The following is a 461,373-nucleotide window of genomic DNA, read 5'->3' as shown; positions in this document are numbered from 1 at the left end:
GTTGTAGTAATAGACTGGCGTAAAGCTGGATCTGGAAAAAGATAATCGCAAATAGCGTGACGTTAATCAGGCCAAAAAAGTAATTGATGATTTTCTCAAGGCTGGCGAGCCAGATACAGAGCAGGCCGGCCAGAGTTCCTATTGCTTCTATCCACGAGAGATCGTAGCCTCCGGTGCCAAACGGAATATGAACCAGAATATTTTGTGTACTTAAAAAATCCATCTTTTCCCCAAAGCGTATTAACGCGGTAATCGTGTTATGAACGTAGTGTAGCCGCAAAATCAAGCATACGGTTAAGCGGAACTAACGCGCGCTGGCGCAGCGCGGTTTCAACGTAAATTTCATGGCGCGGCCCACCGGTTTCCAGACCTTCAGCGATAGCGTTAAGGCCGTTCATCGCCATCCATGGACAATGCGCACAGCTGCGACAGGTTGCGCCCTCCCCGGCGGTTGGCGCTTCCAGCAGCGTTTTATCCGGTACGGCCTGCTGCATTTTCCAGAAGATACCGCGGTCGGTGGCCACAATAAGCTGCGAATGCGGCAGCGCTTTAGCCGCAGCGATTAACTGACTGGTCGAGCCCACGGCATCGGCAAGATCGACGATAGCCTGCGGTGATTCAGGATGAACCAGTATGGCAGCATCAGGATAAAGCCCTTTCATACGGTTCAATGATTGCGTTTTAAATTCATCATGGACGATGCAGGCCCCCTGCCAGCACAGCATGTCTGCCCCGGTCTGCTTTTGGACATACTGCCCCAGATGACGATCCGGTGCCCAGATGATTTTTTCACCCAGGCTATCAAGATGCTCAATCAATTCAACGGCAATACTGGATGTGACAACCCAGTCGGCCCGCGCTTTTACGGCGGCGGAGGTGTTGGCATAGACCACAACTGTGCGATCCGGATGTGCATCGCAGAAGGCACTGAACGCATCAACAGGGCAACCTAAATCCAGTGAACATTCGGCTTCAAGAGCAGGCATCAGGATGGTTTTTTCAGGGCTGAGAATTTTCGCTGTCTCCCCCATAAACCGGACGCCGGCGACCAGCAGCGTGGTAGCCGGATGGTTGGCACCAAAACGCGCCATCTCCAGAGAGTCAGAAATACATCCGCCGGTTTCTTCTGCCAGTTGCTGTATTTCCGGATCGGTATAATAGTGCGCAACCATAACTGCATTACGTTCTTTAAGCAGATACTTAATTTTTTGCCGATATAAATGGCTCTGCTCTTCACTCAGCGGAGCTGGCCTGCGCGGAAAAGGATAATGGGTGTTCAGCAATTCAGACTGGATGCTCATACGCCTCTCGTTTTACTGACTTAACATAGCAGCGCTATTTCTGTTATTTTACAGTGGTAACAGATGATGGCGTTTTTTATACTAAACAAGATAGCCATTATCGCAGCACTTGTCATCGAATAATGCAGGTGTGGCTGAGAATATTTTTGCTTGGCAGGGAGAGAGGGATGTTTGATGCCGTAGAAAGCAATATCGTTCTACAGAATAAGATCCCTGGGCGACCAATGAAACAGCGTCTCCAGAGCCGGGATCTGTTTCGATAAACATGCCCTCATTATACAGGCAGTCTTTCAGATGTTAATCATCTGGATCAACCCGCTGGCGGGATCGTTTTGTTAAACTGAGTCATTTTCCGGGACTACGATTTGCCTACACGAAGCATTATGATGTAGTTCATTCTGTTTTGCCTTGCAGTCGTATGATTTTGCCGAATGAGGGATGCGTCAGGCCGGACTCAAGTGCATCGTTTTTGATAATCCAATATTGACAGGACCTTAATTTAATATGATGGAACTCTTTAAAGCGATAGGCCTGGGGTTGATTGTAATTTTACCGCTGGCAAACCCGCTGACCACCGTGGCGCTATTCCTTGGACTGGCCGGCAACATGAACAGTGCCGAGCGAAACCGCCAGTCGCTGATGGCCTCAATTTATGTGTTCGCCATCCTGATCGTCGCCTGGTATGCCGGGCAAGTGGTGATGAACACCTTCGGGATATCGATTCCCGGGCTGCGCATTGCCGGGGGATTAATTGTTGCCTTTATTGGGTTTCGCATGTTATTCCCACAGCAGAAGGCGCATCATTCGATGGAAGCAAAGCTCAAATCAGAAGAGCTGGAAGGGGAACCGACTGCCAATATTGCTTTTGTTCCGCTGGCGATGCCGAGTACCGCAGGGCCAGGAACCATCGCGATGATTATCAGCTCCGCATCAACGGTAAAACATGGCGCAGACTTTCCTGACTGGGTAATAATGGTCGCCCCTCCGGTTACGTTCGCCCTGATCGGACTTATCCTGTGGGGAAGCCTGCGCAGCTCAGGCGCAATCATGCGTCTGGTCGGTAAGGGTGGTATTGAGGCGATCTCGCGTCTGATGGGTTTCCTGCTGGTGTGCATGGGCGTGCAGTTTATTATAAACGGTGTGCTGGAGATTATTTCGACTTACCATCCCGGGATTTAGCGTTGAAAGCTCATGATGCGAATTACAGATACCGCAGATAGCAAAAAAGCGCCTTTAGGGCGCTTTTTTACATTGGTGGGTTGTGCAGGATGACTTGGCTTCGCCCTTCGGGCCGTCGCCGCAAGCGGCTCCGTTGTCTCGCTGCGCTCGGCCCGAACCTGCGGCAGGTTCGAATTTTGATATCGCAGATAGCAAAAAAGCGCCTTTAGGGCGCTTTTTTACACTGGTGGGTCGTGCAGGATGACTCGGCTTCGCCTCGCCCTTCGGGCCGTCGCCGCAAGCGGCTCCGTTGTCTCGCTGCGCTCGGCCCGAACCTGCGGCAGGTTCGAATTTTGATATCGCAGATAGCAAAAAAGCGCCTTTAGGGCGCTTTTTTACACTGGTGGGTCGTGCAGGATTCGAACCTGCGACCAATTGATTAAAAGTCAACTGCTCTACCAACTGAGCTAACGACCCCTTGCGGGAGTTACTGCTGTAATCATTCAGGATGGTGGGTCGTGCAGGATGACTCGGCTTTGCCTCGCCCTTCGGGCCGTTGCTGATGCAACGTTATCCTTCACGTTCTCTACCGGTGCCACCTTTAATAATGGTGGGTCGTGCAGGATTCGAACCTGCGACCAATTGATTAAAAGTCAACTGCTCTACCAACTGAGCTAACGACCCATCTGGGTGTCGCCTGAACAATCTACCCGGTCCGACTTACATCAGTACCTGGCATTAAACTGGTGGGTCGTGCAGGATGACTCGGCTTTGCCTCGCCCTTCGGGCCGTTGCTAATGCAACGTTATCCTTCACGTTCTCTACCAGAACCACCTTTGATAGTGGTGGGTCGTGCAGGATTCGAACCTGCGACCAATTGATTAAAAGTCAACTGCTCTACCAACTGAGCTAACGACCCGAGTGGTGGGTGATGACGGGATCGAACCGCCGACCCCCTCCTTGTAAGGGAGGTGCTCTCCCAGCTGAGCTAATCACCCGATACTGCGCTGGATACTACAAAGCAGACGTGGTTGCAAATGGTGGGTCGTGCAGGATGACTCGGCTTTGCCTCGCCCTACGGGCCGTTGCTGAAGCAACGTTATCCTTCACGTTTATTACTGCATTCCACCAGAACAATGGTGGGTCGTGCAGGATTCGAACCTGCGACCAATTGATTAAAAGTCAACTGCTCTACCAACTGAGCTAACGACCCACTTCGTACTGCTTTTTTGTTGCTTCAGGCTTGTTTAATATCCTGTGGCAACGGCGGCATATATTACTGATTTAAGAATTGAGCGCAACAAAAATTTTGAGGAAGATCACTTAACTGCTTACGATTCATGCGGCAAGACCAGAAAAGAAGCACTTTCTGGTCATGCACTCATCATCATAAACCGGCGAGACGTTTTTGCGCCTGTTTAGCGCCGTCAGTACCTGGATACTTACTGATGACCTGCTGATAAACCGCTTTCGCTTTTGCCGTATCACCTTTGTCTTGCATGATGATCCCAACCTTCAGCATGGCGTCGGACGCCTTCGGCGATTTCGGGTAATTCTTCACCACATTGGCGAAATAGTACGCCGCATCGTCTTTTTTACCCTTATTGTAATTTAACTGCCCCAGCCAGTAGTTAGCGTTAGGCAGATAAGTTGAATCCGGGTACTTTTTGACGAAGTTCTGAAAAGCGGTAAGCGCATCGTCCTGGCGGGACTGATCCTGCACCAGCGCGATAGCCGCGTTGTAATCGGTATTTGCATCGCCGCTCTGAACCGGCGCGCCGGTCGATGCTGCACCAGCCGCAGATGCCGGAGCGGCTCCCCCCTGCTCACCTGTTGCCGGTTGCGCTGCTGCGCCACTGCTAAGGCTATCCATCTGCAACAGCAGCTGTTTCTGCCGCTCAACGACCTGATTGAGCTGATACTGACTTTCCTGAATCTGACCGCGTAAGGTATCGATGTCAGCCTGATTGTCAGTCATCTGCTGCTGGAGCTGAGTTAAAAGCTGACTGTGCGCATTGGAAATACGCTCCAGTTGGGTGACGCGGTCTTCGACCGAGCCTGAGCCGACACTACTGATTGGAGCCTGAGCAAAAGCGGCCCAAGGGGCCGCTATTCCAACCAGTAACGACAGACTCATCAGATGATGTCTGAAGTTACTGCTCATGCCATTCTCTTAGTAAACCAGTACGGCACGACGGTTTTTGGCATATGCCGCTTCGTCATGACCCAGTACTGCAGGTTTTTCTTTACCGTAAGAAACGATGGAGATCTGATCGGCAGAAACACCTTTACCCTGCAGGTACATTTTAACGGCGTTTGCACGACGTTCACCCAGGGAGATGTTGTACTCAGGAGTACCACGTTCGTCCGCGTGACCTTCTACGGTGACTTTGTAAGACGGGTTGCTACGCAGGAAGTTCGCGTGAGCATCCAGCATTGCAGCAAATTCAGAGCTAACATCGTACTTATCCAGACCAAAGTAAACGATGTTGTTCTGCTGCAGCTGCTGCATCTGCAGACGAGCCTGCTCTTCAGAAGAGGAGTTGCCGCTGCCGTTAGCATCCATACCAGTGCCAGCGCCGTTCAGCATCCCGCCTTCGCTACCATCATTGCTGGCGTTCTTGTTGGAAGAACACGCTGCGATTGCCATAACAGGCAGGGCAATCATCAGCCCTTTCAGCACTTTGTTCAGTTGCATTTATTTGATTCCTTTAGTAATCATTAATTATTATCACAGATACGGCGACCAGGCAGGGAATTTGACCTGACCATCAGTTGCCGGAAGACGCGCTTTGAAACGCCCATCTGTTGAAACCAGATTCAGCACAGATCCCATCCCCTGAGAAGAGCTGTAGATTACCATCGTGCCGTTAGGTGCCAGACTTGGCGTTTCGTCCAGGAACGTTGACGACAGAACCTGTACGCCACCCGCTCCGAGATCTTGTTTAGCAATGTGCTGCTGACCACCGTCAGTGCTAACCATTACCATAAATTTACCGTCGCTGCTGACATCAGCATCCTGGTTTTGTGAACCCTGCCAGCTAATACGCTGCGCAGCGCCGCCGTTAACACTGACTTTATAAACCTGCGGACGCCCTGCCTGATCAGAGGTGAAAGCCAGACTCTGGCTGTCCGGGAACCAGCTCGGTTCAGTGTTGTTACTGCGACCGCTGGTAACGGCACGAATCTGACCTGAGCCGAGATCCATGACATACAGGTTCAGGCTGCCTGTTTTAGACAGAGCAAACGCCAGCTTGGTACCGTCCGGCGAAAATGCCGGTGCGCCGTTATGCTGCGGGAATGAGGCGATCTGACGCACGGCGCCGTTAGCCAGTGTCTGAACAACCAGCGCCGAACGGCCGCTTTCAAACGTTACGTAAGCCAGCTTGTCGCCTTTCGGGGACCATGCCGGAGACATCAACGGCTGCGGAGAACGATGCACCACGAACTGGTTGTAGCCATCGTAGTCAGAAACGCGCAGTTCATACGGGAACTGACCGCCATTGGTATGTACTACATAAGCAATACGGGTACGGAACGCGCCTTTAATGCCGGTGATTTTTTCAAACACTTCGTCACTGGCGGTATGGCCGGCATAGCGTAACCACTGTTTATTCACTTTGAACGTATTTTGCGCCAGCACGTTTGGTGCACCGCCGCTAACGTCAACCAGCTGATAGGCAACGCTATAGCTGCCGTCAGGATTAGGCGTGACTTTACCGACGACCACTTCGTTAATACCTAACGCAGTCCACGCCGCAGCCTGGATATCCTGCGCTGTTGCCGGTTGTTGAGGTAACTTAGCGCGATCCAGCGGATTAAATTTACCGCTGTTGCGCAGGTCCGCCCCCACAATTCCACCAATATCTTCAGGCGCGGCACCTGGCCCCGCCCACTGAAAAGGCACCACGCCGATTGGACGGCCCGCTTCCACACCGCTGTCGATAACGATGCGAACTTCTGCGTGCAGCACCGCTGCCCACATGATTAGAAAACCAAATGCTACTCGTAATGCCTGCTTCATCATATCTCCCTTATCCAGGCGAAAAGCCCACGATAATTTAGCAGAATATTAACAAACTAAAATGGACAAAACTACTTTCACCCTGTTACTACCTCAGGCTGCTCTCATCATTGCCACGATGAAAGTTTAACCTAAGGTTTAAAGTCCAGCGGTGCATTTTTAAAGACTTCATAAACCGCCTGGCTGGGTGGTTTTGGGATCTTAGCCTGTTTGGCTGCAGCAAGCGCAGCCTGGCAAAGCGCGGGATCGCCACCTTCAGATTGAATATCAAGCAGTAAGCCGTCCGGAGCCAGTTTTAAACGCAGCGTACAGGTTTTACCTGCATAAGATGATGCGTCGTAAAATCGGCTTTCGATGGCAGATTTGATCTGCCCGGCATAGTTGCTGATGTCCGCACCCGATGCGCCATTGTTTTTAGTATTACCACTCCCTGCCGGAGACGCATTACTCCCTTTCGCTCCACCGCCGGTTTTCGGTGCATTCTTACCGGAACTGAGATCGCCAAAGAGATCGTCCGCTGCAGCATCAGCCGCTGCTTTATCTGCGGCGGCCTTTTTCGCTGCTGCAGCTTTAGCAGCAGCTTTTTTATCGGCAGCTGCTTTGTCTGCTGCAGCCTTGTCCGCTGCTTTCTTATCGGCAGCCGCTTTGTCTGCTGCAGCCTTGTCCGCTGCTTTTTTATCGGCAGCCGCTTTGTCTGCGGCAGCCTTGTCCGCTGCTTTCTTATCGGCAGCCGCTTTGTCTGCTGCTGCCTTGTCCGCTGCTTTCTTATCGGCAGCCGCCTTGTCTGCTGCAGCCTTGTCCGCTGCTTTTTTATCGGCAGCCGCTTTATCTGCTGCCGCTTTCTCTGTGGCTTTTTTTACAGCATCAGCTTCAGCTTTCTTTTGTGCATCAGCCGCCGCCTTAGCGGCATCAGCCTGCTTTTTCGCGTCGGCAGCCGCTTTGGCCGCATCTGCCTCAGCCTGCTTCTTCGCGTCTGCTGCGGCTTTTTTCGCCTGAGCATCAGCAGCAACTTTAGCCGCCGCTTCAGCTTTTGCGGCCGCCGCTTCCGCCTGCTTACGCTGTTCTTCCGCCTTTTGCGCGGCCGCTTCAGCTTGTTTCTGCTGTTCTGCCTGCTCCTGGGCTTTCTCCTGAGCCGCCAGACGTTCTTGCTCCAGCTTTTTCAGTTCTTCCTGTTTAGCGGCCTGCTGCTCAAGCAGTTCTTTTTCCTGCTGCTGCTGCTGCTTTTTGCGCTGCTCTTGCGAACGCTTCGCACTTGCCTGCTGCTGCTGCTGACGATTATATTGCTCAACAACCGCACCCGAGTCGACCATGACGGCATCAATAGAAGACCCGCCTCCCCCGCCTGCAGAAGCTTCAATGTGCTCATCGAACGAACTCCAGATAAGGACCGCAACCAGAATAACGTGCAGCACTACTGAGATAATAATCGCTCGTTTAAGCTTGTCGTTTTGTTCGGTTGCCTTTACCACTCTCGGTTCCCAAAAACAGTTAACCCGCTGCCTGCCGTCATCACGTCAGGAAGATGCAAATGCTTAAATAGGCTGCGTCATTAAACCAACCGATTTCACACCTGCGCTATGTAGCAGGTTTAGCGCTTTAATAATTTCATCATAGGGCACGTCTTTCGCGCCACCAATTAAGAATACCGCTTTCGGATTTGCTTTCAGGCGACTTTGCGCTTCAGCAATAACCTGCTCCGGCGGCAGCTGCGGCAGCTCTTCCTGCCCAACCTTGACGCTATATTGTCCGACGCCCGAAACCTGAACAATAACAGGCGGCTCGTCATTAGTACTGACCGCCTGTGTTTCAGTCGCTTCAGGAAGATCAACTTCCACGCTCTGGGTGATGATGGGTGCCGTCGCCATAAAAATCAGCACCAGCACCAGCAACACGTCCAGTAGCGGTACGATGTTGATTTCGGACTTTACTTCGCGGCGGCTTCTTCCACGTGCTCTGGCCATGATTTACCCCTTGGTGCTCTCGCTGCTGGTAAAGGCCTGACGGTGCAGAATCGCGGTAAACTCTTCCATAAAGTTGTCGTAGTTCAGCTCAAGTTTACTAACGCGCTGAGTCAGTCGGTTATAAGCCATGACGGCCGGGATTGCGGCAAACAGACCAATTGCTGTCGCAATCAGCGCTTCTGCTATACCCGGCGCAACCATTTGCAACGTCGCCTGCTTCACCGCGCCCAGACCGATAAAGGCGTGCATGATCCCCCAAACGGTACCAAACAGACCAATATAAGGACTGATAGAACCGACGGTCCCGAGGAAGGGAATATGGGTTTCCAGCGTTTCCAGCTCGCGACTCATTGAAATACGCATTGCGCGCGACGCGCCTTCAACCACCGCTTCTGGCGCATGGTTATTGGCACGATGCAGGCGTGCAAATTCCTTAAAACCGCTATAGAAAATCTGCTCGGAGCCGGCAAGGCTATCACGACGCCCCTGGCTTTCCTGATACAGCCGGGACAGTTCAATACCCGACCAGAATTTGTCTTCAAACGCTTCGGCTTCACGAGCAGCAGCATGAAGAATACGAGTTCGCTGGATGATGATAGCCCACGATGCAATCGAGAAACCCATCAGGATCAGCATGATCAGTTTAACCAGAAGGCCTGCCTTCAGGAACAAATCAAGGATGTTCATGTCAGTCACTGCTTAAACTCCGCGACAATAGACTTGGGAAGCGCACGAGGCTTCATAATGAGTGGATCAACACAGACGATAAGCACTTCAGCTTCGTTCAGTACTGTATTCTCTGCATTGACGATACGCTGCGTGAAAACCAGTGAGGTGCCCCGCATAGATGTTATTTCTGTCTGGATGTCGAGCATGTCATCAAGTCTGGCAGGGGCAAAATACTCAATCGTCATTTTGCGTACCACAAAGGCGACACGTTCAGCCAACATGACCTGCTGGCTAAAGTGGTGGTGGCGCAGCATCTCTGTGCGTGCTCTTTCGTAGAAAGCCACATAGCTGGCATGGTAAACCACACCCCCGGCATCGGTATCTTCATAATAGACGCGAACCGGCCATCGAAACAGCGTTGTATTCACTTTACATCCTGGTAACGAAAAAAGGTTAGAGCATTCAAACTTCGCTACTATACGCGTGGGAAAGGTGGTTTGGAATGGGTTGAAGTAAACGTGGAGTAAAAATTTATGGGCTTTTGCAAGCCCATAAACGTAAAGATGTGTACTTGCTCAATTAAAGAAAAAAATCAAGCCGGCAATCAGAACTAAATCGGCGATAAGCGGACAGAAAATACCCTGCCAGAGCACGGCGCGTGGGCGAAAACCCACCCCGTGGATCACCCCTGCACAGACGGCCCACATTAAGATCAGACCGTGCCATATCGCAAGCTCGCTGGTCCTTGCCGCAAAGCGGGTCGGGTCCCAGAACATACAGCCTGCCAGCACTAACGCCATGATCAGTGAAAGCGCCCTTAACGGGCGCTTGTCCATTACCGCGTACAGCATTGCGATAATGTTAACCATCACTGTTTTTCTTCATCCACGTTAGGCGCGTCAACATGCTCAAGCGCCAGGGCGGTGATGATACCAAATGCACAGGCAAGGAGCGTTCCCAGAATCCATGCGAAATACCACATATTTAGCTCCTTACTTAGTACAGAGAGTGAGTGTTGCTTTCGATCTGCTCTTTAGTGATGCGCCCGAACATCTTCCAGTAACACCATGCGGTGTAGAGAAGAATAATCGGTACGAACACCAGCGCCACGAACGTCATCAGATTTAGCGTCATCTGGCTGGATGTCGCATCCCACATCGTCAGGCTCGCATTCATCATTGTGCTGGACGGCATGATAAACGGGAACATGGCGATACCGGCCGTCAGAATAATGCAGGCCAGAGTCAGTGAAGAGACAACAAACGCCAGCGCACCTCTTTCCAGACGAGACAGCAGGATAGTTAACAGTGGCAGAACCACCCCCAACGCAGGTACGAGCCACAGCGCCGGCATAGTATTAAAGTTAACCAGCCATGCTCCCGCCTGACGCGCGACCTCTTTGGTCAGTGGATTCGAGGCAGCATGATGGTCGATAGCCGATGTCAGAACATAGCCATCAATACCGTACATAACCCAAACACCCGCCAGCGCGAAGCCGATCATGGTCACCAGCGCGGCAATCTGCGACGTGGTACGAGCACGCAGGTGCAGTTCACCTACGGTACGCATCTGCAGATACGTTGCGCCCTGGGTAATGATCATCGCCACGCTAACCACGCCTGCCAGTAAACCAAACGGGTTTAGCAGCTGGAAGAAGTTACCGGTGTAGTACAGACGCATATATTCGTCGACGTTAAACGGTACGCCCTGTAACAGGTTACCGAACGCCACGCCAATCACCAGCGGTGGAACAAAGCTGCCGATGAAAATGCCCCAGTCCCACATGTTACGCCAGCGCGACACTTCAATCTTCGAGCGGTAGTCAAAGCCGACCGGACGGAAGAACAGAGATGCCAGCACCAGGATCATCGCCACATAAAAGCCGGAGAACGCCGCGGCATAGACCATCGGCCAGGCGGCAAATAACGCGCCGCCCGCCGTGATGAGCCATACCTGGTTACCGTCCCAGTGCGGCGCGATAGAGTTAATCATGATTCGACGCTCGGTGTCATTACGACCGAGGAAGCGGGTGAGCATACCCACCCCCATATCGAAACCGTCGGTGACGGCGAAACCAATTAGCAAAACACCAATTAACAGCCACCAGATAAAACGCAATACTTCATAATCGATCATTTGACGACTCCTGTCTTAGCGTGCCGGCTGAGAAACAACGGTAGACTGTTCGTAGTGATAACGACCGGTCTTCAGGCTGCTCGGGCCAAGGCGTGCAAATTTGAACATCAGGAACAACTCTGCCACCAGGAACAGTGTGTACAGGCCGCAAATTAACAGCATAGAGAAGATCAGATCGCCCGGCGTTAACGAGGAGTTCGCCACGGCCGTCGGGAGAACTTCGCCGATAGCCCAGGGCTGGCGACCATATTCCGCAACAAACCAGCCGGATTCAATCGCAATCCACGGCAGTGGAATCGCATAGAAGGCGGTGCGCAGCAGCCATCTTTTCTGACCAATGCGGTTGCGGATAACGCTCCAGAAGGAGGCTGCAATGATTAACAGCATTAATATGCCGCAGGCCACCATGATGCGGAATGCGAAGTACAACGGTGCAACGCGAGGAATAGAATCCTTGGTTGCCTGCTGGATTTGCGCTTCGGTCGCATCGGTCACGTTTTCGGTATAGCGTTTGAGAAGCAGACCGTACCCCAGATCTTTCTTCACGCTATTAAAGCGATCGCGAACATTCTGATCGGTCGATCCTGAACGCAGCTCTTCCAGCAAATGGTAAGCCTGCATCCCGTTACGGATCCGCGCCTCATGCTGCACCATCAGCTCTTTCAGACCGATAACCGGCGTGTCGACAGAACGGGTCGCAATAATACCCAGCGCATAAGGAATCTGAATGGCGAAGCGGTTTTGTTCAGTCTCCTGATCGGGAATGCCAAACAGCGTAAACGACGCTGGAGCCGGCTGTGTTTCCCATTCAGCTTCGATAGCAGCAAGTTTCGTTTTCTGTACGTCGCCCATTTCATAACCGGATTCATCACCCAGAACGATAACGGAAAGTACTGCTGCCATGCCAAAGCTGGCCGCAATAGCAAACGAACGTTTTGCAAACGCAAAGTCACGACCGCGCAGCATATAGTAGGAGCTGATGCCCAGCACAAACATCGCGCCGCAAACATAGCCTGAGGCCACGGTGTGAACAAATTTCACCTGTGCGACCGGGTTAAGTACCAGCTCCGAGAAGCTGACCATTTCCATACGCATGGTTTCAAAGTTGAAATCCGATGCGATCGGGTTCTGCATCCAGCCGTTAGCGACCAGGATCCACAGCGCGGAAAGGTTAGAGCCCAGTGCCACCAGCCATGTAACGGCCATGTGCTGAACTTTACTCAGGCGGTCCCAACCGAAGAAAAACAGACCTACAAAGGTGGACTCGAGGAAGAAGGCCATCAGCCCTTCAATGGCCAGCGGCGCACCGAAAATATCACCTACATAATGGGAATAGTAAGACCAGTTTGTCCCAAACTGGAACTCCATGGTTAAACCCGTAGCAACACCCAGCGCAAAGTTGATACCAAACAACTTGCCCCAGAATTTGGTCATATCTTTGTAAATCTGTTTACCCGAAAGGACATAAACCGTTTCCATAATGGCCAGCAGGAACGCCATACCTAGCGTCAGCGGCACAAACAGGAAGTGATACATCGCAGTCAAGGCAAACTGTAAGCGCGACAGTTCGACGACATCTAACATTCTGACTCCTTGCTCATCGCATGAAGACTCCGAGAGTGAACCCCGTTAGAAAGGATCACACACATGCCCCAATACAAAATGATTAGCTCCTTCCCCCACTGCCGCGTGCGATAAAGTACGGCGACGGATGAAAGTTGCAAATATGTTAAAAAACAGCTTTATTGATACCGAAAATATATTACTCTGTAATATCCTTACGATAAACAGGTTTAGCGTATTGCATTTACAATTTTCGACGGCGATCAATTTTCACCAAAACCAGCCCAACAGGGCCAATTTGATCCAGCACAATTTAACTATTTTGATGAATTATATCCAGCATTTAAATATTGATCTAAATCAATTTATTTGGCTTATTGTTAATTTAGATCTAAATAAATAGTAATAGTGATATTAATGTTAATTACATGTTAACCAACAAGAGCGATCGTTATCAAAATAACAGGCACGAAAAAGGACCCTGCCAGCGAAGGTGTCTTAAGCCATACGGATATAGCTGCTATCGGGGCACATTGCCCGGCATCCTGATGCACTGCGGGTTCATATACCAGAGCATCATTATCCCTACCGCAGCGTGACTATATCGGGATGACTATTACTTACGCCTGGAACCGATGCGAGCAGAAACAGCCTTTATCCTGTTCGGCAAACGTATCGTTAAAAATGAACAGACACGCCATATATTTTGCATACCTGAACAGTACTTCGCTAACGTTAAAAGCCTCTGCACGTTATCCCTGCATGGCATTCCCTCGCCGATATTCATTTAGCAATAAACGTATCGTCTGCTACAACATTAAATATTCGCGTTCAAATATTAGGATGGCCTGAATACCTTTTAACGCCTGACGATACGGCAATAAAAAATTAAGCTCTCTGGCGAACATACGCCCACTTCCCCAGCTTTTAGTGCTGCCGATAAGGAATCAGCGAATATAAAAAAGGCCGCATTTCAGCGGCCAACCATGTCGATATCACGCTCCCTCTGGCGGGGAGCCGTGTTTTTACTTAATAATGGCTTTTAGCGCTTCACCGATGTCCGCCAGGCTGCGTACGGTTTTCACGCCTGCCGCTTCCAGCGCGGCAAACTTCTCGTCTGCGGTACCTTTCCCGCCGGCAATGATTGCGCCTGCATGGCCCATACGTTTGCCCTTCGGTGCGGTTACGCCTGCGATATAGCCTACAACCGGTTTGGTAACGTGGTCTTTAATATACGCTGCCGCTTCTTCTTCCGCACTGCCACCGATTTCACCGATCATAACGATGGCTTCGGTCTGCGGATCTTCCTGAAATAGCTTCAGGATATCGATAAAGTTAGAGCCCGGGATCGGGTCGCCACCGATGCCCACACAGGTAGACTGACCGAAGCCATAATCGGTGGTCTGCTTAACCGCTTCATAGGTCAACGTTCCCGAGCGAGAGACGATCCCCACTTTACCCGGCTGATGAATGTGGCCAGGCATGATGCCGATTTTGCATTCGCCGGGGGTAATAACACCCGGACAGTTCGGCCCAATCATGCGTACGCCTGCTTCATCAAGCGCGACTTTTACCACCAGCATATCCAGGGTCGGAATACCTTCCGTAATGGTAATGATCAGTTTGATGCCGGCATCAATGGCTTCAAGAATTGAATCCTTACAGAACGGAGCCGGAACGTAGATCACCGAGGCAGTTGCACCCGTCGCTTCTACTGCTTCACGCACGGTATTGAATACCGGCAGGCCCAGATGTTCGGTGCCGCCTTTACCCGGCGTAACGCCGCCGACCATTTGCGTACCGTACGCAATCGCCTGTTCAGAGTGGAACGTCCCCTGGCTTCCGGTGAAACCCTGGCAGATGACTTTGGTGTTTTTATCGATTAAAACTGACATTATTTCCCCTCCACTGCGCCAACGACCTGCTGGGCTGCATCCGTCAGACTCTTCGCTGCAATAATATTCAGGCCGCTGTCTGCCAGGCGCTTCGCCCCCAGCTCCGCGTTATTACCTTCAAGACGCACAACTACCGGAACGTTAACACCAACTTCTTCTACCGCGCCAATGATGCCGTCGGCAATCAGGTCACAGCGTACGATCCCGCCAAAGATGTTAACCAGTACCGCCTTAACGTTGTCGTCAGAGAGGATGATTTTAAACGCCTCGGTAACGCGTTCTTTAGTCGCACCGCCGCCTACATCGAGGAAGTTAGCCGGTTCGCCGCCGTGCAGTTTAACGATGTCCATGGTTCCCATCGCCAGGCCTGCGCCGTTAACCATACAGCCGATATTACCGTCCAGCGCAACGTAGTTTAATTCCCACTGTGCCGCCTGAGATTCGCGGGCATCTTCCTGAGAATGGTCGCGCATTTCACGCAGGTCCGGCTGGCGGAACAGCGCATTGCCGTCGGCACCGAGTTTGCCATCAAGACAAATCAGATCGCCCTGTTTAGTGATAACCAGCGGGTTAATTTCAATAAGCGCCAGATCGCGCTCAAGGAAAATGGTCGCCAGCCCCATAAAGATTTTGGTGAACTGCTGAACCTGTTTACCTTCCAGACCCAGTTTAAATGCCAGTTCACGGCCCTGGTACGGCATCGGACCCGCCAGCGGATCGAGGGCGATTTTGTGGATCAGGTGCGGGGTTTCTTCCGCCACTTTTTCGATTTCCACGCCACCTTCGGTGGAGGCCATAAACACAACGCGGCGGGAGCTGCGGTCAACTACCGCGCCAAGATACAGCTCTTTGTCGATGTCAGTTGCTGCTTCTACCAGGATCTGGTTAACCGGCTGACCAGTAGCATCTGTCTGGTAGGTCACCAGGCGTTTGCCCAGCCAGTGCTCGGCAAAGGCGCGGATTTCATCTTTGCTTTTAACTACTTTCACTCCGCCAGCTTTACCGCGGCCGCCTGCGTGAACCTGGCATTTTACCACCCACGGGCCGGCACCGATTTTCGAGGCTGCTTCTTCTGCCTCGCGCGGCGTGTTGCAGGCATAGCCGACCGGAGCAGGCAAACCATAGCGGGCAAACAGTTGTTTTGCCTGATATTCATGTAAATTCATGTCTTCTGTCCATCCTTCAGATAATCGTTATCATTGTGCCTGCAGACCGGATGTGTCCGGCGTGCAGGCAGGTGATACTCTTAGTAATTACACGTCCAGCAGCAGGCGAGTCGGATCTTCCAGCAGGTCTTTAATCGCCACCAGGAAGCCGACGGATTCACGTCCATCAATCAGGCGGTGATCGTAGGAAAGCGCCAGATACATCATTGGCAGGATCTCAACTTTACCCTCGACCGCCATTGGCCGGTCTTTAATGGCGTGCATACCGAGGATCGCACTCTGCGGCGGGTTGATGATCGGTGTGGACATCAGGGAACCAAAGACGCCACCGTTGGTAATGGTGAAGTTACCGCCGGTCAGATCGTCTACCGTCAATTTGCCGTCGCGCCCTTTCAGCGCCAGCTCTTTGATTCGTTTTTCGATATCGGCCATTCCGAGTGCATCAACATCACGCAGCACTGGGGTAACCAGACCGCGCGGCGTGGAAACGGCCATGCTCACGTCGAAATAGTTGTGATACACCACGTCATCGCCATCAATGGAGGCATTGACTTCAGGATAGCGTTTAAGCGCTTCAACAACGGCTTTGACGTAGAAGGACATAAAGCCCAGACGAATACCGTGACGTTTCTCGAACGCATCGCCGTACTGCTTACGCAGATCCATAATCGGCTTCATGTTGACTTCGTTAAAGGTGGTCAGCATGGCGGTAGAGTTTTTCGCTTCCAGCAGACGTTCTGCCACGCGTTTGCGCAGACGGGTCATCGGAACGCGTTTTTCAGAGCGGTTGCCCAACTGTGGCGCTGCCTGTGGCGCAGATGCAGGCGCGGCTTTTTCTTCGGCTTTTGCCGGAGCGCTGCTCAGATGTTTATCGACATCTTCACGGGTAATACGTCCGCCGACGCCAGTGCCTTTAATCGCGCTGGCTTCAAGATTGTGCTCAGACAGCAGACGACGGATCGCCGGGCTGAGCGCATCGTTGCTTTGATCTTCCAGCGATGCCTGCTGACGCTGTGCCGGCGTGGATTCTTTCGATTCGGATTTCTCGCTGGTCTCTTTGCCCGAACTGTTACCTTCGCGCAAACGACCGAGAATTTGACGAGAGGTAACAGTGGCCCCTTCATCTTCGAGTAAGGCTTCCAGGATGCCGTCCGCCGACGCCGGTACTTCCAGTACCACTTTATCCGTTTCGATTTCTACCAGCACTTCATCGCGTTTTACGGCGTCGCCAGGTTTTTTATGCCAGGTCGCCACAGTTGCATCCGCAACGGATTCAGGCAGGTCGGGAACAAGAATATCTACGCTACTCATTATTTATCCTTTAATTAATCGACGTTCAGCGCGTCATTGACCAGATCTTGCTGCTGTTTCTGGTGAACGGACATATATCCTACCGCCGGTGAGGCAGAGGCCGGGCGACCTGCATAGCGCAGGGCTGACCCAAAGGGGACGACTTCACGGAAATGATGCTGGCTGCAGTACCAGGCTCCCTGGTTGAGCGGTTCTTCCTGACACCAGACAAAATCATGTACGTGAGCGTATGGCTTCAGCGCTTCCTGAACCGCCTGATGCGGGAACGGGTAGAGCTGTTCGATACGCACAATGGCGACATCGTGTTGATCGTTCTTGCGGCGCTGCTCCAGCAGGTCGTAATACACCTTACCAGAACACATTACGACCCGCTTCACGGCCTGCGGATCCAGCTCATCGACTTCGCCAATAGCCGGCATGAAGGTGCCGTTGGCCAGTTCCTCAAGCGTTGACACCGCGAGCGGATGACGCAGCAGCGATTTCGGCGACATCACCACCAGCGGCCGGCGCATTCCGCGCAGCGCCTGGCGACGCAGCATATGGTAAACCTGAGCCGGCGTAGACGGGACGCAGACCTGCATATTCTGCTCAGCGCAGAGTTGCAGATAACGTTCCAGACGTGCGGAGGAGTGCTCCGGACCCTGCCCTTCGTAGCCGTGCGGCAGCAGCATCACCAGGCCACACATCCGGCCCCATTTCTGCTCGCCAGACGAGATAAACTGGTCGATAACCACCTGAGCGCCGTTGGCGAAGTCGCCGAACTGCGCTTCCCAGATAGTCAGGGTACGAGGTTCAGCCGTTGCATAGCCATATTCAAAGGCCAGTACCGCTTCCTCAGACAGCACGGAGTCCCAGACTCTGAACGGTCCCTGCGCGTTGTGGATATGCTGAAGCGGCGTGTAGTTGGAGCCATTAGCCTGATTATGAATGACGGCATGACGATGGAAGAAGGTGCCGCGTCCGGAGTCTTCCCCGGAAAGACGTACCGCGATCCCTTCATCTACCAGCGTGGCGTAAGCGAGGTTTTCTGCGCCACCCCAGTCAAACAATTTTTCACCGGCGGCCATTGCCTGGCGATCGCCATAAATTTTGGCAACCCGCGACTGCATTTCAATGCCGTCCGGTACGGCGCTGATCCGCTTCGCCAGTTCCTGAACGCGCTTCATTTCCACTTTGTTCGGATAGCTTTCATCCCACTCGTGGTTAAGGTAAGGCGACCAGGTAAAGGAGTGCATGTTCATCGGGCGGAACTCTTTCACCACGCACTCACCGGCATCCAGCGCATCGCGATACAGATTCACCATTTCGGTGGCGTCTTCCAGCGTGGCAACCTTTTCCTGCTCCAGACGGTCGGCATACAGTTTACGCGGCGTCGGGTGCTTTTTAATTTTTTGATACATCAGCGGCTGGGTTGCGCTTGGCTCATCGGCTTCGTTATGGCCGTGACGACGGTAGCAAACCAGATCGATAAACACATCGCGCTTAAAGGTATTACGGAATTCAAGCGCCACGCGGGTAACAAATGCGACAGCTTCCGGATCGTCCGCGTTGACGTGGAAAATCGGAGCCATCACCATCTTACCGATATCGGTACAGTATGGCGTAGAGCGCGCATCCAGCGGGTTTGAGGTGGTAAAGCCGACCTGGTTGTTGATAACAATGCGTACGGTGCCGCCCACTTCGTAGCCGCGCGCTTTAGACATGTTCAGGGTTTCCTGAACCACGCCCTGCCCGGCGACGGCGGCATCGCCGTGAATGGTGATCGGCAATACTTTATTGCTGCTCGGCTCGTCGAGTCTGTCGAGGCGCGCGCGCACTGACCCCATCACTACCGGGCTGACAATTTCCAGATGCGACGGGTTAAATGCCAGCGCCAGATGCACCAGCCCACCTTCGGTTTCGATATCCGATGAGAAGCCCTGATGGTATTTCACATCACCAGTGCCCAGATGTTCTTTGTGTTTACCGGCAAATTCGTCAAACAGATCCTGCGACTGTTTGCCCAGCACGTTGATCAGGACGTTCAGACGACCACGGTGCGCCATTCCCAGCACCACTTCACGGGTGCCGCTTTTACCGGCGTGGCGGATCATCTCTTTTAGCATCGGGATCAGGGCATCGCCCCCTTCCAGCGAGAAGCGTTTCGCGCCGGGGAATTTCGCACCCAGATAGCGCTCCAGCCCTTCTGCCGCCGTCAGTTCACCGAGAAAACGTTTTTTCTCTTCGGCGCTGAAACTGGCGTGGCCCGCCACCGATTCGATACGCTGCTGAAGCCAGCGTTTCTCTTCCGTGGAGGTGATATGCATATATTCTGCGCCAATAGAGCCGCAATACGTCTGTTTCAGGGCGTCAATCAGCTCGCCCAGCTTCATGGTATCTTTGCCAATGGCAAAAGAGCCCACGTTAAAGCTTTCCTGGAAATCAGCTTCGGTTAAATCATGGAATGACGGGTCCAGATCCGCTACGCGATCCTGTTTCCATAATCCCAGCGGATCGAGATTCGCATGTTGGTGACCACGGAAACGATAAGCGTTGATCAGTTGCAGGACTTTAACCTGCTTTACGTTGGTATCAGGATCGGAAACTGAAGCGGTGTAACGTGAGGCATCCTTCGCCAGGCGGCGGAAATAATCACGCGTTTTGGAATGGAATTGATCCGGTTTAACTCCGGTGCCAGGTAACTGCTGGAACATTGAACGCCATTTGACGTCTACAGAGTCAGGATCGGTTAAGAAGTCTTCATAGAGCTGTTCTATCCAGCTCTGGTTGGCCCCAGAGAGGAAAGAAGAGTCCAGCCAGGCTTTCATTGCGCCGTTCTGCATCGTGATCCCTTAAGCATCTATATGCTTATATCGCCGTGGATAACTACAACGTACGCCGTCTGACGCACGTCCCAGGGTTCACTTGCGAGCTCTTGTCTACACCGGCCCGCGAAGGAACCTTTAAAAACTGTCCGAGAGCATGACCCCTGGTGCGATCCTTTTCCTTTTCAGAGGAGGACGTCCATCCGGCAGTTTTTAAAGGTTTCCTGCACTGTTACTGCGTTGCCCGGTGGCGCTATGCTTACCGGGCGTGTTGCTACGTTATCCTTTACAGGCCGGATAAGACGCTTGCGTCGTCATCCGGCATCTCCCACTCAGGCGCTGCGTTGCAGCAGCATCGACTTAATATGGCCGATGGCACGCGTCGGGTTCAGCCCCTTTGGACATACACTGACGCAGTTCATGATGCTGTGGCAGCGGAATACGCTGAAAGCATCGCTCAATCCATCGAGACGGCTGTCGGTTTCGGTATCCCGGCTGTCGATCAGGAAGCGATACGCGGCCAGTAGTCCGGCCGGACCGATGAACTTTTCCGGGTTCCACCAGAACGACGGGCATGAGGTTGAGCAGCATGCACAGAGAATACATTCATACAGCCCGTCCAGTTTTTCCCGCTGTTCGGGCATCTGTAAATGCTCGCGAGCGGGTGGATTTTGCCCATTATTCAACAGGTAAGGCTTAATCTTCTCATATTGTGCATAGAACTGCCCCATGTCCACCACCAAATCGCGGATGACCGGTAATCCCGGCAGCGGCCGGATAACAATTTTTTTCTTGCCGTTGCCGAGCGCCGATACCGGGGTGATACAGGCCAGACCGTTTTTACCGTTCATATTCAGTCCGTCGGAGCCACAAACACCTTCACGGCACGAGCGGCGAAACGACAGGCTCGGGTCCTGTTCTTTAAGCTGCATCAACGCGTCGAGCAGCATCATATCGCGCCCTTCTTCGCCCTCAAGGGTGTAATCCTGCATCCGCGGAGCGTCATCGACATCCGGGTTATAGCGATAAATCGAGAATTCGAGTTTCATCTTCCTGTCTCCGCGTTAGTAGGTACGAATCTTCGGCGGGAACGCCGGACGCAGCTTCGGTTCCATATTGACGCTTCGGCGCGTCATGGATTCCGACTGCGGCAGATACAGGCTATGACACAGCCAGTTAGCATCGTCACGATCCGGATAGTCGAAGCGACTGTGCGCGCCGCGGCTTTCGGTACGGAAGTTAGCAGACACGGCGGTTGCGTAAGCCGTTTCCATCAGGTTATCCAGCTCCAGACACTCGACGCGCTGGGTATTGAATTCGCTTGAAGTATCATCCAGACGGGCATTTTTCAAACGCTCGCGGATTTGCTTAAGCTGCTCCAGCCCTTTCGCCATCGCATCGCCTTCGCGGAAAACCGAGAAATTATGCTGCATACATTCCTGTAGCGCTTTACGAATAACCACCGGATCTTCACCATCACGGTTGTTATTCCAGCGGTTAAGACGCTCAAGTGACAAGTCGATATCTTCTTCACGAGCATCACGCAGCTCGCCCTGCTCAGCGATGGATTCCAGCAGATGCAGCCCTGCCGCGCGGCCAAAGACCACCAGGTCAAGCAGCGAGTTTCCGCCGAGACGGTTAGCGCCGTGGACCGAGACACAGGCGATTTCACCCACCGCAAACAGGCCTGGAATTACGACATCTTCGCCCTGCTCGTTCACCGTCAGCGCCTGACCGGTGACTTTGGTCGGAATACCGCCCATCATATAGTGGCAGGTTGGAATAACCGGGATCGGCTCTTTGACCGGGTCAACGTGGGCAAAGGTACGGGATAATTCAAGAATACCCGGCAGACGAGATTCCAGAACTTCTTTACCCAGATGATCGAGTTTAAGTTTGGCATGCGGGCCCCACGGACCTTCACAGCCGCGACCTTCGCGAATTTCGATCATAATGGAACGCGCCACTACGTCGCGACCGGCAAGATCTTTAGCATTCGGCGCGTAGCGTTCCATGAAACGCTCGCCGTGTTTATTCAGCAGGTAGCCACCTTCACCACGGCAGCCTTCGGTGACCAGAACGCCCGCGCCGGCGATACCGGTCGGGTGAAACTGCCACATTTCCATATCCTGCACCGGCACGCCGGCACGCAGTGCCATACCTACGCCGTCACCAGTATTAATATGCGCATTGGTGGTGGACTGATAAATACGGCCCGCGCCACCCGTTGCCAGGACGGTGGCTTTCGCTTTGAAATAGACGACTTCACCCGTTTCGATACTCAGGGCAGTGCATCCTACCACTGCGCCATCTTCATTCTTGACGAGGTCAAGCGCGTACCACTCGGAGAAGATCGTCGTTTTGTTTTTCAGGTTCTGCTGATAGAGCGTGTGCAGTAGCGCATGACCGGTTCGGTCGGCAGCCGCTGCGGTACGTGCCGCCTGCTCGCCACCGAAGTTTTTCGACTGGCCGCCAAACGGACGCTGATAAATGGAGCCGTCATCGAGGCGCGAAAACGGCAGGCCCATATGTTCCAGTTCCAGAATCGCTTCCGGTCCGGTTTTACACATATATTCGATGGCATCCTGATCGCCGATATAGTCCGACCCTTTTACGGTGTCGTACATGTGCCATTCCCAGTTATCTTCATGGGTATTGCCCAGCGCGACGGTGATCCCGCCCTGCGCCGACACGGTATGCGATCGGGTTGGAAAGACTTTTGACAGCAGCGCGCAGGTCTGGCCGCTCTGTGAAATTTGCAGTGCCGCGCGCATACCTGCGCCACCGGCTCCAATAACAACAGCATCAAATTCTCTGACTGGCAGTTTCATTACATCCCCCACACCACAACAAATCCATAAATGACATACGTTACCAGGGCAATGACAATTGCCAGTTGCAGCGTCAGACGCAGCGCCAGTGATTTAACGTAGTCGGTCAACACCTGCCACATGCCAATCCAGGCATGGATCAAGACAGAGAACAGAGCCAGCAGAGTGAACACTTTGGTGAAAGCGGAAGCAAAGAAACCAGACCAGACTTCCCAGGTTACGTCGCTGGTGAGGGCAAAAAAACCGACCATATAAATAATGTACAGGGTCAGAATAATGGCCGTAGCGCGAACCAGAATGAAGTCGTGTACGCCGTTGCGCCCGAGTGCTGAGGCGTTGCTTACCATACGAGGACTCCTGCGAGAATTGAAAGCACGACAGTAATAATAAAAGCAAGCCAGGCGGTACGCTGCCCGGCGGCAAAGGTCTCTTCCAGATAACCGACATCCATCAGCATGTGACGAATTCCACCGACGGCGTGATATGCCAGCGCGGTAAGAATGCCCCACATAATGAATTTGACGAAAAAGCTGTCCATGATGGACGATGCGGTAAGAAAGCCTTCAGGCGAAGAGAGGCTGGTGCCCAGCAGCCACAATAACAATCCGACCGCCACAAAAGTGATGACGCCGGACGCGCGGTGGAGAATGGACGCTATAGCCGTTACAGGAAACCGGATCGTGGTCAGATCCAGGTTGACAGGTCTTTGTTTTTTGACATTTTTTATCATGAATAACGCCCACATGCTGTTCTTATTGTTCCCTTCCTCCGGTCTGCGTGCGGGTCAGACAGCGTCCTTTCTATAACCATACGTCATGAAAAAAAATGGTTAATACCAGTTCAAATGACGCGGGCTTACGCTGGGTGGCTCGGGATTGCAGGATATTCCGGAGACCTGGCGGCAGTATAGGATGTTCACAAAATCATTACAATTAACCTACATACAGTTTGTCGGGTTTTATGCTGAACAGTGATCAGGGTCACGATAACAACATTATTTTAAAATTTAATCATCTGATTTGACAAATATTAAACATTATTGTTACAAACGTGAGCCGAAAAGTCATATAATGCGTAAAAGTTATGGGGTCACTCTTTCACCTGCGAATAAGTTATGTAACAGTGTGATGATATTGACCGCAGTAATCAGTACAGGTATTAGTGATGTCCCGGTTTGAATTATTCGGATTGCAACATCCTGATTTGCCACTGTTTCAGTGTAGTATTAACGCGTACCTGCCAGCGCCCATTGCTCTGTACCCTGGTTTGTCCTCTACACGCAGAGCTGTAAGCCACATAACAAACTGGTCACGTTAAACTTCAGGCTGAAGGTAAATTCGGTTGGCGGCAGTCTTAAGCATAAGGCGCTAAGGAGACCGTAAATGGCTGATAAGAAAGCAACTCTCACTTTAAACGGTGATGCTGCTGTTGAACTGAACGTGTTAAAAGGCACGTTGGGTCAGGATGTCATCGATATCCGCACTCTGGGATCGGAAGGTGTGTTTACCTTCGATCCTGGTTTTACTTCCACCGCATCCTGTGAATCAAAAATCACCTATATTGACGGTGACGAAGGTATTCTGCTCCACCGTGGTTTCCCTATTGATCAACTGGCAACCGGATCGAACTATCTGGAAGTCTGTTATATCCTGCTGTACGGTGAAAAACCGACTCAGGCACAGTATGAAGAGTTTCAGACCACCGTTACCCGCCATACCATGATCCACGAGCAGATCACGCGCCTGTTCCACGGTTTTCGTCGCGACTCTCATCCGATGGCCGTTCTGTGCGGCGTGACCGGTGCGCTGGCGGCGTTTTATCATGACTCCCTGGACGTTAATAATTCGCGTCACCGTGAAATTGCCGCGTTCCGTCTGCTGTCAAAAATGCCGACCGTTGCGGCGATGTGCTACAAATATTCGCTCGGCCAGCCGTTTGTTTATCCGCGCAATAACCTCTCTTATGCCGGCAACTTCCTGCACATGATGTTCTCTACGCCATGCGAACCTTATGAGGTTAACCCGGTACTGGAGCGCGCCATGGATCGCATTCTGATCCTGCACGCCGATCACGAGCAGAACGCGTCGACGTCTACCGTGCGTACCGCAGGCTCCAGCGGCGCGAATCCGTTTGCCTGTATTGCAGCGGGTATCGCCTCCCTGTGGGGACCGGCACACGGCGGCGCGAACGAAGCGGCCCTGAAGATGCTGGAAGAAATCAGCTCTGTTGAACATATTCCGGAATTCCTCAACCGCGCGAAAGATAAAAACGACTCCTTCCGTTTGATGGGCTTCGGCCACCGCGTGTATAAAAATCATGACCCGCGCGCAACGGTCATGCGTGAGACGTGCCATGAAGTGCTGAAAGAGCTGGGCACGAAAGACGATCTGCTGCAGGTGGCGATGGAGCTGGAAAATATTGCCCTGAACGACCCGTACTTTATCGAGCGTAAGCTTTATCCGAACGTCGACTTCTACTCCGGCATCATCCTTAAAGCCATGGGTATCCCGTCTTCAATGTTTACGGTGATCTTTGCAATGGCCCGTACCGTGGGCTGGATTGCTCACTGGAACGAAATGCACGACGACGGTATCAAAATCGCCCGTCCGCGTCAGCTGTACACCGGCTACGATCAGCGCGACTTTACCTCTGACGTCGAAAAACGTTAAGTGATGATCCCTCTTCCTGAACGGAAGAGGGAATTTTTAATGCTGGCAGCCGGGACACCAGTAAAACGGCCTGGATGACAGCGTTGTCTTCTCAATAATTCCCCCGCAGCGTGCGCATTTTTTTCCCGCCCGATGAAACACATTGAATTTGAATAACGCGCCGTGATGCTTTTTTTCACTGACCCTGCCACGTGTGTTATAGGACAGACGCGGTATCGCCAGCAGCGCATCGGCAAAGGCATCCAGCTGGGCATCGGTGAGTTCTGCTGCTTTATGCGTGGGAGCAAGGGCGCAGTGCCAGAGAATTTCGACCCGCAGATAGTTGCCCAGTCCCGCCAGAAAAGCCTGATCCAGCAGCAGCCCGGAAAACTGCCGACGGCGAAAACGCGTTGAAAGCAGGCGTTCTTTGACCATGTCTGGCGTCAGCGTCATATCCAGTACGTCCGGGCCAACGCGCAGTAAAAAGGGATGCTGCGCCAGTTGTTCCGCCGTCAGAATGTCGATATCAGAGGCGCTATAAAGCAGAATAGCTTTATCTTCGGTTTGCAGCCTGACCCGCAGAATGCGGGTAGATTCCGGGTGCTCATCGGCATTGACCACGCGCCAGACGCCGTAAAGCTGATTGTGACTATAGAGCGTAAGGCCGTTGGAAAAATGTGTTAACAGCGCTTTCCCGCGCGTTTCGATAGTCTCGACGCGCTCTCCTGTCAGGCCAGCGGCAAACGGCTGTAAGTGTGGGAAGGCGAACCACGCATCGGTCAGGGGTTTGCCTTTGACCGCTTTTTCCAGCCGGTCTGCGGCACGGCGAATTTCCGGTCCTTCTGGCATAATGTCTCCTGAATAGGGTGGCTTATAAAGAGGGGTGCGATATTTTTAGTCATGTACCCGCTTTGCCCGGTGGCGCTGCGCTGACGCGAATTCCCTGTTGGTCAAACGCGGCACGTAATTGACGGGCAAAGGTCAGCGCGTGGTCACCGTCGCCGTGCAAACATACCGTCTGCGCCGTTACCGGCACCCATTCACCGTCAATGCTCATCACCCGTCCGCGCTGGATCATCTCAAGAGTTTGCGCCACCGCCTGCGCGTCATCATCAATCATTGCCCCCGGCTGCTGGCGGGGAACGAGCGTTCCGTCGCGCAAATATCCCCGGTCGGCAAAGACTTCCTGCCGGGTTGCCAGACCATAGCGCTGCCCGGCGCGAATAAGCTCGCTGCCCGCCAGCCCCAGCAAAATTAAGTGCGGACCGCAGGCATGAACCGCGCGGGCAATGGCATCTGCCAGCAGCGGATCGCGTGCAGCCTGATTATAGAGCATCCCGTGCGGTTTAACGTGGTGCAACACGCCGCCTTCAGCGCGGGCAATCGTGGAAAGCGCGCCAATCTGATACAGCATTTCGGCGTATACCGTTTCCGGCGGCAGATGCATGGCAGTGCGACCGAAATTCTGTCGATCGGCAAATCCCGGATGTGCGCCGATGGCAACCCCTTTTTTACAGGCTTCACGCACGCAAAGCTGCATTGTGCGGGCATCTCCCGCATGAAAGCCGCAGGCAATATTGGCCGAGGAAATCAGGCTGAACAGCGCGGCATCGCTGGCGCAGCCCTCACCCACATCGGCGTTCAGATCGATCCGATAATCTGCATCACAAGCCATACTATCGCTCATCGTTCAGCCGCCATTCCAGCTGTTCAATATAACGATGCTGATCGCTGCGGGCTTTGAGCGCCTCCTCAAGCGTGCAGGGAACAAAATGAATCGGCTGCCCCAGCGGAATTTGCGCCAGATGATACATATCGGCCTCAATCACGCTGGCGATGCGCGGATAGCCACCGGTGGTTTGCGCATCGTTCATCAGCACGATGGGCTGCCCGTTATGCGGAACCTGAACGATGCCAGGCAGCAAGCCGTGGGATAATAATTCCCGTTCGGTCGTCCGTTTAAGACTCTGCCCCTGTAACCGGTAGCCCATGCGATCGCTCTGCGGGCTAAGTCGCCACGGCAGGCGCCAGAAAGCGGCCTGCGACGCTGGCTCAAATTCATTGTATTCTGGCCCCGGCAGCGCGCGCAGACGGTTGCCCCACAAAAGCTGTTTAACCCCGTGAGGTCCGCTGAAATCACGCGCTGGCGGATGAACGCCCAGCCTGTCGCCATCCTGTAACAGTCGCCCTTCTAACCCCCCGATACCCAGTTTAAGATCGGTACTGTACGCACCCATCACCTGCGGCACATCAATCCCTCCGGCTATCGCCAGGTAGCTGCGCACGCCATGATGAGGCGTTTTTAGCGTCAGCCGTTGTCCGGCACGGGCCTGCTGTCGCCAGCCGGTCCAGACCGGCGTCTGGTCAAGCATGGCATCACAGCCTGCGCCGGTAAGGGCAAACCAGCTGTCCTGCGCAAACTCAACGGTAAACTGGCCAAGCACAATCTCCAGTGCCGCCGCATGCTTATCGTTACCCACCAGCAGATTGGCAATGCGCAATGACGGCAGATCCAGCGCACCGCACTGGCTGATCCCCGACTGGCGCTGGCCGACCCGGCCGCCATCCTGAACGGTAGTCATCATTCCGGCACGAATAATCGTCAGCATATTCCCTCCTTTTGCGGAATAAAGCGCACGGTATCACCGGGGCGCAGCAGCACTGGCTCATTTTTGGCAGGATCGAATAATTTCAGCGTCGTGCAGCCGATAAGCTGCCAGCCTCCCGGGGTTGCCAGCGGATAAATCCCGGTTTGCGCGCCACCAATGCCGACCGATCCTGCCGGAACCATCAGGCGTGGTTCGGCACGGCGCGGCGTAATCAACGGCTCTGGCAGGCCACCAAGATAAGGAAAGCCCGGCTGAAAACCGAGAAACCACACCACATAATCGACCGAGGCATGAAGCTCAACAACCTGCTGTGGCGTCAGTCCACTGTGACGAGCGACATCGTCCAGATCCGGTCCGTGTGCGCCGCCATAGACCACCGGAATATCAATGGCCCGTGAATCCGGCTCCAGCGCCTCGCTCTCTTCCCACCAGCGCTGGAGTCGCTCAATGGCATCCAGCGCCAGCGACTGAGGTTCACGCAATACCACGGTAATATTGTTCATTCCGGGGATTGCTTCCACTACATTTGGCATATCGACAACTCGTTGCGTTAAACGCCAAATCCGTTTCTGGCTTGCCAGGGTGACGGGAGGCTCCAGCTCCAGCACCACGGCAGTTTCTCCTGACAGGTAACAACGCGCTCGCTGCACTTTCTTTCCTCTCTTTAAGCCGGATTAGGGATATCGATAAAGGTGACATCCAGTTCGGTATTTTCTGTCAGCCATTCGCTGAGTGCGCGGATGCCTCCGCGTTCGGTGGCATGATGCCCCGCTGCGTAAAAATGGAGGCCCTGCTCGCGGGCGGAGTGAATCGTCTGCTCAGACACTTCGCCGGTGATAAACGCATCAACGCCAAAACGCGCTGCGCTATCAATGAATCCCTGCCCGCCCCCGGTACACCAGGCCACGCGTTTCACCGTGTCAGGCCCGGTATCGCCACACCACAGCGGTTTGCGCCCCAGACGTGCTTCAATCCATGAGGCCAGCTCCAGGCCCGGCACCGGCATCGACAGCTCGCCCCATGGCAGCAGCGGTTCTATTTCACCCTGTACCGTAATGCCGAGTAGCGCCGCCAGCTGCACGTTATTGCCAAGCTCCGGATGAGCATCAAGCGGCAAATGCCAGCCATAAAGGTTAATATCGTTTTCCAGCAGCGTTTTTAATCGATTACGTTTCATACCGCGGATAATCGGGGCTTCATTTTTCCAGAAATAGCCATGGTGGACGATCACTGCATCGGCCTGCTGCCGCACGGCTTCATCCAGCAGCGCCTGACTCGCCGTCACGCCGGTAATAATCTTCTTCACCGTCTCTTTACCTTCAACCTGCAACCCGTTCGGGCCATAATCGCTAAAGGTTACGCTGTTGAGTTTTTCGTTAATCAGTTGTTCAAGTTCAGTGTTTTTCATCATTATTTAAGTTACCTGGTATCTCATTCTCATCATTAACATAGCTTCCCGACGCGTACACGTCGACCGCCAATTATCGCGTGCGCGTATGCCTGCGCGATTCTTGCCGCTCATCATGCATAAAGACTCAAATTGCTTAGCACTTTCCGGCCTCTGTCATGTATATTTATGCAACCAAATAGCATATTGCATAAATTATTAGATCTGCATCAACATAGCAGTTACGCATCATTTCATGCTCTGCGTACGTTTTAGACCGGGAATATCATGAATAAAAAATCTTCACAGCCGCGCGCAATCTATTACGTTGTCGCGCTGCAAATTTGGGAATACTTCAGTTTTTATGGCATGCGCGCCCTGCTAATCCTGTATCTCACTAATCAGCTCAAGTACGACGACAACCATGCTTATGAACTGTTCAGCGCTTACTGCTCTTTGGTCTATGTAACGCCAATCCTTGGTGGCTTTCTGGCGGATAAATTGCTGGGAAACCGCATGGCGGTCATGATTGGCGCCTGTCTGATGGCGATTGGCCACCTTGTGCTGGGCGCCAGTGAGATAGCTCCAACATTCCTCTACCTCTCTCTGGCGATTATCGTCTGCGGCTACGGGCTGTTTAAATCCAATATCAGCTGCCTGCTGGGCGAACTGTACGAGCCGCAAGATCCCCGCCGCGACGGTGGGTTTTCTCTGCTCTACGCCGCCGGTAACGTGGGTTCAATTATCGCCCCTATCGCTTGCGGTTATGTGCAGCAAGAGTACAGCTGGGCAATGGGGTTTGCGCTAGCCGCTATTGGTATGCTGGCCGGACTGGTCATCTTCCTGTGCGGCAACCGTCATTTTACCCATACCGTCGGGATCAATCATGCGGCCCTGCGCGCCAGGACTTTTGTTCTACCGAACTGGAGCTGGCTGATTGTACTGCTGGTCGTCGCCCCGCTGGTGATTACCGTTCTGTTCTGGAAAGAGTGGTCAGTTTATGCCCTGATTGTCGCAACGGTGATAGGTCTTGCCGTGCTGGCGAACATTTATCGCCAGGCGCAAACACAAAAGCAGCGCAAAGAGCTGGGGCTAATTGTCACCCTGACGCTGTTCAGTTTGCTGTTCTGGGCATTTGCTCAGCAGGGGGGAAGCTCGATCAGTCTGTATATCGATCGTTTCGTCAACCGCGACATTTTCGGCTATGACGTCCCAACGGCGATGTTCCAGTCGGTGAATGCCTTTGCGGTAATGCTGTGCGGCGTGGTCCTGGCATGGCTGGTGAAAGAGGGTGTGAGCGGTAATCGCTCAGTACGCATCTGGGGAAAATTTGCTATTGGCCTCGCGCTGATGAGTGCCGGTTTCTGCATTTTGACCCTCAGCGCGCGCTGGTCTGCTCACTACGGTCACTCCTCCATGCCATTAATGATCGCGGGCCTTGCGGTGATGGGTTTCGCCGAACTGTTTATTGATCCGGTCGCCATGTCGCAGATTACCCGCATTGAAATTCCGGGCGTGACGGGCGTATTAACCGGTATTTATATGTTGCTCTCCGGTGCCATTGCTAACTATCTGGCGGGCGTTATTGCTGACCAGACTTCGCAGAGCGCATTCGATGCTTCCGGGGCGATTAACTATTCGATTAATGCCTATATTGATGTGTTTAGCCAAATCACCTGGGGATCGCTGGCCTGCGTGGGTGCAGTACTGGTTATCTGGCTGTATCAGACGATGAAATTCAGAGCTCGCCGTCGGCTTCAGCAAGCCTGAGTATCACGTGGCGGCTGAACACGCTTCAGCCGCCACGCGTCTGTAAAATTGGCGACCAGGGCATTAATATAAAAATTTGTCGAATAGAATATACTATTTTTTCGTGTTTAACTTTGTATAACATTTAATGATATTCAGTGGAAAACATGATTAAAATAACCCGCGCCAGTATTCGCACATTGCCACCCTATGAAGAGAAGCAGACCCCCCCTCCTGAAATAGAGGTCCCCTCTCTCGGCCTGAAAATTGGCGAAGGCTCGACCGCCGAGGTTTTTGAAGATGCCAGCGACCCGTCTCTGTTATATAAAAAATATGATCTGATCGGTAATGATTATGCTGAAGTACTGGACATGGCAAGACAGGAGTCAGATCTGTTTAATACCTTTTATGGCGAGGATGCCTCAATCGTAGTACAGCACGGCGGTGAGGTTTACGTGCGAATGCTCCGCATCCCCGGAATACCGATTAACGAAATAATACCTGCTGATATTCCTGACCATCTTGAAAGTCTTTATCTCGAATTAATATGCAAACTGAATGAGTCAGGTATAATACATGCAGACCTTAACACTGCTAATATGCTTTATGATGAAAAGTCCGACAGCTTATTGCCGATTGATTTCTGCAATGTTTATACAAGTTACTATAGTGGCAATGTACATGAAAAAGTCACTATTGATAACCGGCTGCAAATACGCACTAATGACTTTTATAACCATATAAACTTAAAATATTTATAGCAGCTGGCAGTAATGCAGATACTGACACGCAGACAGCCCTGCGGGATTGAACCGTTCCCTGACGTCGTAATGGTCAGATCGCCGCACCACAATTCTTTACCGCTCATTCTTTTTTATGCATAGTGCATGTTGATTTTATGGCATAAAGGCGGGCAGGATGACAACAGGTAAAAGGATACGCGCGGGCATCGCGCTGGTAGTATTGATTCTCATCGTGATTACCGCTTATCACTATTATGTTGATACCCGCGCGCCGGTACATATCGACAGTCAGGACAGGCCCGTTCGCGATATTTGCTCAGAGATGATTTATGGCAAAATAGATAAAGCCGGAAAGCCTGATACCAGCAAAACCTCCCATGGGAAATGTACTACTACTACCACGCCGCTTTTCCACCAGTACGTTATCGCAGACAAGACGATTTACTGGATGGAACAATACGATTATAACCATACTCCCTGTATCACCGATACCGGTGACACTGTCGGCCTGATTTATAATCTTTCATGGGACTGTTTTACGGCCAGACCGCGGCAAATAAACGCGGTCAGCGAGCGCAGTTTTTATGCGGTAGCGCCTTATACGTCGTCGTTTCAGCCGCTGAAAAGCACAGAGGCAGATATGGTGGAATGGCAAAAAAAGCAGTTGACGAACTATGGTCGTGACAACAAAACCGTTTATTACCATAACTGGCGGCTAGAAGGTGCTAATCCGGCAACCTCTTCGGTCATATTTCCCTTTGGCAATGACGAAAAGTGGGCACTCTATTCTGTCGTGACCGACGGTGAAAAATATTTTATTAATGGTCAGGCGATGCCAGATGTCGATTTGCGTCATTTCCGCGTGCTGAAACCGGTAAAGTGTCCCGGTCACGGTCTTTCCCGCTGCACATTCAATGATGATGCGGAGAAATTTTTTAAATATGGTAACTGGGACGGCAGTATTCCTGGCGTTGTCGGGAATGACATCGTGATCCTGCAGCAATTTGCTGTCAGCCGCTTCCCGAATATGGCCTCGCCGGATGCCTTTTTATTTGCCAGTTCGCAGGCGCTCTATTTTTACAGTAACGGGAAATTTTTCCAGATCGTTGACGACAGAGAAAACGGCGGGAAAAAACCGGTTGAACTAGATATAGCTTCTTTCGACGATTATTATTGATTCACTCCTGCAGCCGGGCGGCGTTATGCCAGCCCGGCCGGTTCTGTTACTGTTTGCGGGCAGCTTCATAGGCGGCCAGAGTGGTTTTCCTGGCCTGCTTATGATCGACTATCGGACGAGGATAATCGAGCTTAGCGCCATTCTTCTCCGCCCATTCCCATGGTGAATGCACTGCCTTCCCCGGCACGTCCTTTAATTCCGGCACCCACTCACGAATGAATTCTCCGTCAGCATCAAATTTCTCGCCCTGCGTCGTGGGATTAAAGATACGAAAATAGGGCGCCGCATCGGTGCCGGTGGATGCTGCCCACTGCCAGCCGCCATTATTCGCCGCCAGATCGCCGTCAATTAATTGCGACATAAAATAGCGCTCGCCGCTGCGCCAGTCGATGAGCAAATCTTTGACCAGAAAGCTGGCAGCGATCATCCGCAGTCGGTTGTGCATCCAGCCAGTGGCGTTCATTTGCCGCATGGCAGCATCGACAATCGGATAGCCGGTTTTACCCTGCTGCCACGCGCTAAATTGCGCCTCGTCGTACTGCCACTGCACATTATCTGTCCAGCGAATGAACGGACGATAGCGACATAGCGAGGGATTGTAAGTCATGAGATGGCGATAAAACTCACGCCAGATAAGCTCATTCAGCCATACCGCCCCCGCGCCACCGGACAGCGCGTCCGGCTGCTCAGCCAGCAATCGATGCAGGCACTGACGCGGGGACAGTACGCCCAGCGTCAGGCAGGCCGACAGGCGGCTGGTACCATCAATCGCCGGGTAGTCGCGCCGCTGTTGATACTCTCCCGCGCCTTCGCGACAAAACTCCCGCAGCCTGGCGATGGCTGCCGTTTCATCTTTAGCAAAAAGCGCAGGATCAAACGGCGTCTGCGGATAGTTGATGTTGATATCATTAAGCGATGCGGTAAGCGCCCCGCTTTCACGCACCGACGGCGCAGCGACACACTCCGGCAGGCCATCCATCAACCGTCGCAGGTAGGCATTTTTGAAGGGCGTAAAAACTTTATACATCTGATGATTACCGGTCATCACGCTGCCCGGTGCCAGCATGACGCTATCGTCAAAACCCTGACACACTACCTTATCCAGCGCCTTTTCCAGTTGCGCATCGCGCTGTCGTTCATTCAGTTCATACTGATAGTTATAAAAAAGATCGCTAACCTGCTCCTGCTCGCATATCTGCTTTACTGCCTCGATGCTGGCCGCAAAATCAGCCACTTCTTTGACAATAAGCGGAATACCTTTTTCTGCCAGCGCCTGTTGCAGCGCATTCAGTTGCGATACCAGCAGTGCCGCCTGCCGCGGCGACATGTGGTGTGCTTTCCACTGTTCAGGTGTAGCAATAAAGAGTGCCAGTACGTTGGCCTGCCGATCCCGACAGGCTGCTGCCAGGGCGAAGTTGTCATGAAGACGTAAATCAGCCCGAAACCAGACCAAATGGGTGGTCATAAATTAATGTCCATAACGTAAGCGTAATTCTTCAGGCCAGGGATCAAAATAGCGTTGTCCCGCCAGATAGGCATCCGGATATTCAGCCATATAATGTTTGATCAGCGTCACCGGGGCCAGTAAAGGCTGAAGTCCCTGACGATAGCGCTGGATCAGCGCGGCCAGCTCCTGACGCTGGCGCGAGTTAAGCTGCTTGCGGAAGTAGCCCTGCACGTGCATCAGCACATTGGTGTGGTTACGACGGGAAGTGGGCATCGACATCAAATCCATTAGCCGCTGGCGATACTCAATAAAGTAGGCGTCAAGGGATTCCCATTCATTAATTGCCGCCACAAAGCGTCCCAGTTCACGATATTTGGGCTGCGAATGCGCCAGCAATAACAGCTTATAACGGCTGTGATAGGCGATCAGTTCTCCACGCGTCAGCCCGGCTTCCCGCAGGCTATTCAGTTCGTGCAGGGCATAAATACGTTCGACGAAGTTTTCCCGCAGCAGTGGATCGTGAAGCCGGCCATCCTCTTCGACCGGTAACCACGGAAACGTCTCCATTAGCACCCGGGTATAAATTCCGCGTTCCGCTTTCCGGTTGCCGTTGCCCTCTTCATCATAAATACGCACGCGCTCCATGCCGCAACTCGGTGATTTGGCGCAGACAATATAGCCGCACAATTTATCGAAGTGGCGGATGCGCTGATGGCTCCAGGCTTCCATTTTTTCCGTTAGATCACCTTCACGCTTATCACTAAAGCGCAGGCTGACGCCGCCCTCGCTGCTTTTTACCAGCCGCAGCGCCGGACGGGGGACCGGTAAACCAATCCCCATTTCCGGACAGACGGGTTCGAAGCGGACCCATTCAGCCAGTTCATTGACGGCAAATGTCAGCCGTTTGTGTCCGCCGTCAAAGCGAACCTGCTCCCCTAAAATGCAGGCGCTTACGCCTACAGGAATTTTGTCACTCATAGCGGCTCCTGATTGCTCTCAGGAATAAGTGTAGTCAGCCTCAGGCAAAAAAAAGGCCCGTCTGATAAAGACGGGCCAGAACAGGATGGAAATTAATTATTGCTGTGTGTAGCTTTGCTTAGTAAAAGTCACAGGCCGCTTTTTCAGCCTGTGCCATCCATACCGGTTTATCGCTGGTTTTCGACCAGATACGATGTAAATAGCTGTAGAATCGCGCACGATCTTTCCAGAACAGCATGACCGGTAACGCGATAATGCCCGCCACCAGGGCGAAAATACGACGAAATAACACGGTGCTCGTTGAGTAATCTTTATACATAGTCATAGAGTTTTCCCCCTTTAGTTGGCCGGTAGCGTTAACCGGAAATCGTTCTCTGATTAAAATATTACCGCCTTTTGTGTAATTTTACTACTCATCCGACCACTTTTTTTTGCCTGTTTAAGCAGCATTTACATTTATCGCGTAACTAAGTTACATAAAAGTTAAAATAATACTAACCATTAGTTAAATAATGGCTATTGCTATTTTTATACTTTTTTTACGCTCCCGGAGCGGATTTTTGCAAAATTTTTGCGCAGAAGAGCCTAACTTCCCTGCCACTGGTTAATCGCTGTGGAGGTGAAAAGTGAGTGCAGGCGTAATCGCAGGCGTAGTGCTGGTGATCTTACTATTAGCGTGGCTTATTTATGCCCTGCTTAACGCGGAGGCATTCTGATGGCCGCGCAAGGATTTTTACTGATTGCCAGCTTTCTGGCATTACTGATGATTATGGCGCGTCCGCTGGGCTTTCTACTGGCGCGCCTGATTGCCAATGAAACGCTGCCGGGTACCGCGGGCATGGAAAAAATAATCTGGAAAGGGCTGGGCATTACGCCTGATGAAATGAACTGGCGGCATTACCTGCTGGCCATTTTGCTGTTTAACCTGCTGGGTCTGGTGTTGCTCTTTCTGATCCTGATGTTGCAGGGATCGCTGCCCCTGAATCCGCAGCACTTCCCCGGTCTGTCCTGGCATCTGGCATTGAATACCGCCGTCAGCTTTGTCGCTAACACCAACTGGCAGTCTTACAGCGGTGAAAGCACCCTCAGCTATTTCAGTCAGATGGCTGGATTGACGGTACAAAATTTTCTGTCTGCCGCCAGCGGCATTGCGGTCATTTTTGCCCTGACCCGCGCCTTTGCCCGCCGCAGCCGGGAAACCCTGGGTAACGCATGGGTCGATCTCACCCGAATTACGCTGTGGGTGCTGCTACCGCTGTCGCTTTTGCTGGCGCTGTTTTTTATACAGCAGGGCACGCCGCAAAACCTGCTGCCGTACCAGACGTTCACCTCGCTCGAAGGTGTGGCACAGGGGTTGCCAGGGGGACCTGTCGCCTCCCAGGAAGCGATCAAAATGCTGGGGACTAACGGCGGCGGTTTCTTTAATGCTAACTCTTCCCATCCGTTTGAAAACCCGACGGCGCTGACCAATTTCGTGCAGATGCTGGCCATTTTTATGGTACCCGCCGCGCTGTGCTTTGCCTTCGGTGAGGCGACAGGCGATCGTCGTCAGGGTCATACGCTGCTGTGGGCCATGACGCTGATTTTCATTATCAGTGCCGCAGTGGTGATGTGGGCTGAGACGCAGGGCAATCCGCACCTTGTGCCGCTGGGCGCTGACAGCAGTCTTAACATGGAAGGAAAAGAGAGCCGCTTCGGTATTCTTGCCAGCAGCCTGTTCGCCGTGGTGACGACGGCCGCCTCGTGCGGTGCGGTCAATGCCATGCATGATTCGTTCACCGCGCTCGGCGGCATGATCCCCCTGTGGTTAATGCAAATCGGCGAGGTGGTTTTTGGCGGCGTTGGCTCGGGTTTATACGGCATGTTGCTGTTCGTCCTGCTGGCGGTATTTATCGCCGGGCTGATGACCGGGCGCACGCCGGAATATCTGGGTAAAAAAATCGACGTGCGCGAAATGAAAATGACCGCCCTCGCGATCCTCGTTACCCCAATGCTGGTCTTGGGCGGGACGGCGCTGGCCATGATGACCGAAGCCGGGCGAAGCGGCATGTTAAATCCCGGCGCACACGGGTTTAGCGAAGTGCTGTATGCCGTCTCCTCTGCGGCCAACAACAACGGCAGCGCCTTTGCCGGACTGAGCGCCAATACGCCGTTCTGGAACTGCCTGCTGGCGTTTTGCATGTGGGCAGGCCGCTTCGGCGTGATTATTCCGGTGATGGCCATTGCGGGTTCGCTGGTGAGCAAAAAAATTCAGCCCGCCAGCGCCGGAACGCTCACCACTACCGGGCCGTTATTTGTCGGCCTGCTGACAGGGACCATTTTGCTGGTGGGTGCCCTGACCTTTATTCCCGCGCTGGTTGCAGGACCGGTAGCCGAATTCCTTTCGTTACGTTAAGCCCTGGAGCACACGATCATGAATCGCAAAAAACAGGCGCTGTTTGAACCTGCCCTGATGCGGCAAGCCGCCACAGAGTCGTTAAAAAAATTACGTCCTGAGGTTCAACTGCGCAATCCGGTGATGTTTATTGTCTGGACAGGCAGTGTTTTGACCAGCGGTCTGGCCATTGCCATGCTGACAGGTTACTTATCGGGCGACTGGCGCTTTACTGCCGCCGTGAGTCTGTGGCTGTGGTTTACGGTACTGTTTGCCAACGTCGCCGAAGCCATGGCTGAAGGGCGCAGTAAAGCGCAGGCCAACAGTCTGAAGGGCGTGCAGAAAACGGCATTTGCCTGCAAGCTGAATGGACGGTCGTATGACAGTCCAGCCAGGCAGGTTCCGGCTGCCGACTTACGCAAAGGCGATGTGGTAAGAGTGAATGCAGGCGATATTATTCCCTGCGATGGTGAGGTGATCGAAGGCGGCGCATCGGTGGACGAGAGCGCCATAACCGGTGAGTCGGCACCGGTTATCCGTGAATCCGGCGGCGACTTTGCCTCTGTTACCGGCGGGACGCGTATTCTGTCCGACTGGTTAATCATTGAGTGCCGGGTCGATCCGGGCGAAACCTTCCTCGATCGGATGATCGCCATGGTGGAAGGCGCGCAGCGGCGTAAAACCCCGAATGAGATAGCCCTGACCATTTTGCTGGTAGCGCTGACCATCGTTTTTCTGCTGGCCACTGCCACACTGTGGCCCTTCTCGGCCTGGGCCGGTCAGCCTGTTAGCGTTACGGCCCTGATTGCCCTGCTGGTGTGCCTGATCCCGACCACTATTGGCGGCCTGCTGTCGGCTATCGGCATCGCCGGAATGAGCCGGATGCTGGAGGCTAATGTGATTGCCACCAGCGGACGGGCTGTCGAGGCCGCGGGTGACGTGGATGTGCTGCTGCTGGATAAAACCGGCACCATTACCCTCGGCAACCGTCAGGCATCGGCATTTATTCCCGCGCCTGACGTAGCCGAAAAAACGCTGGCCGATGCCGCCCAGCTGGCTTCGCTTGCCGATGAAACACCTGAAGGTCGCAGTATCGTGGTGCTGGCAAAACAGCAATTTAATGTTCGCGAGCGGGATATTCAGTCGCTACAGGCGACGTTTATTCCTTTCACCGCCCAGACGCGCATGAGCGGCATTGACGTCGACAATCGCACCATTCGTAAAGGGGCCGTTGACGCCATTCGCCGCCACGTGCAGAGCAACGGCGGCCAGTTCCCTGCTGCTGTTGAGCGTCACGTTGAGGATGTCGCCCGTCAGGGTTCGACTCCGCTGGTTGTTGCTGAAGGCGCGCACGTGCTGGGTACTATCGTACTTAAAGATGTGGTGAAAGGCGGTATTAAGGAGCGTTTTGCCCGTCTGCGGCAGATGGGGATCAAGACGGTGATGATCACCGGCGATAATAGTCTGACGGCGGCGGCTATTGCCGCTGAAGCCGGGGTGGATGATTTTCTGGCCGAGGCAACGCCGGAAGCCAAACTGGCCCTGATCCGCCAGTATCAGGCAGAGGGTCGACTGGTCGCCATGACCGGTGATGGCACCAATGATGCCCCGGCGCTGGCGCAGGCTGATGTGGCGGTGGCAATGAATTCCGGTACGCAGGCGGCAAAAGAAGCGGGAAATATGGTCGATCTCGATTCCAATCCCACCAAGCTCATTGAAGTGGTCCATATCGGGAAACAGATGCTGATGACCCGCGGCTCGCTGACGACGTTTAGCCTCGCCAACGACGTCGCGAAATATTTTGCCATTATTCCTGCGGCCTTTGTCGCCACCTGGCCACAGATAGGCGTGCTGAATATTATGCAGTTGCACTCCCCCGCCTCCGCCATTCTGAGCGCGGTGATTTTTAATGCGTTAATTATTGTCTTTCTGATCCCCCTGGCGCTGCGCGGCGTGAGCTATAAACCGCTCTCTGCCTCCGCCCTGCTGCGCCGCAATTTGGGCCTTTATGGTCTGGGCGGTCTGATTGTGCCGTTTATCGGCATTAAGCTTATCGATTTGCTGCTGACCCTGCTGGGTCTGGCGTGAGGTAATGATGAATCTGTTACGTCCTGCATTCTCTTTAATGATCGTATTAATGCTGCTGACCGGCGGTCTGTATCCGCTGTTGACCACGGTACTCGGACAGTGGTGGTTTAGCGATCGGGCCAACGGTTCGTTGATCCACGACCAGCACGACCTGCGCGGCTCCTTATTGCTGGGTCAGCACTTTACCCGTGCCGATTATTTTCAGGGCCGTCCCTCTACAACGGCAGAGAAGCCCTATAATCCGCTGGCCTCCGGCGGCAGCAATCTGGCCGTCAGTAATCCGGCGCAGGATAGCGCTATTACCGAACGAGCCGCGAGCCTGCGTGCGCAGAATCCGGATGCACCGATCCGCATACCCACAGAGCTGCTGACCGCGTCCGCCAGCGGTCTGGACAGTCAATTAACCCCGCAGGCCATTTACTGGCAGCTGCCGAGGGTAGCGAAGGCGCGTAAACTCTCGCCCGCGCAAATCGAACCGCTGATTGCACGCGCCACCCAAAAACCGTTGTTCAGCTTTCTCGGCCAGCCTGTGGTAAATATTGTTGAGCTAAATATGTCGCTTGATGCCATTAAGGAAAACAGATGACCGACGAGCCGCAGCGTCCCGATCCCGATCGCCTGCTCGAGCAAACTGCCAAAGCGCACCGCGGCAAGTTAAAAATTTTCTTCGGTGCCTGCGCGGGCGTCGGCAAAACCTGGGCAATGCTGGCCGAGGCGCAGCGGCTACACGCTCAGGGGCTGGATGTTCTGGCGGGCGTCGTCGAAACCCATGGCCGCAGGGAAACAGCGGCGATGCTGGAAGGACTCACGCAGCTGGCACCACGAACGTTTAACCATCGCGGGCGCAAGGTGCCGGAGTTTGATTTGGATGCGGCGCTGGCGCGACGTCCGGCCTTGATCCTGATGGATGAACTGGCGCACAGCAATGCGCCAGGCTCGCGTCATCCCCGCCGCTGGCAGGATGTCGGGGAGCTACTTGAGGCGGGGGTAGATGTTTTTACCACCCTTAATGTGCAGCATCTGGAAAGCCTCAATGATGTGGTCAGCGGCGTCACCGGGATTCAGGTACGTGAAACGGTGCCCGATCCGGTGTTTGATGCCGCAGACGATGTGGTGCTGGTCGATCTGCCGCCAAACGATCTGCGCCAGCGCCTGCACGAGGGAAAAGTCTATTTCGCCGGGCAGGCCGAGCGGGCGATTGAGAATTTCTTTCGCAAGGGCAATCTGTATGCCCTGCGCGAGCTGGCGCTGCGCCGCACGGCCGACCGTGTGGATTCACAAATGCGGGCCTGGCGGGAGGATCAGGGCCAGGAGCGCGTGTGGCATACCCGCGACGCCATTCTGCTCTGCATTGGTCATCATAACGGTAGCGAAAAAAGCGTGCGTACCGCCGCACGTCTGGCAGCCAAACTGGGCAGCGTCTGGCATGCTATCTACGTTGAAACCCCACGGCTGCATCGGCTCAGCCGGGCGCAGCGCCAGGCCATCCTTACTACGCTGCGACTGGCGCAGGAGTTGGGTGCACAAACGGCAACCCTTGCCGACCCGTCAGAAGAAAAAGCGGTCCTGCGCTATGCGCGCGAGCACAATCTCGGCAAAATCGTGGTTGGACGCCAGACGCATCGTCGCGTATGGCAGAGCAGCTCCTTTGCCGAACGTTTATCCCGGCACGCCCCGGATCTGGATATAGTGATTGTGGCGCTGGACGACCAGCCGGTACCGGTACCGCGCGCCAGTGATGCCCGTTCCGCGCTGGACCGCTGGCGCGTACCGTTAAAAGGCTGTGTTGTGGCGCTCGCGCTGTGCACCGGGATCACCCTGACGGCAATGCAGTGGCTGACGGCCTTTGATCCCACCAACCTGGTGATGATTTACCTGCTGGCGGTAGTGCTGGTAGCGCTGCGTTACGGGCGCTGGCCGTCGGTACTGGCCACCGTCGTCAATGTTATCAGCTTCGATCTGTTTTTTATCGCCCCGCACGGAACCCTCGCCGTCTCCGACGTACAGTACATCCTGACGTTTATCGTGATGCTGATTGTCGGCCTGGTGATCGGTAATCTGACGGCCGGAATGCGCTATCAGGCCCGGGTGGCCCGCTACCGGGAACAGCGCACTCGCCATTTGTATGAAATGTCCCGGCAGCTTGCGATCAGCCGTAGCGCTGAGGATATTGCCGCCACCGGCGAGCAGTTTATTCAGTCTACTTTTCAGGCCCGCAGCCAGATCCTGCTCCCCGATGCCAGCGCGCGTCTGGTGCCGCTTCATCAACAGCCGGGCATGATGCCGTGGGATGAAGCGATTGCCCGCTGGAGTTTTGATCGCGGCCAGCCGGCCGGCGCGGGTACTGACACCTTGCCCGGCGTGCCCTATCAAATCCTGCCGTTAAAAAGCGCCAGCCGAACGCACGGGCTTATCGTCGTCGCTCCCGACAGTCTGCGCCAGCTGATGATCCCCGAGCAGCAACGTCTGCTGGAGACCTTCACGTTGCTTATCGCCAGCGCGCTGGAGCGTCTGGCATTAACCGTCAGTGAACAGCAGGCGCGGCTGGCCAGCGAGCGTGAAAGCGTGCGTAATGCGTTGCTTGCCGCCCTGTCTCACGATTTACGTACTCCGTTGACCGTGCTGTTTGGCCAGGCGGAGATCCTGACGCTCGATCTGGCCAGCGAAGGTTCCAGACATGCACCACAGGCCAGCGAAATTCGCCAGCATGTCCTGAATACGACCCGGCTGGTCAATAATCTGCTGGATATGGCACGTATTCAGTCAGGCGGTTTTAATCTCAAAAAAGAGTGGCTGACCCTGGAAGAGGTGGTGGGCAGCGCTCTGCAAAGCCTTGAACCCGGCAGCCGCCCGATTACGCTGGCGCTCGGTGAACCGTTAATGCTGATCCACGTTGATGGCCCGCTGTTTGAGCGGGTACTGATTAATTTGCTGGAGAATGCCCTTAAATATGCCGGGCGACAGGCGCAAATTGGGCTTAGCGCCTGGAGACAGGAAAATCATCTGATACTGGAAGTGTGGGATAACGGTCCGGGTATACCCGCAGGACAGGAACTGTCTATTTTCGACAAATTTGCCCGCGGCATGAAAGAGTCGTCCATACCGGGGGTCGGTCTGGGGCTGGCGATTTGTCAGGCCATCGTGAGCGTTCACGGCGGCACGCTGCACGCCTGCAACCGGGAGCACGGCGGAGCCTGTTTTCGTGTTACGCTGATACAAGAGACGCCGCCCACACTAGAAGAGCTTAGCGAAATACCGTGACTACCATTTTGATCGTTGAAGATGAACAGGCTATTCGTCGTCTGTTACGCACGGCGCTGGACGCTGACGGACTGAAAGTTTACGAAGCCGATACGCTCCAGCGCGGACTGCTGGAGGCGGCCAGCCGTAAACCGGATCTGGCTATTCTGGATCTTGGTCTGCCGGACGGCGATGGAGTTGAGTTTATCCGTCAGGTGCGTCTGTGGAGCCAGATGCCGATTATCGTTCTTTCAGCGCGAACGGACGAGACGGATAAAATCATTGCGCTTGATGCCGGCGCCGATGATTACCTTAGCAAGCCTTTTGGCATCGGCGAATTGCAGGCGCGTTTGCGTGTCGCCATGCGTCGTCATGCCAGCGGGCACGCTACCGACCCTCGTTTTACGTTTGCTACCGTTGAGATCGATCTGGCTGCCCGACAAATTTTGCGCGACGGTATTGAGGTACATTTAACGCCGATTGAGTTTCGTCTGTTGGCCATTCTGCTGAATAATGCCGGAAAAGTGCTGACTCAGCGCCAGTTGTTAACCCAGGTATGGGGACCTAATGCCGTTGAGCACGGCCATTATTTGCGCATCTATATGGGGCATTTACGCCAGAAACTGGAAGTTGATCCGGCCCGGCCAGCACATTTATTAACCGAAACCGGGATTGGCTATCGCTTTATGTTTTAGCCATCGCGGACCGTTAAAACGCAAAACGCCTCCCGCAGGAGGCGCTATAGAATAGCAGTATAATCAGGCGTTTTTCAGAACTGCGCTGACAATCTCTACTGCTTCTTTTTCAATGCGTTTCCGGTGTTCTTCGCCAAGGAAGCTTTCACAATAGATTTTGTATGCGTCCTCAGTGCCTGACGGACGGGCGGCAAACCAGCCGTTGTCGGTCATCACTTTTAAGCCACCAATTGACGCGCCGTTACCCGGTGCGGTCGTTAAACGCGCGGTGATGGGATCGCCTGCCAGGGTATCAGCGCTGACCATTTCCGGAGACAGTTTAGACAGAGCCGCTTTCTGCGCGGAGGTTGCGCTTGCGCCCAGACGGTTGTAGCTCGGTGCGCCAAAACGCGCCGCCAGCTCGTCATAATGCTGCTGCGGATTTTTTCCGGTTACCGCGGTGATTTCCGCGGCCAACAGGCACATGATGATGCCGTCTTTGTCCGTCGACCACGGCGTACCGTCGAAACGCAGGAACGATGCCCCCGCACTCTCTTCACCACCAAAGCCGAAGCTGCCGTCATAAAGGCCATCAACGAACCACTTAAAGCCCACCGGCACTTCAACCAGCTTGCGGCCCAGATCGTTTACCACGCGGTCGATCATCGCAGACGACACCAGCGTTTTACCTACTGCAACATCTTTGCCCCACTGCGGACGATGCTGGAACAGGTAGTTGATTGCAACGGCCAGATAGTGGTTTGGATTCATCAGACCGGCTGGCGTCACAATGCCGTGGCGGTCGTAATCCGGATCGTTAGCAAATGCCAGGTCAAATTTATCACGCAGGGCCAGCAGACCGGCCATCGCAGACTCAGAAGAGCAGTCCATACGGATCACTTCGTCTTTATCCAGATGCATAAAGCGGAAGGTCTGATCCACATGATCGTTAACGATGGTCAGATTCAGGTTGTAGTGTTCGGCAATACGTTTCCAGTATTCGATCCCTGAACCGCCCAGCGGATCAACACCCAGGGTCAAACCTGCTTTCTGAATCGCGGCAATATCAACGATCTCCGCCAGCCCTTCAACAAAAGGCTGCACCAGATCCTGCTCTTTCACGTGACCTGAGGCCATGGCTGCGTCAAATGCCAGACGCTTGACGCCTTTAAGATCGTCGGCCAGCAGCGCGTTAGCACGATCCTCAACCACTTTCGTGACGTTGGTGTCTGCCGGACCGCCGTTCGGCGGATTGTATTTGATCCCGCCATCTTCCGGCGGATTGTGCGATGGCGTAATAACAATACCGTCCGCCTGCGCGCCGCCTTTTTTGTTATGAACCAGAATGGCATTTGAAACCGCAGGCGTTGGGGTAAAGCCATTGTTTTCCTGGACAATCATGTCCACGCCATTGGCTGCAAGCACTTCCACCACAGAAATAAAGGCAGGCTCTGACAGCGCATGGGTGTCTTTACCCACGTAGCATGGTCCGGTGATGCCGTTTTTCGCGCGTTCTTCAGCAATTGCCTGCGCGATAGCCAGAATATGCGGTTCATTAAAACTGTGACGCGCCGCGCTACCACGATGGCCGGAGGTGCCAAACTTCACGGCGTGTTCCGGGTTACCCACTGTCGGTTTCAGCACGTAGTACTGTGACGTCAGTTGAGCGACGTTAATCAAATCACTTTGTTGTGCTGGCTGACCCGCACGATTGTGAACTGCCATTGCCTGGTCCTTCTGGTGCATGGATTAAATAGTGCCGCAAACCTTTTCAATCAGCTCCACCGGGAACTGCATTGATTGCATGATATGTTCAATCATGCCGCATTTACGGCCGGTATTGGTATTGGTAATCACCCAGTACGGCGTGCCGGGGACCTGTTTCGGTTTAGTCTGATTACCGCTTTGTAGCAGAGTCTGCTCGTCAGATGCGAAATAAACGCGGGTCCGTCCGTGCAGTGATTCGGTCGCTTCTGCAAACGCACTGCTATTGAGTGAATAGAGTGTAGATAATATCAGCATAAAACGATTCACTGCTTTACGCTGTTCTGCGTATTCGTCAGACAGCAGCAGCTCGCGCATAGCACGAACGTTATCTTTAGCCGTATTAGCCGGTTTTTTCTCGGCCACCGCTGCGGGGGCACTAACCTCTTTATTGACCGGAGAGACAGGCTGTGCAACGGCAGAAAATTTCAGCAGGCGCCGTAAAATGTCGGATGCGCTCTCGCCAATGTGCTGCGTGTGGCTGGCAATATAGCGATAGAGTTCATCATCAACTTCGATCGTTTTCATCTTGATCCAGTACGTTATTTTTTGAGTACAAGTTATTGAGATTATAAGAGCAAATCTCAACTGCGGATAGCGTAAAGCCCGGGTGACCGTAAAACTCCGGAAACTTCTGAAAGCTTGCAGCCGGGCGGCAGAATGTTCACCATAATACCTTAACCTGCCAACGCGAAAAAAAGATCTTTACCATGAAATTAAATACCCGCACGCAATCTGCACAACATTTGACTGGATCTTCACCCATTGTCCTCGTTCACGGGTTGTTCGGCAGCCTTGATAATCTGGGCGTCCTTGCTCGCGATCTGGTACGCGATTACTCAATCCTGCAAGTCGACATGCGCAACCACGGGCTTTCGCCTCGCGCCCCGGAAATGGACTATTCAGTGATGGCCCAGGATCTGCTGGATACTCTGGACGCACATGATATTGAAAAAGCCACCTTTGTGGGGCATTCAATGGGTGGCAAAGCGGTCATGGCGCTTACCGCGCTGGCCGCCGATCGCATTGACGGGCTGGTCGCCATTGATATCGCCCCGGTACGCTATGCCGAGCGACGCCATGATGAAATATTTGCTGCGATCAATGCGGTGACGGACGCCGGCTGCGCTACGCGTCAGCAGGCGGCTACGGTGATGCGCCAGCATCTTAATGAAGAAGGCGTTATTCAGTTTTTGCTGAAGTCATTTGCCGACGGCGAATGGCGCTTTAATGTGCCGGTATTGTGGCAACACTATTCACAGATTACCGGCTGGCAAACCCTCCCGGCCTGGGATCGCCCGGCGCTGTTTATTCCCGGCGGCAACTCTCCCTATGTTAATGAAGCCTGCCGGGAACCGCTGCTGGCCCAGTTCCCGCAGGCGCGTGCGCATGTCATCGCGGGTGCCGGACACTGGGTACACGCCGAAAAACCAGAGGCGGTACTACGGGCTATTCGTCGCTATCTGACAGAGCGTGAGGCTGATTAAAAATGCAACGTCCGCACGCCAGATTGCCTGCGGACGTTGGCGTGCTTCTCCCACTGCTGTATGATGGCGTGCTACCCAACCGGACTTAAGCCCGGCTGCTTTTATTCCCCGAAGTCACTCTGAATCATGGCAAAAGAACAAACGGACCGTACCACATTAGATCTGTTCGCAAATGAGCGTCGCCCGGGAAGACCCAAAACCAATCCCCTTGCGCGTGATGAACAGTTACGCATCAATAAGCGTAATCAGTTAAAACGTGACAAGGTTCGCGGCCTGAAGCGCGTCGAGCTGAAGCTGAACGCGGACGCAGTGGACGCCCTGAATGAGCTGGCAGATGCTCGCCAGATCAGCCGTAGTGAGCTTATCGAAGAGATCCTCCTGAGCCAGCTTGCGCTACTGCACGCGCAGGATATTGTCTGAAAATCGCCCTGAATCCTTTTTTCATGTAGCAGGGAGTGCAGTCGAGAGCGATTGCTATTTCCGCGTACTTCTCTGTTCTGCTATCATTGCCCTTATCCGTGTGCAATGCGCCACCACCATATTACTAAGTATCAAGAGGTTATTTTACTCATGGCAATCACAGGCATCTTTTTCGGCAGCGATACCGGCAATACCGAAAACATCGCAAAGATGATTCAAAAGCAGTTAGGTAAGGATGTCGCCGATGTCCATGACATTGCTAAGAGCAGCAAAGAAGATCTCGCAGGCTACGATATTCTGCTGCTGGGCATTCCAACCTGGTACTACGGTGAAGCACAATGTGACTGGGATGACTTTTTCCCGACGCTGGAAGAGGTAGACTTCAACGGTAAGCTGGTTGCCCTTTTTGGCTGTGGCGATCAGGAAGACTACGCAGAATACTTCTGCGACGCGCTGGGCACTATTCGTGACATCATAGAGCCGCGCGGCGCAACGATTGTCGGCCACTGGCCAACCGCGGGTTATCACTTTGAAGCGTCAAAAGGCCTCGCTGATGACGATCATTTCGTCGGTCTTGCCATTGACGAAGACCGCCAGCCCGAGCTAACCGCCGAACGCGTTGAGCAGTGGGTCAAGCAGATCTCTGAAGAGCTGCACCTCGATGCTATTATCAATGCCTGATGTCAGTAAAGCGCAGCCGCAAGGCTGCGCTTTATCGATAGCTTTGAGCAATCAAAATAATTGCTACAATTTTTTAACTTTTCAGTACTTATCTGTACAATAGCCACTGATTTAACGAGGACGGTTTCCGCTTTGCGAACAACGCCTCGTTTTAATTGCTAAATTTGTCTGATACTTACGGTTTTCAATCAGGCATGGCAGTTCTATAATGAGAGTCATTATGACCGATGCACTCTCTGTAAATACTTCCCTGTGGGGAGTGAATCTTATAGCAACAGGACAGATTCCGCATGACTGACAACAATACCGCATTAAAGAAAGCAGGCCTGAAAGTCACGCTTCCCCGGTTAAAAATTCTGGAAGTGCTTCAGGGGCCTGACAATCACCATGTCAGCGCGGAAGACTTATACAAACGCCTTATCGACATGGGCGAAGAGATTGGCCTCGCTACCGTCTATCGCGTTCTGAACCAGTTTGACGATGCAGGCATTGTCACCCGTCATAATTTTGAGGGTGGTAAATCCGTTTTTGAACTGACTCAGCAGCATCATCACGATCACCTTATCTGCCTCGACTGCGGCAAAGTGATTGAGTTTAGCGATGATTCAATCGAGTTACGCCAGCGTGAGATTGCCGCTAAACACGGTATCCGTCTCACCAACCATAGTCTTTATCTCTATGGTCACTGTGCTGAAGGTGACTGCCGTGAAAACGAACATATTCACGAAGGCAACAACAAGTAATCGACCAGGACGCTAAGTCAGCCAGCCTCCCCGGCTGGCTTTTTTATTTTTTCAGGCAGTAAATTCAGAATTCATTAATATCAGTGATCATTTACGCGGCCTAGAATGATGTGTTACGGGCGTTGTGCACGACGTCTGATGATATTGACAATGGATTAAGTCATGCATAAAAACACCGCATATCAGTCTGCAATTACCCATATTCTTGCCATTTTCGACGACAGGAATAAGAATCGCCTTGCGCAATACCACGCCCTGACCTTTCAGGCCGATAAGATTTGTTTACTGTATGCTGGCGACTACTCGCTTGTGCGCCGACGGGATGGATTGCTGTTAACGCGCTCAAGGGCACCGGGCATTACGGGTATGATCATGCCCGGGACGCCAGAGCAGTATGTTATTCTGCATGCAGACAGTGACTGCGACTATCGACTGGTCAGCAATAAAGACTTTTTTAGCAGAATTGATGAGTTGAAAGCACATCAGGACATGTATACGCTTCTGCTGGCGCAGGTTACGCGACAGCAGGAGCGCGAGGAGTTGCTGTTGGGCGGCAGCAGCATGGTTTGCGTGCAGGGTGCTATCCTGCTGCTTAGTCGCCTTGAGCCGGATATGCTTGCCAGTATAAACGTCGCTAACTTTGTCATTAAAATGACAAACTTGTCGCGCAGTATTGTGATGAAGTCAGTGGCCTTTCTGCGTGAGGAAAACGCGATTGAAATGAGCAAGGGCAAACTGGTGAGGGTCAATTATCTTCCTGACATCCCGTAGAAATACCGGCGGCTTTGCGCCGCCGGGTGTAACCGTCTTAGTCTGCCTTAGAAAATCGTAAATGGCGCGATAACCATAAATTTCACGTCGCGCTCATCCTGGAAAATATTGCCATAACCGCCGCCATAGCTCGGAATATCCGAATGATTATCATATTCGGTGAAGTGAAGTTTAAACATGGTTCCCTTAGCCCGGCCCTCCTGAAGAGTATAAACGGCATCCAGGCTATAAGAGGACTCTTCGATAGTGCGATCTTTATCATACCAGGCATCCGGATTTAATTGCCAGGTCGCAGGCTTCGCATCCCAGGCATAAACCCAGGATGCTCCTACGTTCCAGCCTGGCAGATCCCAGTTTTTGAGATCGTACATTGCACCTAAGAAAACGGCTTTTTCGCCGTTGGCGTTAAAGTCTGAACGGTTATCCCACCAGATATCGAGGCGGCCGTTAGATGAGGCGTAAGTGGGTGTCATACGCTGGAGAAAATAACCCTGCTGACCATTAGCTTTAACCCAGGTGCCCTCAAGACGTAAATCCACCACCTCTGCGGGTTTATAACCAAACGTCAGCGCCTGTAGCCAGGCCGTGCCGTCATAGATATCGTTGGTACTATGATCGTCAACTTTGTCACGAGCAGCATAAAACTGGTAGCTGGTGGTGAACGGACTTCCGGCAATATCAAATTTATAACTGGCTTTAGCAAAATACTGATCGATATAGTTTTCAGCCTGACCAAATGCGGCCTCAAGCACAACGTCGTTTTTGAAATCGTATTTGGCCCCGATAGAATGTAAATAGTCGACCCGGGTTTTTTGATCATTCTGATAAAAATGATCCATCTCGATGTGCCACGGCGACTTATAGTCGTTAGTCCACATATAGGAGAAGCTAAGTGCACCGGCATCGCCATAATCAAAATTCGCCCCTGCCTCAGCGCCCTGATAGGTTCCCGGCATAAAGCTCCAGTGCGGAGCCAGCAGCGTTTGCCCTGTCGGCTGAATATATCCCGCCCGCGCCCACATTGGTCCATATTTGAATTTCGCCGCCGCTTTATACAGGCTTACGCCGCTTTTATCACCGGACCATTTTTCATCGTAGGCTTTATTGCTTTTAGAAAAGGCAATTTCATTGGGATGGGCACTGTCGCCGTTCTCGGCCATTTCAACTGCCGTAAAAGCAGCAATATCAAGGCCAAACATATCAGCAGCATACCCGGACTGAAAATCAAGATTCGCATTCCAGGTCGCATGAGAAAGGTTAACTTTATATTTGTCGTTATCGGTGACATCTTTACGATCGCGCTCACGCTGCCAGTAATAAATACCGCCCGTAAGCGTTGAATCGTCGATAAATCCTTCAGCTTTAGCCTGCGGAGAGGCTATCCAGCCAGACATTGCGATGACGCCGGCAATAGCCAGCGCCAGCGTACTACGTTTGCCACTGAACGTACGCATGGGGTGATCCTCTTTGACTTTAAAACGCCGACAAACGCGGCGATAAAAATAAAATTTAAAAAGTAACCAGCAAAAATGTGACTGACTACTGAGAAACAGAGTATTTTTCGCGACGCGAATTATCAATCTTTTTTGACGGGCAAAATGCAGGATTATGATGGAGCGCACATATTTCATTGTATTTTGTAACAATTACAAAATAGAAATTTAGCGCGATTAATGAGGATTAATAGCAGAAAAACAGATGATGAGTGATATTAATTGACTTCCGGTGAGGGACATTAATTCGCGTCACGAATATATAGATATTGATGATATTTCGCCATGACAGCCAAAAATAAACGCCGCACATGGCGGCATTTATTAACCAGCAGATTGAGATTACTCGCCGATTTTTGCCCAGGTATCACGCAGGCCAACGGTGCGGTTAAACACCAGATTGTCCGCAGTCGCATAGCGACTATCAAGACAGAAGTAACCTTCGCGTTCGAACTGATACGCTTTACCGGCTTCCGCCTCTTTTAAGCTTTGCTCAGCAAAGCCGTGTTTGATGACCAGAGATTCAGGATTAATGACGGAAAGGAAATCCTCTGCCGCACCGGGGTTTGCAATACTGAACAGACGATCGTACAAACGAATTTCAACCGGCAAGGCATGTGTTGCGCTCACCCAGTGGATCACACCTTTAACTTTGCGCCCATCCGCCGGATCTTTGCTTAACGTGTCAGCATCATAAGTGCAGATGATAGTGGTGATATTACCTTCCGCATCTTTTTCCACGCGTTCAGCTTTGATCACATAAGCATTGCGCAGGCGAACTTCTTTACCCAGCACCAGACGTTTATACTGCTTATTGGCTTCTTCGCGGAAATCAGCGCGATCGATCCAGATTTCGCCGCTAAACGGAACTTCACGCGTCCCCATTTCCGGGTTGCCCGGATGGTTCGGCATGGTCACCATTTCGCTCTCGCCCTGCGGGTAGTTTTCGATAACCAGTTTTACCGGATCGATAACGGCCATGGCGCGCGGCGCATTTTCGTTTAAATCTTCACGAATGCAGGATTCAAGCGACGCCATTTCAATGGTGTTGTCCTGTTTGGTCACGCCAATACGTTTGCAGAACTCACGGATGGACGCCGAGGTATAGCCGCGACGGCGCAGACCAGAAATGGTCGGCATACGCGGATCGTCCCAGCCCTCTACGTGCTTGTCAGCGACCAGCAGATTCAGCTTACGCTTGGACATCACGGTATATTCCAGATTCAGGCGCGAAAATTCGTACTGACGCGGATGAACCGCAATAGTGATGTTATCGAGCACCCAGTCATACAGACGGCGGTTATCCTGAAACTCAAGTGTACACAGCGAGTGCGTAATGCCTTCCAGCGCATCGCTGATACAGTGGGTAAAGTCGTACATCGGGTAGATGCACCATTTGCTGCCCGTCTGATGATGGTCGGCAAACTTAATGCGATAAATAACCGGGTCGCGCATTACAATAAAAGGTGACGCCATATCGATTTTGGCACGCAGGCAGGCCTTACCTTCTTCAAACCCACCGCTGCGCATTTTTTCAAATAGCGCGAGGTTTTCTTCAACGCTGCGATCGCGATACGGGCTATTTTTACCTGGTGCTTTCAGCGTACCGCGGTATTCGCGGATTTCATCGGCAGACAGCTCGTCAACATAGGCCAGACCTTTATTGATAAGCTCAATGGCATACTGATGCAACTGGTCAAAATAATTTGAGGAGTAGCAAATATCACCCGACCAGTGAAAACCTAACCACTGCACATCGTTTTTGATTGACTCGACGTATTCGATATCTTCTTTCGCCGGGTTAGTATCATCGAAACGCAGGTTGCACTGGCCCTGGTAATCCTGAGCAATACCGAAGTTCAGGCAAATAGATTTAGCATGCCCAATGTGCAGGTAGCCATTCGGCTCCGGCGGAAAACGGGTATGAACGGTGGCGTGCTTACCACTGGATAAATCTTCATCAATAATTTGACGAATAAAGTTCGTCGGGCGGGCTTCTGCCTCACTCATCACGGGTTCCTCAACGCGTAAACAACATATAACGGCATATGATCTTATAAGCCAGTCCCGGAGACAACTGTTTAGTTGCGGAAATTACGCTTTCGAAAAAATTCTGCGGCCGGGAGCCGTAAAAAAACGGCGGAAGTTGCCCCCCGCCGCTTAACGTTACTGCCAGAATGGATTAAAACTTATTTGCTTTTAATCTCATACAGCGGCGTTTGCCCTGCCACTACGCGATCGGTAGCCTGAATCACCAGTGCGCTGTAGTCATCGCTGTTGCTGCATACTACCGGACTTATCATGGAGCGCGCATTGGCATTAAGGTAGTCGAGATCCAGTTCCAGAACCGGTTGCCCTGCCACTACTTTTGCTCCTTCTTCAAGCAGGCGCGTGAATCCCTGACCTTTCAATGCCACGGTATCAATACCCATGTGAACGACGATTTCCGCGCCATTTTCCGTTTCCAGGCAGAATGCATGATTGGTATTGAAGATTTTAACGATAGTACCGGCAGCCGGTGCAACGACCGTTTTGTCCGTCGGTTTAACCGCCACGCCATCGCCCACCGCTTTGCTGGCGAAAGCTTCATCTGGCACATTTTCCAGCGCCACAATCTCACCGCTAATCGGTGAAACCAGTGCGGCAATCAGTTTGGCGTTCGGGACCGCCTGCGATTTTGCCGTAGCCGGGATAACGGTTGCCGGGGAGTCAGCGGTAGTCGCTGCGGGCACTGGGCCGCGTGCAACGATACGTTTCATCATATCGCCGACAGATTCGGCCTTCGCGCCCACAATGACCTGAATAGTTTGTTTATTCAATTTCACCACGCCGGAAGCACCCAGACGTTTGCACATGGCATCATTAACCTGCGCAGAATCCGCTACCGTCAGGCGCAGACGGGTAATACAGGCGTCAATGGCTTTCAGGTTATCCGTGCCGCCGACCGCCGCAATATAATTGGTTGCCAGCTGGGTTAAGCCCTCTTCAGTATTGCTGTTTACATCTTCTTTAACGGCATCAACGTCTTCATCTTCACGACCCGGCGTTTTCAGGTTGAACATGCGGATAACCGCGCTGAACACCACAAAGTAGATGACGAAGAAAATCAGGCCCATGACCACCAGCATCCAGACGTTGCTGCTGGCAGCTGGCAGGTTGTACATCAACGCATAGTCGATGGCACCGGCGGAGAACGAGAACCCGGCATGAATGTTAAGCAGAGTCGCCACAAACAGACTGATACCGGTCAACAGCGCATGCAGAAGGTACAGCAGCGGTGCCAGGAACATGAACAGGAATTCCAGCGGCTCGGTTACGCCGGTCAGGAATGCCGTAATCGCCACGGAGAGCAGCATACCGCCGACCATTGGACGACGCGCTTTCGGCGCAGCAAAATACATCGCCAGCGCTGCCCCCGGCAGACCAAACATCATGATTGGGAAGAAGCCGGACATGAACATCCCCGCCGTGCCATCACCCGCATAGAAACGGTTGATATCACCGTGGAAAATCGTTCCTGCCGCGTTGGTATATTCACCAATCTGGAACCAGGCAATGGTATTCAGCACCTGATGCAGACCGGTTGGGATCAGCAAACGGTTGATGAAACCAAAGATACCGGAACCCAGCGCGCCCGCAGAGACGATCCACTCGCCGCCAGCATGGATTGCATGTTGTACTGGTGGCCAGATGTAACCGAAAATAGCGGCCAGCACCAGACAGAAGAAACCTGTGGCGATAGGCACAAAACGCTTGCCGCCGAAGAAGCTCAGGAAGTCCGGCAGCTTAATACCGGCCCAGCGGTTATAAGATGCACCGCCTACCAGACCGGTAATAATACCGGCCAGCACGCCCATATTAATTTCCGGATTGATAGTTACCATTGCTTTGGTTAATACGAAATAACCCACTGCCCCTGCCAGTGCTGCTGAGCCTGCATTGTCTTTAGACCAGCTGGAGGCGACACCGATGGCAAAAATCAAGGCCAGGTTGTCAAAAATTGCACCGCCTGCCTGGGCAATAAACGGCACATTAAGCAAATCGGGTTGCCCGAAGCGCAACAGCAATGCTGCTACCGGAAGTACAGCGATAGGGAGCTGTAACGCCCTACCCAGTCGCTGAAAAAAGCCTAAAAAATTCATTGTCATTCCCCCTGTGAAACCTGGATAAGGCGTGTTTTGAACAGCCTTTTTATTGTGAAACAGATTCTATATCACCGATTTCATTGATACCGAATATGATTCTCTGCAAAATTAATTCGTATCGCAAATTAAATCCGTGTTTTTTGTGATTATGGTCACCATATATTGCATAAAAAAGGCGATTGAGCTGGTCACATGACAAAACTTATTTTATCATTCAAAAAATGGAAGCGGATTAACCCCCGATCAGTGACAAAGTGCATTACTCTTATCACTGCACAGACGCTCAATCTGCACACTTTTTTCTTATACTTTAGAGGTGAATAATGAGACTGATTCCACTGGCGACTGCAGAACAGGTCGGAAAATGGGCGGCACGCCATATCGTTAACCGCATCAACGCCTTCAAACCGACTGCGGATCGTCCATTCATTCTTGGTCTGCCTACCGGCGGCACCCCGTTGACCGCGTATAAAGCGCTGGTTGAAATGCATAAAGCAGGCGAAGTGAGCTTTAAAAACGTCGTCACCTTTAACATGGATGAATACGTTGGCCTGCCGAAAGAGCATCCGGAAAGCTACTACAGCTTTATGCACCATAACTTTTTCGACCACGTTGATATTCCGGCAGAAAACATTAACCTGCTGAATGGTAACGCGCCAGACATCGACGCAGAATGCCGCCGTTACGAAGATAAAATCCGTTCTTACGGTAAAATTCACCTGTTTATGGGCGGCGTAGGTAACGATGGTCACATCGCCTTTAACGAACCGGCGTCGTCTTTAGCGTCTCGCACGCGTATTAAAACGCTGACGCACGACACGCGCGTGGCAAACTCTCGCTTCTTTGATAATGACGTGAATCAGGTGCCTAAATATGCCCTGACCGTTGGCGTCGGTACCCTGCTCGATGCAGAAGAAGTAATGATCCTGGTACTGGGCGGAGTCAAAGCGCAGGCGCTGCAGGCGGCCGTTGAAGGCAATGTTAACCATATGTGGACAATCAGCTGCCTGCAACTGCACCCGAAAGCCGTAGTGGTGTGTGACGAGCCATCTACCATGGAACTGAAAGTGAAGACGCTGAAATACTTTAACGAGCTGGAAGCCGAGAATATTAAAGGGCTGTAATAGAAAACCGTCCTGGAGCACTCTGCAGGACGGTAAATATTTACCACCGGGGGTCGACATGTATGCATTAACTCACGGCCGGATTTATACCGGTCACGAAATCCTTGATGACCATGCGATTATTATCGCTAATGGGCTGATCGAACGTCTTTGTCCGCTTGCAGAGCTGCCTGCGGGGATTGAACAGCGGCCGCTGGACGGCGCCATCCTCTCCCCCGGTTTTATCGATGTTCAGTTAAACGGCTGCGGCGGCGTACAGTTTAACGATACGGCCGAAGCGGTCAGTACAGAAACACTTGAAATCATGCAGCATGCGAATGAAAAATCGGGCTGCACCAGCTATTTACCCACGTTAATTACCACCAGCGACGCGTTAATGAAGCAGGGTGTGCGGGTGATGCGCGACTATCTGACCCGGCATCCGCATCAGGCGCTGGGTCTGCATCTGGAAGGACCGTGGCTGAACCTTATCAAAAAAGGCACCCATAACCCGCAATTCGTTCGTATGCCGGATGCGGAACTGGTTGATTTTCTGTGTGACAACGCTGACGTCATTACTAAAATCACCCTGGCACCGGAGCAGGTCGAACCTGAGGTTATTACCAGACTCGCCGCAGCAGGCATTGTCATTTCCGCTGGTCATTCAAACGCAACGGCAAAAGAAGCAAAACGCGGCTTTCGTGCCGGGATCACGTTCGCCACCCATCTTTATAACGCTATGCCGTATATCAGCGGCCGTGAGCCGGGGCTAATTGGCGCTGTTTTTGATGAGCCGGATGTCTGGTGTGGCATTATTGCTGACGGACATCACGTTGATTATGTAAATATTCGTAACGCAAAGCGTCTGAAAGGCGATAAACTTTGCCTGGTAACGGATGCAACAGCCCCAGCCGGAGCAAATATTGACCAGTTTATTTTCGCAGGTAAAACAATATACTATCGCAATGGGCTATGTGTAGACGAAAACGGCACGCTGAGCGGTTCGTCGCTTACCATGATTGAAGGTGTTCGCAACTTAGTTGAGCACGTTAATCTGCCGCTGGATGAAGCGCTGCGTATGGCTACGCTGTATCCGGCACGCGCCATTGGCGTAGACAAGCAGCTGGGCAGTATTGCGCCGGGCATGGTGGCCAACCTGACCGCATTCACGCGCGATTACAACATTATCAAGACCATCGTTAACGGTAACGAGGTCGTCAACGGGTAAAGAAAAAGTATGACATCAGGCGGACTAGCTCAGATAGGGAATGTTGACCTCGTTAAACAGCTCAACGGTGCGGCTGTCTACCGCCTGATTGATCAGCACGGGCCTATCTCGCGCATTCAGATTGCCGAGCAGAGTCAGCTCGCGCCTGCCAGCGTGACCAAAATCACGCGTCAGCTTATTGAGCGTGGCTTGATCAAAGAAGTTGACCAGCAGGCCTCCACCGGAGGCCGCCGCGCCATCTCTATCGTGACGGAAACCCGTCAATTTCATGCCATTGGCGTCCGTCTGGGCCGCTATGACACCACGCTTACCCTTTACGATCTGAGCAGTAAAGTGCTGGCTGAAGAGCACTATCCCCTGCCTGAACGCACACAGGAGGCGCTGGAAGAAGCCCTCCTTAATACTATTGCTCATTTTATTGATGCTTCGCAGCGTAAGATACGTGAACTGATTGCCATTTCAGTGATCCTCCCCGGACTGGTCGATCCGGAAAGCGGCGTTATTCGCTATATGCCGCACATTCAGGTTGAAAACTGGTCGCTGGTAGACGCGCTGGAAAAACGTTTTGGCGTCACCTGCTTTGTGGGGCACGATATTCGGAGCCTTGCCCTGGCCGAACACTACTTTGGTGCCAGCCAGGACTGTGCGGATTCGATTCTGGTGCGCGTACATCGCGGCACCGGCGCGGGGATCATCTCCAACGGACGCATTTTTATTGGCCGAAACGGTAACGTCGGCGAGATTGGTCACATTCAGGTTGACCCGCTGGGCGAGCGCTGCCACTGCGGTAATTTTGGCTGTCTGGAAACCATTGCCGCCAATGCCGCTATTGAACAACGTCTGCGCCAGCTGCTGGAAAAAGGTCATCAGAGTCGCCTGAAGCCCGATGAATGTAATATTAAAAGTATCTGCAAAGCGGCAAATAAAGGTGATGTGCTGGCAAGCGAAGTGATTGAGCATGTAGGCCGTCATCTGGGGAAAACCATTGCAATTGCTATCAATCTTTTTAATCCGCAAAAGGTGGTGATTGCCGGCGAAATTGTTGAGGCTGAGAAGATCCTGCTACCCGCCATCGAAAGCTGCATCAACACCCAGTCATTACAGGCGTTTCGTAAAAATTTACCGGTGGTCCGCTCGACGCTCGATCATCGATCCGCTATTGGTGCCTTTGCACTGGTAAAACGTGCCATGCTAAACGGAATTTTACTGCAACATTTGTTGGAAAGTTAACGGCAACTTATAGTGTGGCCTCATTTTAAAACCGGGTTATCCATGACCATACAGAACATCATTTGCGATATTGACGGCGTGCTGATGCACGATAACGTTGCTGTACCGGGTGCAGCTGAGTTTTTGACCCGCATCCTGGAAAAAGGCATGCCGCTGGTACTCCTGACCAACTATCCTTCGCAGACAGGGCAAGATCTGGCAAATCGTTTTGCCACCGCAGGTGTAAACGTACCGGATAGCGTGTTTTACACGTCGGCGATGGCAACTGCTGATTTCTTGCGTAAACAAGAAGGTAAAAAAGCTTACGTCGTCGGTGAAGGCGCATTAATTCACGAATTGTATAAAGCCGGCTTTACCATTACCGATGTTAACCCGGACTTTGTCATCGTCGGTGAAACCCGGTCTTATAACTGGGAGATGATGCATAAAGCGGCTTTTTTCGTGGCTAACGGCGCGCGGTTTATCGCTACCAACCCGGACACCCACGGTCGGGGTTTTTACCCTGCCTGCGGCGCGCTCTGCGCGGGTATCGAGAAAATTTCCGGACGCAGGCCTTTCTACGTTGGCAAACCCAGCCCGTGGATCATCCGTGCCGCACTAAACAAAATGCAGGCGCACTCTGAACAAACCGTGATTGTCGGCGATAACTTACGCACCGATATTCTGGCTGGTTTTCAGGCCGGGCTGGAAACAATCCTGGTACTGTCTGGCGTATCAACCATTGACGACATTGATAATATGCCCTTCAGGCCGACGTGGATTTATCCCTCCGTGGCGGAAATCGATGTCTTTTGACCACACCACGTCTTCGGACGTGGTTTTTTATTGCTGTGCATCAAAAAACGGCATTCAATAAAAACGCCTTAAAAATGCATATCCGCTAATATATTCCTGTTTATGACATCGTTTTTTCATCATTCTCTAATCCGTATTGAATTCTTCACTACCCACTCGCCAAAACGCTTGCGCCCCGCTCTGCTTTGCGGCATTTTCAATATCAAGCAACATCACAGGGTTAACGGAGAAGGTTATGTGTTCTATTTTTGGCGTACTGGATATCAAAACTGACGCGGGTGAGCTGCGTAAAAAAGCGCTGGAGTTATCACGGCTGATGCGCCATCGCGGCCCGGACTGGTCCGGCGTTTACGCAACCGATAAAGCCATTCTCGCACATGAGCGTCTGTCTATTGTCGACGTTAACGCCGGTGCCCAGCCGCTCTATAACGATAAAAAAACCCATGCGCTGGCCGTTAACGGTGAGATTTATAACCATCAGGCACTGCGGGCGGAGTATGGCGACCGCTATCAGTTCCAGACCGGCTCCGACTGTGAAGTGATCCTCGCGCTGTATCAGGAGAAAGGTCCCGAGTTTCTTGATGAACTTGAGGGGATGTTCGCTTTCGTCCTGTATGACAGTGAAAAAGATGCCTGGCTGATTGGCCGCGATCATATCGGCATTATTCCGCTGTATATGGGCCACGATGTTCATGGCAACCTTTATATTGCTTCAGAAATGAAAGCGCTGGTGCCGGTCTGCCGCACGATCAAAGAGTTTCCTGCAGGCAGCTACCTGTGGAGTCAGGACGGTGAAATCCGCTCCTACTATCAGCGCGACTGGTTTAGCTACGACGCGGTTAAAGACAACGTAACGGACAAAAACGCCCTGCGCCAGGCGCTGGAAGAGTCGGTAAAAAGCCATCTGATGTCCGATGTACCTTATGGCGTGCTGCTCTCTGGCGGTCTTGATTCATCCGTTATCTCCGCCATTACCAAGAAATTTGCCGCGCGTCGGGTAGAGGATCAGGAGCGCTCCGAGGCCTGGTGGCCACAGCTGCACTCTTTTGCCGTCGGTCTTGAAGGCGCGCCGGATCTCAAAGCCGCGCAGGAAGTGGCAAATCACCTGGGCACCGTCCACCACGAAATTCACTTCACCGTACAGGAAGGTCTGGATGCGATTCGTGATGTGATTTACCACATTGAAACCTACGATGTGACGACTATCCGCGCCTCGACGCCGATGTACCTGATGTCGCGCAAAATTAAAGCGATGGGCATTAAAATGGTGCTTTCTGGTGAAGGCTCTGATGAAGTATTTGGCGGATATCTCTATTTCCACAAAGCGCCGGATGCAAAAGAATTACATGAAGAAACGGTGCGTAAGCTGCAAGCCCTGCATATGTTTGACTGCGCCCGCGCAAACAAAGCAATGTCGGCCTGGGGAGTAGAAGCTCGCGTTCCCTTCCTGGATAAGAAATTCCTTGATGTGGCAATGCGTATCAACCCGCAGGATAAAATGTGCGGCAACGGTAAAATGGAAAAACATATCCTGCGCGAGTGTTTCGAATCCTATTTACCGGCGAGCGTCGCATGGCGTCAGAAAGAGCAGTTCTCTGATGGCGTGGGGTACAGCTGGATCGACACGCTAAAAGAAGTGGCGGCAGAACAGGTTACCGATCAACAACTGGAAACCGCAAGCTTCCGTTTCCCTTACAACACGCCGTCGTCAAAAGAAGCGTATTTGTATCGTGAAATTTTTGAAGAACTGTTCCCGGTGGCCAGCGCAGCAGAATGCGTACCCGGCGGTCCGTCAGTTGCCTGTTCTTCTGCGAAAGCGATTGAGTGGGATGAGACATTCAAAACAATGAACGATCCGTCAGGACGCGCCGTTGGCGTTCATCAGTCAGCCTATAAATAAGCCGGACTGATAATGGGCGGGTCTTACGAGGCCCGCTTTTGTTTTAAGCATCCAATCCATATCCCTTTTTTGATCGTTGCTGAATATTACGTCACGCTGTTCGTAACCTAACCAAACAGTCACTTTCAGGCAAATTTCAGTGAAAAAGGTGTTGACGCTTAACAGCCCAATACGCATAATGCGCCCCGCAACGCCGATAAGGTAATGTAAAAAAAAGAGGCTACGTAGCTCAGTTGGTTAGAGCACATCACTCATAATGATGGGGTCACAGGTTCGAATCCCGTCGTAGCCACCATCTTTTTTTTTGCGGGAGTGGCGAAATTGGTAGACGCACCAGATTTAGGTTCTGGCGCCGCAAGGTGTGCGAGTTCAAGTCTCGCCTCCCGCACCATTTCCTCTACGCGCTGCACGGATGGGGTATCGCCAAGCGGTAAGGCACCGGTTTTTGATACCGGCATTCCCTGGTTCGAATCCAGGTACCCCAGCCATATTTTTTTGATGCATGCGGTTCACCGCGTCAGGCATTGGGGTATCGCCAAGCGGTAAGGCACCGGTTTTTGATACCGGCATACCCTGGTTCGAATCCAGGTACCCCAGCCATCAAAAAATATGATAGTATCTGGCTACGTAGCTCAGTTGGTTAGAGCACATCACTCATAATGATGGGGTCACAGGTTCGAATCCCGTCGTAGCCACCAGTTAAAGGATGTAGTGGGTTTAACCCGTTATTTCCGCAAAAATTGTTGGGGTATCGCCAAGTGGTAAGGCTCTGGTTTCTGATACCAGCATTCCGAGGTTCGAATCCTCGTACCCCAGCCAATTTAAAAAGACGTTCATCGTGATGAACGCACCTGTCGGAGTCATGTCCGGCAAAAGAAAGTAGCAGTACACTGTTGGGGTATCGCCAAGTGGTAAGGCTCTGGTTTCTGATACCAGCATTCCGAGGTTCGAATCCTCGTACCCCAGCCACATAAAACAAAAAAGCTCGCTTCGGCGGGCTTTTTTGTTTTCTAAGCGCGTAACAACAGCTCGTTTACCCGATGGCGGCATCGCCTTAGCTGGCCTGAAACGTCTGCATTTCGCATCTGGATCCAGGCCCGTACAAACATAGTCTTTATAGCCCCAGCGCATATTTCAGCGCCTGCTGCTTAAGCACGCCTGCGCGCTGGGCTGCCATTAGTCCCACGTTACGCAGGATGCGCAGCGGCGCCAGATCGTTACTGAAACCGGCATAAAACAGATCCATTCCGGATTGCATAATGGCGTTATCCGCCATGCGGCGCAGTTGATAGCGCTTAAGCACCTGATGACTCCACCACGTCTCGCCGTAGCCGCGCGCGTTCGCCAGCACGTCCAGTAGCGCATCCACATCGCGATAGCCGAGGTTAACGCCCTGCCCCGCCAGCGGATGGATGGTATGGGCCGCATCACCGACCAGCGCAAGCCCGGGCTGCGCATATTTCAGGGCATGACGACGCGTCAGCGGGAATGCGCCTGCGGCAACCGGCGTAACGTTACCGAGCCGCTGCGGGAAATGTTGCGCGATTTCACGCCCAAGCTGCGGCATATTTAACGTCTGTAGCTGACGAATACGGGCCGGGGAGTCATACCACACCAGCGAGGCCCAGCGATCGAACAGCGGCAGAAAAGCGCGCGGCCCGGCGGCGGTAAACTGCTGCCAGGTACTGTCGCCTGGCGCATTCTCACACTGCACCGAGATAAGCATACATGCCTGGCGATAATCCCATGCGTGAATGCCAATGCCCGCCATCTGTCGCACCTGAGAGTTTGCGCCGTCTGCACCCACCACCAGCTTCACCGACAGCGTTTCGCCATTATCAAGGGTCAGCCGTTGCTCATCGCCGTCGCGGCGCAAAGAGGTTATGCTGGCAGGCACGCGCAGCGTAATCTGCGGATGCGCCTCCAGCGCCTGCCATAATGCCCGCTGGAGGACGTTATTTTCCACCATATACCCCAGCTGCGGCAATTTCAGCCCGGCCGCATCGAAGGTCACGTGCGCGCTTTCCCACTCCCACGTTTCAAGACGGCGATAAGAATGCGCCCGCATATTCTCAACCGCATCCCAGACGTTAAGGCTGCGCAGCAACGACACTGAAGCGGCGCTGACTGCCGAGATGCGGATATCAGGCTTTGCTCCGGCATCAAAGGCGGGTGGCGCAGCGCGCTCAATAACCGTGACGTTGAAACCGTGCTGAGCCAGCCCCAGCGCCAGCGCGCCGCCGACCATGCCACCGCCAATAACCGCAACTTCACCCGCTTGATTTTTCATGGCACCTGTCCTTTTGAGAGAATCCCTTCAGTTTACAGGATTTTCGCTTTTATTTGCCCGGAAGATGAACTATGGTCACAACCGCGCCAAAGCATTACAATACGCGCCCTGCATTCCTGGTCCTATTTCGCAAGAGCAAGTCGATGACAAAAAAACTCCACATTAAAACCTGGGGCTGTCAGATGAATGAATATGATTCATCAAAGATGGCCGATCTGCTGGATGCCACACATGGCTACCAACTCACTGAAGTAGCGGAAGAAGCTGATGTGCTGCTTCTCAACACCTGCTCAATTCGCGAGAAGGCTCAGGAGAAGGTCTTCCATCAGTTGGGTCGCTGGAGATTATTAAAGGAAAAAAATCCGGACCTGATCATTGGCGTTGGCGGCTGCGTGGCATCGCAGGAAGGCGATCATATTCGTCAGCGGGCGAACTACGTTGATATTATTTTTGGTCCACAAACGCTGCACCGTCTGCCGGAAATGATCAACTCCGTACGCGGCGATCGTAGCCCGGTGGTCGATATCAGCTTCCCGGAAATCGAAAAATTCGATCGCCTGCCGGAGCCTCGCGCCGATGGCCCGACCGCCTTCGTCTCAATTATGGAAGGCTGCAACAAATACTGTACTTACTGCGTGGTGCCCTACACGCGCGGTGAGGAAGTCAGCCGTCCGTGTGACGATATCCTGTTTGAAATTGCCCAGCTGGCAGCACAAGGCGTGCGCGAAGTGAACCTGCTTGGCCAGAACGTCAACGCCTGGCGCGGTGAGAACTACGACGGTACGCCAGGCTCGTTTGCCGAGCTGCTGCGTCTGGTTGCCGCCATCGACGGGATTGACCGCGTGCGCTTTACCACCAGCCACCCAATTGAATTTACTGACGACATCATCGAGGTCTATCGCGATACGCCGGAGCTGGTTAGCTTCCTGCATCTGCCGGTTCAGAGCGGCTCCGATCGTGTGCTGAACCTGATGAGCCGTACCCATACTGCGCTTGAGTACAAAGCGATTATCCGCAAGCTGCATGCGGCACGCCCGGATATCCAGGTTAGCTCGGATTTTATCGTTGGCTTCCCGGGTGAAACCACCGATGATTTCGAAAAAACCATGAAGCTGATTGCCGATGTTAATTTTGACATGAGCTACAGCTTTATCTTCTCCGCCCGTCCTGGAACACCTGCCGCCGATATGGTTGACGATGTTCCGGATGAAGAGAAGAAGCAGCGTCTGTATATCCTCCAGGATCGTATCAACCAGCAGGCGATGGCCTGGAGCCGTCGTATGCTCGGCACTACCCAGCGTATCCTGGTCGAAGGCACCTCGCGTAAAAGTATTATGGAGCTGTCGGGCCGGACCGAGAATAACCGCGTGGTCAATTTCGAAGGCGCACCGGAGATGATCGGCAAGTTTGTCGACGTTGAAATCACCGATGTCTATCCGAACTCGCTGCGCGGTAAACTGGTACGTACCGAAGAAGAAATGGGCCTGCGCATCAATGAATCCCCGGCTTCGGTGATCGCCCGTACCCGTAAAGAAAATGAGATTGGCGTCGGTCTTTACCAGCCTTAATCTCTGCTGGCCTGCCTTCGGGCGGGCCTTGTTTTCCCTCGCTCTGGCCCCCATAGTCATCTCATAGCTTGCGCCTTTTTCTGCAAGGTTAATAATGTCGTTATCATCCATGCAATCCGCCCGATCCCTGCTGTTAACAGGCGATCCGGCTATAACGGTAAATGAGGAACAGTTTGAATACAGAATCCCGTGAAATTACCCTTGAACCCGCCGATAACGCCCGTCTGCTTAGCCTTTGCGGACCGTTTGATGACAATATCAAACATCTGGAGCGCCGACTGGGTATCGAAATCAGCCGTCATGATTACCACTTTACGCTGACCGGTCGTGCAATTTCCGTTAATGCCGCCGCCGACATCCTGCGTACGCTGTATGTCGATACTGCGCCGATGCGCGGACAGATTCAGGATATCGCGCCGGAACAGATCCATCTTGCTATCAAAGAAGCACGCGTGCTGGAACAAAGCGCCGAAAGTGTACCGGATTACGGTAAGGCGATTCATATCAAAACGAAGCGCGGCGTAATCAAGCCACGTACGCCGAATCAGGCGCAGTACATCGCCAATATTCTTGACCACGACATTACCTTTGGTGTCGGCCCGGCCGGTACGGGTAAAACGTATCTGGCAGTCGCCGCAGCGGTAGATGCGCTTGAGCGCCAGGAAATTCGCCGTATTCTGTTGACTCGTCCGGCGGTGGAGGCTGGTGAAAAACTCGGCTTCCTGCCGGGCGATCTCAGCCAGAAAGTCGATCCGTATCTGCGCCCGCTGTATGACGCGCTGTTCGAAATGCTCGGCTTCGAAAAAGTTGAGAAGTTGATGGAGCGTAACGTGATTGAAGTTGCGCCGCTGGCCTATATGCGCGGCCGTACGCTGAACGATGCCTTTATTATTCTTGATGAAAGCCAGAACACCACCATCGAACAGATGAAAATGTTCCTGACCCGTATTGGTTTTAATTCCAAAGCGGTGATCACCGGCGATATTACGCAGGTCGATTTGCCGCGCAGTACCAAATCCGGGCTGCGTCATGCTATCGAAGTCCTGGCTAACGTCGATGAAATCAGCTTTAACTTTTTCCATAGCGAGGACGTGGTGCGCCATCCGGTGGTTGCCCGTATCGTCACCGCCTATGAAGCCTGGGAAGAGGCCGACCAGAAGCGTCGGGCAGAACAGGCTGAAGAACGCAAGCGCGACGCGCAGGAGCAAAAATGAGTGCGGTGATCCTCGATCTTCAACTGGCCTGCGAAAATAATGCCGGTTTGCCGGAAGAGCATCAGTTTCAGACATGGCTGGATGCCGTTGTTCCACAATTTCAGGAAGAATCAGAGGTTACGATCCGTCTGGTTGATGAGGCTGAAAGTCACAACCTTAACCTGACCTATCGCGGCAAAGACAAGTCGACTAACGTGCTCTCTTTTCCTTTCGAAGCGCCACCGGGCATTGAAATGCCTCTGCTGGGCGATTTGATCATCTGCCGACAGGTGGTTGAACAGGAAGCAAAAGAGCAGGAGAAACCGCTTGAAGCACACTGGGCGCATATGGTCATTCACGGCAGTCTGCATCTGCTGGGCTACGACCATATCGACGATGATGAAGCGGAAGAAATGGAGTCCCTCGAAACAGAGATAATGCTTGCTCTGGGCTACGAGGACCCGTACATTGCCGAGAAGGAATAACGTGTGCGCCAGTTTACTGGCGCAGCGGTACAACGCCCGGCGCTGAGGTGACGCGCCGTGGTAACTTATTAACTCACATGAGAACCCATACGACGCCATGAGCGACGACAATTCACACAGTAGTGACACGATAAATAGCAAAAAGGGATTTTTCTCCCTGTTATTAAGCCAACTCTTCCACGGCGAACCGAAAAACCGTGACGAGCTGCTGGCGCTGATCCGTGATTCCGGGCAGAACGAGCTTATCGATGAAGATACGCGCGACATGCTCGAAGGAGTAATGGATATTGCCGACCAGCGCGTCCGCGATATCATGATCCCCCGCTCGCAAATGGTCACGCTGAAACGCAATCAGACCCTGGACGAATGCCTTGATGTCATCATCGAATCCGCCCACTCGCGTTTCCCGGTTATTAGCGAAGATAAGGATCACGTTGAAGGGATTTTGATGGCTAAAGATTTGCTGCCGTTCATGCGCAGCGATGCCGAAGCCTTCAGCATGGAAAAAGTGTTACGTCAGGCGGTGGTTGTCCCTGAAAGCAAACGGGTCGACCGGATGCTCAAGGAGTTCCGTTCTCAGCGTTACCATATGGCGATTGTCATCGACGAGTTTGGCGGCGTTTCAGGCCTGGTGACGATCGAAGATATTCTCGAACTGATTGTCGGTGAAATTGAAGACGAGTATGACGAAGAAGATGATATCGACTTCCGTCAGCTGAGCCGCCACACCTGGACGCTGCGCGCCCTGGCCTCGATTGAAGATTTCAATGAAACCTTCGGCACCCATTTTAGCGATGACGAAGTCGATACCATTGGTGGACTGGTGATGCAGGCATTTGGCCATCTTCCTGCCCGCGGTGAAACCATCGATATTGACGGCTATCAGTTTAAAGTCGCGATGGCCGACAGCCGCAGGGTCATTCAGGTACACGTCAAACTTCCGGACGATGCAGCGCAACCTAAACTGGACGAGTAATGTAAATGGCATTTGCTTCATTGTTTGAACGCCAGCGCGTACGTCTGCTGCTGGCGCTACTTTTGGGAGCCAGCGGAACGCTGGCTTTTTCTCCTTATGACATCTGGCCCGCCGCGTTAATTTCGCTGATGGGGCTTCAGGGTCTGACGCTTAATCGCCGCCCGCTACAGGCGGCGGCAATCGGGTTTGCCTGGGGCTTTGGCCTGTTCGGCACCGGCATTAACTGGGTGTATGTCAGTATTGCGCAGTTCGGTGGCATGCCTGGCCCGGTAAATGTCTTCCTGGTGGTATTGCTCGCCGCCTACATGTCTCTTTACACCGGCCTTTTTGCCGGCCTTCTTGCGCGCCTGTGGCCCCGAACGCACTGGGTCCGCGTCGCTATTGCCGCGCCTGCCGTGTGGCAGATCAGCGAGTTCTTACGCGGCTGGGTACTGACCGGTTTCCCGTGGCTACAGTTTGGCTACAGCCAGATTGACGGGCCGCTAAAAGGCATGGCCCCCGTCATGGGTGTGGAGGCCATCAACTTCCTGCTGATGGTGGTCAGTGGTCTTCTGGTGCTGGCCATCGCCACCCGCCGCTGGCAACCGCTGGTCGCCGCGCTCGTACTGTTTGCCCTTCCCATCCCGCTGCGTTATCTCCAGTGGTATCAGCCTGAGCCGGAAAAGACGACCCAAATCTCAATGGTTCAGGGCAATATTCCACAGTCGCTAAAATGGGACGAAGGTCAGCTTGCCGACACCTTAAAGGTGTATATCGATGCGACAAAACCGCTGATGGGCAAGTCTTCGCTGATTATCTGGCCGGAGTCGGCCATTACCGATCTGGAAATCAATCAGCAGCCTTTATTGGGTGAAATGGACGGAATGCTGCGTCAGGCGGGCAGTTCGCTGATTACCGGCATTGTCGATGCCCGACTGAATCAGCAGAATCGCTACGATACCTACAACACTATCATCACCCTGGGTAAAGGCTCGCCGTACAGCTACAACTCTGCCGATCGCTACAATAAAAATCATCTGGTGCCGTTTGGCGAGTTTGTGCCGCTGGAAACGATCCTGCGTCCGCTGGCACCGTTCTTCGATCTGCCGATGTCCTCTTTCAGCCGTGGCCCCTATGTTCAGCCGCCGCTGTCAGTGAATGGCTATAAACTGACGGCCGCCATCTGCTATGAAATTATTCTCGGTGAGCAGGTGCGGGATAACTTCCGTGCACAGAATGATTTCCTGCTGACCATCTCCAATGATGCGTGGTTCGGTAAATCAATCGGCCCGTGGCAGCATTTCCAGATGGCGCGGATGCGTGCGCTGGAACTGGCCCGTCCGTTGTTACGCAGTACCAACAATGGGATTACGGCGGTGATTGGCGCGGACGGCAACGTTCAGGCAATGATCCCGCAGTTTAGCCGCCAGGTGTTGACCGCCAGCGTCACGCCCACCACCGGCCTGACGCCTTACGCACGGACCGGTCACTGGCCGCTGTGGGTCCTTACCGCGCTGTTTGGTTTTGGCGCACTGGTGATGAGTTTGCGCCAGCGTCGTACATAATCGACTTTCTGCCTGCAATGCCCGGCGGCTTATGGTTGCCGGGCCTGTAACGTCTGCCCCTGCATTACACATTCTCCGCCACTTCTGGCACATCCTTTGCTTAATATCTCAGGCTGGCTGCAAAAAGGTCGTCAGGTATAACCCGGTCGCACTAGTTTAGCGCACCGGTAGCACCCTGAACGTGCAAGCCCCTATTTTTGCCTCCAAATGGTGCGGAGTACTTCGCAAAAATAAACAATATCGCAGCAAAATCTTTACATTAAGCCAGACTAAATGTTAACAAATAGCCATAACACTGCACGCTTAAGTTGCAGGACAACACAACACTCACAATGGGTATCAATAGCGTCCCGGCGCTGACGATAAAAAGGAGTTGGATATGCAATTACGTAAACTGGCCACGGCAATGCTGGTAATGGGCGTCTCAGCGGGCGTGGTCCACGCAGAGGATGCCGCGCCGGCGGCGGGCAGTACGCTGGATAAAATCGCTAAAAACGGCGTTATCGTTGTTGGCCATCGTGAATCTTCCGTCCCGTTCTCCTACTATGATAACCAGCAGAAAGTGGTCGGTTATTCTCAGGATTACTCAAATGCCATTGTTGAAGCGGTCAAGAAAAAGCTTAACAAACCAGATCTACAAGTGAAGCTTATCCCTATCACCTCCCAGAACCGTATTCCGCTGCTGCAAAATGGCACCTTCGATTTTGAATGCGGCTCTACCACTAATAACCTTGAGCGGCAGAAACAGGCTGCCTTCTCCGATACTATCTTTGTCGTCGGCACCCGTCTGTTGGCTAAAAAAGGCGGCAATGTTAAAGATTTTGCAGACCTGAAAGGTAAAGCGGTTGTGGTTACCTCAGGCACCACCTCAGAAGTGCTGCTGCATAAGCTCAACGAAGAACAGAAAATGGATATGCGCATCATCAGCGCCAAAGATCACGGTGACTCCTTCCGTACCCTGGAAAGCGGTCGCGCCGTGGCCTTTATGATGGATGATGCCCTGCTGGCGGGCGAACGTGCCAAAGCCAAAAAACCGGACAACTGGGAAATCGTTGGCAAACCGCAATCTCAGGAAGCCTACGGCTGTATGCTGCGTAAAGACGATGCGCAATTTAAAAAGCTGATGGATGACACCATTGCCCAGGCGCAGACTTCAGGCGAAGCCGAAAAATGGTTTGATAAATGGTTTAAAAATCCTATCCCACCGAAAAACCTGAATATGAACTTTGCCCTCTCTGACGAGATGAAAGCCCTGTTCAAAGAGCCGAATGACAAAGCGTTAAACTAATTAAAAAGAACCAGGGGCAGGATTGCCTGCCCTCTCGATTGCTGAACAGCATGGACAGACTATACGTCGGGGGGTCGTTCCCCACCTGACGCGAAAACCGCAGTACGCTGTTCACCGATCTTCGAGGGTAGCGCTGCTACCCTTTTTTTCTGGAGTAGATGTATGTCCATAGACTGGAACTGGGGTATTTTTTTACAGCAGGCCCCTTTCGGTAACACGACGTATCTGGGCTGGCTGTGGAACGGCTTCCAGGTCACCGTTGCGTTATCGATTACCGCCTGGATCATTGCCTTTTTAGTCGGTTCGCTGTTTGGCATTTTGCGCACCGTACCCAACCGTTTTCTCTCCGCCATCGGCACCCTGTACGTCGAACTGTTTCGTAACGTTCCGCTGATCGTACAGTTTTTTACATGGTATCTGGTTATTCCGGAACTGCTGCCCGAAGATATCGGCATGTGGTTTAAAGCCGAACTGGACCCCAACATTCAATTCTTCCTCTCTTCCATGATTTGCCTTGGTCTGTTCACCGCCGCGCGCGTCTGCGAGCAGGTGCGGGCAGCAATTCAGTCGCTGCCGCGCGGGCAGAAAAATGCGGCGCTGGCAATGGGGCTGACCCTGCCGCAGGCCTATCGCTATGTGCTGCTGCCTAACGCTTACCGGGTGATCGTTCCGCCAATGACGTCGGAAATGATGAATCTGGTGAAAAACTCCGCCATCGCATCGACCATTGGGCTGGTTGATATGGCGGCTCAGGCGGGTAAATTGCTGGATTACTCCGCACATGCCTGGGAATCGTTTACGGCTATCACCCTTGCCTATGTCTTAATCAATGCCTTCATCATGCTGGTGATGAGTCTGGTGGAACGTAAAATCCGCCTGCCTGGCAACCTGGGAGGCAAATAATGTACGAATTTGACTGGAGTTCTATTATCCCCTCCCTGCCGTATCTGATGGCCGGGCTGGTGATCACTCTGAAAATCACGGTGACTGCCGTGGTCATCGGGATTGTCTGGGGCACCCTGCTGGCGGTGATGCGCTTGTCAAGCTTTGCTCCGATAGCCTGGTTTGCTAAAGCATACGTCAACGTATTTCGTTCTATTCCGCTGGTAATGGTGCTGTTATGGTTTTACCTGATTGTGCCGGGCTTTCTGCAAAATGTGCTGGGGCTGTCGCCTAAAGCCGATATTCGACTGATCTCCGCCATGGTCGCCTTTTCGATGTTTGAAGCGGCCTACTACTCCGAAATCATCCGCGCCGGGATCCAGAGCATTTCTCGCGGTCAGTCGAGTGCCGCGCTGGCGCTGGGGATGACTCACTGGCAGTCGATGAAGCTGATTATTTTGCCGCAGGCGTTTCGTGCCATGGTGCCGCTGCTGCTGACTCAGGGCATCGTGTTGTTTCAGGATACATCGCTGGTTTACGTATTAAGCCTCGCGGACTTCTTCCGCACCGCGTCTACTATCGGTGAGCGTGACGGTACGCAGGTCGAAATGATCCTGTTTGCCGGTTTGGTCTATTTTGTTATCAGCCTGAGTGCTTCGTTGCTGGTCAGCTATTTGAAGAAAAGGACAGTATCATGATTTCCCTGAAAAATGTTTCTAAATGGTATGGTCACTTTCAGGTGCTGACCGACTGCTCAACTGAGGTGAAAAAAGGGGAAGTGGTCGTGGTGTGCGGCCCTTCAGGTTCCGGTAAATCGACGCTGATTAAAACGGTTAACGGCCTGGAGCCAGTACAGAAAGGCGATATTACCGTTAACGGTACCAAAGTGAATGATAAGAAAACCAACCTTGCCGAGCTACGCTCGCACGTAGGGATGGTTTTCCAGCATTTTGAGCTATTCCCGCATCTGTCGATTATTGAAAACCTGACTTTGGCGCAGGTAAAAGTGCTTAAGCGTAATAAAGCCGCCGCACGCGAAAAAGGGCTAAAATTGCTGGAACGTGTTGGTCTTTCTGCCCACGCCAATAAATTCCCGGCTCAGCTTTCCGGCGGTCAGCAGCAGCGTGTCGCGATTGCCCGCGCGCTGTGCATGGATCCTGTCGCCATGCTGTTTGACGAGCCAACTTCGGCACTGGATCCGGAGATGATTAATGAAGTGCTGGATGTCATGGTCGAGCTGGCCAACGAAGGCATGACCATGATGGTAGTAACCCACGAGATGGGGTTTGCACGTAAAGTGGCGCATCGGGTTATTTTTATGGATGAAGGCAAAATTGTTGAAGATTCGGCAAAAGAAGACTTCTTTGCCAATCCGCAATCCGATCGGGCAAAAGATTTCCTCGCCAAAATTCTGCATTAATCTTTTCGGCGCGCATCATAGTATGCGCGCCGCATCACGCTTTTTCTCGCTGATTCTCGTTTACAGGGCCACATAACGTTAACCTTGTCACCCACTTATGTGCATAAGGAAAATGAAATGCGCCATCCCATCATTATTGATTGCGATCCGGGTCACGACGACGCCATCGCGATTGTCCTCGCCCTCGCATCGCCTGAACTGGAGGTAAAAGCCATTACCTCTTCTGCCGGCAATCAGACGCCCGATAAAACATTACGCAATGTCCTGCGGATGCTGACACTGGCAGACCGTACGGATATTCCGGTTGCCGGCGGCGCTGCTAAACCGCTGATGCGCGATCTGATCATTGCTGATAACGTCCACGGTGAAAGCGGTCTGGACGGTCCTAAACTGCCTGAACCGACCTTTGCACCACAGGACTGTACGGCGGTGGAACTGATGGCAAAAATACTCCGTGAGAGCGAAATCCCTGTGACGCTCGTCGCCACCGGTCCACAGACCAATGTCGCCCTACTGCTTAACGGCTATCCTCAGTTACACTCTAAAATCGACCGTATTGTGATTATGGGGGGGTCCATGTCGCTGGGTAACTGGACGCCTGCTGCCGAGTTTAATATTTACGTCGATCCTGAAGCCGCCGGGATAGTCTTTCAGTCCGGTATTCCCGTGGTGATGGCCGGTCTGGACGTTACTCACAAAGCGCAAATTCATGAGGCTGATATCGAACGCTTTCGTGCGATTGGCAATCCGGTTTCTACCGTTGTCGCTGAGTTGCTTGATTTCTTCCTGCGCTATCATAAAGACGAAAAATGGGGTTTTACCGGCGCACCACTGCACGATCCCTGTACCATTGCCTGGCTGCTCAAACCAGAAATCTTTACCACTCTGGAACGCTGGGTCGGGGTTGAAACGCAGGGGAAATATACTCAGGGTATGACGGTAGTGGATTATTATTTCCTGACCGGTAATAAACCGAATGCGCAGGTGATGGTAGATATTGATCGCGAGGCGTTTGTTAATTTGCTGGCGGAACGCTTGAATTATTACGCCTGAATAACATAATACAGAATAAGAAAACGGCTCCCGATTACTCAGCGCTATTGAATAATCGGGTGCAGGTAAAACATGGTATTACTTTAGCGTTAATAATGTCTGATTGATGACTTGCGTTGCTGGCTCTTCTTTTACTTCGTCATATATCGCCTGAGTGACGTTCACGTGACCGGGCTGTTGAGGATCGCGTTTTACCAGATCGGCTGCTGTCGCGGTTTCCTGTAAATTAATATTCATAGAGAAACCGGGGAGAGTCTTGATCCACTGATTTTGCTGGATGTCATAGACATACACCACGCGCATGGCGCTAGTCCACCACTCCGGGAACACGACAGCCCGGTCGCGACCGCTGTCATCCAGGCCCGCAAGCGTCTCTATTGCTCCCGCCAGGCATTGCGATATGTTAACCGGCTTAATGTGGGGATCGCTGTTCCACAGTGTGCAGTCACAATCGCTGTCCGGAGTACACGCGCTGCCGGTACGCGGATTGGCATCACTCATCCAGGCATAGCTGATATGCGTGCCGTCAAACTTTCCTTTGGCAACGCCCGTCTCGTCATTTTTATGTTGATTACGGCGGGTAATTGCATCTGTTTCGCTGACAATACGCCAGCCTGCGGCCTTTTTTTGCAGTTGTAACTCTGCTGGATAATTTTTTTCGTTATCAGTATCTACTCCGGCACGCTTAACAAAGCGCACGAGAACGCGGTCATCATTCTCACCTGTCGGCTGAATATTCAGCGTACTGACGATACTCTGCCGATAATCTTTATTTTTTGCCAGAAATTCCCGATCGCTGGCAATAACCTGCTGTGCAGGCAGCACCTTACCAAACCAGTCGACCTGGTCTGCATAAAGAGACTGCGGCTGGGCACCTTGCACCCGGTTCAGCACATTATTCCAGCGATCAACCAGAACATTAATTTGCTGTTCATCGGACACGGTTAAATTTAGATCGGCGTGAGCAAAGAGAGGCCCAAAGGAAAGTAAAACCGCCAACACGTGGCGGTTAAAAGAGATACGACGTTTGTTCATGATGTTTAATCCCTGTCGAGTTGATTAGCCATACGCGATAAATCATCTCTGAGGGTATTCGCGCGCGGGACAGTATAAAGGGCTTACTGCGCTGGCGCTATGACGCTATTACGGCTCGAATGGCTGTCTCTGGAACTGATCGTGTCCGCACTCCGGGCATAACGGCAACACGTCCGGGGTATAGACCGCCAGCTGGAAATGACATTTTTCACATACCAGATTACCCAGCCCCACCACCTCGCCGCTGTGGTACACACCGTGATGATTAAGATCCTGGAACATTTCCCGCCATTCCAGCTGGGTTTTGTCGGTAATATCCGCCAGTTGCTGCCAGACGCTTTCCTTGATGACCCGCAGGAAGACGCTGTCCGTAACCTCATTTTGACTCTCATGGTAGCTCATCGCGAACTCCTCGAGATCGCGACGCACCGCTTTAATGAGCTCATCGATTTCGGTTCGCGTTAACTCCCCGGTTTGCGTTACCCGCACACGCGCCTGCTCGACCAGCGCGTCAATATCGCGATCGCCGTTGCGCAGTCGTTCCGTCAATGTGGCTACCAGCTCGCGATAAAATTGAGCAACCTTGTTCATCATTTCGTCTCCTGGGTCGTTAACTACCTCTAATAATAGACCTTATTTACGTAACGCTGTGTTGGGCTTTTCACAGACTCTGTAAATTCCTGCAAGCTTTTTACGCCGACGGCATGTGTGAAAGGCTGTTTTGGCGCGGACGTTTGGGCTATGCTATGCGGATCTCAATTATCACATCATACGGCTACCTTTGTAGCTATGAGCAAAACAGGACTACTGGCTGCCATGCAAGAGCAATATCGCCCGGAAGAGATAGAATCCAAAGTACAGCTTCACTGGGAAGAGAAGCGCACATTTGAAGTGACAGAAGACGCAAGTAAAGAGAAGTATTACTGCCTGTCGATGCTTCCCTATCCTTCTGGCCGACTACACATGGGCCACGTTCGTAACTACACTATCGGCGACGTTGTCTCCCGCTACCAGCGTATGCTGGGCAAAAACGTGCTTCAGCCCATCGGCTGGGATGCGTTTGGTCTGCCTGCTGAGGGCGCGGCAGTAAAAAATAATACCGCGCCAGCCCCGTGGACTTACGAAAATATCGCCTATATGAAAAACCAGCTTAAAACGCTGGGTTTTGGCTATGACTGGAGCCGCGAGATCGCGACCTGTACGCCGGAATACTATCGCTGGGAGCAGAAGTTTTTCACCGAGCTGTATAAAAAAGGCCTGGTCTATAAGAAAACCTCTGCGGTGAACTGGTGTCCGAACGACCAGACGGTTCTGGCAAATGAACAGGTTATTGACGGCTGCTGCTGGCGCTGTGACAGCAAAGTTGAACGTAAAGAGATCCCGCAGTGGTTCATTAAAATCACCGCGTACGCTGACGAGCTGCTTCGCGATCTGGATAACCTGGATCAGTGGCCAGACACGGTGAAAACCATGCAGCGTAACTGGATTGGTCGTTCCGAAGGCGTGGAAATCACTTTTGACGTAAACGGCTATGACGACACTCTGACCGTGTATACCACCCGTCCGGATACGTTTATGGGTGCGACCTATCTGGCGGTGGCCGCCGGCCACCCGCTGGCGCAGAAAGCCGCGGTCAATAATCCTGAGCTGGCAGCGTTTATTGAGGAGTGCCGCAACACCAAAGTGGCCGAAGCCGATATGGCGACCATGGAGAAAAAAGGTGTTGATACCGGCTTTAAAGCGATTCATCCGTTAACCGGTGAAGAAGTGCCGGTTTGGGCGGCTAACTTTGTACTGATGGAGTACGGAACCGGTGCCGTTATGGCCGTTCCAGGCCACGATCAGCGCGACTATGAATTTGCCTCCAAATACGGTCTGACCATCAAGCCGGTTATCCTGGCGGCAGACGGTTCTGCCCCGGATCTCTCTGAGCGGGCGTTAACGGAAAAAGGCGTGCTGTTTAACTCCGCCGAGTTTGACGGCCTGCCGTTTGAAGAGGCGTTCAATGCGATTGCCGACAAGCTGGCCGCTAAAGGCGTTGGCGTTCGTAAAGTGAACTATCGCCTGCGTGACTGGGGCGTTTCGCGTCAACGTTACTGGGGAGCACCGATCCCGATGGTGACCCTGGAAGACGGCACCGTGCTGCCGACGCCTGAAGATCAGCTGCCGGTTCTGCTGCCAGAAGATGTGGCCATGGACGGCATCACCAGTCCGATTAAAGCCGATCCTGAGTGGGCAAAAACCACCGTTAACGGTCAGCCGGCGCTGCGTGAAACCGATACTTTCGACACCTTTATGGAGTCATCCTGGTACTATGCGCGCTACACCTGCCCGCAGTACAACGACGGCATGTTGGATCCAGAAGCCGCTAACTACTGGCTGCCGGTTGATATTTATATTGGTGGTATTGAGCACGCTATCATGCACCTGCTCTACTTCCGCTTCTTCCATAAGCTGATGCGCGATGCGGGCATGGTGAACTCTGACGAACCGGCTAAACAGCTGCTGTGTCAGGGTATGGTGCTGGCTGACGCGTTCTATTATGTCGGCGCTAACGGCGAACGTAACTGGGTGTCGCCGAAAGATGCCATCGTTGAGCGCGACGAGAAAGGCCGGATCGTGAAGGCGTCCGATGCGGCGGGCCATGAGCTGGTATATACCGGCATGAGCAAAATGTCCAAGTCGAAAAACAACGGTATCGACCCGCAGGAAATGGTCGAGCGCTACGGCGCAGATACCGTTCGCCTGTTCATGATGTTTGCCTCTCCCGCCGACATGACCCTCGAATGGCAGGAGTCCGGTGTAGAAGGGGCAAACCGCTTCCTGAAACGTGTCTGGCGTCTGGTCTTCGAACATACGTCGAAAGGTGCAGCTGAGGCGCTGAACGTTGACGCCCTGAGTGACGATCAGCAGTCCCTGCGTCGTGATGTACACAAAACGATTGCCAAAGTAACAGATGATATCGGTCGTCGTCAGACCTTTAACACCGCGATTGCCGCTATCATGGAGCTGATGAACAAGCTGGCGAAAGCGCCGCTGGAAGATGCTCAGGATCGCGCATTAATGCAGGAAGCGCTGCTGGCCGTTGTGCGCATGCTCAATCCGTTCACCCCGCATATGTGCTTTACCTTGTGGCAGGAGCTGAAAGGCAAAGGCGATATCGATCATGCGCCGTGGCCGGTTGCTGATGACAACGCGATGGTCGAAAACACCACGCTGGTGGTCGTGCAGGTGAACGGTAAAGTACGTGGTAAAATTACTGTTGCGGTAGAGGCTACCGAAGAACAGGTACGTGAACGTGCGGGTCAGGAACCTCTGGTCGCAAAATACCTTGACGGCGTTACCGTGCGTAAAGTGATTTACGTACCGGGTAAACTGCTCAATCTGGTTGTGGGTTAAACGCGGGAGGAAGCGTGCGACATCTGGTTACTGTGTTGTTATCTTTGGCGGTGCTTGCCACCGCCGGTTGTGGCTGGCATTTGCGTAGCACTACGCAGGTGCCGACAACAATGAAAACGATGATTCTGGACTCAAGCGATCCTAACGGACCGCTAAGTCGTGCGGTACGTAATCAACTTCGTCTGAACGGCATTGACGTTGTGGATCAAAAAGAAACAACGCGGAAAGATATTCCGTCCCTGCGTCTGGGCGCGGCGTCCGTATCACAGGATACCGCGTCGGTATTCCAGAACGGTCAGACGGCCGAGTATCAAATGGTAATGGAAGTCAGCGCGTCGATGCTGATCCCGGGCCACGATATCTATCCAATCAATACCCGGGTCTATCGTTCATTCTTTGACAACCCACAGCGCGCGCTGGCAAAAGACGCCGAGCAAACGATGATCGTCAATGAAATGTACGACAAAGCCGCTGAACAGCTGATCCGTAAGCTGCCAAGCGTTAAGGTTGCAGATGAAGAAGAGAATAGTACTCCGACTTCCGCACCTGTTACCCCGACGTCAGGCCGCGTAACGACGACGCTGAGCAACTGATGATTCGGTTGTACCCTGAACAACTCCGCGCGCAGCTCTCTGAAGGGCTGCGCGCGGCGTATCTGATCCTCGGAAACGATCCGCTGCTGGTGCAGGAAAGCCAGGACGCGGTTCGTCAGGTGGCGGTAACGCACGGATTTGATGAGCATCACACCGTGACGCTTGATGCCAGTACCGACTGGAACGCCCTCTACTCACTTTGTCAGGCGATGAGCCTGTTTGCCAGCCGCCAGACGCTGACGCTGTTGCTGCCGGAAAACGGGCCTGGCGCGCCGTTTAACGAGCCGCTGTCGACGCTGGTCAGCCTGCTGCATGACGATTTACTGCTGATAGTTCGCGGCAACAAACTGACCAAAGCGCAGGAAAACGCGTCGTGGATCACCGCGCTGGCTAATCGCGCAGTGCTGGTCATCTGCCAGACACCCGAACAGGCACAGCTTCCGCGCTGGCTTTCCGCCCGCGCTAAACAGAATAACTTACAGATTGACGACGCTGCCAGCCAGCTGCTTTGCTACTGCTATGAAGGCAATCTACTGGCACTGTCACAGGCACTTGAGCGCCTCTCGCTTTTATGGCCCGACGGTAAACTGACACTGCCCCGCGTCGAGCAGGCGGTCAATGATGCCGCCCACTTTACCCCTTTTCACTGGGTCGATGCCCTGCTAACCGGTAAAAGTAAACGCGCGCTGCACATTCTGCACCAGCTACAGCTTGAGGGAAGTGAACCGGCTATTCTGCTGCGCACTCTGCAACGTGAACTGCTGATGCTGGTCAACCTGAAACGGCAGATGACGCATACGCCGCTGCGTTCGCTGTTTGATAAATACCGCGTCTGGCAAAATCGACGTGCCATGGTCGGGGAGGCGCTTAATCGCCTCAGTGAAGATCAGCTTCGCCAGGCCGTCACCCTGCTCAGTCATGCCGAGCTGACGCTTAAGCAGGATTACAGTCAGTCCGTATGGACCCGCCTTGAAAGCCTTTCTCTGCTACTCTGTCATAAGGCGCTGGCAGATATTTTCATCGACGAGTGATATGACCCGATTACAGGCCTTGTTTGGCGGCACGTTCGATCCTGTCCACTTCGGGCATCTTAAACCGGTGGAAACGCTGGCTACTCTCGTGGGCCTGGATCGCGCTATTTTGATGCCCAATAATGTTCCGCCGCATCGCCCCCAGCCTGCGGCAAGCGCCGCTCAGCGCACGAAAATGCTGGCGCTGGCGATTGCCGACAAACCGCTTTTTACGCTTGATGAACGGGAGCTTCGCCGCGATACGCCTTCGTGGACCTCGCAAACCCTGGAGGAGTGGCGTAAGGAGCAAGGCCCGGAGGCCCCGCTGGCCTTTATCATCGGTCAGGATTCGCTGCTGACCTTCCATACCTGGCATGATTACCCGACCATTCTTGATAACGCTCACCTGATTGTCTGCCGCCGTCCCGGCTACCCGTCGACGTTGCCCGACGCCGATCGTCAGGCCTGGCTGGAGCAGCACCTGGCGTCCGATCCACAGACGCTGCATCGTTTGCCGGCGGGAAAAATCTACCTGGCGCAAACGCCATGGTACAACATCTCCTCCACCGACATTCGCGCGCGGCTGGCAAACCAGCAATCCTGCCGCGATCTTCTGCCGGCGGCGGTAGAGGACTATATTCATCAGCAGGGCCTCTATCAGTGATTTTCACCTGACCCGGCACTCTGACCATTGACACGCTACGGCAGACTGCTATTCTCCGCGCCAGACTTTTCCCGCCCTTTAGCCCATTTGAAAATTGTTTTACAAAAATGGCGATGCATTCGTGAGCAAGGGGTGGGATGATAGCCCACTTTCAAAAACCTGCCCGGCGACATTTATCCCGATCATGCCTGGGTTTCAGGTATACTGGCAGGCTGTTTATTATTGTTAATCATCTCGTCCCCAGGGGGAACTCTTGCAGGGTAAAGCACTTCAGGATTTTGTAATCGACAAAATTGATGACCTAAAAGGTCAGGACATCCTTGCTCTGGATGTTAAAGGTAAATCCAGTATTACGGATTGCATGATTATTTGTACCGGCACTTCTACCCGTCACGTGATGTCTATTGCCGACCACGTTGTGCAGGAATCTCGCGCTGCGGGTATGCTGCCGCTTGGTGTAGAAGGTGAAAACTCTGCCGACTGGATCGTCGTCGATTTAGGCGATGTGATGGTTCACGTCATGCAGGAAGAGAGCCGTCGCCTGTATGAACTGGAAAAACTCTGGAGTTAATGCGTGAAGCTGCAACTGGTGGCCGTCGGCACGAAAATGCCAGACTGGGTGCAGGCCGGATTCACAGAGTATCTGCGTCGCTTTCCCAAAGATATGCCATTCGAACTGGTGGAAATTCCTGCCGGCAAACGTGGTAAGAATGCGGACATCAAACGTATTCTCGATAAAGAGGGCGAGCTGATGCTGGCCGCGGCGGGCAAGAATCGCATTGTGACTCTCGATATCCCCGGTAAACCCTGGGATACGCCGCAGCTTGCCGTAGAGCTTGAGCGCTGGAAGCAGGACGGTCGCGATGTCAGTCTGTTGATTGGTGGACCTGAGGGGCTTTCCCCTGCCTGTAAAGCCGCAGCGGAACAAAGCTGGTCCCTCTCCGCACTGACGATGCCCCACCCTCTGGTTCGGGTACTGGTTGCTGAGAGCCTTTATCGGGCGTGGAGTATTACCACTAACCACCCCTATCACCGCGAGTAATGATGATCAGAGTAGATTAAGCAGCGGATGAAACTACAGAATTCTTTTCGCGACTATTCGGCTGAGTCCGCGCTGTTTGTGCGCCGGGCGGTGGTCGCCTTCACAGGGATTTTGCTGCTTTCCGGCGTGCTGGTTGCCAATCTCTATAATTTGCAAATTAATCGTTTTACCGATTATCAAACCCGTTCCAATGAAAACCGCATTAAGCTGGTGCCCATCGCTCCCAGCCGCGGCATTATTTACGATCGCAATGGTACGCCGCTGGCACTTAACCGAACGATTTACCAGGTTGAGATGATGCCGGAGAAGGTGGATAACGTACAACAGACGCTTGATGCGTTACGGGGCGTGGTCGATCTTAACGATGAAGACATCGCTAATTTCAAAAAAGAGCGCAGCCGCTCCCACCGTTTTACCTCTATTCCGGTAAAAACTAACCTGACGGAAATACAGGTCGCCCGCTTTGCGGTAAATCAGTATCGTTTTCCCGGTGTCGAAGTTAAAGGCTATAAGCGTCGCTATTATCCTTACGGCTCTGCCTTAACGCACGTTATCGGCTATGTGTCGAAAATCAATGATAAAGACGTTGAACGGCTTGATAAAGAGGACAAGCTGGCGAATTACGCCGCCACGCATGACATCGGTAAGCTGGGTATTGAGCGTTATTATGAAGACGTGTTGCACGGTCAGACCGGCTATGAAGAGGTTGAAGTTAACAACCGCGGCCGGGTTATTCGTCAGTTAAAAGAGGTTCCGCCGCAGGCCGGACACGATATTTACCTGACTATCGATCTCAAGCTTCAGAGTTATATTGAAACCCTGCTGGCGGGAAGCCGGGCGGCAGTGGTGGTAACGGACCCGCGCAGCGGCGATATTCTGGCCCTGGTTTCCATGCCGAGCTATAACCCTAACCTGTTCGTTGACGGCATTTCGAGCAAAGATTACTCTTCGTTGCTTAACGATCCGAATACGCCGCTGGTCAACCGCGCTACCCAGGGCGTTTACCCTCCTGCATCGACGGTGAAGCCGTATGTCGCAGTCTCAGCGCTCAGCGCCGGTGTGATCACCCGCAATACCAGCCTGTTCGATCCCGGATGGTGGCAGCTCCCCGGTTCAGAAAAACGCTATCGTGACTGGAAAAAATGGGGTCACGGCCATCTGAACGTGACGAAATCACTGGAAGAATCGGCAGATACCTTCTTCTACCAGGTCGCCTACGATATGGGGATCGACCGCCTGTCCGAGTGGATGGGGAAATTTGGCTATGGCCATTATACCGGTATCGATCTTGCTGAAGAACGCTCCGGCAATATGCCAACGCGCGAGTGGAAGCAAAAACGCTTTAAAAAGCCCTGGTATCAGGGTGACACCATTCCGGTCGGTATTGGCCAGGGTTACTGGACGGCAACGCCTATCCAGATGAACAAAGCGATGATGACCCTGATTAACGACGGCGTAGTAAAAGTGCCCCACTTCCTGATGAGTACGATGCAGGACGGTAAGCAGGTGCCGTGGGTACAGCCCCAGCAGCAGCCGGTCGGCGATATTCACTCCGGCTACTGGGAAATTGCCAAAGACGGGATGTACGGCGTTGCTAACCGCCCTAACGGCACCGGCCATAAATATTTTATGAACGCGCCGTATAAGGTCGCCGCGAAATCCGGTACGGCTCAGGTCTTTGGCCTGAAAGCCAATGAAACCTATAACGCGCATAAAATTGCCGAGCGTCTGCGCGACCATAAGTTGATGACCGCCTTTGCGCCTTATGATAACCCACGCGTTGCGGTGGCGATGATTCTGGAAAACGGCGGCGCAGGTCCGGCTGTCGGAACAATTATGCGCCAGATCCTCGACCATATTATGCTCGGTGATAACAACACTGAACTGCCTGCAGAAAACCCGGCGTCGACGGCGGCGGAGGACCAATAACATGACCGATAATCCAAATAAAAAGTCGTTCTGGGATAAAATCCATATCGATCCAACAATGATGCTTATTATTCTGGCGCTGCTGGTATACAGCTCGCTGGTTATCTGGAGCGCCAGCGGCCAGGACATCGGCATGATGGAGCGTAAGGTCGGTCAGATTGCTATGGGCCTGGTGATGATGGTGGTCATGGCGCAAATACCGCCCCGGGTTTATGAAGGCTGGGCACCCTACCTCTATATCTTCTGCGTCATTTTACTGGTTGCCGTGGATGCATTTGGTGCCATTTCTAAAGGTGCACAGCGCTGGCTGGACCTGGGTATTGTGCGCTTTCAGCCGTCGGAAATTGCTAAAATCGCCGTGCCGCTGATGGTTGCCCGCTTTATCAACCGCGACGTGTGTCCGCCGTCGCTGAAAAATACCGCCATCGCGCTGGTGCTGATTTTTATGCCTACCCTGCTGGTGGCGGCGCAGCCCGATCTCGGAACGTCTATTCTTATCGCGCTTTCAGGGTTATTTGTGCTGTTCCTTTCCGGTTTAAGCTGGCGACTGATCGGGATTGCGGTACTGCTACTGGCAGCCTTTATACCTATTCTGTGGTTCTTTCTGATGCATGATTACCAGCGCCAGCGCGTAATGATGTTGCTCGATCCGGAAACCGATCCGCTCGGCGCAGGCTATCATATTATACAGTCGAAAATTGCCATCGGTTCCGGCGGCCTGCGCGGCAAAGGATGGCTGCACGGCACGCAGTCACAGCTTGAATTCTTGCCCGAGCGCCACACCGACTTTATCTTTGCGGTACTAGCAGAAGAACTCGGTCTGGTAGGCTTTCTGGTTCTGCTGGCGCTCTACGTGCTGCTGATCATGCGTGGATTGTGGATCGCTGCGCGGGCGCAAACCACGTTTGGCCGGGTGATGGCCGGTGGACTGATGCTGATTTTGTTCGTTTATGTGTTTGTAAATATTGGTATGGTGAGTGGTATCTTACCGGTGGTGGGGGTTCCACTGCCGCTGGTCAGCTACGGGGGATCAGCCCTGATCGTACTCATGGCCGGGTTTGGTATCGTTATGTCGATCCATACTCACAGAAAAATGTTGTCAAAAAGCGTTTAAGGGGTGAGCAATGCGTAAGCAATGGACAGGGATCTGCATCGCAGTCGGGCTGCTTTCGGCTTGTACAGATCCGGTGAATCAGCAACAAAATGTCGCTGCGCCGCAGCCTGCAGTCTGTAATGGTCCGATGACAGAAATTAGCGGGGCTGAGCCGCGCTATGAGCCTCTGAACGCAACGGTTAATCAGGATTATGAACGCGACGGTAAAAAATACGCCATCGTTCAGGACCCGTCCCGCTTTAGTCAGGCCGGGCTGGCGGCTATTTATGACGCCGAGCCGGGCAGTAATCTGACGGCGTCAGGCGAAGCATTCGATCCCACGCAGCTGACTGCCGCACATCCGACGCTGCCCATTCCCAGCTATGCGCGCATCACCAATACTGCGAATGGCAGAATGATTGTGGTGCGGATTAACGATCGCGGTCCGTACGGCAACGATCGGGTAATTTCGCTTTCCCGCGCGTCGGCCGACCGCCTGAATACCTCGAACAATACCAAAGTCCGTATTGATCCTATTATCGTCGCCCCGGACGGTTCCCTTTCCGGTCCGGGTATGGCCTGCGTCACTGTGGCAAAGCAAACCTATGCGCTGCCAGAACGTCCTGACCTGAGCGGCGGAATGGGTAGCGCCTCCTCTGCCCCGCAGGCAGTGCAGCCGACGGACGGCAATGTCAGGGCGATCAGTAATGACACCCTACAGCCTGAAGATGGCGGTGCCGGCGCGCCGGTGAAAAGCAGCGGCTTCCTCGGCGCACCAACCACGTTAAGTTCCGGCGTGCTGGAAACCAGTGAACCGACGGCGCCTCCGGTGGCGACGCAGCCTGCGATTGTTCCGCCTTCGCAATCTGCACCGGTAAGCGCACCGGGCAATATGGCTACGCCAGCACCTGCGGCAACGCCAGCACCTGCCGCAACGCCAGCACCAGCGGCCAGCGGTAATTACGTGGTGCAAGTCGGTGCCGTCAGCGATCAAGGGCGTGCGCAGCAGTATCAACAGCGCCTTGCTCAGCAATTCTCGGTCCCTGGCCGGGTTACGCAAAACGGTGCAGTATGGCGTATCCAGCTGGGTCCATTCAGCAGTAAAGCTGAAGCCAGCGCCCTGCAGCAGCGTTTACAACGCGAAGCACAGCTCCAGTCATTTATTACTGGCGCTAACTAACTACGTTGGCATCTGACATTGTCAGCTTATGTAAATGACATTAACAAAGTCATGCGCAATCTCAGATGCCGGTTCATATAGCTTTTGCTATAGTGGGACACTTTTTTAACTCCATCACGGATGTCGTTTTTCTGACCATGAAGACCACTTTCTCCGTTCGTTCCGTGCAGCGCCTCGCGCTCACCTCAGTATTGTCCATTGCCACGCTCGCTTCTGCCGCGCATGCCGATGATTTAAATATCAAAACCATGATCCCAGGCGTTCCGCAGATCGATGCAGAATCTTATATCCTGATCGACTACAACTCAGGTAAAGTTCTGGCAGAGCAAAACGCTGACTCACGACGCGATCCGGCGAGCCTGACAAAAATGATGACCAGCTATGTCATTGGACAGGCGATGAAAGCCGGTAAGTTCAAAGAGAGCGATCTGGTCACCATTAACAACGATGCCTGGGCTACCGGAAACCCGGTATTCAAAGGTTCATCCCTGATGTTCCTGAAACCGGGTATGCAGGTTCCGGTTTCTCAGCTTATCCGCGGTATTAACCTGCAATCCGGTAACGATGCCTGCGTGGCGATGGCCGATTTTGCTGCGGGCAGTCAGGATGCATTCGTTGGCCTGATGAACAGCTATGTTGGTGCTCTGGGACTGAAAAATACCCATTTCCAGACGGTTCACGGTCTGGATGCTGACGGTCAGTACAGCTCAGCACGTGATATGGCAATGATTGGTCAGGCGCTGATCCGCGATGTACCGAACGAATACACCATCTATAAAGAAAAAGAATTTACCTTTAACGGCATCCGCCAGACTAACCGTAACGGTCTGCTGTGGGATAACAGCCTGAACGTGGACGGGATCAAAACCGGTCACACAGACAAAGCGGGTTACAACCTCGTGGCCTCTGCTACAGAAGGTCAGATGCGTTTGATCTCCGCGGTAATGGGTGGTCGTACGTTTAAAGGTCGTGAAACAGAAAGTAAAAAGCTGCTCACCTGGGGTTTCCGCTTCTTTGAAACCGTAAACCCGCTGAAGGCCGGAAAAGAATTCGCCTCTGAACCTGCATGGTTTGGCGACAGCGATCGTGCGTCACTCGGTGTGGATAAAGATGTCTATCTGACTATTCCGCGTGGCCGTATGAAAGATCTCAAAGCCAGCTATGTTCTGACTACGCCTGAGCTGCATGCCCCAATGCAGAAAAATCAGGTCGTCGGCACTATTAACTTCCAGCTGGATGGCAAAATCATTGAACAGCGCCCGCTGGTGGTGCTTCAGGAGATCCCGGAAGGGAATTTCTTCGGTAAAATCATTGATTACATTAAATTAATGTTCCACCACTGGTTTGGTTAATATTTAACCTATTGAAAAACGGGATTACGTCCCCATATACTATTCATCCTGATAACTCCCATTACGATGGGAGTTATTCTTTTTTGTTACGCCGGAGCTGACATGAAAACCAAACTGAACGAACTGCTGGAGTTTCCAACCTCTTTTACCTACAAAGTAATGGGTCTGGCGAAACCTGAGCTGGTGGATCAGGTGGTCGAAGTGGTACAGCGCCATGCGCCCGGTGACTACTCTCCACAGATAAAACCGAGCAGCAAAGGCAATTACCACTCGATCTCAATTACCATCAATGCAACGCATATTGAGCAGGTTGAGACGCTTTATGAAGAGTTGGGCAATATCGAAATTGTCCGCATGGTACTGTAAGTCATTCAGTTACCCGGTACTCACCGGGTAACCCCCCCTCCGCTATGTTATAATCCCCGGCATCCCGATACCGTCTACCCCGGAGATACCGTTTTGCTTCAGGACACCCTCCTTATTCGCCACCTCGGTCTTCAGCCCTATGAAACCGTCTCGCAGGCGATGCACGACTTTACCGATACGCGCGATGAAAATACGCCGGATGAACTCTGGCTGGTTGAGCACCCGCCGGTATTTACTCAGGGCCAGGCGGGCAAAGCCGAACACTTGTTGGGTACCGGCAATATTCCCGTTATTCAGAGTGACAGAGGGGGTCAGGTTACCTATCACGGTCCGGGCCAGCAAATAATGTATGTCCTGCTCAATCTGAAACGCCGTAAGCTTGGCGTTCGTGAACTGGTCACTCTGCTGGAGCAAACTGTCGTGAATACCCTGGCCGAGTTCAATATTGAGGCTTATCCAAAAGCCGATGCGCCGGGCGTTTACGTCGGTAACAAAAAAATCTGCTCTTTGGGCCTGCGTATACGCAGAGGGTGCTCTTTTCACGGCCTGGCGCTGAATGTTGCAATGGATCTCACGCCCTTTCTGCGTATTAATCCTTGCGGATATGCTGGCATGGAAATGGCTCAGGTAAGTAGCTGGGTGGCCGATGCCACACCGGATTCGGTTTCACCGGTATTAGTGGAGCAGTTTTTAGCGTTGCTAAACAATCCACAGCATAAATATATCACTACTTAACTGATTAACTGCGGCGGAGTAATATTTGGCTCTCCGCCCCCGCTTTCCCCGCTTTTTTCTTTACAACCCCCTGAACTTTCTATATTTTCATTTCGCCTGTTTTGCTTTAATTATTAATGTGTTAGGAAGAAAAAGCGTGAGATGAGCCTTTGCGCAGAGATTTTTATCGTGATTAAATCGCCAGTAACCTTATAATATTTAAGATAAATATCATTTTCCCCTGCGATAATTGAGACGATAATAACAACGAGATCAGCATCAACTATCATTCATACAATGAATGAATTATGGAGCCTAAGCGTGGATTACAACGATCTGCCAGAAAAACGAATAAAACCATTGCGTGAGGATGATAACCCGCAAATATTCCGCACGCTCCGAAATATAGACCTTAACCTGCTGACTATTTTTGAAGCGGTGTATGTGCATAAAGGGATTGTTAACGCAGCAAAAATTTTGAATCTGACGCCCTCAGCTATTAGTCAGTCGATTCAAAAGCTGCGCGCCATATTTCCCGATCCCCTTTTTATTCGTAAAGGCCAGGGCGTTACGCCAACGGCCTACGCCAGTCATCTTCATGAGTATATTAGCCAGGGGATGGAGTCAATTCTGGGAGCGCTGGATTTAACTGGCAGCTACGATAAACAACGTACAATTACGATTGCCACCTCATCTTCTATTGGCGCGCTGGTCATTCCCACCATTTATAAAGCGATCCGGGAAAAATTCCCTCAGTTGCTGTTACGTAATATTCCGGTGACGGATGCCGTAAATAAATTGAGTCAGTTTCAGGCCGATTTAGTTATCGACAGTTATGTTATGACCGCACGTGCGCTGGCCCACCACGTTTTATATACCGATAAGCTGGTGCTGGTATGCCGCGAAAATCATCCCGCTCTGCAACAGCCGCTGGACATTGAAAAGCTGCGCCAGTTTGAGCACACGCTGTTAATGGTTGATGGACAGAACCACGGCGATCTGCGTAAGCGCCTTTATGAACTGTTTCCGGATCGGCAAATAAGCTTTAGCAGTTACAATCTTTTCACTATTGCAGCCCTGCTGGCTGAGAGCGATCTGCTGGGTCTGATGCCCGAGCGCATTTACACCCTTTTTGCCACCTGCTGGCCGCTGCGCACCATTGACTATGCGCCATTAAATGATGAAAAGTTAGAATTTTCATTACATTATAATAAATTAAGCCTTCGCGACCCTGTTTTACAGGATGTCATAAACGTGATTCGTCAGGCTTTTTAACGTTCCTGCGTTAAAAAAAATCGCCAACTTCCGCCAGGGCATGTGAACAAAAACAACAACTATTTCACAAATTGCTGTCCTGGCAGGCTGCTTTCACCCTGCCATCAATGGTATACTGCGTAGCGTTCATTCAAAAATAGTTGATAAATACGACATTTCATTGAATAGAAACCATTTCTCCTCGTTATCCGCAACTGGAACACGCATGCTATGAGTAAACCCATTGTGATGGAACGCGGCGTTAAGTACCGCGACGCCGATAAAATGGCCCTTATCCCGGTTAAAAACGTCGCTACCGAGCGTACAGAGATGTTAAGAAAGCCGGAATGGATGAAAATCAAACTCCCGGCCGACTCCTCTCGTATCCAGGGTATCAAAGCGGCAATGCGCAAAAACGGTTTGCACTCCGTCTGCGAAGAAGCCTCCTGCCCGAATCTTGCAGAATGCTTTAACCACGGTACGGCAACGTTCATGATCCTCGGCGCTATCTGCACCCGTCGCTGCCCGTTCTGCGATGTTGCTCACGGCCGCCCGGTTACGCCAGATGCGAACGAACCGCAGAAGCTGGCGCAAACTATTGCTGATATGGCGCTGCGTTATGTGGTTATCACTTCCGTGGATCGCGATGATTTACGCGACGGCGGCGCGCAGCACTTTGCCGACTGCATTAGTGCGATCCGTGAAAAAAGCCCGACCATTCGCATCGAAACGCTGGTCCCGGATTTCCGTGGCCGTATGGATCGGGCGCTGGAAATCCTTAATGCAACGCCACCTGATGTGTTCAACCACAATCTGGAGAACGTGCCGCGCGTTTATCGTCAGGTGCGCCCCGGCGCAGATTATAACTGGTCCCTGAAACTGCTGGAACGCTTTAAAGAAGCGCATCCGGAGATCCCGACCAAATCGGGTCTGATGGTGGGTTTAGGTGAAACCAATGCTGAAATCATCGAAGTGATGCGCGACCTGCGTCGTCACGGCGTGACAATGCTAACGCTTGGCCAGTATCTGCAACCGAGCCGCCATCACCTTGCCGTACAGCGTTATGTCAGCCCGGATGAGTTTGATGAAATGAAAGCTGAAGCGCTGGCGATGGGCTTTACCCACGCGGCTTGCGGACCGTTTGTTCGCTCGTCCTACCATGCCGATTTGCAGGCGAAAGGACTTGAGGTCAAATAAGCGAGATACACTCGCTTACATTTGCCCTAAAAAAACCGGCCATCTGATGTGCCGGTTTTTTTTTTCGCAGGCCTTCGCGTGCGCTTAATCTTTATGCGCGATCCGTTCTGCCGTAACGTCGCCTTCCACGGTTTTCTTCGCCGTCGCGTCATCGTCGTTCATGGCTTTTTTGAAGCCCTTGATGGCCGAACCAAGGTCTCCGCCCAGCGTACGGAGTTTCTTCGTACCAAACACCAGGATAATCAGTGCTGCCACGACCAGCAGTTTGGTAATGCTTATCTCACCCATAAATACCTTCTTCAAAAAAACAGGCTGCGTAATACGCCACAAAAACCAGAGTCTATTAACGGACATTTGCGGCGCGGACACAATAACAATCTGTAACAAGGTGAATCAAGCTCTGTTTAAAAAAACGTCATAATAGTTGCGGAGGCGCAAACTTTCGGTTGGCTAATACCGGTAACTTGTCACGATACTGCTGAATAGTCGCCCTGTCAGCCTGAGCAACAAGTAACTGAGGCGTATCATCGGCTCCCGCCAGCGTTATGCCAGAAGGGCTTATAATACGACTCTGACCGATATTTTTATTGCCGCACTCACCGGCCGCGACCATATAGCAGGTCGTGTCCAGCGCCCTGGCCGCCAGCAATGTTGCCCAGTGATGCTCCTTCAGCGGCCCGCGAACCCAGGCGGCCGGAAGAACCAGTATCTCTGCGCCCTGAAGCGCATGGGCGATAGCCAGCTCGGGAAACCGCAGATCGTAGCAGGTCATCAATCCGATTCGCATACCCGCAACGTCAATCAACGGCGGAATAGCATTACCGGCGTCAACGCGGCGTGACTCCTGAATAGCAAATGCATCGTAAAGATGTAATTTGGCGTAATGGGCAATAATCTCGCCTCTGCGCAGGGCCACCAGCGTATTAACCGCCCTGCCGGGCGCTGAAGGCACATGCAGGGTCAGAATGGTGGTCAGCTCGTTGTGCCGGCTCTCTTCGCGCAGCAGGGCCAGAAACGGGCCATTAAGGGGCTGAGCCGACGTTACGGATAAATAAGGATCGTCGTCGTGGCGTGCCAGCAATGCTTCTGGCAATACCAGTAATGCGGCCCCCTGACTGGCAGCCTCAGCCATCAGGTTTATACTGATCCGCGCGTTTGTTTCCCACTGCGGCGTAACGGCAAACTGTCCGGCACTAATAATCATATTCACTCCCGGGTTCCAGCAATGCGATGCTGGCGTTACACTGGCGTCTTTATTATCAAATAGCAGGTATTGGCTGTGTTACAAGTCCTGATGGCCGTATTTATCGGCGGAGGTACCGGCAGCGTATTACGCTGGTGGCTGGGAATGAAATTTAATCCACTGCATCATGCGATCCCGGTCGGCACGCTAACCGCCAATCTACTGGGCGCATTTATCATCGGCGCAGGGCTGGCGTGGCTTAATCGGCTAACAGATATCGATCCGGTCTGGAAACTGCTCATCACTACCGGCTTTTGCGGGGGGCTGACCACGTTTTCAACGTTTTCGGCAGAAGTGGTGTTTCTGTTACAGGCTGGCCGTTTTGGCTGGGCGCTGTTAAACGTGGCGGTTAATCTGTTCGGCTCTTTTGCGATGACGGCCTTCGCCTTCTGGCTATTTTCCACCGCGGGCGCACGCTGAGATTTTCAGGACGAAAAAAAACCCGCCGTTGAGCGGGTTTTGAATTCATGCTGTCGTTGAACTTACAGAGCAGTTACGTTTGCAGCAGAAGGGCCTTTGGCACCGTTAGTGATTTCGAACTCTACACGCTGACCTTCAGCCAGAGTTTTGAAACCATTGGTCTGGATAGCGGAGAAGTGTACGAATACATCTTTGCTGCCATCTTCCGGAGTAATGAAACCGAATCCTTTGGACTCATTAAACCACTTAACGTTACCTTTAATCTTAGACATCAAAATTACCTTTACATGAAAAAAGGACACAAATGCTGTGTCGGGTATCAGTACAACAATTGTAACGCGATTTGTCCAGTCCAACTGTGCGAAAAAGTGATAAAAATCGTTAACTTTTTTAAGTACATCACATTATTCGTACTTTAGCGTTTACTGGCGTATTGTTGCATGCCAGACCCGCCTGTAACCGCATTTAAAACTGAAAACGCAGCCAGGCAAAGTAGACGTTACCGTTATTGTAGGTTCCGGGAATGTATGTCATCTGGAAGGTCGCAGGGCCGTAGCCTATTGATGCCAGCGGCAGGACAAGCGGCACCGGAACGTAATACCAGTTATCCCGGGCGGTAAATCCTGCCGTATAGCCGAGGCCCAGACGGAAGTTGTCATCGGCCAGCGGCCGCCAGATTTTCTCCCAGCCGTAGCCGCCGATCGGTTCAATTTTATTATTGGAATCTTTAAAAGCCATAAAGTAAAGGCCGTGCCAGTTGCCTTTCTCATCCCAGCGGGACTGACCAAAACCAGCTCCCCACGGACGTTCGTTATAGCGATCCGTTTTCTCTTTATCGTAGGCAAACCGGGCATGCCAGGTGATCGCCGGGATATACAGATCGTAATGCTGCGGCTGCTGCCAGGTTTCAGCGACGTTATCGCTGATAATGGTATATCCGTCGCGGATCATCGTGCCGATTGGCGCTGCTGAGGCCGCAGGCAGAATAAAAAACAGAATAATAAAAAGACTTTTTAAATTGTTCACTTTCCTAACCACACTTACTAATTCTTGACCAGCTTAATACAGGTTATCTAAATACCCGCTTAATGAAAACGGATTATTCACTGAATTTATCGAATCATTATAGCGCGCCCCGCCGGGCGCAGCCTGATTATTTTCTGTGATGCAGCAACTTATATACCGCCGGAATAACCAGCATGGAAAGCAACGGCGCGGTGAGCATTCCGCCGATCATCGGCGCCGCAATACGGCGCATAATCTCTGACCCGACACCGCTGCCCCACATCACCGGCAAAAGCCCGAGCATAATGGTCGCGACTGTCATCACTTTGGGACGCACGCGGAGTACGGCCCCGTCATGAATGGCCCGCAGTACGGCGGCATTTCCACCCGCTGGTTCAAGGCGATGATATTTATCCATCGCATGATTAAGATAGAGCACCATAATCACGCCGAATTCTGCCGCCACACCGGCCAGTGCAATAAAGCCGACTGCTCCGGCCACCGATAAGTTATAGCCTAATAACCACAATAACCATACGCCACCGATAAGCGAAAATGGTAGCGTTCCCATTATCAGCAGCACGTCGGAAATACGGCGAAAGGTGAGCCATAACAGCACAAAAATAATCATCAGCGTCACCGGCAGGACTATTTTTAGTTTAGCACTGGCCCGCTCCAGATATTCAAATTGCCCTGACCAGGAGAGCGTGACGCCCTGCGGCAGTTTGACCTGTCGGGTCACCTGCTGCTGCATCTCATCGACAGCGGATTTCAAATCGCGATCGCGCAGATCGACATAGATCCAGTTTGACAGCCGGGCGTTTTCGCTTTTTAGCATTGGCGGACCGTCATTAATCGTGATTGTCGCCAGATCGCCCAGCGTCACCTGCCCGCCGCTGGCCGTCAGTACCGGCAGCATCCGCAGCTTGTCGAGGTTATCCCGCAGTTCACGGGGATAGCGCACATTGATGGGATAGCGTTCACGGCCCTCAATGGTTTGCCCGATATTATCCCCGCCCACCAGCGTTGCCACCAGCGATTGCAGTTCCTGCACCGGGACACCATACCGCGCCGCCTGCATCCGGTTGATGTCGATATCGACATAGCGCCCACCCGCCAGACGCTCAGCCAGCGCGGAGGTCACACCTGGAACCGTTTTCACCACCTGTTCAATGTGCCGGGCGACCTGCTCAATATCGGCGATATTATCGCCATTGACCTTGATCCCCACCGGGCTTTTAATGCCCGTCGCCAGCATATCAAGACGGTTACGGATTGGCGGAACCCAGACATTAGCGATGCCCGGGATCGCCACAGTACGATCAAGCTCGGCAACCAGCTTTTCCGGCGTCATGCCGCTGCGCCACTGGTCGCGGGGCTTAAAGCGGATGGTAGTTTCCAGCATGGTTAACGGGGCGGGATCGGTTGCCGACTCCGCCCGCCCGGCTTTACCAAATACGCTCTCGACTTCCGGCACGCTTTTGATCAACCTGTCCGTCTGCTGTAGCAGTCGGGTCGCCTCACGCACCGAGATCCCCGGCAGGGTCGAAGGCATATAGAGCAAATCGCCTTCATCCAGCGGGGGCATAAATTCGCTGCCCAGCCTGCTGATCGGCCAGAGCGTGGCGAGCAGCAGAATACAGGCCAGCCCCAGCGTTGCTTTTGGCCGCTGAAGTGCGCGATCCAGCAGCGGTTCATAAAGGCGAATCAGCCAGCGATTAAGCGGATTCGCTTTCTCATCCGGGATCGTGCCGCGAATAAAATAGCCCATCAGCACCGGTACAAGGGTGATGCCAAGACCGGCCGCCATCGCCATCGACCAGGTTTTGGTGAAGGCCAGCGGCGAAAACATTTTTCCCTCCTGCGCCTGGAGGGAGAAAACCGGAATAAACGACAGAGTAATAATCAATAAACTACAAAACAGCGCAGGGCCAACCTCGATGGCCGCCTGCTCGCACACTCGCCAGTAATCAGCGCTCTCCGGCTGGCGATCGGGATTATCATGACGCCACTGCTCCAGCGTTTTATGCATATTTTCGATCATCACGATGGCGGCATCCACCATCGCGCCGATGGCAATTGCAATGCCTCCAAGCGACATAATATTGGCATTAACCCCCTGATAGTGCATCACCACAAATGCCCCCAGAATCCCCAACGGGAGAGAGACAATGGCTACCAGCGCCGAGCGGAAATGGAACAGGAACAGCGTACAAACGGCGGCCACCACCAGAAACTCTTCAAGCAACTTGTGACTGAGCGTTTCAACCGCGTGTTCAATCAGCGTTGAGCGGTCATATACCGGAACAATATCGATCCCGGCAGGCAGCGTTTGCTTAAGCGCCTGAAGGCGGATTTTGACCGCGCGAAGGGTCTCCAGCGCGTTCTCTCCGTAGCGCATCACGATGATGCCGCCGGCCACCTCTCCTTCCCCGTTCAGTTCGGCCACGCCACGGCGAATTTCCGGGCCAATGCGTACATCGGCGACATCAGATAGCATCACCGGCACGCCTTCACGGCTGGCGATCACCACCTGACGGAATGCGGTCAGATCCTGGAGATAGCCGCTGGTGCGCACCATATACTCAGCCTCCCCCATTTCAAGCAGCGCCCCACCGCTCTCCTGGTTTGCCGCTTTCAGCGCCGTCACCAGCTGCTGATGTGTGATATTCAGCGCCCGCATCCGGGCCGGATCCGGAATGACCTGGTACTGCTTCACCATGCCGCCGACGCTTGCCACTTCTGATACGCCGGGCACCGTTTTGAGTTCATAACGCAACGTCCAGTCCTGAAGCGCGCGCAGATCGGCCAGGCTGTGCGTTCCGCTGCGATCGACCAGCGCGTATTCGTAGATCCAGCCTACACCGGTGGCATCCGGACCCAGCGCTACCGTAGCCCCTTCGGGCAGCTGTGCCTGAGTCTGACTCAGATACTCCAGCACTCTGGCCCGCGCCCAGTACAGATCCACGCCCTCATCGAATAAGACGTAAACGTACGCATCGCCAAACATGGAATAGCCACGCACGGTTTTAGCTCCCGGAACCGAAAGCATGGAGGTGGTCAGCGGCCAGGTCACCTGATCCTCAATAATCTGCGGGGCTTTTCCCGGATAGCTGGCGCGAACAATCACCTGCACATCGGACAAATCCGGCAGCGCATCCAGCGGCGCACGCTGTACCGCCCACAGCCCCCAGACCGCCATGCCAATGGCCGCAAGGATCACCAGCAGCCGGTTACGCAGCGAAGCACGGATAACAGCAGCAATCATTTCATTTCCTCCCCGGCCGGCATCAGGTGCACAATGGTGGCGCCCTGCCTGTCATCAAGCGTAAAGCTGAACATCACGTTATCGCCGACGTTAATTCCGCTGACCGGCGCACCGAGCGCAAATTCCATGGTCATTGCTCCCCAGTTCAGTTCCGGCACCGGCTGGTGCGCCAGCGTGATGGTAGTCGTGTCCAGCGCGGTAACCGTGCCGGTAGTTTGATAGCTTTTCACCGCCACCGGTTCCGGTAGCGTGCTGCGCAGACTGGCTTCAGAATCGATCAGGAATTGTCCGGACGTGACAACCCGATCGCCCTCTTTTAGCCCGTGCCTGATTTCAGTCCAGCCTCCGGCGGTCACGCCAGTCGTTACGCTGGCAGCACTAAAGTGACCCGTGCCGTCCGTGAGCACGACCCGGCTGGCGCTGCCGGTGGCGATAATTGACTCTTCCGGTACGGCTAATACCGGTGTTTTTTGCAGCGAAACGGGGGAGCGCCTGATGGTTAAAAACATGCCCGGCTTGAGTTTTTGATGGCGATTTTCCAGCACGATGCGCGCCCGTAATGTGCGGGTAGTGGTTTCAAGCTGCGGTAACAACTCGCTGACGCGGCCGTGGAATTGCTCCCCGGGCCAGCTATCAGACAGTGCCGTCATCTCGCTGCCAGGCGTTAATATCGCAGCCTGTGTAGGCGAGTAATCAACAATCACCCACACCGGATCAAGCGAGGCCAGTTCAAACAGCGGGGCCATAGCCGCCACCTGCGCCCCTTCGCGGGTCTCCAGTTTTGCTACATAACCCTCCTGCTCTGCACGCAGCGTCATACGGGTTTGCGGCTGTCCGCTGCGCTCCAGCTCGCGGATCACCGCCGGAGGCATAAATTGCACGGCCAGCCGCTCGCGGGCGGCGCGGGTCAGGGCCGGATCGCCCAATTGCCGTACGGCCAGATACTCCTGCTGAGCGACCGTCCAGTCCGGGATCCACAGCTGCGCCAGCGGCTCACCGGCGCTGATCCGCTGCTGAGGCGCACGAACGAACAGTTTTTCCACCACCCCTGACGCCGGCGCGGGAATAATTCGCACGCTACGCTCGTCGGTAGTGACCGTGGCAAACGCGGAAAAATCGGCTGACAACGACCGCTTTTCCACAGTCGCCACTTTCATACCCAGATTCTGCTGCTGCGCGGCGCTAATCGTCACGCCACCGTCGGCAGGCGTTTCATCGGCATAGCGCGCTACCAGCGGCATATCCATAAAGGGTGACTTGCCGGGCTTATCAAAACGCTGGTCGGGTACCATGGGATCGTACCACCAGAGCACCTTGCGCTCGCCGGATGAAGCAGGCTGTGCCGCAGAAGATGACGTCTGTCGTCCGGAATAAAAGCCGATGGCGGCAGCCATGACGGCCACCATAACAGCTGCCAGTATGCCTTTTATCATTGTGTTATCTCCTGAGGGATCAGCCAGCGGATCGCCGCCCAGCTGCGGGCCAGCTCTTTTTCTGCCTTAGTAGCTGCCAGTTCAGAGGTCAGCAGATCGCGGCGTGCGCCAAGCACGGAGGAGAGCGTTGATCGCCCGGCACGATACTGGGCCATCAGCAGGTTCAGCCTGCGCTGCTGTAAGGGAACAACGTTATCGCGCTGGCGTATCCAGAGCGTCTGAGCAGCATGATAGCGGGCAATCAGCGCACTGAGTTCAGCGGTATGCTCCCGGGTAATTTGTGCCATACGATCGTTAGCCTGCATCGCCAGCGACACATCGGCTGCGTGATCGTTGTCCTGTCGGCGCGACTGAAATAAAGGCAGGTCAACGGTAAACATCACCCCGGCCATATCGTCGTACCCTTCCGCGCGGTGGGCATAGTAAATTTCTACGTCCACATCCGGGATCGCCGCTATCGCCGACTGCGCAGAACGCGATTTCGCGGTGTCCGTCTCGCGTGCGGCAGCAATGATTTCAGGATGCAAAACGATGCCATCCCGCAGCGTATTCTCGTCGGCAGGTAAGCGCTGGTAGGGAGGCAGCGCCCCGGCAATCGCCGTCACGTCCTCACCGGTAAGCTGTAGCAGCCGGGCGCGTGCCAGCTGTACATCAAGACTGGCCTGGGTGACCTCATCGCGCAGGGCGCTGAGGGTTAGTTGCAACTCAGGCACGCTGTCGGGCATAGCGCTGCCGCTACTCACGCTGACGGTCTGGGCCGGCTGCTGGCGGGCGGTTTCGGCTACCGCCCGGCGCGCGGTGGCCAGTGCTTTTTCAGATAACGCCAGCTCAAGCCATGCCCCGGCGGCATCGCGCTGGAGAGCGGCCTGAATCACGGCGGACTGCGCGGTCACGCTGTGCGCCTGCGCCTCCAGGGTCAGCGCTTTACGCTCGCGCTTCTCACGACTGACGTAGCGCTGCATCACGCCAACTCGCTGCATTGTCATCCCTTCCCGGGTGACGCGACGGTGATTACTGCCCTGCACGGGCAGATTCTCAAGGCCAAATTTAAGCTGCGGATCGGGCAGTTCACGGGCGGAATTTGCCATCGTCTGCAGCGCGCGGGCCTCATTGTGACTGGCAGAAAGTCCGGCAGAATAGCGCCAGGCGGCGGCCAGGGTTTGTGGGAGGGTCAACGACTCTGCCTGGGTGGCCACGGAAATCAGGCTGAGCAACGCCCCGCCGAGCCACAGGCTCAGCAAAGAATGTTTCATACGATCTCCGGATTAGCGCAGCGCGTTCAGGCTAACTATCTGATAACCGGCTTCACCCTCAATAAAGGTGAAATCGACCCGATCGCCGGGAGAGAGCGATACCGGTCCGGCGCCAGTCGGAAGCACAAACTGCATGGTCATCGGCGGCCAGTTAAGATCGTGGATCGCCTGATGGGCGATAGTCACCGAGTGCGGCGTTATTTTTCTGATTCTGCCCTGCGCCTGGTACGTCGGGCCTGTTGCGCTTAGTGCAGAGTGAGGGGAATGGTCATGGGCCTGTACGGAAAACAGGGAAAAACTGAATAGCACGCCAGCCAGCGTGCGAAGAAAAATAGACATAGAAACTCCTGATAATCGTGAATTTAGTTAAAAAAACGGTGGATTATCGGAGGCTATTCTCTGAAGCGACAAAAGCGGATAGTGGCGGGTGGGCCTGTGGCGGGCGGCGTTGAAAATGCGCTGCTGCGCGGAGCGGCCTGACAGGGCAACGGGACCATCGCAAGCGTCAGGGTGACCGGCAGCGCCAAGGCGGGCGGATGATCCATTTTTTGTGCGGTATCGGGAAGGCAATGCTTATCGCACAGCGGCGCTTTTGCGACCTGTGGCTGGTTCATCTGGTGATCCAGATGCTGCATCATGACGGCTTCACCCTGTACGCTAATCGCACAGTCATGGGAAGCCAGCGCCATTTGACTCTGGATCAGCAGCCAGCCAAACGCCAGAAAAAGCATCAACAGATGCTTTTTCAAAAAGCGCAGGCGGTAGCTCCAGTGGGCGTGCATATCATTTCGCAAATGAATGAATCATTGCCCGAGTATACGCAGCACACATTTTTAAATTAAAGCAGTTTTTGGCGAATTTACGTTTCTCAGCAAACCGGGCCAGAATTTCATTTGAAATTAACTTTTATTTATCATTTTCATATCATGTCTATTTCATCGTCCATTCATGAACTTAATATTTCATCTCTACTTTGGCAGCCGAATGAAATATACTCACCGCGCTTTTTTTAATCACGTGTTTATTGATTTTTATCAGCACACGTTGTCCAGTTATTCGGCACATTTTTGCCGAAGATTTTTATATTACTGTTCAGGCAGGATTTTCTCTGGGTTACCACGTCACAGGTGATATTAATGTTAACGTTTATTGAGCTCCTTATCGGAGTGGTGGTGATCGTCGGCGTCGCCCGATACATCATCAAAGGTTATTCGGCCACGGGCGTGCTGTTTGTCGGTGGCCTGCTGCTGCTGATCCTCAGTGCCGTTCTGGGGCATCAAATTTTACCCGCAGCCAACCCGAGCACGGGTTACTCGGCAACCGACATTGTTGAATATATTAAAATCCTGCTGATGAGTCGCGGTGGCGATCTCGGCATGATGATTATGATGCTGTGCGGCTTTGCGGCTTATATGACCCATATTGGCGCAAACGATATGGTGGTTAAGCTGGCGTCTAAACCCCTGCGTTATATCAACTCCCCGTACATTCTGATGATTGCCGCCTATTTTGTGGCCTGCTTGATGTCTCTTGCCGTCTCTTCGGCAACCGGGCTGGGCGTACTGCTGATGGCAACGCTGTTCCCGGTGATGGTCAACGTCGGGATTAGCCGTGGCGCTGCGGCAGCAATCTGCGCTTCACCTGCCGCCATAATTCTTTCACCGACCTCTGGCGACGTGGTGCTGGCGGCGAAAGCCGCTGAAATGCCGTTAATTGATTTCGCGTTTAAAACTACCCTGCCGATTTCCATCGCAGCCATCATCAGCATGGCGATTGCGCATTTCTTCTGGCAGCGCTATCTGGACAAGAAAGAACACATCGTGACGGAAATGCTCGATGTCAACGAAATTACCACCTCCGCGCCGTCGTTTTACGCCATTTTGCCGTTTACGCCGATTATCGGCGTGCTGATTTTTGACGGCAAATGGGGACCAGAACTGCATATCATCGCGATTCTGGTTATCTGTATTTTGCTGTCAGCCATTCTGGAATTCCTGCGCGGCTTTAACATTCAGAACGTGTTCTCCGGGCTGGATGTGGCCTGGCGTGGAATGGCAGATGCCTTTGCAGGCGTGGTCATGCTGCTGGTGGCCGCAGGCGTTTTTGCGCAGGGGCTGAGCACTATCGGCTTTATTCAAAGTTTGATCTCTATTGCTACCTCGTTTGGCTCTGCCAGCATTATCCTGATGCTGGTGCTGGTCGTACTGACCATGCTGGCGGCCATGACCACCGGCTCCGGCAACGCACCGTTTTACGCGTTTGTTGAAATGATCCCTAAACTGGCCCACCAGTCAGGCATTAATCCGGCATATCTGTCTATTCCGATGCTGCAAGCTTCCAACCTTGGTCGCACTATCTCTCCGGTGTCAGGCGTTGTCGTAGCCGTTGCCGGAATGGCGAAAATTTCGCCGTTCGAGGTGGTTAAACGAACCTCAGTTCCGGTCATTGTTGGCCTGATTGTGGTGATCGTGGCAACGGAAATCCTGGTTCCCGGAATTCCGGTACAATGATCTCCGGCCCGGCAGCTATTTTGCCGCCGGGCTTTTTCCCTTTCGCCCCGCCTGATGGCGTCATTTTATGCTTTAATTATCCTCAGGAATTAATCGAGTTATATCATCAGGAACACAAATGTTCAGGAAGTGTATCGCCGGTATCACTCTGCTGTGCGCGGCCAGCGCGTGTGCCACCCCGCTCGTTGCCACCCGGTATGCTGATTTTGACCGCTATGTGCTGGCGCTGTCATGGCAGACGGGCTTTTGCCAGAGCCAGCATGACAGGGAACGTAACGAGCCAGATGAATGCCGTTTGCAAAAAGAAAACGACGATAAAACCACTTTTCTTACCGTCCACGGCCTGTGGCCAGGCTTACCGAAATCCATTGCGGCACGCGGCGTTGATGACCGCCGGTGGATGCGATTTGGCTGCGCCTCGCGTCCTGTGCCTGATATGCCCGAAGCCCGGGCTAATCGTAAGTGCCAGGCGGCTGAAACCGGTATTTCCCTGGAGATGGCGGATAAACTCAACGGCGTGATGCCCGGTGCAGGCGGCACCTCGTGCCTGGAACGCTATGAATACGCGAAACACGGCGTCTGTTTCGGTTTTGATCCAGATGCCTGGGTAGGCACCATGGTGCGCCTGAATACTGAAGTCAAACAGAGCGAGCTGGGACGCTTTATTGCGGATAATTACGGCAGAAGCGTGAGCCGAATTGCCGTTAACTCGGCCATCGCCCAGGCATTCGGCGCGCGTAACGTCAGTGCATTCAAACTCACCTGCAACGGTAACCCGGCTTACCTGACGGAGATCCAGATTTCACTTAACGCCTCTGCTATCAACGCTCCGTTAAATGCCGCGTCTTTCCTGCCGCAACCCCATCCCGGCAACTGCAATAAAACGTTTATTCTCGACGCCGTCGGGTATTAAGCCTGCTTTCTTGTGGGTTACGTGAACGACGCAACCCCGCTTTCATATCCTTTCCGTATAAGCGGATACGCGTCACATTTCAGATCCAGTGCATCAATTGTACGGCAAATGCATTATTTATCTGATTACCCCCCTCCTGTTTCCTGATCATAATCCGCTCAGTCTTTACAGGAGAAATTCACTATGACTAAGAAATTTATTGCACTCTGCGCCTGCCCTATGGGTCTTGCTCACACATTTATGGCGGCTCAGGCACTGGAAGATGCCGCTCAGGAAGCAGGCTACGACCATATCAAAATTGAAACCCAGGGCGCAGACGGTATTCAGAATCGCCTGACCGCCCAGGATATCGCCGAAGCCGACATTATCATTCACTCCGTGGCCGTCACGCCGGAAGATAACGAGCGCTTTGCGACTCGTGACGTCTATGAAATTACCCTCCAGGATGCGATCAAAAATGCGGCCGGCATCATTAAAGAAATCGAAGAGTTGATTGCCGCCGAACAACAATAAAACGTTCCAGGGATACCGCTTATGGCCATTAAAAAACGCAGTGCCACCGAGGGTCCCGGCGCGTCCGGGGCCACGGCGGTTAAAAACGCATCGGCCACCCGCACTGGCTTCTGGGGTGAGTTGCCGCAGCATGTAATGTCAGGTATTTCACGGATGGTTCCAACCCTGATTATGGGTGGAGTGATCCTCGCCTTTTCACAACTGATCGCCTACAGCTGGCTCCATATCCCGGCCGATACCGGAATTCTGGATGCACTTAACTCGGGCAAATTTACCGGTTTCGACCTCTCGTTATTGAAGTTTGCCTGGCTGTCACAGTCTTTCGGCGGCGTGCTGTTTGGCTTTGCGATCCCGATGTTTGCCGCCTTTGTTGCCAACTCTATTGGCGGCAAGCTGGCTTTCCCGGCAGGTTTCATCGGCGGCCTGATGTCCACGCAGCCGACACAACTGCTTAATTTTGATCCCAGCTCGCTCCAGTGGGTCACCACGGCTCCGGTACCGTCGACGTTTATTGGCGCGCTAATCATCTCGATTGCGGCGGGTTATTTCGTCAAGTGGATGAACCAGAAAATTCAGCTTCCGGACTTTCTGCTGGCATTTAAAACCACTTTCTTACTGCCGATTATCTCCGCCATTTTTGTCATGCTGGCGATGTATTACGTTATTACACCGTTTGGCGGCTGGATCAACGGCGGCATTCGTACCCTGCTCACCGCTGCGGGTGATAAAGGCGTACTGATGTATGCCGGTGGCATTGCCGCAGCGACGGCGATTGACCTTGGCGGCCCGATTAACAAAGCGGCAGGGTTTGTGGCCTTTAGCTTCACCACCGACCACGTATTGCCCGTCACGGCGCGCTCAATCGCCATCGTGATCCCACCGATTGGCCTTGGTCTGGCAACGCTTCTTGACCGTCGCTTAACCGGCAAACGGTTGTTCAGCCCACAGCTGTATCCGCAGGGTAAGACCGCCATGTTCCTCGCTTTTATGGGGATCAGTGAAGGCGCGATCCCCTTTGCGCTGGAAAGCCCGATAACCGCTATCCCGGCTTATATGACCGGCGCTATTGTCGGCTCAACGACCGCAGTATGGCTCGGTGCCGTGCAGTGGTTCCCGGAATCGGCCATCTGGGCATGGCCGCTGGTAACCAACCTCGGCATGTATATGTTCGGGATTGTGCTGGGCGCGTTGATCACCGCTTTGATGGCGATTTTTCTGCGCAATATGCTTTACCGCAGAGGCAAGCTACTGCTCGACTCGCTATAAGGATCAAGGAGATACCTGATGACATGCCTTGCCACGCTGCGTCTCTGGCTTGAAGAGCAGCATCTCGATGCGGTACTGATTTCATCCCGGCAAAATAAGCAGCCGCATTTCGGTTTCGCCAGTAGCGCGGGTTATGTGCTAGTCACCCGTCAGACAGCGCATATCATGGTGGATTTTCGCTACTACGCTCAGGTAGCTGAAAATACCCGCGGCTATCAACTGCATCTGATGAATGACCAGAATACGATGCCTGCGATCGTTAATACGCTGATGGCCAGTGAACAGCTTCAGCATCTCGGTTTTGAGGGGCAGCAGGTCAGCTGGCAAACCGGCTGCGAGTGGAACAAGCACCTCAATGCAACACTGAAGGCCATTTCACTCGATGGGCTGCGGCAAATCAAAACGCCAGCGGAAATTGCGATAATACGTCAGGCCTGCCGCATTGCCGATCTGAGCGCGGAACATATTCGCGGCTTTATTACGCCGGGAATGCGCGAAAGTGACGTCGCCGCAGAGCTGGAGTGGTTTATGAAACAACAGGGCGCACAGAAGCCCGCCTTCGATACTATTGTTGCCAGCGGCCCGCGCGGTGCGCTGCCTCACGCTAAAGCCTCAGAGAAGATCATTGTGGCAGGCGAGCTGGTCACGCTGGATTTTGGTGCCCGGTACCAGGGATATTGTTCGGATATGACCCGTACATTTCTGGTGGCGGGTCACTATCCCGCCCCTGAAAAACACCCGCTCTGGTCCGTCTACCAGACTGTGCTGGCCGCGCAACTGGCGGCCATCGCCGCCGTCCGCCCCGGCGTACCCTGCTGTGAGGTCGACGCCGTCGCCCGCCATATGATCCACCGCGCCGGTTATGGTGACTATTTTGGCCATAACACCGGTCATGCGATCGGCATTGAGGTCCATGAAAATCCGCGCTTCTCACCCACCGACACCACTCGCTTACAGCCCGGCATGTTGCTGACCGTCGAGCCGGGAATTTATCTTGAAGGCCGGGGTGGCGTACGCATAGAGGATGTGGTGCTGGTCACTGCCGCCGGTGCCGAGGTGTTGTATACCCTGCCCAAAACGCTATTGACCACCGGAGAGACGTCATGGATGTAACGTTACTGAAGGCGTTAAGCGAAGCGGATGCCATTGCCGCCGCCGAACAGGAAGTGCGCCAGATTATGCTGGCGTGGGCCGATCGCTATCAAAAACCAGTACTGTTTGACGGCCTTGGTTCTGTTCTTATCCGCCTCAATGAAAGCCACGGGCCAAAGGTGATGGTCTGTGCGCACATGGATGAAGTAGGTTTTATCGTGCGCAGCATCGCCCAGTCCGGTGCGATCGACGTCCTGCCGGTCGGCAATGTGCGCATGGCGGCGCGCGAACTGCAGACGGTACGGATAACCACCCGTGACGGTAACAAAATCAGCGGCCTGCTGGACGGTGAGCGCCACGGCAGTGAGGTAACAAAATTGCGCGTCGATATCGGGGCGCGTAGTGCTGAGGCGGTAGAAAGCACCGGTATTGCACCCGGCGACCGCGTCACCTTTGCCACCCCGTTTACGCAGTTGCCGCACCAGCAGCTAATGGGTAAGGCGTTTGACGACAGGCTCGGCTGCTACCTGATCCTCACGCTGTTACGTGAGCTTCACCAGACGCCGCTGGCAGCCGAAGTCTGGCTGGTGGCCAGCTCCAGCGAAGAAGTGGGGCTGCGCGGCGGGCAAACCGCAACGCGCAAAATTAACCCCGATCTGGCGATCGTGCTTGATACCGCCTGCTGGGCGCAAAACTTTGACTATGGTCGTGATAACCACCGGCAAACGGGCGCGGGTCCAATGCTGGTTTGCCACGATAAATCAATGATGGCCCCGCCCAAACTGACTGCCTGGATAGAGAGCATTGCCGCCAGCAATCAAATCCCTCTCCAGCTGGATATGTTCAGCAACGGCGGCACCGACGGCGGTGAAATACACCTTAGCGGCACCGGCGTGCCGACGGTGGTTATTGGTCCCCCCACCCGCCACGGTCACTGCGCGGCATCCATTGCCGATGCGCATGATATTGCGCTTACCCACCAGCTTCTGGTGGCGATACTCACCCATACTAATGCCGAAACCGTAGCGCATCTGACGGATTTCAGATGCTGATTCTGCGTTGACAGGAGCCGTTATGTTAACTATTCCGTTTCTCTGCCCGCTGCCAAACGGTCTGCATGCTCGCCCGGCCTGGGAACTGAAAGAACAGTGTAGCCAGTGGCAAAGTGACATCAGACTTATTAATCACCGACTGAATAGCCAGGCAGATGCGAAAAGCTCTCTGGCGCTGATCGGCACCGGTACGCTGTTTAATGACAGTTGCAGCCTTGAAATCACCGGCAGCGATGAAGAACAGGCGCGCCGGGCGCTGGAAAATTACCTTGAGCACCGGTTTATTGACAGCGACAGCGAGCAGCCGATAACCGTCGATCCAACGGCTCAGCCTCTGCCTCGCTCGCTCGCACGATTACATCCCGACCTGCTTTCCGGTCACGTACTGGCAAGCGGTATCGGCAGCGGCACCCTGACGCTCTGGCACAGGGATGACCTCGATCGCTATCGCGCTATTGCCGCCAGCCCGGAAGACAATACCCGGCTGGAGCACAGCCTCGCGGCGCTTGCCGAGCAGTTTAACCAGCAGCTTCAGGTGCTGACTGGTGAGAGTAAAGCTATCGTCAGTGCGCATCTTTCATTAATTCAGGACGATGAGTTTGCCGATAATATTCGCCGCCTGATGCGGGAAAGTAAGTCCGGCCTGGCAGCCGCTATCATCATCAATATGGAGCAAATAAGCGCAAAACTCTCTTCCTCAAGCAGTGAATATTTACGCGAACGGGTGAGTGATATCCGCGACATTAGCGAGCAACTGCTGCATATCACCTGGCCCGATCTACGTAAAAATATGACCCGTACGCTAACGCAGCCGACCTTGCTGATTGCCGAAGATCTCACGCCGAGTCAGTTTCTCAGTCTCGACCTGCGGCAACTCAGCGGCATGGTGCTGGAAAAAACCGGCCGCACATCACATACCCTGATCCTTGCCCGCGCCGCGTCAGTGCCGGTACTGAGCGGGATCAGCGTGGCGCAACTTACTCCGCTGGCGCAGCGCGAGGCTGTACTTGATGGTCAATGCGGCGTGCTGGTTATCTCTCCCGATACGGCAGTCAAAGAATATTACACTATTGCCCGTCAGCTGGCCGATAAACAGGCCCGACAGCAGGCGCAGGCCGCCGCGTTGCCCGCGCGTTCGCTGGACGGTAAACCGCTTGAAGTGGCGGCCAATATTGGCAGCGCGCTGGAAGCCCCGGGAGCCTTTGCCCACGGGGCTGAAGGGGTGGGACTGTTTCGCAGCGAAATGCTCTATATGGACCGGGAGCAGGCCCCCGATGAGCAGGAGCAGTTTGAGGCGTATCAGCACGTGTTGCTGGCCGCCGGGGAAAAACCGGTTATTTTTCGCACCATGGATATTGGCGGCGATAAACCCCTGCCCTGGCTGAATATTCCCCGGGAGGAAAATCCGTTCCTTGGCTATCGGGCGGTGCGCATTTATGCCGAATTCGCCGATCTGTTTCGTACGCAGCTGCGGGCTATTTTACGCGCCGGCGCGTTCGGCAATGCGCTGCTGATGATCCCGATGGTACACAGTCTGGATCAAATTTTGTGGGTCAAACAGGAACTGGCGCGGGTACGCAGCGAGCTTCAGGCTCAGGGGTTGCGCTACGCCACTACTCTGCCGCTGGGGATTATGGTTGAAGTGCCCTCGGTGTGTTACATCATCGACCATTTCTGTGAAGAAATAGATTTCTTCAGTATTGGCTCCAACGACATGACGCAGTATTTGTACGCGGTCGATCGTAATAATCCGCGCGTCTCGCCGCTGTATAATCCGATCGCCCCTTCGTTCCTGCGAATGCTGCACCAGATTATTGACGTCGCCCATCGCCACGGGAAATGGGTTGGCATCTGCGGCGAGCTGGGCGGTGAAGCACGCTATTTGCCGCTGCTGCTGGGGATGGGGCTGGATGAACTCAGTATGAGTGGCCCGCGCATTCCGGCCATCAAAAGTCTGCTGCGCCAGCTCGATAGCCAGGCCTGTCGCACACTGGCCGAGAATGCCTGCGACTGTCGCAGTCCTGAAGATATCGAAAAACTGCTTAACGATTTTACCCCCGAAGAGGATGCGCGTCCGCTACTGGCGCTGGAAAATATCTGTTTTGTGGAAAACCTTACCCGCAAGGAGCAGGTTATCCAGTATCTGTGCGGCAATCTGGCCGTTAACGGACGTACTGACCATCCCATTGAGCTTGAGGAGGATATCTGGCAGCGCGAGGAGATTGTGACCACCGGTGTCGGGTTTGGCGTGGCCATACCGCATACGAAATCGGCGTGGGTCCGCCATTCCAGCATCAGTATTGCCCGCCTTTCTGCGCCCGTCAGCTGGGAATCGGAGATGGGCGACGTAGAACTGGTGATCATGCTGACGCTGGGCGAACAGGAGGCGATCAATCACGTCAAAGTGTTCTCTCAGCTGGCACGCAAGCTGGTTAACAAAGGGTTTCGTGAAACCCTGTTTTCTGCCCGGGACGCACAGACCATTCTGGATCTTCTTACTACAGAAATAACGTTCTGATCGTTACTGAAAACGGGCGTGATACTCTCCCGGCGTCAGGCCAAACTGGCGTCGGAAGAGTCGGCAAAAATAGTCGCTGTCCGGGTAGCCGCAGCGCCGCGCAACGTCTGCGATGGTAAACTGGTATTTTTGCAACATGATGCGCGCTTTCGCCATTCTTACCCAGCGCAGATAATCAACGAAGCTCATGGTGCCCTGTTCACTGAACAGCCGCGAAAGGTGGTTCGGCGTAATATTGAAAAAACGCGCCACGCTCATCCGCGTCAGGGGTTCAGCGTAGTTATCCTGTAACCAGCGACAAATACTTTGATACAGAAAGGCCGGACGCGATTGCGTTCGATCCGGCTCAGCATTAACCACTTTACGGCACAGATGTAGCAGGCTCAGGGTGAGCGGCTGAATAATATCCTGATCCTGCGGAGAACGGCTCAGCAGCGTCAGCGCGGTCAGAATAGCTTCGCCCTCCCCGCGTTGCAGATGCGGTAATTCGATTTTGCGCAGCGGCACCGCCGTATTGCCGCGGCGATAATCATAAAAAGTCAGCCCCAGCCACGCGGTGGCAAATACCAGGCTTAAGACCATCACCGGCTTATCAAACTGCGGTGCATTGGCCGCGCGGGGCGGGATATACAACATTTCACCCTGACTAATATGCCGCTGGTCCGGGGAGAGTCGATTCCCATACTCGCCGCGCAGCACCACTTCCAGACGCGGAAAATCAATGCACAGCTCTCCCGCATGAGCTGTTTTTTGCGCGCTGGCAAACCATACGCGGCCCAAATGCTGCGGATTGAGCACCAGCCCACTAAGGAGATCGGCAAAAAATTGTTGATCGGCAGGAAGCGCAGGCGCAGGCATAGAGGGCAGTCCGTGATAAGCAGATGCCCTATCTTACCCTGAAATGCGAACGGTGTTAGCCCGACGGTCACATCCTGACGCCGGGCGGTAAAATTATCCCTGAATAAAGGTCAGCAAATCGACATTAATCTCATGTTTATGGGTCGTACAAATCCCATGTGAGCCGCCCTTGTAAACCTTTAACCTGCCATCCGGCAGCTGTTCCGCCGCCGCTTTGCCGCAGGTTTCAAACGGAACGATCTGGTCGTCATCACCATGAATAACCAACGTCGGAATCGTCATTTTCTGCAGATCCTGATGAAAATCCGTTTCCGAAAAAGCAGCCACACAGTCATACAGCGCTTTTATCGATCCCTGTAATCCCTGGCGCACAAAGCTTCGACGCACCTCTTTCGACTCTTTATTGCCAAAGCGATTATAGCCATAAAAGGCTTTGGTGAGTTCGTAGAAGAACGCCGCGCGGTCGTTAATCACGCCTTCACGGATCCCGTCAAATACGGCTTTTTCTACGCCGTCCGGATTGGCCTCACTTTTGATCATCACTGGCGTTACCGCGCCAATCAGCACCGCTTTTGCCACCCGTTTCGTGCCGTGACGACCAATGTAACGCGCCACTTCACCGCCGCCGGTCGAGTGTCCTACCAGCACCGCGTCCCGCAGATCCAGATGCGTAATCAGTTCGGCAAGATCGTCGGCATACTGATCCATATTATGTCCGTCCCACGGCTGCGCCGAGCGGCCGTGCCCGCGCCGGTCATGTGCAATCACGCGAAATCCTTTTGACGCCAGATATAGCATCTGATCTTCAAAGGCATCAGCAGTAAGGGGCCAGCCGTGGCTGAATACGACGGGCTGACCGCTGCCCCAGTCTTTAAAATACAGATAGCTGCCATCTTTCAGAGTCAGTTTATCAAATTCACGCATGGGATCTCCGCTATGTCAGGGCGCTGCACGCTGCAGCGGTGCCTGAAAGCATAATTCAGAATGATGAAGTTTGATGGGCATCGCAAAAAATATGCGTCGTACAGCGACTGACTTCTGTGGGCTATGTCACTTCAAAGTCAGGCCAACTCTCAGTATGATGGGAAGAGCTAACCCTCACCTCTGACGGTGGGGGTTTTCTTTTGGATTTTGCAGTACATCACTGCCAACAATAACATGGAGTCAACAATGCCCAGACCAGCGATAATCATTAACGAATTTGATGCCGAGCGTATTGATCGCCTGCTGGAAAAACCGGCTTATGCCGCGCTGCCGGTGGCCGACGCGCTAAATGCCGAACTGGACCGTGCGCAGATGTGCCCACCAGAATCACTGCCAGATAACGTGGTCAGTATGAACAGTACCGTCAGATTCCGCGATCTGACCAACCGCGAGGAACACGTGCGAACGCTGGTTTTTCCGACGCAGATGACCGACAGCAGTACTCAGCTTTCTGTGCTGGCCCCGGTTGGCGCGGCATTATTGGGTCTTGAAGTTGGCAGCACCATTCACTGGGAACTTCCCGGCGGCACATCCACCCACCTGGAAGTACTGGAGCTTCTCTATCAGCCTGAAGCCGCCGGTGATTATCAGCGCTAACTTTCTGCCTTAAGCGTCATGCGCTTTTCAGAGGATGTTTATGCATCCTCTCTCCGTCTACAAAACTTTACCTCTTCGACGGCAATAGTCGACAATTCTGCGAACCTGTAAACATCATTGACGGGTAAAATATGCTTTGATATCAGTAATGATCACAAGGAGGAACAGATATGTACAACACGATTATTATGCCGGTTGATGTCTTTGAAATGGCGCTCAGCGACAAAGCTGTCAGTCATGCCGAATTTCTGGCGCAGCAAAAAGGGATTATTCATTTGCTGCACGTGCTCCCTGGTTCTGCGAGTCTGACTATGGAACGCTTTGCCTCCGATTTGCGCCGCTTCGAAGATCATTTGCGGCAGGAAGCTGAAACCCGATTAAAAACCATGGTCGAACATTTCAGCATCGATCCTTCGCGTATTAAGATCCATGTCCGCGCCGGTAGCGTGCGTGACGCGGTAAACGAGCTGGCTAAAGAGTTAACTGCCGATATCGTCGTGATTGGTTCACGCAGTCCCTCAATGGCAACCCATCTGCTGGGCTCTAATGCTTCAAGCGTTATCCGTCATACCAATCTTCCCGTGCTGGTGGTGCGTTAGTGCCGACAGACATGCTTTTACCAGCATAAAAAAGGGCCACCGAAGGTGGCCCACTCACATTGCAGGTCTTGAATTATGCAATTTTCGTGCGGATCAGATAATCGAACGCGCTGAGAGACGCTTTTGCCCCTTCGCCGGTCGCAATGATAATTTGCTTGTACGGGACGGTAGTACAGTCACCAGCGGCGAACACGCCTTTAACACTGGTTTCACACTTCGCATCAATCATGATTTCACCCATCCGGTTACGCTCAATCGCGCCTTCCAGCCAGGTGGTATTCGGCAGCAGGCCGATCTGGACGAAAATCCCGGCCAGCGCGACGTGATGAACATCGCCGCTCACCCGATCACGGTATTCCAGCCCGGTCAGCTTAGCCCCGTCGCCTTTTACTTCGGTCGTTTGCGCATTGAGAATAATATCAACGTTGCTCAGGCTACGGACTTTATCCTGCAAAACCTGGTCGGCTTTCATCTCAGGTGCAAATTCCAGCAGCGTGACGTGCTCAACAATACCCGCAAGGTCGATAGCTGCTTCGACGCCGGAGTTACCGCCGCCGATGACCGCAACACGCTTACCTTTAAACAGCGGGCCGTCACAGTGCGGGCAATAGGTTACACCCTTAGTACGATACTGATCTTCACCCGGCACGTTCATGTTGCGCCATTTGGCACCGGTCGCAATGATCACGCTGCGCGCCTTCAGAACAGCACCTGAAGCTGTTTCAATCTGATGTAAACCGCCTTCCTGCGCCGCAGGAACCAGACGTGAGGCACTCTGGGTATCAATAACGTCAACAGCATAGTCGTTAACGTGCGCCTTCAGTGCGCCCGCCAGTTTTTGACCTTCGGTTTTCGGCACGGCGATATAGTTTTCGATATCCACGGTATCCAGTACCTGCCCCCCGAAGCGCTCCCCCATCAGACCGGTACGAATACCTTTACGGGCAGAATAGACTGCCGCCGCCGCGCCTGCCGGACCCGATCCAACAATCAGCACGTCATACGCATCGCGCTGATTCAGTTCGTCGGCAGCACGCTTTTCAGCACCGCTGTCCACTTTCGCGACGATTTCAGCCAGCGTCATACGGCCCTGACCAAACTCTTTGCCGTTAACAAATACTGCCGGAACGCCCATCACATTACGATCGGTGATTTCATTCTGGAACGTTCCGCCATCAATTGCGGTGTGCTTAACGCGCGGATTCAGCACCGCCATCAGGTTCAGCGCCTGCACGACATCCGGGCAGTTATGGCATGAAAGGGAATAATACGTTTCGAATTCAAAATCGCCGTCCAGATCGCGGATCTGCTCCAGTAGCGCCTGTGCTTCTTTCGACGGATGTCCGCCGGTCCACAACAGGGCCAGTACCAGCGAAGTAAACTCGTGGCCCAGCGGCGATCCGGCAAAGCGCGGACCATGGCTGGAGCCAGGGTTAGTAATTAAAAATGAAGGTTTACGCACCGCCAGAGAATTGTCTTCTTTATAAGAGACGTTATCTGACAGGGTCGAAATTTCAGCCAGCAATTCCTTGATTTCTGCCGATTTAGCGCTGTCATCCAGCGTGGCAATCAACTCAACAGGTTTAGTCAGCTTCTCAAGATAGGCTTTGAGCTGGGTTTTCATATTAGTGTCGAGCATACTATCTCCTGGGCTAAAAACATCATCATGCAAACGGCCTTAAGCACGCTGCCTGAATACGGTTTGCATTATGATGCTGGGAAAAAACGGGTGCGGAACACCCGCTTTGCGTGCTGGCAGCCAACGCGGCCGTAGCGCGAAAGACGCCAGCAATTCACTCAGTAATTCACACGTATTTCGCGTTACAGCAAGGCGGCAAGCTTATGAATCCCCGGAGCTTACATAAGTAAGTGACCGGGGTGATTAAGCGCAGCCAACGCCGCTGTGGCGCGAAAGACGCCGTGAATTTTAGATTTTGCCGACCAGGTCAAGCGACGGAGCCAGAGTAGCTTCGCCTTCTTTCCATTTAGCCGGGCATACTTCGCCTGGGTGGGAAGCCACGTACTGTGCAGCTTTAATTTTGCGCAGCAGGTCTGATGCGTCACGGCCGATACCTTCAGCAGTTACTTCAACGGCCTGGATGATGCCCTGCGGATCAACGATGAAAGTACCACGGTCAGCCAGACCTTCATCTTCGCGCAGCACTTCAAAGTTACGTGCCAGTGCAGCAGTCGGGTCGCCGATCATCGCATATTTGATTTTAGCGATAGTTTCTGAGCTGCTGTGCCATGCTTTGTGAGTGAAGTGGGTATCAGTAGAAACAGAGTAAACGTCCACGCCCAGTTTCTGCAGTTCTTCATGGTGATCCGCTACGTCGCCCAGTTCGGTCGGGCAAACGAAGGTGAAGTCAGCCGGATAGAAGAAAAATACGCTCCAGCGGCCTTCAGTATCTTTTTCGGTAACTTCGATGAACTCACCGTTTTTGAACGCCTGGTTTTTAAAAGGTTTGATTTTAGTGTTAATCAAGGACATCTATACTTCCTCCGTGTTTTCGTTGAGATGTAAGTTAACGAATTTTTTGTGATTCGGCTAATGCGTTTCCATTATCAAATCAATAAGCGTTAGCTAACAACTACTCAATAACAACTTTTGATGCTGAACGTTGAAGGCGATTGGGCAGCCCGACGCCAGAGACAATGTTATTAAAATGTAAAAATATTCCGACAGAGCCAGAATGTACGTAGAATTACATCACCCTGCAATTGAAAGGGCAATCACCATTTGAGAGGCTGTGCCTATGGCTCTGATAGAGTATGCCATTTGACGCAAAAAAAGCCTTAACAGTTTTTCCCTACGCTACTGTAGCTCGTAAAGATGTAAGCGAGACTCTTTTTCATTAATTAAACGAATAATTAATTTATCAGCATTAAGTACGGATTAATCTCAACCAAAAAAACGAATTGATATAAGAAATGTAAACAAACGTTGTTATGCATGTCACTTTCACAAATCGTGTGGTTAAGCCATAATTTTTATGATATCTTTATTCAAAGTCAAGTCGTTAGCAGATTTAATGCATACACGGTTTGTGAATAAATAAAATAAAACTATCTTTATCATTTAAATAAAATCCACTTTCAGACTGTGATCCATAAGGCTGGTCTATGGCTAATCTCTACGATCTTAAAAAATTCGATCTCAACTTACTGGTTATTTTTGAATGTATCTATCAACATTTGAGTATCAGCAAGGCCGCAGCTACCCTTTATATTACGCCTTCAGCCGTTAGTCAGTCGCTACAGCGTTTACGCATTCAACTCGACGACCCCCTGTTTATTCGTTCAGGAAAAGGTATTACGCCTACCACAGTTGGCGTTAATCTGCACTTGCACCTTGAACAGAATCTTAACCAGATTGAACAAACCATTAACATTACGCACGGATCTTCATTGCGTAAAAAATTTGTTATTTACTGCCCGCAACTGCTGCTTAACTCAGGGCTGCTTGAGCCAATTCTACTTTTACTGCAAAGCAGCCAATTTGAAATCGAACATCACGATCTGCTGATGTCGCCTGAGACGGCCGAAGATTTACTGGCCTACCGCAAAGCCGATCTTATCATTTCAGTGGCACCGACAAATAACCGTTCCATTTGTTGCGCACTCTATAGGACGTTCCCGGTGGTAACCGTTTGCCGACAAGCGCATCCCAGGCTTGGCGATAGCTGTACTATAGAAGAACTGTTACAGGAAGACTTTACGTTCCTCGATAATAAAGATTCAGGCTTGCACCATCTTCAGTCCGAAATAGAAAATCAGTTGCCGGGGCGCAAAATAGCATTTCGCAGCGATTCATTTGTTAGCATAATAAATATAGTCAGCTCATCCGATCTGGTAGGGATAATGACAGAGGGAATTTTTTCGGCATTTAAACACTCTTTCAATCTGAAAAAACTAACCTTGCCTGTCGAATTAGCGCCCTTTAATGCCTATTTAATGTACAACCGCTCCTCGCTTAATAACGAAGTCTTTGCCAATTTTATTAATAAAATAACACCGAGATAACATCCATCAAAAAATATCATTCATCTGATAAATACAAACAAATTAATTTACTCACTTTAAAATATGCGTGATAATTACTCCTCGCGAGCGCAGGGGTTTGAATAAGCCCTGTTTATCTCTTTACGCTTTCTAACCTTCAAATAAGGTTGAAAAATGTCTCTGTACAAAATTCCACTGGTCCAGAATGTTCTGGATGCCAGCCGGGAGCGTATCCGATGGACGCTGCACAACTTTCCTCGTATATGCGTTTCTTTTTCAGGCGGTAAAGATTCCACACTCATGTTTCACCTCACTGCCCGGCTTGCACGCGAATCAGGTATCAAGATTAGCGTCCTGTTTATTGACTGGGAGGCACAGTTCTCCAGCACTATTAAGCATTGTGAACACTTACGCGATTATTACAGCGATATCATTGATGAATTCTACTGGGTCGCTCTGCCTTTAACGACGCAAAATGCCCTGTCGCAATTTACCCCCGAATGGCAGTGCTGGCAGCCGGGGACAAGCTGGGTCAGACAACCGCCTGATTATGCCATTACGTCACACAGCTTTTTTCCTTTCTATAAGGCGGGAATGACGTTCGAAACATTCGTTCAGGAATTTGCCGAATGGTTCTCGCAAAAACGTCCGGCCGCGGTGATGGTGGGCATTCGCGCTGATGAATCTTATAACCGCTTCCTCAGTATCGCCTCACGACGTAAACAGCGTTTTTCAGATGATAAACCGTGGACCACGCTTGCGCCCGGCGCGCACGCCTGGTATGTCTACCCTCTGTATGACTGGAAAACGGCCGATATCTGGACATGGTTTGCCAAAAGCCAGCAGCCGTATAACCCGCTCTATAACCTGATGTATCAGGCAGGCGTACCACCACGCTATATGCGGATTTGCGAGCCTTTTGGCCCGGAACAACGTCAGGGATTATGGTTGTATCACGTACTGGAGCCGGAGCGCTGGGGGCTGATGTGTCAGCGCGTAAGCGGGGTTCACAGCGGAGGGATGTATGCCGGGCAGGACAGCAAATTTTACGGCCATCGTCAGTTAATGAAGCCTGAGCACCATACGTGGCAAAGTTACGCCCTGTTTTTACTCGACAGTATGCCGCCAAAAACAGCTGAGCATTACCGCAACAAAATTGCGGTTTATTTACACTGGTACACGCAAAAAGGAATGTCCGAAATTCCGGATACCCAGGCTGGTGATATTGGCTCGAAGGATATCCCTTCCTGGCGGCGAATATGCAAAGTATTACTTAATAATGATTACTGGTGCCGGATGCTCTCATTTAGCCCTAATAAACCAGGACACTATAAGCGCTATAACGAACGTATAAAAAATAAACGTAAGGAGTGGAACATCTTATGCAACAAAGAATAATGCTGGTGCTTGCTGGCTATCTTGAAACGTTACCAGAAGCTGAACGTATAGAAGCAATCAATAATTTTCGTCGCCTGCTGCACGATTTCAGTCCGTTTAATGAGAACCCCGTTGATTGCGTATTATGGGTAAAAAACGAGGCGCTTGTGCCTAATAACTATAATCCTAATAATGTTGCGCCCCCTGAAAACAAGCTCCTTCTGCGCTCGCTTGAGGTTGATGGCTTTACTCAACCTATTGTCGTTTCCGAAAATTTTCCGGATGGCTATGAAATCGTCGACGGTTTCCATCGCCAGCAGCTGGCGCAAAATAAAAATTCACTGGCACGTAAGCTAAAAGGGTATATACCCGTTGCCTTGCTGAAAGAACATGATGAAAAACGCTCGTCTCATATGGCATCAACCATTCGCCATAATCGCGCCCGCGGACGACATCAAATTAACGCCATGGCGGAAATTGTCCGCGAGCTGGCGCATCTGGGTTGGGAAGATAGCCAAATAGGCAAGGAGCTGGGGATGGATGCTGACGAAGTACTGCGCCTGAAACAGGTAAACGGTCTTCTTGAACTGTTTAAAGACCGTCAGTACTCCGAAAGCTGGACCGTTAAATAACTACAGTTTGCAAAGCCGTTCGGCGGCAGCAAGCAATGTCGATTCCTGTTTTGCAAAACAGAGACGAATCAGCTTATGCGGAAAGGGATCGGCGCAAAAAACGGACAGCGGTATTGCGGCAACACCCACTTCAGCAGTGAGCCATCGGCAAAAACTAACATCATCGAGGCTGGAAATCGCGCTGTAATCAGCCAGCAGGAAATAGGTTCCCTCACAGGGCAGAATCTCAAGGCGGCTCGCGCCCAGCGCGGTAATAAAGAGATCGCGCCGCTGTTGATAAAACGCAGGTAGCTCACGATAGTGCTCCGGCTCGGCGCGCAGCATATCCGCCAGCGCCAGTTGTGCAGGCGTGTTCACCGAGAACGTTAAATACTGATGCACTTTACGCAGTTCAGCGCTTATCTCTGCCGGAGCAACACAGTAGCCTACTTTCCAGCCGGTCATATGATAGGTTTTACCAAAGGACGAGACGGCAATCGCACGCTCACGCAAATCGGAATGCGCCAGCACGCTGGCATGGCCGTCCTGTGCAAAGCAAATATGCTCATAGACTTCATCACTCAGCACATAAATTTCACGCGCGTGAATGGCCTGCCATAGCGCATCAAAATCGGCTTTATGCCAGACGGTAGCGGAAGGATTATGCGGCGTATTCAGGATCACCAGACGGGTGCGGTCGCTGAGCAATCCGGCGAATGCCTGCCAGTCTACGCCAAAATGGGGAGGCTGAAGCGCCACACGTTTTACTACCCCACCGGACAGTTCAATCGCTGGCGCATAGCTGTCATAGCTCGGGTCAAAACAAATCACTTCGTCGCCTTCACGCACCAGCGCCGTGATGGCCGCATACAGCGCCTCGGTCGCACCGGCCGTGACGGTAATATCACTATTAACATCCGGCCGATAGCCATAACGTTCTGCGGTTTTATCAGCAATCGCCTCACGCAGCGCCTGAGTACCGGTCATCGGTGCGTATTGATTAGCGCCCTGTGAAACGTGCCAGGCCAGCCGCTCCTGAAGATAACGTGGACCGTCAAAATCCGGAAAACCCTGCGACAGATTAATCGCCTGATGCTGCTGCGCCAGCGCGCTCATCTGGCTGAAAATAGTGGTCCCGAGATTCGGTAATTTACTGGTGGGGATCGGTGAACTGATGCTCATTCTTTTATCCGCTCATTTAAAACTGTTAGCGCCACTATAACATGACGCCAACATTTGGCAATCAAGACGTTTAGACGTCTATTGATGCAAAGTGAAGATGCCTTCCGCAACGGCCTGCGGCGTGACGACGCCGGTATCCAGCACCCAGCCGCTGATCAGTGCGGCTGGCGTAACGTCAAAAGCCGGGTTATACACTGGCGCATCGTGCGGTGCCCATTGAACCGCGCCAAAGCTGCCCGCGGCTCCCGTCACTTCGCTGCCCGCACGCTGCTCAATAGGGATAGCATCTCCCTCAGGACAGCCACGATCAAGGGTGGTATACGGTGCGGCGACATAAAACGGAATCGCGTGGAATTTTGCCAGCACTGCCAGAGAATAGGTGCCGATTTTATTGGCCACGTCGCCGTTGGCAGCAATACGATCGGCACCCACCCAGACTGCGTCAACCTGACCTTTCGCCATCAGACTGGCGGCCATGGAGTCGGTAATCAGTTGATAAGGAATTCCTGACTCGCCCAGCTCCCACGCGGTAAGTCGTCCTCCCTGGAGCAGCGGGCGAGTTTCATCGACCCAGACGCTGGCCACTTTTCCCTGCTGGTACGCATGCGTAATAACCCCCAGCGCGGTCCCCACGCCCGCGGTTGCCAGACCGCCCGTATTGCAGTGGGTAAGCAGCCGACTGCCCGGCATAACCAGCGCGCTTCCCGCCTCAGCAATACGTGCACAAAGCTGTTTATCCTCAATAATAAGGCGTTCAGCCTCACTCACCAGGGCCGGAATAAAATCAGCCTGCGCCAGCGCCAGTTTCATGCGATCAAGATTATTCATCAGATTGACCGCCGTTGGACGCGAGGCGCGCAGCGTTTCCATGGCAGAAAGCAATTCATCGCGCCCGGCGCCGTTCTCCGCCAGCAAGGCCAGGAGCAGGCTGGCGGAGAGACCAATTAGCGGCGCGCCGCGGACGCGAAGCGCATGAATATGGCTGACCAGGGCATCTACGCTGTCAGCGGCCAGCCAGATTTTCTTCTGCGGTAACGCCTGCTGATCGAGGATAAAAAGCTGGTTCTGGCTTATCCGCAGGCTGGTTGTCTGTAGTGTCTGCATCTCGTTAAATCTCTGTTGCGTTGATGTATCACATTGTGTCAGGATGATTTCCAGATGTATAGACGTCTGAATGGCTTTAAATCAAAAGAATGAAGGAGTGAGGCAATGTCGCAGTATCAAACGTTCACCGCCCAGGATGCCGTGGCCTATGCGCAAAAATTTGGCGGTCTGGCAGATCCTGCCGTGCTGGTCGGGGCGCAGGAGGTGGGCGACGGCAACCTCAATCTGGTGTTTAAGATTTTTGATCAACAGGGTATTAGTCGCATCATCGTGAAACAGGCGCTGCCTTATGTTCGCTGCGTCGGTGAATCCTGGCCGCTTACTCTCGACCGTGCCCGGCTTGAAGCCCAGACCCTGCGTGAACATTATCAGTATTGTCCGCAGCATACGGTGAATATTCTTCACTTTGATCCTGCTCTGGCGGTCATGGTGATGGAAGATCTCTCCAGTCATCGCATCTGGCGCGGTGAGTTGATCAAAGGCGTGCATTATCCGCAGGCGTCCTGCCAGCTGGGCGAATACCTGGCACAAACACTGTTTCATACCAGCGACTTCTGGCTCCATCCTCAGCAGAAAAAGCGCCAGGTGGCGAATTTTAGTAATCCGGAAATGTGTGAGATCACTGAGGATTTGTTTTTTACCGATCCTTATCAACGTCACGAACGAAATAGCTATCCACCTGCGCTGGAGCAGGAGGCTGCGGCTCTGCGCGACGATCCACAATTGCACGTTGCCGTCGCCGCCCTGAAGCATCGTTTTCTCTCTCATGCTGAAGCACTGCTGCACGGGGACATTCATAGCGGCTCTGTTTTTGTTACCGAAGATAGCCTGAAAGCCATTGATGCCGAATTTGGTTTTTTTGGTCCTGTCGGTTTTGATGTCGGCACCGCCATTGGCAACTTGCTGCTTAATTTTTGTGGCGTACCGGGACACCTCGGTATTCGGGACGCTGCTGCTGCCCGCGAGCAGCGTCTGTCTGACATCCGCGATCTGTGGAATACTTTCGCTGAACGCTTTCAGGCACTGGCCGTTGAAAAAACGCAGGATCGGGCACTGGCGTGTCCGGGCTATGTGTCGCAGTTTCTGCAAAACGTCTGGCACGATGCAGTAGGGTTTTGCGGAACAGAACTGATTCGCCGCAGCGTGGGGCTTTCTCACGTTGCGGATCTGGATACCATTGCCGATGATGAAATGCGCCATGCCTGCCTGCGCCATGCCATTAGCCTGGGAAAAGCGCTGATTTTGCTGGCCGACAGAATTGAAAACGTTGACGCGTTTATTGCGCGGGTCCGGCAGTATAGCTAACCCCACTTCCCCCTGCCCTCTCCCTCAGGGAGAGGGTTAGAGTGGTTTATCCGCGATACTCAATCACCGACAACCCGCCATTGTAATCCGTGCTGTAAATGATCCCCTGCGCGTCCACAAACACATCGCAGGACTGAATAATCTGCGGTCTGCCTGGTCGTGTATCCATCATTTTCTGTGGCGCAGCAGGCACTAACGCACCGGTTTCGACCGGACGGTACGGATCTGAAATATCATACGCGCGTACGCCTGCATTCTGGTACGTGGCGAAAATCAGCGTTGAGCTGACAAAACTCCCCGGCCGATTTTCATGCAGGTTATGTGGCCCAAAGTGCGCCCCTTTCGCCACATAATCGACTTCATTCGGCTGCGGGAAGGTTGAAATACTCACCGGGTTCGACGGCTCACGAATATCAAATAGCCAGATAAGCTTTTCACCATCTTGCTGGTTGTCGAGCACGGCTTCGTCCAGCACCACCAGCAGATCGCGATCCGGCAACGGCAGCGCCGTATGGGTACCGCCGCCAAACGGGGGGCTCCAGTTGCGGTGGCTAATTAGCTTCGGCTGGGTTCTGTCTTTTACATCCAGCAGCGTTAAGCCACCGTCCCGCCAGCTGCCATAGGCGGTATCGCCAGCGATAATAGCGTGATGTAACGCATACCGTTTTCCCTCTGGCCACGCGGGCTGTTCACCTGCCGCCTGATTCATCCCCGGTAGCCACCAGCGTCCGGCGACTTCCGGTTTACGCGGATCGGCAAGATCGATGGTCAGGAAGATGTAGTCAGTAAACCCGTCGATCAGCGCGGAAACATATGCCCAGCGGCCACCGACATACCAGATGCGGTGAATACCGATCCCGTCGAGGGAGAGGAAACCTATCTCACGCGGTTTATCCGGCACGGAAATATCGAATACCCGCATTCCTGCGCTCCAGCCTTTGTCCTGGATATCGCCGACGGTTTCGCCCACCTGACGGGTGTAGTACACCTTTTCATCGGCAAAACGGGCATCAGCGAACAGATCGCGGGCATTGATCACCAGCAGTAGATCGTCATGCGCCTGAAGGTGCACATTCCAGGTACCCGGTGGCGCAGGAACATAGCCTACCGCTTCGGGGTTTTTCGGGTCACGCACGTCAACAATTGAAAAACCTTGCGACACCATATGCCCGATGTAAGCAAAACCGCGATGTACCATCAGTTGCACGCCGTCCGGACGACCGCCCTGGTCGCTATGGCCAATCAGCCGCATATTGCGGCTGTATTCGGGCACAGGCAGCGTACTCATTTATTTTTTGCTTCAAGGGTCGCAAACCACGGCGCGATAAAATCTTCTGTCTGGCCCCAGCCCGGAATAATTTTACCCAGCCCGGCCACGTTCACTGCGCCCGGCTGACTGGCCAGCAGCGCCTGAGGGATGGCGGCAGCTTTGAAATCGTAGGCCGCAGGCGTCGGTTCTCCGGCAATCTTATTGGCGATTAAACGCACGTTGGTGGCCCCAATCAGCTTAGGATCGACCGCCACGCTTACTTTCCACGGGCTGCCGGATTCACGCATCAACTGAAGATCCTGATTAGAGATGTCGATACTATAAAGTTTGATTTCAGTACGGCCGTTCTCTTTTAGCGCTTTATACGCGCCCTGACTAAACGCATCCCAGGTACCCCAGATGGCATCAATTTGCCCTTTCGGGTACTTCGCCAGCACCGCGCCAACTTTGTTCGCCGTATCACCCTGCACGTCAGAAGAGACGGCACCAATTGACTCCAGCTCTTTAATTCCCGGATTCTGCTTGAGCAGCGCTTTATAGGCGGCCTGACGGCGTTCCATTGGCGGGAAGCCCGCCACCCACAGCTTAATGATATTGGCCTTGCCGTTGAAATCCTTAACCAGCTCGCCGAAGGAGAGATCGGTCAGCGAGGCATCATCCTGCTGAGTGACCGTCACGCCCGGGATCTCGCCGGTGACTGCGGTATCAAACACAGAAACCTTGATCCCGGCTTCGACCGCTTTTTTTACCAGCGCCGTCGAGTACGGATCGCGTCCCTGAGACAGGATAATACCGTCATATTTCTGGCTGATGGCCTGATTAACAAAATCCTGGAATTTAGCGTCGTCGCCGTTGCTCAGGAACGTGCTGACCTTAAAGCCAAGCTTTTTACCTTCGAGGACCGCCCCGGAGACAAACTGCGTGGTGTTATCATCGGACCCAAGATTGCGGATCACCGCAATACGTACCGGTCCCTGATGATCGGCAATCGCGGCCGGGATCGGTGCTGGCGTAGCGGAATACCCTGGCAGCGCGCTCAGAAGTCCCAGCGTCAGCAGTGAAAGCGTTATCTTTTTCATGTCTCTTTTCCCCTGAAAAGTTAGCGTCGCTGGAAATAGGTCAATGCAAGAGCGCCGGCCAGCACCAGCCCCTTAATAATGTCCATGGCGTAATACGGTACCGAAAGCATCACCAGACCGTTGGAAAGCACGCCAAGGATCACCGCGCCCACCAGCGTTCCCAGCGCATTTGGCTTACCCGAGCCGGCCAGTGAAAAACCTATCCAGGCGGCAGCCACGGCATCCATCAAATAGCCCCCGCCGGCATTGACCTGCGATGAGCCGATCCTTGAAGCCAGCAGAATGCCGCCAAGTCCGGCCAGTAAAGAAGCAATAAGGTAGGCTGCCACTTTGTAACGGGTGGTGCGGATGCCTGAAAGACGTGCGGCTTCGGTATTGCCGCCAATGGCATACATCCGTCGTCCATGGGTAGTCAGCGACAGACCAAGCTGTGCCAGCACCGTCACCACCAGCATAATGATGACAATTGTCGGCACCTGCCCGAGCAGGCTAAAGGCGGCGGGGATCGTCCCCTCGGCCATTTCGCCGTCCGGCAGCACCATGTTTTCGGTGATCGACCCACCGTAGCTGTAGGTCATCGCCACGCCCTGGATCACAAACAGACTGGCGAGGGTGGCAAGCATGTCGGGAATACGCAGCACAACGATCAGAAAAGCGTTAAACAGCCCTACCAGCAGGCAGAGTGCCAGGGTTAAGAGGATCGCGCCGGTGGTGCCAAAGCCGTGCCAGACAAACAGCGAGATCACCAGCGAATTCGCCAGCGAGGCGGTGGAGCCGACCGAAAGATCGAACCCGCCGACGGTCAGCGAAATGGATACGCCAATTGCAATCACCGTAACAATGGCGATTGAGCGCAGGATGTTGATAATATTGAACGGGTCGAGGAAGTTGTCCGACGCCAGACCAAAAATGGCGATCAGCGCGACGACCGTCAGCAGCACCCCCCATTTAAAAAGAAAATCGAAAAATTGCCGACGGGATAAAACCGCCGCTGTTGCTGAAAGGGCTTTGCTCACGCCGCCGTTCCTCCGGTCGAATAATAAAGTAAGGTCTCTTCCCGGGCGGCTTCGCCCGCGATTTCTGCCACAATGCGCCCATCCCAGAGCACGCAAATTCGGTCGCACAAGCCGACAAGTTCATTAAACTCGCCGGACGCGTAAATAATGCCCCGCCCTTCACGCGCCAGCCCGTCGATCAGTTGAAAGAGATCCGTTTTCGCCTTGACGTCGACGCCCTTGGTTGGCTCGTCGAAAATCAGCACGCTGGCATCGCTTCGCAGCCATTTGCCGATCGCCACTTTCTGCTGGTTGCCGCCGGATAAACGCCGCAACGTCTGTCCGGGTCCGGTGGTTCTGACGCCGACCCGGGCAATGGTTTCCTGCGCCCAGCGCCATGCCTGTCGATGTCCAAAAAGACTCCAGCGTGAAAAGCTGTCATCGGCGCTGACCGCCAGATTCATGGCAATCGTTTCCTCAACGAAAATGCCCTCTTTACGCCGTTCTTCCGGCACCAGTGCCAGACCGCGGGCGACAGAGTCTGCGGGATCGCGTGGATGCCACGGCTGACCGTTTAACTCCCCGCGTTGACTGCGGCTTTTAGTTGCCCCGAACAGCGCCTTACACAGCTCCGTTTTTCCCGCCCCTGCCAGCCCGGCAATGCCGAGAATTTCGCCTTTGCGCAGGCGCAGGGAGATATCTTTCAACAGCGTAGAATCGTGCAGGCCGTCAATCGCTAACAGATTCTCTTCGCCGCACGCTGGACGGCGCGGCGGATAGATATCACGTAGTTCATGACCGAGCATTTTCTCAACGATCGCCTCGCTGCTCAGGGAGGCCATTGGCCCGCTCTCAACCAGCTTGCCATCGCGCAGCACGGTCAGGGTGTCGCAAATGGCCTTCAGTTCGTGGATGCGGTGGGAAATAAATACCACCGCGATACCCTGCTGCTGCAGACGGCGAACCACGCTAAACAGACGCTCGCTCTCGTGACGATCCAGCGGCGCGGTTGGCTCATCAAGGATCAAAAATCGGCAGTGGTGAGACAGCGCCCGCGCCAGCAGAATTTGCTGTTTCTCTGCAAGCGTGCAGCGGTCAATTCCGCGGCGCACGTCGAGGGTGATATCAAGCTGGGCTAACGCCGCGCGCGCCTGGCGTCGAATCTCACCCCAGCGATAGCCGTGACCAGGCTCCGCCAGCGCGTCCAGCATGATGTTTTCGGCAATACTTAATCCGGGAACCAGCGCCACATCAACTTCTTGCTGGACCAGATGTATACCCAGTCGTTTGGCATCCAGCGGCGAGCGGATACTGACGACGGCGTTATTGATGACAATCTCGCCCTCATAGTGATCCCAGGTGCCTGACAATACCGCCATCAATGTCGATTTCCCCGCGCCATTGGCCCCGGTTAACGCGTGCACCGATCCGCCGTTCAGGCTGAAATTGACCTGATTAAGGGCTTTCACGCCGGCAAAGGCTAATCCGATCCCGCGCATTTCAAGGCGACTGGCTTCCATCGGCGGTGGCTCCTTATTATTAATGTTTTGATTTAGCGTATATTTCCTGCGATCGCCTTGACTGGCAACGACAGAAAAGGCATAACATAAAACAAAATATTATTAGCCATCCGGATGTCCAGACATAACATCAGGTTAGCGATCACGCAAAAGGACAACACACCATGAGCAATACTGATATTCGCGTCGTTCCCGGCCCGGCCAACTATTACGCCCACAGCGGCAGCCTCGCGCGGCTGAGCGATTTCTATCGTGATGAGCAGCTGTCACGAGCAATATGGGTTTATGGCGAGCGGGCGATTGCCGGTGCACGACCTTATCTGCCGGAAGCCTTCAACGCGCCGGGGGCAAAACACGTTCTGTTTCGCGGGCACTGTAGTGAAAAAGAGGTGGATCGGCTGGCACACATCGCCGGAGATGACCGGGCAGTAGTGATTGGCGTCGGCGGCGGCGCGCTGCTGGATACGGCCAAAGCGCTGGCTCGTCGGCTCGGCCTGCCGTTTGTCGCCATCCCGACCATTGCCGCTACTTGTGCGGCCTGGACACCGCTTTCGGTGTGGTACAACGATGCCGGACAGGCGCTGCACTTTGAAATTTTTGCTGATGCCAACTTTCTGGTGCTGGTGGAGCCGCACATTATCCTTAATGCCCCGGCGGAATACCTGCTGGCGGGCATCGGTGACACGCTGGCAAAGTGGTATGAAGCCGTGGTACTGGCACCGCAGCCGGAAAATCTGCCCCTGACGGTGCGTCTCGGCATTAATAGTGCGCTGGCGATCCGCGACGTGTTGCTGGCGCAAAGTGAGCAGGCGCTGGCCGATCGGCAGCGCGGTGAACTGACGCAGCCATTTTGTGATGTGGTAGAAGCGATTATTGCCGGCGGCGGCATGGTAGGCGGATTAGGCGAGCGCTACACCCGCGTAGCGGCGGCGCACTCGGTGCATAACGGGTTGACGGTATTGCCGCAGACGGAGAAATTCCTCCACGGGACAAAAGTCGCTTACGGTATTCTGGTACAAAGCGCCCTGCTCGGTCAGGACGATGTGCTGGCGCAGCTTAACGCGGCTTACCAGCGATTTCAGTTACCCACTCGCCTGGCCGAACTGGACGTCGATATTAACGATCATGATGCGCTGGATCGGGTGATTGCGCATACCCTGCGCCCGGTAGAGTCCATTCACTATCTGCCGGTCACGCTGACCCCGGCAACACTGCGTGCTGCTATCGAAAAAGTAGAGTATTTCGGCGGCTAACTGCGCTCAGACGGCGTAGTTAACAGCACTTTACGCCGCCTTTCGCGCCGTAACGCGCATCCTGACGCTCACGAAAAAACGCTTCGTAGGTCATCGGGGTTTGATCGGGATGGGTGGCGCGAATGTGCGCAACATAATTGTCGTAATCCGGTACGCCAATCATCATTTTCGCCGCCTGCCCCAGATACTTTCCTGCTTTAGAAAGGGTATCAAACATAGCTACTCCATAAAACGTCATCCCTCCCCTGGGATGAGGGAGGGATAGTCAGAGGACGATCAGTGCGCCCCTTTCGAGCGCGCTACAATCTGATCGAGGTTGTCCGGCATCGGCTGATACGGCGTTTCTTTCGTCGTCACGCCATTCTGCCTCAACGCTGCCAGCGCCGTTTTGACAGAGAACAGCGCCAGTACCACCACCACGACCATAAAGAAGATAGTCAGGCCCGCGTCCAGGCGGTTATTAAATACCAGCTGTGCCAGCTGGGATTGCGTATATTGCGGTGGAATGGTGCCGCTGTCGATAATCGCCTGGAACTTATTGGCGATAGCAAGGAAGCCAATTTTTGCATCCGGGCTGAACGCTTTCTGCCATCCGGCAGTGAGGGTACAGATTAGCAACCACGACGTTGGCACCAGCGCCACCCAGGCATAGCGCTGGCGTTTCATCTTGAACAGCACCACGGCGCACAGCATCAGCGCCATGCCCGCCAGCATCTGGTTAGCAATACCAAACAGCGGCCAGAGGGTATTAATCCCGCCCAGCGGATCGACCACTCCCTGATGGAGGAAGTATCCCCACGCCAGCACGCACAGCGCCGTCGCCAGCAGGTTAGCGGGTAATGAGTCGGTACGTTTAAGGCCCGGCGCCATCACCCCCAGCAGATCCTGTAACATAAACCGTGCCGCACGCGTTCCCGCATCCACCGCCGTCAGAATAAATAGCGCTTCAAACAGAATAGCAAAGTGATACCAGAAAGAGACGTCCATCAATCCGCCCAGCGCGCCGTGCAGGATATAAGCCATCCCCACAGCCAGCGTCGGTGCGCCACCCGCCCGCGAAATAATGGACTGCTCCCCCACCTCGCTGGCGATATGCGATAATGTCTCCGGCGTAATACTAAAGCCCCAGCTGCTGACCACCTGCGCCGCAGACGCCACAACATCCACAGTGCCGGCCGGGGCCAGCACCGCCATTGGGCTGTTCATGGCAAAGTACACGCCCGGGTCGATAATACAGGCCGACACCAGCGCCATAATTGCCACGAAGGATTCCATTAACATGCCGCCATAGCCAATAAAGCAGGCCTGATTTTCATTTGCCAGCATCTTTGGCGTTGTCCCGGAGGCGATCAGCGCATGGAAGCCTGATACCGCCCCGCAGGCAATGGTAATAAACAGGAACGGAAACAGATTACCGGTCCAGACCGGGCCGGTGCCGTCAATAAATTTGGTCATCGCCGGCATGGTCAGCGTCGGACGCATAATTAAAATGCCGACCGCCAGACCAATAATGGTGCCTATTTTCAGGAAAGTTGACAGATAGTCGCGCGGGGCCAGCAGCAGCCAGACCGGCAGCACAGCCGCCACAAATCCGTACCCTACCAGCATCCAGGTTAACTGAACCCCGGTGAAGTCGAAGTACGGTGCCCAGGTTTCGCTTTCTGCTACCCAACCGCCGGAGATAATAGCGAAGATCAGAAAGAAGAGACCAATTACCGATACTTCACCAATTCGTCCCGGGCGCAAATAACGGATATAAATCCCCATAAACAGCGCCAGCGGAATGGTAAAGGCCACGGTGTAGGTGCCCCACGGGCTGTGGGTCAGCGCCTTGACGACAATCATCGCCAGCACCGCCAGGATGATCACCATAATCATAAAACAGGCCACCAGCGCGATAATTCCTGCCGTTGCGCCCATCTCTTCTTTCACCAGTTCACCCAGCGAACGTCCGTCGCGGCGCGTGGACACGAACAGCACCATAAAGTCCTGTACCGCCCCTGCCAGCACTACCCCGGCCAGGATCCAAATCATCCCCGGCAGGTAGCCCATTTGCGCGGCCAGAACCGGGCCGACCAGCGGACCTGCCCCGGCGATTGCCGCAAAGTGGTGTCCGAATAGCACTTTCTTATCGGTAGGCACATAATCCAGCCCGTCGTTATGACGTACCGCTGGCGTCATGCGCGTGGGATCGACTGCCAGTACCTTTCTGGCAATGTAAAGGCCGTAAAAACGGTATGCGATCAGATAAACGCACACGGACGCGACCACAATCCATAATGCGTTAATCTGCTCTCCGCGGTGAAGAGCGATAAAGCCCAGCGCAAATGCTCCAACGACCGCAAGCAATGCCCATATGATGTATTTCCCTGAATTATTCATAGTTGTGTTCCTGGCCTGAGTCAGAGAGATGTTACATTTTGTTTCTAGAGCATTGGGCGGGATTTAACAACTAAGAAACGTTGCAGATCGGATATTGAACCGTTTATTTACATCACAGTGTTAAGGGGATCACTTTAGAACGGTAACGGTATGAAACTAATACAGGCTTTTGTGGCTGTGGCTCCCCTTACCCCGGCCCTCAGGGAGAGGGTGGGGGTGAGGGTGGCCTGCTCCGCAACACCGCTCTGGCTTATCCCAGCACGGCCGTACTCAGGCGGCAGGTACAGCAGCGCCTGCCCTGCTCGTCGAACACCACGATTTCCCAGCTTTGATTCTGACGCCCCAGATGCAGCGGCTGACAAACCCCGCGTACTTTTCCCTGAGACACGGCCCGGTGATGGGACGCATTCAATTCCGTCCCCACCACACACTGGCCGTCGCGGGTCATCAGATAACCGGCCATCGATCCCAGTGTCTCAGCCAGCGCCGCCGAAGCCCCACCGTGCAACAGGCCAAACGGCTGATGGGTGCGGGCGTCAACAGGCATTTCCGCTTCCAGCGTATCATCGCCCAGTCGGGTATAGACAATGCCCAGATGCGCCACCATCGTATTCTGGCTGGTGGCGTTCAGCCCATCCAGCGTTAAAGAACGTTTCCAGATCACGGTCAGGCTCCCAGCGTGGAGCCGCCGTCGACTACGATATCCTGAAGCGTGACATGGCAGGCGAGATCGGAAGCAAGAAACAAAATGGTATTGGCGATGTCCTGAGGTCGGGCGATTTTCCCCAGAGGAATACCGAGCTTAAACTGCTCTGCAAACCCGCGGATACGCTGCTGTTCAGCATCATCGCTTACCCATAGTGTGCGCTGCATATCGGTATCGGTCGAGCCGGGTGACACCAGATTGCAGCGCACACCGCTGGCTGCCAGTTCAAGACCCACCGTCAGCGCGAGGCTTTTGAGCGCTGCTTTCGATGCGCCGTAAGCACTCATGCCGATACGCGGCGTGTGCGCCGCGTCGGAAGCCACGGTGACAATCGCCCCGCTCTGCTGGCGGCGAAACTGCGGCATGGTCTGCTGAAACAGGTTAAATGCGCCGCCGACATTGACGGCAAATGTCTGCTGCCACTCTTCAGCGCTCAGCGCGTCCGTCGCGCCCATGCGTAAAATACCTGCGGCATTGACCAGCACGTCCAGCCGCGCATCGCTGGCCAGCACGCGCTGACAAACATCGGCCACCTGTACTGCATTAGCGACATCAAGGATTTCTGTCGTAAAAGCATAATCCCGGCGATCGAAGGCGAGATCAAAGCCGATCACTTTAGCCCCTGCCCCGGAAAACGCCTGGGCGGTAGCAAAACCAATCCCCTTACCTGCGCCGGTAACCCATACCGTTTTGCCGTGAAAGTCGAAGCCGGACATCATTTTATCTCGCGCGAAAGCAGCGCCCACCACGCGTCCAGCGTCGGATTTTTCGCCAGCATGACAAAATCAATATCGCCGTGGACTTTACGCCAGCGGGCCGCCAGAGCCATCATGCGAACGGAATCCAGGCCGTAATCAATCAGATTTTCATCGTCGAGAGGTTCGTCCGACTCATCCAGCAGCGGCAGGATCAGCGCACGCAATTCGCTCTGACTTGCTGGCACCGGCGCAGGCAGTATGTCCTGCGTCATCAGCACGCGCCCGGAACGACCGGCGACATAATTCAGCGCCATCAAATGTTCATCACGCGTGAAATCTGCCAGCGCGTCGGCCACCATAAACGGCTGGATATCGCGCATAAACGCATCGGTGGCGGTGGTCATACACCCGATGTGGGCATATACCCCGGTAATGATCAGCTGATCGCGCCCGCTGGCCCTGAGCTGTTCTTCCAGCGGCGAGCGATGAAATGCGCTGTAGCGCCATTTCACCAGCACCGTATCGCTCTCATCAGGCGTCAACGCCTCAACCACTTTTTGCTGCTCCGGCGAGCGGGTAAGCCCAGGTCCCCACATATCATTAAGCAGCGCCCGGTCTTCATCGCTCTGCTCTTTCGGCTGTGCGGTGTAATACACCGGAATATTGTGCTGCTTACAGTACTGGCGCAGGGCGGCGATATTGGCGATCACCTGCTCTATCATCGGGCAATTATCGCCCCAGAAACGAATGAAATAGTCCTGCATATCGTGGATCAGTAATGCCGCACGCGCGGGATCAATAGCCCAGTTGACCTTGTTAGTCGGTATGTCGCTGGCGATGGGCAGCGCATAGGCCTGTAATTCAGGGATTGCCATAATATGTTCTCCTTCAGACCGGCGAGCGGGATGCCAGCCATTGACGCAATTGTTTCTTATCGACTTTACCGACCGGCGTCAGCGGCAGTGCCTCAATGCACTCCACGCGATCCGGTAGTTTATAGTCGGCGACGCCCTGCTCACGCAGGAAGCGACGGATCTGTACGGCTCGCAGCGGCGCGCTGACCACCAGCCAGGCGCAGCTTTTCTCGCCCAGCAGCTCGTCCTCCATGCTGACCAGCGCCGCGTGGATCACCGACGGATGGCGCAGCAGCAGATTTTCGATCTCCTCGGCGGCAATTTTTTCCCCGCCGCGGTTGATCTGATCTTTTTCACGCCCCTGTACCGTAATGTAACCCTGCTCATCAATGGCAATCAGATCGCCCGAGCCGTAAAAACCGTTGCGATCAAAGGCGCTGGCATTATGTTCCGGGCTTTTAAAATAACCGCGGAAGGTATACGGGCCCCGGGTCATCAACCGGCCCACGTTGCCAGGCGGCAGCGGATTACCGTCAGCGTCGGCCACCCAGACTTCATCATCCGGGCACATCGGTCGGCCCTGGGTATTAATAATGCGATCCAGCGGGTCGTCGAGCCGGGTATAGTTAACCAGTCCTTCAGCCATCCCGAAGACCTGCTGAAGCTGGCAGCCTAATTCCTGCGGAATGCGCGCCGCAAGGGTGGCGGATAAGCGTGCGCCGCCCACCTGAAGCAGCTCCAGCGATGCCAGCCGGGCACGGCTCTCTCCTTCCGTGATCGCCTGTAACCACAAACTGACCGCAGGCGGCACCAGCGGCGCGACGGTAATCTGATGTTTTTCAATCAGCGGGAAGCAAACCGTGGCGCTGGGATCGGCCGCCAGCACCACCGTTCCCTGCGCCAGAAACACTCCGAGCGCGCCGGGAGAACTGATGGCGTAGTTGTGCGCCGCAGGCAGCGCGCATAAAAAGCGCGTCCGCTCGCTAAAATGACAGATTTCATTACTGCGCCGCACGCTGTAGTAGTAGTCGTTATGGGTGCGGGGAATTAATTTCGGCGTACCGGTGGTGCCACCGGAGAGCTGAAAATAGGCGACCTCATCGGCCGGTGACGGGGTGGCTATAAACTGCTCTGCCGGATGTGAGATTGCCGCGCCAAGATCGTGCTCTCCCCCATCGTGTCGCAACAGGACAATGCGCACGGAACGACACCCGGCGACGAACGGGTTAAGAAAATCATCGCTGGCAAACAGCGGGTGTTCGCGGTCAGCAATAATAAGCGCCGGCTCGATTTGCGCAGCATAGGCGGTTAACTCAGATCGCTGATGGCTGAACAGCGCCATTACCGGGGCAACCCCCAGCTTTAACAGCGCGAAAAAGGTGATATACAGTTCAGCGACGTTGCCCAGTTGCACCAGCGCCGTTTCGCCCGGCTTAATACCCTGATGCTGTAACGCGGCAGCCAGATTATCTGACGCCTGATGTAACTCGCGATAGCTAATATGGCGTTCACCATCAATGACCGCCGTTTTATCACTGTCGGCATGACGGGTGAGAATGTCGGTCAGGGGCAGATCCTGCCAGTAGCCTTTTTCCCGGTACAGGCGGGCAAAATCCTCCGGCCAGCGGGTAAACGGAATACGCATTATCATTCCTTACTGTAGGCCGAAAACATTCAGCATGGTGGAGAGCTTGGTGCCGGTTTCACGCCACTCGGCAATGGGCGACGAGGCAGGCACAATACCTGCGCCGGCGAACAGGCGAATTTGATTTTGATATAGACGGGCGCAGCGGATGGTCACCACCCATTCACCGTTGCCTTCATCATCACACCAGCCAACGATGCCGCCAAACAGTTCGCGCTCAAACGGCTCCAGCTCGGCTATTAATCGCTTCGCCACCTGATGCGGGAAGCCGCTCAGCGCCGGGGTAGGATGCAGCAGGCACGCCAGCGACAGCGCATTCTCCTGCGCATCGCACTCGCCGGTAACCGGCGTTCCCAGATGCCATAACGTTGGGGTGGTAATTAACTGCGGCGATCCCGGCAGGGTCAAATAACGACTGCGCGGCGCCAGCACGCTTTTCATCGCCTGCGTCACCAGATCGTGTTCGTGGCGATCTTTTTCTGAGGCCAGCAGCTTATTGCCGGCTTCCCGATCCAGCACATCATCCGGCTGACGACGGGCGGAACCCGCCAGCGGCAGGGAGCTAAACCGGGTGCCTTCTTTGCGCAGTAATAACTCCGGGCTGGCCCCCAGCAGAACGCCACCGTCGCTGAGCGGCAGATGAAAGTTATAGCTGGCCGGATTCTGGGCAATCAGACGCTCAAGCAACGCACCGCTATTAACCGGCGCGTCGGTAACAATGTCTATCAGGCGGGATAACACCACTTTGTCGACTTCAGGCGTGGCGGTCAGGTCAGCCGCGCGGGCGACCATAGACATAAACGCGTCCTGCTCCGGGATTTCCCGGCGCGTGTCAATTTTCAGCGGCTGTTTGTGGGCCGCATAGCGGGCAGAAAGCTGCTTCTCTTTGCGGGAGAAATCGACCTGGTTTTCAGGAATAAACAATTCGCTGGGCCGGGTGGTATCGAACGGGATCGCCCCGACCAGCACCGGCCTGGCGATGCCCGCGGCTCTTGCCCGGGCAAAGGCCCCGGTGACTGCCTGCTGAAAGGCGCTTTCCGGCTGGTCGCCGCCTTCGGCGGGTTCACTCACGCGCGTAAAGCAGCCCGTGGCGGTAAAACTGCGGAACGGCGACATAAAAAGAAAGCGATCCGCACTCAGCGTCGCGTTTACCTGCTGAAGATCGTCAGCCAGTGACGTTTCCATAATCCTCTCCAAAAACGATAAAGATAATAATTATCATTATATTTTGGCTCGCTAACCTAAAAGCAAAACCGCTTTGTGTCAACCGTCAGGCATAGCATCTTGTGCGGGTAAGACTTGCATCCGTATGACGCAAAGCTGAAAATGAGAAGCATTCACTATAACAACACAGGATACCGGCTCGTGAAATTTTTCTCTTTACCGCGCACTGCGCTACTGGCGCTGGGGCTTTTTGTTTTCGGAGTAACCGCAGCGCCGGCAGCCGACTGGCCGCGTCAGATTGTTGATGGTCACGGTACACAAAACCTCGATCATAAGCCGTTACGTATTGTATCAACCAGCGTAACGCTCACCGGATCGCTGCTGGCGATTGATGCCCCGGTCATCGCCAGCGGTGCAACCACGCCTAATAACCGCGTGGCCGACGGTCAGGGGTTTTTACGCCAGTGGGGCGAGGTGGCAAAAAAACGCCAGCTGGCCCGTTTGTATATTGGTGAACCCAGTGCCGAAGCGGTGGCCGCCCAAATGCCGGATCTGATCCTGATTAGCGCCACCGGCGGCGATTCTGCGCTGGCATTGTACGATCAACTCTCGGCCATCGCCCCGACGCTGGTCATTAATTACGATGATAAAAGCTGGCAGGCGTTATTAACCGAACTGGGTCATATTACCGGCCAGGAAAAACAGGCCGCTGCACGGATTGCCGAGTTTGACAGTCAGCTGGCCCTCGTCAGGCAGCAGATGAAACTGCCGCCGCAGCCGGTCAGCGCTATCGTCTATACGCCTGCGGCGCACAGCGCCAATTTATGGACCGCTGAATCCGCACAGGGCAAACTACTTGAGCAACTCGGCTTTACGCTGGCGACCCTGCCTGCTGGTTTACAAACCAGCCAGAGCCAGGGTAAACGCCACGATATTATCCAGCTTGGCGGGGAACATCTGGCAGCGGGCCTCAACGGCCAGGCGCTATTTCTGTTCGCGGGCGACCAGAAAGATGTCGACGCAGTGTATGCGAACCCGCTGCTTTCCCACCTGCCTGCGGTGCAGAATAAGCAGGTGTGGGCGCTGGGGACTGAAACCTTCCGCCTCGACTATTACAGCGCCATGCGGGTCCTGCAACGGCTGGCCGCGCAGTTCAAATAAGCATTAACCCGCCGGAGCCTCCACGGACGGAGGCGGCTGGCGAAACCGTCGCAGTTCGCTCAGCAGCAGCAGCAGCACGATCCCGATGACCACCAGGCCAAACCCGCTGACGCTGGCAGAGGCGGCTGGCGTCATAATGGCACCCAGCCCGCCCAGTAATGCCGCACCAATGGCGTCACCCGTCACGTTTTGTGCCGTCCATAATCCGTTGATCCGCCCGAGCATTGCTTCCGGGGTCTGACTCTGGATCAGGGTGTATTGCAGCAGGGAGCTTATCGCGCTCAGCCAGCCGAACAGCGCCAGACACAGCGCACCCAGCGCCCAGACGGGCATCAGCGCGAACAGTCCAATGGCAAGGAACGATCCTGTTGTCGCCATGAGCATGATAAGCCCGGGCCGCTGGCGGTGCGCCAGCCTGCCGCTGGTCAACGCCCCCAGCGACGCCCCCAGCGGGATAGCGGCATATAATAGCCCGATTTGTCCGGCAGACATCTGCCAGTTAATGGCCAGCGCCGGATAAAGCACCCGTACCGCGCTTGCCATGGTTAACAATCCGCCGAGCAGCGCAACGCCGCCAATCAGCGGGCTGCGCAGTAAAAAGCGAAACCCGGCGATCAGCGAGGCCAGCGGATGCTCACGCGGCTGCGGCGGCGGCGGTAGTGCAGGTAAGCGCAGTAGCGGTAGCAGGGTCACAAAGGTGCCTGCGGCCGCCAGCCCATAGTTCCATGCCACACCGCCGGTGGCCAGTAAGATACCCCCCAGCATTGGCGAAATGACCGATCCCAGACGCACCGTAAGCATGGTGATTGCGCCGGCCTGCATCAGATTTTCACGCCCCACAAGCGCTGGCGTGGCTGCCAGTAGCGCGGTGACGCCCAGCGAGGCAAAGAAGCCATCCCACAGACCTAACAGATAAATCACCGTCAGCGACGGGTCGGGCAGTAGCGCATTGAGGCACAGGCCAATAAACCCGATCCCACAGGTGCCGCGCGCCAGCAGAATCACTTTTTTGCGCTCGTAGCGGTCCGCCAGCACCCCGCCCACCATCAGACCAATAAACATCGCGCTGCCGGTCAGGGTAACCGCAAGTCCCACCTGCCAGGTAGACTGCGTCATGATCTGGATCTGGACCGGAACGGCAACGCCCAGTAAACCGAGAGAGAGAATAGAAATAAAGCGGGCAAGAAAAACGGCGCGAAACGCAGGATGCGTCTTTAACAGGCTCAGATTAAGCAGCCGGGATTGTTGATTCATAACAAGGCCTTTGCACAATACATTTGCTATCCGAATGCGTTGCGGGTGATTTTGGGGATACCCATTTTGTGGCCGCACATGCTACCATAACCAAATAAGATCGATAACGATAATTACTATCATTATCATGCAATGGAAGCTGTTATGTCGCACTCCCCTTCCCGGCTTCAGGCCATTGCGCTACCGGGACTCCTGCTATTATTAGCGGTAACCGCCGCACTCAGTTTACTGGTAGGCGCGAAGCCCCTGCCCTTTACGGTAGTTGTCGATGCGCTGAGCGGAACCTGCCAAAGCGCGGACTGCACCATCGTTCTTGATGCGCGACTGCCGCGCACGCTTGCCGGAATAATGGCCGGGGCCGCACTGGGCCTCGCCGGTGCACTCATGCAAACGCTCACCCGCAATCCGCTGGCCGACCCGGGAATACTGGGTGTTAACGCCGGGGCCAGTTTTGCTATCGTACTGGGGGCCGCCCTGCTCGGCGTCGCCTCACCGCAACAACAGCTGCTGCTGGCCTTTGGCGGCGCGCTGGCGGCGACGCTGCTGGTCGCCTTTACCGGCAGCCAGGGCGGAGGCCAGCTTAGCCCGGTTCGCCTGACCCTGGCGGGCGTGGCGCTGAGTGCAGTGCTGGAAGGGCTCTCCAGCGGTATCGCCCTGCTTAACCCCGACGTCTACGATCAACTGCGCTTCTGGCAGGCTGGCTCACTGGATATCCGTACCTTGCACACCCTGAAAGTGGTCTTTATTCCGGTCACCCTCGCCGCTGTGTGCGCGCTGTTGCTTAGCCGGGGCCTGAACAGCCTGAGTCTCGGCAGCGATACCGCAACCGCGCTTGGCAACAAAGTAGCCCGGACACAGCTGGTCGGCCTGCTGATTATCACCGTGTTATGCGCCAGCGCCACGGCCGTGGTCGGGCCAATTGCCTTTATCGGCCTGATGATGCCACATGTCGCCCGCTGGCTGATGGGGGCCGATCACCGCTGGTCGCTTCCCGCCACGCTTTTAGCCACGCCGTCACTGCTGCTGCTCGCCGATATTCTCGGACGCCTGCTGGTGCCCGGTGAACTACGCGTGTCGGTGGTCAGCGCGTTTATCGGCGCGCCGGTGCTGATTTGGCTGGTTCGCCGCCGTCAGTCGGGAGGTCTGCGATGAACGTTCTCCCCCGGCGTCTGCTCGTCTGCTGTTTTACCCTCGTCGTCGTCGGCCTGCTGCTGGCGCTCTGGAGCTTGTGCAGCGGTGCGGTTAGCCTGTCGCCGGTACAGGTGATAAGCGCGCTGCTGGGTGAGGCGCCACGAAATATGTCGCTGGTGGTCAATGAATGGCGTCTGCCGCGCGTGCTAATGGCGCTGATCACCGGGGCGGCGCTCGGCGTCAGCGGCGCCATATTTCAGTCGCTGATGCGTAATCCTCTCGGTAGCCCGGATGTTATGGGCCTGAATACCGGGGCGTGGAGCGGCGTACTGGTGGCGATGGTACTGTTTGGTCAGCATCTGACGGCCATTACCGTGGCCGCTACGATCGGCGGCATCCTTACCGCGCTGGTGGTCTGGGCGCTGGCCTGGCGCAACGGAATCGAGACATTTCGCCTGATCATTATTGGCATCGGCATCCGCGCCATGTTGATGGCATTTAACACCTGGCTGCTCTTAAAAGCCTCCCTGGAAACGGCGCTGGCCGCCGGATTATGGAATGCCGGGTCGCTCAACGGGCTGACCTGGGCAAAAACCTGGCCTGCTACACCGCTTATTTTTGTGATGCTGATTTGCGCTACCCTGCTGGTGCGTCGGCTGCGGCTGCTCGAAATGGGCGATGACACTGCCTGTGCCCTCGGGGTCAATGTTGAACGCTCCCGTGTGCTATTAATGCTTGTGGCGGTCCTGCTGACCGCCGCGTCTACCGCACTCGTCGGCCCTGTTTCGTTTATTGCCCTGGTCGCCCCGCATATCGCCCGGCGTCTCAGCGGCAGCGCACGCTGGGGCTTAACCCAGTCAGCACTTTGCGGCGCACTGCTGTTGCTGGCCGCTGATTTTTGCGCCCAGCGCGTTTTCCTCCCCTACCAGCTTCCGGTCGGCGTGGTCACCGTTAGCCTTGGCGGTATTTATCTGATCGTGTTACTTATTCAGGAGTCGCGCAAAAAATGACCGAGACTATTTCCCGTCTGCACGGCGACCAGCTTATGCTCGCTTACGGTAAAAAAACCATTGCTGAGTCGCTCAGCGTGGCGATCCCTGACGGTCATTTTACCGCGATTATTGGTCCCAACGGCTGCGGCAAATCGACCCTGCTGCGGACGTTAAGTCGTCTGATGACGCCGGTGCAGGGCCAGGTATATCTTGATGGGGAACAGATCCAGCGCTATGCCAGCAAAGAGGTGGCGAAGCGCATCGGTCTGCTGGCGCAAAATGCCACTACTCCCGGCGACATTACCGTGCAGGAGCTGGTGGCACGGGGACGTTATCCGCACCAGCCGCTGTTCACCCGCTGGCGGCAGGAAGATGAGGAGGCGGTCACCCGGGCGATGCAGGCAACCCGCATCACCGATCTGGCGACGCAGCCTGTTGATACGCTGTCCGGCGGTCAGCGTCAGCGCGCGTGGATTGCGATGGTGCTTGCTCAGGAGACGGCCATCATGCTGCTGGATGAGCCAACCACCTGGCTGGATATCAGTCATCAAATTGAACTGCTGGAATTGTTGAGTGAACTGAACCGCGAAAAGGGTTATACCCTCGCGGCCGTTTTGCACGATCTCAATCAGGCCTGCCGCTATGCCACCCATCTGATTGCCCTGCGGGACGGAAAGATTGTTGCCGAGGGCGCGCCGGGAGAGATCGTCACCGCAGCGTTGATTGAAAAAATTTACGGCATGAAATGCGTGATTATTGACGATCCGGTCGCAGGAACTCCGCTGGTCGTGCCGCTGGGACGCAGTGCCGCTGCATTATACTGACCTTCCCTTCTTTACGCTTATTTCGTTAAAAACCTCTGAGCCACACTCAACGGCTCAGATTTAGCGCTTTCCAGGCCAATAAAGTTAGCTCAATCTCTTTTTTATTATATGATGCAAGAATAGCTTCAGGCCACTCTATTTTAGCAGGGAAACCCTCAGGGAATAATCAGCTATATAACTAATTATCGAAGTAATTATAAAAAATATGAATACATTAACGATTAATTTTCAATTATTAGAAAATTTAACTTAAAAATTATTTAGTGCCATGATAGGATCTTTCAAGGTAACATTCTGTGAAAAAAAAAGATAACTTAAAACTAAACATTAGTTTACTACAGAAAATTGAGTGCCATTATCTTAAAAAGGAATTTTAAAATGAAGAGGATCTCTTATCTGTGGACAGCATTACTGGTATGCGCATCCTCAACCAGCTATGCCAACATGTCTGTTTATCCAATGGCCGTTGATATAAATTCCGAGGGTGAAGGTAGCGTCCGCGTAATATCAAGAACAGATGAAGTTCAATATATTAAGTCAACAACTCTCATTGTATCCGGAAGAAATACGCCACAGGAAAAAGAAACCGAAATTTCCGTTGGCGATCCGAATGCTATTGTCGTTATGCCGCCTAAGTTCGCCCTTCCCGCAGGTGCCACTAAAATGGTGCGTCTGGTCGCAATGGAGCCAGTGCAGGAAGAGACCACGTACCGGGTAAAATTCGAGGCGGTACCGCAGCTGGAAAACCCGCTTGGCGCTAATGCTAACAGCGGTGTTAAATCGCAGGTTACGCTCAATCTTATTTGGGGCGTATTAGTGAGCGTACCGCCAGCACATCCTCATTTGAGTATGCAACTACAACCCGGCGGACAAATTCAAAACAACGGCAATCAGCGATTTAAAATTTTAAAGACGGGTTTGTGCAAAAAGAATCAGGCTGCAAAAGAATGTGTATGGCAGGAAGTAGATAAAAATATTTATCCAGGTTCAGGCTATACACCAAATAACGTACTGAATTACGACCGCGTTGTTGTTCAGTACTGGAACTGGATTGATAAGTCAAAATATTCGAAAGACTTTGCAATTCGTTAAGTTTTAATTATATGGAAATAAATAAATGAAACGTACGATTATTACATCTTTACTGGCACTGGCTGTGGTGTCTACCATGGGTTCCGCAATGGCAGTACAAAAGGATATTACTGTCACTGCAAGCGTTGATGCAGCGCTGGATATGACCCAAACCGATGGCTCCTCTCTGCCGAAAAATATTGATATGCAGTACTTTCCGGGCACGGGTCTGGCACCCTATTCACTGATGACTAAAATCTGGTCAAACGACGTGTCAAAGGATATAAAAATAAAACTGGTTAGTGATTTTTCCCTGATTAATAACATTGGCGGAGAGACGGTTCCAATGACGGTTAAATGGGGTAACAGTGAGCTGACCACCACCGACACCACGCTGAAGGCAACTGAGCTGTTCCCAAATACGGCTGATGCCGTCAAAACCGGTTCAGTTGCTAAACAATTGCAGATTTCCCAGACCGTACAAGAACCACTGAATACCGGTACATATCAGGGCGTAGTGAGCCTTTATCTATATCAGTAATTGCAGACAGGACAGCAATGAACCGGGGACTTTCTTCGGTTCATTTTTACCATAACAGGGATGATGGTTGAGTAATGAAAAAGTCAATTTTTGGATTAGTCATCTTTTCCATGCTCAATGTAGCGACCGCGCGCACAGATAAAATTCCGCCGGGCTTTGAAGCTATTGTACTCGGTCAACAGGAATACGTTGATGTCTTTCTTGCCGGACGGCACTTAGGTAAATTCTATGCGACCGTCAATCTCGACAGCGTAAAATTCGAGCAGCCGCAAAAAATTATTGCTGCAATGGCATTAGGTGATAATAAAACCTATGCTGTCAATATCGGTAAAAAATTAAATCAACCGCTGGCACGCCATGGTGAACTTGCCTGTTCAGCAAATAATGTCAGCACCGGCTGTGGTTATATTACGACTGATGACGTTGCACTGATTTATAATGATGAACAGAACGCCGTTGACCTTTTTTTGAATAAAGCGTGGTATCCGGATGATACGACACGTTCGCTGTATTTGACGCCTAACGCCGATGACAATGTGGCAAACGCGTTTATCCACCAGCAGGATCTTAACGTCGCCATTCAGGATGATTTTAAATCGGCATATCTGCAAGGAACAGGTGCGCTGGGGGTAACGGAAAATAGTTATATTGGGGCTTACTGGAACCTCAACAGTAACGAGAGTGACGGTGAATCACAGACGGATGCAGACGTTAACGAACTGTATTATCGCTATGATTTTTTGAGCCGCTTTTACGTGCAGGGCGGGCGAATGGACAGTCGTAGTCTGTTTAACCTTGACGGCGGTAACTTTACTTTCTCCTTTTTACCCCTCGACAAATTTGACGGGTTCCGCACAGGTTCGACGCTCAGCTACCTTAACCGCGATCGGGCCAGCCAGGGGACACCGGTCAGCGTCCTACTTTCCCGCAGCTCCCGCGTAGATGCTTATCGGGACAATCAGTTACTCGGTTCGTTTTATTTGAGCGGCGGTAACCAGATGCTGGATACCTCGTCATTTCCGTCGGGAAGCTACACCCTGCAACTGAAAATATATGAGAGCAACCAGCTTGCCCGTACCGACGTCGTGCCATTCACTAAAACCGGCGATCTGACGGACGGTCATATTCAGTGGTTTATGCAGGCGGGAAGATTAAGCGATGATGACGATACGTCCATTAACGACGATGACAGCGACAGTCATCCCACCTCGGCGCAGGCCGGTCTGCGCATTCCGGTCACAGCCCGCAGTGACGTCATGCTCGGCGTTGCCTCAGTAGACAATAACTTCTCAGCAGAAATTAACACTCATATTACTCCCTCATTTGACGCCTTCGGCGATACGGACTTGCAAAACGGTTTCTACCGCACCGATCGGGGTGGGAGCGGCAATATGCAACAGTTGAACTGGCATGCCGACAATCTGCCCTCATTGAGTTTCTATCGTAAGGATACGCGTGGTGGGGAGTGCTCCGGGGATAACGACGCAAATGATGCCGATCTCGACTGTTTTGAAAGCATCAGCGCGGGTATCTCACAGAATATTTATAACTGGAACCTGTCATTAAACTGGAACCGTACCCGTAATCATGCGGACTATCACACTCGCTGGGATAACGACGACAGTTTTACCGATAACTATTTTAGCCAGACGGATGCAAATTCGACTTCCGATAACGTGCAGCTTAGCGCGACCCGCAGCTTTACTCTGAGTAACTGGATTATCAATACCAATTTTGGCGTGTTTACCCGAGATGACAGCAACTGTGACAGTGACGATCGCGGCGGCTATTTGATGTTAACCTTCAATGAAGCGCCTCGTCAGGATGCCAGCGCACGCAGCCACTCCACGACCTTTGGCGCTGATTATCGAAACAGTAAGAATGCCAGCGAGCAGACGTCCTGGAATATGTCTCGTACCTGGTATGACGACAATATCAACCATAAAGAAGTCGGTGTTAGCCTTAGCGGTATCAATACTGATACGCTGGACAGCGGGGTTAATGGCCGTATCGATAGCCTGTATGGCAATATGAGTGCTAACCTCTCGGACAGCTATGACCGTAAAGATCGCGATCATACTACCGCTTTTACCGGCAGCTATAGCTCAACGCTGGCGGTAAGCCGTCATGGTGTGCAAATCGGCCGCTCCGGCAATGGCGATCCGTCAGCTGCCGTGCTGGTGTCAGTGCGAAATATCGCAGAAGACACATCGGAGCCGTTGTCTGTCGATGCTAACGCCAACGGCAACAAGGCCAGCCTGACCGGCAATGAATCCGTGCTGTTCCCGTATACCGGTTACGAAATGGGCTACGTAGAAGTTAATGACAGCTCGCGTAAGCATCAGAGCGGGACCACCAATGTAATTACGGGTTCGGGTAAGCAAAATCTGATGCTTCTGCCGGGTAAACTACGCTATCGCGAAGTTTCTGCCTCATTTAACGACAACTATATTGGTCGCCTGCTGCTGCCAGAAAGCATGAAACATTTACCGGTAATAGGTCTGAACAGCACCATGCTGCTGATGGCAGAAAACGGCGGATTTACGCTGGAAATGCAGGGAGACTCAAGGGATCTGTTCATTCTTGCCGCACAGTCCTTCCTGAAATGCCCGCTTAACATCGTCAAGAAGCGCGCCAGCATTCGTTATGCCGGAGAGGTGGTTTGTTCCGTCATATCCTATGAACAGTTACCACCGCAGGTTCAGGTCCAGGCACAGTTAAAACAGTCGTTGCGTAAACAGGCCCTGGAAACGGCACAAAGGGAGAATGTGCAATGAAATGGATAAAATTTTTATGGGTATGTGCAATATTCACCAGCGGCTACGCCGAAGCCACCACCGTTGTTGGCCCTACACCGACAGTAAGCACTATGCAGGAATATGAACTCTCCGGTGGCGCGCCTGCCGACGTTTATCTGTGGGATCATGATTTTACGGGATACTCAACCGGCCAGGCTTACCATGGTACCTATGACTGTAATAATTCCGCGTTGCACCAGACCTGTACGCATCAAAGTAAGAAGGGCTCAACCATCTCTATGGTACTGACTGAAAGACGAAGTAAAATGCAGCATACTTTTAAGGTTCAGGCGTATCTTGAAAACTTGTACTACGACAGCGCCGATCCTGCTAACTCAAGCTATTGTGCTGGTAAGCAGAGCCTTAACTCCTGGGAAGACTGGGCTTGTTTCAATGATACCTGGAGCATACATACTAACTCCAAAACGTTAACCGTATGGATAACACAAAACGAGATGAATGCTCTTCCCATCGGGGGGATATGGGAGGGCCAACTCAAGCTGAAATACAGCGGTGGCGGTACCATTGATTACACTGCCAACATTACCCTGAAAGGCAAGGCCACCGGCAAACAAGACATCTACTTTCCGGAATTTAACAGCGCTAATCCGCTGGTCCAGCTCGATCTGCATCCCACGGGTTCCGTTACCGGGAACAGTTTTACCGAAGATGTCACTACGCTGGATATGTGTTTATACGATGGCTACAACTCGAACAGCGATAGCATGAAACTGTCGTTCAATGATGAAGGTAAATCCGGGGCCAATCGTAAAAACGGTTATTTCTCTATTTATAATACCGTTTCCGGTGGAACGGCTGAAGCTGAACGCATTGATTATCGCCTTGAGATGTTCGATCCCCACAGCAAAGGGTGGATGACGGTGAAAAACAGCAACACTTTCACATTGCAGGCGGGACAAAACGGTACCGATCGGATCCGTCCGGTCAGATTGCCGACGATCACCTACCCGGTACTTTGCGCCCCGACACCGCTGCGTCTTATTGTCGATAAATTCAGGATCGCCGACAAAGTCGCCGGATATTATAAAGGGACGCTGCGCGTTGAGTTTAGCCCCAGCCTGAACAGTATTTAATGATTATCCTCCTCGCGGATCACACGATAGCCGGGTTTCCCCGGCTATCAGGCTTATCCCAGGATCTCTTTTAATATGGGTCCGATCGATTCAAATGACTGGGGCGAAATAATGTCGACGTGGGCGCAATCCTGACGATACACTTCCAGCTCATCGACCCACGGTGACCATACCTGATGCGGTTCCATACCCGGCGTTAATGTGCGTTCTGCCACAAACAGCGTCGCCTTGCCCGCAAATCGCGCGCTGTGCGCCGTGGTCAGCAACCTGACCGCATCAGCATAATTGCCCTCAATGGTAGTAAACATTTCACCGGCATCCTGCCCGCTGCGGGCGGCAAGAAACGCTTCACGCTCACGGTTAATCTCTGCCAGCACCTCAGGATCTAACCCATTAGCCTCTTTTTGTGCCCAGTTCTGTGTTTCCGGCGGCCAGGTATCAAGCAGGCCAAGAAAAGCGACCTCTTCTCCCCGATCCCGCAGCCGCGCGGCGATGCCCTGCGCCAGCGTACCGCCAAGCGAATACCCGAACAGGTAATACGGGCCGTGCGGTTGCTGCGCCAGCAGCGTGGCGAGATGCTGTTCACAGACCTCGTTGAGGGTGGCTGAGGTTGCCATCGGTCCTGCCGGGCGCGGAGATTGAATACCGGTGATTGACCAGCGCGCCGGGAGATAGCGCGACAAGACGCTAAACTGCCAGGCAAAACCGGAAGCCGGATGGAAGCAGAACAGCGTTGGCCCCGGCCCGTCACGCAGCGGCAGCAGCGGCTCATAGCCCAGCCGGGCGGCGTGTTCGTCGTGTGCCGGGGAATCGAGAAGCGCGCTCAGTTTACCCACGCTTGACGCCACCATAATCTGCCCCGCTGTAACCTCACGGGCAAACTGACGACTTAAGTGGGCCGCCAGCCGCATCGCCAGCAGGGAGTGCCCGCCGAGGGCAAAGAAATCGGCGTCAACATCATTCACCTCGCCGCCCAGCAGGTGCGAAAAGGCCTGAGCCACGTCGGTTTCGCTGCCGGGAAGCGGCGCACGACCGCGATGGTTTACCGCCGGCGCAGGCCGCGGAAGCGTCTTGCGATCCAGCTTGCCGTTAGCACTCAACGGTAGTTCATTCAGCGGGATTAATACTACCGGCACCATATGCGGCGGAAGGCGCTGGCGCAGCTGTTGATGCAGGGCAGCGGTGTCCTGCGGCAGACCAGCGTCAAAAACCAGATAGCCGACCAGCTGGCGTGCGTCGCCGCCGCCGACAGCGGCCGCCTCATTAAATATGCAGGCATGAGCAACGGCCTGCACAACCCCCGGCAGCGACAGCATCGCGCGATCAATCTCACCCAGTTCAATACGCTGTCCGCGGATTTTAAGCTGATCGTCACTGCGCCCGAGGTATTCTACCGCGCCGTTGTCCAGCCAGCGGGCAACGTCACCGGTACGGTACATCCGCTGGCCAGGCGCGAACGGATCGGCAATAAACCGGCTGGCGGTAAGATCGGGACGTCCCAGATACCCTTGCGCTAGCTGAATACCGGTAAGATAAAGATCGCCTGCCACGCCCGGCGGCACCGGATGCATCATGGCGTCAAGGATCCGCAGCCCGGTATTCCATACCGGATAGCCAATCGGCACGCTATTGCCGGTGACGGCGGCCAGCTCCGGGCCGTATGCTGGATACCAGCTCACATCCACGGCAGCTTCAGTCGGACCATAAAGATTGTGCAGCGGTACGCCGGTCAGCTGCTCCCACTCGCGGCACAGCCCCGTGGGAAGCGCTTCGCCGCTACAAAACACGCGTTTCAGCGTGCCACAGCGTGCTTTTGCACTGTCGGCATCCAGTGAGGCGACAAACGCCGCCAGCATTGAAGGCACAAAATGGGTCGTTGTTACCGCAAAATGGCTAAAGAAACGCTGCATGGCCCGCGGATCGCGATGGGCATCTGGCTCTGCCATCGCCAGACTGGCACCCGCAATAAACGGCCAGAAAAATTCCCATACCGAGACGTCAAAACTGGACGGCGTTTTTTGCGCTACCACATCACTGGCGCTTAACACATACTGTTCCTGCATCCACAGCAGGCGATTGACGATAGCCGTTTGCCCGACCATCACGCCTTTCGGGCGTCCGGTAGAGCCGGACGTAAAAATGATATAGGCGGTATGCTCAGGGCGGGAAAGCGCCAGCGGCGGCGCATCTGACGGTGGCAACAGCGCGGTGTAACACATCTTCTGCAGATCGGGCAGATCGCCAAAGCGGGCGCGCTGATCGTCTGAGATCAGCAGAAGCTGCGGGTGGGCATCTTCCAGCATCATATGCAGACGGTCGTCAGGATAGCCGGTATCCAGCGGTAGCCAGGCCGCCCCCACCTCGACGATGGCGTGGAGCGCAAGGGTTAAAAATACCGAGCGCGGCAGGGCTACGGCCACACAGTCACCGGGCCTGACGCCTTTTTCGCGCAGTACCAGCGCCAGCGCCATCACCTGCTGGCGCATCTGCCGATAACTCAATCGGTGATGGGCATCAGCCAGCGCCAGCGCATCCGGCGTACTGGATGCCTGTTCCGCCACCAGCGCGCTTAATGTCGTCGACGGCAAAGGGTGGTCGGTGTGGTTGATCTGCGCTATTTGCTGCCATTCCCCGGCAGAAATCAACTCTGCTTCGCCGCAGCGCAGCTGCGGACAGGCGGCAAACTGGGCAAGTAGCGCATCCAGGCGGGCAACGTGCGCGGTGAGGCTCGCTTCATCGTAGCGTTGCTTACTGGCAAGTACCTCCAGCGACAGGCCGCCGTCTTCATCCGGGAACAGCGCCAGTTCAAGATCGTTAACCGGGCCGGTCGCCAGCGTGTGGGTGGTTGCGCTAATTCCCTCCAGATCGAGCTGATAATCGAACACTTTGATGTTGAATACCGGGCCAAACAGCGGTTCATCCCCGGCGGCGCGTCCGCTGTCGCGAACAATTTGCTCGGCATCATAACGCTGATGGCGACGCATTTTTTTGAGCTGTCCGGCAAGACGCATCGCCAGCTGAGGCAAGGTTTCCTGCGGATCGAGCATCACCGAAAGCGGCAGCACGTTGAGAACCGGTCCGCTAGCGGTAAGTGCTGCTGATCCCATCCGGCGCATAAAGATAAACCCGGCGGCATAGTCGTTACGTCCGCACAGTCGTCCCAGCCATAACGCAGCCAGCGCCAGCGCCAGATCGACCCGCTGGCAATCAGGTGCAGCGGCGGCCAGCCGGCTAAAGTCTGCACGGCTGGCGCAACGTTTCAGGCGCAAAATAGCGCTACTTGTTGCCCGGCCCGGCAGCGCAGCCGCCGAGAGCGACGCCGGCGCGGGAAGCTGGCGACGCTGCTGCGCCCAGAATTGCGCATCGCGCGTCCAGGTCGCACTGTCACGGTAGCGCTGATACTCCTCCACCACCTCGCTAAACGGGGTAAATGGCGATGCTGGCGTCGATTCCCCACGCTGCCACGCCCGGTAAATAGCGGCGATCTGGCGGGTAATAGCCGGGAAACTGAAGCCATCAACCAGCAAATGGTGGTAACGCTGATACCAGTACCACCTTGTATCGCTGACCTGAATCAGTTGATGGCATATCAGCGGATTACCGCTGTCGACGCGTAAATTCTGATCGAGATCGGCATGCATTAACGCCAGTGCGGTCTCATGCGGGCAGGCAGACGCCCGCACATCAACCTGCGCGGGCAGCGAAAATTCGGCGTGCTCATCCACCCATTGCCAGACTTCGCCCTCCTGTTCGGTAAAGCGCATCCGTAGCGTATCGGCCTGCATCATCCCGGCCGCTATCGCCTGCTGTAGCAGCGCGGCATCCAGTTCACCGTGAAGTTCAACATAGTGGGCGACGCTCCAGGCATTGGGCAGGGTGGAGAGTTTTTCAGCCATCCAGATACCAGGCTGAGCGGCTACCAGAGGCAGACGAGGGGTCATAATATCTTCCTTAACGGGCATAATGCGCGGGTGCGAGCGTGGTCCAGTGATGGGTCAGCCAGTCATTACAGGCCTGCGGAGACTGCGGCGTGCAAATCACCGTCCAGCCCTGCGGCAACGCACAGTGCTGTGGCCAGAGGCTAAACTGCTGCTGCTCATTTTGCAGAATATAAAACTGCCCTTCTGAGCTATCGAAAGGGTTACTGAATTGCATTGCCAACTCCCGTTATGATTGCGGCTGCAAAAGAGAAATCAGTCCCGAGATGAGGCCGCCGCGCCAGCACAGGGCATCATGCCCACCTTCAACGGGTCGCCATTCCACCGCCTGGCCCACCTGATGCAGAGCCTCACACAGCGCCAGATTGACTCGCATGATGATCGGTTCACGAACGCCTGCTTCCAGCACCAGCTTCAGACCTTCAGGCTTCAGCGCGCCGCGGGCGATCGCCTGTACCAGCGCGCCTGGTTGTTGCCCGCCGCGCTGCGGCCACCAGTACGATCCTGACTGACTGAGCACGCAGCCAAAACGTTGCGGCCAGTGCAGCGCGGCATACAGCGACGACAGCCCGCCAAAACTCTGTCCGGCAACAACCGTTTTATCGGCCCGCTCGCTGAAAGGTGCTAACGCATGAACCTGCGGCAGCAGTTCATCCTGCACCGCCTGCCAGAAATCCGGGTTGCAGGGTAATTCAACGCTGCGCCGGGCCGTATCAATGGCATCAATCAGCACATACACGGCGGCGGGAAGTTGCCCTTCATGGGTAAGCGTGGTTAAAGCAGGCCAGATCGGCATGCTCCCGGCCCAGAACTGACCGTCCAGCAGGATCACCAGCGGACGATCGGCCCCGTTATCCTCACCGCTGGAAAATACCCATACCCGGCGCTCGTTACCCAGCCGATCGCTGTGCCAGCGCAGCAGTTCAGGCGACGGACACTGCGCTGCCGGAGAGTGCCAGCCAGGCTGGACCGGCGCATCGGGCATTTCCAGGGCCGATACCGGGTGACCACGACCGCCCTTCCAGCTCTGCGCATTCAGCGGATCGGCCAGCGCGCGCGGCAGCAATTTACGCCAACCTTCGCGTAGTGCCGTCCGGTCCAGCGCGCCGTCAATAAAGACGTCGGGTGCAAAATCGCCGTCCCGCTCAGAGGGAATAAAACAATAGCTACCCCGCCAGTCCGCTGCCAGCCAGGTTTGCCACTGCCAGACGTCAGTACCGGGAACACGCTGCAGGGTCTGCGGAACGGCATTTTGATGGTGATCGGTGACGCCGGTGATGTAAATCCATACCCGGCGCACCTGAGACTGTACGCCAGCAGGATCGCGCCATAAAAAAGTGACCCGACAGCGCTCTCCTTCCCGCACGATTTGCGGGCCATTTTGCGCACGCCACCAGGCTTCACTACCCGTTAACATACTTGCCACAATATTAACCCTTTGTTTATGTGAATCTTTTTTTTAATCGTTAAATTTTATTGATAATATTATTGATAACTATTTGCATTTGCAATAGCGTAATGGCGCGCTGTGGCAGCGCAGATCCTAAAACCATGCTATGGGCTGAGTGATTCAGGGAAGTGGCACTAAGCACCCCGGCAATAATAAGGTCAGCACCCTGAGCACCGGGACGGGATTAACAGGGATGCGGCAACGAAAAGCAGGACTGATAATGAATAACAAAATTCACTCCCTGGCCTTGCTGGTCAATCTGGGAATTTACGGGGTAGCGCTTCCACTGCATGCGGAAGAAAGCACCCCATCCGACGGCGAAACGATGGTCGTGACCGCCGCACAGCAAAATCTTCAGGCTCCCGGCGTATCAACGATTACCGCCGACGAGATCCGCAAAAATCCTCCCGCCCGCGACGTGTCTGAAATTATTCGCACCATGCCCGGGGTTAACCTGACCGGTAACTCCACCAGCGGCCAGCGCGGCAATAATCGCCAGATTGACATCCGCGGTATGGGGCCGGAAAACACCCTGATCCTGATCGACGGTAAACCGGTAACCAGCCGTAACTCCGTGCGTCTGGGCTGGCGCGGCGAGCGCGATACCCGTGGTGACACCGGTTGGGTGCCGCCGGAAATGATCGAGCGTATTGAAGTTCTGCGTGGTCCGGCGGCCGCCCGTTACGGCAACGGCGCGGCGGGTGGCGTGGTCAATATCATCACCAAAAAAAGCAGCGGCGAATGGCACGGCTCGTGGGATACCTATCTGGATGCGCCGGAACATAAGGATGAAGGATCAACCAAACGCACTAACTTCAATCTGACCGGCCCGCTGGGCGCCGATTTCAGCTTCCGTCTTTACGGTAATCTGGATAAAACGCAGGCCGACGCCTGGGATATTAACCAGGGTCATCAGTCGGAACGTACCGGTATTTATGCCGATACCCTGCCTGCCGGACGTGAAGGGGTAGAAAATAAAGATATCAACGGCGTGCTGCGCTGGGATTTCGCCCCGATGCAATCGCTGGAATTTGAGTCCGGCTACAGCCGTCAGAACAACCTCTACGCGGGCGATACGCAAAATACCAATACCAACGCACTGGTGAAGAAAAACTACGGTAAAGAGACTAACCGGCTCTATCGCCAGACCTATTCTCTGACCTGGAACGGCGGCTGGGATAGCGGTATCACTACCAGTAACTGGGCGCAGTACGAACATACGCGTAACTCGCGCACCCCAGAAGGTCTGGCGGGCGGTACGGAAGGCATTTTCGATCCCAACGCAACGCAGAAATTTGCCGATATCGATCTGAGTGATGTGCTGCTCCACAGCGAAATTAATCTGCCTTTCGAGTGGCTGGTTAATCAGAACCTGACGCTTGGCAGCGAATGGAACCAGCAGCGCATGAAGGATATGACCTCAAACGGTCAGACGTTTATGGGGGGCGATATTCCGGGTTACGCTAGCACCGATCGCAGTCCGTACTCGAAAGCTGAGATTTTCTCCCTGTTTACCGAAGACAACATTGAGCTGACCGACAGCACCATGCTGACGCCAGGCCTGCGTTTCGATCATCACAGCATTGTAGGTAATAACTGGAGTCCATCTCTGAACCTGTCGCAGGGTCTTGGCGATGATTTCACCCTGAAAATGGGCATTGCCCGCGCCTATAAAGCGCCAAGTCTGTATCAGACCAACCCGAACTACATTTTGTACAGCAAGGGCCAGGGCTGCTACGCCAGCGGCACCGGCGTGGGCTGCTACATGATGGGCAACGACGATCTGAAAGCGGAAACCAGCATCAATAAAGAGATTGGCCTGGAGTTTAAACGCGACGGCTGGCTGGCCGGGTTGACCTGGTTCCGCAATGATTATCGCGACAAGATTGATGCGGGTTATTCGCCGATTAGCCAGACCGGTACCGGGAAAGTCAAAACGGATATCTATCAGTGGGAGAACATTCCGAAAGCGGTGGTCGAGGGGCTGGAAGGTACTGTTAATGTGCCGGTCAGCGACACGGTTAACTGGACCAACAACATGACTTATATGTTGCAGAGTAAGAATAAAGAGACCGGCGAACGTCTGTCGATTATTCCGCAGTACACCGTTAACTCGACCCTGAGCTGGCAGGTGCAGGAGGATTTATCGGTTCAGTCGACATTAACCTGGTATGGCAAACAGCAGCCGAAAAAGTATAACTATCAGGGTAAACCGGCAGTGGGTTCAGAAACCAACGAGGTGAGTCCTTATAGCATCGTCGGTCTGAGTGCGACCTGGGATGCAACGAAAAACGTCAGTCTGACTGGCGGCGTGGACAACGTGTTTGATAAACGTCACTGGCGTGCAGGTAACGCGCAAACGACTGGCGGAACTACGGGTTATATGTATGGCGCAGGCGCTGAGACTTATAACGAGTCAGGGCGTACCTGGTATATGAGCGTGAATACGCACTTTTAACAGGACGGGGCTGGGCGCCCGGTTGAAACCCCCCTCACCCTCCCCTCTGGGGGAGGGTGAGGGGGAAAAGGCCATCATATTATGCATACCGTTCACACCACATTCAGCCTCGGCCAGCACCGCTTGCATCAGATCACTTTCACTCCAGACACGTTCAGCAAACACGACCTGCTCTGGCTACCGCATCATACTCTGCTCGCGAATGCCGGGCGCAAACGTCAAACCGAACATCTCGCCGGGCGCATTGCCGCCGTTCATGCGCTGCTGGAATATAATCAAAACACCGTGCCCGCGCCTGGCGACCAGCGTCAGCCGCTGTGGCCGGCCGGGCTTTATGGCAGTATCAGCCATTGCGGGACCACTGCGCTGGCGGTCGTGTCGACCCGCCCTGTTGGCATAGATATCGAAACGCTGTTCACTGCGCAATTAAGCGATGAACTTGCCGACAGCATCATCGACCCACAGGAACGCACGTTACTGCTTACTGCCCCGCTTTCATTCCCGCACGCCTTAACCCTGGTTTTTTCAGCAAAGGAGAGCTTATTTAAAGCCTGGTCTGCCCTCGCTGCTCCTGCCCCCGGTTTTCACAGTGCCCGCATTGTCAGTCTCACTACGAATACGCTGGTACTGCAACCCTGCCCTGCGTTTTCGGCGCATCTCAGCGGGACTTTCGTGACCTTTCACTGGGCCCGGCTGGCGCAAAACATCGTTACAGTAACGGCATAACCCACCTCAGGATCGTGATCCTTTTCTCCTTTTAAGAAATTACCTGCGTAAACCGTAGACAGTTTCATTGGGCCGCTTTATCGTTAACTTGAATAATAAATCATTATTGAATAAATATTCAATGTGGAGAAAACGATGAACATGACTTTTGCTAAATCCGTCTTACTCGCTTCTACCCTCGCCGCCTCCGGCTCACTGTTTGCAGCCGACGGCGGTTTAATCGCAATTATTACCCCGTCGCATGATAATCCGTTTTTCAAAGCTGAAGCGGACGGAGCCGCCGCCAAAGCCAAAGAGCTGGGATATACCACCCTGGTGGCCTCTCATGATGATGATGTGAACAAACAAAACCAGCTCATTGAAACCGCAATTGCCCGTAAAGCTAAAGCAATCATTCTTGATAACGCCGGAGCAGATGCCACGGTCGGGCCGCTGCAGAAAGCCAAAGCCGCAGGCGTGCCTGCTTTTCTTATCGATCGTGAGATTAATAAAACCGGTATCGCCGTCGCGCAAATCGTCTCCAACAACTACCAGGGTGCGCAGTTAGGCGCGGAAAAATTTGCCAAATTGCTCAACGGTAAAGGCAAGTATGTCGAGCTGCTGGGTCGCCAGTCGGACACCAATGCCAAAGTTCGCTCACAGGGCTATCACGACGTGCTGGATGATTATCCGGATATGAAGATGGTCGCCCAGCAGACCGCTAACTGGAGCCAGACTGAAGCCTTTACCCGTATGGAAGCCATGCTGCAAACCAACCCGGATATTGTTGGCGTCATCTCGGGTAATGACACTATGGCCCTTGGCGCAGAAGCCGCGCTCAAAGCCGCCGGTAAAAAAGATGTAGTGGTGGTGGGTTTTGACGGCAGCGACTACACCCGCGACTCCATCATTAATAAAGGCAATATTAAGGCCACCGTTCTGCAACCTGGCTGGCAGCAGGCGCAAATGGCGGTTGAACAGGCTGATTACTTCCTGAAAAACGGTAAAGCGCAGAAAGAGGAAAAACAGCTGATGGACTGCGTGCTGATTGATGAAACCAATGCCAGCAAACTGAACATGTTCAACCTCAGTAAGTAAGCGGAGGCATTATGTCGTTAAAACAATGGGGTGCCACGCTAGTGGGCTGTGCCACCCTGTTGCTGACGGCCTGCACGGTGGTGGATCTGGATGAGAACGGCAAGCCAATAATGCCTGCCGATCCGAATGCCAAAGCAAATTTTGACAACCAGACCCCACAGCAGATCGCGCAACAAACCTGGCAGCAACGTGTTATGGATGCGGCCGAGAAACAGGCGCTGGATGCCACCGCACTGTCGACGCAGTTAAAAAGCCCGTCGCCCACCGCGACCAGCGTGTTTATCCGCCTCACCAGCGTCGTGGAGCGGGTCGATACCCGCAACGAGCGTGAGCATAAACTGATCGTGACCTTCAACGGTCAACCGCTGGAGGTGCAGACCGGGCCACTCATTCGGGGTAATGCCATTCGCGACGCCACCGGATTTAAATTTGAAGATTTTACCAACCAGGTGCAGTTTGCTCAGCTCTCCCGGGCCTATAACCGGGAAGCCATTAAACATTTGCCGAAAATTGATGACAGCTGGACCGGTAAAACCGCCACTGTCCTGATGGCAGCAACGCTCAACGGCGGCATTGTTGAAAACGCGGCCGCGCTGACGCTGAAACAGGAGGCACAATAATGAGCGACCATCCTGCGGATGAGATTATCCTGCGCACGCGCGGTATTTCGATGCTTTTTCCCGGCACCATCGCGCTGGATAACGTGGATTACAATGTCTGGCGCGGCAAAGTGAACGTGATCATCGGCGAGAACGGCGCGGGCAAATCCACGCTGATGAAAATTCTGGCCGGCGTTCAGCAGCCCAGTCTCGGCGAAATTTGGCTTAACGGTAAACAGGTGCAGCTGCGTGATACCCGCGCTGCTGCCGCCCACGGCATTGGCATGGTGCATCAGGAACTCAATTTGTTTGAGAATCTGAGCGTGGCAGAAAACATCTTTCTGGGCCGTGAGCTGCAAAAAGGCATCACGCCGATTAATGAAGCCGCGCAGGAAAAACGCGCCGCCGAACTGCTTGCGCGCCTTGACCAGCCTATCTCCGCCCGCGAGCTGGTGGGCAATTTAAAAGTTGGTCAGCAGCAGCTTATTGAGATTGCCAAAGCGCTGGCCGAGGATGCCGATATCCTGATCCTTGATGAACCGACATCTGCGCTCAGTAAAACTGAAGTCGAGATCCTGTTTCGGGTGATCCGCGAACTGACCCGCCAGGGGGTGACGATTATCTATATCTCCCACCGGCTGGAAGAACTCATGGCGATTGGCGATGTCATCACCATTTTGCGCGACGGCAAATTTCAGTCAGAAGCGCGGGTCAGCGACATTGACGTCCCGTGGATCGTCCGCGAAATGCTGGGCAGCGATCCGGTCAGCACCTTTCTAACCCCCGGTCGCACCTTTGGCGCACCGGTACTGGAAGCCGAACATATTACCTGCGTCAGTGCCAGCGGTAACACGGTCGTTAACGACGTGTCGTTTAACGTTCATGCCGGGGAAATTGTCGGAATTTACGGGCTGATGGGCGCGGGGCGTACAGAGCTGTTTGAATGTTTACTCGGTACTCAGCGTAATTATCTCGGCAAGCTGTGGCTGGACAGTAAACCGGTTCCGCAGCGTCTGACGCCTGCCGACAGAATCAAAATGGGCATGAGTCTGGTGCCGGAAGATCGCAAACGTACGGGGATTTTCCCGGTGTCTTCCGTCGCCACTAACCTCACCATTGCCAGTTTGTGGCGACGCTTACAGCGCGGCTTCGCTATCGCGCAAAAAGATGAGCAGAAAGTGGTGGCCAGCACTATCGGTAATCTGTCGATCAAAGTCTCCTCCCCGGAGGTCGAAATCCAGGCGCTGAGCGGCGGGAACCAGCAAAAAGTGGTGATTGGTCGCTCGCTGCTAACTAATCCGAAGATCCTGTTTCTCGATGAACCGACGCGCGGTATTGACGTTGGGGCAAAAGCGGATGTGTTCCGCATGATGGTCCAGCTTTCAGAACAGGGGATTGCGGTGGTCTTCTCGACGTCAGATCTGAAAGAAATCATGGCGGTATCGGACCGCATTCTGGTGATGTCCGGCGGTAAACTCACCGCCGACATCGTACGCGATCGGGCCGAAGAGTCGGCGCTGGTCACGGCAAGTGCTCAGGGGTTCTAAGATGAAAACAACACAGTCTGCCACATTAGCACCGCGCGCCGGGGCGTCGGTATCGCGGGAAAATATCCTGCTGATGCTGTTAAAGTTGCGTACCTTTATTGCACTGTTTCTGATCGTCGGCTTTTTTACCCTGACCGTACCGGGTTTTCTCTCAGCCGGCAGCATGGTTATCATGATCAAACACATCGCTATCAACGCGTTTCTGGCGCTGGGGATCACCTTTGTCATTATTACCGCCGGGATCGATCTATCGATTGGCGCAACGCTCGGCCTGTGCGGGATGATTGCCGGTTGGCTTATCACTAAAGGCATTGTACTGCCGATGTTTGGCATCGCCATTTTCCCGAGCGTGTGGGTGGTGGTGCCGATTGTGCTGTTGATTGGCGCCCTGATCGGCGGCGTCAATGGCTGGATCATTACGCGGTATAATGTCGCGCCGTTCATCTGTACCCTCGGCACCATGTACGTTCTGCGCGGGGCGGCGATGTTAACCTCTGACGGGCAAACCTTCCCGGGCCTTTCCGGAAATCCGCAGCTCGGCAATACCGGTTTTGATGAGATTGGTGCCGGTTCGCTGTTTGGCATTCCGTGGGCCATCTGGATGATGATCGTGCTGGCGCTGGTCATCGCATATATTGCCCGTCGCCTGCCTTTTGGCCGGCATGTGTATGCCATCGGTGATAACGAACGGGCTGCCGAGCTTTCCGGCGTGCGCGTTAAGCAGATTAAAATGCTGGTCTATATGCTGTCCGGGCTGTGTGCGGCTATCGCCGGGATCGTGGTGTCTGCCCAGCTTCTTGCCAGTCATCCGGCAAACGGCACGGCCTTTGAGATGAACGCTATCGCGGCGGTGGTGCTGGGCGGTACATCGCTGGCCGGCGGTCGCGGCACCATTCTCGGCACGCTAATCGGCGCGTTTGTTATTGGATTTCTGGCCGACGGGCTGGTGATGATGGGCGTGAGCGAGTTCTGGCAGATGGTCATTAAGGGCATCGTGATTATCGTTGCGGTAATTATTGACCAGATGCAAAACCGGATGCAGCAAAAAGCGGCGGTTGTCGCTCAGAAGGCGGTGATTGAGGCAAAATAGCGTCACGGCGGGCGGAGAGTAAATTTGCCCGCCCGTACTATTAAAGGTGTTGTAACGCGATAGTCACTAATATTAATAGCCTCTCATCCTGGCACGAATATGCTACGGTATTTAAAGAAGACAGGATATAAAAGGATAATATTAATGAATGAGCTAGTAAAATCAGGGTTATTAGGTGCACTGGTGTTGTCGATTACCGCCTGCGACAGTTTAGATCCCACCAGCACTAAAGGGGATTTTTATTACAGTAATCCTGGCAGCAGCACCATGACATTTAAGGTTGATGACAAGGACTATTCGGTAGAGCCTGGCGCAACGGGGAAACTCAGCCTGTCACCCGGCATGCATAATATGCAAAACGCAGCCGGCAAAAAAAGCCAGTTTATGGTTTTTGATAAAAACAGCGGCGGGATCATTAATCCGGATAACCAGATGTACTATATGTTGTCTGAAGTTTATGCGGTTAAGGGACATGAAAAGCGCTTCAGCCCGGCGGAATATCAGATAACGCTCAATGGGCACGATCTTAAAATGCCATTACGCAGCGCCAATGCCACTATCATCGATCATAATTTCTTTGCCTGTAAATATCAGGTGGGTGAGCCTTTTCCGGAGAATATGACCACGCTAAATAAAAACACTGAAGGTAACATCTTTAATAAGTGTTTTGATAAACCCGAATTGCTTACCTATTTCGAGCAGGAGTACGGTGAGAAGCTCACGCCAGCGCCGGGTAATGGTGAAGCAAAAGACTCCGTTAATACCGTTTTCGACTACCGAATTCCACAGCCAGCGTTTAGCGATCCTGAAATGCAGAAGGAAGCCGAAAAAATCGTTACCCTGCTGAAAAAAATCAGTGACTCCACCGATCCCGATATTCACCAGGCGGTGAGAAAGGACATCAGCCAGGCGACCCATGCCATGGTCGAAGCAAATATCAAGGCTGGCAGGAAAAACTCGGTTGAAGAGAACAAATACTTCAACGCCTTTATTGAACAAACCAGTCAGTTTGAAGGCTATGCGATTCTGCCTAAGTAACCGCTACCGCTGACCGCAGTCAGATCAGGCTGCGGGCAACCCCTCTTTCGTCCTCTCTGCCCCGCCGAAAAGCGTACAGCCTGATAGCACTACACAGACTTTCACAAACCTGTACAACTTTACATTTTGATAACATAATGAATTTATTGATATTTAACAAAAAATACCTTGTACAGCTATTTTATAAACAGAAATAACTGTACAACTTAGTCATTATTGTATAACTTTGCTTAACACCACGGCGAACGTTAAACATACAATTGGGCTACATATGCAACAGATTATGCAACCTCAGGCACCATCAAGTCATCTTACAGCCTTTTTTGGCCAGGCAACGCTTGCCCATCAACAGAAAGCACTGGGTGCTATCGTGGTAGAAATTTTACAGTCAGGTAAAACGCTGAACCGTAAAGCGATTTGTCTGCGACTGCTGGCTCGTATGGATAACGCCACATCGGATGATGAAAAACAGCTTTATCAGGATCTGCTGGGCCTGCTTTTTTAAACATGGAATCTGTGAATCTGTTCAGGTATGACGCGATCTCTTACCTGAACGCTACAAACGTCATACGACAGAGAAGAACACACTATGCGCCAGATCACTAACACTACGCCACTTCATGCTTATTTTCTCGATACGGGTGATATGTATGCAGCAGAACAGGACGTACTTGACGGCGTAATTATGAATCTGATTGCAGACAACGTTATGCTGTCTAACAAGGCAATCATTTTGCGCCTGATTAGCAAGCTTGAGAACACCGCGGACGTGGTAGAACTGGATATTCTGCGTAGCTGTCTTGAAATCGTGATAGGTCGTCAAACGGATGATGAAGATTACTTTTTCCCGCGCTCCGCACACGCTGGACAAACGCACTAACAAGAGCAGACGCTGACCTTAGCGGCTGTCTGCTCAGGAAAGTTGTGACTTTTCATGGTAAATAAGATCCTTTACCCGTCGCTAAATTAATGCAATTTGCGGGTAAGCATGTCGATTAAAATCTTGCAGTTTTCGCGTCTGCACTGATTTTCAGTGATTTCCATCACGTTGTGTAAAGACTCTATAATATCGTGAACGGAAATAACTTTAGTGGAGGCCAGCAGGTCAACGACAACCTGTCCCATCAGTTCACTAAAATCAACGCCTCTTCCGATTTGATTTTTTATCAAAGCTCCTCCAACTATTGGATGTCCATCCAGTGTAACACCTTACGCCCGGCAAACGAAACAGCAGCCGCTTTTTTAATCCGTAATGGTGATATAGCTTACTGCCTTCGTGGCGATTAATCCGAATACCCGCTTTTATTGGGAGAATGGCATTTATTTTGCTACGCCTCTCTTGAGAGGGTCTACAGTGTGTAGGGCGGTTGTCATAAACTCGTAGAAAGGAGGTTTTAACGTGTTATTTCCAGAAGACGAGATAGGCCACGTCATTATTGGCGAAGCGGCACTTAGCCTGGCACTCAGCGAAAAAGAGATTAGCGTTTATTCTCTGATCGACGAGTTAGGTTTTATGGCCAGGATGGAAGCCAGCGATCAACGGTTAGTTGAAATTCATGAGGCCAGAAGCTGGCTGAAAGCGATGGATACCCCGGAGATTGCGGCTCAGCATGTGCCGTACCTGCATACGCTTGCAGGCCTGAACGAACAAAAGAACTAACGCCAAAGGACGTAGTCCGGCTCCGGCCGGAGGACGACAACGAGTGACGACCCCATCGGTCGCGCGTCAGCGTGTACCGGCCGGAGAAACTGTCAGGGATGACCCTCTACGGTATGCAACAGCAAACGGAGTACAGCACGGCCTTAACGTTATCTGTCAAGACCGGCGATCCTTACCAGGGTGACAAAACGTTTTTCTATCTTCTCCGGTGCAATAGCATCTCCCGGCCGTCAGGCTTTCACCAGGCTGCGGGCGGTCAGGTAATCGGTGATCAGCACGTCAATGTAATTTCCCTGCAATGCGCCACGAATAGCATTGCTTTTTTCCGGGCCGCCGGCGAGGGCAATGACCTGCGGACAGGCGCGGATCTGCGAAAGCTCCATACCAATGACCGGATCTTCCTGTGGGGTGAGGACCGGATTGCCTGCACCGTCGTAGTAATGCAGGCAAATATCACCTACCGCCCCGCGTTCAGAAAGCAGAGTTAGCATCTGTTCGTTGTAATAATTGCCGGAGTTTTTCAGCAGTTGAGAAGGCTCCAGTTCGCCAATGCCGACAATCGCCACGTCGACTTCGGCGAACTTTTCCACCACGGCGGCCACGTCCGGGCTACTCACCAGCCGGGTGCGTTCTTCAACCGAATGTTCGATACTCTGGGACGGTAGCAGCCACGCAGGGCAGCCCAGATGCGCGGCCAGTTGTTGAGTCAGGATAGTGGCCTGTACGTTACCGTTAGGGCCAACCCCGCCCAATAGCTGGATCACACCGGCGGCGCGAATGTTCTGGGGATGCATCTCATCGACCATGCAGCGGATGGTGCTGCTCCAGGAGGAGATCCCTACCAGGTCTTCCGGACGCAGGCGGGTTTCGACATAGTGTGCCGCCGCGCTGCCGATAGCATGTTTGATCTGCATATTACTGGAGATTTCACCGGTATCAACCACGATTGCCTGGCGAATGCCGTACTGCTCTTCAATAGCCTTCTCAAGGGAGACGAAGATATGGGTCGGCTGTACGACAGTGATTTTCACCAGTCCCTCTTTTTGACAGCGCGTGAGCGCCCGCGAGACAAACGACTGAGAAAGGTGGAGCAGCGAGGCTATCTCGGACTGCTTTTTATTTTCACTGTAATAAAGCGTGGCGATCTTCACCAGCAAGCGCTGTTCATCCTGCTTAGACATAGCGTTCCCCTTAATTTTCTGCCTGTTATTTTTATGCATTACTGAATATTTAACAAGCCAGCCGCCGCGTTCATCCGCGATCAAGTGTGATCGTACTCGCTTTTCTGTAAACCCACGCTCCTGGGGTGATAGACAAATCGGGTAACTGGGCATATCTTTATCCCATGAATAATAAATCAGTAGTGAATATATATTCTGAGCAGACAGAATACCGCGTCGCTATGCCGCGTTAGTAGGTGTTCAGGATCTTTTTTTACCCTGATTGAATATTTATTCATAGAAGATTAAACATTCAAGAGGTGCTTTATGAATCCGTTTTCGCTCTCCGTTGAGGAGCTTGAGAAAAAAGCGCGTGCCGTCCGTCGTCGCATTATTGTCCTCAATGCGGAAAGTCCGGCAGGCGGTCATACCGGGGCAGATTTGTCGCAGGTTGAACTGCTGACCGCCCTCTACTTTCGCATCCTGAACTGCTCGCCCGCCCTGCAAGAGAGCGACGAGCGCGATATTTATATCCAGTCTAAAGGTCATGCCGTCGGCGGCTATTACTGCGTGCTGGCCGAAGCCGGATTTATTCCCGTCGAGTGGCTGTCAACGTATCAACACGCGGACTCGCACCTGCCGGGCCACCCGGTAAAACACAAAACGCCGGGCATTGAACTAAACACCGGGGCGCTTGGCCACGGTCTGCCGGTGGCCGTCGGCATCGCGCTGGCGGCGAAACGCAGCAACAGCAAACGTCGCGTTTTTGCCATTACCGGCGACGGTGAACTGGCAGAAGGCAGTAACTGGGAGGCGGCGCTGGTGGCGGCACACTATCAGCTCGATAACCTGATCATCATTAACGACAAAAATAATCTTCAGCTGGCAGGGTCGACCAAAGACATCATGAATACCGATCCGCTGGATGAGAAATGGCGCGCGTTCGGGATGGAAGTGACCGAATGTCGTGGCAACGATATGGCGGATGTGGTTGCTACGCTGGAAGGGTTAACGCCCAACGGTAAGCCACAGGTGATTATTGCCAACACCACGAAAGGCGCGGGGATCTCCTTTATTCAGGGACGCCCTGAATGGCATCACCGGGTACCGAAAGGGGAAGAGATCGAACTGGCACTGGAGGAACTGAAAGATGCGTAATAGCGAACATCTCGCCACGGTCATGGTGAATGCGTTTATGGATGCCGTCGAGCGCGGCGTGGATCTGGTACCGGTGGTCGCCGACTCCACTTCAACCGCCAAAATCTCGCCGTTTATTAAAAAATTCCCCGACCGGCTGGTGAACGTCGGGATTGCCGAGCAAACGCTGGTGGGCGCGGCCGCGGGTCTGGCGATTGGCGGTAAGATTGCCGTAACCTGTAACGCTGCACCCTTCTTGATTTCCCGCGCCAACGAGCAGATCAAAGTCGATGTCTGCTACAACAACACTAACGTTAAGCTGTTCGGCCTGAACGCCGGGGCCAGCTATGGCCCGCTGGCCAGCACCCACCACAGTATTGATGACATCTCGGTGCTGCGCGGCTTTGGCAATATCGAAATCTATGCCCCCTCCTGCCCGCTGGAGTGCCGACAAATTATTGATTACGCGCTGGAACATATTGGTCCGGTTTATATCAGGCTTGACGGGAAAGCTCTCCCGGAACTGCACGATGCGGACTACCGTTTCGCCCCCGGCAATATTGATATCCTGCGTAAAGGTACGGATATCGCGCTGGTCGCCATGGGTTCGACGGTGCACGAAATTGTCGATGCCGCCACACAACTGGCGCAAGCCGGTATTGAGGCCAGCGTGATCGGTGTACCTTCTATTCGTCCCTGCAATACCGCCCGGCTTCTCGAGCTGCTGAAAGGGCATAAGGCTGTGGTCAGCGTAGAGGAGCACAATATCAACGGTGGCGTGGGCAGTCTGGTGGCGGAAGTGCTGGCAGAAGCCGGATGCGGCATTCCGCTGCGCCGACTCGGCATCGCGGATGGTCACTACGCCATTGCCGCCGACCGCGCCGCAACCCGCGCACGACACGAAATTGACGCGGCAGGCGTAGTGAAAAACGCCACCGCGCTGTATCACGCCCAACAATAACAATAATTACGCTGAAGCTTACTGGAGATTATGCAATGTCCCGAATTCCTCAACAACTCACCATGGCGGTCATTATTGGTAACCGGGGATTTTTCCCCAGCTATCTGGTGGCGGAAGCACGTGAACAGGCAGTAGCGCTATTTGCCCGTCTCGGCATTAAGACCATTATGGTGAGTGAAACCCAGACTCAGCTGGGCGGCGTGGAAACCCGCGAGGAGGCGAAAGCCTGCGCCGAACTGTTTCGCACCCATCGCGATAGCATTCACGGTGTGGTGGTACTGCTACCAAACTTTGGCGATGAAAAAGCGGTGGCGGAAACGCTGCGTCTCTCCGGGCTGAACGTGCCGGTGCTGGTGCAGGCGCAGGAAGACAATCTGGATAAAATGGGCCTCGCCACCCGTCGGGACAGCTTCTGCGGCAAAATTTCGCTGTGCAATAACTTGCGTCAGTATGGTATCCCTTTCACATTAACGACCCAGCACGTCTGCGCCCTTGATGGCGATATTTTTGCCGGGGATTTACAGCGCTTTGAACAGATTTGTCGGGTGGTCAGCAGTATGCGCGGTGTACGCGTCGGCGCTATCGGCGCGCGTCCGGCGGGCTTTAACACCGTCCGCTATAGCGAAAAACTGCTTGAGCGCCTCGGGATCGCGGTTGAAACCCTCGATCTCTCCGAAGTCTTTACCCGCATCAAACTGCTGCGCGACAATGATATTCGCGTCGACGAAAAACGTCGCCTGCTGATCGACAACGCCGATGCCAGCGGTATTCCGGCAGACAAACTGGTGACGATGGCGAAACTGTTCGTGGTGATCAGCGAATGGGTGATCGCCAATGATATCGACACCACCGCCATCCAGTGCTGGACCTCGCTTCAGGAAAATCTTGGCATTAATGTCTGCTCGATCATGAGCGTGATGTCCGGGCAACTGATGCCGAGCGCCTGTGAAGTCGATGTAATGGGCGCACTGTCAATGTACGCGCTGGCGAGCAGCAATATGAGTCCGGCCTCTATTGCCGACTGGAACAATAATTTTGGCGACGATCGTAACAAATGCGTGCTTTTTCACTGCGGAAACTTCGCAGCCGAAAGTCTTGATAATCCTCATATGGGCACCGCAGACATCATCGGCACTACCGTCGGCAAAGAGAACACCTGCGGCGCAGTGCACGGTCGTTTGCGCAGCGGGGACCTGACCTATTTCCGTCTCAGCACCGATGATTTAACCGGCGAAATTAAAGCGTACGTTGGCGCGGGGAAATCGGTAGACGATCCGCTGGATACAGTGGGTTGTCGGGCGGTAATCGAAGTACCGCATCTGGAAAATCTGTTGAACTGGATTTGCCGCAACGGGTTCGAGCATCACGTCGCGATGAATCACTCTGCCAGCGCTGACGTCCTCCACGAAGCTTTTACGCGCTATCTCGGCGTCAATACCTACCTGCATCAGTAGAAACGGCGGAGCCTGTTATGTCGGTGAGTAAAGAGATTATTATTGCGCTGGATGAAGGCACAACCAATGCTAAGGCCGTGGCAATTGATGCATCGGGTAAGGTAGTGGCGATGTTCTCACGCGGATTGTCGATTCATACCCCGCGTGAAGGCTGGGTGGAGCAGTCGGCAGAACTGCTGATTGAGGCGTCTGTTGATGTTGTCTCGCAGGCGGTGGCCGCGGTAGGTGCCGATCGGGTGGCGGCGCTGGCGGTCAGCAATCAGCGTGAGACGGCCGTGGGCTGGTATCGGCGCAACGGCCGGGCCATCGGCCCTGCGCTTAGCTGGCAATGCTCACGCAGCGCGGCATTTTGTCAGGAGCTGCGCCAGTCCGGAGCCGAGCCACGGATAAAAGCCCTGACCGGGTTGCCCGTTGCCCCGCTGTTTTCTGCCTCAAAAATGCGCTGGCTGCTGGATGCCGTACCTGACGGCCAGACGCTGGCGGCCGATGCGGAGATTTGTCTCGGGACGGTAGACAGCTGGTTACTGTGGCATCTCACCGGCGGGCAGGCATTTTGCTGCGACTACTCTAATGCCTCGCGCACCCAGCTTTTCAACCTCCATACCGCCGCCTGGGATGAGGAAATGCTGACGCTATTTGGCATTCCCCGCGCCGCGCTGCCGGAGATCCGCCCTTCCAGCGGCGAATTTGGCCGCACGCGGGGGCTGAAAAATATCCCGGACGGAATACCAATCCTCGCAATGATCGGCGATTCTCACGCGGCGTTATTTGCCCACGGCCTCGGCGCGGAAGGACGCGTAAAAGCAACCTACGGCACCGGTTCATCGGTAATGGCTCCGGTGTCGTCCACCCAGTGTGGGGTCAATACGCTGGCCACCACGATCGCCTGGCACGATGGCGAACGGCTGGTGTACGCCCTGGAGGGCAATATCCCGCACACCGGTGATGCGGTAGCATGGATGGCTGACAGCACCGGGCTAAGCGATCTTCCTCCCGCCGAGCTTGCGCGCCAGCTCAATACGCTTCCTGCTGCCGTGGCGTCTACGCTCGGCGTCTATTTTGTTCCGGCATTAACCGGTCTCGGCGCGCCGTGGTGGGATGAACAGGCGCGCGGGCTCATTCATGGTCTGAGCCGGGGCGTAAAGCGGGCGCATTTGATCCGCGCCGCGCTGGAGTCAATTACCTATCAGATAGCCGACGTGACCGTCGCCATGCGCCAGCATAACGACTTTGCGTTACAGGCATTAATGGTGGATGGCGGTCCCACTCAAAATAACTGGCTCATGCAGTATCAGGCTGACCTGCTGGGCTGTCCGGTGATGCGCAGCGACGTAGCCGAACTTTCCGCTATTGGCGCGGCACTACTGGCACGTAAAGCGTTGCTGACGGTGGAGGTTGAAGCCCTGCGCCACGTCCTGCCGGCGCACGCCGTCTTTGAACCTGACATGGCCCGCCACGGTCGTCTGCAAAAGCGCTGGCACGAGTGGCAGCAGGCAGTGACGATGACGCGAAGCCAGAGATCTGCACCTCCCGCCCAGATAAGCGCCGCATCGCCGGACGGTTAACGCCTGAGTATTCCTGTCCGGCCACTCGCTTCTATACTTATCATAAACATAATGCGAGGAGGCCAGTTATGTCCCTGCCCGATTTTCATACCTCCGATCCCTTAACCCTGGGTATCGAGCTGGAGCTACAGGTGGTTAACCCGCCGGGTTACGATCTCAGTCAGGACTCCTCAACGCTGATTGATGCGGTGCAGGCCGACGTGAAAGCCGGAGAGGTAAAACACGATATCACCGAAAGTATGCTGGAAGTTGCAACCGGCGTGTGCCGGGATATTGATCAGGCGGCGAGCGAGCTTTCCGCCATCCAGCACAGCATCCTGCACGCTGCCGGGAAACATCACCTGAACATATGCGGCGGCGGGACGCATCCCTTCCAGACGTGGCAGCGCCAGGAAGTCAGCAAAAGCGAGCGTTATAAACAGACGCTGGAATACTACGGATACTTGACCCGGCAGGCGACGGTATTTGGCCAGCATGTGCATATCGGCTGCAAGAACGGCGATGATGCTCTCTATCTGCTGCACGGCCTGTCGCGTTTTGTGCCGCATTTTATTGCCCTGAATGCCGCCTCGCCCTATCTTCAGGGCGCCGACAGTAAGTTTGCCTCGTCGCGGCTGAATATTTTTTCTGCGTTTCCCGATAACGGCCCAATGCCGTGGGTAAATAACTGGCAGGACTTCGAAGGGCTTTTTCGCCGCCTGAGTTATACCTCCACCATCGACAGCATTAAGGACTTACACTGGGATATTCGCCCCAGCCCGCAATTTGGCACGGTGGAAGTGCGGGTGATGGATACGCCGCTGACCCTGGCACAGGCGGTTAATACTGCCGGATTCATTCAGACGCTGGCCAGCTGGATCCTGACTGAACGGCCCTTTAAGCATCAGGAGCGGGATTATCTGCTGTACAAATTTAATCGCTTTCAGGCCTGTCGCTACGGACTGGAGGGTGTGCTAACCGATGTCCATACCGGTGAGCAATGCACCATTGCCGACGATCTCACGCGCCTGCTTCCACGGCTGATGCCCTACGCCGATAAACTGAACGCCGGAAGCGCGCTGGACAACATCGCCCTGATGCTTAAGGCGGACAGAAGCGACGTTCAGTTGATGCGCGATTTTATTGTCGATGGCGGATCGCTCATCGGGCTGGTACAAAAGCACACGGAAATCTGGGCTGCATGCTAGCCGCTCTGGTGGTCAGGCTTTACAATGCGCCATACGATTTTTAACAGAAGATTAACGGCCCATGAAACATCCGCTTGAAACCCTGATGACCGCCGGCGGCATTTTGCTGCTGGCGTTCCTGTCCTGCCTGCTGCTGCCCGCGCCGTCACTCGGCCTGGTCCTCGCGAAAAAGCTTATCGCCGTGTTCCACCTGATGGATCTCAGCCAGCTCTATACCCTGTTATTTTGCCTGTGGTTTCTGGCGCTCGGCATTATCGAATATCTGATTATTCGCTTTATCTGGCGCCGCTGGTTTTCACTGGCAGAATAGGCCCGCGATGTCGAATACGGCAAGCGCAGGAGGATATGCCGTTACTCGTCCTTAGTGCACACTGTTATGGTTTTCGCGGCGATAGGCTCCCGGCGGCTGATTGAAAGTGCGGGTAAACACCCGGGTAAACGTCTGCTGCGATTCATAACCGTATTTCAGGCAGATGTCGTAAACCCGCTGGTCAGTATCACGCAGATCGCGGGCGGCCAGCAGCAGCTTGCGCTCGCGGATATAGCGCCCGAGACTCTCACCTTTATATTGCAAAAACAGACGCTGCAAATGCCATTTCGAATAGCCAGAATGACGGGCAATTTCTTCAATGCGCAGCGGCTGATGCAGATTGTCATCTATCCATTCAACGATGGTATCGATAACCTGAGCAGAAATCGTCATATAGCTCCCCTCTCTCCAGTGTAACGATGGGTTATTCCCACCAGGCACTAAACTGATGCAAACGATCGTGAATATTGACCGGCTCGCCAGCCTGCGGCGTTAATAACCGGTAGGGTTTATGCTGACTGGCCTGGGCCAGCCGCTTATACGGGTCATCCCAGGTATGTTTTGCCAGCACAAAGCGCCCGGAATGGCTGGGTAAAATGGCCCTGGCATTAAGGTCAACGGCCGCCTGCGCCGTTTGTTCTGGCATCATGTGAATGTATTTCCAGTCGTTGTCGTACTGACCGTTTTCCATAATGGCCAGATCCACCGCGCCAAACTGCTCGCCGATGGCCTTAAAATGCGGACCGTAACCGCTGTCGCCGCTGTAATACAGTTTTTGATCCGGAGTGACGAACATAAAGCTCGCCCACAACGTCTGATTACGCTTCAGGCCGCGCCCGGAAAAGTGGCGGGCGGGCAGAACATGAATCGTTAACTGTTCATCAAGAGTAATTGCCCGATCCCAGTCGGCTTCGGTAATGATGTCAGGGTTCATCCCCCAGTAGCGCAGGTGCGAGCCGACGCCCAGCGGCGTAATGGTCCGCTTAATTTTGGGCATCAGCGCCTTGATAGTGGCGTAGTCAAGATGGTCATAGTGGTCGTGCGAAATGATCAGCAGGTCAATCTCCGGCATACTCTGCGCAGTCCACGGAAAATCCCCATCAAAGGCTTTATTTAAAAACGAGAATGGCGCGGCGTAGTTGCCAAGGACCGGATCAATCAGGATCCGTTTACCGCCGAGTTGCAGATACCAAGAGGAGTGGCCCAGCCAGACAGCAACCTCCCGATCGCGCGGCATGCTCGCCAGATCGGTTTTCACCTTTGGCAGCGACTGAGACGGTCGGGCATTTTCCCGCCGGGCGGTCAGGAATTCCCACCATGCGGCCAGCATATTTTTGTCGCCGGTAAATCCCGGGGTCGGCAGCTGATTATGAAAAACCCCATCACGATAATGCGGCGATTTTTCGACGTCGGTCAGCGCCTTGCCCTGGGGAGCCTGGCCAAATCCGGCATTAAAAATAAACGGTACGCTTGCAGCGCAGGCAATCAACATAACGGCAACCACACTTATTGTTAGACGTTTCATATCCTGACCTGAAGCAGACTCTGTCCGTAGAAGCGCTATAGGAGACTTGATTATGAGTGAGTAAGCACTCATTATAGAAAGAGGCTGACTATCGTCAAGGCGTTTTTCGTTTTTTGACATTCGCCGTTGAAGTGCCGCTAAGGGCATGTTTCAATCAGGGTTTTACAGACAAAAGGTAACGTGCAGTGGCTCGACCGAAGAGTGAAGATAAAAGACAGGCATTACTGGAGGCGGCGACCATTGCATTTGCCCAGTCGGGGATTACCGCATCCACCGCCACGATTGCCCGGAGCGCAGGCGTCGCAGAAGGCACGCTGTTCCGCTATTTCGCGACTAAAGACGATCTCCTTAATGCGCTTTATCTGCATCTCAAACAGCAGCTCTGCCGGGCCATGCTGGCCAATCGCGATCCGGCGATGGTCGATCCTAAGCAAAATACCCACTATATCTGGAATAATTATATCGACTGGGGCGTGCAAAACCCGCTCGGTAACCGTACCGTCCGCCAGCTGGCGGTGAGTGAGAAAATCACTAAAGAGACCAAACTTCAGGTTGAAGAGATGTTCCCGGAGATGAAAACGCTATGTCGCAGCTCAATTCTGCCGGTGTTTAAATCAGAAGAGTTTAATGCGTTCGGCGATGCCTGTTTTCTTGCGCTGGCCGAAACCACGATGGAGTTTGCGATGCGCGAACCCGCCCGCGCCAGCGAGTTTAAAGCTATCGGCTTTGAAACGATGTGGCGCGCCCTGTCCAGCGAGAATGGCTGATGGACAGCGAGGCGATTAAACAGTGCGCCCATCGCATTGCTCTGGAATTGCCTTTTACCGAACACTGCTGGCCGTTTGGCCCGGAATACGACGTGTTCAAGGTCAACGGTAGGATCTTTATGATGACCGCCGTCGCCCACGGCAGACCGCTGGTCAGCGTCAAATCCGATCCGCAAAAATCACTGATTAATCAGCAAATTTATCGCAGTATCGAGCCGGGTTATCATCTGAACAAGAAGCACTGGATTTCGGTTTACGCGGGTGACGATATTACCCCGGCGCTGGTCACCGACCTGGTGATGGATTCCTGGGATCTGGTGGTGGATAAGCTGGCGAAAAAAGACCGGCAGCGCCTGCGCCCGACGGGCTGTCGCACAAAACGATAACACTTATCGATTTTCATCACTTTATTTTCCCCTGTGGGAGGCGCTACTCTGCTGCCCATCGGACGTACCTGTACGGTACGCATTTAATACATCAGGAGTTGTTATGGATATTATTTCCGTTGCCTTAAAACGTTATTCCACTAAGGCATTCGATGCGAGTAAAAAATTGACCGCAGAACAGGCTGAAAATCTGAAAACGCTACTGCGTTTTAGCCCGTCCAGCACGAACTCTCAGCCGTGGCATTTTATTGTTGCCAGCACCGATGAAGGTAAAGCGCGGGTCGCTAAATCCGCCGCCGGGGGTTATGTCTTTAATGAGCGGAAGATCCTTGATGCCTCGCATGTGGTAGTTTTCTGCGCCAAAACGGCGATGGATGACGCATGGCTGGAGCGCGTTGTCGATCAGGAAGATGCCGATGGTCGTTTTGCCACGCCAGACGCTAAAGCGGCTAATCATAAAGGCCGCACATTCTTTGCCGATATGCACCGTAAGGATTTGAATGATGACGATCAGTGGATGGCTAAACAGGTCTATCTGAATGTCGGTAATTTCCTGCTGGGCGTTGCGGCAATGGGTCTGGACGCGGTGCCTATTGAAGGCTTTGACGCGGCGGTCCTTGATAAAGAATTTGGTCTGAGCGAGCAGGGCTATACCAGCCTGGTGATTGTGCCGGTGGGTCAGCACAGCGCAGACGATTTTAACGCCGCACTGCCAAAATCTCGTCTGCCAGCAAGCACTACCCTGACGGAGTGTTAATCCGGCCGCTCAGCGAGGCTGCCTGATGGCGGCTGCGCCTAATCAGGCCTGCAATTTGTATTCTTTGTAGGCCTGATAAGCGAAGCGCCATCAGGCCTTCACGCTATCGGTAGCCAATATTACCGGCATACGACCCTCTCCCACTTTATTCATTTCCCAACGTCCTGCGAAATATATTTCACCCCCTACCAAATATTAGGGCTAAAGCGTCGCGCCATATTTACCCTCCCAATAAAAAAGCAATAAATTCAATATTTTAAAATAAATACAAGGCATGATTTACTTTAAGTCGTAATTTCTCTCCCTGCCCATCCAGGACTATTCCTACAATACGTGTAAAAAAATATGTCTTAATATGTCGGCAAATATATTCCTCACTAGCCTATTACCTCTGAAACAGGATGTTTACTATGGCACATCTTAAACCTGCACTTTTACTCTCCGCGTTATTCCTTGCTGCCTGCGGTGGCGGTGGTGGTGGCGGTCATCATGATGACAATAATGCCCCGGCGCCGGAAACCACGGCCCCGACACAGCCGGAGACCGACAACACGCCGGCACCAGCGCAGCCGGTTTCCCCGCCGGAAAGTAAAGCCACGCTGGGCAGCGTCTCGGGCGTGACCTATACCACGCCGAATGGTATTGAATATCAAATGCGCCGAAGCGGAATTACCTTTGGTGGCACCTGGACTGAGCGCTTAGTCAAAACTGACGGCACGCCGGTTTCCAGCACCAGCTGGTGCTGCGGCCCGATGAGCTACACCCAGTTTGGTAGCTGGACCTCGCAGGAAAAAGGCGAGCATGGCGTGTTCTATAGCGGTGAAGCTACGGCGGCGGCCAATGTGCCGACGCAGGGAAGCGCAACTTACGTCGGTTCCGGGATGCGTGACGGCGTCCGCACGGATGCCAGCTTCAACGTTGATTTTGCGGCCAAAACGATTGACGGCAATATTACCGGCAATAACGAGTTTGGTTCGGCGGTTGCCATGCAGGGTAAAATTGTTGACGGCGGCTTTAACGGTAACGCGCAGTCCGGTGGCGACAACGGTACCTTCGTCGGTCACTTTAACGGTCCGGCGGCTGAAGAGCTGGGCGGGATCGCAGAATTCGCTGATACCCACAAAAGCGCATCGTTTGGCGCGACAAAACAATAATATTTTACCGGCCAGGCGACCTGGCCGGTTTTCCTGATGATGGTAATTTGCGGTATGTCTTCCCTGCGCCTGCGTTCCCTGTTTGTCACGCTTTTTCTGCCCGCGCTTGCCCTTGCGGCCCCCACCGATAATATGTTGATCCCGGCGGCGCCGCATTTCGAGAGGCTAACCCCCAGGACGTCTGATGAGCAGGTGTCCGCAAAGACGCTGCGGGTATCAAATCAGCAGCTTGAAACACAGCCTGAACTGACAACAGCTCTGCTTAATCAGGCGGTACGCGATGAAGCCTGGCCGGTCGTGAAAAGCCTGCTGCCGGTGTATGAGCGACTCTCCGCACCGGATGAGGTTCTTATTCACTATGCCAAAGCCGGACTGGCACGCAGTGAAGGGCATTATGGCGAAGCGATTGAACACTATCGGGCGATCCTGAGTACCCATCCTGATTTTGCCGCCGTGCGTCTTGACCTGGCACGCGCGCTGTATGAAGACCGACAATTTGATGCGGCGGAATACAATTTCGAACGGGTGAATACCACTAACCCGCCTCCGGAGGTCGCGCAGCGGATTAACACCTATCTTAAGCAGGTCCGATCCCAGGATCGCGTGACGGGTAATCTTAGCGTCAGCTACCTCAATGACAGTAACGTCAATAATGCCTCGACCGGTAAATATATTCGTATCGGCGATAAGCTGTTTATTCGCAATAAAGAGGCGTATCCGCAGCGCGGAGAAGGCTTCTGGTTCAACGGCGCGCTGCAAAAAGATGTGTCGCTCTACGACCGCCATTCTCTGCGTTTTCTCGGCACGATCACCGGTAAAAGCTACTGGAATAATCATCGCTTCGACGATATTACCAGCCGCCTGTATGTCGGTTATCGCTGGCAGGATTTTCGTCAGCAGATCGCCCTGCTGCCGTTTTATGAGAAACGCTGGTACGGAACCGAAGCCTATTCCTCCGGACCGGGAATGCGCGCCGAGTACAGCTATTTACTTTCGCCCTCATGGCAAATTAGTCAGGCGCTGGAATATCAGAAACTGCATTACGACAATGCGCAGTATGATTTTTTAGCCGGCGATAATCGTTATATCTCCACTACCCTGTCACACGTAGTGAATGCGCGGCTGTCGGTGTTTTTCGGCGGTGACATTGCCTGGCAAAATACCTCAACGGCCAGTGAAACTAACCAGCGTTACAGCCTGCGCAGCGGAGTGGAAGCCGATTTGCCGTGGGGGATTTCCGCCGGGCTGATGGGCGCGCTCGCTAAACGTCACTACGACGATGACAACGATATTTTTGGCGTCCGCCGCCAGGATAATGAGCAGATCGGCATGCTGTCACTGTGGCATCGCGATCTGCATTTTATGTCGGTAATGCCAAAACTGAATTTCGTTTATAAGAAAGTGAACAGCAATATCGACTTCTACGACTATACCCAGCGCAATATTTATTTAACGCTGGATAAACGCTTCTAGGCGCTGGCACGCGGCGTTAAACGCCACGCCATCATTACCCGCTCGGTGCGGGAGTCAGGATTATCGATTTTGGTCAGCAATAGCCCGACGGCTTTGCGGCCGATGTCATGTGAAGGTTGCTCAATGGTGGTGAGCTGCGGGGAGATCATCTCTGCCAGATCGGTCCCATCGAAGCCGACCACTGAAATATCATCCGGCACCCGAAGCCCGGCCTGCTCAATCGCCCGGATCGCACCGGCAGCGAGAGTATCGGAAACCGCAAAAATAGCGTCCGGACGCTCGTTTGCCGCCAGTAATCTCTCGGCAGCCGCTTTACCCGCAGCGGCACTCAGCTCGCTGGCGTATTCGATGGACTGAAAAGGCAGATTACGGGTGTGTACCACACTTTTATAACCCCGTTCACGCAGGCGGGCGTATTTATAGCTGAGATCGTGGTTGATCAGTGCGATGCGCTGTCGGCCTTTATCCGCCAGCCACGACACCACGTGCTGGGCCGCATCTACATCATTAATGCCCACGCAGGAGACCGCTCCGCTATCGGCATACTCCGCGCACTGCACCCAGGGTGCCTCGCCAATCAGCGCCGCCAGCTCGGGCAGTTTCGAGAAGGCATCCATAGTAATAATGCCGTCAACGATTTTACCGGAGAGCAGCTTCAGCCCGGAGCGCGAACGCTCAAGATCGGAGCCGGAGTTACACAGCAGGATGCGATAGCCGTTTTTCTCTGCCTCTTCTTCAATGCCTTTCACCACCGCGGCGCAAAAAGGGTTAGCAATATTAGAAACCATCACCAGGATCATATAACTGCGCGAGGTGCGTAACTGCCGTGCCAGCAAATTAGGCTGATAGTTACTTTCCGCAATGGCCGCCAGCACGCGCTCACGGTTTTTGGCTTTAACGGTATCACTGTTATTCAGCACGCGTGAGACCGTCGCCACCGAGACGCCAGCGAGACGGGCAATTTTTTGAATGGACATAGTGACGGCAGATCCTGCGGTTAGCGTTAAGAGTGGCAGGCTATCACAAAATGGTTGCCCGGCGAACCGGGCAATGTGTTACTGCCCGACGCGGACCCAGCGTTGCTCTGTGTGGCTTTTCACAATCGCCTCAATGAGGTACATCACATTTGCACCGTCATAAAAGGACGCGAATGCATCAGAGTGGACGGGCATTTTGCCGTCGCGCACCGCCTGATAAAACTGCCGGAGCATGTTTTTAAAGGCGTCCGGCCAGCCTTCAATATGACCGCCGGGGAAATGCGCGCTGCCCGCCACATCCGGGTTCATTAAACCCGGATCGTCACTCAATAGCTGATTGGGCTGTGCACGATGGCCAATCCACAGGCGCTGCGGCGTTTCCTGATCCCAGGCCAGCGCACGCTCGCTGCCGTCAATCTCAAAGCTTAGCCGGTTTTTGCGTCCTGCGCTGACCTGCGACACGTGAAAACAACCTTTGCTCCCGTCATCAAAGCGCAACAGTACTGAACCGCTATCCTCGGTGGAAACCGCGCGATCCTCATAATGCGCCTCGTCCCCGCCGTGACCAAAGGTGGTTGCCCCGGCCTGGTTCGCTTTGCGCGTTGGCCAGACAATAGACAAATCGGCCATCACCTCAACGATCCGCCTGCCGGTAACAAACTGGATAGTATCGCACCAGTGGGAGCCAATATCCGCGACGGCCCGGGATACGCCGCCCTGCGCGGAATCAACCCGCCAGTTATAGTCCGTTTCCAGCAGCATCCAGTCTTGTAAATAGGTGCCGTGGGCGGAGAAAAGCCGTCCAAGGCTTCCCGCCCGGCGCATACTGGCGGCCTGCTGAACCATCGCAAATTGACGATAAACAAAACTGACGCCGTGAACGACGCCGGCCTGTTCCGCCAGCTGCACCAGTTCACGCGCTTCTTCACCGGTCATGCACAGCGGCTTTTCAGAGAACACATGTTTCCCTGCCCGCAGGATCTGCCGGTTAATCGCGGCGTGAAGATGATTCGGCGTGCAGTTATGCACCACCTCAAGGCCTGGATGCGCCAGCAGTGCATCGACGCTGCCAAATGCGTGCGGCACGTGAAGTTCCCGGGCCTTACGTTGCGCCATATCGAGGGAATGGTCGCACAGCGCCACCACCTCCACATCGCCCAGCCGACGCAGGGCTTCAAGATGAGCAGGGCCAATAAAGCCGCTGCCAATAATACCGACCTGGATCATTTACGTACCTCATTACCCGCCGCGAAATCGTCAAAAGCATGGCTGGCAACCGGGATGATATGGCGACGGATAAAGTGGCTGCCCTCGCGCGCGCCGGTTTCGCCGTCTTTCAGACAGCACTCCCATTCCAGTACCGCCCAGCCAGGGTAGTCATACTGCGTTAACTTGCTAAACACGGTTTTGAAATCGACCTGGCCGTCGCCCAGCGAGCGAAAGCGCCCGGCCCTGTCGATCCACGGCTGATAACCGCCATAGGTGCCGCTGCGCCCGTTGGCCCGATACTCTGCATCTTTGACGTGAAAGGCTTTGATGCGCGAGTGGTAAATATCGATCCATGTCAGATAATCGATATGTTGCAGCAGCAGGTGACTCGGATCGTAGAGCATATTACAGCGCGGATGGTTATCGACCTTGTGCAGGAAACGCTCGAAGGTCACGCCATCGTGCAGGTCTTCGCCGGGATGGATCTCGTAACACACGTCCACACCATGTTGGTCAAAACAGTCAAGGATTGGCCGCCAGCGTGTTGCCAGCTCGTCAAACGCCTCATCCAGCAGTTGCGCATTGTGCGGCGGCCACGGGTAGAAGTACGGCCAGGCCAGCGCGCCGGAGAAGGTCGCATGGGCCGTCAGTCCAAGACGTGCTGAGGCGGCGGCGGCCTGCTTCAGGGTTTCTGTCGCCCATGCCTGACGGGCTGAGGGATCACCGCGCAGCTGCGGCGGGGCGAAACCGTCAAAGGCCGCATCGTAGGCCGGATGAACCGCCACCAGCTGCCCCTCAAGATGGGTTGAAAGCTCGCTGATAACCAGCCCGTGTTCTGCCAGGGTGCCGCTTATCTCATCACAGTAGATCTGGCTTTCTGCCGCCTGCTGAACATCGAAAATCGCTTTATTATGACAGGGAATTTGCAGGGCTTTATAGCCTAACCCTGCCGCCCAGCCTGCCAGCGCGTCAAGGGTGTTAAACGGCGGCTGTGCACCGAGAAACTGCGTTAAAAAAATACCCGGTCCCTTAATGGTTCTCATAAAATCCTCCAGACAATTACGCAGACTCTTTCTCGTTATAGCGGAAAGAGAACAGGAAAATCAGCGCGATAACGGCGGCGGCAATCGCCGGGATCCACCAGAACGTTACCCACGCCTGCGGCACGGTTTGCCCGGCAACCAGGCGGTTATAGAGCGCGCCGGAGATCTGCGATCCAAGCAGCATTCCAATACCGTAAGTGAACATGACAATCATGCTTTGCGCCTGACCTTTGACCTTCTCCCCTGCCACGCGGTCGGTATAGATAAAGCCAACGACAAAGAAGAAATCGTAACAAACGCCGTGCAGCAAAATGCCGAGGTACAGCAACACGCGCCCTTCCTCACTGACACCGAGGGCGAACATCGCATAACGAACGAACCACGCCAGCATCCCAATCAGCAGCATATATTTCACCCCAAGACGGCGGAACAGCAGCGGGATCACCAGCATGAAGAAAATTTCTGACATCTGGCCAAACGACATCGCGGTACTGACATCGGCTACGCCCGCATCCGCCAGGTAGGAGGCGGTATAGGCGTAGTAGGTGCCCAGCGGCACGGAGATTAGCGTGGCGCACAGCGAGAAGATGAAAAAGTGGCGGGTTTTCAGCAGTGCAAACGCATCGGCGCAGAACAGATCGCGTACCTGGATCGGCAAACCTTTTGCCGGTGCAGGGGTATGCGGCAGGGTCAGGCTGTACAGCGCCAGTATCACAGAACAAATTGCCGCGAGGGTAAAGATGCCGGTGGTATCTGAAATGCCGGTTACACCGATAAAGATCCCGGCAATAATCCAGCCGATAGTGCCGAAAACGCGCACTACCGGAAAAGTTTTATCAATATTGCTCAGACTGTGAAACGCGATGTTGTTGGTCAGCGCCAGCGTGGGCATGTAGCACAGCGTATAACCAAACAGCAGGCCAATCAGCATTGCGCCATTTTCAGCGACCAGCGCCTGCGGCACAAACCACAGGATAATGGCGCCCAGCAGATGCATAACCGCCATCACTTTTTGCGAAGCAAAAAAGCGATCCACCAGCATTCCGAGCACAAACGGCGAGAGAATTGAGGCTATTGGCCCGGCAGAAAACGCATCGCCAATCAGCAGCGACATGTTGTACTGGGTCATCACCAGCCCAAGCGTGACTGACCAGCTCCCCCAAATGAAAAACTGAAGAAACATCATGAGAGAAAGACGCGGGACCAGCAACCGATGCTGCGGCCCGCTGTTGGCATTAATTCCTGTTGTAGACATTTGCTTACCCTCTAAAGTAATCGATTACAAAAGCCATTTAGGTAGAAAGTAATCGATTACAAATAAAGATCGAGGATGTTGTAGTGAAAACGGGAGAGCGATCACGATCATAAGATCGTCGGAAGATCCTGCGGCAGAAATACGCCTGGTGGCGAAAAAGGCGTCACCACCTGGTCTTCGCCTAAATATGTCGAAGCGATCACAGAATACTCATCGGCTATTTGTAATCGATGACCTGGCACAGGTAGTTTGTAATCGATTACTTTTGACAAGGAACCTGATAAGCATGAAAAAATTGATTGTAGCCGCCACGCTGTTTGCGGCATTTTCGCTGTCTGCCGCCCAGCCCTCCCCTGCCAGTACTGAAGATGAAATTGCCCTGCAAATGTACACTCTGCGCAACGTTGGTACGCCTGCGGAACAATTTGCAATGGCCAGTAAGGCGGGCTTTGAGCATGTCGAACTGGTGGGCAATCACGGGCTGGATGCTGACGAGATGAAATCGCTGCTGGCAAAAAACCATCTGACGGTGACCTCGTCTCACGAACAACTCAGCGCCCTTGAGCAACACTATCAGCAGACGGTAGCGTTCAATAAAGCCGTAGGTAACAGCACGATCGTCGTGCCGTGGATCGAACCGCAGGATCGCCCGGACAGCGCGCAGGGCTGGAAAGACTTTGCGCAGCGCCTGGATACTCTGGGGGCGAAATTACGCCAGGACGGGATGCAGCTGGCGTATCACAACCATAATTTCGAAATGAAAAAGTATGACGGCGTGACCGCGCTGGAAATCGTGTTTAACCACTCCCGCCCGGAAAATCTTAAGCTTGAAATGGATGCGGCATGGATATCACGCGGAGGCCAGGATCCGGCGCGCATTCTGCAACAGTACCCGGGCCGGGTTTATGCGATTCACGCCAAAGACAATGCCGCCATCGGCATTCGCGATGATGAGATGAATTTTACGCCGTTGGGCGAAGGACTACTGGACTGGGCGACGATTTTACCTGCGGCGAAAGCCAGCGGCGTGAAGTGGTTTATTATTGAACACGATAAACCGAAAGATGCCTGGAGTATTATCGATACTTCACATAAAAATCTGCGGGCCGCGCTGGAGAAATTACCGCATTGAGCATACCGGGCCTGGATAGCGTCGCAGGCCCGATAAACGCGTGATGTCAGGCTTTACGACGCAGACATTTAAAGGCGACAAATAGCACCAGTATCCATACCGGCAGTAAGATGGCTGAAGTACGCATCTCATCCATCGTACACATCAGCCCAAGGATCATTATCAGGAAAGCAATACACAGATAGTTTCCGCCGGGGGTCAACAGCGCTTTAAATTTCGGCAGCCGCCCTTTACGACGCATGGCTGCACGAAACTTCAGATGCGCCAGACAAATCATAATCCAGTTCAGCAGCAGCGTGGCCACCACCAGCGCCATCAGCAGGCCAAAAGCCTGTTTTGGCAGCAGGTAGTTGATAACAACCACCAGCGAAGTGATCCCTCCCGACAGCAACAGCGAGTTAATCGGTACGCCGCGACGGCTGATACGGGTCAGGAACTTCGGCGCATTGCCCTGCACGGACAGGCCGAACAGCATCCGGCTGTTAGAGTATACGCCGCTGTTATACACCGACAGCGAGGCCACCAGAATCACCATGTTCAGCGCCGATGCCACCAGATTACTGTCAAGATTGTGGAATATCATCACAAACGGGCTGCTGCTGGAGCTGATTTCGGTCCACGGGTAGAGCGCCAGTAAGACGATGAGCGAACCGATATAGAAAAGCAAAATACGGTATACCACCTGGTTCACTGCTTTAGGGATCGATTTTTCAGGATCGCGCGCTTCGGCAGCGGTAATACCAATCAGCTCCAGACCGCCGAACGAGAACATAATCACTGCCAGCGACAGGATCAGGCCGTGCCAGCCGGTCGCCAGAAAACCGCCGTGAACCCACAAGTTATTGATGTTGGCATGTGCACCGCCGTGACCGGAAACCAGCATCCAGATGCCAAAGCCAATCATGCCGATAATGGCCAGCACTTTGATTAGCGCAAACCAAAACTCTGTTTCGCCATAAAGGCGGACATTCACCAGATTAATGGCATTGATAATAATAAAGAAGGCTGCGGCCCATATCCACGTCGGCACATCCGGTAGCCAGTACTGCATATAGATCCCGGCCGCCGTCAGCTCTGCCATGCCAACCAGCACGAACATCACCCAGTAGTTCCAGCCGGAGAGAAAACCGGCAAACGGTCCCCAGTATTTATAGGCAAAATGGGCGAAAGAGCCGGAAACCGGTTCTTCAACCACCATTTCACCTAGCTGGCGCATAATCAGGAAGGCGATGATACCGGCGATAGCGTAGCCAAGTACAACGGCCGGCCCTGCCATCTGGATCGCCGGGCCGATGCCGAGGAACAGGCCAGTGCCGATTGCCCCGCCCAGGGCGATCAATTGAATGTGTCGGTTTTGTAAACCGCGGTGTAAGGTCGGATGCGTTTGTGCTGATGCATCCACTGAATGTGCGGACGCCTGTGACGCGTTTTTCACGTCATACCCCTGTGCTATTTATAATAAGGGGCATCTTTTAACACTTAAAGACATCACACTTCAAGTTGTGGGGGAAAGAACGGGCTTCCCTGCCCGCCTCACGAGGTGCTCTTATCAGAAGTCGTAGCTCATCGAGACTTTCAACGTCCGCGGCTGGCCTTCGAAGATATAGGTCCCGTTGTCTTCAACGCCCGACCAGTATTTCTCATTGGTGACGTTATCCACCCCGACGCGCACGACCATGTCGTTTTTCTCCTGATTCAGGTGCATACGGTAACGTACGCCCAGATCCAGGGTGGTGTAATCGTCCAGCTTTTTGGTGTTGGCCGCATTAGCATATTGTGAGCCGGAATGGTTCACATTGGCAGTGGCCGTCAGACCGTCTATCGGCTTGATGTCATATTCTGCACCAAGCACCATATAGAAACCTGGTACACCAATGGCATCTTTACCGTTATTCACGCCGCCTTTGGTTTTGGTCATTTCAGGATCCAGCCAGACGGTGCTGCCGTTCAGACGCAGGCCTAGCACCGGCTCACCGAAGACATTTAACTCCACGCCACGGTTACGCTGCTCGCCGTCGAGAGCATAAATGCCGGTAACGCTGTCCTGAAGGGCAGACGGTTTTTTGATTTCAAACAGCGCCAGCGAGCCGCCGACGCGTTCATAATCCACCTTCACGCCAACTTCATTCTGTTTAGAGTGCGCAATACCGGTACTTTTACCATAGTTAGCGGCGGATTTTGGCGCCACGCTGCCCGGCTGCAGCGCTTCCGTATGGTTAGCATACAGGGAGAGTTGTTCCCACGGCTTATAAACCACGCCGTAGGTCGGCATCCAGCGGCTTTGGGTGTAGCGGCTGGCGGTATCTTCGGCCCCGGTCGCATTACTGTAGTTACGTACCACGACTTTCTGATGCCGTGCGCCGACAGTAAACAGCAGCGTATCGTCCAGGACGCCAAGCGTATCGCTCAGCAGCCAGCCCTGGGTACGGTTGCGGGTGGTGGTCAGCGGATCGGAATAGTTGCCGCCAAAACTCGCGTTGTCCGGGATCGGCACAGGATGGTTATCATAAATATTGGTGGTCGGGTTGACTTTCGAACTAGTCCAGGCAGTTTTATCTTTCTTGATTTGCGCCGAGTAGCCCACATTCACTTTATGCGAGACAACGCCGGTATCAAAATTACCGCGCAGACCGCCCATGCCGCTATACGCGTCGGTAATGCGGTTGGTGTCCAGACGACCGGCGGTGGCATCGCCATTCGCATTCAGCAGCTTAGGTCCGCTATAAACGCCTGTTTCATGCGCGTGCTGCATTCCGAGCGCGGTATAGGCAGTCCAGTTATCGGTCAGATCGTATTCGTTTTTTACCATCCCGAATTCGTTTTCAATATCGCTGAACGCCCACTTCTGGCTGTAGTTTTTGCTGGCATCCGGCAGACGCGGAATAAAATCGACGCCGCTGATGTTAAGTCCCGTTTCGCCGCCGTGGAAGGTCTTTTTCTGATAGCCAAAATCGAGTGAAGAACGCAGCCGCTCGCCGCGGTAATCCAGGCCAATAGAGGCCAGCGTGGTACGGTGTTTATCATCCTCAACGGCGGTTTCACCTTCACGGTGAACCAGGTTGACCCGCGCACCGAACTGATTATTGTCGCCAAAACGACGGCCAGCATCGACGGTGCCGCCGACCTGGGAGTCCGAGGTATAATCCACGCCTACCGTAGCGTTTGGCGTATCTTCTGCGCGCTTCGGTTCAAGGTTGATCATCCCGCCGACGCCGCTGCTCGCCGCACCGTTTACCAGCGAGTTAGCCCCTTTAAAGATTTCGATGCGCTCCAGCATTTGGGTGTCCATCACCTGGCGTGGTACCACACCGGGCAGCCCGCCGAAAGTCATGTCATCGCCGTCAAGCTTGAAGCCGCGGATGCGATAGGTTTCAGCATAGTTGCCGTAGCCCTGCACCGCCTGCACGCCCGCGTCATTGCTGACCACGTCGGCAATGGTTTTTGCCTGCTGATCCTGCACCAGCTTAGCGGTGTAGCCGATAACGTTAAACGGCACATCCATCGCCTTTTGTTCGCCAAGCATTCCCATGCGTCCGCCGTGCGCGATTTGCCCGTCAAGATAAGCAGGCACCAGGTCATTGCCGCCCGGCGTAAAGCTTCCCTCTGGGGCGGCCTGGACCACGATAGTCTCTTCTTTCTGACCGGTAACCTCGCCGGTTGCAGCGATTACCGTATGGGTTGCTGCGCCAATAGCCAGCGCAAGCAGCGTTTTACGCAAGGGGAATGAAACAGTGGTGTTGTGCATAAATCACTCAGGAAAAGTAAACAGTGAAAAAAAGGCCCGTTTCCGGGCCGGATGGTTATTTATTCAAATCAATACGGACGACGCTATCAGGCCCGCTGGTTGAATGATCTTTGTTGAACGCCTGCTTCACGGTGACAAACAACGTTTGACCGTCGGCAGAAAGCGTCAGACTGTTCGGATTAGGTGGCAGATCCCAGGACTGCTTAACGGCGTAAGACGTTGCATCAAGGCTGACCACTTTGCCGCCGTCGCGACGGGAGATGTAAATCTCATTGCGTGCAGGATTGAATTTAACCGCCAGCGAATCGCCAATATCCAGCTGCTTGATAATGTCACCGCTGTGAATATCCAGCACCAGCGTGGTCTTCGCTTTCGAGTTATCAGTGACGAACAGACGGCCGGTGTTACTGTCTTCAGCAATATTCAGCAGCAGCGCCGGTTTATCGCCCAGCGGTTTCCAGCGATGTTCAATCCGGTTGGTGCGCGGATTAATCACCAGGATCTCACCGCCGCCGTTAGCCGCATACAGACGATCGGTTTTTTCGGAGTAATGCAGGCCGGTCATCCATTTGCCGGTGTTTTTGATGCGCGTTTTCAGCTTCAGCGTTTTGGCATCAACAACCCAGATAATTGCCGGATCGGCGACGGCGCCGATATACAACGTATCTTTATGCAGCAGGACCTGGCGCGCGCCGTACGGGAAGCCTTCGTCATTGCGTTCCGGGAACAGCACGCGATTTTTGACTTTACCGTCAGCGGTATTGATGGCAGTAACGCCGCCGTCGAGTGAGTTAGTGACATACAGCGTCTGGCCGTCGTCGGACAGCGCGAGGGCGAAGTTTTTCAGATCGGTATGGCTGGCCCCGATGGTTTTCAGCGTACGCGAGTCAAGTTTGTAGACCACGCCACCCTGCACATCTTTAAAGCCTTCAGCACTGGCAACGTAAAGCGCGTCCCCTTTCGGACTAAGCGCCATTTCGTACAGGCCATCTGCCAGATCGCGTTTTTGTACATTCGCAGGCTGCACGGCAGCCGGGGCTTTCTGGGTGTCAGCCGCAGGTTTAATGGCAGAAGTCGATTGGGCAGTACAACCGCTGAGCGCGACGGTCATCAGCAGCGCCAGGGCGGAGATTTTCATTTTCATCGGGGGAAGTCCTTCACCTTTGAAATACGCAAAAATGTGGAGGCATCCCGGATTATGTTATGACGTTCCGGTCTTCGTTATACGCACTCCACCATGTGCCTCAGTGTTTCCCTGTGAAAAGCGTTCACTGTGGTGCAGGAAGTCCATGGCGCGCCTGCGAATAACAAAGAGAATGAGAACTATACTCATTCTCTTCAGATTATCAAGCCTGATGGTTACATGAATTCATGATTCGTCATACTTTGAGATGAGATTGGGCGGGGATACCCGGCTGCAGAATGCCGCCGGGGGATGCACTTATTACTATCTTTATTTACTACCTTCGGCAATCACGGTCAGCTTACTGTCCGTCGCTTTTTCTTCTTGTAACGTTTCATCGAGCAATTTAGCGGCTTCTTTATAACCCAGCCTGAGCGCCAGCGTTTTTAACGTACCATAGGAAGCAATTTCATAATGCTCTACCTTCTGGGCTGCACCGATCAGCCCTGCATCGCGAACATCACCCGCTTCAACCGATTCGATTATCTCCAGCGCTTCTTCTGCCAGCCCTTCAAGCGCGTGACATTTCATCCTCTTGATCCGCACGCCTTCAGTGACATCGACCAGTTGATCGAGCCTTTCGATTTGTCCGCGAGTTTCCTCAAGATGAGCTTCGAACGCCGCAACTAATTTTGGCGAAGTGGCGGCCCTGGCCATTTTCGGCAGTGCACGGGTAATTTGTTTTTCGGCACTGTAAATATCTGATAATTCATGAATGAATAAATCATTAAGATTTTTTACCGCTGGCATAAACATTACCTCGTCGTAAATTAATCAACATTTATTACAGAGACGTCAAAAGCAAAGTGTAACTTTATAGCCAGTTAATCAGCACAGCTCTGCTATTTACCAGGTTTTGAGCATGCTGAATTGATAACCAGGCTATAAAAGCGTTATTCCGCTGGACGACCGCCGCCGTGACTATTTTTCCCGCCTTTTTTACCCGCTTCTGAGGCTCGCTGCGGATCGTTTTTAAAGTTGCCTCCGCTCTGCTGCCCACCTTTACGCCCGGCTTCCGCGGCACGATTTTTATCAGCTGCGAAATTACCTGAACCGCCACGATGTTGAGTCATAAAAATCACCTCATTACAGAGTTAGGGTTAATAAGTCTTATTACTAAGCAAGCCTTAATATTAGTCACTATGTGCTACTCCGCAAGTTATCTACCTCAGAGCAATCTTATATTACCTGACGCAGGCAGAGGCCAACTCACTGTTAAACGAAGCGGTAAATAACGTATGCCAGGTATTATTTTCGTTTATTTGACGGCGTTGATAATAATTATTCCAGATCAATCAGTTAACCTGAGATAAACAGTAAGAAATCACGTAATGCCTCAAAATTGAGCGATCCTGACAATGTTACGGTTCAAATGCCTATAAAAGCAGCAACCGTGCAGGCACCCGCCGGGTTTCTATCTATACTCTACCCAATGTTAAACATAGGAATTACAGGATGTACTTATGAGATTCAAGGGTCTGGCCAAAGGCTTTTTTATACTGATACTGCTCATGGTGACGTGGGCGTTTTTTGATGTTATTGCCCCTTACTACTCAGCGATTTTATGGGCCGCGATTCTGGCCATTATTTTTTACCCGCTTAAGAATAAGCTTCGCGACAAGTTTGCCGATCGCAACGTGCTGGCCTCACTGGTAACGCTACTGATTATCTGTCTGATAGTCTTTACTCCGCTGGCGATTATTCTCTCCTCTTTAGCCATTGAAATTAATCTGGTTTACGGCAAATTGCAGCAGCATAACACGCAGTTCCCGGTAGTGATTGCCGGACTGTTTGAGCATCTCCCGGCGTGGGCGCGGCACTTCCTTGCCGAGCACGATCTGGATAACGCGACACAGATCCAGGAAAAACTCTCCGGGGTGGCGTTAAAAGGCGGGCAGTATCTGGCGGGCAGCGCATTCCTGATTGGTAAAGGCACGTTCGGCTTTACCATTAGCTTTGGCATCATGCTGTACCTGCTTTTTTTCCTGTTAAAAGATGGCCCGTATCTGGTTCGTCTGACGCTGGAAGCGCTGCCGCTGTCTAACTATATGAAACATCATCTTTTTGCCAAGTTCGCTGCCGTTTCGCGTGCAACAGTAAAAGGCACGGTAGTGGTGGCGGTCGTTCAGGGGGTGCTGGGCGGACTCGCATTCTACATTGCGGGCATTGACGGCAGCGTTCTATGGGGCGCACTGATGGCGTTCCTCTCTCTGGTTCCTGCTGTAGGATCGGCGATCATCTGGGTGCCTGCGACCATTTATCTGTTTGCTACCGATCAACTGTGGCAGGGCTTTTTCATGATCGGCTTCTTTGTGGTCATTGTCGGGCTGGCGGACAATATCTTGCGGCCACTGCTGGTGGGTAAAGATACCAAAATGCCGGACTACCTCATCCTGATCACTACTCTTGGCGGAATGGAAATCTACGGTATCAACGGATTTGTCCTCGGGCCATTGATTGCCGCGCTGTTTATCGCCTGCTGGAACCTGCTTTCCGGGCGCGATCATCCGGGTAACGCCGATGAAATCGACGAGGTGGTTATTGAAGAAGGGCTGAATCACCCTGAGTCAGAAGAGAAATAACACGTGTTTACCCACAGCTCCTGGCGGGGCTGTGGGTCATTTACCCTGCTGCTGTCTTTTTTGGTCGGTTAACGTAAATAAATAACAGAATAAACTGAGCTTTATTTTGAATAATTTAACTCGATATAGTACCAGGTGAAATTCGGCCTTAAGATAAATCCGTTTAAACAGTAAAATTAATAAATAATATATCTGATAGCGCTAACCCCTTAAATAATATACAAGATCACATCATTAAACATTTCTTGCAACTCATTGAGACGTTTCCGTTTCGCTTTCATAGCCGCTGCCCTTGTTAATTTTTGTCGAGCGACTATAGTTAAATCCATATCAAACATTATTGTTTGAAACTGTATTTACTTATTAACTTTAAAGTAATGCATGTTATTACAGCACTCTTTACATGTTGCTTCTGAGGAAAAATGATGAATAAAGTAGAACATTATCACGACTGGCTGCGCGATGCTCATGCAATGGAAAAACAGGCTGAGTCGATGCTTGAGTCAATGGCAAGCCGAATCGATAATTATCCTGACATCCGGGCGCGTATTGAGCAACATATTACTGAAACAAAACGTCAGATTGAACTGCTGGAAGGCGTATTTGACCGTAATAATATTTCGCGTTCAGTGGTGAAAGACTCCATGAGTAAAATCGCTGCGCTTGGGCAGTCTGCTGGCGGCCTTTTTGCATCCGATGAAATTGTCAAAGGCGCAATCAGCGGTTATGTATTTGAACAGTTCGAGATTGCCTGTTACACCTCACTGATTGCCGCCGCTGAACAAGCCGGTGACACTGAAGGCGTGGCCGTTTTCAAAACCATTCTCGCCGAAGAAGAAGCTATGGCGAAATGGACGCTTGAGCATTTACCTGATGTTACCGCTCAGTTTCTTGTGCGCTCAGAAGCGCCCGGCGTTGAAGCAAAAAAATAGCGCCCTTTCATGCCTTGCGAACGCTGTATCCGGCGTTCGCCGTTAACTTTCACATCGCCCTAAAGTATGTTGTAACTAATGTCATAACCTTCATTTAGCCGACGTGCGGTTATATTCATTTCTGCGAGACGCAATTTGCGACAGTATCGGCCTCGGGAAATACCCGCGTAAATGTTTCAAACACCAATTCCATCTCTTCGCTAAAGTAACCGCTGCGCTCAAAAAAAGCCCGGTGCTCGTTACGCCAGTAGCGCAGGCTTTTGTCCCCCTCTCCTTCTGCTGCTGCGTCTTGCGCAGAAACCTCGTTAAAGCGGATCAGCTTCAGGCTGGTCGTTTGGATCACACAGACAGGCTTGTCTCTGCAATCAAGAACAATATGGTAGTCGCCCACGGTCACTTTCTCATCGCCCTGCTGCCAGGCAGCGAGGGAGCTACAGCTGGCTTTTTTCTCACCGGCAATCACTAATTGAGCCAGTTCATCTGCCATCTCTGAGGAGTCACCAAATGCCCACACGTGCGCGTCTGGATAGCGGGTTTTTAATTCATCAAGTGAAGGAAACATTTTTTATCGCTTATTTCAGCCAGGATAAAAAACCTTAACACAGAAATGAAGCGTGTCGACGACGGTGCGGCCTGCTAAATCCAGGAGGGAAGCTCTCGCCTGTCGTGGCGGTATCATGATAAAAACAGCATTTACCATCAGGTAACACGTTTCGGGAAGCGCACGCTGCCAAAGGAGAAGCCATGATTACGTTAAGGCCAGTGAATAAAGGCGAGTTTGCTGATTTTCTGCACTATTTTATTGCAGATTACGCCACTGAAATTGAGGTCAATTACCGTCTGACGCCTCAGGACGCACTGGCGCAAGCTACCCGCGATGCAGAGCACAGTTTTCCACAGGCCGAAGAAACGGCAGACCAGATTGTGCTGTGTATTATGAGCGAAAAACATGAGGCCGGGCAGCATATTGGCTACTTCTGGTATAAAGCGGATACGGTGCTTAAGTCAGCCTATATTAATGACTTTTGTATTTTTGAGCCGTTCAGAAGTAAAGGTCTGGGCAGCATGGCGATGAAAGCGCTTGAGCAAAAGCTTAGTGAGGAAGGATTTATTCAGCTGAAATTGAGAGTTGCCGAGGGGAATCATCATGCGAGACAACTTTATACGGCTAATGGTTTCTGCGTGACCGGCATCAATATGAATAAGCTGCTATAGGAAAAAGAAGGCCAGCACAGGCTGGCCATTAACCCGATTAACGTCAGTCTTTCGCTTTGACCGTCGCTAATTTTGCATTAACCGGAATATTATGACTTTCCAGCCCCGGAACCTGGTCATGCAAATCAAAATCCAGTGAGACATCTTTAGAGAAGAACAGGCAGTGAGTAGAGCCACCAAAGTGGAACATACCCAGCTCATCGCCTTTCTTAACGTGCTGTCCTTCGAAAACGCGAATGTCACAGGTAGAGACTTCCGCCATCCCGACAGCCATAAAACACATCAGACCGATGTCTTTATTGTCGGCTTCAATGAAAATTAACCCTCGCGTCGCCACTTCAGTAATGTATCCCTGAGAAGCATTCGGGCCTGAGTCGTCACGCCCCTGAGACAGGGCTTCTGAATAATAAGTGCCGTCAATAATTTTCGTTTTAACGATGCGTCCGGACACCGGCGCATGCCAGCGATGGTAGCTCAGCGCACTCAGGAATGCCTGATAAACCGTACCGCCCTCGAAATGGGCAGCCATCGCGTCATTGTCCATCATAAAATTCAGTGAGTAAGGCTGTGCTTTCAGCCAGAATTTATCAACGGGTTTAACATCAGTGACCAGACGATACGGCGCTGATTCACAGGCATTAATGATAACACTATCATCTTCCGGCGATGCGACAGGACGTACGCCGTCGCGGAAACGACGGGTAAAGAAATCGTCCCATGAGGTGAAACCGTAATGTGGCTTCGTCGGATCGCACTGGAAATCGTCAACAAACGTTGGCATCGCTTTGCGCGCACTTTCGCCAAACCAGCCGTTTTTCGGATGATCATTCAGGACCTTAGCGCTCTCTGGAGACTGCAGAAATACCGCCCACTCATTGAGGATTTTTTTCAAATGCGCATTGATTTTTTCGTTAAGAAAAGCGCTCCAGCCATTTTCAGTGGCCATTGACCAGTTAAAAATAGCGTTAAAAGGAAAGCCTACCAGCCCGGTCTCATCAAATTCTGGTGCATGCGTCATAATAACATTCATCAACTGCAGCATGTGCTCATAGTCGCGAACCTGAGGCAGATTTGCCGGTGAATGTTTCAGGCGATGCGGAACTTCTTCAAACATTTCATTAAAGTACATGAAGATGATCGGATCACTTTCAATAAAGTCCTTAAACTCCTGAATGACGGGTAATAGCGGGCGCGTTGAACACGCTTCTTCTTTCATTATTTTTTTCAGCCAGAATGCCAGCGTCTGCTCATCTGAAGGCATCCACTTACCGGTGATATAGGTATTGTTAGCGGGCAAAGATTGGTCTGTCATAATATCCTCAATTTAATTAATTTTTAACTTAGAATGAATAGATTTCCGGGAGCATGCCGTTGAAAAGCATTACCAGTGAAATAATAGCTACAGCCACCATAACTACACTGATAATAAATTCGCTACGTGTAAATGCAGGCTCATCTGGCGATTCTTCTTTTCTGGCTTTATAGAAAACCAGTAAACCGATGGTATAGATTACGCAGCCCACCAGAATATAGGACAAGCCAGCAGCGTAAATTAACCAAAAGCCATAAACGGTTGCAATAATACTTGTCAGGAGCGCCGTAGTGGCACCATACGCCGCTTTCATCGGGTACTGTTTAGTGAATATCAGTCGCCACAAATATGCAGATGAACCGATATAGGCTGGCAACAGAATAACGCCGGTAATTGACAGCATTACATTCCAGGCATTATTTGAGAAATACACCAGCAGCATCGCCAGCTGCATGACGACAGTGGATGTCCATAATGAAACGTTGGCAACACCCGCGCTGTTGGTTTTAGCGAATACTTTTGGAAATGCACCATCTTTTGCACATGCCCAGGGCAGTTCCGCTACCAGCATGGTCCATACCAGCCAGGAGGAGAGCAGCGCGATGATGACCCCGACGTTGATCATGATCTCACCCCAGTGTCCTACCAGTTGTGACAGGATCGCCGCGGTGGAAGGCGGTGACATGGTGGCCAGTTCGCCTTGAGAGAAAAATCCGTACGGCAAAACAGAGACGGCAACATACAGAATGGTGGTGATGATAAAACCAAAGATTGTCGCCTTACCGACGGTTTTAGCATCCGACTTATCGGAAAGTACAACCGCGCCTTCAATACCGATATACATCCATAGCGTCACCAGCATGGTACTTTTAATCTGGTCAAAGACGCTACCCAACGGTTTATCATGCAGCGCGTTGGATTTCATATTGCCCCAAAAATCAATGGAGAAATGATGATATTCAATGGCGTAAAACAGCGCGATCGCAATAAAGATAAGGACGGGAACAAATTTAGCAATGGTACCGATATTATTCAGTACGGTTGCCGCTTTTACGCCCCGAATGACCATAAAACTCATTCCCCAAATACAAACAGAGGCTAACGCGACTGCCTGCCAGGTATTTCCTCCCTTAAACCACGGTGGGAAAAAGTAGTTCAGTGCATCCATCAAAAGAACGGCATAGCCGACGTTACCAAAGGCAGTGGACATCCAGTAGCCCCAGGCCACGAGAAACCCGACCAGTTTGCCGAATCCCGCTCTGGAGTACATATAGATGCCTGACTTCATTTCAGGTTTTACACTGGAAAGGATCTGAAATGTTTTTGCCAGAAAGAAAATACCTAGCGCGGTAACTATCCACGCGATAATAATCGCGCCGAGTGCCGCGGACTGCGACATATTTTGTGGAATATTAAATATACCCCCACCGAACATGGCGCTGACGACTAATAGCGTCATCGCCAGGATACCCAGCTGATGACCAGCTGAAGTAGCCTTAGGCTTTTTATTTTCCATTATTAATTCACTTATAAAGGTAATAGAATAGCGTTATGTATAGCTGCTTTGGTAAATAATTTATTAGCTACTGATATTATCAGTTTCCATAAAAAACGTTATCAGAGCATGCAGCTATTTATGTATTACTATTCCTACACGAGTAAGATATAAAAGGTAGAGTGCTACAGGTCAGGATAACGTATAAAACAGATAGATAGTCTGATAATAGTTTTTGGACTCGATGAGTTAACCTTCTCCGCACCTGCAATGTGCGGAGAGTGTTCTTTTATCATTATAATGACTTATTTAAAATCAACAGCCATTTGCTGAGGGATGGACAACCCACGGGTGGTTTGCACACAGCGAGATAAATAGTCGGTGAAACGCGGTGGTTTACCCATTCCCAGACTCAATAATTTATCATTGCAAAAGCGCACATTCATCATGGCAAATGAACCGTATAAGCGCATCGCTCTTAACATCAGTCTTTCGTTACACGGACCAAAGATTGAATTGAGTTGATGACGCATTTTAACCAGTGCCTCATAATCTACCTGAGTATACTGTTCTGCAATCGGCTGTTCCTCAAGCGCTTTAGCCATTGCCCGATCGATGTCCGCAAATTTCACGCTGTTTTCTTCCCCGGCAGAAATGTGCACTACTTCGCCTTGTTTTAGATCGCTTTCAAGAAGCATCAATAGCGCGTTGGCACAATAGTCGACGGGAATAACATCAATTTTATCATCCAGTGAACACATGAACTTTTGCAGCATTAATCCCATCCGGAAGACCCAAAAAATACTGCTCGACGGCTGGCATCCGTACTGAGTATGTCCAACAACAATCGACGGTCTGGCAATCGCCAGCGGCAGATCCGGACAATTTTCACGCATTAAACGCTCAATGGTCGATTTAGAATGGGTATATTCCACCAGATGCTCGGCATTCTGCGGGAATTTTTCACTTTCCGGCACCAGTGAATCCGGCTTCGGAGTACAAGACATTGCGGTACCCACGTGTAAAAAGCGCTGCAGCGTTTTAACATCATTCATGCGTTTAGCAAATTCAAAGGTGCCTTCGACATTCACTTTTTTGATCAGCGGATTATTGCCGAATGATGCTACAGCGGCGCAGTTGATAACGTGTGTTACATCATCAAGTTCAACAGAATTCAGGAATGTGGAAGGTGTAGCCAGATCGCCCAATAAAATGTTCGAGGTATTCAGATTTTGCAATTTTGCTTCGTCGACATTGAACTTGCGCATATTATCTTTTACACGCTCCAGCGCGGCGCTGCGATCGCTGGCGCGAACCAGCAATAATAGATCTACATCTTCATTATTATTAATGATTTTTTCCAGTACTGCTCCACCCAGAAATCCTGTAACACCTGTAATTAATAACTTTTTCATTTAAAAAAAACCTCACCAGTAACAATTGGACTTAAGTTTACATGTATGATCATAAACAATTTCTAAATGATGACGGCAGCAATGAAATAAATAAGTGGCATTAGAAGAAGCCTGACTGCATTACGATGAAATAACACTAACTTAGTAAAACTTTAAACCGCGGATAAACAACCGCCCGTTAATTAAAATCACTTCAGGACGTTTACACTGTGTTTATTATTATATCTCTTTTCAGCTCAACCCATATAAAAAGCCATGCGATAGCGCATGGCTTTTTAAGCGAGGTGGTTAATAACCGCGTTAGCCGGAATTATGGCTCCAGGTAAGAGTTCTCATTTACCACTTCTGACGGGGTATAGAGATATCCTGGAGGTGGTGCAATACCCCAGTCTGAAGACCATGCGTAAACCCAGCCGTTCTCTGGCACAAAGCTATTTTCAAGCTGCCATGTTTGATAGCCAAGCATGGACATTTTCAGGAATTTGTAGGGCTGCTTACCAATCAACTGATATTCTGTTCCTTCTACTTTGCCGAGCACGGTAACATACCGGCTGCGGAAGTTCTCAGGGTCAAGGAAGTTATTGGTGTAAACCAGTACACGCCCCTGGTAAGGAGACTGAATTTTCGGTCTGGCGTACTCATTCAACGGCAATACGGCCAGCTCAAGGATAGTCGAGGACTTAAGATTGATGACGTTAATAACCTTACCGCCTACACGTACATCCTGTCCCTGATAACTCTCCGGGCTAATGGCGATCTGCTCATATGACGCGGAGCTAACGGCAACATTTGCGCCTTTAATACTGTCAGGTATTGTGGCACAGCCAGACAGTAAAAGTGTGGAAACGACGGCTAAGCTCGCCAGAGTTTTTTTAAAAACGTTATTGTTTAACATAAATTTTCTCATGGTTTAAAATTTCACTTACTACATTTAAATCGGTCATATCCCCACACTTATATAATTAGCGTCGGTCTATTTCCGGATAATAGTTTGCTGAGACTCAGGCAGCGTTAGTCATTCCCCCCTGGGTAAAGGGAGGTCTGGCAAACCACACCAGAATAGTGAGCATCACAAATGCTATTGATGAAAGACGAAATATTTCATTAGCAGAAATAAGCATCCCCTGTTGAGTAATCATATTATTTACCTGCTCAAGCACTTGCGAGAAAGAAAATCCTGACTGCCCTGCCTTTTGATAATATTCATTGAATATTGGATTAAACTTGTTTATAGGTCCGGTTAACAGCCCATGCTGGCCTGATTCCCAGCGACTCCACAGGGTCATCGTCAGCGACGTCCCGACTGAGCCGGCTAACGTACGGAAAAAGTTGCTCATACTGGATGCATTAGCAAATTTATCATCCGGCAATCCTGAAAGCGTAATCGTCGTGAGCGGAAGGAAAAAACAGGCTACCGCACATCCCTGCAATATTTGCGGGCTAATAATCCCGACAAAGTCGATACCCGTCGTGAAAGTGACCGATCGCCAGTAGTAACAAATGGCATAGACAACAAAACTGAACGTTACCAAAATGCGCATATCAATTTTATTACCGTAGAAGCCAATGATCGGCGACAAAATCAGCGGCATTAATCCTATCGGCGCATATGCCAGGCCAGCCCATATCGCATTGTATCCCATCGTTTCCTGAAGTAACTGCGGCATTAGCACAATTGCACCGGAGTAAAAAAGAAAAGCGCAGGTGGTGCAAATTATCCCAATAGTAAAGTTCCGTGATTTAAACAAATTAAGATCGAGAATGGGATGCTCATCGGTTGACTCCCAGATAATTAGCGATACCAGGGCCAGAATCGAAACCACCGCCAGGATCAAAATAGTATTAGAGTTAAACCAGTCTAAATCTTTGCCTTTATCTAGCATCAGTTGTAACGCACCGACGCCAAGCACCAATAGTACTAAACCAACGTAATTCATTTTCACCGATTGCGTCTCTGTCTCCCTGCCTTTTAATAAGGTTGCCGAGAGTGTGACGGCGATAATCCCCATTGGAACATTAATAAAAAATATCCATCCCCAATTAAAATTATCGCAAATATATCCGCCTAAAATGGGCCCACAAATGGGGGCAATAATGACGGTCATTGACCACATTGCCAGAGCAAACGTCCGCTTTTCCGGTGGATAATTTCTCAGCAGCAGGCTTTGTGACAGCGGGACGAGTGGCCCCGCCATTGCACCCTGCACTACCCTGAAGAAAATCAGCATATCAAGGCTGGTTGAACAGCCACAGGCCAGTGACGCCAGCGAAAAAAGAGCCACTGAGGTTAAAAAAAGGCGTAACTCACCAAAACGCTGAGCCAGACGTCCGGTTAAAGGAATTGATATCGCATTGGCTACCCCAAAAGAGGTGATAACCCACGTTCCTTCATCCGTTGAAGCCCCCAAAAAACCTGAAATAGTCGGGATCGCCACATTGGAAATCGTCGAGTCCAGCATTTGCATGAAGGTCGCCATTGAGAGCGCAAAAGTCATGAAAATCAACATTGCACCGCGCAGTGGCTCCGGTGATGATTTTACGCTCTCCATCAGGGCTGACCATTCAGATTAATGATTCTGGCGATCTCCATCTCTACCGGCGTGGTATCAATGACAAGTGCATCGCTGACGTAAGCCGGAGAGCTGGTCACAACGGTTGACAGTTCCGGTAAGGCTTTGCGATGGCTTGCGCCAATATCAATAGTGGCATTCATTGACAAACCAATACGCAGCGGATGCTGGCTCAGTTCATTTTCATCCAGCACCACGTTTACCGGCACGCGCTGAACGACTTTAATCCAGTTGCCAGAAGCATTTTGCGAAGGCAGCAGTGCAAACGCATTGCCGGTCCCCATATTGATGCCTTTAACATGACCATGAAAAATCACTTTATCGCCATACAGTTCGCTGGTAAGCGTGACCGGCTGGCCGATACGGACATTGGTCAGCTGCGTTTCTTTAAAATTGGCATTCACCCACATTTGTTGCGCGGGCACTACTGCCATAAGCGGCTGAGCCGGGGTAATTGTCTCGCCAACCTGAACATTACGCTGTGCCACGTAGCCGGTTACCGGGCTACGGATATCCGTTCTTTGAAGCGCAAGCCACGCCTGCTTCATATTATCGGCCGCCTGCAGCACCTGCGGCTGTTGTGCAAGCGAGGTATTCATAATGAGCGTTTTGTTGGCTTTGTAGGCCTGTACGGCGGCATCCAGTGCGGCATTACTGCTTATTACACTGTCTTTTGCATGTTCAAGATCTTCGCGTGCGATAACGCCACTCGCCGCGAGGCGTTGCCGTCTCTGATAATCTTCTGATGCCTGCTTTGCCTGGATCTTTGCCGCGTTAACATTGGCCAGATACTGAGAATCCAGAACATATAGCTTGCGCATTTCACGTACCGTATTGGCCAGATTGTTTTTGGCCTGGTTGAAGGCAATGATTGAATCTGTTTTATCCAGCCCGATAACGATATCCCCCTTGCGCACGAACTCGGTATCGGTGTAATTAATTGTCGTCACGCTACCGTTAACTTGTGATGAGACGGCATTCATATTGCCCGTCACATAGGCATCATCAGTATTAACCTGGCGACTCAGGACGAGATCCCAGTAGAAAAAAAGGCCAATAAATACCGGAAGTACGATACCTAAAAAAACAATAAAATATTTCTTTCGTGATTTTTTCTTTTCTGACGCTTCAGACCGTTCCACGTTAATTTCTCATATTAAGCTTATATTTTAACATCTCACCATAACATTTACGAAAACGTAATATGTTATTAACACAAATGATGCACCGCAGGATATTTCGACTGTGCACAGGATAAAAAATTATCAGAAACTTAATAGTAGATTTTCCTGATATTGTTGCCATACAATTCCTACAACTGTAGTTTTACGCCGTCAGAAAAAATCATAAGCCATTGATTATAAATCATAATTTAGACACCTTGCATTCGTTATCGTTTTGTTTAGTTTCTCCCTTTTAATATGGGCTCTCAATATTGAATTCTTTTTGCACTACATTCAGCGCCTGACGTAAAATTGATCATCATTTAAACCTGGTTTCTCTGTCGACAACTGTATTCACAGCAAAAAATATTATTAGCGGAATAAGGCATTAGAAATGAAAGCAATTATCATTGACGATCACCCGCTCGCCATTACGGCTATTCGCAATCTGCTGCGTAAGCACTCAGTGGAAATTGTTGCCGAATTGAGTGATGGTTCTCAAGCGGTACAGAGTATGGAAAAGTTGCAGCCTGATATTATGATCATTGATGTTGATATTCCGGGCCATAACGGTATCCAGGTTCTCGAAATGCTGCGCAAGCGCCATTACACCGGGATTATCATTATTGTTTCAGCTAAGAATGATTATTTTTACGGTCGCTACAGCGCAGAGGCTGGCGCCAATGGATTTGTCAGTAAAAAAGAGGGCGTTAACAATATTATTGCGGCCATTGAGGCTGCGCGAAATGGCTATAGTTACTTTCCTTTCAGCATGGAACGGTTTACCGGACGGCTGACATCCGACCAACAAAAACTGGACTCGTTGTCACGGCAAGAAATCACCGTGCTGCGCTTCATTCTTGATGGCGATGATAACAATGCCATTGCAGAGAAAATGTTTATCAGTAATAAAACCGTTAGCACCTATAAAAGCCGGTTAATGGATAAACTTCAATGCAAATCATTGATGAGCCTTTTTACTTTCGCACAAAACAATAAAATCTGGTAACCGGATGCATTTTCTCAATTATATTCTCATCCCCTTTTTTCTGTTTTTCTCTCTGCAAGGCCATACGGCCTTATCCTGGACTGACCACGCTATTCAGTTCACCAACGGCAGCGTCGAGCTTGACGATTTACGTTTAACCGATGACGAGCTTCGCTGGCTGAACAGCAAAAAGCATTTTTACATCGGTATCGATCGTACGATGCACACCGCCCTTTTACAGACTGAACCTGGCCAGCAGGCTAAAGGGATTAACGCTGATTATCTTGGGTTACTGCAACAAAATCTGAAAGTTAATATTGTTCTGCGGGTCTATCCAACTGCAGTGGATGCCGCCAACGCCCTCGAAAAAGGCGAGGTGGATATCATGTTGACCGATCTGCTTAACGCCCGGCCGAAGGAGACAATCTTTAAAGTGTCTCAACCGCTGATCACCACCTTCCCGGTGCTGATCACGACGGTTAATAACACCATGCGCCCGATCAGCACCACTAAACCGGTGAGCATTGCGCGGGTTAATGGCTACCCGGCCAGCACCATGATTTTCCGTTCATTTCCCAATGCTACCATCGTTGATTATGACGATCATTACGAGGCGCTGGCGTCAATTGCTTCTGGCGATAATCAGTATTTTGTCGGCAGTAATATTATTAGCAGTACGTTGATCTCACGCTATTTTACCCATTCGCTGAACGCTATCAAATATTATGATTGCCCGTGCCAGCTCAACTTCTTTTTTACCCGTAAAGAGACATCCGTGCTGTCTTCTATTCTCGACAGATTTGTCAACAGCCTGACCAATGAGGTCAGAAGGGATGTGATGCAGAACTGGCTTAATGTCGGCAATTTGGGATTTGTTAATCAACCGCTGGCATTAACCGCTCAGGAAAAAAAATGGATCAAGAATCATCCCACGGTCAAGGTGCTGGTTAACTCCTTTCATCCGCCGTTTTCAATGACTGATGAGCAGGGTACGCCGCGGGGCATCATGGGCGATCTGCTGAATATTATCGAACTGCAGACCGGTATGAAGTTCGTTCCGGTTTCTTCGCCCAATGGCCCTTCGGGCATGGAACTTAATCCGGATGGAAAGTGGGATATTTTTCCCGGAGCCATTTATTCAGAACAACGTGAACATCAGGTTGCCTTTACTGACACGTTGATGATGACGCCCTATGTCTACGTCATGAAAAAAGACCTGATGAAAGTGCAAAAACTGAAACCGGGAATGAAGGTCGGTTTGCCGCCTTATTACGGTCTTGATGCCACGCTGAAAGCGCGCTACCCCGAAGTGGAATGGATAGAGATTAAAAATGCCAGCGCGGCGTTTCATCAGGTTCAGGAGGGAACACTGGACGCGCTGGTGACCACTCAGCCAACGGCGCAATATATGCTTGACCATTACTACCCGGATACCCAGGTCTTCTATCGCCTGCGGCATACACCGCGCGCGGCAATTACGTTTGCGCTGCCCAGGGATCAGCCGGAACTGAAAAGTATTATTGATAAGGCATTTAATAATTTGCCGCCGAGCGAACTGCTTCGTTTAACTGAAAAATGGACCAAGATGCCTAACGTTACCATTGATACGTGGGATCTTTATAGCCAGCAGTTTTACATAGTTACCGGCCTGTCAGTGGCCCTGATCGTCAGTAGCCTGCTCTGGGGATTTTATCTGTTACGCGAAGTTAACCGTCGTAAGGCCATACAGGGCGATCTTGAAAATCAGATTTCGTTTCGTAAAGCGCTGTCCGACTCTCTGCCAAACCCGAGCTATGTGGTCGATCCGCAGGGGCATATCAGGAGTCACAATAGCGCCTTTTCGCAGTATTTTACCCCGGAATACTACGCGACCGCCGCACTCCCGTTGACCGATGCGCAGTCGCCCTTTTCAACCGTACTACGCGAATTTGCCGAAATGAGGCTGGAGGCGGACGGCTATCGCCCAATAAATACGCGTGAAATGGAGATCAGTAACGGCACTACAACGCGCTACATTCAGCACTGGCTAACGGTGTGCGATCTGCCCGCCAGCGCCGACAAAGTCTTTATTTGCGGCTGGGAAGATATTACCGAAACGCGTTCGCTTATCCACGCGCTGGAGATTGAAAAAAACAAAGCTATTAATGCGACGCTCGCCAAGAGTCAGTTTCTGGCAACCATGAGCCATGAGATAAGAACCCCGGTCAGTTCAATTATGGGCTTCCTTGAGCTGCTCGCGAGTCAGACACAAACCCAGGAACAGAAAGCTGAGGCCATCAAACTGGCCTATTCAACGGGACACTCTCTGCTCGACCTGATTGGCGAGATCCTTGATGTCGACAAAATTGAGTCCGGCAAATATCAATTACAGCCTGAATGGGTTGATATTACCCGCCACCTTACGGGGATCCATCGGGCGTGGCATACGCTGGCGGCTAAAAAGAACATCGCATTAACGATCGATCTTGCAATCGATCCGCACAGCGCAGTAATGATTGATCCGCAGGCGATTAAGCAAGTGCTTACCAACCTGCTCAGTAATGCGCTGAAGTTTACGCATGCCGGTGTTGTCAAACTCAATGCTGCGCTGATTGTAGGAGGTAACGATATGGCAAAGCTGGTCATTGAGGTGGCAGATTCAGGCTGCGGGATCAGTCCTCAAGAGCAGAAGCTTCTGTTTCAACATTACAGCCAGACACAGTGCGGACGCCAGCAAACGGGCTCAGGCCTGGGATTGCTGATCTGCAAACAGCTGGTGAGCAAAATGCAGGGTGAACTTAGCGTAGAAAGCCAGCCGGGTATCGGCTCGACCTTCACCTTGACCCTTCCGGTAGCCGTCACATCCCGTAAAGACTGTGTGGCAGACGATCAAGAAACCGCTTATCCACTGCCCGCGGGGCTGCGTATTCTTGTCGCTGACGATCATCCCACTAATCGCCTGCTGCTTAAGCGGCAACTCAGCACGCTAGGCTATGACGTCACAGAAGCCTGCGATGGTCAGGATGCGCTCGATAAAGTTAGTCAGCAGCACTTTGATTTGCTTATCACCGATGTCAACATGCCTCGCCTGGACGGTATTGAATTGACGCAGGCTCTGCGTCAGAACCATACCCCACTCACCATCTGGGGATTAACCGCCAACGCGCAGACTCATGAACGCGAACGCGGGCTTAACGCAGGCATGGATCTGTGCCTCTTTAAACCGCTGACGCTTGATATCCTCAAGCGCCACCTGAGCCAGCTTTGCGGGACGACGCCGTTGGTTGTCGATTACCATCATCTTGATCTTCAGGCACTGCAGGCAAATACCGAAAGCGACCCTGAGTTAATACGCGAAATACTGACCACCTTTAGCGACGCCTGCCGTGATGATTTAACCATGGCACGACAAACCTGGGATCGTCAGGACTGGCACACGTTCAAAAGGCATATTCATCGCATCCACGGTTCAGCAGGGATCCTTAATCTGGTCGCGCTGCGGGATATTTGCCACCAGCTTGAATCGCTGCCTGTGCCGCCTGATATTCAGCCTTCCCTTCAGTTGCTCAATAAGCTGGAAGTCTGTTCAGCAGAAATTGAACGGGAAATTGCGCACTACCTTAAACATGCCGGGGACTAAATCCGCCGCCGGGAAAGGAATTATCCTCTTCCCGGGACTCACCGGCTCAGGCAAATTCCCGGCGTAATGCCTCGCCATGCTGATCCAGCGTGGCGGCACCTGGACGAACATGCGGATCCGGGTAGCCGCTGATTTTAATGGGGTTGCCAGGCATCCGGATGCCGCCGGCTTCTATCATCATGTTTCTGGCCTGCGTCTGCGGTAATTCAATCGCTTCGGCAACGCTAAGTATCGGCGCTACAGGTACACCGGCCTCACCGATACGGGCGAGCCAGGTGGCGGCGGTTTCACTGGACAGTACGGCTTCGATCTCCGCTTTTAGCACCGCCTGATTCTCCACCCGCAGCACATTAGTGGTATAGCGCGGATCGCTGGCCATATCCGGCCGTTGCAGGGCATCACACAGCGCGGCAAACAGTCTGTCGTTGCCGCAGCAGATGCTGACAGGTTTATCTGCCGTGGCAAAAACGTCAAACGGCGCCATATACGGATGACGATTGCCCAGACGCGCTGGCGTCTTATGAGTGGCAATGTAACTCATCATTCCATGCTCAAGAAAAGTGAGCGTAGAGTCGAACATGGCAATATCTACATGCGCCCCACGGCCGGTTTTCTGCCGTGCGTACAGCGCGCTGGCGATGCCGCAGAAAAGATACACCCCCGCGCACAGATCGGAAATAGAAGTTCCCACCCGCACACCAGGGCCATCGGGAAAGCCCGTCTCCATCATAATGCCGCTCATGCCCTGAATAATCGTGTCGTAAGCAGAGGCCTCTTTTAACGGACCGGTATGACCAAATCCCGAGGAGGAGGCGTAGATCAAACGGGGGTTAATCTCCTGTAGCGTCTCCCAGGAAAAGCCCAGTTTTTCCAGCGTGCCCGGGCGAAAATTTTCCGCCAGCACGTCGGCTTTTTTCAGCATATTGATGAATATCTGCCGATCGTGTTCGGTTTTCAGGTTGAGCACCACACTCTCCTTTCCCCGATTGACGAAGCTGTAATATAACGACTGATCGTTCAGGAAAGGGCCTAACAGTCGGGTGTCATCGCCGTGGCCCGGCGGCTCGATTTTGACAACGCGCGCACCCAGATCGCACAAAATTTGCGTGCCAAAAGGACCATTCAGCACGTGCGTCATATCAATCACCAGCAGGTCACTGAAAGGGCCGGGAATTTTTGCTTCACTCATTAACTTGTACTCACTCACGGATGGCAAAATGCACGACGCGCCCTTTGCCATCAACATATAAAACGACTCAGGAGACCAATCGGCTGATGTAAATCCACATTGGTGCGGTGATCATAAAGCCGATAACGCTGACGGCGAGAGACGCTGTACCCGCGCGGGTGTAGATCTGGAACCGGCTGGCGATGATAATGCCTGAGAAAGCAGGCGGCAGCGCGCCAACCAGTACCGTCATCTGCAACTGTTCTGCGTCAAGATGGAACAGTACGCCCACTATCAGCAATACCAGCGGCATCAGGATCAATTTCAGGAACGTGTTGTAGGCAATTTCCCAGCTGAACTCAAACTTGTGGGCTGCCAGCGTCAGGCCTGCTGCAAACACGGCGACGCCGGAGTTAGATTTAGCGATCAGATTAAAGCAAGGATCCCAGGCCGCCGGAATTTTAATGCCGACCAGCACGACAAGCGTTGCCAGGACAGGAACCCATACCACAGGCTCTTTCGCCGCGGCAATCAATGCGCTGAATTTATTCGCGCCTTTTCCCTGCTGATCGGCAGAAGGATTGAGCAAATACAACCCGAGTGGGATGGTTATCGCATTGACAATAATAGAGATAATGGCAACCACCAGCCCGGTCGACACGGACGCGCCGTAAATAGGATCGAGGACCGCAAAGCCAAGAAAGCCGACGGTCGGTGAACCGGCAATCAGCGCACACACCGCCGCTTCCGCATGCGTACGTTTAAAGAACTTGTAGCAACTGAACCAGGAGAACAGAAAACATCCCACAATGACGATCAGTGAAATCAGCGTCAGTCGGGTATCAGCAAAAATCATGTCACGATTGGCACGGGCAATTGAGACAAAAAGCGCCGCAGGGAGGGCATAATTCAGCACCAGCTTGTTGAGCGCTCTCGCCTGATCTTCACTAAACGCCTGGCGTTTACCGCTGATATATCCCAGCAGCATAATCACGATAATTGGCAGCAAATCGCCGGTAAAAAAAGTAAACATCGGAAATTATCCTTTAAATACCCCCTGGGTAAAATGCAGGGGGTACAGATGACGACAAAGCCTTATTGATTGGTGAGATGCTTTGGATTTAACGTTGTGATATGCCCGCTTTCCGTACCGGCCGCAGGATCGATCACCACGTTAATAAGCGACGGTTTGCGGGACTGAAGACTGGCAATCAGCGCAGCACGAACGTCCTTCTCGGTGGTGGCGTGATAGCCGATGCCGCCAAAAGCCTCAATCATTTTGTCATAGCGCGCATGACGCAGCAGATCGGTCGGAGCAGGATCGCCATTGCCGCTAAGGTTTTCACCATCGCCCCGATAAATGCCGTCATTATTGAAAATGATCACGGTTACCGGCAGGTTGTACCGGCAGATGGTTTCGATATCCATGCCGCTAAAGCCAAATGCGCTGTCGCCCTCAATGGCCACCACCGATTTGCCAGTCGTGGTAGCGGCGCCAATGGCATAGCCCATACCAATCCCCATCACGCCCCAGGTACCGCAGTCCAGACGGCGGCGAGGTTTATACATATTGATAAGGTTTCGCGCGTTATCGAGGGTATTGGCCCCTTCATTGACAAGGTAAATATCGCGATAGTCCGCCAGAACATCGCCGATCACCCGCAGCGTATTGAAATAGTTCAGCGGTGCCGTCACGGTGTCTAATTTCAACGCCATTTTCTGGGCATTAGCCTGTTTATGGACATCCAGCATATCGCGCCATACCAGAGGCGCGATAAAAGGACGCAGTGCCAGCTCAGAAAGCAGAAGCTGCATTGAAGAGGCAATATCGCCCACCACCGGTGCGGCAATTTTGCGATTGCTGTCTATTTCCTGGGGCTCGATATCCAGTTGAATAAACTGCGTATCTGCTGCCCATCCTTTTTTGCCGTGGTTCAACAGCCAGTTGAGACGCGCACCAACTAATACCACAACGTCGGCATTTGCCAGGGCAAACGAACGCGCGGTCGCCGCCGAAAGCCGATGCGTATCTTCCAGCAGTCCTTTCGCCATCGACATGGGCAGGAAAGGGATTTGCGTGGTTTCGATAAAATCACGGATCGTCTTATCAGCCTGAGAATATGCCGCGCCTTTCCCCAGAATAACCAGCGGACGTTCCGCTTTTGCCAGCAGAGACAGTGCACGCGTAATGGAGGCATCATCCGGGAGCTGCTTTAATGCCAGAGGCTCAACCTGAACAATACTCTTTTCCGCGTCATCGATGCTCATGGTGGCTGACAGGACCTCAGCAGTCAGGTCAAGATAAACGCCTCCCGGCCGTCCTGATGTGGCGGCACGAATGGCACGAGCTAGTGCGATACCCAGATCTTCAGGTCGATTAACCCGATAAGACGCTTTTGCGTAAGGCTTTGCCGCATTCATCTGATCCAGCTCTTCATAATCGCCCTGCTGCAGGTCGACTTTTGCACGGTCGCTTGAGCCACTGATCATGATTACCGGGAAACCGTTGACCGTGGCATTCGCCAGTGCGGCCAGACCGTTCATAAAGCCTGGTGCAGAAACGGTCAGGAAAACGCCCGGCGTTTGGGTAATAAAACCGCGAATGGCAGCAGCGTGACCTGCAGATTGCTCGTGACGAAAGCCAATATAACGAATACCTTTTGCCTGAGCATGACGAGCCATATCCGTAACAGGAATGCCCACCACCCCATAAATACATTCGATATTATTTTTTTTCAGCGCGTCGACGATAATATGCATACCGTCCGTCAGCGCGTGTTCATCCGACATAGTAATGTGTCCCAATATTCGACAAGAAAGAGGAGCCACCGACTCCTCTACTCATTAAATTGCGTTATTATTTTTCAGCGCGGTAATTTGCTCATCGCTGTAATTAAGTTCTTTTAAAATCTCAACGGTATGTTCACCCAGCAGAGGCGCTGATTTAATTTCCGGAGTGAATGCTGAGAATTTCATCGGGCAGCCGACCGTCAGGTATTTGCCACGCAGAGGCTGATCGACCTCTACCACACTGCCGCTTTCGCGTAGTGAGCTATCCTCGGCAATTTCCTTCATGCTCAATACTGGCGCACAGGGAATATCAAAAGAGGTAAGATAAGTCACAGCGTCGTGTTTACCCATGGTGAGGGTAAATTGTTCGATAACATTGAAAATATCGAAAATATGCGGCTGACGTGCTTTTGCCGTATTATATGCGCTGTCGTTAATCCATTCTGGTTTGCCGATCGCTTTACAGGTATTTTCCCAGTTCTGTTCCTGAATGGTAAAATAAATATATGCATTAGGATCGGTTTCCCATCCTTTACATTTTAGTATCCAGCCAGGCTGACCGCCGCCGCCCGCATTGCCGCCACGCGGCACTGCATCGCCGAAAGTGCCGTTCGGATATTGCGGATACTCTTCCAGATAACCTACGCGCTGCAGGCGCTGCTGATCGCGCAGTTTGACGCGGCAAAGGTTAAGCACGGCATCCTGCATCGACATAGTGACGCGCTGGCCGAGACCGGTTTTTTCTCTGTAGAGCAGCGCGGCAAGCAGACCGATCAGCAGATGCATGCCGGTATTACTGTCACCAAGCGCTGCCGAGCTAACCAGCGGCGGGCCATCCCAGAAGCCAGTTGTAGACGCAGCGCCACCCGCAGCCTGAGCCACGTTTTCATAGGCTTTCACGTTGACATACGGCGAGCAGGCATTAAATCCTTTAATGGAGCCAAAGATCAGCCGTGGATTAATTTCCTGGATGTGTTCCCAGGTAAATCCCATGTGATCGATAGCACCGGGATGAAAGTTCTCCACCAGAATATCCGCCTCGCGGATCAGCTTCTCCATTATTTCTTTGCCTTCAGCCGTTTTGGTGTTGAGTTCGATAGAACGTTTATTGCTGTTCAGCATGGTGAAATAGAGCGCATCGACATCCGGAATGTCGCGCAGCTGGTGGCGGGTAACATCACCCACACCCGGTCGTTCAATTTTAATAACGTCGGCACCGAACCATGCCAGCATCTGCGTGCAGGAAGGGCCGGATTGAACACCGGTAAAATCAAGAATTTTAATGCCCTGAAGAGGAGTAGTCATGGCTGTACCTTTCATAAATAGAGCGATCTTCGCAGGGTCACACGACATAACGAGGAGTGACCCAGCGAGAGCGATACTGTCGGTGCCTTAGCAAGGCTGTCCGACCAGACGGCGTGCGTTATTAGCTGGCAAACAACGCCGCGCTATCGATGATCACTGCATCTTCAGCGCCTTTCAGCGCCAGGTTGGCTTCGTAATATTTATGTTCGCTCATCAGTTTTTGCGCCTGTGCAACCGCATTGCGGGTCTGTTTCAGCGGCATCAGACAAACATTTTCCATTACGCCAATACCGGCCAGGCGCAGTTCTTCCACTGCCCCTTTTTTGTCGCCGCTTTCCAGTTTTTTATTGGCGCGTTTGATGGCATCCTGTTTTTCTGGCGAAGCGACAAAGTCTTCAGAAATGCCCATTGCGGCATCAATGGCCACGTAGTTGTCATCTTTCAGGCTGGCTTTTTTATCCGTACGGAAGTATTTGGACCAGTCAACGCTGTCATCCGCCAGCAGGGTAGCGGCATGGTTAGTCAGCAGTTCTGCTTTGTCCGGGTGTCCCTGGAACAGCGCGACACGGGCTAACTGGATGTCATGCAGTGCATTCTGGCCCTGAACGGCAATCTGATCGGCTGCACGTACCTGCAGTGCAGTCTCTTGTGATGCAGCATCAGAGGTCGCAGTAGTGGTAGTAGCGGCGGTTGCCAGTGCTGGCGCTGCTGCGATCATTGCTGCAAATACAGTTGCCATTGCAAAACGTTTCATGATTGGTTTTCCTTAGATTTGAATATTAAATGAAATCGGCGTCATAATATTCTCGAAAATTACGTCGTAACATAAGAGCACAGATACGTATTTGAATGACCTGGATTACACGCGTAGGAATTAACAGCAGGTGAACTACACGCTGTCTGATATACCGTAGCAAGATAATGAAATATGATCACCTCAATGCTTAATCACACTACAATTAACTATATTTAGTCAAGGTACAATAATGTTACTTATCGATCGTCAAACGTTGAGCAAGCTCAATGAAAGAATATTAACTAAATACAAAAAAACCGCATTCATCTTTGCGCTATTACTGGCAGCAAGTGGCATTTTATGTTTGCTGTTTCCGATTTATGCAGGCGTTGCACTAAGCTATTTAACCGGCATTCTGTTGGTTGTTTGCGGCATTGTTTCACTGGGCAGTGCTTATACATTCAGAAAAAGTGGCAAAATTGCTATTTTTTGCCTGATCCTTTTCGGCATTATTTATGTTGTTATCGGCGCCGGGGTGTTTCTGAGTCCTATTCTTGGAATAAATATTCTTTCGGCCACAATCTGCTTTCTTTTTTTACTTGCTGGCCTGTGTCGTTTATCAGCAGCCTTTAAAAACTCCCTGATGGTGGGACGTTACTGGTGCATGCTGATCGGTTTTCTTGATTTAGTTATCGCTTTTATCTGGATGGGCGCAAGCGAAGAAACTACCTGGATGCTGACGTCAATATTTATTGGCCTTGAAATGGTATCAAATTCATGCACTTACTTTGTTTTGTGTAATAGCTTTGAAAGTCTGATCAAAAAATCAGCCCATCGGCAGGCGTAGTATTACGCCATTACGATACTTACTTTATCACTTTGAGATGTTTACTTTATGAATACGTTATTTAAATCACTTATTGCTGTCATCGCGTTTTCTTCTGTCGTTAATGTAGCCAGCGCTGAAAAATTGAATGAAAATATCCCTCAGGAGATGACCTGTAAAGAGTTTGTGGATATGAATCCAAAAGCCATGACGCCAGTGGCGTTTTGGATCATTAATAAAGATACACAGTTTAAAGGAGGAGATTATGTGGACTGGAATGAAGTGGATACCATCTCAGTGCCGCGTCTGATCAAGATCTGTAAATCCAACCCGGAAACTAAACTGGAACAGTGGATTAACGAGATCCGGTGATTGCATCAGGCCTTTTCACCTGTTATTGCTACCAGATGGTTTACAGTGAAGGGGCCTGATATATACCGCGACATCATGTAACACTACTAAGCAAAAAAACGATGACCACTTTAGAAATTGATATCTCTTCTGAAGAAGAGAATACCAGAAGTAAGATGATGAAAATAGTGACTATCGCAATCATGCTTCTGGCATATTTTTGCATAATGTATTGTGCGGATTCATGTTTAGATGATCCGCCAGCACATATTCGCGATGTGGTTAAAACCTTATCCGACATAATGGTTGATTAGCCGTGAATTGACATATCATCACAGTTAAATAAACAACCCTAAGATTATTTTCCACAAAGACTACATTGACTGACGATTGTTCAGAATTTTCGGCACCGCCGCCCTATCAGATCGGCAGTTGGGCTATTCTCACCAACCATTGCGTATCACGGTTTCCTCTTCGGAGGACAAATCGGATAACAATTTGGCTTCTACTGACTGAACCGCTTTTTTGCTGATATCCATTACTTCGCGACCTGAATGGGTTAACTCGATGATTTGAATTCTTCCGTGCTCTTCATGCGGGCGCCGGATTATCATTCCGTCACGTTCCAGATTGGCAACGATAACACTCATGGTTTGGGGGGTCAGAAAAGAGAGACGGGCCAGCTGCGCGCCTGATATGCCCGCATACGCCAGAATCATCGTCACCACAGAAAACTGAGGCTGTGTCAGCCCTGACTGTTTCAATGCGTTTTTCATTCTTATTTTATGAGCGGCATGGGCCTGACGTAACAGGTAACCAGGATGGCCTTTCTCACCCCGCTTTCCTTCTCCCGAAGGTGGTGAATACGCTGGCTGCGCCCGGAAAGGCGATCGATGATTCCGGTCTGGAAAAAAACCTTATCGAACTCCTCAAACTTCGTGCATCACAACTTAACGGCTGTGCGTTTTGCGTAATCTCAATATAGGCCGTAAAGCGGGCTTTTCAGCAGCTAAAGTGGATTCGGTCGAGGCATGGCGAGATGCCGGTATTTATTCCGGGCGCGAACGTGCTGCTCTGGCATAGACGGAAACACTCACGTTAATGGCAGGCCAGCATGTCTCTGATGAGGTTTATGCGGAAGTAAAAGCGGCTTTTATCGCCCAGGAAATCATTTTCCTGACCTCAGCCATCGGCGCTATTAATGCCTGGAATCGCATTGCCGGGGCACTTCGGTTTTCGCCTCCGGTGCGATGAGATAAGTTCATCGGGCGATAAGCACGGTTTAAGTTGACCACTCCAAATTCAGGCGCACATCAACGCTGGTATCTCTCTGTGTGATGCTGTCAATTTCAATGTGGAAAGGTATGAACTGGTGCGCGCCGACTACAGCCGTTTCAACCTCACCGAACGCTCTTCACTGATTGGTGCCATCGACATTCTGCGTGCCCGTCGTGCGACCGGACCGATAAAATGAAATTAGTTTTAGCTACTTCCTTAGGCACCAGAGAATAATTAAATTGAATAAATAGCATTTTAATTCAGGTGGTTAGCGAAAAAACTCAGACTCCGCCAGCCCATCGGTGATGACCAAATTCATTCGATGAAGTTCTAAGAGCCCGCACGGCGCAAGCCCTGCGGGCTTTTTGTGCCTACTCCACGTTATGTCACCCGACAAAAGCCTGCTCACAGGCCAGTGCCAGCATCATCAATGCAGTTTCATCCTCATGCGCTAACATAATCTCCATTCCCACCGGCAATCCTCTTCGGCTCACGCCACACGGCAGCGTTATCGCAGGCAAGCCGCTGATGGCGGCAAGCTCCGGCGCGCAGCCTGGCGGCATCTTCGCCATGCTTTCCGGTAAACGTTGTACAGTGGGATACAAAAATCCGTCAATGTTCTGCAGCTCTGCGGCCTGGTAAAGGTTCTGTCGCAGCCCTCGCTGAAACCGCCGTCCCGCCAGCCAAAGCGGGGTTTTCAACGTATTATACGTCAGCATCTGCCTGAGAAACGGAGCAAACTCTGGCAGAAAAGCACCGGAGTCGACAATGCTCGCCAGTCCAGCAGGCGCACCGGGCTGCTTGCGTAGCCAGTCGTCGATCGCCATGCGAAATTCATACAGGCTTAGGCAGGTCGCCTCTCTGACGTCATTCAGAAACGGTAAAGAGACATCCACCAGCGTCGCCCCTGCCCTGCGTAGCGTGTGCAGCGCCCTCAACCACACGGCCAATTGCGCTTCATCCTCCCCCTGTAAGGCAGCAATCACACCAAAGCGAACGCCTTTGAGTGAACGGGCAGGAAGAGGAACCGGGGGCAGGCCGTGGGTGATGGCGTGCAGCAAGGCGGCATCTTCAACGCTGTGGACCATTGGGCCCACGGTATCTTTGCTGGGTGAGAGCGGCGCAACGCCGTCCAGCTGCGAACGACGAAAGGCGGGGCGCAGCCCCACCAGCCCGGTATAGCTACAGGGAATACGGATTGAACCGCCCGTATCCGTACCCAGCGCGCCGTCGGCCATGCCGGCCGCAACCGCAGCGGCGCATCCTCCGCTGGAGCCTCCGGCGGTAACCGACGGGCAAAGTGGGTTAGCTACATCACCGCCCAGTGAACTTCTCGAGCGCACGTCGAATGCAAACTCGGACATATTGGCTCGGGCAAAAATAATCGCTCCCGCCCCGCGCAGCCTCTGCACGACCCGCGCGTCCGATGTTGCCTGCAGGGAACCCAGCGCGCGACAGCCCAGAGTAACGGGCATCGACGCGCAGGCGATATTATCTTTGATAATTAACGGAATGCCGTGCAAAGGGCCGATACGTTCACCGCGTCGACGCTGCTTCTGATACGCCTCCGCCAGGATCATCGCATCGGAATTAACGCCGAGAATGGCGTTAAGCACACGGTGCTGTTCTATGGCTTCGAGGCGGCGGGCAATCTCTTCCGGACAGTCGTCTGGGGGTATCAGGCGCTTCATTATCTCAGTTTCCAGGTGTTGAAAGCCGGGCAGGATGCTGCCCGGCCTCGTGTTTAGTCCCGCATACCTGTGGTAATCGCGTCAATCTCCTGCGGACGCAGTCGAATTTCTGCCGCCCGTCGGTGCCCCTGCATTCCCTCAGTCCGGCTCTGGCGTATCGCCGGTTCTGCAATCGCCGGGATGCCCTGCTCATCAATCCACTGATGGGTACAGATTTTGACGTACGCCCCCACCCAAAGACCGCCGGTATAGCGGGCTGCCGCCATCGTCGGTAGCGTATGGTTGGTGCCGCAGCATTTATCGGAGAACACCACGCTGGCGTTCTGACCAATAAACAGCGAGCCATAGTTGCGGATCTTCGCCGCTGTGGCGTGCGGATCGCGGGTATGTACCTGCAGGTGTTCGGTCGCCATATGGTCGGCAAAGGCGATAAGCTGCGCTTCATCTTCGCAAAGCACGATCTCGCCCTGCCGGCGCCACGCCTCGCCCGCCGTCGTCACCGTCGGCAGGCTGGCTAACTGACGCTCAACCTCCTCCAGCGTACGCTCGGCGATATCCCGGCTGGTCGTCGCCATGCCGACGCGCGTGTGCACGTCGTGTTCTGCCTGGGCCAGCATATCGGCGGCCAGAATGCGCGGATCGGCGCTGTCGTCGGCGAGGGTGAAAATCTCGCTTGGTCCGGCGAGGGCATCAATGCCGACTTTCCCAAACGCCTGGCGTTTCGCTTCATTAACGAAGGCATTTCCCGGCCCGACGATTTTATCCACCGACGGAATGCTTTCCGTTCCCCAGGCCATGGCCGCGATGGCCTGAGCACCGCCCACTTTAAAAATGCGATGTGCCCCCGCCAGATGGCAAACCGCAATCATCGACGGATGTGCCCCCGGCGGCAGGCAGGCAATAATTTGTTCGCATCCCGCAACGGTCGCCGGAACGATGGACATCACCGGCGCGGAGAGGATGGGATAACGGCCACCCGGCACGTAGCAGCCCACGGTCTGCACCGGGATGATCCGGTGCCCCAGATGCACGCCGGGTAGCGTCTCGACCTCCAGCGGCTGCATGGTCGCCAGCTGCGCCTGCGCAAAGCGCCGCACCTGATTAATGGCGAACTCGCTGTCGCGACGCGTCTGGACGTCCATCACCTCCAGCGCTTCGGCGATCTCCTGCCCGCTCACTTCAAACTGCGCCGGCACGACGTTATCAAACTGCTGCGAATACGCTCTGAGAGCCGCGTCGCCTTCGCTTCTCACGCGTTCGATAATGGCGCTGACCTTCTCTGTCAGGGAACGATCGGCCTCCGCATCCTGCCCCTGCGGGCGCTTGATCCAAATCACCTGTTCGATCATTTACGCATCCTCCATCTGGCCGAGCTTGATTTGTGCCAGCAGCGCCAGGTGGTCGTAAACTACCCACTCATCGACAATTTTCCCGTTAAGGATGTGGTAGTGAGACATGCCCATCACGAACAATCGCTCCCCGGTCGGCTTGCCCAGCTCGCCATAGCCCAGGTGGTGTCCCTCGATGATCCAGCGAACCGCCACCTTAACGCCGCCTTCGTCGCACGGGTTGGAACAAATATGCTGAGGCAGCCACGCGCCGTCGGGGATCATTCCTACCAGCGCCAGCGTCTGATGCGTTACTGCCGCAGTGCCGTACAGCTCTTTCATCAGCGGGCCGTGCCACTGCACGTTCGGCGCGTACACTTCTTTGATCTTGCCGAACATCCGGCGGTTGTAGATCTCGTGCAGCCAGCGCAGGCACTGCTCTTCCGTATCGGTATGCGCAATAGAAACATCGCACTCCATCTCCGGCGGATATTGCCCCAGCATGCGGCCGTTTTCGCCGATATCCATCACGCGGAAGCCTTTATCAAACTGCTCTTTTGCCATGTTAAACGCGATTTGATCGGTGTTCAGGCCAAGCTGTTTCATCAGCGATATGTTGTCGCTCACGACCCACTCCCGGTAAATTTTATTCTCATGGATCATGCAATCCGCCACGGTACGGGTTACAAAGGTGCGGTTTGTCGGCTTGCCTAAATGACTGTGCTGGGTATGCCGCCCGCTTCCCGTTACCAGGTGAGAGGTATAAAAACCATCCACATCATTCCCGTTCCAGATAACCTGGGTTGCCATTCCGCGACGCTCGGGGAAAGCAATTAAGCGCTGCAGCGTATCCTGGACCACCTGCTCGCGGTTATATAATGTTCCCAGCGCATTATACAGCACGCAGTTATGGGTATAGTGAGAATAAATTAATCCGACGTCGCGCTCGTCCCATATTTTATGAGTACAGCGAACAATGTAATCGACAATATCGGTATAGCAATCATCAAAGCCTCTTAATGATTGCACGCGCGGACGTTTCTCCGGTACCAGATCGACAAAATCGCGGCGCTCTACCTGTAATACGGGCTCATCTTTCAGCGCTTTTACGCTGCTTTTTTCGGGTACGGCTGGTGCTTTATTTGTTGCTTCTGTTGAAGACATATAAACTCCTGCTCTATTTTCAGACAATAAGAACCCGCACCCGTAAGTGAGGGTGAATTTAACGCGGATATTATTTGCAGCCGGAATAAGGGGGCTGCCGCCCCGTTAATTAAATATTTGCGACCAAATCGCTAATTCATCAATTCCCAGATATTCACGGAAAATTAAACCGTCACGCAATTCAAGCTGGGTGATACCGGTGATAGAAACGGGTTTACGCGTGGGCGCGCCAAACTTGCCGTAGCCGTCATGCCAGGTTAACAACGACCAGCGCAGTGAGATCCGAATCGGCTCATTAGGATCCTTACGCACAACCAGATGATGAAGCTGCGTTTCGCTGTCGGCAAAGGAGGCGCGGTAGCCGGAAAGCTGTGCGGCGATGTCCTGTTCACCGGTACAGACGCAGTGTCCGGACGCGTAAAGCGTCGCCGCCGGATGGTATAAACCGGGCACCACGCCGCTGTTACCGCCCGCCCACATCGTCAGGTAGCGCTCAACCACGCCCGCCAGAGCGCCCTCCACGTCATCACCTTCAGGGCCGCCCGCCCAGCGGGCATCCAGCGCCTCGGCAGAAACAGACTCCAGCCCAAGCTGCTGGCGCATGGTCGCCAGGTTAAAGGCAAACTCACGGATATCCAGCCCCAGCTGCGCCACAATAGCGGCGCGATCCTGCAGCAGCCACTCCTGGCGTATGGCACCGTCGACGCAGATGCGGTCGGCCCACGTGCGTACCCAGACGTTCTTTCCGGTCGGCGGACCGAAAAAGCCCTCTCCCAGGTGCTGAATGCGGGCAACGGTACGCTGCGCCGCATAGTACTCGTCCCCCGGACTCTGGCTGCAAAGAATGTCCTCCGTCAGCACAGACCGCTGCGGAAAGCTGTGCATGGCCTCGAGCGTGAGGCGCATAAACTGGGAGAGCTCATGCAACTGCTTCTCCGGGGTAATGAAAACAACCGGCGTGGCATAAAAATCGGCCAGCTGGCCAATATCCTTCTGCTCCCATACCACGTGCGTCAGCGTCAAAATGAACTGCTGGATGGAGTCGAACTGAGGGCTGAAGCCCCGCAATCGGGTCATTTGAGCTCCTTAGACTGAAATAGCGATAAGCCGTTGTTTTCGATAATGCCGCTACGCGGGCGACGAGCTGAGTGGCGTATTACCAGCGTGCCGGGCACCGTAATCTGTTCAGGCTCTATGGTTCCGCTTTCAATTTGCTTCATGAGCAGCTCGACCGTGGCATCGACCATCGCCCCCACCGGCTGTGATGCAGACGTCAACGCGTAGGAAGGCCAGCCCGAAGGGCCGATATCGTCGTAGCCGACAACAGAAACCTCCTCCGGGACCCGCAAACCAAACTCATAGCGCGCCACGTCCATCACCGTTACGGCCATATGGTCGTTGGCGACGAAGACCGCATCCGGTGCTGGCGACGCCGAAAACAGGGCATACGCCGCGCGGGTCGTTTGCTGAACATCGTAATTCCCGTGCACCACCTGGACATCGGTAATGCCGTGTTCTTCCAGCGTGAAGATAAACCCGCGCTGTCGGGCAATATTGACCGGCGAATCCGCCACGCCACCCACGTAGGCGAAACGCTTGTGTTCTCCTGCCAGCAGAAATTCAGCTATCTGACGCGCCGCCGCTTCGTTGTTGCTGTTAACGCTGGAGGCCATTCCGCTCTCTTCGCTGCAGTTAAACAGTACCACCGGTATCCCGGCGGCAAGGCACTCCTCAGATAGCTCCAGCGACAGCGTGACGGATGCCAGCACAATACCGTCCACCCGGTACTGCATGATCTGGTCAAAAATCCGGTCGACGTTGCCTTCGCGATCGCCGACAAACAGCAGCAGGTGATAGTTCAGCGTATCCAGCTTCTGCGCCAGCGCCTCCAGCACCTGCGAGTAAAAGGGATTATCAAAGTAAGAAATCACCACGCCGATAATGCGCGAACGCGCCGTGTTGAGCGATCGGGCTATCGCATTCGGACGATAGCCCAACTCGCGCGCCGCCTGCAGCACTTTTTCACGCGTCGCCGGTGAAATACTGGCCCCCGGCGTGAACGTTCGCGATACCGCGGACTGCGATACCCCCGCAAGCTGCGCGACCTGTTGGGATGTGACTGCTGCAAAAGTCTTACGTTTCATTACCCCTGATTCCTTATCAACGTCTTACCCACGATGCTTTGCTCCAGGCGTCTCAGCCAATGGGTGTTTTTTATACTTACACCATCTTTGCATGCGTATGCAACACAAAAAATCAAATTTCTCACAACAAGATCCAGATCACTTTACAAACATTAAACATTTTCGTAACTTCAGATATTGAATACGTATGCAAAGCGTTTCATACCGTCAATGGTACCGGATAGAACAGGAGTCGCCCAAAGGATTGAACCGGTAAACGTCGTACTTGGCTGGTTGTAACCCATTACTTTTTAAGAGGTTCAAAACCATGTTTCGAGCACTGTTACGCCGTCGGGAAGCCCGGCTCTTTTTCATCATTAGCATCCTGTTCTTTATCTGCATTCACAGCATTGATGCCTTTCTGGCTCCGATGATGATCAACCAGGGCATCGAGCCCCAGATCATGGGTATCATCATGGGCGCATCCGGGCTGGCTACCCTTCTCATTCGCTTCCCGCTAGGCATCATTTCCGATGTCGTGAAGAGCCGCAGGATCTTTATCCAGATTGGTCTGCTGCTGCCGATTATCGCCTGGCCGATTGCCTGGCTCGAGCCAAACGCCATCACGCTGTATATGGCAAAAGCGGCCGACGGCGTTACGGCGGCATCCTGGGTGCTGTACAACATCCTGTTCATGCGCTATTTCGATCGCAGCGAAGCCCCTGCCGCCGTCGCGCTACTGGCGCTGGCTGGCCCCATAGGCGTATTTCTCGGCAACTGCATTGGCGCGGTGCTGATTCACTATTTCGCCAACAACATCTCCTTCTTCGTCTCCTGCATCTCTGCGCTGGTTGCATTGATACTGACGACCCGGATTCAGGACGTTCACGACCCGGTGCAGGCACCTACGCTTAAGGCCTGCATCACCGGCGCGCGCCAGCAGCTTGCCGACCGCTCCGTCTGGCTGATCGGCATCCTGGCGACCATCGTGATCCTGGTGCCCTTCGCCACCCGCGATACGCTAACGCCGGTCTACGCCGAGCAGCTTGGCGCCCGGGCGGGCATCCTCGCCCTGCTCGGTAACATTCATCTTCTGTTTTACGGGGTGGCCATCGCCCTGTGCAGCTCGGTGTTTTATCAGCGCCTCGGTTTGGTTAAAACCGCCGTGCTCGGCATCGTCCTTCAGGTGATTTCCACCTTCGGCATCCCATTCACCAGCAATATCTACGTCATTTATCTGTGGCAAGCGCTGGCTGGATTCTCGTTCGGCATGGCCTTTGCCGCGTTTATGTCGCTCAGCGTGGTAAATACCACCTCCGATGAACAATCCACGCGGATGGGATTATTCCAGACCATTTATTCCTGCGGCATGTTTGTTGGGCCGGTAATGATGGGCGTCATGATGCAACATATTAACCTGTCGTCCGGTTATTTATTAATTGCCGTTCTGTCCATTATTGCCGCCATTGCCACGCCGCTGTCCACCCGGTGGGTATATACCCGCAAGGCGCAAATATCTTCCCGCGAATTAAAAAACGGGGCTTACGCCGCCGCGCCGGATCAATAGCACATCTGAAGTAAATATCCTATCCCGGTTCGCCGGGAGGGCAACTGACATATTAATAAGGTAAGGAGAAGCGTGTGACCTGGAAATTAAAAAGCGGAAAATCCACCGAAGAGCGCCAGCAGGCCAACCAGCAAATAAGAGAAACGGTTGAGTATATACTCGCCGATATTGAAAAGCGTGGGAATAAAGCCATTCGCGAATTATCGATAAAGTTCGATCGCTATGACCGCCAGGATTATCGACTAACGCCTGCGGAAATCGATCGCTGTATTAAACGGCTAAGCCGCCAGGATATTCAGGATATTGAATTTGCCCAGCAGCAGGTGGCGAATTTTGCCCGTGCACAGAAAGAATGTCTGCGGGACCTGGAAATTGAAACGCGCCCGGGCGTGATCCTCGGCCATAAAAATATCCCGATTAACGCCGTAGGGTGTTATGTGCCGGGCGGGAAGTATCCGTTGCTGGCGTCAGCGCATATGTCGATCATCACGGCCAGCGTGGCGGGCTGTTCCCGCATAATCAGCTGTGCGCCACCGTTTAACGGTGAACCCGCACCGACAATTGTCGCGGCGCAAAAAATGGCGGGGGCAACGGAAATCTATGCCCTGGGCGGCATTCAGGCGATTGGGGCGATGGCGTTAGGCACAGACTCCCTTGCGCCAGTGGATATGCTGGTAGGGCCGGGAAATTCCTTCGTTGCGGAAGCAAAACGCCAACTGTTTGGTCGGGTGGGTATCGACCTGTTTGCCGGGCCGACGGAAACGCTCGTGATCGCGGATGACACCGTTGATGCGGAAATATGCGCTACGGACCTGCTGGGCCAGGCCGAACACGGTGTGACCACACCCGCGATCCTGCTGACCAATTCGCTGACGCTGGCCCAAGAGACGCTGCGCGAAATCGAGCGCCTGCTGGAAAAGCTGCCTACCGCCGACATCGCCCGCCAGTCGTGGCAGGACTACGGCGAAATCATCGTGTGCGACAGCTACGAAGAGATGCTGCTGGAGGCGGATCGCATTGCGTCCGAGCACGTGCAGGTGATGACCGACCGGGACGACTGGTTCCTGGCAAACCTGACCAACTACGGTGCGCTGTTCCTTGGCCCGCGTACCAACGTTGCCTATGGCGATAAGGTCATAGGAACCAACCACACGCTGCCTACGCAAAAAGCCGCGCGCTACACCGGCGGCCTGTGGGTCGGCAAATTTATGAAAACCTGCACCTTTCAGAAGGTGCTCAGCGACGAAGCCACCGCTGAAATCGGCAGCTATTGCTCGCGCCTGTCGCTGCTGGAAGGGTTTGCCGGACACGCCGAACAGGCCAATATTCGCGTTCGTCGTTACGGCCAGACAGATGTTCCTTACGCCACGCCGGCTCCGGTCAGGGAAAAGGTGTAATTCATGACGCTTGTGCAAACGCCTTCTTTCTCTTTACACGGCAAGCGCGCGCTGGTCACCGGCGGGTCCAGAGGAATTGGCTTCGCCGCTGCAGTTGCCCTCGCCCAAGCGGGCGCAGCGGTATGGATAGCTGCCCGGGATGGTGAGGCGCTGGCGCATGCCGCTAACCTGGCCGCGGAGCACCAGTTGTCACTCCACCCAGTAACGCTGGATATTACCGACGCCGACCAGACGGAACGCATCCTGTCGACCCTGCCGGATATCGACATTCTGGTGAACAGCGCCGGGCTGGCACGCCACCAGCCGTTTCTGGAGGTAAAGGAGGGAGATTTCGATGCGGTGATGGCGCTTAATCTGCGCGCCACCTTTTTTGTCAGCCAGCGCGTGGCGCGGCGCATGAAGGCGGGCGGTATTGCGGGGTCGATTATTCACATTTCATCGCAGATGGGGCACGTAGGCGGCCCCGCACGGAGCGTGTACTGCGCCTCCAAGTTTGCGCTGGAGGGGTTAACCCGAACGATGGCGCTTGAGCTGGGCGACGCCGGTATCAGGGTCAATACGCTTTGCCCAACCTTCATCGAAACCGATCTGTCGCGATCGGCGCTTGAAGACCCCGCGTTTCGCCGCTACGTGCTGGATAACATCAAGCTACGCCGCCTGGGCAGGCTCGAGGACATTATGGGGCCGGTGGTGTTCCTTGCCTCCGGGGCCGCCGGGATGATCACCGGCAGCGCGCTGATGGTAGACGGCGGCTGGACGGCAACGTGAGGCTCGCAATGGAACAGGCTTTGTTGGATAACACCGACCTGCCTCTGGTGCTGCTCGGCGGTACACTGTGTAACGCCCGGCTCTGGCAGCCCACGATTGCGCGGCTAAACGTTACGGCAACATTGTGTGTCACGCTAACGGGAGCGGGATCCGCGCAGCAGGCGTCGCAGAGGCTGCTGAACGTGCTGCCACCATGCTTTTTACTGGCCGGTTTTTCACTCGGCGCCATCGTCGCGCTGCAAATGGCCGCCGACGCGCCGGACAGGATCGGCGGCCTCGCGCTGCTCTCCGCCAATCCCCTTGTCGATCCACCGAAAAACGCCGTACCGCGCCAGGAAGCGGTGCGTACCGCTCAGGCGCAGGGCATTACCGACTGGCTGATGTCGACCCTGTGGCCGCGCTACGTAGCGCCAGAACGCCTGAACGATCGCGCCCTGCAGGCGGTCATCTGCCGGATGGCGCAGGAGTGCGGTATCGCGACCTTCGCAGAGCATACGGAAATCGCCATCAACCGGCAGGACAACCGCGCGGCCCTCGCCGCCCTGGCCTGCCCGATAGCCATTCTCAACGGCGCGCAGGACGTTATCTGCACGCCCCATCATCACCACTTACTGGCCGCCAGCGCCGGGAATGCGGCATGGCATACGGTGGAGGCCAGCGGGCATTTTATTCCGCTGGAAGCGCCGGATGACGTCGCCCCACCGCTGCGCCAGTGGATTACGGAGTGCATGCAGTGCGCAAAAACAGACTAAAGACCGCGTTTCGGGAAAACACGCCCATCATTAACGGCTGGCTGGCAATCCCCTCCGGCTACAGCGCGGAGATTATCGGCCATCAGGGCTACGACGCCGTGACCGTCGATCTCCAGCACGGCATGATTGATTTCGCCAGCGCGCTAACGATGCTTCAGGCGCTGTCGGCCACGCCTGCCGTCCCGCTCGTCCGGGTGGCCGATAACAACCCGGCGCAAATCATGCGCGTCCTGGACGCCGGGGCGTACGGTGCGATCTGCCCGATGATCTCCAGCGCCGAGCAGGCTCGCTGCTTTGTCGCCGCCTGCCGCTATCCACCGCTGGGCGTTCGTTCTTTTGGCCCGGCACGCGGGCTGCTCTACGGCGGCAGCGACTATCCGCAGCACGCCAACAACGAAATTCTGACGCTGGCGATGATCGAAACCCGCGAAGGACTGGCAAACCTCGACGCTATTCTCGATACCGACGGGCTGGACGGCGTGTTTATTGGTCCCAACGATCTCTCGCTAACGCTGACGGGCAGCGCCAGCGCGGAATCCCAGCACCCGGCGATGCTTGCAGCCGTTAATAAGGTGATTGAATGCTGTCACAAGCACCAAAAGATGGCCGGGATTTTCTGCACCTCCGGGGCGGCGGCCGCAGAGCGTATTGTCCAGGGGTTCCATTTTGTCACGCCGGCAAACGATGTGATGCAACTGGGCCGCGCCTCGCGTGAAGCCATTGCCCTCGCGCGCGGCAACGTCATCCCCGCGACCGGCGCATCCGGTTATTAAAAGGAGAACACATGAAAACTATCCATCTTACTGAAAGCCAGGCCAGAAGCCGATTAATCGCCCCTGACGATATGGTCTCCTGCAATCTTGCCTTTATTGACTGCAGGCTGCCGGGCTCGAATCTGAAGCAGAACTATTCGTTTATTGGCCCCGGCGTTACGCAGTCCACGGAGCAGGTCGTGAATATCTCCGAGCCGCACGGTTTCAACATCGGCGCGGCGGCCATGCCGAAGGGCGTAACCAACAACATGCATCTTCACTTCACGGCGGAGGTGTTTCTGATCCACGAAGGGACGTGGCGTTTTCGCTGGGGCGCGCGTGGGGAACATGAAGCAGAATTCAGCGCCCCCGCGATCCTCTCCATTCCGACCTGGATCTTCCGGGGGTTTACCAACGTGAGTAAAGCGGATACCAGCGGCATGGTGTTTACCGTTTTGGGGGGCGACAACACGGGCGGGATTATATGGCATCCGTCGGTGCTGGCGTCGGCGGGCGAATATGGGATGTATTTGAGCAAGGATAACATGCTAATTACGCAAGAGGCAGGGGACCCGCAGCCTGACCCTTCAACGCTGCTGAAGCCGCTGTCGGAGGAGTATATTGCCGGGCTACGTGATTACAGCGTTGAAGAGATGCGCAGGCGCGCGGTGACCGGCGATGAACGCTGCTGGTCATCGCGGGGGCTGCTGGACTCGGTGCTGCCGGGACACGGCGGCGAGATCGCGCCGGTTATCGGTTTTGGCATTTCACAGGACAGGGACGCGTCTCCGGCCATGACCGACCCACACGGTTTTTCCGTCGAGTGGCTACGGCTCGCCGACGATTGCATTGTGGGCCGACATATCTGCCCGGATACCCAGGTGATTATGGTCTTTAAGGGCCAGCTGGAAGTCACGTGGAACGAGGCGGGCAAAGAGGTCAGCATCATCGCCCCTGAACGTTCAGTGATCTCCATTCCGGCAAATAGCTGGCGGCGCTATCGCGCGGCAGGCGGTAACACCGAGTTTATCCTCACCACCCGAGGCGATGCCCGTAAACGGCTGTACTGGGATGAGGAGGTTCTGCTGCAGGCAAAAGCGCATAACCGCTGCCTCGATCCGGATGGCTACGTCGCCGATGCCGATATCTTGCCCGTTACGGCACGTCGGGCGGGTGCAAAACTGGAAAAATGGCAAGCTGAAGCCTGACGTTACGCCGCCATCGGTATCCCAGATGGCGGCGGTGATCTTCAGGCCAGACGGTCTACCGCCTGGAAGAAGAGATCTTCCGTCATGATGGCATTCTCCTTTACGCTCTGACGATCGCGCCGGATAAACCAGCCCGTTTCCGGCGCCATGCTCAGGTAAAATACCTGGCTGAAGCCCGGTGCCATGATTTGCATTACTACGCGCCCCGTCTCCGTTTCGCAGCAGAACTGTTCAGGCGTAATGCTGACGCTACGATCGCCATTCTGTAACCGAATAGCGATAATGTCGTAACGGCATATGCCGCTGCTGAGGCTTTTCCCGCTGTTTATAGAACAACCGGAAGATATGCTGCGTGCTGGCGAACTAAATCCACATCAGCAACATCAGGTGACCATTCAATTTGCGAGTTTAATCTGCATAGCTGATACCTGTGGTAGTGGTAGCTGCGGCTACGTTTACATTTCTCTCTATCCAACCCAGTAACACCCTCTCTCTTCTCAGGACTCAACTCATAAACATTTCAACTGTACCGGCCGCGGTGCCGGTTTCGTCACGCCTGTCGCCCGTATCTGGATCGGATTGAAAGGATAAATGACATCATCGCTAAGCACTATCCGGGAATGCTGGCTAAGCCGCGTTAACGTTGATCGGCATTGAGAAATTTCGCTTACATCAGCAGTTACATAAACTTTTTGGATGTGTGGTTTTTAGTGAGAGGGTTTGCGTAACACATTGATTTAAATGGTACGCCCTACAGGGCTCGAACCTGTGACCTACGGCTTAGAAGGCCGTTGCTCTATCCAACTGAGCTAAGGGCGCACTGGGAAGTGATAAACTTCGCGGTGGGGTGAAACGGCTGGAATTATACGGTCAATCCCTGCTGAGTCAATGGCTTTGCATTCGGATGCTTGCTAAATGAGCACTCTGCCCCCGGCCACTCGGGTAAAAAGTGACGAATATCAAAAACGAAGACTGACAGCACGTCCCGCTTCTGACAAAATATAACCATCCCCCTATGTATTGTGACAGATGGAATCCTCTCTCTGATGGCAGCAAAGATTATTGATGGTAAAACGATTGCGCAGCAGGTGCGCTCTGAGGTTGCGGAAAAAGTAAAAGCGCGCATTGCAGCGGGTTTTCGCGCGCCGGGGCTGGCAGTAGTGCTGGTGGGTAGCAACCCGGCGTCACAAATTTACGTCGCCAGCAAACGCAAGGCCTGTGAGGAAGTGGGATTTATCTCGCGCTCCTGGGACCTCCCCGCAACCACCAGCGAAGCAGAATTACTGACGCTTATCGACGAGCTTAATGCTGATACGACAATTGACGGTATTCTGGTGCAGTTACCGTTGCCTGCCGGTATCGACAACGTGAAGGTGCTTGAGCGCATTAACCCGGATAAGGACGTAGACGGTTTTCATCCTTATAACGTCGGCCGTCTGTGCCAGCGTGCGCCACGCCTGCGTCCCTGTACGCCGCGCGGTATTGTAACCCTGCTTGAGCGTTATAATATTGATACCTATGGGCTGAATGCCGTCGTTGTTGGCGCATCCAACATTGTGGGCCGCCCAATGAGTATGGAGCTGCTGCTGGCCGGCTGCACCACTACCGTTACGCATCGCTTTACCCGAAACCTGCGTCATCATGTCGAAAATGCCGACCTGCTGATTGTTGCTGTCGGCAAACCGGGCTTTATTCCCGGAGAGTGGATCAAAAAAGGCGCTATCGTGATTGATGTCGGGATTAACCGTCTGGAAAACGGCAAAGTCGTGGGTGACGTGGTATTTGCCGATGCCGCTGAACGCGCGTCATTCATTACCCCGGTTCCGGGCGGCGTTGGTCCGATGACCGTTGCTACACTCATTGAAAACACGCTCCAGGCGTGTGAACAGTATCACGACGTGGAGATCGCGTAAGATGGCTACCTTTTCATTAGGAAAACACCCGCACGTTGAACTGTGCGATCTGCTGAAGCTGGAAGGCTGGAGCGAAAGCGGCGCGCAGGCGAAAATCCTGATCGCTGATGGTCAGGTCACGGTCGATGGCGCAGTCGAAACGCGTAAGCGCTGCAAAATAGTCGCCGGTCAGACCGTGGCATTTGACGGTCAACAGGTGACCGTTACTGCCTGATCCCCACCATAAAGCCCTTTATCCATAAGGGCTAATTAGCGATCAACTTCAAACAATTTGTATTTCCTCTGGCTGGCGCTGAAATTTCAGTTGCCAGTTTTCGCGCAATCTCACACGATAAGTAGAACGTTCTACTAAAACGTTATACTTCATAATAAGAAATCAGGTGCGTAGTGTGCCAACACGGGGGAAGTCAGCATGAGTCTGATATCAGGGTTTGTTAAATCGCTTTCAAAGCTTTCAATGATTGGCCGCGCATTAATGCTGCCAATTTCACTCCTGCCAGCGGCAGGTTTACTTCTGGCGTTTGGTGACAAATTTCATCTGCCGCTAATGATGAACGCCGGGGGGGTTATTTTCGATAACCTGCCGATGCTGTTCGCTATCGGTTCCGCCGTCGGTCTGGCGTCTGAATCCGGTATTGCTGCGTTATCGGCTGCCGTCTCCGTTTTTGTCACTAATATCACTATCGGTACCATGCTGTCTATTACGCCAGAGATGGCGTCTCAGGGCGGAAAATATGCGATGGTGGTCGGCATTCCAACTTTGCAAATGGGCGTCTTTGGCGGCCTTATCTGCGGGATACTGGCGGCATGGTGCTATAACAAATTTCATACCATGCAGTTGCCCGAATTTCTCGGCTTCTTCTCCGGGAAACGTTTTGTGGCGATTGCCACGGCGTTTCTGTCATTCATCATGGGCCTGCTGCTTCCATATATCTGGCAGCATATTCAGGCGGGCATTGACGCGCTATCGGTTATTGTTAACGGTGATAATCAGGCCGCATCCACCTTTATTTTTGGCCTGGTTGAACGGGCGCTGATCCCGCTGGGCCTGCACCATATCTGGTATCCCTCATTCTGGTACTCGTTCGGCGATTACACGACACAGGCCGGCCAGGTTATTCATGGCGATCAGACTATCTGGTTTAAAATGCTGGAAGAGGGGGTCAAATCCTTTAGCAGCGATACGTATCAGAACGCCGGTAAATTTATGCAGGGCGAGTTCCCGCTGATGCTGTTTGCCCTGCCCGCCGCCTGTCTGGCGATGTATCAGGAAGCGCATACCCGGAATAAAAAAATCGCCGCCGGTATCCTGTTCTCAGCGGGCCTGACCTGCTTTTTAACCGGGATCACCGAGCCGGTAGAGTTTACCTTTATCTTTGTCGCCCCGGTGCTGTACGTATTTAACGCCATCATGGCCGGCCTTTCCTATATGTGTATGTATTTACTTCATGCACATATCGCAAAATCGTTTTCAGCCGGGCTTATCGACTACATCTCATTTGGTATACTGCCGTCGTTTAATGGTTATCAGACCAACTTCCTCAATGCCATTATCGTTGGGGTGCCAATGGCGCTGATCTATTACTTTACCTTCCGCTTTGTGATCCGTCGCTTTGATGTTAAAACGCCGGGACGCGCGGAAGTGACTGCCGATGCCGGTGCAAAGTCAGATGAGGAGCTGGCATCTGAGATTATCGATTTGATGGGTGGCGCGCAGAATATACATTCTGTCGGAGCCTGTATTACCCGCCTGCGTCTGGAAGCGGCTAAAGGCGATAAGGTCGATAAAGACGGCCTGAACGGTATCGGTGCGCGCGGCGTGGTCTTTGTCGGTGATAAGGGCGTACAGATTATTTTCGGTGCGCGGGCGCAGTTTATCGCACAAACGATGTCGTCGATGATGGGTAAATAGTGTTAGCCTCGCCTCCTGAACCCTCCCGGGAGGCGATTCGTGATATTTGATTTCAGGGAGCAGACTTGAAGAAGGTCAGTATTATTGATGTGGCACGAGAAGCGGGCGTCTCGGTTTCAACCGTTTCTCTGGTGCTACGTCAAAAAGGGAAGATTTCCAGCGCAACCATTGAAAAAGTGAATGTTGCCATTACTAAGCTGGGCTACGTGCATAACGTGGCGGCGGCTAACCTGCGTGCTAACCGCTCGAATCTGATCGGCCTTATCCTGCGCGATTTTAGCGATAGCTATTCGATTAAAGTGATGGCCAGCATCGTCCAGGAGCTTGAAAAAAACGGTTATATGGTCTTTCTCGGTCAGCCGCTGAACGAGGGCGAGCATCTGGAGCGCTGCCTGCTTTCGTTTAAACAGCAGGGGGTGGCGGGCGTTATCTATCTCTCCTCTGACTCTGCTTCAGCAAAACTCCCGACGCAAATTCAACATTGCCCGCTGCCGCTGGTGGTGGTCTCACAGTCGCTGATTGAAGAGGAGTGCAATCTGGTGATGCGTGACAATCGTCAGGCCGCCCTGCTGGCGACGCGCTATCTGATTGAACGCGGGCATCGCAGCATCGCGTATGTCGGCGGTAAGGAAAACGATCGTATTCGCCAGCAGCGGCTGTCAGGTTTTCGCAGCGCGCTAACGCAAAGCGGAATGGTTTATCGCGATGAAGCCAGCGCCGCCTGCAGTGAAGATACTCGTGCGGTGAGTAATGCGACACGTCACCTGCTGGAAAATAACAATACGATCACCGCCCTGCTCTGCCACTCTCCCGATGCCATTATTGGCTGCATCAACGGCATTCATCAGGTCGGACGAACCGTGGGGAAAGATGTGTTTCTCACCCAGCAGGTAGCACTGCTGGGTTTTGAGGACATGCTGCACATCAATCTGACCTCGCCGTCGTTCACCTACGTGTCGTCGGCAAGCGAAGAGTCCGGGCGTCAGGCAGCAACGCTTATTATCCGCAAAATCAACGATCCGGAATTACTCAATCAGCGGGTGACGCTGTCAGGACAATTAGTGGTGCGCGAGTCGGCGTGACGTAAAAAGTGTGTCTTTCGGCTGACAGCAGTGCCTTATTTATCCCCGATCAAACGGCAGGCCCGGTAAGCACAGCGCCACCGGGCAATACGACTGCGTAATTACTTGCGACGCCAGATGGTCCCTTGCGGACTGTCTTCCAGCACGATATTCATCTCATTAAGACGATCGCGTGCGGCATCGGCGGCGGCCCAGTCTTTAGCTTTGCGCGCATCAAGGCGCTGCTGAATCAGGGCTTCAATCTCCGCCACTTCGCCGTCGTTGGCCTGAGCACCGCCCTGCAGGAACACTTCCGGATCCTGCTCCAGCAGGCCCAGTACGGCAGAAAGCTTGCGTAAATGCGCGGCCAGCGCGCTGGCCGCCTGAGCATCTTCCGTTTTCAGACGGTTAATGTCGCGCGCCATATCAAACAGGACGGAGTACGCTTCCGGGGTGTTGAAGTCGTCATTCATCGCCTCAATAAAGCGGGTTTCATACGCTTCACCGCCGGCCGGGGCAACAGAGAGGTCCGTTCCGCGCAGGGCAATATACAGACGTTCCAGCGCGGAGCGTGCCTGCTTGAGGTTGTCTTCGCTGTAGTTAAGCTGGCTGCGATAGTGGCCGGACATCAGGAAGTAACGGATAGTCTCGGCATCGTAGTATTTCAGCACGTCGCGCACGGTAAAGAAGTTGCCCAGCGATTTGGACATTTTTTCCCGATCAACCATCACCATGCCGGAATGCATCCAGTAGTTAACGTATTCTCCGTCGTGGGCACAGGTAGACTGGGCAATTTCGTTTTCATGATGCGGGAACATTAAGTCAGAACCGCCACCGTGAATATCAAAATGCGAACCCAGCTGCTTGCAGTTCATTGCCGAACACTCAATGTGCCAGCCAGGGCGTCCTTCGCCCCACGGCGAGGTCCAGCTCGGTTCGCCTGGCTTGGACATTTTCCACAGCACGAAGTCCATCGGGTTACGTTTGACGTCCGCAACTTCAACGCGCGCGCCCGCCTGAAGCTGATCCAGATCCTGACGTGATAAAGCGCCGTAATCCGCATCGGTTTCTACAGAGAACATCACATCGCCGTTGGTGGCGACGTAAGCATGGCCACGCTCGACCAGTCGCTCAACAATTTCAATAATTTCATGAATATGCTGCGTCGCACGCGGTTCGCTGTCCGGGCGCAGGATATTTAACGCGTCAAAATCGGTATGCATTTCGTTGACCATCCGGTCAACCAGCGCCACAAAATTCTCGCCGTTTTCATTAGCACGTTTAATGATTTTGTCGTCGATATCGGTAATGTTACGCACGTACTTTAGCTTAAATCCTAAAAAACGCAGGTAGCGTGCGACGACATCAAAGGCGACAAATGTACGGCCATGGCCGATGTGACACAGATCGTAAACCGTAATACCACACACGTACATGCCGACTTCCCCGGCATGAATAGGTTTAAATTCCTCTTTTTGGCGCGTCAGAGTATTAAAAATTTTTAACATCGAAGATTCCATGTAGTAGACGTGTGTGGATCGTAAAAGCCGTATGATACCTATAATTTAGCAATGAAGCAGCACACTTTGCGGGATGATCGAACCTCTCGCTTATGCTATAACATGCCTCTATATGTGACCCGCTGACGGGTCGACGTACCACTATAACGGAACAGGATGCAAAAATGGTTACATTCCACACTAATCATGGCGATATCGTCGTCAAAACCTTTGATGATAAAGCGCCTGAAACAGTTAAAAACTTCCTGGACTATTGTCGCGAAGGTTTTTACAACAACACCATTTTCCACCGCGTCATCAATGGCTTTATGATTCAGGGCGGCGGTTTCGAACCTGGCATGCGCCAGAAAGAAACCAAAGACGCCATCAAAAACGAAGCCAATAACGGTCTGAAAAATACCCGTGGCACGCTGGCAATGGCGCGTACCCAGGCTCCACATTCCGCTACCGCACAGTTTTTCATTAACGTAGCAGACAACGACTTCCTGAACTTCTCCGGCGAGAATCTGCAGGGCTGGGGCTACTGCGTATTTGCCGAAGTCGTTGAAGGCATGGACGTCGTTGAAAAAATCAAAGGCGTTTCAACGGGCCGCAGCGGTATGCACCAGGACGTTCCGAAAGAAGACGTTATTATTGAAAGCGTCGACGTCAGCGAGTAATTAGTGGCGACACTTTTTATCGCAGACCTGCATTTGTCCAGCGAAGAACCGGCGATCACCGCCGGTTTTCTGCGTTTTTTAGCCGGTGAAGCGCGTAAAGCCGATGCCCTGTATATTCTGGGCGATCTGTTTGAAGCGTGGATCGGCGATGACGATCCGGTCGTGCTGCATCGGGAAATCGCGACGGCTATCAAATCACTGGTCGATTCAGGCGTCCCCTGCTATTTCATTCACGGTAATCGTGACTTCCTGCTGGGGAAACGCTTCGCGCGTGAAAGCGGCATGATATTACTGCCGGAAGAAAAAATTCTTCATCTGTACGGCCGCAAGGTACTGATCCTGCACGGTGATACGCTGTGTACCGATGACGCCGGCTATCAGGCGTTTCGGGCAAAGGTGCACCAGCCGTGGCTGCAAAAGCTGTTCCTTACCCTTCCGCTCTTTGTTCGTCAACGCATCGCCGCCAAAATGCGCGCGAACAGTAAGGCGGCTAACCGCACTAAATCGCTGGAAATTATGGACGTTAATCCAGAGGCGGTCCTCAGCGTGATGGAACGTCATCATGTGCCGTGGCTTATTCACGGACACACGCACCGCCCTGCCGTTCATCAGTTGACCGTCCAGGGTGAACCGGCTTTTCGCGTGGTCCTGGGTGCCTGGCACAGCGAAGGCTCAATGGTAAAAGTCACCCCCGACAACGTCGAACTGATCCACTTTCCGTTCACCTCCCCGGCATAAATCGCCCGTTAACTCTGCTACGCAACCGTTTTCCTTGCCGTTTTTCCATGCTATTCTTGCTGGCCTTAGCTGTCGTGTGAAGCACACCCACAGGAGTTTTAAGACGTATGTCTTCCCGCAATAATTCGACCCGTATTGCCATCGTTATGGGTTCAAAAAGCGACTGGGCAACTATGCAGTTCGCCGCTGAAATCCTTGATATCCTGAATGTTCCCTACCATGTTGACGTCGTTTCTGCCCATCGCACCCCCGATAAGCTGTTCAGCTTTGCTGAAAGTGCCGAAGAGAACGGCTATCAGGTGATTATTGCCGGTGCCGGCGGCGCGGCGCATCTGCCGGGAATGATCGCGGCGAAAACGCTGGTGCCAGTGCTGGGTGTGCCGGTACAAAGCGCGGCCCTGAGCGGCGTTGACAGCCTTTACTCCATCGTTCAAATGCCACGCGGCATTCCGGTCGGCACGCTGGCGATTGGCAAAGCGGGTGCGGCAAATGCGGCCCTGCTGGCCGCACAAATTCTGGCTCAGCACGATGCAGCACTGCATCAGCGTCTGGTTGAATGGCGCAAAGCACAGACTGACGACGTGCTGGATAATCCCGATCCGCGAGGTGGTGCATGAAGCAGGTATGCGTTCTGGGTAATGGCCAGCTCGGACGAATGCTGCGCCAGGCCGGTGAGCCGCTGGGCATCGCAGTATGGCCTGTTGGACTGGACGCTGAGCCGGAGTCTGTCCCCTTTGCACACAGCGTGATCACTGCGGAAATTGAACGCTGGCCCGAGACGGCCCTGACCCGCGAACTGGCGCGGCATCCGGCGTTTGTTAATCGCGACGTTTTTCCGGTTATTGCCGATCGTCTGACGCAAAAACAGCTTTTCGACACGCTGGGCCTGGCAACCGCCCCGTGGCAACTGCTGGAACATCGCGAACAGTGGCCGGACTTTTTTGCCCGTACTGGCGAACTGGCTATCGTTAAACGCCGGGTAGGCGGCTATGACGGCCGGGGGCAATGGCGTTTACGCCCGACACAGACCGCAGAACTGCCGGATGACTGTTACGGCGAGTGTATTGTTGAGAAGGGCATTAATTTCAGCGGTGAAGTCTCGCTAGTTGGCGCGCGCGGGCACGATGGTACTACGGTGTTCTATCCGCTGACGCACAATCTGCATCAGGACGGTATTTTGCGCACCAGCGTGGCATTTCCGCGTGCCAGTGTGGAGCTGCAAACGCAGGCTGAAACCATGCTGTCAGCTATTTTGCATAACCTGAATTATGTCGGTGTCATGGCCATGGAGTGTTTTATCACCCCGGGCGGATTACTGATCAATGAACTGGCACCGCGGGTGCATAACAGCGGCCACTGGACGCAAAACGGTGCTTCCATCAGCCAGTTTGAACTGCATTTGCGGGCCATTACCGGGCTGCCGCTACCCCGCCCGGTCATTGACAGCCCGTCAGTGATGGTGAATCTGATTGGCACGGATCTTAACTACGACTGGCTGAAGCTGCCGCTGGTTCATCTGCACTGGTACGATAAAGACGTGCGCCCGGGTCGCAAGGTAGGGCATCTTAATCTTAATGATGGGGATAAAGACCGGCTTAGCGCGACGCTGGAAGCGCTGATGCCGTTATTACCGGCCGACTATGCCAGCGGATTAACGTGGGCGCAGGGTAAGCTGGCTTGATGACCGGCGAATAAGCTATCGTCCAAATCGGCAGGTGTCTGGCACCTCAGGCGCGTTTGATGGTTAAAAATCAAATTATTGTTGTCGCAGAAGCGTAGAATTAGGCGATAACCTGTTTGAGGTGCTTTTTCATGATGCAAGAATCCCAGCTTCGTGCCCTTCTCGCGGCTGATATCCCCTTAATTGACGTTCGTGCTCCGGTAGAATTTCAGCAGGGCGCGATGCCTGCTGCCCGCAATCTTCCCCTGATGCTGGATGACGAGCGCGCTGCCGTCGGCACCTGCTATAAACGCGAAGGCCCGGATGCGGCGCTGGCGCTGGGTCATCGGTTAGTGCAAGGCGAAACGCGCGCCGGGCGGATTGAAAACTGGATGGCTGCCGCGCGCCAGGCACCGCAGGGTTATCTGTGTTGCGCCCGTGGTGGTCAGCGCTCGCATATCGTTCAGCAGTGGCTGCGTGAAAACGGCGTAGAGTATCCGCTCATCCCCGGCGGTTACAAAGCCCTGCGCCAGGCGGCGATCCAGGCTACCGAAGAACTGGTGCAGCATCCTGTTGTACTGGTCGGGGGCTGTACCGGCAACGGTAAAACACAGCATGTGCGCCATCATCCTCGCGGCATCGATCTCGAAGGGCTGGCGCATCATCGCGGCTCCTCGTTTGGCCGAACGCTTCAGGCTCAGCATTCCCAGGCGACGTTTGAAAATCATCTGGCGGTCGCGCTACTCAAAAAAGCGCAGCAGCCGGTACGCTGGGTACTGGAAGATGAGGGTCAGATGATTGGCGCGAATCATCTCCCGGAATGCCTGCGTTTGAGAATGCAGGCTGCACCGATTGTGGTGGTTGATGACCCGCTTGAGCTGCGCCTTGAACGCCTGCGGGAAGAGTATTTTACGCGTATGCACCGCGATTTCATCGCCGCATATGGTGAAGAACAAGGCTGGCAGGCGTACAGCGATTATTTGCATCACGGACTGTTTGCGATTCGCCGTCGCCTCGGCCTGCAGCGCTTTACCGAATTAACTACCCGCCTGAAGACGGCGCTTGCCAGCCAGTATACCAGCGGCGGCACCGACGCCCATTTTAGCTGGCTGGTGCCGCTGCTTGAGGCCTATTACGATCCGATGTACCGCTATCAGCTGGAAAAGAAAGCCGACAAGATTGTCTTTCGCGGCACTGGCCCGGAAATCGCGGCGTGGCTGGCGGTGTGGCGCGGCTAATGCCGATCCCGCTTATCCGCCCGCTGTGCCAGCCAGTCGCCCAGCATCTGGACAATCTGCACCAGGATTATCAGTGCCACAACGGTAACGATCATCACGCCGGTTTCATAGCGGTAGTAGCCATAGCGGATCGCCAGATCGCCTACGCCACCGCCGCCAACAATTCCGGCCATCGCCGAGTAACCAATCAGGCTCACCAGGGTGATGGTCAGCCCGCGCAGCAGTCCGGCGCTGGCTTCCGGAAGCAGAACGGTACAAATGATCCGCATCGGGCTGGCGCCAAAGGCTTCTGCGGCCTCAATAATGCCTTTATCAACTTCCCGCAGCGCGCTGTCCACCAGCCGGGCATAAAACGCAATTGCCGCGACCGAGAGCGGAACAGAAGCCGCGACGGGTCCAATGGTATTGCCGAGCAGTAACTGCGTCAGCGGCAGCAAAAGCACCAGCAGGATCACAAACGGCACGGAACGGATAATATTGACCAGTATTGAACTGAGCAAATAGACAAAACGGTTTTGCCAGAATAAATGCCGGTCGGTGACAAAAATCAAAAAGCCAAGCGGCAGGCCGCCGACAATAGCCAGTACCGTTGAGATACTGAGCATCTGAAAGGTTTCATTAAACGCCAGAGTCAAATCAGGCAGCATGTCATCCACGGATCACCTCCACGTGCGCGGTGCGCTGGTGAATATATTCTACCGCCGCATCAACTGCCGGTGGATTATCCGCTGCGGTCAGTTGTACCACCAGGATCCCCAATGCCTGTTCAGCGATATATTCAATTTTGCCGTGCAAAATATTGACCGCCACGCCAAATTTTACCGCCACCTCGGAAAGAACCGGCTGTTCAGCAGAATCGCCAATAAACAAAATTTTCAGCAACTGCCCCGACAGATGCTGATGTAAACGCTCAGGCAGGGTCAGATTAAGCGTGTGGGCGACCAGCTGCCGGGTAAACGGATGCTGCGGATGGGCAAACACATCAAATACCGCCCCCTCCTCCACCACCTTACCGCCTGACATCACGGCCACCCGATCGCAGATCGTTTTGATCACATCCATTTCATGGGTGATCAACACGATCGTGATCCCCATCTGCTCGCGTATCGTTTTTAACAGCGCGAGGATCGTTGCCGATGTTTCCAGATCGAGCGCGGATGTAGGCTCGTCGCACAGCAGCACGTCCGGATGATTGGCGATCGCCCGGGCAATGCCAACGCGCTGCTTTTGCCCGCCGCTGAGCTGGGCCGGAAAACGGCTTGCCATATCCGTCAGGCCGACCAGCGTCAGGATCTCCGCCACTCGCGGCGCGATTTTGCTGGACAGCCAGCCGGCCGCTTTCAGGCTGAAAGCCACGTTTTGTGCCACCGTGCGAGTATGCATCAAGTTAAAATGCTGAAAAATCATGCCGATACGCTGGCGGGCCTTACGCAACTGCACGCCCTCCAGCGCGGAGATTTCCACGCCGTTGACTTTAATGTAACCCTCGCTGGGACGGGTCAGCGCGTTTAGCGTGCGCAGTAAGGTGCTTTTGCCCGCACCGCTGGTGCCGACAATGCCAAAGATTTCACCGGGAGCAATACGTAAACTGACCGCATCCACCGCGCGGGTGGATGCGCCACGGCCTGCGGTAAAATCCACGCAGACCTTTTCTATTTCAATCATGCCAGACCTCAAAAATACGCGCCGTTACTGCTTCTCAGCCGCCATCCACTCAGGTTTCTGGAAAGCGCTGTAGATATTTTTCGGATCGTCAATCACTGCCCGGTAGGCCGGCGATTTAACAACGGTAATAATATCTTTGGCGAATGGTTTATCTGCATCTTCACTGCGCACGGCGATGATATTTTTCAGATTCTCGTCAAGCTGTTCCTGTTTCAGGGCGCTGGAGAGATCCAGTCCGGCCGCCACGGCAAAGTTACCGTTGACCAGCGATGCGGTAACGCCGTCCAGCGTACGCGGCAGCTGAGCGGCTTCCAGCGGTTTGAACACCAGCCCTTTCGGGTTGCTGGCGATATCGCGCTCGGAGGCTTTGGTCGGATCAATATCCGGTTTAATGGTGATGAGATCTAACGCCTGCAGGAAGCGCAGACCGCGCGCGAGGTTGGTCGGATCGTTAGAAAGGGTAATAACATCGCCTTTCTTCAGCTGATCGAGGCGGGTAATTTTACGCGAGTAGAAGCCCATCCCGGCGGTAGGTACGCTAATTAACTTGCTCAGTCTTAGCCCTTTATCGGCGGTGAATTTGTCAAAATAGAGCGAGTGCTGGAATAAGTTGGCATCAATACTGCCATTAGACAGGGCCATATTCGGCTGAACGTAATCGCTAAATTCACGGACCACGACTTTATAGCCTTTCTCTTTAAGCGGCGGCGCAATCGCCTGTTTAACCATGTCACCGTACGGTCCTGGCGCGACGCCAAACACAATGGTATGCGGATCGCTGGTAGCGTGGGCAAATTGTAATCCGCAGGCCAGCAATAACGCTCCTGCTGCGAAACGGAGTTGATGACGCAATCCCATAGGATCTCCTGAATAAATGATGTGATGCCGCGCGCCGTACACTGCGGCGCTGTCTGGTTTACCCGCAACCTGTCCGGGCTTTCTAAGATGGCATACTCCACAGGATGGCGTAATTGAAATTATTTCATGATGTTTTGAAGTATGTCACATAATGACATTGCAAAATGATGAACGCGCCGACAGAACGAACGGCGCGTTGTTTACTTAGCCGCTGAACTGGCGGAAAAGCGCCCGCCCTTTCAGCAGGCGAATACCCAGCCAGCCGCCGCACAGAGAGAGCAGCAGCGCGCCGCTAAACGGCAGCACCACCCACAACCGCCAGTCCGGCTCCCACGGGAAGTCAAAAACCCGGGTTTGCAATACGGCCAGCGCCGTCTCGGCACCGATGGCCGCGACTACGCCCGCAACCAGTCCGAGCAGCGCAAACTCACACCACAGCGTGGTACGCAGAAGGCGCTTGCCGGCCCCCAGCGTGCGATAGACCACCAGCTCCTGATGACGCTGGCGCATTCCTACCTGAATCTGTGCCATCAGCAGCAGGACGCCGCACAGCGTTACCAGCACCACCATCACTTCCAGGGCCCGGCTCACCTGCTGCAACACCTGGCCGACCTGTTTTAAGATCGCACCGATGTCCAGCAGGCTGACGGTCGGGAATGCCCGGTTCAGTTCGGTCAACAGCGCATTACTCTGATCCCAGCGGAAACTGGTGAGCCAGCTTTGCGGCTGCCCTTCCAGCGCGCCGCTCGGGAAGATAAAGAAGAAATTAGGTCGCAAACTCTCCCAGTCTACTTTACGTAAACTGGTGACTTTTGCGGTGAAATCCTGAGTATCACCGGTGAACGTCACGCTATCACCCAACGAAATATTCAGGCGTTTCGCCAGCTCTTGCTCCATAGACACCTCGCCCGGCGCAGGCGGCCAGTGACCGGCGACGATCGGGTTATGATCCGGCTTCTGCTCCTGCCAGGTCAGATTCAGCTCCCGATTCAGCGCCTCATCTTTATTACCCTCGGTGGGCTGGCCGTTAATCTGGGTCAGGCGCGCGCGGACAATAGGATAAAACGTCGACGGACGAACCTGGTGCTCCGTCAAAAACGTTTTAACTGGCTGAACCTGTTCAGTAGCAATGTTGAGCAGAAAATAGTTTGGACTCTCTGCTGGTAACTGCTGCTGCCAGCGATCCAGCAAATCACCGCGCAATACCAGCAGCAGCGCCAGTAGCATAAAGGAGAGAGAAAACGCCGCCAGCTGACTGAGGGTTGACCACGGCTGGCGCAGCAGGCGGTTAACCGCAAGGCGCAGCGACAGTGCATTAATGGTCAGACGCTTGAGGATAGTGAGCAGCACCCAGCCCAGCACGCCGCAGAGTAGCGCCAGCACCAGCGCGCCTGCCAGTACGGCCCATAACAGGGTACTGCCGCCCATCAGCCACGCCAGGAGTGCCACCACCACCACGGTAATAACCGGCAGATAGAGTTTTAGCGGCCAGACGTTCGCTACCACATCCCGACGCAGGACGCGCAGCGGCTGTGTCGCCAGCAGCAGCCGATAAGGACGTAATCCGACCAGCAGCGAAATGGTGGCCATTGCACCAGCGGACCACAACCACGGCCACAGGCTGGCAGCAGGTAGCGCCACCGGCAATACCGGTTTCAACAGAACAATCAGCACCTGCTCGAACAGCAGCCCCAGTACCCCGCCGGTCACCACCGAGAGCAGCATCAGCATCAGCCACTGGCCAATAATCAGTTTGCGTAACTGCGTCCCGCCCGCGCCCAGCGTTTTGAGGATCGCCACCAGGTCGTAGCGACTCCGGCAGTAGTGGCTCATGGCCACCGCCACCGCCGCGACTGCCAGCAGCAGCGTCAATAGCGCGGAGAGCAGCAGAAATTGCTGCGAACGCTCAAGGGATTTGCCCAGCGCGCCTTCATCCTGCTCAAGACCAAGCCAGCGATGTTCCGGTTTGAGCTGCGGCAGCAGCCATTTTTCATAGGCGGCAATCTGCGCCGGCGTCCCGGCAAATTTATAACGCCAGCTCACCCGGCTGCCGGGTCCCACCGCGCCGGTTTTTGCCACGTCAGCGGTATTCATCAGCAGGCGTGGAGCCATCTGAAACGGGTTAAATCCGGCGTCCGGCTCCTGCACTACTTCACCCGCAATGCGCAGCGTGGTATCACCAACGTCAATCGAATCGCCGGTTTTAAGCCCCAGCAGCGCCATCAGCCGGGGAGCGAGCAACGCGGTACCCGGCGCGGGTTTGAGGCCTGGCGGCTCGGTTTGTAACTCACCGTACAGCGGATACAGGTCACCTACCGCCTTCACACTGGCCAGCTGCGGCGTGTCGCGAGCGAAGGTCATGGTGGCAAAGGTGATTTGCTCATCAACCTTCAGTCCCTGTTTTTGGGCCTCAGCAAGCCATTGCGGTGCAATTTCGTGTGAACTGCGCAGCGTCCGATCGCCGGCCATAAAGTCGCGGCTTTGCTGGCTTAACCCTTTTTCCATACGGTCGCTGATATTGCCAAGCGCCAGCACGCAGGCCACCGCCAGGCTTAACGCCAGCCAGACAATCAGCAGCGAGGGCGAGCGCCACTCGCGCCAGAACCAGCGGGCAATCATGCTTCCTCCTGTAGCAGGCCGTTGACCAGGCGCAGACGACGATCGCAGCGGGCAGCCAACTGCGCATCGTGCGTGACCAGAATTAAGGTCGTTCCGTGCTCGCGATTCAGAGAGAACAGTAAATCGGCGATTTTGTCTCCGGTTTGCCTGTCGAGGTTGCCGGTCGGCTCATCAGCAAACAGCAGCCCGGGCCGACCGTTGAAGGCTCTGGCGAGCGCCACGCGCTGCTGCTCGCCGCCAGAAAGCTGCGCCGGAAGATGATCGAGTCGTTTACCCAGCCCTAACTGCTCAAGCAGCGCTTTGGCCTGAGCGCGACTTTCACGACTGTTTTTGCCGCGCAGAAGTGCAGGTAACTCTACGTTTTCCAACGCGTTGAGGGTGGGAATTAGCATAAAGGACTGAAACACAAAGCCCACATGCTGCGCACGCAGCGCGGCACGCGCTTCTTCATCCATGTTATGCAGCGGCTGCCCCAGCAGCGAGACTTCACCGCTGCTACCGTCGTCCAGCCCGGCCAGGATCGCCAGTAGAGTTGACTTGCCCGAACCGGACTCGCCGATCAGCGCAATTGTCTGCGATGGTTTGACAAGCAGCTCAACTCCGGTAAGGATTGAGAGTTCATGCTCCCCCTGACCGACGGACTTCTTAAGATGATGAACTTCAACAATGTTTTCCGCTGGCATTTGCCGTTCCTGTTTTTTGTTCTGTTTAGCTTTCGTGCCGTTGCAGCAGACACGCTATTAATTTTGGGTGATAGCCTCAGCGCCGGGTATCGCATGGCCGCCACCAGCGCCTGGCCTGCGCTGCTTAATGAAAAGTGGCAGCCGCAGACGCCGGTGGTTAACGCCAGTATTAGCGGCGATACCTCGCAGCAGGGGCTGGCACGTTTACCCGCCCTCCTGACACAGCATAAACCACGCTGGGTTTTAGTGGAGCTGGGCGGTAATGATGGCCTGCGCGGTTTTCAACCTCAGCAGACCGAAGCCACGCTGCGTAAAATTTTGCAGGCTGTCAAAGATGCCGGTGCGCAGCCGTTGTTGATGCAAATTCACCTGCCCGCTAACTACGGACGGCGGTATAATGAGTCGTTTAGCGCGATCTATCCCGCCCTCGCCCGAGAGTTCGATATTCCTCTGGTTCCCTTTTTCATGGAAGCGGTTTATCAGAAGCCTCAGTGGATGCAGGAAGACGGGATCCACCCTAATCCCGATGCACAGCCGTTTATTGCCGACTGGATGGCAACGCGACTGGCACCTTTAGTTAACCATGAGTCTTAAGCATGCAGGGGCATACCCAGGTAAAGTTATGCAAAAATCAGTCTTAATAACAGGATGTTCCAGCGGTATCGGTCTGGAAAGCGCACTTGAGCTTCAGCGCCTGGGCTTTCGGGTGCTTGCCGCCTGCCGCAAAGCAGACGATGTCACGCGGATGAATAGCCTGGGGCTGACCGGCATTTTGCTGGATCTCGACCAGCCACAGAGCGTGGACCGCGCCGCCGACGAGGTTATCGCGCTGACGGAAAACCGTCTGTACGGGATCTTTAATAATGCCGGCTATGGCGTTTACGGGCAGTTGAATACCATCAGCCGCGACCAGCTTGAGCAGCAGTTTTCCGCCAATTTTTTTGGCGCACATCAGCTCACCATGCGCCTGCTGCCGGCCATGACGCCTCACGGTGAAGGCCGTATTGTGATGACCTCTTCGGTGATGGGCCTGATCTCTACGCCGGGTCGCGGGGCCTATGCCGCCAGCAAATATGCTCTCGAAGCGTGGTCGGATGCGCTGCGCATGGAGCTGCGCTATAGCGGTATTCAGGTCAGCCTGATTGAACCGGGTCCTATTCATACCCGCTTTACCGATAACGTCAATCAAACTCAGCGTGATAAGCCGGTAGAAAATCCGGGCATTGCCGCGCGCTTTACCCTCGGTCCGGAGGCGGTGGTCGCCAAAGTACGCCATGCTTTCACCAGCAATCGGCCTAAAATGCGCTATCCCGTCACCCTGGTGACCCATGCGGTAAACGTGTTGAAACGCCTGCTGCCGGGCCGCGTAATGGATAAAATTTTGCAGGGGTGAGTTGAAGCTAACGCGCTGGCCCCCATGTAATAAAAAACTGCTTAAGAGAGTACATTTATGTCTGCACAGAATATCGTCAATATCAACGAAACCAATTTACAGCAGACGCTGGAACAGTCGATGACCCTGCCGGTGCTGTTTTACTTCTGGTCCGCGCGCAGTCAGCACTGTGAACAACTGACGCCGGTGCTGGAGAGCCTCGCGGCGCAGTACAGCGGACAATTTATTCTGGCAAAGCTCGACTGTGATGCTGAACAGATGGTCGCCTCTCAGTTTGGCCTGCGCGCCATTCCGACCGTTTACCTGTTCCAGAACGGGCAGCCGGTAGATGGCTTCCAGGGGCCGCAGCCTGAAGAAGCGATCCGGGCGTTGCTGGAAAAAGTCCTGCCGCGTGAAGACGAGTTAAAAGCGCAGCAGGCGATTCAGTTTATTGAAGAAGGTAACTACGTTGACGCCCTGCCGCTGTTGAAAGAGGCCTGGCAGCTTTCGGGTCAAAACAGTGATATTGGTCTGCTGCTGGCGGAGACGCAGATCGCACTTAATCGTTCAGACGATGCAGAAGCGGTGCTGAAAACCATTCCGCTTCAGGACCAGGATACCCGCTATCAGGGGCTTATCGCGCAAATCGAATTGCTGAAGCAGGCGGCAGATACGCCGGAAATTCAGCAGCTTCAGCAGCAGGTTGCAGCGGCTCCCGAGGATGCTGCGCTGGCCTCACAGCTGGCTCTCCAGCTACATCAGGTAGGTCGTAATGAAGAGGCTTTAGCGTTACTCTTTAGCCACCTGCAAAAAGATCTTGGCGCAGCGGACGGCCAGGCACGCAAGATGTTGCAGGAAATCCTTGCTGCACTCGGGACTGGCGATGCGCTTGCCAGCCAGTATCGTCGCAAGCTCTATTCACTGCTGTATTAGTCTGTATAAGGACAATACGCTGACGGCGGTGAAGGATATAATTACCTGGCTGAACAGGAGATTTTCATCATGTTATTTGTCATTCCCGTCGTCATCCTTGTGGCGCTGATTGTGGTTTTTTCCGGGGTAAAAATTGTCCCGCAGGGGTATCAATGGACGGTGGAGCGCTTTGGTCGCTATACCACGTCCCTGCAGCCGGGCCTGAGCCTGGTGGTGCCGTTTATGGATCGAATTGGTCGTAAGATCAATATGATGGAACAGGTACTCGATATTCCGTCGCAGGAAGTTATCTCGAAAGACAACGCCAACGTCTCTATTGATGCAGTCTGTTTTATTCAGGTGATCGATGCGCCAAAAGCGGCCTATGAGGTCAGCAACCTTGAGCTGGCGATCATCAACCTGACCATGACCAACATCCGTACCGTTCTCGGCTCGATGGAGCTTGATGAAATGCTCTCTCAGCGCGACAACATCAATACCCGCCTGCTGCATATCGTTGATGAAGCCACCAACCCGTGGGGCATCAAGATCACCCGTATCGAAATTCGTGACGTGCGCCCACCGGCTGAACTGATTGACGCGATGAATGCGCAGATGAAAGCCGAGCGAACGAAACGCGCCTATATTCTGGAAGCGGAAGGGATACGTCAGGCGCAAATCGTCAAAGCGGAAGGGGAAAAGCAGTCGAAGATCCTCACAGCCGAGGGCGAACGTCAGTCAGCGTTCTTACAGGCAGAAGCGCGCGAACGTTCAGCAGAAGCAGAAGCCCGGGCAACGCAGATGGTTTCCGAAGCCATTGCCGCCGGAGATATTCAGGCGGTTAACTACTTTGTGGCGCAAAAATACACCGACGCGCTGCAAAAAATCGGTTCGGCTAATAACAGTAAAGTGGTGATGATGCCGCTGGATGCCAGCAGCCTGATGGGATCGATTGCCGGTATTAGCGAACTGATCAAAGGCAGCACCGACGAGCGGAAACGCCTGTGATCGACATTATTCTGGCCCACCCACACGTTTTCTGGCTGAGCCTCGGCGGTTTGCTGCTTGCCGCCGAAATGCTCGGCGGTAACGGTTACCTGCTGTGGAGCGGTATCGCGGCGGTGCTGGTGGGGCTGATCGTCTGGCTGATGCCGCTGGGCTGGGAATGGCAGGGGCTGATGTTTGCCCTGCTGACGCTGCTGGCCGCGTGGCTGTGGTGGCGCTGGCTGGCGAAGCGAGTACGCGAGCAAAAACCTGCGGACAGCCAGCTTAATCAGCGAGGAAGGCAGCTTATCGGCCGCCGTTTTACGCTCGACAGTGCGTTAGTTAACGGTCGCGGACATATGCGCGTGGGCGACAGTTCGTGGATGGTCAGCGCCGACAGCGATCTGCCCGCCGGTACTCCGGTAGAAGTGACGTCGATTGAAGGCATCACCCTGGTGGTCAGGGCCTGTCCGGTTGTCCACTGAGTTAACGCAGAGATGAAAAGCGAGTCCGGGCAGCCGCACTCGCTTTTTTAGTCTCAAAACGATGAAACAGGAGCGTCGTTCACATGCCATTCTGGTCACCAAAAACTGAGGTAAAATGCGTCAAGCACCAGCCGGAAGGGCTTATTTTCGCCGTCAGGCACGGTAAAGGACTGCTTCAGGAGCAATGGGCGCCGGGACAGTGTGTCCTGACGTGGCAGGATGCGCCCCTTATTACTCTGTGGCCGGATGAGTGCCCGACCTGCGCAGGTATGGTGTCGGCCAGCTCTGGCGCGAACCGCGCTGAGGCGGCGCAATTTATCCCGGCGATGGCGCAGTGGAACACGCCGTTTCACGATCTGCCGACGTCGCTTTCTCACCTTGAACCGCTGCTCGCGATGCTCCCCTCCGGCTACTATTCCCTTGAGGATCGGCAGCTCTATCCGACCGATGGCAACGGGCATTTTTTCTGGTCGCTAACGGAGCGAAAACAGGTTAATCCGGCCACCGTTAGCATCATGGATCGCGAAATGCGCTATTACACGCCGGGGCCGCTGTATCTGCTGCCGACGCAGTCGGCGACCCGGTTTAACCCTGAACGGGCGGAGTATTACCGCGATAAGCCTGACATTCGCGCCATCGCCTGGTATTTCAGCGACTCGTATCTTTGCGCATTGCTCGACGGGCATCATAAAGCCTGCGCTGCCGCGCTGGAAAAAAGGCCGCTTCGAAGCCTGGTAATCGCCCCCGTTGCGCACTACTACCCGCAAGAAAAACGTCTGACATTCAGCAACGGGCAACAGCTTACCCGCGAGGAATGCCTGCCCGGGGTACCGACGCATGTCCCGGTTACAGCGTTAAAATCCGCTTATGCTGAGACAACTAATGTGTCTGGCGGCGCTTTTTCATGGCCGGAGGCGTTTATCCGCAGCGCAAGTGCGTACCCGCCCGTGGAGGCGGCCAGCATTATTCTTGCAGCCGGAGATGTAAGTGAAACGCGTATTCGCGGGATTATCGAGGCGCGCATTTTACCAGACGATGACGATATTCCCCTGATCCTGCAGGCGCTGTTCTATACCGACTCTGCGCTATTTATTCCTTTTGCCCGTTTTCTCTGGCAGCACTACCTGTGGGGCAGCCATAACCATCTGGCTTTTAGCCTGCTGGCAAAGCGGCCCTCCCCGCAGGTCGACGATCTTTTTGTCGAATTTTTAATTAATGACGACGGTTATCACGCCGATCTCACCCACATTGTTGACGACTATTTTCGTCAGCGTTAACCCGACCGATGGCAGCACCCGGAAAGATTATCAATAATCGGACAGGCGGAGCTTTCATCGCCGGGGCAGCTTTCAGCAAGGGTTAACAGCTGCTCGCGCATCGCCTGTAACTGCACGATATGCTGTTCAATTTCCGCCACTTTTTCCAGAGTACGCTTTTTGACGTCGGCACTGTGCCGGGCCGGATCGTTAAACAGCTCCACCAGCTCACCGCACTCGTCAAGATTGAAGCCCACCAGCCGCGCCTGGCGCAGCAACGTCAGCTCGTCGATGTGTTTCTGGGTGTAGCTGCGATAACCGTTTTCGCTACGCAGCGGCGGCGTCACCAGCCCTTTCTCTTCGTAAAAGCGGATCGCCTTGCTGGTGAGTCCGGTTTTTTTGGCCACATCACTGATATTCATCAATCCCCCTTGACCTTCCCCTTGCGGGAAGGTTTAACCTGAGACACAGTTAGCGGAAATTATTGCTAAGATCACTCTTTTTACGATCTATCATACAGGAGTTATAACATGTCTCACATAATTGACCTGACGCTGGACGGCCTCTCCTGCGGCCACTGCGTCAAACGCGTCAAAGAAAGCCTTGAGCAACGCCCGGATGTGGAGCTGGCTGAAGTGACGATCACCGATGCGCGCGTGACCGGTAGCGCCAGCGCCGATGCGCTGATCGATACCATTAAGCAGGCCGGATACGGTGCAGAGTTAAGCCACCCAAAGGCTAAACCGCTGGCGGAGTCATCAATCCCGTCGGAAGCGCTGACAGCGGTTTCTTCAAAGCTTCCGGATGCCCGTGCCGATGACGACAGTCTGCAACTGTTGCTTAGCGGTATGAGCTGCGCCAGCTGTGTCTCCCGGGTCCAGAAAGCACTGCAGGCTGTTCCGGGCGTCACCCAGGCACGGGTCAATCTGGCGGAACGCACGGCGCTGGTTACCGGCAGTGCGTCCGCCGCTGAATTAGTGCAGGCGGTGGAAAAGGCAGGCTACGGGGCAGAAGCCATCGAAGATGACCTTAAGCGCCGGGAGCGTCAGCAGCAAACCGCCGTCGCCACCGTAAAACGTTTTCGCTGGCAGGCGGCCCTCGCCCTCGCCCTGGGTATTCCAGTGATGGTCTGGGGGATGTTCGGTGACAATATGATGGTCACTGACGATAACCGCAGCCTGTGGCTGGCCATAGGTCTTGCCACGCTCGCGGTAATGGTTTTTGCCGGTGGGCACTTTTATCGCAGCGCATGGAAAAGTCTGCTTAACCGCACGGCGACCATGGATACGCTGGTCGCGCTGGGTACCGGCGTTGCCTGGCTCTACTCCATGAGCGTCAATCTGTGGCCGCAGTGGTTCCCGATGGAAGCACGCCACCTCTATTATGAAGCCAGCGCGATGATTATCGGTCTGATAAACCTCGGTCATATGCTTGAAGCCCGGGCGCGCCAGCGCTCGTCTAAAGCGCTGGAAAAACTGCTCGACCTGACGCCGGCAACTGCCCGGGTGGTCACCGACCGGGGCGAAGACGATCTGCCGCTGTCGGCGGTTACCCCAGGTATGACGTTGCGCCTGACCACCGGCGATCGGGTGCCGGTGGACGGTAAAATCACTCAGGGCGATGCCTGGCTGGATGAAGCGATGCTTACCGGTGAACCGGTGCCGCAGCAAAAAAGCATCGATGATGATGTTCATGCAGGCACCGTAGTGCAGGATGGCAGCGTGCTGTTTACCGCCAGCGCCGTGGGAAGCCAGACGACGCTGGCCCGCATTATTCGCATGGTACGCCAGGCGCAAAGCAGCAAGCCACAAATTGGCCAGCTGGCCGATAAAATCTCCGCTATTTTTGTGCCGGTAGTGGTGGCCATTGCCCTGTTTAGCGCCGCTATCTGGTATTTTTTCGGCCCTGCACCGCAAATAGTGTATACGCTGGTGATCGCCACCACCGTACTGATTATCGCCTGCCCCTGCGCGCTCGGGCTGGCAACGCCGATGTCGATAATTTCCGGCGTCGGACGCGCGGCTGAATTTGGCGTCCTGGTTCGTGATGCTGACGCTCTTCAGCGCGCCAGTTCGCTGGATACGCTGGTTTTCGATAAAACCGGCACCCTGACGGAAGGAAAACCGCAGGTTACGGCGGTGAATACCGTGGGCGACGTTGATGAGGCCCAGGCGCTGAGGCTGGCAGCTGCCCTGGAGCAGGGCTCAGGTCATCCGCTGGCGCGTGCCATCCTTGATAAGGCTCAGGACCTGACGTTGCCGCAAATAAGTGATTTCCGCACCCTGCGCGGGCTTGGCGTAAGCGGCAGGACGCAGGAACATACGCTGCTGCTGGGAAATGTGGCGCTGATGAAGCAACACAATATTGCGACAGACGAACTGGATGATGAAATCCATGCCCAGGCCTTGCAGGGCGCAACGCCGGTGCTACTGGCGATTGACGGCCAGCTAGCCGCCCTTCTCGCCATCCGCGATCCGCTGCGTTCGGACAGCGTCGCCGCGCTGGTGCGTTTACACCAGGCTGGATACCGGCTGGTGATGCTGACCGGTGACAACCAGACCACTGCCGCTGCGATCGCCAAAGAGGCCGGAATTGATGAGGTGATCGCAGGCGTTCTGCCAGACGGTAAAGCGCAGGCCATTGCGAATTTACAACGCGAAGGCCGGCAGGTGGCCATGATTGGTGACGGGATCAACGATGCCCCGGCTCTGGCGCAGGCGGAAGTCGGTATCGCGATGGGCGGCGGCAGCGACGTGGCCATTGAAACGGCTGCCATTACGCTGATGCGCCATAGCCTGATGGGCGTGGCCGATGCGCTGGCTATCTCGCGCGCCACGCTGCGTAATATGAAGCAAAACCTGGTCGGCGCGTTTATTTATAACTCGCTGGGTATTCCGGTTGCTGCCGGGATCCTGTGGCCGCTCACCGGGACGCTACTCAATCCGGTTGTGGCTGGCGCGGCGATGGCGCTGTCGTCCATTACGGTGGTCAGCAATGCCAACCGGCTACTGCGCTTTACGCCAAAAAGGTAATTCGCGCTCCGGTTTGCGCGCCGGGCCGCCGCACGCTAGCATAGGATTTTGCGCCAGCGGAGTATGTATGAGCCTGTTTCACCGATTAAAAACGTTGTGGCATACGCTGCGCGGCAATACCTACAGCTGGCCTGCGCAGGACATTTCTCTGCCCGGCGGCCGCGAGTTTCACCTGGTCGGCAGTATTCACATGGGGACGCAGGATATGTCCCCGCTGCCGCCAAAGCTGCTGCAAAAAATCGCGCGTGCCGATGCGCTGATCGTCGAGGCTAATATCGCCGGCAGCGACACTCCGTTTCGCGATCTGCCCGAATTTCCGCCGCTTGAAGAACGACTTAGCGAATTGCAGCTCGCCGCGCTGGATAAACAAGCCCGTGAACTGGGCCTGTCACTGACGCTATTCAGTAACCAGCCTCTGTGGCAAATCGCCATGGTGCTTCAGGCCACTCAGGCGCAACAGCTGGGGCTGCGCCCCGATTATGGTATCGACCTTCAGCTTATTCAGGCGGCACAAGCCAGACAGATCCCGGTGGTTGAGCTGGAAGGTGCTGAACGGCAAATTGCTCTGCTCTGCGAGTTGCCCGACAACGGCATGGCGCTGCTGGACGATACCCTTGAACACTGGCATACCAATGCGCGGCTGCTGCAAATGATGATTAGCTGGTGGCTGGAGCATCCGCCCGCCGCGCAGGATGTTAAGCTGCCGAATACCTTTAGCGAGGAACTGTATGACGTGCTGATGCACAAGCGTAATCGCGCATGGCGGGATTTTCTCTGCGAGCTTCCGGCGGGACATTATGTGGTCGCGGTCGGTGCGCTGCATCTTTATGGTGAAGGCAACCTTGCGGACATCATGACATAAAAAAGTGGCCAATATTGCTATTGGCCCGTCAAAGAGGAATTTCATCTTTATTATTATGCCGGAGCGAACTCCGGTAACTGAATTGTCGCTTAAAGCGCCGTTACTGCCAACACTAATAAGCAAGATTATACTATTTTTTCGCTTCGCCCCGGGCGTACACTCAGCACATGTTGGTTTATTACAGGTAAGGACTCTGATGACCCCCGCCGTTAAGCTACTTGAAAAACAAAAAATTACTTTCAGGATCCATACTTATGAACACGATCCCACCGAAACAAATTTTGGTGATGAAGTCGTGCGCAAGCTCGGACTGAATGCAGATCAGGTTTACAAAACGCTGCTGGTGGCGGTAAATGGCGATGCAAAACATCTGGCGGTAGCGGTCACGCCGGTTGCCGGTCAGCTTGATTTAAAAAAGGTTGCCAAAGCGCTGGGAGCAAAGAAAGTAGAAATGGCCGACCCGCAGCTTGCCCAGCGGACGACCGGTTATCTGGTCGGCGGTATTAGTCCGCTGGGACAGAAAAAGCGCCTGCCGACGCTTATTGATGCGCCTGCGCAGGCGTTTGCCACTATTTTTGTGTCCGGCGGCAAGCGCGGACTGGATATCGAACTGGCAGCGACAGACCTGGCACACGCCCTGAATGCGCAATTTGCCGATATCGCCCGACGCGAGTAATCTCAGACCTTAAGCATTTTAATCGTGGCGTCGATATCAATCTCGTCTGCCGAGAAGATGAGTGTCGTTCCCTGGAACGTGGTGATGGCCAGCTTTTTCAGGGAGCGCATTTCGCCCGGTTTTGCCGCCGATTTAGGGCGGATATTGCCCATCAGCGCGCCGACCGACAGTACCGTATTCTCTTTATCGATATAGGCATCGGCAGGCACTTCTTCACTGTAGACCACCCACGACTTGATAGAGGAGAGTTTGATCCGCTCACCAACGATATAGATGTGTTTACTTTCCGGCAGGACTTTTACCGCATAGGCTGACAGGCCTTTGTTGTTCGTCGTGGCTTCAAAAGTCACTGCCGCATCTTTCTTAATAAGCTCCGGGTTGGCGACCTTAATCACATGAAAATAACGGTTGTCGCCGTTTTCATCTTTGATAAATCCAAAACCTTTATCTTTAAACCATGTTGTGATCGTACCGTTCATCGCCATTCTCGCCTGCTTAATCGTTTATCTGGTCAGTTTATGCAGCGCGCAGTGTAAATCACAATGCCTGCGCAGACTATGTCTTTAGACTCAGTATAAGGATAAATTTTGCCGGAAGCATTGCGGGTATTTTCACTGGTGGGCGCGGCGATCGACAGCGCGATCGCCTGTGTTATAAGGCCAGCCGTAAGCGCTATTCGTTGCCCCATTGATTGAGAAAGTTTGCGATTTCATCGATACGACTTTCGTTGATACCGGCTTCGCGCGCCATCTCCTGCTGCGATTCCTCGCTGATTTCTTCATTATTCATCAGGCGGGTAATGAGCAACTGGAAATAGTGGGCCAGAGGATCGCGCTCAGCTTCACTCACCGGCTTTTCGCATTCCGTAGCGTACTCATCCGCGATGTCATAATACTTCAGGGGGATTTCATTGTTCATTCTCTGTCTCCGGGATTAATGCCTGGGTGAGTTACCCTTTGATATCAATACTATCATTGTTACCGACAGGCAGTCAGGTCGACTTCGCGCTATTTGCCCGGCGGCGACGCCGGGCCGGTAAACCTTATTGCCAGCTCACTTCCCCTTTCGGCTCGTAAGCGTTTACATCAAGCGGGGAGTTCTGCTGAATAAACTGCTTCAGCACTTCTGCATCAATAAAGCCGGTGTTAACGTAGCCGGGTTTATCGTCGAGACGCGGATAACCATCGCCGCCCGTCGCGTTAAAACTCAGCGTCGCAAGGCGATATTTTTTCGCCGGATCGACCGCTTCACCTTTAATTTTCAGATCGTTAAGCTTACCGTCTTTTGCACTAAAGCTGACATTAGCAAACTGTGGATACGCACCGGAATCGGGTTTCATCCGGGCAACCGCGGTCAGATAGTCGATGATTTCCTGCCCGCTCAGATCGGCATATACCACTATGTTGCCGAACGGCTGCACTTTAAGCACGTTTTTATAGGTGATATCGCCGCTCTCAATGGAATCGCGAATACCGCCGCCGCTCATCACGCCGATGTCAGCATTAGTACGGGCCATTTGCGCTGCGAGCAGTAAATGCCCAAGATTAGTCTGTACAAAACGGACTTTACTGCGATCGCCTTCAAGCTTGCCGTTCACACTCCCAATCTTCACATCAAGCTGCGCTTTACCCTTGTTCTGGAACGGCGTCAGCATCGATAGCACCTGCGGATTTTCGACAATTTCCGGAGTATAAAGCACGCGCTCGCTCTCACCGTTATCCCAGGTCACTTTCTTCTTCAGATTGACCGGAATAAGCTGATAGTTCACCAGTTTCATTTCACCGTTGCGGAATTCGAAATCTGCCCGCCCGACGTATTTGCCCCATTCATGCGCCTGCACGATCCAAATCCCATTCTGACGATCCGGTGCGCAAGGGGTGCCAGGGACATAATCAATCTGTTTTTTATTCTCAGAGGCCATACAAACCGGATTTTGAGAGTGTCCGCCGACAATCATTGCCAGCGATCCGGCAGGCAGACTGCGCGCCATTTCAACATCGCCGGGTGCGTTTGAACCGTGCTCGCCATTATCGTAATGGCCCATATGGGTGGCGGCGATAATAACGTCCGGTTTTTCGGTTTCATTTAATTCCTGAATGACCAGATTTGCTTCGTCTGCCGGTTTGCGAAACTCGATGTCGGTAAAAAATTCAGGATTGCCGATTTTTGCCGTATCGTCAGTGGTCAGGCCAATTACGGCAATTTTCAGATCCTGACGCTTAAACAGCGCCCACGGTTTAAACAGTCGCTCACCGGTGCTTTTCTGATAGATATTGGCAGAGAGAAACGGAAATTTGGCCCATTTTTCCTGCTGACGCAGCACGCTCATCGGGTTATCAAATTCGTGGTTGCCTACTGCCATCGCGTCATAGCCTATCAGGTTCATGCCGCGGAAATCCGGTTCTGCATCCTGAAGATCGGATTCAGGTACGCCGGTATTAATATCGCCACCGGAAAGCAGCAGAACGCTACCGCCTTCAGCCGCAACCTCTTTGCGGATGCCGTCAACCAGGGTTTTTTGCGCGGCCAGGCCGTATTCACCGTACTCGCTGCGCCAGAAATGCCCGTGATGATCGTTAGTATGGAGAATGGTAATTTTATAAGTTTTATCCTGCTCATAGGCCTGAGCAGACAGGCTGCTCAGCGTACAGGCTGCCAGCACCGCCAGCGCGAGGCCCCGCTTTAAAAACGTCATATTTCTCTCCCTGACCAAAATGTGTAATGGCGAAATTACCGCGTTATCAAATAGTAGACAACTTTGTTTGCAGAATGCGACTTCCTTACCTGCTTTCTGACAGGTATCTTAGCCGGATAATAATGACATCCTGCTTACTTCCTGCATCGTAAAGACAAAGAAAAGTGAAATTTATGGCAATCAGTGAAACTCGCTCCACCGTGCCGGGAGGCTCTGCGCCCCCGCAAAAAGCCCGTACCGCCTTTGGCATACTGGGTGCAATCAGTCTCTCTCATTTACTCAACGACATGATCCAGTCGTTAATTCTGGCGATTTATCCGCTTTTGCAATCCGAGTTTTCCCTGACGTTTGTGCAGATCGGTCTGATTACGCTGACCTTTCAGCTGGCATCTTCGCTATTTCAGCCGATCGTCGGGTATATAACCGATAAGCACCCGATGCCCTGGTCGCTGCCCGTGGGCATGTGCTTTACCTTAAGCGGACTGGTGCTGCTGGCAATGGCAGGCAGCTTCCATACGGTGCTACTGGCGGCAGCGCTGGTCGGCACCGGATCATCGGTCTTTCACCCGGAATCATCCCGCGTAGCGCGAATGGCCTCCGGAGGACGACACGGGCTGGCGCAGTCTATTTTCCAGGTCGGCGGCAATTTCGGGAGTTCTCTCGGACCGTTGCTGGCCGCGTTGGTGATTGCGCCCTACGGGAAGGGCAATGTCGCATGGTTTGTCCTGGCTGCCCTGCTGGCGATCGTCGTCCTCGCTCAGGTTAGCCGCTGGTATGCCGCGCAGCATCGGGTGAACAAAGGCAAACCCTCGACGCCGGTGATAAATCCACTGCCGCGCAATAAAGTGATCCTGGCGGTAAGTGTGTTGCTGATCCTGATTTTCTCTAAATATTTCTATATGGCGAGCATCAGCAGCTATTACACCTTTTATTTGATACAGAAGTTCGGTCTATCCGTACAGAATGCGCAGTTCCATCTGTTTGCCTTCCTGTTCGCGGTGGCGGCGGGAACGGTGATTGGCGGCCCTGTCGGGGACAAAATTGGGCGTAAATATGTTATTTGGGGCTCGATCCTCGGCGTCGCGCCGTTTACTCTGCTTTTACCCTATGTCACCCTGTACTGGACCGGGATTTTAACCGTCATTATTGGTTTTATTCTTGCGTCTGCCTTTTCGGCCATCCTGGTCTACGCTCAGGAGCTGCTTCCGGGGCGTATAGGCATGGTCTCCGGCCTGTTCTTTGGTTTTGCCTTTGGCATGGGGGGACTTGGTGCTGCGGTGCTGGGGCTGATTGCAGACCATCACGGTATTGATTTGGTTTATAAAATCTGTGCTTTTCTGCCGTTACTGGGGATACTTACCATATTCCTGCCTGATAACCGGCATAAGGCGTAATTTTCTGCGGCCAAAAACATTTTTTGGCCGCTTCTTTCCCGCACAGTGTCTGTCTGACGTCGACTTATCTCGCCTATTTTTCCGTTCTGTGCTTTTCCTGCATCAAGTCCCAATTTTTTTCAAAATTCAATAATAATTCATCAACATGGTGACTCATTTTGTCATAAACTATTACCTGGGTTTTTGGTTTCCTGCCAAAAATGGACCCTCGCATAAACGAAAGGAGACGGAATGCATCACGCCACCCCGCTTATCACCACCATTGTCGGCGGCCTTGTGCTCGCTTTTATTCTCGGCATGATTGCCAATAAACTTCGTATTTCTCCACTGGTGGGATATCTGTTAGCGGGCGTTCTGGCCGGACCCTTTACCCCTGGATTTGTCGCAGACACCAAATTGGCTCCTGAACTGGCCGAGCTGGGCGTCATTTTGCTGATGTTCGGCGTGGGCCTGCATTTCTCTCTTAAGGATCTGATGGCGGTAAAGGCCATCGCCATTCCTGGCGCAATAGCACAGATAGCGGTGGCTACGCTGCTGGGAATGGGACTGGCCGCGCTGATGGATTGGTCATTGATGACCGGCATCGTGTTCGGTTTATGTCTTTCAACCGCCAGTACTGTGGTGCTGCTGCGCGCGCTTGAGGAACGACAGCTTATAGACAGTCAGCGCGGGCAAATCGCTATCGGCTGGCTGATTGTTGAAGATCTGGTGATGGTACTGACGCTGGTCCTGCTGCCTGCCGTCGCCGGAATGCTTGAAAAAGGGAATGTGGGTCTGGCATCGCTGTCGCTGGACATGGCGATTACCATTGGTAAGGTCGTCGCCTTTATCGCCATCATGATGGTGGTTGGCCGTCGGCTGGTACCGTGGATCCTGGCCCGCAGTGCGGCGACCGGCTCTCGCGAGCTGTTTACGCTCTCCGTTCTCGCCCTGGCGCTGGGTATTGCTTTTGGCGCGGTTGAGTTGTTCGACGTTTCTTTTGCGCTGGGCGCGTTCTTTGCAGGTATGGTACTGAATGAGTCCGAGCTGAGCCACCGGGCAGCGCACGACACGCTGCCGTTGCGCGATGCCTTTGCGGTATTATTCTTTGTATCGGTAGGTATGCTGTTTGATCCGATGATCCTGCTCGACCAGCCGCTGGCGGTACTGGGAACGCTGGCGATCATCATCTTCGGTAAATCGGTGGCGGCCCTGCTGCTGGTCCGTATGTTTGGTCACTCGCAGCGGACAGCGCTGACTATCGCCACCAGCCTTGCGCAGATCGGTGAATTTGCGTTTATCCTCGCCGGACTGGGAATGGCCCTCAATCTGCTGCCGCAAACCGGGCAAAATCTGGTACTGGCGGGGGCGATCCTCTCCATCATGCTTAACCCAATCCTGTTCGTGATCCTCGAGCGCTACCTCGATAAAACCGAGACGCTGGAAGAACAGACCCTGGAAGAAGTGACCGAAGAAGAGAAACAGATCCCGGTCGATATTTGTAATCACGCACTGCTGGTGGGCTTTGGCCGGGTCGGTAGCTTGCTGGGTGAGAAGCTCATGGCGCAGGGTATTCCGCTGGTGGTAGTTGAAACCTCCCGTACGCGGGTGGATGAACTGCGCGAGCGTGGTATTCGCGCTGTACTGGGCAATGCGGCGAATGAAGAAATTCTTAATCTCGCGCATCTTGACTGCGCCCGCTGGCTGTTGCTCACCATTCCAAACGGTTACGAAGCCGGAGAAATTGTCGCGACCGCACGTGAAAAATGCCCCACCATTGAGATTATTGCCCGGGCGCATTATGACGATGAAGTCGATTACATTACCGAACGCGGAGCGAATCAGGTGGTGATGGGCGAGCGCGAAATTGCCAATACCATGTTAACCATGCTGAATCAGCCGCCAGCGGTCGAGACAGTTATCGGGTAGCGTTGTTCAGCGCCCCGCGCGTTAATATCGGGCGGGGCGCTGTCTTATTCGGCCACTAACACCGGGCAAGGTAGTTGCGATCCCAGAACCTTACCGCTCCCAGTAGGACTCTTCGAGACTGTCTTCCCGCTCAGGCAAACCGCGTGTTAAACGCGGAGAGTGTTGATTAAGCACCTGATAGCTGACGCGGTTAGCATACTTACATACCTGGGCCAGCGACGAATAGGTCAGCCAGGTGTATTTGTGCTTGCTGGAATTTGGCACATTAGTGCGATGATAATTATTGGCGGTAATATCGTGCAGCAGTGCCGCCAGCGCGCCGTCACCCGCGCCGTTGGTATTCATGATCTTTTCCGGTCCTCCCATATACGGGGCAATATGCGAGAAAATGCGCAGCGGATGCGTGCAGTCTTTATGGCGCATTGCGCGGCTGAACTCGTACTGATTAAATTCAGCAATCGCGCCCGGCAGCAGCGGATGCTGGGTTTTACGCTTGACCTCATCTTCAGTAAAGCCCGCCATATACAGACCGATCGGACCGGCGGTACACAGCACTAAATCAACCCAATCCAGCGCCTTGTCAGCAGCCAGCAGCGGATCGCTGAGGCCGGTTAGCGCCTCGGCCTCTTCCTCGTTCATAGCGAGGATCGATACGTGTTCCTTAAGGAAGGCCTGCCACCACTCGGGGTTATCGGCAATCACGAATTTGGTGCCTAATGTCAGCACCACCGGCACGTTATGCTTTTTCGCATACTCGATGGCCCGCATCGTGGCTTCAGGCATTGGCTCGCAAGGCTTACAGCGTACCAGATAGGAGGTCAGGACCAGCGCAGATGCGCCGGCGATCACCGCTTCCGGTACGCTGTCCGCGTGAAACTGATTCATGTGACCGGGACTAATCGCAAACGTGCGTTCACCGCTGTCGCTGATGAGAGTGAAACAGCGGCCAATCGGCCCGTTCACGCCCTGCAGGTAGTTAAGGTCGGTACGGCTGGAGGTATTACACAAGTAACGATAGGCATAGCCACCAATTTCAATATTGCTGCACATTACGCCCAGCAGCACTGAACGATCGTCGGCCAGTACTGAATAGTTGTGCATTGTATTGCCTATTGTGCCGCCAGCAAACTGGTGAGTGATTAAATTGTCACGCATTAGCGCCTGATAAATCGCCTCGGCAACATCATCTTCAATCACCAGCGAATGCCCGGCGCTCAGACCGAAGCGTGCGACAAACTCATCATCCACTTTGGCTTCAATATCGACCAGCGTCTGATCGATACCCACGATCCATGAGGTGCCGGTTTCGCTCTCCGGCTGAATTTGTTGCAGCAGGGGATCGCGCGCATTAACGGGGAAATAGTGTTTAGACTTGCGTTTACCGGGAAATTTCATTGACGGGTTCTGATGGCTGTTAACAGGCAGAGGATAGTAACATATCCTCTGCCCGGCACGCGATTAACGATAAGGACGGGTGATCTCGTCCATCATCAGAATGTGATCTGCTGAATCATTGAGGGCCGGAATGTATTCATACTTTTGACCGCCCGCTTCAAGGAAAAATTCGCAGTTCTGCACCGCAATTTCCTCCAGCGTTTCAAGGCAGTCAGCGGCAAAGCCCGGGCAGAGCACCTGAATATGCTTCACGCCCTTCTCACCCAGCATTTTCAGCGTTTCATCGGTATAAGGCGTTAGCCACGGCTCGCGTCCAAAACGGGACTGGAAGGTCATCATCACTTTTTCCGGCGGGAGATCCAGGGCAGAAACCAGCTCACGCGTGGTATCACGGCAGCGTTGAGGATAGTCATCCCCTTCGTTAGCATAACGCTGTGGAATACCATGATAGGAGAGCAGCAGCAGATCCGGCTCCCCGTGCTTATCGAACGACGCGCGTACGCTATTGGCCAGCGCCCGGATATAAGCACTATCGTCAGCATAATCGCGGATCAGGGTAATGCCCGGCACCCGACGCTTTTGCGCCAGCAGTCGTCCCAGTTCATCCCATACTGCCGCCACGGTTGAGCAGGAATATTGCGGGTACAGCGGCAGCACCACGATGTGATCGACCTCTTTCGCCAGCAGTTCATCCACTGCACTGGCCAGTGAGGGCTTGCCGTAGCTCATACCCAGCGCCACCGGAACGTCAGGCAGATGCGCCGCCAGCACCTTCTGCTGCCGACGGCTGTATACCATCAGCGGGGAGCCTTCTTCCATCCAGACCGACTGATAAAGCTTAGCCACGCGTGGAGAGCGGATCGGCAGAATAACCCCACGCAGCAGCGGCCACCATAAGATGCGCGGCGTATCCACCACGCGTTTGTCACTTAGAAATTGTCGCAGATAGCGTTGAACCGCACCGGCAGTCGGTGCATCGGGGGTGCCGAGGTTAGCCAGCAGGATACCAGTTTTCGTCTGACGCATTACCGCCTCTTATCCATTAGAACGGCTGATAATTGTAGCTGAAAAGTGCGGGCGGGGAACTAATTGCTGTGAAAGGAAGACTCACCCGGCGTACGCCGGGTGAGACCGACATTAACCGAGAATTTTTTCCAGTTCGGCGCGCACGTCGCTAACGGCCTGAGTGCCGTCAACTTTCGCATAGTGGGTATGACCCGCCTGCGCTTCGTTCTGATAGTAGCCGATCAGCGGCGCGGTCATCTGATGGTATTCAACCAGACGTTTACGCACGGTTTCTTCCTGATCGTCTTTACGCTGGGTCAGCTCTTCGCCGGTAACGTCATCTTTACCGTCAACCTTAGGCGGATTAAAGGTAACGTGGTAGACGCGACCCGACGCAGCGTGTACGCGACGGCCAATGATACGATCGACAATCAGTTCGTCCGGCACGTCGAATTCGAGAACATAGTCGACGACGATACCCGCGTCTTTCATGGCATCAGCCTGAGGGATGGTGCGTGGGAAACCATCGAGCAGAAAACCGTTGCGGCAGTCTTCCTGAGCAATACGCTCTTTGACCAGCGCAATGACCAGCTCGTCGGTCACCAGCTTACCCGCGTCCATGATGTCTTTCGCCTGTTGACCCAGTTCACTGCCGGATTTTACGGCAGCGCGCAGCATGTCACCGGTGGAGATTTGCGGAATGCCATATTTCTCCATGATGAACTGTGCCTGAGTTCCTTTACCTGCGCCCGGAGCGCCAAGCAGAATGATACGCATTACGAAAATCCCCTTAAAGGTTGTCAGTTTTAAACAAAGCGCTAAACGATACCACCATCACGCGGTTGTCTCAAGGAAGGGGCCAGGGCTGAAACGGTTAATGGGCAAGAATGAACAGAAAAGCGGCCAGAGTGAACGAAAATGCCCGGTGGCGGCTACGCCACCGGGCATCACAACACCGGTATCAGGATACCAGCAGCTGGTTCATACGACGGATAAACAGGTTAGGATCTTCCAGCGTCCCGCGTTCAGCGAACAGCGCCTGGTCGAGCAGCAGTTCAACCCACTCACCAAACTGCACGTCATCCTGCGTTTCAGCAGCGCGTTTGACCAGTACGTGATCGGGGTTCAGTTCAAAAATGTACTTCACTTCCGGTACGGCCTGGCCCGCCGCGGCGAACAGCTTCGCCATCTGGGTGCTCATCTCGTCATTGTCGGTGGTCACAATCGCCGGCGTATCGGTCAAACGATGGGTTAAACGTACCTCTTTCACGCGCTCGCCCAGCAGGGTTTTTACGCGCTCGACAAACGGCGTCAGCGCTTTTTCCGCTTCTTTCGCGCTTTCGTCAACGTCGTCAGCCAGTTTATCCAGTGATTCGTCAGCTTTCGAAATTGACTGGAACGATTTACCATCGAACTCAGTCAGGTAGTTCATCATCCACTCATCAATGCGGTCGGAAAGCAGCAGAACTTCAATGCCTTTCTTACGCAGCAGTTCCAGATGCGGGCTGCTTTTCGCGGCAGCATAGCTGTCGGCGGTGATGTAGTAGATTTTCTCCTGGCCGTCTTTCATCCGGGAAACGTAGTCCGACAGCGATACGGTCTGTTCAGACGAGTCGGTATGCGTGGAGGCAAAGCGCAGCAGTTTAGCAATAGCTTCCTGGTTACCGCTGTCTTCCGCCGGGCCTTCTTTCAGTACCAGGCCGAACTGTTTCCAGAAGGTCTGATATTTTTCAGCATCATCTTTCGCCAGTTTTTCCAGCATCTGCAGAACGCGTTTGGTCAGCGCGCTGCGCAGGTTACGGGTGACGGTACTGTCCTGCAAAATTTCACGGGAGACGTTTAACGGCAGATCGCTGGAATCTATCAGACCACGAACAAAGCGCAGATAGTTCGGCATAAACTGCTCGGCATCATCCATGATAAACACGCGCTGAACGTACAGTTTCAGGCCGTGTTTATGATCGCGATTCCACATATCCCACGGTGCCTGCGCCGGGATGTACAGCAGGCTGGTGTACTCCTGCTTACCTTCCACACGGTTGTGGCTCCAGGTCAGCGGATCGGTAAAATCATGGGCGATATGTTTATAAAACTCGGTGTATTCTTCGTCTTTGATCTCAGCGCGATTACGCGTCCACAACGCCTGAGCCTTGTTGATTTTTTCCCAGGACACAACGGTTTCGCCGTCCTGCTCTTCCTGTTTTTCGATCTCTACCGGCAGGGCGATATGATCGGAGTATTTGCTGATGATCGAGCGTACACGCCAGTCATCGAGGAACTCGTCTTCACCTTCGCGCAGATGCAGAGTGATTTCAGTGCCGCGATCGTCTTTAGTGATGTCCGCAACGGTATATTCACCTTCACCGGCGGATTCCCAGAATACGCCGTTTTCCGGTTTGTCACCCGCCGCACGCGTGCGTACGGTAACTTTATCGGCCACAATAAACGCGGAGTAGAAGCCGACCCCGAACTGACCAATAAGCTGACTGTCTTTTGCCTGATCGGAACCCATGGATTCAAGGAAGGATTTGGTCCCGGATTTTGCAATGGTACCGAGGTGATCAACTACATCGTCACGGTTCATGCCCACGCCGTTATCGGCAATGGTCAGGGTACGCTGCTCTTTATCGAACGAGACGCGCACGCGCAGTTCACCATCGCCTTCATACAGATCCGGGTTAGACAGCGCGCGAAAACGCAGCTTGTCTGCCGCATCCGAGGCGTTAGAGATAAGCTCACGCAGGAAGATTTCTTTATTGGAATACAGAGAGTGGATCATCAGATGCAGAAGCTGTTTTACTTCTGACTGAAAGCCGCGAGTTTCTTGTCCTTTCATCGTGTTCAACCTCAACAATACCGTTTATCAGGTAAAAAAAGTGATGAGGGTGAGATGGGGTTAAGACGGGAAAATTTCAAGCGGGAGCAAAAATTTCTGCTCCCGTTTGGTTAAAAACGAATCTTATGACGTCCGGCCAGCGAATGCGACAGCGTGGTGCCATCGACCATTTCCAGCTCGCCGCCTACCGGCACGCCGTGGGCGATGCGGCTGGCTTCAACACCGTACTGAGCGCAAAGTTCAGCGATGTAATTGGCGGTCGCCTCCCCTTCCACCGTAGGGTTGGTCGCGAGAATAACTTCTTTCAGCTTTTCGGCCTCCAGACGCTGCTCCAGCCGATCAAGGCCGATATCCTGCGGACCAATACCGTCCAGCGGAGATAAGTGCCCCATCAGCACAAAATAGCGTCCGGAGAATTGCCCGGTCTGCTCAATGGCATAGATGTCCGCCGGACTCTCTACCACGCAGACCTGGCCATTTTCCTGACGACGCGGATTGGTGCAGATATTACACACCTCCTGCTCGGTGAAGGTGCGGCAATCAGCGCAGTGGCCAATTTCCGACATTGCCTTCGTCAGCGACTGTGCAAGGCGCATTCCACCGCTGCGATCCCGCTGCAACAGCGTAAACGCCATGCGCTGTGCCGACTTCGGGCCAACGCCCGGCAGGCAGCGCAGGGCTTCCATAAGCTGAGTTAACAGCGGGCTGGTTTGCATCAGAACGGCATCTTAAAGCCAGGCGGCAGCTGCATACCTGAGGAGACAGAAGCCATTTTCTCTTTCCGGGTTTCTTCAATACGGCGTGCCGCATCGTTGAACGCCGCAGCGACGAGATCTTCCAGCATATCTTTGTCGTCTTCCAGCAGGCTGGGATCGATTTCCACACGGCGGCAGTTATGCGCACCGTTAATGGTCACTTTCACCAGCCCCGCGCCGGATTCGCCAGTCACTTCCAGCTGCGCGATTTCTTCCTGCATTTTTTGCATTTTGTCTTGCATCTGCTGGGCCTGTTTCATCAGGTTACCCAGACCGCCTTTACCACCAAACATAGGCTTCTCTCTCATTAACGGTTGACGATCGGACGCGGAGCGCGCGATCAAATGGGGCGAATACTCTCTTCATCCAGATCCGCGTCAAAAAAGCGACGCAGGGTCTGGATGTTGTTATCCGCGGTAATCGCCTCGCGCGCCTGCGCGAGTTTTTCTTCATAGATAGCCTGACGCCACTCAAGCGGCGTACGAGTCGACGGATTATCATCTTCAATAATAGTCAATTCAACCGGCTTACCGTATAACGTGCTCATTGCTTCAACGAGTTTCTGCTGCGCGCCAGCAGAGTTTAAATGACGCTGGGCAGAGCGCAAATGCAGGCAGATCGCCTCGCCGTTTTCTTCTTTCCAGGCATTTAGCGCCACCTGCTCTACCAGCTTTGGCAGATGAAGCTGTTTTACCTGCGCCGCCCACGGATCGCGCTCCATGGCTTCAAGCGCCAGTTTTTCAGCCAGTTCCGGCGTTTTTTCATGCTCCAGCGCTTTTTTCAACGCTTTCGGCGTGGCAATAATTTCTTTCGCCGTCTCGCTGACCGGCAGAGTTGACTTCCAGCGATAGGCTTCTTTCTTCGCCGGTGCCGCTTCCTGAGTCGCCTGCGCCGGACGCGTCTGCAACCGTTCGGAAACGGAAGCCAGTCTTTCCAGCGCGGCGTTGTTCACCGGCCGCGCGCGGGAAGCGGCTGCCGGTTCACTCTTTTTTGCTTTGGTTGCTCCCTGAGCACGCTGCAACTGGCTGCGGGCCGCCAGAACAGAGCTGGTAGCATCATGCTGAACCACGGGCGCAGCCGGAGGCGGCGCAGGCTGCTGTATTACCTGGTCGGGCGACAACACGGCGGTTGGCGCGACCGGGGCAAATGATTGCTGGACGCCTTCCGGCTCCGGCAGCGGCGCCTGCGGATGAAATGCCAGCGCACGCAGGAGCGTCATTTCGACCCCCATTCGTCGGTCGGGGGCATAGGGTAGCTCTTTGCGGCCAATTAGCAGCGTCTGATAATAGAGCTGAATATCCGCAGGCGGCACGGTGCGCGCTAATTCACGCATCCGCTGCTCAATTGCCGCCATATCCGTACCCAGTGCGGAAGGTGACAGCTGGACCATAGCAATACGGTGCAGCAGGCTTTGCATCTCCACCAGCAGCGCTTCCCACTCAATACCGCGCAGCGCCGCATCATTGACCAGCGACATGACGCTTTCGCCGTTGGCAGCGATCAGCGCTTCAATAAGCGATAGCGCCTGATCGTCATCCAGCGTGCCCAGCATCATACTGACGGCGGCGGCGGTAAGCTGCCCGTCACCGCTGGCAATCGCCTGGTCGGTGAGGCTCAGCGCGTCACGCAGGCTACCGTCCGCTGCCCGCGCCAGAAGCTGAAGCGCGCGTGGCTCATGGACGATTTTTTCTTCATTAAGGATATAGTCAAGCTGATGGCCGATCTGTTCGACATCCAGCGCCTTAAGATGAAATTGCAGGCAGCGTGACAGAATAGTCACCGGCAGCTTTTGCGGATCGGTGGTGGCTAACAGGAATTTCACGTGCGACGGCGGCTCTTCCAGCGTTTTCAACAGGGCGTTGAAGCTGTGGCGCGAAAGCATGTGAACTTCATCGATAAGATAGACTTTAAAACGACCGCGCGCGGGTGCGTACTGGACGTTGTCCAGCAGGTCGCGGGTGTCTTCAACCCGGGTACGGGACGCGGCATCGATTTCAATTAAATCGACAAAGCGCCCCTGCTCTATTTCCCGGCAGTTATCACACACGCCGCACGGCGTGGCGGTGATGCCGGTTTCACAGTTAAGCCCCTTCGCCAGCAGACGGGCGATAGAGGTTTTACCGACGCCGCGGGTGCCGGAAAACAGATACGCGTGATGAATGCGCCCTAGCGATAAGCCGTTTGCCAGGGCGGTCAGCACATGTTCCTGGCCGACGACGCCAGCAAAGGTTTGTGGACGCCATTTTCGGGCTAAGACCTGATAACTCATTGGCTGGCTCTGACGCTGGAAGGTGGATTCATGAGGGGGTAATGCTATCACAACCTCACCCATTGAGCGAGGTTGTGCGACAGGGATTAGTGCCCCGGGAATGATACCAGGCTGTAACTGGTGATGCCCTGTTTTTCCAGACGCGGTTCACCGCCCAGATCGAACAGGTTAATAATGAATGCGGCGTCGGTCACTTCTCCCCCCAGACGGCGGATAAGCTTAACGGTGGCTTCAATCGTGCCGCCGGTGGCAAGCAGGTCATCGACCACCAGCACTTTGTCGCCCGCCTGGATTGCATCAACGTGGATTTCCAGTTGATCGGTGCCGTATTCCAGTTCATAGCTTTCTGCGATGGTTTCACGCGGCAGTTTACGCGGCTTGCGTACCGGCACAAAACCCACGTTCAGACCCAGCGCAACGGGTGCACCAAACAGAAAGCCACGTGCTTCGGTGCCAACGACTTTGGTGATCCCGGCATTTTTATAACGCTCAACCAGCAATTCGATGCTGAGCGCATAGGCTTTGGGATCTTCCAGCAAGCTGGTGACATCACGGAAAAGAATGCCAGGCTTTGGGTAATCCTGGATGCTTTTGATGCTATTTTTCAGAAATTCAAGCTGCTGTACAGTTGCGGTCATAGATATATGCCTGATTAATACGGTATTACTCACCGCGCAGCCGAAAAGAGATCAAAAGAAACATTTGTTTAACCTTTGACCAGGCGCGCATGTGCTCGAAAACGGTCGAATTTACTGGCTGAGACGGACAATTGCAACAGCGATTATTACTCTTCAGTGCTTTTGTTGTTTTGCATCAACCACCGGGATCCGCCACATAAATATCAGCAGGCAGCTTAAAATCACCAGCAGCAGGATGCGAACCCACAACATTTTCACCAGCCACAGCGAAATGGCGAAGGTCAGCAGGATCATAATAATGGCGCGCGGTTTCGCCCCTGGCGGCATTGCACGATGGGTCTGCCAGTGACGCAGATAGCCGCCAAACCAGGAGCGGTGCAAAAGCCAGTGGTGGAAACGCGGCGAAGATCGCGCAAAGCACCAGGCCGCAAGTAAAATAAAGGGCGTAGTCGGCAACAGCGGTAAAAACACGCCAAGTGTCCCGAGGACTACCGCCAGCCAGCCAATAATGAGTAGAATAGTGCGTCGCATAGTACGAATCGTTACGTAACTGAACGGCTAATGTAGCATAGCTGTTGTAATTTTCAGGGGGAGAATGCGGTGAAATCCACCCGGCTGCTGCATATTCTGCATCAACAGCTTGAAGAACTACGCGTCCGTGTGGCTCCGCTGGCACAGTATGCCACGCTGAGCGCCCGCTTTGATCGCCATCTGTTTAAAACCCGCAGCACGTTATTACAGGCTTGTGTTGATGAGGCCGCAGCTTGTTATAACGAGTTGTGTCGGGCGGTTGAACAGCAGCAGTTGCCGCAGGTCGCGTGGCTGGCGGAGCACCTTAGCGCCCAGATTGAGGCGATTAATCGGGAAACCACCAGCTGGTCGCTACGCGCCTGGGATAACGGTTCAGCCAGTATTACCAAATGGCAGCGCAAACGGCTTCAGCATCAGGAATTTGAACGCCGTCTGACGGAGATGAAAGCCCAGCGGATCCAGCAACATGCCCAGGCAACAACACTTGCCGATCAACAGCGACTGGCGCGTGAAGTTGATGCTTTTACCGGCCGTCTTCAGCGCTGCCGCCGCGCGCTGGCCGATATTGAACAGATACTGGCGCGGATGATGCGCTGATTTAAAGGAGAGAAAATGTCACTGGAAACTGCCGCCGATGAGGTAAAACTGGCCGTCGATTTGATCATGCTGCTGGAGGAACATGCGATAGCGCCCCGCACGGTATTAAAAGCGCTGGCTATTGTGCAGCGCGATTTTGAGAATAAAGTTGCGCTGTCAGACAACGCCAGCGATGCGTAGCGCTGGGTTTGTTGCCTGACAGATAAGACCTGATGACGACAATGCCGGGTGGCGGCTGCGCCTTACCCGGCCTGCACGTTTGCTACTATCAACGTCGTATCAAAAACCGCAGGCCTGATAAGCGGAGTGCCATCAGGCATTACGGCAACGCGGCTGACGGCGGATTGTCACCCTGTACATCGCGTTTCACTTCCAGATGCTCGTCACCTTTTTCATTATGCAGATGCACTTCAAGCTGATTAAAGGCGATATTAATATCGTTCTCGCGGCATAACCTGTCGATAGCACGGTTAATCTCATCAACAGTATAACTGCGGTCGCGTAGCTCTTTGACGTATAAGCGCAGTTCATGATCGAGCGTACTGGCACCAAAAGTGGTAAAGAATACGGACGGCTCGGGATCGTGCATCACTTTAGGGTGATCTTTCGCCGCTTTCAGCAATACCGCCTTCACCTTATCCAGATCCGAACCGTAAGCCACGCCCAGCTTAATCACCACGCGGGTGACGGTATCGGAGAGCGACCAGTTAATCAGCCGCTCGGTGACGAACGCTTTGTTCGGAATAATCACTTCTTTGCGATCGAAGTCGGTGATCGTGGTGGCTCGAATGCGGATTTTACTCACCGAGCCGGAAAAAGAACCAATGGTTACCGTATCGCCAATACGCACCGGGCGTTCAAACAGGATAATCAGACCTGATACAAAGTTACCGAAAATTTCCTGTAAGCCGAAGCCAAGGCCGACGGATAACGCCGCCGCCAGCCACTGTAATTTATCCCACGACACTCCGAGCGAGCCGAAGACGGTCATGGTGCCGATGACCAGAATGGCATAGTTCAGCACGGTCGTAATCGCGTAGGAGGCCCCCTGACGCATGTTGAGGCGCGAAAGCACCAGCACTTCCAGTAATCCAGGCAGGTTGCGGATTAACGCCCAGGCCACCATCGCGGCAACTAAAGCAAACAGCAAACTGCCCATCGTGACGTTTTTGATCACGCTGACACCGGCTTCGCTGGCGTTGTAGTGCCACAGCGTAATGCTGTCCAGATAGGTAAATACGGTGATTAGATCTGACCAGATGGTCCAGAATACCACGGCGAAAAGCGCCAGCATCAGCAGCATCGTGATACGCAGCGTTTGCTGGCTTACCTGCTCCAGCGCCATTGCCGGTGCCTCCTGCGGCTCTGCGCCTTCGGCCCCCTCTTTGGTCATATGCTGACGTCGGGCCAGCGCACGTCGCCATGCAATGCGCCGTGCCGCCACGCTTAATCCGCGCAGCACGGTCTGGTAAAGCAGGTTCCAGATAATTACCAGATAGACCGTTTCGATCCAGCGGCCCGCCAGACGCAGCGTGGTATAGAAATAGCCTGTCGCGGTCAGGATCATCAGCGCAACAGGAACGATAGACAGCACGGTGATGGTCACCAGGCGGATCCCGCGCGACTCTTTGTCGCGCCAGCTATCAACAAAGACTGGCCAGGTCAGGATGGTAATAACCAGCAGATTAAGGAAAATGACCAGTTGCCCCAGCGCATCGTCCATCAGGTGAAGCGGTGAAAGCTCAGCCACCACCGACCAGAAATGCAGCGGCAGCAGCGCCAGGCTGATGCGTACAATTTGACGACGCCAGTGGCTGGTAAGCAGCGGCGGCATATTAAAGTGGCGAACGGCCACGCCATCTTTTTCCAGCACTTTCCAGCACAGACCAAAGACCAGCCAGAACATCGTGAGCTTTTTACTGAATGCCCACAGTATGTCGCTGATGCTAAGCTGCATCTTCAGAAGGATAAGCCCCAGCGCCAGGATGATCAGACACACCGGCAAGGCGCGGATCAGGTCAATCAGAATGGCCTTCGGCGTATGCAACTGACTGTCATGACGTAGCTGCCCGACCTCTGAGGCCAGTTTGGCCTGCCGCGCTTTTAGCCACTGTAAACGCCAGCGGATCACGCCTGCCATCAGCAGTAACGGCAGCCCGGCCAGAAAAGCGATAAACACCGCAGGCCAGGCTTTCTCCCAGTTCACGGTGATTTTCATTGCGCTAAACTGGTCCTGAACTGATTTCGGGAACGCTTTCAGCCATTCCCAGTCCATGGGCTTATTGCTGTTAACCCAGAAAATCTGTTGTGTGAGAATATCTTTCAGATTTTTGGAAACGCTCATTAACTGCTGCTGATTAATTTGCAGGTTAATCGCCATCATTAAATGATTGCCGAGCTGTTTATTCAGCTGATCCAGCAATTCACGGCGCATATCCACAACCTGCATAAGCGCATCGTGAACATCTGCATTGACGTCATTTTCATGCCCTTCTTCCAGTTTCGCCACAAAGGCGTCGCTCTGGAAAAGCGCGTCGCGCTGCTGGTTGACATCAAATTGTTCAAGACGTAAATCGGCAATCCGGTTGGTCATATCTTCCAGTTCATCAGCGGACGGTAGCGTCTGCTGTTGCTGGTATAAAATACGTGACAGCAGCAAACTGCCTTTAAGAACGGCGATCTGCTCTTTAATATTGCGCTCAGACTGTAATGCGCGATCGAGCCAGTTTTTCACCCGAATATTTTGCTGTACCAGATCGTTCCCGTTTTGCGTGGCCTGGATTAAGCGCTCGCTGAGTCGATGGTTAATCTCCAGTTCCTGTTTTACCAGCGGATTAGCCTGGATACGGCTGGTCTCATCCGATGAAATGGCTTCCTGCGCCGTTTTCTCAGTCAGGCTTAAACGCTTGCTGTTTACCGCCTCCTGCAATAGCTGCAACTGATGCTCAAGCCGGGTACTGTTGGCGGTGACGTAATCACGCTGCTTTTGCAGGGTATCCTGAAGAACGGTGTTACCTTCCAGACTTTTACGCTGCTGCTCAATTTGCGCATTGAGCAGCGCCTGCTGCGCCGTCAGTAAAGTGTGCTGCGAGGCGCGTAAGGCGCCCTCGCCAGAGATATTGAGATGATTGCGGATCTGCTGAAGCTGCTGAGACGCATTGAACATAGCGTTCTGCACGCGTTCTGGCTGGGTTTGTAGCGCCACCAGCTGACTGTTGTCATTGGCCAGATCGTTTTGCGCCGTCTGCAATTCATCCAGCGTTTGCGCCAGCCGGGCTTCGAGCTGGCGTAATGATAATGTTTCCAGCGTTTTTCGGGTTTCGTCGTCGCTGTCTTTATCGTTGAGTACGCTAAGGCCATCTGCTGCCTGACGCATTTTTTCCGGAGCCTGCGCGACGCGCTGACGAAACTGGGCCGTTTCGGCTTTCACCCGCTCAATTTTATCAAGGATATCCAGTGTTTCAGTCAGATCCTGCTGAATAAGTTTATCCTGAGCAGAAAGATCTTTTTGCTTATTAAGCGCGGAGAGTTGCGACTGAATTTCTGTGCGGTCGATGACATCGCCTGAGGCCGGTGCACGCGCGTGAGCTGCAAAAAAAACGCCAAACAAAAGCGTCCATGCCAGCAGCAATAGCCCGGCCGTTTTTAATATATTTACGTTGCGTAGCATAGTAGTAGCGTGAGTGATTAATAAACCGGTTGTACCGGGGATGGGTGCGGGCGAAGAATATCACGCCGCCGGAAGGCAGAGTAGCATCCCCTGGAAAAATAGTGGGTATCAGGCGGTGGGGGCGCGCAGCGACGGGCAGTGCTGATACATTTCCAGCAGGATGGCAACGAAGTCTCGCGCTTCGTTTTTAAGATCGAACGAGTCCGGCGCAAAAAGCCAGTTTTCCATAATGCCGGAAATATAGCAGCGCATCAGAATCGCGGCGCGGCGAGTGAGCAAGTTTTCGGGCAGCATTTTTGATACCATACAACGGCTTAGCGCTTGTTCAATCCGATCGTAACTCTCAAGGCAGAGACTACGCTGGGCCTGTTGAACCACCGCCATTTCACCCACAAACTCACATTTATGGAAGATTATTTCCATCATTAAGCGCCGCCGCTCGACTATCACCGTCGCTTCGAGAACATAAATTAATATTTCTCGTAGCACGGACAGTGGATCGTCAGGGAATTTTGCCTGATACTCAACCTCGAGGTCGGCAATGCTGGACTCTGATAATTCCCATATTTCACTGAATAGTTCAGATTTGTTTTTGAAATGCCAGTAGATGGCACCGCGCGTCACCCCTGCTGATTTGGCAATTTCAGCCAGCGAGGTTGCAGAAACGCCCTGCTGCGAAAACAGACGCATCGCGACGTCAAGAATATGTTGACGTGTTACCAGTGCTTGTTGTTTGGTTTTTCGTGCCATAAGCAGGTGAATTTACAGAGGTCAGATTTACATACATTTGTGAATGTATGTACCATAGCACGACGATAATAGAAACGCAGCAATGGGTTGATAGCGTGTGCTATCGATCAATTTGAAATCGGACACTTGAGGTTTACTTATGAACAAAAACAGAGGGTTTACGCCTCTGGCGGTCGTTCTGATGCTTTCAGGCAGCTTAGCGCTAACAGGATGTGACGACAAACAGGAACAACAAGGAGCCCAGCAGATGCCGGAAGTCGGTATCGTCACGCTCAAATCTGAACCTCTACAAATAACAACCGAGTTACCGGGCCGCACCAGCGCATATCGCATTGCGGAAGTTCGTCCTCAGGTTAGCGGTATTATCCTGAAACGTAACTTTACTGAAGGTAGCGATGTTAAAGCAGGTGTCTCGCTTTATCAGATTGATCCAGCCACCTACCAGGCTTCATACGAAAGTGCGAAAGGGGATCTGGCCAAAGCGCAGGCAGCGGCAAGAATTGCTCAGGTTACCGTTGATCGCTATCAGAAGTTGATCGGTACACAATATATCAGCAAGCAGGATTTCGATACCGCGCAGGCAGATTATCAGCAGGCGAATGCAGCCGTGGTTGCCGCTAAAGCGGCAGTAGAGACCGCACGCATTAACCTCGCCTATACCAAAGTAACGGCTCCTATCAGCGGTCGTATTGGTAAATCTGCCGTGACCGAAGGTGCGCTGGTCCAGAATGGACAGACTAACGCGCTGGCAACCGTGCAGCAGCTGGACCCGATTTATGTTGATGTCACACAGTCGAGCAATGATTTCCTGCGTCTACGTCAGGAAATGGCCAACGGCACGCTGAAGCAGGAGAACGGCAAAGCGAAGGTACAGGTTATCGGTTCTGATGGTAAAGCGTATGCCCAGACCGGTACGCTGGAGTTTTCGGATGTTTCAGTTGATCAGACGACCGGCTCTATTACGCTGCGCGCCATTATTCCTAATCCTGACGAAGCTCTGCTGCCGGGAATGTTTGTCCGTGCGCGTCTGGAAGAAGGGATTAACCCTGATGCGCTGTTGGTTCCTCAGCAAGGCGTTACCCGTACGCCGCGCGGTGACGCAACGGCAATGGTCGTTGGTGAAGGCGATAAAGTTGAAGTTCGCCAGATCAAAACGGCACAGGCAATTGGCGATAAATGGCTGGTGACTGACGGTTTAAAGACCGGCGACCGCGTGATTGTGACAGGTCTGCAAAAAGTGCGTCCGGGCGCTCAGGTTAAAGCCCAGGAAGCGACTGCTGACAAAAAAGAGCCAGCGCCGGACGCCGCTCAGTCAGAACAACCTAAGTCATAATTTAAACAGGAGCCGTTAAGACATGGCTAAGTTTTTTATCGATCGCCCCATTTTTGCATGGGTCATCGCGATCATCATCATGTTGGCCGGGGGACTCGCGATCCTCAAGTTGCCGGTGGCGCAATATCCAACCATTGCCCCGCCTGCGGTTACGATTTCCGCGACTTATCCTGGCGCAGATGCGAAGACGGTGCAGGACACCGTAACGCAGGTTGTCGAGCAGAATATGAACGGCATCGACAACCTGATGTACATGTCCTCTACCAGTGACTCCACCGGTACAGTACAGATCACCCTGACCTTTGAGTCCGGTACGGATGCGGATATCGCTCAGGTTCAGGTGCAGAACAAATTGCAGCTGGCAATGCCGTTACTGCCGCAGGAAGTGCAGCAGCAGGGCGTGAGCGTTGAGAAGTCGTCAAGCAGCTTCCTGATGGTTGTCGGGGTTATCAATACCAACGGCACCATGACGCAGGAAGATATCTCCGACTACGTTGCGGCTAACATGAAAGATGTGATCAGCCGTACGTCCGGTGTGGGTGACGTTCAGCTATTCGGTTCTCAGTACGCCATGCGTATCTGGATGGATCCGAATAAACTGAATGACTTCCAGCTGACGCCGGTTGATGTTATTAGCGCGATTAAAGCCCAGAACGCCCAGGTCGCGGCGGGTCAGTTGGGGGGAACGCCGCCGGTTAAAGGCCAGCAGCTGAACGCCTCAATTATTGCCCAAACGCGTCTGACCTCGACGGATGAGTTCGGCAAAATTTTGCTGAAGGTCAATCCGGATGGTTCTCAGGTTCGCCTGAAAGACGTATCGGTGATCGAGCTTGGCGGCGAGAACTACGACGTGATCGCTAAGTTTAACGGTCAGCCCGCCTCGGGTCTTGGGATCAAACTGGCGACCGGCGCGAATGCGCTGGATACCGCGACCGCCATCCGTGCAGAACTGCAAAAAATGGAGCCGTTCTTCCCGTCGGGGATGAAGATTGTTTACCCGTACGACACCACTCCGTTCGTGCAAATCTCTATTCACGAAGTGGTAAAAACGCTGGTTGAAGCGATCATCCTGGTATTCCTGGTGATGTACTTGTTCCTGCAAAACTTCCGCGCCACGCTGATCCCAACGATCGCGGTGCCGGTGGTTCTGCTGGGGACCTTTGCGGTTCTGTCGGCGTTTGGTTACTCGATTAACACCCTCACCATGTTCGGGATGGTACTGGCGATAGGCTTGCTGGTAGATGATGCCATCGTGGTAGTGGAGAACGTCGAGCGCGTAATGGCCGAAGAGGGATTACCGCCTAAAGAAGCCACGCGTAAATCGATGGGGCAAATTCAGGGCGCGCTGGTCGGTATCGCAATGGTGCTGTCAGCGGTATTTATTCCGATGGCATTCTTCGGCGGCTCTACCGGGGCCATTTACCGTCAGTTCTCGATTACTATCGTTTCTGCGATGGCTCTCTCCGTGCTGGTCGCGTTGATCCTGACGCCCGCACTGTGCGCCACAATGCTTAAACCGATTGAGAAAGGCGGTCACGGCAATACGAAAGGCTTTTTCGGCTGGTTTAACCGTACGTTTGATAAGAGCACCAATCACTATACCGATAGCGTAGGCAATATTCTGCGCAGCACCGGTCGTTATCTGCTGCTGTATATCATTATCGTGGCGGGGATGGCGTTTCTGTTCGTTCGTCTGCCAAGCTCGTTCCTGCCGGATGAAGACCAGGGCGTATTCCTGACGATGGCCCAGCTTCCCGCAGGCGCAACGCAGGAGCGTACGCAGAAGGTGCTGGATGAGGTTACGGATTATTACCTCACCAAAGAAAAAGCTAACGTTCAGTCGGTGTTTGCGGTTAACGGTTTTGGTTTTGCCGGCCGTGGCCAGAATACCGGTATTGCCTTCGTTTCGCTGAAAGACTGGGGCGATCGACCGGGCGATGAAAATAAAGTAGCGGCGATCACCGGTCGTGCAATGGGCACCTTCTCGCAAATTAAAGATGCGATGGTGTTTGCGTTTAACCTGCCGGCAATTGTTGAACTGGGTACGGCAACCGGCTTCGACTTCCAGCTGATCGACCAGGGCGGTTTAGGCCATGAGAAACTGACGCAGGCGCGTAACCAGCTGCTGGGCGAAGTGGCTAAACATCCTGATGTACTGACCGGCGTGCGTCCGAACGGACTGGAAGATACGCCGCAGTTCAAAATCGATATCGATCAGGAAAAAGCGCAGGCGCTGGGTGTGTCGATTACCGATATCAACACGACGCTGGGCGCAGCCTGGGGCGGCAGCTACGTTAACGACTTCATCGACCGTGGTCGCGTGAAGAAAGTTTACGTCATGTCGCAGGCGAAATACCGTATGTTGCCGAGCGATATTGATAACTGGTACGTTCGCGGCAGTGATGGTCAGATGGTGCCGTTCTCGGCCTTCTCCACCACCCACTGGGAATACGGCTCACCGCGACTGGAACGCTACAACGGTCTGCCATCAATGGAAATCCTCGGTGAAGCGGCGGCCGGTAAAAGTACCGGTGAAGCGATGGACCTGATGCAGGAGCTGGCGAGTAAATTGCCTACCGGTATCGGCTACGACTGGACGGGGATGTCTTATCAGGAGCGGTTGTCGGGTAACCAGGCCCCTGCCCTGTATGCTATCTCGCTGATTGTGGTGTTCTTGTGTCTGGCAGCGCTGTACGAAAGCTGGTCCATCCCGTTCTCAGTAATGCTGGTGGTACCGCTCGGGGTGATCGGTGCGCTACTGGCGGCAACGTTCCGCGGTATGACCAACGACGTGTACTTCCAGGTTGGGTTGTTAACCACCATCGGTCTGTCGGCGAAGAACGCCATATTGATTGTGGAATTTGCCAAAGACTTGATGGAGAAAGAAGGTAAGGGTCTGGTAGAGGCAACGATGGACGCGGTACGTATGCGTCTGCGTCCCATTCTGATGACCTCGCTGGCATTCATCCTCGGGGTTATGCCGCTGGTGCTCAGCTCTGGCGCAGGCTCCGGTGCACAGAATGCGGTCGGGACAGGCGTAATGGGCGGGATGGTAACGGCTACCGTTCTGGCCATCTTCTTTGTTCCGGTATTCTTTGTGGTGGTTCGCCGCCGCTTTAGTCGCAAAAGCGAAGATGTGGAGCATAGCCATCCGGTTAAGCACCACGAGTAGTGATACTCATCAAGGGCCGCATTTGCGGCCCTTTTTCATGCTGCGGTGGTCTGCACCGAACTTACGGTTTATTCTTTATGTCTGACAAATAAAGGAAAAGCGTCACGCTTTATATTAAGAAATTTCCTGGTCATTATGATTTTCATTATAGCGACAAGCCTGTACCAGCAAAAATATGCGTGAAATAATCCTTTTCTTAAACCGCTTTTAAATGATCTTTCATCACTTTGTGTAATGCGCCATAAAAAAGTATTAAAATGTCAGAATTGTAATTTTTCGTTCCAGAGCGGTGAAATCTGTTTAAGAGTAGATTATAGTTAGGTTATCAGGAATGAACGTAGACTTCAGGTTAGTGAGTTGTATCCACCCCAAACAGTGTTCGCTAGCAGGTGTTTAAAACATTTATAAGGGGATGCGTTATGGACGAATACTCGCCAAAAAGACACGATATCGCACAGCTTAAATTTCTCTGTGAAAACCTGTATCATGAGTGTATTGCCAACCTTGATGAGAGCAGTCATGGCTGGGTTAACGATCCCACTTCGGCGATCAACCTTCAGTTAAATGAGCTTATCGAACATATTGCTGCTTTTGCACTTAATTATAAAATTAAGTACAGCGAAGATAATAATTTGGTTACGCAAATTGATGAATATCTGGACGACACTTTTATGTTGTTCAGTAACTATGGCATTAGCACCCAGGATTTACAGAAGTGGCGTAAATCCGGTAATAACCTGTTTCACAGTTTCAGCGATGTGAGTCAGGCTAATCCGGTTAGCCTCTCCTGCTAAAACGATAACAATCAACAAGGTACATCTATGACTGACAAGGCATTAACCAAGACTGACTATTTGATGCGTTTGAGGCGCTGTCAGACAATCGACACCCTCGAACGTGTCATTGAAAAAAATAAATATGAATTGTCAGATAATGAACTGGCGGTATTTTACTCAGCCGCCGATCATCGTCTTGCCGAACTGACCATGAATAAACTTTACGATAAAATCCCACCTTCCGTATGGAAATTTATTCGCTAATACTTTATTAATTTTCAGGATACGAACTACGTTACGCGCCCCTTTATCTTTTACCGCTATTAAGTGAGATTTGCATCACACTTAGTGATAGGGAACGTTCCCTGTAGCATGGATACCCATTAAGGTAGCCACACGTGCTAACGGGAGTGCCCTATGAGTGAAGAAAAACGCAAAATGATCGCCGGCGAGCTTTATCGCCCCGGGGATGAAACATTAAAAGCAGAGCGTCTGCGCGCCCGGCATTTAATCCATCGTTATAATCATACCGATCCCGATGAACGCGGCGTCCGCACGGCGTTACTGGGAGATCTGCTGGGTAAGAGCGAAGGTGCGTATATCGAACCCAGTTTTCGCTGTGACTATGGCTACAATATCCATCTTGGTGCGAACTTCTATGCCAATTTCGATTGCGTAATGCTGGACGTGTGCCCTATCTACATCGGCGATAATTGTATGCTGGCTCCCGGCGTGCATATCTACACGGCAACACATCCGCTGGATCCGCAAGAACGAAATAGCGGTCTTGAGTTGGGTAAGCCGGTGACCATCGGTGATAACGTCTGGATTGGCGGCCGTGCAGTAATCAATCCCGGCGTGACTATCGGTAACAATGTGGTGATTGCCTCCGGCGCGGTTGTGGTGAAAGATGTGCCGGACAACGTGGTGGTGGGTGGAAACCCGGCGCGGGTAATCAAATCCATTCCGGCGTAACTGTTATGCTTTTTCGCAACTGATCTGTTACTTTTTGTTGTCTTTATTACAACTTAAAATGGGGTGTTTCCCTGCGTATGTAGAAGAATAAAGGCTCATCATGACAGAAATACGGCGACTGCTGACCAACACTATTGACGAACTCAATGCCCGCGAAAAGCGCGACAATCGCCCGCGCTTTAGCATCAGTTTTATTCGTAACCACCCCGGCCTGTTCATCGGCATGTATATCGCCTGGTTTGCCACGCTGGTGGTTATGCTGCGCTCAGAAACGCTGGCTGACTCCGTCTGGCTGCTGGTGGTTCTGTTTATTTTGTTCAACGCTTTTTTCTTTTTCGACGTCAATCCTCGCTATCGCTATGAAGATATTGATGTGCTGGATTTTCGCGTCTGTTTTAACGGTGAATGGTACAACACACGCTTTGCTCCCGAGCCGTTGATCAACAGTATTTTGAATTCTCCGCGCGTGGAGGCACCGTATAAAGCGCAGTTACAGAAAATGATCGCAACAAAAGGCGACCTCTCTTTCTATGATATTTTTACGCTTGCCCGCGCGGAGTCTGCTCAATCAGCCGGTTAAGCGTGCGTATTGCGCCTGGGTAGAGCGAGGCCGGCGTATTTCCGTAGCCGAGGATTAACCCGTGCTGAGCCGTCGCGGGATCAAGATATAAACGACTTAGTGCGCCCGGCGCTATTTGATAACGGCGGGCCTGCCTGACAATGGCATAATCATTGACGCCCTTCAGAATAACGGTCAAATGCAGCCCCCCTTTACCGCCCCGCACCTGATGCACAACGCGCATTTCACTTGCCAGCGCGTCGCGTAGCGCCTGCTGACGTTTGCGATAAAGCCGTCGCATAGCGGCTAAATGACGGGCGTAATGCCCTTCCTCTATAAAGTGCGCCAGCGCCAGTTGCTCAGCGCGATGTCCACCGCGCAATAATGAGGCAATAACAGGATTTACCGCCCCGGCCAGCGCGGATGGCAGCACCATAAAACCAATGCGTAATGCGGGAAACAGGGTTTTACTGAACGTTCCGAAGCAGCCTGCAATGCATGATATAGCACACGCTGGCGCGTCTGCGCGCCGCGTTCGTCCAGCGCATTTCGCAGGAAGCCATACAACGCCTCATCCGGAATATTCACGTTCCCCTCACTATCGTGGCACTATTGAAAACTGACCGGCTGGTCCTTTTTATGGATCCACAATCAGCTTACGCTTACGCCACCAGTCATTGAAGGAGTTTACGATGAGCGAGTTAAATCAATTTGGTCAGCCGGTAGGTCGCGCTCTGCCCGACTGGCAGGAGCGGCCGTATCCACAACGTATTACCCTTGAGGGACATTATTGTCGGCTTGAGCCGTTGAGGCAGGATCACGCCAGCGATCTGTTTTCTGCCTATGCGAGCGCTGAAGATACGCGGGGCTGGACGTGGTTAATGCGCGAACCGGAAACCAGTGAAACGGCTTACCAGCAGTGGGTCGACGACAACTGTACTCTACATGACACGATTTATTTCGCCATTATCGATCGGCGTACGGCTCGCGCAGTGGGCGTGTTTGCCCTGATGAGGGTGGATAGTAAAAACGGTGTCATTGAGGTGGGACACGTGCATTTTTCACCGCGGCTCAGCCAGACGCCGATGTCTACCGAAGCTCACTGGCTGCTAATGAGGTATGTTTTCGACACGCTCGGCTATCGACGTTACGAGTGGAAGTGCAATAGTTTGAACGCGCCTTCGCGCCAGGCGGCACAGCGGCTGGGTTTTCATTATGAGGGACGCTTTCGTCAGGCGCTGGTGGTAAAAGGCCATAATCGGGATACCGACTGGTTTTCAATCATTGACAGTGAATGGCCGCAGGTCGACTGCGCACTGCGGGCCTGGCTTGCCGCCGACAACTTTACTGCCGACGGCAAACAAAAGCGCACGCTACAAAGTCTGCGCGCTTAGCGTCTTTTTTTACGTCCCTGCACCGCTTTAAAGCGCGGATTTGTTTTGCAGATAACGTACAGCCGCCCTTTTCGTCTGACTATCTGACAATCAGGATGGCGCTGTTTGGCGCTACGTAACGAGTTAAGCACCTGCATGTTTTAGCTCCTTTTAGCGCCAATAAAACGGCCGTAGCGCTGCTGGAAACGCGCGGCGCTGCCTTCATTACTCAGGGTCTTCTGCTTGCCGGTATAGTACGGATGAGAAGCTGACGAGACGTCGAGCGTCACATAAGGATAGGTAACGCCTTCGAGCTCGATCTCACGATCGGTTTTAATGGTCGAGCCTACTTTAAAATACTCGTCCACGCTGGTGTCGTGGAATACCACGGTACGATAGTAGGGGTGAATGTCCGGTTTCATAACAGCCTCATTCATTATGTTATAACATAACATTAAGGTAACCTGGCCGAGACTAAAGATCAAGAGGATTAGCATCAGGACAGTATTTTGTTACTCGCTCTTTTTATGACTTTTGTCTACTGAATAAAATCAAGGTATCTTCTTCTATCCAGCGCTATTATTTGCAGAATATCGTATTCCGCTACCACGCCATTTATGCCCACAGGAAAAGTCATTATGCAAACCCGGCATCCGATCGTGGTTATTACCGGCATCTTGATCCTTACCGCATTATTACCGGTCAGCCTGAGCATCTGGATGGCGCATAAAAATGCCAGCCAGGCCTTTACGGCTGAACTTGAAAACGTTTCCAGGCAGGTCATGCTCCGCAGTCAAATGGTTGCTACGCAGGCTGAAGAGGCGCTTGAACAACTGAAATCAAGTAAACTTGCGCCGTGCAGCCGCGAGCATCTACTGGAGATGCGTCAGGTTTCTTATAGTCATCGATATATTCAGGAAGTGCTCTACTTTCACGATCTCGAGCCTCTATGCTCTTCGTTTGAAGAAATGAAAGTCGGCAAACAGTTCCCACCTTCGCAGGCTCTGACATCAAAGGGCTATCAAGTTTGGCTGACGACCAAAAACGATATCGGAATCGATCGTAGTATGGCGGGGCTGGGTAGCGCCAACTATGTCGTCATAGTCGATCCTGAATCCTTAATCGATGTTCTCCCCTACGGGCAGTGGCCGATTAATATAGCGCTCATTGGGCTCAAAAATAATGCGATCGTCGCCAGTACGTCGCCACATGCGCAAGAAGTCTGGGCGCAGGCTTTAAGCACTAACAAAACACAGTTCCGGCATAATGACGTGATATACAATATTAATCGTTATCCGAAACTTAATATCGCAACAGTGACCTGGGCTTCAACGCTCCCTCTGGATGAGGGCTGGCATCATCAGCTACTCTACTGGCTCCCGTTTGGGGCTACTATCAGTATGCTATCCGCCTGGCTTATTCGGCGCGTACTGCGTCATCTTCGCTCTCCTCACCAGCTTTTACAGAACGCCATTCGCTCGCGGGAAATTATTGTTCACTATCAGCCCATTGTCTCGTTAACCGATGAGCGTATTGTTGGTGCTGAAGCGCTCGCCCGCTGGCCGCAGCCCGACGGCACTTTCCTTGCCCCGGATATTTTTATCCCGCTGGCAGAGCAAAACGGATTAATGACGTCGCTGACTGAGCTGATTGTAGCGCGCGTTTTCTCTGATTTAGGCCCATGGCTGCAACAGCATCCGCAATATTATGTCTCGATTAACATTTCAGCCAACGATCTGCATTCAACGACGCTTCCAGTGCTTATTGCGCAACGTGTCGCCCGCTGGAGGATAGCGCCGGAGCAGATTGCCCTTGAACTGACTGAACGCAGTTTTACCGATCTAAATGTCAGTGCCCCGGCGATTGCGCGTTATCGGGAAAGCGGTCATCCTGTTTATATTGATGATTTTGGCACGGGGTTCTCCAGCCTGAGCTATCTACATGGAATTGAGGCCGATACGCTTAAAATCGATAAATTTTTCGTGGAAACGGTGGAACATAATCAGGTTACACCCCATATCATCAGGCTGGCGCAAACGCTTAATCTTAAGACAGTGGCAGAAGGAATTGAAACGCCACAACAGGCCGCATGGCTGCGCGAGCGCGGCGTAGAGTACGGACAGGGCTGGCTTTATAGTAAGGCGCTTGAGAAGAATGCGTTTATGGCATGGGCCGAACAGAATCTGCACCGCCCGGAAAGCTAAAAAAACAGCGGCGGGGAGAAGCCCGCCGTGAATATCATCCCTGAACCTAATGAGGTGGAAAACCTATTTTTGTTTGCGTCATTATGACCGCAGATGATTTCACATTAAGGTGATAAGCATAACCGTTTTATTACTGCTGAGGAGGGATCGGAAATCCTTTCAGCGAGATGATAAATCGTCCGCCCTCTTTTTTAATTTTCGCCCCCGTCTCGCACCAGTCTGAGGCGATACGAAAAAACTCATCGCTGCCAACATTCCAGTTGAGACGCACTTGTTTAACATAGCCTGAACGCAACAGCGCATACGCCTCGCTACAGCTACGTGCGACTGAGATCTGTGATTTCATTTTCTCTTCTTCAGAATTTTGCGTAATGCTTTGATTTCTTTAGACGTGAAAGGGCGGGTATCTTCTTCAATATGCTGATTGTCAATTTCGTCTTCCGACACCTCAGCGTCATAGGTTAATTCAAACGCCGACAGCAGCAATTTCTCCGTTGCCGTGCTTAAGTTGTCATTATTCGCCTCTGCATACTGGCGAAGTTTATCTTTTAGCGTCTCTTCAATTTTGACATTCAATACGACAGTGGACATGGGCAACGCTTTCCTTATCGGCAATCTATAACGTGATATTTTTTCAGTCCATTGATGACGCGGGTCCTGAAACTCCTCGAATTATTATTGTGTCCAGGATGTATGACAGAAGAATGACGCGTATTTTTCAGGACGATTAACGATACCAGAGATAAAAACGACAAGAAGCCGATAACGAAATGAGGGGGTATGAAAAAGAGGTAATGCAGAATTGGGTGGGGGCCCTGCCAGCTACATCCCGGCACACACGTCATCTGCTCTGGCTGCTTCCTTCCGGATCTGACCTGGTAAACAGAGTAGCATTGCGGGAGAACCAACAGGGCCCCCATTGAGAGCGTTGTAACCAACGCGCAGGCGCATTATCACTGCTGTGCCCGGCAATTGCAAGCTACCGGCAATCGTATGCTGGTTTATTGCACAAGCCGGTTATTTTCCTGCTTTCCACCCTTCCCCGCGCCGCTTATGCTAGCCCTGACATCATTTTAAGGAGCAGGCATGTATCCAGAAGACTCATTCCCTCATCGCGTCTGGCAAATTGTGGCGGCGATACCCGAAGGGTACGTGACGACCTATGGCGATATTGCACGTCTGGCCGGATCGCCGCGAGCAGCGCGTCAGGTAGGTGGCGTGCTCAGACGCTTACCGGAAGGTTCATCTTTACCCTGGCACAGAGTGGTTAATCGACACGGCGCTATTTCACTGACCGGGCCGGATCTTCAGCGGCAAAGAGAGGCACTCCTGGCAGAAGGCGTGGCGGTATCCGGGAGTGGGCAAATCGACATGCAGCATTATCGGTGGGTATTTTAAGCCGCCCTCACCCGTGATGATGAGGGCGGTATAACGTGTATTACCAGGTCGTCGGAGCCGGAACAGCTGATGACGGGGTCACTTGCGTTGGCGACGTAGACGGAACCGTCGTTACTGCACCACCGCTGGACTGGATCGGCACGGCCGTTTGTGGAACCGGAACCAGCGTCAGGTCGACTTTAGTGCCGCCCTGGTTGATTACAGGTTTCACGCCATCAGTAATAAAGACCAGTTTATCGTTGACCGTAATCGCTGCGCTCAGCAGGATCCGGGCATCAGGCTTGATATCTGATGGATTGAACGGCAGCAAGTAGCTATACGGCGGCTGTTTACCGTCGGTACGTACGGCTTTCTGCGCGATCACTTTTGATGGCGCATCAGACTGTGACGCATCGGAAACCGTCACGGTCAGGACAGCGTCAGGCGGTAAAGCCACTTTCTGACGGATCCATACTGTACCGGAAACATTCGGCTGCTTAATAACCGCTTTTGAAGCTACACCCGACGTACTGGGATTAAGCGCTGGGGTCTGAATATCTGCGCTTTTATCCGCACAGGCCGACAGCGCTACCACTACGGCAATACCACTTAACATGTGCACGACTTTCATTACGTTCTCCTTTTACGCTATGCACTGCGAGATTGATTCCCACCAGATGAGTGGTTAACAGAAAGACAACGTGAGTAAGTGTGGCACAAGTCACTTATTTTTGCCTGGAATCAGGCCGTTAATCAGATTTTCGCACCCATCGGACCACTTGCCTTTCTGCGTTATAATGGACGCTACAGGCTGCTATTTACGTGAGGAAAGCTATGAGTCAGGCGCTGAACAATCTGCTGGCATTATTAAATCTGGAAAAAATTGAAGAAGGGTTATTTCGTGGTCAGAGCCAGGATTTGGGTCTGCGCCAGGTTTTCGGCGGACAAGTGGTAGGTCAGGCGCTCTATGCCGCGAAAGAAACCGTGCCGGAAGAACGCCTGGTGCACTCTTTTCACAGCTATTTTTTGCGTCCCGGCGACAGTGAAAAGCCGATTATTTATGACGTTGAAGTTTTACGCGATGGAAACAGCTTTAGCGCTCGCCGCGTTGCTGCCGTGCAAAACGGTAAGCCCATTTTTTATATGACCGCGTCATTTCAGGCGCCTGAATCGGGTTATGAGCATCAAAAAACGATGCCGCCTGCTCCGGCACCGGACTCGCTGAAATCAGAAACCGACATTGCGCTTTCGCTCGCGCATCTCCTGCCGCCGCAGGTCAAAGATAAATTTCTCAGCGAAAAGGCGCTGGAGATCCGCCCGGTTGAGTTTCATAACCCGCTAAAAGGCCACGTTGCAGAACCCGCCCGCCAGGTGTGGATGCGTGCCAATGGCCCGATGCCGGAAGATTTACGCGTCCATCAGTATCTACTGGGCTACGCATCAGATTTCAATTTCCTGCCGGTAGCGCTTCAGCCGCACGGCGTCGGTTTTCTGGAAAAAGGGATGCAGGTTGCCACTATCGATCACTCTATGTGGTTCCACCGGCCTTTCACGATGAACGACTGGCTGCTGTACAGTGTAGAAAGCACGTCTGCCTCCAGCGCACGCGGCTTTGTTCGCGGTGAGTTTTATACTCAGGATGGGATTCTGGTGGCTTCAACGGTGCAGGAAGGGGTAATGCGTAACCGTAATCATGTCTAAATAAAAAAGCCGGGTAGCGATATGCCACCCGGCATTATTATTATCAGGCGTTATACGCATTCTCGCCGTGGCTGTTAACATCCAGCCCTTCGCGCTCCTGCTCTTCCGGTACGCGCAGTCCAACGGTCATATCGGCCAGTTTATAGGCAATAAAGGCAACAACCGCTGACCAGACAATGGTAATACCGATGCTTTCCAGCTGCACCAGCACCTGATGGCCCATGGTGACGCCCTCTGCATAGCCAACACCACCGAGCGATGTCGCGGCAAAGATACCGGTCAGAATACAGCCGACAATGCCGCATACGCCGTGAACCCCAAATACGTCACACGGATCGTCAACCCGCAGGATGCGTTTAAGCATCGTAACACCCCACAGCCCTGCCAGCCCCGAGGCGAGACCGACAATCAGCGCACCACCGACACCGATATAGCCACAGGCAGGCGTTACGCCAACCAGCCCGGCGATAGCACCGGAACAGGCGCCCAGCAGAGACGGTTTACCACGGGTGATCCACTCGCCAAACACCCATGCCAGAATAGCCGCTGCGGTTGCCACTACGGTGTTAACGAAAGCTAACGCGGCAATTTCGCTGGCCGCACTGGCTGAACCGGCGTTGAAACCGAACCACCCAACATACAGGATCGCCGTACCGGTAAATACCATCGGCAAGTTGTGGGGTTTGAACGCTTCTTTACCAAAACCGACACGTTTGCCGATCAGGTAAGCACCCACCAGCCCGGCAATTGCCGCGTTGATGTGAACTACCGTACCGCCGGCAAAATCCAGCGCGCCGTGCGATGCAAGCAGACCGCCGCCCCAGACCATGTGCGCAATCGGAATGTAGGACAGCGTCAGCCACACGACAACAAAAATCAGTACCGCAGAGAAGCGGATACGCTCAGCCAGCGCACCGACAATCAGCCCCACGGTAATACAGGCAAAAGAGCCCTGGAACGCGACGTGAATATACTGATAGAAGCTGCCCATCACTGCGGTCAGTTCGATATTTTTCAGCATCACCCAGTTGAAGTTGCCGAAGAAGTTATTGCCTTCGCCAAAGGCCAGCGAGTAACCGTAAATCACCCACAGTACGCAGACGAGGGCGAATGTCACCATCACCTGAGTCAGCATCGACAGCACGTTTTTACCGCGGATCAGGCCGCCGTAAAACAGAGCAATGCCGGGAATGGTCATAAACAACACCAGCGCGGTACAGATCATCATAAATGCGTTATCGGCTTTATCTGCCACTGCCGGTGCCGCCATCGCGAGGCCAGGTAATAGCGCCACCGTACCCAGAGCCGTTTTGATCGTTGCTATCTTCATTTTCTCGTTCCCTATCACTGTGTGTCAGGCGTTAAAGCGCCGCTTCGTCGGCTTCGCCGGTACGAATACGAATGACGCGTTGCAGCTCGGCGACAAAAATTTTGCCGTCGCCAATTTTTCCGGTGTAGGCCGCTTTGCTGATAATATCGATCACTTCATCAAGCTGATCGTCGGCAATAGCCACATCGATTTTTACTTTTGGCAGGAAGTTAACGCTGTATTCTGCCCCACGATAAAGTTCAGCATGTCCCTTCTGACGTCCGAAGCCTTTTACTTCGGTCACGGTCAGCCCCTGAATACCAATAGAAGAGAGCGCTTCACGCACATCCTCGAGTTTAAATGGCTTAATTACCACTGTTACCAGCTTCATAGATCCTCTCCAGTCAGAATTCAGTTATGGCCGCAGCGCCCACCTGTGAACTAAAGCAAGCGGCGTGCCAGAAATAGATTTCATGCGCCAGGAGTCGTTTGGTGCGGGTAGCGTGAGCAGGAAAAAGTGTGACCGGGATTCAATTTGTCATCGGGCAAAAAAAACGCACCATGCTGGTGCAGGGTGCGGTGAACTTTTGCACCAGGACATCGCCTGGTAGCGGGAGTGCATAAAAGTGGTGCGTCAGGCGGTCAGCGGCCCCTCCTGCTCACTGGACTGAAGTTCCTCTCCGGCAAGCTGAAGCTGATACATTTGCCAGTAGCGGCCTTTATTCGCCAGAAGCGCCTGATGCGTTCCTTGCTCCACGGCTTGCCCGCGATGCAGGACCATGATGGTATCAGCTTCAACGATGGTCGACAGGCGATGCGCAATCACAATGAGGGTGGTCTGTTTACGTACGGCCGCCAGCGCCAGCTGGATCGCCTGCTCCGTACCTGAGTCAATATTGGCCGTGGCTTCATCAAGGATCAGGATTTGCGGCGTATCAATCAGCACTCGCGCCAGGGCCAGAAGCTGTTTTTGCCCGACCGACAAATTATTACCCTGCTCGCCAAGCTGAGTATGAATGCCGTCACTCATGTCGCGCGCCAGTTCGGCAAGCTGCACCGTCTCCAGCGCCTGCCATACTTGCTCCTCGCTGATATCGCGGCCAAGCGTGACGTTAGTCAGGAAGGAATCCGCAAGAACAACCGGGTCCTGCTGAACCATCGCCACCCCGTGGCGCAGCGTGGCATGGCTGAGTGAGGCCAGCGGGCGCCCGTCAAGACGGATCTCCCCCTGCGTCAGCGGATAGTTGCCCATTAACAGACTGGCGAGGGTACTTTTTCCGCTGCCGGTATGCCCCACCAGCGCAATAAAACTGCGTGATGGAACATGCAGATTAATATCCTGCAAAACCAGACGGTCCTGATGATAGGCAAAAGAGAGCGCGTCGATATCAATCGTGCCGCTGCGCAGCGGCTGGTCGTCCTGACCGTACTCCTGCCGCGGACGATCCATTAATTCGAACACCCGCTCCCCGGCAACCACCGCCTGCTGAAGCATTGATTGCTGCGTGGTCAGTTCAATCAGCGGTTCATTCAGTCGTCCAAGATAGCTGATAAACGCGTACAGCACCCCAACTTCAATGGTGCCGACAGAAGTGAAGCCAAACAGCATCAGCAGGCCGCACAGCACCAGCGCGGAGAACAGGCTGAGCAGCGGACGCAGTAAAAAGCCGTCCAGCTTCAGCGTTTGCATTCGTGCCTGGTAGTGCGCATAGCTGGCCTCGCGCATTCGCTCGCCAAAACGCGCCTGCTGGCGGAACTGCTGGATCACGCTCATGCCGTTAATCACTTCATTAAAACCATCGTTGATTTCAGCAAGCCAGGCACGTACCCGCCGCACAATAGGCGTGCTGTAGCGCTGATAAATCAGCATGACGATGATCACCGCAGGAAATATGGAAATAGCGACCAGCGCCATTCGCCAGTCGAGCGTGAACATGGCGACCAGCATTGCGCCGACCAGTGCCGCACTGCGCAGGACCGTCGCCACCACCGTTACGTAGAGATCGCGGATCACTTCGGTATCGTTGGTAACGCGGGAAATCAGCTGGCCGACAGGCTGGGTATCAAAAGCGCTCAGCGGCTGGCGCAGGGCCGCATCCATAACGTCAGTTCGCAGCTGCTGAACAACACCCACTGCCGCCCGGTTAAACAGTAAAGATTGGGCATAGTGCAGTCCGGCGGCCAGCATCTGTAATCCGATATAGGCAGCCGCCAGGCCACACACTGGACCTGGCGGCAGCGTTCGTTTTGCCACCATGTTATCGATGAAATAGCTAATGAGCAGCGGGCCGCTGACTTCGGCAATCGCCGCCACCCATAGCAGGGTTACGGCAATTGTCAGCGGCTTACGCCACGGTGAGCCGTACTTCAACAGGCGCTTAAGGGTCGGCCATAACTGTCCAAAACTACGCATTACTGGCCTCCTCCGGCTCATCATCCAGCGCAGCTTCAAGCTGCTGATAGCGGTACATATCCCGATACCATCCTGGCCCGGCAGCCAGGTGTTCATGCTTGCCGCGTTGGGCAATGTGTCCGTGCTGCATAACGATAATTTCATCTGCTTCGGTAAGGGCCGACAGCCGGTGCGCACTAATAATTACCGTACGTCCCGCCCCCCACTGGCGCAGGTTGTGCAGGATTTGATGCTCGGTACGACCATCCACGGCAGACAGTGCATCATCAAGAATGAGGATCTCTGCATCGACCAACAATGCCCGGGCAATGGAAAGACGCTGCTTTTGTCCGCCGGAAAGCATCACGCCGCGCTCGCCCACTTCGGTTTCATAGCCCTTTGGCAGACGCAGAATGTCATCATGGACGCTGGCGAGACGCGCCACATGCTCGATCTCCTGCTGCGTTGCCCCGGGTTTTCCCAGCGCAATATTATTGCCAACGGTATCGGAGAACAGGAACGGGGTCTGATTTACGATAGCCAGACGGCTGCGCCAGTCGTCGATTTTCAGGCGAGGAAGCGGAATATCGTGGAAACGAATATCACCGCGATCGACGTCGAAGTGGCGCTGGATCAGCGCCAGTACCGTGCTTTTCCCCGCGCCGGTCGGCCCGCAAATGCCCAGCATCTGTCCCGGTTGAAGAGTAAAGTTAACCCTGCTTAAGGTCGGGTGCGCCGCTTTTGGCCAGCGGAATTCGTTAATAGCAACATCCAGCGTGCCACGCTCCGGCGGCAGCGTTTCATCCCCGTCATTCACTACCGGGGCTTCAGCTAACATGGCGCGAATACGGCTGTAGGCGGCGCTCCCACGCTCAACGATGTTAAACATCCATGCCAGCGCCAGCATCGGCCAGATCATCAGACCGAGATACATAATAAAGCTGGTCAGTTCGCCGAGGGTTAAGGTGTTGTTGATAACCATCCAGCTACCGCCGCCAATGGCCAGCAGATTGGCGGTACCGATAGCAATATAAATTGTGGGATCAAAACGCGCATCAATACGCGCCACCCGCAGGTTTTTCGCCCCGGTATCGGCGGCATCGGCGGCAAACAGCGACGACTGACGATCTTCCAGACCAAAGGCTTTGATCATGCGGATGCTGGTCATACTCTCCTGAGTGCGATCGTTCAGCGAGGAAAATGCCGCCTGCGCCAGCTTAAAGCGCTCGTGCAGCTGGTCACCGTTACGCTTGATCATGATGGCCATGACCGGCATCGGCACCAGCGCCAGTAGCGTAAGCTGCCAGCTAATTTGGGTCGACATCACGATCAGTACTGCGCAACCCATGACCAGTGAATCGACCAGCGTCAGCACCCCCTCTCCCGCCGCAAAGACCACGCGATCGACGTCGTTGGTCGCACGGGCAATCAAATCTCCGGTGCGGTGGCGCAGGTAAAATTCCGGATGCTGGCGGCTTAGCTGACGATAGTAATCTTCGCGCAGTTCAATAGCGAGTTGATAAGACGCACCAAATAACAGTACGCGCCAGACGTAGCGCAACAGGTAGACTACGACCGCAATCAGCACCATTAAACCCAGCCATTGCAGGATCTGTACCGAGCTGTAGTGCCGCTGCGTCACGCCGTCGACAATAATTCCCACCACTTTAGGCGGAATAAGTTGCAGAATCGCAATGATCACCAGCAGGGCGACCGCGCCAAGATAGCGTCGCCATTCCCGGCGAAAGTACCAGCTTAATTGAGCAAATAATCGCACGCGATAAGTCCTGAAATTCCGATTGGGCCGACAATAGCGTCGGATAATTAGTCGATGGGAAGCGCCGTAGTGTGTTTAATCTGCTCCATCGCAAAACTTGATGTGACATCAGATAACCCTGGCACACGGCTGACCAGCCGTTTATAAAAATCGTCGTAGCGTTTCATATCGGCTACCTGCACCTGCATCAGGTAGTCATACTCTCCCGCCATGCGCCAGACGCCCAGCACTTCAGGCAGTTCAGTGACCACTTTTACCAGCTGGTTATACCACTCACTGCTATGATGCTGCGTTTTAATCAGCACAAATGCGGTCAGTCCCAGTCCGAGTTTTTCTGCGTCCAGCAGCGCGACCTTACCCAGCAGTACCTTGTCATCTTCCAGCTTTTTAAGCCGCTTCCAGCAGGGTGTGGTCGTCAGATTAACGGCATCCGCCAGCGCCTGCAAAGACAGGGTGCAATCCTTCTGCAACAGTGAAAGCAGTTTGCGGTCAATTTTATCTAACACAGCCCTCTCCCGGAGAATATATTTCTCTTTCAATTGTAATTTAAAGGCTAAATAGCAACAATTTTTTCCGTGCTTTTCGCTATTCTGGGCACAAAATGACAAACGGAAAACCATCATGAACCGTAGCTGGGTCAATCATGCTATTAGCGAAATTAACGCGGACTATCAACGCTCTGCCGATACACATCTCATTCGGCTGACGCTGCCGGCGTTTCCCGGCATTCCGCTTTATCTGAAAGATGAAAGTACGCATCCGACCGGCAGCCTGAAGCACCGGCTGGCGCGTTCACTGTTTTTGTATGGACTGTGCAACGGCTGGATCAAAGAGGGAACGCCCATTATTGAAGCCTCCTCCGGCTCCACGGCCGTGTCAGAAGCCTATTTTGCACGCCTGCTCGGGCTGCCGTTTATTGCCGTGATGCCCGCCTGCACCGCCCGACGCAAGATTGAACAGATTGAGTTCTACGGCGGCCGCTGCCACTTTGTCGACAGTCCCTGTGAGATTTACGCCGCCTCCGAAACGCTGGCGCACGAGCTGAACGGGCATTATATGGATCAGTTCACGTTCGCCGAACGCGCCACTGACTGGCGCGGCAACAATAATATCGCCGACAGCATTTTCCGCCAGATGAGAAATGAACCGCATCCGGTGCCCGCTTTTATCGTCATGAGCGCCGGAACGGGCGGTACCTCGGCGACCCTTGGCCGTTATATTCGCAGTCAGGGTTATGCTACCCGGCTTGCGGTGGTTGACCCGCAAAACTCGGTTTTTATGGATTACTGGCAAACCCGCGACGCCAGCCTGCGCAGCGCTGTTGGCAGTAAGATTGAAGGAATTGGTCGTCCTCGGGTGGAACCTTCATTTATTCCGGACGTGGTAGACGAAATGCTGCGCGTGCCGGATGCGGCAAGCGTGGCCACCGCCCACTGGCTGGAAACGCAGCTGGGACGTAAAGTTGGCGCATCAACCGGAACCAATATGTGGGGGGCGCTACAGCTGGCGACCAGATTGCGTGAACAGGGTCAGCATGGCGCCATTGTGACCCTGTTGTGCGACAGCGGTGAGCGCTATCTGGAAACCTATTATGATCCCCGCTGGGTTTCAGAGAATATAGGTGATGTAACGCCGTGGAAGGCAAAAATTACGCGGTTAACGGCATAAAAAAAGCCAGGCCCGGGGCCTGGCTTGCTGGAAAAGTCTTGCTATTCGGGGGAATAAGGAAGATGTGGAGAATCCAGCCAATGAGTTAAAAAATGGGAAACCGCCTGCGTCTGGCAGTGTCCGATAACCGCTAAGTGGGGCAGATCGTCAATCAACTGCGGCATGGCATTGCCCATGATCAGCCCGTGCCCCACGCCTGAAAGCATTTCGCTGTCGTTCATCGCATCACCAAACGCCATGCAGTCCTGCATCGCAATCCCCAGATGCTGACTGAGCACCTTAAGTGCCGCACCTTTATTGCAGCCTGGCGGCAGAACCTCAAGACAGTAAAGCGCAGAAAAACAGAGATGCGCCCGGTCACCCAGCGCATCCTGAAGCTGGAGCTGTAAACGACAAAGATCGTCATGTTCACCGCAGAAACAGATTTTGGTCACGGAGTCTGGTTGTACGCCTTGTAGATCACACAGCTGGTAGCTAAAGCCGCTAAATGCGTGAGCCTCAAGCAGAAGCGGAACGGGTTTATCCGTAAACCAGCCGCTGTCGTTAAACAGATGCATACTGGCCGCGGTTTGCCAGTGGCCGTGCAGGACGATTTCTGCAACGTCGGGAGTCAAATCCTGCCGATAAAGCAACTCGCCTTCCCGCGAATGGACCCGCGTTCCATTGCCGGTAATTAAGTACGCATCCAGGGCCAGATCGCCTGTCACCTGCCGCATTTCGAGAGCGTGACGACCGGTAGCAAACGTCAGCGTAATATCCCGATCGCGCAGACGCTTAAGCGTCGTCAGCGTTGCCTCTCCCAGACGGTGGTCCGGCATCAGTAATGTGCCGTCCATATCGAATGCAGCCAGCCTGACCATGATTATTCTCCGGGTTGCGATGCGTTGTACTTGCCTTCAAGTATCTGCTGAGATATACGGAAGTAATAGTGAATAGTTAATTAATATTGTTCCGGGTTTTTTATGCGATTGCTAAACCGACTAAAACAGTACCAGCGACTCTGGCAGGCCTCGGACGGTGCTCCGCAGGATGCGACGATGGGCGAACTGGCCGCACTCTGTTTTTGCAGCGACAGGCATATGCGAACGCTATTGCGCCAGGCGCAGGAAACAGGCTGGCTGGACTGGCAGGCAAGGTCCGGACGAGGCAAGCGCGGAACGCTGACATTTTTAGTGTCTCCCGTCACGCTGCGTAACCAGATGATGGAGCAGGCCTTAAATAAGGGCCAGCAACATGATGCGCTTGAGCTGGCGCAACTGGCACCGGTTGAACTGCGCGCGCTATTGCATCCTTTTCTCGGCGGCCAGTGGCAGAACAATACGCCTACCCTGCGCATTCCCTATTATCGACCGCTGGAGCCGCTACATTCCGGCTTTTTGCCGGGACGGGCGGAGCAGCATCTGGCCGGGCAAATTTTCTCAGGACTCACCCGATTTTCGCAGGATTCAACGCAGCCGCACGGCGATCTCGCCCACCACTGGGAAGTGTCAGACGATGGCCTGTGCTGGCGGTTTTACATCCGTTCAACGCTGTACTGGCACAACGGCGATGCGGTCACAACCGGGCAGCTTCAGACGCGTCTGGAAATGCTGTTGACTCAGCCAGACCTGCGCCGTTTATTTGCCAGCGTCAGCCGCATTGAGGTTACTCATACGCAGTGCCTGACGTTTATCCTGCATCGGCCTGATTACTGGCTGGCGCACCGGCTGGCCAGCTACTGCAGCGTGCTGGCCCATCCGCAGCATCCGACGGTAGGAACCGGCCCGTTTAGCCTGAAAACCTTCACGCCGGCGCTGGTGCGCATCGAAAACCACGATCGCTATCATCTGGCGCATCCGCTGTTAAAGGCCATTGAATACTGGATAACGCCCCTGCTTTTCGAGCAGGATCTCGGCACCAGCTGCCGACACCCGGTGCAAATTGCTATTGGCGAGCCAGAAGAGTTAAGCCAGCTTCGCACGGTGAGTAACAGTATCAGTCTCGGCTTTTGCTATCTTGCGCTGCGCCAGAGCGCGCGGTTAACTCAACCACAGGCGCAGCGGGTTATTGATATGATCCACGGCACAGCACTGTTGCAGACGCTGCCGCTTGAGGAGGGGCTTATCACCCCAAGTAATGAGCTTTTACCGGGTCTGGCGATCCCCGGGGGCCGGACAAATAACGCAACCCCGCTGCCGCCTGCACTGACACTTCTGTACCATTTACCTGTTGAACTGCACATTATGGCGCAGCAACTTAAAACCATGATGGCGACGCATGGTTGTGAACTCACACTCATTTTCTACGATGCCAAAAACTGGAATGACTGCCCTGACCTGGTACACGCGGATATTATTATGGGCGACAGGCTTATCGGCGAGTCGGCAGAGTATGCGCTTGAACAGTGGCTGCGCTGCGATGCGCTGTGGCCAGCCTTGCTCAGTGATGAATCATTTACCCGATTAAGCAACACGCTGGATCACGTCCAGCGGCATGCGGATGACCAGCAGCGTAGCCATGCATTAAAGCAGGTTTTGCACGGCTTAATGTCGCAGGCCATTTTAACGCCGCTGTTTAATTATCATTATCAGGTGAGCGCACCGCCCGGCGTCAACGGCATTCGCCTCAACACGCGCGGCTGGTTTGATTTCTGTTCGCCGTGGCTCCCGGCTGCACCCCAGTGAAGAAGCTGGTCCCCGACGTCTTCAGACGCTACCATAGTGTTTTAATCCAACCGTCGGAAAGAGTAATGAAAAGCGCCGTCGTCGTATTTAGCGGTGGACAAGATTCCACTACCTGCCTGATCCAGGCCCTGCATCAGTATGATGATGTTCACTGTGTCACGTTTGACTATGGTCAGCGCCACCGGGCAGAGATTGATGTTGCGCGTGAACTGGCACTCTCGCTGGGCGCACGCGCGCATAAAGTGCTGGATGTCACGTTGCTCAATGAACTGGCGGTCAGCAGTCTGACGCGCGACAGTATTCCGGTGCCAGATTATGAACCCGATGCCGATGGAATTCCGAATACCTTTGTGCCGGGACGCAATATCCTGTTTTTAACCCTGGCGGCAATTTACGCGTATCAGGTAAAAGCCGAAGCGGTAATAACCGGCGTTTGTGAAACCGATTTCTCCGGCTACCCGGACTGTCGTGATGAATTTGTGAAAGCGCTGAATCACGCGGTGAGCCTCGGCATGGCAAAAAATATTCGCTTTGAAACGCCGCTGATGTGGCTTGATAAAGCAGAAACATGGGCGCTGGCAGACTACTGGGGCAAACTGGACCTGGTCCGCAGTGAAACGCTCACCTGCTATAACGGTATTAAAGGCGACGGCTGCGGGCAGTGCGCCGCCTGTAATCTGCGCGCCAATGGCCTGAATCAGTATCTGGCAAATACGCACACGGTGAAAGCGGCAATGCAGGAAAAAACCGGTCTGGCGTAGGCCAGTACCGCAGGCGGACAAACCGTTAGCGGCTGCCGGGAGGTTGTTTTGCCCGGTGGCGGCTCCGCCTTACCGGGCCTGAAAAGGTGTTGCCACAGCGCAAGCGCAGCCTTACCGGTACAACGATGCCGTTATTCCGCTTTCTGATCCCCTGGCATCATGGCGTCGAGTTTCTCGCGTAGTTCTCCCTCAAGCGCCAGCGCCTTCTGACTGTTTAGATCAATGCAGACGAAGGTGATCAATGCATCGGCAACAACCTGTCCTTCAGGCTCCAGGGTAACCACCTGGCTTAATACGCCGCTCTTACCGTTAAGCTGCTGTAGCTGGCTGGTGACGATCAGCCGATCGCCAAGCACCGCCGGGCGACGGTAATTGATATTGATATTAACCACTACAAAAGCGATGTTGTGCGCCGTCATCCATTGAAAACTGTCGCTGTTTTCCAGCCCGTCCCAGCGGGCCTCTTCCAGAAACTCCAGATAGCGGGCATTGTTAACGTGTTGATAGACATCGAGATGAAAACCGCGAACTTTAATTTGAGTCTGCATAGCGCGATAACCTTGCTTGTTGTTGTAATAAGAGACAGAGGCCACACCACTGGTATGACCTCTTTAGTCTGGCAAAAATTGCGCGTCGTGCAACCGCTCGAATGAAATTTATAGCGTCAGGTGAGCGAGGTTACGTTCCACCAGCGAACTGCCCATTCCTGGCACCTGCTGAAGATCGTCAAGAGACTTAAACGGACCGTATTCTTCCCGGTAGCTGACAATCGCCTGGGCTTTCTTCAGTCCAACGCCGTTCATGGCATGTGCCAGCTCTTCAGCCGAGGCGCTATTGAGGCTGACCCTGGTACCTTCATCATCGTCAGCCTTTGTTGTAGCAGCCGCCGTTTTACCGTGCGGTGCAGGCTTTGCATCAGGTGCCGCCTGGGTTACCTGCGGGTGTGCTTTTGCAGCAGACTGCGCCGCCAGCGCTGGAAAGCTTAGCCCGGCACAGGTCAGGGCAGCGGTGATGAGGGCCATTTTGATTCCACGTTTCATGCTGTTATCTCCTTGTTTGTTGACAGCGACGTTACGATAGCGAGACGCAAAACCGGAGACAAACAGGGAATTGCAAAAATGGAAAAGGCCGCGAAAGCGGCCTTTGTTTGTTGCAACAGATTACACTGCTATGGAAGCTGACACGTAATTATTGCTGTTCAGCAATCGTGCCATACTTAATTTTGGCCTGTTTGCGCAGGTTACTCATCAGGGCTTCAAACGCGATTTGTGCATTGTTTCGGGTGATCCCCTGCACCATCGCCGTCTTCTGCTCAGCAGGCATCGTTCCGGCTTTGATTTCGTCCAGCGCCAGCAGGACGATATTTCCCTGCATGTCGTCAGCCATTCCGTAAGAAGGTTTGCCTTGTGCCGGCAGTGCCAGCGTGAACGCCGCCTGACTCACCGGATCCTGACCTGCACGAGTAAGCGTTTTCGCCTCGCCAAAACGTAAGCCAGCCGCTTTCATGGCTTCATCGCCTTTACCCGTTTGCAGCGCTGTAAGCAGTTTCTCAGCGTCCAGCTTCGCCTGCTGGGTTGCCTTCTCACGTTTGATGCTTTCGGCTACCAGCGTTTTTACCTCTGCCAGCGGTTTGACCGCTTCAGCTTTGTGCTCGCTTACGCGGATCACAAAGGCACGATCGCCATCGACGGTGATAATGTCAGAGTTGCTGCCCGGCGTGCCGTTCTGCCCGACCAGCGCACCGCTGAAAATAGCGTCGGAAACCGGTTTGAAGTTCAGCTCAGCCGGCAGGCTATTGTGATCGAACCAGCCTGTTTCGACAGCCTTGACCCCAGCAACCTGCTCAGCACCTGCCAGCGATTCGTTGTCATTACTGGCCGCTTCGCTTACTTTCTGCTGCAGTGCAAAGTAGGCATCCAGTCCTTTTTCCTGTTTAACTTTAGCGCTAAGGTCATCACGCACCTCCGCCAGCGGTTTTACTTGCGCAGGCTGGGTATCATCAAGACGCGCAACCAGGAAGCCGACGGAAGATGTGATCACGCCCGAAAGCTGGCCTTTCTCTTTCAGACCCGCCTCTTTCAGTTCCGGGAGCGTACCGGCATCGTCCATCCAGCCAACATCGCCGCCGTTACGGGCAGAGATAATATCCGTCGATTTTTCTTTCGCGACGGCTGCAAAATCTGCGCCTTTATTCAGCTCATCAAGCACCGCTTTCGCATCGGCTTCGGTTTTGGTCTGAATAACGCTATAACGGTTACGTGCGGACTGAGTGAACTGATCCTGATGCTCATCGTAATAAGCCTGGATCTCTTCATCGGAGGCGTTCTGCTGCATGGATGCCGCATCCATTTTGATGTAGCTCACGCGAAACTGCTCAGGTGAGACAAATTTGCCTTTATCCTGCTCATAGGCCGCCTGGATCTCGGCGTCACTTACCTGCTGTTTTGCCATCAAGGCATTAACGTCGATGGTCGCTTCACGTACCACACGCTGCTGGGCAACCAGCGCTGCCAGTTCGTCTGTTTCGCCCGGCAGCATGAAATCAGTACCGACTACAGCGTTAATCAGTTGCTGAGTCACTAACTGATTACGCAGCGCCTGCGCGTATTGATCGGCGCTCATGCCCATACGATTAACCAGTGAGTTATAACGCGCATTATCGAATTGACCATTGCTCTGGAAAGCCTGAGTCGAGAAGATAGCCTGCTTGACCTGATCGTCGCTAATACCTAAACCCAGCTCGCGAGCATACTGGTCAAGTAGCGCTTCATCGATCAGGCTACTCAGCACTTGCTGACGCATATTTCTGATGTAGTTTTCATTGGCGGCCAGTTCCGAGAACTGATCGCCCATCTGCTGCTGGCGCTGGTTACGTTCGCTGGCAACGGCATTTTCAAATTGCTGACGACCAATTTCCTGGTCATTCACTTTTGCGGCGTAATTATCGTTACCGCCAATCAGGTAGCCGCTCACGCCGGTCAAAATGAACGACACGATAATGATACCGAAAATAATCTTGAGTACGAGGCTGTTAGCCGCCGTACGTAAGTTGTCCATCATGGTGTAACAACGCTCCGCTGTAGATGACTTTATACTTCGCGCAGCATAGCACGAACCCTGCGCGTAAAGGGGTATTGTGACAAGAAAACGGGGCGATTGTCAGCAGCTAAAACCGAAATCTCGCATCACAAATAAAAAAGGCACATCAAATGATGCGCCCTCATACTGTGTCACATCCCTTCCGGGAGACGATCAGTTTACTGCGTCTTTTAGCGCTTTGCCCGCACGGAAACCCGGGACTTTAGCGGCAGCGATGGTGATCTCTTTACCTGTTTGCGGGTTGCGACCTGTACGGGCAGCTCGCTCTTTGACAGCAAAAGTACCGAACCCTACCAGTGCAACGTCATCCCCGGCTTGCAGAGATTCAGTAACAGAAGCAATTAAAGCATCTAACGCACGTCCAGCCGCAGCTTTAGAGATATCAGCCCCTGCAGCAATTTGATCTATCAGTTGAGATTTATTCACTGTTCTCTTCCTCTCTTTATAATTTATATCGTACATGAATCCTTCATCGTACGAACGCGCAGCAGTTATAACAGGACTGACATGCCCTTACAACACCCGTTACTCACGACGTGCCAGACCAGCAGTCTAAAGTAGCGATACAAAAAAAGGCTGGCAAGTCCGAATTGACATGCCAGCCCTGTTTTTATTAGCGCTCTTTGCGCGATGTCACTATTTTGCGCTGACGACCTGGATACCAGAAGGTTCGTTTTGCAGCGCAAGCGTCAGAACTTCCTCGATCCGCTTCACCGGGTGAATGTCTAAATCAGCAATGACGTTATCCGGGATTTCTTCCAGATCGCGTTTATTCTCGTAAGGAATAAGCACGGTTTTTATGCCACCGCGATGTGCCGCCAGTAGTTTCTCTTTCAAACCGCCGATAGGTAAAACCTGCCCACGTAGAGTGATTTCACCGGTCATCGCTACGTCTGCCCGTACCGGGTTCCCGGTCAGGCAAGAGACCAGCGCGGTACACATGGCAATACCCGCGCTCGGGCCATCTTTCGGCGTTGCTCCTTCCGGTACGTGAACGTGGATATCCCGTTTTTCGTAGAAGTCGCCGTTGATGCCAAGCTTCTCTGCCCGGGCACGCACTACCGTCAGCGCCGCCTGAATGGATTCCTGCATTACTTCACCCAGCGAACCCGTGTAGGTCAGCTTGCCTTTACCCGGCACACAAGCCGTTTCAATGGTTAGCAGATCGCCGCCCACTTCGGTCCATGCCAGCCCGGTGACCTGACCTACGCGGTTTTCGTTGTCCGCACGACCATAATCAAAGCGCTGTACGCCGAGGAAATCTTTCAGGTTGTCGCCGTTGATTTCAATATGCTTAAGCGATTTATCCAGCAGCAGCTGCTTAACCGCTTTACGGCACAGTTTCGAGATTTCACGTTCCAGACTACGCACGCCCGCTTCACGGGTGTAGTAGCGGATAATGCCGGAAATCGCGCTGTCATCAACCGTAATTTCGCTGTTTTTCAGGGCATTGCGCTCGATTTGCTTCGGCAGCAAATGCTGTTTAGCAATGTTCAGCTTTTCGTCTTCGGTATACCCGGACAGACGGATCACTTCCATACGATCCAGCAGCGGTGCCGGAATATTCATGGAGTTGGAGGTCGCCACGAACATCACATCGCTGAGATCGTAGTCCACTTCCAGATAGTGATCGCTGAAGGCCACGTTCTGCTCAGGATCCAGCACTTCAAGCAGCGCTGAAGCCGGATCGCCACGCATGTCTGAAGACATTTTGTCGATCTCATCCAGCAGGAACAGCGGGTTTTTAACCCCCACTTTAGCCATTTTCTGGATAAGCTTGCCGGGCATTGAACCGATGTAGGTACGACGGTGACCGCGAATCTCAGCTTCATCGCGCACGCCGCCCAGCGCCATACGGATATATTTGCGCCCGGTCGCTCTGGCAATAGACTGGCCCAGAGAGGTTTTACCCACCCCCGGCGGCCCAACCAGACACAGGATCGGCCCTTTCAGCTTGTTCATACGGCTTTGTACCGCAAGGTACTCAAGGATGCGGTCTTTGACGCGCTCCAGGCCATAGTGGTCGGTATCCAGAATTTCCTGCGCCTGACGCAGATCTTTTTTGACCTTGCTGCGGGCGTTCCACGGAACCTGGACCATCCAGTCAATATAACCGCGAACGACGGTCGCTTCCGCAGACATCGGCGACATCATCTTCAGCTTTTGCAGCTCAGCTTCGGTTTTTTCTTTTGCCTCTTTCGGCATTTTCGCGGCGTCAATTTTACGTTTTAGCGCTTCGTTTTCATCGGGCGCATCGTCCATCTCACCGAGTTCTTTCTGAATGGCTTTCATTTGCTCATTCAGATAATACTCGCGCTGCGATTTTTCCATCTGCTTTTTAACGCGGTTGCGGATGCGTTTCTCAACCTGAAGCAGATCGATTTCTGATTCCATCATGGCCATCAGATATTCAAGACGCTCATTGACGTCGAACATCTCCAGCACGGACTGTTTATCAGCCAGCTTTAACGGCATATGGGCTGCAATGGTATCCGCCAGGCGTGCAGGCTCGTCAATGCTATTTAACGAGGTCAGCACTTCCGGGGGGATTTTTTTATTCAGTTTGATATACCCTTCAAACTGACCAATCGCGGTGCGTACCAGCACTTCCTGCTCGCGCTCGTCCATCGCCGGCGATTCCAGATACTCGGCTTTCGCCGAGAAATGTTCGCCATCATCAGATAATGCGGTAATACGCGCACGCTGTAACCCTTCTACCAGCACTTTTACGGTGCCGTCAGGAAGTTTCAGCATTTGCAAAATAGAGGCCACGGTCCCGACGGTGAAAAGATCATTAACACCCGGCTCATCCGTTGATGCTTCTTTCTGCGCTACCAGCATGATTTTTTTATCATGATCCATGGCGGCTTCAAGGCAACGGATAGATTTTTCCCGCCCTACAAATAAGGGTATGACCATGTGCGGATAAACCACCACATCGCGCAACGGCAATACGGGGATTTCAATGCGTTCAGAACGCTCAGGATTCATAGAGCTCTCTCTTAGTTTAGTGTCCGCCAGGTAAACAGATAGCACTGTACTTCATGCATCTTTAACATGTGATTCAGTATATGGGGATGATTCCCATACATTCAACGCTATGTTTGAGAGAAAAATAAAAGGGGAGATAAAATCCCCCCTTTTTGATTAACTGACTGTAAGAATTGGCTAATTATTCGCCTGACGCTTGCTGCGCATCAGAAGAGCCATAGATGAGAAGCGGCTTGGTTTGCTCGGTGATCACTGACTCATCGATAACCACTTTTTCAACTTCTTCCTGAGAAGGAAGGTCGTACATGGTATCCAGCAGTGCAGCTTCAACGATAGAACGCAGACCACGGGCGCCAGTTTTACGCGCCATCGCTTTCTTGGCAATGGCGTCCAGCGCTTCATCGCGGAACTCCAGCTCAACACCTTCCAGATTAAACAGCGCCTGGTACTGCTTGGTCAGGGCGTTTTTAGGCTCTTTCAGGATCTGAATCAGCGCTTCTTCACTCAGTTCGCTCAGCGTTGCCACCACCGGCAGACGACCGATAAATTCAGGGATCAGACCAAACTTAATCAAATCTTCTGGTTCAACCTGCGCCAGCAGCTGGCCTTCGCTTGCTTTGTCAGACTGCGCTTTCACCGTTGCGCCAAAACCAATGCCAGAGCCGGTTTCAACACGGTGGGCGATGACTTTATCAAGCCCTGCAAATGCGCCGCCGCAGATAAAGAGAATTTTTGAGGTATCAACCTGCAAAAACTCCTGCTGCGGATGTTTACGCCCACCCTGCGGTGGAACGGCAGCAACCGTACCTTCAATCAGTTTCAGCAGCGCCTGCTGTACCCCTTCCCCGGACACGTCGCGGGTAATGGACGGGTTGTCAGATTTGCGCGAGATTTTATCAATCTCATCAATATAGACGATGCCGCGCTGCGCTTTCTGCACGTCGTAATCACATTTTTGCAGCAGTTTCTGGATGATGTTTTCAACATCTTCACCCACATAGCCGGCTTCGGTCAGGGTGGTTGCATCGGCCATGGTGAACGGAACGTCCAGCAGGCGCGCCAGCGTTTCTGCCAGCAGGGTTTTACCTGAACCGGTCGGGCCAATCAGCAAAATGTTACTTTTGCCAAGCTCGACGCCGTTGCTGCTGTCACCGTTGCGCAGGCGTTTGTAGTGGTTATAAACCGCAACCGCCAGCACTTTTTTTGCCTGCTCCTGGCCAATAACATAATCGTCCAGGTGATGACGAATTTCATGCGGCGACGGCAGTGCGCTACGTTCGCGATGCGGTGCCACTTCTTTGATCTCTTCGCGAATGATGTCATTACATAAATCAACACATTCGTCGCAGATATACACGGACGGTCCGGCAATCAGTTTACGCACTTCATGCTGGCTTTTGCCGCAAAAAGAGCAGTACAACAGTTTGCCCGATCCATCTTTGCGTTTATCTGTCATGAGTAAAACCTCTTCTTAAGTTCTTTGTGCCGCACATCACGACGCAAATGCCATTCTTAAGCGCAAGCCGCTTCGCAAGCGTTGTGCCGCCGTACTTACAGTATAGCGACACACTTACTGCCTGGGCATCAATTACGTTGGGTCAGGATAGAGTCTACCAGACCATATTCTACGGATTCCGCAGCAGACAGGAAGCGATCGCGCTCGGTGTCACGTTCGATCTGCTCAAGTGATTGACCCGTGTGGCGTGCCATAAGTTCATTCATGCGCCCTTTCACTTTCAGGATTTCACGGGCATGGATTTCGATATCCGTCGCCTGGCCCTGATAGCCGCCCAGCGGCTGGTGAATCATAACGCGTGAGTTTGGCAGGCAGAAACGCTTGCCCTTAGCGCCAGCTGTAAGCAGAAACGCCCCCATCGAGGCAGCCTGGCCCATACAGATAGTGCTGACATCCGGCTTGATGAACTGCATGGTGTCGTAAATGGACATCCCGGCAGTAATCACCCCACCAGGCGAGTTAATGTACAGATAAATGTCTTTTTCCGGGTTTTCGGCTTCCAGAAACAGCATCTGCGCCACAATCAGGTTGGCCATATGGTCTTCAACCTGGCCGGTCATGAAAATAACGCGTTCCTTGAGCAGACGGGAGTAAATATCAAAAGAACGCTCACCGCGTGAAGTCTGCTCAATGACCATGGGCACCAGGGCCATGTGCGGTGCAAAATTATCTCGTTCGCCACTGTATGACATTTCCGTCTCCTGGATAATAATTGAAAAAAGCCCTGTACTGATGCTTACCATGTAGACGGATTATAACGCATTCATCCCTCGGGTAGCCTCATCATGGCCACCGCCTGCAAAACGCATTAACGCTAGTGTCGGTATCTCAGTCAGAAACTTTATTGCTGTCTTCCCGTAATGGGGACGACATCACGCTATTTCAAGCATAACAATCTTTTGCTGTTACGCTAACACTGAAATGGCGTTTTGGCACTCTTTCAGAGCAATAACCGCCGCAAAAAAAAACCGCCACCGGAGGGTGACGGTTTTTTACACAGAAAGCGGTAAAAATTACGCCTGCTGGTTCATCAGTTCGCTGAAGTTGGTGGCTTTTTCAGTCACGTTAGCTTTAGACAGAACGGTTTCAACAGCCTGTTCTTCCAGCGCAACGCTACGCATATTTTCCATCAGCTCTTTGTTTTTGCTATAGAACTCGATCACTTCTGACGGATCTTCGTAGGCAGAAGCCATTTCTTCGATCAGCGTTTTAACACGCTCTTCATCAGCTTTCAGATCGTTGGTGCGAATGACTTCACCCAGCAACAGACCGACAACAACACGACGCTTAGCCTGTTCTTCGAACAGTTCGCGCGGCAGCTCCAGAGCCTGTTTTTCGTTGCCACCGAAACGCTGTGCAGCCTGGCGGCGCAGCACGTCGATTTCGTTGTCAATCATGGCAACAGGAACGTCGATTTCGTTCGCTTTCACCAGGCCGTCGATAGCCTGAGTTTTGATGCGGTTACGTACCGCGCCTTTCAGCTCACGCTCCATGTTTTTACGTACTTCTGCACGCAGACCGTCGATAGAACCGTCTTCAACGCCGAAACGTTTGATGAATTCTTCGGTCAGTTCCGGCAGTTCGCGCTGTTCAACTTTTTTCAGGTTGATGGCAAATTTAACCGCTTTACCTTTCAGGTTTTCAGCGTGGTAATCTTCCGGGAAGGTCACGTCGATGACGAACTCTTCACCTGCTTTGTGGCCTTTAATGCCTTCTTCAAAGCCTGGGATCATTCGACCCTGACCCATTGCCAGTACGAAGTCAGATGCTTTGCCGCCTTCGAACTCTTCACCGTCGATGGTACCGGTAAAGTCAACGGTCACACGATCTTCTTCTTCTACCGCGCCGTCTTTTTCAGACCAGGTTGCCTGCTGCTTGCGCAGGGTGTCCAGCATGGTGTCAACGTCAGCGTCGTTCACTTCAACGATCGGTTTTTCGATGTCGATAGATTCCAGACCTTTCAGTTCAACTTCCGGATACACTTCAAACTCTACGGAGTAGGTGAAGTCTTCGCCCAGTTTGTATTCACCTGGAACGTAGTTCGGTGAACCGGCTGGATTAATTTTTTCCTGGATGATCGCGTCAACAAAGTTGCGGCTCATCAGCTCGCCCAGAACATCCTGGCGAACGGAAGCACCGTAACGCTGTTCAACGATGTTCATCGGCACTTTTCCCTTACGGAAGCCGTCAATACGTACTTTCTTCGCAACGTTGACCAGCTCGCTTTTTACAGCGGTCTCGATGCTGTCAGCAGCGATTGTAATAGTCAGGCGGCGGCCAAGGCCCTGAGTGGTTTCAACTGAAACTTGCATCTTGTTACCTCAAAAAAATCACAGTGCTCGGTCAACTCTACCTGGAAACAGGTCTGTGTTTCACAGTACCGGGATGTTCTCTCTAAATCAGAAACCCATTCCCTGCGTCAGAATCATCCCGAAGACATTCCGAAAAATAAGACGCGCATTATAGCGGCATCGCTTTTATGAGTCGAGAACGGTTATTGCGCGTGCGGCTGCACATTTCACAATTCCCGGCTCATGTTGTCTGAAGGCTGCACAGTGTGGGCAAAATTCAGACAAAACAAAACGGCCCGCAGGCCGTTTTCACATAATCTGTAGCAACATACTGGAAAAGCTCCGATAGTTGCAAATACGTTTTCCTATGCGATGCTTCCCGCGCCACGACAGGGAGGAGAAGCAAAGAGGGTATCCTGAAGTCCTGCCCACTCTTTATTCGTATAGGTGTGCAATGCAAGCGCATGCACGGAAGAAGACAGTTCGCTGCTTAACGTGCCGTAAATCATCCGATGGCGGCTGAGAAAACGTTCGCCGGTAAAACGATCGCTGACCAGAACGACTTTGAAATGGCTTTCTGAACCCGCCGGTACGTTGTGGCGATAGCTTTCATCGACCACTTCGAGGTAGGCAGGATCAAACGCTGCTCTTAATTTATCTTCGATTTGTTCGCGTATCATCATGAACTTACTCCTTCGACAACGTTGAGATGTCGCCCATCCCTTTAAATCGTAGCCGCTTTTACCGTCTTCATTACATTTAGACAACAAAAATTTAGCTTTCGTCTCCTTTTATTAGCCAAACTGCCAAAGTTAATGGCCTGATGCCGATGATTTCCCATCAGTATTGTCATATAAGGTATGCACTGGTCGTAAATCGGACAACATGCTGAATTTACCTGCGTCAGGCACTTCCCCTAATTGTTAGCAATGTTATGATGGCGGGAATTTCTTACTTATAAGTACACATTGCGCTGAGAATCTTAAAATGTTTAAAAAATTACTCTTCCCGTTGATGGCTATGTTCGTACTGGCAGGTTGTGCTACCCCGCCGACTACCATTGATGTTTCGCCGAAAATCACGCTGCCGCAGCAGGACCCGAGCCTGATGGGTGTGACGGTTAGCATTAACGGCGCCGATCAACGTCCTGACCAGGCACTGTCAAAAGTGACTCGTGACAACCAGCAGATCACGCTGACCGCCTCTCGCGATCTGCGCTTCTTATTACAGGAAGTTCTTGAGAAACAAATGACAGCGCGCGGCTATATGATTGGGCCAAACGGCGCGGTCGACCTGCAAATCATCGTGAATCAACTGTATGCCAATGTCTCTCAGGGCAACGTGCGTTACAATATTGCGACCAAAGCGGATATCGCGATTATCGCTACCGCCGCTAACGGCAGCAAGATGACCAAAAACTACCGTGCCAGCTACTCCATTGAAGGTGCATTCCAGGCCTCAAATAAAAATATCGCTGATGCGGTCAACAACGTTATGACGGATACCATTTCCGATATGGCGCAGGACACCAGCATCCACGATTTCGTCAAGCAAAACGCGCATTAATCCGTTTAGTCAGGCCCGATCGCGGTCGGGCCAGCACTGATGCGCTCGCTACTCTTTCGCCTGCTGGCGGTGTTCCGCCAGCCCGTTATGGGTCCAGCCTTACTGATACTGGGATTCTCGTCAGGCCTGCCTCTGGCGCTGACCTCCGGTACTTTACAGGCGTGGATGACTGTCGAAGGCATTGATTTAAAAACCATCGGGTTTTTCTCCCTGGTGGGGCAGGCTTACGTCTTTAAATTCCTCTGGTCCCCGGTCATGGACCGCTACACGCCGCCCTTTCTTGGACGTCGCCGCGGCTGGCTGCTGACCACTCAGCTTCTGCTGCTCATCACAATTGCCGCCATGGGTTTCCTCGAACCCTTAACCCACTTACGCTGGATGGCCGCGCTGGCAGTGATTATTGCGTTCTGCTCCGCCTCGCAGGATATTGTTTTTGACGCCTGGAAAACGGATGTGCTCAATGCGCAAGAGCGCGGTACCGGCTCTGCGGTTAGCGTACTGGGCTATCGATTAGGGATGCTGGTTTCCGGCGGTCTGGCCCTGTGGCTGGCGGATCGGTGGCTGGGCTGGCAGGGAATGTACTGGCTGATGGCCGTCCTGCTTATTCCCTGCATTATTACTACGCTTCTTGCACCAGAGCCGACAGACACCATTCCGGTTCCCCGGACCCTTGAGCAGGCTGTCACTGCACCATTACGCGACTTTTTCGGGCGCAATAATGCCTGGTTAATTTTGCTGCTCATCGTGTTGTATAAGCTTGGCGACGCGTTTGCAATGAGTCTGACCACCACTTTCCTGATCCGCGGCGTGGGTTTTAATGCCGGTGACGTGGGGATGATCAATAAAACGCTGGGGCTGCTGGCAACGATTGTTGGCGCGATGTACGGCGGTCTTCTGATGCAGCGCCTCTCGCTTTTCCGGGCCTTACTGATTTTTGGCATTCTTCAGGGTGTATCAAACGCAGGCTATTGGCTGCTTGCAGTAACGGATAAGAACATAATCAGCATGGGCGCAGCCGTTTTCTTTGAGAACCTGTGCGGCGGCATGGGAACCTCAGCGTTTGTTGCGCTACTGATGACGCTGTGTAATCGCTCTTTTTCTGCGACCCAGTTTGCTCTGCTGTCCGCACTCTCAGCCATTGGTCGGGTTTATGTCGGTCCCCTTGCAGGATGGTTTGTGGAGGCGTACGGCTGGCCGACGTTCTATCTGTTTAGCGTTGCTGCCGCCGTCCCCGGACTAATACTTTTACTGGTATGCCGCCAGACGCTGGAATATACCCGGCAACATGCGGGGTTCCTGCCGCGAATACACTTCGCCCGCGGCTATCGTTTTGCGCTCCGGCTATTGATGTTTGGCTCAGGGTTGCTTGGGCTGTGGCTGCTGGCCCTGATAGTCAGTGCAACAGGCCTGTTCCACCTTACCTTCGCACCGTATCTGCTGGCGTTCGGCGCAGCCATCGCCATCGCTGGCATCCTGTGCGGTGGGGTACTGGATTATCTGGCCCTGCGTAAAACCCGGCTGCTGGCAGAATAAGAAAACGCTATTTGTGATTGTAGTTACTGCCAGTAATTATAACGCTGCATGCTTTTATTATTTTTTAAAAATATTTGTTGTTTCGTGCGCTATAGAATTCTGGAAATTATTGGTAATTTTCCAAAAAAATATTTCCCCCTAAACCGATTCAGCTGCTAGCAATTTAATTTTCCTATCTGAAAATGTCTTTTATTTGATATGCATTTGTTAATTATTTGTATATTTTAAGCAATGGTTATACCAATTACCCCTCCCGCCCTCTTTTTGCTCCCGGTTTCGTTATAACACCCGTACCACGCCTGCTGCGGTTGAAAATTAGACACAATGCGCAACATGTGTGACATGTACGGCAGAAGAAGGTAACACTTAACTGACACAGCTCCATTCATGTTTACAGTAATGTAACCTTCCCTTAAAATGACCATACTCTTTCAACGCCACCAGATCCCGTGGAATTGAGGTCGTTACATGATACTCAGGAAATACAATAAAAGTTTGGGATGGTTGTCATTATTCGCAGGCACTTTTTTACTCAGTGGCTGCGATTCTGCACTCCTTGACCCCAAAGGACAGATTGGACTGGAGCAACGTTCACTGATACTGACGGCCTTTGGCCTGATGATGATTGTCGTTATTCCCGCCATCTTGATGGCTGTAGGTTTTGCCTGGAAGTACCGTGCGAGCAACAAAGATGCGAAGTATAGCCCCAACTGGTCACACTCCAATAAAGTGGAAGCTGTGGTCTGGACGGTGCCCATTCTTATCATCCTGTTCCTTGCCGTGCTGACCTGGAAGACAACGCACGCGCTTGAACCCAGCAAACCGCTGGTTCACGATGAGAAACCGATCACTATTGAAGTGGTTTCCATGGACTGGAAATGGTTCTTCATCTATCCGGAACAGGGCATTGCTACCGTGAATGAAATCGCTTTCCCGGCGAACACTCCGGTTGCATTTAAAGTGACCTCTAACTCCGTGATGAACTCGTTCTTTATCCCGCGTCTGGGCAGCCAGATTTATGCGATGGCAGGAATGCAAACTAATCTGCATCTCATTGCCAATGAAGCGGGCACCTACGACGGCATCTCCGCCAGCTATAGCGGCCCAGGTTTTTCTGGCATGAAGTTTAAAGCTATCGCAACAGAGGACCGTGCAGGATTCGATCAGTGGGTGGCGAAGGCCAAACAGTCTCCGAACGCAATGCGCGATATGGCGACGTTCCAGAAGGTCGCAGCGCCCAGCGAATATAACAAAGTGGAGTACTTCTCCAGCGTGAAACCCGATTTGTTTAAAGATGTTGTTAATCAATTTATGGGCCACGGGAAGAGCATGGACATGACCCAACCGGAAGGTGAGCACACCTCACACGACGGTATGGAAGGCATGAACATGAGCCACGCGGAATCCTCTCACTAAAGGGGCCGAGGAAGAAAACGATGTTCGGAAAACTAACACTGGATTCAGTGCCGTACCATGAACCGATTATTATGGTGACTATTGCTGCCATTATTCTCGGTGGTCTGGCCGTTGTCGCCGCGATCACTTACTTCGGTAAGTGGTCCTGGTTATGGAATGAGTGGTTTACCTCGGTTGACCACAAAAAACTAGGCATTATGTATGTCATCGTAGCGATTGTTATGCTGCTGCGTGGCTTTGCCGATGCCATCATGATGCGTAGCCAGCAGGCGCTGGCCTCTGCCGGGGAAGCAGGATTCCTGCCGCCCCATCACTACGATCAGGTTTTCACCGCTCACGGCGTGATCATGATCTTCTTCGTGGCGATGCCATTCGTTATCGGTCTGATGAACCTGGTGGTTCCGCTACAGATCGGTGCGCGTGACGTTGCATTCCCGTTCCTGAATAACCTGAGCTTCTGGTTCACCGTCGTTGGGGTTATCCTGGTTAACCTGTCACTGGGCGTGGGCGAATTTGCGCAAACCGGCTGGCTGGCATATCCGCCGCTTTCAGGAATAGAGTACAGTCCAAGCGTGGGGGTCGATTACTGGATCTGGAGTCTACAGCTCTCTGGTATCGGGACGACGCTGACCGGGATTAACTTCTTCGTGACCATTCTGCGTATGCGTGCGCCGGGCATGACGATGTTTAAAATGCCGGTATTCACCTGGGCGTCACTTTGCGCGAACATCCTGATTATTGTCTCCTTCCCGATCCTGACCGTCACCGTGGCGTTGCTGACCCTGGACCGCTATATCGGTACCCATTTCTTTACCAATGATATGGGCGGCAACATGATGATGTACATCAACCTGATCTGGGCCTGGGGCCATCCGGAAGTGTACATTCTGGTTCTGCCGGTGTTCGGGGTATTCTCCGAAATCGCGGCAACCTTCTCGCGTAAACGTCTGTTCGGCTACACCTCACTGGTGTGGGCAACCGTCTGTATTACCATTCTGTCGTTTATCGTCTGGCTGCACCACTTCTTCACCATGGGTGCCGGTGCGAACGTAAACGCCTTCTTTGGTATTACAACTATGATTATCGCCATCCCGACCGGGGTGAAGATTTTCAACTGGTTGTTCACCATGTATCAGGGACGTATCCAGCTCAATACCGCCATGATGTGGACGATTGGCTTTATCGTCACCTTCTCGGTAGGCGGTATGACCGGTGTTCTGCTGGCGGTACCGGGCGCAGACTTCGTTCTGCATAACAGTCTGTTCCTGATTGCCCACTTCCATAACGTCATTATCGGTGGTGTGGTATTCGGATGCTTCGCCGGTCTGACTTACTGGTGGCCAAAAGCCTTTGGCTTTACGCTGAATGAAACCTGGGGTAAACGCGCCTTCTGGTTCTGGATCATCGGTTTCTTCGTGGCCTTTATGCCGCTGTACGTGCTGGGCTTTATGGGGATGACCCGTCGCCTCAGCCAGCAGATCGATCCGCAGTTCCACCCGATGCTGATGATTGCAGCGTGTGGTGCGGCGCTGATCGCCTGCGGTATTCTCTGCCAGCTGATTCAGTTCTACGTCTCAATTCGTGACCGCGATCTGAACCGTGACCTGACGGGTGACCCGTGGGGCGGCCGTACGCTGGAGTGGGCAACCTCTTCTCCGCCGCCGTTCTATAACTTTGCCGTTGTGCCGCACGTTCACGAGCGTGATGCTTTCTGGGAAATGAAAGATAAAGGCGAAGCGTATAAAAAGCCGCAGCGCTATGAAGAGATTCATATGCCGAAAAACACGGGCGCGGGCGTCATCATTGCTGCCTTCACCACTCTGTTTGGTTTTGCCATGATCTGGCATATCTGGTGGCTGGCTATCGCAAGCTTTGCCGGGATGATCATTACCTGGATTGTGAAAAGCTTTGACGAAGACGTGGACTATTACGTGCCGGTAGCGGAAGTCGAAAAACTGGAGAATCAGCATTTCGATGAAATCACTAAGGCAGGGCTGAAATAATGGCAACGAGCACCTTTAATCAAACCACAGCCCATGCGCATGAACATGGGCATCATGATGCAGGATCGAACAAAGTGTTCGGTTTCTGGATCTACCTGATGAGCGACTGCATTCTGTTCTCATGCCTGTTCGCTACCTACGCGGTGCTGGTTAACGGCACCGCAGGTGGCCCGACCGGTAAAGACATTTTTGAGTTGCCGTTCGTACTGGTAGAAACGTTCCTGCTGTTGTTTAGCTCCATTACCTACGGCATGGCGGCGATCGCCATGCATAAAAACAACAAGAGCCAGGTTATCACCTGGCTGGCCCTCACCTTCCTGTTCGGTGCCGGGTTCGTGGCGATGGAGATTTACGAATTCCATCACCTGATTGCTGAAGGTTTTGGTCCTGACCGCAGCGGCTTCCTGTCGGCGTTCTTTGCGCTGGTAGGGACTCACGGTCTGCACGTCACGTCTGGTCTGGTATGGATGGCTATCCTGATGTTCCAGGTGTCCCGCCGCGGACTGACCAGCACTAACCGTACCCGTATCATGTGCCTGAGTCTGTTCTGGCACTTCCTGGACGTGGTATGGATCTGTGTATTCTCAGTAGTTTATCTGATGGGGGCGATGTAATGAGTCATTCAACCGATCACAACGGCGCTTCCCACGGTAGCGTAAAGACCTACATGACAGGCTTTATCCTGTCGGTCATTCTGACGGTGATTCCGTTCTGGCTGGTGATGAGCGGTGCCATATCGCACGGTGCGATCCTTGGGACTATTCTGGTCACTGCGGTGGTACAGATTCTGGTCCATCTGGTCTGCTTCCTGCACATGAATACCTCTTCTGAGGAGCGCTGGAACCTGACCGCCTTTGTCTTTACCGTGATAATCATCGCTATCCTGGTAGTGGGTTCAATCTGGATTATGTGGAACCTCAACTACAACATGATGCTTCACTAAGAGCGGCGAGTATGTTTAAGCAATACCTGCAAGTTACAAAACCGGGCATTATTTTTGGCAACCTGATTTCGGTAATCGGTGGATTTCTGTTGGCCTCTCAGGGCAGCATTAACTATCCGCTGTTTGCCGCCACGCTGTTAGGCGTGTCGCTGGTGGTCGCCTCGGGTTGTGTTTTTAACAACTATATCGACCGCGATATCGATCGTAAGATGGAGCGGACGAAAAACCGGGTGCTGGTCAAGGGGCTGATCTCGCCAAAAGTCTCGCTGGTGTACGCCACCTTGTTGGGTATTGCTGGCTTTATGCTGCTGTGGTTCGGTGCTAACCCGCTGGCCTGCTGGCTGGGCGTAATGGGTTTCGTGGTGTATGTGGGTGTGTATAGCCTGTATATGAAACGTCACTCCGTTTACGGCACGCTGATTGGTTCACTCTCCGGCGCTGCGCCGCCGGTGATTGGCTACTGCGCCGTTGCTAACCAGTTCGACAGCGGTGCCGCTATTCTGCTGGCTATTTTTAGCCTGTGGCAGATGCCCCACTCTTACGCCATTGCGATTTTCCGTTTTAAGGATTATCAGGCGGCGAACATTCCGGTTTTACCGGTGGTTAAAGGTATTTCGGTCGCAAAAAACCACATCACGGTCTATATCATCGCCTTCGCAGTGGCCACGTTGATGCTTACCCTTGGCGGCTACGCCGGGTATAAGTATCTGATCGTAGCCGCAGCGGTAAGCGTGTGGTGGCTGGGCATGGCCCTGCGCGGATATAAGGTCGAAGACGATAAAGTCTGGGCGCGCAAACTGTTCGGCTTTTCCATTGTCGCCATTACAGCGTTAAGCGTAATGATGTCAGTCGACTTTATGGTACCGGCATCACATAGCGTACTGGCTTACGTTCGCTAATATCATCGGATGCTATCAACATCACAAAGGGTGCTTCGGCACCCTTTTTAATTCTCTTTTAACCTGCCCTGTTTCTCAATCAACACCGTTCTGAACAGCTAATAGTACTACGCAGGTATCAAACCTGCCCCTCTCCACATCAGCATAATAAATTATTTTTTGTGATGTTTATTGAGTAAGTTTTTTTCAACAATATCGGTAACTTTGCCTCACGAACACGATTGGCTGTTCGCTGAATAATTTACTTAATATAAAAACAAGGAGTAGAAAATGGAAAACCAGGATGTTTATCTGATTAAAGGCAGCAAAGGCGAGGATAAATGCCCAGCTGGAAAACTAGCGATTTATACACACGTTAACTTTAATGCAGGAAACACTGCGGGTGATATCCTTATAGTCTCACCTGATATTTCTCTTGATAGAAGCCAACTTGAAAGCTATGGCTTTCCTTTAGGAACAGGGAATGGCGTCTCCAGTATTGTTAACAAGATGGATCAGGACGCGACACTGGTGTCTGGCCTGTATCTTGACGGCAAGTTTATGACGGTAAAAGCAGGAAACAATATTACGTCCCTTGCTGATTATACTTTAGGCTCAGGCACATGGAATGACGCGGTCAACTCCGTGGTGTCCGCGCCCGTTGAAAACGTCAATGTCACCCTGTCTATCGAATCGGCCATTACCTTACAGGAAGAAGAATCCTATTATGCACTGCTGCTGCTGAAGAACGATAGCGACGACGCCATTGCCGGGGCAAACGTTACTGCAACAAGCAGCGAAACCGGTATTTTCTCGGTAGGCGCATTCGGCCAGTCTGTTGATATTCCTGCAAAAGGTACTCAGGTAGTTCGTATTCCCCTGCTGGGTGAAAGCATAGGCGCAGCCACTTTGACTTGCGTACTGACCATGCCTTTCGGAATTATCAACGAAGGCAATAATATTTCCTATACCAGCGTTTCGGTCACTGAGCCTCGTAAACTTCGCGTTGAGCAGACCTTCGCCGGTAAATGGCAGGATATGTGGCCGAGCACAGATTATGTCTACAGCTACACGCTACTTCTCTGCTCCGAAGAGACCATGGTTAAACAGTGGGAACTGTCATTCATCCTGCCGGAAGGAGCGAGAATTTCTCCGCAATGGCTGGCATCAGAAAATAGCTGGGTCAAACTGAATATTGAGAAGTCGGTAAATGGCAATATTTATCTGGACAGCCTTGATAATCATATCATTAAGCCAGAAGCGGCTATGAAATTAAGTATCCAGGTTATTTATCCTAACCAGTCCACTGATTACGAAACGCTGAAAAACCTTCGCCTGGTACAGTTTGCATAATTAATATCCAGTTAATTCTTTTACTCATTAATACCTTCATTTAAAAATGAAGGTATTTTTTTATTTTGCGCATTATCCTCCCTATTTCGCTTATTTTAAGCGTGATTCTGTGCCCAAAAGAGAAGCAGCACCCATCTCAATGTACCCGTTAACTTTCTACGTTTACCCTATCGTCCACGGCATCCGTCAGCGGTTAAAGGCACAAATCATTCATCAAAGTAATATTTGTTAATTATCGCTCAGTTTACCCGGTCGCTTACTCGCACTACACTAGACGCAATATTAAAGCAGAGGTAGTAATGAACGATTATAAAATGACGCCGGGTGAGTTACGCGCCACCTGGGGTTTGGGGACCGTTTTCTCCCTGCGTATGCTCGGTATGTTTATGGTGCTGCCCGTGTTAACCACTTACGGTATGGCGCTACAGGGCGCGAGCGAAGCATTAATCGGTCTGGCCATTGGTATCTACGGTCTCGCTCAGGCTGTTTTTCAAATTCCCTTTGGCTTACTCTCCGATCGCATTGGTCGCAAGCCGCTGATTGTCGGCGGACTGGCTATTTTTATCGTCGGTAGCGTGATAGCGGCACTCTCTACTTCTATCTGGGGCATTATTCTCGGTCGTGCGCTCCAGGGGTCCGGTGCCATTGCCGCCGCCGTAATGGCTTTACTCTCTGATTTAACCCGCGAGCAAAACCGCACTAAAGCGATGGCGTTTATCGGCGTAAGCTTCGGTATCACCTTTGCTATTGCTATGGTGCTCGGACCGATTATTACCCATAAGCTGGGCCTTAACGCGCTGTTCTGGATGATTGCAATCCTGGCCTCGACAGGTATTGCGCTGACCCTTTGGGTGGTACCGGATAGCACCAGTCACGTATTAAACCGCGAATCGGGAATGGTAAAAGGCTGCTTTAGCAAAGTGATGATGGAGCCGGGGCTACTGAAGCTTAACTTTGGCATCATGTGCCTGCACATTCTGCTGATGTCGACTTTCGTCGCCCTGCCCGGTCAGATGGAAGAGGCCGGATTCCCGGCAGCAGAACACTGGAAAGTGTATCTCATCACCATGCTGATTTCGTTTGTGTCAGTGGTGCCGTTTATTATTTACGCTGAAGTAAAACGCCGAATGAAGCGCGTGTTCCTGGTATGTGTCGCGCTGTTACTGATTGCCGAAATTGTACTCTGGGGCGCGGGGCCGCACTTTTGGGAACTGATCGCCGGCGTTCAGCTGTTCTTTTTAGCGTTTAATCTGATGGAAGCACTGCTGCCGTCGCTTATCAGCAAAGAGTCTCCGGCAGGCTATAAAGGTACCGCGATGGGCGTTTACTCCACCAGCCAGTTTATTGGCGTGGCCATCGGCGGCGCGCTGGGCGGCTGGGTAGACGGCTTCTTTGATTCGCAAACCGTTTTTCTCGCAGGCGCATTACTGGCGACAATCTGGCTGCTTGTGGCCAGTACCATGAAGGAGCCACCTTATGTGAGTAGCCTGCGAGTGGAAATTCCACCGGAGATTGCAGCCGATGAGGGATTAAGACAGCGCCTGCTGGCCGCCGGGGGAGTCAGTGAAGTGCTGGTCGTGGAGCAGGAACACTCCGCGTACGTCAAAATTGACAGTAAGGTGACTAACCGTTTTGAGATTGAGACGCTAATTAAAACGGCGTAAATATCGGGGCAGTTAACCTGCCCCGACCCAACGCTTAATCGCGGAAGTTTTTAAACTGGAATGGCTGACCGAGATCGCCGCCGCGCACCAGCGCCATGACGGCCTGCAAATCGTCACGCGATTTACCGGTAATGCGGATCTCTTCGCCCTGAATTTGCGCCTGTACTTTCAGCTTGCTGTCTTTAATCAGCTTGACCAGTTTTTTCTGCACGGCGCTTTCAATACCCTGCTTCAGTTTCGCTTCCACGAACCAGGTTTTACCGCTATGAATGAACGTTTCTGGCACATCCAGCGACGTTCCTTCAATGCCACGTTTGAGCAGTTTGGCACGTAAAATATCCAGTAACTGGTTAACCTGAAAATCAGATTCGCTCAGGACTTTAATGGTCTTATTAGCATCGTTCAGCTCAAATGTGGCCTCAACGTTGCGAAAATCAAATCGAGACTCGACTTCGCGGCTGGCATTATCAACTGCGTTACGGGCTTCCTGAAGATCAACTTCAGAAACGATATCGAAAGATGGCATCTTTTCTTCTCCCTTAGTTTTGTTTGCGATGCATAATACCCGCCATACGGCATAACTCAACTTGTTCTGTCCAGAAGCATAGCTGAAAACGCTATAATGGAGTTATGACAGGTGAGGAGGAGCAATGAAAATTACCGTACTGGGATGCGGTGCGCTGGGGCAATTGTGGCTGACCGCGCTGCATAAACGTGGGCACGAGGTTCAGGGCTGGTTACGCGTACCGCAACCCTATTGCAGCGTGAACCTGGTTGAGCTGGACGGTTCCATTATTAACCAATCCGTTATCGCCAACGATCCTGATTTCCTGGCCCAGAGCGATCTGCTGCTCGTTACGCTTAAAGCCTGGCAGGTTTCTGATGCAGTAAGAACGCTATCGGCAACGTTACCAAAAACTTCCCCTGTCCTGTTGATCCATAATGGGATGGGGGCTGTCGATGAGCTGCGCAACCTGCAACAGCCGCTGCTGATTTCCGCCACCACCCAGGCCGCAAGACATGATGGTAATGTCATCGTACACGTGGCGAGCGGCATTACGCACATTGGTCCGGCGCACACCTATCCTCAGGATTACAGCTGGCTCGCGGATATCCTGCAAAAAGTGCTGCCCGATGTTGCCTGGCATAATAATATTCATTCCGCACTGTGGGAGAAGCTGGCGGTCAACTGTGTGATCAATCCGCTAACCGCCATATGGAACTGCCGTAACGGCGAATTGCGCCGTCATCCGGAAATCATTGAAGTACTGTGTACAGAAATTGAAGCGGTAATGGAGCGAGAAGGTTTTCATACGTCGCTGGAAAACGTGCTTACTTATGTTTATCAGGTAATCGACAGCACGAGAGACAACATTTCCTCCATGTTGCAGGACATCCGCAGCCAGCGTCATACTGAGATCGACTATATTACCGGCTACTTTTTACGGCGTGCACGGGCGCACGGGATCGCCGTTCCTGAAAATACCCGCCTGTTCGAGCAGGTAAAACGTAAAGAGAGTGAATATGAGCGTAGCAGCACTGATATGCCTCGCCCCTGGTAGTGAGGAAACCGAAGCCGTCACCACGATCGACCTGCTTGTTCGCGGCGGTATTCCGGTCACGGTTGCCAGCACCGCCAGCGACGGCAATCTGGCCGTTACCTGCTCGCGCGGCGTCAGGCTGCTGGCCGATGCCCCGCTGGTGGAGGTGGCCGATGGCGATTTTGACATCATTATTCTGCCCGGCGGCGTTAAAGGCGCAGAATGTTTTCGCGACAGCCCGCTGCTGGTTGAAACCGTCAGGCAGTTCCAGCATTCCGGGCGCATTGTTGCCGCGATTTGCGCCGCCCCAGCCACGGTACTGATCCCACACAATATCTTTCCATTCGCCAATATGACCGGTTTCCCGGCGCTGAAAGATAAGATCCCTGAAGCACAGTGGCAGGACAGACGCGTGGTCTGGGATGCACGCTTTAAACTGCTCACCAGTCAGGCGCCGGGAACATCCATTGATTTTGGCCTGAAAATCATTGATCTGCTGGTTGGGCGTGAAAAGGCCCATGAGGTGGCATCGCAGCTGGTGATGCCAGCAGGGATTTATAACTACTACGAATAAATACTGCTGCCCGCGCATCGGGCCTGCAAAAGCGTTACTCTGCAGGCCCGATAAGCGCTGTGCTGGCACGCCAACGGACTACGGTCGGTACACTTTTACGTTAGTAAACCCCTGCTCGCGCAAATACAGCGCCTGCAGGCGGCTCATTACGCCACGCTCGCACCACAGCAGCCAGGTTTTACTCTGGTCAAGATCGCCAAATTTGGTGCTCAGTTTGTAGAATGGCAGGCCAACCACGTCGACGCCTTCTACCTTCAGCGGCTTATCATCCTGCTCATCAACAGAACGGATGTCGAGGATCGCATCATTCGGACCAAAGCCGGTGACGGTTTCAACCTCAACGACCTCCTGCTGCGCCTGCTGGGCAATTTCACGGATATCAACGTTATTCGCTTCACTGATCACGCGATCAAGAATACTGAAGTCAAAGTGCGCTTCTTCTTCTTCGATTTTGGCTTTCACTGCCTTCACGGTCGGGCTTTTCGAAATTACGCCGCAGTATTCCGGCATGGTACGGGCAAAATCTTCCGTACCGATCTCTCGCGCCAGATCGATAATATGTTCTTTATCGTGAGAGATCAGCGGACGCAGGATCAGGGTGTCGGTAACATTGTCGATTAAGCGCAGGTTAGTTAAGGTCTGGCTGGACACCTGGCCCAGCGCTTCACCGGTCACCAGCGCCTGAACGCCATAACGTTCTGCTACTTTCGAGGCGGCACGCATCATCATGCGTTTCAGCACCACGCCCATCTGGCCGTCATCCACTTTTTCGAGGATTTCGCCAACCACCGGCTCGAAATTAATCGCCACAAAACGCACGCGGTGGGAGCTACCGAAGCGGTTCCAGAGATAATGCGCGACCTGACGTACGCCAATTTCATGCGCAGCACCGCCAAGATTAAAGAAGCAGTAATGTACCCGGCAGCCGCGGCGCATCAGCATATAGCTGGACACGCCAGAGTCGAAACCGCCGGAAATCAGCGACATCACATCTTCCTGCGTTCCAATCGGATAACCGCCAATCCCTTCAACGCGGTTATTCACCAGCAGCAGGCGGTCATTTTCAATTTCGAGATTAACGGTAACGTCCGGCTTCGTCAGTTTTACACGCGCAGACTCAATATGCTGATTCAGACCGCCACCCACGTAGCGTTCCGCTTCAATAGAGCTAAACTCGTGAGTACCACGGCGCTTGATACGAACGCAGAAGGACTTTCCTTCCAGTCGCTCGCGGTAGAGCGCCAGCGCTTTTTCGAAGATGTCGTGCAGGGAGGTAAAGGGAACATCCTCTACTTCCAGAATATGATGAATACCCGGAATACGGGTCAGCCCGTCGCGAATAACTGGACCGAGGTTCTCGTCTTTAACGCGAACTTCAATATGGTCCCAGTGACGGACAATAGCGAGAGCGTCGCTATAGCATTTAAAAACGTTACGAATGTTGCCGGTTAAAATCTTGGTAAAGCGCAAACGCACAGATTGGCTTTTGATAGTGATTTCCGGAAACAATTTAATGATAAACTTCATGGCGGCAATGGTTCTTTGGCAAGTCTCAAACGACTTGTAGTGGAAAAGTGTACAGCAGCCCATACCTGCGGCTACATCCAGGCGCGCAAGTATACCACCATCGCGGTCATTCTGCGCAAATGCCCTTATCATTGCGCGTTATTTGCTTATCATGCCGGGTCCGTTACCATTAACCCTGAGCAGAAATTACTGAGAGTCAGACATTTACTATGCCAAAGAAAAACGATGCATCGACCAGTTTTGAAAGCGCGTTAAGCGAACTGGAGCAAATTGTCATTCGTCTGGAAAGCGGAAGCCTGCCGCTGGAACAAGCGTTATCAGAGTTCGAGCAGGGCGTGCAGCTGGCACGACAGGGTCAAAAAAAATTGCAGCAGGCTGAACAGCGCGTGCAGATCCTGCTGGCCGATGGCGAAGACGCACCTCTCACCCCTTTTTCAGCGGATGCCGAGTAAATGGATTTCAGTCAACAACTCCAGATTTGTGTTGAGAGAGCCAACGGTGCACTGCGGCAGTTTATCGCCCCGCAGCCGTTTCAGAACACTCCGCTGGTCGACGCCATGCAGTATGGCGCACTATTAGGTGGAAAACGCCTGCGCCCTTTTCTGGTCTATGCTACCGGCGAGATGTTTGGTGTCAGTCCGCAAACTCTGGATGCGCCTGCCGCCGCCATTGAGTGTATTCATGCTTATTCGCTGATCCATGACGATCTGCCGGCGATGGATGATGACGATCTGCGTCGCGGCCAGCCGACCTGCCATATTAAGTTTGGTGAGGCCAATGCCATCCTGGCAGGCGATGCGCTGCAAACCCTGGCCTTTTCGATTTTAAGCAGCGCCCCAATGACCGACGTCGCCGACAAAGATCGCCTGTCGATGATTGCAGAGCTGGCGCAGGCCAGCGGCGTTGCCGGCATGTGCGGGGGTCAGGCGCTGGATCTACACGCTGAAGGTCAGCACGTCGATTTAGCGGCGCTTGAGCGTATTCATCGGCATAAGACCGGGGCGCTGATCCGTGCAGCGGTTCGCCTCGGCGCACTGAGCGCAGGTGATCGGGGACGTGACGTACTGCCCATTCTTGATACATATGCAGAATCTATAGGTCTTGCCTTCCAGGTTCAGGATGACATTCTGGATGTGGTGGGTGATACTGCAACATTAGGGAAGCGCCAGGGTGCCGATCAGCAGCTTGGCAAAAGTACCTATCCCGCACTGCTGGGCCTTGAGCAAGCTCGCAATAAAGCCCGGGATCTAATCGTCGATGCCCGCCAGTCTCTTACTCAACTGGCAGCACTGTCTCTCGACACCTCAGCACTGGAAGCACTGGCGAATTATATAATCCAGCGTGATAAATAAACGAAACACCGCGATGAGTCTCTATGAGTTTTGATATAGCCAAATACCCGACCCTGGCGCTGGTCGACTCCACCCAGGAGTTACGCCTTTTGCCGAAAGAGAGCCTGCCGAAGCTGTGCGATGAATTACGTCGCTATTTGCTCGACAGCGTGAGCCGTTCCAGCGGACACTTCGCCTCCGGGCTTGGCACGGTTGAACTTACCGTGGCACTGCATTATGTCTATAACACGCCGTTCGACCAGCTGATCTGGGACGTCGGCCATCAGGCCTATCCGCATAAAATCCTCACCGGTCGACGGGACAGAATCGATACAATCCGCCAGAAAGAGGGTCTGCATCCTTTTCCGTGGCGTGGAGAGAGTGAATATGACGTATTAAGCGTCGGACACTCTTCAACCTCGATCAGCGCTGGCATCGGTATTGCCGTGGCCGCCGAGAAAGAAAATAAGCAGCGCCGCACGGTATGCGTGATTGGTGACGGGGCCATTACGGCTGGCATGGCATTTGAAGCCATGAACCACGCAGGCGATATCCGCCCGGATATGCTGGTGATCCTCAACGACAATGAAATGTCGATTTCAGAGAATGTCGGCGCGCTGAATAATCATCTGGCAAAAATTCTGTCCGGTAAGCTGTACTCTTCCCTGCGCGAAGGCGGGAAAAAGGTCTTTTCCAACGTGCCGCCCATCAAAGAGTTACTCAAGCGCACTGAAGAACATATTAAAGGTATGGTAGTCCCGGGTACGCTATTTGAAGAGCTGGGATTTAACTATATTGGCCCGGTTGACGGTCATGATGTCCTGAGTCTGGTGAGCACGCTAAAGAATATGCGTGGCCTGAAAGGTCCGCAATTCCTGCACATTATGACCAAAAAAGGCCGCGGCTATGAGCCTGCGGAAAAAGATCCGATTACATTCCACGCGGTGCCGAAATTCGATCATACCAGCGGCGTATTGCCAAAAAGCAGCGGCGGCCTGCCCTCCTACTCAAAAGTGTTCGGCGACTGGCTGTGTGAAACGGCGGCCAGCGACGATAAACTGATGGCGGTAACGCCGGCGATGCGTGAAGGTTCCGGCATGGTCGAGTTCTCACGTAAGTTCCCGGATCGTTATTTTGATGTGGCAATCGCAGAACAGCACGCGGTAACCTTTGCTGCGGGTCTGGCGATCGGCGGTTATAAACCGGTTGTGGCTATCTACTCCACTTTCCTGCAACGCGCCTACGATCAAGTGATCCACGACGTGGCCATCCAGAAATTGCCGGTCCTGTTTGCTATCGACCGCGCCGGGATCGTCGGGGCCGATGGTCAGACGCATCAGGGCGCATTTGATATCTCGTTTTTACGCTGCCTCCCGGAGATGGTGATCATGACGCCAAGCGATGAAAACGAGTGCCGCCAGATGCTGTATACCGGCTATCACTACAATGACGGGCCGAGTGCGGTGCGCTACCCACGCGGCACCGGGACAGGCGCCGCCCAGGAACCACTCCAGATGCTGCCTCTCGGCAAGGGCGTAATGAAGCGTCAGGGTGAAAAAGTCGCTATTCTCAACTTCGGTACGCTGTTACCGGATGCGGCACAGGTTGCTGAATCGCTAAACGCCACGCTGGTTGATATGCGCTTTGTGAAACCGCTTGATGAAACGCTGATCCTGCAACTGGCTGAACAGCATGATGTACTGGTGACGCTGGAAGAGAATGCCATCATGGGCGGTGCCGGCAGCGGCGTAAACGAAGTGCTGATGGCGCGGCGTAAAGCAGTGCCGGTTCTTAATCTGGGCCTGCCCGATTTCTTCATTCCGCAGGGCACCCAGGAAGAAGCCCGGGCCGATATCGGTCTGGATGCAGCCGGTATCAAAGCAAAAATCCTCAGCTGGCTTGCCTGACCTCTCTTCTACTCCTGCTATGCTTAACCATACCCTTATAGCAGGAGTGGAACCATGCAATACAACATGTTAGGAAAAACAGACCTCAGGGTTTCCCGCCTTTGCCTTGGCTGCATGACCTTCGGCGAACCGGATCGCGGCAAACATGCCTGGACCTTGCCGGAAGAAAGTAGCCGTCCGATTATTCAACGCGCGCTGGAAGGCGGCATCAATTTTTTCGATACCGCGAATAGTTATTCAGACGGAAGCAGTGAAGAGATCGTTGGACGTGCCCTGCGCGACTTTGCCCGTCGTGAAGACGTGGTTGTCGCCACCAAAGTGTATCACCAGGTCGACTCCCTCGCCGAAGGGCTATCCCGCGATCAGATCCTGCGTTCTATTGATGACAGTCTGCGTCGCCTGAACATGGACTACGTGGACTTACTGCAAATTCACCGCTGGGATTACAACACGCCGCCTGAAGAGACGCTGGAAGCGCTGAATGAGGTGGTGAAAGCAGGTAAAGCACGCTATATCGGCGCCTCTTCTATGCATGCAGAACAATTTGCCGGGGCGCTGGCGCTGCAAAAACAGCACGGCTGGGCACCGTTTGTGACCATGCAGGATCACTATAATCTTATCTATCGTGAAGAAGAGCGTGAAATGCTGCCGTTGTGCTATCAGGAAGGCGTGGCGGTGATCCCGTGGAGTCCGCTGGCCCGTGGTCGTCTGACCCGCCCGTGGGGAGAAACCACCGCGCGTTCCGTCTCTGATGAGTTTGGCAGCACGCTTTACAGCACCACGGAAGATAACGATGCGCAGATCGCTGAACGACTGGCTGGCGTGGCAGAAGAGACAGGTGCCACCCGGGCACAGGTTGCGCTGGCATGGTTACTGAGTAAGCCTGGCGTGGCCGCACCGATTATCGGCAGCTCGCGGCAGGAGCAGCTTAATGAGCTGTTACAGGCAGTCGATCTGACCCTCACCCCTGAACACATTGCTGAACTGGAAACACCGTATCAGCCCCACCCGGTGGTGGGTTTTAAATAATAGTATGGCCCGCCCGGTTTATCGGCCGGGCCATGTATACCTCAGGCGAAATGATCGAACCCTTTCCCCTCAAACGTGACCGGGCTACCTTCACGTAAAAACTGTAATCCCTCACTTTCAGGCATAATTTGCCCGACACAGGTAAACGCCGTGCCGAGATGCTTTAACGCCACGTCCAGCGCGCCGCGGTTACGTTCCGGTACGGTAAAGCACAATTCATAATCCTCTCCGCCCGCCAGCGCCCAATTCAGCGCCTGATCGGGCGTTGCGTGGCGCAGCATTGGCTCAGAGAGCGGAAGCGCATCCAAATCGAGGCGCGCGCCGCAGCCGCTGGCTTTCAAAATATGCCCGAGATCGGAGATCACGCCGTCAGAGATATCAATAGCCGCGCTGGCCCGGTCGCGCAGCGCCTGTCCGTGCAGTACGCGAGGCGTCGGGCGCAAATGGCGTTTGACCAGATACGCTGCATCAGCCTCATTATCAACCTCAAGCCGGCCCTGCAAAATCGCCAGCCCGGCTGCACTATCACCAGGTGTGCCAGTGATATAAATCCCGTCGCCGGGTTTCGCGCCTGAGCGCTTGAGCGCGCGTCCCAGCGGCACATAACCGTGAATACCCAGGGTCATTGACAGCGGACCACGGGTCGTGTCGCCGCCGATCAGCTGCATATCATAGTAATTGAGTTGCTCGAACAGACTGTCGCTAAACGCCGCCAGCCACGGCTCATCGACATCCGGTAACGTCAATGCCAGCGTCAACCACGCCGGATCGGCACCCATTGCGGCAAGATCGCTGATGTTAACCGCCAGCGCTTTGTGCGCCAGATCGGCCGGATCGATATCAGCAAGAAAATGGGTGCCGCACACCAGGGTGTCGGTACTGATCGCCAGCGTCTGTTTTTCAGGAATATTGAGCAGCGCGCAGTCGTCACCGATACCGGTTTCTACATCCAGACGGGTACTTCTTACGCGGTCAAAATAACGGGCAATCAGGGAAAATTCGCCGCATGCCATACGTTATGCCTCAGCAGTAAAAAAGAATAAGGCCGATAACCGGGCGAGACCGCCCGGTTATCGGCCTGGAGATTACTTTTTGCGGGGACGAATTGCCGGAGCTGCTTTATCCAGCACGCCGTTTACGAATTTATGGCTGTCTTCAGCGCCAAAGGTTTTTGCCAGTTCGATGGCTTCGTTGATGGCCACTTTATACGGCACATCATCACGTTTGGACAGCTCGAACAGCGCAATACGCAGTACGGCTTTCTCAACCTGACCCAGTTCTTCGAGCAGACGGGACAGGTACGGCTTCATCAGGCCGTCGAGATATGCGCTGTTAGTCGCCACCCCGGAGAGCAGTTCGCGGAAATACACGACGTCGACATCTTTAACGTCTTGTTCCGCCAGGAACTGGTATTCAACATCGGCGATGTCGTTCTGGGACAACTGCCAGGAGTAAAGCGCCTGGACGGCACACTCACGGGCACGGCGACGAGCAGCAGGTTTCACGGAATTCCCCTTACAAAATTCAGGCCTTGATGGCTTTCAATACATTAATCATTTCGAGCGCGGTCAGTGCAGCTTCTGCACCTTTGTTACCGGCTTTGGTACCCGCGCGTTCGATGGCTTGTTCAATACTTTCAGTGGTGAGAACGCCAAACGCAACCGGGATTTCGCTCTCCTGAGCGACATGCGCCAGACCGTTGCTTGCACCACCCGCAACATATTCAAAGTGGGCAGTGCCACCACGGATCACCGTACCCAGCGCAACGACCGCATCATATTTACCGGTTTTGGCCAACGCGCCCGCTGCCAGAGGCAGTTCATAGGCACCTGGAACCCAGACAACGGTGATGTTTTCGTCTTTCATCTGACCGATGCGCTTCAGAGCGTCAATTGCGCCCTCCAGCAGACTGTCGTTGATGAAATTGTTAAAACGCGCGATGGTGATGGCGACGCGAGCGTCCGGGGCAGCAACGTTAGCTTCAATAATGTTCATATTCTTCCTATGGGTTCATTTGGCCCCGCAGGGGGGCGGATTTTATCATAATAATTCGGGCGCTGCTTCTCTTTTACCGCAGGCGCTATATGTTGGTCAGATGTAAACAAATATCCGGACCAACATGACGTATCTCACTGAATTTAAAGTGGGGTGCCGCAGAGAGTTTCTCAAGGCCTGGCAGAACACACAGCCCGCGGGCATCGCTCCCCAGCAGCGTCGGGGCCAGATAGACCACCAGCTCATCGACCAGTCCGGCCGCAATCAGCGCGCCGGCAAAGGTTGCTCCCGCTTCAACCCAGAGACTGTTAATCTGCTCGCGGCCCAGCTGCATGAACAGCAGTACCAGGTCCAGATGACCATTATGCTCAGCAACTTTCAGGGTTTTTGTCCCCTGCGGCCACTGTCGTGCATCCTCATGGGTACGCGCAAACCAGGTGTCACCCGCCTGCTGGACGATCCGATGCGCCGGGCTGACGCGATTGCCACTGTCCACCACAATGCGTAAAGGCTGGCGCAGTTCTGCCTGCGGATAGAGGGCCTGTGTATCAGGAGACAGCTCATTCCAGCGCACGGTGAGCTGCGGATCGTCAGCCAGCACGGTGGCGCTGGTGGTGAGAATGGCGTGACTTTGCGCGCGCAGGCGCTGGACGTCGCGCCGGGCTTCAGGAGAGGTGATCCACTGGCTTTCCCCATTCGCCATCGCGGTTCGTCCATCAAGCGATGCGCCAAGCTTAAGCTGCACATAGGGAAAGCCGGTACGCATCCGCTTAAGAAATCCTTTATTTAACGCTTCAGCCTCGCTCATCATCAGGCCGTGACTAACCTCAATCCCTTCTTGCCTGAGGCGATACAGTCCGCGTCCGGCAACCTGGGGATTTGGATCCTGCATCGCGGCAACCACGCGCGTAATACCAGCATTAATCAGCGCTTCGCAGCATGGGGGCGTGCGCCCGTGATGACTGCACGGCTCAAGCGTAACGTACGCTGTCGCCCCGCGGGCATTTTCGCCTGCCATTCGCAGCGCGTGCACTTCTGCATGTGGCTCTCCGGCGCGATGATGATAGCCCTCACCGACGATCCTGCCGTCTTTGACAATCACACACCCTACGTTAGGGTTGGGATGCGTTGTAAAACGACCACGCTGCGCCAGCTTAAGCGCTCGCGCCATATACATTTCATCCTGCATGATGTTAATCCTGTAAGCGGGCGATCTCTTCGCCAAACTCTTTAATGTCTTCAAAGCTGCGATAAACCGAGGCAAAACGAATATAGGCGACCTTATCGAGTTTTTTGAGCTGTTCCATGACCAGATTACCGATCATCTTACTGGGAATTTCGCGTTCACCGGTTGCCCGAAGCTGCGATTTAATATGGTTCAGGGCCATTTCAACGTCATCGGCGCTGACCGGCCGTTTTTCCAGCGCCCGAAGAATACCATTACGCAGCTTATCCTCATTAAACGGCTCGCGCACATCGTTACTTTTCACCACCCGGGGCATCACCAGCTCAGCCACTTCAAAGGTGGTGAAACGTTCATTACATACCAGACACTGACGTCGACGGCGTACGGAAGACCCCTCCCCTACCAGACGAGAATCAATCACTTTGGTATCTACGGCTAAACAGAATGGGCAGTGCATATCGCGTCCTGACGAGGGAGTAATGTGAAATATAGTTTACCCTGAACTGAGACGACTACAAAGTGAGAGCTTTTGAGACTTTGGATCGATGGCAGATGCGCTATTATCCTCTACCATAATGAGAATGTGAGTCTTTTTGAAGGGATCGTCGCAATGACAAGACGTTATGTAAAAGTAGTGGTGCTGGGAAGCCTGTTTTCACTCAGCGCCTGCGCACCACAAAGTGAGGTTCGTCAGCTTCATCAGAGCGTCAGCACGCTTAATCAGGAGATGACCAAACTGAACCAAGAGACGGTCAAAATCACCCAGCAAAATGCATTGAATAAAAACTCCGCCAGTGGGGTGTACTTGCTGCCGGGTGCGAATACACCAGCCCGCCTGAATAGCCAGATTGGTATGCTGCGCATGTCGCTTGCCAATATTACACCTGACGCCAACGGGACCCGTCTGACGCTGCGTATTCAGGGTGAATCTAACGATCCGTTACCTGCATTTAGCGGAACCGTTGAATGGGGGCAAATTCAGGGAACAACCCAGGATCACCGCGAGGTTAATGTTCAGAACCAGCTGATCACAGCTCCGGCCAGCACTCTGGCGCCCAGCGATGTTGACCTGCCATTACAACTTAACGGCATTACGCCCGAGCAGTTAGGTTTTATTCGCATCCATGATATTCAGCCTGCACAACAGCCGTAGTTATCCCGGATTCACTTTTTGAGTTGCGGCACACCCGGCATCACCGCCGGGTCTGCTGTTATTTGGCCTGCGCCAGCAAAGTGCCATCACGTTTGCCCCTCCCCTGCGACAGTCATCATCACTCATACTTATTTAAATCCTGTAAATGTTGGCAATGAAACAGGTTGCCAGTACAATGCGCGCCGTTAATGTACGCAAACGTGAACGCAATCGATTACGTGTGTGACAAGAATGTGAAACAACACATATTTTTGTGAGCAATGATTCTTATAATAGGCACCACAGAAATTTGAAACATTCAGTAACGCGAAGTCATCTTTTCATTCCCGAATGGGATTTTTTTCAAACAGTGGCATAACTATGAAACATACAATTCTTGCAGCAGGCGCAGTGCTGGCACTCTCTTCTGGCTTCACCGCTCAGGCAGCCGAACAGGAAAAACCGCAGTTCGTCTCCGACTGGTGGCATCAGAGCGTCAACGTTGTTGGCAGCTATCACACCCGCTTTGGACCGGCATTACGTAACGATACCTATCTGGAATACGAAGCGTTCGCCAAAAAAGACTGGTTTGACTTCTACGGTTACGTGGATGCGCCACGCTTCTTTGGGGGTGATGGTGATTCCCGCGGGATCTGGAATCATGGTTCTCCGCTGTTTACTGAAATTGAACCGCGTTTTTCTATTGATAAACTAACGAATACCGATCTGAGCGTTGGCCCGTTCAAAGAATGGTACTTTGCGAACAACTATATTTACGATATGGGTCGCAATCAGGCAGGCCGTCAGAGCACCTGGTACATGGGTTTGGGTACCGACGTGGAAACCGGTCTGCCAATTGGTCTGTCGCTGAACGTGTATGCGAAATATCAGTGGCAGAACTATGGCGCATCCAACGAAAACGAGTGGGATGGCTATCGCTTTAAAATTAAATACTTTGTGCCTATTACCGACGTGTGGGGCGGCCACCTGAGCTACATCGGCTTCACCAACTTTGACTGGGGTTCAGATTTGGGCGACGACCAGTACCGCACCAGTAATTCTATCGCCTCCAGCCACGTGCTGGCGCTGAACTACGATCACTGGCACTACTCAGTGGTGGCCCGTTACTTCCATAACGGCGGACAGTGGAATGATGGCGATCGCCCGGTATGGCAGGCAGAGCCGATTAAATCCAACGGCTTCGGCTGGTATCTGGTTGCAGGCTATAATTTCTAATCGCCTTGCTCGCCAAAAGCCGATCTACCGATCGGCTTTTTTTGGCTTATTATCCGATGCAGCGTAACGCGCGGGTATGATCCAACAGCCACGGACGTAAATACCCCACCGTGTTTGAAAAAGGCAAAACATCCTCCGGCAAACAAATGCCATACTGCTGCTGAATATGTTCGCGACGGGTGATCACGCGCTGCCATAGCGCCGGATACTCGCGCGCCAGCACCTCACGCAGTTCCCAATCGGCCAGTGCGACGGTATCTTCGATGCTGGCACCGGCATACCCAGGTCGGGACGGAATAATATCGATTTGCAGCAGCATCCCACTGCGTAAAATCGCCTCAGAATTTGGCCCAATCGGCGAGCAGAGCCACTCTTCATCGGCAACCAGGTGACCGGGATTGAGATGCCAGCGGTATTTTTCTTTAGGTAGCACCTGCTCAATTAATGCATATATCTCCCCGCCGCGCATACCGATCCGCAGGTTTTCCAGCCAGCTAACCACCGCCAGATAATAGGGTTTTGCCATCACCTCAAGGTAGTCGGCAACGTCCGCAGGCAGCTCGAGCGCATCGGCGACCACGTAAGCCGCACGGCTGCTCAACCCGCCTTTAAAACTGGTGGTAAGCGAAAACTTATCTCCCCGCGCAATGATCTTATCCCCCGGATAGAGACCGGCATGGGCGAAGCGTTCCCCGGTGGCGGCAATCATCACCACGTTATTAGGCTGCCCTTCCGCCGCCAGCAGCGAGCCGATTTGCTTTTCCGTTTTACCCAGTGAAATAGCATTCATCGCGGTCAGTATGGCCGTTGATGCCAGATTGGCACCATATTCATAATGCGCCAGCTCATTCGCATTGTTTAAGGTGCGCACGCCGCTATCAGGCGCGATAAACAGTGCCGTTGCGTTAGTAAAATCGCTCTGCCCCTGCACGGCCTGGCGCAGGGCATCAACGATAAAGGCCGGAAGATCGAACACAGTCTGTGCGCTGTCTGCCATTCCGGTGAATAACTTCCAGCCCACCAGTCCATAACGTTTACCTGCGCTAATACCCGCCTGCGCAAGCTGTTCGGGCAGGGAGTGCAGATTATCCATAGGCTGATTGGGCAGTGAAAACCACGGAGCATGGATCACCGTATTCGGCAGCCGCGCATGGGCGGCCAGTTTGAGATTTTCGTTGCCTAAGACCAGGACTGCATCGCCCGTGCTGTGCAGTACCAGTAACGCTTCTTCAAAGCGTGGAATAAAACCGGTGAGGTATTCAAAGTTGCCGCCGTGCTCTTTGTCGGCGTAAATAATCAGCGCATCCAGCTGCTGCTGCTGCATTCTGGCGACAACGTTATGTTTACGGGCCCGAAGAGTGTCGTTACTGAGGATCACTGAGGGTACATCATGCCAGACGGCAGGCGGCGTAACGTTTTGCAGTTGAACAGATGAAAGGGAACAGATCACTGGCATTACTCCATGTCAAAAGCCATTTAACATGGAGAGTAGCGAATATTTGCGCTGCTGTAATAAAAAAATCCCGGTCCTGCGACCGGGATTCCATATCTGAACTGAAAGTCAGTTTACGGCAGAATTGACGGTTGATCCGCCCCTTCTTTCTCAACTTTCTGCTGCAGCATGTGCTCGCGTCGCATCCCGAGTTTCAGCGCCAGCGCTGAGGCCACGTAGATAGACGACGCCGTACCGATGGAAACACCGATCAGCATGGTCAGCGAGAAGCCTTCCAGTACCGGACCACCAAAGAGGTACAGCATTAGAATAACCACTAACGTAGTACCAGAGGTAATCAACGTACGGTGCAGCGTCTGGGTCAACGACACGTTAAAGATTTCGTAAGGCGTCCCGCGACGAATTTTGCGGAAGTTTTCACGAATACGGTCGGATACCACGATGCTATCGTTCAGCGAGTAACCAATGACCGACATCAGTGATGCAACGATAGTCAGGTCAATCTCGATGTGGAATAACGACAAAATGCCCAAGGTGATAATCACATCGTGCGCCAGCGAGATAACAACCCCGGCTGCCAGTCGCCACTCAAAGCGGAAACCGACGTACACCAGGATTGAAATCAGCGCCACCAGCAGCGCCATTGCCCCGGTTTGTGCCAGATCGGCACCTACGCTTGGCCCCACAAATTCAATACGCTTAACGGCGGCGTTTTGATGGGTGGCCTCATTAATGACGCTCAGTACCTTGCTGCCCAGTACCTGGCCGCCGTTTTCACCCTCGGTCGGCGGCATGCGGACCATGATGTCATGGCTGCTACCAAAGTTTTGCAACTGCGGCTCTTCAAAGCCGGCTTTTTGCAGCGCTTCGCGCATCACGTCCATATCAGCGGGTTTTTCAAGGGTGATTTCAATGACGGTACCGCCGGTGAAATCAAGCCCCCAGTTAAAACCGCGGATGCCCATAACCACAATGGCCGCCACCAGCAACAGGCCGGAGATGCCAAAAGCCCAGTAGTCCCAGCGCATAAAGTCATAGACTTTACGGCCGTGGTTCAATTGTTCAACAGTATATTCCTGTGCCACATCGCACTCCTCAGATTGACAGCTTGTTGACGCGTTTGCCGCCATACAACAGGTTTACGATGGCACGCGTACCGACAATCGCGGTAAACATCGACGTCGCTACACCAATACCGGTAGTAATCGCGAACCCTTTAATTGCCCCGGTGCCCACGGCATACAGGATCAGGACTTTAATCAGCGTGGTGATGTTCGCATCGAAGATGGAGCTGAATGCGCCAGCATAGCCTTCATTGATGGCCTGCTGCACAGAGCGTCCGTTGCTTAGCTCTTCTTTGATACGCTCGTTGATCAGTACGTTAGCATCAACCGCCACCGCAAGTGTTAACACGATCCCAGCAATCCCGGGCATACTCAACGTCGCCCCCGGTAGCAATGACATGATACCGACGATCAGCACCAGGTTTGCCACCAGCGCACTGGTCGCAATCAGACCGAATTTCTTGTAGAAGACCAGCATGAACAGGATAGAGACCACCAGACCCGCCAGACACGCTTCAAGACCCTGCTTGATATTCTGCATACCCAGCGTTGGACCAATCGTACGTTCTTCAACAATCTGAATTGGCGCAATCAAGGCACCGGCACGCAGCAGCAGCGAAAGCTGGCGCGCTTCATTTGGATTGTTGATGCCGGTAATACGGAAGCTGTTACCCAGGCGAGACTGGATATTCGCCACGTTAATCACCTCTTCCTGTTTCACCAGGATAGCGCGACCGTTAGCATCTTTTTTACCGCTGTCTTTGTATTCCACAAACAGGGTCGCCATCGGCTTGCCGATATTGTCCTTGGTGAAGTTAGACATGATATTGCCACCTGCGCTGTCCAGCGAGATGTTAACCTGCGGCTGATTGTACTCATCCTGGTTGGACGTCGAATCGGTGATATGGTCGCCGGTCAGGATCACACGCTTGTACAGTACAACCGGCTGGCCTTCACGCATCGACTTCACTTCGGAGTCGCCAGGAATACGGCCAGAGGCGGCGGCAGCCTGATCGACGTTAGTGTTCACCAGACGGAATTCAAGCGTGGCTGTGGCACCCAAAATTTCTTTGGCCCGGGCAGTATCCTGAATACCTGGCAATTCAACCACGATGCGGTCAGCACCCTGACGTTGTACCACCGGCTCGGCGACACCCAGCTGGTTAACACGATTGCGCAGAATGTTGATATTCTGCTGCACAGCATATTCACGGGCTTCGCTCAGGCGGGCATCGGTCATTACGGCGCGCAGTGCATTACTGCCCTGGCTCGAAATGACTAAATCCTGGTGACGTTTACTCAGATAAGAAACGGCATCATCGCGCGCAGCGGCATCACGGAAAGTAATGCTCAGACCATAGTTATTTTCTTTGCGAACGGTCGTATACGGTATGCCTTTTTCACGCAGATCGCTGCGCAGGCCGTCGATATTCTGTTCCTGGAGTTTACCCAATGCCGTGTCCATATCCACTTCCATCAGGAAGTGAACGCCACCACGCAGGTCAAGACCAAGCTTCATCGGCTCAGCGTTAATAGCAGCCAGCCAGCGTGGCGTTGCCGGAGCAAGGTTAAGTGCCACGACGTATTTATCGCCCAGGACATCCACCAGCGCTTCACGGGCGCGCAGCTGCGTGTCCGTAGAGTCGAAGCGCACTAAAATCGCTCCCTCTTCCAGCGCCATAGACTTCGCGGCAATTTTTTCTTTTTGTAACGTATTCTGGACCTGGATCAGCGTTTGCTCACTGGCGGCGCTACCGCGCGCACCAGTGACCTGAACAGCCGGATCCTCACCATAGAGGTTGGGAAGCGCATAAAGCAGGCCGACGATAATCACGACGACCAGCATAACGTACTTCCACAAAGGATAACGGTTTAACACGGCAGTTCCCTTTGGGAAATCAATAAATTACAGCGCCTTCATCGTGCCTTTAGGCAGAACGGCAGCTACGAAATCACGTTTGATAACCACTTCCGTGGTGTCATTCAGCGCGATGGAGATATAGCCGGTTTCCGCCACTTTGGTGACGCGTCCAACCAGTCCACCGTTGGTCAACACTTCATCACCTTTGGCAATAGAGCTCATCAGGTTTTTGTGCTCTTTGGTACGCTTTTGCTGAGGACGTAAGATCATGAAATAGAAAATCAGACCGAACACAACCAGCATTAAAATTAAAGACATTGGGCTGCTTTGACCCGCGCCGCCCGGTGCTGCTATCGCATCAGAAATAAAAAAGCTCATTCAAATTCCCTCATTATTAAAATTAATCAACGTTTACAGGAGGCACATCTCGCCCCTGACGCTGGTAAAAATCGGTGACGAAGCTCTCTAATTTACCCTCTTCAATAGCCTTGCGTAAACCAGCCATTAAACGCTGGTAGTATCGCAGGTTATGAATAGTATTGAGACGCGCGCCCAATATTTCGTTACAACGGTCAAGATGATGCAAGTAGGCGCGTGAGTAATTGCGACAGGTGTAGCAATCACACTCAGCATCGAGCGGACTGGTGTCACTTTTATACTTCGCGTTACGGATTTTCACTATGCCGTCGGTTACGAACAGATGGCCATTACGGGCGTTACGCGTTGGCATTACGCAGTCAAACATATCAATGCCGCGACGTACGCCTTCAACCAGATCCTCTGGTTTGCCGACGCCCATCAGATAACGCGGTTTATCAGCCGGGATCTGCGGGCAAACGTGCTCCAGAATCCGGTGCATGTCTGCTTTTGGTTCGCCAACGGCCAGCCCGCCGACAGCGTATCCATCAAAACCAATGTCCACCAGACCTTTAACCGAGATATCACGTAAATCTTCGTAAACGCTGCCCTGAATAATACCAAACAGGGCATTTTTGTTGCCGAGTCCGTCAAAGCGGTCGCGGCTACGTTGCGCCCAGCGCAGCGACATCTCCATTGAACGTTTAGCGTAATCCCAGTCCGCCGGATATGGCGTACATTCGTCAAAGATCATCACGATGTCAGAGCCCAGATCGAACTGAATTTCCATCGACTTTTCCGGATCGAGGAAGATCGGATCGCCGTTGATCGGGTTGCGGAAATGTACGCCCTGTTCAGTGATCTTACGAATATCACCGAGGCTGAATACCTGGAAACCACCGGAATCGGTGAGAATAGGTCCTTTCCACTGCATAAAATCATGTAAGTCGCCATGCAGCTTCATGATTTCCTGGCCCGGACGCAGCCACAAATGGAAGGTATTACCCAGAATAATTTGTGCGCCAGTGGCTTCCACTTCTTCCGGCGTCATTCCTTTTACAGTGCCGTAAGTGCCCACGGGCATAAACGCCGGCGTTTCGACAACGCCGCGTTCAAACACCAGGCGGCCACGGCGTGCGCGTCCGTCGGTGGTATCCAGTTCGAATTTCATTTTTTCTCCAGTACGCCGGAAAAACAGTCCGACGGTAAAGCTTATATCGCGGAGTTATCCCCGACACGTTCATTAATCGCGGACGGATTGTACGTGATATACATCGCATCACCATAACTAAAAAAGCGATATTGCGCGCTAACTGCCTGCTCATACGCCGTCATGGTGTGTTTATAGCCTGCAAAAGCCGACACCAGCATGATCAGCGTGGATTCCGGCAGATGGAAATTGGTCACCAGCGCATCAATGACTTTGTATTGATACCCCGGATAAATAAAGATTTGGGTATCGCCAAAGAACGGCTCAATAAGACTGTTTTTGGCCGCCTGCGCTGCGCTTTCCAGCGAACGTACGGAGGTGGTTCCTACGGCAATCACGCGGTTACCGCGAGCTTTGGCAGCCAGCACGGCATCGACCACATCCTGCGGAACTTCCGCATATTCGGAGTGCATGATGTGGTCTTCAATGCTTTCAACGCGCACCGGCTGGAAGGTCCCCGCACCCACATGCAGCGTAACAAACGCCATTTCAACGCCTTTATTGCGCAGACGTTCAAGCAGCGGCTCATCAAAATGAAGACCGGCCGTCGGCGCGGCAACGGCGCCCGGCTTCTGGCTGTAAACGGTCTGATAAAGCTCGCGATCGGCGTCTTCATCCGGGCGGTCGATATAAGGCGGCAATGGCATATGGCCGATAGCGTTGAGAATATCCAGCACCGGGCGTTGGTCGTGAAACTCGACTTCGAAAAGCGCATCATGGCGCGCCGTCATGGTGGCATGAATACTTTCATCATCGCCCAGCAGCAGTTCCGCACCCGGTTTGGGCGCTTTAGAGGCGCGAATATGTGCAAGAATACGTTTATCGTCCAGCATACGCTCTACCAGCACTTCAATCTTGCCGCCGCTGGCCTTGCGACCAAACAGGCGCGCCGGGATCACCCGGGTATTATTAAAGACCAGAAGATCGCCGGGGTTGAGCTTATCGAGCAGATCGGTGAAAGTACCATGCGTCAGCGCCCCTGTTGGCCCGTCCAGAGACAGTAAGCGGCAGGCGCTTCTTTCCGGCTGCGGGTAATGAGCAATCAGGGATTCAGGTAGTTCAAAGGAAAAATCGGCAAGACGCATGACAGTGACTCAGGACGTAGTAAATAGTCGGGTAGTCTAGTGCCGGGAGGTCTTCCCTGCAACCGTAACCCTCTTATGGAGATTAACAAACTGTGAATTTTCTCGCTCATCTGCACCTCGCCCACCTTGCTGACAGTTCGCTTGCGGGTAATTTACTGGCAGATTTCGTGCGGGGTAATCCGCAATCCCTCTATCCACAATCGGTGGTAGAGGGCATTTTTATGCATCGGCGCATTGATGTTATGACCGATAATTTGCCGGAGGTTAAAACGGCAAAGGAGTGGTTTCGACCACAAACACGTCGCGTCTCGCCGATTACGCTTGACGTGATGTGGGACCATTTTCTCTCATTACACTGGGAAAAAGTGTCGCCCACCCTGCCGTTGAGCGAATTTGTCGACTATGCCCAGATGCAAATCGGCGAGATCCTGCCCGACTCGCCGCCACGCTTTATTAATCTTAATCAATACCTGTGGTCTGAACGCTGGCTGGAACGTTATCGCGATATGGCCTTTATTCAGAATGTCCTCAACGGCATGGCAAGTCGCCGCCCGCGTCTTGATGCATTGCGTGACTCCTGGCACGATCTCGACGCCAGTTATCCTCAGTTTGAAGCACTGTTCTGGCAGTTTTATCCGCGCATGATGTTACAAGCACAGCAGGGCGCGCTGTAAACGCCGCACCCACCGCCTGAAGCCGGCTGATCCTGCTTAGCCGGCGCGTTCTACCCGCCTAATTCCCCACCCACACCGATGCCGAAATCGCAGGTAAGGTGAGTCGTTCATCGGCAAACGTGCCTTTGCCCTCTTTGAGATGCCAGGTTTTAACATTAAGCAGCGGTGTATTGCCGACCGACACCTCACAGGCTGTCCCACGGTTAATCGCTACCAGCACGCGCTGCTGCTTTAACACGCGAACAAACACCACCACATTCCCTTCGGCATAAATCACCTGACAGCCACCGCGGCGCAGCGCCTGACTGCGGTGACGCAGGGCAGCCATCCGCTGATAAAGCGCCAGTAACTCACCATCCTGCTGACGTTTATCCCACGGGAAAGGCTTACGGCAAAACGGATCGTTGCCGCCGTCAAGACCAATCTCATCACCATAGTAAATACACGGCACGCCGGGCCAGGTAAATAACCAGACAACCGCCAGCGGGAGACGCGCAACATCGTTACCCAGCAGCGTTTTAAAACGGGAGGTATCATGGCTGTCGAGCTGGTTAAACATACGCAGTTGCTGCTGATGGGACAGCGACGCGCGGTAATTGTCCATCCATGCCATGCAGGTGTGAGCATCAATATCCTGCGGATCGTATGAGAGATCGGTATTCGCCAGAAATGCCCACAGCGGTTTGGTAAAGCCCATATAATTCATCGACGCATCTTCGGCATCCATTTGCAGCCACTGGCGGGCATCAGCAAAGTGCTCGCCAAAAACAAACGCGTCCGGGCGTGTTTCTTTCGCCGCCCGCGTGATGCCGGAGACATGTTGCAGATTATTGTACGCGCCGCCGTTCTCACCGAGCATATGCACGACATCAAGCCGCCAGCCGTCCATATTCCACGGCGCTTTCAGCCAGTGACGCACAATGCTGTCGTCGCCACGATAAATCTCATCGACCAGCGTTTGCGACTGAAAATCGAGCTTCGGCAGGCTGGAATACCCCAGCCAGTCCAGCGCCCGCCCCTCCTGCGAAAAACTGTACCATTCGCGCCAGGGAGAATCGGGATTATGACAGGCACCGCCGGTGCCGCGATTATGCCGATCAAACCAGGCGTGTGAATCGCCACTGTGATTAAACACCCCATCAAGAATCAGCCGCATTCCCAGCGCCAGCGTCTTCTGCCGCAGACGCAGTAGCGCCACGTTACCGCCGAACTGCGGGTCCACCTGGCGATAATCTTCGGTATCATACTTATGCACGCTGGGCGCTGAAAAAATCGGGTTTAAATAGAGCGCCGTTACGCCCAGCTTTTTTAACCACGGCAGCTTTTCACTGATACCGTCGAGATCGCCGCCGTAGAACGTAGAGCCGCCCGCGTCGGCGGTGACCGGTTCGTCCCATTCGCGCAGGATAATGTCCTGTTGTGCCGCGTGATGATAATAAACATTGTCCTGATGAACAGGCTGACGTTTACCGCGGGCAAAACGGTCGGGAAATATCTGGTAAAAGACCTGATCGGCAACCCAGTCGGGGCCATTGTCCGGCAGATCCAGCGCGAAACGCTCAAGTTTGGCCGGTGGAAAACGGCTAAAGCCCTGCGGCGTGAACCACAGCTGCCGATCCGCCCACAGTAATTTGAAGCTATAGCGGCGGCGAGGTTGTCCTTCGCCCAAATTGATGTCTACTCGCCACGCTACTATCTCCGGCTGGGGTGCGCGACCTGAGCGGCGCATGGGCAGGGAAATTTCTTCGTTATCCCGTTCGCAACGCAGCACTACGCGGGTCGGTAAGTCATCGCCGCGCAGCCACAGCGTAATGATAAGTCGCTCTTGTCGCCGCGCGATAAAGGGCGCAACGGGAAGATGCCAGGCAGTTAACATCATCAGTCCTCTTCGCAATACATCACGTCACCATGACACAGGCGGCAAAGGTCCTGCTCATCTTTTCTCTTTTTTTCGGGGGAGGACGACAGGGGCGCAGAATTTCACCCGCTATCACGAGGTATATAAGCACAGAGGCGAGGGATAATTAGCCTGCGCAGAAGGCGAAGGTGGTATGAGGAGGCGACGCAGTAGCGGACAGGTAAAGCGCCGTTCGGCGCTTTACCTCGTATTATCAGGCTTTGGCGCGGCGTTTAAACATCCAGCCAATCAGCAGCAGAATAATCCAGCCGAAACCAACGTATAGCGAAATACGCGTATCCGGATGATAGCCAATAAGCGCGATGATAAAGACCAGAAAAACCAGCCCGATGATAGTCGTGGTGACGCCGCCGGGCACTTTAAACTTCAGCGCCCGCGTCTCTTCCGGTGACAGACGGCGTCGGAAGGCGATTTGCGACAGCAGGATCATAATCCATACCCATACCGTGGCAAAGGTCGCCAGGGAGGCAATCACCAGGAAGACGTTTTCCGGAATGATATAGTTCAGATAAACCGCCAGCAGCAGCGCCACCGTCATCACCATAACCGTCACCCATGGAATACCGCGACGCGTGGTTTTGGCGAAAAATTTCGGTGCGCTTCCCTGCTCTGCCATACCGTGAAGCATGCGTCCCACACCGAAGACATCGCTGTTAATGGCGGAGAGTGAGGCGGTAAGCACGACAAAGTTCAGGATGCTGGCCGCAAACGTAATGCCGAGATGCTGGAAAGTGAGAACAAACGGACTACCGTCGGTGCCAACCTGATTCCACGGATAGATAGACATAATAACGAACAGCGTACCGACGTAGAACACCAGAATACGCATTGGCACGGAGTTGATGGCCCGCGGAATCGAGGTCTGCGGATCTTTCGCTTCTCCGGCAGTAATACCGATAATTTCGATACCGCCGTAGGCAAACATCACCATCTGCAGCGACATGACCGTGCCCAGCCAGCCATTACTGAAGAACCCACCGTTACTCCACAAATTGTGGATCCCGGTCGGCTGTCCGCCGTTGCCAATTCCCCAGACAATAATGCCAACGCCCGCCAGGATCATGATGATAATGGTGGCAACTTTAAAGAAAGAGAACCAGAACTCCAGTTCACCGAACACCTTCACGCTCATCAGGTTGACCGCGCAGATGATCATCACCACGCTCAGCACCCAGATCCAGTGCGGAACGTGCGGGAACCAGACGCCCATATAGATGCCGAATGCCGTGACGTCCGCAATCGCGACGATCAGGATTTCGAAGCAGTACGTCCAGCCGGTAATATAGCCGGCAAGCGGGCCAAGATTATCCTGCGCATAACGCGAAAAAGAGCTGGCGGACGGATTATGAACCGACATCTCTCCTAATGCACGCATGATAATATACGCCGCGACGCCGCCAATGATATAGGCCAGCAGGACGCTGGGACCTGCCATTTTTATAGCATCTGCGGAGCCATAAAAAAGGCCGGTGCCAATTGCCGACCCGAGTGCCATAAAGCGGATGTGACGGGTGCTCAGTCCCCGCTTCAGCTTGTTAGTACTTTCCATCGTTTCAAATGCCATTCAACACAAAAAATAAAAAACCACGGAATGCTAAATTCCGTGGTTAAACGAACCGCCGTGCAATGATTAATGTGCGTTTGACGTTACCTGACGTCCTGCAATACGGTCGTAGATAACGGCTAGTACAATCATTACCACCGTTGGCATCAGCCAGGCCAGCCCCTGCTCAGACAGCGGTAAACGCTCGGTCCACGCAGGCAGAACATCCTTCAATGCCGAGGCTTTAATACCGTCAAGGATACCAAAAATCAGGCTGATAAACATGGCGGGCGCAATCACGCGCGATGAATTATGCCACCATGAGCGCGTAAAGCTTAACACAACGAGTGCGATACACGGCGGATAGATAGCGGTTAACACCGGAACCGAGATTTGAATCAGGTGGCTCAGCCCCAGATTCGACACCGCCATTGAGAATCCGCCGAGGATAAAGACCAGCGTACGATAAGAGAGCGGCAGATACTGGGCAAAGAACTCGGCGCACGCGCAGGTCAGGCCTACCGCCGTCACCAGACAGGCGAGGAAAATCAGCGCCGCCAGCATCAAGCTGCCTGCACCGCCAAAGGTATGCTGTACATAAGCGTGCAGAATAGCCGCCCCGTTTGCAGACTGGTCGACCAGCGTCGCGCTGTCAGAACCCAGACGGAACAGCGCGAGATACAGCAGCGTCAGGCCGATACCGGCCATTAAACCCGCCCAGACGGTATAGCGGGTCAGCAGGCGCGCCTCGGTGACACCGCGTGAACGTGCAGCATTCACGATGACGATGCCAAAGACCATGGCGCCCAGGGTATCCATTGTCAGATAGCCATTCACGAAGCCATTAGAGAACGGGGCAGTTTGGTAGGCGTCAATCGCGTGACTGATTGGCCCGGCCGGCCACACCAGCGCCGCCACGGAAAGCACCGTCAACGCAACAATTTTCATCGGTGCCAGGAAATTGCCCACCGTATCAAGCAACTTACCCGGATAAAGAGACACGACGATCACGATGGCAAAATACACGATGCTGTAGATGAACAGCGGCATCGCGCCGTCACCTGCCAGCGGTGCAATGCCGACTTCAAAAGAGACGGTTGCAGTACGCGGCGTCGCAAACAGCGGCCCGACAGCCAGATAACAAATCGTTGCCAGCAAAACGCCCGCCACTTTGCCAATCGGCGTGCTAAGGCTGTCAATCCCGCCGCCCACTTTCGCCAGGGCAACCACGGTAAGGACCGGCAGGCCAACCGCGGTAATCAGAAAGCCAAGTGCTGCCGTCCAGACGTGCTCACCGGCCTGTACGCCAACCATCGGCGGGAAAATGATATTGCCTGCGCCGACAAACAGCGCAAAGGTCATAAAACCCAGGGCCATGATGTCGCGAGATTTTAACTGATGGGTCATAAATATTTACTGCCTGTGGATGTGGTGTTGTAAATGAATTGTTGCTTTCCATACGGGACGATAACGCAGCAATTACAGATATTTCCAGCGGGATATGCTCCCTGACTGACGTGACGAAGTATAGTTTTTCGATTTATCACGCTAAGGCAGTGAGTATGACAGCCTCTGGGGCGCAATTTAAACGCTTATAACGTTTTAAAGCAAGGTGGGATCGTAAAACCAGATGATTATGCTAATTCAAAAATTAGAGTCAGCATAATGAACCAGATATCAGAAAAACTGATGGCTGATCATTCGAACAAAAAAGCAGCAGACATCAGGATATGGTGTCCGCTTCGCTAACCTGCAAAGTAAGCAAACCAGCGAAGGCGGATCTGCGGAAAGATTTTCTTACGTACGTCCCCGATATGCTAATTTTTGGCAATGAAACGTTGCGGTAGTAAGAAACTAAAACGCGTTCCCTCGCCCGGCTGACTCTCAATTTTTAGCTGACTATCATGATGATTCAACGCATGCTTTACAATCGCCAGACCTAAACCACTGCCGCCAGTTTGCCGGGATCGCGCTTTATCCACCCGGTAAAAACGCTCTGTCAAACGCGGGATATGCTCTGGCGCAATGCCCGGTCCGTTATCTTCAAGGGTGAATAGTGCCCCGCTCTCGGTCCGCTGCCACTGTAGAGTTATTGTCGTACCAGCAGGCGTATGATTAACGGCGTTGTAGACCAGATTAGAGATCGCGCTACGTAGCTGTTCCTCATTACCCAACACGCTGAGTGTGTTATCCACGGTAAAATGCAGCGTATGCTGGTCATGACTCAGGGTCTGTGCTTCCCGCTCGATAACGCGCAGCATCATCGGAACATCAATTTTTTCATTCAGCACCAGCGCAGGCGCAGCTTCAATTTTAGACAGGGTCAACAACTGCTTCACCAGTGACTCCATACGCTGCGTCTGCTCACGCATGGTATGCAGCGCTTTCTCTCTTGGCGCGCCTTCCAGCGTTTGCTCCTGCATCATTTCCAGATAGCCCTGTAACACGGTCAGCGGTGTACGCAATTCATGACTGACGTTGGCAAAAAAGTTGCGTCTTGCCCCTTCAAGCTGGTGCATTTGAGTGGTATCTCGCGCCACCATCAGACGTTGATTTTCACTGTAAGGCATCACGCGAAATTCAAGATGACGGCCATTACTCAGGATCAAATTGAGCGGCTTGCTGAAATCACGTTGCTTAAGATAAAGCGTAAATTCGGGGTAACGCAGCAGGTTGAGAATATTTTGCCCATTATCGTCCGGCCAGCGCAGCCCGAGAACCTGCTGTGCAAGGCCGTTACACCAGAAGATAGTGCCCTCTTCGGTGGTCAGAACCACGGCGTCCGGCAGCGATTCGGCTCCGCTGCGAAAGCGTTTAATCAGATTACCCAACTCGCGGCGGCGCTTTTTATTACGCATCTGCATTAGATGCAGCCCGTAAAGCAGCGGCTCCCAGCTTCCGCGCCCCGGCGGCGGCGTCATACTGCGATCAACCCATAGCCACCACGACAGTCGCAGTAAATTGAGAAAGTGCCACACCAGCAGCCCCGTGACGGATGCCAGCAAAAACCACGGCAGATAGCCAAAAAAGGCGCCGAGCACCAGCGCGGGCAGGCAGCAGACGATGAGTTCAAAAACCAGCCTTTTCCATGACAGACGTTCCAGCACGCGTCACACTCCTGTCAGGTATCAAAAACGGGTGGAAAAACGATAACCCGTGCCGCGAACGGTTTGAACCATGCGATCGTGTCCGCCCTGCTCCAGCGCTTTACGCAGGCGGCGAATATGCACATCTACCGTGCGATCTTCGACGTAGACGTTGGTTCCCCAGACGTGGTTCAGCAACTGCTCGCGGCTGTAAACGCGCTCAGGATGGGTCATGAAAAAGTGCAGGAGTTTAAATTCAGTCGGCCCCATATCAAGCGGGCTTTCACCAGCCATTACCCGGTGCGAGGAGGGATCGAGACTTAATCCCTGCATCTCAATCACTTCATCAACCGCCATCGGGGAGATGCGGCGCATAACCGCCTTGATCCGCGCCACTAACTCTTTAGGTGAAAACGGTTTGGTGACGTAGTCATCAGCGCCGGTTTCCAGTCCGCGGACGCGATCTTCTTCTTCACCGCGTGCCGTCAGCATCACAACCGGGATTTCACGCGTGAGCGCTTCACGCTTGATATGTTTAATAAACTGGATGCCGGAACCGCCGGGGAGCATCCAGTCCAGCAGGATCAAATCGGGCCAGGGTTCATTGAGCTGGTTCACCGCACTGTCATAATCTTCTGCTTCGACGGGCTGAAAACCATTTTGCTCGAGGACAAAGCAAACCATTTCACGAATTGGAGCTTCATCTTCTACGACCAGAATACGTCTCGCCATTTTTTACCCTGTTTATCATTATGGATAGCGATATCATTATGCGTCAGATTTGTGACAGATTTATGAAAAAGATCCCCTGATGACGTTAGCATAACGGAGATATGACAGAGCGGCTTCGCCCTGCCCGCATGAAACGTTATAATCGGCGCTACGCTTTTTTGCCACGGAATCGACATGCGCATCATTCATACTTCAGACTGGCATCTCGGCCAGAATTTCTACAGTAAAAGCCGTGCCGCCGAGCATAAAGCTTTTCTTAGCTGGCTGCTGGATACAGCACAAACGCATCTGGTCGATACGATTATTGTGGCCGGCGATATTTTTGATACTGGCTCGCCGCCGAGCTACGCCCGCGAAATGTATTATCAGTTTGTGGTCGACTTGCAAAAAACTGGTTGCCATCTTGTGGTGCTGGCGGGAAACCATGATTCTGTCGCCACCCTGAATGAGTCACGCGATATTCTGGCGTTTCTTAATACCACGGTAATTGCCAGCGCAGGCCATGAACCGCAAATGCTTTTGCAGCGTGACGGCACGCCCGGCGCGGTATTCTGCCCGGTGCCCTTTTTACGTCCGCGCGATATGGTCATCAGCCAGGCGGGGCAGTCTGGTAGCCAGAAACAGCAGCGTTTACTCACGGCTATTACTGACTATTATCAGCAGCAGTATCAAAATGCCTGCGCGCTGCGAGGCGACCTGCGCCTTCCGATTATTGCCAGCGGTCACCTGACCACGGTTGGGGTGAGTAAAAGCGAGTCGGTGCGCGACATTTATATCGGCACCCTCGATGCGTTTCCGGCGCAAAACTTCCCGCCGGCGGACTATATCGCGCTGGGACATATTCACCGCGCGCAAAAAATTAACGGCAGCGAACATATTCGCTACTGTGGCTCCCCCATCTCCCTGAGCTTTGATGAGACGGGCAAACGCAAGAGCATTAATCTGGTCACCTTTGAGCAGGGAACCCTGGTCGAGGTAATGCCACTTGAGGTTCCGGTTACGCAGCCGCTGGCCGTTATCAAAGGGGATTTTGCAGGAATTACTGACCAGCTCATGCAGTGGCGCGATGCGCCTGCCACGCCAACCACCTGGCTGGATATTGAAATTACCAGTACCGAATATCTGCATGATATTCAGCGCCAAATCCAGACTCTGACGGCGGATTTACCCGTCGAGGTATTGTTAGTCCGCCGCAGTCGCGAGCATCGCCAGCGGATCCTGGAAGGCGAAGTGCGCGAAACGCTCAGCGAGCTCACGGTAGAGGACGTTTTTGAACGCCGCCTCGCCCAGGAAGATCTTAATGACGCTCAGCAAAAACGCCTGTTTACGCTTTTCGGTCAGACGCTGGAAACCCTGTCTGATGAGGATCAAGTATGAAAATTGTCAGCCTGCGCCTGAAAAACCTTAACTCCCTGAAAGGCGAATGGAAAATTGACTTTACCGCTGAGCCGTTCGCCAGCAACGGGCTGTTCGCCATTACCGGCCCCACCGGCGCCGGGAAAACGACCCTGCTGGATGCCATCTGTCTGGCGCTCTATCATGAAACGCCCCGCCTGAGTACGCTTTCACAGTCGCAGAACGATTTAATGACCCGTGATACCGCTGACTGCCTGGCGGAGGTCGAGTTTGAAGTGAAAGGCGAAGCTTATCGTGCCTTCTGGAGCCAGAATCGCGCACGAAATCAGCCTGGCGGTAATCTTCAGGCTCCGCGCGTGGAGCTGGCCCGCTGTGCAGACGGTAAAATTCTGGCTGATAAGGTGAAAGATAAGCTGGAACTGACCGCGACCCTGACCGGACTGGATTACGGCCGTTTTACCCGCTCAATGCTGCTTTCTCAGGGACAGTTTGCTGCTTTTTTAAATGCTAAACCGAAAGAGCGCGCCGAACTGCTGGAAGAACTGACCGGCACCGAGATCTATGGTCAGATCTCGGCTATGGTATTTGAAAAACATAAACTTGCCCGCATCGAGCTGGAAAAATACCAGGCGCAGGCGGCCGGTGTGGCGCTGCTCGATCGCGAGCAACATCAGGCCCTGGAGCAAGGTTTGCAGGTGCTTACTGACGAGGAGCGTCAGCAGCTAAGCCTGCAGGCTCAAAAGCAAAATCACCTGCACTGGTTAACGCGTCAGCAGGAGCTGCATGCAGAGCATTTACGTACGGCGGCCGCACGAGATCAGGCGCAGCAGGCGCTGGAGCAGGCGCAACCGCAGCTTAAGAAGCTGACGCTGGCCCAGCCTGCGGAGCAGCTGCGTCCCTTATGGATCCGCTGCCAGGAGCAGCAGGTTGCCGTGGCGCAAACCCAGCAGCAAGCGCAGGAAGTGAATACTCGCTTACAGAGTGTATTGATCCGACGCGCCCACCTGCGGGCCAGCGCCGAACAACGGCATACTGCGCTGCATATGACGCAGAAAACGCTGACTGACTGGCTACAGCAGCACGATCGTTATCGCGTCTGGCAGAGCGAACTGGCCGGCTGGCGTCACGCGTTCAGCCAACAGGCACGCGATAACGCCCAGCTGCGGCAAAAGCAGCAGCAGCTCATGGGTTATCAACAACAGCTGGCTGCACTACCGACGGTGGAACTCACTCTGAGCCCGGCGGAGGTTAGCGAAGCGCTTGCGCGTTTTACCCAGCAACGTCCGCTACGTCAGCGGCTGGGCGCCGTACATAGCCGCCTGATACCGCTACGTCATCGCCTCGCGCAGCTTCGAACAGCGGTTGAGACGGCACAAACGGAACATACCCGACTGACCCACTCGCTTACGCACCTGCGCCAGCGTTATAAAGATAAAGATCAGCTGCGGGCCGACGTGAAAACGATCTGCCAGCAGGAAGCGCTGATTAACGATCTGCAAAGTCAGCGTGCACATTTACAGTCCGGGCAGCCGTGCCCGCTGTGCGGCTCCACCGCCCACCCCGCCGTCGAGCAATACCGTACGCTTGAACTCAGTGTCAATCAGGCGCGTCTCGACGAACTGGAAAAAGAGGTCAGGGTGCTGGCTGATGAAGGCGGCAAAATTCGCGGTCAGGCGGACGCTATTCTGGTTCAGCAGCAACGCGATGAAGGCGAGATCAAGACGCTTGCTCAGGAGGAGCTAACGCTGATTGAGGAGTGGCAAACGCTCGGCGCAACGTTGCATATCGCGCTCCAGCCCCATGACGATATTGCACCGTGGCAGGATGAGCAGGCGCGGTACGAGCAGCAGCTTCATCAGCTCATCCAGCGCCAGCATCTGGAAAATCAGATCGCAGAGAGTCATCAGCAGGTTAGCGAGTTTGAGCACTATCTTACCGCCCAGCGTACCACGCTTGCTAACGCGTTGCAGACGCTGGCGCTGGACTGGCCTGCCGAAGGTGGGGAATCAGCCTGGCTGGCAGCACGCGAGGAGGAGGCGAGCACATGGCAGACCCGTCAGGCGGAGCTGACGTCGTGCCAGGAGGCGCTGGCGCAGCTTGTGCCGCTGCTCGACACCCTGCCGCAAACGGATGCCCCAGTGACGGATGGGCGGGTCCCGCTGGAAGGCTGGCGCACGGCGCATGATGACTGCGTTAAGCTGGAGAGCCAGTGGCACACTTTACAGCAGCAGGAAACGCTGGAAGTTTCGCGTCTGCAGCAGGCGCAAAAGCACTTTGATACCGCGCTCAGTGCCAGCCAGTTTACCGACAGCGCAGCGTTCCAGACCGCGTTGCTGGATGAACCGGTGCGTCGCCAGCTGGAGTCGTTGAAGCAAACGCTTGAGAATCAGCTTCAGCAGTGTCAGACCCTGGCGACGCAGGCGCAAAGCCAGCTTCAGGCGCATCAACAGCTGCTTCCCGCAGGGCTATCAGCGACACAAGATCCCGGGCAAATTCGGATAACGCTGGATCAGATTAATCAGCAACTTCGTGAAACTGGATTGCGTCTGGGTGAGATCCGCCAGCAACTGAAACAGGATGCGGATAACCGCCAGCATCAGCAGACATTACTGCAGCACATTGAACAAGCAGCCGGGGAAGTGGAAGACTGGAGCCTGCTTAACGGCCTGATTGGCTCTCGCGAGGGGGATAAGTTCCGTAAATTCGCCCAGGGCCTGACGCTCGATAATCTCGTCTGGCTGGCGAATAAGCAGCTTACCCGTCTTCACGGGCGCTATTTATTAAAGCGCAAAGTGAGCGATACGCTGGAGCTTGAAGTGGTGGATACCTGGCAGGCCGATGCCGAGCGCGATACGCGCACGCTTTCCGGCGGGGAAAGCTTCCTCGTCAGTCTGGCACTGGCGCTGGCGCTTTCTGATTTGGTCAGCCATAAAACCCGCATCGATTCACTGTTCCTCGACGAAGGATTCGGCACTCTCGACAGTGAAACGCTGGATGCCGCGCTGGATGCGCTTGACGCCCTGAATGCCACCGGAAAAACCATTGGCGTTATCAGCCACGTAGAGGCTATGAAAGAACGTATTCCGGTGCAGATCAAGGTGAAAAAGGTGAACGGTCTGGGCTACAGCAAGCTGGATAAATCCTTTGCAGTAAGGGAGTAGTCTTTTACAGGCCGGGCAGGCGCAGTCGCCACCCGGCATCGCAGGGTTCGAGGCTTTGGCCCTACTGCGGCCAAAGCCAGGCGGCACCCCGCACACCGCTGGAATCACCGTGAACAGCCTTGCGGACTGGCGTCTCACACTCGCCGCCAAACACCCAGTTTTTAATGAGCGGCGGTATCGTTTTATAAAGCCTGTCGGTATTGCTCATCCCGCCCCCGAGCACGATAACGTCGGGATCAAGAATATTGATCACCTGTCCCAGCGATTTGGCCAGCCGAAGCTCGTAGCGGCTGAGCGCTAACTCCGCCAGCGGGTCCTGCGCCTCAACCAGCTGCATGATCTCGCTGCCTTTCAGGGAGCGACCGCTTAAGCGCTGATAATCCGTAGCAAAGCCGGTACCGGAAATAAAAGTTTCGATACAGCCCTGTTTGCCGCAATAGCAGGGAACCTCAGCGCGATAGCGCAATTCATCTTCGTCCATCCACGGCAGCGGATTATGCCCCCATTCGCCTGCGGTGCCATTACTGCCAGCGTGCGCCCGACCGTTTAATGCCACACCCGCGCCGCAGCCGGTCCCGATAATCACCGCAAATACGGTTTGCGCCCCTGCCGCCGCGCCGTCTACGGCCTCTGACACTGCCAGACAGTTAGCGTCGTTGGCTATTCTGACATCCCGCGCCAGGCGGATACGCAGATCGCGATCGAAAGGCTGACCGTTCAGCCAGGTTGAGTTGGCGTTTTTCACCCGCCCGCTAAACGACGAAATCGATCCCGGAATTCCCACCCCCACCGTTCCCTTTGTACCGATACTTTCTTCCGCCAGCGCAACCAGCGTGGCGATGGTTTCAATCGTCTGAACATAATCATTGGCAGGCGTCGGTAAACGGTGACGAAATAACTGCTCTCCGTCGTCCGCCAGCGCGATAACTTCTGTTTTGGTGCCGCCCAAATCGATCCCTATCCGCATACCTCTATCCTCAATTGTGCCTAATATCAAAAGCGTAAAACTGTCTGCCCGGATTAGCAATGCAAGCCAGCCGACAATTCGTTATCATGCCGGCTGGATTTAACGACAATGCCGTGGAAATTATCATGCTGTGGTTCAAAAATTTAATGGTTTACCGTCTAAGCCGCGACATCTCATTTCGGGTCGAAGAGATGGAAAAGCAGTTAGCCGAACTGTCGTTTACGCCCTGTGGAAGCCAGGATATGGCAAAAACCGGCTGGGTACCGCCGATGGGCTCACAGAGCGATGCATTCACGCATGAAGTGAATGGACAAATCGTTATCTGCGCGCGCAAAGAGGAAAAAATCCTCCCTTCTCCGGTAGTGAAACAGGCGCTGGAAGCCAAAATTTCGAAGCTTGAAGCCGATCAGGGCCGTAAGCTGAAAAAAACAGAAAAAGATTCCCTGAAGGATGAAGTGCTGCACTCCCTGCTGCCGCGGGCTTTCAGCCGTTTTAACCAGACCATGATGTGGATTGATACGGTTAACGATCTGATTATGGTGGACTGTGCCAGTGCTAAAAAAGCGGAAGACACACTGGCATTACTGCGTAAAAGCCTCGGCTCGCTGCCGGTTGTGCCGCTGGCGCTGGAGACGCCTGTTGAGCTGACGCTGACAGAATGGGTTCGCTCCGGCACCGTTGCCCAGGGTTTCCAGCTGCTGGACGAAGCCGAGCTGAAAGCAATATTAGAAGACGGCGGCGTGATCCGGGCGAAGAAACAGGATCTGGTCAGCGATGAGATCGCAGTCCATATCGAAGCGGGAAAAGTGGTGACTAAGCTGGCCCTCGACTGGCAGCAGCGGATCCAGTTTATGATTTGCGAAGACGGTTCAATCAAGCGCCTGAAATTTGCCGATGAGCTGCGCGATCAGAACGATGATATCGAGCGCGAGAACGTGGCTCAGCGTTTTGATGCCGACTTTACGCTGATGACCGGCGAGCTTGCCGCGCTGATTAAAGGTCTGGTAGAAGGATTAGGCGGAGAAGCCCGGCGCTAAGCGTTGATCCTGACAGATGACAATAACTCCCCCGCGGTACGAGGGGAGTTAATATTACAGGTAGCGGCAAAGATAGGATGTCGGTTCAGCGACCTGCAAATGGAATTCACTGTGGCCCGGCACGTTAAAAACCTGCCCGGCAGAATAGACGTTCCATTCCGTTTCCCCCGGGAGCAGTACGTTCAGTGCGCCGCTCACCACCGTCATTTCTTCCGCTGTCGCCGTGCTAAAGGTATATTCGCCTTCGGCCATGACACCTACGCTGGCACGGCCAGTACTGCTGCTGGTAAAACCAATAGACTTCACTTTTCCTGAAAAGTATTCATTACTCTGAAGCATAGCTGACCCTGTTTAAGCAATTGATGATTAAACAATATAGGGTGCAAACTCTCTCACTGTCACGCGAAATTATGGCTCATACCAGCAGTTCGGACGCCAGACGGGCAATCAGCGCATTAGAAAGCAATACCGGTACGTCGAGGGTTTTTTGCAGCAAATCACGATGACGCTGGTAAAAGCCCAGGCAGTCGAGCATTAACACATCGGCGCCGCGGTTAATCAGCTCGCGTCCGGCCTCAACTAACTCTTCATCAGAGGCATACAGCGGGTGTGCCAGCGCGTAAAGCGGTGGGTTTTCCAGCACCTGCCATTTTATTTTCTGGGCATGAATCAGTTCTTCCATAGGCACAATAACGCCAACCTGATGACCGTCAACAATAGAAGCAACCAGCGGGGGAATAATACGCAGCGGTTCAAGAAGAAGCGTGTTACGCGCTTTCATACCGATAAGCTGTGCGGTACTCATCAGGATAATAACGTCATAGTGCTGGGTATCCAGCACATTGATGATCGCCTGCAAATCGCGTTCGACTTTAGCGCGTGAGACTTCTGCGGGCTGTAGATCGCTTAGCATGGTGAGCAGTACATCATCGCCAGGCTCCACGGCATACTCTTCCATGACATCTTCCCGCGACATTTTACCCAGCAGACTGATATGGGTAATTTTATCTTCACTGATATGTTCGGTCAGTAGCGGCAATACTTCACGAATTGGCACAACGCCAATCGTTAACATCGCCAAAGTCGCACTCATGTCGGTCACCTTATTAACTGCCTTTACAACGAAATAAATACGGCCCTGCTGTATACATATGCATGCGATGGATAAACGCTCAGCAGCACACCGCAGATGAGCGTTTAAAAGAGCATACAAATTCCAGAATATGACCGTTAAGTTGATACTAATTGTTAGTTAACTTTTTCAACAGGTAAAAGATGTGATTCATATCCAGTTAATGGTGCTTTAGGAATATATTGAGGTCGCCAGAATTGCTGACTCAGGATTTGTCAGGATCTTCATAGCGCCGCTGAGCATCCAGAGCTTCCTGCTCGGTATCATGCTCACTGATCAGCGCATCCGGTTCCGGGTGATCGGCCCGCAGTTGATACCAGGTCACTTTGGGATGATCGGCCCCTTTCTCAACCGGCACGATACGGGACTTACGCGGGTACGGAGGGTTGGTCGGCATAGGTATTCCTCATTATTCGTTGTCAGAACTATGAGTATAGACGTAGCCTGTCAGACGCGGGGAGCATAAGCGCGGCCAGCACGTCAGTAATGATATTTTCAAGCGGCTGAGCGGCATCGACAATACAATGCGCCGTTTCACAGTACAGAGCTTCACGCTCTGCCAGCACCTCGCGGATCTCCTCCTCAAGCGGCTTAGCCGTTAACGCCGGGCGCTGTCCCTCTTCAGGAAACGCTTCAAGCCGCGCCGTAAGCACGTGCACCGGCGCACGCAAATAGATAACCAGACCGGCATCGCGCATGAAATGACGATTAATTCCGGCCAGCACCATTCCCCCGCCGGTGGCGATCACCGTTGATGGCGCAGTCACGGCTTGCAGCGCCTGGGTTTCACGCGCCCGGAAACCTTCCCAGCCCTCATTGGCGACGATCCCCGCGACGTCCATTTGCGCCCGTTGCTGAAGCCAGTGGTCGGTATCAACAAAATGCCAGTTTTGCTCTTGTGCCAGCGCCTGACCCACGGTGGTTTTACCGCAGCCGCGGGGGCCAATAAAGAAAACGGGTTGCGTCATAAGATGGAATTCTCCCGGATACTGCGAGGCAATGATAAGGTGACCAAAGAACTGTACATACTATCAAACTAGTACAAAAATGGCGTGTAAATTTTTTATTACAATTTTGTTCTGACCACCTGAAACTAAGGGGTTATCGCAGATGCCCGTCGTAAAGGTGTAAACATATTATTGCATAATGTGTCCAACAAGGTCATCCCATCCCAATTATTTTGACCGCTGGAGCAGCCATTTATCCAGCTCGGCAGCAAAACGCTGGCGATCGCGCTGCGATAAACTGTCCGGCCCGCCGGTCTGGATCCCGCTGGCCCGCATCGTGTCCATAAAATCACGCATGTTTAGCCTTTCGCGAATGGTCGCCTCGGTGTAGCGTTCTCCACGAGGGTTTAACGCTGCTGCGCCTTTTTCAATAACGTCAGCCGCCAGCGGAATATCGGCGGTGATCACTAAATCTCCCGGCGCGCACAGGCGTACGATTTCGTTATCGGCGACGTCGAAACCGCTCTCTACGCGCAACGTGCGGATCACCCGGGACGGTGGCGTGCGAAGCGTCTGATTAGCCACCAGCGTCAGCATGGTTTGTGTACGCTCGGCGGCGCGAAATAAAATCTCTTTAATTACATTTGGACATGCGTCCGCATCAACCCAGATAGCCATTCTGTCTCCTGTACAGATTGTTTCATCGCGCAGCCTGGCAGTAATGCTCAGGAAGCGTCGCCCTGAAGGATAATCCGCGTTAAGATTATCGCCCAGACAAATTATACGCGGAGACGGGTGATGGAGAAAAAAATTGGGTTTATCGGCTGCGGGAATATGGGTAAAGCGATCCTCGGAGGGCTTATCGCCAGCGGTCAGATGCAGCCGGATCATATCTGGGTCTATACCCCTTCGCCTGCTAACGTTGCTGCCCTGCGCGAACAGTACGGCGTGCATGGCGCAGAAAGCGCACAGGAAGTGGCCCAGGCAGCGGACATCGTATTTAGCGCGGTAAAACCGGCTATCACCGTTAAAACGCTGAATGATATTGCCTCCAGCTTCAACAAAGATTCGTTGGTCATTTCCATTGCAGCGGGCGTTACGCTGGCACAACTGGCAACGGCCCTCGGTCACGACCGCAAAATTATTCGCGCCATGCCAAATACCCCCTCGCTGGTCAATGCGGGTATGACATCGTTAACGCCAAATGCTCTGGTTAATGATGCAGAGATCGACGAAGCGCTGGCCATTTTCCGCAGTTTCGGTGAGGCGGAGGTGGTTGCTGAGTCCATTATTCATCCGGTGGTCGGCGTTAGCGGATCGGCACCGGCTTATGTGTTTATGTTTATTGAAGCGATGGCTGACGCCGCGGTTAAAGGTGGAATGCCGCGCCAGCAGGCATATAAATTTGCCGCGCAGGCGGTGATGGGTTCGGCGAAAATGGTACTGGAAACCGGGAAACACCCGGGCGAACTGAAAGATATGGTGTGCTCCCCCGGCGGCACCACGATTGAAGCCGTTCGCGTATTAGAAGAAAGAGGATTTCGTGCAGCGGTCATTGAAGCAATGACAAGCTGTATGGAGAAGTCTGAGCAGCTTAGCCGCACCTGAGGATAAGTGGGTAAGGCAGCACGGCCTTACCCGCTATGTTTACGCCGTTTTTTTCAGGCAGCCGCTCATAAATTTGCTGCGATCCTCACCTTTGAGCGACTGTTGCGTCGCCTGAGAGCTACAATCACGCATTTTTAACTGTTGTGGCGTCAGCCCTTTCCCGTCGTTGGTATTCTTCTCGTTTTTCAGGCAGTCGCGCATAAAACTTTTGCGCTCATCCCCTTTCAGCGTTTTCGCCGTCGCCTGTTCATTACAGGTGGTCATGCGTTGCTGCTGAGGCGTGAGTGTCTTTTCAGCCGCGCCAACCGTTGAAAGAATAACCATGCCAAAGATCAGGGTAACCAGAAATATTATTTTCATTATGTCGTCCTTTAGTAAGTTGCTCATCCTAAGTCTGGTCACTGCCGCTGAAAAAACCACCCACCATGACAAATTTCATGAGGCCACGCGCTATTTCAGGCCGAGCGCGGACTTCATGGTGTAGAACAGATCGGTCTGATCGGTCAGGCCAACAACATTCGCCGCGTGCGGGCCAAAAGCGGCAATACGCAGCTGCGCGCCGGTGTGTTCCATCGACTCTTCTTCCGAGTTGCCGTAGGTCATTGCCATTACCGCGCCGTCTTTGGTATTCAGCGCCTGAGAAAGACCGGGCGCTTTGGTGTCGGTGGCGACGATCTGGCTGGCATGAGCGTGATCGGCCGTGACGATAACCAGCGTATTTCCGTCTTTTTTGGCAAATTCCAGCGCCTTTTGCACAGCCTCATCCAGATCGACAGTTTCCCCGATTTGCCCGCAAGGATTGGCGGCATGATCCTGCTTATCAATTGACGCGCCTTCTACCTGTAAAAAGAATCCTTTTTCATTGTGGCTCAATAATTCGATAGCCTTGCTGGTCATCTGAGCCAGCGTTGGATAACTGGTATTGCGCTCGGGATTCGGTGCGCAGGTCACTACCGGCTGGTCCAGATTACCATGCAGGGTGGCTTTAGGCCCCAGCCAGCGAACCGGCATGTTGCCTGCGGAAAACAACCCCAGCAGCGGTTGATGTTGATTAGCGGCAGTAATGGCATCAAGAGAAGAAGCATCAAATACCAGTTGATATCCCCGTACCTGAGCCTGTTCAAACAGGCTTTTTCCCTGCCATTCTCCGGCGGTGGCGACATCGGTAAAGGTCGTTGCCCCACCGCCCAGGGTGACATCAGGGCGCGTATTCAACAGCTGTTCGGCAATCGATCCTTTGCCCCCTTTTTCCAGCGCGTTGACGGGACAAAGGGTGGTGGTCAGACTGGGGCCGTAACATTTACGTGAGGTCACATGAGACATCATGGCCGCCGGGGTGGCGTCTTCCAGCTCTGCCGTTGACACATTACCGGTTGCCAGCCCGGCAACTTTGGCCATTTCCAGCAGGGTGGGACGATCTTTTTCGTGAATATCCACGCCCAGGGCACCGTTATAAGTTTTTACCCCGGAGCTCCATGCGGTCGCCGACGCGGCTGAATCGGTGACATAATTCGGTTTGCCGGTTTTTTTATCCAGCGCGTAGTGCGTGTATTGCCCGGTTAATGGCAATGCATCAATTCCTTTAAAATAACCGCCTGCGCCTTCTGCATAATTTCGCGCTGCCGTGATTTCTGAATCGCCCATTCCATCGCCAATAAGCAGAATAATATTTTTCGCCGGTTTATTATTTAAGGATGCCCGTATCGCCGCGGTCTGATCTTCACTGAGACGTCTGGCTCCGCCGGGTAACGTGATATCGCCCTCTGCACCACGATTATCGAGTACCGGCAACGATGGCGCTTGCGCCCATGAAAACGTGGCGCTTAACAGCGGAATTAATGCAATAAAAATAGCGGAATGCTTCACTTATACAGTCTCCATGAGAAATAAATAAAACACGGAGACTCTATAAATCTGAAATGACGAAACGATGACAATATGCGCTTTTATGATTAACGCCTGAATTCGGGTATAGCGGCGCTATAACGTTGCTTAGTGAGTTTGCCGGGTACGGCGCAGCATGATCAGCAACTGCCAGAGGTTAATCAGCACCACAATAGCCGTGGCAACAAATACCCAGCGAAACCCTGCCACCGCGGAGACTGACGCGCCAATCAGCGGACCAGCAACATTTCCCAGGTACATAAATGACTGGTTGTAACCAAAAATACGTCCGGTGACCCGATCGCTACAGTATTTGAGCAGTAGCGTCTGAACTGCCGGCAGCATTGCGCCGTCAGCGAAACCGAGCATAAAGCGCAGTATTCCCAGTTGAAGCGGCGAGGTAACAAATGACATCGCGAAAAAGAGGATCACGGCGCAGCATAACGTCGCCACCAGAATACGTGCGGTGCCGATCCGATCGCCGAGCTTGCCGAGCCGTGGCGCAGAGATTAGCGCAGAGACGCCGGGTACGGAGGCAATCATCCCGCTTAAGAATGCGATGTTATTACTGTCAGGGCACATGGATTTAATAAACAGCGTCAGGATGGGGCCAATCGATCCATTACAGAGCTGAATCACCATGGTAGTGACAAATAAACTGATCACCAGTCCCGGATAGGGCAAGCTGGCAAACACCGCTTTGCCTGAGAGCCGATCGGCTTTACTCACCTGCGGCCTGACGCCCTCTTTAATCAGAAAAAGAGTGACCAGAAAACTGATAGTTAGCAGGATAGCGGTAATAAAAAAGACGGCCCGCAGGCCAACGTGATCCGCCAGAAACCCGCCGAGCAGCGGTCCACCAATGACACCGCTGATTTGTGCTGTGGATAATGTGCTCAACGCCCAGCCGCTGCGTTCGCGCGGCACCTGCGAGGCTACCAGCGCCATCGCATTGGGAATATAACCGGAAGTCAGCCCCATAATTGCACGCAGAATAAAGAGCTGCCAGACGTTAGTCGCGAACGCCTGAAGTAAAATGGCAATAGCCATCCCGAGAGAGGCGCGCAGCAGCATGAGCTTTCGGCCTTTACGATCGGCGAGGCTGCCCCACATCGGGGAAACAATCGCCGAGACCAGGAACGTTACGCTGAAGGTCAGCCCGGACCACAGAGAAAGCGCTTCATGGGAGGTCACGCCCAGCTGTGAGACATAAAGCGGCAGAAAGGGCAAAATTTGACTGATAGCCAGCCCGGTAAAAAAGCAGCCGAACCAGACAGAAATAAGATTAACCTTCCAGGATTCCATAAGCGTATATCGTAATTAAGTTTTTACTCAAGGACGATATTCTATCGGCTTGCGATGCTGCTGTCGGAACCAGAGATGCGCTTTATGCTTTTTCATTTATTATTTATTACCGACACAGCCCATAACCACGCATTCCCAGGTGAAAATGATTCGCATGGGCAGCGTTATATTCAGGGCCAAGTCCATTGCCGTAATAATGGCAGCTACTGGAAAGCAGCGCGCGTAAGAATGGCTGCGTTTGTGCATTGGGCCATCCTTTTAGCACCGTTACACGCTGGCCGCTGGCAAACCGAAAGCCGCTGACGTCCAGCGCTTCTGCGGTAGCGTGCTCACTTAAACGGGCATTTTCACGATGGTAAATATTTCGGCAGGCATAACTGCCAAAGTGATCGATCTGCCTGAGAGCGCTGCCGATCAACTGCTGCGCAAGCGGCTTTGCCTGCTGCTCAACAAATAGCGCACTGCTTAACGCCAGCGGGCAGCTGGCGAGAAAACTGCTGCTGAGTTTAACCTCACCAAAATCACGCACCCGCACCACATTGTTCAATGGACAGTTTCCTGCGCTATCGGCCACTTTCTGACTGGTGATCAGACCGCGTTGATTCGCCTGTACTAACAGTGCCTGACATTCGGCATCTGAAAGCCGGCGTAATTTCATCTGCGCAATCCGTCCCGGAGGATCGGTCAATTGCAGCGGGGCAAACGGATTATAGTATGAGGGCAAGTGGCGGTATCCCCATCCCGCGGCCCCGGCGATCAATGCGAAGACGATCAGACCTTTTGCTTTCACGCCACCTCCTTTATCGATTTCCTTAAGATTATGGCAGAAGGGCTGATTTTGACGTGATATGTTATGTGTTTTACGTTGACCAGAGATCAATATTGAGATGGCAAAGTTGCGGGTAGGTGTCGTTTTTGGTGGGAAATCAGCAGAGCATGAAGTCTCGTTGCAATCAGCAAAAAATATCGTTGAGGCAATGGATAAATCAAAATTTGAGGTCGTCCTTATCGGAATTGATAAACGTGGCGGCTGGCATATTCACGATCAAAGCCATTATTTACTGAATGCGCACGATCCCGCGCATATTACACTCGCGCCATCGACGTCGACTCTCGCGCATATTCCCGGTAAGCAGACGGCGCAATTTATTGATATCGCTAACGGGCAACTGTCGGCGCATATTGACGTTATTTTCCCGATTGTCCACGGCACGATGGGCGAAGATGGATCTTTACAAGGTCTGCTGCGGATCGCGAATCTGCCTTTTGTCGGCTCTGACGTACTCAGTTCCGCAGCCTGCATGGATAAAGACGTGACCAAGCGTTTGTTACGGGATGACGGGCTGGCGATTGCGCCTTTTGTCACTCTCACGCACGTTAATCGCCACGCCACGACCTTCGCCGGGCTTGAAGCGCAGTTTGGCCTGCCGCTGTTTGTTAAACCGGCGAACCAGGGATCGTCCGTAGGCGTCAGTAAAGTCACCACTGAAGCGCAATACCAGCAGGCCGTCGAGCTGGCATTCGAATTCGATCGCAAAGTGATTGTTGAGCAGGGCATTAAGGGGCGCGAAATTGAATGCGCCGTACTGGGCAACGATTATCCTGAAGCCAGCACCTGCGGCGAGGTCGTGCTCAACAGCGATTTTTACGCGTACGATACCAAATATATTGATGATGGCGGCGCACAGGTGGTGGTGCCTGCGGCCATTGAAGCATCAGTTAACGATCGCATCCGCAAAGTCGCTATTCAGGCTTATCAGGCACTAGGATGCAGCGGCATGGCCCGGGTAGATGTTTTCCTCACCGAAGAAAACAAGGTTATTATTAACGAAATTAATACCCTGCCCGGCTTCACCAATATCAGTATGTATCCCAAGCTGTGGCAGGCCAGCGGTTTGAGCTACTCAGCACTTATAACGCGTTTAATTGAACTGGCTCTGGAGCGCTACCGCGCCAGCAGCCAGTTGAAAAGCACCCTAAGCGACTAATCTGGTCGGTCCGCCGCCTCTTCGTCTTCGGGGCGGCGGCGAATAATAAATCCTGCCAGCCAGAAGCAAATCACCCACGTGACCAGGCCTACAGCATATGTTTGCCAGCCCTTTGCCTCAAATCCCAATAGACCTATAACGCCATTTAAAATAAAGATCAGGCCAATCGCCACCGCATAGTAATGCCAGTCACGACGGATTTTTACGGGCAGATTCATCACAACTCCGACAGAAGAAAAAAAGCATCCTCGCATATTTTTATCCGGTCGTCTGTGGCGGGTACGGAAATTCTTAAAAAGAGGCTTGGTTACAATTAAGTTAATAATTTGTGACATAACACTAACTTATACAACCAGGAGAATTCCAGCGCTGAATTTATCATGAATCTTATATTGACAACGGAAATGACCTGTCACACTAAGCATCAGTACGGGCATGAAGTTTTAACGAATGCGTCCGGGAGGTTGGTATGTCAGAGTTCACCTTTTCCAGATCTATGTCAGACAGGAAAAAAAAGGATCGGTCTACCCCAGGGAATATTGCTTATGCGCTATTTGTGCTGCTGTGCTTTTGGGTCGGTGCGCAGATCCTTAATCTTGTGGTTCATGCGCCGGGAATGTACGAGCAGTTAATGCAGATTCAGGATACGGGCCGCCCACATGTTGAAATGGGGCTGGCCGTGGGTACCCTCTTTGGGCTGGTACCCTTCCTGATAGGCTGTATGATCCTGGGCGTCGTAGCCCTGTTGCTGCGGTGGCGTCACTATGTTTAATTCTGCGCCATGCATCTGGCCCGTCGATCATCGACGCGTTTTGCGAACCATGCGGTCGTAAGATTGCGCGTGATCTTCGGGCTTTCAAGCTGAATACCCGGCAATAACTCTCTCGGTAATGCCTGCCCACTTTTCTTGTCTGCCAGTTTAAACACGCCGCTATAAAGCGCTGTTTTCTCGAAATCAAGCGAATCGCCCTTTTCCAGCTGACGGCGGATCTCGCTATCACTCATATCAAGCTGATTGGCCAGCTCTCTTACGGCAAGCTCCGTTTTACCCGCCTCACGGCTGTCGTAGCGGATCAGATCGCCGTCCAGCGCCAGTTTAGTGCCGCTGGCTTTGCTGACCGCATTCTGGAATGCGGCATTGCGGCTGGCATACCATCCGGCGTTAAAATCGGCAAAGCGATAAAGCGGCGCAGAGTAGCTGGTCGGATAGTTCAACAGGTGATACGTGCCGAACCACAGCCCGCCGCGAAGGGTAAACACTTCCTGACGCACGGTACCGCTCATTTCCCATGGATAACCACGGGTATGGGCTTCGGCAAAAGCAATGCTCACCTGCATTGGTCCGCCGGTATGGACCGGATTAAAAGAGCCAAAGAGCTGCTGTCCGAGTGGCACGGTGTTAATTAAGTCATCAAAAAGAGCGCTGAGCTGCTTCTCGGTTTTGACTGAATCAAGCCGATCGCTGTAACTTTTCCCGTCAGGCGATTTTATTTTCAGCGCGGTATGCACCAGCAGAGCCGGAATATGCAGCTTTGCCGCCCGACGTTCAATCTCCTGCCAGGCAATTTTATTCAGGCCGGGCACCGACGGGTCAGCCTGATAGTTTGACTCCTGTTGGGCCACAGCAAGCACTGAGCAGACATTTTCTTTTGTTGGGGCCAGCTTCTGACTCTCAAACGTACGGGCAATGATAAGCGCCCACTCCTCACGATTTTTAACGCTGGCAGGCATTTTTTGCCGCACCATACTGGCAACGTCGACGGCCTTTTCCCCTTTTTTTAGCGGCGCTTTTTCTGTGCTACACCCTGCCAGAATCAGCGCAGCGCAAACGGCCAGTGTGGCAGAGCGAAAGTGTGGTGCGGTCATGTTTCATCATCCCTTTGGTTAAACCCAGACGTTAGCAGCCTCCTCCACGTCTGGCCGATCCAGTTCGCGTTCGAAACTGCGCAGACGTTTATAAATGGACATCAGCTCTACCAGAGTAGGCCATGAATTGATGAGATACTGAAAGGATTCGCGTACCTGCCCAAATACGTCAAGGATCTGACGCATCAGGCCCAGCGTTACTGTACCGGCAACGATAGACGGAAACAGCAGGAACAAGCCGAAAACGTTGTCAACCTGCAGGTACAAAATGCGCGCAATATTAAAATACATATAGTGAAAGTACAGGCGGAAATAGTTGTGACGCACTGCGGAAAACAGCGCGCGAAGCGTCGGGGGGGCAGCGCGGCTGGGATCGTCTTCGCCATAGACCAGCTCTTTACGATAGGCTGCCTCGACCCGCTGATTTTTAAATTCCAGTCCGGGAAGTTTTATCCCCACTACCGCCAGTAATCCGGTCCCCAATAATGCCCATACGATCCCGGCGATAACCAGGCCATAATGCAGATGACCGATAACCGGCAGATCAGGAACATGTGCCGACAGCGCGACCAGCACCGGTAAGAAGGCGATAAGGGTGACGATAGCATTCAGGAAACTCACGCCCATATCTTCCAGCGTCGATGAAAAGCGCATCGTGTCTTCCTGCACACGCTGAGCCGCACCTTCAATATGCCGCAACGTTGGCCAGAACTCGGTGTAGTACTCATTCATGGCACTGCGCCAGCGGAACACATAGTGGCTGACGAAAAAATTATTTAATACCCCGATCACCACCGCTATCAGCGCAATGCCCAGGAAGGTCATAATGCCGTGGTAAAACTGCTCAATATTGACTGAGTTCGGCTTACTCAGCGCTTTCTGGATAAGATCGTAAAATGGACCATACCAGGCGTTAACGGCCACGCCGACTTCCACCAGAAACCAGGTGACAAAAATAATTAACGCTGTCCCCCAGACGGACCAGCGCTGCCAGCGGTGCGGGCTATAACATTGCCAGACGAGGGCAAACAGCGCGACGCAAACCGCATAATAAGCATAAAATACCAGATAGTCGGGCGACCAGAATCTGGCTGCGCTAATGGGGGCCGCTGCGGTGGCAGAAAAAAAGCGCAGCAGCCAGGCTCCCCCTTCAATCTGCCAAAAAAGAACGGCAGCCAGCCCCCAAAGCAGTGCCGACAGAAAAAACGGCCCCGGTTTTGGGAAAAAAGATTTAAACATGTTTGCTCCCAGGTCTCTCTTATTGTGCCAGTTCAGACGGCTTACCCCCTCGTAAAGTGGCGCCGCATCATCCGCGAAATGAGACCTGAAGGGTAGTGGTTAGTTCTCTGACAAGGCGTGAGTAATTGTATCGGCGGGTTACGGCTAATACAGAAGCAGAGTGGCGTCGTTATCACTCGTTATAAAAGAGAACATTTTCGGCGAAGTGATTTGCCTGGCAGCATGGTTCACCTGAAAGACGCTTTGCAACAGTGAATGAAGTAGTATAAATAGGCATAGTTTTCTTAATTTATTGATGGGTTCCCTTGTTGAAACGTTGCCTTTTTCTCTTTGCCGCCCTTTATGCGGCCACATTGCCGGCGGCTTATGCCGCGCAAACGTCACCCGACCCGGTTTTTGCATCCGATATTGTCGATCGTTATGCCGACCATATTTTTTATGGCAGCGGGGCCACAGGGATGGCGCTGGTCGTTATTGATGGCAATCAGCGGGTGTTTCGCAGCTTCGGCGAAACGCGACCGGGGAACAATATCCGCCCACAGCTTGATTCAGTGATCCGTATCGCGTCGTTAAGTAAATTAATGACCAGTGAAGTGCTGGTGAAATTACTCGATCAGGGCATCGTTAAGTTGCACGATCCTTTGAGTAAGTATGCCCCACCGGGCGCGCATGTTCCGGGCTATCAGGGTACGCCCATTACGCTGGTGAATCTGGCCACCCATACCAGTGCGCTACCGCGTGAACAACCGGGCGGGGTGGCAAATCGTCCGGTTTTCGTCTGGCCGACGCGCCAGCAGCGCTGGAACTGGCTTTCAACCGCGACGCTAAAATCGGCGCCGGGTTCGCAGGCAGCCTACTCTAACCTGGGGTTTGATTTACTGGCAGATGCGCTGGCAAGCGCCGCGGGTAAATCTTATCCGCAGCTGTTTGAGCAGCAAATCACTCGCCCGCTGGGAATGAAAGATACGACGTTTACCCCGTCGCCGGATCAGTGTAAGCGCCTGATGGTTGCCGAGAAAGGCGCCAGCCCGTGCAATAATACACTGGCGGCTATCGGCAGCGGCGGCGTTTATTCTACGCCTGACGATATGATGCGCTGGATGCAGCAGTTCCTGTCTTCGGATTTTTACACCCGTAACGATCAGGCAGACAGAATGCAGACCCTGATTTATCAGCGTACACAATTGACGCGTATCACTGGCATGGATGTCCCCGGCAAGGCTGACGCACTGGGCATGGGCTGGGTTTACATGGCACCCAAAGATGGCCGACCGGGGATTATTCAAAAAACCGGCGGCGGCGGTGGATTTATCACGTATATGGCGATGATCCCTCAGCATAATATCGGTGCGTTTGTGGTAGTCACCCGCTCGTCGCTCACCCGTTTTGTCAATATGAGCGACGGCGTGAACGATCTGATAAGCGAGCTGAGTGGTAATACACCGAGAGTGGTACCCGCGTCTTAACGCTTAATAATCATAAGGCAAGCGGTTAATCGCAACCAGTTTGCCTTTATGCATTTGAATGTACTCTCCGCGTCGCAGTGCTGAAAGCACTTCGGCAATGACCGATCGGGATACGCCCGTACATCGTTGAATATAGTTGATGACGCCCGTGCGTAAGCGCAATGATTCGTCCCACTGCGCCATTGTTAATAATGTAGAGCGTATCTGGTTATAATTACTGGTGCCGATAAGACGCATATCGCGCATTTCCAGCATACGATGCTGCCAGGTAAGCCAGTAGAAAGCCTCTCGCCACAAGCCGCCTTCTTCTATTAGCGTCAGCGTTTTCGATGCCGGCAGACAATAGCCACAGCACTCGCCTTCCGTGCTGATAGTGTAGTCGTTAGTATTTTTTATCGCGTCAGCAGACAGGCCAACAATGAATGGAGCACTGGCGAAACCGAGCATGATATCGTTAGACTTACGGCTTAAAGAGATAACACCCTGCTGGAAAACAACGGTGCTGTTTTGGGACTGGAAGTCCGGGAAAGGAAAAGATTCGCCTTCGTAACAGTGGAAGCGAGTACCATATAATGATAGATGTTTATCAAGCGCATTAAATTCGTTAAGCGGTTTATTCAGATTTGTCATTACTCTGCTTTCCTTGCGAAAAATGCCCGTCATATCCATGACAGGCATTGAAACAAAGAGTAAAACAGGAGCGTTAACTCCCCCTCAGCACCCGATTACCAGGTGTATTTAACACCTGCATTTGCTGCCCAATCCTGATCAACATCGCCGCCGCCTACATAGGTAACACCGGTGTTAGCACTAAAGTTCTTAGTGAAGCTGAACTGGCTCCCCAGACCAACCCGTACCGCAGAGCCTTTAACGCCGTTATCGATGTTATCACCATTGACATCGGAATCGTTGTCGGAGTCGTCGTATACGTAGGCCAGTTTGAAGTACGGCGTCAGAGCCTGGTTGCCATAGTTGAAGGTATAGCCAGTATCAATACCCGCTTCATAACGCAGGCTATCGTAATCCTGACCGCCGATATTCGCGTCATTGCTCAGACGATAGCTGTCGCCGGACTGGAACAGACCGTTGATGCTGGCGTAAGGGGTGGCGTAGCCAGATTCGTTAAGTTTCCAGTCGTAACCCAGTTTCAGACCAAAGCCCCATGCATCAGCGGTAGTGTTGCCATCAACATAGGCACCATTGCTCATGTTTGCCGTCAGATCGTTATCGAAACGGCTGTAGTTCAGGTTGCCATCGATAAAAACGTCGTTCGCGAAGCGAGAAGAAGAGTAGAGATAAGCAGACTGACTGTCTTGATCCACCTGGCCAGTACGGTCGCTCATGTCACCTTTTGCGAAGGCTGCGGCCGCACCGACGATCCACTTAGCATTGTTGCCGTCAACTTTGGTATCAATACCGACCATGATGCCGTTAACGTCCTGATCGTAGTTGATAGTACCGTTATCACCCTCGAAGCTACCGCCGAAGTAGCTAACCCATGCGCCACCGTTGTCTGCAAAACCATGACGTGCAGTGGTCAGACGATCGGACAGAGTATCCTGTTGCAGATTCCAGATATTGGTATTTGCAGAGGGAATGCTCAGCGCCATGTTCGCGTAGTCGGTCAGCTCCATCTGGCGCAGTACAACCGTATTGCCTTCTTGCTGTGCCTGATAGGTGTAAGCACCCAGGTCAGCTTTGTTAGCCGCGCTAAAGGTCGCATCGGTGTTTACATCGTCAACATAGATAATCTGCTTACCTTTGTAGTCAGCAATAGCGCCAGCACCAGTCGCATCGTCGATACGCACTTTGTAATTACCGGTTGCGGCTACAACGTTGTCACCACTACCCGCATAAACATTGTCAGTGCCATCAACTTCATCGTTGTTGGTGTTGAGGTTACCGTTACCGTTAATGGTCAGGTGGCCATCGGAGTTCATCGCGATAGTACCGTAACCATAGTTAGCCTGAGTTTTATCGTTAGTACGATTGTTCACCAGGTCAGCATTCAGCACATAGTCATTGCTATGGATGTTGAACACCCCAGAGTTAACATCGTCATTGCGGTGAACAACGTCAGCACTGGTCAGGTTCAGCGTGTCAGTTTCAAACAGGCTGGAAGCGCCGGTATTGCTGGTTTGCACATCCAACATACCCCCGTTGGTCACGGTGATATGGTTGGTGTACAGCGCTGTATTATCAGTACCGGCCGCCGCGCTAACCTCGTCAGACAGCGTTACCGTACTGTATGAGTCAATGGTCAGGTTATCTGTGCTAACAGCACCATCTTCGCTAATGTTCAGGGCAGAACCGTCTTTCAGGATGATGCTGTCAGAGGTCAGCATCGAGCCATCTGCTACATTGACCTGCGAACCACTGTTGATAGCCAGTGAATCGATCAGCGAATCTTTGGTGGTATCCCACTCAGAGCCGTTGTTAAGTACAACGTCGAAAATGCCGCTCTGGAAGATGTTGGCGTTATCCGTACGGCCCCATGAATCATAAGAATAAGAGGCATAAGGGTCGAGGCTGTTTGCCGCTACATCGATGAAATTTTCAGAGGCAACTTGCTGATAATTATTGTAAGCAGCGCCAACCCATTTGCTGTTGTTCAGCGTCAGAGTCAGGCGATCAACGTTTTGATCGTCAGCCGCCCAGCCACCGTGAGTCCAGGTATCTGTCGTGCCGTCGACCAGGTGTTTCGTCGGATCGAAGTTATTATTGAAGGTGCTCTGGACATAAACGTCACCGAGCAATTCTGAGTTAGTAAACGTCGCAGTGTTGACCATACGATAATCAGACGTTGCATCATCAATAAAGGCTAATGCTGTATCATCGCTAAAGCCATGGGAGCTGGCAGTACCAGAATAATCACTCGGTTCTGCAGAATTACCGAAATGGCTATTGCTGTTGTCACCTTCGTTCCAGGACAGAGAGCCAGATGTGACGGTAGAGTTTTCAACGTTAACGTTGTTATCCCACTGATGATCGCCATTAACGTAGGTATCGTTCGCATAGCTGCCATCAGTCTGAACTAATGCAATTCCTGCGACGTGCGAGTTATTGGTCACATTGACGTTGCTTTCAACGCCTAATGTAACGGCAACGCCCAGACCGGCGGTATTTAACTGGTCATAATCGGTATTAGTGGTTACACCATCGCTGTCCAGATAGTTATCGGTAAAATAAAACGCTTCGAAGTCATCATCAATGATTGAGCGATCGACATTCAGCGTGAAGACATCACCGTCTACCCAGTTATGGGTGGTATAGTCTGCGTCGTTATAGCCAGGAAAAGTAAAGTTCTCTGAACCTACCGGAGCCGATGTAATCATTCCATGAATAGTGGAATTGGTTACATTTAATGTATTAGTATCCGTTGTATAATCGTCATTCAGATACCGGGTAGAGATAACACCGTTTACGGTATCATTATTGAATGTCGCGTCGAGATAATTGCTGTTATCCGATGTGGTGTTGTAGACATAACCGCTGTAGGTCAGATAGTCAGTATCTGTGTTGGTGTTGATCCAGTCATATTGCGTCTGAACATCATCATGATAACCAAACATATCATAAGTGGCCGCATTTGCCTGAGAAGCGATTGCCAAAGTGCAGGCCAATGCTAATTGAGATACTACCAGTTTCTTTTTCCAGGTTTGCATTTGTCATCCCTCCTCAGGGACGTATCTAGTTGATCCATCAATTACCAATGCAATCAAAATAAGTAATATTATATTGCGCACTGAATTATGCGTGTTTAGAGGGAGAAGGTTCAATTAATCTTTACGCAAAGTCCCGAAACGGACAAGCATCGTTTCATATATACAAAAACAAAATAATTCAGAATTTAATGAATCAACAAACACATTAAAAAAATCATTGTAAACATGAGGTTAGCAATAAAACCCTGTAATCTTCGCCCACAACCTCCTTTAAATTAAAAAAATGCATTCACATAATATATAATTCATCGGTATGGTTTCACACGGATGTACTCTCGCGCTTAAACAGCCACAAGAAACGTTGCTTTTATTTTCATTAATTATTTCTTTAATACATAATATAAACATTACAAACCATGATAATTATATTTATCATATTTATCAAAAAACGCGCTTTATTCGCACTATGGTATTTATGGCCTATTCCACTCGCGACGTCGCTAAAAGACAACTTTGGTAAAACATCTACGTGATAACTAAGGTACAATAACGTTATATTTTACCAACATCAGGCACAACATGACCGATTTAATCACCCGCCCTCGTCGCCTGCGCAAGTCTCCCGCGCTGCGCGCAATGTTTGAAGAGACAACGCTGAGTCTGAATGACCTGGTATTGCCTATCTTTGTTGAAGAAGAGCTCGATGAGTTTAAGGCTATCGACGCGATGCCGGGCGTGATGCGCATTCCGGAGAAGCATCTTGCCCGCGAAATCGAGCGTATTGCTAATGCTGGCATCCGCTCGATAATGACTTTTGGGATTTCTCATCATACCGATGCCACCGGTAGCGATGCCTGGAAGGAAGACGGGCTGGTTGCCCGCATGTCACGTATTTGTAAAGAGGCTGTCCCGGAAATGATCGTCATGTCCGATACCTGTTTCTGCGAATACACCTCGCATGGTCATTGTGGCGTGCTGTGCGATAGCGGTGTAGATAATGACGCGACCCTTGCCAATCTTGGTAAGCAGGCTGTCATTGCTGCCGCCGCAGGTGCGGATTTTATCGCTCCATCTGCGGCCATGGATGGGCAAGTGCAGGCTATTCGCCAGGCGCTGGACGCCGCCGGTTTCTATGACACCGCCATCATGTCCTACTCCACCAAATTTGCGTCTTCCTTTTATGGTCCCTTCCGTGAAGCGGCAGGAACCGCGCTTAAAGGCGATCGTAAAACGTATCAGATGAACCCGATGAACCGCCGGGAAGCCATTCGTGAATCGCTGCTGGATGAGGCACAGGGTGCAGATTGTCTGATGGTAAAACCTGCTGGTGCTTATCTTGATATTTTACGCGATATCCGTGAGCGTACCGATTTACCGCTGGGCGCATATCAGGTAAGCGGCGAATACGCGATGATTAAGTTCGCGGCGCAGGCCGGAGCCATTGATGAAGAAAAAGTGATTCTGGAGAGTTTAGGATCGATCAAACGGGCGGGTGCAGATCTGATCTTTACCTACTTTGCACTTGATCTGGCGGAAAAGAAAATCCTCTCTCGCTAAGAAATGATATTGTCCGGCGATGGCTTTGCCTTGCGCGGACCTGAAATGAGCGGGAAGAGAAACAAGATGCCATCCGCTCCAGGAGCGGATGGCATAACATAATCAGTTATTAACCGGGATAACCGCGCCTTTATATTTCGTGCGGATCCAGTCCTGAATTTCTTTCGAGTGAAGCACTTTCACCAGCTCAACAATATCTTTTTTCTTCTCGTCGCCGCGATGCACGGTAATGATATTGGCGTACGGGTTGTTCTCACCGCTTTCAACCGCGATAGGATCGTGAACCGGGTCCAGACCAGCATCAATGGCGTAGTTGGCGTTAATCACTACCGCATCACCTTCATCATTGTTATACATCTGCGGCAGCAGTGCGGCTTCGACGTTCGGCTGGAACTTCAGCTTTTTCGGGTTTTCCACGATATCGCTGATACGCGCGCTGACTTTGTCGATGCCCGGCTTCAATTTGATAACGCCCTCTTTTTCGAAGATGGTCAGAATACGACCCTCTTCGGATACCGCATCACGCATAATCACTTTTGCGCCCTGCGGCAAATCCTTCAGCGACTTGTATTTTTTAGAATAAATACCGATCGGCTCAATATGAATAGCCCCGGCGCTGACGAAATCAAAGGTCTTATCGCCGGCATGATCTTTCAGTACGCTGTTCAAATAGGGAATATGCTGGAAATAGTTAGCGTCGATATCACCGCTGGCCAGCGCCGTATTTGGCAGGATGTAATCCTGGAAGGGTTTAATTTCCAGATCGATACCCTCTTTCGCCAGAATAGGTTTAGCCTGCTCCAGAATTTCAGCGTGCGGTACGTTAGATGCGCCCACGGTCAGCGTATCTGCCCATGATGCGAAGCTAAAGGCGCTTAAGGTTGCTGCGGCGATCAATGTCAGTGTTTTAGTCATGATGTTGGTTTCCGTATTATTAGCGTTTGTCTAACAGAGAGGTAATAACGTCGCCGCAGAACTGGATGATGAAGACGACGATCAAAATGGTCACCGTCGCCACCAGCGTGACGTCGCTATGGTTGCGCTGGAATCCTTCCAGATAAGCAAGATTTCCCAATCCACCTGCGCCAATCACTCCGGCCATTGCGCTGTAGCTCACCAGCGCAATCAGTGTCACCGTAATCCCCGACACCAGGGCTGGAGAGGATTCAGGCAGTAAAACCCGAAAAATTAACGTACTCAGGCGTGCGCCCATTGAGCGCGTCGCTTCAATCACACCTTTATCGACTTCACGCAGGGCAATCTCTACCAGCCGCGCGTAGAACGGCGCGGCGCCGACAATCAGCGCAGGTAATGCCGCATTTGCGCCGAGGATCGTGCCGACAATTGTTTTGGTGAATGGGATCAGCAGTACGATCAGGATAATGAACGGAATAGAGCGGAACACGTTCACGATAATCGAAATCACGCTGTACAGCGCCCGATTCTGAAACAGCCCGCCGCGCGCCGTCAGGAACAGCGCCAGCCCAAGCATAATTCCCAGCACAAAAGTTGCGACGCCAGAAATGGCCGTCATGTACAGCGTTTCCTGCGTGGCGGCCCATAATTGCTCCCACTTCAGATGGGGTAACAGTTGATCAAGCATGTTTAATTACCTCGCATTCAATATCGCTGTGCTGCAAATCCGCGAGGATATTATTGAGCTGATCCTGGTTTGCAATAACGTGGAGCCATAATTGTCCAAATACGCCGTGAGCCGTCTGAGACATCTTGCCGTGCAGAATATTAAACGGCAGCCCGTAGCGCAGCGTCAGTTCTCCCACGACTGGCTGATGGGTACTTTGCCCGGTAAACGTTAATTTAATTACCGCTCCCGCCAGATCGCTGGTCAGTTCCGGGTTGAATGCTTCTTCTTCTTTGTACTGGCTTACCTGGCGCACAAACTGACGGGTGATCGGCTGCTGCGGACGCGTAAACACGCTCAGTACCTCGCCCTCTTCGACCACCCGGCCATTTTCCATTACCGCGACCCGATCGCAGATCTTTCTCACCACGTGCATTTCATGGGTGATCAGGACGATCGTCAACTTAAAGCGACGATTAATATCCAGCAGCAAATCAAGGATCTGATCGGTAGTTTGCGGATCAAGGGCCGACGTTGCCTCATCACACAATAGTACGTCCGGGCTATTGGCTAACGCACGGGCAATGCCGACGCGCTGTTTCTGCCCACCGCTAAGTTGTGAAGGATAGGCATCTTCGCGCCCGTTTAACCCCACCAATTCAATCAGCTCGGCAACCCGTGCACGAATTTGTGCTTTTGGCGCCCCGGCGATCTGCATTGAAAAAGCAATATTCTCTCGCACGGTACGTGACCACAGCAGATTAAAGTGCTGAAACACCATGCTGATCTTCAATCGAGCCTGACGCAGCGCCTCGCCTTTTGCCAAAGAGATCTCATGGCCATTAATGGTCACGCTGCCAGTGCTCGGTTTTTCCAGCCCGTTTAACAGTCGGATCAGCGTACTTTTACCCGCGCCGCTGTAGCCAATAATGCCGTAAATCTGCCCTTGTTCGATCGTTAAATCTACGTTATCCACGGCGACAACCGGGGTCTTACCGTGGTCAAAAATCTTCGAAATATTTCTGAGTAGGATCATCTTATCTGTTTATCCGATGCTTCTTATCTGTGGCGTAACGCTGGTGCGAATGGCAGTTTAGCAGTATAGACTTCCATATGGTAGCCATAAACATACATGAAACGATGTTTGTATAGCAAAATTTATTATTTGCTAAGACAGGATTTTCGGGGGCAGGAAATCACTCACATTGATGCGACTAACATACTGCTAATGGCCTGGATACAGGCGCTGAATCTTCCATCAGCGAGTATACCTGCACTCATTCAATTTACCTGATAATAACATCGTATTTACTTATAGTTTTTCTGACATAAATAAGCACTTTTTCTTCTTTGTCGTCGGTAAGACATTGTGGGAGCGTAGCGACAGAAAATAAAAACAGAGTACGCAGAGGAATCTATGGCAGATAAACGAAATGCATTGAAAACGCTGGTCCTGGCAACAGGATTGCTGACGCTCGGTACAGCAGCGCACGCCGATCAACTGGCGGATATTAAAGCCGCAGGCGTGGTGAAAGTCGCCACCTTCGACGCTAACCCGCCGTTTGGCTCCGTCGATCCTAAAAGCCATGACATCGTAGGTTATGACGTGGATTTTGCTAAAGCGCTGGCTAAAGCGCTCGGCGTGAAGCTGGAGCTGGTAGCCACTAACCCGGCAAACCGTATTCCGCTGCTGCAATCCGGTAAAGCGGATTTGATCGTGGCGGATATTACGATTACCCCGGAACGTGCTCAGGTAGTAGATTTCTCAACGCCCTATTTCGTCACCGGCCAGCAATTCCTCGTGCCGTCATCGTCTGCGGACAAGCTCGACGAGTACAGCCGCGCACGCATTGGTGCCGTAAAAGGCACCACCGGCGAACAGGCGCTGCACCAGCGTTATCCGCAGGCGCGGGTGCTGTCTTATGACGACATTCCGCTGGCGCTAACTGCGCTGCGCAACGGTAATGTGCAGGCCATCACTCAGGACAGCACCATTCTGGCAGGCCTGCTGGCAGAAGCGCCCGACAAAGCGAAGTTTAAGATCCTGCCGGATCTGCTGAGTAAAGAAGAGATCGGCGTCGGCGTTAAAAAAGGCGAAACGGCGCTGCTGAAAGCGGTTAACGATGAGCTGGTTAACCTGGAGAAAAACGGCGAGGCCGCCAAAATTTATGACGTCTGGTTTGGTCCTTCAACCAAAACGCCGCAGCCACGTTCATTCACTATCGAAGCACAGTAATATGCTGTCAGGTTTCTTTTCTCAATCCGCAGCCGGGTCTGCGGATTTTTCACGTCTGGAAAATGCCAGCGTGGAGTTTCGCGACGTGGTGAAAGCCTTTGGCGATCAGCGCGTATTAAACGGTATCAACTTGACGATAAACCCTGGCGAAGTGGTGGCGATCCTCGGCCCTTCCGGTTCGGGAAAATCAACCCTGATTCGCCTGATCAATCAGCTCGAATCGCTGAGCGATGGTGACATCCTGATCGACAATAAATCGACCCGACAATTATCGGGTCGTGCCCTGCGCCAGCTGCGCAGTCGGGTCGGATTTGTGTTCCAGCAATTTAATTTGTATGCCCATCTTAACGCGGTGCAAAACATCAGTATGGCGCTGGAAGCGGTCCATGGCTGGAGCAAGGCGGCGGCCCATACCCGCGCGCTGGAACTGCTGAATCAGGTAGGGCTGTCGGATAAGGCGCAGCATATGCCCTCCCAGCTTTCGGGCGGTCAGCAACAGCGGGTGGCGATTGCCCGCGCCCTCGCCTCGTCTCCGCAAATCATTCTTTTTGATGAACCAACGTCGGCACTGGATCCGGAGATGATCGGTGAAGTGCTGTACGTCATGAAAACGCTGGCGCACAGCGGGATTACCATGATTGTGGTGACGCATGAGATGCAGTTTGCCCGTGAGATAGCCGACCGGGTGGTATTTATTGATGGCGGGGAAATCTGCGAAATAGCGCCGCCTGCGGCGTTCTTTACCCGGCCGGATCATCCTCGCGCCCGGCGTTTTCTGCAAAAAGTGCTGGACCCGCTGCATCAGGAGCGCCCGGCATGACGCTGCTACTCGACTGGCAGGGCGTGCTGACCGGGCAGCCTCTGCAATGGATTATTTCCGGTTTTTTGACCACGTTATGGGTGACGGTCGCCGGTATTTTACTGGCAACAATCTTAGCGGTACTGTTTCTGGGGCTGCGTACAGGTGGTGGGCGCGTCGGCTACGTAGTGGTCGCTGCCTGGGTGTCACTGTTTCGCAATACGCCGCTGCTGGTCCAGCTCCTGTTCTGGTATTTCGCCGCGTGGAATTTGCTCCCACTGGCGTTCCGCGATTTTATTAATGCCGATCATCCTGGGGCCATTCTGCCGGGTAATGTCTGGTGGCTGACGCCAGAGTTTATCTGCTCGGCGTGGGGGCTGGCGGTATTTACCTCGGCCTTTCTGATTGAGGAGATTGAGTCCGGTCTGCGCGCGGTGGCGAATGGGCAACGCGAAGCGGCGGTAGCGCAGGGATTTTCTACGTGGCGATTGTTCCGTTTGATCCTGCTGCCGCAGGGGCTGGCCAATGCCTGGCAGCCGATCGTCGGCCAGTATCTGAATCTTATGAAGCTCTCATCGCTGGCGAGCGGGATTGGTTTTGCCGAGTTGACCTATCAGGTCCGGCAAATTGAGAGCTATAACGCGCACGCCCTCGAAGCCTTCGCCGTCGGCACGGTGCTGTATCTGCTTACCGGCGTGATTGCCGGTGGGATCCTCGTCCGTCTGGGACCGAAACATGCCCGCACGGCGACGAAAAAAAGGATGGCCTGATGCTGGAAAATTTGACCGTTATTACCGATAACCTCGACTATTTATTGTGGGGACGGCTGGCTGACGGGCAGCCTGGCGGCGTAGTGCTGACCCTGCTGATGGCGCTGGGCGCAGCTATTCTTGCCCTGCCAGGCGGCGTGGCGCTGGCCTGTGCCGCCTGGCGCTATCCGGGGATAATACGGCGCGTGCTGTTTTTATGGGCAGAACTGATCCGTGGTATTCCGCTGATATTTGTCATTTTCTGGCTATGGTATTTACTGCCGATGCTGACCGGGAGCGATCTGCCAGGTGCAGTGACCGTTACTCTGGCGCTGGCATGGTTTACCGCCGCCTCAGTAATGCATTCAGTTCTCGCCGGACTCGACGCGCTACCGGTCGGGCAGTACGAAGCGGCGCAAACGCAGGGGTTTACCGCGGGCCAGACGCTGCGGCTTATCCTGTTGCCACAGGTCATGCGCAATGTGCAGCCGTCGCTGGTGGGTATTTTTATCAGCCTGCTGAAAGACACGTCGCTGGCATTTATTGTTAACGTGCCTGAACTGACGACGGTGGCAGGCCAGGTCAATAACCGGGTACAAATTTATCCCACGGCGATTTTTATTTTTACTGGCGTGGTTTATTACCTGTTATGTAGCGGCGTGGGCCTGATGACAAAACGCTGGAAGCCGCGTGATCCCCGCTTTTCCCTGGCTCAACGTTAAACGAAGCGATGAGAATTTTCTGGACTTGTCACACACTGCGTTAAGGGCTTCTATACTTATTCTACACACGTACCTAAGGAGCCTGACATGTTTGAGAAAGCAGAAAATAAAGTAAACGAAGCTGCGGGTAAAGCGCAGGAAGTTTTTGGTCGCGCAACCGACCGTCATGATGACACCGTAAAGGGCGCTACGCGCAAATACGCATCGCAGGCAGGCTATGCGGTACGTGATGCAGCAGATACCGTGCGCGATCAGGTTTCTTCTAATCCGCTTGGCGGTCTGGCTATCGCCGGTGCAGTCGGCGTCGTACTGGGCTTCCTGCTCGCCCGTAAGTAATTTCAGACCTCGTTATCTATCAGGACCGCCCCGGGCGGTCCTTTTTTTTGCCTGATGTGCGCCTCTGCGGCAGGCGTATCAGGATTAATGATGCAGCATCTCGTCAACCACCTGCTCATCGGTTAACTGGTATGGATAATACGTCGGCCAGTTATCCATCTCGTTAAGCAGCGCTTCCTGCGAGGTATTGCCCATAAAAATATGATAGTGCGCTGACGGGCGCGGGGCGATGGTGTGATCGCTGAACTGGACAAATTTCGGCGCGTGACTGTTGGCGTCTTTACACTCAAACAGATAGCGCACCCCTTTCTTACCGGAGGTATAGGTCAGGATCTTATGTCCGGCATACTCATATTTGCAGCTACTGACTTTATCGCCGGTATGAAATTCCATCACGCCGTTTTCAATGCCGATAGTGTCCACATCGGTACGATAGCCCTGACGGTAATACGCTTTGTATTCAGCGGCGCTTTTACTGCTCTCTTTCTGCGCTTTTTTTTCAAAGACCGGGTCCAGCTTGCCGCTTTCCAGCAGCGGATATACTGATTGCCATACCCCATCCCAGTCCGACAGCGACCTGTCTTTTACGTTTTTATCGTCAAAGATGCCTTCTGCCGCCTTCTGCTCTACTTCACTTAATGGTTTACCGTGTGAGTGATGCGCATGTGAAAGTGCCTGACCGCTGACCAGCAGCGCACCCAGCGCCACTGCTATTTGTTTAAAATGAACCGTCAAAATTGTTTCCCCGTGTTAATGTCGCCATTTTTGTTACAATATAACATAACTATTATTAACACAACGGATCTCTTTAATACGATCGCATACTGCATCTTTTGGCAATTGCTTCACTATATGAAGCAATTTTCATCACTAATCTTTGATAAACCTCACGCAACCCGTCACCGCATTCGCCAGCCTCGCGGCAATCCCTACACTCAGCGTACAGATAACAACAACATCACACCGATGGTTACCCTGCTGACCGGGAGGTTACATGCAACAAACCGATATTCACTACGCCGGAGACGACGCTGCCGGGCAGCAGAAAGTTCCGCGCCGACGCACCGCAAAAATCATGCTGTCGGCCGGCGTCGGCCATTTTATTGAGTGGTTCGACTTCGGGCTATATGGCACGCTGGCGGCGATCATTGCCAATAATTTCTTTGTTAGTAACGATCCGGCGGTGGCGCTGCTGAAATCCTTTGCCGTTTTTGGATCGGGTTTTCTGATGCGTCCGCTGGGCGGTCTGTTCTTCGGATCGATGGGCGATCGTCAGGGACGACGTAAAGTGCTGGTGACGGTGATCGTCATTACCTCAATATCCACTTTTGTAATGGGGATCCTGCCGACCTGGGAACAGGTAGGCGTTCTTGCACCGATCCTGCTGGTCATCACACGTCTGGTTCAGGGATTTGCCGCGGGCGGCGAAAGCTCTGGCGTCATCACCTATCTGGCGGAAAGCGCATCACCAAAACGTCGGGCAACGCTGACCTGCTGGAGTGAGAACTTCAGCTTTATGGCCTTCGTCTGCGGCTCCGGGCTGGTGCTTTTTCTGACCCATATGCTGGGTGAAGCGGCGATGAACGACTGGGGCTGGCGTATCCCCTTCCTGCTGGCCGCCCCGCTGGGCCTTGGCGGGCTGTATATGCGACGCAATATGGAAGATTCCGCCGAGTTTCATAAACTGAAAGCCAGCGGCAAACTGGAAAAATCACCGTTGCGCAAAACCCTGTCGACCTCCATGCGCGCCCTAATGTTCTGTACCGGTTTTGTGGTGGTTAAAGCGGTGAGCAGCTGGGTTCTGCAATCGTTTATGCCGGGCTACCTTTCCACGCACCTGCACTACAGCCGGACGGATTCCTATCTGATCACTACCCTGGGTCTGCTGAGCGTTGCCGTCTGTATGCCGCTCACCGGCTACCTGTCCGACCGCTGGGGGCGACGTCCGCTGATGCTGATGGGCTGCGGCGGATTCATTCTGCTGACCTGGCCTGCGATGTTGGTCATGAGCCAGGGGTCGGTTCCCAGCGCCATTGCCGCCATGAGTATGCTCGGCGTATTTGTCGCCATGTTCAACGGCGGCTGCGGCGCGGCAATGGTGGAGCTGTTCCCGACGGCGATCCGCTACGGCGGCATCGCGATCGCCTATAACCTCACCGTAGCAGTGTTTGGTGGGGTAACGCCGCTGGCATCAGCAAGCCTGATCGCCTGGACCGGCGATCCGCTCTCTCCGGCATGGTACGTCATGATCACCGCCGTTATCTCTTTCATTGCCGTGTGGTTCGCTAAAGAAACCGCCGGAAAGATCCTCGATTAATGTCACCGGGAGGTGTTATGAAGATAAGCCACGTCGAGTGTTTTCCGCTCAAAATTACGCCGGAGCAAGTCTATCTGGGCGGCGATGCCGCCGACGCATCGACGGATTACTACTACCGTCCCGAGTACCGCTGCGTTTATTCGCGCAAGATGGAAACCTGTCTTGTCAAAATCACCACCGATGATGGTCACGTGGGCTGGGGCGAAGCGCTGGCCCCGGTTGTCCCGCAGGTAATTGCTGAATTGATCACACAACTGTTTACACCGCTCCTTATTGGTCACTCTCCCTTCTCCAGTGCGGTGCTGAACAGCAAAATGTATGACGCCATGCGCGACCGGGGGCACATTACCGGATACCACATTGATGCGCTGGCGGCCGTGGATATCGCGCTGTGGGATCTGAAAGGCAAAATTCTGAATCTGCCGGTCTGGCAACTGCTGGGCGGCGCGTACCGTGAAAGCATCCCCTGCTACGTTTCCGGACTGCCTGAGCCGACGCTGGACGCCCGCTGCACGCTGGCCAGACGCTGGCAGGAAAAAGGCTTTACCGCGATGAAGCTGGCGCTGGGCTATGGCGTAAAAGAGGACATTGCCAACGTGCGCGCCATTCGCGAAACGCTGGGTGACGATGCGCAGATATTTCTTGATGCCCACTGGAACTACAGCGTCGCGCAGGCGGCTGAGCTTGCCACCGCGCTACACCCGCTGGGGCTGGGATTTCTTGAAGCGCCGCTGCTGCCGGAGGATATTAGCGGACACCGCGAACTGCGCGCCAAAAGCCCTGTACCGATTGCGCTCGGCGAAACGGAGCGCACCCGCTATCAGTTTAAGCCGTTTATTGAGCAGCGCGCCGCCGACATCCTGCAACCGGATGTCGGGCGTACCGGGATCAGCGAATTAATGCATATTGCGGCGCTGGCCGAGACCTGGAATATTCAGGTCGCCCCGCACCTGAGCGTCGGGCTGGGCCCCTGTATCGCCGCCTCTATTCACGTGGCTGCCGCTATTCCGAATCTCTTTATGCTTGAGTACCAGCCGCCGGTATTTGCTATCGCCAATCAGCTTCTTAACACGCCGCTTATCTGCGAGCAGGGACATTATCAGCTCCCGCAAACGCCGGGACTGGGAATTGATATCAATGAACAACGGGTACGCGAATCCGTGATGGGGGCAACATGTTAAAGGGTAATGTGCCAATTCTGGCGACCGCATTTGATGATAATGGCGACGTGGATTTTGCGTCAATTGAACGGCTGGTGAGATTTCTGCTGGATCAGGGCGTGGACGGGCTGGCCCTGTTTGGCAATGCCTCTGAAGGCTATGCGCTAACCGGCAGCGAAAAAGAGGCGCTTTTTGCCTGCGTCAAACGTCTGACCGGAGATTTACCGCTGGTGGCGGCGGCGGGCGGAGCATCGTCAGCAGTGGCGATTGAAGATATTCAGCGGGTTCAGCGCTGGGGGGCGCAGGTGGCGATGGTCAACCCGCCGTCGGTGGTCAAACCCGGCCCCCAGGAGATTTACCACTTCTGGCGCGATATCTGTCAGGCATGTGACATCGATATCATGATCCAGGATGCGCCGCTGATGACCGGCGTCACGCTGCCAGTGCCGACGCTGGTCACCCTGTGCCAGGACTTCCCTTCTATCAAATACATCAAAGTAGAACAGCCGCCGACGACGCTGAAAATTACCGCCCTGAAAGCGGCACTGGGCGACAGTGTTGGGCTGTTTGGCGGTCTGAACGCCGGTTTTCTGTATGAGGAGCTGCGGCGCGGGATTATCGGCACCATGCCTGCCTGCGAATTTCCCGATGTCATCAACGCTATTTTGCAGGCCTGGCAGCAGGATCAACGTGAGGCGCAGGCCTTATTTTACCGTTACCTGCCGTTTTTACGATACGGCGTTCAGCCAGGCATCGGCGTTGCAGTGCACAAGACCGTGCTACATCAGGCCGGGATTTTCGCCACCGACGTCGTGCGGGAGCCTGCGAAACGCATTGATGAGGTGACGCGGGACGAGCTGCGCGATCTGACGAATACCCTGGGGCTGGCGGCGCTGGAGGGCGGGCGATGAACTATATTGCCGTCGACTGGGGCACCAGTAATTTTCGTGCCATGAGCGTTCGTAATGGCGAGGTGATCCGCACGGTGCAGGACACCTGCGGCGTCGGAAAATGTCAGCGGGAAGAACTGCCGACGATCCTGCGTCAGCAGTTGTTACGCCTTGAAGAGGCGTGGGATGCGCATTTACCGGTGCTGCTGTGCGGCATGATCGGCAGCAACATTGGCATCGCTGATGCAGGCTATCTGCCGCTGCCGCTCAGTTTTCGCGACTTAACCGGTAAAGGCCAGCCGCTTACCGGCATTTTGTCCGGGCCGCTCACCCTGCGCCCCGGCATCTGCGACCGGCGCACGCATGAGATTTGTCGCGGCGAGGAGATGCAGCTTGCCGGTGCGCTGACCCTCACCGACAGCACCACCTTCGCCGCCGTCGGCACGCACAGTAAATGGATGACGGTCGATCGTTCGCTGCAGCGCGTTGACAGCCTGCAAACGCTGATGACCGGTGAACTCTATCATCTTGTCCTGAACCAGTCGGTGGTTGGAAAAGGACTCCCCACGCAGGTTGCCTCGCCGGATGCCTTTCTCGACGGCGTGGCAACCGCGCAGGCCATTGATCGCCATGAGAAGACGCTGGTCAGCGAACTGTTCCGCTGTCGGGGGCGCTATATTCTTGGCGATCTACCACCGCAGGCAGCGGGTTCATGGCTGTCCGGCTTATTAATTGGCCACGAAATACTGCAGGGCCATCCACGTCGTACATCTGTCTGCTATATCGGCAGCCGCGAACTGCTGCCGCATTATCAAACGGCCAGCGCGGCGCTGGATCTTCCCTGCTCGGTGGTGGAGGCGGAAACGGCGCTGATTGCCGGACTGAATGAGGTTTTTCGTCATGATAATGGCTAGCCGCATTGTCGCCATTCTGCGCGGCATTACGCCGCCGGAATGCGTGGAACATATTGCCTGTCTGCGCGATCACGGCATTACGGCCATCGAAATCACCACCAATTCGCCTGACTGGGAAACCAGTCTGAGGCGGGTGCGTTCCATTTTTGGTGACAACGTGCAGCTCGGCGCAGGTACAGTATTAACGCCGTCGCAGGTCGACACCTGTGCGCAGGCCGGCGCGGAATTTATCCTGACGCCAAATCTGGATCTGCGGGTGGTGAAGGCGGCAAAACAGCGCGGCCTGCGGATCTGCGCAGGGGTTTTCACCGCCAGCGAGATTTTTACCGCCTGCGAGCATGGAGTAGATGTGCTAAAGGTTTTCCCGGCCGCGGCTCTGCCGCTGGATTTTCCGCAGTTAATCAAAGGGCCGCTGTCGACCCCGGCAATCTTCTCAGCGGTAGGCGGCGTTAACAGCGAAAATGCCACCGCATATCTTCGTCATTATGACAGCGTCGGCATTGGCTCAGCGCTTTATCGGCCGGGTCAGCGGGTGGCGGTTACCGCAAAACACTGTGCGTTATTACTGAACGGCGGGGAATGATTCCCCGCTAATCTTGCGAGCAGCCGAGACTAAAAACTGGCGCAGGCTGTCGATATTGAGGGTGTCTCCCTGAATATTCGACAGCGCAATCGCCGCCTGCATCCCCGGAATAATACAGGCCAGCCGATAATCGCCCGGTCCATAGGCTTTACCAAATACCTGATGGTGTCTGGCTTCGTCGATATCTTTTTTCAGCAGCTGGTAATCATGAATACCGAGGCGGTCAATAATTTCCTCATCGCTCATGGTCGCCAGCAATTTAATGCCAATAACCGAATCCCGCACCGGAAAAGATTCATAATTGCCAATCGCCCGGGCAATGCTTTTGCCACCGCGAGTATGCAGTAAATAAACCACTTCTTTACCGCTCAGCACGCCTATCACAATCGATACCGAATGGCTGCCGGTTTCCTCCAGCATATCCAGCACGGCGGTATAAAACGCCGAGTTATGAATGGCGCTGGCGGACAGGCGGTGAACCCCCATCCCGAGACTGTATTTTCGTTTGGCATTTCGCTGCACCATGTCCAGTACCAGTAGCGTTTGCATCAGCCGGGTAACTTTCGCTGAGTCGAGATCCAGTATCCGGCCAATTTCGCGGATGCCAAACGGCCGTGAGCCGGCTGCCAGCAGATTAAGGCAGCGGAACGCATCGTAAACGGTACTGTTCATGGTGCTCGCCTGTTAAGAGAAAGTGGGTAATTTTGACGCGATCCGCCTCCGTCAGGCCAGTCTATTTTGCCTAAACCGCGAGGGATCAATCACGATTTACGCAAAGAGAGCTACTATTACGCCCAGCGATTGAAAAAAGAGGCAGCGGAATCCGGGAGAATGCTGATGCTCATACTGTGGAATACCCTGATCGTTCTGGCAACCGTTGCCGCGATGGAAATCATCGCCACGCTGGCGCATAAGCATATCATGCACCGCTGGGGCTGGGGCTGGCACCTTTCTCACCATGAACCCCGCACCGGCTGGTTTGAAGTCAACGACCTCTACGCCGTGGTATTTGCCGTACTGGCTATTGTGCTGATTGCCGTGGGCACCGGCGGCGTCTGGCCGCTACAATGGATTGGCGCGGGCATGACCCTGTACGGCGCACTCTATTTTATGGTTCACGATGGCCTGGTGCATCAGCGCTGGCCGTTCCGCTACGTGCCGCGCGGCGGCTATCTCCGACGGCTGTATATGGCGCATCGTTTGCATCATGCGGTACGCGGTAAGGAAGGCTGTGTCTCTTTCGGCTTCCTGTACGCGCCACCGGTCGACAAACTTCAGGCCACGCTGCGCAAGCGGAAAAAGGCGGCCCTTAACGCTCGTCGTCGCGAACAGGACGCTGCCACAACGTCGCAGGACGCGGTGCCGGAGACCCTACGCGAGAGCCAATCGCCATCGTCGCGCCCTTAAGCAGCAGCGCCATCTTTTCCGCACGCGACGTCCCCTGACGTCGATCCCATGCGTGCGCGCCTGCCGCACTGACCTTAACGCCAATCTCCCGGTAAACCCCGTGTGCTGAGGCAATCGCCCAGGCCGCGCGCAGCGGCAACCCGGTCAGCCCGGCCCGTGCAGAGGCGTAATACGGTTCGGCGTGAGCCACCAGCCGCTGCGCCAGGCGGGCCAGTTTTTCCCGCTGCGCCGGATCGCTGACCTGACCTATTGGCACATTTTCCGCTGCCAGCCACTGTGCAGGCAGATAACAGCGTCCGGCTTCGGCATCTTCGACGATATCGCGGGCAATATTGGTTAGCTGAAATGCAAGTCCCAAATCACAGGCCCGATCCAGTACTGCCGCCTCACGTACGCCCATGATCCGCGCCATCATCAGGCCGACCACACCCGCCACGTGGTAACAGTAGCGCAGCGTGTCGTCCAGCGTTTCATACCGGGTTTCACGCACGTCCATGGCAAACCCTTCCAGATGGTCAAATGCCAGGGCCTGCGGAATGGCATGCCGCAGCGCAACCTCCTGAAAAGCAGCAAATGCCGGTTCGCGCATCGGCGCACCGGAAAACGCACGTTGCGTCTCGGTTTGCAGCATCGCCAGCCGCTGCGAGGCGCCGGTAGTTTCCTGATGCGATGCGGCAAATCCCAGCGTCTGACCATCAATGACGTCATCACAATAGCGGCACCACGCGTAGAGCATCAGCGCGCTACGGCGCGTCGCGGGATCAAATAGCTTTGACGCGGTGGCGAAGCTTTTTGAGCCGGCGGCCATGGTGACGGTGGCGTGATCCATTAACGTACTGGAACTCATAACAGCGCCTCCAGCATCAGCCCGGCCGTCGCCTTTGCAGAACCGATTACACCGGGGATCCCCGCACCAGGATGCGTTCCTGCTCCCACCAGATAAAGATTTGGGATCAGACTATCGCGGTTGTGCGGACGAAACCAGGCGCTTTGTTGCAGGATAGGCTCTACAGAGAATGCCGAGCCCAGATGCGCGCCAAGCTGGTCGCGAAAGTCAAACGGGGTGAAGATCCGCTGGGTGACTAACTGGCTGCGCAGGCCTGGCATGTAGTGCTGTTCAAGGTAGGCAAAAATACGGTCGCGCAAACGCGGGCCTTCCACTGTCCAGTCCAGATCGGCGGTGCCCAAATGCGGCACCGGCGCCAGCACGTAATAACTGCCACACCCTGGCGGCGCAAGGGAGGGATCGGTGACGCACGGCGCGTGAAGATACAGTGAAAAGTCCTCCGCCAGCGTGTCTTTGTTAAAAATATCGCTAATCAGTTCTTTATAGCGCGGACCAAAACAGACCGTGTGGTGTGCCAGCTGGCTATGATGATGATTAAGGCCAAAATAGAGCACAAACAGCGAGTTGCTCATGCGTTTACGCTTCAGCGCCGCCGCCCGTTTCGCCCCCACCGGATGGTGGCCTAACAGTTTCTCATAGGTGTGCACAACGTCGGCATTTGAGGCTACCGCTGTCGCCTCAATGCGGCGGCCGTCTTTCAACTGAACGGCACTAATGCGGTTACCCTTTGCTTCAAGGCCAGTCACTTCCGCATTCAGCTCCAGCGTGCCGCCCAGATCTTCAAACAGTTTTACCAGTCCCTGCACCAGCGCCCCGGTGCCGCCCCGGGCGAACCAGACGCCCCATTCACGTTCCAGTGCGTGGATCAGCGAATAAATAGAGGAAGTCGCGAAGGGATTACCACCCACCAGCAGCGTATGAAACGAGAAGGCCTGGCGCAGTTGCTCATTCTTGATAAACGTGGCCACCATACTGTACACGCTGCGCCAGGCCTGAAGTTTCATCAGTTTGGGGCCGGCACGCAGCATGTCACGAAACGATAAAAACGGGACGGTACCCAGCTTCAGATAACCCTCTTCAAAGACCGCCTGTGAATAGGCGTGGAAACGGCGATACCCTTCGACATCGTCCGGGTTGAACCGGCGGATCTGCGCTTCCAGTCGCTCCTGATGATTGTCGTAATCAAATACTTCCCCCGTCTCCCAGCACAGGCGATAAAACGGCGTAACCGGCAGCAGGTCGACATACTCCGCCATCGGTTTACCGGCAAGGGTAAACAGCTCTTCGATGGCGGTAGGATCGGTGATCACCGTGGGACCCGCATCGAAAGTAAACCCTTGATCATGATAGACATAAGCGCGGCCGCCCGGCTTATCACGCTGTTCAAGCAGGGTAACGGGGATCCCCTTCGCCTGAAGACGAATAGCTAAGGCAAGGCCGCCAAAACCTGCACCGATGACGATTGTTTTACTCATTATTTGAAAGCTCGCAGCCGGGAAGAATAGTTGAGCGCGGCCTGCACGGCTTCTCCCACCGGTACCGGTGGTTTTCCCGTCAGGATACGCGCCATATCGGTCAGTCTGAGCTGACCGGCATAAAAGCGGGCAATAAGCCCGTCGTCCAATCGGTAAAAACGTTGCATCACCTGCCAGCGCTGCTCCGGGCGTCCGGCAAGAAACAGCATCCGGTTAAGCAGGCGGAAAAAGCGCTGCCTGCGCCACTCACGCCGGGCAGTGTGCTGAATCAGATCAAATAGCGCCCCGGAGGTCAGATCCTGCTGCCGGACAATGGCCTCCGCGAGATTAACCGCCTGCGGCAGAGAATAACCGGTGGTGGCATGAAAAAGCCCGGCCCGCAGACCACTACAGGGCTGACCGGCATGTTGCTGCCAAAATTGAGCCGCATCGCCTGCCAGCGCGATCGGCAAATTGCCCTGCTCTTCACGTATCAAATGCGCCAGCGACCATCCCTGCTGCCGGGCGTAATCGCGAATATTTTCACGGGCATGTTGAACATCCAGCGTCGCGCGATCGATGTAATGGGTATCTTCGATTAACAACTCGTGGGCTGACAGGGGCAAGGTGTAGACAAAACGATACCCTGCCTGCTGATCGACCGTGGCGTCCATTAAGATGGGCCGCGTCAAGCCATGCGGTTGACTGAGCCGCCACTGCTGGCCTAAAAACGCCTGGCAGCCGGTAATGAGGTGCGCACTGGGATGATAGCCCCGTCCGTCGATCACCGCAGGCGCGGTAAACATCCGGCCATCATCCAGAGTAACGGTGTCTGGCGTCACACAGGTGACGTGGGCATCAGTCAGCACGCTGTCTCCCGGCATATCGGCCACTACCGCAGCAAAGCGCTCAGAGGTTACGCTAAGATAGCCGCCGGGAAGCGTACGGTTTAGCGCCGGAAAGCGTACGTCATAACCGGACCAGCGGTGCGCCACCAGCGGTGCTATCCACTGATGCTGCGCGTCGCTTAGATCGTCCTGATGAAACGACCAGGTATGGTTGCCGCCTGGCTGTGCACCCGCTTCCAGCATCAGTACCTGCACTTGCGGCCGCCGCTGGCGCAAACGGAGCGCAATCAGCCCATTCGCCAGTCCGCCGCCGACTAAAATCAGATCCCAGCGCTGGCGCATTCTGCCCTCTCTGCCCGTACCGGACGACGGGTAACCAATGCCTGTTCAACGATCAGCGCTGCCCGTACTGCTCCGCCCGCGTGCCGGAGCACAGGCTGTAGCGCGGTCAGGCGCTGTCCCCAGCACGGATTAGTCAATAATTCATCAAGATGCTCAGCCAGCACGCGGTGGCTGGCATGGCGTGAAGCCCGACGACCAATGCCGCTGTACTCAACGCGCGCTGCCACCCCGGGTTGATCAAACGCCAGCGGAATAGCCAGTACCGGCGTGGCGCTGGCTATTGCATCCATTACCGTATTCAGCCCGCCGTGAGTGATCACCACCTGCGCCTGGCGCAACACGGCGGGTTGATCGGCAAAATCGGTGACGCTCACCCCGTCGTCACTCAGACCCGAGACCTGGCCCGGGTTTAACCCACCACAGTGGGCAATCAGTAACGGTACATCGACCTGTTTGCAGGCGCGGGCGATAGTCTGGAAAAGACGGTAACGCTGGCCCTGAAGCGTGCCCAGCGAAGCGAAGATCAGCGGACGACGAGCGTTCGCCGCTGAGGGGGCAATCTGCGGCGGACGTAGCGGCCCCACCGCATGAAAGCAGGCGGGCAGCCGGCGCGGGAAATCAAAGCCGTCGATAGTCTGGCTAATTTGCGCCAGCGCGGAGAGGCAGTCATGCGATCCATGACGCTCGCCCAGCCCAAACGCGCTGGCATAGCGGGCAATCACACGGCCTTGTCGGCGCATGAGTAAATCGTAGATTTGCGTGCTGGTACGGTAGATTTTCTGACTGCGCGGATCGGTCGCATAGCGAAACGGCATTACCGGCAGAGGAATGGTGTCGTCACGATTAATCGGCAGTGCGCAGGCAACCGAGACAAACGGTATGCCCAGCATCTCAGCTACCAGCGCGCCGGAAGGCTCCATTTGATCGACAATCACGCCATCGACCGCCAGCGTTTCCAGCGCTGCCGGAAGCGTACGACACAACATAGCGGTGGTTCGCGCCAGGTGCGCGATCATCGGTAATATCCCCGCGCCCGAAGGCCGGGCGGCACGCGCCAGGGTGCGTGTCAGGCTGCCGGGCGGATGGCTGTCTTCACCCACCGCATAAAAAGCAATACGTTTGTCGTGCAGTAACGTACAGGCGTCGACTTGCTGAACGAAGGTTATCTGATGCCCGCGGGCAATCAACTGCTGAGACAGCGCTTCCAGTGCACGGACATGGCTGTAAAAAGGCGGCGTTACTACGGCGAAATGCCCCATTACACGCGGACCAGTGTCGCCTGACGCAACTGCTCTACGCTGCCGCTGCCGGTGCAAAAACAGGCAATGCGCAGCTGGCTGAGGATAATCTGGAAATGGTCAATCACCGCGTCGGTGGATGAGGTGGCACTGCCCAGCACGCCAGCGGCCTGGCTGACGAGGCTGGCTCCCAGGCGCAATGCCTTGGCTGCGTCGATCCCATCGGCGATCCCTCCTGAGGCGATCAACGGGGCCGTTGGCAGCGCCTGATGCAGGTGATGCAGCGCCTGTGCCGTGGGAATACCCCAGTCTGAGAATGCCATTGCCACGGCACGATCGTGGCGAATAGTCGCCCGTTCGCCCTCCACCGCCGCCCAACTGGTGCCGCCTGCGCCAGCAATGTCCAGCATCGCCACGCCCGCGTCGAGCAGTTGACGGGCGACCGGCACCGACAGCCCGGCACCGACTTCTTTAATCACTACCGGCACGGGCAGTGAGTTTACCGTGTTCTCAATCGCCTTAAGCACGCCGCGCCAGTCGCGATCGCCGTTGCGCTGCAGGGCTTCCTGAAGCGGATTAAGGTGGATAATAAGCGCGTCGGCTTCAATCATGTCGACGGCCCGGCGGGCGTAATCCAGCCCTTTCGCCGAGGCGATTTGCGCCGCGCCGAGATTCGCCAGCAGAACAATGTCCGGCGCATACTGGCGTAGTTCGCGAGTCAGGCCGCTGTTAACATCACTTTCCAGCGCCACCCGCTGCGATCCAACGCCCATCGCCAGTCCCAGCGCCTGCGCCGCTTCTGCCAGATGCCGATTGATATGAGCTGCGCGTTGCGCACCGCCGGTCATTGACCCGATAAGCAGTGGCGCATTGAGTACTTTGCCGAACAGTGACGTTCGCAAATCAATATTATCAAGATCGAGTTCAGGCAGGGCGCAATGTTCAAAACGCCACTGCTCGAAACCTGTTGAGCACTTTTTGATCGTCGCCGTCGGATGTAAGACAATATCCAGATGATCATTTTTACGTTGAATCAGATCCTTCATCAGCACTCCGGTAATGACCATTCCAGACCAAACATCGTCTTTTGTTTATTAAACCAGGCGCGCATAAAACGGCGTGTCGACATGCCCTTATCACAGGCGCTCGCCAGATGCTGGTCAGCGCTATGCAGATGTTCGCGCAGCCGCTGATGCACCGCTTCTGCGCCCAGCATTTCGACCAGGGTAGATTTGCCGCTATCCTGATTCATGTCTTTGCCTGTCCCGCTCACGCCATCGCTTAAATCGTCCATCAGCTGAAACACCAGTCCTAAATCCTGAGCAAAGCAGCGCAGGCGCTCACGCGCAGGCGGTGGGGCATCCGCAACGATCGCCGCCATTTGCAGCGTGGCATCAAATAACCGGCTGGTTTTGAGATCGTTAGTCTGAAGAATGGTTTCGGCGCTGCGGGCATGTTGACCTTCTATCAGATCGCGATACTGGCCCTGCACCAGCCCGTGCATGCCGACCGCCGAGGAAAGCTCCATAACAGCCTGCGTTTTAAACGCAGCGGGCAGCGCGGGCGCTTCTGCCACTACGCCGAACGCCCGGCTCAGCAGGCCCACAGCCGCGAGGATCGCCACACTTTCGCCGTAGCGCCGATGAATGGTCGGCATCCCGCGCCGCTGCATTGCGTTATCCATGCAGGGAATGTCATCCAGTATTAATGAGGCGGCATGGATCATCTCGACGGCGCACGCCAGGTCAAGAAGACCGGGTTTATCGAGGTTGCAGCCTAAATCGTGTGCGGTAAGTAATAGCAGCAGCGGGCGTATCCGTTTACCTGATGCCAACGTGCCTTCACGCATCGCCTCGCAGACAAGGTCCTGTGGGTTGCCGACGGGTAATAACTGTTCAAGGCGGTGTTGCAGCGCAACACGCAACGTCTGCATTTCATCTTCGTAATTTACATTCATTTTTGCGGCTACTTACTTGTCGACAGGTTGTCTGGAGGACGCGTTTAGCGCATCACAGCAGCAAATTGCCTGCTGGCGTGGACGGTATAACGTGACGTTCAAAGCCGCAGGTGCGCGTACTCTGCTTTCTTTTCCAGGGAGTATTTGCAAAGCGTAGCGCAACATTGTGTAATTTTCTTTTAAGGGACCGCTTTTCAGGCTTGTTATTTACATAGAATTAACATTGATTGCTGGTTGACCACAGGCCCTGGTTCGCCAGCGGCTGGAAAATAGGCTATCATCCGCCTCCACTTCCCTTTCGGGCAGCCTGATGTCGACGATTATTGATGATTTTATTGCTCCCCCATGCCATGACGAGATAGCGATCCTTTATCAGGATGAGCATCTGGTACTGATCAATAAGCCCACCGGCTTGCTCAGCCTTTCAGGCAAAAATCCACAAAATCTCGATTCGGTGCATCACCGGCTGGTACAGCAATTCCCCGGCTGCACGCTGGTCCACCGGCTTGATTTCGGCACTTCCGGGTTAATGGTGGTGGCGCGTAATAAGGTCATTAATGCGGCGCTTTGCCAGCAGTTCAGTCAGCGTACGGTCACGAAGAAGTATAGCGCCCTGCTCTGCGGGCATCTTACGGATGATGAGGGGGTGATAGATGCGGCCATTGCGAAAGATCCGGCGCAATTTCCGCGAATGATCATTTGTTCCCGTAACGGCAAGCCTGCTCGCTCGGGCTATCGGGTGATCGCACGTGAATACACTACGCTGGCAAACGGCACCGCCTTACCGGTCACGCGAGTCGATCTTATGCCGGAAACCGGGCGTACACATCAACTGCGTCTTCACTGCCGACATCTGGGCTACCCTATTCTGGGCTGCGATCTGTATGGTGGCCGCCTGCGTCCTGGCACCGAAGCAACGCCACGCCTGATGCTGCACGCCAGTGAACTGAATTTTATTCATCCGGTCAGTCAGGAGAGAATGAATATGTGCAACCCGACGCCGTTCTGAACGCGCGGATAAACAGCACTCCCGGATAATACGCCCCTAATAGGTGACATTGATAACAACCGTATCGGTATAAACGCCCGATGATGGCCATTGCTGAGGCGGGACTTGTCCATACACCGCCATATTTTGCGCCTGGCCGTCACTGGAATAGTTTTTTAGCGGATGGCTGTCTGACCATTCAACTGAATGCGCGGCATCCTGATACAGAGTGTAACTGACACATTCATCCGCATGACAAAGCATGCGCTTGTTGCCTTCAGGATGAAGCCCGGAACCCAGGCTAACAGAATAGGATGTGCCGGTTGGACACTGGACGGTGATCGTTGCGACCGCCGACGCCTGCAACTGTGAATTTTGTGCCGGGCTTTTATTACCAAACGCCATATCCTCAGCGTTAAGAATTGAACAGCCGCTTTTAACCGTTGCTGTTGCGCTAATTTGATCGGTCAATGTTGTCCCGGATAAGCCGCTACACGATGGCAAACTTTGCGCACTGGCGGCTGACGCATAGGTTATTTGTACCATCGTTGCATAATCATTATACGCACCAGCACGCATTGCGGTTTGCCCGGAATTAATTTTACCGATGAGCGGAATATCATGCTCAATGTTATTTTGTCCGGCAGCAAGCTCGAGATTTATTTGCGCATAAACATCAGTATTCTGGCTCAGTGGATGATGCAAATCGTAAAGAGAATAAATCGAAAAATAGAGCGGCGCTGAGTCGGGACTATTTTGTGTCATGACCAGCGGATCGTTCGCCATCACTTTCAGGCAGGCGCGGACATATTCTGTTTGGGTATCATAATTATTACAGGTAAATGCCAGTTTAGTACTGGTGACGCTTTTTTGCCCTGGCGTCAGCGGACCAAAATCAAAGGCAGCAGGGCTGCCGTTCCAGCAATCGGCCGCTGTTGCATCAGGGCAAAAGCGGCATACCAGAACAACAGCGGTGAAAATAAGCCAGGTTAAGCGAATTACTGACATAGCGCGTTGATATTCTCCATAGCGTGAGAGGAAGCGAATTTCGCCGGCATATTTACTCTGCATGATGCGCTGTCCCATTTAATCAGCAGCGAACCACCGGCGGGAGGACTCTCCAGATAAATATTACCGCCGTAACCGGCAATGGTCCGCTGAGTACCGTGAGGCGGAGCGTGCCCCTGAGCATCAAAGACGTTTACCAGAGATGAAAACGGAATATTCCTGCCGTCTGCGGTTTTCACCGACAATAATACGGCGTGGGTGCGGTAGAGTGAAAACTTCGCAATACCGCCGCGCCCGGTCTGCGGGATCACAATATCATTGGTGTAGGGTGCGCGATAATCTTCTGCCAGCCCCAGAACATTAATATCAATTCGGTTTTCCTGATATGGGTTAAGGTTATTAAGGAACAACATGCCATTTTTATCGGTCTTTCCAACCGGACGATGCTCCAGTAATACCGGAATATTGGCAACGCCCGAGGTATCAACCAACGCAAATGCGCTGCCCAGTTCGCGAGTCGCATAAACATGGCCCATAAACAGGCCCACCGCTCCCGCTACAGAAGCATAGGCGTTATTATCGTGTTGTTCATGGTTATAGCCCAGCGCCAGATCGCTCCAGTGACTGCGATGCTGAAGACTGGCGTGCGCATTATCGCGTTTACCCTGCTGGGCAGAAAGATCCCAGCCCCATCCGGACCGGTTTGATTTCAGGGAGTGTACCAGGCTCGCCTGAATACTATTGCCTGTACTATCGTGTTTTTCCTCGATAGATCCGTAATCCTGATGATTGAGCGGGATACTAAAGTTAATGTATACCGTCGTATTATTATTATTGTCCATAGCATGGGTAATACTGCTCGAGAGATTTATCTGCCGGGTGAAACTTTTCGACCATGATAATCCGAGGTAACGCGAACTATCATCTGAATAAACCTGGTTAATTATGCTAACACCTATCGTGCCAATATTTGCCAGTGAAACACTGGCAAATGCGGAATCCTCTTCGCGGGTCAGCATGTTGTCGGCCATGGACGAGATATCCCGATAACCAGAACCAGACTGCGCATGGTCAAGAGAAACGTTATATTGCCGATCGTTCCACTGCCAGCCCGCGCCCCAGCGTGCGCCCCTGTTAGCATCATAGTGGCTCGTGGAAATATTGGCATGTAATAACCCTGTCGCGGGCGATAAAAGGTAATTCCAGCCGACCCCCTGATTATGTAAATAGCCGCTCTGTTCTGTGTGCGCTTCAATAGTCGTTTTATCTGTTATACCGTCGCGCCAGTCGCCCGTGCCGACAAACTCACTGTCATAGCTAAATGACTTGTAGGTATAGTCTTTTCTGACCCACCCGGCGCTGAGTCCCCAGGTATTCAGGCCCCGGGAAAGTAACTGTCTGGTGCCATACAGATTAAGATTAACCACACGCTGCTGACCGTTAATATCGGTTATGACCACCTGCGCCCCGCCGCTGCCTGTAAATACCGGCGCAGTATTAAGCGTAAATTGCCCTGGCTGCACATTTTGTGAAGAGGTTTTAATCCCCTGAACGTACAGGTCGACTTTCGAAGGCAGCGTAACCGTGTCCGTCAGAATATCCTGCGAGGAGGTGTTAAAGTCAGGTTGAGTGGTGTAATTATGAGCGATTTTTATTCCGCCGAAACGCACACTATTGCTCCACGTTTGCGCCGGGGTATCACTGTCACCAACGGATAAGGTCAGAAGCCTATCCATATTTTGATAACTCCAGCTGCTCATCAGACGGCGAGTACCAGATGCATCACCAGCGCTTCGCGCGGCTTCACGTGTATTAAAAGAGGTCGAGAAAATCCCTGGCCCGAGGCCGAGAGTCCGAAACTCACCAAACATTGAGGTATCCTCAATCCCGTCCTCATGGCTGGTAAAAACGTTGTAATTGACAGCAACGCCTTTAACCGACGGCGATAATTGCGAAGAGTGGAGAAAATGCGATCCGTTACTGTTATTGAGCCGCGTTTTCCGGCCTAACCAGTCGGTACTGGCAACTATCGTCAGACTCTGACTCAGGTTATCGACGCTAACGTCCAGCCCCGGCTGCGAACGCAACTCGACATAGCCCTTCTCTTCAGGTAATGAACTGGTTTTAATATTTAGCCTGCGGGCGTCATCCGCAGCAATATAGAGAACGTTATTATTATTTTTAGCTTTCACCAAACCGCCGATCGGCTGACCGTTGAGGGTGGCCGTTAAATAAAGCGTTTCATTGACTGCACCATGACAATACAGAGCGACCAGCGACCACAGCACTCCCCCTTTAAGAAGTAATATGAAGGGTTTGTTTTTTTTCATTGTCATTCAAACTAAACGATACTGCACTTATATTTTTACTATTCTCAGGCAAAGGCCAGGCCATTTCACGGTGTGGTAGTACATAGCCCACCAGTCCTTTGCTCATCACTATTTTTCTATTCCCTGACGTCAGCACGATATTTTCCAGCTTGACGTGCTGATTACCGCCATTATGTACCCGCAGCACTGCCGGATGGACGGATTGATCCACAGAAAATGTCAGAGCAGAGCTATCAGGCCGAGTATGATGGCAGTTAACAAAAACCGGTAAAGAATAGCGTAATAAAAAGCGCACGCCGTCCTTTTCTGTCAGATTACTTCTGCCCGGAAGTTCATCAACAATAAGACGATAGGCTTGTTCATTTTCCCCACTGTCAGGAGCCGGGATGATGACCCGAATTAATTGCTCCCGGGAGGGAGGAATAGTAGCCATTGGCGGGCTTATTAATAAATCCTGCGTTTCTTCCAGCGTATCTTTATTATTTTTCTGATCCCAGTGATACACCCGAACCTGAGCCCCAATGGCGGCACTCCCCGTATTTTTTACATAAATTTCCTGAGCATTTTCGCTACCGCAAAAGTTAATATCAACAGGATAAACCTGTAGGGTTGCAGCATATGTATTGCTGGCCAGAAAAAATAGAGCCGTAAAAATAGCGACGTAATGAATCAAAGACTTCATATGCTGCACCCTTTACCAATCAATAAGTAACAGTAAATGTTACAGTATCGGTATAATCACCGGCAGATACTGCCTGAAGCGCATCTCCGGTTACTTTACCGTACAAAGGGATAACTTGTGCGGTGCCTGTTCCTACCCCGGGAATAGACGTTTTCGACAGATCGCTGCCGCCTGTTTTGTCGCCGTACAGGCTATATGCGACTTTTTCTGACCCTTCAGTATTCTGCATTTCATAGTCATGTGTCGCATCGGTACTCATTGTATAACCGGTACCGTTGGTACATGTGACAGAGGCCTGAGAAGTTGCGGTAATAGAGCCATCGTTACTGCTATGAGAACCGAAATCCATATCCTCCACATTGACCTGGCATGATTTCACGACGGTCAGTTTGACATTCATGTCTGCTGTGGCTGTTGACGTCATATCATCTGCAAATACCGTAGACGAAAATAGTACGCCCAGGGCGATGAGAGATAATGCAAGACAACTGGCTTTACGATTGATCATTATAAACTCACTAAAGTCTGATGGTTGCTAATACGGGTATGTACTTTAAAAAGCAGGGCATGCTACATAAGGTCTACGTAACCTGTCTAATGTATAAATGCTGCTAATCTATCGGTAAAATGGCCTGGTACATTTGGCTATCTGATAGCAAACAATATAATTTTGCGCAGGTAACCGAATGACATTCCTGGCATAATCCTTGTCTTATTTTTTAAAAAGAGGATAACTATGATTATATGAAAAAATACTTTTAAATCGTAGCAGCGATAATTTACTATTTTCAGGATAATATAAATTCCCAGCCACCCTATTATGGCAGCAGGAAAAAATTATTAACAATGAGAATGAACTCAATCAATACACAGGATTTCATGGCTAAGCAATAACGTGCCCGGCACGCAGACAATTGAAGAGAATATGGCTTCAAGCCAGAGTCAATGATGATAGCGCCCACGTTGTCGTGGGCGCGCATCGTAATCACTCAGGTACTGGCAAGGTATCCCCTTTACGAGAGCTTTGCCATGCAAGGATGGCCAGACCCAGCGCAATAAACGACAGGATCGCACCTGCCCAGTTAGGCGAGGCCAGTCCAAAACCTGCGGCGATCGTCACGCCGCCCGCCCATGCGCCCAGTGCATTGCCCAGATTGAACATGCCGATATTGACCGATGCGGCCATAGTGGGAGCACCGGCATGACTGGCGCGATCCATGACCAGTTTCTGGATCGGCGAGACCGTTGCAAAACCGAAAGCCGCCATCAGGAATACCGAGATCCCGGCGACCCACTGACTTTCGGCACCGGCCCAGAACACCAGCAGCACACCGCCCTGAGCAGCAAGAGTGATAAATAACGTACCGAACAGAGAGCGATCGGCAAAACGACCGCCAATCCAGTTACCAACGGCCAGTCCCAGGCCAAAAAGTACCATTAACCCTGCCACGCCGCCTGCGGAAAATCCGGCTTCCTGAACCATCATCGGTGCGATATAGGTAATAGAGGTGAAAAAGGCCGCTGGACCGAAGACGGTGATCCCCATGACCAGAAGTACCTGCGGATCGACAAAAGCACGCAGTTCATTGCGCAATGCAATAGCTTTTCCTTTCTCAATATGCGGAACCAGCCAGGCAACACTGACAATGGTCAGCAGCCCGATACCGGCGATGGTCCAAAAAACAAGCCGCCAGCTAAACGTTTGTGCCAGCCCCGCCCCCGCCGGTACGCCGACCAGATTAGCCAGCGTCAGCCCTGAAAACATAAAAGCAATCGCGCTGGCCTGGCGTCCCGGGGCGACCAGTGATGCCGCGATAATCGAACCAATGCCAAAAAAAGCACCGTGATTAAATGAGGTGAGAATACGCCCGGCGATAGCGATATTCATCGTCGGAGCCATTGCCGTAATGATATTGCCAACAGTGAAAATGCCTGCCAGTGCGATCAGCATGGCCTTACGGGGAACTCTTGCACCCAGAATCGTTAACAGCGGTGCACCAATAAATACCCCAAGAGCATACGAGGTTGCCATCATCCCCGCTTTTGGAATACTGACGCCAAATTCTTCAGCGATTTGCGGCAGGATTCCGGCAATAACAAATTCAGTCAGGCCGATCCCGAATGCACCAACGGCGAGAGCAAAAAGTGCGACAGGCATTACAACTCCATTATCTATTTTATAGCTTAATAATATTAGGTAGAATTAAGTATATTCATACTTTCATTCTGGTAGCGACCGTTTGTGAACACATTTGATAAAGAAAAAGACAGTATTCGGCAGACAAGGCATAAACCGGCCGAACTTGACGCTATTGACCGAAAAATATTAGGTGCCCTGGCACAAGATGCAGGCCGCAGTTACACCGAATTAAGTGAGATTGTGAGTTTATCGGCACCCGCCGTTCACGATCGGGTAAAGCGGCTGAAACGCGATGGCGTGATCAAAGGCACCGTGGCGATACTGGATGGCTGCAAGCTGGGACGAACGCTATTAACCTTTCTGGTGATTGACACCAGCAGCTATCAGGCGACGCGCGCCCTCCTGCAATTTACCGACCGAAAGGAAGTTGAAGAGTTGCATACCGTTGCCGGAGACGGCTGCGTGTTTATTAAAGTCCGGGCGGCGGATACTGAATCGCTGGAGAATTTCCTGATGGAGATCCAGAGTCTGGATGGCGTTCGCTCTGTGCGCAGCTATATTGCGCTTTCCACCTTTCTTGAGCGTGGGCCTTCGCCGGATTAAATCGCCACGGACAGTGGCTCGACTGCCGACGTAATAATACGCCGCACAGTAAGTAAAACCTTAAATACGTCCGGGAATAATTTCATCTTTGCGCAGCGTTAATATTTCGAAACCGTCAGCGGTCACCGCAATGGTATGCTCCCACTGTGCCGAGAGTTTTTTATCCCGGGTCACTACGGTCCAGCCGTCTTTTTTGGTTTTAATTTTACTGTCGCCCTGATTTACCATCGGTTCGATAGTAAAAACCATTCCCTCCTGTAACACTGCACCCGTGCCGGGTTTTCCATAGTGCAGCACCTGCGGCTCTTCATGCATTTCTCTGCCTATACCGTGTCCGCAGTACTCCCTGACCACGCTATAGCCGCTTTTTTCAACGTGGGTCTGGATAGCGTGACCGATATCCCCCAGACTGGCTCCCGGTTTTACCTGCTTAATGCCCATCCACATGGCTTCCCAGGTTTTTTTGACCAGTCGACGGGCCAGCGGAGAGACATCGCCAATCAAATACATTTTGCTGGAGTCGGCAATTAAGCCATCTTTCTCCAGAGTGATATCGACATTAACAATAGCGCCAGATTTCAGGTGTTCGTTAGCTTTGGGAATGCCGTGGCATACCACGTCATTCACCGATGTATTTAGTACGTAAGGATAATCGTATTGTCCTTTACTGGCAGGACGCGACCGCAGTTGCTCAATAATAAAGGCTTCTGCCCGATTATTAATGTCTAATGTAGTTACACCCGGGACAATAAAAGCATCCAGCATGTCAAATACAGACGCCAGCAATGCGCCCGCGTGACGCTGACGCGCAAGTTCATCTGCGGTCTTAATGGGAATTGATGGCATTGATCACCTCCATTAAACGGTCAGAGCCTGATTTCAACATCATCATTTTAATTTGCTGATAGTTAAGTTCAGGATACAGCTCGCTCATCATACCGAGACGTATCCAGTACTCGGCCTGCGCATTAACCGAGCGTGACATGGCTTTGCTGGCATCGCGGACGTCTTCATGCAGCAAATCTGAAATTTTAACAATACCCACAAGCTTATACTCTGTTACGTTTCATATATAAAGCGTATATCTTTTGCAGGCGGATGTCATGCTGATTCTGCCGTTGTTACAACCGCTTTTCTGCCGTCGCGTGCGGTATCCGTAAAACCGTGGAAGGATTACTACGCCATTTATCCAGAATCAGGTACTCACGTGGGGAATATCCCTGCGGGATACGAATATCCAGTCCATTGATTCATTTATGGATATCTTACTCCTGGTCTGAAAGCATGCTTTTTCCCGATGTAAGCAATAAGAAAGGCGATAACCATAAAGACCATCAGTGTCCACGGAAAAGATGCCGCACCGATATTATTGAGCAGCACACCCCCGACAACGCCGCCACTTGCGATTGCCAAATTCCATGCGGTAGTCACCATCGCCTGAACAACATCGACATGATTTCCGGCCGCATCAGCCGCCGCTGTCTGCATCTGGGTTGATGCGCCGCCAAACGACCAGCCCCACACGATGACCGCCAGCAGGACAACGCTCTGCTCTCGCATGCCCGCAGCCAGCACCACTGAAACAGCAGCCAGAGCCGCGAGACTGAGGAGAACCAGTTTTCGAAGGTGACGGTCAACCAGAATTCCAGTGATCCAGATGCCAACGAGTGCGGTAAGGCCGAAAACAAGCAGAATGAGGCCGATGCGTTCTGTCAGACCTGACAACGCCAGGAACGGTCCTATAAACGTGTAAAGGATATTGTGAGCCGTCATCCATAAGAAGATAACCGCCAGAATTGGACGCACGCCGGGCAACATGAAAACATGCCACGCGGATAAACGTCTCTCTGCCTGTTGTCCCGGCAGGTCAGGAACCACCATTAACGTCCAGAAAAACAGAATAATTGCCAGCGCTGCCATGAGACCGAATGACACTCGCCATCCCATTATCCCTCCCAACCATGTTCCTGCCGGAGTCCCCAGTGACAGCGCAACAGGAATACCAACCATCGCAATGGCCAGCGCGCGGCCCTGCAAATCAGCTGGAACGAGTCGCCGTGCATAGCCTGCCAGTATCCCCCATGCCAGCCCTGCCGCTACGCCGGACATAAAGCGAGCCGCAAGCGTCAATGAATAACTGGTCGAAACGGTGGTAATTGTATTGAAAACCACAAAAGTACCCACCGAGAGCAACAACACTTTTTTTCGGGGCCATCCGCTGGTCAGTATTGTTAACGGGATCGCCGCGAGCAATGAACCCAGCGCATAGATGCTCACCAACTGACCCGCCATTACCTGAGAAACGCCAAGGCCCTGTCCGATAGCCGGGAGCAGACCCGCCGGAAGCGTCTCGGTCAGAATGGCGATAAAGCCGGTCATGGCAAATACCAGCAAGGGTGCCAGTGGCAACTGGGATGATGTTGTAGATTTTGAAAAATGTGTATTAGCGTGCACGATGATCTCTTTTTTATGCTTATGAAATAGCTGAATAATTCGCAAATTATCTATATGTACCGATTGGTACATATCTAAAGCTATAGCTCGCCATACGGGTTGTCAAGCACATATGTATCGATTAGTATTTATATATAATTTTCCCGACGAGGAGAGAGTATGGCTAAGATGGGACGTCCGCGAACATTCGATCGTGATGAAGCAATTCGTCAGGCAATGTACCTTTTTTGGCAGTATGGCTATGAGTCCACTTCGCTTGCCTTGCTTAAGGCAAATATCGGTAACGGGATAACGGCACCAAGCTTTTATGCAGCATTTGGTTCAAAAGAGGCACTGTTTGAAGAAGTCGTTGATTGCTATGCGTCAACTTATGGTCAGGTTAATGATTGCCTCTGGGATGACAGTCTCAACCCGCGTGAGGCTACTGAACTGGCGTTACGCCGTTCAGCTAAAATGCAGACAGACCAGGGGCATCCAGGCGGCTGTCTTATCGTGTTATCTATTAATACCTGTTCGCCCGGGCACGAGCATATCTATCAGATTCTTAAAGCACGACGCACCCGTACCCGCGAAGGATTCCTCAAGTGCGTCCTTAGAGCAGTTGATTCGGGCGAGCTGGCCGCGACTACTGATGCACGGGCGCTGGCCATATATTTGCACAGCTTTGAGACCGGCATGTCAACTGAAGCGCGTGATGGCGTAACCAGCCAAGAACTTGATGCCTCAGTCTCATTTGCGATGAAAGCCTGGGACGCAAATAGTTTGCTAAGTAATAATTGACGATAAAGAGATGTTATTAAGGTCTGCTGTTACCGCCTTGCTAACCTTAGACTTTAATGCTCAGATAACGGACTGTGTTTTCCCGTTTTTGATGGGCTAACAAAAGACGGACTAATCATTTCTTTCAGCAAGCTCAAATAACCTTGCCCTTAATATTGGCGCGGCAAAGTCGAGAAAACACCGCACTTTTAAGGGCATTTGTCCTATCGATGTATGAATAAGATGAACAGGCAAAGGGTGACTTTCATGTTTATCAAGAATAATACGTAGTGTTCCGCTATCCAGAGCATCAATGACCTGGTAATGAAGCGTTCTTATGGCGCCGACACTATGCTCCGCTGCCTTTATTGCAGACTCTGACGTCGTTATGGCAAGTCGAGGAGAAATCACGGTATCAATGAATACACTTGAGTCCTTTTCATAAAAGCGCCAGGAAAACTCTGGCATCGCAGCGTTATTGACTATCACCACAGGCCATTGAGACAAATCTGAGGGGTGTTGGGGCGTGCCGAACTCAGCCAACAACGAAGTGCTTGCACAGATGACAGTACGTATCGATCCAATTCTCGTCGCTATCATTGAACTGTCAGGCAAATGGCCAATACGTAACGCAATGTCTATCTGTTTGTCTATCAAATCCAGAGTACTGTCAGACAAAACCAGACGGATACTTATTTCGGGAAACGCAGCCAGGAACTGGGTCACGACTGGCAACACATATATCCGACCAAACATGATGGGCGCCGTGACTATCAGCTCCCCTTTAGGTTTAGAAAACTCGCCTGCCGCTTGCCGCTCAGCCTCATTGACCTGGTCAAGGATCCGGCGCGCAGCAGACAAATAGACCTCCCCCGTGTCGGTAAGCGTCAATTTACGCGTGGTGCGAATAAGCAGTTGCGCACCCAACAGTGTTTCGAGGTCCGATATTTTTCGACTAAGCGTCGGCAATGGAACATTGAGTGCCCGTGCGGCAGCAGAAAAATTTCCCTGCTCTGCCACTTTTACGAACATAGTCATGGCTTCAAAGCGATCCATTTTTTTTCCTGTTATTCATGCCTGGAAGATATTATGTATGAACTGGTCGGGTACGCAAGAGTTGTGATAATAACCGACTAAAAATACAGGTTTCTCTATATAGGTAAATTAATTTAAACGGGTGATTAAATGGGAAACCTGTTATTTTAATTATAGTTTTACTAACGTTAATCTTTCTTCAGCCTGTACGTTTTCTCAAGTATAATGTTCTCTTGTTTCCTTAGGTTTTTTATTAGAGGCATTTATTTTCCGATGAGATGTTTACGTTAAAAATTTTACGGCAGGATGCACCTTATTCCATACAAATCCATTCCCCACGTTCAACAATATGCGCTGCTATTCCCAACTCTGCTGCTTTTGCAGAAAGCCGCTCAATCGCATTGGGAGCTTCTTCATATATCCCGGGTCGGTGAAGTTCGGTGTGATGAATTGGAACAACTGTAGATGCACCTAAAATGTGTGCAGCCATGGCGGCTTCTTCAGGCAACATTGTTGCATTGTAAGGGCTCGGCGGCTGAAGATGGGGAAGCTCGACGACAGCACCGTTGATTGGCAAAAAAGCAATATCTATGCGGCCCGCTTTACGTGCCAGCGCCCACCAATAGCCATGATTAACGGTGTCCCCGGCATGTATTATGCATTTGTCGCCGGCCTTAACTATCCAGCAGCATTGAGGATCCCCAAGGCCATCAACAGAGGGCCCAGACATAATCTTGAAGGGACCTGCCTCTTGCCACTCCCACGATGTTGTTAATATCGTATTTAATTTTAATTCACGAAATTGCCGTTCAGCTTTTGCTGTCCATTTGAGATCATCGCCCGATCCCGGCGTGGCCTCAGGCCTGAACACGGGTGCACCATCAGCCAGAGCAACTGATAATGCAACAGGATCTGCGTGATCGGAATGCAAATGAGTGACCAGTGCTGCAGTGGCTTTTCCCTGACGCAGCGGAGTTGGAAATTGTACATCAGAGAGGATCGAGGATGTATCCTGGATATAGTCAATTAGAAGAGTATGATCTTCAAAATCAATCTCAATACCAGCCCATCCGAGGTAACGTATCTTCATTATTTCTCCTGTTAAAAAACTGCCGATCGTTTTGTCGGATCTAAATTTTATGAACAAGAGATAAGGCTATTTTATTCTTAATAATGAAACAATACACTAATAATGATAATAACTATATCAATAAATGAAACTATATAAATAGTGTGATTGCACTAACAGACCTTCAGACAGCAGGGATATATTGCCATTCTATTATTACGAATTTCATTTATTTCTTCTGATTGATGGTCAACTGAATTTTACGTCGGCATGCTATGCATTGTTAGCAGTAGTAATACCGCGATGCGGCATAAAGACGCCAGCCGTTATTGAAGATAACGTAATAGCTCGCTGGCGCCGATAGCGCGGCGAAGCCGCCCGACACTTTGTCACATCAGCAGAAGTACGGAACGTTCGCTTCTGCCCCATGCAAACAACCACATGGCGCTAAATATCAGGAATAAGCGAAAAACACCCGGAGGAAAAATATTCTCCGGGCTGGCTGTCAGTTAAATTTAAGCGCCGTTTGTGGGCCTTGTTCCAGCACGGGACCCTGCTGGGTTTTGATATGTACGTCATCTCCTGTGCCATTCACATAGCGTGCCTGCACGCCATGTTTTGCCTCAATATTTATATGGTGAAGTGAGACATTTTGCACGGCAGATTCCGGTAACCCGCTAAAAATCATGGCGTGATCCGCGTTGGTGGCGGTGAGATTCGAAATATTGACGCCGCTGATTTTAGGCGTTGTCGCCGTAACCGGCGCGTTATCCAGCGCGGAAATGAGCGTGTTGCCTTTGGCTCCGGACTGCCCACTGTAGCTGTTGGTCACCAGAATCGGTGTGGCGACATTCGTCATCGTCAGATGGTCGGCGACCAGCGGACCGATGGTGTTGCCACGATCCCGTGCGGATTTAATGCGTACCCCGTTTTCGGTATTGATAAAGGTGACATTACTGACCGTCACGCGACCAATGCCGTTAGCGGTTTCACTGCCGACCGAGATACCGTGGCCGTCGCGCATGATCGAATCACGTACGGTAATATCTTGCGAAGGTGCAGCGGTTCCCGGCACCAGACCCGATTTGATGGCAATGTTGTCATCTCCCGTATGGATATCCATCTTCGAGACAGTCACATTGCGTGACGAGACAATATCCATACCGTCAGTATTCGGCGAGGTAGTCGGGTTATCAATACTGACGTCATGCACGTCAATATCGGCGCTATTGCGGATAACAATATTCCACATGGGTGAGTTCTTCAGATGCAGTTGTTCAAGCTTGCCGCCGATAACATTATTAAATTCAACAAACCATGGGCGAGGCGCGCCGTTTGCCAGCGGAATACCAGGGAAACGATCCGTAAAGGCTTTAGTATTACCGCTGCGGACTTCAGCCCGGATTTTCAGCGCCTCCGGCCACCAGCTCTTTTCACCGTCACCATCCAGCGTCCCTCCGCCGGTTATTGTTACATTGTGCACATCACTGGCAAAAATAAAGGCTTCGTTCGCCCGTGCCGGGTGGCCAATAAAAGCCTGCACAAACGTGCCTTCCTGGTTGCTCGCTTTCAGTGTTGCGCCTTTATCAATCTGGAGCGTGATGTTACTTTTTAGCTGCAATGGTCCACTGAGCCATACGCCCGGAGAAATCGTTACCGTGCCGCCGCCGCGTTCACTGCATTGTTGAATTGCCTGTTGGATAGCGCGCGTATTCAGGGTTTTGCCATCGCCTTTACCGCCAAAAGATTCAGGAGCACAGGATGCCGGTGCAGCCTGCACCATAAAGGATGAAATGGCACCACAGCAGATCAATGCCAGCAGAGATTTATTCATAAGGCCTCATTGTCATTAGTCATACAGTCGAAAGTTCAGGGTGCAGGCTGAAGTGGTGAAATCCAGTAACCTGACGATTTGTTCAACTGCGCACCCTCGAGACTCAGAATCATACTGCGCCTGACCGTCGAAAAATGTGAGGTATGAAGAATAACCCATTGAGTAATATCAATTATCTTTATTATCGGATGATTCTTGCAGGGGTAACAGATGACGACCGCGATTGCCTCCTTCGTACCCGGCGCAGCGCTCTGGCTAAATTAATAAACACATCTAATAAGCCGCTGTTGAAATAGCGCTGAACAATACTGTATACCGTCCGCTAAAAAACGGGAGGCCATGACAGGCTTCTGAGCTTCTCACTCTGTTCAGTGATGGCACCCCATAAACGATGGGCTGGATAATTGCGTTGTTTACAGCAGCCAGCGTCCTGATGGCACTGACCGTTCAGATAAAAAAATAAACGTCTTTATTGATGTAAGACGACACTTTCGTCCAGAGATACCCGCCTTTCTCTGTAACTCGGGGAGGGATGCGTTTTATCTGGGATCGCAAAAGAAATATCGTAAAGCAGCCTGAAACCTTCAGGAACATTCAATAGCCTACGCACTGTTTGGGAAAAATAACTCAGCATTGCCTGTGGAACGCCTGCGTAACCGCGAGCTGCCAGGGAAAGCAGGAATATCTGGTCATACATACCGGCGTTCGAGGCTACACGAACGTTGTCCCCTACAGCAGGAATGAACAGCAGGGCAACATGAGGCGCGCCGAAAAATCTCACATTACGCTCAACCATTTCTGTGCGACTTAAGTTATACCCCCGCCCAATGCCAAGTGCCTGATAGTACGAGCGCCCTGCTCCGAAGCCCGTTGCCTGAATGGCTCGGGATAAGCTTCTTTATCAAAGGTAAAATCAAGACTGTAGTTCCCAGCCCTCAGATCTTCCGTCAGTGCGTGGCTTAATTCACGAAGTTTACACGGAGATGAAAAACAACAAAGTCAAAGTCATTGTCGCCTTTGAGCCAGGAAGCAGCTTTGTCTTCCCGGAAAAAGAACTCCCAGCTTCTAAGCCAGGTGCGTTCAATACGCTGAAGGGTGAGCCTGTTCCGATGGAGCAGTTTATGGCTCTGACCAAAATCCCGATTCTGATTATTTACGGCGATAACATACCGGATTAACTAGTTGCCATGCCCGCGCAGGACAGCCAGCGCGTACGTCTGGAGATGGCCCGTGAGGGGCGTGACGTGGTAAACAAGCATGGCGGGGATGTCACTGTCACGCATCTGCCTGAAGTGAGAATCAAAGAGAATATCTACTTCCCGTTCTCTGATTTAAATAATGTGCAGATTTTTGATTTAGTGAGTAAACTCCTGAAGGAAAAAGATCTGCAGTAGGAATAGCCAATATTGAACCTTTATTAATGAAGGTGAAATACAAACATCAGCTTTATAAAAAAATAAAATGGGAACGTGACGGTCTGCTTTGAGCGAACAGCGGAAGTTCGCATATGATTTTAATCTGATGAAGGCATTACTTAAAGGGTGGTGTGGTAGTCAACCGAGAGCAGGTTATTTTTGGTCCTGTTGTAAGTAGATCCTTCAATATAATCTCGTTGTCTACTTTCGTAACCATGTCAATGTCAATTCTGGATAGGTGTTGCCAACACTTCACACTGTATTTTTTTGACAGATTTATTGAAGGCATTGACAGCTATAATCCAATATTCTTTGAAGCTAGCCGTTCTCCAATTTAATCATATTTGAATGACTTCATTCATTTACATGTCTAAAGAAATAAAAATCGGAACGATCTTTAACTTCAAACATCAGACGACCCTGTGAAACATAGAATTACTGTCTGCGAGAGTAACGTTTCTATGGCCGAAAATCTTGAAGCATTTGGTCTGTGGCAAAGAGTGAATACTCGCAGCCTTAGTGTAATCTTATACTGACTTGACAAAAGTATTATTTCTCAGTTCAAGGTGTAACTAGTCATTTAAGAACTGAGTTATCTGACTCGCGTGTTTAAAAATGTAAAAAAATTAACATATTTAATGAACACTTCATAAATTACCGCAATCTCTTTCATGAAAAAAACTCAATAAAGGGTTGAGTAAATATAAATGGTTTCCGCTGAGAGCCTGCTAAAGTTATTCTTGAATTTATTGTCATTATTAAATGACAATTTGAAAATTCATTGCAGATCTTCATATAAAATATCATTTATCTCAAGGATTATTAATATGCCATTAAATAAAGAGACCGTCACAATTATTACCGGAGCATCATCCGGTATTGGCGAAGCCACTGCTCGCAAGTTAGCGAAGTCAGGCTCGCGTATAATTCTGGCAGCACGTAATGAAGATAAATTAAAAAAAATAGCAGATGAGATTAATGCAAATGGCGGGCATGCGGAGTTTCGAGTTACTGATGTAACGAATATAAAGGATGTGATTCAGTTAAGTGAAGGTATCAAAAAAAGGTATGGCCGCATAGATCATCTTATCAACAATGCTGGATTGATGTTGTTTTCTGACTGGGCAGACATAGCTGTCGATGACTGGAATAAAATGATTGATACCAACATTCATGGCTACCTGAACGCAATTGCCGCCACGCTTCCCGTTTTTCTGGAGCAAAAGCGCGGTCATATCCTGAATATGAGTTCGGTCGCGGGGCTGAATACAGGTGCATCCAGTGGGGTTTACAGTGCAACCAAGTTCTTTATCCGTGGCATCACTGAAAGCCTGCGAAAGGAGGTTGGCGTATCAAATGGCATTCAGGTATCCATGATTAGCCCTGGCGTTATCGATACGGGTTGGGCCGATAAGGTTAATAATAGTGAAGGCAAAAAAGCTGCAAAGGAACTTAATGAAATTGCTATTAAACCTGAACAGATCGCTGATGCTGTTGCTTATGCGCTTAATACCCCCCAAGAACTGACCATCAACGACATCGTAATCCATCCTACGCGTCAGGGCTGGTGATCATCCGCTCTACTGAACCCACATGCAGGTCAATCAAGCTGCCTGTATGTGTGGATAAAATGCTCTGCAGTTCCCCTCCACCACTTGTGCTTTCAGTGTAAATGCATATTGCAAGATATGGCCCCGGCGCTCCAATCAAATAACCAATACACTGCGACTTACAAATAAAATCAAAGGCATCACTCTTTTCGCAATATGGTTGAATTTAATTCAATATACCATCTCTACGAGCTAAACGAATTAGTCGAGTTACTCATGTATAGTTTAGTTGCACTCAACATTAATATCAGCTGTTTTTCGCTTATCGTTGCCGCTTTATGCAAGTTAGCAGGCATGAGCTTAAACCCACAACAAAGTTTTTATGTGTACTGGAGATGTTTCAGTAATGAATTATCAGACTGAAAGTATCAATGAAGTCAAAGTTGTTCCACCTTCAGGACTTTTGCCAGCTATGCTCGCATTAGGTGCCGGTGGGCTTTGTATTGGAACAGGTGAATTTGCACCTATGAGTCTTTTACCTGATCTGGCTGCAGGTACCTCAGTAACGATACCTGCAGCAGGGGCTTACATAAGTTCTTATGCTGCCGGTGTTGTTATTGGAGCCCCCACTCTAGCTGTAATTGCAGCACGATGGCCACGCAAAACGTTACTGATAATTTTATTGGTCATCGCTGTAATTGGATACGCCCTGAGCGCGATTGCATGGAACTACCCCTCTTTGATGGTAGCTAGATTTATTTCCGGTTTGCCTCACGGTGCCTGGTATGGCGTAGCTGCTTTAGTTGCAGCATCAATGGTGCCTGAACACCAGAAGGCCAGGTATATTGCTTATGTAATGCTAGGACTTGGTGTGGCAAATGTCGCGGGTGTCCCATTGGTAACCTGGGCCGGACAGGAGATCGGATGGCGTATGTCCTTTATTCTGGTTTGTATTGGTATAGTACTTACCGGGATTATGGTATCGCTTTTTGTATCGAAGATCCCTCCAGTAAAAAGTGCATCGCCTCTTAAGGAGTTAACCGCCCTGCGAAGTCCTCAAGTATTGATGGCTTTTGGTGTTGCATCAGTGGGCTTTGCTGGTATGTTTGCTGTCTATAGCTTTATCACCCCTGCTCTTACAGAGATTACTGGTTTTAATCTTAAGCAAGTCCCGTGGATCCTTGTTTTATGGGGTTTAGGAATGGTAACCGGAAATATTATTGGAGGCAGACTGGCTGACAGAGCTCTCATTCCTTCAATATATGGAATGATCGTGTGGAATATAGTGTTCCTTGCTTTATTTTCTCTGTTAGCACAATGGAAAGCTACTGCACTATTTACCATGTTCATGCTTGGTAATGGATTCGCACTGGTACCGGCGCTTCAGGCTCACATGATGAATATTGCAGGAGAGGCTCAGACTCTTGCGTCTTCGTTAACTCATAGCGCTTTTAATATATCCAATGCTTTGGGGGCATCATTTGGTGGGCTAGCTATCACCTATGGTGGTTCGTGGGTATCGACAGGATGGGTAGGAGTTGGATTCTCACTAATAGGCCTCGCCATGATGTTTTTATCTGTTAAGTTGATAAGTAAAGTAAAAAACCAGAATCAACCTTAAGGGTATTAAATAAGCGTATAATAGCGACTTGCCTTGCATGTCTCGATAATTATTACAGTATTATTTACTATTATTAAATGACACATTGAAATTAATTCAATAATCATTTAATGGTGGTAACCAAAGCCAATTAATAACAATTTTTAAGCACTGTTAGTTTCTTTTTTTTGATACGTGTCACATTCACGTGGCCTTCAAAAAAGTAGAGTTGTTAACGGCAGGAACAATCAAATTTAACGGGTGTTACGGCACATTAGCGTCGGCATGACCAGATCAGCTTTTCACGGCAACGTGTAAAGCGATCTGGTTTTTTTATGTCTGCGCCATACGAAACTGTATTGCGAGGTAATTTCATGCGCGTTGCTAAAGTAATAAATAACAACCAGGTCATTTGCATAGATAAAAATGATAAAGAATGTATTGCTATCGGCAAAGGACTGGGCTTTGGTGTCAACCCTGGTCACGAGATTGACACAGGGAAAATCGAAAAATTATTTTCTATGATGGATGACAATACTCATTCAAAATTCAGGAAACTAGTCACTGAGATACCCATTGAACATGTTACCTTAGCCGATGAAATCATCAGTTATGTCAAATGCTCTCTTGGAAAACCTCTTAATGACAATATTTATCTATCCTTAACCGATCATCTTAACTTTGCAATAGAACGTATCAAAAAAGGTCATATTCTCAGCAACCCACTTTTATGGGAAACAAAACGATTTTATCACCACGAATTCAAATTAGGACTTATTGCTCTTGACTTAGTATACCAAAAAACTGGTATCAAGTTACCTGAAGATGAGGCTGCATTCATTGCACTGCATATCGTTAATGCGGAAACGGGCGTAACTTTTGATGAAACAGTTAAAGTGACTCATTTAATTCAGGATGTTCTTAATATAATAAAATATCATTTCAACATCATATTTGATGAACAAGATCTGGATTACAATAGGTTTTTAACGCACCTTCGTTTTTTCATGCAACGGCTCAACGAAAATAAAACTTATGCAAATAAAGAGAATTCATTCTATAAGCTATTGCGTAGTGAATACCCAAGCGAATACTCATGTGCTGAAAAAATAAAAACTTATATACTTAATGGTTATAACCATGAAATGACTGAAGAAGAAACTATGTACCTCGTAGTTCATATTAACAGGCTTATAAAATCTGATAACTGATTCTTACTGATGTATATAACATACCCTATTCTGATGCAAAAGCGTCATGAATCACCGTTTCTTAAAAGGTAGGAGATGGCAAAATGAATTATAACGAAATAGCCGAGAAGATTGTTAATGAACTCGGCGGCCGTAATAATATCGATAACGTGTATAACTGCATGACCCGGCTTAGATTTGAGCTTAAAGATGAGAGCCTTGCAAATGATTCCAACATCAAGTCAATTACTGGAATTGCAGGTGTTGTACGTCAGGGAGGCCAAATTCAATTAGTCATCGGTAAGGAGGTTGTGAATTTCTTTAACGCAGTTCAAAAAATAACTGGACCAGGGACGGGAAATTCGAGCAAAGTAAAAGTAGCCAAAAGTGGGAATATTGCTATTCGGACCCTTACCGGGGCAGTTGACATTATTGCTTCATCAATGACCCCAATAATTCCCGCACTGATTGGTGCCGGGATCATTCAGATGATGGTCATATTATTAGGGTTCTTCTTTGATCAGGATAGCTCTACTCTTAAGTTCTTATCGATTATCAGCAACTCTGCATTTTATTTCATGCCGATTTTCATTGCTTATGCTATTTCAAGAAAATTCAATGCCAGTCCAGTTCTGGCCGCCGTTGTTACCGCAGTACTGTTAAATCCACAGTTCATTGACATTATGAATCTGGCTAAAACCAGTGAAGTAACATTCCTTGGTGTACCTGTGATGTCAGCTCAGTATGCCTCTACAGTAATCCCTGCAATACTCATTGCCTGGATCGTATCCTGTGCCACCAGGTTGGTAGACCGCATAACTCCTGCGATGACCAAAACCTTTCTAAACCCTGCGCTGATCATTCTAATTTCTGCGCCAATTGCCTTTACAGTTATAGGACCTGTAGGCACATTCCTGGCAACTGGTCTGGCGTCAGGTGTGGAGTTAATGCAATCTCACTTGAACCTCTTAACAATGGTTATCCTGGCCACGTTTATGCCGTTCATTGTAATGACTGGCTTACATTGGGCATTTACACCAATTGTTCTGGGATCTCTTGCTTCGGGTCAGGGTGACAGCCTTATCTTACCAATTATGCTTGTAATTAATATGGCTCAGGGCGCAGCCAGCATTGCTGTGGGTATTAAAAGTCGTAACTCACAACTTAAACAAACCTCACTTGCTGCCGGTTTCACGTGTGTATTCTCAGGTTTGACAGAACCATGTATGTACGGTGTCAACTTACCTCTTAAAAAACCAATGTTAGCAGCGTGCATAGCTTCTGGGATTACCGGCTTATTCATTTGCTTAGTGAAATTAAAATCATTTGCTTTTGGTATTTCTTCCCTTGTTGCATTGCCAATGTTTATCAACCCAACGGACCACACCAATATCATCTATGCAGTTTCAGCAGCTGCAATGGTCATCGTGCTGACAATGGCACTGACCTTTATTCTTGGATTTGAAGATCCAGTCGATGAAAAAAAAGGTCAATCCGATTTACCAACTCAAGGTAAAATTGATAAACGAGAAACTATCATAGTATCTTCTGTTGAAAACAATGAACAAGTAATAAAATCTCCAGTCGCCGGCAAAATAATTCCACTTTTAGAAGTCAATGATCTTACTTTTTCAACGGAAGCTTTGGGTAAAGGCGTCGGTATTGTAGTTGATGAAGGTCGTGTCTATGCTCCGTTCGATGGAACAGTTCTTTCCATTTTCCCTACTAATCATGCAATCGGCCTATCCTCTAAGTCAGGTGTCGAATTATTGATTCATATCGGCATCGATACAGTAAAGCTTAATGGGTCGGGATTTAAGTCTTATGTAAAAAATGGAGACACTATAAATCAGGGTGATCTATTAATTGAATTTGATCTTGAACATATCAAGTCACTTGGGTACGACACAACTACAGTTGTTGTAGTGGTTAATTCAGATAATTACATTCAGGTTGAGTCTTCTTCTGAATCTGTTATTCAGCCATCTCAGCCACTTTTATTACTGGTATAATGGGAGAAACATTATGATTTTTAATGAAGATTTTCTTTGGGGTGGAGCTGTTTCTGCGAACCAATGTGAAGGTGCTTATAATATTGGTGGCAAGGGGTTAAGTATTCAGGATCTGATGCCAAAAGGCATTATGGGTCCGATGACAAAAGAACCGACTCCAGACAATCTCAAACTTGAGGGGATCGATTTCTATCATCGATACAAAGATGATATTAGACTTTTAGCTGAGATGGGATTCAAAGTATTCCGTTTTTCGATTGCATGGTCACGCATTTATCCAAACGGCGATGACAGCGTGCCAAATGAAGAAGGTCTGGCATTTTATGATAGTCTCTTCGATGAGTGTAAAAAATATGGAATTGAGCCTCTTGTCACTATTTCACATTATGAGACGCCTTATAACCTGGCTCTAAAATATAATGGTTGGGCATCAAGAGAGCTTGTTGGCTTCTACGTTAAGTATGCCACTACCTTGTTTACCCGCTATAAATCGAAAGTGAAGTACTGGCTAACATTCAATGAAATAAACTCAGTACTTCATCATCCTTTGATGAGCGGCGGTATCATGACACCAATGTCTGAGTTAAGTAAACAAGACCTTTATCAGGCAGTCCATCACGAACTTGTTGCAAGTGCACTTGCGACAAAAGCGGGTAAAGAGATCATTCCAGATGCTCAATTTGGTTGTATGATTCTGAGTATGCCGATTTATCCTCTGTCACCAAAACCTGAAGATGTAATTTCAGTTATGGAGGCAGAACATATGAATGATTTCTTCGGAGACGTCCATGTAAGAGGAAAATACCCCTCTTATATGAAACGTTTCTTCAGAGAAAACGATATCACTATCCACTTCGCTCCAGGTGATAAAAAATCTCTACTGAATACCGTCGATTTTGTTTCTTTTAGCTATTACGTTAGTGTTTGCGAAACGGCGGATAAATCCATTTCTGCAGGAGAAGGTAATCTTATCGGTGGCGTGCCTAATCCTTATCTGAAGGCGAGCGAGTGGGGATGGCAAATCGATCCACGAGGTTTGCGACTTGTTCTCAACCGTTTTTACGATCGCTACCAAAAGCCTCTTTTTGTTGTCGAAAACGGGTTGGGTGCTGTAGATCAATTAATTAAAAATGAGAACGGTGACTACACTGTAGATGATGATTACAGGATTAGTTACATACATGATCATCTTGTACAAATTGGTGAAGCTATTAAGGATGGTGTACCCGTAATGGGTTATACCTGTTGGGGTTGTATTGATCTTGTAAGTGCTGCAACCGCCCAATTAAGTAAACGCTATGGCCTGATTTATGTTGATCGAAACAATGATGGGTCCGGAACCTTCAATCGATATCGTAAAAAGTCTTTCTACTGGTATAAAGATGTTATTTCCTCCAACGGTGAGTCTTTAACTAGTAAAAATAACAAATAACAACGATATTGAGGTTCAAAAAATGAAAATTGGCATCCTTGGTACTGGTATGATTGTCAAAGATCTGCTTACAATCATAGATAAACTGAGTTTCGAACATATATCTTTACTTGGAACCGCGCAGACAAGAGATGAGACCCTCGCGTTAAAAGAGCGTTATGCTTTGGACGAGGTGTTCTTTGATTATGATGAAATGCTAAAGAGTGATGTAGATATTATTTATGTCGCTCTGCCTAATTATCTGCATTTCTCGTTTGCTGAAAAAGCTCTTCAGTCAGGAAAACATGTAATTATCGAAAAACCAATAGTTTTGTCAACCGCAGAACTTATAGGATTAAAACGTATTTCTGAAGAGATGAACTGTTTCATATTTGAAGCTATGAACATACATCATCTGGGCCCTGTACATTCTATAAAAAATTCGCTGTCTGACCTTGGCGATTTAAAATTAGTTTCGCTGAATTACAGTCAATTTTCTTCTCGATACTTAGATTTTAAAAATGGTATTACACATCCTGCATTTGATCCATCCCGAGGCGGAGGAGCAATGCTTGATATTAATGTGTATAATCTACATATGGTTGTTGGGATTTTTGGTCGTCCAGTTTCTTACACATACTTACCCAATATTCAAAACAATGTCGATACGAGTGGCGTTTTGATTATGAATTATCCGACTTTCAAGGCTGTATGTATTGGTGCCAAAGATTGCCAGGCTCCAACTATGTCTGCTATACAGGGTGAAAAGGGTTGTATCATTCTTGAGTCACCGGTTAATACTCTTACGAAATATAAAATTCGGTTCAATGACGGTTCCATTCATGAATCTGAAATTTGGCAGGAACATCGACTGATTCCCGAGTTCAAAGAGTTTATTCGCATAATAAATTACAAAGATAAGCAAAAGGCTTATCAACTGCTTGAATCTAGCATCATTGCTACTGAAATACTTGAAACCATCAGTAAACAAGTCACTAAGGAGAATTCACATGTCCAGTAAACTAACCATTGGTTAAGTTGGTAATGGTAAAAGCACTAACCGTTACCATCTGCCATTCTCTCTTAAATTGAATGAGCTGATTAAGGTTAAAACAATTTTTTCTCCCGTTGAAAATACTGGCTGGCCTAAGATCGACGGTATTCAATACACTACAGACCTGAATGAGCTACTAAAAGACGAAGAAATTCAGTCTGTTATCATTACAACGCCACCGGAATTCCATTATGAGTTAGCAAAGCAAGCTATCAACATGGGGAAAAATTGTGTTGTAGAAAAGCCTTTTACTGAAACTTCAGAGCAAGCAGTAGAACTCTTTAAACTTGCAAAAGAAAAAGGCGTAATGGTTCAATGCTATCAGAATCGTCGATTTGATAGTGACTTCCTGACCGTTCAGGAAGTCATCCGCAGCGGTAAACTTGGTGACCTCATCGAACTGGAAATGCACTACGACTACTTTCGTCCTGAGGTTCCAGAGGCCTCCACCTCTTTTAGCCGTGTTCATTCATATCTTTACGGCCATGCCTGTCATACCCTGGATCAGGTCATCTCACTCTTTGGTAAGCCAGATAATGTTCATTTTGACGTTAGACAGTTACTCGGTTCAGGTCGAATGAATGACTACTTTGATATTGATTTAATGTATCAGAACCTGAAGGTATCGGTTAAATCAAGCTACTTCCGGATTAAGGATCGTCCAAGTTTTGTTGTATATGGCAAAAAAGGCATGTTTGTTAAAGTGACTAAAGATCGCCAGGAAGAACATCTTAAGCTGTTCCATATGCCTGAAAATAAAGATTTTGGCGTAGACCTTCCAGAACATTATGGCGTTCTGACTTACATCGACAGCAACGGCGATTTCCATGAGGAAAAAGTCAAAACGGTGCAGGGTGACTACTCTCGTTATTATGCTGCTTTATATGAAACAGTGATTAATGGGCGTGCTCCTGAAGTGAAGCCTGAACAGACCATTATCCAGATCCAACTCCTTGAGCAGGGCATCCAGGGTCTGTTTTAAGTTCTGGTGAGGTGGGTCGGTCCGACCCACCTTATATCAAGGTTACGTGCCGTCGTTGTAAGCTGACCTAAATACTTCAATCAATTCTTTAAGCCCTTGCGGTACCTGCCTGTGCCCTGGGTAGTACAAGTGTATAGCCGGTTCAATAGGAGCCCAGTCAGGCAGTACGATGCTGAGCTCTCCTTTCTTTATATATTCAGCTACACGTTCTTCCAGACAATACGTAATACCAACATCTTTTAACGCAAGCTCTATACCCAGCGTTGTTTCATTTACACAAACCTGTCCAGGCACTTCAACTACTCTGTGGTCATCACCTTTCACGAAGTCCCAACGATAAATCACACCCTGTCCGGTACGTATTTGAATGCAGTTATGGGATTTTAAATCTTCAGGTATTAAAGGCGTTTGCTTACGGTAAAGATAGCGAGGTGACGCGACTGCAACCCATCGAAGTTTTGGACCTAATTTAACGGCTACGAAGTCCTCAGGTACAGTCCCTCCAAATCGAATCCCCGCATCAAATCCGGCTGAAACAATATCGACCATCTTGTCATCAACGGCGACTTCAACTTCAACATCCGGGTAACTCTGAATAAATTTGGGTAAAAGCTTCGATATCACTAACCTTGCCCCGTCAGCCAGTACATTAATACGCAACCTGCCAATAGGTCTGTCGCGCATTAGGTTGATTTCGTCCAGGGCCTCGCCAATTTCGTTAAATCCAATCTCTAATCGTCTGGCCAGATTAGTGCCGGCATCAGTTGGGGCGACCGTCCTGCTTGTACGATTTAACAGACGAACGCCTAACCGGGATTCAAGATTGCGCACTGAGTGGCTAAGAGCAGAGGTGGTTATGCCCAGCTCAACAGCAGCTTGTGTAAAACTTCTCAACCTTTCTACAGTCCGAAAGGCATTTAAATCAGCAAGATCACTGCGTGACAGCTTTGCTATTGGTCTTACAGGCATTAGTTACTCTCATCAATCGTGAAAATGGCTCAACGCAACATTGCGTGAGATTCAACGATTATAGCGATAAATGAGTGTTACTTTTAGTACAATTCAACAATCTTGTCCACAATTCGTGTCACAACTCTTTTCAAGAATCAGAACCTTTTAATGTGTGTAATAATAAGGAGTTCCCCAGCGTGTTTCATTTTTGGACTTTACTACCAGCAATTTATCTTGGTTGGAGGCTAGTTCATCCTCTGCAAATTTCCTGGCAATCGAAATGCCTGATTTTCATCTTGCTTGCTACTGTTGCCGATTTTCATCTTCTCAGTCGGGTGATTTTCGGCACTATGTTTTCACCTGAACTTCCCCAACTCGTTATGATTTTTTTAGGTTGGGGTTTTGGTTCCATAGTCATTCTGTTTGCTTTACTGGTTCTTCGGGATATATGTTGGGTTGCTTACTATCTTAGAACCCGACAAAAGCTCTCTACTTTTAAGTCTGGTGCTGTGCTAACAGCCATTGCCACGATACTCTCTGGTATCGGAGTTTACGAGTCCATGAAGCTTCCTGAAGTCCGTGAGATAGACGTCGCTATCGCGGGATTACCTAAAGAATACGAAGGCTATAAAGTTGTTCAGCTGACAGATCTTCATATCAGTCGGCTTCTGACAGGTGAATGGTTGAATAAAGTTGTCAAAAAGACTAACTCTTTGAATGCCGATCTTATACTTGTTACCGGAGACATGATTGATGGAACTGTTAAAGCAAGACGAAACGATGTCAGTTCGTTTGCTTTTCTGCGTGCTCATGATGGTGTCTATGCCGTTACAGGGAATCATGAATATTACTTTGATGCCAGGGAATGGACCACATACCTGTCAGGTCTTGGCTTACGCTTTTTAAATAACGAGCATGTGGTTTTATCAAAAAATGGAGCACGGTTAATACTTGCTGGCATTACGGATGATGTGGCAACTGAATATGGCGGCACCAAATCTAACCTGATGTCAGCACTTTCAGGAATACCACCTTCTGATAAAGTCATTCTGATGAGTCATCGCCCAGGAAATGCGCAAAGAAGTGCTGAAGCTGGTGTGTCACTCCAATTGTCTGGCCATACACATGGTGGAATGGTTTATGGACTTGATAAAATCGTCGCACCAGCAAATAACGGTTATGTGTCGGGTTTTTACCAGGTTGGTTCAATGTCATTATATGTAAGCAATGGTACAGGTCTCTGGAATGGATTCCCGCTAAGACTCGGAAAACCCGCTGAAATAACGGCTCTGGTATTACATTCAAGATGATGAATCTAATTCAACAAGGCATCGATATATTGTAAATAAATCATCATGAAAAATCGTTTATAGTTTAATTTTATTCAATAAAGCTAAGCTGTCTGTGTGATGAACGTGTAGATAGAAAATGCAGCTGCTCATGATCTTTACAGCTGCAGTTTCTCTAAATACTACCTTAACATTCACCAATAGTTTTTCACCCTGACGCGAACTGAACTCGAAAATAAAATATATCCTGAGGTAAAGCATGAACAATCATATAATCACAAAAGGACGCACTGCAGTAATAACAGGAGCAGCCAAAGGTATAGGTGCAGCTGCAGCCAAACGTCTGTCTAAGGAAGGTATGAATCTTTGCCTTTTTGATAGAGATAAAAAGTCCCTGAATGAACTGGTTAAAGGACTCGATACAGAAGTACGCCTGGTCACTGGAGATGTCACAAGTTCTAATGATGCTCAAAAACTCCTTGATGTTACACTTACTGAATTTAGTGATATTGCCTTACTGATTAACAATGCTGGTATTTCTCATCGCAGCGGACCCTGGGGAAATCCTGCAGACTGGAAGATTCAGCTGGAAGGAAATCTTTTCTCTGTAATAAATGTTCAACATCTTTTTGTACCCGCGATGCTGAAGCAAGATAAACGCAGTGCCATCGTGAACCTTGGTTCTAAGCAGGGCATCACTACTCCACCAGGTAATAATGCGTACAACGTCTCAAAAGCAGGTGTCAAAATCGTGACTGAACAACTTGCCCATGATTTGTTAAAAGAATGTGGAGAAAAAATCACAGCACACCTACTTGTACCAGGTTATACGTGGACACCCATGAATTTCCCAGGAATGAACGAGACAACAGATCCTCAACCAAAAGGCACCTGGACTTCTGATCAAGTTGTTGATTACTTTTTAGAACATTTCTTTAAGGGTGATTTTTATATCATCTGCCCGGATGGAACAGTAACTTCCAAAATAGATGCTAAGCGTATTACATGGGCGTATCAGGACATCATCAATAATAGGCCCGCTCTGTCTCGCTGGCATCCAGACTGGAAGGATGCTTTTCAGAAATTTATTGAATCCTAAATTTATAACGCAAACCGTATTTTCTCTGGGCTTAGTTTATGAACTTTAAAAATTTGCACTGGACTTCCGGTACACGCTCTTTTTTTGGAAAAATTATTTATCCGGTTTTTCCCCATGACACTTCTGTTCCTGGGGTACTCTTGTGTCCGAATATGATGGGAGTAACGGCATCCAATGTTGCACACGGGAAACGTATTGCTGCAATGGGATATGTAGTTCTTGTTGCTGATCTTTATGGAACAGATGTAGAACTGTCGTCCGAAGAAGCTGCAATATGCATGTCTGAGATAAAAGACAAGGCCGAGGAGAAAACCAGACTCAGGGCCGCTCTTGATGCTCTCTCAAATGATCAGCGTGTAAATTCAGATTGTCTGGCTGTTGTCGGCTTTTGTTATGGCGGACATTGCGCACTGGAACTGGCCCGTATCGGAGTCGATGTAAAGGCAAGTATCAGTGTACATGGGACACTCACAACTCATCTGAAATGTTACAAAGATAAAATTTCTGCTAATATTCTCGTGCTCAATGGAGCGGGTGATCCATTTGTTCCACCATCGCATGTTGTAAACTTTGTAAGAGAAATGACCGATGCTGGAGCAAATTTCCAGCTTGTCAATTACGCTAATGCATTTCACTCTTTTACTTATCCAAAAGCCGATGTTCCAGGAAAAATGGAATACAATGAATCAATCTGTAATCGTGCATTCCAACAGATTGAAATTTTCCTAAGCGAATATTTAACTTAATCTTTTTGAGCTAGGTTATTTTTAACTTAATCATCTAGTTCGGTTACAGTTATGTAGGTATAAACTATTGAATGTTAGTTATGAAGACCTTATAGAAATTGAACGTTTGTATTACAGCTTGTTAGTCTCAGTAAGAGATGTATCAAAAAGATGAACTAACAAACTCAGTATGCAATTTAAATTGCCACATCGATACCTGACTCCGGGCTGCTAAAGATAAAGGTTTATTTTATGTGTTTGTCTTTCACGACATTGAGTGGTTAATCGATGACAATAAACAAAGAACCCCTGATGTTTTTTCCGAGAATGCTGAATATACTTTTAATCAATGTTCAGATGCTTTAAATAGATTCAGTCTGGGTTAAACCCAGTCTGAATCTACTAAGTATCAGCCTTTTTTAGCCGAACCAGGTTCGGAGTTCATTCTGGCCCTCTGGGCCTTGTGCGACTCGCTCATCATTCGGTTATAAACTTCTGCGGATAGTTCTGCGTTATCACTGCCATAAACGACTTCATGCTCACTCATCAATGCATACCATGCTCGTTCTGCAACCTCTTCTGCAGTTGTACTCTGATGAGAACCTACCTTTGTATTAGCCTGGCCTGCGTTAATAAAGAAGTTGGTAGAAGTCGCACCTGGTAACAGCAATGTCATTTTAAGTCCCTTGCCTGACAGTTCATTGCGGACAGCCCAGTAGAAGGAGTTAACAAAAGCCTTTGTTGCCCCATATATGGATTCGAACGGAATCGGTTGTGTTCCGGATACAGAAGAAGTCATCAGCACATATCCACCGCCACGCTTAATCATGTCCGGGAAAAAAATCTTCGACATATGCACGTACGAATCCACATTAAGTCGAATGAGCTGAAGTTCTTTGTCGAGCTCTGTTCCGCCAATAAAGGCTCCACCTAACCCCTGACCTGCATTAATGACTAAGGCACCGATATCAAATCCATCATCAGTAACTTTTTTTTTCAGCTTCTCAACCTCATCATATTTACTCAGATCAATAGAGTATGAATGGATGTTTGTCCCATATTGTTTAAGGTCAGTAGTAGCCTTTAAAAGTTTCTCTTCATTTCTGGCTACAGCAATAATATCCCAACCATTCTGAGCAAATTTTCTGGCTATTTCAAGACCGATGCCGTTAGAGGCACCTGTAATAAGAGCGATATTTCTGATTGTCATGTTAACTCCTTATTTAAAGACTGATTAACAGTAGCATGTGATTTCATATCTTGAAATCGCGCGAGACCAGAATAATCTGCAAAAATGATAATCCTGGAAATAATCATTGCATTTCAATAAGTTAAATCATTGTTTTATATTCACACCTCTATTGAGCCAATCTCATCAATATCAACTTCTCAAATTAAATTTACATTCAGTGCATAACGAAAACGTTTTTTTGGCAACTATATTATTTTAGATTATTTATGTTTTCTTCTTTTGTAATATTATACACGTTTGATATCATAGAAATTATAAATTTGAATGATTCGTCAGATCTATCAGATATTTCAATAAATGTACCTACTATCCTGTCTCTGCCGCCAAATATCGTGAATTGACTTTAATGACATTTATATTTTAAGTAGATTTAGATGACAGGTATAAGCGTATACCTTGTCAATGCAATTTATTTATTTTTTGCTGTCATCTAAAAAATACAATATCAGATCCTGGTTAGCTTTTTACCATACAACATGTGATATTTGATTTATTAATAATAATCTATGGGAAGTATAAAAGGTTACAATTAGCGAATTATTGGCATTCAGACTCCAGCAATATAGAACTATTCTCGGAAAATCAGTTAAACCGCGATAACCAAAGCTCAGCTCTTCACTTTTACTGTATCCTCTATACCGTTGAATTAAAGTAACCAGAGCATTTAGCCATGCTAATTGCTAATTACTATTTTTCGTCAAAACTTATGGTTGATTTGCACCTCAACCATAAGGACGAACTATGTCAGATAAAAAACGTATAGCCATTACCGGTGCTTCAGGGAAAATTGGCAGGGTTACAGTAGAGTGGCTTGAGAAAGCGGGTTATAAACTGTTTCTCATCGATAAAAAAGAGCCCGTAACCGCTACCCATCCAGCGATGATCGCAGATTTAGAGGATTTTGGCGCAACGCTCGACGCACTTTCCTCCGTCGGGGAAGACGTTTATTCACGACCTGAATTTGCAGCCTTCGATGCCGTTGTTCACCTTGCCAGTATTCCTCACCCCCGAATGATCCCCGATTCTGATGAGTTCAGAAATAATATGCTGGCTACCTTCAACGTGTTTGAGGCATCCAGGCGCCTGGGGATTAAAAATATCATCTGGTCATCAAGCGAAGTCCCTACCGGCGTGCCTTACGACCAGTGGGATGCTCCCTATGTTCCGGTGGATGAGTACTACTCGACTCGCGGATTAAGCATTTACGCGCTGACTAAAGTGCTGGGTGAAGAGATGGCACGTCAGTTTTGTCTTAATAACGCTGACATGCGCATTACCTGCCTACGGCTTTCTAATGTTATGGCGCCGGAAGAATACGTGCAGTTTGAAAGCTGGCAGAACGATCCTGCAGTAAGGCAATGGAATATGTGGACTTATGTAGACGTCCGGGATGTTGCCCAGGCGATTGAGAAAGCAGTCGAATATGATGTCAGGGGTAACGATGAGTTCTTTATTACCAGCGATGTGACCTGCATGCGTACCCCCACACAGGAACTTCTGGACCGCTACTATCCAGGCGCTGAACAGCGCAAAAAATTTACAGGTAACGAATCAGTGCTAAGTAGTGATAAGGCTATACGCGTTCTGGGATACCACCCAGTTTACCGCTGGACAGATAGCGTCTGACGCTCACTTCCTTTGCTACCGGCCTTTACAGGCCGGTTAAGCCATTTAACCGAATAATCATATGAGTGAGAGAAAACTGGCTCTGATTAATGGCTGGTACAACTGTATTAGCCTGACAATTGACCTGTATCTTTCCGACGCCGGTATTGCTTACTGCCTTGAAGACCGGGCGTGTGATTATTTTCGTGACAGCAGTCTCAGGATTGTCCTTGAAGAATAATTCCTTTCGATAGAGCCAATGTAGCTATACTTTCTAGGTCACAAAAAATTTCCTTTTGGACTACAGGATCTTATCGAGATTCTGAAAAAAGAAATAGAACTAATGCATGTAGTTACAGCTTGAATTAGGCTCAAGAATTAGCAAACCACCTGAACCTGGGTTTCATAACCTGTTATGGATGTTTTTGAAGCATTTCCTCAAGATTATGAGATGAGGTCGTAATGATAGGTCGAGGACGTTTATCATTTCATAGACTTTGTCATCAGGCTATCTAGTATACTAAATACTTAGGTAGAAATGCCTATATCAAAATTAATGATGAGGATCTTAAGGTATAGGAATCTCAAATAGATATCGTCGCTGATGAGCAAAACAGTTTATTAAATGCAATGGGTAAGGGGACGTGTGTTTAATTAACATTGTTACATTCAAGCCTTCCAGATAGACGCGAACTTTTTTCTATTTTGCCCAATGAATTCTGTTGTAAATTGGCATTGGATGATGAAAGGAAGGTTTTCGTAAATGTTGCTGAGGTTGACATCACAGAACACGCAATAAAAGAGGTCTCCTTCGATATTGAAAATAATGATTTCTCTGTAAAAGGGATTCGCTGGGATAAAAAATCAGCGACAAAGAAATCATTTATTTACTTGACTGATAGTTCACAAAGAATCTACAGCATTCAATAAAAAAGAGATTTTCATTTGAGTGTGCAGGTTGAAAAAGCTATACAAAAACTTGAAGAGGATTGTGCTTCCCCTACATACAATGAATACGATATAACATATGCTAACTGGAAAATAAATAGTATCAAGCAGGTTGTAAGAAGTATTTATATTGCCGCTCCTCAGTTTTTGGTATCACTGACTATAAAGCATAAAAAGATAATCATCAGACTTCTTGATAAGATGCTTGTATCAAATCAAAATGAAGATTTATTTGATATTCTGAAAAGTGTTTTGAATTCAAGTGATAGTGATCTTTCTAGATTTGCATCACAATTAAAAAAATTAGAAAATATTATAATTTCAATTGAGGAGTTTCTAAGAAGGCGTTTTGCAGTTAAAAAACTGAACCTAATAATGAATGAGCATTATAAAGATGTTCTTGAAACGCCTGACTTACAAAAAACCATTGAAAATAATACATGGTTATTTGATGAAAGATACGAAGCTATAGGCGCTGAGGAGGATAATTTTACTAAGATTGCAAGATCATTGAGGGATAGTGTTTACTCCATTAATAACATAGATGCAAAAGATGTGGAAAATGGAGAGGATATTATAGGCGCTAAGAGACAAACGGATTTATTCTTAGCCAGAAGAATGCCAACTTGTGACTCTAACGGCAATAAGATTTTTAGATGCATAATCATTGAAATTAAAAGACCAAGCATAGCCCTTAATGTTAAGCATTTACGTCAACTGGAAGATTATGCTGGGATTATTAAACAACATCCTGAATTTTCTAGCCAAAATTTGCATTTTGAATTAATTATTATAGGCAGGAAGATTTCTAGTCAAGATATAGAGATACCTACTCGCTTGTCAAACTATGCCGCCCCTGGTGATGTTGGTTTGGTGTCTGATGATGCCAATATGTAGCGTTACGTTAAGAATTGGCACACAATATTTGATACTTTTGAATTGACGAATAGTTTCATGCTTAAGAAATTACAAATGGAAAGAGATGTAATTGAAAATAAATCTCGGGAGGAACTTATTAAGGAATTACAAGAAGAAAGCGTTGATGTCTAAAATTAAAAAATCGATACTACGCTTGAAGATGTTTCTTTCTTGCTAATGTATTTTTCATGAAAAAAAAGGGTTACATTGAAATGTAATCCTAACCTATTGAATTAATACACCTCACATTCACTACTCATAGTTTCCTTTCCGATATTTTGAGCTCTATTATTTCTTTGGCTTGAGATCCATTATGCAGGTCACCGTAACTTAAAATTTCGAGTAATCAGAGAGTTTCATCTTTGGTATTAATTAGACCGTCAGGCGCGAATGTAATGTTTCTGAATTAATCGTAAATGTAAATTAGTAAAAAAATTTCTAGTTTAGAGTTCCTCCAGAACGGGGGAACTCTGCTTAATTTTTCACGCTATCTACCAATAAACGGCTAAATTCGGAGCTAGTATCATAAGGCTATGATAAGTTTATTTTTGCCAATGTTATTAATATAGTCGGCATACCACTCCATCATCTCCCTACGCCCTTCCAGATACTGAGTATGGTTATACGTCCCACGAATCGCATTCTTATCGACATGCGCAAGCTGGGTTTCAATCCATGCCGTATTGAACCCTTCCTCATGCAAAATCGTACTCATCGTGTGGCGGAAACCATGCCCGTTACCTTACCCGTATAACCAATCCGCTTAAATACCTGATTAATACTCGCTTCGCTCATCGTTTTGTGGGGATCATTCCTGCCAGGAAACACCAGAGGATATTGCCCAGACATCACTTTGAGCTGTTGTACGATTTCCAGCGCTTGGGTAGACAGGGGCACAAGGTGGGGCCGTTTCATCTTCATACGACCTGCAGGGATTTCCCACACCGCTTTCTCAAGATCAAACTCGCTCCAGAATGCACCTCGAAGCTCACCGGTGCGTACTCCCGTAAGGATTAGCAAACGTGCGGCAAGAACAACCAGCGGGCTGCCTGTATAACCAGAGAGAGCTTTAAAGAAATCAGGTAACTCCTCAACAGTAAGGAAGGGATAATGCTTCGATTCATGCCCTGACATCGCGCTGGTAAGATCCGCTGTAGGGTTATATTCCGCACGACCAGTCACGATGGCGTAACGAAAGACTTCACTGCAGCGCTGGCGAACCTTCTTGGCCTTCTCTGTCGCGCCACGGCTTTCCAATCTACGCAGCATATTCAGCAGAACCAGCGGTTTAATTTCATTCACCGGCTGTTGGCCAATATAGGGGAAAATATCTTTATTGAAGGCTTCGATAATGTCAGAGGCATACCCTTCTGACCATCGACTCACCTTCGTTCCGTGCCATTCAAGCGCCACAGCCTGAAACGTGTTGTTGAGCTGCACATCGCGAACCAGCTTTTCTTCTTTCCTGGCGAAAGACGGATCGATGCCCTCGGCCAGCTTTTTCTTGGCTTCATCACGTAGTGCCCTCGCTTGTGCAAGGGACACTGCTGGATAGACACCAAAAGCCATACGCTTCTCTTTTCCATTAAAGCGATATTTCATCCGCCAGTATCGAGAACCAGAGGAAACAACCTCAAGATACAAACCAGCCACATCTGCCAGCTTATAGGCTTTCTCTCTGGGTTTCGCAGCGTCTACCTGTCGTGCATTAAGCTTCATTGGGGGCATCTCCCTGGACCGAACACAAAATGTCCCCACTTATGCCCCCAACTGTGACTTGATTCCGGTTGGATCCAGTTGATAACAAAAGATAAGATATGGGCCAGAAACCGCAGTATACGGGCTTTAAGTTGATTTCGATAGACTTGAGAAGATCTTGAAATGGTGCCGATAAGAGGAGTCGAACCTCCGACCTTCGCATTACGAATGCGCTGCTCTACCAACTGAGCTATATCGGCCCTGGGAAGGGAGTGATTCACCTGCGGTAAATCACGGGAGAGAAGGTTAAAACTAACCGGGCGATGCGTCAATGGCCTGATGAATCAACCGACTATTTTTGCATCACCCGGGGGCATTTAAGCACGAATAGTATCGTCGCCGTAACCGATCCACTTGTAGGTGGTCAGCGCTTCCAGACCCATCGGACCGCGTGCGTGCAATTTTTGCGTGCTGACGGCCACTTCTGCGCCAAGGCCAAACTGGCCGCCGTCGGTGAAGCGGGTAGAGGCGTTGACGTAAACGGCGGAAGAATCCACTTCGTTAACGAAACGGTTAGCGTTACGCAGGGTGCGCGTCAGGATAGCATCGGAATGCTGAGTGCCATGCTGGCGAATGTGGGCAATCGCGTCGTCCAGGTCAGTAACCAGCTTGACGTTCAGATCCAGCGATAAGAACTCGTTATCATACTCTTCTGCTTTCACCGGTGTAACCTGCGCCGGACCGGCTTCTAACAGTGCAATGGCGTTAGCATCCGCGTGAAGCGTTACGCTGCTTTTCGCCATCCGCTCGCTGAGCGCCGGCAAAAACCGTTCGGCAATAGCCTGATGTACCAGCAGGGTTTCAACCGTGTTGCAGGTACTGGGACGCTGAGTTTTCGCATTAACGAGGATGTCGAGCGCAGGGGCGATCTCTGCGGACGCATCGACAAAAATATGGCAAACGCCAATGCCGCCGGTGATAACCGGAATGGTGGATTGCTCGCGGCACAGCTTGTGCAGCCCTGCCCCACCGCGCGGGATCAGCATGTCGATGTACTTATCCATGCGCAGCAGCTCACTCACCAGCGCGCGGTCCGGGCTTTCGATCGCCTGAACGGCGCCGGCGGGCAGGCCGCACTCTTCCAGCGCCTGCTGAATGACCTTAACTGTTGCAGCATTGGTGCGCCACGTCTCTTTACCGCCGCGCAAGATGGCCGCATTGCCGGTTTTGAGACACAGGGAGGCGACGTCAACGGTCACGTTGGGACGCGCTTCATAAATAACCCCAATGACCCCGAGCGGGACGCGACGACGTTCAATGCGCAGCCCGCTGTCCAGCAGACCGCCATCGATAATCTGCCCTACCGGATCGGCCAGCTGGCAGACCTGACGAACGTCGCTGGCAATCGCATTCAGGCGTGCCGGGCTGAGCGCCAGGCGGTCGAGCATCGCATCGCTCAAACCGTTATCACGTGCTTCCTGCAGATCCTGTTCGTTAGCCGCCAGGATGTCCTGGGCGTGCGACTCCAGATAGTCAGCGATTTTTCCCAGCACGCGGTTTTTTTCTTTACTGCTCAGCAGCGCCAGCTGGTAAGACGCCGCTTTAGCCTCTTTCCCCATTTTTTCCAGCATCGTACGCTCCTTAGCGTGTGATCATATCGTCGCGATGAACGGCTACCGGGCCATATTCATAGCCGAGGATCGCGTCGATTTGTTGAGAATGGTGACCGGCAATACGGCGTAGCGCATCGCTGTTATAGCGGCTAACGCCGTGGGCGATGTCGCGGCCATCAAGACTTCGAATGCGGATCACTTCACCACGGGAGAAGTTTCCTGTCACGTTTTTAATGCCTTTGGGAAGCAATGAACTACCGCGTTGCAGAATGGCAGCGGTTGCGCCCTCATCAACGGTAATTTCGCCCGCAGGCGGTGCGCCGAAAATCCAGCGCTTGCGGTTCTCCAGCGGAGACTCCTGAGCATGAAAGCGCGTACCGACAGAAATATTTTCCATCACGTCGCCAATCACGCCCGGGCGGCTACCGGCAGCGATGATAGTATCAATGCCTGCCCGACAGGCGACATCGGCCGCCTGAAGTTTGGTACCCATCCCACCGGTTCCCAGACCAGAAACACTGTCACCGGCAACGGCACGCAGGCCGTCGTCAATGCTGTACACATTTTCGATCAGTTCGGCGGCAGGGTTGTTGCGCGGGTCGGCGGTATACAGGCCCTGCTGATCGGTTAGCAGGAGCAATTTATCCGCACCGGCGAGGATTGCAGCCAGTGCCGAAAGGTTATCGTTATCACCAACTTTGATTTCGGTGGTGGCCACCGCGTCATTTTCGTTAATGACCGGGACGATATTGTTATCAAGCAGCGCGCGCAGGGTGTCACGCGCGTTCAAAAAACGCTCTCTGTCTTCCATGTCGGCGCGGGTCAGCAGCATCTGCCCGATATGAATGCCATAAATGGAGAAAAGCTGTTCCCAGAGCTGGATCAGGCGGCTCTGCCCTACCGCAGCCAGCAGCTGTTTTGAGGCGATGGTTGCCGGAAGCTCAGGGTAACCAAGATGTTCACGTCCGGCGGCAATCGCGCCAGAGGTGACAATAACAATGCGATGCCCGGCGGCATGAAGCTGCGCGCACTGGCGCACCAGTTCAACAATATGGGCCCGGTTCAGGCGGCGCGATCCGCCGGTTAATACGCTGGTGCCCAGTTTTACCACCAGCGTCTGGCTGTCACTCATCATTTTCTGCCGTATACAAATAAGAAATAGGTATCAGGCAAACGTTGTAACAGGAGTCAGGCCGCTTGCCAACTCTGGCAGCATTGCACGCAACATTTTGTTGCGCAGGATCAGCAAGCGTAGCGACGCAGCGTTACCGTTTCATTACAAACATAATTAATGTGAATATTTTAGCAATAATCTGAAACTGTCATAAATCTTTCATCCTCAGACGTTAAAACCCTTCATGTTTTCAACGGGGCAGAAGCCTGTATTTATTTGCACGACTTTCAAAGAAGCAGGGTTAAAAATGAAAAAGAGCATTCTGGCATTAGTAGTAATGGGTGTTGCAGCGTCCTCAGCCGTTCAGGCAGCTGAAGTTTATAATAAGAACAGCAATAAACTTGATGTGTATGGCAAAGTAAAAGCCATGCATTACTTCAGCGATAATGACAGTAAAGACGGCGATCAAACTTATGTACGTTTTGGATTTAAAGGCGAAACGCAAATCAACGATCAATTGACCGGATTTGGTCGCTGGGAAGCCGAATTTGCCGGTAACAAAGAAGAAGGCAACAGCAGCTCGCAGAAAACTCGTCTGGCCTTTGCCGGTTTGAAATTTAGCGAATTTGGCTCGATTGATTACGGTCGTAACCTGGGTGCACTGTACGATGTTGAAGCCTGGACCGATATGTTCCCTGAGTTCGGCGGCGACTCTTCTGCACAGACCGACAACTTTATGACCAAACGTGCCAGCGGGCTGGCAACCTATCGTAATACAGACTTCTTTGGTGCGGTTGACGGACTGGATTTGACCTTACAGTATCAGGGCAAAAACGAAGGCCGCGACGTTAAGAAACAGAACGGTGACGGTTTCGGTACCTCTCTGAGCTATGATTTTGGCGGCAGCGATTTTGCCGTCAGCGGCGCATATACCAACTCCGATCGTACTGCCGATCAGCAAAATCCACTGCTGGCACCGCGCGGTCAGGGCGACAAAGCCGAAGCCTGGGCAACCGGCCTGAAATATGACGCTAATAATATCTATCTGGCTACTATGTATTCTGAAACGCGTAATATGACGCCAATTTCAGGCGGTTTTGCCAATAAAGCGCAGCATTTTGAAGCTGTCGCCCAGTATCAGTTTGAATCCGGTCTGCGTCCATCTCTGGGCTATGTGCAGTCTAAGGGTAAAGATATTGAAGGGGTGGGTGATGAAGATATCGTCAAATATATTGACGTCGGCGCAACATATTATTTCAACAAGAACATGTCGGCTTTCGTTGATTATAAAATCAACCAGCTGGATGACGATAACAAGCTCGGGATCAACAGCGATGATATCGTTGCCGCAGGCCTGACATATCAGTTTTAATGATACAAAATCTTCATACGAAAAAGCCCTGTCGAGACAGGGCTTTTTTATTCATAGCGTATAAAGCTGATTACTTAATGGCTTTCCCGGAAAAGCCTTCGGCAGGCTCCAGAGACAGTTCAAGCGTGGTCAGCAGGTCACGCGCTCTTTCATAAAACTGGCGCAGGGTGTGCTCAAGACGCTCAGTGACCTCAGGATCTTTGATCTCCACAGGCTGCCACGTGCCTTCTTTATCGAACAAACCGAAATGGTAGCGGTAGGTGAAACGTTTTTCTTCGGCGTCCATTTCCATCCACCATCCCCAGAACTCACGCTTTTCAGGTGCCGGTTTGACATTAACGCAAACTGCCAGGCAATCAAAAAAGAAGCGGTTATCTTTACATTGCTCTTCACGGATGTAAGGGCCCAACGCAGTAAACTTCTTTATCAGTCTGCTTCTCGGGTGTCCACTTGGTAACGTCATTGCTATCTCCTTTTGTGATGCAACTGTTTTACCAAATCAATAGAAATTAGCAATCTATTAACCAAATCTATGATTAATCCAGGCAGTAATTTCTTTCAGCGCCTTGTCAAAATTACGGTAAACCGGGTTAAACGCGATCGGCAGCAGTTTGCCGTCGGCCGAGGAAGAGGCGATCAGACGCGACTCCGCTTCCGGGCTAAAGGGATCGTTCTGCCAGTAGCCGGACAACATGGGCGTCGGGCAGCGGCGTCCCAGTAATCCCTGCGTTTTAAGTGAATACCGGTTTAGCTCAACGCGCAGCGCTTCATCAGACGCATCGTGCATCCCAAGGCGGCTGGCAAGCACATCAAGATACATTTCAGGGATGCTACCCTGACGCTGTGGATCGCTGAGCAGGGTGTGAACCATCGGGCCCAGACAGGCCACCGCTTTCAGCCGTGGCGACTCAAGATAGGCGAGCCGCACCGCCACGTTGGCGCCAAAGCGAAACCCAAAAAGCGCCACCCGGGTATGGTCGATCCACGGAATATCCGGCAGGGCCTTGAGGACATGCTGATGCAGCAGGCTGGAATCCTGCGTTAGCTTCCATTTTGACGAGAAGCCAATTGAGGGCATATCCAGCGTCAGCATGGCGATACCGAGCGGGGCGAAGTAGCGTTCGAATATGCTGTAAAAATCGAATTGCAGTGAATCAAGGCCACCGCACACTAAAATGACAGGAAAAGGCCCATCACCTTCAGGCATATGCAGAAAGCCCGTGACCGGCGAGCCGCCGGGAATGGTGAATTCCATCTCCCGCATTTGTCCTGGCAGACGCCGGGCCGCCTCTTCATAAGCCCGGCTGGCTAATACCTGCGCCTGTTCAGACAGCGCGTCGCCTTTCAGATGTGGATAGGACGCAATGCTGTAAAGATGAGAGGCATGGAGCCAGTGACGGCCACAGAGGGCGGCGTCTTGTTCCTGACTGGCCTTTTGCTGCCAGCGCATTGCCTGCGTCGACCATTCATAGATCCAGTTGCCGCCGCGGTAGCCGACGACGGTATCATAAAGACTGGCATCGGTACGCTCGGCGGTACTCATAACAATACGCGCTTGTACATCAAGAATTTCACGGGCATCGACACCGCGCGAGATCCACATCAGGCGGTTAATCATGCGATACCAGTGTGGGACGTTTTTACCGTCCAGCGTGGATTGGATCAGCGGCTGTTCGCCCCGATTAAACCGTCGGACCAGCGTTGAGGTTTCAGGATGTTTAAAACGGGGTTTGAATAAGGTTTCGCTGAGATTGGCCTGAGTCATTGCGCGTAGCCTCCATGAACTCTTCAGTGATGACGCTCATTGTAACGTGCTACAGGCTAAAAAGAACAACGCCCGGTAAACCGGGCGTTGAAAAAAGCGAAAATTAACGGCCTGAGATCGGCGGAACAAAAACTACGCCCATATCCCACGGCTGTTCAATCCAGGTATCTTGCGGAATATCAACAACATAATCATTAACCAGCGGACGCCCCGCCGGTTTTGCAAAGATCGTGACGAAATGCGCTTTTGGATACATTTCGCGGATCGCGACAGCCGTACCGCCGGTATCGACCAGATCGTCAATGACAATAAAGCCTTCGCCGTCGCCTTCGGCACGCTTGAGGACTTTCAGCTCGCGCTGGTTGTCGTGGTCATAGCTGGAGATGCACACGGTATCTACATGACGAATACCCAGTTCACGCGCCAGCAGCGCGCCTGGAACCAGACCCCCACGGCTAACGGCAATAATGCCTTTCCACTGTTCTGACGGCATCAGGCGAGTGGCCAGTTTGCGTGCGTGAATCTGCAACATGTCCCAGGTGACGATGTATTTTTCGCTCATGTGAAGTATCCCAGCCTGTTTTTACGGCTTAAAAAGTGTTCGAGGGGGAAATAGGTTGCGCGAGATTATAGAGATCTGAAACGCTAAAAACCAGTGCTAAGCGGCATTGAGGGCTGTTTTTACGCGCTTAGTACTGGTCGTCACCGCATAAAGTGGTATTCTCAAGCTCATCCCGCAAGCCTGACGTGCTGTGTGATCTTTTTTGCTAACCCCTGACCTGCAGCCTGTTTGCAGAAAGTCGAAAGGAGACTTATCGTGTCTGAACTGTCTCAATTATCTCCGCAGCCGCTGTGGGATATTTTTGCCAAAATCTGTTCCATTCCGCATCCTTCTCACCATGAAGAAGAACTCGCTCAGCACATTATGGGCTGGGCAAAAGAGAAAGGATTGTTTGTCGATCGCGATGCTGTAGGCAATATTCTGATCCGTAAGGCCGCCACCGCGGGTATGGAAAATCGTAAGCCCGTCGTCTTGCAGGCGCACCTCGATATGGTGCCGCAGAAGAACAATGATACGGTCCACGACTTCGCTAAAGATCCGATTCAGCCCTATATCGACGGCGAGTGGGTGAAAGCACGCGGTACGACGCTGGGCGCAGATAACGGGATCGGTATGGCCTCTGCGCTGGCGGTCCTCGCGGATGAAAGCGTTGAGCATGGCCCGCTGGAAGTCCTGCTGACCATGACCGAAGAAACCGGCATGGACGGTGCATTCGGTCTTCAGGCCGGTTGGTTACAGGCGGATATTCTGATTAACACCGACTCGGAAGAAGAAGGTGAAATCTACATGGGCTGCGCGGGAGGGATTGATTTTACCTCTAACCTGACCCTGACCCGTGAAGCCATTCCGGCTGATTTCCAGAGTGTGAAGTTGACGCTGAAAGGCCTGAAAGGCGGTCACTCTGGCGGCGATATCCACTTAGGTCTGGGCAACGCCAATAAACTGCTGGCGCGCTTTTTGGCCGTTCACGCCGCAGAGTTAGATCTGCGTCTGGTTGATTTTAACGGCGGCACCCTGCGTAATGCGATCCCGCGTGAAGCGTTTGCGACCGTGGCTGTCGCTGCTGATAAAGTGGATGCATTAAAAGCACAGGTTACTACTTATCTCGACATCCTGAAAAACGAGCTGTCGATTAAAGAAAAGAATCTGAACCTGGTGCTGGAACCGGCCACGACCGATAAAGGCGCGCTTAACGCGCAGTCCCGTGACCGTTTCGTTCAGCTGCTGAACGCAACACCAAACGGCGTGATCCGTAATTCCGACGTGGCGAAAGGCGTGGTTGAGACCTCACTGAACGTGGGTGTGGTTACCATGACCGATGACAATGTTGAAATTCACTGCCTGATCCGCTCGCTTATTGACAGCGGTAAAGACTACGTAGTCAGTATGCTGGAATCTCTGGGCAAGCTGGCCGGCGCGAAAACCCAGCCGAAAGGTGGCTATCCGGGCTGGCAGCCGGATGCAAATTCACCGGTTATGCAGCTGGTGCGTGAAACCTATCAACGCCTGTTTGATAAAGTACCGAATATTCAGGTGATCCACGCCGGTCTGGAATGCGGCCTGTTCAAAAAGCCGTACCCGGAAATGGATATGGTGTCTATTGGGCCAACAATTACCGGCCCACACTCGCCGGATGAACAGGTTCATATTGAAAGCGTGGGCCAGTACTGGACGCTGCTGACAGAACTGCTGAAAGCCATTCCGCAGAAGTAATCGCCTTACGCTGCGTGTAATAATGATGAACCCGGTAGCCGTACTTATCGGGTTCATTTTTATGCGTACACGCCTTTCTTTCGAACGTTTTCAGCGTTAATACCGGACACAGAATGGATATGTGCTACCTGCTCGAGCCTGCCCAGTGGAAATGTTGCAGGATCGTCATAGAGCACGTCACGTCCAAAAAAACTGTCAGCACACTATCGCGTTTATAAGCGATAAAATCCGTTAGCTGTTACAGGCCCAAAAGTAGCTGCCTTTCCAGCTGCGGATCGAGCAGCGTCACGTGCAGCCCCACCAGCCGGACACCTCGCCCGTTGCGGCGCTCGTTCCAGGTTTTACGTGCGGTGGCAATCAGGTCGTCTTTATTCAGCTTTGGCCAGACGTGCTCCTGCGTCGTCTGCTGAAAATCAGTAAACTTGAGTTTTACCCCCTGACGGGCAATAAGGAGATCGGGCTTTACTTTTGCCAGCCGACTTTCCAGCTCCGGATACAGGCGCTCAATAATAGCCTCGCATTCTGGCCACTGGTGAATATCTTCTGCCAGCGTGCGCTCAACGCCCACCGACTTTCTTAACCGCTCGTTATCAATCGCCCGATCGTCGATGCCCTGGCTACGCTCCCATAACACCCGGCCAAATTTACCAAAGCGTTTTAACAGCAGGGCCAGATCGCTATTTTGCACATCTTCACAGGTGCGCAGCCCCATATTCTCAAGCTTCGCGGCAGAAACTTTACCGACGCCGGGTATTTTACTCAGCGGCAACGTTTTTAAAAAACCGGGTACATCTTGAGGCGTAATCACATATTGGCCGTTGGGCTTATTCAGATCGGAGGCGATTTTGGCGAGAAACTTGATGGGCGCAATGCCCGCCGAGGCCGTGAGATCCAGTTCATCATTGATTGTTTTACGGATCGCCTGCGCCATTAGCGTGGCTGAGCCGTGGCAATGAAGGCTGTCGGTCACATCAAGGTAAGCTTCATCCAGCGAGAGCGGTTCGATAAGCGAGGTATAACGCGAAAAAATGTCCCGGATATGTTCGGAGGCTTCCCGATAGGCATCAAACCGCCCCGGAAGCAACGTTAAGTGAGGGCAAAGCTTCAGCGCCATTGCAGTGGACATCGCGCTGCGTACGCCAAATTTACGCGCCGGATAATTTGCGGTACTGATTACGCCACGGCGTTCGCGGCTGCCGCCAATTGCCAGCGGAACATCACGCAGCGCCGGATTATCGCGCATCTCTACCGCCGCATAGAAGCAGTCCATATCGACATGTATGATTTTACGCATCAGGTTCCCTCGCCGGCCACTGGTTAAGTATACAGTGGCATTCACGCTTTGAGAAATCTGTTTACCCGCCTGCGTGTAACCCGCGCGCAGCGCCGCCAGACATGCAAAACAGCACGTAAACGCAAACTAAATTGTAAACGCTGCACGTCAGGCTTGCGAAAAATTACGGTGGTGCTAATGTGAGCGCTCCTAATCCAGACAAGTCTGATTTCGGGTCTCTTTTGCCGTTCTGGCAATGTGGTAACGTTTATCAAGGAATAAGCAGTATGCGCATAATCGCATTTTTTCTTGCGATGCTTCTGATGCCATGCGTCTCTTTTGCCGGTCTGACCGGTTCAGGTACGCCGGTGAATAAAGAGTATAAGCAGCAGTTAATGGGGTCGCCGGTCTATATCCAGATCTTCAAGGAAGAGCGCGCCCTCGATCTCTACGTCAAAATGGGCGAAAAATACCAACTTCTTGATAGCTACCAAATCTGCAAGTATTCCGGCGGATTGGGGCCTAAACAGCGTCAGGGCGATTTTAAAAGCCCCGAAGGCTTCTATTCTGTCCAGCGTAGCCAGCTCAAACCCGATAGCCGCTTCTATAAAGCCATTAATATTGGTTTTCCGAACGCGTTCGATCGCGCGCATGGCTATGAAGGCAAGTATCTGATGATCCACGGCAACTGCGTGTCAATTGGCTGCTATGCAATGACCGACTCTGGTATTGACGAAATTTTCCAGTTTGTCACCGGTGCGCTGGTCTTTGGTCAGCCGGTGGTGCAGGTCAGTATTTATCCGTTCCGTATGACCGATGCCAATATGCAGCGCCATAAGTATTCCACGTATAACGATTTCTGGAAGCAACTGAAACCGGGTTACGACTACTTCGCACAAACGCAGCAGCCGCCGATGGTTTCAGTTGTTGATGGCCGCTACGTAGTCAGCAAGCCGCTAAGCCACGAAATTGTGCATCCGCAGCTGGCGTCAAACTACTCGCTCACCGAGACAAAATAGCGCCCACTCGCCTGGCATAATTCGTTGCCAGGTTTCATTGCCGGTCAACGGCTGAGTGGCGATCACGGAAACCACATCATCAGGTGTGGTTTCCCGCTGAAAATCGATTTCCATGTCCTGATCGATAAGCGTGGCCCGGCCAAACGGTGCGCGTCGGGTGATCCAGTACAGATTGGTCGAGCAGAACGCCATCACATAACGCCCGTCCGACAGCAGCATATTGAACACCCCTTTCTGACGCATCTCTGCGGCCAGTGTCGCAATGTACTTAAACACCGCCAGCATATTGCCCGGCGTGCGTGGATAGCGCTGGGTCAACTTATACAATAGCCAGCAAAAGGCTTTTTCACTGTCGGTATCGCCGACCGGACGAAACATACCCGTTTCAAGCGATTTATACCCGGTCATTTGCCCGTTATGCGCGTAGGTCCAGTTGCGTCCCCACAACTCGCGGGTGAACGGATGGGTATTTTCCAGCGCCACTTCTCCCCGGTTCGCCTGGCGAATATGCGCCACTACGGAGCAGGACTTGATGGGATAATCCTGCACCAGTTTAGCGATCGGTGAGTTAAAGCTCGGCTGCGGATCTTTAAATGTGCGACAGCCCTTACCTTCGTAAAAGGTGATCCCCCAGCCGTCTTTATGCGGCCCGGTCCCGCCTCCACGCTGAACAAGCCCGGAAAAACTAAAGCAGATATCCGTTGGCACGTTGGCGCTCATCCCGAGCAATTCACACATAGCTCACCTCATACACCCGTGCAGGTTACTCCGTAAAATCAGGCTTTAACCATCTCTTTTTCAATAAGCTGGATCAGGATATGGATCACTTTGATATGGATCTCCTGAACGCGATCGGCATAACCAAAATGCGGCACGCGAATTTCAATATCTGCTGAACCGGCCATCTTACCGCCGTCTTTACCCGTCAGAGTAATGACCTTCATACCCTTCTCGCGAGCCGCTTCAATCGCTTTAATAACGTTAGCAGAGTTACCGGAGGTGGAAATCCCCAGCAGCACGTCACCTTCACGACCTACCGCTTCAACATAGCGGGAAAAAATATGATCGTAGCCAAAATCATTGCCGACGCAGGAAATGTGGCTGACGTCAGAAATGGCAATAGCCGGATAGCCAGGACGATTTTCCCGGTAGCGCCCGGTCAGCTCTTCCGCAAAATGCATCGCATCGCAATGAGAACCGCCATTACCGCAAGAGAGCACCTTGCCACCCGCCTTGAAGCTGTCCGCCAGCAGCACCGCTGCACGCTGGATAGCGTGAATGTTGGCTTCATCTTTCAGAAAGTTAGCCAGCGTCTCCGCCGCTTCGTTCAGTTCATTACGGATCAGATCCTGGTACATGAGCACATCCTTCAGCTTTTATGAAAATGATAAGGTGCAGTGTACTCAATCGCACCAAAAGCGGGAAGTATAAGCCGGTACGATTAATGGCTGTTTTGATTATCCGTGCGTTTAAAATCGGCAACAATGTGAGCAAGGTTGTAATTATATTGTAAACACATTGATAAAAAAAATAACATCCACTACAACCATATCATCACAAGTGGTCAGACCTCCTACAAGCCAGGGAGCTTTTCGTTATGATGATTTTGAGTATTATTGCAACCGTTATTCTGACAGGCGTGCTGTTCTATCATCGGGTCAGCTTAGCGCTGAGCAGCCTGATCCTGCTGGCGTGGACGGCAGCGCTGGGTGCTGCTGGCCTCTGGTCGCTGTGGATGCTGTTGCCGGTCGCGCTGCTGTTGCTGCCGCTGAATGTGAAGCCCGTGCGTAAATCGATGATTTCCGTCCCGGCATTTCGCAGCTTCCGTAAAGTCATGCCGCCAATGTCGCGTACTGAAAAAGAGGCCATTGATGCCGGTACAACCTGGTGGGAAGGCGATCTGTTTCGCGGCACGCCGGACTGGAAAAAGCTGCACAGCTATCCGCAACCGCAGTTGACCGCCGAAGAGCAGGCCTTTATCGATGGCCCGACGGAAGAAGCCTGTCGCATGGCAAACGACTTTGAAATTACCCATGAACTGGCCGATTTACCGCCGGAGCTGTGGGCATTTCTGAAAGAGCATCGCTTCTTCGCGATGATCATCAAAAAAGAGTACGGCGGCCTGGAATTCTCGGCTTATGCCCAGTCTCGCGTACTGCAAAAGCTCTCCGGCGTATCCGGTATTCTGGCCATCACCGTAGGCGTACCGAACTCATTAGGCCCGGGCGAACTGTTGCAGCATTACGGTACTGAAGAACAGAAAAATCATTATCTGCCGCGCCTGGCGCGTGGGCAGGAGATCCCCTGCTTTGCGCTGACCAGTCCTGAAGCGGGTTCTGATGCCGGTGCGATCCCGGATACCGGTGTCGTCTGTATGGGTGACTGGCAGGGAGAGCAGGTTCTGGGTATGCGTCTGACCTGGAACAAACGTTATATCACCCTCGCGCCGATCGCGACCGTGCTGGGCCTGGCATTCAAACTGACCGACCCCGATAAACTACTGGGCGGGGAAGAAAACCCCGGTATCACCTGCGCGTTAATTCCAACCGCCACACCGGGCGTCGAGATTGGCCGTCGCCATTTCCCGCTTAACGTGCCGTTCCAGAATGGGCCAACGCGCGGTCAGGACGTCTTTGTACCGATCGATTACATTATTGGCGGCCCCAAAATGGCCGGTCAGGGATGGCGGATGCTGGTTGAGTGCCTGTCCGTAGGACGCGGGATCACCCTGCCATCAAACTCAACGGGCGGCCTGAAATCAGCGGCAATGGCGACCGGTGCCTATGCGCATATCCGCCGCCAGTTCAAAGTATCGATTGGTAAAATGGAAGGTATTGAGGAGCCGCTGGCACGTATTGCCGGGAATGCTTACGTAATGGATGCGGCCGCATCATTAATTACCTACGGGATTATGCTCGGTGAGAAACCGGCGGTTCTGTCGGCAATTGTTAAATATCATTGTACCCACCGTGGGCAGCGCGCAATCATTGACGCCATGGATATTACCGGCGGAAAAGGAATTATGCTGGGCGAAGGCAATTTCCTGGCCCGAGCCTACCAGGGCGCGCCGATTGCGATCACGGTAGAAGGCGCGAACATCCTGACCCGCAGCATGATGATCTTCGGTCAGGGCGCGATCCGCTGTCACCCGTACGTGCTGGATGAAATGGCCGCCGCGCAGAATAACGATGCGAATGCGTTTGATACTCTGCTGTTCAAACATGTCGGTCATGTCGGATCGAATCTGGTGCGTAGCGTCTGGCTGGGGCTGACGCGCGGCCTGACCAGTAGCTCACCAGCGCAGGATGCGACAAAACGTTATTATCAGCACCTCAACCGTTTGAGTGCCAACCTGGCCCTGCTTTCTGACGTATCGATGGCGGTTCTCGGCGGCAGTCTGAAGCGTCGTGAACGCATTTCAGCTCGTCTCGGCGACGTGCTGAGCCAGCTTTATCTCGCATCTGCCGTGCTTAAGCGCTATGACGACGAAGGCCGTCATGAGGCTGATTTGCCGCTGGTGCACTGGGGCGTGCAGGATGCGCTGAATCAGGCCGAAATCGCGATGGGTGAACTGCTGCGTAACTTCCCCAATCGCGCGGTTGCCGGTTTGCTGGGGGCGACCATTTTCCCGACCGGTCGCCACTACGATGCACCGTCTGACAAACTCGATCATAAGGTCGCGCAGATCCTGCAAACGCCGTGCGCCACCCGGTCACGCATTGGTCGCGGTCAGTATCTGACCCCGGACGAGCATAACCCGGTGGGCTTGCTGGAAGCGGCGCTGCGCGATGTAATGGCGGCCGATCCTGTTCATCAACGCATCTGTAAAGAACTGGGTAAAAATCTGCCGTTTACCCGTCTGGACGCGCTGGCAAAAAATGCGCTGGCGAAAGGGCTTATCGATCAGGATGAAGCGGCTCTGCTGATTAAAGCTGAAGAGAGCCGTTTACGCAGTATTAACGTTGACGATTTTGAGCCTGATGCGCTGGCGACGCAGCCGGTAAAAAAGCCGCCGGTCACGTTGCGTAAACCTGAAGCGGCATAACAATCTGTCACTTTTTTCACCCCGCTCAGGCGGGGTTTTTTATTTTCTGCGCCATGCTAGAGTGAGTAAAGGACGTCAAACGAGGAGTACGATTGTGCCTGGCCTGAAAGTAACGCTATTACAACAGCCGCTGGTCTGGATGGACGGACCGGCTAACCTGCGACATTTTGATCGCCAGCTGGAAGGGATCGCCGGGCGCGACGTTATTGTGCTGCCGGAAATGTTTACCACCGGTTTCGCCATGCAGGCAGCTCAGCAGTCGCTGTCGCAAGACGCTGTCGTCGCCTGGATGCATGAGAAAGCCCGCCAGACCAATGCGCTCATTGCCGGTAGTGCTGCGCTACAAAGTGAACGTGGGCCGGTTAACCGTTTTCTGCTTGTTGAACCAGAGGGAAAGGTACATTTTTACGATAAGCGTCACCTGTTCCGTATGGCTGAAGAACATCTTCATTATGAGGCAGGCATTGAACGAGTAATCGTTGAATGGCGCGGCTGGCGTATTTTACCGCTGGTCTGCTACGACCTGCGATTTCCGCTATGGTCACGTAATCGTAATGATTATGATCTGGCACTGTATGTTGCCAACTGGCCAGCGCCACGTTCGCTACACTGGCAGGCACTATTAACGGCGCGGGCCATAGAAAATCAGGCGTATGTACTGGGCTGTAACCGCGTTGGCACCGATGGTAACGGTCATCATTATCGCGGTGACAGTCGGGTGATCACGCCGCAAGGGGAGATCCTGGCCTCTGCCGAACCGCATAAAGCCACGCGGATTGACGCGGAACTGTCTTTGACGGCGCTGAAAGAGTATCGGGAGAAATTCCCGGCATGGCAGGATGCCGATCCGTTTAGTCTTAGCGGATAAACCACCCTCACCCCTGCCCTCTCCCTGAGGGAGAATTAATAGATACCGCAGGCCCGGTATGCGTAAGCGCCACCGGGCATGACGGCACCGCGGCGATCGGTTAGCTCACCAGCGCCTGTCCATCTTTACGGCTTTCACTCGCCGCCACATAATGCCCCTCCGGCAGGCGATAAATGATCTGCGCGCCGCCGAAATTGTACTCCTGCAACGGATCTTCTACCGTAACCTGATGGCCACGCTCGCGCAGTCCGGCGATCACATTGCGACTGAAGGTCGATTCGACGACAACCTCCCTGCCCTGCACCACTCGCCAGCGCGGCGCGTCAATGGCGGCCTGCGGATTCTGGCCGTGCAACATAATCCGCAATGCCATTTGCATATGTCCCTGCGCCTGCATCGGCCCGCCCATCACGCCAAATGACATAAGCGGCTGACCGTTTCCGTCCATCGCAAAACCTGGAATGATGGTATGAAACGGGCGTTTGCTACCAGCCAGCGCGTTGGGGTGCGCAGGATCGAGAACAAAACCGCAGCCGCGATTTTGCAGGCTAATTCCGGTATCCGGTACCACAACGCCGGAGCCAAACCCCATAAAGTTCGACTGAATAAATGACACCATCATGCCGCTGGCATCGGCCGTAGAAAGATAAACCGTGCCGCTCTGGGTTGGCGAACCGTAGGTGAAATCCGATGCCTTATCCGGATCAATCAGCGCGGCGCGGGATTGCAAATAGCTATCGCTCAGCAGCGTCTTCGCAGCAAACTCCATATGCGCTTCATCGGCAACATAACGATCCAGATCGGCAAGCGCCAGTTTCATCGCCTCAATGGAAAGATGTAACGACTGTACTGAATCCGGATCGTAGCGGCCAATATCGCAGTTCTCCAGAATGCCCAGCGCGATAAGCGTGGCGATCCCCTGTCCGTTAGGCGGTAACTCCTGTACCGATCCACCGGCAAAATCCCGCGATAACAGATCGACCCAATCCACACGATGATCTGCCAGATCGTCTGCCGTCAGATGCGCGCCATGCTCGGCGGCAAAGGCGGCGATTTTCTGTGCCAGCTCGCCGCGATAGAACGCTTCACCCTGAGTTTGGGCAATCAGCTCCAGGGTTTTCGCCTGCGCCGGATTGCGGAAAATCTCGCCGACACGCGGTGCGCGCCCTTCTGGCGCAAAGCAGGCGCTAAACCCCGGCTGGTCTTTCAGTTTGTTATAGCCGCGCTGCCATAAGTGGCCAATAAGCGGGGATACCGGGAAACCGTCGCGCGCATATTCAATAGCCGGTTGCGCCAGCGTGGTCAGCGGCAGCGTACCAAACCGCTCAGCCAGCGCCACCCAGCCGGATACCGCGCCCGGTACGGTTACCGCATCCCAGCCAATTTCAGGCACTGCCGTTTTACCGGCGAAGAGATCGGCGTGCCAGCTGGCAGGCGAGCGCCCGGATGCGTTCAGGCCGTGCAGTTTTTTTCCATCCCAGACAATGGCAAATGCATCACTACCGATACCGCAGCCGGTCGGCTCAACGACGGTAAGCGCCATCGCCGTTGCAATAGCCGCATCCACCGCATTTCCGCCCAGTTGCAGCATTCGCATTCCGGCCTGTGCCGCCAGCGGCTGAGAGGTCGCCACGGCGTTACGTCCCATTACAGGTGGACGTTGTGAGGCGTAACCGGTGGAAAAATCAAGTGCTTTGGTCATCATGACTCCTTAGTCGTGGCGCGGATCGAGCGCATCGCGCAGCCCGTCGCCGAGTAGATTGAAACCTTGCACCGCAAGGAAAATAGCCACGCCGGGAAAAATAGACATCCACGCGGCCTGTTCAAGAAAACCCTTCGCCGTGTTGAGCATGGATCCCCATGAGGGATTAGGCGGTTGCTGACCCAGTCCTAAAAAAGACAAGCTGGCTTCAGCAATAATCGCCGATGCAATGGCCAGCGTTGCCTGCACGAGAATTGGCGACATCACGTTTGGCAGCACATATTTCACGATGATCCAGCGATCCGGCAGACCGATGGCACGCGCGCCATCAATATACTCTTCACTGCGGATCGCGATCACCTGCCCTCGCGTTAGCCGGGCGAAGATCGGCATCGCAGACAGACCGATAGCGATCATGGCATTACTCAGGCTCGGGCCTAAAAATGCGCCTAATGCAATCGCCATGATCAAAAATGGGCAGGCCAGCAGCGCCTCAATGAAACGAGAAATAATGCCGTCCCATATCCCCTGAAAATAACCCGCTACCAGGCCAAGCGGTACCCCGATAACGACGGCAATCATCACCGAGACACACCCGGCCATCAGCGAGGTGCGCGCTCCCCAGATAATACGCGACAGGATGTCACGACCCAGTTCATCAGTGCCGAACCAGTAAAGCTCTGATGGCGGTTTACGCACCGCCAGAAAGTTAGCCTTTACCGGATCAAATGGCGCGATCCACGGTGCCAGCAGCGCGATTACCACGAAGATCCCGACAATAATCGCTCCGATCATGGCGCTTCTATTGGCAAGAAATTTTTTCATCACCCGATTCTGCGCACGCGGGGTTGCCACCGCGACATTTTGCGTTGAAAGTTCCGCCATGGTTAGCCTCGCATTTTCGGGTTAATAAGGACGTAGAGCACATCGGCAAGCAGATTGAGCAGCAGAAAACCTATTGCCACAATCAATACCACGCCCTGCACCACCGCGTAATCACGGTTGAAAACGGAATCGACGATCATTTTGCCAAAACCCGGGATAGTAAATACCTGCTCGGTAAGCACCGCGCCGCCCAGCAGCTCACCAAACAGCAGCGTGGTCAGGGTGATGACCGGCACCAGCGCGTTACGAAAAGCGTGCTTGAGGATCACCGCTTTCGGCAGCAGCCCTTTAGCCCGCGCGGTACGAATATAATCGGCTTTCAGTACCGATATCATCGACGCCCGGGTATGGCGCATCAGCGTGGCCGCAAGCCCCGTTCCCAGTACTGACGCAGGCAGCAGTAGCGTGCGCAGGTTTTGCAGCGGATCTTCACCAAACGGCACAAAGCCTGAGGCGGGGAGCCACTGCAAATTAACCGAGAACACCAGAATCAGCAGAATACCCAGCCAGAAGTGCGGAATTGAGATCCCTGAGATGGCCACAAAGTTAGCACCGTGATCGATCCAGCTATTCTTATTGACTGCGGCCAGTATTCCCATGCCGATCCCGAACACCAGTGCAATAATCATGGCCAGCAATGACAATTCCAGCGTCACCGGCAGTTTGCTGGCGATAAGCTGCGTCACCGGCTCATGAGTACGTAAAGACGAACCAAGATCGCCCTGCAGGGCGCGGGTCAGCCAGTCGTAATACTGCACCGGGATTGGCGCATCCAGGTTCAGGTCTGCCCGAAGCTGGGCAATAACCGCCGGATCGCGCTCTTCTCCCGCCATGGCGATCAGCGGATCGCCCGGTAGCAGTTTTTGCAGCCCAAAGACCATCATACTGACCAGCAGTAAGGTTGGGATCGCCAGTAATAGACGCTTGCATATCAGTTCCAGCATGGTTTCTCCTTACGCGCCGGTTATTGAGCCAGCGTCAAACCCGCGACGCGCACGATGCCGTCCGGGTAAGGTTTAAAGCCCTGCACTTTTTTATTCAGACCAAAAATGCGTGGTTCAAAGTAGAGATAGGCAATCGGCATATCGCTTTGCAGTTGCTTAACAACGTTTTCGTACAACGGCTTACGCGCGGCGGGATCGGTGCTCTGACGCGCCTGAGTCAGCCATGCATCAACTTGTGCATTACTGTAACGACCGTCATTGAGAGTACCTTTGCTGTTAATAAAACCATAGATACTGCCATCAGGATCGGGGCGACCGGACCAGCCAGAGAAACTCAGCTGATAGTCACCGCTTTGTTGGCGGTCCAGCAGCGTGGCGAATTCGGTCATTTGCAGATTCAGCGTGAAGCCCGCTTCGCCGACCATCGCCTGCAATACCTGGCCTACCTGTTGTGACGTTGGGTTATTTGGCACCAGCAGATCCACTTTCAGCGGCGTGGTCACACCCGCGGCTTTCAGCAGCGCCTGGGCCTTCTCGACATTGCGCGGCGGCACCGGCACATTAGCATGATAAGGACTGATCGGCGAAAACGCCTGATTAGCCGGGGTATACAACCCTTCAAAAACCACCTGATTCAGTGCGTCACGGTCAATCGCCAGCGAGAACGCCTCACGCACGCGGGCATCTTTAAACGGATCGGTGGCGGCAACCTTGCCGTTATTAATATTGAACGTAATTCCCTGATAACCCAGACCAGTAACTTTGGCGAGCGCCAGTTTGTTGTCGGCTTCAACAAGTTTGACATCACTGGCGGCAATCCCCTCGGTCAGGTCGAGATCGCCCGCCCGCAGGTTAGCCAGGCGTACCGACGCATCCGGAATAGGCAGATAGATCACTTTATCGAAGTGATAAGCGCCTTTATTCCAGTAATTGTCGAAACGGCTTAATACGATACGATCCTGCGATACGCGGCTGTCGAACTTATAGGGGCCAGAGCAGACCGGATGGGCGGCGAAGTCAGGCTTTTTCGCCGCTTCTGGCGCCATCATCGCCCCGGCGCGATCGGTAAGCTGCATCAGCAGAGCCGCATCCGGCGTTTTCAAATGCAGAACGATTTGCGTCGGGCTGGTGACGTCTACTGACTCAATAGAAGAGATTTCACTCTTACGCAGGGAGCCTTTCAGCGTTAGCGCACGATCCAGATTGTACTTCGCGGCGGCGGCGTCGAATTTTTCCCCGTCGTGGAAAGTGACACCTTCACGCAGGTTCATGGTCAGGGTTTTGCCGTCATCACTCCAGGCCCAGTCTTTTGCCAGGCCCGGCACGATATTCAGATTTTCATCGACGTCCACCAGCCGGTCACATAGCGAGGCAAAGACAAACCGGCCGTAGTAAGTACGTGCCAGATGAGGGTCGAGCAGATCCGGATCGGCACCCAGACCAATGCGCAGCACATTATCCGCCTGTGCAGGCAATGCCGGGCCAAGCAACATAACACTTCCCAGTACGGTCAAAAGCGAATTACGTATTGTCATTATTGTGGGTTCCTTGCTGGAAGAGAGGAGTGAGACGCCGCCTGTTCAAACAGGGCGCGACGGCGTAAAAACGCGGCGGAAGGTGGTGCAATCTGGATAACGCTGCGATCGCGATTTAGCTCCTGCCAGCGGTGGCAGGCAATTTGCCGCCCGCCGCTAAGGACCTGGTTTATAGGTTCAATTTGTCGACATTGATCGGTCACATACGGACAGCGGGTATGAAAACGACAGCCGGCGGGTGGACTGGCTGGATTGGGCAAATCGCCCTGCAACAGCGGTTGTGTTCGTTCCATGCCCGGCTGCATTTGCGGCGCGGAGGCAATTAATGCCTGAGTGTACGGATGCAGCGGTGCATCGAAGATTTCATCAACGGTGGCAAGCTCGACGATTTGCCCGAGATACATTACTGCGACGCGATCGCTCATATGGCGGATCACCGCCAGCCCGTGCGCTACGATAATCATCGTCAGGCCCAGCTGATGTTTAAGGCTTTCCAGCAAATTGACCACCTGCGCCTGGACAGACACGTCCAGTGCCGATACCGGCTCATCGCCCAGCAGCAGTTTGGGTCCGGAGGCCAGCGCGCGGGCAATACCAATACGCTGTCGCTGCCCGCCAGAGAATTCGTGCGGAAAGCGATCGGCCCATACGGCAGGTAAGCCCACGGTTTTCAGAAGTTCCGCCACCCGATAGCGGCGGTCGGCTTTATTCATCTTCTGATGCAGCCACAGCGGCTCACCGACAATTTGTTCTACCGTCATGCGCGGATTGAGTGACGCAAAAGGATCCTGAAAAATGATTTGCAGTTCACGCCGCAGCTGGTTCAGCCGCGCGCCGGTAGCGTCGGTTATCTCCTCTCCCTGATAAAAAACGCGTCCTTCGCTGGCGGCCAGCAGTCGCAACAGCAATCGACCCAGTGTCGATTTACCGGAACCCGACTCTCCGACAATGGCCAGCGTTTCGCCCGGCATTACCGCAAGCGAGATCCGATCCACCGCCGTAACATAGCGTGCAGGTGTAAACAGTTTTTTCGGCCCCGGAAAGCGTTTGCTCAGATCGCGAGCCTCAAGAATCGGTATGGTCATGCGATTTCTCCCAGCGCAACGTGTTGCTCCAGCGGCGCGCGAAAACAGGCAACCTGATGATGGATACCAAGCGGTTGTAATAACGGTTTATGCTGATGACAGCGCGGCTGGGCGAAAGGACAGCGGGTCGCAAACCGGCATCCCTGCGGCATGGCTTCAGCCAGCGGCACCGAGCCGGGAATAGTTGAAAGCTGTCCTTTACGTGCCCCCAGAGAAGGAATCGATCCCATCAGGCCAATGGTATAAGGATGCTGCGGATCGGCAAAAATCGCCTCAACGCTGCCCTGCTCAACAATTTGCCCGGCGTACATGACGGCAACCTGCTGTGCCACTTCGGCGACTACGCCCAGATCGTGGGTAATCATCAGTACCGCGGTGCCGGTGTCTTCTTTGAGCGTGTTTAACAGAGAGAGGATCTGCGCCTGAATGGTGACATCCAGCGCGGTCGTGGGTTCGTCGGCAATGAGCAGCCGCGGATGATTAATGAGCGCCATGGCAATCATCACTCGCTGGCGCATCCCGCCGGAGAGCTGATGAGGATAAGATTTAAGGCGCATCTCCGGGGCCGGGATCTGCACTTTTTCGAGGATTTGCAGCGCAGTAGCCATCGCCTCTGCCCGTCCAACATGCTGATGGCGCATGACCGCTTCGCTAAGCTGATCGCCGAGGGTAAAGGCCGGATTCAGCGAGGTCATCGGCTCCTGAAAAATCATCGCCAGTTCGCGTCCGCGCAGGTCGGCATAGTCGCGCGGAGACAATTTGCGCAGATCATGGCGGCGAAACTGCATGTCGCCGCTCACAATCTGCGCGCTGGCGGGCAACAGTCCCATCAGCGCCAGGGACGTAATACTTTTACCGCAGCCGGACTCGCCGACCAGCGCCAGCGTTTCTCCTGCTTCAACGCTAAGAGAGATGCCGTCAAGAACACTGACCGGCGAACCGGCAAATTTGACGTTAAGATTTTGCAGGCGCAGTACCGGGGCGGACTCCTTAAAAGGGATCGTAGTCATAGCGTGATGTCATCCTCAAGGTGAATGGCCTGAATCAGGGCATTTTGCAGGGAGAGCAGATGCTCACGCATTGCCGCCGCCGCTTCATTAGGCTGGCGCTGTACGATCGCATTGATGATGATATGGTGATGAGAGTTATAGCTATCGACCCGTTCGGGCGTGCGCGCCATCTCACGCAGATGCTGCCAGGCAGGTTCACGCCGTACCGCGTCAATGGCATCAAACAGGCCAAGCAGCAGACGGTTTCCGGCCGCCTCGGCGATAGCGCGATGGAACGCGCTGTCCCACAGTTCATTAAGATCGCCATCGTCCGGGCCAACGTTGTTGATCCGCTCCAGCATACGCTGCATGAGCGCGAGGTTTTCCCTGGTGGCGCGCAGCGCCGCAAGACGGGCCAGGCCCGGTTCGAGCTGCAGACGCGCTTCCATGACTTCCAGCAGGTTCGTTTGCTGTACCAGTCCCTGAAGCGCCAGCGGCTCGACGGGGGCGGCCGGGCCAATAAAGGTTCCTTTGCCCTGCTTACGCCAGATCCGACCTTCTTCTTCCAGCACGTCCAGCGCACGGCGCACTTCTCGTCGCCCTACGCCGAGTGTTTCCGCCATCTCACGTTCAGTGGGAAGCGGAATGCCTGGTGTTGACTCGTGCTGATTGATCAGCCCGCGCAGTTGTTCAAGCGCGGTACTGGAATTGGCCAGAAATCGTGACGGTTTATCCATATTGGTTCACCTGCTCTCATCATTACTTTATTTTTATTAACAATAAGTTATTAGTATGGCGTTTAACTTGTTGCTTTAATGACTAAGCAATTTGTGAACCAATACGGCATTGGTTCGTCATTTTTTTAGAATTTTTTACTAACAGGCTGATAATGAGGGCGTTATTTATTGAGCAGGATGAGCGAGAAAAGAGTGAAGACCAGCGGACAGATGGCAATCCGCCCACTTTTAGTGCAAAAAATGCACTAAAGATGCGCAAATGTTAATAAATTGCACAATTAAGATTGCTATTTTGTTAATTAAGAGCAAAAGAGGTATACGTGGCGGTAAAACGACAAAAGCCTGAATCATTTCTGATTCAGGCTTTTTGAATAGTGGCGGAACGGACGGGACTCGAACCCGCGACCCCCTGCGTGACAGGCAGGTATTCTAACCGACTGAACTACCGCTCCGCTGTGTTCCCTGAGGAACGTTGCGGATAGTACGATGAGCCTGACCAACCGTCAACGATTTTTCTCACGTTTTGAATCGTTTGCTGCAAAAATCGCCCGTAAGATGATTTAATCAGCAATGATGTTCATCTCAGGCGCGCCACAGGCAGCTACCGCCTTTTTTCTGCACCAGATCCAGCCGTGACTCATGTTCTCTCTGTTCTTCATCACTGGCAGAAATAACCCGCAATTTGCTGGCCGCACGGACGATGCGCTGAATTCCGGTATCGACCTGCTGTTTATTTTCTCCGTCCATCGCAAATGCAATAGACGTTTGCCCGCCGGTCATTAGCAGGTAAACGTCTGCCAGAATCTGGGAATCGAGCAGCGCCCCGTGGAGGGTGCGTTTACTGTTATCGATTTCGTAACGTGAGCACAGGGCATCCAGGCTATTACGCTTGCCGGGGAACATTCTTCTCGCCAGCGCCAGACTGTCGGTCACTTTACAAAACGTATCGGTTTTGGGAATTCCGCGATTAAGCTTGCTGAATTCGTAATCCATAAAGCCGATATCAAACGAGGCGTTATGAATAACCAGCTCAGCACCGCGAATATAGTCAAGGAAATCATCTGCGACGTCGGCGAAGGTCGGCTTATCAAGTAAGAACTCGTCGGCGATACCGTGAACGCCAAAAGCTTCCGGGTCCACCAGCCGATCGGGTTTGAGATAGACATGGAAGTTATTACCGGTTAGACGGCGGTTGATGACTTCAACCGCACCGATTTCAATGATCTTATGACCTTCATAATGAACGCCAATTTGGTTCATACCGGTAGTTTCGGTATCGAGGACGATCTGTCGTGTAATAGCAGTGCTCATCTCGTTCATTTGTGTCAGACTTGTCGTTTTTAATCACAGGAAGTCTACCAGAGATGCTAAAGAAGGTAGAAGTTTTCACCGATGGATCCTGCCTGGGAAATCCAGGCCCGGGCGGTTACGGGGCTATTCTACGCTATCAACAGCGCGAAAGAACCTTTAGTGAAGGCTATCGTTTAACGACCAATAACCGCATGGAGCTGATGGCGGCAATCGTGGCGCTTGAAGCGCTGAAAGAGAAGTGTGAAGTCGTTCTCAGTACCGACAGCCAGTATGTTCGCCAGGGTATTACTCAGTGGATACATAACTGGAAAAAGCGCGGCTGGAAAACCGCGGAAAAAAAACCGGTTAAAAATGTCGATCTCTGGAAGCGGCTTGACGCTGCGCTTGGAGAGCATCAAATTCGTTGGGAGTGGGTGAAAGGTCATGCCGGACATCCCGAAAACGAACGCTGCGATGAGCTGGCTCGTGCGGCGGCTTCCCATCCCACTCAGGAAGATGTTGGCTATCAACCTGAAGCCTGATGTCAGGGCTTACGGTATTGTCGCGTCGCGCCCACTGCCTGTCTTATCTGCCGCTTAGCTTTATTCTGTTTCATCGGATTAAGGGTAAGCGGAATGGTACGTTTGCGCGCGACGATCACCTGCAGGCAGCCCAGCGCCGGAAGGTGCGTGCTGAGCAATTTTCCGCCCTGCCGCGACCACGGTAAAACCTGAAAGCGACTATAATGCATCACTTCAAAGTTAAGCAGCGTTAACCAGTCCATCTGGCGCATCAGGGTGAACATACGGCTGTTTGAAGGCGCCCATTTGCGCAGAATCGGCACCAGCTTACGTAATCCCATCAGACTGACCGGATTAAAGCCGGTGATAATGAGCCAGCCGTCGTCAATTAAAACGCGGTCGGCTTCACGCAGTAATTGATGAGGGTCGTGGCACCAGGGCAAGGTATGCGCCAGCAGGCAGGCGTCAACCGACTTTTCCGCAAACGGTAAATGCAGCGGATCGGCGTTAACCTGCATGGGTTCTCCGCTTAACGATACATTCACCTGGTGAGAAATGGCACAGGCTTCGGTATTGATTTCTGCGCTCAGATTACCGATTTTTAGCAGGTGAAAACCATACATTTTACCCAGCCACGGTTTCAACTGCTGTTCGAGGGCTTCCCGATAGTAGTTTCCCCTGGGCAGTTCACTCCAGCGATGGGGGGATGGTACTGTCTGGGAAATCGTTGCCGGTTTCATCGTACTCTTCCGCTTCGCAAAATGAGGTAATTATGAATCTTAACAGCATTCCCGCCTTTCAGGACAACTACATCTGGATATTAAAAGATTCCGACCGCTGCATTGTGGTTGATCCCGGTGAAGCGCGTCCGGTTCTTGACGCTCTGGCGCAAAATAAGTGGCAGCCTGCGGCGATTTTACTGACTCATCACCATAACGACCATACCGGTGGGGTAAAGGAAATTGTTCGGCATTATCCGGATATTGCCGTTTATGGGCCTCAGGAAACGCTAAATAAGGGTGCAAATCACCTCGTTAGCGAGGGCGATCTTTTCTCTGTTTTGGACTGCGAATTTACGGTTTTCGCAACGCCTGGCCATACCGCAGGACACGTCTGTTTCTACAGCGCACCTTATCTTTTCTGCGGTGATACGCTGTTTTCTGGCGGCTGCGGGCGCCTTTTTGAAGGCACCCCCGCACAAATGTATCAATCTTTTCAAAAGATTAACGCATTACCCGATGATACGATTATATGTTGCGCACATGAGTACACCTTATCAAATATGGAATTTGCCAAAAGTATCCTTCCGCACGATTCGTTCATAAACGATTATTACCTTAAAGTTAAGGAGTTACGCGCGGAAAAACAGATGACACTTCCGGTTATTCTGAAAAATGAGCGGCAGATAAATTTATTTTTACGAATAGATGACATTGATTTAATTAAAGTAATTTCTAAAGAAACAAATTTGCAACAACCTGAACAGCGTTTTGCCTGGTTACGGGCTAAGAAAGACAATTTCTGACATTCGGACTTGTGTTTTAACGTCTTCACCTTTATGATCGGTCGTCTTTTAAGCAACTATTGACACACACATGAAGGCAAAAGCGATATTACTCGCCTCTGTCCTGCTTGTGGGCTGCCAGTCGTCTCAGCACGATGGCAACGTCACACAGCACGCACAGAGCCTTTCTGCGGCTAGTCAAGGGGAAGCAGGTAAGTTTACCAGTCAAGCGCGTTGGATGGACGATGGAACGTTCGATGCGCAGGATCAGGACTTGTGGGCTTTTATCGGCGACGAGCTAAAGATGGGGATCCCGGAAAACAGCCGGATTCGCGATCAGAAACAGAAGTATTTGAAGAACAAGAGCTATCTCCACGATGTAACTTTACGGGCAGAGCCGTATATGTACTGGATAGCCGGGCAAGTTAAGAAACGTAACATGCCGATGGAACTGGTATTACTACCCATAGTGGAGAGCGCTTTTAACCCGCATGCAACGTCTGGTGCCAATGCCGCAGGCATCTGGCAAATCATACCGAGCACCGGGCGAAATTATGGTTTGAAACAGACTCGCAATTATGATGCGCGTCGAGACGTCGTGGCTTCAACCACCGCTGCGCTCGACATGATGCAACGTCTTAATCGCATGTTTGATGGCGACTGGTTATTAACCGTTGCAGCCTATAACAGTGGCGAAGGTCGGGTTATGAAGGCAATCAAAGCGAATAAAGCTCGCGGTTTACCGACGGACTTTTGGTCGCTCTCATTGCCACAGGAAACGAAGATCTACGTGCCTAAAATGCTGGCTCTGAGCGATATTCTCAAGAATAGCAAGCGATATGGTGTGGTATTACCGGGAACAGATGAAAGTCGTGCTCTGGCGCGAGTTCGGTTAAATAGCCCAGTGCAAATAGCGCAGCTGGCTGATATGGCAGGCATTTCAGTGTCAAAACTGAAAACGTTCAATGCCGGCGTTAAGGGCGCAACCCTTGGTGCCAGCGGACCTCAGTACGTGATGGTCCCGAAAAAGCATGCCGTTCAACTACGCGAGTCGCTGGCATCAGGTGAAATTGCGGCTGTTCAGCCAGAAGTGCTGGCAGACAATACGCCTTTAACCAGCCATAGCTATAAAGTACGGAAGGGTGATACGCTTTCAGGGATTGCCTCACGCCTTGGCGTGACGTCAAAGGATTTGCAGCAGTGGAATAATCTACGTACTGCAAATCTGAAGCCTGGCCAAAGTTTGACGGTGGGTGCGGGTAGTAGCGCACAGCGTCTGGCCAACAATGACGACAGCATTACGTATCGCGTGCGTAAAGGTGACTCTCTTGCCAGCATAGCAAGGCGTCATGGCGTAAACATTAAAGATGTGATGCGCTGGAACAGCGATACGAATAACCTGCAGCCCGGCGACAGGTTGACGCTATTCGTCAGAAATAACGCCACACCTGATTCCTGATGGTTGAATGATAAAAAAGCACCGTTCCCCCGGTGCTTTTTTTATTTATCCTGCTTTATGCGCTTCAAACATCACGATGTCGCTGGTGAATGTCCCGTCATCCTGCAACTCAAAATAGGCTTTTACTTCCTGAGAAGCGCTTTGCTGATACAGTCTGATAGCATCGCTTAACATCTGCGGAGTACGCATTCGCGCAATCCAGGATGAAAACTCCAGCGGCAGGCGATCGGTTATCAACGTGTCAGTAATAAACCCAGCATCATTCGCAAAAGCCAGCCATTCACCACTGGCGTAATTTTTAACGTGTGACGGATCCCGCAGCGCTTCTACAGTTTGTAACCAGATATCGCGTACGGGATGCCCGGTAGAGATGACGTCCATAATAATGATCGCGCCTCCCGGGGTTAAAACGCGTCTGGCCTCCCTGAGCGCCTGGCCGACGTCATGCCAATGATGAGCCGAATAACGGCTAATCACTACGTCAAAAGACGCATCATCAAACGGTAAACACTCTGCATAGCCTTGCTGCGTCGAAATATTATGCAGTCCCTTTTCATCCGCGGCACGGGTGACAATGTCGAGCATACTGGCAGATAAGTCATACGCGGTGACATGGGCGACCTGAGCCGCTGCCGTAAAACTGGCGTGCCCTGCCCCGCAGCCTAAATCCAGCACCCTGGCCTGCGGCTGTGCAGCAAGACGGGCGGCAAGACGTGGTAAATCTTGCCCGCCAGCATGCACGGCGCTGGTTAAATAGGCCCCGGCCTGAGAGCTGAATTGCTGGTTAATATGGTCGTGATGCGTGGTAGCTGTCATGATGCGTCCTTTTGTGAGTAATTAAAAAGGCAGCGCCATTGTTTCAGGCCTGCCCAACGGCAGACCTGACATCCTTTACTGAGCAGGTTTGCCGGGTGTGAATTCAACGAGTAGCGGATTATGGTCAGAAGCACGGGTCACCAGAACAGACGCTTCTTCAACGTTTAAACCACGATAAAACACGAAATCCAGCGGGCGCCCAAAGGCACGACGACGTTGATCGTCAGTAAACCGCACCTGACGCAATGACATTTCGCGGGAAAAGCGGTAGAGCGCATTCATTCGCTGCCGACTCCATGCATTGAAATCACCGGCCATGATCACCGGGCCACTGTGGTGCGCAATCTGATCGCCAATAGGCAATAGCTGTTTACTGTAGACATCAACGCCCAGACTAAAGTTGATCGCATGGACGTTCACTACCATCAGCAATTTGCCGTTCGGTAAGGGATACACGGTTACCAGGGCAGATTTAGACAACCGCAATAATGGCTCTCGCTCCCGTAAGGGGCAACAGTAAACGGGATGGGCAGCCGAGAGGGTCATCACGCCAGAAGGATGCTGAGGCAATACAAATGCCGGAACCTGATCGGCGGCAAGGTAGTTTGCAGTTGCAAACTTAATGAGTTCTGGCGTAGTCTGCGCTTCCTGAAGCAGCACCAGATGGGCATCTTTACCAAAGGTTTGTAGTACCGACAACCACTCGGCGCGCTGCTGCTTGAAGATGTTCCACACTAAGATCCGAATCTTTTCTTCACCACTAAGCGGTGCGCCCGCAGGCAATGCCTGGCCGATACTCGCAAACGAACCCGGCGGCAAGATTCGTTCCGCAGGTTGCCCGGCCACATAACGCATTGCATAAGTATTTTTTCGCACTTTTGGCATTACACCTCAATTACAGACCCGGTTCGGAAAACGAACAGCTACTACTGTTATAGGGACTTTAGTACATACTTTCAACGCCCACCGGCATAAAGATCGCGAAGTTTGGTAACCAAACGATTCCTTTATCTGTCCGGGTTAAAGTGGATGGCATGTGTGAGAGGTTAGTGGTTAAATAACAAATACCGCTAAAATAACAGTACAGCGTTGCGTCTGGAGCAAAAATGAAAACAACATCTGACGAAATCGCGACATTTGTGGCGGTAGTAGAAAGCGGAAGTTTTAGCCGCGCAGCTGAACACCTTAATCTGGCAAATTCGGCGATCAGCCGTACCGTTAAGAAGCTGGAGTCTAAATTAGGTGTCAGCCTGCTTAATCGTACCACTCGTCAGCTAAGCCTTACTGAAGAAGGAGAACGCTATTTCAGGCGAGTTCAGGTAGTGTTGCAGGATATGGCCGCTGCTGAGAATGAGATCGCTGAGACTCATCGTGCACCTCGCGGGCTATTGCGTATTGATGCTGCCACACCCGTACTGCTGCATTATCTGCTCCCTCTTATCAAACCGTTCCGCGATCGTTATCCGGAAATTACGCTTTCGCTTGTCTCTTCTGAGAGCGTCATCAATTTGATTGAACGCAAAGTAGATATTGCCATTCGTGCTGGCGTTCTGACTGATTCCAGCCTGCGCGCGCGGCCTCTGATGACCAGCTATCGCAAGATCATTGCCTCTCCTGATTATATATCACGACATGGAAAGCCAGAGACGATTGAAGAGCTTAAAAATCATGTATGCCTGGGTTTTACCGAACCGGCATCGCTAAATGTATGGCCAGTTTATTGTTGCGACAGTCAGCTTTATGAAATCACTTGCGGCATATCCTCTAATAGCGGTGAAACGCTCAAACAACTTTGTTTGCGGGGAAATGGCATTGCGTGTTTATCTGATTATATGATTGATAAAGAAATCAAACGTGGCGAATTTATTGAACTGCTGGCCGATAAACGCATCCCTGTAGAAATGCCGCTCAATGCTGTGTATTACAGTGACAAAGCGGTGAGCGCAAGGATAAGGGCCTTTATTGATTTTATCAGTGAACAAACGCCCTGATGCTACAGCGAACACAAACAACATAATCAAAAGCGCGAAAAAAATCTACCAGAACAGTTACGCTATTCTTTCCGAACAAAAATCCAGCCTTTATAAGAAGGGAGTCCTTCAACAGGCTGATGGGACTCTGTCAATATAATATCTTGCTCGGTAAAATCAGGGCAAGATGACATAATCTCAGTAATAATTATATCAATAGACTCATAATCGTCATCGCAAGGGTTATTATCCAGATATCCATATACAATTATTTTAGTATCGGTAAAATCGAAAGCTAATGCCCTGACATTTTTACCAACATTACCCAAAAGTGCTGAAAAAATAGTTAGCTTTAGGTGTTCAATATTCATTAAGATCTCTCCGGCAGTATAACATCGGGCAAAGCTGGAACGATATGCGCTCCTTTTTTACCACTGTGAATGATGCCCCATGACACAAGCATATTCGTGCCATCCATATTTTTGTTCGTCCCAATAATTTTACCAAAGTCTACTTTAACTTTATTACCATTAATCACCCTGCTTGTATAAAAATCTCCAACATGGAAACTGTCAAGAAGATCCTGGGGATTTTCACTTAATATGCTTTTTCCATCGATGTAGTTTTTGTGCCCTGGAATATGTTTTCCTTGTGCGCCTTCATGAATATTTGTCGAAATATTACAATGCGTTAGCCCCAGCGGACAGATCCTGCTTATCGGGTTTCGCAGCGTTCCCTGTGCCTGCCAACCCGCCTCCATGACTGCATTTCCCTCTCTGGCCGTAAGCCCTTCCGTCTGACGCACTTTGTCCGATAAAAACGTTATACGATTGTACGGAACGCTGTGGCTTATACCTGCGGTATTTGCGGTATCTGCGGCTTCTTCTTCGCGCCGGTCCGGCAGATTCGCCGCCGCGTCGTACTGCCGGCCGCCCGTCACCGCTGTCTGCCGGAACTCAGGAAAAAAAGGGATAATATTATCGGATAGTCCCTCTCCCTCTTTCTCTACGGATTGGGCAGGAAAGGGCAGCGGTACCTCTCCAGGCAAGTTGAGTACCTTTAACATAGTATTGTGCAAAAAATCAGGTAAATTCAACATTGGATGAATATGAATTATTTGCCGCTGCAACGGGTTAACGCTCTGGCTATTCATCAATTTTTCTGCATTTTTGACTGCCTGTTGCAGATAATCTGAGATTCCGGAAAAATAAATCTCATGATATTTATGAGGATCAGGGCATCTCTTCTCAATATATTCAATAAAAACTTCGGCAAGTTTTTGGCAATGACTAAAAACAGCATGAATAAACAGGTCTGGTTCATCAACAGACGCGAGGTAAATAAGAGAGTTATTATTTTTACAGTGAAGTGCATTAACACTTTTACTGTCAAAATAAAACCCAGCTAAATAAACCGCTATCGAAACAATTTCCAGATTACTTTTTTGTCTATTATCACCGACCTTACAGGCAATCTTAAAATCATCGCTTATTGCTGAAAGCATATTTCCAGTTAAACGCTCAAAAAAAAACCGGGAATCTAAACGGCACCAGTTTTTTATTTTCTACAGGCTTTAGCTCGGGTGCCATGTGAATACTGATTAGATCAGAGGTAAGCGCAGAAAACCTTTTACCGCTCGCAATCGGTCGCGAATCTGCTGAAGTCAGAGAGGTACACCGGGTTAATTTCAAATGCATCGCAATGCCCATATACCTCCGCTGGTAGCCATAACAGAGGCAAAAAGAATTCTAATATAGCCGCACTTGTGGAAAATTACTTTTATACCGGATTCTGGCGGCGACGTTAGATAGATTATAATGGGGCAAACGGCGCGCCAATAAATCATTTTTTAGTTTAAGCCCTGAACTTAAAACTGATGAAATATTAATATTATCAATTTCTTATCTAATATTTTTTATATGACAATACAGTTGATAAAGTTTTCAGCGGAGATTTCAAAGAACGTTTGTCAGGTAATGGATATCAGCGAATGCACTGACGCTTAGGCATGTATGCGCGGTACTGTTAGATTATGGAGGGGTAATGACGGGCAACCGGTTATAGAGGAGAATGCATACGCAGGTTACAATGCGCTTTATTCTACTTTCTGCGCAGTAATCGAGGATAAAACTTCAATAACCGGTTATTTATATCGGAAAGGAAAGGAAAAGAAAAGAAATAAAAAAAGGTACCGCATTAATAGCAGTACCTTTTTCTTTTTTTCGGGTATTCTTAAAACCCCGAAAACTATAAGTTGGCGGAACGGACGGGACTCGAACCCGCGACCCCCTGCGTGACAGGCAGGTATTCTAACCGACTGAACTACCGCTCCACCGAATTTCTTTACTGTAATACTACCGGTTGTCACCCCGGTTTACTGCTAATTTGATGCCTGGCAGTTTATGAATTACGTTGTAATTCACCCTTCGGGCCGTTGCTGCGCAACGTTCAAAAGCTTTCGCTTTTGTCCTACTCTCTGTCGAGTAGTGAACTGCCACAAAGGTCTGTGCCATACTGCTAATTTGATGCCTGGCAGTTCCCTACTCTCGCATGGGGAGACCCCACACTACCATCGGCGCTACGGCGTTTCACTTCTGAGTTCGGCATGGGGTCAGGTGGGACCGCCGCGCTGGTGCCGCCAGGCAAATTCTTTGTGCTCCGTCCTGTGTCTTTTGGGCTGATACGGCGTTGGCTGCACTTGCGAACGTCAGTCACATACTCATGTATGCTCCTTCCGTCGCTGCGTTTGCCGCCTTGTCTCAGCGCAAAATCCGTCGGACTCACTAATCTGGTATCAGCTGAAAATCATCTCAAATTCGCCAAAACATCTTTGGCGTTGTAAGGTTAAGCCTCACGGTTCATTAGTACCGGTTAGCTCAACGCATCGCTGCGCTTACACACCCGGCCTATCAACGTCGTCGTCTTCAACGTTCCT

419 protein-coding genes, 16 tRNA genes, 2 rRNA genes, 3 other RNA genes, 7 pseudogenes and 1 other annotated feature (1 of these 448 only partly in view) are annotated in these 461,373 nt (G+C 52.5%); of the genes and pseudogenes, 213 read left to right on the top strand and 234 right to left on the bottom strand.

What is annotated here, in order from left to right; translation table 11 throughout:
- Positions 1 to 223: the 5' end (the start) of a nicotinamide riboside transporter PnuC gene (gene pnuC / locus AC791_RS08790; protein WP_049840076.1), read on the bottom strand. It extends 497 nt beyond the left edge of the window; the window shows 223 of its 720 coding nt (coding positions 1–223); its start codon is at positions 221 to 223; its stop codon lies off the left edge, out of view.
- Positions 224 to 257: 34 nt separating this feature from the next.
- Positions 258 to 1,301, bottom strand: coding sequence for a quinolinate synthase NadA (gene nadA / locus AC791_RS08785; protein WP_049840075.1), 1,044 nt, complete (start codon positions 1,299 to 1,301; stop codon positions 258 to 260).
- A gap of 504 nt (positions 1,302 to 1,805) precedes the next feature.
- On the opposite strand from nadA, the gene AC791_RS08780 reads away from it, so the two are divergent.
- Positions 1,806 to 2,480, top strand: coding sequence for a MarC family NAAT transporter (locus tag AC791_RS08780; RefSeq protein ID WP_049840074.1), 675 nt, complete (start codon positions 1,806 to 1,808; stop codon positions 2,478 to 2,480).
- A 73-nt stretch (positions 2,481 to 2,553) separates the two neighbouring features.
- Here AC791_RS08780 and AC791_RS19695 read toward each other — a convergent pair.
- The 26 genes from AC791_RS19695 to sdhC form a co-directional block, all read right to left on the bottom strand.
- Positions 2,554 to 2,682: non-coding RNA, RtT sRNA (locus AC791_RS19695), on the bottom strand.
- Between the two features lie 22 nt (positions 2,683 to 2,704).
- Positions 2,705 to 2,838, bottom strand: a non-coding RNA gene (locus tag AC791_RS19690) — RtT sRNA.
- A gap of 22 nt (positions 2,839 to 2,860) precedes the next feature.
- Positions 2,861 to 2,936 (bottom strand) — tRNA-Lys (locus AC791_RS08775).
- Between the two features lie 131 nt (positions 2,937 to 3,067).
- A tRNA-Lys gene (locus tag AC791_RS08770) sits at positions 3,068 to 3,143 on the bottom strand.
- Between the two features lie 159 nt (positions 3,144 to 3,302).
- Positions 3,303 to 3,378, bottom strand: a tRNA-Lys gene (locus AC791_RS08765).
- A 3-nt stretch (positions 3,379 to 3,381) separates the two neighbouring features.
- Positions 3,382 to 3,457 (bottom strand) — tRNA-Val (locus AC791_RS08760).
- Between the two features lie 139 nt (positions 3,458 to 3,596).
- A tRNA-Lys gene (locus AC791_RS08755) sits at positions 3,597 to 3,672 on the bottom strand.
- A gap of 174 nt (positions 3,673 to 3,846) precedes the next feature.
- Positions 3,847 to 4,623 (bottom strand): cell division protein CpoB, encoded by a 777-nt coding sequence (cpoB, locus tag AC791_RS08750; protein WP_049840073.1) that lies wholly within the window; start codon positions 4,621 to 4,623, stop codon positions 3,847 to 3,849.
- Between the two features lie 9 nt (positions 4,624 to 4,632).
- Positions 4,633 to 5,157: a peptidoglycan-associated lipoprotein Pal gene (pal, locus tag AC791_RS08745; RefSeq protein WP_049840072.1), complete on the bottom strand. Its 525-nt coding sequence runs from the start codon at positions 5,155 to 5,157 to the stop codon at positions 4,633 to 4,635.
- 33 nt (positions 5,158 to 5,190) lie between these two features.
- Positions 5,191 to 6,483 (bottom strand): Tol-Pal system beta propeller repeat protein TolB, encoded by a 1,293-nt coding sequence (tolB, locus tag AC791_RS08740; protein WP_049840071.1) that lies wholly within the window; start codon positions 6,481 to 6,483, stop codon positions 5,191 to 5,193.
- Between the two features lie 131 nt (positions 6,484 to 6,614).
- Positions 6,615 to 7,952 carry a cell envelope integrity protein TolA gene (gene tolA / locus AC791_RS08735; RefSeq protein ID WP_049840070.1) on the bottom strand — a complete coding sequence of 446 codons (1,338 nt, stop codon included), beginning with the start codon at positions 7,950 to 7,952 and terminating at the stop codon, positions 6,615 to 6,617.
- Between the two features lie 63 nt (positions 7,953 to 8,015).
- Entirely contained in the window at positions 8,016 to 8,444 is a 429-nt protein-coding gene (gene tolR / locus AC791_RS08730; protein WP_049840069.1) for a colicin uptake protein TolR, read from the bottom strand.
- Between the two features lie 3 nt (positions 8,445 to 8,447).
- Positions 8,448 to 9,140 carry a Tol-Pal system protein TolQ gene (gene tolQ / locus AC791_RS08725; RefSeq protein WP_148677781.1) on the bottom strand — a complete coding sequence of 231 codons (693 nt, stop codon included), beginning with the start codon at positions 9,138 to 9,140 and terminating at the stop codon, positions 8,448 to 8,450.
- A complete protein-coding gene (ybgC, locus tag AC791_RS08720; RefSeq protein WP_049840068.1) occupies positions 9,137 to 9,541 on the bottom strand; it encodes a tol-pal system-associated acyl-CoA thioesterase in 405 nt (134 codons plus the stop codon). The genes tolQ and ybgC overlap by 4 nt, the downstream gene beginning before the upstream one ends.
- 147 nt (positions 9,542 to 9,688) lie before the next feature.
- Positions 9,689 to 9,982: a cyd operon protein YbgE gene (ybgE, locus tag AC791_RS08715; RefSeq protein ID WP_049840067.1), complete on the bottom strand. Its 294-nt coding sequence runs from the start codon at positions 9,980 to 9,982 to the stop codon at positions 9,689 to 9,691.
- Positions 9,982 to 10,095: a cytochrome bd-I oxidase subunit CydX gene (cydX, locus tag AC791_RS19685; protein ID WP_072094319.1), complete on the bottom strand. Its 114-nt coding sequence runs from the start codon at positions 10,093 to 10,095 to the stop codon at positions 9,982 to 9,984. Before cydX ends, ybgE begins: the two co-directional genes overlap by 1 nt.
- A 14-nt stretch (positions 10,096 to 10,109) precedes the next feature.
- Positions 10,110 to 11,249, bottom strand: a complete 1,140-nt coding sequence (gene cydB / locus AC791_RS08710) for a cytochrome d ubiquinol oxidase subunit II (protein ID WP_049840066.1) — start codon at positions 11,247 to 11,249, stop codon at positions 10,110 to 10,112.
- A gap of 15 nt (positions 11,250 to 11,264) precedes the next feature.
- Positions 11,265 to 12,833, bottom strand: coding sequence for a cytochrome ubiquinol oxidase subunit I (gene cydA, locus AC791_RS08705; RefSeq protein WP_049840065.1), 1,569 nt, complete (start codon positions 12,831 to 12,833; stop codon positions 11,265 to 11,267).
- Positions 12,834 to 13,837: 1,004 nt separating this feature from the next.
- Complete coding sequence (sucD, locus tag AC791_RS08695) at positions 13,838 to 14,707, bottom strand: succinate--CoA ligase subunit alpha (protein ID WP_049840063.1); 870 nt, start codon at positions 14,705 to 14,707, stop codon at positions 13,838 to 13,840.
- Positions 14,707 to 15,873: an ADP-forming succinate--CoA ligase subunit beta gene (sucC, locus tag AC791_RS08690; protein ID WP_049840062.1), complete on the bottom strand. Its 1,167-nt coding sequence runs from the start codon at positions 15,871 to 15,873 to the stop codon at positions 14,707 to 14,709. The genes sucD and sucC overlap by 1 nt, the downstream gene beginning before the upstream one ends.
- Before the next feature lie 87 nt (positions 15,874 to 15,960).
- Positions 15,961 to 17,184, bottom strand: coding sequence for a 2-oxoglutarate dehydrogenase complex dihydrolipoyllysine-residue succinyltransferase (gene odhB, locus AC791_RS08685; protein WP_049840061.1), 1,224 nt, complete (start codon positions 17,182 to 17,184; stop codon positions 15,961 to 15,963).
- Positions 17,185 to 17,198: 14 nt separating this feature from the next.
- Positions 17,199 to 20,006, bottom strand: a complete 2,808-nt coding sequence (gene sucA / locus AC791_RS08680; protein WP_049840060.1) for a 2-oxoglutarate dehydrogenase E1 component — start codon at positions 20,004 to 20,006, stop codon at positions 17,199 to 17,201.
- Between the two features lie 314 nt (positions 20,007 to 20,320).
- On the bottom strand, positions 20,321 to 21,037 hold the full coding sequence (sdhB, locus tag AC791_RS08675) for a succinate dehydrogenase iron-sulfur subunit SdhB (protein ID WP_049840059.1): 717 nt from the start codon (positions 21,035 to 21,037) through the stop codon (positions 20,321 to 20,323).
- A gap of 15 nt (positions 21,038 to 21,052) precedes the next feature.
- Positions 21,053 to 22,819, bottom strand: coding sequence for a succinate dehydrogenase flavoprotein subunit (gene sdhA, locus AC791_RS08670; RefSeq protein WP_049840058.1), 1,767 nt, complete (start codon positions 22,817 to 22,819; stop codon positions 21,053 to 21,055).
- Positions 22,819 to 23,166: a succinate dehydrogenase membrane anchor subunit gene (gene sdhD / locus AC791_RS08665; RefSeq protein ID WP_049840057.1), complete on the bottom strand. Its 348-nt coding sequence runs from the start codon at positions 23,164 to 23,166 to the stop codon at positions 22,819 to 22,821. The genes sdhA and sdhD overlap by 1 nt, the downstream gene beginning before the upstream one ends.
- Entirely contained in the window at positions 23,160 to 23,564 is a 405-nt protein-coding gene (gene sdhC, locus AC791_RS08660) for a succinate dehydrogenase cytochrome b556 subunit (RefSeq protein ID WP_049840056.1), read from the bottom strand. The genes sdhD and sdhC overlap by 7 nt, the downstream gene beginning before the upstream one ends.
- 637 nt (positions 23,565 to 24,201) lie before the next feature.
- On the opposite strand from sdhC, the gene AC791_RS08655 reads away from it, so the two are divergent.
- Complete coding sequence (locus tag AC791_RS08655; RefSeq protein WP_049840055.1) at positions 24,202 to 25,488, top strand: citrate synthase; 1,287 nt, start codon at positions 24,202 to 24,204, stop codon at positions 25,486 to 25,488.
- A gap of 36 nt (positions 25,489 to 25,524) precedes the next feature.
- On the opposite strand, the gene nei is transcribed toward AC791_RS08655, so the two are convergent.
- Genes nei through AC791_RS08630 form a run of 5 tightly spaced genes read right to left on the bottom strand, consistent with a single transcriptional unit; the run spans position 25,525 to position 29,484 of the window.
- Positions 25,525 to 26,316: an endonuclease VIII gene (nei, locus tag AC791_RS08650; protein WP_049840054.1), complete on the bottom strand. Its 792-nt coding sequence runs from the start codon at positions 26,314 to 26,316 to the stop codon at positions 25,525 to 25,527.
- Positions 26,317 to 26,365: 49 nt separating this feature from the next.
- On the bottom strand, positions 26,366 to 27,142 hold the full coding sequence (gene pxpA, locus AC791_RS08645; RefSeq protein ID WP_049841576.1) for a 5-oxoprolinase subunit PxpA: 777 nt from the start codon (positions 27,140 to 27,142) through the stop codon (positions 26,366 to 26,368).
- 1 nt (position 27,143) lies between these two features.
- Positions 27,144 to 28,076: a 5-oxoprolinase subunit PxpC gene (gene pxpC / locus AC791_RS08640; RefSeq protein WP_049840053.1), complete on the bottom strand. Its 933-nt coding sequence runs from the start codon at positions 28,074 to 28,076 to the stop codon at positions 27,144 to 27,146.
- Positions 28,070 to 28,726, bottom strand: a complete 657-nt coding sequence (gene pxpB, locus AC791_RS08635) for a 5-oxoprolinase subunit PxpB (protein WP_049840052.1) — start codon at positions 28,724 to 28,726, stop codon at positions 28,070 to 28,072. The genes pxpC and pxpB overlap by 7 nt, the downstream gene beginning before the upstream one ends.
- A gap of 14 nt (positions 28,727 to 28,740) precedes the next feature.
- A complete protein-coding gene (locus AC791_RS08630; protein ID WP_049841575.1) occupies positions 28,741 to 29,484 on the bottom strand; it encodes a type 2 GTP cyclohydrolase I in 744 nt (247 codons plus the stop codon).
- Between the two features lie 267 nt (positions 29,485 to 29,751).
- Here AC791_RS08630 and dtpD point away from each other — a divergent pair, with 267 nt between their 5' ends.
- The 3 genes from dtpD (at position 29,752) to AC791_RS08615 (ending at position 33,132) form a co-directional block, all read left to right on the top strand.
- A complete protein-coding gene (gene dtpD / locus AC791_RS08625; protein WP_049840051.1) occupies positions 29,752 to 31,233 on the top strand; it encodes a dipeptide permease DtpD in 1,482 nt (493 codons plus the stop codon).
- Between the two features lie 146 nt (positions 31,234 to 31,379).
- Positions 31,380 to 31,973, top strand: coding sequence for a protein kinase (locus AC791_RS20765; protein WP_322842786.1), 594 nt, complete (start codon positions 31,380 to 31,382; stop codon positions 31,971 to 31,973).
- Between the two features lie 157 nt (positions 31,974 to 32,130).
- Positions 32,131 to 33,132, top strand: a complete 1,002-nt coding sequence (locus tag AC791_RS08615; RefSeq protein ID WP_049840050.1) for a hypothetical protein — start codon at positions 32,131 to 32,133, stop codon at positions 33,130 to 33,132.
- A 46-nt stretch (positions 33,133 to 33,178) separates the two neighbouring features.
- Here AC791_RS08615 and phrB read toward each other — a convergent pair whose 3' ends face one another.
- The 3 genes from phrB to AC791_RS08600 form a co-directional block, all read right to left on the bottom strand.
- Positions 33,179 to 34,597 (bottom strand): deoxyribodipyrimidine photo-lyase, encoded by a 1,419-nt coding sequence (phrB, locus tag AC791_RS08610; RefSeq protein ID WP_049840049.1) that lies wholly within the window; start codon positions 34,595 to 34,597, stop codon positions 33,179 to 33,181.
- A gap of 3 nt (positions 34,598 to 34,600) precedes the next feature.
- The gene (locus AC791_RS08605; protein WP_049840048.1) at positions 34,601 to 35,557 is read right to left on the bottom strand and encodes a YbgA family protein; all 957 of its coding nucleotides are present in this window, start codon (positions 35,555 to 35,557) and stop codon (positions 34,601 to 34,603) included.
- A 118-nt stretch (positions 35,558 to 35,675) separates the two neighbouring features.
- Positions 35,676 to 35,882 (bottom strand): YbfA family protein, encoded by a 207-nt coding sequence (locus AC791_RS08600; RefSeq protein ID WP_049840047.1) that lies wholly within the window; start codon positions 35,880 to 35,882, stop codon positions 35,676 to 35,678.
- A gap of 301 nt (positions 35,883 to 36,183) precedes the next feature.
- On the opposite strand from AC791_RS08600, the gene AC791_RS20270 reads away from it, so the two are divergent.
- The 6 genes from AC791_RS20270 to kdpE are packed head-to-tail and all read left to right on the top strand — an operon-like array spanning position 36,184 to position 43,954.
- A complete protein-coding gene (locus AC791_RS20270) occupies positions 36,184 to 36,273 on the top strand; it encodes a potassium-transporting ATPase subunit F (RefSeq protein ID WP_077625395.1) in 90 nt (29 codons plus the stop codon).
- Positions 36,273 to 37,952, top strand: coding sequence for a potassium-transporting ATPase subunit KdpA (gene kdpA / locus AC791_RS08590; RefSeq protein ID WP_049840046.1), 1,680 nt, complete (start codon positions 36,273 to 36,275; stop codon positions 37,950 to 37,952). Before AC791_RS20270 ends, kdpA begins: the two co-directional genes overlap by 1 nt.
- Positions 37,953 to 37,970: 18 nt before the next feature.
- Positions 37,971 to 40,019: a potassium-transporting ATPase subunit KdpB gene (kdpB, locus tag AC791_RS08585; protein ID WP_049840045.1), complete on the top strand. Its 2,049-nt coding sequence runs from the start codon at positions 37,971 to 37,973 to the stop codon at positions 40,017 to 40,019.
- Between the two features lie 7 nt (positions 40,020 to 40,026).
- Positions 40,027 to 40,605: a potassium-transporting ATPase subunit KdpC gene (kdpC, locus tag AC791_RS08580; RefSeq protein ID WP_049841573.1), complete on the top strand. Its 579-nt coding sequence runs from the start codon at positions 40,027 to 40,029 to the stop codon at positions 40,603 to 40,605.
- Positions 40,602 to 43,280, top strand: a complete 2,679-nt coding sequence (gene kdpD / locus AC791_RS08575; RefSeq protein WP_049840044.1) for a two-component system sensor histidine kinase KdpD — start codon at positions 40,602 to 40,604, stop codon at positions 43,278 to 43,280. Before kdpC ends, kdpD begins: the two co-directional genes overlap by 4 nt.
- Positions 43,277 to 43,954, top strand: a complete 678-nt coding sequence (kdpE, locus tag AC791_RS08570) for a two-component system response regulator KdpE (protein ID WP_049840043.1) — start codon at positions 43,277 to 43,279, stop codon at positions 43,952 to 43,954. Before kdpD ends, kdpE begins: the two co-directional genes overlap by 4 nt.
- A 63-nt stretch (positions 43,955 to 44,017) precedes the next feature.
- Here kdpE and pgm read toward each other — a convergent pair whose 3' ends face one another.
- Together pgm and seqA are read right to left on the bottom strand one after the other, a co-directional pair.
- Positions 44,018 to 45,658 (bottom strand): phosphoglucomutase (alpha-D-glucose-1,6-bisphosphate-dependent), encoded by a 1,641-nt coding sequence (gene pgm, locus AC791_RS08565; protein ID WP_049840042.1) that lies wholly within the window; start codon positions 45,656 to 45,658, stop codon positions 44,018 to 44,020.
- Between the two features lie 24 nt (positions 45,659 to 45,682).
- Positions 45,683 to 46,225: a replication initiation negative regulator SeqA gene (gene seqA / locus AC791_RS08560; RefSeq protein WP_049840041.1), complete on the bottom strand. Its 543-nt coding sequence runs from the start codon at positions 46,223 to 46,225 to the stop codon at positions 45,683 to 45,685.
- A gap of 182 nt (positions 46,226 to 46,407) precedes the next feature.
- Here seqA and ybfF point away from each other — a divergent pair, with 182 nt between their 5' ends.
- The 5 genes from ybfF (at position 46,408) to AC791_RS08535 (ending at position 49,799) form a co-directional block, all read left to right on the top strand.
- Entirely contained in the window at positions 46,408 to 47,184 is a 777-nt protein-coding gene (gene ybfF, locus AC791_RS08555) for an esterase (protein WP_049840040.1), read from the top strand.
- 126 nt (positions 47,185 to 47,310) lie between these two features.
- Positions 47,311 to 47,604: a LexA regulated protein gene (gene ybfE, locus AC791_RS08550; RefSeq protein WP_049840039.1), complete on the top strand. Its 294-nt coding sequence runs from the start codon at positions 47,311 to 47,313 to the stop codon at positions 47,602 to 47,604.
- A 150-nt stretch (positions 47,605 to 47,754) separates the two neighbouring features.
- Positions 47,755 to 48,285: a flavodoxin FldA gene (gene fldA, locus AC791_RS08545; RefSeq protein ID WP_049840038.1), complete on the top strand. Its 531-nt coding sequence runs from the start codon at positions 47,755 to 47,757 to the stop codon at positions 48,283 to 48,285.
- A 290-nt stretch (positions 48,286 to 48,575) separates the two neighbouring features.
- Positions 48,576 to 49,028 (top strand): ferric iron uptake transcriptional regulator, encoded by a 453-nt coding sequence (gene fur, locus AC791_RS08540; RefSeq protein WP_049840037.1) that lies wholly within the window; start codon positions 48,576 to 48,578, stop codon positions 49,026 to 49,028.
- A gap of 162 nt (positions 49,029 to 49,190) precedes the next feature.
- Complete coding sequence (locus AC791_RS08535) at positions 49,191 to 49,799, top strand: helix-turn-helix domain-containing protein (protein ID WP_049840036.1); 609 nt, start codon at positions 49,191 to 49,193, stop codon at positions 49,797 to 49,799.
- 47 nt (positions 49,800 to 49,846) lie between these two features.
- Here AC791_RS08535 and chiP read toward each other — a convergent pair whose 3' ends face one another.
- From chiP to nagE, 3 genes are all read right to left on the bottom strand, one after another.
- Entirely contained in the window at positions 49,847 to 51,253 is a 1,407-nt protein-coding gene (gene chiP / locus AC791_RS08530) for a chitoporin ChiP (protein WP_049840035.1), read from the bottom strand.
- Between the two features lie 381 nt (positions 51,254 to 51,634).
- Positions 51,635 to 53,302, bottom strand: a complete 1,668-nt coding sequence (glnS, locus tag AC791_RS08525) for a glutamine--tRNA ligase (RefSeq protein ID WP_049840034.1) — start codon at positions 53,300 to 53,302, stop codon at positions 51,635 to 51,637.
- Positions 53,303 to 53,481: 179 nt separating this feature from the next.
- Positions 53,482 to 55,434 (bottom strand): PTS N-acetyl glucosamine transporter subunit IIABC, encoded by a 1,953-nt coding sequence (gene nagE, locus AC791_RS08520; protein ID WP_049840033.1) that lies wholly within the window; start codon positions 55,432 to 55,434, stop codon positions 53,482 to 53,484.
- A 326-nt stretch (positions 55,435 to 55,760) separates the two neighbouring features.
- On the opposite strand from nagE, the gene nagB reads away from it, so the two are divergent.
- The 12 genes from nagB to AC791_RS08455 all read left to right on the top strand — a co-directional run bounded on the left by nagB (position 55,761) and on the right by AC791_RS08455 (position 62,662).
- Positions 55,761 to 56,561: a glucosamine-6-phosphate deaminase gene (gene nagB / locus AC791_RS08515; RefSeq protein ID WP_049840032.1), complete on the top strand. Its 801-nt coding sequence runs from the start codon at positions 55,761 to 55,763 to the stop codon at positions 56,559 to 56,561.
- A gap of 58 nt (positions 56,562 to 56,619) precedes the next feature.
- Complete coding sequence (gene nagA / locus AC791_RS08510) at positions 56,620 to 57,768, top strand: N-acetylglucosamine-6-phosphate deacetylase (protein ID WP_049840031.1); 1,149 nt, start codon at positions 56,620 to 56,622, stop codon at positions 57,766 to 57,768.
- 9 nt (positions 57,769 to 57,777) lie between these two features.
- Positions 57,778 to 58,998: a DNA-binding transcriptional regulator NagC gene (gene nagC, locus AC791_RS08505; protein ID WP_049840030.1), complete on the top strand. Its 1,221-nt coding sequence runs from the start codon at positions 57,778 to 57,780 to the stop codon at positions 58,996 to 58,998.
- 42 nt (positions 58,999 to 59,040) lie between these two features.
- Positions 59,041 to 59,793, top strand: coding sequence for an HAD-IIA family hydrolase (locus tag AC791_RS08500; protein ID WP_049840029.1), 753 nt, complete (start codon positions 59,041 to 59,043; stop codon positions 59,791 to 59,793).
- A 235-nt stretch (positions 59,794 to 60,028) separates the two neighbouring features.
- Positions 60,029 to 61,693, top strand: coding sequence for an asparagine synthase B (gene asnB / locus AC791_RS08495; protein ID WP_049840028.1), 1,665 nt, complete (start codon positions 60,029 to 60,031; stop codon positions 61,691 to 61,693).
- Positions 61,694 to 61,911: 218 nt separating this feature from the next.
- Positions 61,912 to 61,988: transfer RNA gene (locus tag AC791_RS08485), tRNA-Met, on the top strand.
- An 11-nt stretch (positions 61,989 to 61,999) separates the two neighbouring features.
- A tRNA-Leu gene (locus AC791_RS08480) sits at positions 62,000 to 62,084 on the top strand.
- A gap of 22 nt (positions 62,085 to 62,106) precedes the next feature.
- Positions 62,107 to 62,181 (top strand) — tRNA-Gln (locus AC791_RS08475).
- Between the two features lie 37 nt (positions 62,182 to 62,218).
- Positions 62,219 to 62,293: transfer RNA gene (locus tag AC791_RS08470), tRNA-Gln, on the top strand.
- A 21-nt stretch (positions 62,294 to 62,314) separates the two neighbouring features.
- Positions 62,315 to 62,391, top strand: a tRNA-Met gene (locus AC791_RS08465).
- 46 nt (positions 62,392 to 62,437) lie between these two features.
- Positions 62,438 to 62,512: transfer RNA gene (locus tag AC791_RS08460), tRNA-Gln, on the top strand.
- Between the two features lie 75 nt (positions 62,513 to 62,587).
- A tRNA-Gln gene (locus AC791_RS08455) sits at positions 62,588 to 62,662 on the top strand.
- 145 nt (positions 62,663 to 62,807) lie between these two features.
- Here the strand turns inward: AC791_RS08455 and ubiF are convergent.
- Positions 62,808 to 63,983, bottom strand: a complete 1,176-nt coding sequence (gene ubiF / locus AC791_RS08450; protein WP_049840026.1) for a 3-demethoxyubiquinol 3-hydroxylase — start codon at positions 63,981 to 63,983, stop codon at positions 62,808 to 62,810.
- Positions 63,984 to 64,126: 143 nt separating this feature from the next.
- Between ubiF and miaB the strand changes: the two genes are divergently transcribed.
- The 10 genes from miaB (at position 64,127) to rihA (ending at position 74,392) form a co-directional block, all read left to right on the top strand.
- A complete protein-coding gene (miaB, locus tag AC791_RS08445) occupies positions 64,127 to 65,551 on the top strand; it encodes a tRNA (N6-isopentenyl adenosine(37)-C2)-methylthiotransferase MiaB (protein WP_049841572.1) in 1,425 nt (474 codons plus the stop codon).
- A 173-nt stretch (positions 65,552 to 65,724) separates the two neighbouring features.
- Positions 65,725 to 66,765 (top strand): PhoH family protein, encoded by a 1,041-nt coding sequence (locus tag AC791_RS08440; RefSeq protein WP_049840025.1) that lies wholly within the window; start codon positions 65,725 to 65,727, stop codon positions 66,763 to 66,765.
- Positions 66,762 to 67,229 carry an rRNA maturation RNase YbeY gene (ybeY, locus tag AC791_RS08435; RefSeq protein ID WP_049840024.1) on the top strand — a complete coding sequence of 156 codons (468 nt, stop codon included), beginning with the start codon at positions 66,762 to 66,764 and terminating at the stop codon, positions 67,227 to 67,229. The genes AC791_RS08440 and ybeY overlap by 4 nt, the downstream gene beginning before the upstream one ends.
- A 97-nt stretch (positions 67,230 to 67,326) precedes the next feature.
- Positions 67,327 to 68,205: a CNNM family magnesium/cobalt transport protein CorC gene (gene corC, locus AC791_RS08430; RefSeq protein ID WP_049840023.1), complete on the top strand. Its 879-nt coding sequence runs from the start codon at positions 67,327 to 67,329 to the stop codon at positions 68,203 to 68,205.
- A gap of 5 nt (positions 68,206 to 68,210) precedes the next feature.
- A complete protein-coding gene (gene lnt / locus AC791_RS08425) occupies positions 68,211 to 69,749 on the top strand; it encodes an apolipoprotein N-acyltransferase (protein ID WP_049840022.1) in 1,539 nt (512 codons plus the stop codon).
- A gap of 379 nt (positions 69,750 to 70,128) precedes the next feature.
- Positions 70,129 to 71,037 (top strand): amino acid ABC transporter substrate-binding protein, encoded by a 909-nt coding sequence (locus AC791_RS08420; RefSeq protein WP_049840021.1) that lies wholly within the window; start codon positions 70,129 to 70,131, stop codon positions 71,035 to 71,037.
- A gap of 162 nt (positions 71,038 to 71,199) precedes the next feature.
- Positions 71,200 to 71,940: a glutamate/aspartate ABC transporter permease GltJ gene (gltJ, locus tag AC791_RS08415; RefSeq protein WP_049840020.1), complete on the top strand. Its 741-nt coding sequence runs from the start codon at positions 71,200 to 71,202 to the stop codon at positions 71,938 to 71,940.
- Positions 71,940 to 72,617, top strand: a complete 678-nt coding sequence (gene gltK / locus AC791_RS08410) for a glutamate/aspartate ABC transporter permease GltK (protein WP_049840019.1) — start codon at positions 71,940 to 71,942, stop codon at positions 72,615 to 72,617. Before gltJ ends, gltK begins: the two co-directional genes overlap by 1 nt.
- Positions 72,614 to 73,339, top strand: coding sequence for an amino acid ABC transporter ATP-binding protein (locus tag AC791_RS08405; protein ID WP_049840018.1), 726 nt, complete (start codon positions 72,614 to 72,616; stop codon positions 73,337 to 73,339). Before gltK ends, AC791_RS08405 begins: the two co-directional genes overlap by 4 nt.
- Before the next feature lie 117 nt (positions 73,340 to 73,456).
- Positions 73,457 to 74,392 carry a pyrimidine-specific ribonucleoside hydrolase RihA gene (rihA, locus tag AC791_RS08400; RefSeq protein ID WP_049840017.1) on the top strand — a complete coding sequence of 312 codons (936 nt, stop codon included), beginning with the start codon at positions 73,457 to 73,459 and terminating at the stop codon, positions 74,390 to 74,392.
- A gap of 78 nt (positions 74,393 to 74,470) precedes the next feature.
- Here rihA and AC791_RS08395 read toward each other — a convergent pair whose 3' ends face one another.
- Together AC791_RS08395 and AC791_RS08390 are read right to left on the bottom strand one after the other, a co-directional pair.
- Complete coding sequence (locus AC791_RS08395) at positions 74,471 to 75,427, bottom strand: hypothetical protein (protein WP_049840016.1); 957 nt, start codon at positions 75,425 to 75,427, stop codon at positions 74,471 to 74,473.
- A 108-nt stretch (positions 75,428 to 75,535) separates the two neighbouring features.
- Positions 75,536 to 76,018, bottom strand: a complete 483-nt coding sequence (locus tag AC791_RS08390; RefSeq protein ID WP_049841571.1) for a zinc ribbon-containing protein — start codon at positions 76,016 to 76,018, stop codon at positions 75,536 to 75,538.
- Positions 76,019 to 76,243: 225 nt separating this feature from the next.
- Here AC791_RS08390 and leuS point away from each other — a divergent pair, with 225 nt between their 5' ends.
- The 14 genes from leuS (at position 76,244) to lipA (ending at position 91,220) form a co-directional block, all read left to right on the top strand.
- On the top strand, positions 76,244 to 78,826 hold the full coding sequence (gene leuS / locus AC791_RS08385) for a leucine--tRNA ligase (RefSeq protein ID WP_049840015.1): 2,583 nt from the start codon (positions 76,244 to 76,246) through the stop codon (positions 78,824 to 78,826).
- A gap of 14 nt (positions 78,827 to 78,840) precedes the next feature.
- Positions 78,841 to 79,419: an LPS assembly lipoprotein LptE gene (gene lptE / locus AC791_RS08380; protein WP_049840014.1), complete on the top strand. Its 579-nt coding sequence runs from the start codon at positions 78,841 to 78,843 to the stop codon at positions 79,417 to 79,419.
- On the top strand, positions 79,419 to 80,450 hold the full coding sequence (holA, locus tag AC791_RS08375; RefSeq protein WP_049840013.1) for a DNA polymerase III subunit delta: 1,032 nt from the start codon (positions 79,419 to 79,421) through the stop codon (positions 80,448 to 80,450). The genes lptE and holA overlap by 1 nt, the downstream gene beginning before the upstream one ends.
- A 1-nt stretch (position 80,451) precedes the next feature.
- Positions 80,452 to 81,093: a nicotinate-nucleotide adenylyltransferase gene (gene nadD / locus AC791_RS08370; protein WP_049840012.1), complete on the top strand. Its 642-nt coding sequence runs from the start codon at positions 80,452 to 80,454 to the stop codon at positions 81,091 to 81,093.
- A 253-nt stretch (positions 81,094 to 81,346) separates the two neighbouring features.
- A complete protein-coding gene (gene rsfS, locus AC791_RS08365) occupies positions 81,347 to 81,664 on the top strand; it encodes a ribosome silencing factor (RefSeq protein ID WP_049840011.1) in 318 nt (105 codons plus the stop codon).
- A gap of 3 nt (positions 81,665 to 81,667) precedes the next feature.
- Positions 81,668 to 82,135, top strand: coding sequence for a 23S rRNA (pseudouridine(1915)-N(3))-methyltransferase RlmH (gene rlmH, locus AC791_RS08360; protein WP_049840010.1), 468 nt, complete (start codon positions 81,668 to 81,670; stop codon positions 82,133 to 82,135).
- Between the two features lie 27 nt (positions 82,136 to 82,162).
- Positions 82,163 to 84,064, top strand: coding sequence for a peptidoglycan DD-transpeptidase MrdA (gene mrdA / locus AC791_RS08355; RefSeq protein ID WP_049840009.1), 1,902 nt, complete (start codon positions 82,163 to 82,165; stop codon positions 84,062 to 84,064).
- 1 nt (position 84,065) lies between these two features.
- Positions 84,066 to 85,178: a peptidoglycan glycosyltransferase MrdB gene (gene mrdB, locus AC791_RS08350; RefSeq protein ID WP_049840008.1), complete on the top strand. Its 1,113-nt coding sequence runs from the start codon at positions 84,066 to 84,068 to the stop codon at positions 85,176 to 85,178.
- Positions 85,179 to 85,188: 10 nt separating this feature from the next.
- Positions 85,189 to 86,337, top strand: a complete 1,149-nt coding sequence (rlpA, locus tag AC791_RS08345) for an endolytic peptidoglycan transglycosylase RlpA (RefSeq protein ID WP_049840007.1) — start codon at positions 85,189 to 85,191, stop codon at positions 86,335 to 86,337.
- A 137-nt stretch (positions 86,338 to 86,474) separates the two neighbouring features.
- Positions 86,475 to 87,689, top strand: coding sequence for a D-alanyl-D-alanine carboxypeptidase DacA (gene dacA, locus AC791_RS08340; protein ID WP_049841570.1), 1,215 nt, complete (start codon positions 86,475 to 86,477; stop codon positions 87,687 to 87,689).
- Positions 87,690 to 87,791: 102 nt separating this feature from the next.
- Positions 87,792 to 88,055 (top strand): DUF493 family protein YbeD, encoded by a 264-nt coding sequence (gene ybeD / locus AC791_RS08335; RefSeq protein ID WP_049840006.1) that lies wholly within the window; start codon positions 87,792 to 87,794, stop codon positions 88,053 to 88,055.
- Positions 88,056 to 88,148: 93 nt separating this feature from the next.
- Entirely contained in the window at positions 88,149 to 88,790 is a 642-nt protein-coding gene (lipB, locus tag AC791_RS08330) for a lipoyl(octanoyl) transferase LipB (RefSeq protein ID WP_049840005.1), read from the top strand.
- Positions 88,791 to 89,090: 300 nt separating this feature from the next.
- Positions 89,091 to 90,044 carry a YbeF family transcriptional regulator gene (locus AC791_RS08325; protein ID WP_049840004.1) on the top strand — a complete coding sequence of 318 codons (954 nt, stop codon included), beginning with the start codon at positions 89,091 to 89,093 and terminating at the stop codon, positions 90,042 to 90,044.
- Positions 90,045 to 90,254: 210 nt separating this feature from the next.
- Positions 90,255 to 91,220, top strand: coding sequence for a lipoyl synthase (lipA, locus tag AC791_RS08320; protein ID WP_049840003.1), 966 nt, complete (start codon positions 90,255 to 90,257; stop codon positions 91,218 to 91,220).
- An 84-nt stretch (positions 91,221 to 91,304) separates the two neighbouring features.
- On the opposite strand, the gene tatE is transcribed toward lipA, so the two are convergent.
- Both tatE and AC791_RS08310 read right to left on the bottom strand, forming a co-directional pair.
- Complete coding sequence (gene tatE / locus AC791_RS08315) at positions 91,305 to 91,508, bottom strand: twin-arginine translocase subunit TatE (protein ID WP_049840002.1); 204 nt, start codon at positions 91,506 to 91,508, stop codon at positions 91,305 to 91,307.
- Positions 91,509 to 91,635: 127 nt separating this feature from the next.
- Positions 91,636 to 92,424 carry a deaminated glutathione amidase gene (locus AC791_RS08310; RefSeq protein ID WP_049841569.1) on the bottom strand — a complete coding sequence of 263 codons (789 nt, stop codon included), beginning with the start codon at positions 92,422 to 92,424 and terminating at the stop codon, positions 91,636 to 91,638.
- A gap of 75 nt (positions 92,425 to 92,499) precedes the next feature.
- Here AC791_RS08310 and crcB point away from each other — a divergent pair, with 75 nt between their 5' ends.
- Entirely contained in the window at positions 92,500 to 92,883 is a 384-nt protein-coding gene (gene crcB / locus AC791_RS08305; protein ID WP_049840001.1) for a fluoride efflux transporter CrcB, read from the top strand.
- 62 nt (positions 92,884 to 92,945) lie between these two features.
- Here crcB and cspE read toward each other — a convergent pair whose 3' ends face one another.
- From cspE to AC791_RS08270, 7 genes are all read right to left on the bottom strand, one after another.
- Positions 92,946 to 93,155: a transcription antiterminator/RNA stability regulator CspE gene (gene cspE, locus AC791_RS08300; protein ID WP_000034826.1), complete on the bottom strand. Its 210-nt coding sequence runs from the start codon at positions 93,153 to 93,155 to the stop codon at positions 92,946 to 92,948.
- A gap of 193 nt (positions 93,156 to 93,348) precedes the next feature.
- Complete coding sequence (gene pagP, locus AC791_RS08295; RefSeq protein WP_416202303.1) at positions 93,349 to 93,867, bottom strand: lipid IV(A) palmitoyltransferase PagP; 519 nt, start codon at positions 93,865 to 93,867, stop codon at positions 93,349 to 93,351.
- 169 nt (positions 93,868 to 94,036) lie between these two features.
- A complete protein-coding gene (locus tag AC791_RS08290) occupies positions 94,037 to 97,156 on the bottom strand; it encodes an efflux RND transporter permease subunit (RefSeq protein ID WP_049840000.1) in 3,120 nt (1,039 codons plus the stop codon).
- Positions 97,153 to 98,589, bottom strand: a complete 1,437-nt coding sequence (locus tag AC791_RS08285) for an efflux RND transporter periplasmic adaptor subunit (RefSeq protein ID WP_049839999.1) — start codon at positions 98,587 to 98,589, stop codon at positions 97,153 to 97,155. Before AC791_RS08285 ends, AC791_RS08290 begins: the two co-directional genes overlap by 4 nt.
- Positions 98,586 to 99,842, bottom strand: a complete 1,257-nt coding sequence (locus AC791_RS08280) for a TolC family protein (RefSeq protein WP_049839998.1) — start codon at positions 99,840 to 99,842, stop codon at positions 98,586 to 98,588. The genes AC791_RS08285 and AC791_RS08280 overlap by 4 nt, the downstream gene beginning before the upstream one ends.
- Before the next feature lie 12 nt (positions 99,843 to 99,854).
- Positions 99,855 to 100,181 carry a copper-binding protein gene (locus AC791_RS08275; RefSeq protein ID WP_049839997.1) on the bottom strand — a complete coding sequence of 109 codons (327 nt, stop codon included), beginning with the start codon at positions 100,179 to 100,181 and terminating at the stop codon, positions 99,855 to 99,857.
- A 53-nt stretch (positions 100,182 to 100,234) separates the two neighbouring features.
- On the bottom strand, positions 100,235 to 100,624 hold the full coding sequence (locus AC791_RS08270) for a hypothetical protein (protein WP_049839996.1): 390 nt from the start codon (positions 100,622 to 100,624) through the stop codon (positions 100,235 to 100,237).
- A gap of 354 nt (positions 100,625 to 100,978) precedes the next feature.
- Between AC791_RS08270 and dcuC the strand changes: the two genes are divergently transcribed.
- The 7 genes from dcuC (at position 100,979) to ptsP (ending at position 109,706) form a co-directional block, all read left to right on the top strand.
- Positions 100,979 to 102,352 carry an anaerobic C4-dicarboxylate transporter DcuC gene (dcuC, locus tag AC791_RS08265; RefSeq protein ID WP_049839995.1) on the top strand — a complete coding sequence of 458 codons (1,374 nt, stop codon included), beginning with the start codon at positions 100,979 to 100,981 and terminating at the stop codon, positions 102,350 to 102,352.
- Between the two features lie 118 nt (positions 102,353 to 102,470).
- Entirely contained in the window at positions 102,471 to 103,265 is a 795-nt protein-coding gene (gene rna, locus AC791_RS08260; RefSeq protein WP_049839994.1) for a ribonuclease I, read from the top strand.
- Between the two features lie 183 nt (positions 103,266 to 103,448).
- Positions 103,449 to 103,778: a PTS fructose transporter subunit IIB gene (locus tag AC791_RS08255; RefSeq protein ID WP_049839993.1), complete on the top strand. Its 330-nt coding sequence runs from the start codon at positions 103,449 to 103,451 to the stop codon at positions 103,776 to 103,778.
- Between the two features lie 21 nt (positions 103,779 to 103,799).
- Positions 103,800 to 105,044, top strand: a complete 1,245-nt coding sequence (locus AC791_RS08250; RefSeq protein ID WP_049839992.1) for a PTS fructose transporter subunit IIC — start codon at positions 103,800 to 103,802, stop codon at positions 105,042 to 105,044.
- Positions 105,045 to 105,062: 18 nt separating this feature from the next.
- Positions 105,063 to 106,157, top strand: a complete 1,095-nt coding sequence (gene ypdF / locus AC791_RS08245) for an aminopeptidase (RefSeq protein WP_049839991.1) — start codon at positions 105,063 to 105,065, stop codon at positions 106,155 to 106,157.
- The gene (gene ypdE / locus AC791_RS08240) at positions 106,148 to 107,188 is read left to right on the top strand and encodes an aminopeptidase (protein ID WP_049839990.1); all 1,041 of its coding nucleotides are present in this window, start codon (positions 106,148 to 106,150) and stop codon (positions 107,186 to 107,188) included. The genes ypdF and ypdE overlap by 10 nt, the downstream gene beginning before the upstream one ends.
- Before the next feature lie 22 nt (positions 107,189 to 107,210).
- Positions 107,211 to 109,706, top strand: a complete 2,496-nt coding sequence (gene ptsP / locus AC791_RS08235; RefSeq protein WP_049839989.1) for a phosphoenolpyruvate--protein phosphotransferase — start codon at positions 107,211 to 107,213, stop codon at positions 109,704 to 109,706.
- A gap of 3 nt (positions 109,707 to 109,709) precedes the next feature.
- Here ptsP and AC791_RS08230 read toward each other — a convergent pair whose 3' ends face one another.
- Both AC791_RS08230 and AC791_RS08225 read right to left on the bottom strand, forming a co-directional pair.
- A complete protein-coding gene (locus AC791_RS08230) occupies positions 109,710 to 110,564 on the bottom strand; it encodes an AraC family transcriptional regulator (RefSeq protein WP_049839988.1) in 855 nt (284 codons plus the stop codon).
- A 93-nt stretch (positions 110,565 to 110,657) separates the two neighbouring features.
- The gene (locus AC791_RS08225; protein WP_049839987.1) at positions 110,658 to 111,488 is read right to left on the bottom strand and encodes an alpha/beta fold hydrolase; all 831 of its coding nucleotides are present in this window, start codon (positions 111,486 to 111,488) and stop codon (positions 110,658 to 110,660) included.
- Positions 111,489 to 111,734: 246 nt separating this feature from the next.
- Here AC791_RS08225 and rnk point away from each other — a divergent pair, with 246 nt between their 5' ends.
- Both rnk and uspG read left to right on the top strand, forming a co-directional pair.
- The gene (rnk, locus tag AC791_RS08220; RefSeq protein ID WP_049839986.1) at positions 111,735 to 112,145 is read left to right on the top strand and encodes a nucleoside diphosphate kinase regulator; all 411 of its coding nucleotides are present in this window, start codon (positions 111,735 to 111,737) and stop codon (positions 112,143 to 112,145) included.
- Positions 112,146 to 112,315: 170 nt separating this feature from the next.
- On the top strand, positions 112,316 to 112,744 hold the full coding sequence (uspG, locus tag AC791_RS08215) for a universal stress protein UspG (protein ID WP_049839985.1): 429 nt from the start codon (positions 112,316 to 112,318) through the stop codon (positions 112,742 to 112,744).
- Positions 112,745 to 112,817: 73 nt separating this feature from the next.
- Here the strand turns inward: uspG and ahpF are convergent, their stop codons facing one another.
- Both ahpF and ahpC read right to left on the bottom strand, forming a co-directional pair.
- Positions 112,818 to 114,383, bottom strand: a complete 1,566-nt coding sequence (gene ahpF, locus AC791_RS08210; protein ID WP_049839984.1) for an alkyl hydroperoxide reductase subunit F — start codon at positions 114,381 to 114,383, stop codon at positions 112,818 to 112,820.
- A 288-nt stretch (positions 114,384 to 114,671) separates the two neighbouring features.
- The gene (gene ahpC, locus AC791_RS08205) at positions 114,672 to 115,235 is read right to left on the bottom strand and encodes an alkyl hydroperoxide reductase subunit C (RefSeq protein ID WP_049839983.1); all 564 of its coding nucleotides are present in this window, start codon (positions 115,233 to 115,235) and stop codon (positions 114,672 to 114,674) included.
- A gap of 632 nt (positions 115,236 to 115,867) precedes the next feature.
- Between ahpC and citR the strand changes: the two genes are divergently transcribed.
- From citR to AC791_RS08190, 3 genes are all read left to right on the top strand, one after another.
- Positions 115,868 to 116,767, top strand: a complete 900-nt coding sequence (gene citR / locus AC791_RS08200) for a DNA-binding transcriptional repressor CitR (RefSeq protein ID WP_049839982.1) — start codon at positions 115,868 to 115,870, stop codon at positions 116,765 to 116,767.
- Positions 116,768 to 116,920: 153 nt separating this feature from the next.
- Positions 116,921 to 118,144, top strand: a complete 1,224-nt coding sequence (locus tag AC791_RS08195; protein ID WP_049839981.1) for a phosphoadenosine phosphosulfate reductase — start codon at positions 116,921 to 116,923, stop codon at positions 118,142 to 118,144.
- The gene (locus AC791_RS08190) at positions 118,129 to 118,755 is read left to right on the top strand and encodes a ParB N-terminal domain-containing protein (RefSeq protein ID WP_049839980.1); all 627 of its coding nucleotides are present in this window, start codon (positions 118,129 to 118,131) and stop codon (positions 118,753 to 118,755) included. Before AC791_RS08195 ends, AC791_RS08190 begins: the two co-directional genes overlap by 16 nt.
- Here AC791_RS08190 and AC791_RS08185 read toward each other — a convergent pair whose 3' ends face one another.
- Both AC791_RS08185 and mtnA read right to left on the bottom strand, forming a co-directional pair.
- A complete protein-coding gene (locus AC791_RS08185; RefSeq protein ID WP_049839979.1) occupies positions 118,756 to 119,916 on the bottom strand; it encodes a pyridoxal phosphate-dependent aminotransferase in 1,161 nt (386 codons plus the stop codon). It abuts the gene before it with no gap.
- Between the two features lie 78 nt (positions 119,917 to 119,994).
- A complete protein-coding gene (gene mtnA, locus AC791_RS08180) occupies positions 119,995 to 121,020 on the bottom strand; it encodes an S-methyl-5-thioribose-1-phosphate isomerase (RefSeq protein WP_049839978.1) in 1,026 nt (341 codons plus the stop codon).
- A 105-nt stretch (positions 121,021 to 121,125) separates the two neighbouring features.
- On the opposite strand from mtnA, the gene mtnK reads away from it, so the two are divergent.
- On the top strand, positions 121,126 to 122,325 hold the full coding sequence (mtnK, locus tag AC791_RS08175; protein ID WP_049839977.1) for an S-methyl-5-thioribose kinase: 1,200 nt from the start codon (positions 121,126 to 121,128) through the stop codon (positions 122,323 to 122,325).
- Positions 122,326 to 122,371: 46 nt separating this feature from the next.
- Here mtnK and AC791_RS08170 read toward each other — a convergent pair whose 3' ends face one another.
- Genes AC791_RS08170 through AC791_RS08155 form a run of 4 tightly spaced genes read right to left on the bottom strand, consistent with a single transcriptional unit; the run spans position 122,372 to position 127,189 of the window.
- Complete coding sequence (locus AC791_RS08170) at positions 122,372 to 123,613, bottom strand: LVIVD repeat-containing protein (RefSeq protein ID WP_049839976.1); 1,242 nt, start codon at positions 123,611 to 123,613, stop codon at positions 122,372 to 122,374.
- On the bottom strand, positions 123,610 to 124,674 hold the full coding sequence (locus AC791_RS08165) for a sugar ABC transporter substrate-binding protein (RefSeq protein ID WP_049839975.1): 1,065 nt from the start codon (positions 124,672 to 124,674) through the stop codon (positions 123,610 to 123,612). The genes AC791_RS08170 and AC791_RS08165 overlap by 4 nt, the downstream gene beginning before the upstream one ends.
- Before the next feature lie 20 nt (positions 124,675 to 124,694).
- Entirely contained in the window at positions 124,695 to 125,690 is a 996-nt protein-coding gene (locus tag AC791_RS08160; protein WP_049839974.1) for an ABC transporter permease, read from the bottom strand.
- Complete coding sequence (locus AC791_RS08155; RefSeq protein ID WP_049839973.1) at positions 125,687 to 127,189, bottom strand: sugar ABC transporter ATP-binding protein; 1,503 nt, start codon at positions 127,187 to 127,189, stop codon at positions 125,687 to 125,689. Before AC791_RS08155 ends, AC791_RS08160 begins: the two co-directional genes overlap by 4 nt.
- Before the next feature lie 164 nt (positions 127,190 to 127,353).
- Between AC791_RS08155 and AC791_RS08150 the strand changes: the two genes are divergently transcribed.
- Positions 127,354 to 128,442 carry an oxidoreductase gene (locus AC791_RS08150; protein ID WP_049839972.1) on the top strand — a complete coding sequence of 363 codons (1,089 nt, stop codon included), beginning with the start codon at positions 127,354 to 127,356 and terminating at the stop codon, positions 128,440 to 128,442.
- A 19-nt stretch (positions 128,443 to 128,461) separates the two neighbouring features.
- On the opposite strand, the gene AC791_RS08145 is transcribed toward AC791_RS08150, so the two are convergent.
- The 7 genes from AC791_RS08145 to entC all read right to left on the bottom strand — a co-directional run bounded on the left by AC791_RS08145 (position 128,462) and on the right by entC (position 135,912).
- Positions 128,462 to 128,659, bottom strand: coding sequence for a YbdD/YjiX family protein (locus AC791_RS08145; protein ID WP_049839971.1), 198 nt, complete (start codon positions 128,657 to 128,659; stop codon positions 128,462 to 128,464).
- A gap of 59 nt (positions 128,660 to 128,718) precedes the next feature.
- Positions 128,719 to 130,824 carry a pyruvate/proton symporter CstA gene (gene cstA / locus AC791_RS08140; protein ID WP_049839970.1) on the bottom strand — a complete coding sequence of 702 codons (2,106 nt, stop codon included), beginning with the start codon at positions 130,822 to 130,824 and terminating at the stop codon, positions 128,719 to 128,721.
- Between the two features lie 250 nt (positions 130,825 to 131,074).
- Positions 131,075 to 131,488 carry a proofreading thioesterase EntH gene (entH, locus tag AC791_RS08135; protein WP_049839969.1) on the bottom strand — a complete coding sequence of 138 codons (414 nt, stop codon included), beginning with the start codon at positions 131,486 to 131,488 and terminating at the stop codon, positions 131,075 to 131,077.
- Positions 131,489 to 131,490: 2 nt separating this feature from the next.
- Positions 131,491 to 132,246: a 2,3-dihydro-2,3-dihydroxybenzoate dehydrogenase EntA gene (gene entA / locus AC791_RS08130; protein ID WP_049839968.1), complete on the bottom strand. Its 756-nt coding sequence runs from the start codon at positions 132,244 to 132,246 to the stop codon at positions 131,491 to 131,493.
- Positions 132,246 to 133,103 carry an isochorismatase gene (locus AC791_RS08125; RefSeq protein WP_049839967.1) on the bottom strand — a complete coding sequence of 286 codons (858 nt, stop codon included), beginning with the start codon at positions 133,101 to 133,103 and terminating at the stop codon, positions 132,246 to 132,248. Before AC791_RS08125 ends, entA begins: the two co-directional genes overlap by 1 nt.
- 13 nt (positions 133,104 to 133,116) lie before the next feature.
- Positions 133,117 to 134,727, bottom strand: coding sequence for a (2,3-dihydroxybenzoyl)adenylate synthase EntE (entE, locus tag AC791_RS08120; RefSeq protein ID WP_049839966.1), 1,611 nt, complete (start codon positions 134,725 to 134,727; stop codon positions 133,117 to 133,119).
- A gap of 9 nt (positions 134,728 to 134,736) precedes the next feature.
- Positions 134,737 to 135,912 carry an isochorismate synthase EntC gene (gene entC / locus AC791_RS08115; RefSeq protein WP_049839965.1) on the bottom strand — a complete coding sequence of 392 codons (1,176 nt, stop codon included), beginning with the start codon at positions 135,910 to 135,912 and terminating at the stop codon, positions 134,737 to 134,739.
- Between the two features lie 180 nt (positions 135,913 to 136,092).
- Here entC and fepB point away from each other — a divergent pair, with 180 nt between their 5' ends.
- Positions 136,093 to 137,052, top strand: a complete 960-nt coding sequence (fepB, locus tag AC791_RS08110) for a Fe2+-enterobactin ABC transporter substrate-binding protein (RefSeq protein ID WP_049839964.1) — start codon at positions 136,093 to 136,095, stop codon at positions 137,050 to 137,052.
- 3 nt (positions 137,053 to 137,055) lie between these two features.
- Here the strand turns inward: fepB and entS are convergent, their stop codons facing one another.
- A complete protein-coding gene (entS, locus tag AC791_RS08105) occupies positions 137,056 to 138,306 on the bottom strand; it encodes an enterobactin transporter EntS (protein WP_049839963.1) in 1,251 nt (416 codons plus the stop codon).
- A 144-nt stretch (positions 138,307 to 138,450) separates the two neighbouring features.
- Between entS and fepD the strand changes: the two genes are divergently transcribed.
- The 7 genes from fepD (at position 138,451) to AC791_RS08070 (ending at position 146,757) form a co-directional block, all read left to right on the top strand.
- Positions 138,451 to 139,458: a Fe(3+)-siderophore ABC transporter permease gene (fepD, locus tag AC791_RS08100; protein WP_049839962.1), complete on the top strand. Its 1,008-nt coding sequence runs from the start codon at positions 138,451 to 138,453 to the stop codon at positions 139,456 to 139,458.
- On the top strand, positions 139,455 to 140,447 hold the full coding sequence (gene fepG / locus AC791_RS08095) for an iron-enterobactin ABC transporter permease (RefSeq protein ID WP_049839961.1): 993 nt from the start codon (positions 139,455 to 139,457) through the stop codon (positions 140,445 to 140,447). Before fepD ends, fepG begins: the two co-directional genes overlap by 4 nt.
- Entirely contained in the window at positions 140,444 to 141,253 is an 810-nt protein-coding gene (fepC, locus tag AC791_RS08090) for an iron-enterobactin ABC transporter ATP-binding protein (protein WP_049839960.1), read from the top strand. Before fepG ends, fepC begins: the two co-directional genes overlap by 4 nt.
- Before the next feature lie 378 nt (positions 141,254 to 141,631).
- Positions 141,632 to 142,345, top strand: a complete 714-nt coding sequence (locus AC791_RS08085) for a fimbria/pilus periplasmic chaperone (protein WP_049839959.1) — start codon at positions 141,632 to 141,634, stop codon at positions 142,343 to 142,345.
- Positions 142,346 to 142,370: 25 nt separating this feature from the next.
- A complete protein-coding gene (locus AC791_RS08080; protein WP_049839958.1) occupies positions 142,371 to 142,865 on the top strand; it encodes a CS1 type fimbrial major subunit in 495 nt (164 codons plus the stop codon).
- 74 nt (positions 142,866 to 142,939) lie between these two features.
- Positions 142,940 to 145,642, top strand: a complete 2,703-nt coding sequence (locus AC791_RS08075; RefSeq protein ID WP_049839957.1) for a TcfC E-set like domain-containing protein — start codon at positions 142,940 to 142,942, stop codon at positions 145,640 to 145,642.
- Positions 145,639 to 146,757 carry a CfaE/CblD family pilus tip adhesin gene (locus AC791_RS08070; RefSeq protein WP_072094314.1) on the top strand — a complete coding sequence of 373 codons (1,119 nt, stop codon included), beginning with the start codon at positions 145,639 to 145,641 and terminating at the stop codon, positions 146,755 to 146,757. Before AC791_RS08075 ends, AC791_RS08070 begins: the two co-directional genes overlap by 4 nt.
- A 53-nt stretch (positions 146,758 to 146,810) precedes the next feature.
- Here AC791_RS08070 and entF read toward each other — a convergent pair whose 3' ends face one another.
- From entF to fes, 3 genes and pseudogenes are all read right to left on the bottom strand, one after another.
- Entirely contained in the window at positions 146,811 to 150,698 is a 3,888-nt protein-coding gene (gene entF, locus AC791_RS08065; RefSeq protein WP_049839956.1) for an enterobactin non-ribosomal peptide synthetase EntF, read from the bottom strand.
- Positions 150,699 to 150,708: 10 nt separating this feature from the next.
- Entirely contained in the window at positions 150,709 to 150,912 is a 204-nt protein-coding gene (locus AC791_RS08060) for an MbtH family protein (RefSeq protein WP_049839955.1), read from the bottom strand.
- 12 nt (positions 150,913 to 150,924) lie between these two features.
- Positions 150,925 to 152,130 (bottom strand): annotated as a pseudogene (fes, locus tag AC791_RS08055) (enterochelin esterase); the annotation flags it as partial.
- A gap of 235 nt (positions 152,131 to 152,365) precedes the next feature.
- Here fes and AC791_RS08050 point away from each other — a divergent pair.
- The 10 genes from AC791_RS08050 to AC791_RS08000 all read left to right on the top strand — a co-directional run bounded on the left by AC791_RS08050 (position 152,366) and on the right by AC791_RS08000 (position 162,340).
- Positions 152,366 to 154,603, top strand: a complete 2,238-nt coding sequence (locus AC791_RS08050; RefSeq protein WP_049839953.1) for a TonB-dependent siderophore receptor — start codon at positions 152,366 to 152,368, stop codon at positions 154,601 to 154,603.
- 81 nt (positions 154,604 to 154,684) lie between these two features.
- On the top strand, positions 154,685 to 155,329 hold the full coding sequence (entD, locus tag AC791_RS08045; protein ID WP_049839952.1) for an enterobactin synthase subunit EntD: 645 nt from the start codon (positions 154,685 to 154,687) through the stop codon (positions 155,327 to 155,329).
- Positions 155,330 to 155,464: 135 nt separating this feature from the next.
- A complete protein-coding gene (locus tag AC791_RS08040; protein WP_049839951.1) occupies positions 155,465 to 156,406 on the top strand; it encodes a D-ribose ABC transporter substrate-binding protein in 942 nt (313 codons plus the stop codon).
- A gap of 11 nt (positions 156,407 to 156,417) precedes the next feature.
- Entirely contained in the window at positions 156,418 to 157,026 is a 609-nt protein-coding gene (locus AC791_RS08035; RefSeq protein WP_049839950.1) for a DUF2291 family protein, read from the top strand.
- Positions 157,026 to 158,552 (top strand): sugar ABC transporter ATP-binding protein, encoded by a 1,527-nt coding sequence (locus AC791_RS08030; protein ID WP_199485502.1) that lies wholly within the window; start codon positions 157,026 to 157,028, stop codon positions 158,550 to 158,552. Before AC791_RS08035 ends, AC791_RS08030 begins: the two co-directional genes overlap by 1 nt.
- Before the next feature lies 1 nt (position 158,553).
- Positions 158,554 to 159,642, top strand: a complete 1,089-nt coding sequence (locus tag AC791_RS08025) for an ABC transporter permease (RefSeq protein WP_049839949.1) — start codon at positions 158,554 to 158,556, stop codon at positions 159,640 to 159,642.
- A 144-nt stretch (positions 159,643 to 159,786) separates the two neighbouring features.
- Positions 159,787 to 160,680: a hypothetical protein gene (locus AC791_RS08020; protein WP_049839948.1), complete on the top strand. Its 894-nt coding sequence runs from the start codon at positions 159,787 to 159,789 to the stop codon at positions 160,678 to 160,680.
- Positions 160,681 to 160,951: 271 nt separating this feature from the next.
- The gene (gene ycgZ / locus AC791_RS08015; RefSeq protein ID WP_049839947.1) at positions 160,952 to 161,185 is read left to right on the top strand and encodes a regulatory protein YcgZ; all 234 of its coding nucleotides are present in this window, start codon (positions 160,952 to 160,954) and stop codon (positions 161,183 to 161,185) included.
- Positions 161,186 to 161,269: 84 nt separating this feature from the next.
- Complete coding sequence (locus tag AC791_RS08010; protein ID WP_049839946.1) at positions 161,270 to 161,560, top strand: biofilm development regulator YmgB/AriR family protein; 291 nt, start codon at positions 161,270 to 161,272, stop codon at positions 161,558 to 161,560.
- 519 nt (positions 161,561 to 162,079) lie between these two features.
- Positions 162,080 to 162,340, top strand: a complete 261-nt coding sequence (locus AC791_RS08000) for a hypothetical protein (protein ID WP_049839944.1) — start codon at positions 162,080 to 162,082, stop codon at positions 162,338 to 162,340.
- A gap of 230 nt (positions 162,341 to 162,570) precedes the next feature.
- Here the strand turns inward: AC791_RS08000 and AC791_RS07995 are convergent, their stop codons facing one another.
- Positions 162,571 to 163,521, bottom strand: a complete 951-nt coding sequence (locus tag AC791_RS07995) for a sugar-binding transcriptional regulator (RefSeq protein ID WP_049841565.1) — start codon at positions 163,519 to 163,521, stop codon at positions 162,571 to 162,573.
- Positions 163,522 to 163,827: 306 nt separating this feature from the next.
- Between AC791_RS07995 and AC791_RS07990 the strand changes: the two genes are divergently transcribed.
- The 6 genes from AC791_RS07990 to AC791_RS07965 all read left to right on the top strand — a co-directional run bounded on the left by AC791_RS07990 (position 163,828) and on the right by AC791_RS07965 (position 170,114).
- On the top strand, positions 163,828 to 164,658 hold the full coding sequence (locus AC791_RS07990; RefSeq protein WP_049839943.1) for a transketolase: 831 nt from the start codon (positions 163,828 to 163,830) through the stop codon (positions 164,656 to 164,658).
- A complete protein-coding gene (locus tag AC791_RS07985; protein ID WP_049839942.1) occupies positions 164,651 to 165,598 on the top strand; it encodes a transketolase family protein in 948 nt (315 codons plus the stop codon). Before AC791_RS07990 ends, AC791_RS07985 begins: the two co-directional genes overlap by 8 nt.
- 35 nt (positions 165,599 to 165,633) lie before the next feature.
- On the top strand, positions 165,634 to 167,052 hold the full coding sequence (locus AC791_RS07980; protein ID WP_049839941.1) for an L-fucose/L-arabinose isomerase family protein: 1,419 nt from the start codon (positions 165,634 to 165,636) through the stop codon (positions 167,050 to 167,052).
- 17 nt (positions 167,053 to 167,069) lie between these two features.
- Positions 167,070 to 168,617, top strand: coding sequence for an FGGY family carbohydrate kinase (locus AC791_RS07975; protein WP_049839940.1), 1,548 nt, complete (start codon positions 167,070 to 167,072; stop codon positions 168,615 to 168,617).
- Positions 168,618 to 168,685: 68 nt separating this feature from the next.
- On the top strand, positions 168,686 to 169,804 hold the full coding sequence (locus AC791_RS07970) for a YbdK family carboxylate-amine ligase (RefSeq protein WP_049839939.1): 1,119 nt from the start codon (positions 168,686 to 168,688) through the stop codon (positions 169,802 to 169,804).
- A gap of 61 nt (positions 169,805 to 169,865) precedes the next feature.
- Entirely contained in the window at positions 169,866 to 170,114 is a 249-nt protein-coding gene (locus AC791_RS07965) for a DUF1158 domain-containing protein (protein WP_049839938.1), read from the top strand.
- Between the two features lie 51 nt (positions 170,115 to 170,165).
- On the opposite strand, the gene AC791_RS07960 is transcribed toward AC791_RS07965, so the two are convergent.
- Both AC791_RS07960 and AC791_RS07955 read right to left on the bottom strand, forming a co-directional pair.
- Positions 170,166 to 170,507 carry a RamA family antibiotic efflux transcriptional regulator gene (locus AC791_RS07960; protein WP_049839937.1) on the bottom strand — a complete coding sequence of 114 codons (342 nt, stop codon included), beginning with the start codon at positions 170,505 to 170,507 and terminating at the stop codon, positions 170,166 to 170,168.
- 31 nt (positions 170,508 to 170,538) lie between these two features.
- Complete coding sequence (locus AC791_RS07955) at positions 170,539 to 171,639, bottom strand: MBL fold metallo-hydrolase (protein WP_049839936.1); 1,101 nt, start codon at positions 171,637 to 171,639, stop codon at positions 170,539 to 170,541.
- Positions 171,640 to 171,824: 185 nt separating this feature from the next.
- Here AC791_RS07955 and AC791_RS07950 point away from each other — a divergent pair, with 185 nt between their 5' ends.
- From AC791_RS07950 to AC791_RS07930, 5 genes are all read left to right on the top strand, one after another.
- Positions 171,825 to 172,406, top strand: a complete 582-nt coding sequence (locus AC791_RS07950; RefSeq protein WP_049839935.1) for a TetR/AcrR family transcriptional regulator — start codon at positions 171,825 to 171,827, stop codon at positions 172,404 to 172,406.
- Entirely contained in the window at positions 172,406 to 172,792 is a 387-nt protein-coding gene (locus AC791_RS07945) for an MmcQ/YjbR family DNA-binding protein (RefSeq protein ID WP_049839934.1), read from the top strand. The genes AC791_RS07950 and AC791_RS07945 overlap by 1 nt, the downstream gene beginning before the upstream one ends.
- A 103-nt stretch (positions 172,793 to 172,895) precedes the next feature.
- Positions 172,896 to 173,549, top strand: coding sequence for an oxygen-insensitive NAD(P)H nitroreductase (nfsB, locus tag AC791_RS07940; protein WP_049839933.1), 654 nt, complete (start codon positions 172,896 to 172,898; stop codon positions 173,547 to 173,549).
- Between the two features lie 410 nt (positions 173,550 to 173,959).
- Positions 173,960 to 174,703 carry a Slam-dependent surface lipoprotein gene (locus AC791_RS07935; RefSeq protein ID WP_049839932.1) on the top strand — a complete coding sequence of 248 codons (744 nt, stop codon included), beginning with the start codon at positions 173,960 to 173,962 and terminating at the stop codon, positions 174,701 to 174,703.
- A 36-nt stretch (positions 174,704 to 174,739) separates the two neighbouring features.
- Positions 174,740 to 176,176 (top strand): surface lipoprotein assembly modifier, encoded by a 1,437-nt coding sequence (locus tag AC791_RS07930; protein WP_049839931.1) that lies wholly within the window; start codon positions 174,740 to 174,742, stop codon positions 176,174 to 176,176.
- On the opposite strand, the gene AC791_RS07925 is transcribed toward AC791_RS07930, so the two are convergent.
- The 4 genes from AC791_RS07925 to AC791_RS07910 form a co-directional block, all read right to left on the bottom strand.
- On the bottom strand, positions 176,173 to 177,153 hold the full coding sequence (locus AC791_RS07925; RefSeq protein ID WP_049839930.1) for a LacI family DNA-binding transcriptional regulator: 981 nt from the start codon (positions 177,151 to 177,153) through the stop codon (positions 176,173 to 176,175). The genes AC791_RS07930 and AC791_RS07925 overlap by 4 nt on opposite strands.
- A gap of 78 nt (positions 177,154 to 177,231) precedes the next feature.
- Positions 177,232 to 178,380 carry a Gfo/Idh/MocA family protein gene (locus AC791_RS07920; protein WP_049839929.1) on the bottom strand — a complete coding sequence of 383 codons (1,149 nt, stop codon included), beginning with the start codon at positions 178,378 to 178,380 and terminating at the stop codon, positions 177,232 to 177,234.
- Positions 178,377 to 179,405, bottom strand: a complete 1,029-nt coding sequence (locus AC791_RS07915) for a sugar phosphate isomerase/epimerase family protein (protein ID WP_049839928.1) — start codon at positions 179,403 to 179,405, stop codon at positions 178,377 to 178,379. Before AC791_RS07915 ends, AC791_RS07920 begins: the two co-directional genes overlap by 4 nt.
- Before the next feature lie 16 nt (positions 179,406 to 179,421).
- A complete protein-coding gene (locus tag AC791_RS07910; protein ID WP_049839927.1) occupies positions 179,422 to 180,660 on the bottom strand; it encodes an MFS transporter in 1,239 nt (412 codons plus the stop codon).
- 286 nt (positions 180,661 to 180,946) lie between these two features.
- Here AC791_RS07910 and AC791_RS07905 point away from each other — a divergent pair, with 286 nt between their 5' ends.
- Positions 180,947 to 181,792 carry a sugar phosphate isomerase/epimerase family protein gene (locus tag AC791_RS07905; protein WP_049839926.1) on the top strand — a complete coding sequence of 282 codons (846 nt, stop codon included), beginning with the start codon at positions 180,947 to 180,949 and terminating at the stop codon, positions 181,790 to 181,792.
- A gap of 46 nt (positions 181,793 to 181,838) precedes the next feature.
- On the opposite strand, the gene pheP is transcribed toward AC791_RS07905, so the two are convergent.
- The 5 genes from pheP to AC791_RS07880 form a co-directional block, all read right to left on the bottom strand.
- Positions 181,839 to 183,227, bottom strand: coding sequence for a phenylalanine transporter (gene pheP / locus AC791_RS07900; RefSeq protein WP_049839925.1), 1,389 nt, complete (start codon positions 183,225 to 183,227; stop codon positions 181,839 to 181,841).
- A 114-nt stretch (positions 183,228 to 183,341) separates the two neighbouring features.
- A complete protein-coding gene (locus AC791_RS07895; RefSeq protein ID WP_049839924.1) occupies positions 183,342 to 185,537 on the bottom strand; it encodes a TonB-dependent receptor in 2,196 nt (731 codons plus the stop codon).
- Positions 185,538 to 185,592: 55 nt separating this feature from the next.
- Complete coding sequence (locus tag AC791_RS07890) at positions 185,593 to 186,681, bottom strand: YncE family protein (RefSeq protein WP_049839923.1); 1,089 nt, start codon at positions 186,679 to 186,681, stop codon at positions 185,593 to 185,595.
- A gap of 309 nt (positions 186,682 to 186,990) precedes the next feature.
- Positions 186,991 to 187,470 (bottom strand): ferritin-like domain-containing protein, encoded by a 480-nt coding sequence (locus tag AC791_RS07885; RefSeq protein WP_049839922.1) that lies wholly within the window; start codon positions 187,468 to 187,470, stop codon positions 186,991 to 186,993.
- Between the two features lie 143 nt (positions 187,471 to 187,613).
- A complete protein-coding gene (locus tag AC791_RS07880) occupies positions 187,614 to 187,793 on the bottom strand; it encodes a general stress protein (RefSeq protein ID WP_049839921.1) in 180 nt (59 codons plus the stop codon).
- 390 nt (positions 187,794 to 188,183) lie between these two features.
- Between AC791_RS07880 and AC791_RS07875 the strand changes: the two genes are divergently transcribed.
- Positions 188,184 to 189,302, top strand: coding sequence for an AI-2E family transporter (locus tag AC791_RS07875; RefSeq protein WP_049839920.1), 1,119 nt, complete (start codon positions 188,184 to 188,186; stop codon positions 189,300 to 189,302).
- Positions 189,303 to 189,727: 425 nt separating this feature from the next.
- A complete protein-coding gene (locus AC791_RS07870) occupies positions 189,728 to 190,234 on the top strand; it encodes a ferritin-like domain-containing protein (RefSeq protein ID WP_049839919.1) in 507 nt (168 codons plus the stop codon).
- Positions 190,235 to 190,349: 115 nt separating this feature from the next.
- On the opposite strand, the gene AC791_RS07865 is transcribed toward AC791_RS07870, so the two are convergent.
- Complete coding sequence (locus tag AC791_RS07865) at positions 190,350 to 190,796, bottom strand: ASCH domain-containing protein (protein ID WP_049839918.1); 447 nt, start codon at positions 190,794 to 190,796, stop codon at positions 190,350 to 190,352.
- Positions 190,797 to 190,978: 182 nt separating this feature from the next.
- Here AC791_RS07865 and AC791_RS07860 point away from each other — a divergent pair, with 182 nt between their 5' ends.
- The gene (locus AC791_RS07860) at positions 190,979 to 191,449 is read left to right on the top strand and encodes a GNAT family N-acetyltransferase (protein WP_049839917.1); all 471 of its coding nucleotides are present in this window, start codon (positions 190,979 to 190,981) and stop codon (positions 191,447 to 191,449) included.
- 43 nt (positions 191,450 to 191,492) lie between these two features.
- Here AC791_RS07860 and AC791_RS07855 read toward each other — a convergent pair whose 3' ends face one another.
- The 6 genes from AC791_RS07855 to AC791_RS07830 all read right to left on the bottom strand — a co-directional run bounded on the left by AC791_RS07855 (position 191,493) and on the right by AC791_RS07830 (position 199,383).
- Positions 191,493 to 192,761: a phosphatidylserine decarboxylase family protein gene (locus AC791_RS07855; protein ID WP_049839916.1), complete on the bottom strand. Its 1,269-nt coding sequence runs from the start codon at positions 192,759 to 192,761 to the stop codon at positions 191,493 to 191,495.
- Between the two features lie 28 nt (positions 192,762 to 192,789).
- Positions 192,790 to 194,277 (bottom strand): basic amino acid/polyamine antiporter, encoded by a 1,488-nt coding sequence (locus tag AC791_RS07850; protein ID WP_049839915.1) that lies wholly within the window; start codon positions 194,275 to 194,277, stop codon positions 192,790 to 192,792.
- 284 nt (positions 194,278 to 194,561) lie between these two features.
- Positions 194,562 to 195,671, bottom strand: coding sequence for an SDR family oxidoreductase (locus AC791_RS07845; protein ID WP_049839914.1), 1,110 nt, complete (start codon positions 195,669 to 195,671; stop codon positions 194,562 to 194,564).
- Between the two features lie 310 nt (positions 195,672 to 195,981).
- On the bottom strand, positions 195,982 to 196,566 hold the full coding sequence (locus tag AC791_RS07840) for a Slp family lipoprotein (RefSeq protein WP_049839913.1): 585 nt from the start codon (positions 196,564 to 196,566) through the stop codon (positions 195,982 to 195,984).
- A gap of 106 nt (positions 196,567 to 196,672) precedes the next feature.
- Complete coding sequence (locus AC791_RS07835) at positions 196,673 to 198,220, bottom strand: DHA2 family efflux MFS transporter permease subunit (RefSeq protein ID WP_049839912.1); 1,548 nt, start codon at positions 198,218 to 198,220, stop codon at positions 196,673 to 196,675.
- The gene (locus AC791_RS07830) at positions 198,220 to 199,383 is read right to left on the bottom strand and encodes an EmrA/EmrK family multidrug efflux transporter periplasmic adaptor subunit (protein WP_049839911.1); all 1,164 of its coding nucleotides are present in this window, start codon (positions 199,381 to 199,383) and stop codon (positions 198,220 to 198,222) included. Before AC791_RS07830 ends, AC791_RS07835 begins: the two co-directional genes overlap by 1 nt.
- Positions 199,384 to 199,798: 415 nt before the next feature.
- Between AC791_RS07830 and evgA the strand changes: the two genes are divergently transcribed.
- Positions 199,799 to 200,413 carry an acid-sensing system DNA-binding response regulator EvgA gene (gene evgA, locus AC791_RS07825; protein ID WP_049839910.1) on the top strand — a complete coding sequence of 205 codons (615 nt, stop codon included), beginning with the start codon at positions 199,799 to 199,801 and terminating at the stop codon, positions 200,411 to 200,413.
- Between the two features lie 4 nt (positions 200,414 to 200,417).
- Entirely contained in the window at positions 200,418 to 204,011 is a 3,594-nt protein-coding gene (locus AC791_RS07820) for a response regulator (protein ID WP_049839909.1), read from the top strand.
- Between the two features lie 46 nt (positions 204,012 to 204,057).
- Here AC791_RS07820 and yfdE read toward each other — a convergent pair whose 3' ends face one another.
- From yfdE to AC791_RS07795, 5 genes are all read right to left on the bottom strand, one after another.
- Positions 204,058 to 205,200, bottom strand: a complete 1,143-nt coding sequence (gene yfdE / locus AC791_RS07815; protein ID WP_049839908.1) for a CoA:oxalate CoA-transferase — start codon at positions 205,198 to 205,200, stop codon at positions 204,058 to 204,060.
- 67 nt (positions 205,201 to 205,267) lie between these two features.
- Positions 205,268 to 206,212, bottom strand: a complete 945-nt coding sequence (gene yfdV / locus AC791_RS07810; protein WP_049839907.1) for a transporter YfdV — start codon at positions 206,210 to 206,212, stop codon at positions 205,268 to 205,270.
- A gap of 62 nt (positions 206,213 to 206,274) precedes the next feature.
- On the bottom strand, positions 206,275 to 207,969 hold the full coding sequence (gene oxc, locus AC791_RS07805; RefSeq protein WP_049839906.1) for an oxalyl-CoA decarboxylase: 1,695 nt from the start codon (positions 207,967 to 207,969) through the stop codon (positions 206,275 to 206,277).
- A gap of 54 nt (positions 207,970 to 208,023) precedes the next feature.
- A complete protein-coding gene (frc, locus tag AC791_RS07800) occupies positions 208,024 to 209,274 on the bottom strand; it encodes a formyl-CoA transferase (RefSeq protein ID WP_049839905.1) in 1,251 nt (416 codons plus the stop codon).
- Between the two features lie 121 nt (positions 209,275 to 209,395).
- On the bottom strand, positions 209,396 to 210,028 hold the full coding sequence (locus AC791_RS07795) for a YfdX family protein (protein WP_049839904.1): 633 nt from the start codon (positions 210,026 to 210,028) through the stop codon (positions 209,396 to 209,398).
- A gap of 232 nt (positions 210,029 to 210,260) precedes the next feature.
- Between AC791_RS07795 and AC791_RS07790 the strand changes: the two genes are divergently transcribed.
- Both AC791_RS07790 and hdeB read left to right on the top strand, forming a co-directional pair.
- A complete protein-coding gene (locus tag AC791_RS07790; protein ID WP_049839903.1) occupies positions 210,261 to 210,857 on the top strand; it encodes a DUF308 domain-containing protein in 597 nt (198 codons plus the stop codon).
- 48 nt (positions 210,858 to 210,905) lie between these two features.
- Positions 210,906 to 211,208 (top strand): acid-activated periplasmic chaperone HdeB, encoded by a 303-nt coding sequence (gene hdeB / locus AC791_RS07785; RefSeq protein WP_049839902.1) that lies wholly within the window; start codon positions 210,906 to 210,908, stop codon positions 211,206 to 211,208.
- 422 nt (positions 211,209 to 211,630) lie between these two features.
- Here the strand turns inward: hdeB and AC791_RS07780 are convergent, their stop codons facing one another.
- Entirely contained in the window at positions 211,631 to 211,963 is a 333-nt protein-coding gene (locus AC791_RS07780) for a MarR family winged helix-turn-helix transcriptional regulator (RefSeq protein WP_228136894.1), read from the bottom strand.
- Between AC791_RS07780 and AC791_RS20760 the strand changes: the two genes are divergently transcribed.
- From AC791_RS20760 to AC791_RS07770, 3 genes and pseudogenes are all read left to right on the top strand, one after another.
- Positions 211,951 to 212,172, top strand: coding sequence for a carboxymuconolactone decarboxylase family protein (locus tag AC791_RS20760; protein ID WP_228136893.1), 222 nt, complete (start codon positions 211,951 to 211,953; stop codon positions 212,170 to 212,172). The genes AC791_RS07780 and AC791_RS20760 overlap by 13 nt on opposite strands.
- Before the next feature lie 116 nt (positions 212,173 to 212,288).
- The gene (locus tag AC791_RS20755) at positions 212,289 to 212,441 is read left to right on the top strand and encodes a hypothetical protein (protein WP_228136892.1); all 153 of its coding nucleotides are present in this window, start codon (positions 212,289 to 212,291) and stop codon (positions 212,439 to 212,441) included.
- Between the two features lie 46 nt (positions 212,442 to 212,487).
- A pseudogene (locus AC791_RS07770) lies at positions 212,488 to 212,661 on the top strand (TA system toxin CbtA family protein); the annotation flags it as partial.
- 190 nt (positions 212,662 to 212,851) lie between these two features.
- Here the strand turns inward: AC791_RS07770 and AC791_RS07765 are convergent.
- The 5 genes from AC791_RS07765 to AC791_RS07745 form a co-directional block, all read right to left on the bottom strand.
- Positions 212,852 to 214,156, bottom strand: coding sequence for an amidase (locus AC791_RS07765; protein ID WP_049839901.1), 1,305 nt, complete (start codon positions 214,154 to 214,156; stop codon positions 212,852 to 212,854).
- 53 nt (positions 214,157 to 214,209) lie between these two features.
- Entirely contained in the window at positions 214,210 to 215,505 is a 1,296-nt protein-coding gene (gene hisD, locus AC791_RS07760; protein ID WP_049839900.1) for a histidinol dehydrogenase, read from the bottom strand.
- Positions 215,506 to 216,648 carry an ester cyclase gene (locus AC791_RS07755; RefSeq protein WP_049839899.1) on the bottom strand — a complete coding sequence of 381 codons (1,143 nt, stop codon included), beginning with the start codon at positions 216,646 to 216,648 and terminating at the stop codon, positions 215,506 to 215,508.
- Between the two features lie 105 nt (positions 216,649 to 216,753).
- Positions 216,754 to 217,725, bottom strand: coding sequence for a nuclear transport factor 2 family protein (locus AC791_RS07750; protein ID WP_049839898.1), 972 nt, complete (start codon positions 217,723 to 217,725; stop codon positions 216,754 to 216,756).
- A complete protein-coding gene (locus AC791_RS07745; RefSeq protein WP_049839897.1) occupies positions 217,722 to 218,792 on the bottom strand; it encodes a LacI family DNA-binding transcriptional regulator in 1,071 nt (356 codons plus the stop codon). Before AC791_RS07745 ends, AC791_RS07750 begins: the two co-directional genes overlap by 4 nt.
- Positions 218,793 to 219,099: 307 nt before the next feature.
- On the opposite strand from AC791_RS07745, the gene AC791_RS07740 reads away from it, so the two are divergent.
- From AC791_RS07740 to AC791_RS07715, 6 genes are all read left to right on the top strand, one after another.
- The gene (locus AC791_RS07740) at positions 219,100 to 220,338 is read left to right on the top strand and encodes an MFS transporter (RefSeq protein WP_049839896.1); all 1,239 of its coding nucleotides are present in this window, start codon (positions 219,100 to 219,102) and stop codon (positions 220,336 to 220,338) included.
- A gap of 74 nt (positions 220,339 to 220,412) precedes the next feature.
- The gene (gene hisD, locus AC791_RS07735; protein WP_049839895.1) at positions 220,413 to 221,735 is read left to right on the top strand and encodes a histidinol dehydrogenase; all 1,323 of its coding nucleotides are present in this window, start codon (positions 220,413 to 220,415) and stop codon (positions 221,733 to 221,735) included.
- A gap of 3 nt (positions 221,736 to 221,738) precedes the next feature.
- Positions 221,739 to 222,503 (top strand): SDR family NAD(P)-dependent oxidoreductase, encoded by a 765-nt coding sequence (locus AC791_RS07730; protein WP_049839894.1) that lies wholly within the window; start codon positions 221,739 to 221,741, stop codon positions 222,501 to 222,503.
- 8 nt (positions 222,504 to 222,511) lie between these two features.
- Positions 222,512 to 223,255, top strand: a complete 744-nt coding sequence (locus AC791_RS07725; protein WP_049839893.1) for an alpha/beta fold hydrolase — start codon at positions 222,512 to 222,514, stop codon at positions 223,253 to 223,255.
- Positions 223,237 to 224,028: an HpcH/HpaI aldolase family protein gene (locus AC791_RS07720; protein ID WP_049839892.1), complete on the top strand. Its 792-nt coding sequence runs from the start codon at positions 223,237 to 223,239 to the stop codon at positions 224,026 to 224,028. The genes AC791_RS07725 and AC791_RS07720 overlap by 19 nt, the downstream gene beginning before the upstream one ends.
- An 11-nt stretch (positions 224,029 to 224,039) precedes the next feature.
- Complete coding sequence (locus AC791_RS07715; protein ID WP_049839891.1) at positions 224,040 to 225,215, top strand: cupin; 1,176 nt, start codon at positions 224,040 to 224,042, stop codon at positions 225,213 to 225,215.
- A 41-nt stretch (positions 225,216 to 225,256) separates the two neighbouring features.
- Here AC791_RS07715 and AC791_RS20920 read toward each other — a convergent pair whose 3' ends face one another.
- A complete protein-coding gene (locus tag AC791_RS20920) occupies positions 225,257 to 225,409 on the bottom strand; it encodes a hypothetical protein (RefSeq protein ID WP_322842782.1) in 153 nt (50 codons plus the stop codon).
- Between the two features lie 121 nt (positions 225,410 to 225,530).
- On the opposite strand from AC791_RS20920, the pseudogene AC791_RS19670 reads away from it, so the two are divergent.
- Positions 225,531 to 225,698: pseudogene (locus AC791_RS19670) on the top strand (type IV toxin-antitoxin system YeeU family antitoxin); the annotation flags it as partial.
- Positions 225,699 to 225,957: 259 nt separating this feature from the next.
- Here AC791_RS19670 and AC791_RS07705 read toward each other — a convergent pair.
- Positions 225,958 to 226,034 (bottom strand) — tRNA-Arg (locus AC791_RS07705).
- Between the two features lie 227 nt (positions 226,035 to 226,261).
- Between AC791_RS07705 and folD the strand changes: the two genes are divergently transcribed.
- The 4 genes from folD (at position 226,262) to malI (ending at position 230,122) form a co-directional block, all read left to right on the top strand.
- Positions 226,262 to 227,128 carry a bifunctional methylenetetrahydrofolate dehydrogenase/methenyltetrahydrofolate cyclohydrolase FolD gene (gene folD / locus AC791_RS07700; protein ID WP_049839890.1) on the top strand — a complete coding sequence of 289 codons (867 nt, stop codon included), beginning with the start codon at positions 226,262 to 226,264 and terminating at the stop codon, positions 227,126 to 227,128.
- 1 nt (position 227,129) lies between these two features.
- Positions 227,130 to 227,342: a ribosome-associated protein YbcJ gene (ybcJ, locus tag AC791_RS07695; RefSeq protein WP_049839889.1), complete on the top strand. Its 213-nt coding sequence runs from the start codon at positions 227,130 to 227,132 to the stop codon at positions 227,340 to 227,342.
- Between the two features lie 198 nt (positions 227,343 to 227,540).
- Positions 227,541 to 229,040: a PTS transporter subunit EIIC gene (locus AC791_RS07690; protein ID WP_049839888.1), complete on the top strand. Its 1,500-nt coding sequence runs from the start codon at positions 227,541 to 227,543 to the stop codon at positions 229,038 to 229,040.
- Between the two features lie 65 nt (positions 229,041 to 229,105).
- Positions 229,106 to 230,122, top strand: a complete 1,017-nt coding sequence (gene malI, locus AC791_RS07685; protein WP_049839887.1) for a Mal regulon transcriptional regulator MalI — start codon at positions 229,106 to 229,108, stop codon at positions 230,120 to 230,122.
- A gap of 101 nt (positions 230,123 to 230,223) precedes the next feature.
- Here the strand turns inward: malI and cysS are convergent, their stop codons facing one another.
- A complete protein-coding gene (cysS, locus tag AC791_RS07680; RefSeq protein WP_049839886.1) occupies positions 230,224 to 231,609 on the bottom strand; it encodes a cysteine--tRNA ligase in 1,386 nt (461 codons plus the stop codon).
- 176 nt (positions 231,610 to 231,785) lie between these two features.
- Here cysS and ppiB point away from each other — a divergent pair, with 176 nt between their 5' ends.
- The 5 genes from ppiB to mnmH all read left to right on the top strand — a co-directional run bounded on the left by ppiB (position 231,786) and on the right by mnmH (position 235,916).
- On the top strand, positions 231,786 to 232,280 hold the full coding sequence (ppiB, locus tag AC791_RS07675; RefSeq protein WP_049839885.1) for a peptidylprolyl isomerase B: 495 nt from the start codon (positions 231,786 to 231,788) through the stop codon (positions 232,278 to 232,280).
- 3 nt (positions 232,281 to 232,283) lie between these two features.
- Entirely contained in the window at positions 232,284 to 233,018 is a 735-nt protein-coding gene (lpxH, locus tag AC791_RS07670) for a UDP-2,3-diacylglucosamine diphosphatase (RefSeq protein ID WP_049839884.1), read from the top strand.
- A 107-nt stretch (positions 233,019 to 233,125) separates the two neighbouring features.
- The gene (gene purE / locus AC791_RS07665) at positions 233,126 to 233,635 is read left to right on the top strand and encodes a 5-(carboxyamino)imidazole ribonucleotide mutase (RefSeq protein WP_049839883.1); all 510 of its coding nucleotides are present in this window, start codon (positions 233,126 to 233,128) and stop codon (positions 233,633 to 233,635) included.
- Complete coding sequence (purK, locus tag AC791_RS07660) at positions 233,632 to 234,699, top strand: 5-(carboxyamino)imidazole ribonucleotide synthase (RefSeq protein ID WP_049839882.1); 1,068 nt, start codon at positions 233,632 to 233,634, stop codon at positions 234,697 to 234,699. The genes purE and purK overlap by 4 nt, the downstream gene beginning before the upstream one ends.
- Before the next feature lie 131 nt (positions 234,700 to 234,830).
- Positions 234,831 to 235,916 (top strand): tRNA 2-selenouridine(34) synthase MnmH, encoded by a 1,086-nt coding sequence (mnmH, locus tag AC791_RS07655; protein ID WP_049839881.1) that lies wholly within the window; start codon positions 234,831 to 234,833, stop codon positions 235,914 to 235,916.
- Here mnmH and AC791_RS07650 read toward each other — a convergent pair.
- From AC791_RS07650 to ybbA, 5 genes are all read right to left on the bottom strand, one after another.
- Positions 235,913 to 236,572: a methionine ABC transporter permease gene (locus AC791_RS07650; protein ID WP_049839880.1), complete on the bottom strand. Its 660-nt coding sequence runs from the start codon at positions 236,570 to 236,572 to the stop codon at positions 235,913 to 235,915. The genes mnmH and AC791_RS07650 overlap by 4 nt on opposite strands.
- Complete coding sequence (sfbB, locus tag AC791_RS07645) at positions 236,565 to 237,581, bottom strand: virulence-associated ABC transporter ATP-binding protein SfbB (RefSeq protein WP_049839879.1); 1,017 nt, start codon at positions 237,579 to 237,581, stop codon at positions 236,565 to 236,567. Before sfbB ends, AC791_RS07650 begins: the two co-directional genes overlap by 8 nt.
- A gap of 24 nt (positions 237,582 to 237,605) precedes the next feature.
- Complete coding sequence (locus AC791_RS07640) at positions 237,606 to 238,439, bottom strand: MetQ/NlpA family ABC transporter substrate-binding protein (protein WP_049839878.1); 834 nt, start codon at positions 238,437 to 238,439, stop codon at positions 237,606 to 237,608.
- A 204-nt stretch (positions 238,440 to 238,643) separates the two neighbouring features.
- Positions 238,644 to 241,058 carry a putative ABC transporter permease subunit YbbP gene (ybbP, locus tag AC791_RS07635; RefSeq protein WP_049839877.1) on the bottom strand — a complete coding sequence of 805 codons (2,415 nt, stop codon included), beginning with the start codon at positions 241,056 to 241,058 and terminating at the stop codon, positions 238,644 to 238,646.
- Positions 241,055 to 241,741, bottom strand: coding sequence for a putative ABC transporter ATP-binding protein YbbA (ybbA, locus tag AC791_RS07630; protein WP_049839876.1), 687 nt, complete (start codon positions 241,739 to 241,741; stop codon positions 241,055 to 241,057). Before ybbA ends, ybbP begins: the two co-directional genes overlap by 4 nt.
- Here ybbA and tesA point away from each other — a divergent pair.
- The 6 genes from tesA (at position 241,712) to AC791_RS20340 (ending at position 246,771) form a co-directional block, all read left to right on the top strand.
- Positions 241,712 to 242,335 (top strand): multifunctional acyl-CoA thioesterase I/protease I/lysophospholipase L1, encoded by a 624-nt coding sequence (gene tesA, locus AC791_RS07625; protein ID WP_049839875.1) that lies wholly within the window; start codon positions 241,712 to 241,714, stop codon positions 242,333 to 242,335. The genes ybbA and tesA overlap by 30 nt on opposite strands.
- A complete protein-coding gene (locus AC791_RS07620) occupies positions 242,325 to 243,134 on the top strand; it encodes an SDR family oxidoreductase (protein WP_199485501.1) in 810 nt (269 codons plus the stop codon). The genes tesA and AC791_RS07620 overlap by 11 nt, the downstream gene beginning before the upstream one ends.
- Positions 243,135 to 243,191: 57 nt before the next feature.
- Positions 243,192 to 244,046 (top strand): co-chaperone YbbN, encoded by an 855-nt coding sequence (locus tag AC791_RS07615; RefSeq protein WP_049839873.1) that lies wholly within the window; start codon positions 243,192 to 243,194, stop codon positions 244,044 to 244,046.
- 69 nt (positions 244,047 to 244,115) lie between these two features.
- Positions 244,116 to 245,033, top strand: a complete 918-nt coding sequence (locus tag AC791_RS07610) for an SPFH domain-containing protein (RefSeq protein ID WP_049839872.1) — start codon at positions 244,116 to 244,118, stop codon at positions 245,031 to 245,033.
- Positions 245,030 to 245,494 (top strand): NfeD family protein, encoded by a 465-nt coding sequence (locus AC791_RS07605; protein ID WP_049839871.1) that lies wholly within the window; start codon positions 245,030 to 245,032, stop codon positions 245,492 to 245,494. Before AC791_RS07610 ends, AC791_RS07605 begins: the two co-directional genes overlap by 4 nt.
- An 83-nt stretch (positions 245,495 to 245,577) precedes the next feature.
- Positions 245,578 to 246,771 (top strand): hypothetical protein, encoded by a 1,194-nt coding sequence (locus AC791_RS20340; RefSeq protein ID WP_049839870.1) that lies wholly within the window; start codon positions 245,578 to 245,580, stop codon positions 246,769 to 246,771.
- On the opposite strand, the gene cueR is transcribed toward AC791_RS20340, so the two are convergent.
- Positions 246,768 to 247,172, bottom strand: coding sequence for a Cu(I)-responsive transcriptional regulator (cueR, locus tag AC791_RS07595; protein ID WP_049839869.1), 405 nt, complete (start codon positions 247,170 to 247,172; stop codon positions 246,768 to 246,770). The two genes, AC791_RS20340 and cueR, sit on opposite strands and share 4 nt — an antisense overlap.
- 108 nt (positions 247,173 to 247,280) lie before the next feature.
- Here cueR and copA point away from each other — a divergent pair, with 108 nt between their 5' ends.
- From copA to ybaK, 3 genes are all read left to right on the top strand, one after another.
- Positions 247,281 to 249,782: a copper-exporting P-type ATPase CopA gene (copA, locus tag AC791_RS07590; protein ID WP_049839868.1), complete on the top strand. Its 2,502-nt coding sequence runs from the start codon at positions 247,281 to 247,283 to the stop codon at positions 249,780 to 249,782.
- 67 nt (positions 249,783 to 249,849) lie between these two features.
- Entirely contained in the window at positions 249,850 to 250,644 is a 795-nt protein-coding gene (locus AC791_RS07585) for a TraB/GumN family protein (RefSeq protein WP_049839867.1), read from the top strand.
- A gap of 196 nt (positions 250,645 to 250,840) precedes the next feature.
- Positions 250,841 to 251,320: a Cys-tRNA(Pro)/Cys-tRNA(Cys) deacylase YbaK gene (gene ybaK / locus AC791_RS07580; protein ID WP_049839866.1), complete on the top strand. Its 480-nt coding sequence runs from the start codon at positions 250,841 to 250,843 to the stop codon at positions 251,318 to 251,320.
- A gap of 2 nt (positions 251,321 to 251,322) precedes the next feature.
- Here ybaK and AC791_RS07575 read toward each other — a convergent pair whose 3' ends face one another.
- From AC791_RS07575 to ushA, 3 genes are all read right to left on the bottom strand, one after another.
- Entirely contained in the window at positions 251,323 to 251,805 is a 483-nt protein-coding gene (locus AC791_RS07575; protein WP_049839865.1) for a cold-shock protein, read from the bottom strand.
- Positions 251,806 to 251,992: 187 nt separating this feature from the next.
- Positions 251,993 to 252,238, bottom strand: a complete 246-nt coding sequence (locus tag AC791_RS07570) for a DUF2543 family protein (protein WP_049839864.1) — start codon at positions 252,236 to 252,238, stop codon at positions 251,993 to 251,995.
- 124 nt (positions 252,239 to 252,362) lie between these two features.
- Entirely contained in the window at positions 252,363 to 254,015 is a 1,653-nt protein-coding gene (gene ushA / locus AC791_RS07565) for a bifunctional UDP-sugar hydrolase/5'-nucleotidase UshA (RefSeq protein WP_049839863.1), read from the bottom strand.
- 173 nt (positions 254,016 to 254,188) lie between these two features.
- Between ushA and AC791_RS07560 the strand changes: the two genes are divergently transcribed.
- Positions 254,189 to 255,409: an MFS transporter gene (locus AC791_RS07560; RefSeq protein ID WP_049839862.1), complete on the top strand. Its 1,221-nt coding sequence runs from the start codon at positions 254,189 to 254,191 to the stop codon at positions 255,407 to 255,409.
- A 231-nt stretch (positions 255,410 to 255,640) separates the two neighbouring features.
- Positions 255,641 to 257,317 (top strand): YbaL family putative K(+) efflux transporter, encoded by a 1,677-nt coding sequence (gene ybaL, locus AC791_RS07555; protein WP_049839861.1) that lies wholly within the window; start codon positions 255,641 to 255,643, stop codon positions 257,315 to 257,317.
- 90 nt (positions 257,318 to 257,407) lie between these two features.
- Here the strand turns inward: ybaL and AC791_RS07550 are convergent, their stop codons facing one another.
- The 9 genes from AC791_RS07550 to AC791_RS07510 all read right to left on the bottom strand — a co-directional run bounded on the left by AC791_RS07550 (position 257,408) and on the right by AC791_RS07510 (position 266,746).
- Positions 257,408 to 258,712 carry an inosine/guanosine kinase gene (locus AC791_RS07550; protein ID WP_049839860.1) on the bottom strand — a complete coding sequence of 435 codons (1,305 nt, stop codon included), beginning with the start codon at positions 258,710 to 258,712 and terminating at the stop codon, positions 257,408 to 257,410.
- Between the two features lie 63 nt (positions 258,713 to 258,775).
- Positions 258,776 to 259,738 carry a ferrochelatase gene (gene hemH, locus AC791_RS07545; RefSeq protein WP_049839859.1) on the bottom strand — a complete coding sequence of 321 codons (963 nt, stop codon included), beginning with the start codon at positions 259,736 to 259,738 and terminating at the stop codon, positions 258,776 to 258,778.
- A gap of 111 nt (positions 259,739 to 259,849) precedes the next feature.
- A complete protein-coding gene (adk, locus tag AC791_RS07540; protein ID WP_049839858.1) occupies positions 259,850 to 260,494 on the bottom strand; it encodes an adenylate kinase in 645 nt (214 codons plus the stop codon).
- Between the two features lie 184 nt (positions 260,495 to 260,678).
- On the bottom strand, positions 260,679 to 262,553 hold the full coding sequence (gene htpG / locus AC791_RS07535; protein WP_049839857.1) for a molecular chaperone HtpG: 1,875 nt from the start codon (positions 262,551 to 262,553) through the stop codon (positions 260,679 to 260,681).
- A 110-nt stretch (positions 262,554 to 262,663) separates the two neighbouring features.
- The gene (gene recR / locus AC791_RS07530) at positions 262,664 to 263,269 is read right to left on the bottom strand and encodes a recombination mediator RecR (protein ID WP_049839856.1); all 606 of its coding nucleotides are present in this window, start codon (positions 263,267 to 263,269) and stop codon (positions 262,664 to 262,666) included.
- Positions 263,269 to 263,601 (bottom strand): YbaB/EbfC family nucleoid-associated protein, encoded by a 333-nt coding sequence (locus AC791_RS07525; RefSeq protein ID WP_049839855.1) that lies wholly within the window; start codon positions 263,599 to 263,601, stop codon positions 263,269 to 263,271. The genes recR and AC791_RS07525 overlap by 1 nt, the downstream gene beginning before the upstream one ends.
- Positions 263,602 to 263,648: 47 nt before the next feature.
- Positions 263,649 to 265,577: a DNA polymerase III subunit gamma/tau gene (gene dnaX / locus AC791_RS07520; protein ID WP_049839854.1), complete on the bottom strand. Its 1,929-nt coding sequence runs from the start codon at positions 265,575 to 265,577 to the stop codon at positions 263,649 to 263,651.
- Positions 264,255 to 264,319: a sequence feature (DnaX frameshifting element), on the bottom strand. (Overlaps the previous gene by 65 nt.)
- Positions 265,578 to 265,663: 86 nt before the next feature.
- Positions 265,664 to 266,215, bottom strand: coding sequence for an adenine phosphoribosyltransferase (apt, locus tag AC791_RS07515; protein ID WP_049839853.1), 552 nt, complete (start codon positions 266,213 to 266,215; stop codon positions 265,664 to 265,666).
- A gap of 153 nt (positions 266,216 to 266,368) precedes the next feature.
- Positions 266,369 to 266,746 carry a DUF454 family protein gene (locus AC791_RS07510; RefSeq protein WP_049839852.1) on the bottom strand — a complete coding sequence of 126 codons (378 nt, stop codon included), beginning with the start codon at positions 266,744 to 266,746 and terminating at the stop codon, positions 266,369 to 266,371.
- A 69-nt stretch (positions 266,747 to 266,815) separates the two neighbouring features.
- Here AC791_RS07510 and priC point away from each other — a divergent pair, with 69 nt between their 5' ends.
- On the top strand, positions 266,816 to 267,343 hold the full coding sequence (priC, locus tag AC791_RS07505; protein WP_049839851.1) for a primosomal replication protein N'': 528 nt from the start codon (positions 266,816 to 266,818) through the stop codon (positions 267,341 to 267,343).
- A gap of 15 nt (positions 267,344 to 267,358) precedes the next feature.
- A complete protein-coding gene (gene rsmS / locus AC791_RS19660) occupies positions 267,359 to 267,523 on the top strand; it encodes a pleiotropic regulatory protein RsmS (protein WP_072094310.1) in 165 nt (54 codons plus the stop codon).
- A gap of 139 nt (positions 267,524 to 267,662) precedes the next feature.
- Here the strand turns inward: rsmS and mscK are convergent, their stop codons facing one another.
- Both mscK and acrR read right to left on the bottom strand, forming a co-directional pair.
- Positions 267,663 to 271,013, bottom strand: a complete 3,351-nt coding sequence (gene mscK / locus AC791_RS07500; protein ID WP_077264616.1) for a mechanosensitive channel MscK — start codon at positions 271,011 to 271,013, stop codon at positions 267,663 to 267,665.
- 108 nt (positions 271,014 to 271,121) lie between these two features.
- Positions 271,122 to 271,763: a multidrug efflux transporter transcriptional repressor AcrR gene (gene acrR, locus AC791_RS07495; protein ID WP_049839850.1), complete on the bottom strand. Its 642-nt coding sequence runs from the start codon at positions 271,761 to 271,763 to the stop codon at positions 271,122 to 271,124.
- A 139-nt stretch (positions 271,764 to 271,902) separates the two neighbouring features.
- On the opposite strand from acrR, the gene acrA reads away from it, so the two are divergent.
- The 6 genes from acrA (at position 271,903) to AC791_RS07465 (ending at position 278,599) form a co-directional block, all read left to right on the top strand.
- Positions 271,903 to 273,096 carry a multidrug efflux RND transporter periplasmic adaptor subunit AcrA gene (gene acrA / locus AC791_RS07490; RefSeq protein ID WP_049839849.1) on the top strand — a complete coding sequence of 398 codons (1,194 nt, stop codon included), beginning with the start codon at positions 271,903 to 271,905 and terminating at the stop codon, positions 273,094 to 273,096.
- 22 nt (positions 273,097 to 273,118) lie between these two features.
- Positions 273,119 to 276,268: a multidrug efflux RND transporter permease subunit AcrB gene (gene acrB / locus AC791_RS07485; protein ID WP_049839848.1), complete on the top strand. Its 3,150-nt coding sequence runs from the start codon at positions 273,119 to 273,121 to the stop codon at positions 276,266 to 276,268.
- A gap of 419 nt (positions 276,269 to 276,687) precedes the next feature.
- Complete coding sequence (tomB, locus tag AC791_RS07480) at positions 276,688 to 277,062, top strand: Hha toxicity modulator TomB (RefSeq protein ID WP_049839847.1); 375 nt, start codon at positions 276,688 to 276,690, stop codon at positions 277,060 to 277,062.
- A 27-nt stretch (positions 277,063 to 277,089) separates the two neighbouring features.
- On the top strand, positions 277,090 to 277,308 hold the full coding sequence (locus tag AC791_RS07475; RefSeq protein ID WP_049839846.1) for an HHA domain-containing protein: 219 nt from the start codon (positions 277,090 to 277,092) through the stop codon (positions 277,306 to 277,308).
- A gap of 153 nt (positions 277,309 to 277,461) precedes the next feature.
- On the top strand, positions 277,462 to 278,019 hold the full coding sequence (maa, locus tag AC791_RS07470; protein ID WP_049839845.1) for a maltose O-acetyltransferase: 558 nt from the start codon (positions 277,462 to 277,464) through the stop codon (positions 278,017 to 278,019).
- A 100-nt stretch (positions 278,020 to 278,119) separates the two neighbouring features.
- Positions 278,120 to 278,599, top strand: a complete 480-nt coding sequence (locus AC791_RS07465; RefSeq protein ID WP_049839844.1) for a YlaC family protein — start codon at positions 278,120 to 278,122, stop codon at positions 278,597 to 278,599.
- Here the strand turns inward: AC791_RS07465 and AC791_RS07460 are convergent.
- Positions 278,559 to 279,059: pseudogene (locus AC791_RS07460) on the bottom strand (aminotransferase class I/II-fold pyridoxal phosphate-dependent enzyme); the annotation flags it as partial. The gene AC791_RS07465 and the pseudogene AC791_RS07460 overlap by 41 nt on opposite strands.
- A 211-nt stretch (positions 279,060 to 279,270) precedes the next feature.
- Here AC791_RS07460 and AC791_RS07455 point away from each other — a divergent pair.
- Positions 279,271 to 279,972, top strand: a complete 702-nt coding sequence (locus AC791_RS07455; protein ID WP_049839843.1) for a GNAT family N-acetyltransferase — start codon at positions 279,271 to 279,273, stop codon at positions 279,970 to 279,972.
- Here the strand turns inward: AC791_RS07455 and ykgO are convergent.
- Both ykgO and AC791_RS07445 read right to left on the bottom strand, forming a co-directional pair.
- Positions 279,969 to 280,109, bottom strand: coding sequence for a type B 50S ribosomal protein L36 (ykgO, locus tag AC791_RS07450; protein ID WP_016537667.1), 141 nt, complete (start codon positions 280,107 to 280,109; stop codon positions 279,969 to 279,971). The two genes, AC791_RS07455 and ykgO, sit on opposite strands and share 4 nt — an antisense overlap.
- A 3-nt stretch (positions 280,110 to 280,112) precedes the next feature.
- The gene (locus AC791_RS07445) at positions 280,113 to 280,373 is read right to left on the bottom strand and encodes a type B 50S ribosomal protein L31 (RefSeq protein ID WP_049841563.1); all 261 of its coding nucleotides are present in this window, start codon (positions 280,371 to 280,373) and stop codon (positions 280,113 to 280,115) included.
- Between the two features lie 216 nt (positions 280,374 to 280,589).
- On the opposite strand from AC791_RS07445, the gene AC791_RS07440 reads away from it, so the two are divergent.
- Positions 280,590 to 282,155 carry an EAL domain-containing protein gene (locus AC791_RS07440; protein WP_049839842.1) on the top strand — a complete coding sequence of 522 codons (1,566 nt, stop codon included), beginning with the start codon at positions 280,590 to 280,592 and terminating at the stop codon, positions 282,153 to 282,155.
- A 130-nt stretch (positions 282,156 to 282,285) separates the two neighbouring features.
- On the opposite strand, the gene AC791_RS07435 is transcribed toward AC791_RS07440, so the two are convergent.
- The 3 genes from AC791_RS07435 to ffs form a co-directional block, all read right to left on the bottom strand.
- Positions 282,286 to 282,501, bottom strand: a complete 216-nt coding sequence (locus tag AC791_RS07435; RefSeq protein ID WP_049839841.1) for a hypothetical protein — start codon at positions 282,499 to 282,501, stop codon at positions 282,286 to 282,288.
- Positions 282,498 to 282,746, bottom strand: a complete 249-nt coding sequence (locus tag AC791_RS07430; protein WP_049839840.1) for a hypothetical protein — start codon at positions 282,744 to 282,746, stop codon at positions 282,498 to 282,500. Before AC791_RS07430 ends, AC791_RS07435 begins: the two co-directional genes overlap by 4 nt.
- A gap of 222 nt (positions 282,747 to 282,968) precedes the next feature.
- Positions 282,969 to 283,065, bottom strand: an RNA gene (gene ffs / locus AC791_RS19655) — signal recognition particle sRNA small type.
- Positions 283,066 to 283,241: 176 nt separating this feature from the next.
- Here ffs and AC791_RS07425 point away from each other — a divergent pair.
- On the top strand, positions 283,242 to 283,553 hold the full coding sequence (locus AC791_RS07425) for an MGMT family protein (RefSeq protein ID WP_049839839.1): 312 nt from the start codon (positions 283,242 to 283,244) through the stop codon (positions 283,551 to 283,553).
- A gap of 40 nt (positions 283,554 to 283,593) precedes the next feature.
- Here AC791_RS07425 and AC791_RS07420 read toward each other — a convergent pair whose 3' ends face one another.
- Positions 283,594 to 284,163: a YbaY family lipoprotein gene (locus AC791_RS07420; RefSeq protein WP_049839838.1), complete on the bottom strand. Its 570-nt coding sequence runs from the start codon at positions 284,161 to 284,163 to the stop codon at positions 283,594 to 283,596.
- Positions 284,164 to 284,366: 203 nt separating this feature from the next.
- Between AC791_RS07420 and tesB the strand changes: the two genes are divergently transcribed.
- Positions 284,367 to 285,233, top strand: a complete 867-nt coding sequence (tesB, locus tag AC791_RS07415; RefSeq protein ID WP_049839837.1) for an acyl-CoA thioesterase II — start codon at positions 284,367 to 284,369, stop codon at positions 285,231 to 285,233.
- A 43-nt stretch (positions 285,234 to 285,276) separates the two neighbouring features.
- Here tesB and amtB read toward each other — a convergent pair whose 3' ends face one another.
- The 5 genes from amtB to AC791_RS07390 form a co-directional block, all read right to left on the bottom strand.
- Positions 285,277 to 286,563 carry an ammonium transporter AmtB gene (gene amtB / locus AC791_RS07410; RefSeq protein WP_049839836.1) on the bottom strand — a complete coding sequence of 429 codons (1,287 nt, stop codon included), beginning with the start codon at positions 286,561 to 286,563 and terminating at the stop codon, positions 285,277 to 285,279.
- 31 nt (positions 286,564 to 286,594) lie between these two features.
- Positions 286,595 to 286,933, bottom strand: coding sequence for a P-II family nitrogen regulator (gene glnK / locus AC791_RS07405; protein WP_025861672.1), 339 nt, complete (start codon positions 286,931 to 286,933; stop codon positions 286,595 to 286,597).
- 243 nt (positions 286,934 to 287,176) lie between these two features.
- Positions 287,177 to 288,955, bottom strand: a complete 1,779-nt coding sequence (locus AC791_RS07400; protein ID WP_049839835.1) for a SmdB family multidrug efflux ABC transporter permease/ATP-binding protein — start codon at positions 288,953 to 288,955, stop codon at positions 287,177 to 287,179.
- Entirely contained in the window at positions 288,948 to 290,711 is a 1,764-nt protein-coding gene (locus AC791_RS07395; RefSeq protein WP_049839834.1) for a SmdA family multidrug ABC transporter permease/ATP-binding protein, read from the bottom strand. The genes AC791_RS07400 and AC791_RS07395 overlap by 8 nt, the downstream gene beginning before the upstream one ends.
- 47 nt (positions 290,712 to 290,758) lie before the next feature.
- Positions 290,759 to 291,217: an Lrp/AsnC family transcriptional regulator gene (locus AC791_RS07390; protein ID WP_049839833.1), complete on the bottom strand. Its 459-nt coding sequence runs from the start codon at positions 291,215 to 291,217 to the stop codon at positions 290,759 to 290,761.
- 115 nt (positions 291,218 to 291,332) lie between these two features.
- Between AC791_RS07390 and AC791_RS07385 the strand changes: the two genes are divergently transcribed.
- Positions 291,333 to 292,379, top strand: a complete 1,047-nt coding sequence (locus tag AC791_RS07385; protein WP_049839832.1) for a PLP-dependent cysteine synthase family protein — start codon at positions 291,333 to 291,335, stop codon at positions 292,377 to 292,379.
- Between the two features lie 41 nt (positions 292,380 to 292,420).
- On the opposite strand, the gene cof is transcribed toward AC791_RS07385, so the two are convergent.
- Entirely contained in the window at positions 292,421 to 293,239 is an 819-nt protein-coding gene (gene cof / locus AC791_RS07380) for an HMP-PP phosphatase (RefSeq protein WP_049839831.1), read from the bottom strand.
- A gap of 102 nt (positions 293,240 to 293,341) precedes the next feature.
- Here cof and AC791_RS07375 point away from each other — a divergent pair, with 102 nt between their 5' ends.
- Together AC791_RS07375 and queC are read left to right on the top strand one after the other, a co-directional pair.
- Entirely contained in the window at positions 293,342 to 295,042 is a 1,701-nt protein-coding gene (locus AC791_RS07375; RefSeq protein WP_049839830.1) for an SgrR family transcriptional regulator, read from the top strand.
- Between the two features lie 65 nt (positions 295,043 to 295,107).
- Positions 295,108 to 295,803 (top strand): 7-cyano-7-deazaguanine synthase QueC, encoded by a 696-nt coding sequence (gene queC, locus AC791_RS07370; RefSeq protein ID WP_049839829.1) that lies wholly within the window; start codon positions 295,108 to 295,110, stop codon positions 295,801 to 295,803.
- Positions 295,804 to 295,934: 131 nt separating this feature from the next.
- On the opposite strand, the gene AC791_RS07365 is transcribed toward queC, so the two are convergent.
- The 9 genes from AC791_RS07365 to bolA form a co-directional block, all read right to left on the bottom strand.
- Entirely contained in the window at positions 295,935 to 296,351 is a 417-nt protein-coding gene (locus AC791_RS07365) for a YbgC/FadM family acyl-CoA thioesterase (protein ID WP_049839828.1), read from the bottom strand.
- 108 nt (positions 296,352 to 296,459) lie between these two features.
- Positions 296,460 to 296,843 (bottom strand): helix-hairpin-helix domain-containing protein, encoded by a 384-nt coding sequence (locus AC791_RS07360; protein WP_049839827.1) that lies wholly within the window; start codon positions 296,841 to 296,843, stop codon positions 296,460 to 296,462.
- A 148-nt stretch (positions 296,844 to 296,991) separates the two neighbouring features.
- Entirely contained in the window at positions 296,992 to 298,863 is a 1,872-nt protein-coding gene (ppiD, locus tag AC791_RS07355; RefSeq protein ID WP_049839826.1) for a peptidylprolyl isomerase, read from the bottom strand.
- Between the two features lie 192 nt (positions 298,864 to 299,055).
- Complete coding sequence (gene hupB, locus AC791_RS07350) at positions 299,056 to 299,328, bottom strand: nucleoid-associated protein HU-beta (RefSeq protein ID WP_049841562.1); 273 nt, start codon at positions 299,326 to 299,328, stop codon at positions 299,056 to 299,058.
- A gap of 210 nt (positions 299,329 to 299,538) precedes the next feature.
- Positions 299,539 to 301,893 (bottom strand): endopeptidase La, encoded by a 2,355-nt coding sequence (gene lon, locus AC791_RS07345; protein WP_049839825.1) that lies wholly within the window; start codon positions 301,891 to 301,893, stop codon positions 299,539 to 299,541.
- A gap of 181 nt (positions 301,894 to 302,074) precedes the next feature.
- A complete protein-coding gene (gene clpX, locus AC791_RS07340; RefSeq protein ID WP_049839824.1) occupies positions 302,075 to 303,349 on the bottom strand; it encodes an ATP-dependent protease ATP-binding subunit ClpX in 1,275 nt (424 codons plus the stop codon).
- Positions 303,350 to 303,477: 128 nt separating this feature from the next.
- Complete coding sequence (clpP, locus tag AC791_RS07335) at positions 303,478 to 304,101, bottom strand: ATP-dependent Clp endopeptidase proteolytic subunit ClpP (protein WP_049839823.1); 624 nt, start codon at positions 304,099 to 304,101, stop codon at positions 303,478 to 303,480.
- Between the two features lie 321 nt (positions 304,102 to 304,422).
- On the bottom strand, positions 304,423 to 305,721 hold the full coding sequence (gene tig / locus AC791_RS07330; protein WP_049839822.1) for a trigger factor: 1,299 nt from the start codon (positions 305,719 to 305,721) through the stop codon (positions 304,423 to 304,425).
- Between the two features lie 344 nt (positions 305,722 to 306,065).
- On the bottom strand, positions 306,066 to 306,383 hold the full coding sequence (bolA, locus tag AC791_RS07325) for a transcriptional regulator BolA (protein ID WP_049839821.1): 318 nt from the start codon (positions 306,381 to 306,383) through the stop codon (positions 306,066 to 306,068).
- 304 nt (positions 306,384 to 306,687) lie between these two features.
- Here bolA and AC791_RS07320 point away from each other — a divergent pair, with 304 nt between their 5' ends.
- The 9 genes from AC791_RS07320 (at position 306,688) to AC791_RS07280 (ending at position 317,056) form a co-directional block, all read left to right on the top strand.
- Complete coding sequence (locus AC791_RS07320) at positions 306,688 to 307,266, top strand: lipoprotein (RefSeq protein WP_049839820.1); 579 nt, start codon at positions 306,688 to 306,690, stop codon at positions 307,264 to 307,266.
- 39 nt (positions 307,267 to 307,305) lie between these two features.
- Positions 307,306 to 308,799, top strand: a complete 1,494-nt coding sequence (ampG, locus tag AC791_RS07315; RefSeq protein ID WP_049839819.1) for a muropeptide MFS transporter AmpG — start codon at positions 307,306 to 307,308, stop codon at positions 308,797 to 308,799.
- Positions 308,800 to 309,267: 468 nt separating this feature from the next.
- A complete protein-coding gene (gene cyoA, locus AC791_RS07310; RefSeq protein WP_049839818.1) occupies positions 309,268 to 310,215 on the top strand; it encodes a cytochrome o ubiquinol oxidase subunit II in 948 nt (315 codons plus the stop codon).
- A gap of 20 nt (positions 310,216 to 310,235) precedes the next feature.
- Complete coding sequence (gene cyoB / locus AC791_RS07305; protein WP_049839817.1) at positions 310,236 to 312,218, top strand: cytochrome o ubiquinol oxidase subunit I; 1,983 nt, start codon at positions 310,236 to 310,238, stop codon at positions 312,216 to 312,218.
- Positions 312,218 to 312,832, top strand: coding sequence for a cytochrome o ubiquinol oxidase subunit III (locus AC791_RS07300; RefSeq protein WP_049839816.1), 615 nt, complete (start codon positions 312,218 to 312,220; stop codon positions 312,830 to 312,832). The genes cyoB and AC791_RS07300 overlap by 1 nt, the downstream gene beginning before the upstream one ends.
- Positions 312,832 to 313,161, top strand: coding sequence for a cytochrome o ubiquinol oxidase subunit IV (locus AC791_RS07295; protein WP_049839815.1), 330 nt, complete (start codon positions 312,832 to 312,834; stop codon positions 313,159 to 313,161). Before AC791_RS07300 ends, AC791_RS07295 begins: the two co-directional genes overlap by 1 nt.
- Before the next feature lie 11 nt (positions 313,162 to 313,172).
- A complete protein-coding gene (cyoE, locus tag AC791_RS07290; RefSeq protein WP_049839814.1) occupies positions 313,173 to 314,060 on the top strand; it encodes a heme o synthase in 888 nt (295 codons plus the stop codon).
- Between the two features lie 270 nt (positions 314,061 to 314,330).
- The gene (locus tag AC791_RS07285; protein WP_049839813.1) at positions 314,331 to 315,392 is read left to right on the top strand and encodes a hypothetical protein; all 1,062 of its coding nucleotides are present in this window, start codon (positions 314,331 to 314,333) and stop codon (positions 315,390 to 315,392) included.
- 299 nt (positions 315,393 to 315,691) lie between these two features.
- Entirely contained in the window at positions 315,692 to 317,056 is a 1,365-nt protein-coding gene (locus tag AC791_RS07280) for an MFS transporter (RefSeq protein WP_049839812.1), read from the top strand.
- 34 nt (positions 317,057 to 317,090) lie between these two features.
- Here AC791_RS07280 and AC791_RS07275 read toward each other — a convergent pair whose 3' ends face one another.
- On the bottom strand, positions 317,091 to 317,582 hold the full coding sequence (locus tag AC791_RS07275) for a YajQ family cyclic di-GMP-binding protein (protein WP_049839811.1): 492 nt from the start codon (positions 317,580 to 317,582) through the stop codon (positions 317,091 to 317,093).
- Between the two features lie 124 nt (positions 317,583 to 317,706).
- Here AC791_RS07275 and panE point away from each other — a divergent pair, with 124 nt between their 5' ends.
- Both panE and yajL read left to right on the top strand, forming a co-directional pair.
- A complete protein-coding gene (panE, locus tag AC791_RS07270) occupies positions 317,707 to 318,618 on the top strand; it encodes a 2-dehydropantoate 2-reductase (RefSeq protein WP_049839810.1) in 912 nt (303 codons plus the stop codon).
- On the top strand, positions 318,581 to 319,171 hold the full coding sequence (yajL, locus tag AC791_RS07265; protein WP_049839809.1) for a protein deglycase YajL: 591 nt from the start codon (positions 318,581 to 318,583) through the stop codon (positions 319,169 to 319,171). Before panE ends, yajL begins: the two co-directional genes overlap by 38 nt.
- 78 nt (positions 319,172 to 319,249) lie before the next feature.
- Here the strand turns inward: yajL and thiI are convergent, their stop codons facing one another.
- Positions 319,250 to 320,698, bottom strand: coding sequence for a tRNA uracil 4-sulfurtransferase ThiI (thiI, locus tag AC791_RS07260; protein ID WP_049839808.1), 1,449 nt, complete (start codon positions 320,696 to 320,698; stop codon positions 319,250 to 319,252).
- 209 nt (positions 320,699 to 320,907) lie between these two features.
- On the opposite strand from thiI, the gene xseB reads away from it, so the two are divergent.
- The 4 genes from xseB to AC791_RS07240 are packed head-to-tail and all read left to right on the top strand — an operon-like array spanning position 320,908 to position 324,965.
- Positions 320,908 to 321,150, top strand: a complete 243-nt coding sequence (gene xseB / locus AC791_RS07255) for an exodeoxyribonuclease VII small subunit (protein ID WP_049839807.1) — start codon at positions 320,908 to 320,910, stop codon at positions 321,148 to 321,150.
- The gene (ispA, locus tag AC791_RS07250; protein ID WP_049839806.1) at positions 321,151 to 322,050 is read left to right on the top strand and encodes a (2E,6E)-farnesyl diphosphate synthase; all 900 of its coding nucleotides are present in this window, start codon (positions 321,151 to 321,153) and stop codon (positions 322,048 to 322,050) included.
- 23 nt (positions 322,051 to 322,073) lie between these two features.
- Complete coding sequence (gene dxs / locus AC791_RS07245; protein ID WP_049839805.1) at positions 322,074 to 323,936, top strand: 1-deoxy-D-xylulose-5-phosphate synthase; 1,863 nt, start codon at positions 322,074 to 322,076, stop codon at positions 323,934 to 323,936.
- Positions 323,937 to 323,990: 54 nt separating this feature from the next.
- The gene (locus AC791_RS07240) at positions 323,991 to 324,965 is read left to right on the top strand and encodes an aldo/keto reductase (protein ID WP_049839804.1); all 975 of its coding nucleotides are present in this window, start codon (positions 323,991 to 323,993) and stop codon (positions 324,963 to 324,965) included.
- Positions 324,966 to 325,006: 41 nt separating this feature from the next.
- Here AC791_RS07240 and thiL read toward each other — a convergent pair whose 3' ends face one another.
- The 5 genes from thiL to nrdR all read right to left on the bottom strand — a co-directional run bounded on the left by thiL (position 325,007) and on the right by nrdR (position 328,603).
- Positions 325,007 to 325,978 (bottom strand): thiamine-phosphate kinase, encoded by a 972-nt coding sequence (thiL, locus tag AC791_RS07235; protein ID WP_049839803.1) that lies wholly within the window; start codon positions 325,976 to 325,978, stop codon positions 325,007 to 325,009.
- Positions 325,979 to 326,050: 72 nt separating this feature from the next.
- Positions 326,051 to 326,470, bottom strand: coding sequence for a transcription antitermination factor NusB (gene nusB, locus AC791_RS07230; RefSeq protein WP_032616814.1), 420 nt, complete (start codon positions 326,468 to 326,470; stop codon positions 326,051 to 326,053).
- A gap of 19 nt (positions 326,471 to 326,489) precedes the next feature.
- Positions 326,490 to 326,960, bottom strand: a complete 471-nt coding sequence (gene ribE, locus AC791_RS07225) for a 6,7-dimethyl-8-ribityllumazine synthase (RefSeq protein WP_049839802.1) — start codon at positions 326,958 to 326,960, stop codon at positions 326,490 to 326,492.
- A gap of 85 nt (positions 326,961 to 327,045) precedes the next feature.
- Complete coding sequence (ribD, locus tag AC791_RS07220; RefSeq protein ID WP_049839801.1) at positions 327,046 to 328,149, bottom strand: bifunctional diaminohydroxyphosphoribosylaminopyrimidine deaminase/5-amino-6-(5-phosphoribosylamino)uracil reductase RibD; 1,104 nt, start codon at positions 328,147 to 328,149, stop codon at positions 327,046 to 327,048.
- A gap of 4 nt (positions 328,150 to 328,153) precedes the next feature.
- Positions 328,154 to 328,603: a transcriptional regulator NrdR gene (gene nrdR / locus AC791_RS07215; RefSeq protein ID WP_049839800.1), complete on the bottom strand. Its 450-nt coding sequence runs from the start codon at positions 328,601 to 328,603 to the stop codon at positions 328,154 to 328,156.
- A 153-nt stretch (positions 328,604 to 328,756) separates the two neighbouring features.
- Here nrdR and AC791_RS07210 point away from each other — a divergent pair, with 153 nt between their 5' ends.
- The gene (locus AC791_RS07210; RefSeq protein WP_049839799.1) at positions 328,757 to 329,299 is read left to right on the top strand and encodes a DUF3251 domain-containing protein; all 543 of its coding nucleotides are present in this window, start codon (positions 328,757 to 328,759) and stop codon (positions 329,297 to 329,299) included.
- A gap of 360 nt (positions 329,300 to 329,659) precedes the next feature.
- Entirely contained in the window at positions 329,660 to 330,514 is an 855-nt protein-coding gene (locus tag AC791_RS07205; RefSeq protein ID WP_049839798.1) for a nucleoside-specific channel-forming protein Tsx, read from the top strand.
- A 49-nt stretch (positions 330,515 to 330,563) separates the two neighbouring features.
- Here AC791_RS07205 and AC791_RS07200 read toward each other — a convergent pair whose 3' ends face one another.
- From AC791_RS07200 to queA, 6 genes are all read right to left on the bottom strand, one after another.
- Positions 330,564 to 331,970, bottom strand: a complete 1,407-nt coding sequence (locus AC791_RS07200; protein ID WP_049839797.1) for a M24 family metallopeptidase — start codon at positions 331,968 to 331,970, stop codon at positions 330,564 to 330,566.
- A gap of 110 nt (positions 331,971 to 332,080) precedes the next feature.
- Positions 332,081 to 333,052, bottom strand: coding sequence for a protein translocase subunit SecF (secF, locus tag AC791_RS07195; protein ID WP_049839796.1), 972 nt, complete (start codon positions 333,050 to 333,052; stop codon positions 332,081 to 332,083).
- A gap of 10 nt (positions 333,053 to 333,062) precedes the next feature.
- Complete coding sequence (gene secD / locus AC791_RS07190; RefSeq protein ID WP_072094307.1) at positions 333,063 to 334,910, bottom strand: protein translocase subunit SecD; 1,848 nt, start codon at positions 334,908 to 334,910, stop codon at positions 333,063 to 333,065.
- Positions 334,911 to 334,937: 27 nt separating this feature from the next.
- On the bottom strand, positions 334,938 to 335,270 hold the full coding sequence (gene yajC, locus AC791_RS07185; protein ID WP_049839794.1) for a preprotein translocase subunit YajC: 333 nt from the start codon (positions 335,268 to 335,270) through the stop codon (positions 334,938 to 334,940).
- Positions 335,271 to 335,292: 22 nt separating this feature from the next.
- Positions 335,293 to 336,420 (bottom strand): tRNA guanosine(34) transglycosylase Tgt, encoded by a 1,128-nt coding sequence (gene tgt / locus AC791_RS07180; protein WP_049839793.1) that lies wholly within the window; start codon positions 336,418 to 336,420, stop codon positions 335,293 to 335,295.
- A gap of 41 nt (positions 336,421 to 336,461) precedes the next feature.
- Entirely contained in the window at positions 336,462 to 337,544 is a 1,083-nt protein-coding gene (gene queA / locus AC791_RS07175; protein ID WP_049839792.1) for a tRNA preQ1(34) S-adenosylmethionine ribosyltransferase-isomerase QueA, read from the bottom strand.
- A 92-nt stretch (positions 337,545 to 337,636) separates the two neighbouring features.
- Here queA and acpH point away from each other — a divergent pair, with 92 nt between their 5' ends.
- Positions 337,637 to 338,218, top strand: a complete 582-nt coding sequence (gene acpH / locus AC791_RS07170) for an ACP phosphodiesterase (protein ID WP_049839791.1) — start codon at positions 337,637 to 337,639, stop codon at positions 338,216 to 338,218.
- Between the two features lie 58 nt (positions 338,219 to 338,276).
- Here acpH and malZ read toward each other — a convergent pair whose 3' ends face one another.
- The 5 genes from malZ to phoB all read right to left on the bottom strand — a co-directional run bounded on the left by malZ (position 338,277) and on the right by phoB (position 345,497).
- Entirely contained in the window at positions 338,277 to 340,097 is a 1,821-nt protein-coding gene (gene malZ / locus AC791_RS07165) for a maltodextrin glucosidase (protein ID WP_072094306.1), read from the bottom strand.
- Positions 340,098 to 340,329: 232 nt separating this feature from the next.
- Positions 340,330 to 341,685 (bottom strand): proline-specific permease ProY, encoded by a 1,356-nt coding sequence (gene proY / locus AC791_RS07160; RefSeq protein WP_049841561.1) that lies wholly within the window; start codon positions 341,683 to 341,685, stop codon positions 340,330 to 340,332.
- 81 nt (positions 341,686 to 341,766) lie between these two features.
- Positions 341,767 to 343,086 carry a branched-chain amino acid transporter carrier protein BrnQ gene (gene brnQ / locus AC791_RS07155; RefSeq protein ID WP_049839789.1) on the bottom strand — a complete coding sequence of 440 codons (1,320 nt, stop codon included), beginning with the start codon at positions 343,084 to 343,086 and terminating at the stop codon, positions 341,767 to 341,769.
- A 410-nt stretch (positions 343,087 to 343,496) separates the two neighbouring features.
- Positions 343,497 to 344,786 carry a phosphate regulon sensor histidine kinase PhoR gene (phoR, locus tag AC791_RS07150; RefSeq protein WP_049839788.1) on the bottom strand — a complete coding sequence of 430 codons (1,290 nt, stop codon included), beginning with the start codon at positions 344,784 to 344,786 and terminating at the stop codon, positions 343,497 to 343,499.
- A gap of 21 nt (positions 344,787 to 344,807) precedes the next feature.
- A complete protein-coding gene (gene phoB / locus AC791_RS07145; RefSeq protein WP_049839787.1) occupies positions 344,808 to 345,497 on the bottom strand; it encodes a phosphate response regulator transcription factor PhoB in 690 nt (229 codons plus the stop codon).
- 174 nt (positions 345,498 to 345,671) lie between these two features.
- Here phoB and sbcD point away from each other — a divergent pair, with 174 nt between their 5' ends.
- Positions 345,672 to 346,874, top strand: coding sequence for an exonuclease subunit SbcD (gene sbcD / locus AC791_RS07135; RefSeq protein WP_049839785.1), 1,203 nt, complete (start codon positions 345,672 to 345,674; stop codon positions 346,872 to 346,874).
- Positions 346,871 to 350,014 (top strand): exonuclease subunit SbcC, encoded by a 3,144-nt coding sequence (sbcC, locus tag AC791_RS07130; protein WP_049839784.1) that lies wholly within the window; start codon positions 346,871 to 346,873, stop codon positions 350,012 to 350,014. The genes sbcD and sbcC overlap by 4 nt, the downstream gene beginning before the upstream one ends.
- A gap of 61 nt (positions 350,015 to 350,075) precedes the next feature.
- Here sbcC and mak read toward each other — a convergent pair whose 3' ends face one another.
- On the bottom strand, positions 350,076 to 350,981 hold the full coding sequence (gene mak, locus AC791_RS07125) for a fructokinase (RefSeq protein ID WP_049839783.1): 906 nt from the start codon (positions 350,979 to 350,981) through the stop codon (positions 350,076 to 350,078).
- A gap of 125 nt (positions 350,982 to 351,106) precedes the next feature.
- On the opposite strand from mak, the gene rdgC reads away from it, so the two are divergent.
- Entirely contained in the window at positions 351,107 to 352,018 is a 912-nt protein-coding gene (gene rdgC / locus AC791_RS07120) for a recombination-associated protein RdgC (protein ID WP_049841560.1), read from the top strand.
- 54 nt (positions 352,019 to 352,072) lie between these two features.
- On the opposite strand, the gene ppnP is transcribed toward rdgC, so the two are convergent.
- The 5 genes from ppnP to AC791_RS07095 all read right to left on the bottom strand — a co-directional run bounded on the left by ppnP (position 352,073) and on the right by AC791_RS07095 (position 354,775).
- Positions 352,073 to 352,357: a pyrimidine/purine nucleoside phosphorylase gene (ppnP, locus tag AC791_RS07115; RefSeq protein WP_049839782.1), complete on the bottom strand. Its 285-nt coding sequence runs from the start codon at positions 352,355 to 352,357 to the stop codon at positions 352,073 to 352,075.
- Between the two features lie 76 nt (positions 352,358 to 352,433).
- Complete coding sequence (locus AC791_RS07110) at positions 352,434 to 353,111, bottom strand: AroM family protein (RefSeq protein ID WP_049839781.1); 678 nt, start codon at positions 353,109 to 353,111, stop codon at positions 352,434 to 352,436.
- Between the two features lie 244 nt (positions 353,112 to 353,355).
- A complete protein-coding gene (locus AC791_RS07105) occupies positions 353,356 to 353,547 on the bottom strand; it encodes a YaiA family protein (protein ID WP_049839780.1) in 192 nt (63 codons plus the stop codon).
- A gap of 28 nt (positions 353,548 to 353,575) precedes the next feature.
- On the bottom strand, positions 353,576 to 354,118 hold the full coding sequence (aroL, locus tag AC791_RS07100) for a shikimate kinase AroL (RefSeq protein WP_049839779.1): 543 nt from the start codon (positions 354,116 to 354,118) through the stop codon (positions 353,576 to 353,578).
- Between the two features lie 207 nt (positions 354,119 to 354,325).
- A complete protein-coding gene (locus AC791_RS07095; protein ID WP_049839778.1) occupies positions 354,326 to 354,775 on the bottom strand; it encodes a YaiI/YqxD family protein in 450 nt (149 codons plus the stop codon).
- A gap of 120 nt (positions 354,776 to 354,895) precedes the next feature.
- Here AC791_RS07095 and proC point away from each other — a divergent pair, with 120 nt between their 5' ends.
- Positions 354,896 to 355,705, top strand: coding sequence for a pyrroline-5-carboxylate reductase (gene proC / locus AC791_RS07090; protein WP_049839777.1), 810 nt, complete (start codon positions 354,896 to 354,898; stop codon positions 355,703 to 355,705).
- Between the two features lie 39 nt (positions 355,706 to 355,744).
- Here the strand turns inward: proC and psiF are convergent, their stop codons facing one another.
- From psiF to AC791_RS07070, 4 genes are all read right to left on the bottom strand, one after another.
- Positions 355,745 to 356,065 carry a phosphate starvation-inducible protein PsiF gene (gene psiF, locus AC791_RS07085; protein ID WP_049839776.1) on the bottom strand — a complete coding sequence of 107 codons (321 nt, stop codon included), beginning with the start codon at positions 356,063 to 356,065 and terminating at the stop codon, positions 355,745 to 355,747.
- 90 nt (positions 356,066 to 356,155) lie between these two features.
- Positions 356,156 to 357,571: an alkaline phosphatase gene (gene phoA, locus AC791_RS07080; RefSeq protein ID WP_049839775.1), complete on the bottom strand. Its 1,416-nt coding sequence runs from the start codon at positions 357,569 to 357,571 to the stop codon at positions 356,156 to 356,158.
- 126 nt (positions 357,572 to 357,697) lie between these two features.
- Complete coding sequence (locus AC791_RS07075; protein ID WP_049839774.1) at positions 357,698 to 358,894, bottom strand: multidrug efflux MFS transporter; 1,197 nt, start codon at positions 358,892 to 358,894, stop codon at positions 357,698 to 357,700.
- A 106-nt stretch (positions 358,895 to 359,000) separates the two neighbouring features.
- On the bottom strand, positions 359,001 to 359,684 hold the full coding sequence (locus tag AC791_RS07070) for an extensin family protein (RefSeq protein WP_049839773.1): 684 nt from the start codon (positions 359,682 to 359,684) through the stop codon (positions 359,001 to 359,003).
- 97 nt (positions 359,685 to 359,781) lie between these two features.
- Between AC791_RS07070 and ddlA the strand changes: the two genes are divergently transcribed.
- The gene (gene ddlA, locus AC791_RS07065; protein WP_049839772.1) at positions 359,782 to 360,882 is read left to right on the top strand and encodes a D-alanine--D-alanine ligase; all 1,101 of its coding nucleotides are present in this window, start codon (positions 359,782 to 359,784) and stop codon (positions 360,880 to 360,882) included.
- Here ddlA and AC791_RS07060 read toward each other — a convergent pair.
- Complete coding sequence (locus AC791_RS07060) at positions 360,879 to 361,100, bottom strand: DUF2754 domain-containing protein (protein ID WP_049839771.1); 222 nt, start codon at positions 361,098 to 361,100, stop codon at positions 360,879 to 360,881. The genes ddlA and AC791_RS07060 overlap by 4 nt on opposite strands.
- Before the next feature lie 251 nt (positions 361,101 to 361,351).
- On the opposite strand from AC791_RS07060, the gene AC791_RS07055 reads away from it, so the two are divergent.
- Complete coding sequence (locus AC791_RS07055) at positions 361,352 to 361,654, top strand: DUF2755 family protein (protein ID WP_049839770.1); 303 nt, start codon at positions 361,352 to 361,354, stop codon at positions 361,652 to 361,654.
- Here AC791_RS07055 and AC791_RS07050 read toward each other — a convergent pair.
- The gene (locus AC791_RS07050) at positions 361,651 to 362,748 is read right to left on the bottom strand and encodes a DUF1615 domain-containing protein (protein WP_049839769.1); all 1,098 of its coding nucleotides are present in this window, start codon (positions 362,746 to 362,748) and stop codon (positions 361,651 to 361,653) included. The two genes, AC791_RS07055 and AC791_RS07050, sit on opposite strands and share 4 nt — an antisense overlap.
- 18 nt (positions 362,749 to 362,766) lie before the next feature.
- A complete protein-coding gene (gene sbmA / locus AC791_RS07045; protein ID WP_049839768.1) occupies positions 362,767 to 363,987 on the bottom strand; it encodes a peptide antibiotic transporter SbmA in 1,221 nt (406 codons plus the stop codon).
- Positions 363,988 to 364,295: 308 nt separating this feature from the next.
- On the opposite strand from sbmA, the gene ampH reads away from it, so the two are divergent.
- Positions 364,296 to 365,453, top strand: coding sequence for a D-alanyl-D-alanine-carboxypeptidase/endopeptidase AmpH (gene ampH / locus AC791_RS07040; protein WP_049839767.1), 1,158 nt, complete (start codon positions 364,296 to 364,298; stop codon positions 365,451 to 365,453).
- 3 nt (positions 365,454 to 365,456) lie between these two features.
- Here ampH and AC791_RS07035 read toward each other — a convergent pair whose 3' ends face one another.
- Both AC791_RS07035 and AC791_RS07030 read right to left on the bottom strand, forming a co-directional pair.
- A complete protein-coding gene (locus tag AC791_RS07035; protein ID WP_049839766.1) occupies positions 365,457 to 366,083 on the bottom strand; it encodes a helix-turn-helix domain-containing protein in 627 nt (208 codons plus the stop codon).
- A gap of 95 nt (positions 366,084 to 366,178) precedes the next feature.
- On the bottom strand, positions 366,179 to 369,118 hold the full coding sequence (locus AC791_RS07030; RefSeq protein ID WP_049839765.1) for an autotransporter outer membrane beta-barrel domain-containing protein: 2,940 nt from the start codon (positions 369,116 to 369,118) through the stop codon (positions 366,179 to 366,181).
- 579 nt (positions 369,119 to 369,697) lie between these two features.
- Here AC791_RS07030 and hemB point away from each other — a divergent pair.
- Positions 369,698 to 370,675 carry a porphobilinogen synthase gene (hemB, locus tag AC791_RS07025; protein ID WP_049839764.1) on the top strand — a complete coding sequence of 326 codons (978 nt, stop codon included), beginning with the start codon at positions 369,698 to 369,700 and terminating at the stop codon, positions 370,673 to 370,675.
- Positions 370,676 to 370,777: 102 nt separating this feature from the next.
- Here hemB and AC791_RS07020 read toward each other — a convergent pair whose 3' ends face one another.
- Genes AC791_RS07020 through AC791_RS07010 form a run of 3 tightly spaced genes read right to left on the bottom strand, consistent with a single transcriptional unit; the run spans position 370,778 to position 373,293 of the window.
- Positions 370,778 to 371,590: a MetQ/NlpA family ABC transporter substrate-binding protein gene (locus tag AC791_RS07020; protein ID WP_049839763.1), complete on the bottom strand. Its 813-nt coding sequence runs from the start codon at positions 371,588 to 371,590 to the stop codon at positions 370,778 to 370,780.
- A 19-nt stretch (positions 371,591 to 371,609) separates the two neighbouring features.
- Positions 371,610 to 372,278, bottom strand: coding sequence for a methionine ABC transporter permease (locus AC791_RS07015; RefSeq protein WP_049839762.1), 669 nt, complete (start codon positions 372,276 to 372,278; stop codon positions 371,610 to 371,612).
- On the bottom strand, positions 372,271 to 373,293 hold the full coding sequence (locus AC791_RS07010) for a methionine ABC transporter ATP-binding protein (protein WP_049839761.1): 1,023 nt from the start codon (positions 373,291 to 373,293) through the stop codon (positions 372,271 to 372,273). Before AC791_RS07010 ends, AC791_RS07015 begins: the two co-directional genes overlap by 8 nt.
- Positions 373,294 to 373,674: 381 nt before the next feature.
- Here AC791_RS07010 and AC791_RS07005 point away from each other — a divergent pair, with 381 nt between their 5' ends.
- The 5 genes from AC791_RS07005 (at position 373,675) to AC791_RS06985 (ending at position 377,099) form a co-directional block, all read left to right on the top strand.
- Positions 373,675 to 374,493, top strand: coding sequence for an ABC transporter substrate-binding protein (locus AC791_RS07005; RefSeq protein WP_049839760.1), 819 nt, complete (start codon positions 373,675 to 373,677; stop codon positions 374,491 to 374,493).
- A 1-nt stretch (position 374,494) separates the two neighbouring features.
- Positions 374,495 to 375,313 carry an amino acid ABC transporter ATP-binding protein gene (locus AC791_RS07000; protein ID WP_049839759.1) on the top strand — a complete coding sequence of 273 codons (819 nt, stop codon included), beginning with the start codon at positions 374,495 to 374,497 and terminating at the stop codon, positions 375,311 to 375,313.
- The gene (locus AC791_RS06995) at positions 375,310 to 376,062 is read left to right on the top strand and encodes an amino acid ABC transporter permease (protein WP_049839758.1); all 753 of its coding nucleotides are present in this window, start codon (positions 375,310 to 375,312) and stop codon (positions 376,060 to 376,062) included. Before AC791_RS07000 ends, AC791_RS06995 begins: the two co-directional genes overlap by 4 nt.
- Positions 376,062 to 376,763, top strand: coding sequence for an amino acid ABC transporter permease (locus tag AC791_RS06990; RefSeq protein WP_049839757.1), 702 nt, complete (start codon positions 376,062 to 376,064; stop codon positions 376,761 to 376,763). Before AC791_RS06995 ends, AC791_RS06990 begins: the two co-directional genes overlap by 1 nt.
- A gap of 87 nt (positions 376,764 to 376,850) precedes the next feature.
- Positions 376,851 to 377,099 carry a glycine zipper domain-containing protein gene (locus tag AC791_RS06985; protein WP_049839756.1) on the top strand — a complete coding sequence of 83 codons (249 nt, stop codon included), beginning with the start codon at positions 376,851 to 376,853 and terminating at the stop codon, positions 377,097 to 377,099.
- 84 nt (positions 377,100 to 377,183) lie between these two features.
- Here AC791_RS06985 and zinT read toward each other — a convergent pair whose 3' ends face one another.
- On the bottom strand, positions 377,184 to 377,834 hold the full coding sequence (zinT, locus tag AC791_RS06980) for a metal-binding protein ZinT (protein ID WP_049839755.1): 651 nt from the start codon (positions 377,832 to 377,834) through the stop codon (positions 377,184 to 377,186).
- A gap of 340 nt (positions 377,835 to 378,174) precedes the next feature.
- Between zinT and AC791_RS06975 the strand changes: the two genes are divergently transcribed.
- From AC791_RS06975 to AC791_RS06955, 5 genes are read left to right on the top strand one after another with little or no spacing between them, the layout of a single operon-like run.
- Entirely contained in the window at positions 378,175 to 379,416 is a 1,242-nt protein-coding gene (locus AC791_RS06975; protein ID WP_049841559.1) for an MFS transporter, read from the top strand.
- A 17-nt stretch (positions 379,417 to 379,433) separates the two neighbouring features.
- Positions 379,434 to 380,597, top strand: coding sequence for a mandelate racemase/muconate lactonizing enzyme family protein (locus AC791_RS06970; protein ID WP_049839754.1), 1,164 nt, complete (start codon positions 379,434 to 379,436; stop codon positions 380,595 to 380,597).
- A complete protein-coding gene (locus tag AC791_RS06965; protein WP_049839753.1) occupies positions 380,591 to 381,487 on the top strand; it encodes a dihydrodipicolinate synthase family protein in 897 nt (298 codons plus the stop codon). The genes AC791_RS06970 and AC791_RS06965 overlap by 7 nt, the downstream gene beginning before the upstream one ends.
- Entirely contained in the window at positions 381,484 to 382,380 is an 897-nt protein-coding gene (locus AC791_RS06960; protein ID WP_049839752.1) for a 2-dehydro-3-deoxygalactonokinase, read from the top strand. Before AC791_RS06965 ends, AC791_RS06960 begins: the two co-directional genes overlap by 4 nt.
- Positions 382,367 to 382,963, top strand: a complete 597-nt coding sequence (locus tag AC791_RS06955) for a 2-dehydro-3-deoxy-phosphogluconate aldolase (RefSeq protein WP_049839751.1) — start codon at positions 382,367 to 382,369, stop codon at positions 382,961 to 382,963. The genes AC791_RS06960 and AC791_RS06955 overlap by 14 nt, the downstream gene beginning before the upstream one ends.
- Here the strand turns inward: AC791_RS06955 and AC791_RS06950 are convergent.
- Positions 382,943 to 383,635: a helix-turn-helix domain-containing protein gene (locus tag AC791_RS06950; protein ID WP_049839750.1), complete on the bottom strand. Its 693-nt coding sequence runs from the start codon at positions 383,633 to 383,635 to the stop codon at positions 382,943 to 382,945. The two genes, AC791_RS06955 and AC791_RS06950, sit on opposite strands and share 21 nt — an antisense overlap.
- A gap of 165 nt (positions 383,636 to 383,800) precedes the next feature.
- On the opposite strand from AC791_RS06950, the gene AC791_RS06945 reads away from it, so the two are divergent.
- Positions 383,801 to 384,370 (top strand): sterol desaturase family protein, encoded by a 570-nt coding sequence (locus AC791_RS06945; RefSeq protein WP_049841558.1) that lies wholly within the window; start codon positions 383,801 to 383,803, stop codon positions 384,368 to 384,370.
- Here the strand turns inward: AC791_RS06945 and crtB are convergent.
- Genes crtB through AC791_RS06915 form a run of 6 tightly spaced genes read right to left on the bottom strand, consistent with a single transcriptional unit; the run spans position 384,273 to position 391,056 of the window.
- Positions 384,273 to 385,217 carry a 15-cis-phytoene synthase CrtB gene (crtB, locus tag AC791_RS06940; protein WP_049839749.1) on the bottom strand — a complete coding sequence of 315 codons (945 nt, stop codon included), beginning with the start codon at positions 385,215 to 385,217 and terminating at the stop codon, positions 384,273 to 384,275. The genes AC791_RS06945 and crtB overlap by 98 nt on opposite strands.
- Positions 385,214 to 386,692: a phytoene desaturase gene (locus AC791_RS06935; protein WP_049839748.1), complete on the bottom strand. Its 1,479-nt coding sequence runs from the start codon at positions 386,690 to 386,692 to the stop codon at positions 385,214 to 385,216. Before AC791_RS06935 ends, crtB begins: the two co-directional genes overlap by 4 nt.
- The gene (crtY, locus tag AC791_RS06930) at positions 386,692 to 387,861 is read right to left on the bottom strand and encodes a lycopene beta-cyclase CrtY (RefSeq protein WP_049839747.1); all 1,170 of its coding nucleotides are present in this window, start codon (positions 387,859 to 387,861) and stop codon (positions 386,692 to 386,694) included. The genes AC791_RS06935 and crtY overlap by 1 nt, the downstream gene beginning before the upstream one ends.
- Positions 387,840 to 389,120 carry a glycosyltransferase gene (locus tag AC791_RS06925; protein ID WP_049839746.1) on the bottom strand — a complete coding sequence of 427 codons (1,281 nt, stop codon included), beginning with the start codon at positions 389,118 to 389,120 and terminating at the stop codon, positions 387,840 to 387,842. Before AC791_RS06925 ends, crtY begins: the two co-directional genes overlap by 22 nt.
- Positions 389,120 to 390,145 carry a type 2 isopentenyl-diphosphate Delta-isomerase gene (fni, locus tag AC791_RS06920; protein ID WP_049839745.1) on the bottom strand — a complete coding sequence of 342 codons (1,026 nt, stop codon included), beginning with the start codon at positions 390,143 to 390,145 and terminating at the stop codon, positions 389,120 to 389,122. The genes AC791_RS06925 and fni overlap by 1 nt, the downstream gene beginning before the upstream one ends.
- Complete coding sequence (locus AC791_RS06915; RefSeq protein ID WP_049839744.1) at positions 390,145 to 391,056, bottom strand: polyprenyl synthetase family protein; 912 nt, start codon at positions 391,054 to 391,056, stop codon at positions 390,145 to 390,147. Before AC791_RS06915 ends, fni begins: the two co-directional genes overlap by 1 nt.
- 310 nt (positions 391,057 to 391,366) lie before the next feature.
- On the opposite strand from AC791_RS06915, the gene AC791_RS06910 reads away from it, so the two are divergent.
- Complete coding sequence (locus AC791_RS06910; protein WP_049839743.1) at positions 391,367 to 392,065, top strand: RluA family pseudouridine synthase; 699 nt, start codon at positions 391,367 to 391,369, stop codon at positions 392,063 to 392,065.
- A gap of 36 nt (positions 392,066 to 392,101) precedes the next feature.
- On the opposite strand, the gene AC791_RS06905 is transcribed toward AC791_RS06910, so the two are convergent.
- The 5 genes from AC791_RS06905 to AC791_RS06885 form a co-directional block, all read right to left on the bottom strand.
- Positions 392,102 to 393,052, bottom strand: coding sequence for a spore coat U domain-containing protein (locus tag AC791_RS06905; protein ID WP_049839742.1), 951 nt, complete (start codon positions 393,050 to 393,052; stop codon positions 392,102 to 392,104).
- Positions 393,043 to 395,340: a fimbria/pilus outer membrane usher protein gene (locus tag AC791_RS06900; RefSeq protein WP_228136890.1), complete on the bottom strand. Its 2,298-nt coding sequence runs from the start codon at positions 395,338 to 395,340 to the stop codon at positions 393,043 to 393,045. Before AC791_RS06900 ends, AC791_RS06905 begins: the two co-directional genes overlap by 10 nt.
- A gap of 7 nt (positions 395,341 to 395,347) precedes the next feature.
- The gene (locus AC791_RS06895; RefSeq protein WP_049839741.1) at positions 395,348 to 396,064 is read right to left on the bottom strand and encodes a molecular chaperone; all 717 of its coding nucleotides are present in this window, start codon (positions 396,062 to 396,064) and stop codon (positions 395,348 to 395,350) included.
- 19 nt (positions 396,065 to 396,083) lie between these two features.
- Complete coding sequence (locus AC791_RS06890; RefSeq protein WP_049839740.1) at positions 396,084 to 396,572, bottom strand: spore coat U domain-containing protein; 489 nt, start codon at positions 396,570 to 396,572, stop codon at positions 396,084 to 396,086.
- Between the two features lie 477 nt (positions 396,573 to 397,049).
- On the bottom strand, positions 397,050 to 398,222 hold the full coding sequence (locus AC791_RS06885; RefSeq protein WP_049839739.1) for an MFS transporter: 1,173 nt from the start codon (positions 398,220 to 398,222) through the stop codon (positions 397,050 to 397,052).
- Between the two features lie 84 nt (positions 398,223 to 398,306).
- Between AC791_RS06885 and AC791_RS06880 the strand changes: the two genes are divergently transcribed.
- Positions 398,307 to 398,807, top strand: a complete 501-nt coding sequence (locus AC791_RS06880; protein ID WP_049839738.1) for an Lrp/AsnC family transcriptional regulator — start codon at positions 398,307 to 398,309, stop codon at positions 398,805 to 398,807.
- 60 nt (positions 398,808 to 398,867) lie between these two features.
- Here the strand turns inward: AC791_RS06880 and map are convergent, their stop codons facing one another.
- From map to AC791_RS06865, 3 genes are all read right to left on the bottom strand, one after another.
- Entirely contained in the window at positions 398,868 to 399,653 is a 786-nt protein-coding gene (gene map / locus AC791_RS06875; protein WP_049839737.1) for a type I methionyl aminopeptidase, read from the bottom strand.
- Positions 399,634 to 399,852, bottom strand: coding sequence for a ParD-like family protein (locus AC791_RS06870; RefSeq protein WP_012016898.1), 219 nt, complete (start codon positions 399,850 to 399,852; stop codon positions 399,634 to 399,636). The genes map and AC791_RS06870 overlap by 20 nt, the downstream gene beginning before the upstream one ends.
- Positions 399,853 to 400,061: 209 nt before the next feature.
- Positions 400,062 to 401,261: an MFS transporter gene (locus tag AC791_RS06865; RefSeq protein WP_049841556.1), complete on the bottom strand. Its 1,200-nt coding sequence runs from the start codon at positions 401,259 to 401,261 to the stop codon at positions 400,062 to 400,064.
- Positions 401,262 to 401,420: 159 nt separating this feature from the next.
- Between AC791_RS06865 and AC791_RS06860 the strand changes: the two genes are divergently transcribed.
- The gene (locus tag AC791_RS06860) at positions 401,421 to 402,041 is read left to right on the top strand and encodes a TetR/AcrR family transcriptional regulator (protein WP_049839736.1); all 621 of its coding nucleotides are present in this window, start codon (positions 401,421 to 401,423) and stop codon (positions 402,039 to 402,041) included.
- A 111-nt stretch (positions 402,042 to 402,152) separates the two neighbouring features.
- On the opposite strand, the gene AC791_RS06855 is transcribed toward AC791_RS06860, so the two are convergent.
- From AC791_RS06855 to AC791_RS20750, 4 genes are all read right to left on the bottom strand, one after another.
- Positions 402,153 to 403,076: a LysR family transcriptional regulator gene (locus AC791_RS06855; RefSeq protein ID WP_049839735.1), complete on the bottom strand. Its 924-nt coding sequence runs from the start codon at positions 403,074 to 403,076 to the stop codon at positions 402,153 to 402,155.
- A gap of 292 nt (positions 403,077 to 403,368) precedes the next feature.
- Positions 403,369 to 404,145, bottom strand: coding sequence for an MBL fold metallo-hydrolase (locus AC791_RS06850; protein WP_049839734.1), 777 nt, complete (start codon positions 404,143 to 404,145; stop codon positions 403,369 to 403,371).
- A 484-nt stretch (positions 404,146 to 404,629) separates the two neighbouring features.
- The gene (locus tag AC791_RS06845) at positions 404,630 to 405,958 is read right to left on the bottom strand and encodes a glycoside hydrolase family 28 protein (protein ID WP_049839733.1); all 1,329 of its coding nucleotides are present in this window, start codon (positions 405,956 to 405,958) and stop codon (positions 404,630 to 404,632) included.
- A gap of 469 nt (positions 405,959 to 406,427) precedes the next feature.
- Complete coding sequence (locus AC791_RS20750) at positions 406,428 to 406,754, bottom strand: nitroreductase family protein (protein ID WP_228136889.1); 327 nt, start codon at positions 406,752 to 406,754, stop codon at positions 406,428 to 406,430.
- Between the two features lie 178 nt (positions 406,755 to 406,932).
- Here AC791_RS20750 and AC791_RS06835 point away from each other — a divergent pair.
- The 9 genes and pseudogenes from AC791_RS06835 to AC791_RS06800 all read left to right on the top strand — a co-directional run.
- Positions 406,933 to 407,352 (top strand): annotated as a pseudogene (locus tag AC791_RS06835) (alpha/beta hydrolase); the annotation flags it as partial.
- Between the two features lie 848 nt (positions 407,353 to 408,200).
- Entirely contained in the window at positions 408,201 to 408,944 is a 744-nt protein-coding gene (locus AC791_RS06830) for an SDR family oxidoreductase (RefSeq protein WP_049839732.1), read from the top strand.
- A gap of 385 nt (positions 408,945 to 409,329) precedes the next feature.
- Positions 409,330 to 410,544 carry an MFS transporter gene (locus AC791_RS06825; protein ID WP_049839731.1) on the top strand — a complete coding sequence of 405 codons (1,215 nt, stop codon included), beginning with the start codon at positions 409,330 to 409,332 and terminating at the stop codon, positions 410,542 to 410,544.
- 353 nt (positions 410,545 to 410,897) lie between these two features.
- Positions 410,898 to 411,734 carry a BglG family transcription antiterminator LicT gene (licT, locus tag AC791_RS06820; protein ID WP_049839730.1) on the top strand — a complete coding sequence of 279 codons (837 nt, stop codon included), beginning with the start codon at positions 410,898 to 410,900 and terminating at the stop codon, positions 411,732 to 411,734.
- A gap of 83 nt (positions 411,735 to 411,817) precedes the next feature.
- Positions 411,818 to 413,725 (top strand): beta-glucoside-specific PTS transporter subunit IIABC, encoded by a 1,908-nt coding sequence (locus AC791_RS06815; RefSeq protein WP_049839729.1) that lies wholly within the window; start codon positions 411,818 to 411,820, stop codon positions 413,723 to 413,725.
- 13 nt (positions 413,726 to 413,738) lie between these two features.
- Positions 413,739 to 415,157, top strand: a complete 1,419-nt coding sequence (locus tag AC791_RS06810) for a glycoside hydrolase family 1 protein (RefSeq protein WP_049839728.1) — start codon at positions 413,739 to 413,741, stop codon at positions 415,155 to 415,157.
- Between the two features lie 22 nt (positions 415,158 to 415,179).
- Positions 415,180 to 416,157: a Gfo/Idh/MocA family protein gene (locus AC791_RS06805; RefSeq protein WP_049839727.1), complete on the top strand. Its 978-nt coding sequence runs from the start codon at positions 415,180 to 415,182 to the stop codon at positions 416,155 to 416,157.
- A gap of 28 nt (positions 416,158 to 416,185) precedes the next feature.
- Positions 416,186 to 416,497, top strand: a pseudogene (locus AC791_RS20915) (Gfo/Idh/MocA family oxidoreductase); the annotation flags it as partial.
- Complete coding sequence (locus AC791_RS06800) at positions 416,498 to 417,172, top strand: Gfo/Idh/MocA family oxidoreductase (protein WP_322842785.1); 675 nt, start codon at positions 416,498 to 416,500, stop codon at positions 417,170 to 417,172. It begins immediately after the preceding pseudogene.
- A gap of 42 nt (positions 417,173 to 417,214) precedes the next feature.
- On the opposite strand, the gene AC791_RS06795 is transcribed toward AC791_RS06800, so the two are convergent.
- Positions 417,215 to 418,141, bottom strand: a complete 927-nt coding sequence (locus tag AC791_RS06795; protein WP_049839726.1) for a LysR family transcriptional regulator — start codon at positions 418,139 to 418,141, stop codon at positions 417,215 to 417,217.
- 179 nt (positions 418,142 to 418,320) lie between these two features.
- Between AC791_RS06795 and AC791_RS06790 the strand changes: the two genes are divergently transcribed.
- From AC791_RS06790 to AC791_RS06780, 3 genes are all read left to right on the top strand, one after another.
- Complete coding sequence (locus tag AC791_RS06790; protein ID WP_049839725.1) at positions 418,321 to 419,433, top strand: metallophosphoesterase; 1,113 nt, start codon at positions 418,321 to 418,323, stop codon at positions 419,431 to 419,433.
- Positions 419,434 to 419,671: 238 nt separating this feature from the next.
- Positions 419,672 to 420,511 carry an SDR family NAD(P)-dependent oxidoreductase gene (locus AC791_RS06785; protein WP_049839724.1) on the top strand — a complete coding sequence of 280 codons (840 nt, stop codon included), beginning with the start codon at positions 419,672 to 419,674 and terminating at the stop codon, positions 420,509 to 420,511.
- 38 nt (positions 420,512 to 420,549) lie between these two features.
- Positions 420,550 to 421,257, top strand: coding sequence for a dienelactone hydrolase family protein (locus tag AC791_RS06780; protein ID WP_072094304.1), 708 nt, complete (start codon positions 420,550 to 420,552; stop codon positions 421,255 to 421,257).
- 388 nt (positions 421,258 to 421,645) lie between these two features.
- On the opposite strand, the gene AC791_RS06775 is transcribed toward AC791_RS06780, so the two are convergent.
- Complete coding sequence (locus AC791_RS06775) at positions 421,646 to 422,446, bottom strand: SDR family NAD(P)-dependent oxidoreductase (protein WP_049839722.1); 801 nt, start codon at positions 422,444 to 422,446, stop codon at positions 421,646 to 421,648.
- A gap of 783 nt (positions 422,447 to 423,229) precedes the next feature.
- Here AC791_RS06775 and AC791_RS06770 point away from each other — a divergent pair.
- The 3 genes from AC791_RS06770 (at position 423,230) to AC791_RS20600 (ending at position 425,938) form a co-directional block, all read left to right on the top strand.
- On the top strand, positions 423,230 to 424,114 hold the full coding sequence (locus tag AC791_RS06770) for an NAD-dependent epimerase/dehydratase family protein (RefSeq protein WP_049839721.1): 885 nt from the start codon (positions 423,230 to 423,232) through the stop codon (positions 424,112 to 424,114).
- A 61-nt stretch (positions 424,115 to 424,175) separates the two neighbouring features.
- A complete protein-coding gene (locus tag AC791_RS20545; RefSeq protein WP_158443032.1) occupies positions 424,176 to 424,334 on the top strand; it encodes a hypothetical protein in 159 nt (52 codons plus the stop codon).
- Positions 424,335 to 425,038: 704 nt separating this feature from the next.
- A complete protein-coding gene (locus AC791_RS20600) occupies positions 425,039 to 425,938 on the top strand; it encodes a hypothetical protein (RefSeq protein WP_049839720.1) in 900 nt (299 codons plus the stop codon).
- A 544-nt stretch (positions 425,939 to 426,482) separates the two neighbouring features.
- On the opposite strand, the pseudogene AC791_RS06760 reads toward AC791_RS20600, so the two are convergent.
- From AC791_RS06760 to proB, 4 genes and pseudogenes are all read right to left on the bottom strand, one after another.
- Positions 426,483 to 427,678 (bottom strand): annotated as a pseudogene (locus AC791_RS06760) (tyrosine-type recombinase/integrase).
- A 163-nt stretch (positions 427,679 to 427,841) separates the two neighbouring features.
- Positions 427,842 to 427,917, bottom strand: a tRNA-Thr gene (locus AC791_RS06755).
- Positions 427,918 to 428,034: 117 nt separating this feature from the next.
- Positions 428,035 to 429,288 carry a glutamate-5-semialdehyde dehydrogenase gene (proA, locus tag AC791_RS06750; protein WP_049839719.1) on the bottom strand — a complete coding sequence of 418 codons (1,254 nt, stop codon included), beginning with the start codon at positions 429,286 to 429,288 and terminating at the stop codon, positions 428,035 to 428,037.
- A gap of 10 nt (positions 429,289 to 429,298) precedes the next feature.
- Entirely contained in the window at positions 429,299 to 430,402 is a 1,104-nt protein-coding gene (gene proB / locus AC791_RS06745; RefSeq protein WP_049839718.1) for a glutamate 5-kinase, read from the bottom strand.
- A 289-nt stretch (positions 430,403 to 430,691) separates the two neighbouring features.
- Between proB and phoE the strand changes: the two genes are divergently transcribed.
- On the top strand, positions 430,692 to 431,756 hold the full coding sequence (phoE, locus tag AC791_RS06740) for a phosphoporin PhoE (protein ID WP_049839717.1): 1,065 nt from the start codon (positions 430,692 to 430,694) through the stop codon (positions 431,754 to 431,756).
- A gap of 70 nt (positions 431,757 to 431,826) precedes the next feature.
- On the opposite strand, the gene crl is transcribed toward phoE, so the two are convergent.
- The 3 genes from crl to gpt form a co-directional block, all read right to left on the bottom strand.
- Positions 431,827 to 432,219, bottom strand: coding sequence for a sigma factor-binding protein Crl (gene crl, locus AC791_RS06735; protein ID WP_049839716.1), 393 nt, complete (start codon positions 432,217 to 432,219; stop codon positions 431,827 to 431,829).
- Between the two features lie 57 nt (positions 432,220 to 432,276).
- Positions 432,277 to 433,521 carry an esterase FrsA gene (gene frsA / locus AC791_RS06730; RefSeq protein ID WP_049839715.1) on the bottom strand — a complete coding sequence of 415 codons (1,245 nt, stop codon included), beginning with the start codon at positions 433,519 to 433,521 and terminating at the stop codon, positions 432,277 to 432,279.
- 103 nt (positions 433,522 to 433,624) lie between these two features.
- Positions 433,625 to 434,083, bottom strand: coding sequence for a xanthine phosphoribosyltransferase (gpt, locus tag AC791_RS06725; protein ID WP_049839714.1), 459 nt, complete (start codon positions 434,081 to 434,083; stop codon positions 433,625 to 433,627).
- 255 nt (positions 434,084 to 434,338) lie between these two features.
- On the opposite strand from gpt, the gene pepD reads away from it, so the two are divergent.
- Positions 434,339 to 435,796 (top strand): cytosol nonspecific dipeptidase, encoded by a 1,458-nt coding sequence (gene pepD, locus AC791_RS06720; RefSeq protein WP_049839713.1) that lies wholly within the window; start codon positions 434,339 to 434,341, stop codon positions 435,794 to 435,796.
- 238 nt (positions 435,797 to 436,034) lie between these two features.
- Here the strand turns inward: pepD and dinB are convergent, their stop codons facing one another.
- A complete protein-coding gene (dinB, locus tag AC791_RS06715) occupies positions 436,035 to 437,090 on the bottom strand; it encodes a DNA polymerase IV (protein WP_049839712.1) in 1,056 nt (351 codons plus the stop codon).
- A 266-nt stretch (positions 437,091 to 437,356) separates the two neighbouring features.
- On the opposite strand from dinB, the gene dpaA reads away from it, so the two are divergent.
- On the top strand, positions 437,357 to 438,088 hold the full coding sequence (gene dpaA, locus AC791_RS06710) for a peptidoglycan meso-diaminopimelic acid protein amidase (RefSeq protein WP_049839711.1): 732 nt from the start codon (positions 437,357 to 437,359) through the stop codon (positions 438,086 to 438,088).
- On the opposite strand, the gene AC791_RS06705 is transcribed toward dpaA, so the two are convergent.
- A complete protein-coding gene (locus AC791_RS06705; RefSeq protein WP_049839710.1) occupies positions 438,059 to 438,826 on the bottom strand; it encodes a class II glutamine amidotransferase in 768 nt (255 codons plus the stop codon). The genes dpaA and AC791_RS06705 overlap by 30 nt on opposite strands.
- A 38-nt stretch (positions 438,827 to 438,864) precedes the next feature.
- Positions 438,865 to 439,446 (bottom strand): D-sedoheptulose 7-phosphate isomerase, encoded by a 582-nt coding sequence (gene lpcA / locus AC791_RS06700; RefSeq protein WP_049839709.1) that lies wholly within the window; start codon positions 439,444 to 439,446, stop codon positions 438,865 to 438,867.
- Between the two features lie 239 nt (positions 439,447 to 439,685).
- Here lpcA and fadE point away from each other — a divergent pair, with 239 nt between their 5' ends.
- Together fadE and AC791_RS06690 are read left to right on the top strand one after the other, a co-directional pair.
- The gene (fadE, locus tag AC791_RS06695) at positions 439,686 to 442,133 is read left to right on the top strand and encodes an acyl-CoA dehydrogenase FadE (protein WP_049839708.1); all 2,448 of its coding nucleotides are present in this window, start codon (positions 439,686 to 439,688) and stop codon (positions 442,131 to 442,133) included.
- Positions 442,134 to 442,227: 94 nt separating this feature from the next.
- A complete protein-coding gene (locus tag AC791_RS06690; RefSeq protein ID WP_049839707.1) occupies positions 442,228 to 443,001 on the top strand; it encodes an amidohydrolase in 774 nt (257 codons plus the stop codon).
- A gap of 100 nt (positions 443,002 to 443,101) precedes the next feature.
- On the opposite strand, the gene AC791_RS06685 is transcribed toward AC791_RS06690, so the two are convergent.
- The 9 genes from AC791_RS06685 to dnaQ form a co-directional block, all read right to left on the bottom strand.
- Positions 443,102 to 444,703, bottom strand: coding sequence for a gamma-glutamyltransferase family protein (locus AC791_RS06685; protein ID WP_049839706.1), 1,602 nt, complete (start codon positions 444,701 to 444,703; stop codon positions 443,102 to 443,104).
- A 9-nt stretch (positions 444,704 to 444,712) separates the two neighbouring features.
- Entirely contained in the window at positions 444,713 to 445,588 is an 876-nt protein-coding gene (locus tag AC791_RS06680; protein WP_049839705.1) for an ABC transporter permease, read from the bottom strand.
- A gap of 2 nt (positions 445,589 to 445,590) precedes the next feature.
- Positions 445,591 to 446,532, bottom strand: coding sequence for an ABC transporter permease (locus tag AC791_RS06675; RefSeq protein WP_049839704.1), 942 nt, complete (start codon positions 446,530 to 446,532; stop codon positions 445,591 to 445,593).
- A gap of 20 nt (positions 446,533 to 446,552) precedes the next feature.
- On the bottom strand, positions 446,553 to 448,067 hold the full coding sequence (locus AC791_RS06670) for an ABC transporter substrate-binding protein (RefSeq protein WP_199485500.1): 1,515 nt from the start codon (positions 448,065 to 448,067) through the stop codon (positions 446,553 to 446,555).
- On the bottom strand, positions 448,067 to 449,152 hold the full coding sequence (locus AC791_RS06665) for an ABC transporter ATP-binding protein (protein WP_049839703.1): 1,086 nt from the start codon (positions 449,150 to 449,152) through the stop codon (positions 448,067 to 448,069). The genes AC791_RS06670 and AC791_RS06665 overlap by 1 nt, the downstream gene beginning before the upstream one ends.
- The gene (locus AC791_RS06660; protein WP_049839702.1) at positions 449,149 to 450,162 is read right to left on the bottom strand and encodes an ABC transporter ATP-binding protein; all 1,014 of its coding nucleotides are present in this window, start codon (positions 450,160 to 450,162) and stop codon (positions 449,149 to 449,151) included. Before AC791_RS06660 ends, AC791_RS06665 begins: the two co-directional genes overlap by 4 nt.
- Complete coding sequence (locus AC791_RS06655; RefSeq protein ID WP_049839701.1) at positions 450,159 to 450,878, bottom strand: FadR/GntR family transcriptional regulator; 720 nt, start codon at positions 450,876 to 450,878, stop codon at positions 450,159 to 450,161. The genes AC791_RS06660 and AC791_RS06655 overlap by 4 nt, the downstream gene beginning before the upstream one ends.
- Positions 450,879 to 451,253: 375 nt before the next feature.
- A tRNA-Asp gene (locus AC791_RS06650) sits at positions 451,254 to 451,330 on the bottom strand.
- A 130-nt stretch (positions 451,331 to 451,460) separates the two neighbouring features.
- Positions 451,461 to 452,189 carry a DNA polymerase III subunit epsilon gene (dnaQ, locus tag AC791_RS06645; RefSeq protein WP_049839700.1) on the bottom strand — a complete coding sequence of 243 codons (729 nt, stop codon included), beginning with the start codon at positions 452,187 to 452,189 and terminating at the stop codon, positions 451,461 to 451,463.
- Positions 452,190 to 452,242: 53 nt separating this feature from the next.
- On the opposite strand from dnaQ, the gene rnhA reads away from it, so the two are divergent.
- Positions 452,243 to 452,710: a ribonuclease HI gene (gene rnhA / locus AC791_RS06640; protein WP_049839699.1), complete on the top strand. Its 468-nt coding sequence runs from the start codon at positions 452,243 to 452,245 to the stop codon at positions 452,708 to 452,710.
- A 2-nt stretch (positions 452,711 to 452,712) separates the two neighbouring features.
- Here rnhA and AC791_RS06635 read toward each other — a convergent pair whose 3' ends face one another.
- Positions 452,713 to 453,429, bottom strand: coding sequence for a class I SAM-dependent methyltransferase (locus tag AC791_RS06635; protein ID WP_049839698.1), 717 nt, complete (start codon positions 453,427 to 453,429; stop codon positions 452,713 to 452,715).
- A 32-nt stretch (positions 453,430 to 453,461) separates the two neighbouring features.
- Here AC791_RS06635 and gloB point away from each other — a divergent pair, with 32 nt between their 5' ends.
- Positions 453,462 to 454,214: a hydroxyacylglutathione hydrolase gene (gloB, locus tag AC791_RS06630; RefSeq protein ID WP_049839697.1), complete on the top strand. Its 753-nt coding sequence runs from the start codon at positions 453,462 to 453,464 to the stop codon at positions 454,212 to 454,214.
- Positions 454,215 to 454,284: 70 nt separating this feature from the next.
- On the top strand, positions 454,285 to 455,652 hold the full coding sequence (mltD, locus tag AC791_RS06625) for a murein transglycosylase D (RefSeq protein WP_049839696.1): 1,368 nt from the start codon (positions 454,285 to 454,287) through the stop codon (positions 455,650 to 455,652).
- A gap of 45 nt (positions 455,653 to 455,697) precedes the next feature.
- On the opposite strand, the gene AC791_RS06620 is transcribed toward mltD, so the two are convergent.
- Together AC791_RS06620 and AC791_RS06615 are read right to left on the bottom strand one after the other, a co-directional pair.
- Positions 455,698 to 456,468 (bottom strand): class I SAM-dependent methyltransferase, encoded by a 771-nt coding sequence (locus AC791_RS06620; protein WP_049839695.1) that lies wholly within the window; start codon positions 456,466 to 456,468, stop codon positions 455,698 to 455,700.
- Positions 456,469 to 456,543: 75 nt separating this feature from the next.
- Positions 456,544 to 457,344 (bottom strand): endonuclease/exonuclease/phosphatase family protein, encoded by an 801-nt coding sequence (locus AC791_RS06615; protein ID WP_049841554.1) that lies wholly within the window; start codon positions 457,342 to 457,344, stop codon positions 456,544 to 456,546.
- A gap of 230 nt (positions 457,345 to 457,574) precedes the next feature.
- On the opposite strand from AC791_RS06615, the gene yafC reads away from it, so the two are divergent.
- A complete protein-coding gene (gene yafC / locus AC791_RS06610; RefSeq protein ID WP_049839694.1) occupies positions 457,575 to 458,459 on the top strand; it encodes a DNA-binding transcriptional regulator YafC in 885 nt (294 codons plus the stop codon).
- Positions 458,460 to 458,521: 62 nt separating this feature from the next.
- Here the strand turns inward: yafC and AC791_RS06605 are convergent, their stop codons facing one another.
- From AC791_RS06605 to AC791_RS06580, 5 genes are all read right to left on the bottom strand, one after another.
- Positions 458,522 to 458,809 (bottom strand): hypothetical protein, encoded by a 288-nt coding sequence (locus tag AC791_RS06605; RefSeq protein WP_049839693.1) that lies wholly within the window; start codon positions 458,807 to 458,809, stop codon positions 458,522 to 458,524.
- Positions 458,809 to 459,942: a polymorphic toxin type 50 domain-containing protein gene (locus AC791_RS06600; RefSeq protein WP_049839692.1), complete on the bottom strand. Its 1,134-nt coding sequence runs from the start codon at positions 459,940 to 459,942 to the stop codon at positions 458,809 to 458,811. Before AC791_RS06600 ends, AC791_RS06605 begins: the two co-directional genes overlap by 1 nt.
- Positions 459,943 to 460,693: 751 nt before the next feature.
- Positions 460,694 to 460,770 (bottom strand) — tRNA-Asp (locus AC791_RS06590).
- A 195-nt stretch (positions 460,771 to 460,965) separates the two neighbouring features.
- Positions 460,966 to 461,081 (bottom strand): 5S ribosomal RNA (gene rrf / locus AC791_RS06585).
- Positions 461,082 to 461,278: 197 nt separating this feature from the next.
- Positions 461,279 to 461,373 (bottom strand): 23S ribosomal RNA (locus tag AC791_RS06580); the annotation flags it as partial.

It is taken from the genome of Klebsiella sp. RIT-PI-d (assembly GCF_001187865.1).
Taxonomy (GTDB): domain Bacteria; phylum Pseudomonadota; class Gammaproteobacteria; order Enterobacterales; family Enterobacteriaceae; genus Superficieibacter.
The sequence above is the reverse complement of the archived record's forward strand: the minus strand, read 5'-3'. Positions and strand labels throughout refer to the sequence as shown.

Bases quoted from the DNA above. Each gene is read 5' to 3' on its own strand.
- AC791_RS07995 (WP_049841565.1), bottom strand. From the start codon at position 163,521: ATGTCTAAGCAGGATGAACAGCGCTTGCTGGTGAAGATCGCCACGCTT.
- dcuC (WP_049839995.1), top strand. From the start codon at position 100,979: ATGTTAACGTTTATTGAGCTCCTTATCGGAGTGGTGGTGATCGTCGGC.
- queC (WP_049839829.1), top strand. From the start codon at position 295,108: ATGAAAAGCGCCGTCGTCGTATTTAGCGGTGGACAAGATTCCACTACC.
- AC791_RS08535 (WP_049840036.1), top strand. From the start codon at position 49,191: ATGCATAAAAACACCGCATATCAGTCTGCAATTACCCATATTCTTGCC.
- crtY (WP_049839747.1), bottom strand. From the start codon at position 387,861: ATGCGCCAGCGCTGGGATCTGATTTTAGTCGGCGGCGGACTGGCGAAT.
- nadD (WP_049840012.1), top strand. From the start codon at position 80,452: ATGACCCGATTACAGGCCTTGTTTGGCGGCACGTTCGATCCTGTCCAC.
- dnaQ (WP_049839700.1), bottom strand. From the start codon at position 452,189: ATGAGCACTGCTATTACACGACAGATCGTCCTCGATACCGAAACTACC.
- amtB (WP_049839836.1), bottom strand. From the start codon at position 286,563: ATGAAGATAGCAACGATCAAAACGGCTCTGGGTACGGTGGCGCTATTA.
- AC791_RS07865 (WP_049839918.1), bottom strand. From the start codon at position 190,796: ATGTTTCCTTCACTTGATGAATTAAAAACCCGCTATCCAGACGCGCAC.
- odhB (WP_049840061.1), bottom strand. From the start codon at position 17,184: ATGAGTAGCGTAGATATTCTTGTTCCCGACCTGCCTGAATCCGTTGCG.
- AC791_RS08040 (WP_049839951.1), top strand. From the start codon at position 155,465: ATGAACATGACTTTTGCTAAATCCGTCTTACTCGCTTCTACCCTCGCC.
- malZ (WP_072094306.1), bottom strand. From the start codon at position 340,097: ATGATGTTAACTGCCTGGCATCTTCCCGTTGCGCCCTTTATCGCGCGG.
- AC791_RS06655 (WP_049839701.1), bottom strand. From the start codon at position 450,878: ATGGATAAACCGTCACGATTTCTGGCCAATTCCAGTACCGCGCTTGAA.
- AC791_RS07860 (WP_049839917.1), top strand. From the start codon at position 190,979: ATGATTACGTTAAGGCCAGTGAATAAAGGCGAGTTTGCTGATTTTCTG.
- cueR (WP_049839869.1), bottom strand. From the start codon at position 247,172: ATGAATATCAGTGATGTGGCCAAAAAAACCGGACTCACCAGCAAGGCG.
- AC791_RS07280 (WP_049839812.1), top strand. From the start codon at position 315,692: ATGAACGATTATAAAATGACGCCGGGTGAGTTACGCGCCACCTGGGGT.
- AC791_RS06890 (WP_049839740.1), bottom strand. From the start codon at position 396,572: ATGATCAATCGTAAAGCCAGTTGTCTTGCATTATCTCTCATCGCCCTG.
- AC791_RS07425 (WP_049839839.1), top strand. From the start codon at position 283,242: ATGTATCCAGAAGACTCATTCCCTCATCGCGTCTGGCAAATTGTGGCG.
- dinB (WP_049839712.1), bottom strand. From the start codon at position 437,090: ATGCGTAAAATCATACATGTCGATATGGACTGCTTCTATGCGGCGGTA.
- AC791_RS07845 (WP_049839914.1), bottom strand. From the start codon at position 195,671: ATGAAAAAGTTATTAATTACAGGTGTTACAGGATTTCTGGGTGGAGCA.
- leuS (WP_049840015.1), top strand. From the start codon at position 76,244: ATGCAAGAGCAATATCGCCCGGAAGAGATAGAATCCAAAGTACAGCTT.
- AC791_RS07455 (WP_049839843.1), top strand. From the start codon at position 279,271: ATGAGCGAGTTAAATCAATTTGGTCAGCCGGTAGGTCGCGCTCTGCCC.
- sdhC (WP_049840056.1), bottom strand. From the start codon at position 23,564: ATGTGGGCGTTATTCATGATAAAAAATGTCAAAAAACAAAGACCTGTC.
- proB (WP_049839718.1), bottom strand. From the start codon at position 430,402: ATGAGTGACAGCCAGACGCTGGTGGTAAAACTGGGCACCAGCGTATTA.
- oxc (WP_049839906.1), bottom strand. From the start codon at position 207,969: ATGTCGGATGAACACGCGCTGACGGACGGTATGCATATTATCGTCGAC.
- AC791_RS07430 (WP_049839840.1), bottom strand. From the start codon at position 282,746: ATGTCCACTGTCGTATTGAATGTCAAAATTGAAGAGACGCTAAAAGAT.
- AC791_RS06985 (WP_049839756.1), top strand. From the start codon at position 376,851: ATGTTTGAGAAAGCAGAAAATAAAGTAAACGAAGCTGCGGGTAAAGCG.
- phrB (WP_049840049.1), bottom strand. From the start codon at position 34,597: ATGACCACCCATTTGGTCTGGTTTCGGGCTGATTTACGTCTTCATGAC.
- AC791_RS06945 (WP_049841558.1), top strand. From the start codon at position 383,801: ATGCTCATACTGTGGAATACCCTGATCGTTCTGGCAACCGTTGCCGCG.
- AC791_RS07005 (WP_049839760.1), top strand. From the start codon at position 373,675: ATGGCAGATAAACGAAATGCATTGAAAACGCTGGTCCTGGCAACAGGA.
- AC791_RS07015 (WP_049839762.1), bottom strand. From the start codon at position 372,278: ATGCTTGATCAACTGTTACCCCATCTGAAGTGGGAGCAATTATGGGCC.
- ybaK (WP_049839866.1), top strand. From the start codon at position 250,841: ATGACCCCCGCCGTTAAGCTACTTGAAAAACAAAAAATTACTTTCAGG.
- AC791_RS06950 (WP_049839750.1), bottom strand. From the start codon at position 383,635: ATGAACAGTACCGTTTACGATGCGTTCCGCTGCCTTAATCTGCTGGCA.
- proY (WP_049841561.1), bottom strand. From the start codon at position 341,685: ATGGAAAGTACTAACAAGCTGAAGCGGGGACTGAGCACCCGTCACATC.
- tolB (WP_049840071.1), bottom strand. From the start codon at position 6,483: ATGAAGCAGGCATTACGAGTAGCATTTGGTTTTCTAATCATGTGGGCA.
- dtpD (WP_049840051.1), top strand. From the start codon at position 29,752: ATGAATAAAAAATCTTCACAGCCGCGCGCAATCTATTACGTTGTCGCG.
- AC791_RS07765 (WP_049839901.1), bottom strand. From the start codon at position 214,156: ATGAAGCGCCTGATACCCCCAGACGACTGTCCGGAAGAGATTGCCCGC.
- AC791_RS08270 (WP_049839996.1), bottom strand. From the start codon at position 100,624: ATGCACGCCCACTGGAGCTACCGCCTGCGCTTTTTGAAAAAGCATCTG.
- AC791_RS07780 (WP_228136894.1), bottom strand. From the start codon at position 211,963: ATGAAAAACGCATTGAAACAGTCAGGGCTGACACAGCCTCAGTTTTCT.
- AC791_RS07740 (WP_049839896.1), top strand. From the start codon at position 219,100: ATGTTTCGAGCACTGTTACGCCGTCGGGAAGCCCGGCTCTTTTTCATC.
- cysS (WP_049839886.1), bottom strand. From the start codon at position 231,609: ATGTTAAAAATTTTTAATACTCTGACGCGCCAAAAAGAGGAATTTAAA.
- AC791_RS08390 (WP_049841571.1), bottom strand. From the start codon at position 76,018: ATGAACAAGGTTGCTCAATTTTATCGCGAGCTGGTAGCCACATTGACG.
- yfdE (WP_049839908.1), bottom strand. From the start codon at position 205,200: ATGAGTGAAGCAAAAATTCCCGGCCCTTTCAGTGACCTGCTGGTGATT.
- fepD (WP_049839962.1), top strand. From the start codon at position 138,451: ATGTCGCACTCCCCTTCCCGGCTTCAGGCCATTGCGCTACCGGGACTC.
- ybeD (WP_049840006.1), top strand. From the start codon at position 87,792: ATGAAAACCAAACTGAACGAACTGCTGGAGTTTCCAACCTCTTTTACC.
- queA (WP_049839792.1), bottom strand. From the start codon at position 337,544: ATGCGTCTTGCCGATTTTTCCTTTGAACTACCTGAATCCCTGATTGCT.
- AC791_RS07965 (WP_049839938.1), top strand. From the start codon at position 169,866: ATGAAACATCCGCTTGAAACCCTGATGACCGCCGGCGGCATTTTGCTG.
- sdhA (WP_049840058.1), bottom strand. From the start codon at position 22,819: ATGAAACTGCCAGTCAGAGAATTTGATGCTGTTGTTATTGGAGCCGGT.
- AC791_RS07435 (WP_049839841.1), bottom strand. From the start codon at position 282,501: ATGAAATCACAGATCTCAGTCGCACGTAGCTGTAGCGAGGCGTATGCG.
- AC791_RS07835 (WP_049839912.1), bottom strand. From the start codon at position 198,220: ATGGAGAGCGTAAAATCATCACCGGAGCCACTGCGCGGTGCAATGTTG.
- corC (WP_049840023.1), top strand. From the start codon at position 67,327: ATGAGCGACGACAATTCACACAGTAGTGACACGATAAATAGCAAAAAG.
- AC791_RS07755 (WP_049839899.1), bottom strand. From the start codon at position 216,648: ATGTCTTCAACAGAAGCAACAAATAAAGCACCAGCCGTACCCGAAAAA.
- AC791_RS07615 (WP_049839873.1), top strand. From the start codon at position 243,192: ATGTCTGCACAGAATATCGTCAATATCAACGAAACCAATTTACAGCAG.
- AC791_RS06600 (WP_049839692.1), bottom strand. From the start codon at position 459,942: ATGCTTTCAGCAATAAGCGATGATTTTAAGATTGCCTGTAAGGTCGGT.
- tatE (WP_049840002.1), bottom strand. From the start codon at position 91,508: ATGGGTGAGATAAGCATTACCAAACTGCTGGTCGTGGCAGCACTGATT.
- AC791_RS07240 (WP_049839804.1), top strand. From the start codon at position 323,991: ATGCAATACAACATGTTAGGAAAAACAGACCTCAGGGTTTCCCGCCTT.
- AC791_RS07200 (WP_049839797.1), bottom strand. From the start codon at position 331,970: ATGCCAGTGATCTGTTCCCTTTCATCTGTTCAACTGCAAAACGTTACG.
- evgA (WP_049839910.1), top strand. From the start codon at position 199,799: ATGAAAGCAATTATCATTGACGATCACCCGCTCGCCATTACGGCTATT.
- AC791_RS07690 (WP_049839888.1), top strand. From the start codon at position 227,541: ATGAGTCTGATATCAGGGTTTGTTAAATCGCTTTCAAAGCTTTCAATG.
- ybfE (WP_049840039.1), top strand. From the start codon at position 47,311: ATGGCAAAAGAACAAACGGACCGTACCACATTAGATCTGTTCGCAAAT.
- ybeY (WP_049840024.1), top strand. From the start codon at position 66,762: ATGAGTGCGGTGATCCTCGATCTTCAACTGGCCTGCGAAAATAATGCC.
- ppiB (WP_049839885.1), top strand. From the start codon at position 231,786: ATGGTTACATTCCACACTAATCATGGCGATATCGTCGTCAAAACCTTT.
- cydB (WP_049840066.1), bottom strand. From the start codon at position 11,249: ATGATCGATTATGAAGTATTGCGTTTTATCTGGTGGCTGTTAATTGGT.
- AC791_RS07035 (WP_049839766.1), bottom strand. From the start codon at position 366,083: ATGACAAATCTGAATAAACCGCTTAACGAATTTAATGCGCTTGATAAA.
- AC791_RS08150 (WP_049839972.1), top strand. From the start codon at position 127,354: ATGAGCAATACTGATATTCGCGTCGTTCCCGGCCCGGCCAACTATTAC.
- AC791_RS07360 (WP_049839827.1), bottom strand. From the start codon at position 296,843: ATGAAACGTGGAATCAAAATGGCCCTCATCACCGCTGCCCTGACCTGT.
- AC791_RS08225 (WP_049839987.1), bottom strand. From the start codon at position 111,488: ATGCGTGAATTTGATAAACTGACTCTGAAAGATGGCAGCTATCTGTAT.
- AC791_RS08780 (WP_049840074.1), top strand. From the start codon at position 1,806: ATGATGGAACTCTTTAAAGCGATAGGCCTGGGGTTGATTGTAATTTTA.
- crl (WP_049839716.1), bottom strand. From the start codon at position 432,219: ATGACGTTACCAAGTGGACACCCGAGAAGCAGACTGATAAAGAAGTTT.
- AC791_RS08085 (WP_049839959.1), top strand. From the start codon at position 141,632: ATGAAGAGGATCTCTTATCTGTGGACAGCATTACTGGTATGCGCATCC.
- AC791_RS06855 (WP_049839735.1), bottom strand. From the start codon at position 403,076: ATGGATCGCTTTGAAGCCATGACTATGTTCGTAAAAGTGGCAGAGCAG.
- AC791_RS07935 (WP_049839932.1), top strand. From the start codon at position 173,960: ATGGCACATCTTAAACCTGCACTTTTACTCTCCGCGTTATTCCTTGCT.
- AC791_RS08190 (WP_049839980.1), top strand. From the start codon at position 118,129: ATGCAACAAAGAATAATGCTGGTGCTTGCTGGCTATCTTGAAACGTTA.
- AC791_RS06635 (WP_049839698.1), bottom strand. From the start codon at position 453,429: ATGAAACCGGCAACGATTTCCCAGACAGTACCATCCCCCCATCGCTGG.
- AC791_RS20340 (WP_049839870.1), top strand. From the start codon at position 245,578: ATGCCATTCTGGTCACCAAAAACTGAGGTAAAATGCGTCAAGCACCAG.
- AC791_RS07570 (WP_049839864.1), bottom strand. From the start codon at position 252,238: ATGAACAATGAAATCCCCCTGAAGTATTATGACATCGCGGATGAGTAC.
- uspG (WP_049839985.1), top strand. From the start codon at position 112,316: ATGTACAACACGATTATTATGCCGGTTGATGTCTTTGAAATGGCGCTC.
- AC791_RS08500 (WP_049840029.1), top strand. From the start codon at position 59,041: ATGACCATACAGAACATCATTTGCGATATTGACGGCGTGCTGATGCAC.
- yajL (WP_049839809.1), top strand. From the start codon at position 318,581: ATGAGCGTAGCAGCACTGATATGCCTCGCCCCTGGTAGTGAGGAAACC.
- AC791_RS08010 (WP_049839946.1), top strand. From the start codon at position 161,270: ATGCGCCAGATCACTAACACTACGCCACTTCATGCTTATTTTCTCGAT.
- AC791_RS06915 (WP_049839744.1), bottom strand. From the start codon at position 391,056: ATGAATGTAAATTACGAAGATGAAATGCAGACGTTGCGTGTTGCGCTG.
- AC791_RS07945 (WP_049839934.1), top strand. From the start codon at position 172,406: ATGGACAGCGAGGCGATTAAACAGTGCGCCCATCGCATTGCTCTGGAA.
- ypdE (WP_049839990.1), top strand. From the start codon at position 106,148: ATGGATGTAACGTTACTGAAGGCGTTAAGCGAAGCGGATGCCATTGCC.
- dnaX (WP_049839854.1), bottom strand. From the start codon at position 265,577: ATGAGTTATCAGGTCTTAGCCCGAAAATGGCGTCCACAAACCTTTGCT.
- AC791_RS08195 (WP_049839981.1), top strand. From the start codon at position 116,921: ATGTCTCTGTACAAAATTCCACTGGTCCAGAATGTTCTGGATGCCAGC.
- ushA (WP_049839863.1), bottom strand. From the start codon at position 254,015: ATGACGTTTTTAAAGCGGGGCCTCGCGCTGGCGGTGCTGGCAGCCTGT.
- AC791_RS07400 (WP_049839835.1), bottom strand. From the start codon at position 288,955: ATGCGTAGTTTTGGACAGTTATGGCCGACCCTTAAGCGCCTGTTGAAG.
- aroL (WP_049839779.1), bottom strand. From the start codon at position 354,118: ATGACGCAACCCGTTTTCTTTATTGGCCCCCGCGGCTGCGGTAAAACC.
- AC791_RS08285 (WP_049839999.1), bottom strand. From the start codon at position 98,589: ATGATAAAAGGCATACTGGCAGCTGTTATGGTGGCCGTCATGGCTGCC.
- AC791_RS07055 (WP_049839770.1), top strand. From the start codon at position 361,352: ATGTCAGAGTTCACCTTTTCCAGATCTATGTCAGACAGGAAAAAAAAG.
- rna (WP_049839994.1), top strand. From the start codon at position 102,471: ATGTTCAGGAAGTGTATCGCCGGTATCACTCTGCTGTGCGCGGCCAGC.
- gltJ (WP_049840020.1), top strand. From the start codon at position 71,200: ATGTCCATAGACTGGAACTGGGGTATTTTTTTACAGCAGGCCCCTTTC.
- ddlA (WP_049839772.1), top strand. From the start codon at position 359,782: ATGGCAAAGTTGCGGGTAGGTGTCGTTTTTGGTGGGAAATCAGCAGAG.
- AC791_RS06670 (WP_199485500.1), bottom strand. From the start codon at position 448,067: ATGACAATACGTAATTCGCTTTTGACCGTACTGGGAAGTGTTATGTTG.
- AC791_RS06905 (WP_049839742.1), bottom strand. From the start codon at position 393,052: ATGTCAGTAATTCGCTTAACCTGGCTTATTTTCACCGCTGTTGTTCTG.
- AC791_RS07915 (WP_049839928.1), bottom strand. From the start codon at position 179,405: ATGAGAACCATTAAGGGACCGGGTATTTTTTTAACGCAGTTTCTCGGT.
- AC791_RS06955 (WP_049839751.1), top strand. From the start codon at position 382,367: ATGATAATGGCTAGCCGCATTGTCGCCATTCTGCGCGGCATTACGCCG.
- cyoE (WP_049839814.1), top strand. From the start codon at position 313,173: ATGTTTAAGCAATACCTGCAAGTTACAAAACCGGGCATTATTTTTGGC.
- AC791_RS07980 (WP_049839941.1), top strand. From the start codon at position 165,634: ATGTCCCGAATTCCTCAACAACTCACCATGGCGGTCATTATTGGTAAC.
- lnt (WP_049840022.1), top strand. From the start codon at position 68,211: ATGGCATTTGCTTCATTGTTTGAACGCCAGCGCGTACGTCTGCTGCTG.
- ptsP (WP_049839989.1), top strand. From the start codon at position 107,211: ATGTTAACTATTCCGTTTCTCTGCCCGCTGCCAAACGGTCTGCATGCT.
- yafC (WP_049839694.1), top strand. From the start codon at position 457,575: ATGAAAACAACATCTGACGAAATCGCGACATTTGTGGCGGTAGTAGAA.
- AC791_RS07365 (WP_049839828.1), bottom strand. From the start codon at position 296,351: ATGCAGACTCAAATTAAAGTTCGCGGTTTTCATCTCGATGTCTATCAA.
- rnk (WP_049839986.1), top strand. From the start codon at position 111,735: ATGCCCAGACCAGCGATAATCATTAACGAATTTGATGCCGAGCGTATT.
- AC791_RS07985 (WP_049839942.1), top strand. From the start codon at position 164,651: ATGCGTAATAGCGAACATCTCGCCACGGTCATGGTGAATGCGTTTATG.
- phoE (WP_049839717.1), top strand. From the start codon at position 430,692: ATGAAAAAGAGCATTCTGGCATTAGTAGTAATGGGTGTTGCAGCGTCC.
- AC791_RS07730 (WP_049839894.1), top strand. From the start codon at position 221,739: ATGACGCTTGTGCAAACGCCTTCTTTCTCTTTACACGGCAAGCGCGCG.
- AC791_RS08170 (WP_049839976.1), bottom strand. From the start codon at position 123,613: ATGAGTACGCTGCCTGTGCCCGAATACAGCCGCAATATGCGGCTGATT.
- nadA (WP_049840075.1), bottom strand. From the start codon at position 1,301: ATGAGCATCCAGTCTGAATTGCTGAACACCCATTATCCTTTTCCGCGC.
- AC791_RS08615 (WP_049840050.1), top strand. From the start codon at position 32,131: ATGACAACAGGTAAAAGGATACGCGCGGGCATCGCGCTGGTAGTATTG.
- AC791_RS07385 (WP_049839832.1), top strand. From the start codon at position 291,333: ATGAACCGTAGCTGGGTCAATCATGCTATTAGCGAAATTAACGCGGAC.
- crtB (WP_049839749.1), bottom strand. From the start codon at position 385,217: ATGAGTTCCAGTACGTTAATGGATCACGCCACCGTCACCATGGCCGCC.
- AC791_RS06705 (WP_049839710.1), bottom strand. From the start codon at position 438,826: ATGTGTGAATTGCTCGGGATGAGCGCCAACGTGCCAACGGATATCTGC.
- miaB (WP_049841572.1), top strand. From the start codon at position 64,127: ATGACAAAAAAACTCCACATTAAAACCTGGGGCTGTCAGATGAATGAA.
- AC791_RS06775 (WP_049839722.1), bottom strand. From the start codon at position 422,446: ATGACAATCAGAAATATCGCTCTTATTACAGGTGCCTCTAACGGCATC.
- nei (WP_049840054.1), bottom strand. From the start codon at position 26,316: ATGCCAGAAGGACCGGAAATTCGCCGTGCCGCAGACCGGCTGGAAAAA.
- fldA (WP_049840038.1), top strand. From the start codon at position 47,755: ATGGCAATCACAGGCATCTTTTTCGGCAGCGATACCGGCAATACCGAA.
- hemH (WP_049839859.1), bottom strand. From the start codon at position 259,738: ATGCGTCAGACGAAAACTGGTATCCTGCTGGCTAACCTCGGCACCCCC.
- AC791_RS07465 (WP_049839844.1), top strand. From the start codon at position 278,120: ATGACAGAAATACGGCGACTGCTGACCAACACTATTGACGAACTCAAT.
- proA (WP_049839719.1), bottom strand. From the start codon at position 429,288: ATGCTGGAAAAAATGGGGAAAGAGGCTAAAGCGGCGTCTTACCAGCTG.
- fur (WP_049840037.1), top strand. From the start codon at position 48,576: ATGACTGACAACAATACCGCATTAAAGAAAGCAGGCCTGAAAGTCACG.
- AC791_RS07640 (WP_049839878.1), bottom strand. From the start codon at position 238,439: ATGGGATTGCGTCATCAACTCCGTTTCGCAGCAGGAGCGTTATTGCTG.
- AC791_RS06990 (WP_049839757.1), top strand. From the start codon at position 376,062: ATGCTGGAAAATTTGACCGTTATTACCGATAACCTCGACTATTTATTG.
- AC791_RS07925 (WP_049839930.1), bottom strand. From the start codon at position 177,153: ATGTCCATTCAAAAAATTGCCCGTCTCGCTGGCGTCTCGGTGGCGACG.
- ybbP (WP_049839877.1), bottom strand. From the start codon at position 241,058: ATGATTGCCCGCTGGTTCTGGCGCGAGTGGCGCTCGCCCTCGCTGCTG.
- AC791_RS07275 (WP_049839811.1), bottom strand. From the start codon at position 317,582: ATGCCATCTTTCGATATCGTTTCTGAAGTTGATCTTCAGGAAGCCCGT.
- sdhD (WP_049840057.1), bottom strand. From the start codon at position 23,166: ATGGTAAGCAACGCCTCAGCACTCGGGCGCAACGGCGTACACGACTTC.
- AC791_RS07895 (WP_049839924.1), bottom strand. From the start codon at position 185,537: ATGCACAACACCACTGTTTCATTCCCCTTGCGTAAAACGCTGCTTGCG.
- AC791_RS08070 (WP_072094314.1), top strand. From the start codon at position 145,639: ATGAAATGGATAAAATTTTTATGGGTATGTGCAATATTCACCAGCGGC.
- ppnP (WP_049839782.1), bottom strand. From the start codon at position 352,357: ATGCTTCAGAGTAATGAATACTTTTCAGGAAAAGTGAAGTCTATTGGT.
- purE (WP_049839883.1), top strand. From the start codon at position 233,126: ATGTCTTCCCGCAATAATTCGACCCGTATTGCCATCGTTATGGGTTCA.
- gpt (WP_049839714.1), bottom strand. From the start codon at position 434,083: ATGAGCGAAAAATACATCGTCACCTGGGACATGTTGCAGATTCACGCA.
- AC791_RS08655 (WP_049840055.1), top strand. From the start codon at position 24,202: ATGGCTGATAAGAAAGCAACTCTCACTTTAAACGGTGATGCTGCTGTT.
- nagE (WP_049840033.1), bottom strand. From the start codon at position 55,434: ATGAATTTTTTAGGCTTTTTTCAGCGACTGGGTAGGGCGTTACAGCTC.
- ribD (WP_049839801.1), bottom strand. From the start codon at position 328,149: ATGCAGGATGAAATGTATATGGCGCGAGCGCTTAAGCTGGCGCAGCGT.
- kdpA (WP_049840046.1), top strand. From the start codon at position 36,273: ATGGCCGCGCAAGGATTTTTACTGATTGCCAGCTTTCTGGCATTACTG.
- nrdR (WP_049839800.1), bottom strand. From the start codon at position 328,603: ATGCACTGCCCATTCTGTTTAGCCGTAGATACCAAAGTGATTGATTCT.
- frsA (WP_049839715.1), bottom strand. From the start codon at position 433,521: ATGACTCAGGCCAATCTCAGCGAAACCTTATTCAAACCCCGTTTTAAA.
- AC791_RS06780 (WP_072094304.1), top strand. From the start codon at position 420,550: ATGAACTTTAAAAATTTGCACTGGACTTCCGGTACACGCTCTTTTTTT.
- htpG (WP_049839857.1), bottom strand. From the start codon at position 262,553: ATGAAAGGACAAGAAACTCGCGGCTTTCAGTCAGAAGTAAAACAGCTT.
- AC791_RS07920 (WP_049839929.1), bottom strand. From the start codon at position 178,380: ATGATCCAGGTCGGTATTATTGGCAGCGGCTTTATTGGCCCTGCTCAT.
- AC791_RS06675 (WP_049839704.1), bottom strand. From the start codon at position 446,532: ATGCTGGAACTGATATGCAAGCGTCTATTACTGGCGATCCCAACCTTA.
- tgt (WP_049839793.1), bottom strand. From the start codon at position 336,420: ATGAAATTCGAACTGGATACCACCGACGGACGCGCACGCCGTGGCCGC.
- gloB (WP_049839697.1), top strand. From the start codon at position 453,462: ATGAATCTTAACAGCATTCCCGCCTTTCAGGACAACTACATCTGGATA.
- AC791_RS07210 (WP_049839799.1), top strand. From the start codon at position 328,757: ATGACAAGACGTTATGTAAAAGTAGTGGTGCTGGGAAGCCTGTTTTCA.
- ahpF (WP_049839984.1), bottom strand. From the start codon at position 114,383: ATGCTCGACACTAATATGAAAACCCAGCTCAAAGCCTATCTTGAGAAG.
- AC791_RS07550 (WP_049839860.1), bottom strand. From the start codon at position 258,712: ATGAAATTTCCCGGTAAACGCAAGTCTAAACACTATTTCCCCGTTAAT.
- AC791_RS06825 (WP_049839731.1), top strand. From the start codon at position 409,330: ATGAATTATCAGACTGAAAGTATCAATGAAGTCAAAGTTGTTCCACCT.
- AC791_RS07110 (WP_049839781.1), bottom strand. From the start codon at position 353,111: ATGAGTGCGACTTTGGCGATGTTAACGATTGGCGTTGTGCCAATTCGT.
- AC791_RS08050 (WP_049839953.1), top strand. From the start codon at position 152,366: ATGAATAACAAAATTCACTCCCTGGCCTTGCTGGTCAATCTGGGAATT.
- AC791_RS08145 (WP_049839971.1), bottom strand. From the start codon at position 128,659: ATGTTTGATACCCTTTCTAAAGCAGGAAAGTATCTGGGGCAGGCGGCG.
- AC791_RS06770 (WP_049839721.1), top strand. From the start codon at position 423,230: ATGTCAGATAAAAAACGTATAGCCATTACCGGTGCTTCAGGGAAAATT.
- AC791_RS08405 (WP_049840018.1), top strand. From the start codon at position 72,614: ATGATTTCCCTGAAAAATGTTTCTAAATGGTATGGTCACTTTCAGGTG.
- mtnK (WP_049839977.1), top strand. From the start codon at position 121,126: ATGTCGCAGTATCAAACGTTCACCGCCCAGGATGCCGTGGCCTATGCG.
- AC791_RS06830 (WP_049839732.1), top strand. From the start codon at position 408,201: ATGCCATTAAATAAAGAGACCGTCACAATTATTACCGGAGCATCATCC.
- AC791_RS06885 (WP_049839739.1), bottom strand. From the start codon at position 398,222: ATGCCTGTCGCACTTTTTGCTCTCGCCGTTGGTGCATTCGGGATCGGC.
- AC791_RS20755 (WP_228136892.1), top strand. From the start codon at position 212,289: ATGGCAGGCCAGCATGTCTCTGATGAGGTTTATGCGGAAGTAAAAGCG.
- nagC (WP_049840030.1), top strand. From the start codon at position 57,778: ATGACATCAGGCGGACTAGCTCAGATAGGGAATGTTGACCTCGTTAAA.
- sfbB (WP_049839879.1), bottom strand. From the start codon at position 237,581: ATGATTGAAATAGAAAAGGTCTGCGTGGATTTTACCGCAGGCCGTGGC.
- AC791_RS07855 (WP_049839916.1), bottom strand. From the start codon at position 192,761: ATGACAGACCAATCTTTGCCCGCTAACAATACCTATATCACCGGTAAG.
- AC791_RS20920 (WP_322842782.1), bottom strand. From the start codon at position 225,409: ATGCAAATCATGGCACCGGGCTTCAGCCAGGTATTTTACCTGAGCATG.
- AC791_RS20760 (WP_228136893.1), top strand. From the start codon at position 211,951: ATGCGTTTTTCATTCTTATTTTATGAGCGGCATGGGCCTGACGTAACA.
- AC791_RS08025 (WP_049839949.1), top strand. From the start codon at position 158,554: ATGAAAACAACACAGTCTGCCACATTAGCACCGCGCGCCGGGGCGTCG.
- AC791_RS06685 (WP_049839706.1), bottom strand. From the start codon at position 444,703: ATGACCAAAGCACTTGATTTTTCCACCGGTTACGCCTCACAACGTCCA.
- AC791_RS06795 (WP_049839726.1), bottom strand. From the start codon at position 418,141: ATGCCTGTAAGACCAATAGCAAAGCTGTCACGCAGTGATCTTGCTGAT.
- AC791_RS07725 (WP_049839893.1), top strand. From the start codon at position 222,512: ATGGAACAGGCTTTGTTGGATAACACCGACCTGCCTCTGGTGCTGCTC.
- AC791_RS06605 (WP_049839693.1), bottom strand. From the start codon at position 458,809: ATGAATATTGAACACCTAAAGCTAACTATTTTTTCAGCACTTTTGGGT.
- AC791_RS07420 (WP_049839838.1), bottom strand. From the start codon at position 284,163: ATGAAAGTCGTGCACATGTTAAGTGGTATTGCCGTAGTGGTAGCGCTG.
- rihA (WP_049840017.1), top strand. From the start codon at position 73,457: ATGCGCCATCCCATCATTATTGATTGCGATCCGGGTCACGACGACGCC.
- tolR (WP_049840069.1), bottom strand. From the start codon at position 8,444: ATGGCCAGAGCACGTGGAAGAAGCCGCCGCGAAGTAAAGTCCGAAATC.
- frc (WP_049839905.1), bottom strand. From the start codon at position 209,274: ATGACTACTCCTCTTCAGGGCATTAAAATTCTTGATTTTACCGGTGTT.
- brnQ (WP_049839789.1), bottom strand. From the start codon at position 343,086: ATGACCCATCAGTTAAAATCTCGCGACATCATGGCCCTGGGTTTTATG.
- pgm (WP_049840042.1), bottom strand. From the start codon at position 45,658: ATGGCAGTTCACAATCGTGCGGGTCAGCCAGCACAACAAAGTGATTTG.
- gltK (WP_049840019.1), top strand. From the start codon at position 71,940: ATGTACGAATTTGACTGGAGTTCTATTATCCCCTCCCTGCCGTATCTG.
- sbcD (WP_049839785.1), top strand. From the start codon at position 345,672: ATGCGCATCATTCATACTTCAGACTGGCATCTCGGCCAGAATTTCTAC.
- AC791_RS06620 (WP_049839695.1), bottom strand. From the start codon at position 456,468: ATGACAGCTACCACGCATCACGACCATATTAACCAGCAATTCAGCTCT.
- dacA (WP_049841570.1), top strand. From the start codon at position 86,475: ATGAAGACCACTTTCTCCGTTCGTTCCGTGCAGCGCCTCGCGCTCACC.
- AC791_RS07440 (WP_049839842.1), top strand. From the start codon at position 280,590: ATGCAAACCCGGCATCCGATCGTGGTTATTACCGGCATCTTGATCCTT.
- hisD (WP_049839900.1), bottom strand. From the start codon at position 215,505: ATGATCGAACAGGTGATTTGGATCAAGCGCCCGCAGGGGCAGGATGCG.
- AC791_RS07975 (WP_049839940.1), top strand. From the start codon at position 167,070: ATGTCGGTGAGTAAAGAGATTATTATTGCGCTGGATGAAGGCACAACC.
- AC791_RS06845 (WP_049839733.1), bottom strand. From the start codon at position 405,958: ATGAATAAATCTCTGCTGGCATTGATCTGCTGTGGTGCCATTTCATCC.
- sdhB (WP_049840059.1), bottom strand. From the start codon at position 21,037: ATGAAACTCGAATTCTCGATTTATCGCTATAACCCGGATGTCGATGAC.
- AC791_RS06965 (WP_049839753.1), top strand. From the start codon at position 380,591: ATGTTAAAGGGTAATGTGCCAATTCTGGCGACCGCATTTGATGATAAT.
- AC791_RS07910 (WP_049839927.1), bottom strand. From the start codon at position 180,660: ATGTCTACAACAGGAATTAATGCCAACAGCGGGCCGCAGCATCGGTTG.
- lipA (WP_049840003.1), top strand. From the start codon at position 90,255: ATGAGTAAACCCATTGTGATGGAACGCGGCGTTAAGTACCGCGACGCC.
- AC791_RS08020 (WP_049839948.1), top strand. From the start codon at position 159,787: ATGAATGAGCTAGTAAAATCAGGGTTATTAGGTGCACTGGTGTTGTCG.
- adk (WP_049839858.1), bottom strand. From the start codon at position 260,494: ATGCGTATCATTCTGCTTGGCGCTCCGGGCGCAGGTAAAGGAACTCAG.
- chiP (WP_049840035.1), bottom strand. From the start codon at position 51,253: ATGCGTACGTTCAGTGGCAAACGTAGTACGCTGGCGCTGGCTATTGCC.
- nagA (WP_049840031.1), top strand. From the start codon at position 56,620: ATGTATGCATTAACTCACGGCCGGATTTATACCGGTCACGAAATCCTT.
- AC791_RS08080 (WP_049839958.1), top strand. From the start codon at position 142,371: ATGAAACGTACGATTATTACATCTTTACTGGCACTGGCTGTGGTGTCT.
- ybcJ (WP_049839889.1), top strand. From the start codon at position 227,130: ATGGCTACCTTTTCATTAGGAAAACACCCGCACGTTGAACTGTGCGAT.
- AC791_RS07525 (WP_049839855.1), bottom strand. From the start codon at position 263,601: ATGTTTGGTGGTAAAGGCGGTCTGGGTAACCTGATGAAACAGGCCCAG.
- tesA (WP_049839875.1), top strand. From the start codon at position 241,712: ATGAACTTCAACAATGTTTTCCGCTGGCATTTGCCGTTCCTGTTTTTT.
- AC791_RS08630 (WP_049841575.1), bottom strand. From the start codon at position 29,484: ATGAAAAACACTGAACTTGAACAACTGATTAACGAAAAACTCAACAGC.
- AC791_RS06860 (WP_049839736.1), top strand. From the start codon at position 401,421: ATGGCTAAGATGGGACGTCCGCGAACATTCGATCGTGATGAAGCAATT.
- ypdF (WP_049839991.1), top strand. From the start codon at position 105,063: ATGACATGCCTTGCCACGCTGCGTCTCTGGCTTGAAGAGCAGCATCTC.
- acrB (WP_049839848.1), top strand. From the start codon at position 273,119: ATGGCTAAGTTTTTTATCGATCGCCCCATTTTTGCATGGGTCATCGCG.
- AC791_RS06810 (WP_049839728.1), top strand. From the start codon at position 413,739: ATGATTTTTAATGAAGATTTTCTTTGGGGTGGAGCTGTTTCTGCGAAC.
- AC791_RS08155 (WP_049839973.1), bottom strand. From the start codon at position 127,189: ATGGAAGCCAGTCGCCTTGAAATGCGCGGGATCGGATTAGCCTTTGCC.
- sucD (WP_049840063.1), bottom strand. From the start codon at position 14,707: ATGTCAGTTTTAATCGATAAAAACACCAAAGTCATCTGCCAGGGTTTC.
- AC791_RS06805 (WP_049839727.1), top strand. From the start codon at position 415,180: ATGAAAATTGGCATCCTTGGTACTGGTATGATTGTCAAAGATCTGCTT.
- AC791_RS07300 (WP_049839816.1), top strand. From the start codon at position 312,218: ATGGCAACGAGCACCTTTAATCAAACCACAGCCCATGCGCATGAACAT.
- pxpA (WP_049841576.1), bottom strand. From the start codon at position 27,142: ATGGCTTGTGATGCAGATTATCGGATCGATCTGAACGCCGATGTGGGT.
- AC791_RS08030 (WP_199485502.1), top strand. From the start codon at position 157,026: ATGAGCGACCATCCTGCGGATGAGATTATCCTGCGCACGCGCGGTATT.
- AC791_RS08395 (WP_049840016.1), bottom strand. From the start codon at position 75,427: ATGAACAAACGTCGTATCTCTTTTAACCGCCACGTGTTGGCGGTTTTA.
- cyoA (WP_049839818.1), top strand. From the start codon at position 309,268: ATGATACTCAGGAAATACAATAAAAGTTTGGGATGGTTGTCATTATTC.
- AC791_RS07970 (WP_049839939.1), top strand. From the start codon at position 168,686: ATGTCCCTGCCCGATTTTCATACCTCCGATCCCTTAACCCTGGGTATC.
- AC791_RS06960 (WP_049839752.1), top strand. From the start codon at position 381,484: ATGAACTATATTGCCGTCGACTGGGGCACCAGTAATTTTCGTGCCATG.
- yajC (WP_049839794.1), bottom strand. From the start codon at position 335,270: ATGAGCTTTTTTATTTCTGATGCGATAGCAGCACCGGGCGGCGCGGGT.
- mak (WP_049839783.1), bottom strand. From the start codon at position 350,981: ATGCGGATAGGGATCGATTTGGGCGGCACCAAAACAGAAGTTATCGCG.
- AC791_RS07205 (WP_049839798.1), top strand. From the start codon at position 329,660: ATGAAACATACAATTCTTGCAGCAGGCGCAGTGCTGGCACTCTCTTCT.
- AC791_RS06815 (WP_049839729.1), top strand. From the start codon at position 411,818: ATGAATTATAACGAAATAGCCGAGAAGATTGTTAATGAACTCGGCGGC.
- AC791_RS07030 (WP_049839765.1), bottom strand. From the start codon at position 369,118: ATGCAAACCTGGAAAAAGAAACTGGTAGTATCTCAATTAGCATTGGCC.
- mtnA (WP_049839978.1), bottom strand. From the start codon at position 121,020: ATGCAGACACTACAGACAACCAGCCTGCGGATAAGCCAGAACCAGCTT.
- AC791_RS07875 (WP_049839920.1), top strand. From the start codon at position 188,184: ATGAGATTCAAGGGTCTGGCCAAAGGCTTTTTTATACTGATACTGCTC.
- acrR (WP_049839850.1), bottom strand. From the start codon at position 271,763: ATGGCACGAAAAACCAAACAACAAGCACTGGTAACACGTCAACATATT.
- AC791_RS07320 (WP_049839820.1), top strand. From the start codon at position 306,688: ATGTTTAAAAAATTACTCTTCCCGTTGATGGCTATGTTCGTACTGGCA.
- AC791_RS20750 (WP_228136889.1), bottom strand. From the start codon at position 406,754: ATGGTTGAGCGTAATGTGAGATTTTTCGGCGCGCCTCATGTTGCCCTG.
- entF (WP_049839956.1), bottom strand. From the start codon at position 150,698: ATGACCCCTCGTCTGCCTCTGGTAGCCGCTCAGCCTGGTATCTGGATG.
- ykgO (WP_016537667.1), bottom strand. From the start codon at position 280,109: ATGCAGGTGCTTAACTCGTTACGTAGCGCCAAACAGCGCCATCCTGAT.
- folD (WP_049839890.1), top strand. From the start codon at position 226,262: ATGGCAGCAAAGATTATTGATGGTAAAACGATTGCGCAGCAGGTGCGC.
- AC791_RS07750 (WP_049839898.1), bottom strand. From the start codon at position 217,725: ATGACCCGATTGCGGGGCTTCAGCCCTCAGTTCGACTCCATCCAGCAG.
- ppiD (WP_049839826.1), bottom strand. From the start codon at position 298,863: ATGATGGACAACTTACGTACGGCGGCTAACAGCCTCGTACTCAAGATT.
- cspE (WP_000034826.1), bottom strand. From the start codon at position 93,155: ATGTCTAAGATTAAAGGTAACGTTAAGTGGTTTAATGAGTCCAAAGGA.
- AC791_RS07850 (WP_049839915.1), bottom strand. From the start codon at position 194,277: ATGGAAAATAAAAAGCCTAAGGCTACTTCAGCTGGTCATCAGCTGGGT.
- AC791_RS07285 (WP_049839813.1), top strand. From the start codon at position 314,331: ATGGAAAACCAGGATGTTTATCTGATTAAAGGCAGCAAAGGCGAGGAT.
- ybaL (WP_049839861.1), top strand. From the start codon at position 255,641: ATGCATCACGCCACCCCGCTTATCACCACCATTGTCGGCGGCCTTGTG.
- AC791_RS06935 (WP_049839748.1), bottom strand. From the start codon at position 386,692: ATGAGTAAAACAATCGTCATCGGTGCAGGTTTTGGCGGCCTTGCCTTA.
- ahpC (WP_049839983.1), bottom strand. From the start codon at position 115,235: ATGTCCTTGATTAACACTAAAATCAAACCTTTTAAAAACCAGGCGTTC.
- AC791_RS07620 (WP_199485501.1), top strand. From the start codon at position 242,325: ATGAGTCTTAAGCATGCAGGGGCATACCCAGGTAAAGTTATGCAAAAA.
- nfsB (WP_049839933.1), top strand. From the start codon at position 172,896: ATGGATATTATTTCCGTTGCCTTAAAACGTTATTCCACTAAGGCATTC.
- mscK (WP_077264616.1), bottom strand. From the start codon at position 271,013: ATGCTACGCAACGTAAATATATTAAAAACGGCCGGGCTATTGCTGCTG.
- AC791_RS08310 (WP_049841569.1), bottom strand. From the start codon at position 92,424: ATGATTATTAGTGCCGGACAGTTTGCCGTTACGCCGCAGTGGGAAACA.
- psiF (WP_049839776.1), bottom strand. From the start codon at position 356,065: ATGAAAATAATATTTCTGGTTACCCTGATCTTTGGCATGGTTATTCTT.
- AC791_RS07990 (WP_049839943.1), top strand. From the start codon at position 163,828: ATGAATCCGTTTTCGCTCTCCGTTGAGGAGCTTGAGAAAAAAGCGCGT.
- mltD (WP_049839696.1), top strand. From the start codon at position 454,285: ATGAAGGCAAAAGCGATATTACTCGCCTCTGTCCTGCTTGTGGGCTGC.
- AC791_RS07060 (WP_049839771.1), bottom strand. From the start codon at position 361,100: ATGAATCTGCCCGTAAAAATCCGTCGTGACTGGCATTACTATGCGGTG.
- acrA (WP_049839849.1), top strand. From the start codon at position 271,903: ATGAACAAAAACAGAGGGTTTACGCCTCTGGCGGTCGTTCTGATGCTT.
- fadE (WP_049839708.1), top strand. From the start codon at position 439,686: ATGATGATTTTGAGTATTATTGCAACCGTTATTCTGACAGGCGTGCTG.
- xseB (WP_049839807.1), top strand. From the start codon at position 320,908: ATGCCAAAGAAAAACGATGCATCGACCAGTTTTGAAAGCGCGTTAAGC.
- ybfF (WP_049840040.1), top strand. From the start codon at position 46,408: ATGAAATTAAATACCCGCACGCAATCTGCACAACATTTGACTGGATCT.
- cof (WP_049839831.1), bottom strand. From the start codon at position 293,239: ATGGTCAGGCTGGCTGCATTCGATATGGACGGCACATTACTGATGCCG.
- entC (WP_049839965.1), bottom strand. From the start codon at position 135,912: ATGGAAACGTCACTGGCTGACGATCTTCAGCAGGTAAACGCGACGCTG.
- map (WP_049839737.1), bottom strand. From the start codon at position 399,653: ATGCCATCAATTCCCATTAAGACCGCAGATGAACTTGCGCGTCAGCGT.
- sbmA (WP_049839768.1), bottom strand. From the start codon at position 363,987: ATGTTTAAATCTTTTTTCCCAAAACCGGGGCCGTTTTTTCTGTCGGCA.
- sucA (WP_049840060.1), bottom strand. From the start codon at position 20,006: ATGCAGAACGGCGCAATGAAAGCCTGGCTGGACTCTTCTTTCCTCTCT.
- holA (WP_049840013.1), top strand. From the start codon at position 79,419: ATGATTCGGTTGTACCCTGAACAACTCCGCGCGCAGCTCTCTGAAGGG.
- AC791_RS07790 (WP_049839903.1), top strand. From the start codon at position 210,261: ATGTTACTTATCGATCGTCAAACGTTGAGCAAGCTCAATGAAAGAATA.
- AC791_RS08075 (WP_049839957.1), top strand. From the start codon at position 142,940: ATGAAAAAGTCAATTTTTGGATTAGTCATCTTTTCCATGCTCAATGTA.
- lpcA (WP_049839709.1), bottom strand. From the start codon at position 439,446: ATGTACCAGGATCTGATCCGTAATGAACTGAACGAAGCGGCGGAGACG.
- phoB (WP_049839787.1), bottom strand. From the start codon at position 345,497: ATGGCGAGACGTATTCTGGTCGTAGAAGATGAAGCTCCAATTCGTGAA.
- pal (WP_049840072.1), bottom strand. From the start codon at position 5,157: ATGCAACTGAACAAAGTGCTGAAAGGGCTGATGATTGCCCTGCCTGTT.
- AC791_RS20765 (WP_322842786.1), top strand. From the start codon at position 31,380: ATGATTAAAATAACCCGCGCCAGTATTCGCACATTGCCACCCTATGAA.
- AC791_RS07840 (WP_049839913.1), bottom strand. From the start codon at position 196,566: ATGTTAAACAATAACGTTTTTAAAAAAACTCTGGCGAGCTTAGCCGTC.
- AC791_RS07560 (WP_049839862.1), top strand. From the start codon at position 254,189: ATGGCAATCAGTGAAACTCGCTCCACCGTGCCGGGAGGCTCTGCGCCC.
- tomB (WP_049839847.1), top strand. From the start codon at position 276,688: ATGGACGAATACTCGCCAAAAAGACACGATATCGCACAGCTTAAATTT.
- AC791_RS07585 (WP_049839867.1), top strand. From the start codon at position 249,850: ATGAGCCTGTTTCACCGATTAAAAACGTTGTGGCATACGCTGCGCGGC.
- fni (WP_049839745.1), bottom strand. From the start codon at position 390,145: ATGAAGGATCTGATTCAACGTAAAAATGATCATCTGGATATTGTCTTA.
- mnmH (WP_049839881.1), top strand. From the start codon at position 234,831: ATGATGCAAGAATCCCAGCTTCGTGCCCTTCTCGCGGCTGATATCCCC.
- AC791_RS07870 (WP_049839919.1), top strand. From the start codon at position 189,728: ATGAATAAAGTAGAACATTATCACGACTGGCTGCGCGATGCTCATGCA.
- AC791_RS08035 (WP_049839950.1), top strand. From the start codon at position 156,418: ATGTCGTTAAAACAATGGGGTGCCACGCTAGTGGGCTGTGCCACCCTG.
- bolA (WP_049839821.1), bottom strand. From the start codon at position 306,383: ATGATGATACGCGAACAAATCGAAGATAAATTAAGAGCAGCGTTTGAT.
- mrdA (WP_049840009.1), top strand. From the start codon at position 82,163: ATGAAACTACAGAATTCTTTTCGCGACTATTCGGCTGAGTCCGCGCTG.
- sucC (WP_049840062.1), bottom strand. From the start codon at position 15,873: ATGAATTTACATGAATATCAGGCAAAACAACTGTTTGCCCGCTATGGT.
- fepC (WP_049839960.1), top strand. From the start codon at position 140,444: ATGACCGAGACTATTTCCCGTCTGCACGGCGACCAGCTTATGCTCGCT.
- entE (WP_049839966.1), bottom strand. From the start codon at position 134,727: ATGCGTATTCCGTTTACCCGCTGGCCGGAGGATTTTGCCCGCCTGTAC.
- AC791_RS06970 (WP_049839754.1), top strand. From the start codon at position 379,434: ATGAAGATAAGCCACGTCGAGTGTTTTCCGCTCAAAATTACGCCGGAG.
- entA (WP_049839968.1), bottom strand. From the start codon at position 132,246: ATGTCCGGCTTCGACTTTCACGGCAAAACGGTATGGGTTACCGGCGCA.
- AC791_RS07575 (WP_049839865.1), bottom strand. From the start codon at position 251,805: ATGGCGATGAACGGTACGATCACAACATGGTTTAAAGATAAAGGTTTT.
- sbcC (WP_049839784.1), top strand. From the start codon at position 346,871: ATGAAAATTGTCAGCCTGCGCCTGAAAAACCTTAACTCCCTGAAAGGC.
- clpX (WP_049839824.1), bottom strand. From the start codon at position 303,349: ATGACAGATAAACGCAAAGATGGATCGGGCAAACTGTTGTACTGCTCT.
- AC791_RS08605 (WP_049840048.1), bottom strand. From the start codon at position 35,557: ATGAGTGACAAAATTCCTGTAGGCGTAAGCGCCTGCATTTTAGGGGAG.
- recR (WP_049839856.1), bottom strand. From the start codon at position 263,269: ATGCAAACCAGCCCGCTGTTAACTCAGCTTATGGAAGCCCTGCGCTGC.
- AC791_RS08600 (WP_049840047.1), bottom strand. From the start codon at position 35,882: ATGACTATGTATAAAGATTACTCAACGAGCACCGTGTTATTTCGTCGT.
- pxpC (WP_049840053.1), bottom strand. From the start codon at position 28,076: ATGCTGACGATTATTCGTGCCGGAATGATGACTACCGTTCAGGATGGC.
- AC791_RS08060 (WP_049839955.1), bottom strand. From the start codon at position 150,912: ATGCAATTCAGTAACCCTTTCGATAGCTCAGAAGGGCAGTTTTATATT.
- AC791_RS07010 (WP_049839761.1), bottom strand. From the start codon at position 373,293: ATGATCCTACTCAGAAATATTTCGAAGATTTTTGACCACGGTAAGACC.
- lon (WP_049839825.1), bottom strand. From the start codon at position 301,893: ATGAATCCTGAGCGTTCTGAACGCATTGAAATCCCCGTATTGCCGTTG.
- AC791_RS07610 (WP_049839872.1), top strand. From the start codon at position 244,116: ATGTTATTTGTCATTCCCGTCGTCATCCTTGTGGCGCTGATTGTGGTT.
- ribE (WP_049839802.1), bottom strand. From the start codon at position 326,960: ATGAACATTATTGAAGCTAACGTTGCTGCCCCGGACGCTCGCGTCGCC.
- AC791_RS08290 (WP_049840000.1), bottom strand. From the start codon at position 97,156: ATGATTGCTGCTGTTATCCGTGCTTCGCTGCGTAACCGGCTGCTGGTG.
- AC791_RS07375 (WP_049839830.1), top strand. From the start codon at position 293,342: ATGCGATTGCTAAACCGACTAAAACAGTACCAGCGACTCTGGCAGGCC.
- cydX (WP_072094319.1), bottom strand. From the start codon at position 10,095: ATGTGGTATTTCGCATGGATTCTGGGAACGCTCCTTGCCTGTGCATTT.
- kdpC (WP_049841573.1), top strand. From the start codon at position 40,027: ATGAATCTGTTACGTCCTGCATTCTCTTTAATGATCGTATTAATGCTG.
- dxs (WP_049839805.1), top strand. From the start codon at position 322,074: ATGAGTTTTGATATAGCCAAATACCCGACCCTGGCGCTGGTCGACTCC.
- AC791_RS06850 (WP_049839734.1), bottom strand. From the start codon at position 404,145: ATGAAGATACGTTACCTCGGATGGGCTGGTATTGAGATTGATTTTGAA.
- ycgZ (WP_049839947.1), top strand. From the start codon at position 160,952: ATGCAACAGATTATGCAACCTCAGGCACCATCAAGTCATCTTACAGCC.
- rdgC (WP_049841560.1), top strand. From the start codon at position 351,107: ATGCTGTGGTTCAAAAATTTAATGGTTTACCGTCTAAGCCGCGACATC.
- AC791_RS07955 (WP_049839936.1), bottom strand. From the start codon at position 171,639: ATGAAACGTCTAACAATAAGTGTGGTTGCCGTTATGTTGATTGCCTGC.
- AC791_RS07475 (WP_049839846.1), top strand. From the start codon at position 277,090: ATGACTGACAAGGCATTAACCAAGACTGACTATTTGATGCGTTTGAGG.
- mrdB (WP_049840008.1), top strand. From the start codon at position 84,066: ATGACCGATAATCCAAATAAAAAGTCGTTCTGGGATAAAATCCATATC.
- AC791_RS07000 (WP_049839759.1), top strand. From the start codon at position 374,495: ATGCTGTCAGGTTTCTTTTCTCAATCCGCAGCCGGGTCTGCGGATTTT.
- nagB (WP_049840032.1), top strand. From the start codon at position 55,761: ATGAGACTGATTCCACTGGCGACTGCAGAACAGGTCGGAAAATGGGCG.
- thiI (WP_049839808.1), bottom strand. From the start codon at position 320,698: ATGAAGTTTATCATTAAATTGTTTCCGGAAATCACTATCAAAAGCCAA.
- AC791_RS06665 (WP_049839703.1), bottom strand. From the start codon at position 449,152: ATGACCATACCGATTCTTGAGGCTCGCGATCTGAGCAAACGCTTTCCG.
- AC791_RS08280 (WP_049839998.1), bottom strand. From the start codon at position 99,842: ATGAAACATTCTTTGCTGAGCCTGTGGCTCGGCGGGGCGTTGCTCAGC.
- AC791_RS08165 (WP_049839975.1), bottom strand. From the start codon at position 124,674: ATGAAAAAGATAACGCTTTCACTGCTGACGCTGGGACTTCTGAGCGCG.
- yfdV (WP_049839907.1), bottom strand. From the start codon at position 206,212: ATGTTTACTTTTTTTACCGGCGATTTGCTGCCAATTATCGTGATTATG.
- AC791_RS06785 (WP_049839724.1), top strand. From the start codon at position 419,672: ATGAACAATCATATAATCACAAAAGGACGCACTGCAGTAATAACAGGA.
- seqA (WP_049840041.1), bottom strand. From the start codon at position 46,225: ATGAAAACGATCGAAGTTGATGATGAACTCTATCGCTATATTGCCAGC.
- AC791_RS08230 (WP_049839988.1), bottom strand. From the start codon at position 110,564: ATGCCTGCGCCTGCGCTTCCTGCCGATCAACAATTTTTTGCCGATCTC.
- AC791_RS08185 (WP_049839979.1), bottom strand. From the start codon at position 119,916: ATGAGCATCAGTTCACCGATCCCCACCAGTAAATTACCGAATCTCGGG.
- AC791_RS07445 (WP_049841563.1), bottom strand. From the start codon at position 280,373: ATGAAACCGGACATTCACCCCTACTATCGTACCGTGGTATTCCACGAC.
- asnB (WP_049840028.1), top strand. From the start codon at position 60,029: ATGTGTTCTATTTTTGGCGTACTGGATATCAAAACTGACGCGGGTGAG.
- AC791_RS06975 (WP_049841559.1), top strand. From the start codon at position 378,175: ATGCTGTCGGCCGGCGTCGGCCATTTTATTGAGTGGTTCGACTTCGGG.
- ybbA (WP_049839876.1), bottom strand. From the start codon at position 241,741: ATGCCAGCGGAAAACATTGTTGAAGTTCATCATCTTAAGAAGTCCGTC.
- AC791_RS07930 (WP_049839931.1), top strand. From the start codon at position 174,740: ATGATGGTAATTTGCGGTATGTCTTCCCTGCGCCTGCGTTCCCTGTTT.
- AC791_RS07745 (WP_049839897.1), bottom strand. From the start codon at position 218,792: ATGAAACGTAAGACTTTTGCAGCAGTCACATCCCAACAGGTCGCGCAG.
- glnS (WP_049840034.1), bottom strand. From the start codon at position 53,302: ATGAGTGAGGCAGAAGCCCGCCCGACGAACTTTATTCGTCAAATTATT.
- AC791_RS06895 (WP_049839741.1), bottom strand. From the start codon at position 396,064: ATGAAGTCTTTGATTCATTACGTCGCTATTTTTACGGCTCTATTTTTT.
- thiL (WP_049839803.1), bottom strand. From the start codon at position 325,978: ATGGCATGCGGCGAATTTTCCCTGATTGCCCGTTATTTTGACCGCGTA.
- AC791_RS07880 (WP_049839921.1), bottom strand. From the start codon at position 187,793: ATGACTCAACATCGTGGCGGTTCAGGTAATTTCGCAGCTGATAAAAAT.
- AC791_RS07905 (WP_049839926.1), top strand. From the start codon at position 180,947: ATGAAAAAATTGATTGTAGCCGCCACGCTGTTTGCGGCATTTTCGCTG.
- AC791_RS07820 (WP_049839909.1), top strand. From the start codon at position 200,418: ATGCATTTTCTCAATTATATTCTCATCCCCTTTTTTCTGTTTTTCTCT.
- hemB (WP_049839764.1), top strand. From the start codon at position 369,698: ATGACCGATTTAATCACCCGCCCTCGTCGCCTGCGCAAGTCTCCCGCG.
- cydA (WP_049840065.1), bottom strand. From the start codon at position 12,833: ATGTTAGATGTCGTCGAACTGTCGCGCTTACAGTTTGCCTTGACTGCG.
- AC791_RS07890 (WP_049839923.1), bottom strand. From the start codon at position 186,681: ATGAAAATGAAAATCTCCGCCCTGGCGCTGCTGATGACCGTCGCGCTC.
- AC791_RS06660 (WP_049839702.1), bottom strand. From the start codon at position 450,162: ATGACTACGATCCCTTTTAAGGAGTCCGCCCCGGTACTGCGCCTGCAA.
- AC791_RS06800 (WP_322842785.1), top strand. From the start codon at position 416,498: ATGGTTCAATGCTATCAGAATCGTCGATTTGATAGTGACTTCCTGACC.
- tesB (WP_049839837.1), top strand. From the start codon at position 284,367: ATGAGTCAGGCGCTGAACAATCTGCTGGCATTATTAAATCTGGAAAAA.
- ybgE (WP_049840067.1), bottom strand. From the start codon at position 9,982: ATGGTTAACATTATCGCAATGCTGTACGCGGTAATGGACAAGCGCCCG.
- apt (WP_049839853.1), bottom strand. From the start codon at position 266,215: ATGACCGCAACTGTACAGCAGCTTGAATTTCTGAAAAATAGCATCAAA.
- AC791_RS08255 (WP_049839993.1), top strand. From the start codon at position 103,449: ATGACTAAGAAATTTATTGCACTCTGCGCCTGCCCTATGGGTCTTGCT.
- AC791_RS07715 (WP_049839891.1), top strand. From the start codon at position 224,040: ATGAAAACTATCCATCTTACTGAAAGCCAGGCCAGAAGCCGATTAATC.
- AC791_RS06995 (WP_049839758.1), top strand. From the start codon at position 375,310: ATGACGCTGCTACTCGACTGGCAGGGCGTGCTGACCGGGCAGCCTCTG.
- panE (WP_049839810.1), top strand. From the start codon at position 317,707: ATGAAAATTACCGTACTGGGATGCGGTGCGCTGGGGCAATTGTGGCTG.
- AC791_RS08275 (WP_049839997.1), bottom strand. From the start codon at position 100,181: ATGTCTATTTTTCTTCGCACGCTGGCTGGCGTGCTATTCAGTTTTTCC.
- AC791_RS08420 (WP_049840021.1), top strand. From the start codon at position 70,129: ATGCAATTACGTAAACTGGCCACGGCAATGCTGGTAATGGGCGTCTCA.
- kdpB (WP_049840045.1), top strand. From the start codon at position 37,971: ATGAATCGCAAAAAACAGGCGCTGTTTGAACCTGCCCTGATGCGGCAA.
- clpP (WP_049839823.1), bottom strand. From the start codon at position 304,101: ATGTCATACAGTGGCGAACGAGATAATTTTGCACCGCACATGGCCCTG.
- AC791_RS08125 (WP_049839967.1), bottom strand. From the start codon at position 133,103: ATGGCAATCCCTGAATTACAGGCCTATGCGCTGCCCATCGCCAGCGAC.
- AC791_RS07885 (WP_049839922.1), bottom strand. From the start codon at position 187,470: ATGCCAGCGGTAAAAAATCTTAATGATTTATTCATTCATGAATTATCA.
- AC791_RS06910 (WP_049839743.1), top strand. From the start codon at position 391,367: ATGTCGACGATTATTGATGATTTTATTGCTCCCCCATGCCATGACGAG.
- licT (WP_049839730.1), top strand. From the start codon at position 410,898: ATGCGCGTTGCTAAAGTAATAAATAACAACCAGGTCATTTGCATAGAT.
- ampG (WP_049839819.1), top strand. From the start codon at position 307,306: ATGCGCTCGCTACTCTTTCGCCTGCTGGCGGTGTTCCGCCAGCCCGTT.
- tig (WP_049839822.1), bottom strand. From the start codon at position 305,721: ATGCAAGTTTCAGTTGAAACCACTCAGGGCCTTGGCCGCCGCCTGACT.
- AC791_RS06680 (WP_049839705.1), bottom strand. From the start codon at position 445,588: ATGGCGGAACTTTCAACGCAAAATGTCGCGGTGGCAACCCCGCGTGCG.
- rlpA (WP_049840007.1), top strand. From the start codon at position 85,189: ATGCGTAAGCAATGGACAGGGATCTGCATCGCAGTCGGGCTGCTTTCG.
- ispA (WP_049839806.1), top strand. From the start codon at position 321,151: ATGGATTTCAGTCAACAACTCCAGATTTGTGTTGAGAGAGCCAACGGT.
- entS (WP_049839963.1), bottom strand. From the start codon at position 138,306: ATGAATCAACAATCCCGGCTGCTTAATCTGAGCCTGTTAAAGACGCAT.
- citR (WP_049839982.1), top strand. From the start codon at position 115,868: ATGGCTAATCTCTACGATCTTAAAAAATTCGATCTCAACTTACTGGTT.
- AC791_RS20545 (WP_158443032.1), top strand. From the start codon at position 424,176: ATGAGTGAGAGAAAACTGGCTCTGATTAATGGCTGGTACAACTGTATT.
- purK (WP_049839882.1), top strand. From the start codon at position 233,632: ATGAAGCAGGTATGCGTTCTGGGTAATGGCCAGCTCGGACGAATGCTG.
- cyoB (WP_049839817.1), top strand. From the start codon at position 310,236: ATGTTCGGAAAACTAACACTGGATTCAGTGCCGTACCATGAACCGATT.
- cstA (WP_049839970.1), bottom strand. From the start codon at position 130,824: ATGAATAATTCAGGGAAATACATCATATGGGCATTGCTTGCGGTCGTT.
- AC791_RS07020 (WP_049839763.1), bottom strand. From the start codon at position 371,590: ATGACTAAAACACTGACATTGATCGCCGCAGCAACCTTAAGCGCCTTT.
- kdpD (WP_049840044.1), top strand. From the start codon at position 40,602: ATGACCGACGAGCCGCAGCGTCCCGATCCCGATCGCCTGCTCGAGCAA.
- AC791_RS07105 (WP_049839780.1), bottom strand. From the start codon at position 353,547: ATGCCGACCAACCCTCCGTACCCGCGTAAGTCCCGTATCGTGCCGGTT.
- maa (WP_049839845.1), top strand. From the start codon at position 277,462: ATGAGTGAAGAAAAACGCAAAATGATCGCCGGCGAGCTTTATCGCCCC.
- fepG (WP_049839961.1), top strand. From the start codon at position 139,455: ATGAACGTTCTCCCCCGGCGTCTGCTCGTCTGCTGTTTTACCCTCGTC.
- glnK (WP_025861672.1), bottom strand. From the start codon at position 286,933: ATGAAGCTGGTAACAGTGGTAATTAAGCCATTTAAACTCGAGGATGTG.
- AC791_RS08250 (WP_049839992.1), top strand. From the start codon at position 103,800: ATGGCCATTAAAAAACGCAGTGCCACCGAGGGTCCCGGCGCGTCCGGG.
- AC791_RS07960 (WP_049839937.1), bottom strand. From the start codon at position 170,507: ATGACGATTTCTGCTCAGGTTATCGATACCATCGTTGAATGGATAGAT.
- AC791_RS07050 (WP_049839769.1), bottom strand. From the start codon at position 362,748: ATGACCGCACCACACTTTCGCTCTGCCACACTGGCCGTTTGCGCTGCG.
- cpoB (WP_049840073.1), bottom strand. From the start codon at position 4,623: ATGAGCAGTAACTTCAGACATCATCTGATGAGTCTGTCGTTACTGGTT.
- copA (WP_049839868.1), top strand. From the start codon at position 247,281: ATGTCTCACATAATTGACCTGACGCTGGACGGCCTCTCCTGCGGCCAC.
- AC791_RS07295 (WP_049839815.1), top strand. From the start codon at position 312,832: ATGAGTCATTCAACCGATCACAACGGCGCTTCCCACGGTAGCGTAAAG.
- rnhA (WP_049839699.1), top strand. From the start codon at position 452,243: ATGCTAAAGAAGGTAGAAGTTTTCACCGATGGATCCTGCCTGGGAAAT.
- proC (WP_049839777.1), top strand. From the start codon at position 354,896: ATGGAGAAAAAAATTGGGTTTATCGGCTGCGGGAATATGGGTAAAGCG.
- entD (WP_049839952.1), top strand. From the start codon at position 154,685: ATGCATACCGTTCACACCACATTCAGCCTCGGCCAGCACCGCTTGCAT.
- AC791_RS07795 (WP_049839904.1), bottom strand. From the start codon at position 210,028: ATGAAACGTTTTGCAATGGCAACTGTATTTGCAGCAATGATCGCAGCA.
- hdeB (WP_049839902.1), top strand. From the start codon at position 210,906: ATGAATACGTTATTTAAATCACTTATTGCTGTCATCGCGTTTTCTTCT.
- AC791_RS07095 (WP_049839778.1), bottom strand. From the start codon at position 354,775: ATGGCTATCTGGGTTGATGCGGACGCATGTCCAAATGTAATTAAAGAG.
- AC791_RS07510 (WP_049839852.1), bottom strand. From the start codon at position 266,746: ATGCGACGCACTATTCTACTCATTATTGGCTGGCTGGCGGTAGTCCTC.
- ubiF (WP_049840026.1), bottom strand. From the start codon at position 63,983: ATGAAAAATCAAGCGGGTGAAGTTGCGGTTATTGGCGGTGGCATGGTC.
- dpaA (WP_049839711.1), top strand. From the start codon at position 437,357: ATGCGCATAATCGCATTTTTTCTTGCGATGCTTCTGATGCCATGCGTC.
- rsmS (WP_072094310.1), top strand. From the start codon at position 267,359: ATGTCACTGGAAACTGCCGCCGATGAGGTAAAACTGGCCGTCGATTTG.
- AC791_RS07075 (WP_049839774.1), bottom strand. From the start codon at position 358,894: ATGGAATCCTGGAAGGTTAATCTTATTTCTGTCTGGTTCGGCTGCTTT.
- AC791_RS06925 (WP_049839746.1), bottom strand. From the start codon at position 389,120: ATGGGGCATTTCGCCGTAGTAACGCCGCCTTTTTACAGCCATGTCCGT.